At 41.7% G+C, this 461,373-nt stretch carries 395 protein-coding genes, 2 tRNA genes and 9 pseudogenes (1 of these 406 only partly in view); 216 read left to right on the forward strand and 190 right to left on the reverse strand.

Going from position 1 to position 461,373, the window contains the following annotated elements; all coding sequences use genetic code 11:
- Window positions 1–295: 295 nt before the first annotated feature.
- From AB0756_RS05655 to AB0756_RS05680, 6 genes are all read right to left on the reverse strand, one after another.
- Window positions 296–1,855 (reverse strand): rhomboid family intramembrane serine protease, encoded by a 1,560-nt coding sequence (locus AB0756_RS05655; RefSeq protein ID WP_038087339.1) that lies wholly within the window; start codon window positions 1,853–1,855, stop codon window positions 296–298.
- Window positions 1,856–2,101: 246 nt separating this feature from the next.
- A complete protein-coding gene (locus tag AB0756_RS05660; protein ID WP_038087336.1) occupies window positions 2,102–3,190 on the reverse strand; it encodes an AI-2E family transporter in 1,089 nt (362 codons plus the stop codon).
- Window positions 3,191–3,338: 148 nt separating this feature from the next.
- Window positions 3,339–4,775 carry a bifunctional orotidine-5'-phosphate decarboxylase/orotate phosphoribosyltransferase gene (locus AB0756_RS05665; protein ID WP_038087332.1) on the reverse strand — a complete coding sequence of 479 codons (1,437 nt, stop codon included), beginning with the start codon at window positions 4,773–4,775 and terminating at the stop codon, window positions 3,339–3,341.
- A 248-nt stretch (window positions 4,776–5,023) separates the two neighbouring features.
- Window positions 5,024–5,731, reverse strand: a complete 708-nt coding sequence (locus AB0756_RS05670) for a molybdopterin-dependent oxidoreductase (protein WP_038087328.1) — start codon at window positions 5,729–5,731, stop codon at window positions 5,024–5,026.
- A gap of 76 nt (window positions 5,732–5,807) precedes the next feature.
- Window positions 5,808–6,407, reverse strand: coding sequence for a cytochrome b/b6 domain-containing protein (locus tag AB0756_RS05675; protein ID WP_038087325.1), 600 nt, complete (start codon window positions 6,405–6,407; stop codon window positions 5,808–5,810).
- 276 nt (window positions 6,408–6,683) lie between these two features.
- Window positions 6,684–8,672 carry a PAS domain-containing protein gene (locus AB0756_RS05680; RefSeq protein ID WP_050046321.1) on the reverse strand — a complete coding sequence of 663 codons (1,989 nt, stop codon included), beginning with the start codon at window positions 8,670–8,672 and terminating at the stop codon, window positions 6,684–6,686.
- A 512-nt stretch (window positions 8,673–9,184) separates the two neighbouring features.
- Between AB0756_RS05680 and AB0756_RS05685 the strand changes: the two genes are divergently transcribed.
- The gene (locus tag AB0756_RS05685) at window positions 9,185–11,116 is read left to right on the forward strand and encodes an AAA-like domain-containing protein (protein WP_038087324.1); all 1,932 of its coding nucleotides are present in this window, start codon (window positions 9,185–9,187) and stop codon (window positions 11,114–11,116) included.
- A 210-nt stretch (window positions 11,117–11,326) separates the two neighbouring features.
- Here the strand turns inward: AB0756_RS05685 and AB0756_RS05690 are convergent, their stop codons facing one another.
- A complete protein-coding gene (locus AB0756_RS05690; protein WP_038087321.1) occupies window positions 11,327–13,438 on the reverse strand; it encodes an ABC1 kinase family protein in 2,112 nt (703 codons plus the stop codon).
- A 287-nt stretch (window positions 13,439–13,725) separates the two neighbouring features.
- Between AB0756_RS05690 and recN the strand changes: the two genes are divergently transcribed.
- Window positions 13,726–15,495, forward strand: coding sequence for a DNA repair protein RecN (recN, locus tag AB0756_RS05695; RefSeq protein ID WP_038087319.1), 1,770 nt, complete (start codon window positions 13,726–13,728; stop codon window positions 15,493–15,495).
- Window positions 15,496–15,498: 3 nt separating this feature from the next.
- Here the strand turns inward: recN and AB0756_RS05700 are convergent, their stop codons facing one another.
- Complete coding sequence (locus tag AB0756_RS05700) at window positions 15,499–16,431, reverse strand: ATP adenylyltransferase family protein (protein ID WP_038087317.1); 933 nt, start codon at window positions 16,429–16,431, stop codon at window positions 15,499–15,501.
- Window positions 16,432–16,537: 106 nt separating this feature from the next.
- Between AB0756_RS05700 and AB0756_RS05705 the strand changes: the two genes are divergently transcribed.
- From AB0756_RS05705 to AB0756_RS05715, 3 genes are all read left to right on the forward strand, one after another.
- On the forward strand, window positions 16,538–17,092 hold the full coding sequence (locus AB0756_RS05705; RefSeq protein WP_038087313.1) for a hypothetical protein: 555 nt from the start codon (window positions 16,538–16,540) through the stop codon (window positions 17,090–17,092).
- Between the two features lie 525 nt (window positions 17,093–17,617).
- Window positions 17,618–18,400, forward strand: coding sequence for an aquaporin Z (gene aqpZ, locus AB0756_RS05710; RefSeq protein WP_038087311.1), 783 nt, complete (start codon window positions 17,618–17,620; stop codon window positions 18,398–18,400).
- A gap of 374 nt (window positions 18,401–18,774) precedes the next feature.
- Window positions 18,775–19,785 carry a TAXI family TRAP transporter solute-binding subunit gene (locus AB0756_RS05715; RefSeq protein WP_038087308.1) on the forward strand — a complete coding sequence of 337 codons (1,011 nt, stop codon included), beginning with the start codon at window positions 18,775–18,777 and terminating at the stop codon, window positions 19,783–19,785.
- Between the two features lie 192 nt (window positions 19,786–19,977).
- On the opposite strand, the gene AB0756_RS05720 is transcribed toward AB0756_RS05715, so the two are convergent.
- Complete coding sequence (locus AB0756_RS05720; protein WP_038087305.1) at window positions 19,978–20,841, reverse strand: alpha/beta fold hydrolase; 864 nt, start codon at window positions 20,839–20,841, stop codon at window positions 19,978–19,980.
- Window positions 20,842–20,981: 140 nt separating this feature from the next.
- On the opposite strand from AB0756_RS05720, the gene AB0756_RS05725 reads away from it, so the two are divergent.
- The 7 genes from AB0756_RS05725 (at window position 20,982) to AB0756_RS05755 (ending at window position 25,861) form a co-directional block, all read left to right on the forward strand.
- Window positions 20,982–21,797, forward strand: coding sequence for a DUF1206 domain-containing protein (locus AB0756_RS05725; protein ID WP_038087483.1), 816 nt, complete (start codon window positions 20,982–20,984; stop codon window positions 21,795–21,797).
- Between the two features lie 95 nt (window positions 21,798–21,892).
- Window positions 21,893–23,053, forward strand: coding sequence for a glycoside hydrolase family 10 protein (locus tag AB0756_RS05730; protein WP_038087302.1), 1,161 nt, complete (start codon window positions 21,893–21,895; stop codon window positions 23,051–23,053).
- 18 nt (window positions 23,054–23,071) lie between these two features.
- Entirely contained in the window at window positions 23,072–23,500 is a 429-nt protein-coding gene (locus AB0756_RS05735; protein WP_050046322.1) for a DUF2358 domain-containing protein, read from the forward strand.
- Between the two features lies 1 nt (window position 23,501).
- Complete coding sequence (locus AB0756_RS05740; protein WP_038087299.1) at window positions 23,502–24,206, forward strand: diacylglycerol/polyprenol kinase family protein; 705 nt, start codon at window positions 23,502–23,504, stop codon at window positions 24,204–24,206.
- A 323-nt stretch (window positions 24,207–24,529) separates the two neighbouring features.
- Window positions 24,530–25,369 carry an RpnC/YadD family protein gene (locus AB0756_RS05745; RefSeq protein WP_336604302.1) on the forward strand — a complete coding sequence of 280 codons (840 nt, stop codon included), beginning with the start codon at window positions 24,530–24,532 and terminating at the stop codon, window positions 25,367–25,369.
- A gap of 38 nt (window positions 25,370–25,407) precedes the next feature.
- Window positions 25,408–25,536 carry a hypothetical protein gene (locus AB0756_RS05750; protein WP_272899723.1) on the forward strand — a complete coding sequence of 43 codons (129 nt, stop codon included), beginning with the start codon at window positions 25,408–25,410 and terminating at the stop codon, window positions 25,534–25,536.
- Between the two features lie 40 nt (window positions 25,537–25,576).
- Complete coding sequence (locus tag AB0756_RS05755; RefSeq protein WP_050046323.1) at window positions 25,577–25,861, forward strand: hypothetical protein; 285 nt, start codon at window positions 25,577–25,579, stop codon at window positions 25,859–25,861.
- Between the two features lie 75 nt (window positions 25,862–25,936).
- On the opposite strand, the gene AB0756_RS05760 is transcribed toward AB0756_RS05755, so the two are convergent.
- Both AB0756_RS05760 and AB0756_RS05765 read right to left on the reverse strand, forming a co-directional pair.
- Window positions 25,937–27,427 (reverse strand): carotenoid oxygenase family protein, encoded by a 1,491-nt coding sequence (locus AB0756_RS05760; protein WP_038087292.1) that lies wholly within the window; start codon window positions 27,425–27,427, stop codon window positions 25,937–25,939.
- 75 nt (window positions 27,428–27,502) lie between these two features.
- Complete coding sequence (locus AB0756_RS05765; RefSeq protein WP_038087289.1) at window positions 27,503–28,996, reverse strand: folate/biopterin family MFS transporter; 1,494 nt, start codon at window positions 28,994–28,996, stop codon at window positions 27,503–27,505.
- Between the two features lie 174 nt (window positions 28,997–29,170).
- Here AB0756_RS05765 and AB0756_RS05770 point away from each other — a divergent pair.
- Window positions 29,171–31,163 (forward strand): annotated as a pseudogene (locus AB0756_RS05770) (AMP-binding protein).
- Between the two features lie 7 nt (window positions 31,164–31,170).
- Here the strand turns inward: AB0756_RS05770 and AB0756_RS05775 are convergent.
- The 4 genes from AB0756_RS05775 to AB0756_RS05790 all read right to left on the reverse strand — a co-directional run bounded on the left by AB0756_RS05775 (window position 31,171) and on the right by AB0756_RS05790 (window position 35,413).
- Complete coding sequence (locus tag AB0756_RS05775) at window positions 31,171–32,373, reverse strand: beta-ketoacyl-ACP synthase (RefSeq protein ID WP_038087285.1); 1,203 nt, start codon at window positions 32,371–32,373, stop codon at window positions 31,171–31,173.
- A 196-nt stretch (window positions 32,374–32,569) separates the two neighbouring features.
- On the reverse strand, window positions 32,570–33,373 hold the full coding sequence (locus AB0756_RS05780) for a peptidylprolyl isomerase (RefSeq protein WP_038087282.1): 804 nt from the start codon (window positions 33,371–33,373) through the stop codon (window positions 32,570–32,572).
- A gap of 170 nt (window positions 33,374–33,543) precedes the next feature.
- The gene (locus AB0756_RS05785) at window positions 33,544–34,341 is read right to left on the reverse strand and encodes a peptidylprolyl isomerase (protein WP_038087279.1); all 798 of its coding nucleotides are present in this window, start codon (window positions 34,339–34,341) and stop codon (window positions 33,544–33,546) included.
- Window positions 34,342–34,816: 475 nt separating this feature from the next.
- Window positions 34,817–35,413: a photosystem I assembly protein Ycf4 gene (locus AB0756_RS05790; protein ID WP_038080110.1), complete on the reverse strand. Its 597-nt coding sequence runs from the start codon at window positions 35,411–35,413 to the stop codon at window positions 34,817–34,819.
- A gap of 492 nt (window positions 35,414–35,905) precedes the next feature.
- Between AB0756_RS05790 and psbD the strand changes: the two genes are divergently transcribed.
- The 3 genes from psbD (at window position 35,906) to AB0756_RS05805 (ending at window position 39,864) form a co-directional block, all read left to right on the forward strand.
- Window positions 35,906–36,964 (forward strand): photosystem II D2 protein (photosystem q(a) protein), encoded by a 1,059-nt coding sequence (gene psbD, locus AB0756_RS05795; RefSeq protein WP_038080114.1) that lies wholly within the window; start codon window positions 35,906–35,908, stop codon window positions 36,962–36,964.
- Window positions 36,948–38,336, forward strand: coding sequence for a photosystem II reaction center protein CP43 (gene psbC / locus AB0756_RS05800; protein WP_038080117.1), 1,389 nt, complete (start codon window positions 36,948–36,950; stop codon window positions 38,334–38,336). The genes psbD and psbC overlap by 17 nt, the downstream gene beginning before the upstream one ends.
- A gap of 763 nt (window positions 38,337–39,099) precedes the next feature.
- Window positions 39,100–39,864, forward strand: coding sequence for a sporulation protein (locus AB0756_RS05805; protein ID WP_038080121.1), 765 nt, complete (start codon window positions 39,100–39,102; stop codon window positions 39,862–39,864).
- A 142-nt stretch (window positions 39,865–40,006) separates the two neighbouring features.
- On the opposite strand, the gene AB0756_RS05810 is transcribed toward AB0756_RS05805, so the two are convergent.
- A complete protein-coding gene (locus AB0756_RS05810) occupies window positions 40,007–41,047 on the reverse strand; it encodes a sensor histidine kinase (protein ID WP_038080172.1) in 1,041 nt (346 codons plus the stop codon).
- A 606-nt stretch (window positions 41,048–41,653) separates the two neighbouring features.
- Between AB0756_RS05810 and AB0756_RS05815 the strand changes: the two genes are divergently transcribed.
- The 3 genes from AB0756_RS05815 to AB0756_RS05825 all read left to right on the forward strand — a co-directional run bounded on the left by AB0756_RS05815 (window position 41,654) and on the right by AB0756_RS05825 (window position 44,561).
- Window positions 41,654–42,673 carry a glycosyltransferase family 2 protein gene (locus AB0756_RS05815; RefSeq protein WP_038080123.1) on the forward strand — a complete coding sequence of 340 codons (1,020 nt, stop codon included), beginning with the start codon at window positions 41,654–41,656 and terminating at the stop codon, window positions 42,671–42,673.
- Window positions 42,674–42,710: 37 nt separating this feature from the next.
- A complete protein-coding gene (locus tag AB0756_RS05820) occupies window positions 42,711–43,553 on the forward strand; it encodes a phytanoyl-CoA dioxygenase family protein (protein ID WP_050046324.1) in 843 nt (280 codons plus the stop codon).
- Between the two features lie 105 nt (window positions 43,554–43,658).
- Window positions 43,659–44,561 carry an aspartoacylase gene (locus tag AB0756_RS05825; protein WP_038080126.1) on the forward strand — a complete coding sequence of 301 codons (903 nt, stop codon included), beginning with the start codon at window positions 43,659–43,661 and terminating at the stop codon, window positions 44,559–44,561.
- Window positions 44,562–44,577: 16 nt separating this feature from the next.
- On the opposite strand, the gene AB0756_RS05830 is transcribed toward AB0756_RS05825, so the two are convergent.
- The 5 genes from AB0756_RS05830 to AB0756_RS05850 all read right to left on the reverse strand — a co-directional run bounded on the left by AB0756_RS05830 (window position 44,578) and on the right by AB0756_RS05850 (window position 50,017).
- Window positions 44,578–45,546 carry a TIGR03885 family FMN-dependent LLM class oxidoreductase gene (locus AB0756_RS05830; RefSeq protein ID WP_038080129.1) on the reverse strand — a complete coding sequence of 323 codons (969 nt, stop codon included), beginning with the start codon at window positions 45,544–45,546 and terminating at the stop codon, window positions 44,578–44,580.
- 98 nt (window positions 45,547–45,644) lie between these two features.
- Entirely contained in the window at window positions 45,645–47,270 is a 1,626-nt protein-coding gene (locus AB0756_RS05835; protein ID WP_038080132.1) for an alpha-amylase family protein, read from the reverse strand.
- Window positions 47,271–47,357: 87 nt separating this feature from the next.
- Window positions 47,358–47,696: a hypothetical protein gene (locus AB0756_RS05840; RefSeq protein ID WP_050046325.1), complete on the reverse strand. Its 339-nt coding sequence runs from the start codon at window positions 47,694–47,696 to the stop codon at window positions 47,358–47,360.
- A 698-nt stretch (window positions 47,697–48,394) separates the two neighbouring features.
- Window positions 48,395–49,165 (reverse strand): hypothetical protein, encoded by a 771-nt coding sequence (locus AB0756_RS05845; RefSeq protein WP_050046326.1) that lies wholly within the window; start codon window positions 49,163–49,165, stop codon window positions 48,395–48,397.
- Window positions 49,166–49,813: 648 nt separating this feature from the next.
- Entirely contained in the window at window positions 49,814–50,017 is a 204-nt protein-coding gene (locus AB0756_RS05850; protein WP_038080138.1) for a hypothetical protein, read from the reverse strand.
- A gap of 55 nt (window positions 50,018–50,072) precedes the next feature.
- Between AB0756_RS05850 and AB0756_RS05855 the strand changes: the two genes are divergently transcribed.
- Both AB0756_RS05855 and mads3 read left to right on the forward strand, forming a co-directional pair.
- Complete coding sequence (locus tag AB0756_RS05855) at window positions 50,073–50,195, forward strand: hypothetical protein (protein WP_272899718.1); 123 nt, start codon at window positions 50,073–50,075, stop codon at window positions 50,193–50,195.
- Between the two features lie 57 nt (window positions 50,196–50,252).
- Window positions 50,253–51,521: a methylation-associated defense system AAA family ATPase MAD3 gene (mads3, locus tag AB0756_RS05860; protein WP_038080140.1), complete on the forward strand. Its 1,269-nt coding sequence runs from the start codon at window positions 50,253–50,255 to the stop codon at window positions 51,519–51,521.
- A 370-nt stretch (window positions 51,522–51,891) separates the two neighbouring features.
- Here the strand turns inward: mads3 and ruvC are convergent, their stop codons facing one another.
- Window positions 51,892–52,383, reverse strand: coding sequence for a crossover junction endodeoxyribonuclease RuvC (ruvC, locus tag AB0756_RS05865; protein ID WP_038080141.1), 492 nt, complete (start codon window positions 52,381–52,383; stop codon window positions 51,892–51,894).
- 177 nt (window positions 52,384–52,560) lie between these two features.
- Between ruvC and AB0756_RS05870 the strand changes: the two genes are divergently transcribed.
- Both AB0756_RS05870 and tsaE read left to right on the forward strand, forming a co-directional pair.
- Entirely contained in the window at window positions 52,561–53,922 is a 1,362-nt protein-coding gene (locus AB0756_RS05870) for a gluconeogenesis factor YvcK family protein (RefSeq protein WP_038080177.1), read from the forward strand.
- 150 nt (window positions 53,923–54,072) lie between these two features.
- On the forward strand, window positions 54,073–54,534 hold the full coding sequence (tsaE, locus tag AB0756_RS05875; RefSeq protein ID WP_038073026.1) for a tRNA (adenosine(37)-N6)-threonylcarbamoyltransferase complex ATPase subunit type 1 TsaE: 462 nt from the start codon (window positions 54,073–54,075) through the stop codon (window positions 54,532–54,534).
- Between the two features lie 78 nt (window positions 54,535–54,612).
- On the opposite strand, the gene AB0756_RS05880 is transcribed toward tsaE, so the two are convergent.
- On the reverse strand, window positions 54,613–54,777 hold the full coding sequence (locus AB0756_RS05880) for a hypothetical protein (RefSeq protein ID WP_153021521.1): 165 nt from the start codon (window positions 54,775–54,777) through the stop codon (window positions 54,613–54,615).
- Between the two features lie 434 nt (window positions 54,778–55,211).
- A complete protein-coding gene (locus AB0756_RS05885) occupies window positions 55,212–56,537 on the reverse strand; it encodes a dihydroorotase (RefSeq protein WP_038073021.1) in 1,326 nt (441 codons plus the stop codon).
- A 275-nt stretch (window positions 56,538–56,812) separates the two neighbouring features.
- Here AB0756_RS05885 and lepB point away from each other — a divergent pair, with 275 nt between their 5' ends.
- From lepB to AB0756_RS05920, 7 genes are all read left to right on the forward strand, one after another.
- Window positions 56,813–57,460, forward strand: coding sequence for a signal peptidase I (lepB, locus tag AB0756_RS05890; protein WP_038073019.1), 648 nt, complete (start codon window positions 56,813–56,815; stop codon window positions 57,458–57,460).
- Window positions 57,461–57,878: 418 nt separating this feature from the next.
- On the forward strand, window positions 57,879–59,726 hold the full coding sequence (locus AB0756_RS05895) for a two-component system response regulator (protein WP_038073017.1): 1,848 nt from the start codon (window positions 57,879–57,881) through the stop codon (window positions 59,724–59,726).
- 15 nt (window positions 59,727–59,741) lie between these two features.
- Window positions 59,742–60,875, forward strand: a complete 1,134-nt coding sequence (locus tag AB0756_RS05900; RefSeq protein ID WP_038073015.1) for a diguanylate cyclase domain-containing protein — start codon at window positions 59,742–59,744, stop codon at window positions 60,873–60,875.
- 206 nt (window positions 60,876–61,081) lie between these two features.
- Window positions 61,082–62,527, forward strand: a complete 1,446-nt coding sequence (locus AB0756_RS05905) for a hybrid sensor histidine kinase/response regulator (protein ID WP_038073012.1) — start codon at window positions 61,082–61,084, stop codon at window positions 62,525–62,527.
- A gap of 173 nt (window positions 62,528–62,700) precedes the next feature.
- Window positions 62,701–63,879 carry a circadian clock protein LdpA gene (ldpA, locus tag AB0756_RS05910; protein ID WP_038073010.1) on the forward strand — a complete coding sequence of 393 codons (1,179 nt, stop codon included), beginning with the start codon at window positions 62,701–62,703 and terminating at the stop codon, window positions 63,877–63,879.
- A 103-nt stretch (window positions 63,880–63,982) separates the two neighbouring features.
- Window positions 63,983–65,716 carry a R3H domain-containing nucleic acid-binding protein gene (locus AB0756_RS05915; protein WP_038073001.1) on the forward strand — a complete coding sequence of 578 codons (1,734 nt, stop codon included), beginning with the start codon at window positions 63,983–63,985 and terminating at the stop codon, window positions 65,714–65,716.
- A gap of 440 nt (window positions 65,717–66,156) precedes the next feature.
- Window positions 66,157–66,801 carry a type I restriction endonuclease subunit R gene (locus tag AB0756_RS05920; RefSeq protein WP_038073000.1) on the forward strand — a complete coding sequence of 215 codons (645 nt, stop codon included), beginning with the start codon at window positions 66,157–66,159 and terminating at the stop codon, window positions 66,799–66,801.
- Window positions 66,802–66,896: 95 nt separating this feature from the next.
- On the opposite strand, the gene AB0756_RS05925 is transcribed toward AB0756_RS05920, so the two are convergent.
- The gene (locus AB0756_RS05925) at window positions 66,897–67,577 is read right to left on the reverse strand and encodes a LuxR C-terminal-related transcriptional regulator (RefSeq protein WP_038072999.1); all 681 of its coding nucleotides are present in this window, start codon (window positions 67,575–67,577) and stop codon (window positions 66,897–66,899) included.
- 112 nt (window positions 67,578–67,689) lie between these two features.
- On the opposite strand from AB0756_RS05925, the gene AB0756_RS05930 reads away from it, so the two are divergent.
- Both AB0756_RS05930 and AB0756_RS05935 read left to right on the forward strand, forming a co-directional pair.
- Entirely contained in the window at window positions 67,690–68,346 is a 657-nt protein-coding gene (locus AB0756_RS05930; protein ID WP_038072998.1) for a DUF3386 domain-containing protein, read from the forward strand.
- Between the two features lie 544 nt (window positions 68,347–68,890).
- On the forward strand, window positions 68,891–69,040 hold the full coding sequence (locus AB0756_RS05935) for a hypothetical protein (RefSeq protein ID WP_153021522.1): 150 nt from the start codon (window positions 68,891–68,893) through the stop codon (window positions 69,038–69,040).
- Window positions 69,041–69,138: 98 nt separating this feature from the next.
- On the opposite strand, the gene AB0756_RS05940 is transcribed toward AB0756_RS05935, so the two are convergent.
- On the reverse strand, window positions 69,139–69,783 hold the full coding sequence (locus tag AB0756_RS05940) for a class I SAM-dependent methyltransferase (RefSeq protein WP_038072997.1): 645 nt from the start codon (window positions 69,781–69,783) through the stop codon (window positions 69,139–69,141).
- 397 nt (window positions 69,784–70,180) lie between these two features.
- Window positions 70,181–70,669 (reverse strand): translation initiation factor IF-3, encoded by a 489-nt coding sequence (gene infC / locus AB0756_RS05945; RefSeq protein ID WP_137986461.1) that lies wholly within the window; start codon window positions 70,667–70,669, stop codon window positions 70,181–70,183.
- A gap of 350 nt (window positions 70,670–71,019) precedes the next feature.
- On the opposite strand from infC, the gene AB0756_RS05950 reads away from it, so the two are divergent.
- Window positions 71,020–72,498, forward strand: a complete 1,479-nt coding sequence (locus tag AB0756_RS05950) for a CoA-acylating methylmalonate-semialdehyde dehydrogenase (RefSeq protein WP_038072995.1) — start codon at window positions 71,020–71,022, stop codon at window positions 72,496–72,498.
- Here the strand turns inward: AB0756_RS05950 and AB0756_RS05955 are convergent.
- From AB0756_RS05955 to AB0756_RS05980, 6 genes are all read right to left on the reverse strand, one after another.
- Window positions 72,489–72,770 (reverse strand): DUF2087 domain-containing protein, encoded by a 282-nt coding sequence (locus tag AB0756_RS05955; protein ID WP_038072994.1) that lies wholly within the window; start codon window positions 72,768–72,770, stop codon window positions 72,489–72,491. The genes AB0756_RS05950 and AB0756_RS05955 overlap by 10 nt on opposite strands.
- Window positions 72,771–72,807: 37 nt before the next feature.
- On the reverse strand, window positions 72,808–74,361 hold the full coding sequence (locus AB0756_RS05960; RefSeq protein WP_050046327.1) for an iron uptake porin: 1,554 nt from the start codon (window positions 74,359–74,361) through the stop codon (window positions 72,808–72,810).
- Window positions 74,362–74,782: 421 nt separating this feature from the next.
- Window positions 74,783–76,858, reverse strand: coding sequence for an urea transporter (locus AB0756_RS05965; protein ID WP_038072993.1), 2,076 nt, complete (start codon window positions 76,856–76,858; stop codon window positions 74,783–74,785).
- Window positions 76,855–78,228, reverse strand: a complete 1,374-nt coding sequence (locus AB0756_RS05970; protein WP_038072988.1) for an alanine racemase — start codon at window positions 78,226–78,228, stop codon at window positions 76,855–76,857. Before AB0756_RS05970 ends, AB0756_RS05965 begins: the two co-directional genes overlap by 4 nt.
- Window position 78,229: 1 nt before the next feature.
- Window positions 78,230–79,270 (reverse strand): ATP-grasp domain-containing protein, encoded by a 1,041-nt coding sequence (locus tag AB0756_RS05975; RefSeq protein ID WP_038072984.1) that lies wholly within the window; start codon window positions 79,268–79,270, stop codon window positions 78,230–78,232.
- Window positions 79,267–79,518, reverse strand: a complete 252-nt coding sequence (locus AB0756_RS05980; RefSeq protein WP_038072981.1) for a PqqD family protein — start codon at window positions 79,516–79,518, stop codon at window positions 79,267–79,269. The genes AB0756_RS05975 and AB0756_RS05980 overlap by 4 nt, the downstream gene beginning before the upstream one ends.
- A 752-nt stretch (window positions 79,519–80,270) precedes the next feature.
- On the opposite strand from AB0756_RS05980, the gene AB0756_RS05985 reads away from it, so the two are divergent.
- Complete coding sequence (locus tag AB0756_RS05985) at window positions 80,271–80,657, forward strand: hypothetical protein (protein ID WP_038072980.1); 387 nt, start codon at window positions 80,271–80,273, stop codon at window positions 80,655–80,657.
- Between the two features lie 46 nt (window positions 80,658–80,703).
- Here AB0756_RS05985 and ptsP read toward each other — a convergent pair whose 3' ends face one another.
- Together ptsP and AB0756_RS05995 are read right to left on the reverse strand one after the other, a co-directional pair.
- Complete coding sequence (gene ptsP, locus AB0756_RS05990; RefSeq protein ID WP_050046328.1) at window positions 80,704–83,238, reverse strand: phosphoenolpyruvate--protein phosphotransferase; 2,535 nt, start codon at window positions 83,236–83,238, stop codon at window positions 80,704–80,706.
- Between the two features lie 121 nt (window positions 83,239–83,359).
- A complete protein-coding gene (locus AB0756_RS05995) occupies window positions 83,360–85,855 on the reverse strand; it encodes an ATP-binding protein (RefSeq protein ID WP_162002267.1) in 2,496 nt (831 codons plus the stop codon).
- Window positions 85,856–86,495: 640 nt separating this feature from the next.
- Between AB0756_RS05995 and AB0756_RS06000 the strand changes: the two genes are divergently transcribed.
- The 3 genes from AB0756_RS06000 (at window position 86,496) to AB0756_RS06010 (ending at window position 88,752) form a co-directional block, all read left to right on the forward strand.
- Window positions 86,496–87,227, forward strand: a complete 732-nt coding sequence (locus AB0756_RS06000; protein ID WP_038090631.1) for a class I SAM-dependent methyltransferase — start codon at window positions 86,496–86,498, stop codon at window positions 87,225–87,227.
- A 72-nt stretch (window positions 87,228–87,299) separates the two neighbouring features.
- Window positions 87,300–87,995, forward strand: coding sequence for a haloacid dehalogenase type II (locus tag AB0756_RS06005; protein ID WP_038090630.1), 696 nt, complete (start codon window positions 87,300–87,302; stop codon window positions 87,993–87,995).
- 481 nt (window positions 87,996–88,476) lie between these two features.
- Entirely contained in the window at window positions 88,477–88,752 is a 276-nt protein-coding gene (locus AB0756_RS06010) for a hypothetical protein (RefSeq protein WP_137986462.1), read from the forward strand.
- A 7-nt stretch (window positions 88,753–88,759) separates the two neighbouring features.
- Here AB0756_RS06010 and AB0756_RS06015 read toward each other — a convergent pair whose 3' ends face one another.
- From AB0756_RS06015 to AB0756_RS06045, 7 genes are all read right to left on the reverse strand, one after another.
- Complete coding sequence (locus AB0756_RS06015; protein ID WP_050046331.1) at window positions 88,760–91,726, reverse strand: GAF domain-containing protein; 2,967 nt, start codon at window positions 91,724–91,726, stop codon at window positions 88,760–88,762.
- A gap of 223 nt (window positions 91,727–91,949) precedes the next feature.
- A complete protein-coding gene (locus AB0756_RS06020) occupies window positions 91,950–94,148 on the reverse strand; it encodes a PAS domain-containing sensor histidine kinase (protein ID WP_038090618.1) in 2,199 nt (732 codons plus the stop codon).
- Between the two features lie 109 nt (window positions 94,149–94,257).
- On the reverse strand, window positions 94,258–97,128 hold the full coding sequence (locus tag AB0756_RS06025; RefSeq protein ID WP_038090614.1) for a PAS domain S-box protein: 2,871 nt from the start codon (window positions 97,126–97,128) through the stop codon (window positions 94,258–94,260).
- 286 nt (window positions 97,129–97,414) lie between these two features.
- Window positions 97,415–97,639, reverse strand: coding sequence for a hypothetical protein (locus tag AB0756_RS06030; RefSeq protein ID WP_050046332.1), 225 nt, complete (start codon window positions 97,637–97,639; stop codon window positions 97,415–97,417).
- Between the two features lie 140 nt (window positions 97,640–97,779).
- Window positions 97,780–98,361, reverse strand: a complete 582-nt coding sequence (locus tag AB0756_RS06035; protein WP_038090611.1) for a TetR/AcrR family transcriptional regulator — start codon at window positions 98,359–98,361, stop codon at window positions 97,780–97,782.
- Window positions 98,361–99,125 carry an alpha/beta fold hydrolase gene (locus AB0756_RS06040; protein ID WP_038090603.1) on the reverse strand — a complete coding sequence of 255 codons (765 nt, stop codon included), beginning with the start codon at window positions 99,123–99,125 and terminating at the stop codon, window positions 98,361–98,363. Before AB0756_RS06040 ends, AB0756_RS06035 begins: the two co-directional genes overlap by 1 nt.
- A gap of 478 nt (window positions 99,126–99,603) precedes the next feature.
- Entirely contained in the window at window positions 99,604–101,424 is a 1,821-nt protein-coding gene (locus AB0756_RS06045) for an MASE1 domain-containing protein (RefSeq protein WP_038090600.1), read from the reverse strand.
- A 316-nt stretch (window positions 101,425–101,740) separates the two neighbouring features.
- Between AB0756_RS06045 and AB0756_RS06050 the strand changes: the two genes are divergently transcribed.
- Window positions 101,741–101,923, forward strand: a complete 183-nt coding sequence (locus AB0756_RS06050; RefSeq protein WP_038090597.1) for a hypothetical protein — start codon at window positions 101,741–101,743, stop codon at window positions 101,921–101,923.
- A gap of 282 nt (window positions 101,924–102,205) precedes the next feature.
- On the opposite strand, the gene AB0756_RS06055 is transcribed toward AB0756_RS06050, so the two are convergent.
- The 4 genes from AB0756_RS06055 to AB0756_RS06070 all read right to left on the reverse strand — a co-directional run bounded on the left by AB0756_RS06055 (window position 102,206) and on the right by AB0756_RS06070 (window position 106,218).
- Complete coding sequence (locus AB0756_RS06055) at window positions 102,206–102,451, reverse strand: DUF7219 family protein (protein ID WP_038090595.1); 246 nt, start codon at window positions 102,449–102,451, stop codon at window positions 102,206–102,208.
- 278 nt (window positions 102,452–102,729) lie between these two features.
- Window positions 102,730–103,416, reverse strand: coding sequence for an ABC transporter ATP-binding protein (locus AB0756_RS06060; RefSeq protein ID WP_272899717.1), 687 nt, complete (start codon window positions 103,414–103,416; stop codon window positions 102,730–102,732).
- 56 nt (window positions 103,417–103,472) lie between these two features.
- Entirely contained in the window at window positions 103,473–104,732 is a 1,260-nt protein-coding gene (locus tag AB0756_RS06065) for an ABC transporter permease (protein ID WP_038090592.1), read from the reverse strand.
- A 13-nt stretch (window positions 104,733–104,745) separates the two neighbouring features.
- Window positions 104,746–106,218 carry an efflux RND transporter periplasmic adaptor subunit gene (locus tag AB0756_RS06070; RefSeq protein ID WP_038090657.1) on the reverse strand — a complete coding sequence of 491 codons (1,473 nt, stop codon included), beginning with the start codon at window positions 106,216–106,218 and terminating at the stop codon, window positions 104,746–104,748.
- A gap of 427 nt (window positions 106,219–106,645) precedes the next feature.
- Between AB0756_RS06070 and AB0756_RS06075 the strand changes: the two genes are divergently transcribed.
- The 5 genes from AB0756_RS06075 (at window position 106,646) to AB0756_RS06095 (ending at window position 109,957) form a co-directional block, all read left to right on the forward strand.
- A complete protein-coding gene (locus AB0756_RS06075; protein ID WP_050046333.1) occupies window positions 106,646–107,893 on the forward strand; it encodes a sensor histidine kinase in 1,248 nt (415 codons plus the stop codon).
- A gap of 25 nt (window positions 107,894–107,918) precedes the next feature.
- Window positions 107,919–108,587, forward strand: coding sequence for a response regulator (locus tag AB0756_RS06080; RefSeq protein ID WP_038090651.1), 669 nt, complete (start codon window positions 107,919–107,921; stop codon window positions 108,585–108,587).
- Between the two features lie 92 nt (window positions 108,588–108,679).
- Complete coding sequence (locus tag AB0756_RS06085; RefSeq protein ID WP_038090584.1) at window positions 108,680–108,913, forward strand: hypothetical protein; 234 nt, start codon at window positions 108,680–108,682, stop codon at window positions 108,911–108,913.
- A 197-nt stretch (window positions 108,914–109,110) separates the two neighbouring features.
- Window positions 109,111–109,695, forward strand: coding sequence for a hypothetical protein (locus tag AB0756_RS06090; protein WP_050046334.1), 585 nt, complete (start codon window positions 109,111–109,113; stop codon window positions 109,693–109,695).
- On the forward strand, window positions 109,679–109,957 hold the full coding sequence (locus AB0756_RS06095) for a hypothetical protein (protein WP_038090580.1): 279 nt from the start codon (window positions 109,679–109,681) through the stop codon (window positions 109,955–109,957). The genes AB0756_RS06090 and AB0756_RS06095 overlap by 17 nt, the downstream gene beginning before the upstream one ends.
- 509 nt (window positions 109,958–110,466) lie before the next feature.
- Here AB0756_RS06095 and ilvC read toward each other — a convergent pair.
- The 3 genes from ilvC to AB0756_RS06110 form a co-directional block, all read right to left on the reverse strand.
- Window positions 110,467–111,462, reverse strand: a complete 996-nt coding sequence (ilvC, locus tag AB0756_RS06100; RefSeq protein ID WP_038090576.1) for a ketol-acid reductoisomerase — start codon at window positions 111,460–111,462, stop codon at window positions 110,467–110,469.
- 59 nt (window positions 111,463–111,521) lie between these two features.
- A complete protein-coding gene (locus AB0756_RS06105; protein ID WP_038090573.1) occupies window positions 111,522–112,394 on the reverse strand; it encodes an aldo/keto reductase in 873 nt (290 codons plus the stop codon).
- A gap of 115 nt (window positions 112,395–112,509) precedes the next feature.
- Window positions 112,510–113,391, reverse strand: a complete 882-nt coding sequence (locus AB0756_RS06110) for a sulfite exporter TauE/SafE family protein (protein WP_082051799.1) — start codon at window positions 113,389–113,391, stop codon at window positions 112,510–112,512.
- A 430-nt stretch (window positions 113,392–113,821) separates the two neighbouring features.
- Between AB0756_RS06110 and AB0756_RS06115 the strand changes: the two genes are divergently transcribed.
- The 3 genes from AB0756_RS06115 to AB0756_RS06125 all read left to right on the forward strand — a co-directional run bounded on the left by AB0756_RS06115 (window position 113,822) and on the right by AB0756_RS06125 (window position 117,433).
- The gene (locus AB0756_RS06115; RefSeq protein ID WP_050046335.1) at window positions 113,822–114,571 is read left to right on the forward strand and encodes a hypothetical protein; all 750 of its coding nucleotides are present in this window, start codon (window positions 113,822–113,824) and stop codon (window positions 114,569–114,571) included.
- Window positions 114,572–114,765: 194 nt separating this feature from the next.
- Window positions 114,766–115,677: a DUF4349 domain-containing protein gene (locus AB0756_RS06120; RefSeq protein WP_038090564.1), complete on the forward strand. Its 912-nt coding sequence runs from the start codon at window positions 114,766–114,768 to the stop codon at window positions 115,675–115,677.
- A 223-nt stretch (window positions 115,678–115,900) separates the two neighbouring features.
- Window positions 115,901–117,433, forward strand: a complete 1,533-nt coding sequence (locus AB0756_RS06125) for a SagB/ThcOx family dehydrogenase (protein WP_038090553.1) — start codon at window positions 115,901–115,903, stop codon at window positions 117,431–117,433.
- Between the two features lie 135 nt (window positions 117,434–117,568).
- Here the strand turns inward: AB0756_RS06125 and AB0756_RS06130 are convergent, their stop codons facing one another.
- Window positions 117,569–118,705, reverse strand: coding sequence for a serine/threonine-protein kinase (locus tag AB0756_RS06130; protein WP_038090551.1), 1,137 nt, complete (start codon window positions 118,703–118,705; stop codon window positions 117,569–117,571).
- A gap of 279 nt (window positions 118,706–118,984) precedes the next feature.
- Here AB0756_RS06130 and AB0756_RS06135 point away from each other — a divergent pair, with 279 nt between their 5' ends.
- Together AB0756_RS06135 and AB0756_RS06140 are read left to right on the forward strand one after the other, a co-directional pair.
- Window positions 118,985–119,110, forward strand: a complete 126-nt coding sequence (locus tag AB0756_RS06135) for a hypothetical protein (protein WP_272899716.1) — start codon at window positions 118,985–118,987, stop codon at window positions 119,108–119,110.
- Window positions 119,111–119,240: 130 nt separating this feature from the next.
- The gene (locus tag AB0756_RS06140; protein ID WP_038090546.1) at window positions 119,241–119,738 is read left to right on the forward strand and encodes a hypothetical protein; all 498 of its coding nucleotides are present in this window, start codon (window positions 119,241–119,243) and stop codon (window positions 119,736–119,738) included.
- A 19-nt stretch (window positions 119,739–119,757) separates the two neighbouring features.
- On the opposite strand, the gene AB0756_RS06145 is transcribed toward AB0756_RS06140, so the two are convergent.
- From AB0756_RS06145 to AB0756_RS06155, 3 genes are all read right to left on the reverse strand, one after another.
- Window positions 119,758–120,165 (reverse strand): surface-adhesin E family protein, encoded by a 408-nt coding sequence (locus AB0756_RS06145; protein WP_038090543.1) that lies wholly within the window; start codon window positions 120,163–120,165, stop codon window positions 119,758–119,760.
- A gap of 184 nt (window positions 120,166–120,349) precedes the next feature.
- A complete protein-coding gene (locus AB0756_RS06150; protein WP_038090539.1) occupies window positions 120,350–120,910 on the reverse strand; it encodes an SH3 domain-containing protein in 561 nt (186 codons plus the stop codon).
- Window positions 120,911–121,172: 262 nt separating this feature from the next.
- Entirely contained in the window at window positions 121,173–121,952 is a 780-nt protein-coding gene (locus AB0756_RS06155; RefSeq protein WP_202048595.1) for a class I SAM-dependent methyltransferase, read from the reverse strand.
- Between the two features lie 133 nt (window positions 121,953–122,085).
- On the opposite strand from AB0756_RS06155, the gene AB0756_RS06160 reads away from it, so the two are divergent.
- Window positions 122,086–122,985, forward strand: coding sequence for a LysR family transcriptional regulator (locus tag AB0756_RS06160; protein WP_038090534.1), 900 nt, complete (start codon window positions 122,086–122,088; stop codon window positions 122,983–122,985).
- On the opposite strand, the gene AB0756_RS06165 is transcribed toward AB0756_RS06160, so the two are convergent.
- Window positions 122,982–123,875 (reverse strand): ABC transporter ATP-binding protein, encoded by an 894-nt coding sequence (locus tag AB0756_RS06165; protein ID WP_038090530.1) that lies wholly within the window; start codon window positions 123,873–123,875, stop codon window positions 122,982–122,984. The genes AB0756_RS06160 and AB0756_RS06165 overlap by 4 nt on opposite strands.
- 63 nt (window positions 123,876–123,938) lie before the next feature.
- A complete protein-coding gene (locus AB0756_RS06170) occupies window positions 123,939–124,712 on the reverse strand; it encodes an ABC transporter permease (RefSeq protein ID WP_038090529.1) in 774 nt (257 codons plus the stop codon).
- 25 nt (window positions 124,713–124,737) lie between these two features.
- Between AB0756_RS06170 and AB0756_RS06175 the strand changes: the two genes are divergently transcribed.
- A complete protein-coding gene (locus tag AB0756_RS06175) occupies window positions 124,738–126,714 on the forward strand; it encodes an FAD-dependent oxidoreductase (protein ID WP_038090526.1) in 1,977 nt (658 codons plus the stop codon).
- 258 nt (window positions 126,715–126,972) lie between these two features.
- Here the strand turns inward: AB0756_RS06175 and AB0756_RS06180 are convergent, their stop codons facing one another.
- The 5 genes from AB0756_RS06180 to AB0756_RS06200 all read right to left on the reverse strand — a co-directional run bounded on the left by AB0756_RS06180 (window position 126,973) and on the right by AB0756_RS06200 (window position 133,475).
- Complete coding sequence (locus AB0756_RS06180) at window positions 126,973–127,866, reverse strand: helix-turn-helix domain-containing protein (RefSeq protein WP_038090522.1); 894 nt, start codon at window positions 127,864–127,866, stop codon at window positions 126,973–126,975.
- A 526-nt stretch (window positions 127,867–128,392) separates the two neighbouring features.
- The gene (locus AB0756_RS06185; protein WP_038090637.1) at window positions 128,393–129,088 is read right to left on the reverse strand and encodes a class I SAM-dependent methyltransferase; all 696 of its coding nucleotides are present in this window, start codon (window positions 129,086–129,088) and stop codon (window positions 128,393–128,395) included.
- Between the two features lie 325 nt (window positions 129,089–129,413).
- Entirely contained in the window at window positions 129,414–130,502 is a 1,089-nt protein-coding gene (locus AB0756_RS06190) for an iron-containing redox enzyme family protein (RefSeq protein WP_137986464.1), read from the reverse strand.
- A 310-nt stretch (window positions 130,503–130,812) separates the two neighbouring features.
- A complete protein-coding gene (locus AB0756_RS06195; protein ID WP_038088276.1) occupies window positions 130,813–132,741 on the reverse strand; it encodes a peptidoglycan D,D-transpeptidase FtsI family protein in 1,929 nt (642 codons plus the stop codon).
- Between the two features lie 29 nt (window positions 132,742–132,770).
- Window positions 132,771–133,475 carry a hypothetical protein gene (locus AB0756_RS06200; protein ID WP_038088278.1) on the reverse strand — a complete coding sequence of 235 codons (705 nt, stop codon included), beginning with the start codon at window positions 133,473–133,475 and terminating at the stop codon, window positions 132,771–132,773.
- A 467-nt stretch (window positions 133,476–133,942) separates the two neighbouring features.
- Here AB0756_RS06200 and AB0756_RS06205 point away from each other — a divergent pair, with 467 nt between their 5' ends.
- The 8 genes and pseudogenes from AB0756_RS06205 (at window position 133,943) to AB0756_RS06240 (ending at window position 140,395) form a co-directional block, all read left to right on the forward strand.
- Window positions 133,943–134,158, forward strand: coding sequence for a hypothetical protein (locus AB0756_RS06205; protein ID WP_038088488.1), 216 nt, complete (start codon window positions 133,943–133,945; stop codon window positions 134,156–134,158).
- Between the two features lie 389 nt (window positions 134,159–134,547).
- On the forward strand, window positions 134,548–134,817 hold the full coding sequence (locus AB0756_RS06210; RefSeq protein WP_050046336.1) for a hypothetical protein: 270 nt from the start codon (window positions 134,548–134,550) through the stop codon (window positions 134,815–134,817).
- A gap of 270 nt (window positions 134,818–135,087) precedes the next feature.
- The gene (glgB, locus tag AB0756_RS06215; RefSeq protein ID WP_202048594.1) at window positions 135,088–137,388 is read left to right on the forward strand and encodes a 1,4-alpha-glucan branching enzyme; all 2,301 of its coding nucleotides are present in this window, start codon (window positions 135,088–135,090) and stop codon (window positions 137,386–137,388) included.
- 618 nt (window positions 137,389–138,006) lie between these two features.
- Window positions 138,007–138,519, forward strand: coding sequence for a hypothetical protein (locus AB0756_RS06220; protein ID WP_050046337.1), 513 nt, complete (start codon window positions 138,007–138,009; stop codon window positions 138,517–138,519).
- A 306-nt stretch (window positions 138,520–138,825) separates the two neighbouring features.
- Window positions 138,826–139,131 (forward strand): annotated as a pseudogene (locus AB0756_RS06225) (inorganic diphosphatase); the annotation flags it as partial.
- Between the two features lie 35 nt (window positions 139,132–139,166).
- Window positions 139,167–139,384 (forward strand): annotated as a pseudogene (locus AB0756_RS06230) (transposase); the annotation flags it as partial.
- Between the two features lie 18 nt (window positions 139,385–139,402).
- Window positions 139,403–139,501 (forward strand): annotated as a pseudogene (locus AB0756_RS06235) (IS5/IS1182 family transposase); the annotation flags it as partial.
- A 369-nt stretch (window positions 139,502–139,870) separates the two neighbouring features.
- Window positions 139,871–140,395, forward strand: a complete 525-nt coding sequence (locus AB0756_RS06240; protein ID WP_038088287.1) for a glycosyltransferase family protein — start codon at window positions 139,871–139,873, stop codon at window positions 140,393–140,395.
- On the opposite strand, the gene AB0756_RS06245 is transcribed toward AB0756_RS06240, so the two are convergent.
- The 5 genes from AB0756_RS06245 to AB0756_RS06265 all read right to left on the reverse strand — a co-directional run bounded on the left by AB0756_RS06245 (window position 140,378) and on the right by AB0756_RS06265 (window position 145,131).
- Window positions 140,378–141,115, reverse strand: a complete 738-nt coding sequence (locus tag AB0756_RS06245; RefSeq protein WP_038088290.1) for an amino acid ABC transporter ATP-binding protein — start codon at window positions 141,113–141,115, stop codon at window positions 140,378–140,380. The genes AB0756_RS06240 and AB0756_RS06245 overlap by 18 nt on opposite strands.
- 66 nt (window positions 141,116–141,181) lie before the next feature.
- Window positions 141,182–142,198, reverse strand: coding sequence for an amino acid ABC transporter permease (locus AB0756_RS06250; RefSeq protein ID WP_038088293.1), 1,017 nt, complete (start codon window positions 142,196–142,198; stop codon window positions 141,182–141,184).
- A complete protein-coding gene (locus AB0756_RS06255; protein WP_038088296.1) occupies window positions 142,195–143,112 on the reverse strand; it encodes an amino acid ABC transporter permease in 918 nt (305 codons plus the stop codon). The genes AB0756_RS06250 and AB0756_RS06255 overlap by 4 nt, the downstream gene beginning before the upstream one ends.
- A 281-nt stretch (window positions 143,113–143,393) precedes the next feature.
- Window positions 143,394–144,431, reverse strand: coding sequence for an amino acid ABC transporter substrate-binding protein (locus AB0756_RS06260; RefSeq protein ID WP_408019780.1), 1,038 nt, complete (start codon window positions 144,429–144,431; stop codon window positions 143,394–143,396).
- Between the two features lie 58 nt (window positions 144,432–144,489).
- Window positions 144,490–145,131 (reverse strand): flavin reductase family protein, encoded by a 642-nt coding sequence (locus AB0756_RS06265; protein ID WP_038088302.1) that lies wholly within the window; start codon window positions 145,129–145,131, stop codon window positions 144,490–144,492.
- Window positions 145,132–146,150: 1,019 nt separating this feature from the next.
- Between AB0756_RS06265 and AB0756_RS06270 the strand changes: the two genes are divergently transcribed.
- The 4 genes from AB0756_RS06270 (at window position 146,151) to AB0756_RS06285 (ending at window position 149,846) form a co-directional block, all read left to right on the forward strand.
- Window positions 146,151–147,206: an LLM class flavin-dependent oxidoreductase gene (locus AB0756_RS06270; RefSeq protein WP_038088304.1), complete on the forward strand. Its 1,056-nt coding sequence runs from the start codon at window positions 146,151–146,153 to the stop codon at window positions 147,204–147,206.
- A 375-nt stretch (window positions 147,207–147,581) separates the two neighbouring features.
- Window positions 147,582–148,856, forward strand: a complete 1,275-nt coding sequence (locus tag AB0756_RS06275; protein WP_038088308.1) for an MFS transporter — start codon at window positions 147,582–147,584, stop codon at window positions 148,854–148,856.
- 59 nt (window positions 148,857–148,915) lie between these two features.
- Entirely contained in the window at window positions 148,916–149,224 is a 309-nt protein-coding gene (locus AB0756_RS06280; RefSeq protein WP_137986465.1) for a hypothetical protein, read from the forward strand.
- Between the two features lie 199 nt (window positions 149,225–149,423).
- Complete coding sequence (locus AB0756_RS06285; protein WP_038088313.1) at window positions 149,424–149,846, forward strand: GNAT family acetyltransferase; 423 nt, start codon at window positions 149,424–149,426, stop codon at window positions 149,844–149,846.
- 831 nt (window positions 149,847–150,677) lie between these two features.
- Here AB0756_RS06285 and AB0756_RS06290 read toward each other — a convergent pair.
- Window positions 150,678–151,115, reverse strand: a complete 438-nt coding sequence (locus tag AB0756_RS06290; protein WP_038088316.1) for an RrF2 family transcriptional regulator — start codon at window positions 151,113–151,115, stop codon at window positions 150,678–150,680.
- A 543-nt stretch (window positions 151,116–151,658) separates the two neighbouring features.
- Between AB0756_RS06290 and AB0756_RS06295 the strand changes: the two genes are divergently transcribed.
- The 6 genes from AB0756_RS06295 (at window position 151,659) to AB0756_RS06320 (ending at window position 157,350) form a co-directional block, all read left to right on the forward strand.
- A complete protein-coding gene (locus AB0756_RS06295) occupies window positions 151,659–151,820 on the forward strand; it encodes a hypothetical protein (protein WP_153021523.1) in 162 nt (53 codons plus the stop codon).
- Window positions 151,821–151,863: 43 nt separating this feature from the next.
- Window positions 151,864–152,919, forward strand: a complete 1,056-nt coding sequence (locus AB0756_RS06300; RefSeq protein ID WP_050046338.1) for an aliphatic sulfonate ABC transporter substrate-binding protein — start codon at window positions 151,864–151,866, stop codon at window positions 152,917–152,919.
- 94 nt (window positions 152,920–153,013) lie between these two features.
- Window positions 153,014–154,024, forward strand: coding sequence for an LLM class flavin-dependent oxidoreductase (locus AB0756_RS06305; protein WP_038088319.1), 1,011 nt, complete (start codon window positions 153,014–153,016; stop codon window positions 154,022–154,024).
- Window positions 154,025–154,180: 156 nt separating this feature from the next.
- Window positions 154,181–155,614, forward strand: coding sequence for a DHA2 family efflux MFS transporter permease subunit (locus AB0756_RS06310; protein WP_038088323.1), 1,434 nt, complete (start codon window positions 154,181–154,183; stop codon window positions 155,612–155,614).
- A 40-nt stretch (window positions 155,615–155,654) separates the two neighbouring features.
- On the forward strand, window positions 155,655–156,404 hold the full coding sequence (locus AB0756_RS06315; RefSeq protein WP_038088326.1) for an SDR family NAD(P)-dependent oxidoreductase: 750 nt from the start codon (window positions 155,655–155,657) through the stop codon (window positions 156,402–156,404).
- A 274-nt stretch (window positions 156,405–156,678) separates the two neighbouring features.
- Window positions 156,679–157,350 carry an HAD family hydrolase gene (locus tag AB0756_RS06320; protein WP_038088329.1) on the forward strand — a complete coding sequence of 224 codons (672 nt, stop codon included), beginning with the start codon at window positions 156,679–156,681 and terminating at the stop codon, window positions 157,348–157,350.
- A 214-nt stretch (window positions 157,351–157,564) separates the two neighbouring features.
- Here the strand turns inward: AB0756_RS06320 and AB0756_RS06325 are convergent, their stop codons facing one another.
- A complete protein-coding gene (locus AB0756_RS06325) occupies window positions 157,565–158,173 on the reverse strand; it encodes a TetR/AcrR family transcriptional regulator (RefSeq protein ID WP_038088332.1) in 609 nt (202 codons plus the stop codon).
- 76 nt (window positions 158,174–158,249) lie between these two features.
- Between AB0756_RS06325 and AB0756_RS06330 the strand changes: the two genes are divergently transcribed.
- Entirely contained in the window at window positions 158,250–158,702 is a 453-nt protein-coding gene (locus AB0756_RS06330; protein WP_038088336.1) for an acyl-CoA thioesterase, read from the forward strand.
- Window positions 158,703–158,745: 43 nt separating this feature from the next.
- On the opposite strand, the gene crcB (AB0756_RS06335) is transcribed toward AB0756_RS06330, so the two are convergent.
- Both crcB (AB0756_RS06335) and crcB (AB0756_RS06340) read right to left on the reverse strand, forming a co-directional pair.
- Window positions 158,746–159,165 carry a fluoride efflux transporter CrcB gene (gene crcB, locus AB0756_RS06335; RefSeq protein WP_038088339.1) on the reverse strand — a complete coding sequence of 140 codons (420 nt, stop codon included), beginning with the start codon at window positions 159,163–159,165 and terminating at the stop codon, window positions 158,746–158,748.
- Between the two features lie 66 nt (window positions 159,166–159,231).
- Window positions 159,232–159,633: a fluoride efflux transporter CrcB gene (crcB, locus tag AB0756_RS06340; protein ID WP_038088343.1), complete on the reverse strand. Its 402-nt coding sequence runs from the start codon at window positions 159,631–159,633 to the stop codon at window positions 159,232–159,234.
- Window positions 159,634–160,582: 949 nt separating this feature from the next.
- Here crcB (AB0756_RS06340) and AB0756_RS06345 point away from each other — a divergent pair.
- The 3 genes from AB0756_RS06345 (at window position 160,583) to AB0756_RS06355 (ending at window position 168,186) form a co-directional block, all read left to right on the forward strand.
- A complete protein-coding gene (locus AB0756_RS06345) occupies window positions 160,583–165,007 on the forward strand; it encodes a DUF4347 domain-containing protein (protein WP_050046340.1) in 4,425 nt (1,474 codons plus the stop codon).
- A 501-nt stretch (window positions 165,008–165,508) separates the two neighbouring features.
- A complete protein-coding gene (gene zwf / locus AB0756_RS06350) occupies window positions 165,509–167,050 on the forward strand; it encodes a glucose-6-phosphate dehydrogenase (protein WP_038088347.1) in 1,542 nt (513 codons plus the stop codon).
- A gap of 512 nt (window positions 167,051–167,562) precedes the next feature.
- Entirely contained in the window at window positions 167,563–168,186 is a 624-nt protein-coding gene (locus tag AB0756_RS06355; RefSeq protein WP_063779549.1) for a TetR/AcrR family transcriptional regulator, read from the forward strand.
- Window positions 168,187–168,386: 200 nt separating this feature from the next.
- Here the strand turns inward: AB0756_RS06355 and AB0756_RS06360 are convergent, their stop codons facing one another.
- Complete coding sequence (locus AB0756_RS06360; RefSeq protein WP_050046342.1) at window positions 168,387–168,752, reverse strand: hypothetical protein; 366 nt, start codon at window positions 168,750–168,752, stop codon at window positions 168,387–168,389.
- Between the two features lie 255 nt (window positions 168,753–169,007).
- On the opposite strand from AB0756_RS06360, the gene AB0756_RS06365 reads away from it, so the two are divergent.
- A complete protein-coding gene (locus tag AB0756_RS06365; protein ID WP_050046343.1) occupies window positions 169,008–169,385 on the forward strand; it encodes a TetR-like C-terminal domain-containing protein in 378 nt (125 codons plus the stop codon).
- Window positions 169,386–169,548: 163 nt separating this feature from the next.
- Here the strand turns inward: AB0756_RS06365 and AB0756_RS06370 are convergent, their stop codons facing one another.
- Both AB0756_RS06370 and AB0756_RS06375 read right to left on the reverse strand, forming a co-directional pair.
- Window positions 169,549–169,935 carry a hypothetical protein gene (locus tag AB0756_RS06370; protein WP_050046344.1) on the reverse strand — a complete coding sequence of 129 codons (387 nt, stop codon included), beginning with the start codon at window positions 169,933–169,935 and terminating at the stop codon, window positions 169,549–169,551.
- Window positions 169,936–170,379: 444 nt separating this feature from the next.
- Window positions 170,380–171,270: an alpha/beta hydrolase gene (locus AB0756_RS06375; protein WP_038088350.1), complete on the reverse strand. Its 891-nt coding sequence runs from the start codon at window positions 171,268–171,270 to the stop codon at window positions 170,380–170,382.
- Window positions 171,271–171,500: 230 nt separating this feature from the next.
- On the opposite strand from AB0756_RS06375, the gene AB0756_RS06380 reads away from it, so the two are divergent.
- The 5 genes from AB0756_RS06380 to aroQ all read left to right on the forward strand — a co-directional run bounded on the left by AB0756_RS06380 (window position 171,501) and on the right by aroQ (window position 177,484).
- Window positions 171,501–172,463, forward strand: coding sequence for a lysophospholipid acyltransferase family protein (locus AB0756_RS06380; RefSeq protein ID WP_167844632.1), 963 nt, complete (start codon window positions 171,501–171,503; stop codon window positions 172,461–172,463).
- Between the two features lie 954 nt (window positions 172,464–173,417).
- On the forward strand, window positions 173,418–173,966 hold the full coding sequence (pyrE, locus tag AB0756_RS06385; protein WP_050046345.1) for an orotate phosphoribosyltransferase: 549 nt from the start codon (window positions 173,418–173,420) through the stop codon (window positions 173,964–173,966).
- Between the two features lie 133 nt (window positions 173,967–174,099).
- Window positions 174,100–174,384 carry a DUF7219 family protein gene (locus tag AB0756_RS06390; protein WP_038088353.1) on the forward strand — a complete coding sequence of 95 codons (285 nt, stop codon included), beginning with the start codon at window positions 174,100–174,102 and terminating at the stop codon, window positions 174,382–174,384.
- A gap of 408 nt (window positions 174,385–174,792) precedes the next feature.
- Window positions 174,793–176,178 (forward strand): MFS transporter, encoded by a 1,386-nt coding sequence (locus AB0756_RS06395; RefSeq protein ID WP_237266062.1) that lies wholly within the window; start codon window positions 174,793–174,795, stop codon window positions 176,176–176,178.
- A gap of 643 nt (window positions 176,179–176,821) precedes the next feature.
- Window positions 176,822–177,484, forward strand: a complete 663-nt coding sequence (gene aroQ / locus AB0756_RS06400) for a gamma subclass chorismate mutase AroQ (RefSeq protein ID WP_050046347.1) — start codon at window positions 176,822–176,824, stop codon at window positions 177,482–177,484.
- On the opposite strand, the gene AB0756_RS06405 is transcribed toward aroQ, so the two are convergent.
- From AB0756_RS06405 to AB0756_RS06415, 3 genes are read right to left on the reverse strand one after another with little or no spacing between them, the layout of a single operon-like run.
- Complete coding sequence (locus tag AB0756_RS06405; protein ID WP_050046348.1) at window positions 177,450–178,712, reverse strand: MFS transporter; 1,263 nt, start codon at window positions 178,710–178,712, stop codon at window positions 177,450–177,452. The genes aroQ and AB0756_RS06405 overlap by 35 nt on opposite strands.
- A 23-nt stretch (window positions 178,713–178,735) precedes the next feature.
- The gene (locus tag AB0756_RS06410) at window positions 178,736–178,993 is read right to left on the reverse strand and encodes a GNAT family N-acetyltransferase (protein ID WP_237265846.1); all 258 of its coding nucleotides are present in this window, start codon (window positions 178,991–178,993) and stop codon (window positions 178,736–178,738) included.
- Window positions 178,994–178,997: 4 nt separating this feature from the next.
- The gene (locus AB0756_RS06415) at window positions 178,998–180,233 is read right to left on the reverse strand and encodes an RNA-guided endonuclease InsQ/TnpB family protein (RefSeq protein ID WP_038088356.1); all 1,236 of its coding nucleotides are present in this window, start codon (window positions 180,231–180,233) and stop codon (window positions 178,998–179,000) included.
- A 60-nt stretch (window positions 180,234–180,293) separates the two neighbouring features.
- Here AB0756_RS06415 and tnpA point away from each other — a divergent pair, with 60 nt between their 5' ends.
- Window positions 180,294–180,704: an IS200/IS605 family transposase gene (gene tnpA / locus AB0756_RS06420; protein ID WP_038088359.1), complete on the forward strand. Its 411-nt coding sequence runs from the start codon at window positions 180,294–180,296 to the stop codon at window positions 180,702–180,704.
- 56 nt (window positions 180,705–180,760) lie between these two features.
- On the opposite strand, the gene AB0756_RS06425 is transcribed toward tnpA, so the two are convergent.
- Entirely contained in the window at window positions 180,761–181,045 is a 285-nt protein-coding gene (locus tag AB0756_RS06425) for a hypothetical protein (RefSeq protein WP_202048593.1), read from the reverse strand.
- A 250-nt stretch (window positions 181,046–181,295) separates the two neighbouring features.
- On the opposite strand from AB0756_RS06425, the gene AB0756_RS06430 reads away from it, so the two are divergent.
- Together AB0756_RS06430 and AB0756_RS06435 are read left to right on the forward strand one after the other, a co-directional pair.
- Window positions 181,296–183,011 (forward strand): fumarate reductase/succinate dehydrogenase flavoprotein subunit, encoded by a 1,716-nt coding sequence (locus AB0756_RS06430; RefSeq protein WP_072040798.1) that lies wholly within the window; start codon window positions 181,296–181,298, stop codon window positions 183,009–183,011.
- Between the two features lie 123 nt (window positions 183,012–183,134).
- On the forward strand, window positions 183,135–184,430 hold the full coding sequence (locus AB0756_RS06435; protein WP_038088362.1) for an MFS transporter: 1,296 nt from the start codon (window positions 183,135–183,137) through the stop codon (window positions 184,428–184,430).
- Between the two features lie 64 nt (window positions 184,431–184,494).
- Here AB0756_RS06435 and AB0756_RS06440 read toward each other — a convergent pair whose 3' ends face one another.
- A complete protein-coding gene (locus AB0756_RS06440; RefSeq protein WP_050046349.1) occupies window positions 184,495–184,917 on the reverse strand; it encodes a VOC family protein in 423 nt (140 codons plus the stop codon).
- 200 nt (window positions 184,918–185,117) lie between these two features.
- On the opposite strand from AB0756_RS06440, the gene cutA reads away from it, so the two are divergent.
- Both cutA and AB0756_RS06450 read left to right on the forward strand, forming a co-directional pair.
- Window positions 185,118–185,450 carry a divalent-cation tolerance protein CutA gene (cutA, locus tag AB0756_RS06445; protein WP_038088366.1) on the forward strand — a complete coding sequence of 111 codons (333 nt, stop codon included), beginning with the start codon at window positions 185,118–185,120 and terminating at the stop codon, window positions 185,448–185,450.
- 12 nt (window positions 185,451–185,462) lie between these two features.
- Window positions 185,463–186,245, forward strand: a complete 783-nt coding sequence (locus AB0756_RS06450) for a class I SAM-dependent methyltransferase (protein WP_038088370.1) — start codon at window positions 185,463–185,465, stop codon at window positions 186,243–186,245.
- Between the two features lie 45 nt (window positions 186,246–186,290).
- Here the strand turns inward: AB0756_RS06450 and AB0756_RS06455 are convergent, their stop codons facing one another.
- Window positions 186,291–186,569 carry a cyclic-phosphate processing receiver domain-containing protein gene (locus tag AB0756_RS06455; RefSeq protein WP_050046350.1) on the reverse strand — a complete coding sequence of 93 codons (279 nt, stop codon included), beginning with the start codon at window positions 186,567–186,569 and terminating at the stop codon, window positions 186,291–186,293.
- Window positions 186,553–187,143 (reverse strand): hypothetical protein, encoded by a 591-nt coding sequence (locus AB0756_RS06460; protein ID WP_408019781.1) that lies wholly within the window; start codon window positions 187,141–187,143, stop codon window positions 186,553–186,555. Before AB0756_RS06460 ends, AB0756_RS06455 begins: the two co-directional genes overlap by 17 nt.
- A gap of 644 nt (window positions 187,144–187,787) precedes the next feature.
- Between AB0756_RS06460 and AB0756_RS06465 the strand changes: the two genes are divergently transcribed.
- From AB0756_RS06465 to AB0756_RS06540, 16 genes are all read left to right on the forward strand, one after another.
- Window positions 187,788–188,015, forward strand: a complete 228-nt coding sequence (locus AB0756_RS06465; RefSeq protein WP_050046351.1) for a 4Fe-4S dicluster domain-containing protein — start codon at window positions 187,788–187,790, stop codon at window positions 188,013–188,015.
- A 9-nt stretch (window positions 188,016–188,024) separates the two neighbouring features.
- Entirely contained in the window at window positions 188,025–188,990 is a 966-nt protein-coding gene (locus tag AB0756_RS06470; protein ID WP_038088381.1) for a HEAT repeat domain-containing protein, read from the forward strand.
- A gap of 187 nt (window positions 188,991–189,177) precedes the next feature.
- On the forward strand, window positions 189,178–190,800 hold the full coding sequence (locus AB0756_RS06475) for an FAD-dependent oxidoreductase (RefSeq protein ID WP_050046352.1): 1,623 nt from the start codon (window positions 189,178–189,180) through the stop codon (window positions 190,798–190,800).
- A gap of 156 nt (window positions 190,801–190,956) precedes the next feature.
- Window positions 190,957–191,286, forward strand: coding sequence for a 4Fe-4S dicluster domain-containing protein (locus AB0756_RS06480; protein ID WP_038088384.1), 330 nt, complete (start codon window positions 190,957–190,959; stop codon window positions 191,284–191,286).
- An 83-nt stretch (window positions 191,287–191,369) separates the two neighbouring features.
- Window positions 191,370–192,590, forward strand: a complete 1,221-nt coding sequence (locus AB0756_RS06485; protein WP_038088387.1) for a glutathione S-transferase family protein — start codon at window positions 191,370–191,372, stop codon at window positions 192,588–192,590.
- Between the two features lie 330 nt (window positions 192,591–192,920).
- Window positions 192,921–194,297 carry an LLM class flavin-dependent oxidoreductase gene (locus AB0756_RS06490; RefSeq protein WP_038088390.1) on the forward strand — a complete coding sequence of 459 codons (1,377 nt, stop codon included), beginning with the start codon at window positions 192,921–192,923 and terminating at the stop codon, window positions 194,295–194,297.
- A gap of 122 nt (window positions 194,298–194,419) precedes the next feature.
- Window positions 194,420–195,334, forward strand: coding sequence for a TauD/TfdA dioxygenase family protein (locus AB0756_RS06495; protein ID WP_038088543.1), 915 nt, complete (start codon window positions 194,420–194,422; stop codon window positions 195,332–195,334).
- Between the two features lie 307 nt (window positions 195,335–195,641).
- Window positions 195,642–195,908, forward strand: coding sequence for a type II toxin-antitoxin system ParD family antitoxin (locus tag AB0756_RS06500; RefSeq protein WP_038088393.1), 267 nt, complete (start codon window positions 195,642–195,644; stop codon window positions 195,906–195,908).
- A gap of 3 nt (window positions 195,909–195,911) precedes the next feature.
- Window positions 195,912–196,223, forward strand: coding sequence for a type II toxin-antitoxin system RelE/ParE family toxin (locus tag AB0756_RS06505; RefSeq protein ID WP_038088395.1), 312 nt, complete (start codon window positions 195,912–195,914; stop codon window positions 196,221–196,223).
- Window positions 196,224–196,505: 282 nt separating this feature from the next.
- Window positions 196,506–196,973 carry a GFA family protein gene (locus AB0756_RS06510; protein ID WP_153021524.1) on the forward strand — a complete coding sequence of 156 codons (468 nt, stop codon included), beginning with the start codon at window positions 196,506–196,508 and terminating at the stop codon, window positions 196,971–196,973.
- The gene (locus AB0756_RS06515; RefSeq protein ID WP_038088398.1) at window positions 196,970–197,482 is read left to right on the forward strand and encodes a GNAT family N-acetyltransferase; all 513 of its coding nucleotides are present in this window, start codon (window positions 196,970–196,972) and stop codon (window positions 197,480–197,482) included. Before AB0756_RS06510 ends, AB0756_RS06515 begins: the two co-directional genes overlap by 4 nt.
- Window positions 197,469–198,134, forward strand: coding sequence for an HAD family hydrolase (locus AB0756_RS06520; RefSeq protein ID WP_202048592.1), 666 nt, complete (start codon window positions 197,469–197,471; stop codon window positions 198,132–198,134). Before AB0756_RS06515 ends, AB0756_RS06520 begins: the two co-directional genes overlap by 14 nt.
- Before the next feature lie 4 nt (window positions 198,135–198,138).
- Window positions 198,139–198,810, forward strand: coding sequence for an HAD family hydrolase (locus AB0756_RS06525; protein WP_038088401.1), 672 nt, complete (start codon window positions 198,139–198,141; stop codon window positions 198,808–198,810).
- 20 nt (window positions 198,811–198,830) lie between these two features.
- Complete coding sequence (gene hisC, locus AB0756_RS06530) at window positions 198,831–199,883, forward strand: histidinol-phosphate transaminase (RefSeq protein ID WP_038088404.1); 1,053 nt, start codon at window positions 198,831–198,833, stop codon at window positions 199,881–199,883.
- 462 nt (window positions 199,884–200,345) lie between these two features.
- Window positions 200,346–201,143, forward strand: a complete 798-nt coding sequence (gene modA, locus AB0756_RS06535) for a molybdate ABC transporter substrate-binding protein (protein WP_038088407.1) — start codon at window positions 200,346–200,348, stop codon at window positions 201,141–201,143.
- Between the two features lie 102 nt (window positions 201,144–201,245).
- A complete protein-coding gene (locus AB0756_RS06540; protein WP_038088410.1) occupies window positions 201,246–201,935 on the forward strand; it encodes an SDR family NAD(P)-dependent oxidoreductase in 690 nt (229 codons plus the stop codon).
- A 112-nt stretch (window positions 201,936–202,047) separates the two neighbouring features.
- Here AB0756_RS06540 and AB0756_RS06545 read toward each other — a convergent pair whose 3' ends face one another.
- A complete protein-coding gene (locus tag AB0756_RS06545; protein WP_082051804.1) occupies window positions 202,048–204,924 on the reverse strand; it encodes a tetratricopeptide repeat protein in 2,877 nt (958 codons plus the stop codon).
- Between the two features lie 178 nt (window positions 204,925–205,102).
- On the opposite strand from AB0756_RS06545, the gene AB0756_RS06550 reads away from it, so the two are divergent.
- Window positions 205,103–205,240, forward strand: a complete 138-nt coding sequence (locus tag AB0756_RS06550; RefSeq protein WP_162002295.1) for a hypothetical protein — start codon at window positions 205,103–205,105, stop codon at window positions 205,238–205,240.
- Window positions 205,213–206,352 carry an RNA-guided endonuclease InsQ/TnpB family protein gene (locus tag AB0756_RS06555; protein ID WP_237265884.1) on the forward strand — a complete coding sequence of 380 codons (1,140 nt, stop codon included), beginning with the start codon at window positions 205,213–205,215 and terminating at the stop codon, window positions 206,350–206,352. The genes AB0756_RS06550 and AB0756_RS06555 overlap by 28 nt, the downstream gene beginning before the upstream one ends.
- 427 nt (window positions 206,353–206,779) lie before the next feature.
- On the opposite strand, the gene AB0756_RS06560 is transcribed toward AB0756_RS06555, so the two are convergent.
- Window positions 206,780–207,172 carry a GlcG/HbpS family heme-binding protein gene (locus AB0756_RS06560; RefSeq protein WP_038074516.1) on the reverse strand — a complete coding sequence of 131 codons (393 nt, stop codon included), beginning with the start codon at window positions 207,170–207,172 and terminating at the stop codon, window positions 206,780–206,782.
- 594 nt (window positions 207,173–207,766) lie between these two features.
- Here AB0756_RS06560 and AB0756_RS06565 point away from each other — a divergent pair.
- The 5 genes from AB0756_RS06565 (at window position 207,767) to AB0756_RS06585 (ending at window position 210,395) form a co-directional block, all read left to right on the forward strand.
- Complete coding sequence (locus AB0756_RS06565; protein WP_408019782.1) at window positions 207,767–208,360, forward strand: hypothetical protein; 594 nt, start codon at window positions 207,767–207,769, stop codon at window positions 208,358–208,360.
- A 91-nt stretch (window positions 208,361–208,451) separates the two neighbouring features.
- Window positions 208,452–208,772, forward strand: a complete 321-nt coding sequence (locus AB0756_RS06570) for a hypothetical protein (protein ID WP_038074829.1) — start codon at window positions 208,452–208,454, stop codon at window positions 208,770–208,772.
- A 55-nt stretch (window positions 208,773–208,827) separates the two neighbouring features.
- The gene (locus AB0756_RS06575; RefSeq protein ID WP_153021526.1) at window positions 208,828–208,998 is read left to right on the forward strand and encodes a hypothetical protein; all 171 of its coding nucleotides are present in this window, start codon (window positions 208,828–208,830) and stop codon (window positions 208,996–208,998) included.
- A 193-nt stretch (window positions 208,999–209,191) separates the two neighbouring features.
- Complete coding sequence (locus AB0756_RS06580) at window positions 209,192–209,608, forward strand: hypothetical protein (protein WP_202048591.1); 417 nt, start codon at window positions 209,192–209,194, stop codon at window positions 209,606–209,608.
- A gap of 331 nt (window positions 209,609–209,939) precedes the next feature.
- Window positions 209,940–210,395, forward strand: a complete 456-nt coding sequence (locus AB0756_RS06585) for a hypothetical protein (RefSeq protein ID WP_038074510.1) — start codon at window positions 209,940–209,942, stop codon at window positions 210,393–210,395.
- Window positions 210,396–210,688: 293 nt separating this feature from the next.
- Here the strand turns inward: AB0756_RS06585 and AB0756_RS06590 are convergent, their stop codons facing one another.
- Both AB0756_RS06590 and AB0756_RS06595 read right to left on the reverse strand, forming a co-directional pair.
- The gene (locus AB0756_RS06590; protein ID WP_038074507.1) at window positions 210,689–211,273 is read right to left on the reverse strand and encodes a hypothetical protein; all 585 of its coding nucleotides are present in this window, start codon (window positions 211,271–211,273) and stop codon (window positions 210,689–210,691) included.
- Window positions 211,270–211,560, reverse strand: a complete 291-nt coding sequence (locus AB0756_RS06595; protein ID WP_038074504.1) for a hypothetical protein — start codon at window positions 211,558–211,560, stop codon at window positions 211,270–211,272. Before AB0756_RS06595 ends, AB0756_RS06590 begins: the two co-directional genes overlap by 4 nt.
- Before the next feature lie 113 nt (window positions 211,561–211,673).
- Here AB0756_RS06595 and AB0756_RS06600 point away from each other — a divergent pair.
- Window positions 211,674–211,964 (forward strand): annotated as a pseudogene (locus tag AB0756_RS06600) (Uma2 family endonuclease); the annotation flags it as partial.
- Here the strand turns inward: AB0756_RS06600 and AB0756_RS06605 are convergent.
- Window positions 211,936–212,199, reverse strand: a complete 264-nt coding sequence (locus AB0756_RS06605; RefSeq protein WP_237265843.1) for a hypothetical protein — start codon at window positions 212,197–212,199, stop codon at window positions 211,936–211,938. The pseudogene AB0756_RS06600 and the gene AB0756_RS06605 sit on opposite strands and share 29 nt — an antisense overlap.
- 129 nt (window positions 212,200–212,328) lie before the next feature.
- Entirely contained in the window at window positions 212,329–213,345 is a 1,017-nt protein-coding gene (locus AB0756_RS06610; protein WP_038074821.1) for an isopenicillin N synthase family dioxygenase, read from the reverse strand.
- A gap of 262 nt (window positions 213,346–213,607) precedes the next feature.
- On the opposite strand from AB0756_RS06610, the gene AB0756_RS06615 reads away from it, so the two are divergent.
- Window positions 213,608–214,420, forward strand: coding sequence for a class I SAM-dependent methyltransferase (locus AB0756_RS06615; protein ID WP_038074501.1), 813 nt, complete (start codon window positions 213,608–213,610; stop codon window positions 214,418–214,420).
- Between the two features lie 159 nt (window positions 214,421–214,579).
- On the opposite strand, the gene katG is transcribed toward AB0756_RS06615, so the two are convergent.
- On the reverse strand, window positions 214,580–216,775 hold the full coding sequence (gene katG, locus AB0756_RS06620; RefSeq protein WP_038074498.1) for a catalase/peroxidase HPI: 2,196 nt from the start codon (window positions 216,773–216,775) through the stop codon (window positions 214,580–214,582).
- A gap of 676 nt (window positions 216,776–217,451) precedes the next feature.
- On the opposite strand from katG, the gene AB0756_RS06625 reads away from it, so the two are divergent.
- Window positions 217,452–218,387, forward strand: a complete 936-nt coding sequence (locus tag AB0756_RS06625; protein WP_050046356.1) for an SDR family NAD(P)-dependent oxidoreductase — start codon at window positions 217,452–217,454, stop codon at window positions 218,385–218,387.
- Between the two features lie 74 nt (window positions 218,388–218,461).
- Here the strand turns inward: AB0756_RS06625 and AB0756_RS06630 are convergent, their stop codons facing one another.
- Window positions 218,462–218,647, reverse strand: a complete 186-nt coding sequence (locus AB0756_RS06630; RefSeq protein WP_167844630.1) for a hypothetical protein — start codon at window positions 218,645–218,647, stop codon at window positions 218,462–218,464.
- Between the two features lie 728 nt (window positions 218,648–219,375).
- Between AB0756_RS06630 and AB0756_RS06635 the strand changes: the two genes are divergently transcribed.
- Window positions 219,376–220,278 (forward strand): pentapeptide repeat-containing protein, encoded by a 903-nt coding sequence (locus AB0756_RS06635; protein WP_050046357.1) that lies wholly within the window; start codon window positions 219,376–219,378, stop codon window positions 220,276–220,278.
- A gap of 161 nt (window positions 220,279–220,439) precedes the next feature.
- Here the strand turns inward: AB0756_RS06635 and AB0756_RS06640 are convergent, their stop codons facing one another.
- The 3 genes from AB0756_RS06640 to AB0756_RS06650 all read right to left on the reverse strand — a co-directional run bounded on the left by AB0756_RS06640 (window position 220,440) and on the right by AB0756_RS06650 (window position 222,312).
- Window positions 220,440–221,297, reverse strand: coding sequence for a nucleotidyltransferase domain-containing protein (locus tag AB0756_RS06640; RefSeq protein ID WP_050046358.1), 858 nt, complete (start codon window positions 221,295–221,297; stop codon window positions 220,440–220,442).
- A gap of 70 nt (window positions 221,298–221,367) precedes the next feature.
- Window positions 221,368–221,452: transfer RNA gene (locus AB0756_RS06645), tRNA-Tyr, on the reverse strand.
- 47 nt (window positions 221,453–221,499) lie between these two features.
- Window positions 221,500–222,312 (reverse strand): nucleotidyltransferase domain-containing protein, encoded by an 813-nt coding sequence (locus AB0756_RS06650; protein ID WP_050046359.1) that lies wholly within the window; start codon window positions 222,310–222,312, stop codon window positions 221,500–221,502.
- Window positions 222,313–222,872: 560 nt separating this feature from the next.
- Here AB0756_RS06650 and AB0756_RS06655 point away from each other — a divergent pair.
- Together AB0756_RS06655 and AB0756_RS06660 are read left to right on the forward strand one after the other, a co-directional pair.
- On the forward strand, window positions 222,873–224,081 hold the full coding sequence (locus AB0756_RS06655) for a hypothetical protein (RefSeq protein ID WP_050046360.1): 1,209 nt from the start codon (window positions 222,873–222,875) through the stop codon (window positions 224,079–224,081).
- 347 nt (window positions 224,082–224,428) lie between these two features.
- Window positions 224,429–224,902 carry a hypothetical protein gene (locus AB0756_RS06660; protein WP_050046361.1) on the forward strand — a complete coding sequence of 158 codons (474 nt, stop codon included), beginning with the start codon at window positions 224,429–224,431 and terminating at the stop codon, window positions 224,900–224,902.
- A 49-nt stretch (window positions 224,903–224,951) separates the two neighbouring features.
- Here AB0756_RS06660 and AB0756_RS06665 read toward each other — a convergent pair whose 3' ends face one another.
- From AB0756_RS06665 to AB0756_RS06680, 4 genes are all read right to left on the reverse strand, one after another.
- Window positions 224,952–225,572, reverse strand: coding sequence for a TolC family protein (locus AB0756_RS06665; RefSeq protein WP_082051805.1), 621 nt, complete (start codon window positions 225,570–225,572; stop codon window positions 224,952–224,954).
- 242 nt (window positions 225,573–225,814) lie between these two features.
- Window positions 225,815–226,261 (reverse strand): hypothetical protein, encoded by a 447-nt coding sequence (locus AB0756_RS06670; RefSeq protein WP_038084747.1) that lies wholly within the window; start codon window positions 226,259–226,261, stop codon window positions 225,815–225,817.
- A complete protein-coding gene (locus AB0756_RS06675; RefSeq protein WP_038084749.1) occupies window positions 226,224–226,592 on the reverse strand; it encodes a hypothetical protein in 369 nt (122 codons plus the stop codon). The genes AB0756_RS06670 and AB0756_RS06675 overlap by 38 nt, the downstream gene beginning before the upstream one ends.
- A gap of 386 nt (window positions 226,593–226,978) precedes the next feature.
- Complete coding sequence (locus AB0756_RS06680) at window positions 226,979–227,449, reverse strand: tetratricopeptide repeat protein (RefSeq protein ID WP_038084750.1); 471 nt, start codon at window positions 227,447–227,449, stop codon at window positions 226,979–226,981.
- 344 nt (window positions 227,450–227,793) lie between these two features.
- Between AB0756_RS06680 and AB0756_RS06685 the strand changes: the two genes are divergently transcribed.
- The 4 genes from AB0756_RS06685 to AB0756_RS06700 all read left to right on the forward strand — a co-directional run bounded on the left by AB0756_RS06685 (window position 227,794) and on the right by AB0756_RS06700 (window position 234,159).
- Window positions 227,794–229,053, forward strand: coding sequence for a GTP cyclohydrolase II (locus tag AB0756_RS06685; protein ID WP_038084751.1), 1,260 nt, complete (start codon window positions 227,794–227,796; stop codon window positions 229,051–229,053).
- Between the two features lie 88 nt (window positions 229,054–229,141).
- The gene (locus AB0756_RS06690; protein WP_038084754.1) at window positions 229,142–230,401 is read left to right on the forward strand and encodes a URC4/urg3 family protein; all 1,260 of its coding nucleotides are present in this window, start codon (window positions 229,142–229,144) and stop codon (window positions 230,399–230,401) included.
- A 99-nt stretch (window positions 230,402–230,500) separates the two neighbouring features.
- On the forward strand, window positions 230,501–231,136 hold the full coding sequence (gene upp, locus AB0756_RS06695) for a uracil phosphoribosyltransferase (protein ID WP_038084757.1): 636 nt from the start codon (window positions 230,501–230,503) through the stop codon (window positions 231,134–231,136).
- Window positions 231,137–231,327: 191 nt separating this feature from the next.
- Window positions 231,328–234,159 carry a zinc-dependent metalloprotease gene (locus AB0756_RS06700; RefSeq protein WP_038084759.1) on the forward strand — a complete coding sequence of 944 codons (2,832 nt, stop codon included), beginning with the start codon at window positions 231,328–231,330 and terminating at the stop codon, window positions 234,157–234,159.
- Between the two features lie 314 nt (window positions 234,160–234,473).
- Here AB0756_RS06700 and ssuD read toward each other — a convergent pair whose 3' ends face one another.
- Complete coding sequence (gene ssuD, locus AB0756_RS06705) at window positions 234,474–235,634, reverse strand: FMNH2-dependent alkanesulfonate monooxygenase (RefSeq protein WP_038084761.1); 1,161 nt, start codon at window positions 235,632–235,634, stop codon at window positions 234,474–234,476.
- A 376-nt stretch (window positions 235,635–236,010) separates the two neighbouring features.
- On the opposite strand from ssuD, the gene AB0756_RS06710 reads away from it, so the two are divergent.
- Entirely contained in the window at window positions 236,011–237,033 is a 1,023-nt protein-coding gene (locus AB0756_RS06710) for a hypothetical protein (RefSeq protein WP_038084763.1), read from the forward strand.
- 11 nt (window positions 237,034–237,044) lie between these two features.
- Window positions 237,045–238,769 (forward strand): hypothetical protein, encoded by a 1,725-nt coding sequence (locus AB0756_RS06715; protein ID WP_038084765.1) that lies wholly within the window; start codon window positions 237,045–237,047, stop codon window positions 238,767–238,769.
- A gap of 154 nt (window positions 238,770–238,923) precedes the next feature.
- On the opposite strand, the gene AB0756_RS06720 is transcribed toward AB0756_RS06715, so the two are convergent.
- The 3 genes from AB0756_RS06720 to AB0756_RS06730 form a co-directional block, all read right to left on the reverse strand.
- Window positions 238,924–239,625 (reverse strand): Uma2 family endonuclease, encoded by a 702-nt coding sequence (locus AB0756_RS06720; RefSeq protein ID WP_038084767.1) that lies wholly within the window; start codon window positions 239,623–239,625, stop codon window positions 238,924–238,926.
- A 448-nt stretch (window positions 239,626–240,073) separates the two neighbouring features.
- Entirely contained in the window at window positions 240,074–240,694 is a 621-nt protein-coding gene (locus tag AB0756_RS06725) for a hypothetical protein (RefSeq protein ID WP_050046363.1), read from the reverse strand.
- 128 nt (window positions 240,695–240,822) lie between these two features.
- Window positions 240,823–242,334: a UbiD family decarboxylase gene (locus AB0756_RS06730; RefSeq protein ID WP_038084769.1), complete on the reverse strand. Its 1,512-nt coding sequence runs from the start codon at window positions 242,332–242,334 to the stop codon at window positions 240,823–240,825.
- A gap of 210 nt (window positions 242,335–242,544) precedes the next feature.
- On the opposite strand from AB0756_RS06730, the gene AB0756_RS06735 reads away from it, so the two are divergent.
- The 7 genes from AB0756_RS06735 (at window position 242,545) to AB0756_RS06765 (ending at window position 248,974) form a co-directional block, all read left to right on the forward strand.
- Window positions 242,545–243,231 carry a MotA/TolQ/ExbB proton channel family protein gene (locus AB0756_RS06735; protein ID WP_050046364.1) on the forward strand — a complete coding sequence of 229 codons (687 nt, stop codon included), beginning with the start codon at window positions 242,545–242,547 and terminating at the stop codon, window positions 243,229–243,231.
- A gap of 158 nt (window positions 243,232–243,389) precedes the next feature.
- Window positions 243,390–244,433 (forward strand): phosphate ABC transporter substrate-binding protein PstS, encoded by a 1,044-nt coding sequence (gene pstS / locus AB0756_RS06740; RefSeq protein WP_038084772.1) that lies wholly within the window; start codon window positions 243,390–243,392, stop codon window positions 244,431–244,433.
- 321 nt (window positions 244,434–244,754) lie between these two features.
- Window positions 244,755–245,747 (forward strand): phosphate ABC transporter permease subunit PstC, encoded by a 993-nt coding sequence (gene pstC, locus AB0756_RS06745; RefSeq protein WP_038084773.1) that lies wholly within the window; start codon window positions 244,755–244,757, stop codon window positions 245,745–245,747.
- 223 nt (window positions 245,748–245,970) lie between these two features.
- Window positions 245,971–246,849: a phosphate ABC transporter permease PstA gene (gene pstA / locus AB0756_RS06750; protein ID WP_038084776.1), complete on the forward strand. Its 879-nt coding sequence runs from the start codon at window positions 245,971–245,973 to the stop codon at window positions 246,847–246,849.
- 46 nt (window positions 246,850–246,895) lie between these two features.
- The gene (gene pstB, locus AB0756_RS06755; RefSeq protein ID WP_050046365.1) at window positions 246,896–247,675 is read left to right on the forward strand and encodes a phosphate ABC transporter ATP-binding protein PstB; all 780 of its coding nucleotides are present in this window, start codon (window positions 246,896–246,898) and stop codon (window positions 247,673–247,675) included.
- 362 nt (window positions 247,676–248,037) lie between these two features.
- On the forward strand, window positions 248,038–248,625 hold the full coding sequence (locus AB0756_RS06760; RefSeq protein WP_038084778.1) for a Panacea domain-containing protein: 588 nt from the start codon (window positions 248,038–248,040) through the stop codon (window positions 248,623–248,625).
- Window positions 248,597–248,974 carry a hypothetical protein gene (locus tag AB0756_RS06765; protein WP_038084780.1) on the forward strand — a complete coding sequence of 126 codons (378 nt, stop codon included), beginning with the start codon at window positions 248,597–248,599 and terminating at the stop codon, window positions 248,972–248,974. The genes AB0756_RS06760 and AB0756_RS06765 overlap by 29 nt, the downstream gene beginning before the upstream one ends.
- 287 nt (window positions 248,975–249,261) lie before the next feature.
- On the opposite strand, the gene AB0756_RS06770 is transcribed toward AB0756_RS06765, so the two are convergent.
- Together AB0756_RS06770 and AB0756_RS06775 are read right to left on the reverse strand one after the other, a co-directional pair.
- Window positions 249,262–250,554 carry an FAD-dependent oxidoreductase gene (locus AB0756_RS06770; protein WP_038084782.1) on the reverse strand — a complete coding sequence of 431 codons (1,293 nt, stop codon included), beginning with the start codon at window positions 250,552–250,554 and terminating at the stop codon, window positions 249,262–249,264.
- Window positions 250,555–250,645: 91 nt separating this feature from the next.
- Window positions 250,646–251,794: a sensor histidine kinase gene (locus tag AB0756_RS06775; protein ID WP_038084784.1), complete on the reverse strand. Its 1,149-nt coding sequence runs from the start codon at window positions 251,792–251,794 to the stop codon at window positions 250,646–250,648.
- Window positions 251,795–252,605: 811 nt separating this feature from the next.
- Here AB0756_RS06775 and AB0756_RS06780 point away from each other — a divergent pair.
- The 3 genes and pseudogenes from AB0756_RS06780 to AB0756_RS06790 all read left to right on the forward strand — a co-directional run.
- Entirely contained in the window at window positions 252,606–256,040 is a 3,435-nt protein-coding gene (locus AB0756_RS06780; RefSeq protein WP_237266061.1) for a glycerophosphodiester phosphodiesterase family protein, read from the forward strand.
- 234 nt (window positions 256,041–256,274) lie between these two features.
- The gene (locus AB0756_RS06785; protein ID WP_038084788.1) at window positions 256,275–257,048 is read left to right on the forward strand and encodes a peptidylprolyl isomerase; all 774 of its coding nucleotides are present in this window, start codon (window positions 256,275–256,277) and stop codon (window positions 257,046–257,048) included.
- 260 nt (window positions 257,049–257,308) lie between these two features.
- A pseudogene (locus AB0756_RS06790) lies at window positions 257,309–257,666 on the forward strand (Uma2 family endonuclease); the annotation flags it as partial.
- A gap of 134 nt (window positions 257,667–257,800) precedes the next feature.
- On the opposite strand, the gene AB0756_RS06795 reads toward AB0756_RS06790, so the two are convergent.
- From AB0756_RS06795 to acnB, 3 genes are all read right to left on the reverse strand, one after another.
- On the reverse strand, window positions 257,801–258,013 hold the full coding sequence (locus AB0756_RS06795; protein ID WP_038084790.1) for a type II toxin-antitoxin system HicA family toxin: 213 nt from the start codon (window positions 258,011–258,013) through the stop codon (window positions 257,801–257,803).
- Window positions 258,003–258,224, reverse strand: coding sequence for a type II toxin-antitoxin system HicB family antitoxin (locus tag AB0756_RS06800; RefSeq protein WP_038084793.1), 222 nt, complete (start codon window positions 258,222–258,224; stop codon window positions 258,003–258,005). The genes AB0756_RS06795 and AB0756_RS06800 overlap by 11 nt, the downstream gene beginning before the upstream one ends.
- Before the next feature lie 910 nt (window positions 258,225–259,134).
- Window positions 259,135–261,798, reverse strand: a complete 2,664-nt coding sequence (gene acnB / locus AB0756_RS06805; protein WP_038084795.1) for a bifunctional aconitate hydratase 2/2-methylisocitrate dehydratase — start codon at window positions 261,796–261,798, stop codon at window positions 259,135–259,137.
- Window positions 261,799–262,192: 394 nt separating this feature from the next.
- Here acnB and AB0756_RS06810 point away from each other — a divergent pair, with 394 nt between their 5' ends.
- The 4 genes from AB0756_RS06810 to AB0756_RS06825 all read left to right on the forward strand — a co-directional run bounded on the left by AB0756_RS06810 (window position 262,193) and on the right by AB0756_RS06825 (window position 264,647).
- Entirely contained in the window at window positions 262,193–262,507 is a 315-nt protein-coding gene (locus AB0756_RS06810) for a 2Fe-2S iron-sulfur cluster-binding protein (RefSeq protein WP_038084797.1), read from the forward strand.
- 107 nt (window positions 262,508–262,614) lie between these two features.
- A complete protein-coding gene (locus AB0756_RS06815) occupies window positions 262,615–262,791 on the forward strand; it encodes a hypothetical protein (protein ID WP_167844629.1) in 177 nt (58 codons plus the stop codon).
- Between the two features lie 75 nt (window positions 262,792–262,866).
- Window positions 262,867–263,973, forward strand: coding sequence for a DUF3326 domain-containing protein (locus AB0756_RS06820; RefSeq protein ID WP_038084800.1), 1,107 nt, complete (start codon window positions 262,867–262,869; stop codon window positions 263,971–263,973).
- An 80-nt stretch (window positions 263,974–264,053) separates the two neighbouring features.
- Window positions 264,054–264,647, forward strand: a complete 594-nt coding sequence (locus tag AB0756_RS06825) for a CPBP family intramembrane glutamic endopeptidase (RefSeq protein WP_038084802.1) — start codon at window positions 264,054–264,056, stop codon at window positions 264,645–264,647.
- 69 nt (window positions 264,648–264,716) lie between these two features.
- Here AB0756_RS06825 and AB0756_RS06830 read toward each other — a convergent pair whose 3' ends face one another.
- A complete protein-coding gene (locus AB0756_RS06830) occupies window positions 264,717–266,216 on the reverse strand; it encodes an RNA-guided endonuclease InsQ/TnpB family protein (protein WP_038084803.1) in 1,500 nt (499 codons plus the stop codon).
- Between the two features lie 54 nt (window positions 266,217–266,270).
- Between AB0756_RS06830 and AB0756_RS06835 the strand changes: the two genes are divergently transcribed.
- Window positions 266,271–266,603 (forward strand): hypothetical protein, encoded by a 333-nt coding sequence (locus AB0756_RS06835; protein WP_038084806.1) that lies wholly within the window; start codon window positions 266,271–266,273, stop codon window positions 266,601–266,603.
- Window positions 266,604–266,631: 28 nt separating this feature from the next.
- Here the strand turns inward: AB0756_RS06835 and purN are convergent, their stop codons facing one another.
- Both purN and AB0756_RS06845 read right to left on the reverse strand, forming a co-directional pair.
- Window positions 266,632–267,309, reverse strand: a complete 678-nt coding sequence (purN, locus tag AB0756_RS06840) for a phosphoribosylglycinamide formyltransferase (protein WP_050046368.1) — start codon at window positions 267,307–267,309, stop codon at window positions 266,632–266,634.
- A 118-nt stretch (window positions 267,310–267,427) separates the two neighbouring features.
- Window positions 267,428–268,129, reverse strand: coding sequence for a bacteriorhodopsin (locus AB0756_RS06845; RefSeq protein WP_050046369.1), 702 nt, complete (start codon window positions 268,127–268,129; stop codon window positions 267,428–267,430).
- Between the two features lie 151 nt (window positions 268,130–268,280).
- Between AB0756_RS06845 and AB0756_RS06850 the strand changes: the two genes are divergently transcribed.
- Entirely contained in the window at window positions 268,281–268,859 is a 579-nt protein-coding gene (locus tag AB0756_RS06850) for a DUF981 family protein (RefSeq protein ID WP_072040799.1), read from the forward strand.
- 162 nt (window positions 268,860–269,021) lie between these two features.
- On the opposite strand, the gene AB0756_RS06855 is transcribed toward AB0756_RS06850, so the two are convergent.
- Complete coding sequence (locus AB0756_RS06855; protein ID WP_050046370.1) at window positions 269,022–270,761, reverse strand: CHASE3 domain-containing protein; 1,740 nt, start codon at window positions 270,759–270,761, stop codon at window positions 269,022–269,024.
- Between the two features lie 97 nt (window positions 270,762–270,858).
- Here AB0756_RS06855 and AB0756_RS06860 point away from each other — a divergent pair, with 97 nt between their 5' ends.
- Together AB0756_RS06860 and AB0756_RS06865 are read left to right on the forward strand one after the other, a co-directional pair.
- On the forward strand, window positions 270,859–271,536 hold the full coding sequence (locus AB0756_RS06860) for a response regulator transcription factor (RefSeq protein WP_038084809.1): 678 nt from the start codon (window positions 270,859–270,861) through the stop codon (window positions 271,534–271,536).
- A gap of 312 nt (window positions 271,537–271,848) precedes the next feature.
- The gene (locus tag AB0756_RS06865) at window positions 271,849–272,502 is read left to right on the forward strand and encodes a pentapeptide repeat-containing protein (protein ID WP_038084811.1); all 654 of its coding nucleotides are present in this window, start codon (window positions 271,849–271,851) and stop codon (window positions 272,500–272,502) included.
- 242 nt (window positions 272,503–272,744) lie between these two features.
- Here the strand turns inward: AB0756_RS06865 and AB0756_RS06870 are convergent, their stop codons facing one another.
- The 3 genes from AB0756_RS06870 to fraC form a co-directional block, all read right to left on the reverse strand.
- Window positions 272,745–273,524, reverse strand: a complete 780-nt coding sequence (locus tag AB0756_RS06870) for an ABC transporter permease (protein ID WP_038084813.1) — start codon at window positions 273,522–273,524, stop codon at window positions 272,745–272,747.
- A gap of 108 nt (window positions 273,525–273,632) precedes the next feature.
- The gene (fraD, locus tag AB0756_RS06875) at window positions 273,633–274,661 is read right to left on the reverse strand and encodes a septal junction protein FraD (protein ID WP_038084815.1); all 1,029 of its coding nucleotides are present in this window, start codon (window positions 274,659–274,661) and stop codon (window positions 273,633–273,635) included.
- Between the two features lie 80 nt (window positions 274,662–274,741).
- A complete protein-coding gene (fraC, locus tag AB0756_RS06880; RefSeq protein WP_038084816.1) occupies window positions 274,742–275,287 on the reverse strand; it encodes a filament integrity protein FraC in 546 nt (181 codons plus the stop codon).
- A 221-nt stretch (window positions 275,288–275,508) separates the two neighbouring features.
- Here fraC and AB0756_RS06885 point away from each other — a divergent pair, with 221 nt between their 5' ends.
- Window positions 275,509–276,645 carry a cob(I)yrinic acid a,c-diamide adenosyltransferase gene (locus tag AB0756_RS06885; RefSeq protein ID WP_038084956.1) on the forward strand — a complete coding sequence of 379 codons (1,137 nt, stop codon included), beginning with the start codon at window positions 275,509–275,511 and terminating at the stop codon, window positions 276,643–276,645.
- Window positions 276,646–276,971: 326 nt separating this feature from the next.
- Here AB0756_RS06885 and AB0756_RS06890 read toward each other — a convergent pair whose 3' ends face one another.
- The 3 genes from AB0756_RS06890 to AB0756_RS06900 all read right to left on the reverse strand — a co-directional run bounded on the left by AB0756_RS06890 (window position 276,972) and on the right by AB0756_RS06900 (window position 277,833).
- Entirely contained in the window at window positions 276,972–277,178 is a 207-nt protein-coding gene (locus AB0756_RS06890) for a hypothetical protein (RefSeq protein WP_038084818.1), read from the reverse strand.
- A gap of 86 nt (window positions 277,179–277,264) precedes the next feature.
- Window positions 277,265–277,582 carry a hypothetical protein gene (locus tag AB0756_RS06895; protein ID WP_038084820.1) on the reverse strand — a complete coding sequence of 106 codons (318 nt, stop codon included), beginning with the start codon at window positions 277,580–277,582 and terminating at the stop codon, window positions 277,265–277,267.
- Window positions 277,583–277,584: 2 nt separating this feature from the next.
- Window positions 277,585–277,833 carry a hypothetical protein gene (locus tag AB0756_RS06900; protein ID WP_038084821.1) on the reverse strand — a complete coding sequence of 83 codons (249 nt, stop codon included), beginning with the start codon at window positions 277,831–277,833 and terminating at the stop codon, window positions 277,585–277,587.
- 117 nt (window positions 277,834–277,950) lie between these two features.
- On the opposite strand from AB0756_RS06900, the gene AB0756_RS06905 reads away from it, so the two are divergent.
- Complete coding sequence (locus AB0756_RS06905; protein WP_038084822.1) at window positions 277,951–278,415, forward strand: ribbon-helix-helix protein, CopG family; 465 nt, start codon at window positions 277,951–277,953, stop codon at window positions 278,413–278,415.
- A gap of 38 nt (window positions 278,416–278,453) precedes the next feature.
- Here AB0756_RS06905 and msrA read toward each other — a convergent pair whose 3' ends face one another.
- Together msrA and AB0756_RS06915 are read right to left on the reverse strand one after the other, a co-directional pair.
- Window positions 278,454–279,107 carry a peptide-methionine (S)-S-oxide reductase MsrA gene (gene msrA / locus AB0756_RS06910; protein WP_038084958.1) on the reverse strand — a complete coding sequence of 218 codons (654 nt, stop codon included), beginning with the start codon at window positions 279,105–279,107 and terminating at the stop codon, window positions 278,454–278,456.
- 31 nt (window positions 279,108–279,138) lie between these two features.
- Window positions 279,139–281,445 (reverse strand): hypothetical protein, encoded by a 2,307-nt coding sequence (locus tag AB0756_RS06915; RefSeq protein ID WP_038084823.1) that lies wholly within the window; start codon window positions 281,443–281,445, stop codon window positions 279,139–279,141.
- Between the two features lie 176 nt (window positions 281,446–281,621).
- Here AB0756_RS06915 and AB0756_RS06920 point away from each other — a divergent pair, with 176 nt between their 5' ends.
- On the forward strand, window positions 281,622–282,944 hold the full coding sequence (locus tag AB0756_RS06920; protein ID WP_038084826.1) for a proton extrusion protein PcxA: 1,323 nt from the start codon (window positions 281,622–281,624) through the stop codon (window positions 282,942–282,944).
- A gap of 357 nt (window positions 282,945–283,301) precedes the next feature.
- A complete protein-coding gene (locus AB0756_RS06925) occupies window positions 283,302–285,329 on the forward strand; it encodes an AAA-like domain-containing protein (protein ID WP_038084827.1) in 2,028 nt (675 codons plus the stop codon).
- Window positions 285,330–285,463: 134 nt separating this feature from the next.
- Here the strand turns inward: AB0756_RS06925 and AB0756_RS06930 are convergent, their stop codons facing one another.
- From AB0756_RS06930 to AB0756_RS06940, 3 genes are all read right to left on the reverse strand, one after another.
- Window positions 285,464–286,138, reverse strand: a complete 675-nt coding sequence (locus AB0756_RS06930) for a response regulator transcription factor (RefSeq protein WP_038084829.1) — start codon at window positions 286,136–286,138, stop codon at window positions 285,464–285,466.
- Window positions 286,135–287,268: a sensor histidine kinase gene (locus tag AB0756_RS06935; RefSeq protein WP_038084830.1), complete on the reverse strand. Its 1,134-nt coding sequence runs from the start codon at window positions 287,266–287,268 to the stop codon at window positions 286,135–286,137. The genes AB0756_RS06930 and AB0756_RS06935 overlap by 4 nt, the downstream gene beginning before the upstream one ends.
- A gap of 554 nt (window positions 287,269–287,822) precedes the next feature.
- Window positions 287,823–288,881 carry a DMT family transporter gene (locus AB0756_RS06940; protein ID WP_038084831.1) on the reverse strand — a complete coding sequence of 353 codons (1,059 nt, stop codon included), beginning with the start codon at window positions 288,879–288,881 and terminating at the stop codon, window positions 287,823–287,825.
- A gap of 662 nt (window positions 288,882–289,543) precedes the next feature.
- Here AB0756_RS06940 and AB0756_RS06945 point away from each other — a divergent pair.
- The 5 genes from AB0756_RS06945 (at window position 289,544) to AB0756_RS06965 (ending at window position 294,670) form a co-directional block, all read left to right on the forward strand.
- Entirely contained in the window at window positions 289,544–289,903 is a 360-nt protein-coding gene (locus AB0756_RS06945; protein ID WP_038084833.1) for a hypothetical protein, read from the forward strand.
- Window positions 289,904–290,196: 293 nt separating this feature from the next.
- Window positions 290,197–291,630, forward strand: coding sequence for an NAD(P)/FAD-dependent oxidoreductase (locus tag AB0756_RS06950; RefSeq protein WP_038084836.1), 1,434 nt, complete (start codon window positions 290,197–290,199; stop codon window positions 291,628–291,630).
- Between the two features lie 128 nt (window positions 291,631–291,758).
- Window positions 291,759–292,274, forward strand: a complete 516-nt coding sequence (locus AB0756_RS06955; protein ID WP_038084838.1) for a DoxX family membrane protein — start codon at window positions 291,759–291,761, stop codon at window positions 292,272–292,274.
- Window positions 292,275–292,310: 36 nt separating this feature from the next.
- On the forward strand, window positions 292,311–293,867 hold the full coding sequence (locus AB0756_RS06960; protein WP_038084841.1) for a GMC oxidoreductase: 1,557 nt from the start codon (window positions 292,311–292,313) through the stop codon (window positions 293,865–293,867).
- Window positions 293,868–293,956: 89 nt separating this feature from the next.
- Window positions 293,957–294,670 carry an SGNH/GDSL hydrolase family protein gene (locus tag AB0756_RS06965; RefSeq protein ID WP_082051807.1) on the forward strand — a complete coding sequence of 238 codons (714 nt, stop codon included), beginning with the start codon at window positions 293,957–293,959 and terminating at the stop codon, window positions 294,668–294,670.
- Between the two features lie 104 nt (window positions 294,671–294,774).
- Here the strand turns inward: AB0756_RS06965 and AB0756_RS06970 are convergent, their stop codons facing one another.
- The 6 genes from AB0756_RS06970 to AB0756_RS06995 form a co-directional block, all read right to left on the reverse strand.
- Entirely contained in the window at window positions 294,775–296,193 is a 1,419-nt protein-coding gene (locus AB0756_RS06970) for a sensor histidine kinase (protein WP_038084843.1), read from the reverse strand.
- A gap of 472 nt (window positions 296,194–296,665) precedes the next feature.
- The gene (locus tag AB0756_RS06975) at window positions 296,666–299,365 is read right to left on the reverse strand and encodes an MGH1-like glycoside hydrolase domain-containing protein (protein ID WP_038084846.1); all 2,700 of its coding nucleotides are present in this window, start codon (window positions 299,363–299,365) and stop codon (window positions 296,666–296,668) included.
- A gap of 204 nt (window positions 299,366–299,569) precedes the next feature.
- Complete coding sequence (msrB, locus tag AB0756_RS06980; protein ID WP_038084850.1) at window positions 299,570–300,064, reverse strand: peptide-methionine (R)-S-oxide reductase MsrB; 495 nt, start codon at window positions 300,062–300,064, stop codon at window positions 299,570–299,572.
- Between the two features lie 189 nt (window positions 300,065–300,253).
- A complete protein-coding gene (locus AB0756_RS06985; RefSeq protein ID WP_038084854.1) occupies window positions 300,254–300,829 on the reverse strand; it encodes an NADPH-dependent FMN reductase in 576 nt (191 codons plus the stop codon).
- Window positions 300,830–300,882: 53 nt separating this feature from the next.
- Window positions 300,883–301,680, reverse strand: a complete 798-nt coding sequence (locus tag AB0756_RS06990) for an SDR family NAD(P)-dependent oxidoreductase (RefSeq protein ID WP_038084856.1) — start codon at window positions 301,678–301,680, stop codon at window positions 300,883–300,885.
- Window positions 301,681–301,822: 142 nt separating this feature from the next.
- Window positions 301,823–302,332 (reverse strand): DM13 domain-containing protein, encoded by a 510-nt coding sequence (locus AB0756_RS06995; protein ID WP_038084859.1) that lies wholly within the window; start codon window positions 302,330–302,332, stop codon window positions 301,823–301,825.
- A gap of 1,200 nt (window positions 302,333–303,532) precedes the next feature.
- Between AB0756_RS06995 and AB0756_RS07000 the strand changes: the two genes are divergently transcribed.
- Window positions 303,533–304,843: a GAF domain-containing sensor histidine kinase gene (locus AB0756_RS07000; protein ID WP_082051808.1), complete on the forward strand. Its 1,311-nt coding sequence runs from the start codon at window positions 303,533–303,535 to the stop codon at window positions 304,841–304,843.
- Window positions 304,844–305,002: 159 nt separating this feature from the next.
- Here the strand turns inward: AB0756_RS07000 and AB0756_RS07005 are convergent, their stop codons facing one another.
- From AB0756_RS07005 to AB0756_RS07020, 4 genes are all read right to left on the reverse strand, one after another.
- A complete protein-coding gene (locus AB0756_RS07005; RefSeq protein ID WP_038084861.1) occupies window positions 305,003–305,437 on the reverse strand; it encodes a KTSC domain-containing protein in 435 nt (144 codons plus the stop codon).
- A 196-nt stretch (window positions 305,438–305,633) separates the two neighbouring features.
- On the reverse strand, window positions 305,634–306,230 hold the full coding sequence (locus AB0756_RS07010; protein WP_408035637.1) for a DUF1349 domain-containing protein: 597 nt from the start codon (window positions 306,228–306,230) through the stop codon (window positions 305,634–305,636).
- Window positions 306,206–306,742: a nucleotidyltransferase family protein gene (locus tag AB0756_RS07015; RefSeq protein WP_038084864.1), complete on the reverse strand. Its 537-nt coding sequence runs from the start codon at window positions 306,740–306,742 to the stop codon at window positions 306,206–306,208. Before AB0756_RS07015 ends, AB0756_RS07010 begins: the two co-directional genes overlap by 25 nt.
- 360 nt (window positions 306,743–307,102) lie before the next feature.
- On the reverse strand, window positions 307,103–307,438 hold the full coding sequence (locus AB0756_RS07020; RefSeq protein ID WP_038084867.1) for a DUF4870 domain-containing protein: 336 nt from the start codon (window positions 307,436–307,438) through the stop codon (window positions 307,103–307,105).
- Window positions 307,439–307,744: 306 nt separating this feature from the next.
- Here AB0756_RS07020 and AB0756_RS07025 point away from each other — a divergent pair, with 306 nt between their 5' ends.
- On the forward strand, window positions 307,745–308,929 hold the full coding sequence (locus AB0756_RS07025; protein WP_038084966.1) for an MFS transporter: 1,185 nt from the start codon (window positions 307,745–307,747) through the stop codon (window positions 308,927–308,929).
- 177 nt (window positions 308,930–309,106) lie between these two features.
- Here AB0756_RS07025 and AB0756_RS07030 read toward each other — a convergent pair whose 3' ends face one another.
- Window positions 309,107–311,464, reverse strand: coding sequence for a PhoX family protein (locus AB0756_RS07030; protein ID WP_038084869.1), 2,358 nt, complete (start codon window positions 311,462–311,464; stop codon window positions 309,107–309,109).
- Between the two features lie 926 nt (window positions 311,465–312,390).
- Between AB0756_RS07030 and AB0756_RS07035 the strand changes: the two genes are divergently transcribed.
- The 12 genes from AB0756_RS07035 to AB0756_RS07090 all read left to right on the forward strand — a co-directional run bounded on the left by AB0756_RS07035 (window position 312,391) and on the right by AB0756_RS07090 (window position 327,625).
- Window positions 312,391–314,190, forward strand: a complete 1,800-nt coding sequence (locus tag AB0756_RS07035) for a vanadium-dependent haloperoxidase (RefSeq protein ID WP_038084872.1) — start codon at window positions 312,391–312,393, stop codon at window positions 314,188–314,190.
- A 433-nt stretch (window positions 314,191–314,623) separates the two neighbouring features.
- Window positions 314,624–315,142: an amino acid permease gene (locus AB0756_RS07040; protein WP_272900263.1), complete on the forward strand. Its 519-nt coding sequence runs from the start codon at window positions 314,624–314,626 to the stop codon at window positions 315,140–315,142.
- A gap of 188 nt (window positions 315,143–315,330) precedes the next feature.
- Window positions 315,331–316,809: an amidase gene (locus tag AB0756_RS07045; RefSeq protein WP_050046374.1), complete on the forward strand. Its 1,479-nt coding sequence runs from the start codon at window positions 315,331–315,333 to the stop codon at window positions 316,807–316,809.
- Window positions 316,810–317,365: 556 nt separating this feature from the next.
- The gene (locus AB0756_RS07050) at window positions 317,366–317,923 is read left to right on the forward strand and encodes a hypothetical protein (protein WP_038084875.1); all 558 of its coding nucleotides are present in this window, start codon (window positions 317,366–317,368) and stop codon (window positions 317,921–317,923) included.
- 15 nt (window positions 317,924–317,938) lie between these two features.
- Window positions 317,939–318,316: a hypothetical protein gene (locus AB0756_RS07055; RefSeq protein WP_050046375.1), complete on the forward strand. Its 378-nt coding sequence runs from the start codon at window positions 317,939–317,941 to the stop codon at window positions 318,314–318,316.
- Complete coding sequence (locus tag AB0756_RS07060; protein WP_038084878.1) at window positions 318,264–321,011, forward strand: hypothetical protein; 2,748 nt, start codon at window positions 318,264–318,266, stop codon at window positions 321,009–321,011. Before AB0756_RS07055 ends, AB0756_RS07060 begins: the two co-directional genes overlap by 53 nt.
- A 68-nt stretch (window positions 321,012–321,079) precedes the next feature.
- Window positions 321,080–321,967, forward strand: a complete 888-nt coding sequence (locus AB0756_RS07065) for a hypothetical protein (RefSeq protein ID WP_038084881.1) — start codon at window positions 321,080–321,082, stop codon at window positions 321,965–321,967.
- 207 nt (window positions 321,968–322,174) lie between these two features.
- Window positions 322,175–323,224: a hypothetical protein gene (locus AB0756_RS07070; RefSeq protein ID WP_038084884.1), complete on the forward strand. Its 1,050-nt coding sequence runs from the start codon at window positions 322,175–322,177 to the stop codon at window positions 323,222–323,224.
- A 231-nt stretch (window positions 323,225–323,455) separates the two neighbouring features.
- The gene (locus tag AB0756_RS07075) at window positions 323,456–324,289 is read left to right on the forward strand and encodes a hypothetical protein (RefSeq protein ID WP_038084887.1); all 834 of its coding nucleotides are present in this window, start codon (window positions 323,456–323,458) and stop codon (window positions 324,287–324,289) included.
- 49 nt (window positions 324,290–324,338) lie between these two features.
- Window positions 324,339–325,025, forward strand: coding sequence for a hypothetical protein (locus AB0756_RS07080; RefSeq protein WP_038084890.1), 687 nt, complete (start codon window positions 324,339–324,341; stop codon window positions 325,023–325,025).
- 28 nt (window positions 325,026–325,053) lie between these two features.
- Window positions 325,054–326,691, forward strand: coding sequence for a TrbI/VirB10 family protein (locus AB0756_RS07085; protein WP_038084892.1), 1,638 nt, complete (start codon window positions 325,054–325,056; stop codon window positions 326,689–326,691).
- A gap of 319 nt (window positions 326,692–327,010) precedes the next feature.
- Window positions 327,011–327,625 carry a hypothetical protein gene (locus AB0756_RS07090; protein ID WP_050046457.1) on the forward strand — a complete coding sequence of 205 codons (615 nt, stop codon included), beginning with the start codon at window positions 327,011–327,013 and terminating at the stop codon, window positions 327,623–327,625.
- Between the two features lie 31 nt (window positions 327,626–327,656).
- On the opposite strand, the gene AB0756_RS07095 is transcribed toward AB0756_RS07090, so the two are convergent.
- The 5 genes from AB0756_RS07095 to AB0756_RS07115 all read right to left on the reverse strand — a co-directional run bounded on the left by AB0756_RS07095 (window position 327,657) and on the right by AB0756_RS07115 (window position 334,592).
- Entirely contained in the window at window positions 327,657–328,079 is a 423-nt protein-coding gene (locus AB0756_RS07095) for an ester cyclase (protein ID WP_162002269.1), read from the reverse strand.
- A 272-nt stretch (window positions 328,080–328,351) separates the two neighbouring features.
- The gene (locus tag AB0756_RS07100; RefSeq protein ID WP_237265841.1) at window positions 328,352–328,708 is read right to left on the reverse strand and encodes an XRE family transcriptional regulator; all 357 of its coding nucleotides are present in this window, start codon (window positions 328,706–328,708) and stop codon (window positions 328,352–328,354) included.
- Between the two features lie 150 nt (window positions 328,709–328,858).
- Window positions 328,859–330,424, reverse strand: a complete 1,566-nt coding sequence (lnt, locus tag AB0756_RS07105; protein ID WP_050046458.1) for an apolipoprotein N-acyltransferase — start codon at window positions 330,422–330,424, stop codon at window positions 328,859–328,861.
- Between the two features lie 109 nt (window positions 330,425–330,533).
- On the reverse strand, window positions 330,534–333,131 hold the full coding sequence (gene gyrA / locus AB0756_RS07110) for a DNA gyrase subunit A (RefSeq protein WP_038084904.1): 2,598 nt from the start codon (window positions 333,129–333,131) through the stop codon (window positions 330,534–330,536).
- Window positions 333,132–333,284: 153 nt separating this feature from the next.
- Entirely contained in the window at window positions 333,285–334,592 is a 1,308-nt protein-coding gene (locus AB0756_RS07115) for a chloride channel protein (protein ID WP_038084906.1), read from the reverse strand.
- Window positions 334,593–334,760: 168 nt separating this feature from the next.
- Between AB0756_RS07115 and AB0756_RS07120 the strand changes: the two genes are divergently transcribed.
- From AB0756_RS07120 to AB0756_RS07130, 3 genes are read left to right on the forward strand one after another with little or no spacing between them, the layout of a single operon-like run.
- Window positions 334,761–334,982, forward strand: a complete 222-nt coding sequence (locus AB0756_RS07120) for a hypothetical protein (protein WP_038084909.1) — start codon at window positions 334,761–334,763, stop codon at window positions 334,980–334,982.
- The gene (locus tag AB0756_RS07125) at window positions 334,979–335,152 is read left to right on the forward strand and encodes a hypothetical protein (RefSeq protein ID WP_153021531.1); all 174 of its coding nucleotides are present in this window, start codon (window positions 334,979–334,981) and stop codon (window positions 335,150–335,152) included. Before AB0756_RS07120 ends, AB0756_RS07125 begins: the two co-directional genes overlap by 4 nt.
- Before the next feature lie 11 nt (window positions 335,153–335,163).
- On the forward strand, window positions 335,164–336,081 hold the full coding sequence (locus AB0756_RS07130) for a histone deacetylase family protein (RefSeq protein ID WP_038084912.1): 918 nt from the start codon (window positions 335,164–335,166) through the stop codon (window positions 336,079–336,081).
- 60 nt (window positions 336,082–336,141) lie between these two features.
- On the opposite strand, the gene AB0756_RS07135 is transcribed toward AB0756_RS07130, so the two are convergent.
- Window positions 336,142–336,768: a response regulator gene (locus tag AB0756_RS07135; RefSeq protein ID WP_038084971.1), complete on the reverse strand. Its 627-nt coding sequence runs from the start codon at window positions 336,766–336,768 to the stop codon at window positions 336,142–336,144.
- A gap of 140 nt (window positions 336,769–336,908) precedes the next feature.
- Window positions 336,909–339,494: a sensor histidine kinase gene (locus tag AB0756_RS07140; RefSeq protein WP_038084915.1), complete on the reverse strand. Its 2,586-nt coding sequence runs from the start codon at window positions 339,492–339,494 to the stop codon at window positions 336,909–336,911.
- 513 nt (window positions 339,495–340,007) lie between these two features.
- Between AB0756_RS07140 and AB0756_RS07145 the strand changes: the two genes are divergently transcribed.
- A complete protein-coding gene (locus AB0756_RS07145) occupies window positions 340,008–340,574 on the forward strand; it encodes a helix-turn-helix domain-containing protein (protein ID WP_050046377.1) in 567 nt (188 codons plus the stop codon).
- A gap of 379 nt (window positions 340,575–340,953) precedes the next feature.
- A complete protein-coding gene (locus tag AB0756_RS07150; RefSeq protein ID WP_237265840.1) occupies window positions 340,954–342,696 on the forward strand; it encodes an alpha/beta hydrolase in 1,743 nt (580 codons plus the stop codon).
- Between the two features lie 56 nt (window positions 342,697–342,752).
- Here the strand turns inward: AB0756_RS07150 and AB0756_RS07155 are convergent, their stop codons facing one another.
- Window positions 342,753–343,073 carry a slr1957 family protein gene (locus AB0756_RS07155; RefSeq protein WP_038084918.1) on the reverse strand — a complete coding sequence of 107 codons (321 nt, stop codon included), beginning with the start codon at window positions 343,071–343,073 and terminating at the stop codon, window positions 342,753–342,755.
- A 669-nt stretch (window positions 343,074–343,742) separates the two neighbouring features.
- On the opposite strand from AB0756_RS07155, the gene AB0756_RS07160 reads away from it, so the two are divergent.
- Window positions 343,743–344,192, forward strand: a complete 450-nt coding sequence (locus tag AB0756_RS07160) for a response regulator (protein ID WP_038084921.1) — start codon at window positions 343,743–343,745, stop codon at window positions 344,190–344,192.
- Here the strand turns inward: AB0756_RS07160 and AB0756_RS07165 are convergent.
- Window positions 344,189–346,504 carry an IMS domain-containing protein gene (locus AB0756_RS07165; protein WP_038084923.1) on the reverse strand — a complete coding sequence of 772 codons (2,316 nt, stop codon included), beginning with the start codon at window positions 346,502–346,504 and terminating at the stop codon, window positions 344,189–344,191. The two genes, AB0756_RS07160 and AB0756_RS07165, sit on opposite strands and share 4 nt — an antisense overlap.
- Before the next feature lie 699 nt (window positions 346,505–347,203).
- On the opposite strand from AB0756_RS07165, the gene pdhA reads away from it, so the two are divergent.
- From pdhA to fba, 4 genes are all read left to right on the forward strand, one after another.
- Complete coding sequence (pdhA, locus tag AB0756_RS07170) at window positions 347,204–348,238, forward strand: pyruvate dehydrogenase (acetyl-transferring) E1 component subunit alpha (protein WP_038084927.1); 1,035 nt, start codon at window positions 347,204–347,206, stop codon at window positions 348,236–348,238.
- Between the two features lie 96 nt (window positions 348,239–348,334).
- Window positions 348,335–349,171, forward strand: coding sequence for an aldose epimerase family protein (locus tag AB0756_RS07175; RefSeq protein ID WP_038084929.1), 837 nt, complete (start codon window positions 348,335–348,337; stop codon window positions 349,169–349,171).
- A 56-nt stretch (window positions 349,172–349,227) separates the two neighbouring features.
- A tRNA-Lys gene (locus AB0756_RS07180) sits at window positions 349,228–349,299 on the forward strand.
- 247 nt (window positions 349,300–349,546) lie between these two features.
- On the forward strand, window positions 349,547–350,626 hold the full coding sequence (gene fba / locus AB0756_RS07185) for a class II fructose-bisphosphate aldolase (RefSeq protein ID WP_038084930.1): 1,080 nt from the start codon (window positions 349,547–349,549) through the stop codon (window positions 350,624–350,626).
- A gap of 93 nt (window positions 350,627–350,719) precedes the next feature.
- Here fba and AB0756_RS07190 read toward each other — a convergent pair whose 3' ends face one another.
- Window positions 350,720–352,552, reverse strand: coding sequence for a polysaccharide deacetylase family protein (locus AB0756_RS07190; protein WP_038084932.1), 1,833 nt, complete (start codon window positions 352,550–352,552; stop codon window positions 350,720–350,722).
- 549 nt (window positions 352,553–353,101) lie between these two features.
- Here AB0756_RS07190 and AB0756_RS07195 point away from each other — a divergent pair.
- Both AB0756_RS07195 and AB0756_RS07200 read left to right on the forward strand, forming a co-directional pair.
- Window positions 353,102–353,413 (forward strand): Txe/YoeB family addiction module toxin, encoded by a 312-nt coding sequence (locus AB0756_RS07195; RefSeq protein ID WP_336604286.1) that lies wholly within the window; start codon window positions 353,102–353,104, stop codon window positions 353,411–353,413.
- Between the two features lie 45 nt (window positions 353,414–353,458).
- Window positions 353,459–353,773, forward strand: a complete 315-nt coding sequence (locus AB0756_RS07200) for a type II toxin-antitoxin system Phd/YefM family antitoxin (protein ID WP_038084937.1) — start codon at window positions 353,459–353,461, stop codon at window positions 353,771–353,773.
- Window positions 353,774–353,889: 116 nt separating this feature from the next.
- Here the strand turns inward: AB0756_RS07200 and AB0756_RS07205 are convergent, their stop codons facing one another.
- The 10 genes from AB0756_RS07205 to AB0756_RS07250 all read right to left on the reverse strand — a co-directional run bounded on the left by AB0756_RS07205 (window position 353,890) and on the right by AB0756_RS07250 (window position 363,884).
- Window positions 353,890–354,705, reverse strand: coding sequence for a carbon-nitrogen hydrolase family protein (locus AB0756_RS07205; RefSeq protein ID WP_038084938.1), 816 nt, complete (start codon window positions 354,703–354,705; stop codon window positions 353,890–353,892).
- Between the two features lie 593 nt (window positions 354,706–355,298).
- Window positions 355,299–356,042: a metallophosphoesterase gene (locus AB0756_RS07210; RefSeq protein WP_038084940.1), complete on the reverse strand. Its 744-nt coding sequence runs from the start codon at window positions 356,040–356,042 to the stop codon at window positions 355,299–355,301.
- Window positions 356,043–356,116: 74 nt separating this feature from the next.
- Entirely contained in the window at window positions 356,117–356,221 is a 105-nt protein-coding gene (locus tag AB0756_RS07215) for a DUF6888 family protein (RefSeq protein ID WP_408019783.1), read from the reverse strand.
- Window positions 356,222–356,223: 2 nt separating this feature from the next.
- Window positions 356,224–358,269 (reverse strand): ribonuclease catalytic domain-containing protein, encoded by a 2,046-nt coding sequence (locus AB0756_RS07220; RefSeq protein ID WP_050046378.1) that lies wholly within the window; start codon window positions 358,267–358,269, stop codon window positions 356,224–356,226.
- A gap of 274 nt (window positions 358,270–358,543) precedes the next feature.
- Window positions 358,544–358,759, reverse strand: coding sequence for a 30S ribosomal protein S18 (gene rpsR / locus AB0756_RS07225; protein WP_038088818.1), 216 nt, complete (start codon window positions 358,757–358,759; stop codon window positions 358,544–358,546).
- Between the two features lie 2 nt (window positions 358,760–358,761).
- Complete coding sequence (gene rpmG / locus AB0756_RS07230) at window positions 358,762–358,956, reverse strand: 50S ribosomal protein L33 (RefSeq protein WP_072040800.1); 195 nt, start codon at window positions 358,954–358,956, stop codon at window positions 358,762–358,764.
- 44 nt (window positions 358,957–359,000) lie between these two features.
- Complete coding sequence (locus AB0756_RS07235) at window positions 359,001–359,546, reverse strand: RDD family protein (RefSeq protein WP_038088820.1); 546 nt, start codon at window positions 359,544–359,546, stop codon at window positions 359,001–359,003.
- 18 nt (window positions 359,547–359,564) lie between these two features.
- A complete protein-coding gene (locus tag AB0756_RS07240) occupies window positions 359,565–361,148 on the reverse strand; it encodes a hybrid sensor histidine kinase/response regulator (protein WP_038088822.1) in 1,584 nt (527 codons plus the stop codon).
- A 10-nt stretch (window positions 361,149–361,158) separates the two neighbouring features.
- Window positions 361,159–361,605: a response regulator gene (locus tag AB0756_RS07245; protein WP_038088823.1), complete on the reverse strand. Its 447-nt coding sequence runs from the start codon at window positions 361,603–361,605 to the stop codon at window positions 361,159–361,161.
- A gap of 44 nt (window positions 361,606–361,649) precedes the next feature.
- Window positions 361,650–363,884, reverse strand: a complete 2,235-nt coding sequence (locus AB0756_RS07250; protein ID WP_050046379.1) for a PAS domain-containing sensor histidine kinase — start codon at window positions 363,882–363,884, stop codon at window positions 361,650–361,652.
- A 129-nt stretch (window positions 363,885–364,013) separates the two neighbouring features.
- Between AB0756_RS07250 and AB0756_RS07255 the strand changes: the two genes are divergently transcribed.
- A complete protein-coding gene (locus AB0756_RS07255) occupies window positions 364,014–365,258 on the forward strand; it encodes a molybdopterin molybdotransferase MoeA (RefSeq protein ID WP_038088826.1) in 1,245 nt (414 codons plus the stop codon).
- Window positions 365,259–365,514: 256 nt separating this feature from the next.
- On the opposite strand, the gene AB0756_RS07260 is transcribed toward AB0756_RS07255, so the two are convergent.
- Entirely contained in the window at window positions 365,515–366,327 is an 813-nt protein-coding gene (locus AB0756_RS07260) for an SDR family NAD(P)-dependent oxidoreductase (RefSeq protein ID WP_038088828.1), read from the reverse strand.
- A 693-nt stretch (window positions 366,328–367,020) separates the two neighbouring features.
- Between AB0756_RS07260 and dhaK the strand changes: the two genes are divergently transcribed.
- The 10 genes and pseudogenes from dhaK (at window position 367,021) to AB0756_RS07310 (ending at window position 380,353) form a co-directional block, all read left to right on the forward strand.
- Window positions 367,021–368,094 (forward strand): dihydroxyacetone kinase subunit DhaK, encoded by a 1,074-nt coding sequence (gene dhaK / locus AB0756_RS07265; protein WP_038088829.1) that lies wholly within the window; start codon window positions 367,021–367,023, stop codon window positions 368,092–368,094.
- Window positions 368,095–368,097: 3 nt separating this feature from the next.
- A complete protein-coding gene (gene dhaL, locus AB0756_RS07270) occupies window positions 368,098–368,736 on the forward strand; it encodes a dihydroxyacetone kinase subunit DhaL (RefSeq protein ID WP_038088830.1) in 639 nt (212 codons plus the stop codon).
- A 49-nt stretch (window positions 368,737–368,785) separates the two neighbouring features.
- Window positions 368,786–369,898, forward strand: coding sequence for a phosphotransferase enzyme family protein (locus AB0756_RS07275; protein ID WP_038088833.1), 1,113 nt, complete (start codon window positions 368,786–368,788; stop codon window positions 369,896–369,898).
- Window positions 369,899–370,039: 141 nt separating this feature from the next.
- Window positions 370,040–373,420 carry a PAS domain S-box protein gene (locus AB0756_RS07280; protein WP_162002270.1) on the forward strand — a complete coding sequence of 1,127 codons (3,381 nt, stop codon included), beginning with the start codon at window positions 370,040–370,042 and terminating at the stop codon, window positions 373,418–373,420.
- Between the two features lie 9 nt (window positions 373,421–373,429).
- The gene (locus AB0756_RS07285) at window positions 373,430–373,969 is read left to right on the forward strand and encodes a DOMON-like domain-containing protein (RefSeq protein ID WP_038088838.1); all 540 of its coding nucleotides are present in this window, start codon (window positions 373,430–373,432) and stop codon (window positions 373,967–373,969) included.
- 24 nt (window positions 373,970–373,993) lie between these two features.
- Window positions 373,994–374,596, forward strand: coding sequence for an alpha-ketoglutarate-dependent dioxygenase AlkB (locus AB0756_RS07290; protein WP_038088841.1), 603 nt, complete (start codon window positions 373,994–373,996; stop codon window positions 374,594–374,596).
- Between the two features lie 458 nt (window positions 374,597–375,054).
- A complete protein-coding gene (gene clpB, locus AB0756_RS07295) occupies window positions 375,055–377,673 on the forward strand; it encodes an ATP-dependent chaperone ClpB (RefSeq protein WP_038088844.1) in 2,619 nt (872 codons plus the stop codon).
- Window positions 377,674–377,827: 154 nt separating this feature from the next.
- Window positions 377,828–378,475, forward strand: a complete 648-nt coding sequence (locus AB0756_RS07300) for a Uma2 family endonuclease (RefSeq protein ID WP_038088847.1) — start codon at window positions 377,828–377,830, stop codon at window positions 378,473–378,475.
- A 299-nt stretch (window positions 378,476–378,774) separates the two neighbouring features.
- Window positions 378,775–378,921 (forward strand): annotated as a pseudogene (locus AB0756_RS07305) (AAA family ATPase); the annotation flags it as partial.
- A 643-nt stretch (window positions 378,922–379,564) separates the two neighbouring features.
- On the forward strand, window positions 379,565–380,353 hold the full coding sequence (locus AB0756_RS07310) for a glucose 1-dehydrogenase (RefSeq protein WP_038088849.1): 789 nt from the start codon (window positions 379,565–379,567) through the stop codon (window positions 380,351–380,353).
- A gap of 312 nt (window positions 380,354–380,665) precedes the next feature.
- Here the strand turns inward: AB0756_RS07310 and AB0756_RS07315 are convergent, their stop codons facing one another.
- The 3 genes from AB0756_RS07315 to AB0756_RS07325 form a co-directional block, all read right to left on the reverse strand.
- Window positions 380,666–381,790 carry a substrate-binding domain-containing protein gene (locus AB0756_RS07315; protein WP_038089050.1) on the reverse strand — a complete coding sequence of 375 codons (1,125 nt, stop codon included), beginning with the start codon at window positions 381,788–381,790 and terminating at the stop codon, window positions 380,666–380,668.
- Window positions 381,791–381,906: 116 nt separating this feature from the next.
- Window positions 381,907–382,638, reverse strand: a complete 732-nt coding sequence (locus AB0756_RS07320; protein WP_038088850.1) for a hypothetical protein — start codon at window positions 382,636–382,638, stop codon at window positions 381,907–381,909.
- Window positions 382,639–382,677: 39 nt separating this feature from the next.
- Window positions 382,678–384,372 (reverse strand): VWA domain-containing protein, encoded by a 1,695-nt coding sequence (locus AB0756_RS07325; RefSeq protein WP_038088853.1) that lies wholly within the window; start codon window positions 384,370–384,372, stop codon window positions 382,678–382,680.
- A gap of 839 nt (window positions 384,373–385,211) precedes the next feature.
- Between AB0756_RS07325 and modA (AB0756_RS07330) the strand changes: the two genes are divergently transcribed.
- Genes modA (AB0756_RS07330) through AB0756_RS07340 form a run of 3 tightly spaced genes read left to right on the forward strand, consistent with a single transcriptional unit; the run spans window position 385,212 to window position 388,627 of the window.
- On the forward strand, window positions 385,212–386,009 hold the full coding sequence (gene modA, locus AB0756_RS07330; RefSeq protein WP_038088859.1) for a molybdate ABC transporter substrate-binding protein: 798 nt from the start codon (window positions 385,212–385,214) through the stop codon (window positions 386,007–386,009).
- A gap of 54 nt (window positions 386,010–386,063) precedes the next feature.
- On the forward strand, window positions 386,064–386,849 hold the full coding sequence (modA, locus tag AB0756_RS07335) for a molybdate ABC transporter substrate-binding protein (RefSeq protein ID WP_038088861.1): 786 nt from the start codon (window positions 386,064–386,066) through the stop codon (window positions 386,847–386,849).
- A 35-nt stretch (window positions 386,850–386,884) separates the two neighbouring features.
- Window positions 386,885–388,627 carry a sensor histidine kinase gene (locus tag AB0756_RS07340; RefSeq protein ID WP_050046383.1) on the forward strand — a complete coding sequence of 581 codons (1,743 nt, stop codon included), beginning with the start codon at window positions 386,885–386,887 and terminating at the stop codon, window positions 388,625–388,627.
- Window positions 388,628–388,648: 21 nt separating this feature from the next.
- Here the strand turns inward: AB0756_RS07340 and xylB are convergent, their stop codons facing one another.
- From xylB to AB0756_RS07370, 6 genes are all read right to left on the reverse strand, one after another.
- Window positions 388,649–390,115 carry a xylulokinase gene (xylB, locus tag AB0756_RS07345; protein WP_038088867.1) on the reverse strand — a complete coding sequence of 489 codons (1,467 nt, stop codon included), beginning with the start codon at window positions 390,113–390,115 and terminating at the stop codon, window positions 388,649–388,651.
- A gap of 9 nt (window positions 390,116–390,124) precedes the next feature.
- Window positions 390,125–391,621, reverse strand: a complete 1,497-nt coding sequence (locus tag AB0756_RS07350) for a mannitol dehydrogenase family protein (RefSeq protein WP_038088868.1) — start codon at window positions 391,619–391,621, stop codon at window positions 390,125–390,127.
- Window positions 391,578–392,735: an ABC transporter ATP-binding protein gene (locus AB0756_RS07355; protein WP_038088873.1), complete on the reverse strand. Its 1,158-nt coding sequence runs from the start codon at window positions 392,733–392,735 to the stop codon at window positions 391,578–391,580. Before AB0756_RS07355 ends, AB0756_RS07350 begins: the two co-directional genes overlap by 44 nt.
- 79 nt (window positions 392,736–392,814) lie before the next feature.
- Window positions 392,815–393,636 (reverse strand): carbohydrate ABC transporter permease, encoded by an 822-nt coding sequence (locus AB0756_RS07360; protein ID WP_038088876.1) that lies wholly within the window; start codon window positions 393,634–393,636, stop codon window positions 392,815–392,817.
- A 2-nt stretch (window positions 393,637–393,638) separates the two neighbouring features.
- The gene (locus tag AB0756_RS07365; RefSeq protein WP_038088878.1) at window positions 393,639–394,562 is read right to left on the reverse strand and encodes a carbohydrate ABC transporter permease; all 924 of its coding nucleotides are present in this window, start codon (window positions 394,560–394,562) and stop codon (window positions 393,639–393,641) included.
- A gap of 7 nt (window positions 394,563–394,569) precedes the next feature.
- Window positions 394,570–395,919, reverse strand: coding sequence for an ABC transporter substrate-binding protein (locus tag AB0756_RS07370; RefSeq protein ID WP_038088882.1), 1,350 nt, complete (start codon window positions 395,917–395,919; stop codon window positions 394,570–394,572).
- Window positions 395,920–396,104: 185 nt separating this feature from the next.
- Here AB0756_RS07370 and AB0756_RS07375 point away from each other — a divergent pair, with 185 nt between their 5' ends.
- The 3 genes from AB0756_RS07375 (at window position 396,105) to AB0756_RS07385 (ending at window position 403,147) form a co-directional block, all read left to right on the forward strand.
- Window positions 396,105–396,908: an SDR family NAD(P)-dependent oxidoreductase gene (locus tag AB0756_RS07375; RefSeq protein ID WP_038088884.1), complete on the forward strand. Its 804-nt coding sequence runs from the start codon at window positions 396,105–396,107 to the stop codon at window positions 396,906–396,908.
- A gap of 98 nt (window positions 396,909–397,006) precedes the next feature.
- A complete protein-coding gene (locus tag AB0756_RS07380; RefSeq protein WP_050046384.1) occupies window positions 397,007–397,999 on the forward strand; it encodes a sugar-binding transcriptional regulator in 993 nt (330 codons plus the stop codon).
- A 219-nt stretch (window positions 398,000–398,218) separates the two neighbouring features.
- The gene (locus tag AB0756_RS07385; protein ID WP_038088886.1) at window positions 398,219–403,147 is read left to right on the forward strand and encodes a DUF4011 domain-containing protein; all 4,929 of its coding nucleotides are present in this window, start codon (window positions 398,219–398,221) and stop codon (window positions 403,145–403,147) included.
- Between the two features lie 65 nt (window positions 403,148–403,212).
- Here the strand turns inward: AB0756_RS07385 and AB0756_RS07390 are convergent, their stop codons facing one another.
- The 6 genes from AB0756_RS07390 to AB0756_RS07415 all read right to left on the reverse strand — a co-directional run bounded on the left by AB0756_RS07390 (window position 403,213) and on the right by AB0756_RS07415 (window position 408,311).
- Window positions 403,213–403,350, reverse strand: a complete 138-nt coding sequence (locus AB0756_RS07390; RefSeq protein WP_202048590.1) for a hypothetical protein — start codon at window positions 403,348–403,350, stop codon at window positions 403,213–403,215.
- A gap of 250 nt (window positions 403,351–403,600) precedes the next feature.
- Entirely contained in the window at window positions 403,601–403,984 is a 384-nt protein-coding gene (locus tag AB0756_RS07395; RefSeq protein WP_202048589.1) for a Uma2 family endonuclease, read from the reverse strand.
- 25 nt (window positions 403,985–404,009) lie between these two features.
- On the reverse strand, window positions 404,010–404,282 hold the full coding sequence (locus AB0756_RS07400; RefSeq protein WP_063779545.1) for a hypothetical protein: 273 nt from the start codon (window positions 404,280–404,282) through the stop codon (window positions 404,010–404,012).
- Window positions 404,283–404,374: 92 nt separating this feature from the next.
- Window positions 404,375–406,552 carry a substrate-binding domain-containing protein gene (locus tag AB0756_RS07405; RefSeq protein WP_038088889.1) on the reverse strand — a complete coding sequence of 726 codons (2,178 nt, stop codon included), beginning with the start codon at window positions 406,550–406,552 and terminating at the stop codon, window positions 404,375–404,377.
- Between the two features lie 23 nt (window positions 406,553–406,575).
- Entirely contained in the window at window positions 406,576–407,511 is a 936-nt protein-coding gene (locus tag AB0756_RS07410; protein ID WP_038088891.1) for a DUF1822 family protein, read from the reverse strand.
- Window positions 407,508–408,311, reverse strand: a complete 804-nt coding sequence (locus AB0756_RS07415; protein ID WP_237265838.1) for a hypothetical protein — start codon at window positions 408,309–408,311, stop codon at window positions 407,508–407,510. The genes AB0756_RS07410 and AB0756_RS07415 overlap by 4 nt, the downstream gene beginning before the upstream one ends.
- A 659-nt stretch (window positions 408,312–408,970) precedes the next feature.
- Between AB0756_RS07415 and AB0756_RS07420 the strand changes: the two genes are divergently transcribed.
- From AB0756_RS07420 to AB0756_RS07430, 3 genes are all read left to right on the forward strand, one after another.
- The gene (locus AB0756_RS07420) at window positions 408,971–409,186 is read left to right on the forward strand and encodes a type II toxin-antitoxin system HicB family antitoxin (RefSeq protein WP_017749609.1); all 216 of its coding nucleotides are present in this window, start codon (window positions 408,971–408,973) and stop codon (window positions 409,184–409,186) included.
- Window positions 409,187–409,224: 38 nt separating this feature from the next.
- Window positions 409,225–409,407 (forward strand): type II toxin-antitoxin system HicA family toxin, encoded by a 183-nt coding sequence (locus AB0756_RS07425; RefSeq protein ID WP_050046385.1) that lies wholly within the window; start codon window positions 409,225–409,227, stop codon window positions 409,405–409,407.
- Window positions 409,408–409,950: 543 nt separating this feature from the next.
- Window positions 409,951–410,670, forward strand: a complete 720-nt coding sequence (locus AB0756_RS07430) for a pentapeptide repeat-containing protein (RefSeq protein ID WP_050046387.1) — start codon at window positions 409,951–409,953, stop codon at window positions 410,668–410,670.
- 96 nt (window positions 410,671–410,766) lie between these two features.
- Here AB0756_RS07430 and AB0756_RS07435 read toward each other — a convergent pair whose 3' ends face one another.
- Window positions 410,767–411,033 carry a PKD domain-containing protein gene (locus AB0756_RS07435; RefSeq protein WP_137986471.1) on the reverse strand — a complete coding sequence of 89 codons (267 nt, stop codon included), beginning with the start codon at window positions 411,031–411,033 and terminating at the stop codon, window positions 410,767–410,769.
- 34 nt (window positions 411,034–411,067) lie between these two features.
- Between AB0756_RS07435 and AB0756_RS07440 the strand changes: the two genes are divergently transcribed.
- On the forward strand, window positions 411,068–411,964 hold the full coding sequence (locus tag AB0756_RS07440; protein ID WP_167844628.1) for a pentapeptide repeat-containing protein: 897 nt from the start codon (window positions 411,068–411,070) through the stop codon (window positions 411,962–411,964).
- A gap of 539 nt (window positions 411,965–412,503) precedes the next feature.
- Window positions 412,504–413,175, forward strand: coding sequence for a ribonuclease III (gene rnc, locus AB0756_RS07445; RefSeq protein ID WP_038088898.1), 672 nt, complete (start codon window positions 412,504–412,506; stop codon window positions 413,173–413,175).
- A gap of 45 nt (window positions 413,176–413,220) precedes the next feature.
- On the opposite strand, the gene AB0756_RS07450 is transcribed toward rnc, so the two are convergent.
- Window positions 413,221–414,795, reverse strand: coding sequence for a diguanylate cyclase (locus AB0756_RS07450; RefSeq protein ID WP_038088902.1), 1,575 nt, complete (start codon window positions 414,793–414,795; stop codon window positions 413,221–413,223).
- A gap of 96 nt (window positions 414,796–414,891) precedes the next feature.
- Entirely contained in the window at window positions 414,892–416,016 is a 1,125-nt protein-coding gene (locus tag AB0756_RS07455) for an HlyD family secretion protein (protein WP_038088905.1), read from the reverse strand.
- 376 nt (window positions 416,017–416,392) lie between these two features.
- Here AB0756_RS07455 and AB0756_RS07460 point away from each other — a divergent pair, with 376 nt between their 5' ends.
- Both AB0756_RS07460 and AB0756_RS07465 read left to right on the forward strand, forming a co-directional pair.
- A complete protein-coding gene (locus AB0756_RS07460; protein WP_038088908.1) occupies window positions 416,393–416,980 on the forward strand; it encodes a superoxide dismutase family protein in 588 nt (195 codons plus the stop codon).
- Window positions 416,981–417,563: 583 nt separating this feature from the next.
- On the forward strand, window positions 417,564–417,950 hold the full coding sequence (locus AB0756_RS07465; RefSeq protein ID WP_038089066.1) for a DUF2294 domain-containing protein: 387 nt from the start codon (window positions 417,564–417,566) through the stop codon (window positions 417,948–417,950).
- Here AB0756_RS07465 and AB0756_RS07470 read toward each other — a convergent pair.
- The 4 genes from AB0756_RS07470 to AB0756_RS07485 form a co-directional block, all read right to left on the reverse strand.
- Window positions 417,943–418,332, reverse strand: coding sequence for a response regulator (locus AB0756_RS07470; RefSeq protein ID WP_038088909.1), 390 nt, complete (start codon window positions 418,330–418,332; stop codon window positions 417,943–417,945). The two genes, AB0756_RS07465 and AB0756_RS07470, sit on opposite strands and share 8 nt — an antisense overlap.
- 304 nt (window positions 418,333–418,636) lie before the next feature.
- On the reverse strand, window positions 418,637–419,563 hold the full coding sequence (locus AB0756_RS07475; RefSeq protein WP_038088913.1) for an ABC transporter permease: 927 nt from the start codon (window positions 419,561–419,563) through the stop codon (window positions 418,637–418,639).
- Between the two features lie 293 nt (window positions 419,564–419,856).
- Complete coding sequence (locus tag AB0756_RS07480) at window positions 419,857–420,882, reverse strand: ABC transporter permease (protein ID WP_038088916.1); 1,026 nt, start codon at window positions 420,880–420,882, stop codon at window positions 419,857–419,859.
- A gap of 32 nt (window positions 420,883–420,914) precedes the next feature.
- Window positions 420,915–422,447, reverse strand: a complete 1,533-nt coding sequence (locus AB0756_RS07485; protein WP_050046389.1) for an ABC transporter ATP-binding protein — start codon at window positions 422,445–422,447, stop codon at window positions 420,915–420,917.
- Window positions 422,448–422,809: 362 nt separating this feature from the next.
- Between AB0756_RS07485 and AB0756_RS07490 the strand changes: the two genes are divergently transcribed.
- A complete protein-coding gene (locus AB0756_RS07490; RefSeq protein WP_038088917.1) occupies window positions 422,810–423,733 on the forward strand; it encodes a DMT family transporter in 924 nt (307 codons plus the stop codon).
- A gap of 563 nt (window positions 423,734–424,296) precedes the next feature.
- Here the strand turns inward: AB0756_RS07490 and AB0756_RS07495 are convergent.
- The 4 genes from AB0756_RS07495 to AB0756_RS07510 form a co-directional block, all read right to left on the reverse strand.
- Complete coding sequence (locus tag AB0756_RS07495) at window positions 424,297–424,701, reverse strand: fasciclin domain-containing protein (RefSeq protein WP_038089072.1); 405 nt, start codon at window positions 424,699–424,701, stop codon at window positions 424,297–424,299.
- A gap of 959 nt (window positions 424,702–425,660) precedes the next feature.
- A complete protein-coding gene (locus AB0756_RS07500) occupies window positions 425,661–426,032 on the reverse strand; it encodes a hypothetical protein (protein ID WP_050046390.1) in 372 nt (123 codons plus the stop codon).
- 678 nt (window positions 426,033–426,710) lie between these two features.
- A complete protein-coding gene (locus AB0756_RS07505) occupies window positions 426,711–426,884 on the reverse strand; it encodes a hypothetical protein (RefSeq protein WP_202048587.1) in 174 nt (57 codons plus the stop codon).
- Between the two features lie 41 nt (window positions 426,885–426,925).
- Window positions 426,926–427,306 carry an MFS transporter gene (locus AB0756_RS07510; protein ID WP_237265835.1) on the reverse strand — a complete coding sequence of 127 codons (381 nt, stop codon included), beginning with the start codon at window positions 427,304–427,306 and terminating at the stop codon, window positions 426,926–426,928.
- A 230-nt stretch (window positions 427,307–427,536) separates the two neighbouring features.
- On the opposite strand from AB0756_RS07510, the gene AB0756_RS07515 reads away from it, so the two are divergent.
- Both AB0756_RS07515 and AB0756_RS07520 read left to right on the forward strand, forming a co-directional pair.
- Window positions 427,537–429,897, forward strand: coding sequence for an arylsulfatase (locus tag AB0756_RS07515; RefSeq protein ID WP_038088920.1), 2,361 nt, complete (start codon window positions 427,537–427,539; stop codon window positions 429,895–429,897).
- A gap of 193 nt (window positions 429,898–430,090) precedes the next feature.
- A complete protein-coding gene (locus AB0756_RS07520; RefSeq protein ID WP_038088923.1) occupies window positions 430,091–430,966 on the forward strand; it encodes a bile acid:sodium symporter family protein in 876 nt (291 codons plus the stop codon).
- Window positions 430,967–431,264: 298 nt separating this feature from the next.
- Here AB0756_RS07520 and AB0756_RS07525 read toward each other — a convergent pair whose 3' ends face one another.
- Window positions 431,265–432,347 carry a spore photoproduct lyase family protein gene (locus AB0756_RS07525; RefSeq protein WP_050046392.1) on the reverse strand — a complete coding sequence of 361 codons (1,083 nt, stop codon included), beginning with the start codon at window positions 432,345–432,347 and terminating at the stop codon, window positions 431,265–431,267.
- Window positions 432,348–432,729: 382 nt separating this feature from the next.
- On the opposite strand from AB0756_RS07525, the gene AB0756_RS07530 reads away from it, so the two are divergent.
- Both AB0756_RS07530 and AB0756_RS07535 read left to right on the forward strand, forming a co-directional pair.
- Window positions 432,730–433,224, forward strand: coding sequence for a pentapeptide repeat-containing protein (locus AB0756_RS07530; RefSeq protein ID WP_050046393.1), 495 nt, complete (start codon window positions 432,730–432,732; stop codon window positions 433,222–433,224).
- 605 nt (window positions 433,225–433,829) lie between these two features.
- Window positions 433,830–434,687, forward strand: a complete 858-nt coding sequence (locus AB0756_RS07535) for a hypothetical protein (protein ID WP_038088928.1) — start codon at window positions 433,830–433,832, stop codon at window positions 434,685–434,687.
- A gap of 296 nt (window positions 434,688–434,983) precedes the next feature.
- Here AB0756_RS07535 and AB0756_RS07540 read toward each other — a convergent pair whose 3' ends face one another.
- Window positions 434,984–436,318 (reverse strand): LLM class flavin-dependent oxidoreductase, encoded by a 1,335-nt coding sequence (locus AB0756_RS07540; RefSeq protein WP_038088930.1) that lies wholly within the window; start codon window positions 436,316–436,318, stop codon window positions 434,984–434,986.
- A 32-nt stretch (window positions 436,319–436,350) separates the two neighbouring features.
- Complete coding sequence (locus AB0756_RS07545) at window positions 436,351–437,394, reverse strand: BMP family protein (protein ID WP_038088932.1); 1,044 nt, start codon at window positions 437,392–437,394, stop codon at window positions 436,351–436,353.
- A gap of 75 nt (window positions 437,395–437,469) precedes the next feature.
- Between AB0756_RS07545 and AB0756_RS07550 the strand changes: the two genes are divergently transcribed.
- A complete protein-coding gene (locus tag AB0756_RS07550) occupies window positions 437,470–437,964 on the forward strand; it encodes an ureidoglycolate lyase (RefSeq protein WP_038088935.1) in 495 nt (164 codons plus the stop codon).
- 191 nt (window positions 437,965–438,155) lie between these two features.
- On the opposite strand, the gene AB0756_RS07555 is transcribed toward AB0756_RS07550, so the two are convergent.
- Window positions 438,156–439,127 carry a CHAD domain-containing protein gene (locus AB0756_RS07555; protein ID WP_038088938.1) on the reverse strand — a complete coding sequence of 324 codons (972 nt, stop codon included), beginning with the start codon at window positions 439,125–439,127 and terminating at the stop codon, window positions 438,156–438,158.
- 517 nt (window positions 439,128–439,644) lie between these two features.
- Here AB0756_RS07555 and AB0756_RS07560 point away from each other — a divergent pair.
- Window positions 439,645–440,727, forward strand: coding sequence for a DUF3616 domain-containing protein (locus tag AB0756_RS07560; RefSeq protein WP_038088941.1), 1,083 nt, complete (start codon window positions 439,645–439,647; stop codon window positions 440,725–440,727).
- Here AB0756_RS07560 and AB0756_RS07565 read toward each other — a convergent pair.
- On the reverse strand, window positions 440,717–441,121 hold the full coding sequence (locus tag AB0756_RS07565; RefSeq protein WP_038089079.1) for an NIL domain-containing protein: 405 nt from the start codon (window positions 441,119–441,121) through the stop codon (window positions 440,717–440,719). The genes AB0756_RS07560 and AB0756_RS07565 overlap by 11 nt on opposite strands.
- 132 nt (window positions 441,122–441,253) lie before the next feature.
- Between AB0756_RS07565 and AB0756_RS07570 the strand changes: the two genes are divergently transcribed.
- Window positions 441,254–441,844, forward strand: a complete 591-nt coding sequence (locus AB0756_RS07570) for a thioredoxin family protein (RefSeq protein ID WP_038088944.1) — start codon at window positions 441,254–441,256, stop codon at window positions 441,842–441,844.
- Window positions 441,845–441,869: 25 nt separating this feature from the next.
- On the opposite strand, the gene AB0756_RS07575 is transcribed toward AB0756_RS07570, so the two are convergent.
- From AB0756_RS07575 to AB0756_RS07585, 3 genes are all read right to left on the reverse strand, one after another.
- Window positions 441,870–442,265, reverse strand: coding sequence for a type II toxin-antitoxin system VapC family toxin (locus AB0756_RS07575; protein ID WP_038088947.1), 396 nt, complete (start codon window positions 442,263–442,265; stop codon window positions 441,870–441,872).
- Window positions 442,266–442,275: 10 nt separating this feature from the next.
- Window positions 442,276–442,569, reverse strand: a complete 294-nt coding sequence (locus AB0756_RS07580) for a hypothetical protein (RefSeq protein WP_038088950.1) — start codon at window positions 442,567–442,569, stop codon at window positions 442,276–442,278.
- Between the two features lie 66 nt (window positions 442,570–442,635).
- Window positions 442,636–442,866, reverse strand: a complete 231-nt coding sequence (locus tag AB0756_RS07585) for a DUF6737 family protein (RefSeq protein ID WP_050046395.1) — start codon at window positions 442,864–442,866, stop codon at window positions 442,636–442,638.
- Between the two features lie 166 nt (window positions 442,867–443,032).
- On the opposite strand from AB0756_RS07585, the gene AB0756_RS07590 reads away from it, so the two are divergent.
- From AB0756_RS07590 to AB0756_RS07600, 3 genes and pseudogenes are all read left to right on the forward strand, one after another.
- Window positions 443,033–444,088, forward strand: coding sequence for a serine/threonine-protein kinase (locus tag AB0756_RS07590; protein ID WP_082051817.1), 1,056 nt, complete (start codon window positions 443,033–443,035; stop codon window positions 444,086–444,088).
- Between the two features lie 37 nt (window positions 444,089–444,125).
- Window positions 444,126–444,419 (forward strand): annotated as a pseudogene (locus AB0756_RS07595) (Ycf66 family protein); the annotation flags it as partial.
- Between the two features lie 62 nt (window positions 444,420–444,481).
- A pseudogene (locus tag AB0756_RS07600) lies at window positions 444,482–444,766 on the forward strand (Ycf66 family protein); the annotation flags it as partial.
- Between the two features lie 362 nt (window positions 444,767–445,128).
- Here the strand turns inward: AB0756_RS07600 and murG are convergent.
- Window positions 445,129–446,205 (reverse strand): undecaprenyldiphospho-muramoylpentapeptide beta-N-acetylglucosaminyltransferase, encoded by a 1,077-nt coding sequence (gene murG / locus AB0756_RS07605; RefSeq protein WP_038088957.1) that lies wholly within the window; start codon window positions 446,203–446,205, stop codon window positions 445,129–445,131.
- 90 nt (window positions 446,206–446,295) lie between these two features.
- Here murG and AB0756_RS07610 point away from each other — a divergent pair, with 90 nt between their 5' ends.
- The 3 genes from AB0756_RS07610 (at window position 446,296) to AB0756_RS07620 (ending at window position 448,868) form a co-directional block, all read left to right on the forward strand.
- Window positions 446,296–447,099, forward strand: coding sequence for a Cif family virulence factor (locus AB0756_RS07610; protein ID WP_038088960.1), 804 nt, complete (start codon window positions 446,296–446,298; stop codon window positions 447,097–447,099).
- A 77-nt stretch (window positions 447,100–447,176) separates the two neighbouring features.
- Window positions 447,177–447,950: an SDR family oxidoreductase gene (locus tag AB0756_RS07615; protein ID WP_038088963.1), complete on the forward strand. Its 774-nt coding sequence runs from the start codon at window positions 447,177–447,179 to the stop codon at window positions 447,948–447,950.
- Window positions 447,951–447,983: 33 nt separating this feature from the next.
- Window positions 447,984–448,868 carry an alpha/beta fold hydrolase gene (locus AB0756_RS07620; protein WP_038088965.1) on the forward strand — a complete coding sequence of 295 codons (885 nt, stop codon included), beginning with the start codon at window positions 447,984–447,986 and terminating at the stop codon, window positions 448,866–448,868.
- A 28-nt stretch (window positions 448,869–448,896) separates the two neighbouring features.
- On the opposite strand, the gene AB0756_RS07625 is transcribed toward AB0756_RS07620, so the two are convergent.
- Window positions 448,897–449,634: a hypothetical protein gene (locus AB0756_RS07625; RefSeq protein WP_137986473.1), complete on the reverse strand. Its 738-nt coding sequence runs from the start codon at window positions 449,632–449,634 to the stop codon at window positions 448,897–448,899.
- A 192-nt stretch (window positions 449,635–449,826) separates the two neighbouring features.
- Here AB0756_RS07625 and AB0756_RS07630 point away from each other — a divergent pair, with 192 nt between their 5' ends.
- Together AB0756_RS07630 and AB0756_RS07635 are read left to right on the forward strand one after the other, a co-directional pair.
- Window positions 449,827–451,197 carry a cytochrome P450 gene (locus tag AB0756_RS07630; RefSeq protein ID WP_038088968.1) on the forward strand — a complete coding sequence of 457 codons (1,371 nt, stop codon included), beginning with the start codon at window positions 449,827–449,829 and terminating at the stop codon, window positions 451,195–451,197.
- 13 nt (window positions 451,198–451,210) lie between these two features.
- Complete coding sequence (locus AB0756_RS07635) at window positions 451,211–452,587, forward strand: cytochrome P450 (RefSeq protein WP_038088971.1); 1,377 nt, start codon at window positions 451,211–451,213, stop codon at window positions 452,585–452,587.
- A gap of 27 nt (window positions 452,588–452,614) precedes the next feature.
- Here AB0756_RS07635 and AB0756_RS07640 read toward each other — a convergent pair whose 3' ends face one another.
- Window positions 452,615–453,259 carry a DNA-3-methyladenine glycosylase family protein gene (locus AB0756_RS07640; protein WP_038088974.1) on the reverse strand — a complete coding sequence of 215 codons (645 nt, stop codon included), beginning with the start codon at window positions 453,257–453,259 and terminating at the stop codon, window positions 452,615–452,617.
- 52 nt (window positions 453,260–453,311) lie between these two features.
- On the opposite strand from AB0756_RS07640, the gene AB0756_RS07645 reads away from it, so the two are divergent.
- Window positions 453,312–453,704, forward strand: a complete 393-nt coding sequence (locus AB0756_RS07645; RefSeq protein ID WP_038088976.1) for a carboxymuconolactone decarboxylase family protein — start codon at window positions 453,312–453,314, stop codon at window positions 453,702–453,704.
- 209 nt (window positions 453,705–453,913) lie between these two features.
- The gene (locus tag AB0756_RS07650; protein WP_038088980.1) at window positions 453,914–454,480 is read left to right on the forward strand and encodes an HdeD family acid-resistance protein; all 567 of its coding nucleotides are present in this window, start codon (window positions 453,914–453,916) and stop codon (window positions 454,478–454,480) included.
- 108 nt (window positions 454,481–454,588) lie between these two features.
- On the opposite strand, the gene AB0756_RS07655 is transcribed toward AB0756_RS07650, so the two are convergent.
- On the reverse strand, window positions 454,589–455,722 hold the full coding sequence (locus tag AB0756_RS07655) for a GGDEF domain-containing protein (protein WP_050046398.1): 1,134 nt from the start codon (window positions 455,720–455,722) through the stop codon (window positions 454,589–454,591).
- Window positions 455,723–456,474: 752 nt separating this feature from the next.
- A complete protein-coding gene (locus tag AB0756_RS07660) occupies window positions 456,475–457,809 on the reverse strand; it encodes a hypothetical protein (protein ID WP_038088983.1) in 1,335 nt (444 codons plus the stop codon).
- A gap of 199 nt (window positions 457,810–458,008) precedes the next feature.
- On the opposite strand from AB0756_RS07660, the gene AB0756_RS07665 reads away from it, so the two are divergent.
- On the forward strand, window positions 458,009–458,410 hold the full coding sequence (locus AB0756_RS07665; protein WP_038088986.1) for a hypothetical protein: 402 nt from the start codon (window positions 458,009–458,011) through the stop codon (window positions 458,408–458,410).
- A 191-nt stretch (window positions 458,411–458,601) separates the two neighbouring features.
- Window positions 458,602–459,486 (forward strand): lysophospholipid acyltransferase family protein, encoded by an 885-nt coding sequence (locus AB0756_RS07670; protein ID WP_082051819.1) that lies wholly within the window; start codon window positions 458,602–458,604, stop codon window positions 459,484–459,486.
- A gap of 13 nt (window positions 459,487–459,499) precedes the next feature.
- Here the strand turns inward: AB0756_RS07670 and AB0756_RS07675 are convergent, their stop codons facing one another.
- Entirely contained in the window at window positions 459,500–460,639 is a 1,140-nt protein-coding gene (locus tag AB0756_RS07675) for a retropepsin-like aspartic protease family protein (RefSeq protein ID WP_038088988.1), read from the reverse strand.
- A 286-nt stretch (window positions 460,640–460,925) separates the two neighbouring features.
- On the opposite strand from AB0756_RS07675, the gene carA reads away from it, so the two are divergent.
- Window positions 460,926–461,373 carry the 5' end (the start) of a glutamine-hydrolyzing carbamoyl-phosphate synthase small subunit gene (carA, locus tag AB0756_RS07680; protein ID WP_038088991.1) on the forward strand. Its footprint extends 695 nt past the window's final position, so 448 of the gene's 1,143 nt are visible here — the first part of the coding sequence; its start codon is at window positions 460,926–460,928; the stop codon falls past the right edge of the window.

Below are 461,373 nucleotides of genomic sequence, written 5' to 3' on the forward strand. Positions count from 1 at the left end.
ACTCTTGCCAAGCAAGGGAATTTTTAGAGGTCCATCAAGGTAAACATTTGGTGAAATGGTACAAAATCTTAACCCTGGTAGCAATACCAGGGAATTTTTTTCTTTTTAGCCTAGCGATGTTCGTAATCGCGGTTATACAAACCAAGTCCGCCTGCGCGGACTCAAGACTGCTTGGTTAAGGTTGTTTCAGATATGTAGAGACACTTCAAACAGCGCGTCTTTAGAAAGATTGTTGCCAAGCAAAATTAATACATCGACTTCATATAGTATACATAGCTCAAATATGTCTTCTCCCTTAGATTTTCTTCAAAAGCAGCCCTACGAAAAATCCAACAATTAAGCCAGAAGTATGACCAACAAAACTAATCTGTGGTGTTGTTAAATCGAAAATGACTTGCAAAACAATCAGTGTAATAATTCCTCGCAAACTTCTAGCAGCAATGCGCGTTTTTTTCCTTTGCCAGTCAAGTAACAAAATAGCAGCAAAAGCACCAACAAGCCCCATGACGCATCCAGAAGCACCAACTGCAAAATTTGTCTGAGAATAACCTTTAAGTGACATAAAGGTTACAGCTAGCATGGAGCCGATCGCACTGGTAAAATATAACAGAACAAATCGAGGAAGTCCGATCGCAAATTCTACCAAACGACCAAACAAATAAAGACCTAGCATATTAAGTGCAAGGTGCAAAAAACCATAGTGAAGAAAAGCAGCAGCGAATAAACGCCACCATTCTCCCGCAACGACTTCTTTAGGAACTAACGCACCTAAATTATATAAATTATCAAGGTTAGTACTTCCTCCGAGCTTCACCTCAAGACCAAAGACCAGTAAATTTAAACCGATAATAAGATAGGTGGCAAATGGTTGGCGTGGCTTAACACCAACTCTACCGTTATATCTAGCTTCAGATTCCATTTCAGTACTGATTCTAGATAAAATTTGTTTGCTTCTCTCAGTTAAAACCGTTTCAGCTTCAACAACAGGATTGGATAAACGTCTTGCGACTGCTTTTTGGATGCGAAGATCGCTGCCATCACTTATACTTAAAAATTGCTCGCGAGCAATTATGTCTTTTCCTGCTGCTTGGTCAGCCGTTGCTAGCCAAAATATTTTAATAGTATCAGAATAGTTAAATAGCGAACTGCTAAGTAATTTCATGACTTGTTGTGTTTCACCGCAAAAGGCAAAAACAAACAAACGTGCGAGGTTTCGCGTTCTTATATTAAGTATTTTCTCAAAAGTGCGTTCGTAGCGTTCCCAGGTTAAAAGCATACTATTTAAGTTGCCAGTTTCCCCAAGCGCTCTTAAGTAGCTGTTTAGTGTATCGAAGTCCTTACGTAACGTTTCAGCTGATAAATTATCCTGTACCCATAGCAACAAGTCTTCCCAACGACCTTCTATTTGATATAAAGTTGCGATCGCAGAGCGACCAGTCGGTGTTTGAGCGCTTTTGTGACGCTCTAGAATTGCACTCGCTTCAGCAAAATTCCCATTCTGCGCCAATTCTAGAGCACGTAACAATTCTGGTCGTTCTCGCCAGCCATCTGCAGGATGTAACAGGGAAATAAATTTAGCTAATTTACTGGCTTGACCAAAATTTTGTTGGGCGCTCAGTTGATCGACTTTTCTGTTACCAATGTTAGGTGCGACTATTAAAATCACCCACAGAAACCCACCAATCAAGCCAGCTGCGGCTGGTGTAGCGTAAGCACTGATTGCTGTAACACTTAAGACAACTACAGAGATTGCAATCCAACCACGATTGTTTTTAGCAGAAATAAGTGCTGCATTCACTATGGTTGAAACACACGACAGACACACTAACCAAATCAGTAGGTGATTGAGATCCATAGAATTTAGATAAATTGGGCAATCCTGGTGGGACAGCGACTTCTATGATAGATTGATTTACTGCTAATGGCTAACGGCTAATGGCTAATGGCTAATGGTAAGATCGGCGTGCTCCGGTGGGTTTCCCGCACCCTGGCGACTGGCGTATAGCCCTTAAGGTCATAGCTTCGCGATACGAAGCGTCTCCGTAAGGAGATACAAGGGAGGGCAATTAGCCATTAGCAATTAGCCATTAGCAATTAGCAATTAACTCTCCTTTATTTCTGCCAATTCTTTACCCTCGATCTCATTCTGAGAATAATCAGATACGGATGACCAACCGTTAACAGCGTCTTTAATTACGCCAGCTACAGGAACAGCAATTAATAATCCCAACACTCCACCAATATATGTTCCTACTAACAAGGAAATTAAAACCCATATCGGTCTCAATCCAGTAAAACTACCTAAAAGTCGAGGTGCGATCGCTTGATCGATCGCTTGGTCTACAACCACAGAAACACCCAAAACCCTAACTGCTAGCCAAAAGTTGTGCGACACTATTATTAAAGTCACTATGGCAAGACTTGCAACATCACCAAAAGGAATTAAACTTAAAATTCCCACTCCCAAACCAAAGAGTAAAGCAAACTGAACGTTGAGAAGCAGAAATACTACAGTCAGTGAAAATCCCATCAACAAAGCCAATGCTATTTGACCGATTAAGTAGTTTTGAAAATTTCGCTGAACTGAGTGTTTCAGTTGTTGGCCAAAAGTCAAAGGTAGCTTTTTAAATATTCCTTCCCAGATTTTTCCACCATCCAATAAAAGATAGAAAGTTAGTACTATAGTAATTAAAGCTTCCGAAATACTATCAATTGTTTCTATGACAAGACTAAAGAGTTTATCAACAAGATACTCTAATTCATCAGGTAAACGATTTGCTATTTGAGTAAATATTTGATTGAAATTCCAGTTGAACCCGTGGCTAACTGTCCAGTTATTAAAAATTTGAAATTTTTGTTCTCCAGAATTAATCCATTCTGGAAGCAGATTATCCATGTCATAGAATTGTTGTGAAATAATAGGGATCAATGTCAAACCCAAAGCCAATAAAATAATTAAAGTAATGATAAAAACTAATGTAACTGCATAATTACGCTTAATTCCCTGTTTTTCTAGAATGGAAACTGGGTAATTTAAAATAAAAGCTAGTAGAGTTGCTAAGACCAGAGTTGTGACAATAGGTTGAAAGTATTGAAAAAATCTAAATGCGAGCCATCCATTAAGAAAAAATAAAGGAAATATCAGTGTCAGAATTAACAATTGTAGTAATTTATTAAGTGAAATCGTCATGTTGTTTTTAGTAGAATCTATGGATTGGGAAATGCCCGGTAATATTATTAGGTATGTTAATATTACTAAAAAATCTACTACCTTTAGTTATAAAATCTGAGAATATAGAACTATTCGCTCAGAAATACTTGACAACATGACTGCAAAACTACTCTTCTGTCCTTAAAGCTAAAAATTGCTCTCGATCGATACGTCCGGCTTTGTAGAGCGTTTCTGTAATTTCTGATATTGTTAAAACTGCATACCCGCGATAACCGTTTTCTTGCAGCCTGTCCATAACTCCTTGTTCGTGGTTGATAAAGACCACAATATCCTTAATATTTAATCCTGCAGATTTTAATTTTTCTGCTCCTTCCATTGCGCTTTTGCCACTAATAAGAATATCATCAACTACCACAACTGTTTCTCCTGGATAAAACTCTCCCTCAATCACCCGTCGGGTACCGTGAGCTTTTACTTCTTTACGGGGGAAAATCATGGGACAATGGAGACGCAGGGCTAAACCGGTTGCTGTAGGTAAAGACCCATAGGGAATACCTGCGACTCTATCAAATGTTAGTGTTCTTAAAATATCCTCATATGCCTTAAGAACTTGATTAAAAAGTTGCGGATTGGAAATAATTTTGCGTAAATCTATGTAGTAAGGAAATACAGCACCTGAGGCTTGCACGTAGTTGCCAAACATGACACAGCCAATATCGTAAAGCTGCAAAATCAAATCTTGTAGGGGATGTTGATTGACCAAAGAAAGATCGGGTAACCAAACAGAACAACTCGAAGCATCAAGATTAATTTGGGTTTTTGCTCGCTCGATCTCTTCTTGTAAAGACTGGACTTGTTCGGATAAATCTTCCTGTGATAGCATATCTTGCGGTATGGGAATTAACAAACCATCACCATTTTTATTTAAACCAGCTGCTAAAATTTGATTAATATTGTTCCCTTCTGCCCAGATACTGCGAGTCATAATAATCCGTTCGGGAGCAGTTGCACGAATTCGTGCTATGACTTCAGGCTTTGTTGTTCCTACTTCCAAACCTAATTGTTCTGGAGTTCCCCAAGTTCTAGATTCTTTAACTATTTGTAAATAAAAAGGTGATTCATCTGTAGGATAGTGCTGTAACTTCATAGCCGCAGGATTGGAAGTACAGCATAAAATAAAAGCGGCTTTATCTGGATAAACTAAAAACGGTGCAATATGGTCTTGTCCTGCATAAGAACTCAAAGTTACAGCATCCACATTCCACTCTGTAAACACAGTACGAGCAAAGATAGTACTTGTGTTTAAGTCACTGTGTTTGGCATCTAAAATAATTGGAATATGGGAAGGAATAATTGCTAGGGTTTGATGCAGCAGTTCTAAGCCTGGAATACCCAAAGCTTCATAAAAACCTAGGGTGGGTTTATACGCACAAACTTTATCGGCTGTTTTGGAAATAATAAATTGCAACCAATCCCACAACCGAGGTATTATATTTTGGGATTCGTATCCAAGAGGCATCATTTCCGGGTTGGGGTCAAGTCCGACAAAAAGCAAACTTTGATTTTGTGCGATCGCTCCATTTAATTTGTCAAAAAAGTTCATATTTTTTTAAAAGGATAAACGGCAAAAGAGATTGAACTTATGCTCAATTTTACGGGCAATAGTATTGACAACTAAATGAGTGAGTTAAAGATTGAATTGATGTTAAGACTGGGAGCATCGCAATGAGACAAAACACCTGGCGATTGGAAATCGCGGCTATACAAGCTAAGTCCGCCTGCGCGGACTAATACAAAGTCCACCTACGTGGACGAGCGTTTGTATAGCCGAGGCAGCGCGTTGCATCAGAGCTACAATCCTGCAAACCATTCATAACCTTGGTCTTCCCAATACCCCTTAAAAAGCGATAATTGACTTACTAGCGTAATTTGAGTCACCCACTTACTTTGTTTGTATCCAAGTTTTACAGGAGAAGCCAAACGCAAAGGTGCGCCATTCTCTACTGGTAATGTTTCACCATTTTTTTGATAGGCTAACAAAGTTTGGGGATGTGAGGCTGAAGCAATATCCCAACTTGAGTAGTAGCCATCAGCGGATTTAAAGTAAACATATTTAACATTTGGCTGAGGTTGAGCAAGAGCAATAATTTCTTGCAAACGCACACCCGCCCATTGCACGATCGCAGCCCATCCTTCAACACAAACATGACGAATAATCATGGATGTTAAAGGCAAAGCTTGAATGTCTGTCATGCTAAGATTGAGAGGATGCTTCACTTCACCGTCAACAATTAAACGATATTTCGTCATGTCAATAATTGGATTATCTCTAAAGCTATTGACTAATAATGCTTCTGGTTCAATCTCGTTAGCAGAAAATTCAGGAACGGGCTTTTGTGGATTCAATAACAAGGCTTCCACTTTTTGATTTAGGGGTTCGGAGATTTTTCCTACAATATCCTCAAATAAAGGTGTACCGCATCCACTTAGCAAAAAACCAAGACTAGAAATCCCTGAAATATTGAGGAATTGACGGCGATTTACACGAATTATATTCATAAAATTGGTATTTTTTATTTCTTAGTTGTTAACGCTCGGCAATTAGTTATTAATAGCAACTAATCACTTAAATCTTTTACCAAAACATAGAGTCGGTTAACTCTGTACCCCCAGCTTTACGTCCCAAAAACCAGTGAATCACTGAAAACAAAACAACAATTGGCACAGAGGAAAAATGCACTATTCTTAGTGCTTGCCAACTCCCAAATATATCTACAATCCAGTAGAATTGCGCGGGCTTATACATTCCTATTCCTGTAAATAAAGCTAGAAGTAAGATAGGAATTATAGATGTATAAACAATACGATGAAAAGCATAGATTAAACGTTGAGAATTTTTACTTTTTTGTAGTGCTTTCAAGTCATTGGTTCCTACAAATCGATAACGCCAGCGTCGTGTAACTAAAATATAAATTCCATACCACAGCAAGTTCAACGAAAATAACCACATAGCAGCAAAATGCCAATGTCTACCGCCTGCTAGCCAACCTCCCATTGTAAATAAAGGCGGAATATGCCAACCACCCCGCCCGCCAAATACAGGATTGGCATTATAAATTTGCAAACCACTGGTAAGCATGATAAATAAGCTGATGATATTAACCCAATGAAAAATCTTTGCTCCTAGCGCTTGAGTTGGTAGCTTTCGAGGTTTAAAGGAAATGGTTGGAGTCATGTTGGGATTGGGGATTGGGTAATATAGGCTGCGATATCCCCGATGTCTTGGAGAAGTCGGGGCTCTAACCAATTTAAATATTTTACTAAAAAAAAGGAGCGAGATTAAACCCCACTCCCATTTGCTCTCTTGCTACCAAACTTGAATATTGTAACGACTCCTGTTCCGCTAAAAAATTCCCAATTTTCCTCTTTTCCTTTTTTGAGTTATTTCTGTCTTTGCAGTTTAGTTTAATGGGGAATTTCGGATTGGAAAGTAGAAACTTAATAACTTATACTAAAAACTCGCACCTTGTATAAGATCGGCATAAGTCATAGTTTTATAGCTTAGTTCAATTGCAAACTCCGTTCCTTGACCTAATTGAGAGTTAAACTTCAATTTCCCTTTATGTTTTTCCACGATAATTTGTTTGCTGATTGATAGTCCCATTCCTCCTACTTTGCCTTTTGATTTGGTGGTAAAAAAGGGTTCAAAAATGTGTTTCTTCAAGTGAGGAAGAATTCCTTTGCCATTATCCGAGATACGAATAACAATTTTACGTTGCTTTGATGGTTGACTGCTATAATTCCCAACTAATGAGAAAGGATTGTTGATAGCTTCTGTACGAATCCATATCTTTGGAATAAAGGAATTATCCTGCTGTATCCTTTCTTCTAATGCATCGATAGCATTATTTAATATATTCATAAATACTTGATTTAACTCGCTTGCATAACACTTAACGAGTGGTAACTCCCCAAATTCTTTAATAATTTGTATTCGAGGTCTACCAGGTTGTTCTTTTAAACGGTGTTGTAAAACTCTCAAAACGCAATCCAACCCTGTATGTATGTCAGCCTTCACCATTTTCTCGTCTTCTAACCTTGAAAAACTCCATAAGGCAGAGGCAATTTCTTTAATGCGTTCGGAACTCGATCGCATTGACCACAGCAATTTCAAAATATCGTGTTTCGCAAAATTTAAGTCCAATTTTTGAATTTCTGATGTAAATTCTGTTTTGGATTTAGGATAATTTTGCTGGCAAAATTCTAGCAATCGAATTAATTCTTCTGCATACTGACTAACAGGATCTAGGTAAGCAGTTATCAAATGAATGGGATGGTAAATATCACCCGCTACATCTACTACAAGTTTACCAAAATTAGCCATTTTACCATTTTGCAATAACTTCTCTCGGAAATTCTTTAAATCTTCCTGAGTGTCTTTGAGTTGCTGTGTAGTTTTTTGTTCTTGAGCTTCGACAATTGCTCTTGAGGCAATTTCTTGGTGAACTTGTTCAATTAACTGGCGTTGCTGAATTGCGATCGCAATTTCAAAACTGACTTGTCTTAAAGTTTCTATCTCCCATTCTTGCCAATGACGGTTACTGGAACTATCGTAAATTACCAACAAGCCCCATAAGTTGTTTTGACAACACCAGCGAAGAAGTTCGTTTTCCTGGTTGACAACTTGCAGGTGGGAATTTGGAATTGGAGATATTGTATTTTGATAGTCGTCTAATTTCAGAGAGATGGGAAAAACCAAACTGGTTTTAGTTTGACGTTTATCTAAGTAAATATATTGATTTTGCTCGTTGACCGACTCAACAGCCATCACTCGATTTTCATCCTTAGAAAAACGATAAATGACTGTGCGGTTTGTTTGTAAAAACTGTCGTACAACATTTGCTATTGTTTCAAGTATTGGCTGTAGCTGAGAACGAGAATAAATGAATTTGCGGATGGTATTTAGCAAACATTCCCGCTTTCTCATCTGGTGCAATGCTTGTTCTTGAAGTTTTTGTCCGGTGATGTCTTGGTGTGTTCCTACCATTTGCACTGGCTGACCGGACCGATCCCACTGAAACACTCTCCCTCGGTCAAAAATCCACTTCCACTCTCCGGATTTAGCTAACATTCTAAATTCGACTTCGTAGACTGGTATGCGACCTTCTAAATAATCCTCTAACACCTCCATCACTTTGGGAAAGTCCTCTGGGTGTACGAGTTTCTCAAAGGAGTTATGGTGATTCTCTATTTCTTCTACTTCATATCCCAAGATATGCTTCCACTGAGGGTCGTAGTAGGTTTTGTCAGTCACTAAATTCCAATCCCACAGACCCAAGCCAGTTGCTGCTAATGCTGTTTGCAAACTACTAGTGTGTGAGCGTTGGCAAAGTTCTGTGAAAGCTTGGTGTGTCTGCTGCTCTAGCTTTGCTAACGCTTTGGCGCTTCGTGATGAAAGTAGAGCTTCCCTATGATGAGTAGCCGATCCTTCTGTATACATAGCTGCTAGTCTGATAAGGAAAATAGCTTGTAGCTCAATAGCTGCTTTAGCACCCTAACGGTATATGCATAGAATGTGCTGGTATAGTCCTAGATGGTTACTTCCCCTGTAACTGACATGGGAGATACGTCAATCCCTATTAACAATTTCGATGGTAGTTGAAAAAAGGTAAACAGAATAATGTAACCTGTCCTTTGGTCACAAATACTGTTGTCCGGAAAAAATTAGCTACATTTTATCCTGCTACTCTTTCAGAATGACAGAATACTAAGTATATAAAGTTACAATTAAACAGATTAAGGATTGGTATAGAATTGCTTGAAAGAGCTGCAATCGGGTCTTGACAAAGAACTCAGAATTTTACAAAATTGTCAATATTTTTTTGTAGCTTTTTTATGATTGTCTAGCCCAATCTTACAAAACGGAGGCTACATTTGAATCAATACTTACCGATTAAACTTTTACAGGAAAAAATTTGGGGAAAGTTCACACAAGTCGGGTCTGATGACTAAATGACTATAGATGAAATCGTATTACTACTAAAGGCAAACACTCCGAACTCGTTAACTCCACTCCAAGAGATGGTTTTACGTTCTTCTTGGGAAGGAAAAACTTATACAAGTATAGCAGTTGAAGCACATTACGGAGAAGAGAGGGTTAGAAAAGTCGCTTCTCATTTATGGCAAGTTTTGAGTGACTTTTGGAAAGAGCCAATTGGTAAATCCAACTTCCGTCAGATTCTGGAACCCCGCCGTTTAAGCAGAACGCAACAACAATTGCTCCGAGAATTCAACCGTAAAGATGAAGTCACATCCCTAGAATTTCCTAGCGGTCCGGTATCACTTAATTCTAAATTTTACGTTCCTCGTTCACCCCTTGAAGAACTGGCTTACGCGGAAATAGCAGAACCAGGAAGTGTAACTTGCATCAAAGCTCCTAAAAAAATGGGGAAAAGTTCCCTAATTCTACGGATTATTGCTCATGCCACAAGCCTTGGTTACAGCACGGTTCATTTAGATTTTCAGCAAGCAGATAGGGCGGTGTTTGCCAATCTTGATAAATTCTTGCGCTGGTTCTGCGCCAATGTCAGCCGGGAGTTGGGTTTGGAACTGAAACTCAACGATTACTGGGATGAGGATCTCGGTAGTAAAGTCTGTTGCTCTCTCTATTTTCAATACTATTTACTTCCATCTCTCAACAACCCTCTGGTTTTGGTGTTTAACGAAGTTGATTGGATATTTGATTATCCAGAAATTGCTGAAGATTTTCTCCCGCTTCTACGTTCTTGGTACGAACAAGCCAAATTAGTTGAAGTTTGGCAAAAACTTCGTCTTGTTCTGGCTTACTCAATGGAATTTTTTTTGCCTTTCAACTTGACTCATTCTCCATTTAATATCGGTTTACCTATCAAGTTAACGGAATTTTCAAAAGAACAAGTGCAGGATTTGGCGCAACGCCACGGATTGGACTGGTTTCACGGTTCTGACGCTGACAAACTCATGGCAATAGTGGGAGGACACCCATATCTGGTGAGGTTGGCTTTGTATCACCTGGTTAGTAAGGGAGGGATGGAACGCCATTTAGGGCAAATATTGCAACAAGCACCTACCGAAGCAGGAATTTATAATGAGTATCTCAGGCAATGTTTGTTGGTTCTGCGGGAGAAACCAGAATTAGGAGACGCTTTCCGTGAAGTGGTTTCTGCTAAAAGTGCCTTACAAATGGAACTACCTGTGGCATATAAGTTGTATGCTATGGGGTTGGTCAGTATTGAAGGCGATCGCTGTACTCCGTCGTGTGAATTGTACCGCTTGTATTTTCAAGAGCAACTTAACACTTATAGCGATCGCGGTCCCCGTTTGCAAGAATTGGAAAAAGAAAACCAACAGTTACGCGTTCTTTCAGGTTTAGATGAACTGACTCAATTGGTGAGCCGTCGTTCTTTTAATACCTATCTTCAAATAGAGTGGCAAAAAGCTTTGAGCAAACACGTTCCTCTATCACTCATTTTGTGCGATATTGACTACTTTAAAATTTATAATAAGACCTACGGAATTACCGCAGGTGATGACTGTTTGCGTCAAATTTCTCGCGTTATTAATCAATGTGTAAAACAATCTTTTCAAAGTGAAGATTTCAATAGCGCTCGCAATTCAGTTTTTGTTGCGCGTTATGGAGGAGAGGAATTTGCGATTCTCATCCAAACAGATGCAGCTAATGCTTTACACGTTTCTGAAGATATTCGAGAGCAAGTGAAAGCTCTCGGAATTCCTTGCGATTATCCTAATATTGGCGGACTTCCCGCTGATGTTTTAACGGTCAGTGTTGGTGTTGCTAGTTTGATTCCTGAAGCTCAAACCGATCCTCATACTTTGTTGATAACAGCAGAAAGAGCACTCATCCAAGCAAAAAGAAGAGGGCGCGATCGGGTAGTTTTTAATTAAGAATTTGTTCGTAGTATTTCCTTTTACTGTTTGTAAGGTTCTATGAATGCGTTTTAGCTTGTTATGAGATGCGTTCGGCTAGTTTGCAAAAAACGATAACTGTTAGAGAAGCAATGAAGTTGAAGAAATGCAGAAAATTTTGGTGGCAAGTCTTAATAAACTTTTAAAACTTAAAACCATATTTTTCTACATCCTTCTGCCCTCAACTACTTACAAATTAGCAGGTGGTAAAGACAATCGATTTGGTTGACTGACAACACCATCTTCACGAGTCTCTTCTTCTGCTGGTACTTCCGATGCTAACAATTGGCGAATAAATCGTGAGATTGCTTTTTGTGCTATTTGGTTGGCTATTTGTTGACCCAAACGCTGCACTCCAGGATTAAATAACAACTGCGCCAGTTGGGGTGCAATTTGAGTAGCATCAAATCCGCGAGTTTCTTGAAGAATATTTAAGATACGTTTGATATGGTCTAAAGTTTGTTGTTGCTCGATAGTCGCACTAGGGGTTTCATTAATGGCTGCAATTCCAACTCTTTCTCGCAGCAAATATGTAAAGTTATGTACAATATTTGTAGTTGCTGCATTCACCCCTTTGAGGACTTCATCAATTAACTTGTCGCGAATGAAAGCTCCACGTTCTGAAGATAAGAAGTCGATTCCTTGATTGAGAACTAAGTTGAAATCATAATCTTCATTATTGCGAGCATTGCGTAATAAATTTTCTAAACGATTCCAACGAAATCTACCTTCTTTAAATAACAAATCTCTCAAAGATGCTCTTAATTCCGGCGCTGGATCGGTTAATAAACGTTTAGCAACATAAGGATATGCTTCACTCAGCACTTTGAAGTTAGGATCTATATAAATTGCAATTCCTTCCAAAGTTACCAAAGAACGAATGATTAAAGCGTAATATGGTGGTACGCGGAAGGGATATTCATACATCAAATTTGAAAGATCGTCAGTGATACTTTTAATGTTTAACTGAGCTACGCTAGCTCCTTGAGCTTCAGCGAAGACTTTAGCAAAAGCTGGAACAATGGGTGCTAAGTTTGTATCTGGTGACAAGAAATCCAACTTGACATAATCTTGTGCTAGCGCTTCAAAATCACGATTGACAACGTGAACGATCGCTTCGAGCAAACCATAGCGCTGTTTTGGCTGAATTTCACTCATCATCCCGAAATCTAGATAAGCGAGTTTGCCATCTAGAGTTGCTAATAAATTTCCAGGATGGGGGTCAGCATGGAAAAATCCATGTTCGAGTAACTGGCGCAAAGAACATTGTACGCCTACTTCTATTAAATAACGGGCGTTGATTCCTCGCGAGCGAATTTCTTCTGTTTGGGTTAATTTAATCCCATTAATCCACTCCATGGTTAAAACACGACGATTTGTGTACTCCCAATAGATTTTGGGTACATAAACGTCTTTCATATGACCGTAGAGTTGAAAAAATCTCTCTGCATTTTCTCCCTCATGAATATAGTCCATCTCCTCAAAAATGCGAGAGCCCAATTCATCAAGAATACCTGCAAGATCGCTGCGTACTCGTTTAACTTTTTTCTGCGCCCATACAGCAAGTTTGCGAAGAATATATAAGTCAATAGTTATGCTTTCTCGTAAGTCCGGACGTTGAACTTTAACAGCGACTTCTTCACCCGTATGGAGTCTACCTTTGTAAACTTGTCCCAAGGAAGCTGCTGCTATGGGATCGTTTGAGAGAACGGGATAAATTTCTTCTGGAGGTAAACCGAGTTCTTCTTCAATAAATTTATAAGCTATTTCATTGGGAAAAGGTGGTAGTTTATCCTGTAATTGAGCAAGTTCTTCTAAATATACGGGAGGAACTAAATCTGGTCTGGTAGATAAAGCTTGTCCGATTTTAATGTATGCTGGTCCAAGATCTGTCAGGAGTTTCCGCAGTTTAATTGCTTGTCGTCGGTCGTTTTTGACAACAACTCCTCGTTTGTTATCCCACCACAATCCAAAAATAAATGATAGGGTTGGGACTAGAACTGTAAATACACGACGCAAAACTTTTAAGGGTGTTTGCTGATAGTGTACGGCAATTTCCCTGGCATCGTAACGTATTTCTTCAGATTCACGTTTCCTACTCAAAAGCACGCGATCGCTCTTGTATGGTAAGCTTTCTCCCTGAGCTATCGCCGCATTTTTCAAACTCGATTGTGTAGCAGACAATTCATTTTGGCTCAATTTGCCTGCATGATTTTCGCTAACAGACACTTCTATAACTGAGATAGTCTTAGAAGGATCTTTGTTTGGTTGAGAACTGTAGGAAACTGTTTTGGCATTCATGGTTTTACCACTGAATCGGAATCTATTTGTTAAATATTGTAACAATTTGTTACGCGATCGGTTAGTTTTCATGACCGGTTACCAGTTACTGACCCTCGGTCATCGGTCACTGATAAAAAAAGTCTATCCTCACCACCAATCTTTGTGAAAGTCAAATTAAACTAAGTTAGGTACACTTAAGGGGTTTTTGTTTAATGGTATTGGTATAGTCGATCGCGTACAGGTTATTCTCAGTGTCTCTTGAATTGGAAATATCCGGCGTCTGTCCTCACGGAGAATTTAACTAGATGTTGCTCTCTCTGCGAATAGAAAATTTTGCTCTCATTGACCAACTAGAATTGGAATTTGGCGCTGGACTGAACGTGTTGACAGGTGAAACTGGCGCAGGCAAATCCATCATCTTAGATGCGCTTGATGCTGTCCTTGGTGGCAAAGTCTCCAGCCGTGTCATTCGTACTGGCGCAAATAAGTCAATGGTAGAAGCTACTTTTTCCTCTAACTCTACATTAGCCGCTTGGCTGAGCGAACAGGAAATAGATTCAATTGATGAAAACTCTATCATTCTGAGTCGAGAAATTACTGAAACCGCCACTAATATCCGCAGTCGTTCGCGGGTGAATGGAGTGTTGGTGAATCGCCAGGTTATGGGGGGGCTGCGCGATCGCCTTGTGGAAATCACGGCTCAAGGTCAAACTGTACAGGTGGGACAATCTGCCCAAGTTCGGGATTGGTTGGATGTTTATGGCGGTCACTCCTTAATACAGCAGCGCCAACTTGTGGCGACGGCTTTTGGAGCCTATCAACAAGCTCACCTAGTGCTGGAAAAACGCCGAACATCAGAACGAGAACGGCTACAACAGCTAGACTTGTTGACATATCAAGTACAGGAATTAAAAGCAGCAAACTTAAGCGATCCTGACGAATTCGATAAGCTTTTACAAGAGCGGGAACGCCTCAGCCATGTAGTTGAACTGCAGCAAATGAGTTACAAAGTTTATCAAGCTTTGTATCAAAATGATAATGAAGCCCCGGCAGCAGGAGACCTTTTGGGAGACAGTGAGGTGATATTAACCAGCATGGTTGAATATGATGCTCAACTGCAACCACTTTTAGACATGGTTCGAGATGCTCAAGCAACCCTAGCAGAAGTTGCACGGCAAGTAAATGCCTACGGGGAAGGATTAGAATCTGACCCGCAACGTTTGGAAGAAGTAGAAGAGCGAATTCGAGAGTTAAAGCAAGTTTGCCGCAAGTACGGACCCACTTTAGCAGAAGCTATTGCTTTTTACCAACGCATTCATGAAGAATTATCGCAGCTTAATAATACCGAGCAATCTATAGAAAGTTTGGAAAAGCAAGAAAGAGAATGCCTATCACAACTGACAGAAGCTTGTCATGAATTAACTCAATTGCGTCGGACTGCTGCGGCTGCGCTACAAGCAGAACTGATAAAGGAATTAAAGCCTTTGGCAATGGATAAGGTCAAGTTTCAAGTGGAAATTGCTCCAATTTGGCCGACAATAGCAGGAGCAGATAAAATTACATTTTTATTTAGCCCCAACCCAGGAGAGCCCCTACAACCTTTAACAGAAATTGCTTCTGGTGGTGAAATGAGTCGCTTTTTGTTAGCACTGAAAGCTTGTTTTTCCCAAGCTGATGCAGTAGCAACATTAGTGTTTGATGAAATTGATGTTGGGGTTTCCGGACGGGTCGCTCAAGCCATTGCTGAAAAGTTACACCAACTCGGTCAGTTCCATCAAGTGCTGTGTGTCACTCACCAGCCTCTTGTCGCAGCTATGGCAGATCGTCATTTTCGAGTCGCCAAACAAGTAATTAATACAGATAAAGGTCAAAAAGCAACCAACGGACACTCAGAACAGCGCACTGTTGTAAGAGTGACCGCTTTGGACAACTTGAGCAAGCGGCGAGAAGAACTCGCACAACTTGCGGGTGGGAAGTCCGCACAAGAAGCGATCGCTTTTGCAGACTCTTTATTAACTCAAGCCGCCAACCATCAAACAAAATCAAAAGTTAAACGGGGGAAGGTTAGTGGTTAGTTGTTAAATGGCAACTTTCTTCAGAAGAGTCATTGGTCCAATGTCTTTAAGAAGTTGCATCTGTTGCTCGTTTTTCACAAACAAAGAACCGGCAAATCCTAATGAGTTAACGGAAATCGAGCCAAAACTCTCTTGCGATCGCGGCACAATTAACATCCACTGTCGCGTCGCTAGCAGGTTGTAAGGAGCGGATTGCTTGTTTTCACTTCCCGGCGCGGTTTCTATGCCTAAATTTTGGAGAAGGGTACGGTAGCACTCAAAAGTAGCTTCAGCAGTGGCTAATGGTGACTCCATACCCTTGACATCCAATCTGGCATATGAGTTAACAAAAGGCAGTTGCGGTATAGTCGCTATGGAGCTTTGAAACCGAGCAGAGGCGAGTAGAGGTTCTATTGGTATCTGAGAACCACTTGGAATAAATGGAAGTGGAACCAATTGCAAGTGCTTGTGTCTCTGACTTGCACCAGCATCTTTACCACCGTTGTAAAATACCAAACCATCAATTTCCTCCAGACAAGCCCGCACCGCAGCGAAATCTTCCAAAGTCAGTAAACTTTCTTGTTCTTCAAAAGCACGAGTAATTATCAGTAAGTGATAATCAACTACGTTATATTTGTTCAAAATACATACATGAGTTTCTGAAATATCAGCTACAAACAAATCCCGTTCGTAAGGAAGAAAAGGATTGAATTCTTTCCCAGGACGGGTTAATTGTTTGAGTTGCTCTTTTTTAGCTGCATCCTTACGAACTAGATTCGATAAGACCCTAACTAGAAAGCGAACGCCATCTTGTTCAACAAATTCAAACTCTGTAGGAATTGACACCAAAGATTGCTTTGCAAGAGCATACTCAGTCTGTTCTTTGACACGTTTCCACAACATACCCGGTTGCAGCCGTGTTGTTCTCCCCTGTGACGCGGATTTTTCTCCTGACATAGTTAACTATTTGTATAAGAAAAATTCTAAAAAACATTACCTTTACTGTACCCAATATCTAGCACTCCCAGTTTTGAGGGAGAATAAAAATACGGAAAATCGGAGGGTGCGAAAACAAAATCTTTTGAGGTTGAGTGTGGTGATTGCAGCCCTGTTAGTAGCTACGTTGATAGAAGTTACAGTCCCATCATCAGTTTTATCAATCCACAAAAACGATTCAGATAAAACTAGAATTGCCACTCTAGCAAATGGCAAATACCAATTTTGCAGTCAACCCGATCCTAGAGATTGGCAAGATGGTGCAGGAGTGTGTTTTAACTTTAGTAAAGCAGGCGATCGCGTTAGTGGATATTATGGTTATCCCCACTCGGATCGTTTTATTTGCATTAGGGGTGAAGTTAATGACAGCTCGATTCAAGGCGAAGCGCTAGAAATCTTATGGGCTGTCAATCCCGAGCCCAACACATCAAAGTCCAATGTTGAGTGGGACTCCGAGGTTCGCTTAAAACTTGGCAAAGGAAACATTATTCGTACTGAAGAAGGTATTGATGGTACTATCCATTGGGTTTTGTTTCCCAAAGCGTCATTAAACGTCAGTGGGTTGTATCGCTACAGTACTCCTCGCATGACACCTCCATCACAATTATGTCTGTGGAACTAATACAAAAAGGCTGGAGCAAGCTGTAAGGCATTTCAGTTCTCATATTAGCTCAAAGGGAGAAGAGGGGAGGGTTTGACTTAGTTTTTCCAACTCAACTTCCACTGTTATATTGAGTCTATTTTTCAATAAATTTTATATTGAATGTTAAGGTTTTCACGTTTGCTCAAATCCCCGACTTTTTCAATAGCTCTGGGATCTTGCGTATGGTTCATCTTTCTGAAATAGCTGAACCTAAAAGAATTTTCTTAAATTATTAAAGTTTACAGGGTAAGCATATGGCTGGCATCTTTAACTTAATATTTTTTAATTACAAAAGAATCGGTGACAGCCATTAGACACAATACTGTACCACAGTGCTTCAAATTTTTCAGAAAGGATTAAGAATTGGTAGAGATCTTTTCACTTATTATGTGTTTAGTCTGCGTAAATGTACTTGAGTTCTAAGGGGTTATAAGTTGATTTTTAGAACCTTGCTTGGCAGACTGATTCATTCACTCGACCAACCTTTGCAAAGAGGACACAATTATGACAGTAACACCTCCACTAGTGAAGCGTTGCTTAGCTGAGTTTATAGGCACTTTTTGGTTAGTGTTAGGCGGCTGTGGTAGTGCAGTCTTAGCAGCAGCTTATACAGCAGATGCTGCAAGAATTGCTGAGAGTACAAAATTTCCTTTAGGGATTGGATTAGTTGGGGTTTCTTTAGCCTTCGGTTTAACAGTTCTGACTATGGCTTATGCGATCGGTCATATCTCAGGCTGTCACCTCAATCCCGCAGTTTCTTTTGGTCTTTGGGCTGCAAAGCGATTTCCCGGATCTGAGTTAGCTGTTTATATCGGTTCGCAAGTCTTTGGAGCCATACTGGGTGCGGGAGTTGTATACTTGATAGCATCCGGTCAATCAGGATTTACATTAACTGGTTCCAATCCATTAGCAACAAATGGTTTTGGAGCGGATCATTCTCCTGGTGGTTTTAATTTACTGGCTTGCTTCCTGGCTGAGCTAGTATTCACTTTCATGTTTTTAATGATTATCTTAGGTTCCACCGACCGCCGTGCGCCTCAAGGTTTTGCACCAATTGCGATTGGTTTAGCTTTAACTCTCATTCACCTGATTAGCATTCCTGTAACCAATACATCAGTGAATCCAGCTCGCAGCCTCGGTCCAGCAATTTTTGTTGGTGGTTGGGCGATTCAACAGTTGTGGCTTTTCTGGGTAGCTCCAATTTTAGGAGGTATCTTGGCAGGTTTCTGCTACTCTCAAGTTTTTGAGGCTCCTACAGTAGAAAGACAGTTGTCAGAAGTAAGTTAATTTAAGAAATACAAAGCTATTCAGAAAAAGCTGATAAAGTCTTCATTTCTTAACTTTGTTCTTCAATTTTCCTTCTCTATAAACAGCTTAAGATTCATCTGTAGAGACGCGCTATAGCGTGTCTCTACATAATATTATGTTTTTTTAGACTTTCTTAAATAAGTTGCTTCTCAATCAGAAATATACAACAATATTATTACTTTGTACTCTTGAAATTCCTAATTTGATTTCTGAAATTTGAGTGGAATGGAGACAAGTTACTAAGATCCTGCTAAAGTAACTATCCTCCATTCCATACCTTACAATTTTTCATTAAATAATTTAGGATTTTCATAGCGTCTTTCACCTGCTTTTACGCGTAAATGTTCGCAAGTATGTCTAACCTCAAAAAGGCTTTATTCCTTGGATTTCTTGCCTTATTAACAGCTTCTATAGTTGTGTTAGGAAATTTGGTAACGGGAAACCCTGTTGTTGCACAGCAAGGTTCGTTATCTTTTCTAACAACAAAGCAGCCAAGTCTTTATTACCAAGCTGCAACGGAGCTAAACGAAGTTTTGAAAAACTCTGGATTTAATTTAGCAATTAAAGAAGGGTCACCAGGTTCCTTTCAAAATTTGATTGAAATTGGTAATGGAAGATCTGATATGGCGTTTGCTCAACAAGACGCTTTCTATCTACTTCGCAATACTGGCGATAAAGATGTAGCCAAGCTAGCTGAGAATATCCAAATTTTTGCGCCTGTCAGCAGTGAAACCATTCATCTTATTGTTAATACTTCATCAGGAATCAAGAATTTCGCCGACCTTAAAGGTAAAAATGTGGCTGTAGGTTTAGAAAACTCTGGAACTTATGTTAGTGCTATTTTTCTCTATCAACTTCATAATTTAGATGTCACTCAGGAATCTCTTGTACCAATGGATATCAAAGAATCCATCGCAAAAGTGAGCAAGGGAGAACTAGACGCAGCGTTTTACACAGCTGGTCTGGGGACTCCTTTGCTAAAAAATATTTCTGCTAAGGATGGTTCCACGCTCAAATTGCTACCAATCAATCAGCAGGAATTTACAATTCCTCAGCAATCTTATGCAAAGGGTTCTGTTCTTTACACTCCTCAAATTATTCCTGCGAATATCTATCCTTGGCAAAAAACTCCGGTCAGCACTGTTGCTAGTAATTCCTTCATTTTTGTTAAGAGATCGCTCGATCCCAAACAAATTTACGATCTGGCAAAAGCATCATACTCTCGTGCTTCTCAACTTAGGAAAAAGGACGCCTTCTGGAAACTCTTTAGTATTACAGAAGCTAAAAGTCCTCGTTTTAATGGCATAGATTACCACCTGGGTGTCAAAAATTTTCTGAAAGAAATTAGCGATCGGCGCAGGTAATCTGCTCAGAAAGCGGACTTCTTAAAGAAAGCTGTTGGCGAACGATCGCTCAGACCCCTACCTCTCTATGTTCTAGTGGCTCAGCCACCGGAACATAGAGAAGAAAAATGAGTTGACTCATCAGAATTAATGCGATCGACCACTAACTGTATCTTTAAAGAAGTTGGGTTTCTTGCAGCCTCTTCCAAAAAATCAGCTTTTTAAAAACTCACGCATATACTGATTGACTACTTGAGGCTGCTCTTGCTGTACCCAATGGCTGCAGTTGGGAATGTATTTAATTTGCAAATCTCTTACATAAGCTTCCGTACCGTAGGTCAGTTCTTTACCAAGAGCAGTATCATTTTCTGCCCAAATCATTAATGTTGGCACTTCTAAAACACCCCAACTGGTATTGAGTATTTTTTGTTGGGAAATGTTGCGGTAGTAATTTAACATTGCTGTTAAAGCACCTCGTTTTGCTGCTGCATTTTTATAAGCTTCAATATCTTCTTTAGTAAAAGCATTTTTGTTAATTGCCAAACCTCTAAAGGCATTTTCTATGGCTTGATAATCTGAAGCTTGTATGAGAAATTCTGGTAAACTGGGAAGTTGAAAAAAGAAGGCATAAGAACTGCGTAACAACTGTTGTGGAGTCTGCAATCCTTCACGGAATTTTGCAGGATGGGGCAAATTGAGGATAATTAATCTTTCTATCATCTCAGGATAAGAATAAGCGAAATTCCACGCGATCGCACCTCCCCAATCATGTCCCACTAAAGTACACTTTTCATATCCTAAGCCTGTAACAACTCCCTCAATATCCCTAACAAATTCATCCATTACATAAGCCGATTGATTTTTTGGCTTATCACTGTCATTGTATCCCCGCAAGTCAAGAGCAACGACTTTAAAATCTTTGGCAAATTCTGGTATTTGATGACGCCAGGAATACCAAAATTCAGGAAATCCGTGCAACATCAACATTAAAGGACCCGTACCCTGAGTTACATAATGCAGTTTCACCCCGTTGGTAAGAATATATTCGTGCTTCCAAGTCTCTTGTGTAACAAACATTTTTAGAATCCTCTAAGTGTTTCTTTAATTTTATTAACTAACTTCTCAACTAACTTCTTACCTTGGCTTTTCCCTTAGATAGATGCATGACTTGAATGGAACTGATAAATATTTACCCAGAATTACACTATTTAAATAATATGGCACAACAGCTAATAGGTTACCGCTCAACATGGATTGAGAAACTGGCTCGATTTGGTTATATCTCTAAAGGAATAGTTTATAGCATTGTTGGACTGCTAGCAGCACAAGTGGCTTTTGGTAGTGGTGGAAAAACAACCGATACTCAAGGAGCGTTGCAAACAATTGTTAGTCAACCCTTTGGGAAGTTTTTGCTTGCTTTAGTCGCAATTGGGTTAATTGGATATGTCATTTTGCGTTTTGTACAAGCAATCAAAGATCCAGAAAATAAAGGTACTGATGCTAAAGGATTAGCACAGAGAATTGGTTATGCAATTAATGGTTTTATATATGCTGGTCTAGCTTTGAGTGCTGTACGTATTGTCTTGGGAAATAGCAACTCTGCGAGTACTAACTCTACACAAGATTGGACAGCAAGACTTCTTTCTCAGCCGTTCGGTCAATGGTTAGTTGGTACTATAGGAGCATTGACTATTGGCTTGGGTTTCTACGAATTTTATCAAGCCTTTAGTGCAAAATTTCGACGACACCTTAATCTAAGTGAATTAGATGATTCAGAACGAAAGTTGGTCATGGGTATTTCTAGATTTGGTTTACTAGCGAGGGGTATAGTTTTTTGTATTATTGGTTGGTTTTTAATTCAAGCTGCAACATTGTCAGATGCTAGTAAAGCAGGTGGGTTGGATTTGGCTTTGCAAACGCTAGCACAACAACCTTACGGTCCCTGGCTTTTAGGTATTGTTGCGCTGGGTTTGATTGCATATGGCATTTACATGGTTATTCAAGCGCGATACCGTCATGTCATGACGCGTTAAGGAGGTTAGTCGTTAGGTTAGTTGTTATTTGTTAGTGGTATGACAGCTAACCACTAACAACTCACAACTCACAACTCACAACTTACAACTCACAAATGACAAATCACAACCCAGAAATACGAGGCGTTTGGCTGACCGCTACTGATAGCAAAGTTCTCAATTCACGGCAAAACATTGCAGAAGCAATGCAATTCCTTGCTGAAACGGGTTTTAATGTTGTTTTTCCCGTAGTTTGGACTAGAGGAACAACAATATACCCGAGTCAAGTTATGCAACAAACCTTTGGTACAGACATTCAGCCGCTTTTTACTGGACGCGATCCTCTAGCAGAATTGATTGTTGAGGCGCAACGGGTAGGGCTAAAGGTGATTCCTTGGTTGGAATATGGATTTGCGAGTTCCTACAACTTGAATGGTGGATTACTCCTCGCAAGAAAACCAGAATGGGCGGCGATTGACAGTGAGGGTAATTTACTGAAAAAAAACGGTTTTGAGTGGTTAAACGCTCTTGACCCAGAAGTTCAAAATTTTATGTTAAGCTTAGTGCTGGAAATCGTTAAAAATTATGCAGTAGACGGTATTCAAGGTGACGATCGCTTTCCTGCTTTGCCAAGTGAAGGTGGTTGCGATCGCAAAACCGCAGACAAATATCGCCAGCAGTTTGGGGAAGAACCTCCGACAAATTCCCAAGACAAACAATGGCTGCGATGGCGTGCTGATATTCTGACTCAGTTTCTAGCCCTGTTGTATCAAGAAGTAAAAGCTGTCAATTCCAACCTAATAGTGTCTGTTGCTCCCAATATTTATGACTGGGCGTATAAAGAATACTTACAGGATTCTCCTACCTGGATAGAAAAGGGGTTAGTAGATATTATTCATCCGCAAATTTATCGACGAGACTTTGCTGCATATAAAGGAATTGTCGATCGACTCATCACGGAGCAGTTCACGGACGCTACACTGCCAAGATTAGCACCAGGGATTCTCATGAAAGTGGGTTCTTACCGCATCAGCTCGCAGTACCTATTACAAAGTATTCAGTACAATCGTACTCTTGGTATTTCAGGTGAAGTCTTTTTTTTCTATGAAGGTTTGCGAGAAAACAATAATGCTCTAGCGCAAGTGTTGCGACAAGGTCCCTACTCTCAATGTGTCGCATTTCCTTCCCTATTAGACTTAAATCGAGGTAAAGTAATCAATAAACCTTCATTTTCTGTTTTTCAAAAGCTACAAGATTTTCTGAAGAATCTTTTTTAGGATTTGGGGAGTGATGGTGTGGAACGGGACTTTCAAGTAGAAAGAATTATAGAGACTCTCAAACAAGATTTACCAACATTGTTTGAAAAAGATATATCTTACGACATTTACACGCAAGATATATCTTTTCAAGACCCCGTGAATAAGTTCAAGGGGAAATTAAGCTACCGCATCATTTTTTGGACTTTACGATTCCACGCACAACTTTTTTTTATTAAAATTTTCTTCGATTTACATGAAGTCTCTCAATCGGACAAGGATACCATCTTAGCAAAATGGACTGTTCGCGGTATTTTGCGTGTTCCTTGGAAAGCTAAACTCTATTTTAATGGTTACTCAACTTACAGACTCGACAAAAATGCTTTAATTTACGATCATACCGACACTTGGGATCGAAAACCGGGGGAAATTTTGCAACAATTTTTTCAGAAAGGAGGAGATCTTTAAAATGTTATCTCTAGCCTTAAACGTTAGCCCGTTACTAGGAAATTTGATAGCTACAGCACTAACATTTGTTTACGTATTTGGATTGCTAGCAATCTTGAATTTTGGTGTTTTGAAACTTAAATTACCACAAGATATTAGTCGAAAAATTGTTCATATTGGTGCAGGCTCTACTATTGGATTTTTAACTCTTTATAACGATCTCCACTGGTCTAAGTATATGAATGTAACAATTTTTGTAGTGTGGATTGTGCTTTTAGTTCAGAAAGGTCTGTTTGCCAACCCAGATGATGAAGCTGTGATAACTATGACGCGCACGGGAGATAGGCGTGAACTTCTGAAAGGACCGCTTTTTTTTGTTATTGTTGCCACTCTTTGCGGTACTTTCTTGTATAAAAATTTTGCGGGAATTGTGGCGATGGCGAGCCTGGGTTGGGGTGATGGTGTTGCACCAATAGTTGGGTATCGAATTGGCAAAATAAAATACACGATTTTAAGTTCCAAAACACTAGAAGGTAGCTTTTCAATGTTGATTTTTGCCTTCGTTGCTAGTGTCTTTTTTGTTTGGCTTGTAATACCGAATCAAGTTAATTTGACAAGGATTTTTTTCCTAGCAGTCATTGCTACTCTTATAGAAGCTTGTAGCCCAAAAGAAGTTGATAATATTTTGATACCAACAGGAGTTGCGATCGCAGCAAATTTCATCTGATACTCTCACCTCATACAAGGCAATTCCCCTGAAACTGCAAGCAAAAATAATTGCCGCCTTACTTTCAATATTACCATTACCGTGGCATCAAGAGTTGATGGTGCTACTGTCTGCCTAACTTTAGATTACTGTATGCGACGTGATTTTGCGGAGACATGATATTATATTATATACCATATATATAGTAGTGTATGTTTCATTAAACAGTAGACTTCAAGTAAGGCATTGTAAAGTAAAATGACAAGATTTCCTTACGATCAGTTTGCAAGGACTATCTTCAGGAATTATTATCACCATTAGGCTCAGTAGAAACAAGTAGAGATGTGGCAGGAGAAGTAAGAGAAATCGATGTTTACTTTGCACCATCATCCCAACCACAAATTGATAAACAAATACTGGGTTTATTAGGAAGATTTACTGATACGGCAGCACTAATCGAACCTTTCCGTAACGCGGTAACAAAGTCAGAAGTTCGCAGTTGTATGGGTAAGTTATTTGATACTTGTGCCCGCCTCGAACGCGAAGCAAAACGTAATGAAACAAGATTAGATGAAGATTCTTTACCAAGGTTATGGATTCTTTCCCCTACAGCCAGTGAAGATTTTTTAGAAGGATTTAACGCAAAACCTGATGTAGAGAACTGGTTGCCTGGGATATATTTTCTCGGAGATTCTTTAAGAACGGCAGTGGTAGTAATTCATCAATTACCAGTAATTCCAGAAACACTTTGGTTGAGATTATTGGGTAAAGGAAGAGTACAACAACGGGCAATTGAGGAAGTCAAGACACTGGATGTTAAAAATCCTTTACGTGGTAAAGCTATAGATTTATTGGCAAATTTGAAAACTACTTTAGAAGTAAGTCAGAATTTAGATGTAGAAGATAGGGATTTAGTTATGCAGTTATCACCAATTTATGAACAACGCTTGGCAGAAGCTACACAACTTGGTAGAGAGGAAGGTAGACTAGAAGGAATACAGCTTGGAGTTCAAAATGAACGTCGCACAACTATAGAAAACTTACTTAGAGTTCGGTTTAAGACTTTAGATAACGAGCTACAAACAATTATTGAACCTTTATTAGCATTACCACCTGAAGAATTTACTTCTTTATTGATACAATTATCTCGTGAGGATTTATTGAGGAGATTTAGTCAACAATAAAATAACATTTACCAGATAGTGCCATATTCATTCCAATCATGGCAATGTTTGATTGGAAATTGGTATATAGCAGTGCTGGTAAGTACAACGTTACTTTTACTGCTACTGATGATGGTAACGGTACTGATACAAACAAACCAACATCCATATTTATACACCGAAGATAGAGACTTAGTTATGCAGTTCCGATAGATTTATGAACAACGTTTGGCAGAAGTTATACAACTTGGTAGACAGGAAAGGATTGAGAGAGAACGTCGTATTATAGAAAACTTACTCCAAATGCGGTTTGGGACCTTAGATAACGAGCTACAAGCAATTATTGAACTATTGTTAGCATTATCACCAGAAGATTTCAGGACTTTAGTACTACAATTGTCAAATTTATCCCCTGAAAAATTATTAACTTTGTCTAGTCAACAGTGCATTATTAGGCACTTTACAACAGAAAGCGCACCCAAAAACCAATATGAGGGTTTGGTTCGCCATTAATACTCGCGAACCACTTTTCCTTTTCCACATCCGGTGAAAAGTCAGGCAAACTGACCACCAATTATTATGCAATTTTTAAAGAAAACATTCCGAGACAAAGTTACCGTGTAAACCATAAGGTACATGGTGCTTGAGATGCAATTTTGCGATCGCACCCCGCTCAAAGTCTTTGGCGTCTAAAATAACGACATCCGAACGATGGTGGGTAGAATCGTACACCAAACCCACTACCCAGCCGTCATCTTCTCTTTCAGAACCCCGACGCGGTACAAAAATAGGTTCGCTAGCAAAACCATGAGGTGCGGCACTCCAAAGTTGTCGCTTGCCAGATTCTAAATCAACTTTCAAAAATGCCTGCAATGGTGCGTTCCCACTCCTTGCGTGTGCTGCACCCATATATAAGTAACGGTACGGACGCCCAACTTTGTCGGCGTGCATGGTAGGAAACTCACAGCACTGGCTTTCCAGCAACTGTCTTTGCACGGTTTTCTGTTTGAGATTGAGATGGAAGCGCCACAATTGTCCCGGTTGAAGGGCATCAAAATCAACTTCCCGAAAATCGCTTTCCGGTTCCACTTCTGGAAGCGATTCGTAACAAATAGAGTCAACCACAACTTCATCCCCCACTTCAAAAGCGTTGGCATGGTGGAACACAAACCCAGATTGAGTTTCTATAATCTGAACTCCTTTCTGTTTCGGGTTGCGGGAAATAATGATGATGCGAGTCGGTTGGTGTGGCTGAAACTTAATACACTCTCCAGCACCACGCATTCCCAACACAAAAGGTAAGGGATTGAAGGTTACGGGATTCTGAAAGAAGATGCAGTAATTTGGAGTGATAGCAAAATCGTGGATAAAAGCAAAACCAGGTACGCTGTGAGGGTGTTTGCTAACGACTTCGCCTTTATCGTTTAGCTCAAAAATAGTAATTGTTGTGGAGAGTCCCGGCTTGATAGAAAAGTTAACCAGTCGTGGCATCCCATCATCACTAGAACTGGGGTCAAAACGGGGATGGGCGGAGAAAGCCTCACCTTCCGATAAAACACCATTAAAGTGTTCTTTTCCTAACGTCTCTAGTGTGTAAGGATCGAGGCGGTGGGGGTCAGCTGCTTCCCACAGAGCAAGCAATTTTCCACCCCAATAAATTACGTTGGTGTTGGCAATATTTTTAAGCCGGAAATCAAAGGCATTTGCCAGCACGCCACCGGGCTTTTGCGTACCAAAAACACCCCGGTAGAGAATCTTACCAGCTTTCTGTTCTTCTAAGTACGCAGCCGTGCGAACATGGCGGTTGCTGAAATGGGCGCGTCCATCAAAAAAGGTGACACGAGAAATCATGCCATCCCCATCAAAAGGGTGATGAATGCGTTGACCGTTAATGTCTAGCAATCCCGGACCATTTCTAAATAAGGTGCCGTGAAGTTCCGGGGGAATTTCCCCTTCTATATCATCAATCCAATAATCAAACTCTTGTTTGAGAGACTGATACCCTGCTTGCCAACTAGCGCGAGTGTATGATTTTTCTGGAACCGTAGAGGCTCTTTCGTAGAGTTGAAAAGACTGCATATTGTTGGTAGTTAATTGTTATTTGTTAGTGGTTAGTGGTTGGTGGCTTACTACTAACGACTAACCACGAACTCGTTATTCAACTGATTCTGGCTGTTGTACTCTTAACTCAGACAATAATTCAGGTATAAAAGGTTGTTCTCCTTCTATAGTGGGAACTGATGGTAGTATTTGTGCGGATGCAGATTGTAATTTTTGTGTTTCTGATGTCTCAGTTGGAGAGTCGGAGGAAGGTAACCATTTAATAAATGGCAATGGTAGCAACGTGCTGAAGTTTGTAATCAGAACTAACAACCATAAAGAATCAAAATTCGATTCGGTGATACCCATCAAGTGCATCAATCCCGCCCCCAATTCGTAGGAAACCAATCCTGCTAAGTTTGTGACGGACATTAGGAGGGCAAATAATGTTGCTTCCACACCTGCGGGACAAAGCCTTGCGGCTAGTACTAAAACGGGCATATAAGCAATTTGCCCCATAACAGTTAAAATGAGACTGTCACCCAAACTAAACCAGTGGTCATCTATACCTAAAGCGCGGTTGGTATGAGTAACTAGCAGCAGCATTGTCATTCCTAACACTGCTGAGAGGACTGTACTCCAACCAAAAATCACTCTGTAGGGAACAGTTTTGAGGAAACGCTGAAAAATCCAAATCCCAATCAAGGATGCAACACTTGTTACCAAACGCACCCGTCCTAAAAATTCGGGTTCAAAGTGCAGTTCGTTGGTAGTAAAGAAGAAGAAGGCTGAGTCTGCCGTTGGTGTGGCTTGCCATAGGAACAGAAATAATGTCGGTAGCCAAATTGCTTTCTGAGTAATGGCTTTACGCAGTTGTCCGACTTGATGCTTGATGTTAACAAAATGTGTACGTTCGCCCCTGGCGCAAGCCGTACCCGGCTTATCGCTGTTATTTACGTCTCTAACAATGGGTGATTCAGCAATCAACCAAGCCACAGCAGAGACAAGCAGCGGGAATGTTGCCGTGATCCAAAATACGGTGCGGGTAGTGAAGTGCTGTAGTAACAAACCACTAAAGTACGCTGTAATCAAACTTCCTAAAGCGGATGCACCCCAAGTCAAAGACTGTAGAGAACCTGCTTCTGCTTGGGATTCCGTTCTTGCTCTTTCGACCACTAATGAGTCAACAATGACATCACTGACAGCAACTGAAAGGGAACCCAGTGCGATCGCCAGCGTAGCAGCTATTGGTGTATGAACGACTGTGGCAAGACTAACCCAAGAAGTTGCTCCCAGTATTCCTGACAGCACTAAATAAGGTCGGCGTCGGTAGCCAAATATTGGCAACCCATCCGAAATAAAACCAAATAGCGGCTTGATAATCCAGGGAAGAGCAACTATACCTAACAGTGCCGAAACTTGAGCTGGGGTTAATCCCAATTCATCCTTAAGGAAGAAGCTAACGGCAAGACGTGCTAATCCTAAAATGCCTTGAACAAAGTAAACGGTAAGAATGGCGACTAACTCGGTAGTCGGTTCGTTACCGAAAAAAACTTTTTCCCTTACTGAGTCTTTGACCTTGGACAAGCCAGAGGAAGAAACCAGCATTGATAAATAATTTTTAAGATTTATCGACTTTTATATATCATATCTATTTTTTGTGAAGAACGTGTGGAGATGCAAAACCTTCTCAAGTACGGTTCAGCGTAATGGTCTATGGGTATCGAGCAATAAGTCACGGGGATGACTTCAGCCTCACAATCAAAATTTTTTTGTGCTTCTATGGTAAATTCTTCGTCTGTCTCTAACTACGCATTACACTTCACTCAGCAAGAGCAAATAGCTATAAAAGATTTGGCAGATTACTCTTCTATAGAGTTATTACCTGATATTTGGCAACTGGCACACGAGCAATTTGGTCAAAGTACTGCCCTTGTCGATCCCCATGCCAGTCCAGAAAGCGTTTTTACATACACTCAATTGTATCGGCAAATTCAATTGTTCGCGGCTGGCTTACAAGCATTGGGAGTGCGATAAGCCGGGTACGGCTTGCGCTTCGCGATCGCATTCTAGCCCTGGAGAGACAAATATACCTTACATCGCTCTGTTTTCAGACAACAGCCCCCGTTGGTTTATTGCAGATCAGGGCATTATGCTGGCTGGTGCAGTTAACGCGGTGCGGGGTTCTCAAGCAGATCGAGAGGAGCTACTGTTTATCTTGGCAGACAGTAGCAGCAACGCTTTAGTTGTAGAAAACTACGCAACATTAGAAAAATTGTGTCCACAGATATATTCTTTACCAATTCAGTTTGTCGTCCTGTTATCTGATGAAGAGCCGAATCATGATAATACTCTGAAAATACTTAACTATCAGATGCTGATAGCACTCGGCTCGACGTATTCCCTACAGAAAGTCGATCGAAACCGAGATTCCTTGGCTACCCTCATGTATACCTCTGGAACAGGTGGCAAACCTAAGGGAGTTATGCTAACTCATAGCAACTTTCTACACCAAATCGCAACTCTTGGTGTGGCACTTCAACCGCAAGTAGGAGATCGCGTACTTACGCTCTTACCAACATGGCATGTTTACGAGCGCTCCATAGAATACTTTTTTCTTTCTCAAGGTTGTCATCAAATTTACACTAACATCCGTTATTTCAAGCAAGACCTCAAAGACTTTAAACCCAGGTACATGGCTGGTGTACCGCGATTGTGGGAATCACTTTATGAAGGAGTACAAAAGCAGTTTCGAGAACAACCTCCAAATCAGCAACGGCTAGTTAACTTTCTCCTAACTATGAGCCAACGTTATATAGAGGTTCGCAGAATTGTGTCTGGATTGGATCTCAATCAGGGTAACTTGTTACCTTTCAAAAGCCTATTAGCCAAAATTCAAACATTTGTTTTTTTACCGTTTCACGCTTTGGCAGAACGGCTGTTGTATCAAAAAGTTATTGCTGCAACTGGTGGTCAAATTAAGCAAGTCATTAGCGGTGGTAGTTCCTTAGCAATGCATTTGGAAAACTTCTTTGAAATAATTGGTTTTCAAATTCTCGTCGGCTACGGCTTAACAGAAACTGCTCCTGTGGTTACTATCCGTCGTCCTTGGCAAAATTTACGTGGCTCATGTGGATTACCGCTTCCAGGTACAGAAATTAAAATTGTTGACCTTGAAACCCGTCAACCTCTCCCAACCGAAAAAATTGGTTTAGTTTTGGTAAGAGGACCGCAAATTATGAAGGGCTATCATAATAACCCCGAAGCAACAGCCAATGTTATTGACTCAGAGGGTTGGTTTAATACTGGCGATTTGGGTTGGTTAACAGCCGACAATGATTTGGTGCTGACAGGAAGAGCAAAGGATACGATTGTTTTAACGAATGGGGAAAATATAGAGCCTCAGCCAATTGAAGATGCTTGTCGGCGGAGCCCTTATATCGACCAGATTATGCTAGTGGGACAAGATCGCCGAGCTCTTGGAGCTGTAATTGTTCCTAATTTGGATGCTTTACAGCAGTGGGCTGCTGCTAACAACTTGAATTTTCAAGAAATTGACCTCAACAGTAAAACAGTTCAGAACTTATTCCGTCAAGAATTAATTCGTGAGGTGCAAAACAGACCGGGCTACTGTGCTAGTGACACCATTGGTTCATTCTACTTGATTCTTGAGCCATTTTCTATTGGTAATGGCATGATGACCCAAACAATGAAAATACGGCGTCCAATTGTTATGGAACGCTATCGCGATACCATTAACAAATTATTTGCTTAACAAAATATTAAGAGTAGTGGTTTTTTGCCAAAGCCACTACTGCATTTTGCCCGCCAAAGCCAAAATTCAAACAAAGCACGTTGTGAATTTTTCTCGGACGTGCTTCTTTTACCAAATCTAAATCGTATTCAGGATGGCTCAATCCAACACAAGGAGGTATAATTTGATGCTGTAATGCCATGAGAGAAAAGGCAACACCCAAGGCTCCCGATGCTCCTAAAGTATGACCTGTAGCTCCTTTAGTTGAACTCACTGCGACACCTTGCGGAAACAAATGTTGTATAACTTTGCTCTCCATGCGATCGTTCATTTGCGTTGCTGTACCGTGCGCGTGAATGTAATCAATATCATTGAAGGTTAAGCAAGCCCGATTTAAACATTGTGCGATCGCTAGTTTTGCACCCCTTCCTTCTGGTTCGGGAGCGTTAGCATGATATGCATCTGCTGTCAAAGCAAAACTGAGGATTTGACCGTAAATTTTAGCTTGACGCTGTTTTGCCAATTCCTCTGACTCTAAGACAAAGACAGCACCGCCTTCTGCTAACGCCAAACCTTCTCGGTTTAAATCAAAAGGATAAGCTCCTGTTTTTGCTAAAGCCCCCATTTGTTGAAACCCAGTCAGGGTGAGAGGTGTTACCGACGCTTCCACTGCACCTGCGATCGCTCGCTGACATTGTCCGGTTTGAATGAGATTGACTGCTTGTGCGAGCGCCCAAATTCCCGTAGAGCAAGCAGCCATAGGAACTAACACGGGTCCACAAGAACCAATGTGGCGTGCGACAGCGATCGCGTTCATGTGGGGCAAAGTTTCTAACCAATCTTCCAAGCAGACACTAGGAGAGTGAGAAGACAAGCAAGAATTGTCTACCTTGTCCCCCTTGTCTACCTTGTCCGTTTTTTCCCACATCTGTGCCATCTGCTCCCACAAACCTTGATTGCTGCGGCTCGAACCAATAACAACTCCACAATCAACTAAAGGTAGGAATAGCTTGGCATCTTGTAACGCCAGAGAAACAATTAACTGAGTCAGTGTTCTTAATCTCGCTGGTTCTTCCTCAATCATCCCCAGAGGATAGGGTTTTAATTCTGGAAACGGTTGAAACAGCTTAATTCCAGATTTACCCGCAATTAACTGTTGCCAGCTTTCCTCTAAACTTTTACCTAAAGCGGAAACAAGACCAATACCAGTAACAACAACTTTTTTGCTCATTGCTAATTGCTAATTGCTAATAGCTAATGGCTAATAGCTAATTGTGTGTCAGCTTAGTACTTCAGCTTGTTCCCAGGCTCCGCCTTCTAAGACGGATTCCTACGCAACGCATGGAAACAAGGACGAAACATCAACAACCTGAGAAGGAGAATAATGATTCAAATCACTATGAGCCATTAGCAATTAGCCATTAGCCCTACTTCAAATTTTCTGCACCTTGAGTGACTTTAGCAGAGTCAATACGATCCCCTTGCTGGATTTTATCAACTACGTCCATTCCTTCTCGAACATAGCCAAACACAGCATAACTACCATCTAGAGGCGGCAAATCGGACAAAGCAAAGTAAAACTGAGAGGATGCAGAGTCAGGCATTTGCGATCGCGCCATTGCTACCGCACCACGTTTATGTTTTAGTACGGGTTGTTGAGTAACTGCTGCATCTTTAAAAGTTTTACTATACAGTGGTTTTTCTGAACCGAGCGGTTTAATTTCTAAAGGTATGTAACGAATTTTATTTGTTTTTGGATCGATAAAACTACCCGTACCTAAATCGGTGACTGGTACTTTCGGGTCTTTACTTTGAGGATCTCCACCTTGCACCACAAAAGGACTTGGATCTCGCTCAACTCTGTGAAACATCAGCCCGTTGTAAACACCGCGCTGAACTAGATCTACAAAATTACCTGCAGTGATCGGAGCGTTAGTACCATCCACATCGATAGTGATGGGTGAACCTTTGACTATCATCACTACAGTTGCCTTACCTTCTAGCCGTGGTAATTCTTTAAATCCGGGAATACTCTCGCTACCATTTTCCGATACAGTTGTTGTTTCTGGACTCGCTGTCTCGCTACCTATCGCAGTTGATGACTCGGAACTTGTTTGAGTCGGAGTAGATGTTGGAGAAGAATTGGAAGCTACCTGCGATGTTGTACAGCTGGTGAACAGAAACGCACTGCAAATGAAAACGAATAAAAATTTAGAACAGTTTAACCGCATTGCTTAATACAAACACAATCAGTTTATACTAACCTCATTTGCTCGTGGCTAATGGCTAACGGTGAGACCAGCCCTGAAGGCGGGTTTCCCGCCGTAGGGGACTGGCGAACCCGAAGGGCGAACCCGAAGGGCTAATTGTCCAACAGCCATTAGCTATTAGCCCTTAGCTATTAGCCTTTAAAGTTTTCTGCACCTTGAGTGACTTTAGCCGAGTCAATGCGATCGCCCTGTTGAATTTTGTTGACAACGTCCATGCCATTGGTAACATAACCAAAAACAGCATAGCTGCCATCTAAGAAACTCAGGTTGTCTAGAGCAAAATAAAACTGGGATGATGCAGAGTCAGGCATTTGCGATCGCGCCATTGCCACTGCTCCTAGCTTGTGCTGAAGTACAGGTGGTTTATTAACGCGTGCCATTTCAAGAGTTTTGCTGTAAACTGGCTCCTCAGCTCCTTGGGGCTTAATTTCCAGAGGTATGCGACGTTCTTTACCAGTTTTTGGATCGACAAAACCGCCTGTTCCCAAACGGTTTGCTGGTACTTTTGGGTCTTTACTTTGAGGGTCACCCCCTTGAACCACAAACGGTTGGGGCTGGCGGACAACTCTGTGAAAAACCAAGCCATCGTACACGCCTTTCTGGACTAAATCTACAAAATTGCCTGCAGTGATAGGGGCATTTGTACCATCCAGTTCAATGGTAATAGGTGAGCCATTAACAGTCATCACTACAGTTGCCTTGCCTTCTAGCCGTGGTAATTCATTCATTCTGGGGGTACTCTTTTTTGTAAGTTGAGATACAAGGGTTGCTTGTTTGGTTAAATTCCCGAGATTTGACTGGGTAGTTGCTTGCGTCAGCATGAAAGTTGGTAGAGCGCTAGCTACAGATGGCTGAGTAAAACAACCGCCAAGCCAAAAAATTCCAACTGTCAATAAAGCAACTGCTAATTTGGAAATGTTAAACCGCATTATCAAGTACAGCAGCGACCAATGTATCTTACCAATTGCTAATGGCTAATGGCTAATAGCTAATGGCTAATGTGAGACCAGTGCTGTAGGCGGTGAGACCAGTGCTGTAGGCGGGTTTCCCGCGCCCTGGCAACTGGCGAACAAGGGAGGGGTTTCCCGCGCCCTGGCAACTGGCGAACAAGGGAGGGGTTTCCCGCGACCACCGGGACTGGCGAACCTGGAGGGGTTTCTCGCGTCTTGGCTACTAGCGTATAGCCCTTACGGGCATAGCTTCGCATCGCGAAGTGTGTCGCGTCGGCGACGAAAGCGTCTCGCGTCTCCGATAGGAGATACCCAGAGCGGTCTTCCACGCTAGGAGACTGGGGTATAGCCTGTAGCAACGAGTAGCGTCTCCCTAAGGAAATCGCCGAAGAGCTAAGGGCAATCTTGAATATCAGCCATCAGCCATTAGCCATTAGCTATTAGCCATTAGCTACTACAGTCCTTCCAAAGGTACTTCCAAAAAGCGTGCCAATTGAGCGCCTTGAGTTTCCAACTCTTGCAATGCGATGGGTTGACCGACTGGCGATAAAGGAATGTCTCGACGACCCTTAACGCGTAAGTAAAGTGCTCGACGGGGATTAAGGCCTTCTCTAATTTCTACTCGAACTGATTGTACGTCTTGCGTGCTGCAATCAATTTCTATACGACGGTTTTTGCCAGGAAAGCCCCAGCGAAAAATTTTTACTTTTCCTGTTTCTCGATTGAAATCGTTGTATCCGCCGCCTATGTCCCAAAGAACTGTTAACCACAGGTAAAGGGCTAATAGTATTCCGGCAGAACCGTACAACCCCATGACTAATCCTTGGGGATAGAATACCAGTTGCGTTGGGTCAGTTACTAGAAGTAAATTCACTTTTAGATAACTTGAAACTCCAGCTAGCAAAAAGCCTGTGGCTCCCATTGAGACTACAGTTGCCCACCAGTAGTTACTGAACCGACGGGAACCGAGAACCTTTTGATGAAGAACGTTTGAAGTAGAGTTCCCCTCTGACGGGAACTCGCCTTTGTTGATGGTTGTTGATGCCGTCATCGAACTGAACTACCTTCTAATTCAGGGGTCAGGAATTGGGGGTTAGGGGCTAGGGTGTAAACTTTCGCCTCTTGCAAACAGCTTTTCCCTAATTTGGGTGCTCCTTTTCTCCAGTCTGCCACTGGAGCACGTGTATTGCAAGTTTTGTGAGATTTCTGAGAAAAGTTGTGTCAGATTGTAAAAATTCTGATATTAATCATAAGTAGAGGATTTGTGCTTTATACCTAATTTTTAAGTGTTAATCGAGCACAAAGCCGAACTAATGTGATAAGTTAAGAATCATTAAGTTTCTGCAAGATGGATTACCAACTGGTAGAAACTGTTGTGACACTAGTGTAAGCAACCTCAATGAGGTTTTATGAGAGACTTAAACTACTTAAGGTAGTAGTTTCTCACAATAGTCAGTTGCTTTGAGGCATCTGTCAGTGTCATAAACAAAACCTTAATTCCTCAAAAAGTTGCAATTTTAGTAAAAAAGAGGATTTTAGTCCAATGACCATCGCAGTTGGACGCGCCCCCAGTACAAGAGGGTGGTTTGACGTTCTAGACGACTGGTTGAAGCGCGACCGTTTCGTATTCGTAGGTTGGTCGGGGATACTGTTGTTTCCCTGTGCATTCCTCGCCCTCGGCGGTTGGCTGACCGGTACAACATTCGTAACAAGCTGGTATACACACGGCTTGGCGTCCTCCTACTTGGAAGGATGTAACTTCCTGACAGTAGCAGTATCCACACCAGCAGACAGCATGGGACATTCGTTGTTACTGCTGTGGGGACCAGAAGCACAAGGAGATTTCACCCGTTGGTGTCAGCTTGGGGGGTTGTGGCCCTTCGTAGCGCTACACGGAGCCTTCGGTCTGATCGGGTTCATGCTCAGACAGTTTGAAATCGCCAGACTCGTAGGGATTCGTCCATACAATGCGATCGCGTTTTCCGCGCCGATAGCAGTGTTCGTGAGCGTATTCTTGATGTACCCCTTGGGACAATCATCCTGGTTCTTTGCACCAAGCTTTGGCGTCGCAGCGATCTTCCGCTTCTTGCTGTTCTTGCAAGGGTTCCACAACTGGACACTCAACCCATTCCACATGATGGGAGTGGCTGGTGTACTCGGTGGAGCGCTGCTGTGTGCGATCCACGGAGCAACAGTAGAAAATACTCTGTTTGAAGACGGCGAAGGCTCGAACACATTCCGCGCCTTCAACCCCACCCAAGCAGAAGAAACCTACTCCATGGTGACAGCAAACCGTTTCTGGTCACAGATTTTCGGGATTGCGTTCTCCAACAAGCGCTGGTTGCACTTCTTCATGTTGTTTGTACCAGTGACAGGTCTGTGGATGAGTGCTGTTGGGATTGTCGGTTTGGCACTCAACCTGCGAGCATATGACTTCGTGTCGCAAGAATTGCGTGCGGCAGAAGACCCAGAATTTGAAACATTCTATACCAAAAACATTTTGCTGAACGAGGGTATCCGCGCTTGGATGGCTCCTCAAGACCAGCCTCACGAAAAATTTGTATTCCCTGAAGAGGTACTGCCCCGTGGTAACGCTCTCTAATAGACCTGCAGTGATGGGCGCAGGACGCGACCAAGACTCCACCGGTTTTGCTTGGTGGGCTGGTAACGCCCGTCTCATTAACCTCTCCGGTAAACTTTTGGGTGCTCACGTTGCCCATTCTGGTTTGATTGTTTTCTGGGCTGGAGCAATGACCTTGTTTGAGGTTGCTCACTTCATTCCTGAAAAGCCCATGTACGAGCAGGGCTTAATCCTGCTACCTCACCTAGCAACCCTTGGTTGGGGTGTTGGTCCTGGTGGTGAAGTTATTGATACCTTCCCCTACTTTGTCGTTGGTGTATTGCACCTTATTTCTTCGGCAGTACTTGGTTTTGGCGGTATCTATCATGCCATCCGAGGTCCAGAAACCCTAGAAGAGTATTCTTCTTTCTTCGGTTACGACTGGAAAGACAAGAACAAGATGACCAACATTATCGGTTTCCATCTCATCATCTTGGGATGTGGCGCTCTGCTGTTGGTACTAAAAGCGATGTTCTTTGGCGGTTTGTATGACACTTGGGCACCTGGTGGTGGTGACGTTCGTGTTATTACTAACCCAACACTGAATCCTGCTGTGATCTTCGGTTATATACTGAAGTCACCCTTCGGTGGTGAAGGTTGGATTGTCAGCGTTGATAACCTAGAAGACGTTGTTGGCGGTCACATTTGGGTTGGTTTCATCTGCATCGCAGGTGGTATCTTCCACATTCTCACCAAACCTTTCGGCTGGTCTCGCCGCGCTTCAATTTGGTCTGGTGAAGCTTACCTCTCCTACAGCTTGGGCGCTTTGTCCTTAATGGGCTTTATCGCTTCCTGTATGGTTTGGTTCAACAACACTGTTTACCCAAGCGAATTCTACGGTCCTACTGGTGCTGAAGCGTCTCAAGCTCAAGCTTTGACCTTCCTCATCCGCGACCAACGTTTGGGTGCTAACGTTGGTTCCGCTCAAGGTCCAACGGGTCTTGGTAAATACCTGATGCGCTCTCCTACAGGTGAAATCATCTTTGGTGGTGAAACCATGCGCTTCTGGGATTTCAGAGGTCCTTGGCTGGAACCTCTAAGAGGACCTAACGGTCTTGACTTAGACAAAATCAAGAACGACATTCAACCATGGCAAGCTCGTCGTGCTGCTGAGTACATGACTCACGCTCCTTTGGGTTCTCTGAACTCCGTAGGTGGTGTAGCAACAGAGATCAACTCCTTCAACTACGTATCTCCTCGTGCTTGGTTGGCGACTTCTCACTTTGTACTGGCATTCTTCTTCTTAGTAGGTCACCTATGGCATGCTGGTCGCGCTCGTGCAGCTGCTGGCGGTTTCGAGAAGGGAATTGACCGTGAAACTGAGCCCGTATTGTTCATGGGAGATCTTGATTAATAAATTCTTTCATCACTGATAATCGGGTTAAAGCTTCTGCTTCAAAGCAGGAGCTTTTTTTTATGAATTATGAATTATAAATTATGAATTATGAAAAAAGAGTTTTCCCTAACCCTTACCTCTTCCCAGACAAGAGAGCATCCTTACACTCAACTCCATTGAGGTAGAAGGGCTGGGGTGATGGGTATGTTTATCTCATAATTGAAAATTTAACAATATCATTACAGACAAATTAGGAATTGGTCAGTTAAGCTAGGTTTAATATATGAAAGAATTATGAATTATGAATTATAAATTATGAATTATGAAAAAAGAGTTTTCCCTAACCCTTACCTCTTCCCAGACAAGAGAGCATCCTTACACTCAACTCCATTGAGGTAGAAGGGCTGGGGTGATGGGTATGTTTATCTCATAATTGAAAATTTAACAATATCATTACAGACAAATTAGGAATTGGTCAGTTAAGCTAGGTTTAATATATGAAAGAATTATGAATTATGAATTATAAATTATGAATTATGAAAAAAGAGTTTTCCCTAACCCTTACCTCTTCCCAGACAAGAGAGCATCCTTACACTCAACTCCATTGAGGTAGAAGGGCTGGGGTGATGGGTATGTTTATCTCATAATTGAAAATTTAACAATATCATTACAGACAAATTAGGGATTGGTCAGTTAAGCTAGGTTTAATATATGAAAGAAATTAGTTCCATACAGGCTAAACTTCATAATTCATAATTCATAATTCATAATCCTTCCTTCTATGTTTAAAAAGTTTTTAGCAAGTGTAGGTATTGGTGCTGCAAAAGTTGATACACGCTTGTTTAATGATTCCGTTGTGCCTGGTGATTTGCTAGAGGGTGAAGTTCATATTATTGGTGGAGATGTCGCGCAAAATATTGATGATATTTACTTGAAATTGGCGACTGAGTACAAGCGCGAAACAGAAGACTCTACTTATCATGAAGAATGCGTGATGGTTAACTATCGTTTATTGGAGCGATTGAGCATTCAACCAAAAGAGGAATTTGTTGTACCATTTTCACTCCAACTTCCCTATGAAATGCCACTTAGTTTGGGGGGTACTCCTGTTTATGTGAGAACGGGATTGGACATTAAAACTGCTATCAACCCTAAAGACAGGGATGCGTTGGAAGTTAGACCTCACCCTTTAGTACATAGAGTTCTCGAAGCAGTAGAGAAACTGGGTTTTCACCTCCATAAAGTAGAGTGCGAATACGCCGATCGTTTTGGTGGGGCTTATCCTTTTGTGCAAGAGTTTGAGTTTCGTCCTGTAGGAAACTACAGAACTCAATTAGATGAGTTAGAAATTATTTTTAACTTAAGCCCCCATGAACTAGAAGTTTTAATGGAGATTGACAAACGGGCCCGTGGCTTTAAGGGTTGGTTGGATGAAGCGTTTAATGTTGATGAGCGCTTTGTAAGGTTTTATTTGACAGAATCAGATCTCTATGACACGAATGTAGAAGCCATGATTGATGATATTATCCACAATCACATACATTGAACTACTATAGCAATCCTAAATCATTAGCTATTAAGTTAAATTTAGAGCGAAGGCAAAAGTAATAAATCTCTTCCGCCCTTTATCTCTGCCTTTTCTATTGAATCGTCCCCAAGCACTAACCTCTATCCCCTCATACCTGTTTTCAAACCAATGGCAACGAGAATTGGAATGTGCTTCCCTCATCTAGCTTGCTCTGTACCTGGATCTCGCCTCCTTGTAACTCAACAAGACGGTGCGAGATAGCTAAACCAATTCCAGTACCTCCAGGGCTGAGAACACGAGAACGATCCGATCGCCAAAAGCGGTCAAACACAAAGGGTAGATCCTCTGGACTAATGCCCTGCCCTGTATCAATAACTGCAATCCATAATTTAGGAGATTCGCTCCAAACTCTTATCATTATGGTACCTTTAGGAGTGTAACGGATTGCATTGCCAAGAAGGTTTACCAAAATTTGCTCAACTCTTTCGGGATCGGCAGAGACTAGGGGAAGATTGAGCGGACAATCCAAACGTAACACCGGACCTTCTTCTAAAAGTTGATCCGAGAAGCGCTGAATCAAAGACAGAAACAATGGATATAAATTAACAGGTTGTATATTGATAGGTAAATATCCTGCTTCTGCTTTAGAAAGTTCTTGTGTATCATCAACTAACCGATGCAATCGCGTTGTTTCCCTAGCCAATCTCTGAAAAACTTCTACCGAAGGCTCAATTGTACCATCTGCCAAACCCTCCAAGTATCCCTCTAAAATTGTCAGTGGGGTACGAAGTTCATGGGTTAAGTCTCCTATAAGTTCTCGACGGCGCTGTTCCACACCTTCAAGATTAGCTGCCATTCTATTGAAGCTGATGGCAAGACGGTTTAACTCTGGAATCTCATTTTCAGGTATTCGCGCTTTTAAATCTCCCTGTGCGAATTGCCGAGTAATTTTTTCCATTTGATTGAGAGGTTGTACAATTCGTCGGGCAACTAGATAACTTAAGCCACTTGCGACAGTTGCACCTATTAATATAGAGCACCAAGCTCCTCTGTTCCAGGCTGTTTCAAACTCCTCAACTAATTCATGCCGAATTTTACTTAAGTCAAATCCCCTACCCTCTAGAGACTTTAAATGCAATCCAAACAGTTGGGGCGAGAAGAACCTGCCTACCATAACTAGGGTGCTCAAGCCTACTAACATGACAAGAACGTGGGAAAAAAGTAATCGCGATCGCAGGCTAACCTTACTCACTTTTTGTCTAAGTATCGGGGTTTTTCCATTTATAACTTACTACAGCAAAGCTATTTCAGCAAAAATTAGATGAATTAAAGACTCAGTATTTTTACAGATTTTCTCTTTACTACTTTAAAAATATTACATTCTGGAAACTTCTTTACAGAAAATTTAACTCAGTATTTTTACAGATTTTCTTTTTACTACTTTAAAAATATTACATTCTAGAAACTTCTTTACAGAAAATTTAATAAAAATCGGGTTATTAACATCAGAAATTAATCTCAAAGATAGTATTATAAAGTTAATTTTTTTACTAAAAATATAAAAAAATATTTTTTGAAATCAACAACTTGTCACATTTTCGTCATAGAATTTACACAGATTTGTTAAGTGAGAATTGTAAGCTTTCATATAGCAATGGGGAAATTACGTATAACATAACTGAATAACTCTAAAAACTATCAGTTAATGATTTCCTATTTCAATTGCTTCTATTGTGAGATATAGCAAAAATCAGAGCTAGTCTCTAAACATGGGATTCAAGAGTACTTATCACCAACCGTGAAAACTGTGAATAAATTACTGACTATCGCTATACCCACTTACAATCGCGCAGAATTACTTGACCGCCAATTGGCATGGATTGCTCAAGCCATTCAAGGTTTTGAATCTGAGTGTGAAATTTACGTTTCGGATAATTGTTCCACTGACAATACTCAAGAAATTATTAAAAAGTGGCAGACAAAACTCAATCATATTACATTTAATGCCAATAAAAATCCTGAGAATTTAGGTGTAATGCCTAATATCATAAACTGTCTAAAATCTGCAAAAACAAAATATGTTTGGGCAATTGGAGATGACGATCCAATTGAAAATGAAGCAGTACCGTATATTTTTGAAAAAATTAAAAAATATGAGGACTTATCACTCTTATTTCTTAATTTTTCCGGTCGTAACAAAACAACTGGCGAACCAGTTCATCCACCTACAATAATTGGAAATCGTTGGTTTGATATTGATAGTGAAAATGGCGATCGCGACGGAAAAGCTGTCTTTGAACACTGTTTTACTAAGAGCGTGGGAGCAGTCATTTTTCTAACAGCTTCTATATACAGAACCGATTTGGTGCAAAGTGCTCTTCAAAAATGGGAAGACGCTGCACAAAACTGGATATCTTTAGCGTACATAGCAGGTTACTGTGCTGCTAACGGTAGAGTCATCGTAACTAAAAAGACTTACGTAGAATGTATTGTTGGGGTAAGCTATTGGCAGAAAGAACAAAAGTCAGCACTATTAATGCAATACAAACATATAACTGAAGTGTTGATGAAACTGGAACAAAACGGCTATTCCAAGCAATATTGCAGGCAAATGGTTTGGAGGAGCTTCCAAGAAGCTAACTGGAAAGTGCTCTTTGGTGCATTGAGAAGATGGCCCATGTTTACGATAAAGACTGTTGTTCCCTTCTTTACTCTAGTTGTTTTATCTGTTTTAGATATAATGGGTAATCGGGAGATGTCTGTAGGAGAATATGCTGAGTTATCCACTAAGAGTTTGTCTAAAAATGGGGTATCATCTATAAACTAAAAAACCAAAAATATGCACTTTAGCTAACACTTACGTCATGATTAACAACATTGCAAATCAAATTAAAAGAAAAGTCAATGACTTACAGTCTGAATTAATTTACAAGACAGAGCTTATTAAGTACGCAGGAAAAGTCCCTGTGTTAGAAGAGCGCGATCGCAAAATTGTAGATGCTCTCAAAACAGAGGGAGCTTATGTGACCTCTCTTGAAGAATTGGGTATAAGCACTACTTCCACACTTCTCAAAGCATCAGATGAGCATCTGTCTGGGATGTTATCGGTAAATCAAACAGGTAAAACGGAAAGATTACCGCAAATTTATACGATGACAGATTTTCCAGAGTTTTCTCAATGGGGAAAGGAAAAAAGACTACTCTCCATAATTGAAAACTATATTGGACTTCCAATTGCCTTTCACGGGGTCCATTTGCGTAAAGACTTTCCTAACGAGAACCAATTTGGAACTCTTCTTTGGCATAAAGATTCCGAAGACCGCCGTATTATCAAAATTATTATTTATTTAACTGATGTAGAAGAGCATCACGGACCTTTTGAGTATATCCCCTTATCTTTAACCTCAGCGCCTAGCTTGAATTATTACCGACTTTATTACAAACTGTGGAGGTCTAATTACGTAGGCATTAACGATGAACAGGTGCAAGAAATTATTCCTAAAAAGTACTGGAAATCGTGTCCCGGACCCGCAGGTACAGTTATTTTTGTAGATCCGCGACGTGCTTTACACCATGGAACTTTAAGAACACAAGATAGGTCAGCGCTGTTTTTTGTTTATACTGCTAATCCCCCGCAACGCCCGGAATTGTGTACTCAATATTGGGACGATACTTTCCCCAAACCACAAGTCTTGTGTAAAAATTAACATTTGCCAGATCTCCGACTTCTTGAAGAAGTCGGAGAGATCGGGTGCTGAACTTTCTTCGTATATGTTTATATACTTGAAGAAAAGTTCTGGATTGCATAACTTATGACTAAAATTAAACGGGTTGCAATAGTGGGCGGAACCCATGGAAATGAATTTACAGGAGTCTATTTAATCAAAAAATTTGAAAAAGATCCTGCTTTAATTCAACGCCCTAGTTTTCAAACATTAACATTATTGGGAAATCCCAGAGCTTTTGAAGAACGCAGGCGATATATTGAAAAAGACTTAAATCGTTGTTTTTTGAAGCAAGACTTACAGGATACAACTTTATCTAGTTACGAAGACACTCGCGCAAAAAACATACAACAACTTTTAGTCCCAAAAGGGAACTCCCAAGTAGATGTCATTATGGATTTACACTCGACAACTACAAACATGGGACTCAGCATTATTTTGCAAAACAAGCATCCTTTCTTACTTAACTTGGGAGCTTACTTAAGTTCGGTGAACCCATTGGTAAAAGTGTCCTGTCCTGCTTCCGATAAAGAAAGTAGTTTTCTCCGTTCTCTTTGTGAATTAGGCTTTGTTATTGAGGTAGGTCCGGTTGCACAAAGTGTTTTGAGTGCAGAATGGTTTCAAAAAACTGAAGAACTTGTATGTACTATCTTGAATTATTTAGAAGCTAGCAACCAAGGAACAGTACCACAATCTCCCAGTACAGTCACTGTTTATCTTATTACCAGTAATGTAGATTATCCGAGAAATGAGAGGGGAGAAATTCAAGCAATGATTCATCCTCGGCTTCAGTTTAGAGATTACCAACCACTTCATCCTGGCGATCCAATGTTTCTGACTTTTGATGGTCAAGACATTCCTTATACGGGAGAATCCACTGTTTATCCCATATTTATCAATGAAGCTGCATACTATGAAAAGGGAATTGCCATGAGTTTCACCGAAAGGCAAGAAATCTTACTTTCTAGCAACAACCTCATGGAGATGTAATCTTCACAATCAAAAATTAATTACGTGTTACTACTGGCAAGACTTTTTCACCAAAAACTTCAATAAACTGCTCCTGCTCCCGATTAACATTGTGCAAGATAAGTTCATCAAATCCGAGATCGACATACTCCTGAAGCCATTCAATATGCTGTTGTGGATCTGAAGAAATCCGGACGTGTGCATCTAACTCATGGGGTTGAACAAACGCTCCAGCAGCATCAAATTGCTGTGGAGTTCGTAACTCTGTCATCAAAATATTCTCAAAAATATTGTTGCGCCATTGCTGGTGTGCTTTTTGCCGTGCTGCGTCCTCATCGCGATCGTAAGAAAGCTGAACTTTCAAAATCATAGGTTTGCCTTCACCACCACCACGACGAAAAGCTTCAACAACTTCTTTGAGCTTGGAAATTGGGTGAGAAATAGTAATCAGTCCATCAGCCCAACTGCCAATCCATTCTGCGGTTTTAGAGGTAATAGCAGCTCCAATAACTGGGGGTGGTGTTTCAGGGCGGGTGTATAGTTTTGCCTCTTCGACACACACTAACCCATGATGAGTGACAGTTTCCCCTCTCCAAAGAGCACGCATTACATCGACACATTCTTTAAGACGAGCATTGCGTTGAGACTTGGTAGGCCAAACATTGCCAGTAATTTGTTCGTTGAGTGCTTGACCGCTACCAACCGTTAAGATGAAGCGATTGGGAAAGATTTCCAATAAAGTTGCTACAGCTTGAGCAACGATCGCTGGATGATACCTCTGACCTGGAGCACAAACCACTCGATAGGAAAGTGTGGGTGTAGCTTGCATTGCAGCACCCAGCCAAGACCAGGCAAAACCGCTTTGCCCTTGTTGTTCGCTCCAAGGATGGAAGTGGTCGGAGGATAGGACATGAGTAAATCCAGCTTGCTCTGCCAATTGGACGTACTTGAGCAATTCGCTGGGTTTAAATTGTTCGTGGGAAGCTTGACAGCCAATTTTTATCATATGTTTTGTTAATTGTTAATTGTTAATTGCTAATAGCTAATAGCTAATTGTTCTATTAGCCATTAGCCATTAGCTATTAGCCGTTAGCCATTAGCTATTTAACGCATCGTATTTGCTCGGAACCAACGATAACCGTATGCTGATAAAGCAATGGAAAGCACTTCACCTTGAATTGGTTCGTATTGCCGATCGCAAAACAACTCAATCAAGTGCTTGTACTTGTTTGTTTTAATAGTGGCAATACACTCTTTATCTGCAAGATTGTGAATTGCGATCGCCGCTCTACCTTGCCACTCACAGCAGTGAGCAAAGACACAAGGTTCATCGGTTTCTAGAATTTGCCACCCTCCCCGACCAAATTCCGGACATTGCTTGCGAATGCGGATCAGTCTTTCCATCCAATTCATTAAGGAAGCTGGGTCGCGCTGTTCGGTAGCAACGTTAACGTGTTTGTAACCGTAATTGCCTTTTGAAATGGTTGGTTTGGCAAGAGCTTTTTCGAGAGAAGTGGAAAAACCACCATTGGGTTCGTCCGACCACTGCATCACAGTACGAACGCTTTCGCGACCTTCTAAAGACAAATCATCACCCATACCGATTTCATCACCGTAACGCAGCATGGGAGTACCGGGTAAGCTGAACATCAAACTGTAAGTCAGTTCTATACGATGACAATTGCCTTCTAGCATGGGTGGTAGTCGGCGACGAATACCCCGTCCGAAACTCCGCATATTTTCTTCAGGGGCGAAAGCCGCAAAGACTTCTTCGAGTTCTTCTGAAGCCAGCCCAGAAAGATCGAGTTCATCGTGATTTCGGACAAAGTTAAGCAATTGTCCAATTTGAGGAATTTTTGGTATTGACTTTAATCCATCAATCAGAGGTGCTGCTTCCTGACGAGCAAGAGCAAGAAACATATGGCGATTCAACAAAAAGTTGAATAGCATGTGCATGCGATCGCCTTCTCCAAAGTACACGGAGAATTGGTCCGGTTTTACATTTGCTTCTGCAAGCAGTATTGCATCAGTACTGCGCGAAGAAAGAAATTCTCGCATTTGAGACAGAAAATTTTGCAGGCATTTTTCGTCTGCACCTTCAATCCCAAGTCCCGTTATCAAGAAAGGAGCCGCATCTATCCGAAAACCAGACACTCCCAATTCCAACCAGAAACCCATAATTTTATAAATTTCTGCTTGCACTGCGGGGTTAGCAATGTTCAAATCTGGTTGTTCTTTGTAGAAGTGGTGCAGGTAATAGGCTTGAGAAGTTTCGTCATACTCCCAAACACTGCTTTCAATATCAGGAAAAACAGGTTCTACTTGGTGTTCGGGAAGCTTATCTGTCCACACGTAGTAATCCCGGTACTTAGAGTTTTTATCAGATCTTGCTGCTTGGAACCAGGGATGTTGATTGGAGGTGTGATTCACTACCAAATCCACTAGAACCCGAATCCCTCTCTCGCGTGCTTGGTACATGAACTCCACAAAATCCCCGAGCGTTCCCAATCGAGGGTCTACATTGTAGTAGTCCATGACGTCGTAACCATTGTCTCGATTGGGGGAAGGATAAAAAGGTAAGAGCCACAAACAAGTAATTCCCAGTCCAGCAAGATGGTCCAAGCAGTGAGTTAGTCCTTGAAAATCACCCACACCATCGCCATCCGAGTCCATAAACGTTTCTACATCCAGAGAGTATGCGATCGCGTTTTTATACCACTGGTCTTGCATCAAACCTCCTCTTCTCAAAAATATTGATTGCAGCTTGCTTTCCAATATCCGTATGACTTTATCGCTCGATTATCTAAAAAGCATGACTTATTTTTTACCTTTTTGAGGCAAGTAATCGGGACATTCACTAGCCGATCGTGTCATCACTAAACTAGGCTGCACGGCACATTGCAAGTATTGATTTTGTTTAAAGAATTGGCATCTAAAACACGGAATTCGAGAATAAAGTTTTGAATTAACTATTCTTTGATATAAAGCTTGTGTGAAATTAGTTTGCTTTAAAAAAGCGATTGAAAAAACGAGTAAAAAGAAGAGAGGAATTAAAAAGACACTTTCACTGGGAATCACAATCTCTGTTTTTGACGCAGAGTCTTGAGGTGACTCGCTGGGAGTCTGCTCTACAATAATTGCTTTTTCCTGATTCATTGTTAGTCAAAAATATTACAACATTGTATACCCTACCTAGTATCTAGCTTTATCAATAGTATTTTTAAGGAGTTATATCAAGTTCGGCTAAACACTTATACTACGTCTGTAGTTGTAACTCGCATACATCACAACTACAAAGATATAGTCATTAGTCCCACATGAAACTATGCCCGTTACTATAAGAACGAACATATCTCCTTGGTCTTAGTCAAAAGGTAGGTTCAATTACAGTAGTATCTCTAAAGGCGATCTCGATACACCTATCTCAAGATATGTTCTCTACCCTAAATCATTTCTAAGAAACTTATGCTCGGGGCGAATAGAATTCGCGACTGTACAAACAAAGTCCACCTACGTGGACTTTATGAAAATAAGAAACTTATGCTCGGGGCGAATAGAATTCGCGACTGTACAAACAAAGTCCACCTACGTGGACTTTATGAAAATAAGAAACTTATGCTCGGGGCGAATAGAATTCGCGACTGTACAAACAAAGTCCACCTACGTGGACTTTATATAACCTGCTAACCACTAACATTGAATGGTGGGCTGTCTTCCCTACCTACGGGTCATCGGTCACTAGTACACGAAGGCAGAAGTTCGTAGGCAGAGGGCAGAAGGCGCAAAAGCTTTATGGTAAGCTTTTTATCTTTTACTAATGGTTGCCTTATTTACGCCGTGTAGTACTAGTCACTTTAAGGGTAGATAGCGCTAGCAATAAAGACGGGCTTATTTCTATAATCAGCCTCTAACTGGGCTTTCACTCTTTCATCCCATTTTACGTTATACGCTTGTTCAATCTCATTGACATTAAACGGACGCAGTTCCCCCACAAGCATCACGGTCTGGTCCTTCTGAATCTCCTGTTGTGGCGAAGGTTTGAGAAAAACCAGCAAATCCTGTGCGCCTACTATATAATTTTCATCTAGAGTAAATAAAACTGGGCTTTGAATGTTATCCACTTCCCCTCTCACTGCAAGAGTTTTACCATAGAATCTTTTGGGATTGCTCGTGATTTGACCGGGTGTTGGTGACTGTATTATATTTTGAGCAATAATGACAGGTTTGTTCAGATAATCTTTAAAGTATTCATCCTGCAAATCCAAATTGTAGTCACGCTCGATTCGTGGAATTTCTAAATTACGAACTTCACCCGTGACTTGAACTTTTACGTCTTTATTTTGAGGTAAATCAAATGGTACGCCTGTAGTGTTGACGACTACAAAGGGCTCGCCACTCATAAATCGGCTATCACTAACTGTAAAAGAGCTTGAACCAACTTTTTTAAAAGGCTTGCTGATAATCGTCACGGTTCTACCAATATAATCATCCGTGTTGCTGGTTATATCATAAGTACTTGTAAGCCCTGGAGGTGAAGCCGCATCAGTACCATATCCCATTCGGACAAACATTGCCAACACTGCTGTGGCTATGACTACCTTTGCATTCCAAACATGTTGAAACATCTCGTTTGTGCTAGAATTTAAGTGGTTTTTGTTACCTATATCCACGTTTATCGGGCTTTTGTTACCTAGATTCATGGTTCTATAAATATTTTTTCAAAAGGGATAAATTCGCCATTTGTTTGCAAGAACATCTAAAAAAATTAAAGAAAGGCTTTACTCACATCTTTAATAAATTAAAGATTGTTTGGCTGCAAGGCAATACATTAAGCGGATACGTACCGAGCTAGAAATTAATTCTATAGTTAGAATAAATATTTCTTGCCATCATTTCTTCTAGCCAAAGTCAGAAAAACAAGGTTATATCAACTTGTTTTACTGTCCTATAGATATATCCTATAGGTAGAGATTTGGTTGTTATGTCAATTTCTTAAACCTTAAAGACAAATGCGATCGCCCCTAGCCCCCCTTGTTAAGGCTACGGTGTACATAGATCTCTAGAAAAGACATGAAACATCCTAAAAAAGGAGGAATTAGAATCAACTTCCCCCCTTATTAAGGGGGGTTAGGGGGGATCGAAACCTCAAGAACGCACTTTAGAAGACTTGTGTACACCACCGTAGCTTGTTAAGCAGGGCTGTTTCATTGTGCGATCGCCAGGACATAAGTTTTCTTACCTTGCACGGACTGAAAAAAGCGCGGCGCGTATTTTTAAGCTATGGAATTAATGTAGTCTTCCCAACGAACATGAACGGCTCCCAATCTGGTATCATCTTCAACACCAAGGTAAAATTCCCTTACATCAGTATTAGCAAGACATACAACTATTTCAATGAGTTCTCGGTTAAAAAGGCGCAGGCGATCGCTTTTAAATTCTACGGTGAGAAATTTTTCTGTAGGAATAGTGCGTGTCATTTTGACATTTTATTAAATTGCTCGCAGTGTTTTTGCCACTGTTTGGGCAATAGCCATGTCAACCTTAGAGCAAAAGTTACTGACTATTGAAGTAGCAAGATTTCTTAAAGTAGAAGTCAAGTATTGCAATAAAGATGTTAGAGTTTATCAAATGTTAATGCATGGAAAGAAAATTTAGTTTCCGAGCGGAACATAATGAGTATAATTCAACGATAGCTCTAGTTGTACATAACACATGATTTCTCGAATAGAAGCATATAAATATCGTTGCTTTGACAAACTTGATATTCAAGTCGGTCAATATAATGTATTAATTGGTCTTAATGGCACAGGTAAAAGTACGCTGCTTGACATACCTCTATTACTTAGCGAAATTTTATCAAAGGGACTAGTACCTGCATTTTTGGAATATCCGTCTATTCCTGAAGGTCCCAGATTGAAAAAATTGCGGCATTTGCTTTACAAGCAACAAGGCGATAATTTTGGTTTTGCGATAGAAGCTCATTTACCACAAGATGTTATTAGTCAGTTACTGAAACCTGAAGCAAGTGGTGTCGTAGCAAGTAGGAATTTACGTCCTCAATCTGTGCGTTATGAGATTAACTTGAAAATAGTTAGCGATACAGAAATTTATGTCGAGCGTGAAGATTTATATATTATTAATTATGAGTATTTTGAAGCAGAAGCAGATGAAAAAGCAGGAATAAAAGAATCTTTTCATAAGCAAGCGATCGTTAAGCGAAACTTGGAAAATCAAGCAATTATCATGCCAGAAAATAACATTGGCGATCGCATGGAATTTGAACTAGAACCGCAAGAATTAATCTTAGCAAACTTCCCACAAGATTTTCCTAATTTTCCGGCTACACTTTGGTTGAAAAATTTTTTAGAAAACGAGATAATGTACTATAAACCCAGTTACTCAATGTTAGGGAAAGCTTTTCCAGCAAGTCAACGAAAAACTTTGCGTTTTGATGCTGCAAATTTACTTTGGTTAGTTCTAAATTTACAAATAGAGCAACCAGCTTTATTTGATTATTGGGTCGAACATATTAAAACAGCTTTTCCTAATTTGCAGACAATCCAAGCTGTGCAATCAGAAAAAAATAACCACACTTATCTGCAATTAAAATATTCTGGAGAACATATTGTTGCATCGTCTGAACTATCTTATGGAACGCTAAATATTTTGGCGTTGACAATTCTACCTTACTTACCTCAAAGACCAGGTGTAATTCTTTTAGAAGAGCCAGAGCACAGTGTCCATCCTAGATTAATAGACGTAGTCCTGCAATCTTTAAGTTCTTTGTATGATTCTCAAATTTTTATGTCTACTCATTCTCCGGTAGTTTTAGCACATACCGAGCTAAAATCAGTCATTGTAATGAAAGGAAGCCAGGAAAATGGTGCAAAAGCAATACCAGGGGATAAGCATCCACGTCTTCAAGACTGGCAGGGGAGCATTGACTTTGGTTCCCTGTTTGCTGCAGGGGTACTTGGATGAGAGATTGTATCTTCCTACTAGCTGACAAAAATATGGAGGCTACATTTCTAGGTTTTTTTAACGAGAGAAAAGTTTCATTTGAGTTTAGGGATTCGCCAATTTAAATTTGATCCCATCCCTTGATACTAGGCAGCACAATTTCCCTATGCAAGACAACTTGCGCCTAACCACAGTTGTCAAAAATTTTGAAAATATGCTACAGCGTTTCCCAGTCAACTGAGGTACACCCAAATCTTGTTAAACAAGGTTATTAGCTTTGAAAATGTACTTCACCAGATTGAGAAACGAGCATGAGGTTCGCAGCCCTCTTGATAATCTAGTCCGCGCAGGCGGACTTCGTTTGTATAGCCGTGATTTCCAATCACTCAACCTACATCTGAAACCATCCAGTCAATGCTACCGCTAATGCATCTGCAGCATCGTCCGGGCGGGGAACGTAATCTAAATTCAATTCATGCGCCACGGCTGCTTGAACCTCTTGTTTCTCTGCATTCCCATACCCCGTGAGCGCTTGTTTAATTTGAGCGGGTGTAAATTCCACAATCGGTAACTTATGCTGTGCGAGGACTAACAACACAACACCCCGTGCTTGTGCCACAAGGATCGTATTTGCCATACGATAGAAGAAGAACTTCTCAATAGCCACTAATTCTGGTTTATATTCCCCAATCAGGGTGTGCAGATCGTCGTATATAGTACATAGTCTTTGTCCTAACTCCATACTCGCTGGGGTACTAATTACACCAAAATCTAGTAAATTTACTGATTCTTGTTGTCCCTTAGTTTGACTTTTTTGGCATATAATCGCGCCAAATCCCAAACTTGCCAGTCCGGGATCTAGCCCTAAAATTCGCTGTTCCATTCACTTGTCGTTTCTCTACACCTTGAGGAAGAATAAGTCGGCACACTGGCAACTTTGACTACTCTGTTTTGGTCTAATGGGATGGCAAAATGTCATAATTCCACATTTGGGAAAAAACCACGTGGTGTACATTTTCTGTTATTCATTGTTGTTAGTAGCACTGCTCCTTTTTGTGGTATGTCAATTGGTTTTCTCAGACAAGCCCTCAACGCCCTGCAAAAGCAGTCGCGCCGTCGCCATCGGGTTAATCAGTGGTTCAAGTGGTTGTCCCCTGGATTATCGATCAAACGATGGTTGTTAATTAGCGTTGGGGGTGTACTGCTAGCAAGTCTGGGTCTTGCTATTTGGGTTAGACTAACGCCAATTTTTTGGGCAATCGAGCTGATTAGGGGCTTTCTGGGAGCAATCACCAACATTGTACCGTACTACATCAGCGGTCCTTTGGTTTTATTGTGGGGCTTGCTTTTGCTTTTATGGGGACAAACCCGGACAGTAAGTTCAATTACTGAAGTCCTCAGACCGGAAGGCGATGAAGAACTTATTGATGTCTTGCTGGCACATCGTCGATTGTATCGAGGCCCAAAAATTGTCACAATTGGTGGTGGGACTGGTCTTTCTACATTACTTCGAGGACTCAAGGTTTACAGCGCTAACATTACCGCTATTGTGACTGTCGCAGATGATGGGGGTTCTTCGGGGCGGTTGCGTCGAGAAATTGGTGTTCTACCACCAGGCGATATTCGCAACTGTTTGGCAGCACTAGCTGATGAAGAAAAGTTATTAACAGAACTCTTTCAATACCGTTTTAAAGCAGGGGATGGGCTGACAGGTCACAGTTTTGGGAATCTGTTTTTAACAGCACTCAGTGATATTACTGGCGATCTCGAACGTGCGATCGCTGCTAGTTCTAAAGTCTTAGCTATCCGAGGACAAGTTTTACCTGCAACTCTGAGTGATGTTCGTCTTTGGGCAGAATTGTCTGACGGTCGTCAGATTGAGGGTGAATCTAATATCACCGCCGCAGGAGGTCATATTGTTAAAATTGGCTGTACCCCCGCCAATCCCCCAGCTTTACCAGCAGCTATTAAGGCTATCAAAGAAGCTGACTATATTATTATGGGTCCCGGCAGTCTTTTCACTAGCGTAATTCCCAATTTGCTAGTTCCAGAAATTGCGGATGCGATCGCAGCATCTGAAGCACCCCGTATTTATGTTTGTAACATTATGACTCAGCCGGGGGAAACTCAAGATTACACTGTTGCAGATCACATTCGAGCAATTGACGCTGCATGTGGAAAACCGTTATTTAACGCCGTACTCGTACACAAAAAATCTCCCACTCCTCGCGCACTTGTCCGTTATGCCCAACAAAACTCTCATCCCGTCTTTCTTGACCGAGAAGAAGTCACAATGTTAGGGCGGCGAATTGTTCTGGCAAATGTCATGCATGAAGATGAAACAGGGTGCGTGCGCCACAACCCCCAACGGCTGGCAAAAGTGTTATGGCGTTGGTACAGTGGAGCACATCCAGGAAAATAGGTATTGGTTAGTGGTTAGCCATTAGCTATTAGCTATTAGCCATTAGCCATTAGCCCTTCGGGTTCGCCAGTTCCCTACGGCGGGAAACCCGCCTGCAGGACTGGACTCACCATTAGCCATTAGCTATTAGCCATTAGCCATTAACCATTTATGAATATCTCTTTACCAGATACTCAGGCAACACGCAAACTCGGTATTGCACTCGGTCAATGTTTAGACGCCCGGAGCGTTATTCTACTACAGGGCGATTTAGGTGCAGGCAAAACAACCCTAGTGCAAGGTCTAGGTGAAGGTTTGGGCATCCCCGTACCTATTGTTAGCCCCACTTTTACCCTGATTAATGAGTATGCGGAAGGACGCCTCCCTCTATATCACCTCGATCTATATCGCTTAGAACCAAAGGAAGTGATTGCTTTAAATTTGGAAACTTATTGGGAAGGTATTGAGGTCACGCCAGGAATTGTGGCAATTGAGTGGGCTGAACGATTGCCCTATAAGCCAGATCGCTATATAATAGTTCACCTGACCTATGGGAATGAGGACAGTCGTCAAGCCGCGATCGCAACACACAATTGTATGATTCCGCAAGAGCCGTTGGGAGCTAATTTGTAATTCGCGATGGAATCTAGTGAGTGTTTTTACTAAAAACCTCGAGTTACAAGTTAGCTATATTGTTGTACCTACTCTTACTTAATTGTCAGAAAAGGACTCAAACCAAGCAACGCCAGCCTTTTTTGCTGTGGGTATGAGAATCCAAGCAAGGGGCTGGTTTTCTGTCATACTATTGCCCGCACATATATGCTGGTCAATTCTGCCACTTCCACGTTCGTCAGTGTAATTAGCTAGCATTGTCATTTTTTTTACCAAGTATTGTTTACAAATATTCTCCGTAAGTAGAAATTTCACCAGTAGTGTTACTAACTGGTACCTTTGCTTATGTAAACAAATACTCAGTAGCTTTTTATCAAGATTTCATGAAATCTCTATAAATTACACTTACGTATCAGAAAATGTTAACTGCGAACAGTTTCTTAAAGGTTTTACTGATACGTGAGCGCCAAAAACGAGAGCATCCCAATTGTGTAAAAATACCAAGCGATGTTCGCAATCGCGGCTATACAAACTCTCTTCCCTCCCTTGTATCTCAGGAGCACAGACGCTATGTGCCTTGCACACGCTCCGCGATGCCTTTGGGCTATGCCCGTAAGGGGGGCTATACGCGAACAGCCTTCGGGTATCGCCTATGTCCTATGTCCCCCAATCACTAATTACGAACAACCGATTGCTAACTATTGATTAAAAGTTAAAGCTTGACCTCTTACCTCTGTGTGCAACTTGCCCTTCTCATAAACAATTTGACCGCCTACAATCGTCACAACGGGCCATCCTGTTAGGTTCCAACCTTCAAAAGGGCTCCAACCGCACTTAGTTAATAGTTCTTCAGGGCGTACCGGATGGTAAGTGTTCAAATCCACTAAGACTAAATCGGCATCGTAACCGGGTGCGATCGCTCCTTTATTGGGAATAGAATATGCTTTAGCTACAGCTTGAGACATCCAGTTTGCCACTTGAGCAACAGTACATTTCCCATCTGCTGCAGCCGTTAGCATTAAAGGCAGGGAAGTTTCTACTCCGGGCATTCCAGAGGGAGTTTTGGGGTATTCTTGTGCTTTTTCTTCTAAAGTGTGTGGGGCATGGTCTGTGGCAATGAAATCGATGGTACCATCCCGTAGGGCTTGCCAAAGAACTTCGTTATCGTGATGCGATCGCAAAGGCGGGTTCATTTGCGCTCTTGTTCCTATTTTGGCGTAAGCATCTGTATTTAATAACAAGTGCTGCGGCGTGACTTCTGCTGTCACCCAAGTTGGTTTGTCTTGAAGCAACAGCTCTGCTTCTTCTGCTGTTGACATATGCAGAATGTGCAAGCGACGTTGATATTTTTTAGAAAGTTTTAATGCCTGTTGAGTTGCGAGTAATGCTGCTTGGTTATCTTGAATTTGAGAATGAATTGCGGGGTCATGAATACCAGCAAATTCTTCTCTTCGCTGTTTTATTCTGGCTTGGTCTTCTGCGTGAACAGCAATTAACCGAGATCCTTTGGCAAAAATGGCTTCTAATGCAGCATCTTGGTCAACTAGTAATGAACCGTGCATCGACCCCATAAAAATTTTGATTCCTGGTGTCGGCTTTGCCAATAGTATATCTGGAAGGTTATCTGCTGTTGCGCCTATAAAAAAGCCATAATTCACCAAGCTCTTTTGAGATGCTCGCTGTAACTTGTCATCTAGAGCGTACTGGCTAATTGTTGGAGGGCGTGTATTTGGCATTTCTAAAAATGAAGTTACCCCCCCCCTAGCACAAGCACAACTCGCTGTAAATAAGTCTTCCTTATATTCGAGTCCCGGTTCCCGGAAATGTACTTGCGGATCGATGACTCCTGGCAACAAAGTTAACCCTTCTGCGTCAATTTCTGTGGTTGGGGTTGCCTTTGTAATTTCTGGAGCCACCTCAACGATTGTGCGATCGCTCGTCAACACATCACCAACTAGCAATTCACCAGTAGGTAAAACAATGCGAGCGCGACGAATGAGCAAACTGCTTGCGGTAATTGGCATGGGTTTGTAACTTTTTAGAAGCGGTCAACTGGGCTATAACAAGAGCTAAGCGTGACAGATTTCCATCCATATAGGTTAAACTTGGTTGAACTATGAGCGGGAGTATTGTTTTCTTCGTTACAAAAAAGTTAATATTTCTTAAACTATGCGTTACTATATGAATTTGTTTCTTTCTACCCTCTTTCTTTTTGTAAAGTTAAGATAAATCAATACAACATCATAGCTCGGATAAATCAGATCCCCTGCTTTTTATAAGCTATCACTCTAGTACTTTCATGCAAAATCAAGTGTCTGATAACAACTCTAGCCATCAACAGCCCAATAATTCGTGGATCGCAGAACTAGGTAGGACAATTGTCTTAAGTGTTGTTCTCGCCTTGGGAATTCGTACCTTTGTTGCTGAAGCACGTTGGATTCCCTCTGGCTCTATGGAACCAACTTTACACGGTTCCCCGAATCAGTGGGAAGCAGACAAAATTATCGTAGATAAATTAGGCTATAAATTTTCTGAGCCCAAACGAGGCGATATTGTAGTATTTTCTCCTACAAAAGAGTTACAAAAAGAACAATATCAAGATGCCTTTATCAAGCGAGTCATTGCCCTACCTGGGGAAAAGGTAGAACTTAAGAGCGGCAAAGTCTACATTAATGGTAACCCTTTACCAGAGCAACAGTACTTGACAGAGGGTCAGCGTACTGTTGTTGACGTTTGTACGTCCGGTCAGCAACCTCCTTTCCTATCTCAACCCGTTACGATACCAAATGATTCATACTTAGTATTGGGAGATAACCGTAACAGCAGTTACGATAGCCGTTGTTGGGGTGTTGTTCCTCGTGAAAATATTATTGGTCGTGCAGTACTTCGCTTTTGGCCTCTCAATCAAATTGGGGGAATCGATAAAAAACAGTTATATAAAAATTAGTGGTTAGTAGTAAAACACCTAATAGATGTCAAGATCCAGAACCACGCTATATTCTTGTGGTACTTGTATGACTGTAGGAAGGGCGATCTCGCTCCTACACTCCCCAAACTACATAATCTGACAATTGCTCCCTAACTAACAGTTCAGAATTTTACCCAAGTTTTAAAGGAAAAACTTGGGTTTTTTCATAATAAGCCGTTTATCTGTTGCGCTGATAAGAATACACTTTGATAACGGGTGAGGACGCTCGTTCTACAAGCGTGAGATTGACCGAGACTGTACAAGTTAAAGAATTCTTAGCTTATGGCTTCTTGCCTTTGCCTTTCTTCTTTTCTTCATAGAGACTTCCGGGTTTTCTGGGATTCGGTAAATTATGATGAGTTGAGACAATTAAGTAACAGCCTAGAGTGACACTCCTATGAGTTACGAAAAATTAGTTTTGAATAGAGATACGAATCAAAAAGATATCTTAATTATTGATGATACAGCGGATAATCTGCGTGTTTTGTCATCCATTCTTACGAAGCAAGGATATGGTGTTCGCAAAGCACTGAACTGGCAAATGGCTGTCATGGCTTGTACAACTGTGTTGCCCGATTTAATTTTACTGGACATTATGATGCCAGATGTGGACGGATATGAAGTTTGTCAGAGGTTGAAAACTTTAGATATCACAGCCGATATTCCAATCATTTTTATGAGTGCGTTGGGGGACGTGTTTGACAAAGTCAAAGCTTTTAGTGTGGGTGGTGTGGATTATATTACCAAACCCTTTGAAGTGGAAGAACTTATTGTACGCGTACAAAATCAACTGGCTTTGAGAACAGCGCAAAAACAAATTTTGAAACTCAATAGCGAGTTAGAAAATAAAGTTAAAGAGCGTACAAGCGAGCTAGAAACATCTGTCAAAAAGTTACAGCAGGAAATAAAGAGACGCAAACACCTGCAAAGCAAGCTCCTTGACATGGCATTGCATGATTCTCTAACTAAGCTACCCAATCGCACTCTGTTTATTAAAAAAATGCAGCAAGCACTTCAACGTGCAAAAATTGAGCCAGATTATGGATTTGCGGTACTTTTTTTAGATTGCGATCGCTTTAAAATTGTCAATGACTCTCTCGGTCATTTTGTTGGGGATGAATTGCTAATTGCCATCGCTCGTCGCTTACAAGCATCCCTTAATTCCAAACATACATTTGCACGATTTGGTGGTGATGAGTTTGCGATTCTTTTAGAAAACATTACAGATATAAGTATGGCTATTAGTGCTGCTGAGAGTGTTTTACAGCAATTATCAGTAGCTTTTCAATTATCCAGACATGAAGTCTTTATTAATGCCAGTATTGGTATTATCTGGGGCGACACCCGGTACGAACAGCCAGAATATCTATTAAGGGATGCAGATACGGCAATGTACCGTGCAAAGGCTTTGGGAAAAGCGAGATATCACGTCTTCGATCCCGTAATGCATCAGGAAGCCATGCAGCTTTTGCAACTCGAGCACGATTTGAGAGTAGCAGTAGAACGACAAGAGTTTTTTGTTCAATATCAACCAATCGTTTCCCTAAAAACAGGTAGAATATCTGGATTTGAAGCCCTTGTACGCTGGCTGCATCCCACTCACGGGATAATTCCCCCTACCGTGTTTGTACCCATAGCAGAAGAAACAGGTTTGATTGGTGCTATTGACACTTGGGTTTTACACTCAGCTTGCCATCAATTACACATTTGGCAAAATCATCCAAAAACAGAGACTTCTCTGACAATGAGCGTGAATTTGTCAGCAGGCTTGTTTTCCCATATTGATATTGTAGCAGTAGTTGACAAAATTTTGAATGAAACTCAAGTCAATCCTGCCTGTTTGCAGCTAGAAATTACAGAAAGTGTCATCATGGAAAATACTGAGACACTGAAAATAATTCTTCAGCAGTTACAAGACAGGAAAATTAGGTTAATTATGGATGATTTTGGGACTGGATACTCCTCATTGAGTTACTTACACAGCTTTCCTTTTCATACCCTTAAAATTGACAAATCCTTTGTCCAACGAATGCAGGAAAATCAAGAAAACATGGGACTTGTATCTGCTACGATTGGCATTGCCCATTCTATGGGAATGAATGCGATCGCAGAAGGTGTAGAAACTCCCGAACAATTAACTCATCTACAGAGCATGAACTGCGATCTTGCTCAAGGTTATCTATTTTCTAAAGCCATAGACCCAGAGTTAGCTCTAGAACTGATTGCCGCAGTACCTCAATGGTAAATCAAAGGACAACATATGAATCAAGATCCATCAACGTCTAATTATGGCAATATTCTTATAGTTGATGACCAGCTTGATAATTTGCGTGTATTATCAACTATTTTAGCTAAAGAGGGATATCAAGTTCGTAAAGCTCTTAACGGGCAAATGGCTTTAACTGCAGTCAAAACTTTGCCACCAGATCTTATTTTACTAGATATTAATATGCCTGAAATGGATGGCTATGAGGTGTGCAAAAGATTAAAAGCCGATCCATCAAACTGCAATATTCCTGTAATTTTCATCAGTATCTTAGATGATGTCTTGGACAAAGTCAAAGGAATTAAAGTTGGTGGTGCGGACTACATCACCAAACCATTTCAGTTTGAAGAGGTCATTGCACGGGTACAAAATCAACTGACTATTCAAAGATTGCAGAGGGAACTTCGAGAAACCAACCAAAAGCTTTCCGAGCAAAATGCTTTGCTATTATTAGAAATAGAAAAACGCCTTCAAGTTGAATCTGCCTTACAAGCAGCTAACGACAAACTGCGAGAGTTGATTTGGGTAGACAGCTTAACACAAGTTTCTAACCGCCGTTTTTTAGATGATTACTTGCAACGGGAATGGCAACGCTCAGCACGAGAACAGCTACCGCTTTCTTTTATTTTGTGCGATATAGACTGTTTTAAATCTTACAATGATACTTACGGTCACATAGCTGGTGATGATTGTTTGAGGAAGGTCGCTCGGGCTATTCGCTATGCCGTCAGACGTCCTGCTGATTTGGTCGCTCGTTATGGAGGAGAAGAGTTCGCAGTTGTTTTACCCAACACCAATTTTCATGGAGCAGTGCGAGTGGCTGAAAATGTTAGGTTACGGGTAAAAGAACTAAAAATTACCCATTCCTCATCTTTCGTGAAAAACTATATTACTCTAAGTATGGGTATAGCAACTAAAGTTCCCGTGAATCCATCTTTACCTGAAACCCTCATTGCGGCTAGTGACAAGGCTCTCTACCAAGCAAAACTACAGGGACGTAACGGATATTGTGCTTGCGTGCCTGTAGCTCGAAAAAATTGCTCTGGAAATCTTTCGATCGCGGGAGAAATCAAATGTTGGAATAAGCACTATATCTCAGAAGAGGAGGGTTCTTTGAATCAAGAGTAGCACAAAGGAGTGATTATAGGATAAAATTACGCGGTAAAGTGCTGTGTGATTTTACTATTAAATTGAGAAAGCCTTACCCAAACCAACTCCCACATAATTTCTTATCGCTTACCTTTTTTCAATCGATTGTTTTCTGACAATTTTATAAAAGTTGCTCGGAAAAAAGTGTTGGCTCGTCCAATCGTTAAAAGACTAATTTTTAAAAAATGCATTTAAATCAAGAATACAAAGGCAATATTTTAGTTGTTGATGATACACCAGATAACCTACGTCTGTTATCTGCAATGCTAACAGCACAAGGTTATGAAGTTCGTAAGGCTTTAAATGGTAAAATGGCATTAACTGCCTGTCAGATGGTTTTGCCTGATGTTATTCTGCTTGATATTAATATGCCTGGTATGGATGGGTATGAGGTGTGCAAGCAACTCAAAGTTGATGAAAAAACTTATGATATTCCCGTAATTTTTATTAGTGCTTTGGATGATGTATTAGATAAAGTAAAAGCTTTTGATGTTGGAGGTGTAGACTATATCACTAAACCTTTCCATGGAGCAGAAGTTTTATTGCGGATTGAAAATCAAATAAATTTACGTTTTCTACAACATAAACTAAAAGAACAGAATTTATTGCTACACAATACTCTTGACGAATTAAAAGTTGCCCAAGTCAAGCAGATTCAAAATGAGAAAATGGCAGCATTGGGACAGTTGGTTGCTGGAATTGCCCACGAAGTTAACAACCCCATCAGTTTAATTTACGGAAATATTGAATATGTTAGTCAGTACGTACAACAGTTAATTGACGTAGTGGAAGTTTATAACCAAGAGTATCCGAACCAAACACCAAAAATTCAGCGAACAGTTCAGGATATAGACTTAAATTTTTTGATGAATGATGTGAGAAAGTTAATGGGTGCCATGTACAGGGGTGCCGATCGCATCCGGCAAATAGTACTGGCACTACAAAACTTTTCAAGACTTGATGAAGCTGACATGAAGCCAGTCAATATCCATGAAGGTATCGATAGTACCCTTGTCATGTTACAGCATCGACTGAAAGAAACAGGGCACCGTCCCAGCATTAATGTTACAAAAGAATACAGTAGTTTGCCCTTGGTGAGCTGTTATCCTAGCGATCTCAATCAGGTGTTTATGCATATCATAAGTAATGCGATTGATGCTTTGGATCGGGGAAGTGGGGAATCAGGACTCGATACCGAGAATATGACTACCCCAGCTGTTAGTGACCCTTCGGGTATCTCTAAAGACGCTGAGTCCCAGGCGCGACACGCCGCTCGCAAAACGCACACGCAGCCTCCTGCTGGGGAAACCCCTGCTTTAGGGCTGTCTTACTCTCCCATCCCTACTATTCGCATTCACACTCAACTCACAAGCAACAAAACAGTTAAAATCAGCATTGCTGATAATGGACCTGGAATGGATGAATCAGTGAGATCCCGCTTATTCGATCCCTTTTTTACAACAAAACCTGTTGGAAAAGGGAGTGGGCTGGGATTATCAATTAGCCATCAAATTGTGGTAAACAAACACCAAGGATCGATCCAATGTTCCTCCTCCGTTGGAAAAGGAGCAGAGTTTATCATTGAAATACCAATTGAGCAACCAGAAACAATGTCGAACACGGAAACCTGAGAAACTTTAGCTGGCTTAAGTACTATTGCTAAGTATGAAGAGAAAGATAAGAATCTTTATCAAATAACTGAATTGCCCTCAATACTGTCTGAGCTTAGCAACTGATTCTCTAGCAAGTCATGACTTTTTGAATTAATGTTCTACATTTTTCTATTGCATAGCATAATAGAATTGTGACTCATTTGTTAGACCCTTTACGTTCGCTTGAGGAAGGTCACTGGTTCAAGCTCATATGCGGAGCCAGCTTCCAACATCTGCCTGCAGTCCGAAGCTTAACATTAGCCTACACTTTGGCGGGGGCTGACTGCATAGATGTTGCCGCCGATCCGTCTGTGATTGCTGCAGCTAAGGAGGGGCTGCAAATTGCATCGGAGTTGGGTAGGTCGGCCCAGCAACAAGGATTTGGCTGGTACGAAAAAAAACCGCTGTTGATGGTCAGCCTCAATGATGGCGAAGACCCGCATTTTCGGAAAGCCGAATTTCATGTTACGCAATGCCCCACAAACTGCGATCGCCCCTGTGAAAAAATTTGTCCGGCCCAAGCAATTGTTTTCGATGGCACAAACAGCAACTTTTCGGGAGTCTTATCTGAAAAGTGTTACGGCTGCGGTCGTTGCATTCCTATATGTCCATATGATATAATTTATACAAAATCATATGTATCAACACCGGGAGCGATCGCGCCATTGATCTTGTCAACTGGGGTGGATGCCTTAGAAATTCATACAAATGTTGGTCGTTTGGCAGAATTCAAAAGATTGTGGCAAGCCATTGCTCCTTGGGTTGAGCGGTTGAAGTTAGTAGCAATTAGCTGTCCGGATGGTGATGGTTTAATTAACTATCTTCACAATCTCTATGAAGTCATTAGCCCCCTACCTTGCGTCCTAGTGTGGCAAACAGATGGTCGTCCTATGAGTGGAGATATTGGCGATGGTACGACATTAGCAGCCGTCAAGTTAGGGCAAAAAGTTTTGGCAGCAAAATTACCGGGATATGTGCAATTGGCAGGAGGAACCAACAGCTATACTGTTGCTAAATTACGAACTATGGGCTTGTTGAGGGAAAGGGACAAGGAGGAGAAGGGGGACAAGGTAGAATTTTCTTCCCTGTCTTCCCCCTCCACCTTGTCTACCTTGTCTTCCCGCTCTACCTTGTCACCAAGCATAGCCGGAATCGCATACGGTAGCTACGCCCGAGTCTTGCTGTCACCAATTTTAGAAGAGTTAGAACAACGGGAGGTGAGCCAAGCCAGTGTCAAAGTAAGTATGCGCCTAGAAGAAGAACCATTCTTGCTCTGGCAAGCAGTTAAGCTTGCAGATTCCCTCGTTTCCCAGCTCAAGTCGCGGTCATAGGGGCTATTAGTCCCGAAATCCGCCTTTGTGACATTTTCCCAGATGGAAAACCCCACTTATGGAAATGTCCTCGCTATCTCTAAAAAACGTCACCATAGAAAGCATGACGATTACAGACGATCTCCAAAAATTATTAGATATATTGCCCCAAGACCTGCGGCAAACTCTAGAAAAGCATCCACAACGAGATAGCTTAGTTGAAGTAGTCTTGGATTTAGGTCGTCGCCCAGAAGCTCGGTTTCCCTCAGCAGCTGAGTATCTGAGTGAAGTACCCGTTACTCAAGAACAGATAGATGATTGCATTCAAAGAGTGGGAACTTTTGGTGGAGATAATCGGGCAGGAATTGAGCAAACCCTGCACCGGATCAGTGCCATCCGCAACCGCAATGGAAAGATTATAGGTCTAACCTGTCGCGTTGGTCGGGCAATCTTCGGAACAATTGGCACGATCCGCGATTTAGTAGAAACTGGAAAATCAATTCTCATGCTAGGACGTCCGGGTGTGGGCAAAACAACAGCCTTGCGGGAAATTGCCCGCGTTCTGGCTGATGAACTGCACAAAAGAGTGGTGATTATCGATACCTCTAACGAAATAGCAGGTGATGGTGACGTTGCTCACCCTGCCATTGGGCGATCTCGACGGATGCAAGTGGCTCATCCAGAACTACAACATCAAGTGATGATTGAAGCGGTGGAGAACCACATGCCAGAAGTTATCGTGATTGATGAAATTGGTACGGAACTCGAAGCCCTAGCCGCCCGTACCATAGCCGAACGAGGCGTTCAATTAGTGGGAACTGCTCATGGCAACCAGATTGAAAACTTGATAAAAAACCCGACGCTTTCCGATTTAGTGGGTGGTATCCAGGCTGTGACACTGGGAGACGATGAAGCCAGACGGCGGGGAACTCAAAAAACTGTTTTGGAACGAAAAGCCCCTCCGACTTTTGAAATTGCCGTAGAAATGTTGGAACGAGAGCGCTGGGTGGTACACGAAAGTGTATCGGAGACAGTAGATACTCTTCTTCGAGGGCGTCAACCCAACCCGCAGGTTAGAACTGTTGATGAGAAGGGGAAGGTGGTGATTTCCCGCCAAGTCATTCCCCTTTCAAGTCGCACGCACGCAACAGTCAGCGAAGAAAGTTTTGCTCCCTCAGCCAGAGTTTCCAACGGTTGGCGTACAACCGGTCAAATGCTACCCCTGCCTTCGCTGGGAAGTGAAACACAAAATGGTTTGGGGAAAAGCGAGTTTGAGCGCTTGTTGGATGAATCTTTGAATGAATTTGATGGCTTTGATACTGAAAATAGATATGCCGGACCTAATGGCGAAGATTTGCCACTGCACATATATCCTTATGGTGTCAGCCGCAGCCAATTAGATCAGGTCATTCAGGTTCTATCTTTGCCCATACGCTTGACAAAAGATCTCGATAGTGCTGATGCAATATTGGCGTTGCGATCGCACGTCAAAAACCATGCCAAATTGAGGCAATTGGCGAAAGCCCGTCAAGTCCCAATCCACATGATCAAAGCCAGCACCATGCCGCAGATTACGAGAGCTCTGCGACGCTTGCTAAATCTTGACGATCCCGAGATTGGCGACGAACGTGAAATGCAACTCTTTCTGCATAGCGCCAGCGATGATGAGATTGACGCCCTAGAAGAAGCAAGACTTGCTGTCGAGCAAATTGTGATCCCCAAAGGGCAACCAGTCGAATTATTACCCCGTTCTGCCTCAGTACGCAAAATGCAACACGAGTTGGTAGAGCACTATCGCCTCAAGTCCGATAGTTTTGGCGAAGAACCAAATCGGCGTCTGCGGATTTATCCCGCATAAATTCAGCTTTGATTCCTTTGCCATCAGGGTGCGTTAACTTTTGCTTAACGCACCATTTTGATGTTTGTTATTCCATCTGTCCTGATTGTAAATCTGATTCATATCAAATCCGGTAGCATCTGAATGATTAAAAAACCGCAGAGGACGCAGAGGACGCAGAGGGAGAGGACAGAGGAATAATTCTGATACCAACGGATTTGATATCAGTTCTTTTAGTCATTAGCCCTGATTGTGCTTCGTTTTTTGCTTATTTACAAATGTTGTTTCAAAAGTTTTGTGTGTTTTTGTGTGTTTTTATGCTAGCGTGAGTGATACATCGATAAAAGAAGCGTTTTGATGAGTATTGGGAGCAAACTGTAACTGCAGGAGCCGTGAGATTAATGTAGAATTACAATTTCTCTTTTTCTGGGAACTATACGTATATTTTCTGCCTTACACTTATGATTCAAACTGTTGGGATTACCAAAGCAATTACTAACCTGAACCAAGCGCACGCCAAGTTCAATTTAAGCCAGAATACTGATAGTGAATTCTTCACAGAATGGTACGAAGATTTACCAGAACTCACTGTTAGTGAAAAAACATTTTTGGATCGGCTGAAGAGACGTTACCTCTATTATGCTGCAGACGGTTCAATTACAGAAGGGACTGTCAATATTATTATGCTATCGCCGCTACTGGAATTCTTAAATTTGTGCGACCCACCTTTTAAAATTCAGAGTGAGGAATTGGTCAAAGTCGAAATTGAAAACGGAGGCGAAGAACCCTTATTAGAAGGATTCATTGACGCTTTAGTGCTACAAAATAGAATTTGGGTAGTGTTAATTGAATCAAAGAGATATGGTTTGAGCATTATGCAAGCTCTGGGGCAAACTTTAGCCTATATAATGGCAAACCCCAACTTAGAAATGCCAGTCTTTGGAATGATAATGACTGGTGAAGACTATATTTTTCTCAAGCTAAATCAGCAGGCTCATCAATATGCTTTATCAAACAAGTTTACGCTTTCCAACCCAAGAGAAAACGAATTGTATCAGGTTGTGCAAGTCATAAAGCGAATTGTTAGTTTGGTCGAACAGCCATGATTGGCAAGGAGAAAGCAGGGTACAGAACCGAGAGACACGGTGGGCATTGCCCACCTCTAATTACTTCTTATTAAATAAGCTAATGATTAACGGATTTAGCTTGATGCTAAAACATTTTGTAGCTTTGCCACCATCTCAGTTCGTGCTGAGACTCCTAACTTGCGAAACATTCTTTTTAAAGCTTGCTTAACTGAATTTTGTGTAATCCAAAGTTTTTCACCAATTTCTGCATTTGTTAACCCCTGTGCGACTAGTGTAGCAATCTCTAATTCTCGTGGTGTTAGGCGATTGGCTAGTGGTGAGTTGATGGCTTTTGGTTTCGCTTGCGCCTGTAAGGTAGCAATTTTTGCTGATAAGTGCAAGCACAATGCACTGAGATCTGCAAGATCGTTGGCATTAAAGGCTGGAGCACCGCTAGCACGTGTTAAATTCAGCGTTCCCACAAGACGACCGTCACAAACGATTGGTCCGCTCATAACGTGTTCGTGATCGTGACGGGAACAAAAATTTTTCCAGTCTCCCGAGGGTAACACCAATTCCTCGTGGGCTGGAGCGTGTCGCTCAACCACATATTGCCCGACTGGGTTGCTTTCCAAACAAACATCTGGGATAACCTTTATATCAGCCTCAGCCGTATTATGGTCATCTAACAGGTATATACCCCAGTGCTGCACACCAAAGTACTCGCCAACTGTGTCCATGACAGCTAGTCGTAGTTCTTGCTCGTTTTGAGCTTTAGCGATCGCCTGAAATAGGTCATGAAGAGAGTTAGCCATTGTAATATAAGTGTACCCACTTGAGGACTATGCATTCTTAATAATTATTTCTATGCTAGCTGATAGGAGCGAAGGTAAAAACTTACATAATTAGTAACTATAGGAGAATCCCGTGACCGCAACACAAGTCTCTGCCCAAGAACTTTTTCGGGCTGCTTACGAAAACCGCTACACCTGGGATAAAAATTTCCCTGGCTATACTGCAGATGTAACCTATAAGCATGGTGAGAAAGTGTTTGCAGGTAAAGTTCGTGTCAACGCTAATCTCAAAGCAGAAGTCTTTGAAGTAGAAGACGAACAAGCCACCCAAGCTCTGAACAATCAGTTGTGGGAAATCGCTATTCACCGCATTCGTCGTACTTTTGAAGAAACCCACGGCTCAAACACCTTTCGCTACGGTGCGACTGATGAAACTGGTGCTGTAGAGATTTTGATGGGCGGTAAGGCGGAAGGAGATAGATATAAAGTTCGCAATAATGAGGTGTCTCTTGTCCACCGACACATTCATGGTGTTGTTGTAACTATTAATACCTTTAGCAGTCACGATACAGGTGAAGGATACCTCTCCCACACATATGACTCTGTTTACCACGACCCAAAAACAGGGGAACAAAAGGGAGGAAGAAGTGAATTTGAGGATGAGTACGAGAAAGTTGGCGACTATGTTATCCTAAATCGCCGCTTGATTCGGACTGAAGCAGATAAGCAAGTCCATACCCAAGAATTTATTTTCTCGAATATCCAACTGTTAGAGCCGACTGCTGAGTAGTTATGCAATAACATCAGCATAGCTTTTTATCTGAATTTTTTTAACAATCCCGTTATGGTGCAAATTGCACGTAACGGGATGTTTTTATGCTATAGTGCCAAACTTCTATTTGTTTATAGTTGGGCTTTAGCCCTAAAGCTCAACTACACCTAGGAACGCTTATAAAAAAGTGCAAGTTGGAATACTAAAGCACGCTCGAACACTTAATTGACAAGTTATTTATTTGAGGCTTTTCTCAAAATGTAACGGGGATCTTGCAAGCTTTCCAAGCACAGAAATAATACGGATAAATAATCTTTTTAGATTTTCTCATTTTCTTTCTTTCCGGAGAAATACTTTTTCTGTGATAAGATAAAATTAAAGAAGGAAAACAACCTTCGGATAGATGCGGAGAATAAATACTCGTTTCAAGAAGATTTATTATGTATATCTTGAAAAGATTTTAGATACTGTTATTACGATTGCGGAATTTATATTTTGATATTCAACAGATTTCGTAAGTAAAAACACTCTCAACAACAGTCAAGTATTAGGGTCCACTACCATGAGCAGAAACCGTCCTACAACTCTCACTAACCGATTGAACGAAATTATCAATCAGTTAGAGCCATCAGCCAACCAAAACCATCTTAAGATTCTTGAGCCAAACTTTGAAGCGATCGCCTTCTCAAGACCGTTAAAAGTTAGTCAATAACATTTTGGGTTGGCAATACTCACCCGATGCTCAATCTTTCCAAAATTTCCAAAAAATAGTAAGCTTCGGCTGAAGTCTATCGCCCAACTATAAATTTCCTATTTAGTTGCTACTCCTGCAATATGAGGGCTAACTATAGGAACAGGAGCGCGAAAATGTTCGTAATTTACATTTGAAAATCCGGCATTGTCTAAAGCAATCCAAGTTTCTCTGTCTGGAGAACAACCATCTCCTATTAATTTCCATACAGGACGAATCGTACTTTGAATCTTTCTCAACATTGTTTCCTGGGGTGCAGCAACGTGTTCAATAAATAGAAAATGTCCGCCCGGTTTCAGCACTCGTAAAATTTCCTGTAACGTATTATATAAATTGGGAACGGAACATAGAACGAGGGTACTTACAACAGCATCCATACTATTGTCTTCTGCATCTATACGCTCAGAACTAGCAGTACGGATCTCAATATTGTTGAAATTGAGTTTTTGAGCTTCTATTTTGAGATAGGAATGCATAAATGGGTTCGGCTCAATTCCTATCCAATTGATGTTTTTGGGAAAGTAAGCTAGGTTAACGCCAGTTCCAGGACCGATTTCTAAAACATTACCATTGAGACTACCAAATAAGGATTGCTTGCGATCGCGTACAGCTTCATCATATGGACCCCCTCTATCTAAAGACATCATCCAAGCAAATACACGCTTACCACAGTTAGCACAATTACAAGGTTGGGTTTTTACCATTTTTACCTCCTGTTATTTTTCTTGCATTGGTTGCTAGCTTAAACTTGTTTTTGCCTTTGAGATTGATACACTAAGTATATGGAATTTATATTTTTTCAGCATCGCCTACTTGGTTCACCAAATAGGGTGATTTTTTATATTCACTACAGTACTTAAAATTCCTGATGAAGCTTGCATTTCAAGGCTTCACAAAGTCTCCATTTTTTTGCCCTATTTTTAAATACAAAGGATTCCCTTTTGGAAAAATTTTTTCTTTGGGAGGTGCGAGGTTACTAGATTTCGCACCTGTTTCTTTTTTATCCTCAAATTACAGATAAGCGATTTGAGCTCGTGACTCAAATCGCTCATTTAGCGCCCATTGATGAAGGGATCTTAAAGAAATCCCTAAAAAATTAAATTATGCGGGAATGACTTGAACAATCAGTGACCGTTTATCAAGTGACTGGACTTTACCCACTGAACTCAGATCCGCTACAATGCGGTCTAGCAATTCTCCGGCGTTACTGCGATATTGATTTTCTCGACCTCTTAAGCGAATCATAAATTTTACTGAATCGCCTTTACTCAACCACTGACTGGCTTGACTGATGCGTAAATTGTAATCAGCTAGACCTATGTTTGGACGAAGACGAACTTCCTTAACCGTGGGTCTGGCACTCTGTGTTTGACGTTTTTTCTTTTGATACTGAAGCTTGCCATAGTTCAGGATCTTCGCCACTGGAGCATCTTTGCTCTCGGAGACTACAACCAAGTCAAGATCTACGCTCTCAGCTAGTTGTAGAGCTTCACGGGTATCAGTCAAACCACGATTGTTATTCTCGTGGTCAATCAAGAAGACTTGAGGTGACTTGATTTGTGAGTTGATGAGTTGCTTTTGAATTACGATAACGTTTTCCTCTCAATTGTTGAACAATTTGCTTGACAAGTAATACCAAGGTAGCACAACACTCATTATGAACATCATTAGAAGGTTGTGGGGTGTAAAAAAATCACTACTCTACGGGGGTCTGACAAACTTACTATATATATTATATTCGAGATTTATTTAGCCAACATACCAGTAGAAAATCTATAATTAAAGTATTAATTTTAACATTTTTTAATGTAAACCCCAATTTTGCTCAATACCCATCCACCTAAAACAAAATACGGGTTTCAAAACTAGATTGTTGACTGTAATGCTTTGCCAGTAGGATATTCATAATCCTGCACTCATAGCAACATAATATTTAACTGATGGAAAAAGCGATCGCACTACCCAATTACATTAACAATCAGTGGTGTACTTCTAACGCTACAGAGTATTTGGACGTAATTAATCCAGCTACAGCAGAGGTATTGGCTCGAGTCCCACTCTCTCTAGCTTCTGAGGTAGAGCAAGCAGTCCAAGCAGCCTCAGAGGCTTTTGGAAATTGGCGGCGTACACCACCAACAGAACGAGTACAGTATCTCTTTAAACTCAAGAATTTACTAGAAGAACACTTTGAAGACTTGGCTCGTACCATTACCTTAGAGTGCGGTAAAACTTTGGCTGAGTCTAAAGGTGAAATGCGCCGCGCTATTGAAAATGTTGAAGTTGCTTGTGGAATCCCCATGATGATGCAAGGAACCAACTTGGAAGACATTGCTAGGGGTATTGATGAAATGATGATCCGACAACCTTTAGGCGTGTGCGCTGTCATTGCTCCGTTCAATTTTCCTGGAATGATCCCCTTTTGGTTCTTACCCTATGCCATTGCTTGTGGAAATACTTACATCGTTAAGCCATCAGAAAAAGTTCCTCTGACAATGCAAAAAGTTTTTCAATTATTGGAAAAAACAGGATTGCCTCAAGGTGTTGTTAACTTAGTCAATGGTGCCAAAGAAGTTGTGGACGCAATTTTAGATCATCCCAAGATTCGAGCGATTAGCTTTGTAGGTTCTACACCAGTTGCTAAGTATATATATAGTAGAGGAGCCACTAACGGCAAGCGAGTTCAATGCCAAGGTGGTGCTAAAAATCCACTGATTGTTTTGCCAGATGCAGATTTGGAGATGACAACACGCATTGCTGCTGATAGTGCCTTTGGTTGTGCAGGACAGCGCTGTCTTGCAGCTTCCATTGCTGTGACTGTTGGAGAAGCACGTCGGAGTTTCACCGAAGCGATCGCAGAAACTGCTCAAAAGCGTGCTGTTGGTTCTGGTTTAGACCCCGGTATAGAAATGGGACCCGTCATTACTGCTCAAAGCAAGGCAAGAATTGAGGGTTTAATTCAGCAGGGAGCAGATGAAGGAGCAACAGTACTGGTAGATGGACGGTCTCCCAATATACCAAGTTATGAAAGGGGTTACTTTGTACGTCCCACAATTCTACAAAATGTCGATCCATCTGGTGACATTGCCCGTACAGAAATATTTGGTCCCGTACTGAGCCTAATTCATGTAGAGACAATTGAGCAAGCGATCGCCCTAGTCAACGGCGGTCAATATGGGAACATGGCTTGTTTATTTACATCAAGCGGTGCTGCTGCACGTAAATTTCGTTATGAAGCCGAGGCTGGTAATATTGGCATCAATATAGGAGTTGCAGCACCAATGGCATTCTTCCCATTTAGCGGTTGGAAAGAAAGCTTTTTTGGTGACTTACACGGTCAAAGCAACCACGCTGTCGAATTTTTTACCCAAACAAAAGTTGTTGTAGAACGCTGGCCTAGCAACTGGTCCCGTCAATTCTGAATTTTACGCCAGTATGCCGAACCATCTCGCTTTCTATCGAGCAATCCTCGCTCAAATAACTCCCGCCTTAACAAAGCCGGATCGCCAAAGGTATGATGCTGGTTCAGCAATTGGTTAACTTGTTTTTCTGAATAAATGCTGTCAATCTCAAATTGATTTGCCAAATACTCTAAAACCAATTGCTGAAACCTACTTCTATTTCGCTTGGAAGGCCATTCTTTTACCCGTCCTTGTTCGTCCAAATACCTCTTCAGGTCCTCTGAGCCATTCATAGTTGTTGTAGAAATAGATAATTTTTATCCCATTTCATTAAAACGCAAAGGTTGTTCTAAGAGTACAGATAATTGAGTCACGATTTTCAGAGTTTTGTCCTGGTGAAAGAATCCAAATCAAACCGGGAGTCACAGAGATGTTACTATTTATCTGATGTTGGTAAAAGCCCTCAATATGAATTGGGACATCATTCTTAGCATTGACAGCAAACTGACTCGCATTCCCCAAATAAGGCTCTACACCCACAACAATCCCACCTAAGTTACTTTTTTTACCAAGATCGGGAAAGGCAAAGGTGAGTGCATAAGTCCAAATATCTCCAGTTCCAAGATTCATGAAATGAGCGTTTATATAGGAAAACCAGCCATTAATTGTAAATCGAGGGTTAAATCTGTACGTAAATTCTGCACCATAAGCATTGACTTTTGATGGAACTGTACCAACATCAAAACCTCCACCGTTTGCTAAGTTAGTACCAACTGAAGCAAGGTTACTCCCCGTATCAAAAATAGCAAATTGTCGATATGCATTAATATAAGTCAGACCAATTGAAAACTGGTTACTTGGCGAAAAAGTGAGTTGAGCCGAGGCTGCGTAATTGCCATCAAATAAATTATAACTATCTGCTAAATAACCTGTAGATAATAATAAATTTTGACTGAATGAGTAAGTGACTCCACCTCCAGAACCACCCCCAATTAAATAAATAGGATTGCGTTGACCAAAGACCGACAGAGAACCTTTACCACTACCGTATCCTTCTACGTAAGAACTGACTGTGGGAGCATAGTCATAATGAACACCTCCAACAGCAGCAACATAACCTTGAATGTTCTTACCAATTGGGAAAAAGTAGGATATCCAGTCAGCAGAGATTGTATTGTTAGTATTTCCGAAGTTAAAGGTCTGAATTGCTTCAACTCCATAACCTGTCAAATTAAAGATATTCGCGTTACCAGATGCAATTCTGATATGCAGTCTATCTTTTCCCGTGAAGCTGCTCTGAAAGTTTAAGCGGGCTCTTTCTTGAAAAACGGTATTATTGTTAGTCGGCTGATTGAATTCATCTGTAAGCGCAAAGATAACTTCGCCAACGAGTTTGGTTGTAGCAGAAAATTGTTGTTCCTGCAAAGTGGTGGTCTGCATCTCAAGCCGAGCGACTCGACTTTGTAAAGTAGCAAGTTCTGCTGCAAATATCTCTTGCAGTTTTTTCCATGTTTCTAAATCTTCTTCCTGGCTCAAATTAACAGTACTCTGAGTCAGCAATTTGTTAATTTGTTCTATACATACATTTAATTTAGAAGCAAATTCATAACGGGTTAGAGTCTGATTTCCTCTGTATGTTTTGTCAAAATAGCCTTCAGTGCAACCATAACGTTCAAATAAAGACTGTGCTGCTTGAAATTCCCAATCCTTTGCTCCTATATCAAGAAGTTGGGAAACTGAATTGACTCGAGCCATTGGTGCAATCTCTAACTGCTCGTTGAAAACTGCTTGTGTTTCTGTCACTAAAGTTGCATTTGTAAGTAATAATCCACTAACTAGACTTGTTAAATGCAAAATCAGATAATTCACAACTTTTTTAGGCATAATGTTTTTTCATCTAGGATTACAAAATGCACTAGTACATGAAGGTAGCCCCGAACGCTCGTCTGATGACAGAAGGCTTTTTGCCTGTTACTAAATAGTTGCTTTATTTTAGCCGTGCTGTACTAACAATTGACTCCATAAATTCTCATAGGTCAATACAGTTCAGATAAGACTCAATTCCCTCTTAGCCTCTAGAGCGATCGGGTTTTGGCTACGGTAGTGTACACAAGTCTTCTAAAGTGCGTTCTTGCGCTTTCGATCCCCCCTAACCCCCCTTTTTAAGGGGGGAAATTGGAATCAACTCCCTGTTAAGCTAAGACGTCTGAAATTTTAAAGCTAACAACCTCACAGCAATGTTTTCAAGCTTAAAAAAGTACAATTTAGATGCGCGACAGCTTATCTAATTGAACCACGCTATCTTTTATTGCTGACGTACAAGAGAGCGATCGCCCACAGTAACTTTGACTAACTGGTTGTCGCGATTGAAGATGGCAGAGGTTTGAATTTTGCGTGCGACTTTTGGTATTGAAATCGTGCCAATTAATATGCCATCAGATTGCCATTGCCCGATATAGTGTGCTGAAGCTAGCTTGGGATACAAAGAACTGCAAAACTGGTAAAGCATCAGACGCAGCCCTGTTACCACCATACTAATTGGTAAGTAGTCAAACCATTGCCGATCGATCTGACGTATTAAAGGCAGTCTGGGCATTGCAAGAAATAGCAACGCAAGTCTTGGATCTTTTCCGTCTAATCGATGGAACATCAACCTGTTCTCATCTCGGGTATAAAACAATTTGGCATTTCCAGAATCCAGGTAAAATGAACCATCAATTGCCATCCGGTTTGTTACCCTCAATTGACCGATCTCTCGTCCCTTTCGAGTGAGACTAAAGTGTAACTGGGAATCAAGGGCGAAGGTAAGTGCTTGTGTGAGAGAGCGATCCGGAGTCACAGGCTCTACCACAGCATCTTTTGCTGGTATACCCTCGGAACAAAATTCACCGTTCACCATGAAGTTGGCAAAATTGAACGGAACAGTCGCTGCTCCGATGACCGGAGTCAGTTGCACCTGAATGTGGATGTGGGGTTGAGGTGAGTACCCAGAATTACCGCAACGTCCGAGTAAGGCTCCTCGCTCAATGCGATCGCCCTGATTGACCGCAATACTGTTCTGGGCAAAATGGGATATTTCGACGTAAAAGCCCCGTTCATCGTACAGTAACACGTAGTTACCCCAGTTACGGTCTTGGTCTACATGACCGATCTCGCAGTCTGGTAGATCCCGCACAACCAAAACCACTGAACCACGAATAGGTGACAGCACGGGTTTTTGAAAAGCATAATAATCTGTTAATTTTAACCCGTCGTCGCTGTAAGTAAGACCTCCCTCGTCGCGGATGAGAAAGTCATAAGCGTAACGCCAAAGCCCCTGATGAGTCCATTGTCCGTCAAAGCTTTGCCAAACTACCCAATTTCCTGTAAAAGGTAAGGCCAGGAGGCGACCTGTACTCCCGTGATACCGCTGTCTTGCTGTCAATTCATAATCCAAGGTTTTTTCTGGTGAGGATTGAGGGTATCTTGCTAACAAATGATGCCCTACAAGACCCAGCAGATACAATAGCATCAAGGTGACTACATTATACGGCAATGCATGTACTGGTAACGCCACTGCTGCCCAGAAGACACTCACAGCTTGACCCAGCAAGGCTGCCAATGCAACGCCAAGCGCTGCTAGTATGTAGCTTTGAGGTGATGGCAGCAAGTAAAATCCGCCAAGCGCCAGTGCTACCAAGATGAAATTCAATGTTGCAGGGTCGTAGTAGACATAAGCGAACGTTCCTGTCAGGATACCTTGGATAAAAGTTCCAAAAGTATAACTGAATACAGCTAACAAAAACTGTATGCGTGAATTCCACAATAATAGGAGTGCAACTATCATGCCAACCCATACATTGGGCAAGAAGAAGATCAAGCCTAATGTACGCAAGAAACCTTCAAGCGGCACTGGTAAGCCAATGGAGTAAGCATGTGCAGGCACAATAGCGTGCTGCAAACCAGCAAAGCGGAATGCTGCTAAATGAATAGTCCAGCTTACGGTAACAAATGGCAAACTCAGTACTGGTAGCAAAAAAAATGTGTGAAGTACGTAGGACAAAGTCCAAGTTAAGGTAAATGCTAGTATACCGGCAGCAGCAGCCAGAAACAGTGATGCCGCACTTAGTTGAAATAAATAACCAACACCTAGCCCCGCTAGAAGCGGATTGAATAAAAAGGGTCCTTGCTTCCAATATGCTACATCCAGTTGCGCTACTTTAGCAAAGCCAACTGCTGCAAGCACCCCTGTTAGACCCATCACCAGTACCGAGGGTTGCAGCAACATGGCGGACAGCAGCAAGGCTCCAACACCGACTCCACGTAAAAACAGGATTTCAGCAGTAGCAGCGCATACGGCATATACCAGATGTCGGAGCGTCTGTAATGCCGAGATTTTCATAAGCTTGTGGGTGCAAATTTTCTCAGATCCAACCGGGATGGCAAATGTTCCCGTCGTTCTAGATCGCTGAGATCTTCTGCCTCACGAATTAATTCTACATCGCCCGTCTCTGTCACCAACACCACATTAGGGCGGTATTCAATGAATTGCATCCATTGTGTGTTGTTGTATGCACCTACAGTGGAAATAACAAATCGGGTACCGCGTGAGAGTGGAGGTAATGAAATTGTTTCATCAATAACATCAATATTCATACATAACGGACCATATATGACCGATGGCTCGTAAAGACCCGAAACCTGGCGATCGAGGGCAATATCAAAGCGATACCAAAAGCTTGTGAACAGGAGATTCACACCAGCATCTATCACATAGGCACGAGTACCATCAGGCAGTCTCTTAGTACCGCAAACACTTGCAATTAGCGTTCCCGCTTCATCAATCACCGCCCGACCAGATTCAACGATCAGTTTTGGCATATGCCCTGGTTTTAAAGCCGCCCATAGAGCATCACAAACAGCGTCTGCATATTCTTCAATAGACGGCAACATAACCTCTGCCGCATGATACGTACCTTTCAAACGGCTGCGAGACGGAAAGCCACCGCCAATGTCAATATATTCCATTTGCCAACCGAACTCTTGCTCCACCTCATAGCCAAACATCACCATTTTCTCAACCTGGCGAGCATAGGCTGCGGGTTCCATAATAAAAGTTCCAATATGGCTGTGTAAACCGTTCACTCGTAATTTGCCACCACTGGCCATACGCCGAACAGCTTCCATGGCTTGACCGGATTCTAGATTGAAGCCAAAGCGCGACCAGCAAGGATAAATTCCAGCATTCAAATTAAGTCGGATACCCACTGAAATAGTTCGATTGAGGCGGGTGGCGATCGCTTCTAAATCTTCAATTTCATCTAGGTGATCGATATTGATGGTAACTCCATCACGCACGGCTGCTTCTAGAGTGGCAAATGGTTTGTGCGGTCCATTGAGAATAATTTGGTTTCCTGGAATCGAGAGTGCTTTTGCTTTGTCGTATTCCATTTTGGATACCAATTCCGCCATCGCCCCTTCCTGATGTAAGATAGCGCAAATGGCTTTCAAATAATTGGTTTTGTAAGACCAGCCAAAGGTTACATTTGGATAACGAGTGGTAAATGTATTGCGGATAGTGCGGAACTTTCGACGCAGTGTCTGTTCGGAATAAACAAACAACGGAGAGCCAAACTGTTGGACTAGATCGTCGATCGCAACGCCTGCAATCTCTGTTTGAACTTTGCACTGCGATTGGTTGTTTCCTGAAAATTTGTTCGTGAATTTGCTATCGAGTTTTTGAATCACGGGTTTTTCGTACTGATTGACCATGTTATCGTTCTCCTAAAGTGACTAGAGTTTGTAGAGGGGTTGCGTCCGTTACAATTTCGTAGGTGTAGCGCATAAACAATTTACCCGCTTCATAAGAAACTGAGGGGGATAAGGGCAATCCGAGGGCTGCTCTTACCAGGCGTGCTGGAAGATTAATGCCCACCCCAGTTGCAAAGTAAGTCCATGCTGGAAAGCGTGGATTAATTTCGATGAGATAAATTGTGCCATCAAGATCGGCGATACATTCTAACTCGAAGGGACCTTTCCAACGGGTATGCTTTAGAAATGCTTCCGTTGCTTTTAGTAAACCAGGGTGATGGATAGTCACACCGCTCCAGATTTTGCCAAGTTCAGTTACAGCAATTTTCTTGGTTGCGACCAAACCAAAATGGCTCCCTTTACCATCTCCAATCCCCACTAGGTTCAACTCGGTACCGCTGACAATCTGCTGCACGATGATGGGATAGCCCCATTCCGCTGCTAGCTGGTAAAAGCGTTGTATGGCTTCCCCTTCGCTTGACACTCGGTAGGCTTTGTAATATGGGCCCTTAATCATCAATGGCAATCCTAATGTTGCGATCGCCTCATGAAGTTCTTGGCACGAAGTGAGTGTTAATGTTTGCGGTGTCCGAACACCAAATGCTGCTGCTACATCGCTCAGCTTTGCCTTGTTGCGTAAAGCGAATTGCTCTCGTGTAGGCAAATAAGTCCGAATACCTAACGACTCCAATTCTTTCGCACACCGAATATAAAGCGGCAATTCTACATCTAGGTTAGGAATCACGCAATCCAAACCAACTTGCTGTTTGATTTGCTGCAATCGCTCAATCAGAACTTCAGGCTCTGAGGAGGGATAAGGCATGAGATAATAGCGATCGAACAGCCAATCCATATATAGCCCCGGTTCCAGTACATCGTAGGCAAGCCCAATGATATGAGTGGGTAACTGGTGGTCTTCACGCAGGCTGCGAGCAATGCCTGTACCCGGTCCGGGATTATCAACTGCATTAATGCCTGTAATAGCGATTGTAAAAGGTTTCATTGATTTTCCTCTGTGAGTAGTCCCAGAGCATTCAGTTGCTGGTAGAAGTCTGTAATATCTCGCTGTGCTATGTTTTGAGAAATGCCAAACCGCCCGCAGAGAAATAGCATAATTTGTTCTTGGGTGTCACCGTGTCGCAAGCGCTGCAAAACCATTTGACCGCAGCGGTTTAATTGAAAGCTTTCACCTGTAAGTAAGTCAAAAGCAAAGCCGTCTTTATTAATTGTTAGTGATTGAAATGTTGACATTTGTTCCTTATTTAGGTTGCAAAAACTTATTGAGGACAAAAGATTTTTGTCGATCTTTCCTCAATCACGCATATTTGGCGATACACATTAATTTTGATGGGTTAAGTTGGTTTAGCTCCCCGACTTTTCAAAGAGTCTGGGATTTGACAACCTAGAGTCAATTGACACACCTATTCAACGATGATCCCCGCATTTCCAAACATTTCCTGCAAGTTGGCTATCTAACTTGTCAAGAATTTGTCAAGAAGTTGTAAAGTTTTTGTGTTCGACACCAAAATCATAAAAATTTATACTCTCAATCAACATGAGAAAAAAGTACCGAATCTAGTTTTCTAAAACTCGTTAAAAAGTACTACTTAGGTATAGTACTTTTTTCCTATTTGGGCTAAATTTTAAGTAATTTTACTCATGAAATATAAGAAAAATCTGCTCTTAACGACCTTAAACGTTAGCTTTTTCCGCATACACTTAAGATAAAGGATTTTTTTGGCTCAATATTTTCTCTAACTTGCTTGAATTACCTTAAAAGTATTCATAAATACCTTAATAAATACCTATACCAGTAAATACACTTCAGTAGTTGCTTTAAAGAACTATTTTTCACAAATCGGGCACACGCCCATACAGAATTCCGTCTTTTGTTAGTCATAATGGACACACCTTAGTTCGTGGCAGCGTGCAGACTAACTGCTGTCAGTACTGACTGAGAATTAGTGTTCAGAGCAAATTGGCAAAAAGTGAAGGAGTGAAATATGAAAGCAGTTATTGGAAAAGTATTGTTAGTATCAGCGAGTTTGTTAGCTTTATTAGCTCCACAAAGTGCTCGCGCTCAGATAGTACCACAGCCCTGGGTGTCAGTAGGTAGTAAAGAAGGTGATATTACTTATTCTGTTGGTGCAAGGGCTTTGGATTTAGGGGCTGAATTGGGAGTTGGTCCTGATGGTGCTGTTGGGGTAGATGTACTTAAGTTTATTTCTTTACCCGTAATTTCACCATATGTAGGATTGGGGTACTATTCGGAAGATAAGGGCGTTGCTTTTTCTGGTGGAGTTCAAACAAGGGCAACTGACAACGTTTTTGTCGGTGTTGGCTACAATTCCGTGCGAGGAATCAACGGACAATTGGGAATTAGATTTTAAAAAGAGGGCAGAGGGCAGAAGGCTTTGGAATAAAGAAGTTTTAAAGTTATACCGCTTGTGCGAGTAACGCTCTGACCTTTTGTGCGGAATCTTGTTGCAATGCAGAAGTTGCGATCGCTTCTGCTTGCGCCACAGTCAATTGAGCGATCGCTTGCTTAAATGCCGGAATAAACCGAGGATTCAGGCTGACCTCATTCAGCCCCAATCCTAGTAGGAGCGGTGTAGAGAGTGGATCTGATGCGAGTTCCCCACACAACCCTACCCAAATCCCGGCTGTACGTGCTGCTTGGACGGTTTGTTGAATCATTCGCAAGACTGCGGGGTGGAAGGCATCTACTAAGTTGGCTACGAGTGGATGCGTGCGATCGGCTGCCATAACATACTGGCTGAGGTCGTTGGTTCCAATACTAAAAAAGTCAACTTCAGTGGCTAGTTTATCCGCGATCGCAACAGCTGAAGGAACTTCTACCATAATGCCCACTTCCATTTCTTCATCAAAGGGAATGCCTTCTTGACGTAATTCACTCTGTACTTCTACCAGAATTGCCTTCGCTGCCCGTATTTCTTCCACAGTAGCAACCATCGGAAACATAATTTTCATTTGATGTTGGGGACTGGCTTTTAAAATCGCCCGTAACTGAGGTTTAAAAATCTCAGGATTATCGAGACAATAGCGAATTCCACGCCAACCTAAAAAGGAATTATTTTCAGATAGCAAATTTAAATAAGAAATTGGCTTATCTCCGCCTACATCTAAAGTCCGAATAATCAACGGACGCTTGCCGAGTTGCTGGGCTACACTCAAATAAATCAATTGCTGTTCTTCTTCAGAAGGAGGGGTAATTCGTTCCATATAAAGGAACTCGGTGCGAAACAACCCGACTCCTTCTGCCCCAAATCTTAATGCTTCTTCTATATCTGCTATGCCTGTTATATTAGCGAACACATCAATCCGTCTTCCATCCCGTGTCACTGCTCGATTGAATACTGTTGCTAGTGCTTCCTGGCGAACAGCTTGCTGTGTATCGCGTTTTGCGGATAGTGCATTCAAAACTTCCGATTCTGGATTCACCCACATCCTACCAGTATCGCCATCAACTGCTGCGATCGCACCGTTGCTTAAACGCATAACTTCTTCTGGTAAACCAACAATTGCCGGAATACCCAATCTTCGGGCTATGATAGCACTGTGAGAAATAGCACTGCCAGAAGTCGTGCAGATGCCAAGCACTTTTGCCCGGTCTAATCTAGCTGTCTCCGAAGGGCTTAGATCTGAAGCAATCAAAATAGCTGGTTCTGAAGGATTCAAATTATCTCGAGAGGAATCAGAATTTCTAATATGAGATTGAAATCCAATCAGCAAACGCAACACTCTTTGCTCTACGTCTACTATATCTGCAACTCGCTCTTGTAAGTAGGGGTCTTCAAAAGAACGGTAGTTATTTACGAGTTCTTCAACAACTTCTTGCCAAGCAACTTCTGCATTTTGGTGCTGTTGAAAGATGCGTTGGTGAACCGCCTCTAACAGTACGGGGTCTTCTAAAAACAGCAGATGGGCATCAAAGATTGCAGCTTCTGCATCACCAATTTGAGTACACGCTTGTGAAAGCAGCGATTGAATTTCTTCTTTTGAAACTTGAATTGCGACCCGCAAACGCTGCCATTCAGTTTCTACATCATCTACGTGGTATTTCTGAACGTGAATGGATACTGGAGTATAACTAAAAATTGGTGCAATAGCAATTCCACCAGAGGCTGGGATTCCTTGTAGGAAGTGATGGGGGGAGGGAGGGAGTGAGTGAGTGAGGGAGGGAGGGAGGGAGGGAGAGGGGATATCTTCTTGTTCGCCGAAATTACTGTCAACAAGTTCTTGTAATGCTTTGAGTGCTTCATCTGCATCAGCACCACTGGCTGCGATCGCTAATTTATGTCCCTGACGTGCAACCAATGTGGCAACTTGGTTGATACTGTCAGCGCGTACTGCTGCCGTTTTTCGAGTTAAATTGGATACAACAATCTGAGATTGAAAACGAGCTGCTGTTGAGACAAATTTAGCGGCTGGGCGGGCATGCAATCCCAATTTATTACGGATAGTTACGTGTATTTCTTTTGTGGTTTGTCCTTGATGTTTTGTAATTTGACCTTGGTTGCTGGCAAATGATGGACTAGTACTTATACCCAATTGAGTCACTTTTGACGTCAAAGCCCCCCTTGCCTCAGCCATCACTTGCTGTACACTGCTGCCTGATGCGGCTGCGACTGCGGCTGCGACTGCTCCTTCAACAAGTGGGGCTTCACACAAATGGACTTTTTGTTGCTGTTCGCTAGTGAGAAACTCGATCGCCATTTCTGCACTCATCAAAGCGCTTCCCAGATCCATTAAAATGACGACACCTTCATCACTGTAAACGGAGACGATCGCCTCATAAACCTGCATGGGGTCTGTACCTAGCGGATTCTCTGGATCGTCAATTCCTGCAGCCACAGATAGGGGGACTTTACCCTGAGCCATCTGTGCTGCTAGTTCGCAGACTCCTTCTGCGAGTTGTTTACTATGAGAGACAATGACAATTCCAACCACGGCAACTCCGTCAACTCTCCTAATAGCTTTAACCTAACCACCTACAGAGATTAAAGCAGAAAGAGTTATAAGACGCATTAAAAAACTGTAACATCACTTCCTGATGTAATATTCCTTATTATTAACCATTTTGTTGCACCGGAAGTTTAATCCAAAACTCTGTACCCTTTCCCTGTTCCGATAGACACTCAATAGTTCCGTGATGTTTTTCTGTAATAATCTGGTAACTGATAGATAAACCCAATCCAGTTCCTTTGCCTATGGGTTTAGTTGTAAAGAAAGGATCGAAAATTCTTTTTTTGACTTCCTCGTTCATACCAACTCCATTATCTTTGATTTTTACAGAAATATTTTTGGAGTCAGACATTTCAGTACAAATAACAATTTGTCCTTGCTTGTTCGTGGATAAAGGTAGCATTAACAATAATGCTTCTATAGCATCAATAGCATTATTGAGCAAATTCATAAAAACTTGATTGAGTTGTCCGGGATAGCATTCTACCTTGGGTAGATTACTATAATATTTAATAATTTCAATTTGAAGCTTGGGACTTTTTTCTTGAAGACGATGTTGCAATATCAACAGAGAACTATCTATTCCTTCATGAATATTGACAGACTTTATTTCTGCTTCTTCTAGTCGAGCAAAGTTACGCAAGGACATGACAATTTGACGAATGCGGTCCGAACCCATTTTCATGGAAGTTATCATTTTTGGTAAATCTTCTGCGATAAAATCTAGATCTATACTTTCAAGATAAGCTTGTATTTCAGGAGTGGGAATAATATAAGAGTTTTGATAAAGTTTTATGAGTTCTAGCAAATGTTGTATATCTTGTTTGATATGATTTAAGTTACCATAAATAAAGTTAACGGGGTTATTAATTTCATGCGCTATCCCAGCCACAACTTGACCCAAACTAGACATTTTTTCAGTCTGAATCAGTTGGGCTTGGGTTTGTTGTAGTTGAAGTAAAGCTTTTGTAAGTTTTTCAGCTTGGATAGTAGCAGCTTCTGTAGCAGCACGGCTTTGGTTATATAACTCCGCTTGGTCAATCGCGATCGCTAATTGATCTGCCACTCCCAAAATTAGTTCAACTTCATTGTTGCTCCATATACGGACATCTTTCGTTTGTTGGCAAACAAGCACTCCCAACCGATTGGAATGAGTGTAAATTGCCACTGCTACTAAAGAAGTCAAGCCCAAACTTTGTAAAAAGTCCTTGCTAGCGCTATCCAAACGTGCATCTGTCAAAACATTATCCAATTGCAGAAACTTTTCTTGAATAATTGCTTGGCTTAACATTTCAACTTTTTCAATAGGAGAAGACCCAAGGGGGGTTAACGAATCCCCACGACAAGCCTCATGACTCAGTTCAAATCGGCTAGATTTATCTTCTATATAACACCACAAAAATTGGCAACGCTCTATTTGGAGGAGCTTGTGAACTTCAGCAACTGCCGTGCTAAGAATTTTATCGAGTTCTAGAGAGTTACGAATTTGGCTTGACAGACATCTTTTTAACAAATTTTCTCGTTCGGCAAGTTCTAGCAAGCGAGCTTGAGATTTGGTTAATTCTATTTCAGTCATCTGACGGTGGACACTTGCTTTTGCTAATATCCAAGAACCAATTCCCGTTGCTCCTACCAATCCTATATAAAGATAGAGTAATTCAAGAAGTAATCCATTGGACCTAAGATCGAAAGCTTCTATCGGTACTTGCGAGACAATCTTCCAGTAGTAAGAACGAGGATTTATTTGACCCTTAGCGGATGTCAAAGCCTGTCTCGATCCCGTGTTTGGTATTTGCCCTTCTAATAATGGATAAACTGTTGTGTAAGTAAACAATCCTTCAGAAGTTTGTAATTGTCCGGATTCTCGTTGAGAAACTTGCTTCCATACTTCAGGAAACACTTTGCCAAAGGTGTGGTTTTGACGATCGAGAAACATAAATCCCCACTCATCAGACTTTGTTGCTCCCTTCAACCAGTATCCATCAGCATTCAGAAGCATTGACTGACCGGGTGTCCCATAGCTCACTTGTACAAACGAGTCAAGCAGCTTTTTACCAAAATAATTGAGGATAATAATACCCCGTTTTTTACCCCGCTCGTCAAAAACTGGAGTTCCAAAGCGAATTATCGGCTTGAGTGGTTGCTCAACTTTTTCTCCTTCAATATTTAAGTCCAAGGGAGAGACAAACACTTCTCCTTTGTTTAGACCTAAAGTCTCATAAAACCAGTAGCGCTTTAGTTGAAATTGTAATTGTTTTTGAGGAATTATATTTGGGCGATCGCTGTTAAAATCTACTCTAACAATTTCCTGACCTGTGGTATCCAAAAAACGAATTTTGTCGTAAATTTTTTTATGTTGTGAAAAAGAGAAAAATTCTTCAGCGAGTGTTGAGTTTTGTTCATTAGTTCCTTGCAAGATTTCCTGGAATTCTATTTGTTCTGACAGAACCATCAAATCCGAGAGCACCAAGTTAAAGTTTCCTACTATGACTCTAGCTTGCATTTTTATCTTGCGGATTTCACTAATTTTTATAGCAGTTCTCTCCGCCCGGATTTTTCCGTAATAGAGACCCCCCAGTACGGCACCAAGCAAAACGGACATTGGCAAAAAAACTATTAAAAATTTTTTGAATAAAACTTGTGCATGGTTTTGTAACGGCATTTTAATATATGACGATTCCTAGCAAGTGTCAGATATATGGTTCCCAGGAATTCAGGTAACTTAACAATTGTGTTGCTCGATCGCAACTTCCTCACTGCCATGCTGAATCCAAATAATCCGCAATAAATGCGTTGGTTGACATATAAAGATTTTTCTTATAGAAAGAAAATCATCAAATATAGGACTTATGCAAAGTCCCCTTTTTAAGGGGGGCTTAGGGGTTCCCTTTGGCAGAGGTCAGACGGAATAGAGGGGATTACTTGTTACCTTTAATACTTATTCCTCCCTTCTGCCCTCTGCCCTCTGCCCTCTGCCTTTCCCAGATAAATTAGGGGCTATCCTCACTGCACAGGCTATTTTGAAAAGGGACCGATGCCAGATCGTGCTTTAGCCTCCGAGTTGAAGATAACAGCGATAGGCGGTACGCCAGCACCCATACGCATTGTTTCTCACAACGAGCGATTGAGTGGGTGCTAGATCGCAAAATATTTGTTGCAAAAATTTACAGCTAGAACACGGAATTCTGAAAAACCCGAAACGCTAACTGCTAGCCTTATCTGTAGCAAATAGGGAAAAGATTATGAGTCTAGATAGCATACAGGATAACAAGGCGTTTAATGACTATGAAGCATTTGCAGAAGCATATGTCAGCCGTACTGAGTCCAATGCTTACAATGCTTATTATGAAAGACCTGCTATGTTCTCTTTGTTACCGGATGTCAGGTACAAGCGAGTCTTAGATGCTGGCTGTGCGGGAGGCGTGTATGCAGAATGGTTGGTAAATCATGGTGCTGATGTTGTTGCAATTGACATCAGTAACAAAATGATAGACTTAACAAGACAAAGACTTCAAAATCGCGCTCAAGTTTACCAAGCCGATTTAAACCAACCCCTCACTTTTTTGCGTAGCAATTCCTTTGATATTGTCCTGAGTTCCTTAACCCTTCACTACATTCAAGATTGGGAAAGCGTTTTTAGGGAGTTTCACCGCATTCTATCACCCAAAGGATTGCTACAGTTTTCCACACACCATCCGTTTATGGATTTTCTTCTTTTTGAAAAGGAAAACTACTTTGCCACGGAGTTACTAGAAGATTCATGGGAAGGGTACGGCGGTAAACCAGTGCGGGTGCGTTTTTACCGCCGCCCCCTCAGCGCAATGACTGCAGCACTCACCAAGACGGGATTTGCTATAGAACACATTATTGAGCCACATCCGACAGAGGAGTGCAAGCGGCTTTACCCCGAAGCTTATGAAAGGTTGACGACAAAACCTGGGTTTCTCATCTTTCGTGCTTGCAAGCAGGTTTAATACTACAGGAAAAAGCTTCGCTTAATTCCGAATCTAAAGTCCAAACTTCAAAATCTCAACTCCAAAATTCTCATGATGAACTTGAATCAGTACGAAGTCTTAACTTTTGATTGCTATGGAACTCTTATTGATTGGGAAACAGGGGTCATAAAAGCACTGCAACCTATTCTGGATGCCCATCAAATTCAACTGAATGAGGATGGAATTCTAGAATTATTTGCGCGTTTTGAATCTCAACTCGAAGGGGGAGAGTATCGCCAGTACAAAAATATTCTCCAGGGAGTTGTGCAGAAGTTTGGCGAACACTTTGACTTTACACCTTCTTCTGTTGAGTTAACCGCACTTGCTGACTCTGTCAAACACTGGCTACCTTTCCCAGATACTGTTGAAGCCCTCCACATTCTGAAAAAGCGATTGAAGTTGGCAATTATTTCTAATGTTGATGATGATTTGTTTGCCTTTACAGCAAAGCATTTACAGGTTGAGTTTGATTCAGTCATCACTGCCGAACAAGTGAAAAGTTACAAGCCTTCTTTGCAAAACTTTCAAGTTGCGATCGCCCGCCTTGGCATTCCTTCTGAAAAAATTCTACACGTTGCTGGTAGCATTTACCATGATATTGTTCCTGCCAAGGCTTTAGGGCTATCGACAGTGTGGGTGAATCGCAGGTTCGGTAAAGAAGGTTTGGGTGCGACTCTAGCTGCTGTAAGCAACCCAGATTTAGAAGTCCCCAATTTAAAAACTTTGGCTGAAATGATACAACTCTAACAACGTCAGAAATATTATTATTTTGTTAAAACGAGTCTGCAAGCCAAAAACAGCAAAAACACCGATTTCATTTTTTCGATTTTCAGAGTAAACTTAGATACACACATTAGCAAGGAGTGGTGTTGCTCTGGCAATTGCCAGAGCTTATTTTCTTGCGTAATAAATTGCTTCTCCACAAGTTCTTCACTTTTGCTCTCTAACTTAGAGAGCAATGTTCCGAGCACTCCTAGCGCCATGTGATGCGATCGATGGGTGCGGCTAACTGAATCGTACCATTTTCCGATTGTAACCGAACAGAGAGTAGTTACCGGCTATTGTTGGTAATTGACAGTTTTCCCGAAAAGTTAACTTCCAAAGTTATTTTTTGGAATACAACTTTGGTCAGCTTTCATCTATTTTGTTTTTAATACTATTAGTATTAAATTCGATTGAGTTTATTGAACATACTGAAATAATAGAAACGCTAACAGAGGGTACAGATATGAGTTACTACGAATTTGATAATCATTTTTGGTCTCCCCAGATAGTTTGTAGCTATCAATCGGAGCTACCAAAGCCAAGAAAAACTCACTCTAAAATACTTGTAGGGCTTTTGACATTACTTTGTCTTTCTATATGGACTCCTTTGGTATTTCAGATTCTCGTTGCTGTGACTAATACTCATGAAGAGGTAAGTATTAAAGATCTCACGCAATCTTGGGAGAAAATGTCAGAGCGAGAGATCTTTCTTTTCTATCGCTCTTCACAGCAACAATGACTGACACTTATGACTTTTGCTGCTGTTTCTGTTGGCGTGGAATCATAATTTCAAATCTTGTTCCCTGACCTGGAGTAGAGTAACATTTGAGAGTACCTTGATGTTTATCAACGACAATTTGGTAACTGATAGATAAGCCCAGACCCGTACCCTTACCGACAGGTTTAGTTGTAAAAAAGGGGTCAAATAAACGGCTTTTAACTGCCTCACTCATACCCAAGCCATTATCAATAATGTGGATAGAAATTGTATCGGGATTTGTTAAATGAGTACGAATAGTAATTGTCCCGACTTGATGTTTGAAGTTTGGACAACATTCATCTAGCGTATCAATAGCATTCACCAAAATGTTCATAAAGACTTGGTTGAGTTGTCCGGCATAACATTCAACCAGAGGTAATTTACCATATTCCTTAATAATTTGAATTTCTGGGCAATTTGGTTTGGCTTTCAGGCGGTTTTGTAAAATCATCAAGGTTGTATCAATACCCTCATGAATATCTACCTCTTTAACTTCGGCTTCATCCAAACGTGAGAATGTGCGGAGAGAGCGAACAATTTCTCGAATTCGGTTAGCGCCCATTTTCATAGAATGAAGGAGTTTAGGTAAGTCTTCTACCAAAAAATCGAATTCAATTGCTTCAATTTCTGTTGCTAAGTTGGGTGTCGGGTTGGGGTATTCTTGTTGGTAGCACTGCAATAAATGTAGTAAGTCTTGAGTATATTCAATAGCGTGAGTGATATTTCCGTAGATAAAACTGACGGGGTTGTTAATTTCATGAGCAACTCCAGCCACAAGTTGACCCAAACTGGACATTTTTTCGCTTTGCACCAGCTGGGCTTGCGTCTTTTGAAGTGAGTCGAGGGCTTTTTCAAGTTCCTTTGCTCTCGTTTGAGTTTGAGTGTAAAGCTCTGCCTGATTGAGGGCGATCGCTAACTGCTCCATCACTAAAACTAACAACTCCACTTCCTCATCTGTCCAAATTCGCACGCTTTGAGTGTGGCTGCAACAAATAGCACCAATACTTCCAACAGTGGAGGATTGCATGGGGATAATCAAAAGCGATTTGTAGCCCAGCGAGCGAGCCAACTCCTGCCATATCGGATCGGTAACCTTATCCATGTCATCCACCCGCAACATTTCCAACCGCACCAGTTTCTCTGGTATACAACCAACGACAGAAGACGGGTAACGCCCTCTATGGTCGGGTAAATCGGGATGACAGGACTCTTGTACCACATCCCAGTAAGGTTCTAAAGTGTCGTAGTGGTACCAAGCAAAGCTACAGCGATCGATCTGCAACAACTTACAAATTTCACGGACAGCTGTGGCTAAGGTAGTCTCAAAATCAAGGGAACTGCGAATTAAGTTAGTCAAGCGGTTGAGCAGTTGTTCCCGTTGCGCTTGCTGCTTGAGTTGCTCTGCTGATTGCCGCAAAATTTCCTTGCGCTCTTGTAACGCCGCTTCTGCTTGTTTGCGAGCAGTAATATCCAACAACACACCACAAAAGATAACCTCACCCTTCTCGTTAAAAGTCGGCATTGAGTCTCCCTGCCACCAACGTATTTCACCACTCGGTTTTACCAACCGCCCTTCATAGTGCCATGCTGTCAGGTTTTGCACGCAATCTATAATGCTCGCGAGGTAGCGCTCCATGTCTTCAGGATGTTGGCGGATAATAAAGTTATTGAAATCTTGCATAACCTCTGCAGCCGTCACACCGCTCACCTCTTGCAAACGCTCGCTCACGTAATCGATCTTCCAAACTCCATGAGTGGCAGAAAACTGGAAAATACTACCGGGCATAGTTGCGGCAATGGTTCTAAACCGTGTTTCGCTTTCGGCTAGAGCCATTTCTACCCGTTTGCGATCTTCAATTTCACGTTCTAGCTTCAATATCAATTGCTGTAGTTCGGTTGTACGTTCTGCAACTCTATTCTCTAATTGAGCTTTTGCCTGTTTTCGTTCTTCTTCTGCAACTTTACGAGCGGTTATATCTACTAGAGTACCGCAGAAAATAATTTCACCCTTTTCATTTTTAGTAGGTATCGAGTCACCTTGCCACCATTTAATCTCTTTATTAAATTTTATCAGCCGTCCTTCATAATGCCAGGGAGCTAGATTCGTTAAGGCTTCTGTCACCGAAGCAATGTAATCGTTCACATCATCTCGGTGCAGGCAAGAAATAAAGGTATTTATATTTTGCATCATTTCCTCTGCTGTGACACCACTAATGGAATAGATGCCTTCACTCATGTAGTCAATACTCCAAACACCATTGCGATTGCAGAATTGAAAAATACAACCAGGCATAGTCGCCGCAATAGTTCTAAAGCGTGCTTCGCTTGCTGCTAGTGAAGTTTCAGCCTGTTTGCGAATACCGATCTCTTTCTGTAATTCTGCTACAATTTGCTGTAAATCTGTGGTACGTGCGGACAGAGCGGCATAAAGTTGCGCGTTTTCTAACGATACAGCCACTTGAGCCGTCAAAAGCTTGAGGAATTCCAAGCGATCGCTCGTAAACGCGCCAACCGTTAAATTGTTTTCCAGATACAGAATGCCAGTTAATTTCCCTTGGTTGATGATAGGACTGCACAACAAACTTTTGGGCTTTTGCTGGAGAATATAGGGATCGGTAGCAAAATCTGACCCAGCAACGGCATTATCGATTGCCAGGGTTGTTAAGGTGCTTTTAACAGAGTTGATGAGGCTAATAGGAATCTCGTGACTGTGTTCAACAGGGATAGATTGCAAAACTGTTATCCTTTTGTCAGCGCCAGTAATGGCTTCAATGACCAAGCTGTTACCTTTAAGCAGAATTAAAGCAAATTTTTCTGCTCCTGTATTTTCAATGACAACTTGTACTAAATTGGCAAGCAACTTATCAAGCTGAATTTCGCTAAAAATCGTTTGCGAAGCTTTGATAATTGCTGCCAAGTCTAAAGCTTCTGGAACGCCTGTGGTACCGGACATAACAGTTTGGATAGTATTTTCGATGAAAGGGATACACTGTTGTTACTCAGACGCAAATAGAGTAGATGTGCTCTGTTATTTCAAAACCAGCCAGCATCATGATATCCGCCTCCGAGTAAAGAATTGTTTTCCCGCTTTTCTGAATTATTATTCCCAAATGTCTTGTGATTTTAACGAGGGAGCGTCTATCTCCATCCATCGCTCGAGGTTTCATCCTTTATTTTTAATTTTGGTCAACAAAAGGTAATGTAAACCAGAAGGTTGCTCCTGCGCCTTGAGTACTTTTCACACCAATGTCGCCACCATGTGCTTTAATAATTTGCCGACACATATACAAACCCAAACCCAAACCTAAAGAATTGCGAGCAGTTCCACCTCGAAAGTAAAGGTCAAATAATCTCTCGCACTGTTGCTTCGTCATTCCCACACCGTTATCAGAAACCGTGCAATAAATGCGATCGCCCTCAAATGTAGCGTTGAGGGTAATATCTAATCCAGGGGGATTGTGTTTAATAGCATTGATGAGCAAATTTGTATAAACCCGCCAGAGTTGTGTTGGATCGCCATTAATTGGTGGTAAATCTGCGTTGACCAAATTTCTGACAGTATCTTGGTTTTCTTGCAGTATCGCTTCTAAATCTGCAATAGCAGCTTCCACCACAGCAGAGAGTTGTATGAGTTGGCGTTGCAATAAAATACCTTGCACTTCGCTCGAATGCGCCTCCATCAAAGAGTTGATTAAACTCAATTGGCGATCGCTACTCTGTACCATTCGTTCTAAGATAGAACGCGGTACGGGGATGACGGATTGGCGATTGATGAATTGCGATTGAGAAGGTTCTTCCCCCCCCTTGTCTTTCGACTCCAATCCCCGCTCCAGCAAATTCCTTAACACCATCAAAGTGCCCAACACGGGATTGCGTAGATCGTGAGAAACTGCATGGAAAAAGACTCTAAGTGCTTCCTCGGTACGCTTGCGTTGGCTGATATCCAAAATAACTCCTACCAACCCACCAAGGGTTCCATCTGCTTTAGAAAATGTTGCTTTATAAAATATCACATCATGTTGGACGCCATCTTTGTAGATAAGATTGCTTTCATAGGTTTGAACTCCTTGTTGTTGAAACAATGCCAGATCTGCTTGATGGTTTTTATCTGCTATATCCTTTGATGTAAAATTATATACATCTTTGCCCAGAATTTGCTCTTTACTGAAACCTAAAGCTTCTTCAAAAGCCTTGTTACAGCCCATATATAAGCCTTGATGGTTCTTATAATAAACGGGTGTTGGTATTGTATTCATCAACACTTGCAAAAAATCAAGCTGCTCCTGTAGCGCTTCTTCAGCTTGTTTGCGCTTGGTTATGTCCTCAATTAAACCCTCATAATAAAGAATATTTCCATTTTCGTCTCGAACTGCGTATGCTTTCTCAGAAATCCAAACAATGCTCCCGTCTTTGCGATATATCTGGGATTCAAACTCAGAGATATTGCCCTTCTCCTCCACCTGACGCATAAACTCATCACGACGGTTTGGATTGACGTACAGTTGGTGTTCGATATCGGTAAAATTTTCTGTCACTTCTTCAGGTAACAAATATCCATAAATCTTAGCAAGGGCAGGATTGGCTGTAATATAACGTCCATCGGGTGTACTTTGAAAAATTCCTTCCACTGCGTTTTCAAAGATACTGCGATATTTAGCTTCTGTAGCTGTTAGTTTTTGATATGCTTCCTCCAGGGCTCGCTTTGCAGAAAACTCAGAACGCTGCAGGCGATCGTACAGGTAGACACCAAGGTCACAAATGAAACAACACCAAAATAAGGCTAAAATCATCATGACGCTGTAGATCGGCCGATTATTTTCTGGTGGCGGTAGCTTCAATCCCAGTGCTGTATTTATACCAAAAAAGTAAATGATGACAACCAGCTGAGCAACCAAGTGAAGAATCCATCGAACTGGTATGAATATGGCTAGGCTCAAAAACATCAAAAACCAAATAATAAGATCGGGTATGGCTAAACCGTTGAATGTTGCCCAAACCTGTTCTACCAGTGTGATTGACCAAGATAACCCCAAGAATATAATTTCCGGATAACGACGCCCAAACCGAGTTTTATGTAGGGTTAGGCAAGTCAACAAGCCGACTATCATGGCACCATACAGGGGAAAAATACGAGGTTTTAGTTCTTTGGGAAACTCAGTTAACTCCTTTAATGGAAAGAACATATCGGAAATGCTCAGGCAAACAAAGCTCAAGACTAGAATGATGGCAACCCACACCGCCAGACGCAATCTTTGCCACAAAAAATGATTGCGCCAAGCGTTATACTCATCAGTTATGGAGCTACCTGTTAGTACATCGGTAGCGAAAAAAACCTTTGTCAAACTCTTTTGTAATGTTTTTAATATGGTCGCCATTCGCTTTGACCAAATCTTTACTAAGGGGTTAGGGATTGAAGGCTAGGGTGGTTGAAAGCCTACCGATCGCGGGAGACTTTTTCCCCAATGCCTAATTTAAGCGCCCCTTTCATGAAGAAAGACTTGCCAGGGGCAATGTAAACCAGAAAGTTAAGCCTCGCTTGCGGTTACTACTAACACCAACTTCACCACCATGTGCTTTGATAATTTGCCGACACAGAAACATCTTCAAGCCAATACCTGTGGAGCATCGAGCTTGGGGATCGCGGACGTACAAATCGAACAGGCGATCGCATTCTATCTTACTCATGCTGATACCATCATCTTGAATCGTAAATCGAATGACACCATCCTGAACTACAGCTTTCAGAGTAAATTTTAGTCCTGGTGGATTGTACTGGCAACTATGTGTAATCCATTGGTTGACAACTTTCTGCAATTTAGCTCGATCGGCACTAACTAATGGTAAACCTTTTGGAACCAAATTTTTTACACTTGCTTGGTTTTGTAAGAGCATCGGTTCCAAATTTTTAGCGATCCCCTCAATCAACAGACTAAATGATACTTTTTCTTGATGGAGAGGAATTCCGCGTGCCGAGCTAGAATGCAATTCCAGTAAAGACTCTATCATCTGTAGTTGGCGATCGTTTCCTTGTAACATTCTCTCTAGGATGGAACGGGAGACGGGGATAGAGGAGAGTGGGAGATGGGGAGGTGGGGGGAATGAGATCCCCTGGTCTTCAGCCCCCAACAAATTATTCAGTACCATCAAGTTACCCATTACTGAGGTTTGCAGTTCGTGAGAAACTGTGTGTAAAACCACATCTTTCACCCGATTCAATTCTTGGAGTTCCAGCATCTTCTGCTGCAATTGTGCTGTTCGTTCTTCGACTTGACGTTCTAGGTTAGTATTGAGGAGCGCGAGTTGTTGATAGAGTTGCGCTTGCTGAATTGCGATCGCAACTTGCTCTGACATTTGTTGAAGCAAATCAATTTCCATTGCCTGCCAGGAGCGCGGTTTACTACACTGGTTTGCAATCAAAGCACCAAACATTTCCTCTCCCATCATAATGGGTACAGCCAAGGTTGCTCTGGTTTGAAATTGTTGATAGAGGTTTTTAACTTTTGCTGAGATTGTTGTTTGAGAAATATCTTCCACAACTCGCAACCGATTGCTCCCAATCAACCCTTTTAATTCTGCCAAAAGCGTTTCATCGTCACTCTTCCAACCTAAGATAGATGGATATTTGGGATCGACAGATTCAGCTAGAATATTAGACTTTGAAGAGGACTCATTCAATGCAATAAAAACTCTGTCTGTGTCTAAAAATTGCCTGACTTCATTGACAGTTGTTTGCAAGATTTGGTCGAGCTCGAGTGAGGTACGAATTCTTCCTAAGGTTTGTGCTAACAGGCGATCGCGTTTTGCTGACAGCCGTAATAAATCTTCCGCTTTTTTGCGTTCTGTGATATCGTTAGTAACACAAAGCATACAGGGTTCTCCACCAAGAGTAATAACTTCAGCTGAAAACAAAACGACCCTAGGTTCACCCGATTTGTTATAAAGCTCAATTTCTAAATTCCGAATAAATCCCTGTTGTTGTAAAATCTGATGTATTGTGACAGAATCTTGAGGGTTTACCCAAATATTTAACTCCCTACGAGTACGACCGATGACCTCTTCTCGACGGAAGCCCGTAATTTGGATAAAGGTATCGTTGACGTCAACATAGCGTCCATCTTTAAGTGAGAGGATGGTAATAGGGTTGGGACTGCAACGAAAGGCTTTAGAAAATTTTTTCTCTGATTCGTGCAGAGCAATTTCTGCTCTTTTGCGTTCTGTAATGTCATGATTGATAAATAGCAGGCATTGAACGCCATCCAAAGAAATAATTTCAGCAGAAAATAACCCCGTTCTCACCTCACCAGACTTGCAGCGAAATTCTGCTTCCATATTGCGAACAACACCGTTTTTCTGTAATTCTTGTAAGAGTGCAATGCGATCGCGATTCTTCACCCAGATTTTAAGTTCGGTAGCAGTACGACCAATCGCTTCTTCTCTCTGATAACCTGACTGTTCGACAAAACTATCATTAACTTCTATAAAACGACCTTCGCTGAGCGTGCTAATTGTAATTGGATTTGGACTGGCACGAAAAATTTTAGCAAATTTCTCAGCCAAACTTCTTAAATTCACTTCTGTTTGTTTGCGGTTGGTAATATCCCGAACAATTGCCAAAACTTCATCTTGTCCGCTCACAACTAACCGTGCTTCATAATCGCGCATTCCCTGTGGAAATGGCAGTTGATACTCACAAGTTTGTAAGCTTTGAGAATCCAAAGCGTTGGCGATCGCTTGTTGGCTGAGTGAGACAACATCAGCAGGTAAGAAATCTTGCAGGTGCTTCCCAATAATTTCATGTCTGGGAATGATGACATCTGTACCTTCACCTCTAAAGTCCAGATACTTACCATCGCGACTGAGACGGAACATTAAGTCGGGTATTGCGTCTAAAATTGCCTTATATCTTGCTTCACTTTCTCGCAATTTTTCTTCTGCGAGTTTCCGATCTGTAATGTCAATAACTAGCCCATCCCAGATGATATCTCCTGAGGGTAATTGTTCCGGGCGCGAAACTGCTTGAACCCATTTCAGTTTGCCACTAGGGGTGATGATTCGACCCTCCCAGCGCCAAGGTTCGCCTGTTGCACAAGATGTGGCAATGGATTGCTCAAAACTTTTGACATCCTGTGGATGAGCTAGGTTATACAATATCTGAAAATCTGCTTGCACCAATTCTGGTTCCAATTCAAAAAGTTCCTGACAGCCAGAACTGGCGTATATAACAGTTCGGGAACCATCTTGCCGTTTGAGGAATTGGAAAATCATTCCCGGTAAATTGGCAGCAATTCTTTCTAAGTGAGAGAATGCTTCTAATTGGGAAGTTGGTGTATGCAGGGCTTTCACGGGTTCATCCACTCTCTGACCTTATTCACAAGCGATTGTCTCGTATAAATGTAAGCGATGGGCATTTCAGCTTTCGGTTAAGATTTGAGTAGAAAACTCATCTTTTTTCGCTGAGAAGCGCTCGCGTGTTGTTAGTAGCTATATTTTCAGGGTACCGTTCAAAGCCGAATTTCGCATTCACCCAATCGGATGAACCACTTCCACAGAGAATGATTTAAAAAACAAAATGCCTCTAGCTTTCTTCAGTCAGATTGAGACCAAAAAACACCAAAGACCCATAAGACATTGTATTAGCAAGTTACAAATCTTCCTCATCTAACAAACTCATCAACGCTTGAAATTCAAGGTTGTATGAGTCTGGCAATTGTTTCTCTAACTCTGATAATTGCTTCTGTAATGTTTCAGCGACGTAGATCATATTAAATTCTCGGGCAATTTTCAACTGATGTTCTTTGATTCTGATTTGCCGAAGCAGGTTGTTTTCAAGGTGTGTTGAATCGCGATCTTGAGCAATCGTCATCATGGTTGCACCTCTTTAAAAGTTTTGTTAAAAATTCATTTTGGTAAATGAGTGAGCTTGTTTGCTATTATCTCGCAGTTAGAGCATTTTGAGTGGAATAGCTTTATTGACTGCGGAGCCAACCCAAATGACTTAGAGGTATCTCAACCATTGGCGCAAAACTCCGCGATCGCAATAGCCTTAACTTCTTCAAGGGGAAAGGTTTGCGGGTAGGTGGAATACATCAGCATAATCCCCTGAATTGTGGAGGAAAAATAAAGACTTCGCTCTCGCGGATTTGCCACCCCAAGGTTGATGAACATCTGAGTCTGCACCTCGAATTGGCGGATTTGCTCATCCATTAACTTTTGACCGTACTTAGCCACAATGGGATCGAGTCGGGGTTGAGTAAAGAGATTGAGGTAAAAACGAAAAATCTCTGGTTTATCCTCTAAAGCACCTTCGAGAATGTGTCGGATTTGCTCGACAGGAGTTTTTTTTGCCCTTGCTGCTTCCATCACAATTAATATGTCATTGATTCGCATATCAACGATTGCTGCAAGCAGTTCCTCTTTACCTTTGAAATAGTGATAGAGCAATCCTTTCGAGATTTGCGCTCGCTTTGCCACATCATCGATAGATGTGGAATGGTAGCCTTTAGAACAAAATAAATCCATCGTTGCTTTGAGGATTTGCTGCTTTGAAGCACGACGGATACTTTCATTTTCAGACGGGGTGCGGGGCATTATTTCGACTCACCAAGAAATTCTTTGATAATACTAGAAATTTCTAATGAATGAGTCAGCGTCGGCATATGGTCTGCACCTTCAATGCGGGCAAAGCGAATGTCAGGAACTTGTTTGAATAAGTCTGCAATGCGGAAACAATCCTCACTATCTTGAGTACCGATAATCAATAGAGTTTTTACTGCTAGCTCGTTCAATGGGGGAATAGCAGGTAATTCCCCCCAAACTTGCACGTTCTTCCACAGATGCTGCCATTCAAGCCCTCGGAGTATATTGTGCGTTGTCATCTCTACCATGCGATCGCGCTGCGGACTCGCCATCACCACTTGGTAAATAGGTAACTCCAAACTGAGTTGTGCCATTTTCTCAAAATTTGGAGCCACAGATTGAATCTGCTCAAACCTCTCAACCATGTTGGGTGAAAACTGGTATCCTGTCAGCCCAGGAGCAATCAGAACTAGTTTTGATACTCGTTGCGGATATGTAAGAGCGAAATTGGTAGCAATCTGTCCACCAATTGAATGCCCTACCAAAACTGTGTTATGGATGTCAAAAAAATCGAGAAGGTTTTTCAAATCCTCAACGTAGTTGGGAATTTCATTCGGTGATGGCGATTGTCCTGCACCCCGACCATCGTAGGCTATGCATTTGTAAAATTGAGCCAATTTTGGAGCAATGAAATCCCAATCGTGCAAATCAGCTCCACCACTGTGAAGGAAGACAATCGGCTCGCCATTGCCTTGAAGAACGTAATGTAAATCCATCTTCGTATCCTCTATCAGGTAACATCAGCGTATTTGATGAATAACAGGGTCAACTTTATGTGATGACAAGTCTGTTTTCGCTTTTACGTTATTTTTATTCTATTTATGACTGAACATTTAGTCAATAAAAAATTCAAAGAAGCTTTGAAGCCGCTCCACGTTCTGAATCGGTTGTGTTGAGTCCTCCATATGTAATGACGAAGGATGCGTGACGAATTTTATTGACACGGGCACATTTGTGGCCAAGACTTGAGTCTGTCCAATACAAACGCGATGCTGTAAAGTGAGATTGAATACAAAGCAGTCATTGCCGCAGCAGCCGTGCTAACTCCTTTCGCTTCGCTGTTAGGAAATTCGCATACCTCATCAACCTACAATCGCCTGTATAGATAATTTATTATGACTTTATCTCACCTATGACATATAAAATTTTTAAAGACTCTAGAATTTTTCTAAAAATTTGATACAATATTTCGGCTTATTTAGCACGAGCTTGTTGCTGAAAAGGGATCTGAATGATAAACTCAGTTCCTTCATTAGGAATTGAGCAGAAATCTAGTTTGCCTGCATGGTTTTCTGTAATAATTTGATAACAAATAGACAGCCCCATTCCAGTGCCTTTACCAATGGGTTTAGTGGTGAAGAAGGGATCGAATATTCGCTGTTGGATGTTGCTTGCAATACCAATTCCATTATCAGCGACAGTCACTTCTATCCAATTTGAATTAACAACGTCTGTACGAATTGTAATTCTATTAGACTCGTCTTTAATTTTCTTAGCATTGCCCTCTTCTAAGGCATCGATAGCATTGGCCAGAATATTCATAAACACCTGGTTAAGTTGTCCGGCATAACATTCAACTAAAGGTAGAATACCGTAATTTTTAATCACTTCTATTTCTGGTTTTTCTGATGTGGCTTTGAGGCGATGTTGCAAAATCATCAATGTACTGTCGATTCCTGCATGAATATCAACTTCTTTAAATTCAGCTTCGTCCATGCGTGAGAAGTTTCTCAACGACAAGACAATTTGACGAATGCGATCGGTACCTAATTTCATCGACGATAATATTTTTGGCAAGTCTTCTTGCAAAAACTCCAAATCTATATTCTCAGCAGCTGTGACAATTTCCGGGGCGGGGTCAGGATTATACTGCTGCTGTAACTCCACAAACCCTAATAAATTTTGCGTATATTCTTGCACGTGGGCTATATTGCCATGAATGAAGTTAACTGGATTATTAATTTCATGGGCTACACCAGCAACCAACTGTCCCAAACTGGACATTTTTTCTTTTTGAACAAGTTGCGCTTGCATATTTTGCAATTCTTTTAGAGTCTGCTTCAGTTCTGCAGTTCGCTGTTCAACACGATGTTCTAGCTCATTGTTAGCTTGTTCTAGTTGGCTAGCTGAGGTACGATTTTCTTGCATTGCTGCTGATAGAATTAATGTTGCAATAGTCAATGCACTTATAAAAGATTGCAACAGCAACAGAGAAGTACCAACTGACTCTTTAGTAAATGAGCCAAACCCTTTAGATGTGCCAACAATTGCAATGCTGGCCATTACAATAATTAAAAGTGTAGTTTGCCACTGTTGCAAGCGAAAAGCCGCCCACAGTAATGGCAGCACCATCAAATACTCTACCGGATTATTGCTCCAAAAAGCTGCAAAGCCAATGCCAACCAACAGGGCTGTGACTACAAGAAATTCGGCGATCGATTTTCGTTGGAATCGCTGATGGGTGAGGAAATTGTGGAAGGCTAATAAGACTGGAGTAATAATTAACATACTGACAACTGTATTGATATACCACCCCAGCCAAACTAGTCGAAAGTTGTTCCAGCTTGAAATACCGAAATAACACTGAGTTATTGCCCCTACTAAGGTAGTGAAAGGCGTAAAAGTGAAAAGTGATATAATAAATTTAATAGCATCTTTGGCGCGATGAAATGGGTAGCGTTTTGGAATAAAACGAATAACTAAGGTAGTAATAATTAGTGGATCGAGCGTATCCAGTGATGCAAATACAAAAGAAGCAAGTATATTGCCATAAATCGCTCGGACAATAATAAAATCACAAAGCAGCAAGATAATCCAAAACCGTCGCCCAAACAGCAGCATTGTTGCCAAAAAGACACCAGATGAAGGCCAAATGGCAGTTGCGCCATCTGGAAACGTAAATGCTGTTGCTAACTTGGCTAGGGCACAATGAACAGGTAGCAGGATTAAAAACCCAATTAACAGAGTGCGATCGCACCGAAAACTAAATTTTGGCAAAGCTGATTTTGGGAACATCTATAGCCTCAGAGCGAGCTTTGAATATTGCTCTTTTTAGAATTCCCAAACTGGATGATTTCTTAACCAGCAATAATTTTCTACCATTACAAGAAAGGTATTTCGTAGGACTTCAGGTAGGGGTAGATATTACATTATGCCTATATATACTTATCAAAGCTCCTTAAGAGGTAATAAAAGATACTAAAAATATTAAAGTTCAGTCAGCCGATTGATTTTGACGATCGATTGAGCGCTTAATAATCTCAAGTAAGTGTCAATAGTTCAAAAATACTATCAGATGTAAGTTACAATAGTTATTAAAATTGGGAAAAAAATGATTAAGCCTAAAAATGTAGTATATCGTGGACACCCAATAGAAAAAGTTGGACACGGTAAAAGAGCCGTCTTTAGGACAATTATTAATGAAAAAGAGTGGTCTGCCATAACTGAATCAGCAGTAAAAGCAGCCATCGATCTTTGGATTGATGAAGGAGTTGAGTCTCAACAGGATAAGTAAGACCATCAATGCAAACCAGAACTCTTGAAGCTCTGTTACTTGCGGAGGGGGATAAAGCCTCGTACCGCAATAGTCGAGGAGTGGTTAACTTGTGTTCGTCTGCGTGCTTCTGCAGTTTCTTATAGAAAAAGCCCCCTTGGATATCCAATCATCAAAGGGGGCTTGCAAAAATTTTCTTCTTGAATCTAAAGAGTGTGGACTTGGTTCTGCTTTCTTTCTGAGAAAAAGAACACTTTGAATTATTGTTTCCTTACACAGCATGCGATCGCTTCTCTAATTAGTTTACTTTTGGTCACCATTAGAACTGGATTTTCCAATTCCGAGTTCTTTTTTTAAGTTATCCAATTGTTCCCATAAAGACTGGATTTTTTCAAAAGCTTCAACGCTGGGAAGCTTGCCATTAGTTTCTAATCCTACAATATAGTCAACGCGTTGTGTAAAGTACTGCAACATTGCGTCAAACTTAAGATTTTCTGGAGTTGTAACACCATGGTAGGCTTTATGAGGGTAAAGAAAATCACTTTTCATATCAATTTATCTCCATGCAAAACAGGAAGAAGCACTAACATAGTTGTTGGCTCTTCTGGATACTATTAAGAATGCCCAAATTTAGAAGCTAAATAAACTTTTTTTGCCTATAAGGCAAAATAAAGTTTTGTAATATAACCTTTATCGTTTGTTATATAGTGGCATTTAGATTTTTACGGGCAGTCTGACCGCAGAACCCCTAACCTACCATACCTATTTGTCTTAGAGCATTCACCCACAGATAGATCCAAATGGAGGTAAAGAGTTTACGGATTTTTCTAAAGAGCGCTAACAGGAGAAACAATCAATCCATCCTTAACGTGAATAACCCTATTAGTTCTTGCAGCAACATCAGGTTCATGAGTCACAATGACAATTGTGATGCCTTGATGGTTTAATTCACTCAGTAAATCCATTACTTCTTGTGAAGTTTGACTATCCAATGCACCTGTTGGTTCATCTGCAAGCACCAAAGCAGGACGATTCACTAAAGCACGGGCGATCGCGACTCTTTGCTGTTGTCCGCCGGAAAGTTGGTTGGGGCGGTTGTTCAGCCTTTCTGCTAACCCAACTCTTGTTAAAGCTGCGATCGCTCTCTTCTGTCGTTGATGCTTGGGAACCCCTGCATAAACCATGGGTAGCATAACATTTTCCACAGCAGTCGCACGAGGCAAAAGGTTGAATTGCTGAAACACAAAACCAAGACGCTGGTTGCGGATAAAAGCTAACTCATCATCATTTAAAGTCGTCAAATTTTGACCCTCTAAAACATAGTATCCGCTTGTGGGGCGATCCAAACAACCTATGATATTCATCAAAGTAGACTTACCAGAACCGGACATTCCCATAATGGCAACATACTCACCTTCCTCTACTGTCAAATCAATCCCTTTCAGGATTGGTACTTCAGTCTCACCCAAACGGTAAGTTTTGGTAATGCTTTCCATCCAAATCATCGCTGCCATAATAATAATTTCCTACCCTCTACGAATTCATAATTCATAATTCATAATTCATAATTTTAATCGCTCCGTAAAGCATTAATGGGATCGAGTCGAGCAGCGTTACGGGCTGGGATAACTCCTGCTACCAATCCCGTGATGAACGAGACACCAAAACCAGCAACAATTGCCCAGAAGGACACAATAAATGGAAATTTAAACACATTAGCAGCTATAAAGGTCAAGCAAATGCCAAAACCAATACCAATTGCTCCACCGACAATGGCTACAGCCACCGCTTCAGTCAAGAACTGACTCAGAATGGCACTTTTGGTTGCTCCTACTGCCTTGCGGATACCAATTTCTCTGGTTCTTTCCACAACTGAAACTAACATGATATTAGCAATACCAATCCCCCCAACAATCAGGGAAATACCAGCGATAGCTCCTACCAAAACGGTAAACAGACTTACAACACTGGTAAAAGTGTTGATAATATCAACTTGATTGATGATGCGAAAGTCATCTGCTTGAGGCGGGTAAATGTTGTGCCGAATGCGGAGCAAGTTTGTCACCTGAAACTGAGCCGCATCCAACTGCGCCTCGTCTCGAGTTTTGATCCACACACCATTAATAGCCGTACCGTTGAGAGCATTGTTACCAACAATTCTGGCAGACATATTTGTCAGCGGGATATACATCTGGTCATCTTGGTTTTGAGTTCCCGATGCGCCTTTCTCCTCCATCACCCCAATAACTGTATATCGTCCATTTTGAATGCGAATATTAGCCCCGATCGCTGACCCCCCAACACCAAAAAGATCGTCCCGCACCTTACTCCCCAGAACAACCACTGGTTTGGCGCTATCCAAGTCTTCTTGAGTAAAGTACTGCCCTTCTTGAGGGTTAACATTTCTCACCTCTGGGTAATTGAGATCTGTACCCAGAACCGTGGTAGAAATATTTTGTCCCTCATAAACCACCTGAACTCCACGCTGTAGATAAGCCGTGACAGATTCCGCCGCCGTAACTTGCTCGGCTATTGCTCGTGCATCTTCCCAAGTGAGAGTTGATGAAGTCCCAACACCCTGACTGATCCCCCCAGTGCGAGCAAATCCCGCTAGCACCAGCATGACATTAGAACCAAGCGCTTGAATCTGTAGCTCGGTTGCTTTCTGTATACCCTGCCCCACAGAGGTCACGGCAATAACCGAAGTAATACCTATAATAACTCCCAGCATTGTTAATCCCGTGCGGAGACGATTGCTCCACAGGGCTTCCACTGCCATCGATAGAATTTCAAATAACGAAATTTTGGTTAATTTAATAGACTTTGCCATAAAAATACCCCTCCTAACGCACGCGCCTTGGCAGTCCGCCGCCACCGCCACCGCCACCGCCGCCAAAAGGCGACATTCTGGGACCCATTCCCTGCTGGGGACGTGACCCTGGTGGAAAACTCAACAAAATTTGTTCTCCCTCACTCAAACCAGAGCGAACTACGGTTTTATTGCGCACTGTGACGCCAGTTGAAATTGGTCGGAATCGCGGTCGTTTTCTGTTTCCTTCTTTAGAATCAGATAGCACCATAACTCCACTAGAATTGTCTTGCCTCACAATGGCAACTGTGGGAATGACTAAGGCGTTATCTAATTGCCCCACGTTAAAATCTACATTCACGTTCATCCCAGATCTCAGTATGTTTTGCGGATCGCTCAGGGAGGCTTTGACTTCAAAGTTTGTGACGTTTTGATCCACTGTGGACTGGGCTGCAACTTGAATTACCTTTCCTGTAAACGTTTTATCTGGATAAGCGTCTGCTCTAATTGTGACCGATTGTCCTAATTTGATTTGAGAAATATTAGTTTCAGCAACTTTTGCTGTTACCTGATTTTGCGATGCCAGTGCAAGAATAGAAGATGAAGTAGCAGAAGACACATCACTTCCTGCTGTGGTGGGAGCTACGAAGGCTCCGGGGTCAGCATATTTACGCGTGACGACTCCAGCGAAGGGAGCGCGAATAATTGTATCGTTGATTTGTTCTTGTGTTGTCTGCAAACGCCCTTGTGCAGATAAGACTTGAGCGCGTGCTTGGTCAATTTCCTCCGGACGAGAACCATTCTTTTGCTTGGCAAGTTCTTCTCTGGCTACAGCTAAGCTGGCTCTGACCTGTTCTATATTATCTTTGGCATTACGTTCTTCCGTTAAAGCTTCGTCTAACGAGTCACGAGCAACAGCTCCTTCTGACACCGGACCCTGCAACCGCTTCACCCGAGAGGTTGCCAAGTCCAGGCGAGATTTTGCTTGAAGAAGTTGGGCTTCGTTTTTCATTACATCAGATCTTGCTTTGGCAATATCTTCACTCCGGTTACCTGCTAGCACCAACCGCAAATTTGCTTGGGCATTTGCTAATTCTCCTTTGGCTTGGGTAAGTTGCCCTCGCAGGTTGGAGTCATCCATATATGCTAAAATTTGTCCTTGCCGGATGCGATCGCCTTCCTTGACAAGGAGTTGCTTGAGAACGCCTGAGTTTTTCGGGCTGACGTTAATCGAGCGCTCTGGCTTGACAGTGCCGTTGGCTGCGATCGTGACAGGAAGATTTGTTCGTTCAACAGATGCTGTTTGAATGCGACGGCGAAATTCCTGACGCTGTGTCATCATGAATTGCTGTACCCCGAAGTAGCCGCCTCCCCCAAGAAGCCCTAAAATCAGCAATGCCACTGCCCATTTTGGTATACTGATTTTCACACGCCTCTTGAGAGAGTCAGTTTCTTTCCAAGGTCGCGTACTGCTGTTTAATTCTGATGCTTCCTTCACTTCCGTCATCCCGTAACAATTATCCTGTAATTTAATAATAAATTTAAAAAACTCCCAAGCCCCCATTTATTTGGGACTGGGGAGATGGAGCATGAGACAATCTATCAGAGAACAGTAACCAGTGAACAGTGACCACTTAAACGCGATAACTGATAACTAACAACTGCTCACCGATCATCGTAGGCGCTCAACTATATAGATGGCATGAAGCAAAACTCCCAATTAATTTGGGAAAAAAGTAACTATAGCTTTGTGACTTTTGTCATGGTGTTGGCTCAGGATCTAGGGGAAAGGGGTCAAGGTTTGGGGATGAGAGCTTGGTTGAAAATAGTCCAATTCCTATTTTTTTTATTTTCGATTCTTATTTCCCAACCTCTTTTGTAAAAGTGAATTACTTTAGGAATGAGACGTTTTATTATTGGTATCGATAATCTCAATGTCACGTTCTCTGCCCCCTCTGCGCTTAATGTTATATCTGGAGTGGTTGCTTTTAGGCATGAGTACCTTAACTGCACTCCTGCTACCCCCGATTTACCCATTACAGACTTCCCCTTGGCTGACTGTTCTGATAATTGTGGTGTTTGGGGTTATGGGTTTGAGGTTACCAACTCACAAGTTCACTCACAAGGTGGTTTATACGGCTGTGGTATTGGGAATTGTTTTCCTCCCTGCTGTGGTGAGCAATTACATTCGCTTTATTCCCATGCTTGGGTTAATTGCAGTTATTCGCAGCTGCCAAATGTTTAAACTTTGGGGTCGATTGATTGTTGCTGGTTTAGTTTATGTTTCCTACCTTTATATTATTATCATCAGAAGTCAATCCATGATTTTTGTGAGAATTCCTATCGGACAACCAAAACCAATTGCAGAACAAATTGCCACAAATACGGCAAATTTGATCCTCAATAATGCGATTTCTTTTGCACTGACGCTAGCATTTGTAGTATTATTAGTTAATGCTGTTTTGTCAGAACGTAGAAGTCGCCAAGAACTCGCGATCGCTCACGAACAACTCCGTCAATACGCTTTGAGAATTGAAAACCAAGCGACTTTACAAGAGCGAAATCGCATTGCACGCGAGATTCATGACTCTTTAGGACATGCCTTAACTGCTCAAACAATTCAGTTAGAAAATGCTCTGTTGTTGTTACCGTCAAACACAGATAGAGCCGTAGAATTTTTAAGAGAAGCAAAACAACTAGCTTACCAAGCATTGCAAGAAGTTTCCCGTTCAGTAGCGACACTGAGAGCCGATCCTTTGCGTGGCAAATCGTTAGAAAGTGCAATTAGCAATCTTATTCAAGACTTTCGCAATAGAACTCACTTAACCCCAAACTGGAAAGTGAGTTTAACCTCTCCCTTAACATCTGAAGTCAGCATTACAATTTATCGCATTTTGCAGGAAGCACTGACCAACATATCAAAACACAGTGCTGCAACGCAGGTTACCATTCAATTACAATCTCAAGCCGGACAACTCAACTTGCTTGTAGAAGACAATGGTAAAGGTTTTAATCCAAAACAAAATACCACTGGTTTTGGGCTTCAGGGGATGCGAGAACGAGCTGCGGCTTTGGGCGGAACTTTCTATATTTTTAGTGAACCTGGGAAGGGATGCCGAATTCAAGTAGTTATTCCTGTAATAAATTCATCAGTGATGTATTCTGAATCCACAGCCATCTAAAATCCCATCCCCAATGCAAAATTCCATAATTCGCTTGTTACTGGTAGACGACCAAATGATTATTCGTCAGGGTCTGAAAAATTTGCTTGAATCAAAACCAGATTTGCGGGTGGTGGGAGATGCTGAAAACGGTCAGCGGGCGCTTGAAGTGATGGAAGATCTTGCCCGTACATCAATGCAACCAGATGTTGTGTTGATGGATGTTAGAATGCCTGTGATGGATGGTGTAGCTGCAACTCAAGTTTTTTCTCAGCGGTTTCCTGAAGTTCGGATTTTGGTGTTGACGACTTTTGACGATGATGAATATGTGACGCAAGCAATGCGTTATGGGGCGAGGGGTTATGTTTTGAAGCATACTCCCCTTGAGGAGCTAGCAATTGCCATTCATGCAGTTCATCAAGGTTATACTCACATGGGACCGGGTCTTTTTGAAAAAGCTTTTGCTTTTCCTCAGGAACCCCAACCCGTAGCATCTCCCGTACCATCAGAAATAGCAAAACTGTCTCCTAGAGAAAAAGAAGTGTTGCGCTTAATTGCAATGGGATATAGCAACCGTGAGATTGCTCACGAGCTTTACATATCGGAACGGACAGTGAGAAATCACGTGACAAGTATTTTGAGCCAACTTCACTTGCGCGATCGCACTCAAGCTGCTTTGTTTGCTAGTACGTTTTTACCATATTTGGGACTTTAACAAATAAAGAAGAGAAAACTTAGCAAAACGAGCAAACATTGGGAAGCCTAAATATAAGAGTTCTTATCGCTTGTGTAGATAAAACAACTTATATGGACAGAAAAACAGCCACCGGCTTTTTATTAATACTTTTTTTGATTTTTGTTGGTTTTGGCGACAGTTTTCTTCCCAAACCCTTGAGTTCTACCAGTCTCAACACTCGTACAACAATTAACAAATGGGTAATCGGGTTGTTTCCAAGCTGGCGACCAAAAACCAACCCCAATCAAAGAACGGAGAAAGCAATAGAAGAAACGGAAAAAGGTTTTAAAAATGGAGGTAAGTAAGAAATGTCACGTATAAAAAGTATAGGATTCCTATTTGATTTTTGAATAAGACTACGAGATAATACGGTCAAGCAATAAGTGTAAAAACAAACTATTAAAAATCAACGTCGCAAAGCATCACAGTCCTAGAGGTAGTATCATGGCAAGAGATGTCGGAGAAAGAAAGAACAATAATCACTCAGTATCTCAAAAAAATCATGAATACTTTTTCGTACATAATTGGAGCAACAGTTGAACTTCAACAAGGTTTAATTATGTGGATAAGAAAAATCGAAGAGTATCTGAACCTCTACTACCAAGGAGATAAGGAAAATGCTAAAAACACTACGTTTTTCCACTGTATGGCGAAGGTAGAAGTGCTAGATGAGCTTTTAATAAGCAGACGCGATGATTTTAGAGGCGTAAAAGATGCTCAAGGAATACTACAATCTGCGTGCATCATTGAAGTAGCACAAATCAATATCGATGACCAAATTTGTACAGGCTTGGCGATCGAAAGTCTTACCAATGCACCATGGAATATAATTACCCAACCACAACCAGAAACCTGTTCGGGAAGTGCTACCTCGCTAATTGAAGAATTAGTACGTGAGAGTCAACCTCTCGAATTCAATGGTATCGTTAAAGCAATAACCATACCCAGTGCTCGCCCATTCTATAAAAAAATTGGATTTATAGAAACGAATGGTTCGGGAGAAATGATACTGACTCCTGATGCAGCACAAGAATTTTTAACAAGACAACAGCGATTAAGGGAAGCCCACCATGACACAGGAACTTAAAAAACTAAAAACTACAGAAGAACTACTCCAATGGCAAGAGGAAATATATGAACTAGAAAAATACGCTTTCGCGGGTATCATGTCAGAGTCAGAACAAGAACAGCGAGTCAACAATCTTCTTGATAAAAACTATTACCACCATCATCTAGAAAAAGTACGCCAACGCACTCTAAAGCTATTAGAAGACCTTGCATACCTCGAACAGCGCGAACAGTTACTACTATGCCAAATTAATAAACAAGAGCACTCTTCACAAGAATAAAGACTTACTACGGTCATTTTAGAAAGAATCATACACTAACAACCCAGCGTCATCATCCTAGTACAGCATGGCGTAAATAACTAGACCATTAATAACAGATAAAAAGCTTACAATCAAAGCTTTTGCGCCTTCTGCCCTCTGCCATCGTACTTCTGCCTTCATGTACTAGATGAAATATCCAGATATTTGCGAGCCGCCAAAGCGACACTAATTAGTAACAGTAACTTAGCTCAACAAGTTGTGGCGTTTTTATTCTCTTTAATGGACTTAGCCGCAGCTTGTAACAACCTCGTCTTTGTCTACACCCTCGCTTCCTCCAGTGACAATTTCGGCTAAGAAATCACCGAAATTCGCGAAGCAATTTCCGCCACGACTTGTCAAGAACGAATTCGCAAACCCAGTACCGATATTGAAATCTATAAATATAGTTTAAGCTCAAAAGATAAGTATATTTTTGAATGAAAGATAAAGGCTAAAGAATTTATGCTTTATCTTTCATCCTTTATCCTTTAGCCGTTTTTCATCCAGCTAAACATGGCTCGTAAATCTTTGCCAACATCTTCAATGGGATGTTCGGCTTCTTGACGGCGCATGGAGGTAAAACCCGGTTTACCAGCTTGGTTTTCTAAAACGAATTCTCGTGCAAATTGACCGGATTGAATTTCTTTGAGAATGCGGCGCATTTCTGCTTTGGTTTGATCATTCACAATCCGAGGTCCGCGAGTGTAGTCTCCATATTCAGCAGTGTTAGAAATGCTGTCGCGCATTTTAGCTAAGCCACCTTCCACAATTAAGTCAACAATCAATTTAACTTCATGGAGACATTCAAAGTAAGCTAACTCTGGCTGATATCCTGCTTCCACTAAAGTTTCAAAACCAGCTTTGATAAGGGCGCTTAAACCACCGCACAAGACAGATTGTTCGCCAAACAAATCGGTTTCGGTTTCTTCGCGGAACGTTGTTTCCAGAATTCCCGCACGAGTACCGCCAATACCTTTGGCATATGCCATTGCGCGATCGCGTGCTTGACCGCTAGCATTTTGATATACGGCGAACAAAGCAGGTACCCCTTGTCCCTGTTCGTAGGTTCGACGTACCAAATGTCCGGGTCCTTTGGGTGCAACCATAACAACATCCACACTAGGAGGTGGTACGACTTGACCAAAGTGAATGTTGAAGCCGTGAGCAAACAATAAAACGTTTCCTTCTTCCAAATGAGGTTCGATCTCTTCTTTGTAAATAGTTTTCTGCACCTCATCTGGCAGTAAAATCATAATCAAGTCAGCAGCTTTAGCAGCGTCAGCAACATTCTTGACGGTCAATCCAGCAGCTTCAGCTTTTGCCACCGACTTACTACCCGGATATAGTCCAACAATTACATTCAGACCGCTATCTTTAAGGTTGAGGGCGTGGGCGTGACCTTGGGAACCATAGCCAATAATAGCGATAGTTTTTCCCGCCAAAAGGTCTAAATTTGCATCTTCGTCGTAGTACATCCGGGCCATAATTTAGCAACTCCTGTCAGCAAGCATCATCTTCATTGCAAACTTGTTATTGTACCGGATTATGATGCCGTTTCTCGATCGATTCTTTGAACTTCATCATTAGATAGTTTCACTTCCACAGCACGAACTGAATCTTCAATGCTGGAAACCTTACTAGCACCGGGAATTGGTAAAATACTGGGCGACTTGGAACGCAACCAAGCTAAAACAATACAGTAAACCGATACACCTTTTTCTTTTGCTATTTTGGCAATGGTGGGAAAATCAGCCAATCCCTGGTGTCGGCGGCTACCTCCAAAGGGACTCCAAGGTAAAAATGTCAAACTTTCTTGTTCGCAATACTCCAAAACTCCGTCAACTTCAGGTTGGCGATACCAAGGATTGTACTGGTTTTGCACGGAGACAACATCGACTATGTCCCGCGCTCGCTTGATTTGTTCAACGGAAAAGTTGGAAACTCCGACAAACCGAATCATACCCGCCTCCACTGCTTTTTTTGCTGGTGCAAGAGATTCCTCAATGGTGTAGTTTGTATCGGGAGCGTGATATTGCCAAACATCAATGGGTTTTTCTCCTCCCAACGCCTCAAAGCTAACACGGATGGTTTCCTCTAAGTGCTTGGGTTCCCCGTTGCGAGTCCAACTTCCATTAGGACGCATTAAACCGCCTTTGGTTGCAATGACAACGGAATTACCAGCTCCTTTATAAGTTTGCAATGCTTTATGAATCAATCGTTCGCTGTGGTGCTTGTCTGATTCGTCCTTACAGTAGGAGTCCGCCGTATCAATGAACGTAATACCCAAATCTAACGCATGATGGATAACTTCTATTGACTCTGACTCTGGAGGACGACTGCTGAGTGACATTGGCATAGCCCCCAAACCAATTGCACTAACAGATACACCTGTTTTTCCCAGCTGTTTTGTTTCCATGTTTCTCGCTCTAGATTTCAGTGTCCACTTGAGATGATAGCTAATATGAGCGAGTGTGAAGGTTAAATCTTGGCAACAGATGATACCTTCCTATTAATTTGTCAGTGGACTGTATTTATAGTATCTCCCTATTCCACATAGAACTAAATTGTTTGTATTTTGTCGAGGGGTACAAGAGCCAAAAAGCAGTACTTAAACCTGCAACTGAAGTCACAAAATTCCTGTTATCTGAGTGATGTTGTTGCTGAGATTTTCGCAATGTTACGATCGCCAAGATAGCAACTACTGTTAGATAAATTCGTTGCAACCAAACATTGCTTAATTTAAGAGTCATACGACCTCCGATCGCACCACCTATAAACATGACCCCACCAAGAATGACTCCAAGTTGGTAATCTATTAACCCTTGTTTCATGAAAATAAGGGTAGCTATAAGTGAGGAAAAAATATTAATCAATTTAGTCGTCGCTATTGCTTCAACAAAAGTCATGCGAAATAACATTACACAGACGGCTGTAAGTAGAGTTACGTAACCTCCACTAAAAAAGCCACCATAAATACCAAGTATAAAGGTAGCTATATAGCCTGTAATTTCTGCTATTGGTGAAGGTATTCCCTCTACTGGAACTAGTCCTGCATTGCGGTTGGTGACTGAAAATATAGCGACTGCGATCGTAGAGAGAGAAATAATAAGTGGCATTGATTTTGAGGGAACAATAATAACAAGTAAAGCTCCTAAAATCGAGCCAATGAGCGTCAAGAATATCAGCAATGGTAACCGTCCAGTCTTAATTATTCCCTTACCAAAAAAAGGTAGTGTTCCACCAACACTCATAAAGGTTAATGCCAGCATATTAGTAGCAATGGCAATACGCGGATCGACTCCAAACTCAAGCATGACTGGTACGGTAATGAGGGAAGTGCTACCCGCGATCGTGCTAATAATGCTAGCTATCAAAAAAATTACAGCAAGAATAAGTATTGAGCCAACACTCATAAAATAGTAGAGTTTTTTTAGGTATCAATAAATATTTTGAAATTATTTTTGCTGTTTATCAAGCTTTTTACAATCGCAACCAAATTTACCTACTTAATAAGTAATAAAAAGAATAATTGGTAACAACTAAGTTGGTAAAAAAGAGATAAATCCGTTCCCGTCATAAAATTAGCGATTTCCTTCTCTTCTTTCTTAGTGTACTTAGCATCTTTGCGGAGATCGGGTTGAACGATTAAAACATTACATAGAGAACCAGGCGCAACTATTACAATGATTCGCGCTTCGCAAAATTTTCTATTGGTCGCAATTCACCTCCGGTGATAGCCTCGCTGTAACGGGAGTTCGCTTGCTCTAGGAAAATGAAATTGCTTTACATCTCTTACCAGTATTATATTATTAATGGAGAATTGCTCTTCTAGGGGGATGTTAAATGACTCAAAATCGTAATAAAGATACAGGAAATAAACCTCCCAATAACAATTTTCAGAAAATATTGTTGATTTTGGGTTTTTTAGTTATTCTTGTAGTTTTTATAGGTGGTGCTTCAACCACTTTGGTCATTCTTAACTGGAAGAAACTTTTTGGTGATGTTTCACTTACGCCCAATATCAATCCATTACCCACAGCCAGTTTATCTCCAACGCTATCATCTACAGTCGTACCATCGCCCTCTCCCTCTTCCTCATTCACAGAAAGTTCATTACCTTCTCCATCACCTACAGAAAGTTCATTACCTTCTCCATCTTCAACACCTGAAGTCAATTCTCCAATAAGCGCAATCAAACAACAAGACATTTCCTTTGAACTTCTGGGATGTCAAAAATCAACTACAGATACAACAGTGCAGAGAGTACAGTGTTCTCTCAACATAATCAGTACGCGAGAGAACGCTAGAGTTTCTTTATATTCTAATTCTAATGAAATTAGGAGAAGTAGAATATTTGGTAATGGAACCGAAAATATTGCTACACAAGTTGAATTTGGTAGCAGTACGGAACCTTATAGTATAAGTAATAATTTAATTAAAGATGTTGTTTTAAAAGCAATTTTTTCATTTAATAAAGTTCCATTAGAAGTTAATAAAATAGAAGTGTTAGAAATTAGTTCTTACCTGGAAAGCTCTTACTATCAAGGCGATATTAAAATTGAGTTTCGTAATGTTCCTCTGTCTAATCCTTAAAAAAGGGGAAAATACTTTTAAATTCTTTAACAAGCACCTTAAGACTAAGCTTCTATGGATTAAACAAAAGGGTATTTGTCAGAAGATCGCATAAAACACACTTGCTGTTTCACAATCTGCAACAATAGCAGACACGAATTTTTGAGTCAGCCATACTGAGTGAATCCACACTATGGTTAGCTCGCAAACACAGTATGTATAAAAAATTACATAGTTTAATAGCGATTTTGAGTTTGCTAGCGGGAGGAATCATTTTTACTGGCTGTGCGGCTGCACCTGAAATGAGCGGAGGCGCACCACCAAGCAATGTTCCGCTTCAAGAGGAAGCCCCTGCTAATGACGTCAGTACTGATTCATCCGCTACAGCCCAAGCAGCGCAAGTCCGTTCTCGCCCGCAACTTATTAAAAAAGCATCAATGACAGTTGTGGTCGATTCTGTAGACAAAAGTTTAGAGATTGTCTCCCAACTTATTAACAAACAACAGGGAGATTTAATTGGATTGGAAGAACAACAGCCAAAAGTTGAATATACTCGCCATACCGCAACAATACAAATGCGAGTTCCTCAAAACTTGTTAGAACCTACCTTAGATGAGTTAGCTAAATTGGGCAATGTAGAAAATCGTACCATCACGGCTGAAGATGTGGGTAACCAAATTGTTGATATTCAAGCAAGGTTAAGTAATCTGCGGAAAACAGAAAGTAATTTGCAAAAAATTATGGATAAAGCTGGTTCTGTCAGAGATGTCTTAAGCGTGGCTAAAGAACTTAACAATGTCCGAGAATCTATAGAGCGAATTGATGCTCAGCTAAAAAACTTACAAAATCAAGTTGCTTACTCTACAATTACTTTAAATTTAGCAGCAGCAGTTTCTGCCAAGGCAACGCAACCCGCTTTTGGTTTGCAAGTACAAGAAGCTTGGAATAATTCTACTCACTCTTTGGGAGAATTTACTGTTGGTTTGCTGAAATTGGGTATCTGGTTGCTTGTCTACAGCCCCTATTTGTTGGTTCTGGTAGCGGCTGGCTATGGTTTGACTCGCTGGAGACGAAATTCTCAACGTTTGCTACGGACACCCGATAGTTCTCATCCGGATAGAAGATAATGAATACAGGAGAGACAAATAGTAAATTGAAAATTAAAAATTCAAATTTGCTATTGTGCAGCTCACATTTTTAATGAAAAATTAAAAAATCTCTCCTAATTGTTCTTTGAGTCAATTATTTTCTTGTTACCTTCCCTCTTCGCTCCTCATTTGTACTCATTAAGACTAAATGATGAGCCTCTAGAATGCCAAGATATGTAGCAGAAGCATATTTATACATCTTATGCCGGAATTACGCCAATCCATCGCTCAGCACTACCACGAACGTACTAAGTATGACCCTCAGACCATTGCCTCTAAAAATAAGGGGTTGGATTGGTCTCAGCAACCAGTCCCATTTAAAGAGTACAAAATTGGCTCTGTTTTTGACCTGAGACCGTACATTCAAGAAAAGCCAGAAGCATTTGCTGGTAACCCAGAAAGTCAGTGGTGGCAAAGGCTTGCACGGTTGCTATTTTGCAGTTATGGGTTAACAGCAAGAATGCCTTCTATGGGAAGTGCTGTGTATCTTCGTGCTGCACCTAGCGCGGGGGGCTTGTATCCTGCGGAGATGTACGTAGTGTCTCGCGGAACGCCGTTGTTACCTCCCGGTCTGTATAATTATCAGTGCCGAACTCATGCTTTAATGCATTATTGGGAAAGTGATGTGTGGCAGAAATTGCAGGAAGCTTGTTTTTGGCACCCCGCTTTGGAAGCAACTCAACTGGCAATTGTGCTCACTGCCATTTTCCATCGCTCGGCATGGCGTTATGAAGACAGGGCTTACCGACGAATTTTTTTGGATACAGGACATCTCTTGGGAAATATTGAGTTAGCCGGAGCTATTACTGACTATCACCCCCACCCCATCGGTGGTTTTATTGATGAACAAGTGAACGAACTGCTTTATATCGATACGTTACATGAAGGTGCGATCGCAGTTCTTCCCCTAGCAGATTTACTCGATATCAAGCAGAACTTACCTACAGGACGCACGACTTTACCTTCCGCCACAGAGACGAATTTTCCTCACATTCCTGATGGAGAATTGCTGAAATATTTTCATCGCGCCACAGAAATCAAACCAGGTACAACAGGTAAGCTCAATTTACCGACAGTCAAGCAAGAAAAGTCTTTAGAAGATAAATACAACTTTCCTTTCTGCGAAAAAATTTCTACTGTAAGCCACCCTATTAATTGGGGGGAAAAGCTAGAGGGGTTAGAAGTGACTATTTTGAAGAGACGATCTACCCGCGCCTACAGTGGTGAGGATTTAACTTTTGACGAACTGAAAGCTTTACTTGATTTTACTTATCAACATGAAAATTACATTTACCAAGGTTTTGATAATTCAGTCGATTACTTTGACCTAAATTTAATAGAAACATTTATTGCTGTATCTGGGGTCAAAGGGCTAGAAACAGGCTGTTACTATTACGCACCAAAAGCACAAGAATTACGACAAATTCGTTTTAAAAACTTTAGAAAAGAACTCCACTTTCTCTGCTTGGGACAGGAGTTAGGGCGAGATGCAGCAGCTGTTGTTTTTCATACAGCAGATTTAAAATCAGCAGTTGCTCAGTATGGCGATCGCGTTTACCGATATTTACATATGGATGCGGGTCATTTAGGACAAAGGTTAAATTTAGCAGCGATTCGCCTTGGTTTAGGAGTCAGTGGTATTGGTGGTTTTTTTGACGATCGAGTCAATGAAGTGTTAGGGATTCCTGGCGATGAAGCAGTTTTATACATGACAACCTTGGGAAGACCTAGATAATTTTCATGAGTTTTTTCTTGAAAATACGGATAATTCAGTTGGCATTTTCTATAAATTCGGTCATTCATTAGGGTAGGTATTGCCCAAAGTTCCATATTAGGGCAATACCTACCCTACTTTTAATGCTGTAAAAAATCATTCTAGTTTCATTCGCTTTCTAAATTCTTCCGCTCTTTGTGGGTGAGGAATTTCTGCCATCAAAGCTTCTACAAGTTGACTGCAGTTTATGTTAGGAAATCGGGTCAAAACCTCTTCAAGAAGAAGACTGGCAAATGGTCCTACAGAACGGGTCAGTTCTTGACGGCAAAGTTCTAAAAACTCTGGATTAATAGGAGTTTTTGTCGAAGTGTCTCTTTTCAAATTTAGCGGAGGAATTCCCAGAGTTCGGGTAGGTTCATTAGTCATGGTATATCCCAATACCATTGATTGGAGTGCAGACAATACTTCACGAGCTGACTGATATCGTTGTGCTGGTTGCTCTGCTAGCATTTTGTCCAGTATCTTACCTAATGGCTCGCTGATACTAATATGGGAACGCCATTGCCACTTCAAGGTGAGATAATCAATTAATAAATTGGGCATTTTTCCTGTCAGAAGAACAAGCGCACTTACTCCCAAGGCATAAATATCGCTACAGGGATAGCACTGTCCCATATAAATTTGTTCCGGTGGCGAATAACCCACTTTCCCCACTATGGAACCTCGAGCAAAGGGAGAAGCATTGTGCTCGGTTGTAGAGAAAATTTCAGTGACCTTCTCTTTAACGACTCCAAAATCAATCAGTACAGGTTTGGACTGTTTGTTCGAGAACATGACATTATCTAGTGAAATGTCTCTATGAATAATATTTTGCAGGTGAATGTATGTCAGTACTGGTAATAAATCTTGCAGCCACTGAATAACCTCAGCTTCAGAAAACGGTACTTTTTGCTGAGAAAGACGATCGTACAAGAGTTCGGAGTAGGTTTTACCTTGAATGTACTCCTGGACGATAAAGAGTCGATCTTCCTCAGTTAACCAAGCAAGAAACTTGGGAATTTGGGGATGGTTAATTTGGTACAAAATTTTAGCTTCCCGCTCAAATAATTCGCGGGATTTACGAACCAAATCTTCTTTTGTATTTTCCGGGACAAATTCTTTAAGAACACAAGCTTCATCAAACCGCTGGACATCGAATGCTAGGTAAGTTCTCCCAAAGCCCCCTTGTCCTAAAACTTTCTGGACTTGGTAGCGATTGTTAACTAAAGTTCCTGGGTTAATTTCTTGTAACATTACGGCATTGCGGTTGGTAAGTTGGTCTTGCTTTTAACAACCTTAAGGGCTACAGAGCGTTTTTGGGTACTCTTTATACAAAATCAATAGGAAAAATTTAGTAAATAATGGTATCATGCTTGATAAAAAATATTGAATTATTCAACAATTTTTATTATATACAGTTATACTAGATCAACTATTATGCCAATTGACTAGTTAACGTCTTACTCCAATTGCATAAGTTTCCTTGACAGGTACCTATATAACCTCAGAGGGTGCTGTCCGAGCAACAATTCTATGGAAGAGGTAAATATATGTAAAGTAGAACGCGTTGTTTTGATTTACTCAGTTGGCGATGCGATCGCTCTAACAACAGTAGAGAATACCAATCACTTGCTTCAAGACAAACTAAATTTTAATTGACCAATAAAAAATTGTGTGTGTGAAAATGAATACGGGTTCTTCTTCTTGACTTTATATCAATTCCTTCAAGAAAATCCACACCTTCAATAAGCTTTTTTGCTTTTACTAACTTCTAACCGTTATTACTCTCATGCTAACGCAATATCGCAAAACCGTTTGTCTATCGCTCATCTCTGTTGACTTGCCAATTTATTCTGTTGTAGAAACTGCTGCTACACTCTATCAAAAAGACCGCAATAGATTTCATTTACTCTTGAGTGAACCACCTGTCAATAATTTAGATTCAGAGAATATAAATTCTTTAACACAAGAAGACAGTGTTGAATCTTCCAACAACAACCAACAATGGTGGATGGAAATGGCTCCCGAACAAGCTATTATGACCATACAAGGTAATGGTCGCTTGAGTTACCGTCACTTTTGGCAACAGGAAGCCTATGGTAGAACCCGCTATTGGTTACCCAATGAATCAACCCAGAAAAACGAACCCATTCGCTTGCATAATTTTACCCGTCATTTGACACTACGTGGAGATCCTTTGCCCGAGCATTTGCGTATAGAGTATGAGTTATGGGCTGGAGAAGTTCAACTGGGGAGTTATATTCTCAATTTAGAAATTAGACATTAGCTATTAGCCATTAGCACTATCAGTTTAAACCACAAACAAAATCTGCAATATCCCTAGTTAAAGCACCTGGGGTCGCAATCAACTCCTTATTAAGCGCTTGAAGTGGAACTGATTTTAATAATTTATCTTGGCTGTCGTACACTTTTGCTTGTCTGTATGTAGTATATTTGGTACTGCAATTAGCAACTCCTTGGGCTAATATTTTAGACCATCCTTGAGGCGTTGGTTTATTGACGGTTGCGTAGAGCCAAAAGGTTTTTGTATTACCTTTAGGGGTAATACTGTTAACATCTAAATAAGTAGACCCATCTGTTCTATTGTTAACGGGTATCCAGAGTTTATCATCGTTCGCTTGGGCTGGAAAAGGGTTATTTAGGGTAATGGTAGCAGCGATCGCTAAAATACCTTTGTAAAAAAAGCGTTTCATATCTACGTATAAACATCTAAACTTAATTTAATTTATTTAGAGGAAAAGTTTTTAATAAAATCAAGAAATATATTTAAAGTTTCTATTAATACCAATTTGGCGAAAAAAGGTAGCACCAGAACACGACCTCTCCCTAGGAGTGTTTTCAAAAGTTTATGGGAATACTGTACTGAGGCTCTAGCAATTAGAAGCAACTCGGTTTCTTAAGTAACTTTGAGGAGACATATCCTACTTCCCCCGCAGCCAAACGCACCTTCGTCCAATCTCCTTTCGGCTCGATAAAAGCGATTTCAGTTTCGTTGGGTAGGGACTTTATGATTCTACCGTTGGGTTGTTGTCGAACATTTACCTTGCTGTCATTAGGATCGAACACCAAATAAATCGCTCTGTATAGAAATTTGGTAGATACGTAAAGAGTTTGTCCTTGAAAAGTGACGGGCGTCCACTTTCCTCCTGGTGGGATTGGTGGAGTGTCTGGAAAGGGATCGAAGACTTGCGTTCCGTTGCTCACCGTTTTGATGACAGGACCGTTTGCAGACTGGCGCAAATTGACTGTGCGATCGCTAAGATCGAACACGCGGTATCCAAAACAACGCTCTTGAGTCGAAAACCGAGTACTGACTTGTTGTGCTTGAGATCTCTCAGCACTTTGAGTCATTGGGAGTAACAGCGAACAAACCCCCAGCAACCCCAGAATTGATTGTCGCAAAGAGAGTTGAAAAGCTGCTTGAGGGCGGATCTGCATAAGGGATTTTTAACGTATGCTTTTTATGACAAATATTTCTACAGTAGGTGCAGCCATCATTACGAAAAGCTTTTTGCTGCTCCAGTTAAAATGATAACTATCATATTGCCTTTATACCTAAAATACCCCTTGGGAAAACCCAAGGGGAGGTTAACATAAGTGTTTAGACATAGAAAGTTAAGATATAAGGCTCAAAAACAAATCTTGTTTGGAACCTATTCTTTACTGTAAAGAGACAAAATGAAGAAGTTGTGAAGGTCTTTTAAGCAGACCGATCGTTTTTCACAGCAACCACACGGATTCTGCGATAATCAGCGCTCCATCTGCCATTTTGATAAAGCACTGGTTTCAGACGCTGTTCTATATTATGAATGACACGGGTGTGCTGCTCAACAGACAGCCCAGATAAAAAGCGATCGCCAAACATCCGAATCCAATTTGCCAAGCCTGCATCTCCATCTTCTAATATTGTGGGGCGATCGAACAAAACTGCATAGCGGACTTCAAACCCATGCTGTTCCAAACAAGTTGCATACTCACTAATACTGGGGAAGTACCAAGGGTTTAGCTGTTCGGGAGATTGCAAACCATTTTCTCTAAGCACATCATAAAGAGCTTCCGCGATCGCGTGAATATTGCCTTTCCCACCAAACTCTGCTACAAAACGACCCCCTGGTTTCAGGGCTCGATCAATACAGCGAATGACTGCATTTGCTTGTGGAATCCAGTGCAGCGCTGCATTAGAGAAAACAGCATCAAACGGTTCGTTGACTTGAAAGTCTCGCGCATCAGCGACTAAAAACTTCAAGTGAGGATAGTTTTGCCTTGCTTTTTCAACCATCATCACATCAGCATCAATCCCCATAACAACAGCCCCTGCATCTGCTATTTTTGCTGCTAACTGTCCCGTACCGCATCCTACATCCAAAATGGACTCTCCTGGTTGTGCAGATAATAATTGCAGCAAGTCTTCCCCGTATTTCCACACAAAAGCGTGTTTTCCCTCGTAGAGGGATGTATCCCATTGATTCTGAAGCACCATCGATTTCTCCTAATATTTACAGCAGCCCGAGCCTTCCGGTCAGCCATATCTCAAAAGTATAAAATTTATAAGTGATTGTCCAATATATTTTTCACGGTTGAGTAATATGTAAAAGATATTAATTAGCAAAAAAATGGAACTTCGACATCTGCGCTACTTTGTCATTCTTGCCGAAGAACTGCACTTTGGAAGGGCTGCAGAGCGATTGCATATTGCACAACCGCCTTTAAGCCAGCAAATTCGTCAACTGGAAACAGAGTTGGGCTTTGAGTTATTCCATCGCACGAAACGAAAGGTGCAGCTAACAGCAGCTGGGGAAGTTTTTTTTGCACAAGCGCAACAAATCCTCAACCAGTTAGAGCAAGCCATCCAAATGGGACGACAAACCAGCCGGGGTGAAATTGGGCAATTAGCAATTGGTTTTGTAAGTTCTGCTGCATTTAACGTTCTGCCAGAAATTTTACGTATGTTTCGTACAGCTGTACCAAAAGTGAGGCTAGAACTGCACGAACTCACATCTGACCAACAACTGCAATGGTTAGCAGAAGGAAGAATTGATGTTGGGTTTCTTCGCCCCCCAGTTGAAGAAGCTCTTTTCAAAACAGAAACGATTTTTCGAGAATCTTTAATAGTCGCGTTACCAGAAGGACATACTTTAGCAAATGAAACGAACGTGTCTGTGCGATCGCTCTTGAGCGAACAATTTATCTTATTTCCCCGAAAGCTGGCGTCAAAGCTCTACGATGCAATTATCAGTTTTTGCCAGCAAGCGGGTTTTAGCCCTCAAGTTGCACAGGAAGCATCTCAGATGCAAACAATTGTCAGTTTAGTTGCTGCTCAGATGGGAGTCGCAATCGTACCTGCGTCAATGAGGCATTTACAAAGAACTGGAGTTGTTTACAAAGCTTTACAAGAGCCAACTCCAGAGGTAGGAATTAACACGATCTGGCGACAGCAGGATCGCTCTCCAACCATACAGCGTTTTTTAGAAGTTGTGAGAAGTTTTTCAGCACTCAACTGTGAGACTTTCTAATAATCTCGTGTCAACTCCAAATAGATATGCTCCAACCCAACCTGCTTTCTAGTAATGGAATCGAGAGGAATACCCTCAAAGCAAGCAAGAATTTCCTTCAATTCTAAATGTTGCGGTAACCAAAAAGCTAAATCGTTACCGTAACGCCGGGGGGTAAAGCCCGAGTCAATAGCCCGTGCGATCGCCTGTTCTTCATCAGGTGTTTGAACAATGGCAATTTCTTTAGCTGAAATCCGCTTTCTCAGTTCTGCCAAACTACCTTCCGCTAAAATTTTCCCACTCTTCAAAATACCAATTCTTTGACAAAGACGCTCAGCTTCATCTAATAAATGAGTCGTTAATAGGATGGTAATTCCCCGCTCCTTCAGTTGTCGAATCAAGTCCCAGATTTCATATCGTGCTTCAATATCCAAACCTGTTGTGGGTTCATCTAGAATCAACAGTTTTGGTTCGTGAACTAATGCAACTGCAATATTTAAACGTCGCTGCATTCCCCCACTTAAAGTTTCCACAGGGCTTTTTGTCCGAGCTAACAAATTCACGGCTGCTAATGTTGCTTTAATTTGTTGCTGTCTTGTTCTACGCTCCAAACCGTAAATCTTAGCAAAAAAGTTAAGGTTCTCTTCGCAAGATAAAGTTTTGTAAAGTATATTTTCTTGAGGTGCAATACCAATGAGTGTTTTAGTTGCCTCTGAAACGGGTTGATTGTAAACTGTAATATAACCACTATCAGCTTCTAGCAGGTTACAAATAATATTAATGGTCGTAGTTTTTCCGGCTCCATTTGCGCCTAGTAACCCGTAGACTTCTCCTGCATTAATATGTAGAGTCAAATCTTGAAGGACTTTTCTCTTACCATAAGACTTATTCAAGTTTTTAATTCTTAGCATATTTTTATAATAAATGGTTAGTTGTTCGTGGAGAAACTACTAACAACTAACAACTATCTAAATTTACAATCTTTTTTCTACCATCAACATCCGTCGGTAAGACAACCATCCACCTACAACCATGGACAATGCAAATACTAATAAAAATTGAAAGTGAGAAGCTATATCCGTCAATCCACTCCCTTGTGCCGATACCCCTAATAAGGCTTCATTCATATGATATATCGGATTAAATGTTGCAATGTCAAGCAGTCGTTTGGGGAATAGAGAAGCGGGTAAAAACACTCCCCCCAAAATTAACAAAGGAACCCCAAAGGCTGCGACCAAAGCATTCACGTCTTCAGTGCGACGAGCTAATTGTGTACCCAAAATAAACCCCAAACCTACATAAGCAACTATACTCATCAATACGATCGTAAAGCCTAAGAAGAGAGAGCCTTTAAATTGAGCGCCCCAGAAAGCAGCAATCGTATAAACAAGAAACGTTTGTCCCAAACCAATACAGCTGTGAGCCAGAAAAATCCCTAAAAAATAGGATGTACCACTTAAGGGAGAAATGAAAAGGCGTTTGAGGGTTTGTTGTTCTCGTTCTGCAACAACAGTAGATACACTACCACCCAAACAACTAAAAAACAGTGCTGCGCCAACCAAGGTTGATGGAGCAGCATTTTCTAACGCAAGAGCTATTGACAATTTTGCCCGTTCTGCCAGAATATTTCCGTTGAGAATCAACACGGAAATAGGAAAAATACTCCAAAAAATTAGACTGCGCCGCCGTCGTAATAATTCGATCAAAATGCGCTGAGTCACAGCTATTGTTTCATACCAGTACTTCATGTGTGGGGAATCAATTCACTAACAAATGACTAAAGTATCTACTTCATCAGAACCATATACCCTTTCCCGTCGTGCGTTACTACAATTGTTTGGTGTAGGAGCGACTACAGGAATTTTGGGTTACTCTCGGTTTAGTAAACCAAAACCATCAGTTTTTTATCAAGATACCCTAAGTTTGCCGTCTGTGCTCAGCCAGCAAAAAAGTGTTGTAGTGGTTGGGGGTGGTTTAGCTGGTTTAGCTTGTGCTTATGAACTCTCTCAAAGAGGCTTCACGGTAACACTGTTAGAAAAATCCCCGCAATTAGGTGGCAAAATCGCGAGTTGGCAAATTGAAATTGCGGGTGAAACTTTTAACATGGAACATGGTTTTCATGGCTTTTTTCCCCAATACTACAATCTCAACAGTCTCGTGACCGAATTGGGTATTGAGGAGAATTTTCAGTCATTAAATTTTTACTCCGTCGTTTACCGCAGTCATAAATACAAACCAGAGGTGTTTCGCCCGAGTCACTCTGCTTTTCCCTGGAACATCGTGGATTTAGCGATCGCATCTCCCAATCGCTTTCAATGGGGGATCAATCTAGTCAAGTTAAAACATTTGGAAGTCTTTCAAGCAATTGGTGGTTTTGAGCGTGAAAAAAATTACCGACGTTTTGATAGTATCTCAGTAGCTGAGTGGGTAAAGGAAGAATTTCCACGAGGTTTATATGACTTGTATTTTTTGCCTTTTGCCAAGTCGAGTCTTAATGCACCAGATGCTATGAGTGTTGCAGAACTACTACAGTTCTTTCATTTTTATTTTTTTGGTAACCCAGAGGGGCTTGCTTTTAATGGTACTAAAGACGATATGGGAACAAGTTTGGTGCAACCTCTTGTCAAGGCAATTCAAAGTAAAGGTAACAAAATTATTACAGAAACAACCATTAGTGAAATTCGGGCTGCACAAGGTAAAATTTCTTCCCTAAGTTATATTGTTGGGAGCCACGCAAATAATGTTCCTTTCTGGGTGAAGCAAAATTGCGATGTAGAGACGCCCAGTTCAAATGGGGAAACAAGCCATGACTCGTCTATACAGTATTTTGGGGCTGCGGATGAAGTGTTTGCTCTCAAAAGTGGAACTGATGAAGCTGTTTCTCTCAAATGTACTCACCAAGGTTGTACTGTGAAAATCGCTGAAGATGGAAATTTCCACTGTCCCTGTCATGGAGCAGTTTTTGCCTCTGATGGTAAAGTGCTAAAAGGTCCGGCAAAACAGGCTTTATCGCGATATCAAGTTGTACGGCATCAAGATAATAATTTACAATTGGTTGCAGCAAGGAACAAGACTGTGTCACCAAAAACGATAGAAATCGCAGCAGATTATTATGTATTTGCTACGGATACACCGGGCGTACAGCAACTCTTCAAGCAAGTGAAAGGGGATGTTGATGGGGGAGTGCGATCGCAAATCGAAAATTTAAGTGTCGCCGATCCCTTTGCCGTTTGTCGTTTTTGGTTCGACCGGGACTTTGAGTGGGAACACAGCAATTTTACATCTTTATCTGGCTACCAACTTACGGATAGCATTACCTTGTATCACCGCATTCAAGAGCAATTTATTGAGTGGGCGAAACGGACTGGTGGTAGTGTAGTGGAGTTACACGCTTACTGCTACAAAGAAAAACAATTTCCTACCCAAGAAGCATTGTTAACGACTTTTGAGCGAGAACTCTATGCAATTGTGCCAGAGTTAAAGCAAGCAAAAATGCTGCACCGCGAATTAGTAAATCAAAAGAATTTTTCCGGGTATCCACCAAACAGCTATGCCAAACGTCCAGAAACAAGCACTTCTATTTCTAACTTGATATTTGCTGGAGATTGGGTAAAAATGCCTTTCCCTTGTGGGTTAATGGAAAGAGCAGTCAGTAGTGGCTTGCTAGCCGCTAATGAAATTTTATACCAAGAAGGCTTGCAAAGACGAATTCTTTTGACAGTTAATCCAGAGGGATTACTGCAGATTTAGCGATGGTATCAAGACAAAAAAACCCAGGCTCAACGCTTGGGTTTTGAAAAAAGCTATCTGGCATGAATCAGGGACAAAAAAACGTGTTACATACTTTGGCGCACTCCTATTTTGTATGTAGGGTATTTAAGCATCTGTAGAAACTTGCAATGTAGTATATATCAGCGCTTTGTTATTACATATAACTTTAGCAATACCAAAATATTGTACGGTATTCAATTCTTGCGGAAAATGTCACAAGCTTGCGAGAAGTTCAAGCTATAAGCGATCGCGATAAGCTTTTGGTGTCATCGCCATACGCTTGCGAAAGAGCGCAATGAAATGACTTGGGCTTTGAAAACCAATAGCATCACCAATTTCAGCAATAGACAATTGTTTCTCTGCTAGCAGTTTTTTGGCTCGCTCGATTCTGCAATTAATCACGTATTGATGTGGAGTAAAACCTGTAGATTGCTTAAACAAGCGAGCAAAATGATAGGAACTTATTTCCGCCACACTAGCAAGTTCTGCAAGTGTCAACTCGCGTTCAAGATTTTCGTTAATATACTCAAGTATTTTACAGAGCTTATACTTGGGTAAACCTCCGGTGTAAGATTCAATATTTTGCTTAAAGGTCGAGTGTTGCTGTAGGAGATGGCTTGCGAGTGCAGTAGCTAGAGATTCTCCGTAAAGACGCCCAGATAAACATCCAGACTCCAATTCTCCCTTAAGTGCCAACCCAATATTCTGAATTTGGGGACTTAAAACTCCCAAATTAGGTGCAATTTCAATTTGCTCTGTATAACCTAATTCCCCTGCTACTTGGGTAATAAGATTTGGTTGAAGGCGCAGTACCAAAAAATCACTATCCTCCAAACTAATACCTTTACACGACATACCCGGAGGAAGAATAGTGATTTCACCGCGTGTAAAGTTTTTGCTTAGAAGACGCCCGTCCCACATAATTTCCGCTTTTGTCATACCCTTAAAATGCAGGTTAATTATATAGTCAGATAATAATTGTGGAGGGAGCTCGTGAGCTGGCATTTGCCAGTATTCAACAAGAATATTGTTCCATCCTGCCTTCTCACTTGAAAGCATTGGTATTCCAAATTTATCCTTTGCCAGATGTGCATCTATATCCCGATCTGGTGGAACTTTACCTTCAGGCATTGTTATCGCTACTTAGTATAAACTTTTAGCCTAAAATTTGCACTTACAGACAACTTAGTGCAACACTATATGCATTTACCACCTAAATAATATCACTTATGTCAACAGTATGAGAAACAATTCTGTCTTTAAGTGATGACGTAATTTGTAGAGTCAAGAATAATAAAAAATAGAAATTAACTAACAGTTAGAGAATATGAATAGAATCTTGTTAACTTCTTTAGTATTTGTCTTTTTATTACTGTTGATTACTGCTCCCTTTGCTGCACTGGCTAGCTTAATGCTTTTTTTGCTAGCATCAGCTTTTTTAATGTTTATTTGGAATATCTTTTCAGCCATTATAGGTGACAGTTAATTGTAGATTAGGAATTGAACCTCTTACAACTTTTTAAAAAATTAAATGGCAGATCTATAGCAATCCTAAATAATTTGTAAAATCCTCTTTCTTCCTTTTGGGTTCACTACGCGTCTGCGTTTCATTTAAAAAAGTAAGTTTTACAATTCAAATAGGATTGCTACATAATATCTACAAACTCGTCATCAACTTCTCTAACTCCTGAGATAAATCAACTTTCGCCCGATCTAATTTTTCAAATAAAACCCCGGCAAGATAGTAATAATCCCCAGAATAAAAAGCCATTCCATGTTTGCGTAACTCTTCAATATGCTTCTTAACTTTTGGTTCAGAGCTATAGTAACCAAACTTTAAAGGCAAAACAAAAAATTTGCTAACAGAATAACCATTAGCTTTTGCATGATTAATTGTACTTTGTGGATTCGAGTAACTAGATACTAAAAGTAACACATTTTGGTAATCCAAAGATAAAAGATTATTTGTAACTGTTGCACCATCTATGCCACCAAATAACAAAGGCATATAAATATCTTGGTCTGGTGCAGGTAAATACGGAGGATTAGCTACTAAATATTCAGCTTCTGGTTGAGAAGACTCGAACAGACATGAGTTATGAATAATGTATTTCTGATTTAAATTATACTCATCTATGTATGAGTTAGCAGTTTTCCAAGCAGCAGAATTTAATTCAAATCCTTGTATTAAACCTTCAAATCTATTTCTTAAAAGAGAGTTAATAACAGGGCTACCATCCCCCGAACCAAATTCAACAATGCACTCTGATTCATTACAATTTCTCAGGACTAAGTTTTCCAAACAATTTGAATAGAAATTAGATTCCTCCGGGCAATAAAAGACTTCTTTCATTGGAGTTTCAACTTTCATAAATTTCTCGCATGAATTGAACGATTGTTTAGGAATGAGAACCTAGAGGATAGGCAATGCCCACCCCAATTAGGAAACGTACCAGCAACACTGGATTCACCATTAGTAATTAGCAATTAGCCCTTCAGGTATCTCAGGAGCGGAAACGCTGTGTGCAAGGCACATACTCCGTGTTGCCTTTCTCCTATGCCTGCAAGGGCTATACGCGATGCAAAGCTATACCCGCAGTGCTATACGCCAGTTGCCTACTACGGCGGGAAACCCGCCTACAGCACTGGACTCACCATTAGCCATCAGCAATTAGCCATCAGCCATTTTTCCGTATCGATCGCACAACAGCATTAGCAGCGCGATCGCCCATAAGCTTTTCTTGGTCGTAGCCAAGTACAAGTTGCCAAGCTTCATTGGGATACATTTCTGCTAGAGGCAAAGCGACATTATCCAACATCCAACGTCCGTGACGTTCGTCTTCCCGGATGTGCAATTCCCAATAGCCCATTGCTGCTTCCGAAAGCCCCAATCGTTGTGCTGCAGCAAGATAATTTTTGTAAGCCGCAGGTCCAGCTACCTCAAAATAGGTAAGACCACCGTTATATCGCAGGAAATAACGCTTGCATTCAGTCAGTAAGAAATTATTATTGTCGTTAGCAAGTACCTCCCAGGGAACCAAATCAAAATATCCTTCAGGTTCGGTATTCATCCCAAACTCATCTAACATTTGGGCAAAGAAAGTAGAGTGCTTGCGAGGAAAACGTCCATTTCCATATTCTTCTAGCAGCACCCTTATTAAAGTACATTGCACTTCATTAGCAGCACCGCCAAGAATTCGGGAAAGGCGACTACCTTCTACCAGACCGTCAAATGAACCAATAGCGAGTAAGTGACGGTAGCCCGCCTCGCTCATAGAATTGCGTATATAAAGGCTGTCTTCTGACAATTCGGGATCTAAGTCATAAGCAGAACGCTCAATGAGCGCTTGCTGAACACTTTTAACATCCAATTGTCTTAATGCTTTGACATCGATCTGTGATAGCTCCCACTCTTGCCAAGCTGATTCTATTTGGTCGCGTACCTTGTACAAATAAAAGGAGCGCTCATTTACGTAATGCCGCAAATCGTCATACCAAAACAAATTCAGACGATTAATACGGTAAAGGACTCGCTGAAGAAAGAGGTGAGCAGCATTATCACCTGCACCATTTTGGTAAGCAGCGCGAATTGCTACAGAGAGAGTACTTTCAAACTCACGCTTGAGTTCTGGCTTAGCCTCGAGTTTTCGATCCAAATCCTCTGTCGCAAGCAGCTCTACAAATTGCCGCTCCGCACGGTCATAATTTGTATTTATAATTTCCTCTATCTGCGTATTTTTTCTTTCAGCGTTTGCGATAGGGGACATAAGCAATTCAAAAGTAAAAAATCACAAGTAAAAATTGCCAACTCATATAGAACAAGTATTTTTTAATACTTGTCCCTAGTAGATTAAATGGGTAAAACTGATTTAATTTACTAGTCTGAGTTCGGCGCTAGATACTTATATAATTCCTATCAAGTAGCCTTAAATACATCTCCCCCAAGTGATAAAGAAAAGTTAAGCTTTCCACCCATGATTCATACTACAGACACATAGGGGAGTGGGGGATAAGGGAGACAAGGGAGAATTGAATAGTCCCCAATCGCCAATCCAAAATTTAAAATCCACGAGTCCCTTAAGGTGTGGTACTTGGAGTTGGAGTTGGATTCATAAGTTGACTTGGTACAAGCTTACTCGGTGGAAGTTGTTCTGTGGTAATCAGGGCTTCCATCACTGTCTTCACGATTGGTGCAGCAACAGTACTACCAAAGGCATGATTTCCTTTTGGCTCATCTACCAACGCCAACACTACATAACGCGGAGCTTCTACTGGCATGATACCTACAAAGCTAGTGATTTTAGCCCCGATGATGTATCCACCTGCAGCACTAGCTTTTTGTGCTGTACCTGTTTTACCAGCAATGCGGTATCCAGGAATTTGAGATGCTTTTCCTGTTCCATCATCAACTACAGTTTCCATCATTTCTACAACTTTGCGACTAGTCGCGTAGGAGAAAATTTGGCGGGGTGCTGGTCTTATGGGCGAATAGTGGACTTGTCCTTTACTATCGACAAGTGCTTTAACTACATGAGGCGCGACTAATTTACCGCCATTGGCTAAAGCACCATGCATTTGTACTAGCTGCAATGGTGTTAAAGAAAAGCCCTGACCGAAGGAAGTGGTTGCGGGTTCAACTGGCGTAGCCAGAAATTGTTCTTGACTTTTTAGCTGACTGTTGACTGCAAAAGGCAAATCTGTATCCACACTTTGCCCCAAGCCCAAACGTTCTAACCAACCGTAATAAACTGACGGTCGCAATCTTTGAATAATTTGCACCATTGCAATATTGCTAGAATTTTGCAAGACTTGAGCTATGTTCAGCCGCCCAAAACGTTTGTTTTCGGCATTTCTGATGACGCGATCGGCAACCTGAATGGACCCGTTATCGTTGAATGTGTCTTCAGGTTTAATTATTCCTTCTTCTAAGGCAATAGCTATATTTAAAGGTTTAAAGGTTGACCCTGGTTCGTACAGATCTGCTACCGTCCAGTTTTTAAACAGTGAAATATCTGCTTTGGAATATTCATTTGCATCATAACTGGGTTGGCTGACTAGGGCAAGTAGCGAACCATCCCAAGCATCCATAACAATAACCGCTCCCCGTTTTGCCTTATATTTTTTCATCTGCTCTTTTAGCGCAAAACGGGCTACTCTCTGCAAGCGGTTATCAAGAGTTAATTGCAATCGCAGGTCATCAAAATTGAGGAAACCCTCAGGAGCATAATCTGGCATGATTGCTCCGTTCCCTGCTCTACTCAAGCGCATGGTTTGAACGGAACGCTCTAGTAATTTTTCTTGACTGTATTCCACGCCTGCTTGACCCCGACGGTCAACGTTGACATATCCTACTACTTCTGAAACTAAATCTTGCTGTGGGTAGAATCGAGAATATTTTTGAATTAACTCAAGCCCGTTTAGATGAAGTGCAGTTAGGCGATCGGCAACTTCTTCTGGTAACGCAACGGCTAATGTAATGCCAGTTTTTTTGTTATCAAACTTGTTTTCTAACTCAGTTGCATCTTTATCTAATATGGAGGCAAGCTGTGCTGCCATTTCTTTGTTAGTTTTTGAAAACAGCTTGGGATGAGCATATAAAGTGTAGACAGGACGGTCAATTGCTAGTAAATCTCTGTTACGATCTACAACAGGACGACGAGGCATAAAAGGTCGTAAATTAACCATCTGTTGATTTCGGGCTTTTTCTGTTAGCTTTGGCCCCCGCACGATTTGTAATTGATACAAGTTAAAACCCATACCAATCCCAACACTAATAAGTAGACCCCACACAATCAACAATCGGTTTTTGGTATGAGTTGCTCCATCGATGGCGCGAGTTTCCACGCGTTCTGTTGGACGCACTAGCGGAACTTGCTCGTAGGTTTGTTCAATAAGTTTATTTTGTTTGTTTTGTGCAACTTGTTTTGAAACTCTTTGTCGTCGTTTGATAAACTCGGGTTTGGGAAAATTTCTAAATCTTGTTCTACTTGGTGGTGATTTTTGCATAAAAATTTGTATCGGTCACTAGTTACTGATTAATATCCTGTTGGATTTAAAGTTTCCTGTTGGATTTCAGAAATTGGTGTTTTGGAATCGGTGGATGGGGATGTTGAAGTCACAGGTGCAGGAGTTAAAAAAATCATGCGATCGGGAGTAGGTGATAGTAGTTTTTCTGGTTGTTTCTGTGCTTGTTTTGCCATGTTACTTTTTAGCACCCCGTTGGTTGTCATCAATTGTCGTTCTTGGCGTTGTAGGTTTTGTAGTTTGCGGTATGATTGGCTCCAAAGTTCCTGTGAGTAAACTGTTAATCCATAAACCGCAAGCATTACAATGACAAATAAAAATGCTGCTATAGATGAATAACGATGTACTGCGTACAGGCGTAACAACCAAAAAGGGACAGCCTGAGCGGATGGCATAACAGGAATATTTCTTACTTTTGGTTTATTTACCTCTGCCCTAGGAAAGGAAGTTTTTTGGGGACTGAAAGGGTTAATTGCTGTACGCTGCACTGGCGGCAAAGGATTTTGTGATGGGTGTCTTCTCTGTTTGGAAGACTCTGGTGGAGAAAAGGCAGACTCTGGAGTTGGGTTCGCTCTCAATTGCTTGGCGCGAAGGGCAACCTCTTGATGTGTGGAAAGTTTTCTTTGGTTTCTATTTGGGCGCTTTCTAGCACTTTTAACTGCAGATTGAGATAAGCTGCCCGTCGTAGAAACACCTAATTTTCGAGCGATAGACATAATTGGTTTGGATAAGAAATACTATAAGGCTATGCGATCGATTGCTGAGTGTTAAGTGTTAACAGTCAATGAATCAAGTAACACCCTACACTGAATCAACAGAATTCCGATAGGTAGCTGCACTAATCTTTGCATTCTCTCTAAAAACCGCTTCTGTGAAAGAAACGAGTTTTTTTGGCAATTTTTCGTAAAAATTTGATACCCTAATCATTGAGGCATCGCATTGCCTTAGTATGACAACCCCTGCCTCCACAGGCAAGAGTGTGCAAGAAATATATTTTTTGGTATCATGACTCGATTGGGAAGTTCATCTCCTATATTTTCTTGCCTTCTGCCTATCTCTATAGGAAGAATCGAACCCTTTTCTTTCAATGTGTATTCCAAAGTCACTTAAAAAAAATCAACAAATAGGGTATCGTATTCAACAGGCTAAATTCGTTCTTGCCGCAATTGGTGAAAGAGGAGTTATGAAAGTAAAAATCCTTAGTATTACCTTGATGTTAAGTCTCGCAGCAGTTCTCGGTGCGTGTGAAGGTGGTGGTAGCGGTGGTGGTGGTGGCACCGGTAGCGAAACATCTTCCCCTGCAGCTACTTCTACACCGGCTGCTGAACCTACCGATACTGGTGCAGCGACTCCTGCACCTACAGCTACGGGTAGCCCAACTGCTACTCCTAGCCCCTAAGTCGTTATCTCAAAACACCCAATTTATCAATTGAGATTGTTGCAGCGCTTCTCACGAAAATTAAGTAAGTCAACATTTTCAAATAACAACCAGGTGAATGGCTGTGTTTTGAGCAGGCATAAGACATTCGCTATCATTGTTGGCTAAATTTTCACGAGCCCGTGTGGTGCGTGCCATACCAGAGCGATCGATCTGGTACTACACTTTAACCTTACCAGGTTTATAAAGAAACCCGGCTTCACTTAGAAACCGGGTTTCTTAGTAGTTTCCGTGCTGTAAATCTTGGGTAAATATACACATTAAGATTGCCTGTAAGTTCATACTCTCTCAAATGGTTCTTGATTGTGAAGCGAATTACATTTATCGTTTTAAGCGTTAGCACTACCATTATGGTAGGGTTAATTAGCCATTGGGGGCAGTTGGTTATGGCATTACCACCCAAACAAGACGTACCGGAAGAAATTTTGCGGATGGAAATTATTACAGCTGCGCGATCGCCCCTCGATGGTAGTCTTGTCAGTGCTGCGGAGTATGCACAGTTACAGGAACGTCTTTCAGTAAGCCCCCCTCCAAAACTTGACCCCAAGATAAGAGAACAAGTTTTTTTATTACGGATACGTAAATTTTTACTTCAGATTTTCCCTTTTTTAGACATATAGTGAATCGGTGTTGGGCACAAAGTATACAGCATGGGTAATTGAGTCTTCCTTTCTCTGCCTTCCTTGTCCCTCGTGTCGCCCTTGTCTACCTTGTTCCCCTTACCACCATTGTCCCTAACTTCCAATCTGCGATCCCCAGCCCTCAATTCCCAGTTTCTTACTCAAGTACGATGATTACATCTACAAAATTTGCAAATAAATGTAAAGAATAGTAATAGAAGTTTTAAAAAGTCAGTTTACTTAGCCAATTTACTAAACGTAGGTAGCTCCATGTCTATAACCACAATAGCCCCGGAACAAGTTAACCGAATAGTTTGGAATCAGCATCACGACCCGTTTGAAGTACTAGGTGCTCATCTCATAGAAGAAAATGGCAAAAACAATCGTTGGGCTGTGCGAGCTTACCTACCCAATGCCAGTGCAGTGACCGTCATCCTTCCAGAAGAACGGAAGGAGTACCCAATGGAAACCGTTCACGATCCCCACTTCTTTGAATGCACCATAGAAACAAAAGAACTTGTTAACTACCAGTTTCGCGTTAAAGAAGGAGAACACGAGCGAGTCATCTACGATCCTTACGCTTTCCATTCTCCCAAGTTAACAGAGTTTGATTTGCACCTGTTTGGGGAAGGCAATCACCACCGAATTTACGAAAAACTGGGAGCACACCCAACTGAGGTCAATGGTGTCGCAGGTGTTTACTTTGCTGTTTGGGCTCCCAACGCTCGAAACGTATCAGTTATTGGAGATTTTAACAGTTGGGATGGTCGCAAACACCAAATGCGTAAAGGGCATACCGGTATTTGGGAACTATTTGTTCCTGGGTTAGGGGTAGGAGAACACTACAAATATGAAATTAAAAACATAGAAGGTCACATTTACGAAAAATCCGATCCCTACGGTTTTCAGCAAGAACCACGCCCCAAAACCGCATCCATTGTCTCAGATTTAGACGCTTACAGTTGGGGCGATGAAGACTGGCTGGAAAACCGCCGTCATAGCGATCCCCTAACTCAACCGATTTCTGTCTACGAAATGCATTTAGGGTCTTGGTTGCACGCCTCTAGTGGAGAACCCGCCAAACTCCCAAACGGGGAAACCGAGCCTGTCGTTACTGTATCAGAACTCAATCCCGGCGCACGCTTTTTAACATACCGAGAACTAGCAGAGCGGCTCATTCCCTACGTGAAAGAGTTGGGATACACCCACATTGAAATACTACCCGTTGCCGAACACCCATTTGATGGGTCTTGGGGCTATCAAGTAACCGGATATTACGCTCCCACCTCCCGTTATGGCAAACCAGAAGACTTTATGTATTTTGTTGACCAATGCCACAAAAACGGTATTGGCGTTATTGTCGATTGGGTTCCCGGTCATTTCCCCAAAGACGGTCATGGCTTGGCATTTTTTGATGGCACTCACCTTTACGAACACGCCGATCCTCGAAAAGGCGAACACAAAGAATGGGGAACATTGGTGTTCAACTACTCGCGCAACGAAGTCCGTAATTTCTTAGTTGCAAATGCCTTGTTCTGGTTTGATAAGTACCATATTGATGGCATTCGCGTTGATGCTGTTGCCTCTATGCTCTACCTCGATTACTGCCGTAAAGATGGAGAATGGGTTACCAACCAGTACGGTGGTAGAGAAAACCTAGAAGCAGCTGAGTTCTTGCGTCAAGTCAATCACATCATCTTTAGCTATTTCCCAGGAATTGTCTCAATTGCTGAAGAATCTACTGCATGGCCTATGGTATCTTGGCCAACATACACTGGAGGATTGGGCTTTAACTTAAAATGGAATATGGGTTGGATGCACGATATGCTGGACTACTTCAGCATGGACCCTTGGTTCCGCCAGTTCCATCAAAACAACATCACCTTCAGTATGTGGTATCACCACAGTGAAAACTATATGTTGGCGCTGTCTCACGATGAGGTGGTACACGGTAAGAGCAATATCATTGGTAAAATGCCTGGGGATAGATGGCAAAAATTTGCCAACGTAAGGTGTTTGTTCGCCTATATGTTTACTCACCCCGGTAAGAAAACCATGTTTATGAGCATGGAGTTTGGACAGTGGAGTGAGTGGAATGTCTGGAGTGACTTAGAATGGCGCTTATTCCAGCATGAACCGCACCAACAACTCAAAGAGTTTTTTAAAGACCTCAACCATCTCTATCGTTCTGAACCAGCTTTATACACTCAAGATTTTGCAAAAGAAGGGTTTGAATGGATTGACTGTAGCGACAACCGTCACAGTGTAGTTTCCTTTATCCGTAGAGATAAAGACTCCGATAATTTTGTTGTTACGGTTTGTAACTTTACACCTCAACCTCACTCTCATTACCGTATTGGTGTTCCAGAAATAGGTTTCTACACTGAGTTATTCAACAGCGATGCTCGTCAATACGGTGGTAGCAATATGGGTAATTTAGGTGGTAAGTGGACGGATAATTGGTCATTCCACAACCGCCCGTATTCCTTGGATTTGTGTTTGCCACCTTTGGGAGTCTTGGTTCTTAAGTTAGATAAAGAGAAGACAGCAGAAGCGTTGGCTAATTCGTAGAATTCTTGTAGTGCGGGCAGAAAAGCCCGCCATTGCTGTTCTCTTCTCCATTCCACAAGATAAATAGTTAATTAATTATCTTGGAAACTGATAACAAAAATGCTGGGCGCAAAAAAACTTGTTTTTTGCGTCCAGCATTTCTCTGTTAGAAAAGCTGGTTTCTCTCAGGTCTATAGCTATAGATAAAGATAAGTTCAGTTGCTATTGAAAGAGCAGATAACAAATCTTTTTGTTGTTATGTACTCTTTAAATAGGAGCAGATAAATGTCAGATAAGAGAGTCACAAGTAAAATCTCCTAACAGCCGTGAAAATGTTTAACTTTTCATTACTGAGTTTTACAGACTGCATGACTTTTTCACTTCTTTCTTTAGATAGATAAGCAAATATACTTAATATTCTCTTTACATTTTCTCCTTTAGCTGAACCCATGATAAGCCTCTTGTTACAAGCGGAAGTCTGTGGAATAATTACGAGCGCGATCGTTCCGATTGATGCATAGTAATCTTTATCGTGCTTACGTTTGGAGTCAAAAACGGTACAATAGTACTGAAAAAAATGAATTGACTTAAAAAAATTGTTTTTTTTACAAAATTTAATTTACTTAGGAGATCGAAACAGTGAGTAATTTGAAATCATATTATGATTCTAAAGGCATTATAACCCCTACCGATCTACAGCCAAGAGAAATTGAGTTATATGAAAGTCTTTCGGAAGAGAATTCAATCTTATCTAAAGCCAATGAAGCATTAAATCAACAATTTGAATCGACGAAACAAGAGCTAGTTGAAAAAGAGAAGAAGCTAAAGTCACGCACAATAAAAGATTACGGCATTGTCATAGCGTCAGGCATGCTAGGCTTAGGTGTTTTATTTGGAACAATGTTCGTACAAGAAAGTCAAAGAAATCAAGAATTGCTTCGACAAATAGATACTTTAAAAGCAAGTGAAGTTATTCAAGAAAATAACCAATTAAAAAATAAAATAGAAACACTAGAAAATCAAGTAGAAGCCTTAAATCAACAAAAAAGAGATGAAGATTTAAAATTTTACTTAATAGTTTTAGGCAGTGGTTGTATAGGAATATTAATGGGGATTTCTGGTACGTTTTTATTGATATATTTGAAAAAATAATTCAAAATTAATTTTAAGCGGCTGTAGAGACTTTTTATCATCTCGTTCCCAAGCTCTGCTTCATCGTGACTGGAAATATAATCTGGGACCATTCAAATTTGACCGTGTACAATATATGTCTCAATTGTGCAATCAGAGCTAATAAAGTGATGAAGCGAATAGTTATAGCAACGCTTTTCAGCCATGACCGGGGAACTTCTTTGGGTTTTAGTCCATGTAAGTGGGCAACATTTATGTAGCTACAGACTCCCAGTCTGTAGGGCTTTTGATAAATTGGTAAAGGTATTGCCCTACAGACAAAATTTCATGCAGACTGAAATAAAAGAATTTCTAGGTGTAACCCTAAGTGTCATTATTGACCGTCCACTTGGTACCAGACATCCTCAATATCAGTATATTTACCCCATCAACTATGGCTACATTCCCGGTACACGTTCCCCAGATGGTCAAGAAATCGATGCCTACATTTTGGGAGTATTCGAGCCTTTAAGCCAGTTTGAAGGTGAATGTATTGCCATTATTCATCGCATCAATGATGAGGATGATAAGCTGATTGTTGTACCCCAAGGGAAAAACTATAGTAACGAGCAAATTCTAGCTTTGACAGAGTTTCAAGAGCGTTTTTTTGTATCGATTATTATACGAATGTACAAGCTCACGTTGAAGTCATACGGCGTACCGAACAAAAATTTCAAGTGCTTCCCAAACGCCCTTGTAGTGGAAAGAACATTTGGGTGGTTTAATCAGTACCATCGTCGAGCGCAAAGATTATGAGCGTCTTCCCGAAATGAGCGAAGCAGCCATATATGCTGTTATGACTAGAATTACGCTACGTCGTCTTGTCTCCTTTAGATTTACTTTATAAATAGTCTCTTATTGATGGGTGGGGGAATCTAAATATGAAATCCTGTCTCCCTTGATTCCACCAGCTAAAGAGGGAGGGTATCCACGCACAACAGATATGCGTGAAATATGCAATGCTACAGGCAAAACCTTTTGTTTTTCGTGCAGAGGCTAGAAGCATTCGCGCCTTTCATCGAATGAGTGTCTGCAATCTTCATTGCTGCATCAAAGTCTCGTAGTAGTACAGTTGCTTGGGGAGGTGGGCTTTAGCCCTACCTACAGTATCTAATTTTTAACTCTTAAAATTTTTTCCAAAAAAATATCAGTTGATCGATAAAAATACTGTAGTATTTAGAAAAATGAACTAACAACGCTGTTCAAACAAGATTGTTGACACAATAATTCCTGAATGAGCAGCTTGATAAAGTTCAGATTTAAGGTGATACGATTCGTTTCGTTCTTCTCGAAAGCTATCTAAACACTCCCATATTTAAAATGAGGATGACACATGCTTAAGGTAATCGCGTGTGCCGGGATACTCCTTGTGATTGGAGATTTCCTTTCAACTTTCTGCTATCACATACCGGAACATATTTTTGGTTGGCTTCATTTGCAAACTCACCACTCCTACAAAAAGCACTTTCGTCATTACGCGATTCTGACGCTCAATCCCCTAGTTCTGTTGGATGGTATATTGGGCGCATTGCCGTATTTCCTAATAGCAGTTGTTTTGTGGTACTTTTCCCCGATTGGTGTTGTATGCGGATTGCTAGTTGGTCAATTTCATGTATGGTGGAGGCATACAAGTATCTTGAATTGGCAAACGCCAAAATCATTGGAGCTTGTTTGTCAAATTCTTTTCATTACAACTCCAGAAAGACATTGGCAACACCATCATAAAACTCACGAAGCTTACGGTGATATCTTTACATTCTTTGAACAACCAGCTAAGAGTTGGTTACGCTTGTTACGCTTGTTAAGAATTCGCTTTCCCCAATTACGATCGCAAAACCTGTTAAAGAATTTGGGATAGAAACTTGCGAGTGCGATCGTGCTGGGGGTTTTGAAAAAATGCATCTGGAGTTGCTTCCTCAACAACTAAACCACCATCCATTAAAACCACTCGGTCAGCAACTTCACGTGCAAAACCCACTTCATGGGTAACAACAACCATAGTCATACCATCAGCAGCAAGAGTTTTGATAACGTCCAAAACTTCTCGCACCATCTCTGGATCTAATGCTGAAGTAGGCTCATCAAAAAGCATAATCTTGGGTTGCATGGCTAGAGATCTAGCAATCGCAACCCTTTGTTGCTGTCCTCCAGATAATTGCCCTGGATACTTTTGTGCTTGTTCCAAAATCCCCACTCGTTCTAATAACTGCATAGCGACTTCTTCAGCTTTAACCTTTGACCATTTCCGTACCCATATTGGTGCCAAAGTAATATTTTGCAAGACTGTTAGGTGAGGAAACAAATTGAATTGTTGAAACACCATGCCTACTTCTTGACGAATTGCTTCAATATTTCGCAAATCATTTGTGAGAGCAATACCATCAATTTCAATTCGTCCCTGCTGGTATTCTTCTAAAGCATTAAAGGTACGAATAAAAGTTGACTTACCTGAACCCGAAGGTCCCATCAGTACAACAACCTCTCCCCGATTTACTGTTAGGCTGACGCCTCGTAAAACGTGGAACTTTCCATACCACTTTTGAACATCTTCGGCAATAATAATTTCTTGGTTTGTCATTTGTTATTGTTCCTTATCTCCCTTGTCTCCCTTATCCCCCTTGTCTCCCTTATCCCCCTTGTCCCCTTACCGATGTTCCAAGCGCCGGGAAGCTAAGGACATGGAATAACAAAAAATCCAGTAGATAACTCCAATAAACAAATAAACTTCTGCATAGCGATCGAGGAACTGGGGTTGAGCGAGAATAGAACGAGCAATCCCTGTTAATTCTAATAATCCAACAATTGCTAACAGGGAAGTATCTTTAAATAAACCAATGAATTGTCCAACAAGGGCTGGAATAACAGCACGCAGTGCTTGAGGGAGAACTATCAGTAACATAGTTAATGGAGTATTTAACCCTAACGATCTCGCTGCTTCAAATTGTCCGCGTGGAATTGATTGAAGCCCACCCCGTACATTTTCTGCTAGATAAGCAGCACTAAACAAGGTTAAGCCAGCCATTCCGCGCAGCACTCTATCTAAACGAATTTCTGGAGGTAGAAATAAGGGTATCATCACTTGAGCTAGGAACAAAATTCCAATCAGTGGTAATCCTCGAATAAGTTCAATATATAGAATGCTAAACCAACGCACGAAAAATAGCTGACTTTGACGCCCTAACGCTAATAATATCCCTAAGGGAAAAGATATAACTATGCTGACAGCTGCCGTAAGTAAAGTCAGCAGCAAACCATTCCACAAACCGCTTTCTACAGGCTGCAGTCCCAAACCGCCCCCAATTAAGCACAGAATTATTGGGAAAGACACAGCCCACCCAAGAGGTAACCACGTATTAAACCTGCTAGGAAACCGTTTTGCGATCGCTCCCCAAGATACACCAGCCAGACCGAGAATAATCACCAACGCCAGCCAAAGTCGCCAATAGAGTTCTTGAGGAAAACGACCAACAAAAAATAGAGAGAAATTAGCTTGTATAACCGCCCATTTTGCTTGAGTGAATACCCACCTCAAGATACTTTTGATTATCCATACAAGAAACCACAGGCAAACAACAGTTAGAATACTGTTGTACCAGTTGTTGAACAAATTCTTTCGCAGCCATTGCCAGATTGTTGGATTTTGGTTTTTTAAAAGGCTCATCGCTCCTTCAATTGCACCTTACGGTTAAAGAAATTCATTATCAGGGAAATAATGAGGCTCATTGTGAGATAAGTTACCATGATTAAAAGCATAACTTCCACTGCTCTACCTGTTTGGTTAAAAGTTGTAGAAGCAACAAAGTAAATATCCGCGTAGCCAATTGCGATCGCCAAACTAGAGTTTTTGGCTATATTTAAGTACTGACTTGTCAGTGGTGGTATAATCAGCCGCAAAGCTTGAGGAAAAATTACCAACCGCATAACCAAGCTCGGTTTTAAACCCAACGATCTTGCTGCTTCCCATTGTCCTTTTGGTACCGAGAGAATTCCGGCTCTGACAATTTCTGCTATAAACGCAGCAGAATAAAGTGTTAATCCCAAAATCAAAGCGGATAATTCTGGAGAAAAATGTATTCCAAAAGGTAGTGCGATCCCTTGGTTGCTGATGTTTAGCAAACCAAACAAAGAAATTTGAGTTTCAGTTTTTGGCAAGCTGAGAAAAACAGCAAAATACCAGAAGAACAATTGTAAAAGTAGGGGAGTGTTGCGTAAAATTTCTACATAGACAAGAGCTAGCTTTCGTACCAACCAATTATCTGATAGCCTTCCTACCCCTACGGTTATACCTACAATTGTTGCTGCAATAATACCAATAATGACAACTCGTAAAGAATTTAGCAATCCAACCAGTAGAGCACGACTGTAGGAGTCAGAAGGCTGGTAAGAAATTGGAGTTTCACCAATATCAAAAGAAGCTTGTGACTGTAAGAAATCAAACCCTAATTGAATGCCCAACCTTTGTAAGTTGTAAGTCAAATTGTGCCAAAGTATTGCAACTACAATGGCAATTGTGAATACGGCTACTAACTGACCGGCAATGGGCCAAAATCGTTTATCGCGCCAAAATGGAGTCATGGTGATTGCTAATAGCTAATGGCTAATGGCTAATGGCTAATGGTTAATGGCTAATGGCTGATTGCTAATTGCTAATTGTTTATTCTTGTTGTACTAATAGCTATTCACTATTTAGCTACTGGCCCTCCCTTGTATCTTAGGAGCGTCTCCGCTCCGCGATGCCAAGCTATGCCGCACGGCTATACACTAGTCTCCGGGGCGCAGGAAACCCGCTTACTGTCTCTGAATTCACAATTAGCCATTAGCCATTAGCTATTAGCCATTAGCTATTAGCTAAATAATTAACGAAATGGAGGTGCATAGAGAATACCGCCTTGGTTCCAAAGTTTGTTTGGACCTCTATCTAATTTTAATTCAGAATTCTTGCCTAAATTACGCTCGTAAACTTCTCCATAGTTACCTACATGCTTAACAATACGTGTCACAAAATCATTTGTTAAACCAGCCCCTTTACCAAGATCGCCTTCTGTACCTAGCAAACGCTTTACTTCTGGGTTGGTGCTAGTCGCTAGTTGGCTAACATTTTGAGAATTAACTCCTAACTCCTCCGCATTAATTAAAGCAAATACAGTCCATTTCACAACATCAGACCACTTGGAATCCCCATTCACAACAGCCGGTGCTAAGGGTTCTTTAGACATAACGATATCTAAAACAACGTGGTCGTTTGGGTTTTTCATAATAGCGCGGCGAGAAACCAACCCAGAACGATCCGCAGTCACAGCTTCGCAACGACCTTGCTCATAAGCAGCAAAGGCTGTGTTAACGTCTTCAAAGACAAGAGGCTTATAGTTAACGCCTCTCTGACGCATTTGATCGGATAGGTTCTGTTCGTTGGTCGTTCCTGTTTGAGTGCAGATAGATTTTCCTTTGAGTTCTTCTAGTTTTTTAACGTTACTACTTTTTTTCACCATGATTCCTTGACCGTCGTAAAAAACAACGGGTGCGAATTCCAACCCAACAGAGGTATCTCGGCTAATTGTCCATGTTGTGTTGCGGCTGAGGATATCTACTTCACCAGTTTGTAAAGCGGTAAAGCGTTCTTTGGTGTTTAAGTTGCGGAACTCTACTTTTTTTGGATCGTCAAAAAGTGCGGCGGCGATCGCACGACATACATCTACATCTATTCCAGCATATTCGCCATTAGGTTTGACATAACTAAAACCCGGTAATCCTCCACTAACACCACATATCAACTTTCCACGATTTTTAATTGTCTCTAATCGGCTTGCACTATTTCCTCCTGATGCTCCAGCACAGGCATTAAGTGATAGAACTAGGGGTAAGGTAGCTAATAGTAATAACCGCCAATTACGCATTCTCATTTTCCTTATCTATACAAATGCAGAACTTAAAATCTATGGTTTTTGTAATCCTTCAACTGCTACCCGATTGAATATTAGAAGACCGATCGGTTGGACGAGCAATTTCATACAAATCTCGAGTATGACTGTACCAGTTTCCCGACAAACGTCCAATTGCGTGTAGTTTAGACACATCTATTGTGTTTTGCGGAGTTAGTAGATCGTCACGAATGTGCCACAGGAGTGCTTCAGCAATAATTAAACCAGACTGACTGCCTTCGTTTCCAACGTATACCACTTGCTTGAGCTGACACTCTATATTAATGGGTGACTCAGCGACTCGGGGCGGACGCACCTTTACTGAGGGAATTGGTGTGAGCCCCGCCTCTTTGAACTCATCTACCTCTGGTGGAAATTCCGCACTGGAAATGTTCATTTGTTGCTCTACTTCTTCAACAACGACATTAATCACCAATTCCCCAGACGACTCTGCATTGACCAATGTGTCCTTTTTTCCCACACCACGTCGGTGACCGCAAGAAATAGCCAAAGTTGGTGGATTGGCTGTTACGCCCATGAAGAAACTGAAAGGCGCAAGGTTGTATGTACCATCTCTAGCAACAGTAGAAACCCACGCGATCGGTCGGGGAACAACTGAGCCAATAAGTAATTGATAACCTGTTCTTGGATCGATTTGAGATGGGTCTATAATCATTGACGTTTTCCTTTAAGCAGTTATAAATTCACGAGAAATAGAGCATTTCTACAGAAAATTATCGGTTTTGATGACCAAAAGAAGAAGCAAGAATAACTTATAATCTTACGTTAATATATAGCGTGCTAAATTCTTGACTTCTTAAAGAACTTAGGAATTCGAGCAAGTATAGCAATCCTATTTGAGATCCGAACAAGGGGGACAAGGGAGACAAGGGAGAGGTGATTGTAACTCCTACACGGACTGCTATATATTGGCATACAAGATAGTAATCCCATAAGTTTAGAGTCTTTTAAGAACAAGAAATCGCTATGCTCAGTTTTGCCAATTCTTCTTAAGCAGCAACAGCCAATTCCAGAAGCGATCGCTTGGATTACCGATTGCAAAGTTAGGTAGGCTGAGCTACAAACACCGCGCAAGTCAAGCAAAAATCTCGCGCTCGGTTAATGGAAGAGAAGTTTTAAAGAAGCTATCAGTGTGGACATTAGGGGTAATTAGCCTTTGCCTGAGATTGACAGAAGTTTTCAAAATCCAGAGCCCACTGTTCTCTTGTGGTATGAGAGTTCCCACCAATAGTGATGAGAGGGTGAGCGAGAACATCACCTACCAGATATAGTTTATCGATCTGAAATTGCTGTAATGTCAATTAATTATTTAATCAAACATGATATCAAGCATCTCTTGATTTTTCTAGTAATATGTGCGATATCTTAACAAATTTATAATACGATAATTTTATCGATTTATCGTACAATTACTAAAAACGATAAAACTTTGTTTTTTCCTGATTGCTAATAGTCACATTAGCCCTCCCTTGTATCACAGTAGCGGAGACGCTACGCAATGCGAAGCTATGCCCGCAAGGGCTATACGCCAGTCCCTAGGGCGCGGGAAACTCGCCTGCAGCGCTAGACTCACCAGTCCCCTGGGCGCGAGAAACCCTTTTCCAGCACTAGACTCACCAGTCTTCCATTAGCTATTAGCTATTAGCAATTAGCCATTAGCATTCCATAAATCTTATGTCAGAACCTCGCTATGGTATTTGGGCACCTGTGGGTGGTAATTTTGGACCACTTAATAGCCCTGATGAACCAATCAACGCCAGTTACGATCGCACTCGTTCCCTTGTCCTTGAAGCGGAACGCCTCGGATTTGCCACAACCTTAGTAGCTCAGCATATTGCCAATCCTCGAAGCTTGGATTTAGATCAGCTTGAAACTTGGACAGCCGCCGCAGCTTTAGCTGACGCGACTGACAAAATAGAAATTATTGCTGCAATCAAGCCTTTGCTTTTCCATCCCGCCGTTTTAGCAAAGATGGCATTAGGTATAGATGCTATCAGTCACGGACGTTTTGCCATAAATTTGGTCAGTGCTTGGTATCGTCCGGAAATGGAACGTACAAACATTCCTTTTCCACCCCATGATGAACGCTATCGTTATTCAACCGAGTGGCTGCGAGTTGTTAAGTTGTTGTGGAGTGGAGAAAGAGTTAACTTTCAGGGCGAGTACTTTAAAATTCAAGATTTGAGCCTCCGACCTGCTCCGATTGCCAAACCTCATCCCCGTGTTTATCTTGGAGGAGCATCGGATGCAGCACAGATATTAGCTGCTCAAGAAGCAGACACGTATTTTATCAACGGTCAACCCATTGAAGATGTTCGCAAGTTCATTAAAGGAGTTCTAAGGCGATCGCGAAACTTACCAAAGCCATTACGTTTTGGTTTATCAGGGTTTGTGATTGCTCGACCAACTGAGGAAGAAGCAAAAGCTGAGTTTGACAGATTAATGGCGCTTCAAAAGCAGGAAGAACATTACCGACTGAACCTAACCAAAGGAATTGACCCCGAAGCAGTTATGTTCCAAATTTTTGCGAAAAATCCTGCTGTTGGGGGTAATGGTGGAACCGCTGCAGGGCTTGTTGGCAGTTATGACACAGTTGCAGAGAGAATTTCAGCTTTTGTTGAGATAGGTATCGAGACTTTCATGCTGCAATTCCACCCTTTTTCAAGGGAGATGAACCGATTTGCGGAGGAAATTATGCCGCGAGTCAAACATTTGCAGCTTGTAGCGTGAAAAAAGTGTGTGGTTATAAGCATAAAGATGTATCTAACTTTGGTGGCTGCTGCGGTGTACGTACAAGTCTTCTAAAGTGCATTAAAAGCGGTTTCGATCCCCCCTAACCCCCCTTAAAAAAGGGAGGAACTTAATTCCAATTCTCCCTTTTCACGATGTTTCATCTCTTTTCTAGAGATCTGTACATTACCGTAGCCGATGAATTGGGGGGAATAAAATCTTAAAGTCCCCCTTTTTAAGGGGGATTTAGGGGGATCTGTGAAACTTTGAGCCATCACCAAAAACTGTTCGGGTATCTTCTAATCAGCAAGTCACCGAAAATTAGCGGAACCATATGCCAATACCACTAAAACCTTTACCAATGCCAAGTGATAAATGACAGTTTTTAGTACTCTCAACTCACAGCAACGTCAAAACCTTTTATTACTCTTTATAGTAGGTATCTTATTTTGGGCTAGTCACAGTTCTTTAATAGCTACTTTGCCTCTTTACATTAGGGATATAGGAGGTACACCACAACAAGTCGGTTTTGTAATGGGAACGTTTGCTCTCGGGCTAATTTTGAGCCGTCCGTGGTTGGGAAATTTAGCAGACCGACGCAGTCGCAAGATAGTTGTGCTGATGGGTTTAGCGATCGCAGCCCTATCACCTCTAGGCTATTTTATTAACTCAATTCTGCTATTGCTCCCAATCAGAGCATTCCATGGAATTAGTCTTGCTTGTTATGCTCCTGGGAATAATACTCTCATTGTGGATTGGTCACCCGTGCATCAACGAGGTCAGGTCATTGGTTATATGAGTTTGAGCAATCCAATTGGTATGAGTATTGGACCTGTTATTGGTAGTTTTCTTCAAGAACAAGTAGGTTATACTCCCTTATTTCTCTTTTCCGTTGGACTGGGGTTACTGGGTTTTCTATTTGCTAGCCGAATCAAAGAACCTTCAATTCTTTATCAAAAAGAGAAACAAAATACAGATTTTACATCTCCTCATATTTCAATTGATAACCCAAAAAATCAGTTTTGGAAATTACTAGATAGTCCTCGTATCCGAATTCCCACTTTTGTATTGCTACTAATAGGTTTAATTCATGGAGCAGTCACAACATTTATCCCTTTATACCTTAAAGAAACTGAATTCAACTTAAGTGTTGGATGGTTTTATGCAGCCACAGCTGTATCCAGTTTCGGACTGCGCTGGTTCACAGGCTATGGTTCCGATCGCTACGGTCGGGGATTATTTATTACAGTCAGTTTAGTTTGTTACATTTTAGGAACAGTGTTACTTTCTCAAGCACAAAATACTCTCACCTTTTTACTAGCAGGTTTTTTTGAAGGTGCTGGTGGTGGAACATTAATTCCCTTGATGCTAGCTCTCATTTCTGACCGTTCGCATCCTCAAGAAAGAGGACGGGTGTTTTCTCTATGTGTAGGTGGTTTTGATGTAGGGCTTGCCATTGCTGGACCTGTCTTTGGTGCGTTTGCCCGACACTTAGGGTATCAAGGTATTTTTTTACTGACCCTTGGTTTTTCTTTGCTCGCTCTCACAATCTTCACAACCCTCAATGGAGAGTCTTTACACCATTCTCTGCGATTTGCTGCGGGTTTGGCACCAGATAGCTATGCTCTTGACAAAAAGTATATCAACTAACGTCTTGCAGCAAAAAAAGTTGACTTGATAAAATCCCTCACAGACAAGGTATCACACGCATGAAAACTATCTTTGCAAGGACAATCTCGATCGCAACGACAACGGCTTTTGTTTCAATAGCTTCCTGGGTAGCAACAATACCTGTTATGGCAGCATCATTCATTCCGTTTTCGTTTAAAACTAATGTCACCGCTAGTCCAATTAATGACCCTACAAGTAATTTGTTAAACGACCCTACACGAGATATCCGGTTGGACTCGGTGGTATTTAATGGAAATACGATTAGCAATTTTGAACTTGTTAACCAAGCTAAGATTCTGCAAAACGATACCTATAACCATATCAATAATGTTAATTCCCATCTATAGCAATCTTATTTGAGTCCGAATAAGGGAGACAAGGAAGAAGTGTTTGTAACTCCTACACGAACTGCTATAATGTAATGCTGCTCTTGTATAAGACTCCGACTGATACAGAAATTCTGCGATCGCTTGCTTAGTTTAGAAGAATGAGTGTAAAAATAGACACTAAAGCTTTTCTGAATACACTTGCTGCTCAAGGATAAAAATGAAAAACAGCGAATTCATTGTCAGACCATATCAGGAGCAGGATGAGGAACAAGTTATCGAGTTGTGGCATGAGTGTTGTTTAGTAGTTCCCTGGAATGACCCGAAACGGGACATTTGGCTCAAGTTACAAGTACAGCCAGAGTTGTTCCTTGTTGGTTTGATTGGTTCTCAAATTGTTGCTACCGTTATGGCGGGATATGAGGGTCATCGTGGTTGGCTCAACTACTTAGCTGTAGCACCAAAGTATCAACGACAAGGTATTGGTCGGTATATGGTAGAACAAGCAACTTCAAAACTTTTAGAGTTAAATTGTCCTAAAATCAACTTATCAATACGTACTTCTAATACAGGCGTTATTGAGTTTTATAAGCGGCTTGGTTTCAAAATAGATGATGTGGTGAGTATGGGCAAGCGACTCTAAATTTTTTATGAATATTTGATTGAGAGAGAAGATGAAGTTATCAGTGCAGTTGCAGCTCATCTGCCAGAATTTTATCCATTTTTGATATGGAGTTATCCAGTTCTCCAACTAGTCTAAACTCCAGCTATTGCTAGATTACTATTAATTTGCAGAATTAGTTGCACCTTTGAAATACACTTTCGTGGTGTCGGGGGGGCAATCTATTATGCCATTTATATAATCAGGTCGATAATTTAGAGGTGCATATCCTGGAGCGGGACCTTTACAGATAATACTCAGCATTTTCATTTGTTTATTCATAGCCGTAGGAACAACAAAGACAGCGCCAACATAGGAGCTAAGTGTTATACCCCAATTACCACCACATGCTTCCTGCCTTGCGTAGCTGTAAATACCATAAGTAGATATTTTCAAAGGAATTTCAGTAGTACTCTTCGTATAATACCCATAACATTTTTCAGTTCTAGAAAATAAAAAATTGGATTGAGATTTTGCAGATTTATCAGTAATTTTTTAAAAAAAATTGTGTTTTAAGAAGTAGGCTTCTTGAGTTTTAATCATAAATAGAATAGACTTTTCTGCTACTTTTTCATGCTGTAATTCCTCACCGGGAGAATATAAATCAACACATCTAATAAAAAGAAAGGCTAGTGGTATAATCAATAATAATTTCAGAGAATTTTTCAAAAAAATCTTGCTACAATAACGATTTATTTTGAATTTTTTCGAGCGTTGGAGGCGAGTAAATTCTTCTAAAATTATACGATGTTTGTATAAATACCTTTAGAAATTTATAGTGTTTTTCGAGCAGCTCGCGATATAAATCTATTTTTAGATGTAGTACATATTTTCCATTTGCTGTCTGGTGGCGTGCCGATCGCAAAGTTCTTGTAGGGTGTACTTTTGCAAGACTTCGTGCGCTGCTTGATTCGCTTCGAGCCAAACTTCTTGAATGGCTTCTGCTTCTGCTGTCTCGCAGGTAGAATCCACAGTAGGCAAAGCCGCGTCTACTCCTTCAATGCACTTCAAAATATCTAAAACTGTAATCTTGTTTGGATCTCGTGCCAAAACATAACCTCCCTTGGCTCCCCGCGTGCTTTTAATCAAACCTCCAGATCTTAAGGTTGCTAGCAGTTGCTCTAGATAACGATTTGGTATCTTTTGTAACGCTGCTATTTCTCGAATATGCAAAGATTCATTATTATGGTATTTCTTAGCTAATGCGACCATAGCTAAGATTGCGTATTCAGATTTGTTAGAGAGTTTCATCGTACATAGCCTGAGAATGGCTGGTCAATTTTACTTTAATCAACTCTACTGATAAGAGCAAATATTTATTTCTATTATTTCGACAAATAAAATTTATTAGTTCTTTAGCCGGAGGCGGGTACAAATTGCCTGTAACTGTATCGGTTGCCTTAAGCTTAAGCCATGTAGAGATTTTAGCCACCTGTTAATTAAAGAAATACCTTCTGTAGTAACGCTACGTTTTCCTCCATAGCTTTTACCTAAAGAACTACCTGCTTGCTTTTCAACTTTGATTGTGATAAATTCCTACCTATCCATTAAAGTACAATATATCTACAGATTTACCGTACTTAGTAAGGTGTCAGTTTAGCGACAGCAGGGCAATTCTTAACTAAATAGTCTAAGACTATTTAGTTAAGAATTGTTCATCTTTCTCTATCCCGCTTTTAGAAGACAAGTTAAAAGCGGATTTAGTATTTGTTGGTATGGGTTTGTACGAGATCTTCAAGCATTTTATCCTTCAGACTTTATCCCTCATACTTTTTTTGGCAAACAGGGGTCATTATGGCGCACTTAATTACTAGCGATCGAGAAGCAATTGAAATTGCAAAGCAAATGGTATGGGAATTAGTCCGAGGTTCTGTAGACCGAGATCGCAAGCTACCTTGTACAGAACTAGAAAGCTTTTGGAAAGCGGGCTTTTTAAACTGGAAAAACCTAATTTAGTCCAAAAATCAGTATCACCTGTTGAATATGTGTCAATTGGACCATGAAGAAAAGATATAACAGCTTTAATTCATTAGGATTTAACCGTCGCTTTTTTCTCATTACATCTGGATCGTTTGCTTTTTCCACACTATTTTCCAGCTGTCAAACACAAAATCAACCTCAAAAAATTCAGTTAAAAGCCGAAAGCAAAAATTTACAAAAAATACGAATCGGTTGGTTGAAAGGTTCTCCTTTACACATTCTAAAGTCCCAAAAGAAATTGGAAAAGCGTTTTGAGTCTGTGGGAACTTCTATTAGTTGGATTGAATTTCCAACCATACCAGTTCTCCTAGAAGCAATGAACGCTAAAACTCTCGATTACGCTCAAGGAGTGGATGCTTCATTGGTCTTTGGTCAATCTTCCAACGTACCATTTGTCTATATTTCAGCAACTCCAGCACGACCTAAAAGCTTAGCATATGTTGTCCGTGAAGATTCTTCAATTAAAAGTTTAGCAGACCTCAAAGGCAAAAAAGTTGGTTATGGTCGGGGTTGGAATCTTCATTATTTACTAGTAAAAGCCTTACAATCTAAGGGGTTGAGTATTCAGGATATTAATTCTGTTTCTATTACAACAGCAGCAGAAGGACTCGCGGCGTTTGAGTCGAGAAGTGTTGATGCACTTGCCATTTGGGACCCCTTTTATGCTAGATTGCAACGCTCATCAAAAATACGTGTTTTAACAGATGGTGAAGGACTGACATCTAATAGGGGTTTTACGATCGCTTCACCAGAATTTGCTCGAGAACGTCCCGATTTAATTAAGGCGATTCTGGAGGAATTGCAAGTAATAAGCGATTGGGCAAATAAAAACCCCAGTCAAGTGGCACAATTCTTGTCTTCGCAACTAGGAATTGAAGTTGAGTCTCTAGAAGTGATGTTGCGACGGCAAACTTTTGGTGTTTTACCTGTTGATGAAAAAATTATTGCCGAACAACAAGGAGTTGCGGATACATTTTTCAGTTTGGGTCTTATTTCAAAGCAGATTCAGGTAAAAAATGTAGTTGCAAGAAATCCTCAATGGTTACCTAAAGAATTCGCAAATCGTAATTCGTAGGTAAGACTAAAGCTCCAACATCCATAATGTTAGCGAGCCTAGCCTACCATACAATCCATCGCAAAAAGCTGAAAGATTAACAGAGAATTATTTTATGGAAATTGGTCTATTTCACCAAATGTGGGCATCTCCTGAAATTGACGACAAAGAATTTTTTGCCCAAACGGTTGAAGATGTACAACTAGCTGATACTCTCGGTTTTGAATCCTGTTCTTTTGGAGAACACCATTTTGTAAGGGCTAAAGCTTTTTACGGTCGGCTACCGGTTCCAGAGGTGTTAATTGCAAAATTAGCTGCGGAAACAACACGAATTAAACTGGGAACTGCTATCAAAATTCTCACTTTAGATAATCCTCTGCGTTTTGCAGAAGCTGTTTCTTTATTGGATTTGTTAACAGAGGGAAGAGTGATGTTTGGGCTGGGACACGGTAGCCCCGCCGATATGGAACATATGGGATTAACTCAGGCTGAAAAGCATCAACAATTCCGCAATATACTTCTTGAATTACTTGATTATCTTTCTTTGAACCGTCAAGGTCCCCAGATTACGCCTCAACCCCGTCAAGGAATGCATCAATTATTTTGGTTGGGAGTTCGCGATCGCAACACAATTGTTCTCGGTGCTCAACTCGGTCTCAATCTGCTGATTGGACAGGGAGAAGATGCAACGGCTCAAAATACTTACACCGATCTTTATCGAGAAGCGGGTGGTAAAGGATTTGTGCGCGGATTTCGACTGGTGTATGTTGGCGAAACGGACGCTGAAGCACGGAAAACCGTTGATGAAGCAGCTCGAATGTTTTTCAGTGTCAGGGAAAAACTCCCTCAATATCTTAATGCACAACGTCAGGGACGCATTCCTTATGAACCTCCCAAAGATTTACCGGATTTGCTGGGGCGAATCGAATACATTGTTGGTTCTCCCACAACGGTTGCAGAACAGCTCGAACGTTACATTTCACAAACCAAGATTGACTACTTGGGGGTTAAAATGCATGTACCGGGATTACTTAACGAAGATGTCCGAAGGTCAATGAGGCTATTTGCTCAAGAAGTTGCTCCCAAAGTGCAGCTGGCAAAGAAACTAGAGGTTATTTCGGTATGAGAACACGAGGATTGGGGGAAAAATAATTAATGATTTATCTTCCCGATCCTTCTCGTTACCCTTTCCTCTTTTGCATGTGAGAGCAATATAGTTTGCATAATATTACGTATATAAACTATTCACAAGCGTAAATTTAGGTATTGTGGGGGCTGAAAATTGGCAGAGTCACAATTGAAATCTCAACCTACAGCAGCCTCTCAGAAATGGTGGGTAATGCTTGGTGTCAGTATCGGGGTGTTAATGTCTACTCTGGATGTAGGTATTATTAACGTGGCTTTGCCGACCTTGGTTCAATTCTTTGACACAACTTTTCCCAAAGCTCAATGGGCTGTATTGAGTTACCAGTTAATCAGCTCTAGTTTGGTTTTGGGTGCAACTCGTTTGGGTGATATATGGGGTAAGAAGTATCTCTACTTGGGAGGGCTAATCCTCTTTACCCTGAGTTCGCTGTTATGTGGGATGGCTCCGGGAATTGAATGGCTCATTGGGTTTCGAGCACTTCAAGGGCTGGGTTCGTTGTTTATTTCCGGGCTTGGTCTGGCGATCGTAACAGAAGTTTTCCCTTCATCAGAACGGGGACGTGCTGTTGGTATTATCGGTAGTGTTGTATCGCTGGGCGTCGCTCTCGGTCCTTCTGTAGGAGGGCTGCTCTTGGGTCTGGCTGAATGGCACATCCTCTTCTTGATCAATGTACCTTTGGGGTTAATAGCTTGTGTCCTCGTCGCTTTCGTTGTACCGCCGTCTGAACTGTCCGAGAAAAAACAACGTTTCGATCCGTTTGGTGCTTTGTTAGCTTTGGTAACCTTAACTAATTTTGCCCTAGGTATGACCCTGGGACAAAGCCAGGGGTTTACGGCAGGTGGTACACTGTGGTTGTTGTTCCTCGCGGGAGTCGGTTTCATCAGTTTTTTGGTTGTTGAAACACTTCTCGATGAACCTCTGCTCGAACTCCACTTGTTTCGCAATACTCGCTTAAGTGTCAATTTGCTAAATAATTGGTTGGTATTTATTGTTATTACTGGTGGTTTGCTCATCACCCCCTTCTTTCTGCAACAAGTAAAGCAGTATCCCACTTTTAAAGTAGGGCTGTTGATGGCAGTATCACCTATCGTGAGTGGCTTAATTGCACCCCTAGCGGGGATGCTATCAGATCGCTTTGGTTCTCGGTTGATGTGCTTAGTTGGTCTGAGCATCATGATTGGTGCAACTCTTGCAATTAGCACCTTAAATACTGACATGACCGAAAGAGATTATATAATGCGTTATTTTCTCTATGGAACGGGGCTGGGTTTATTTCGATCGCCTAATGACAGCACCGTTATGGGTTCAGTTCCACGTGAAAGATTGGGGATTGCCTCTGGTTTGTTGTCTTTGTCACGTACCTTAGGAGTCAATGTAGGTATTTCTATTGTGGGAGCGGTGTTTGCAACCTTAACTGCAAATTCTGCTCCCGGTATTGACGTATCTGTTGCTCCACCTGAGGCTGTCGTTGCGGGATTTCAAGGAAGTTATCGCTTAGCTGCATTCCTACTGTGTGGCGCAGCAGTCATGACAGCCGTAGAGACACGCTATGGAAAGTCTTTACGTTAGCTAGTAGCGCATTTTTACTTCACCTAAAAGGAGTTGAATTATGACTGGTAAATTAGCAGGAAAAGTAGCAATTGTCACTGGAGCCTCAGCAGGAATTGGTGAAGCCACTGCTATTGCTTTAGCAAATGAAGGCGCACAAGTTGCGATCGCAGCAAGGCGTAGCGAACGGTTAAAAGCGGTAGCAGAACGGATTGAAAGTAATGGCGGTCAAGCTTTATCGATCGTTGCTGATGTGGCGGATGAAACACAGGCAAAAGATATAGTAGATAAAACAAATGCAGAACTTGGTCGAATAGATATTTTAGTCAACAATGCAGGTATTGCACTGGTAGGGGAGATTAATGGCGCAAATACCGCAGACTGGCGGCGGATGTTTGATATTAATGTCTTAGGATTAATGTACGTGACTCATGCTGCTCTACCCATATTTAAAGCACAAGGTACGGGTCACATTGTCAATATCTCCTCCGTGGCTGGTCGGACGGTACGAGCAGGAGTTGGGGCATATAATGTGAGTAAATGGGGTGTAAATGCCTTTTCAGAAGCTTTGCGCCAAGAAGTTCACAAAGACAATATCCGCGTAACCATTGTTGAACCCGGTATGGTAAACACGGAAATTAACGATTTGATTACCGATCCCATTGCCAAACAGCGCAGCGAAGAACGACGGAGATCGATTACTCCTTTAGAAAGTGAAGATATTGCTGCAGCGATCGTGTATGCTGTGACTCAACCGCAACGAGTTAGCGTTAACGAAATTCTCATTCGACCCACCGATCAAGGATGGTAAAGCGAACTAGCCGTCACGAGTGAACTTCTTGCACAAGTTTTTAATTCCATCCCGAAACCGCACTTTTGAGCATTAGATAATTTTTGGCTTATGCAAGAAGTCAAATATAGCAGTTCTAAATGAAATATAAGAATAAGACTGCTAATGGCTAATGGCTAATAGCTAATGGTCAAAAAGCTATTAGCCATTAGCTATTAGCTATTAGCAATCCAAATTTTTTACAAATGATTTAGGATTGCTATATATAACTGGAAAAAAATAGAATTTTAGAAGCATGGATGCTGTGATTTTTGATATGGATGGTACCTTGTTGGATACCGAGCCACTGATGGATGTTTTTTTGATAAAGTCTTGTCGTTCTCTTGGTTTTGATTTAACACAAAGTATCTTAGAACAGTTTAGAGGTTGTACTAGTCAGGCATTCTGGGCTTATCTTGTCCGGGAATTTAACTTAACTCAGCCAGTAGAGGAGTATGTCTTCCAAGAAAAGTACGCTTTTTCAGAAGAACTGAAAAATAATCCAACTCTTGCTCTTATTGAAGGAGTTGAAGCTTTGATTGAGGAACTTTTAAAATTTGAAGTTCCGTTAGCGATCGCATCTTCAGCTTCTAGATTACGTATTGATACAATTGTAGAACGATTCAGAATGGAAACCAAATTTCGTGTAAAAATTTCTGGTGAAGATGTTGAGCGAGGCAAACCGGAACCCGATATTTTTTTATTAACAGCTGAAAAACTCAACGTCGATCCAAGTCGTTGTATTGTTATTGAAGATTCTGAAAATGGTGTAAAAGCTGCTAAAAAAGCTGGGATGAAATGTGTGGCATTTTCAGGTTTAGAGCATAACAAGCAAAATTTATCAAGCGCTGATTTAATTGTGACGGCTTATTCAAATTTAAACTTTCAAGTATTACAAAGCTTGTTTGAAATGGAAGAAAAATACTAAATTTTAATGTTCATACATAGGGTCATCTTTAGGGAGCATCCCAATTTGGAAAAAATACGCTTTGCGGTTGAAATCACGCCTACACAAACGAAGTCCGCAAGGCAAGGACTCATTTAAAGCCTGCGCAGGCAGGCTTCGTTTGTATAGCTCCAGAATTCTATTCTGAGGGCAATTGGTAAATTTAGGATGCTCCCAATTTTAATGGGACAGACCGCTAATCACTGTCAACAGTTTGCCGAACTAAAGACGCGATCGCATTCTCGATCCGTTCCCATCCCGTTGGGGAACTAAAGTCAATTCCCAAGAATGTGTTGCTGACTTTGGTTCGCAAAACAAGATAAACGATTCCAGCAATCAATACTGCAGCAATCGCAGGAATATCTTTATCTGGGGGGAAAGAACATTTTTGTTTGAGAAATTCCAAACTCTCAGTGGCTACCCGATCTCGTACTGTTGCTAACTCGTGGGTTAACTCATTACCTTCGAGTAACTCCCAGCGCATAATTTCTTGCGTAATGGGTCGTGTTTGCAAGTCATCTAAAAAATGGGTTAAAAATAAAACCATCCAATCCGCTAGGAACTCAGTATCGATATCCGTTTCATTCCCAACTAATTCTTCAACTGTAATCCAGTAGTTACCCTCCCTACCAAAAGTTTGCAACAGGGAAGGGAGGTTCTCAAAATATCGATAAATCAAGACTTTATCAACCCCTGCTTCACGGGCGATCGCATTCACCCCCAATTGCTTAAAGCCTGATTCTGCCAGGAGTTTACCAACTGCTGCTAAAATTCTTGCCTTTGTTTCTTCTTTATCGCGAGCCATGAATCGTTCTCATCTACTTGTCACCAGATGGTGACTATGTTACCTTGTCACTAAGCAGTGACTTAAAAGATTCAAGATGAAAAAGATTTTGTTTGAGTTAGAAGTGTATCCCTTCCACATTGATTTCATAGGACACGTAAACAACAACATCTATATTCAGTGGATGGAAATTGGGAGGATAAAACTGCTTGAAGCCGTGGGAATGCCACTACAAGCAATCTCCCAGCAAGGGTTTGTTCCGGTGCTAGTTCAAACTAACATCACCTATAAATCCCCGTTTTATTTGGGCGATCGCGTGCGGGTGGAGATGTGGATTTCTGAATTAAAAAATGCATCTGCTATTATGCAATTCCGCTTTTATAAAGAACAGGAAACGCTAGCTGCAGAGGGTTGGCAAAAAGGATTATTTGTAGACAGAGACACAATGCGTCCAAGACGCTTGTCTCCAGAGGAGCGCTCTTTGTTCATACCTTATACGCATTCAACAATAGAGACTGAATCCAGCCATTCGTTAATTAGTGTGTCTTGACAGTGGCGATCGTTTGGCTCTTGTTTGATTTAGGCGGGGGTACCTATCGATCGGTAACGTTGGATTTAGAGTTAACCCTACCTAAAGTTACACCTAATTGTATGCCAAGCATACCAACTATCATACTAGCTAACAAATAGAGTACAGCTACTGTTGTATTGCCTTTATCTATTTCAGTAAACGTCTCTAGCCCGTAAGTCGAAAAAGTGGTATAGGCACCACAAAATCCAGTTGCGAACATTAACCGAATTTCAGGTGAAAGGTTTTTTAACTTTTCTTCGTTTAAAGTGTAAAACAAAGCAATCAGAAAACAGCCCGTTACATTAATAAAAAACGTGCCATAGTAGGAAAAATCTTTCCCAATCAATGCTTTGGTATATTCAGTTATAAAGTATCGTCCTAACGCACCAGGAATAGCACCTAAAGCGATCGCTATTACAGTACGGATAAAAGTATTTTGCATTATCAACAATTTCCTTGGCAAGTTAATTGATTGGAAAGCGACTGGTGTTTTGGTTTGAGTGAATAGCTATTGTCCCAAAATTACATTTGCGAAATAACGCCCCAATACAATAGCAATTACTGCTAAAATTGCACTGCCTGCCCAGTAAAGAATGGTGGCTCCCTGCTTGCCATTGCGCCATAATGTCAATGTATCGTATCCGTAAGTAGAGAAGGTTGTATAGGCACCACAAAAACCAGTTCTTACCAGCAAATCTATCTCAGATGGAAATCCTTTAATTCCCTGAAATAAAGTGAAGAAAAAGCCCATAAGCAAACAACCTGTGAAGTTGATGATAAAAGTACCGTAAGGAAAGTTAGTACCTATGGTTCTTTTACAAAATTCAGTGAGATAATAGCGGCTCAAAGCACCAGGAATGGCACCGATAGCGATCGCAAGCATACCGAATACAGTAACATTTTGCAGCAATTCACATACTCCTTAGCTAATTACATTCAGCAAGAGAAAATTTAATTTTTCAGAGTAAAAACTTATATAAATTTAGTGTAATAGGAGACTTCTGCAAAGTCTAATGCTTTCCTGGCGTCATTTTTATAACTTTTAAGTATATCGGGTGAGAACTTTCAGTATTACTCCCTTCTAACCATAAAACTTACTTAATGACTTATACAGGTTAATGTTGTGTATTCTTTATTATAAGGCATCATTCCATTTCTAAAAATGAAGACTTTAGAGCACAAAGTAAGTGGATTTACGTAAAGAAATACGAAGACAGAAGGCACTTATGTTCGTTTAGAAGTGAATTGGTAACCCCTCCTAAACGGTAGCCACTGAACTGAGTTCAGTCGGGGTCTTAAACTGAAGTGCCGTATCTCAAGAGCCAAGACGCCAAGCGCAAAGCGCACGCTCCGCATTGCCGCAGGCTATGCCTGTAAGGGCTGTACGGTCACGGGGAAGGGTAGGAATCAGAATTCTCGTGTCATAGCCAGCTGCCTCCTGCCCTCTGCCTTTCCCGATAAAAAAGACATTGGGGATTGATTTCTCTATCCTCAGTTCCTGCGGTCCCCAGTCTTTATTTTGACCGATATCAAAGTTGTAATATGTTTTTTCTATAAAGATCGGTATTTACATCCTGGTTATACCAATTTTTCATGTTTCTCTAACTAGAAGTACTGAATTGCTGGAAACAACAGATGATTACACTGACACCATATTCATAACTTCAAGTTCAGTTCCAAGTTGATGTTAAATAACCTTAATTAGGGCAGATATATCCTTGTACTTATGTTATTGAGGTGTACAAATTTTTACGTTAAGTCTGTTGTGACGGCAAAGGCGAGTTCTGTTGTAGTGTTACCCGTATTTCTAACAACTTTTGGATGTAAACGTAATACGTTTGTATAAAGCAGAGATGAAGATGACTAGCATTCTTTTTGTCGATCCATCTGTAAATCACTACGAAGTTTTACTGAGAAGTGTTCTAGCAGGAATCAAAGCCATTGTTCTTGACCCGGCTCAAGATGGAGTAGCACAAATTACCCACGTACTTTCTCAACATAGAGAGGTAGAAAATGTTCATATTGTTTCTCATGGCTCTTCAGGAACACTCTATCTGGGTAACAGCGAACTTAGTCTCAGTACTCTGAAACTTTACACCAATAAACTCAAGAATTGGTTTTTTTCAGATTCTTATCTCTGTTGTTCTCAATCTCCCACCCTTTATCTTTATGGCTGTCATGTAGCAGCTGGGGATGCTGGAGCAGAATTCATCACTAAGCTACATCACCTAACTGGAGCAAATGTAGCAGCCTCCGCTAATCTAACTGGTAACGCGGTTTTGGGAGGTGATTGGAACTTAGAAGTCAGTATAGGTAGTATTTCCAATCAATTACTGGCATTCCCTAGCGAGGTAATGACAGCTTATCCATCTGTACTCGTTGCTCCTACCCTCAATGATACTGATATCACTCTGGCTTCAATCAATAACAATGCAGGGCAGCCAGTCGGTTCAGTTGGTACGCCAATCTTTTCTATAGTTAGTCTTGGTGGTAATGTCACTGACCCAGATAGCGGTACTACAGGGATTGCCATTACGAATGCTAATACGACTAACGGCAATTTGTTTTACACCATTAATAATGGCGTTACTTGGACACCCTTGGGACTGGTGTCTGACGACAATGCCCGTTTATTAGCGTCAGATGCCCTCACTCGCATTTACTACCAGCCTAATGCCAACTCTAGTGGCACCGTCAATGATTTATTTACCTTTCGTGCTTGGGATCAAACTGCTGGTAGTGGGACTAACGGCAATATAGCTAATACCACTGTTAACGGTGGTGCGACTGCTTTTAGTAGTGAGACTGATGTTGCTGCTATTACTGTTAATGCTGTTAACAATGCGCCTACTCTCACTAACACAAACGTCACTCTACTTGCTGTTAACGAAGATCCAGGTGAACCGACAGGGCAAGTTGGTACACTCGTTTCTAACCTAGTTAGCCTTGGTACCAATGTCACCGATCCAGACCTTAATGCAGTGACAGGTATTGCTGTTACAGGTACCAATACAACCAACGGCACTTGGTTTTATAGCATTGATGATGGCAATAGCTGGGCAAATTTAGGGGCTGTATCTAACACCGAAGCTCGCTTATTAGCTGCCGATAGCGGTACGCGTATTTACTTCCAACCCAGTCTTAATTTTAACGGTTCTGTTAGCCCTGCTTTGACCTTCCGTGCATGGGATCAAACAGGTACTCTGAATAATGAAAGCATTAATGGTACTGTTGGAAACACGACTATTAGTGGTGGTGCAACTTCCTTTAGCAGTACGTCTGCTAATGCTGTCATTACCGTTAATCCTGTTAATGATGCTCCTACCCTCAGTGAAGCCCAAGTTACTTTTCTTGCCATTAACAATAATATAGGTGTACCTGTAGGAGCAGTTGGGACTCTTGTTTCCTCCTTAGCCCGCCTTGGTGATAACGTTATCGATCCTGACGTTAATGCATTTACAGGGATTGCCGTTACGAATGCTGATAATACCAACGGCATTTGGTTCTACACTTCTGATAACGGTAGTAACTGGATACCTTTGGGATTGGTATCCGAAACTAACGCTCGTTTATTGGCTGCTAATGCTAGTACCCGCCTCTACTTTCTGCCAAATGCAGGCTTTAACGGCACTATTGATAATGTCTTAACCTTCCGTGCTTGGGACCAGACCGTTGGTACTAATGGTGGTAGTGCAGATACAACAGCCCCTCTCGTGGATATCACGACTAGTGCCTTCAGTAGTACTACTAACTCTGCCACAATTACCGTGAATGCTGGTAATAATGCTCCTATTCTGAGCGATACCAATATTTCCTTAAGTATTAATGAAAATCTAGGTTCACCTACAGGGGCTGTTGGCACTCTTGTTTCTTCTTTAGTTGTTATCGGTACTAATGTTACCGATCCAGATCTCAATGCTATAACGGGTGTTGCCATCACAGGTGCTAACACAACTAATGGAAATTGGTTCTACAGCACGAATAATGGTGATAGCTGGCTCCCTTTAGGAGCTGTCTCCAACACTGATGCTCGCTTGCTCGCTGCTGATGGAAGTACACGCCTTTACTTCCAGCCTAACGCTAACTTTAACGGTACCATCAACGATGCACTCACTATCCGTGCTTGGGATCAAACGAGTGGAACTAACGGCAACACTGCGATCGCTAGTGTTACTGGTGGTGCAACTGCATTCAGCAGTACAACTGATACTGTCTCAATCACTGTTAATGGTGTTAATGATGCTCCTGTCCTGTTAGACACAAACGTTACTCTCACTACCGTTAGTCAAAATGCAGGTACACCTGTAGGGGCTGTTGGAACTCTTGTTTCCTCGTTAGTTAGGCTTGGTATTAATGGTAATGTCACTGATTCAGACAGCAGCGTAACAGGTATTGCGATCGTGGGTGCTAATTCTACTAACGGTAACTTTTTTTATACCATTGATAATGGTAGTAATTGGATACCTTTAGGTGTCGTTTCTGACACAAATGCTCGGTTGATAGCAGCCGATCCTAACACGCGCATTTACTTCCAGCCCAATGCCAATTTCACTGGTACCATTGACAGTGTTTTAACCTTCCGTGCTTGGGATCAAAGCACTGGCATCAACGGCGGTACTGCAAACACCACTGTCAACGGCAGTAATACAGCTTTTAGTACTGCGACTGATACTGCAACAATTACCGTTAATACTATCAACAATGCTCCTATCCTGAGTGACATTAATATTACGCTCAGCTCAGTTAATCAAAATGCAGGCGCACCTACAGGGGCAATTGGTACTCTCGTTTCCTCGTTAGTTAGTCTTGGTAATAATGTTACCGATTCCGATCAAAATGCACTCACAGGTATTGCCATTACAGATGCAAATACTGCTGATGGCAGCGTCTTTTACAGTATTGATAATGGTAGTAACTGGGTACCTTTGGGGTCTGTATCTAACACTAACGCTCGTCTATTAGCAGCTAATCCCAACACCCGCATTTACTTCCAGCCCAAAGCCAATGTCACTGGCAGCATTAATAATGTTTTAACCTTCCGTGCTTGGGATCAAACAAGCGGTGCAAATGGTAACGTTGCAGATACAACTGCCAACGGAGGTATTACAAGCTTTAGCAGTGCAACTGACACAGCGGCTATTACCATTAATAATAGCAATAACACTAACAACAACACTGGCAACAACACTGGCAACAACACTGGCAACAACACTGGCAACAACACTGGCAACAACACTAGCAACAATGCTTTTGCCCTGAGACTATTATCTAACAATATTTTCCAGCTAGAAGGCCCTTCTAATGGCGATCGACCAAAACTGGAAGTTGCTCTCGCCGGACGCAATTCTCAGACGGTCAATGAAATAGGTGTTTTTCTTGTTGATGATGACCAAGGAAGAATTAATGGCATTGCTCCTGGCGGAGATAATTATGCCCAAGCTGCGCTTTCAAGAGCTAGCACTGTTTTCTCTACGATCGCTAAAGTTCCTAATGGATTTAGCACTGATTTGAGAAGATTACTAGAATTCAATTCAGGGTCGCGCTTGCAATTCTTCTTTGTTAAGAATAGTAGTGTTGATGCCGTGCAAGCTGGTTTAACCCCTCTCAGTGAGGTACTTTTTGCTAATTCTTCAAACCAAAAAGTTGTGGATTCTGGCAATGGCGAGTTTAGACTGTCTTGGAACAGTGGCTCGAATAGCGGAGCATCTAACTTTCAAGATCTGGAAGTAAAAATCAAGGCAACAAATCAGGCGTTACCTTTAGGTACTGGGATTCAAGGAAATTCTTTTGGAGAAATCATTGATTTGCGTAATGTATCTACTCAGGTTAAGGCAGACTTTGTTGTCAACAGAGAAGCACGTTTTGACAACGTGATTGGATTTTACCGAATAGCTGATGTGAATGGTGGTATTGATACAGATGGCAATGGGACTATAGATTTCCGTCCTGGCGATGTCGGTTATACTCAAGCTGCAGTGAGAGGACGTGTTGCAGGAATTGACCTAACAACAAGCAATCAACAGACTGCTACATTCACAGGCAATCTTAGCCCTGGTTCTCTCTTTGCACCGTTCATGATTGTGAATGGTAACCTGGAGGCAGTTTTAGATGCTAACTCAAGCAATGACCCTGCCGTATATTTCCCCTTCTTAGGAGCTAACACTGATAAAGTCGATCATATTCGCTTGTTAGGCGATAACACCTTTGGCTTTGAGGATTTAGCTAATAACGGCGATCGCGATTACAATGACCTGATTGTCAGAGTTAATTTGAGTATTGCTTGATGTTTGAAATTGCCAACTAGTGGTTTGTCACATACAGCAGTTGTTGCCTAAATGAATCATACCGTTTGTAAGGAAGGCGTCGCGCTCTTACAAACGGTATGGTTTATTGAAAGACAATTTGGAGCAAATGAAAAGCTACAGATTTTTTAATAAAATCGCCAAAGTTTTCGCTTGCCACTTATCTTGTAATAGAATACACAATGAAAATTAAGTACTCTAAGAATTAGATCTTTATACTATTGATAGAAAATATATTTGTGAGTTTGATGATAAATTTACGATTTAATGTGCAACAAAAAGATATATAACGAATAACTTTTAAAAGATTTTTTTGGAAAGATAACAACAATAACCTGCTAGAATTAGCAAGAATTGAGTATCTTTCCAAAGATCGATTCTTTACAATTGCAAATAGAAGCAAGAATGAGTTGATATTAAGAGTAACGAATAGACTGGCAGGGCACTGATAGATGAAAAGAATTCCTAATTCAGGCGATCGATATGACTCTTACTGAAAAACCTCAACCTGCGGGTTCCTGTGCGATTGTAATTTTTGGTGCTGCTGGAGATTTAACCAAACGCCTGTTAATGCCAGCCCTTTATAATTTGGCTCAAACCAAGTTACTACCTAAAAATTTTGCGATCGTTGGTGTTGCTCGTGCGTCCATGAGTAGCGAAGATTTCCGTTCCAAAATGAGCCGAGACATTTATGAATTTGCGACAGTCCCGGTAGACGCACAGCTTTGGGAGCAGTTTGAGCAACGATTGTACTATTTGAGCGGTGATTTTCAAGATACCAACACTTATATTCAGTTACAAAGCTTACTTGCTCAGGTAGACATTGAATGTGGGACTCAAAGCAATTACCTCTACTACCTAGCAACAGCACCGAACTTTTTCTTAGATATCATCAAGCAACTCGGTACTGTAGGGCTGACTCTCGAGGAGGAAGGGCATTGGCGGCGTATCATAATAGAAAAGCCTTTCGGACACGATCTGGAATCTGCCCGTACCCTAAACAAAAATGTCAGTGATGTGTTGAGGGAAAGTCAAATTTACCGCATTGACCACTACCTGGGAAAAGAAACGGTACAGAATATATTGGTTTTCCGGTTTGGTAACGGATTGTTTGAACCGATATGGAATCACCGTTACATTGACCACGTGCAGATTACAGTAGCTGAAACAGTTGGTGTTGAAAGCCGAGGTGGTTTCTATGAAGGAACGGGTGCGGTTCGAGATATGGTGCAAAACCATATGTTTCAATTGCTGGCGATGATAGCCATGGAACCACCCGTTTCATTTGAAGCAGATGCTGTGCGAGATGAAAAATCTAAGCTTCTCAAAGCAATTCAACCTTTGACGCCCGAACAGGTGTTAACTCAAACTGTGCGGGGACAATATGGCGCGGGAACGGTAAAAGGACAGCAAGTTCCTGCTTATCGTTCTGAACCAAGAGTCGATCCCAATTCAGCAACTGAAACTTATGCCTCCCTTAAGTTGAGCATCGATAACTGGCGCTGGGCAGACGTTCCATTCTATCTAAGAACAGGCAAACGGTTGCCAAAACGGGTAACGGAAATTGCTATCCAGTTTAAACGAGTTCCTTCACTACTGTTTCGTCAAACATCTATAGATAGCTTAACCCCCAACTTTTTGACCATCCGTATCCAACCTGATGAAGGAATACACCTCCAATTTGGAGCAAAGATTCCCGGTCCTACAGTACAAATGGGAACTGTTGGAATGGACTTTTGCTACGCCAACTACTTTAATAAAACACCTAGCACTGGTTATGAAACTTTACTCTATGACTGCATGATTGGTGATGCTACGCTGTTCCAACGAGCAGACAATGTAGAACTAGGTTGGAGCGCAGTAACCCCTATCCTGGATGTATGGAATGCTTTACCTCCCCGGAACTTTCCTAATTATGCCGCAGGTACTTGGGGTCCAAAAGAGGCAAATGAGTTGCTATCGCGAGATGGACGACAGTGGCGCAACTATCCCTCATCTGATGCGGTTAATAGTTCTATCGATTAATAAAGTTGGTAGTTCCTAATCTCTCTAACAGCGGATCTGTGTACTGTAGAGTATGAAGATCCGCTTTTTGCATTCGGAATATCTTGAATTTTTTACAGTATTTTTGTACTGTTAAAGGCTACCGCACTATAACGTCTGGTTATTTTGTTAAGAATTATATTGGACAAGAATTTCACTAAATCCAGTTTAGAATTAGGTTCACTACCTTAAGTTAACCAATAGCTGTCTTGCTTTTTGTAACCTATTGTGAGAGTATTAATTTTAAATTACGGTAAATTGATAGAATAACCGTATATAGCATAAAGAGTTTAAAATTACCGCACTGCGGTAAGGTCAGTACTCCCCAGGATCGAAAGCAATGAGATATAAGAGATTTAGTAAGGGAATATCCTGTTGTCATCACTTAATTATGAGTACCGTAACCAACTTGTCAATCACCCGTACCGATTGGACAACTTTTTACCAGACAAGTCGTATTTAGATAACAAACATCAGGAATGGAATTTATGCCCATGTCGCAACTACTTGTGAACACTGTCCCTCAAACATCGTCTCCATGCAAAGCGTCTATACCCCGCAGGCGGAACGAACGTTCTCATAAAGCAATACTCCAAGCAGCTGCTGAGTTATTAGAAGAAAAAGGCTATGGGGAAATTTGTATTGAGGCGATCGCAGCCCGTGCGGGAGTTGGGAAGCAAACAATCTACCGTTGGTGGTCTTGCAAAGCAGCTGTGATTATGGAGGCATATGCAGCAAAAGCAACACAAGACATTCCGACACCCGATACAGGGTCAGTAAAAGAAGATTTGTATCAAATTTTGCGACAACTATTTACCGTACTAACAACAACCACTGCAGGAAGTGCTGTTACGGGATTGATCGCTGAAGCACAAATAGATCCCAACTTAGCTGAGGCATTTCGCGAGCAGTTTATTCGATGCCGTCGAGCCGCAACTCACGTTATCTTAGAACGAGGGATTGTTAGAGGTGAGTTACGCCCGGATTTGAATTTAGAATTGGTAATTGATGCAATATATGGCCCTGTTTGGTATCGTTTGCTGTTAAAGCATGCACCTTTAGATGATACGTTTGCTAGAGAATTAGTGAATTTTTTGATATGTGGTACATTGGCTTAGACACTGTCAGCATACAAGCATAAAATAATCAGATTTCTTAACTCAGTATCGCGATCGCAATGGAGATTTGCAGCAGAACCCCATCAAAAGTTGTAGGCGACTTTAACAGAAAGGTTAAAATCGCCCTACATAAACTATCGTACAGACATTGCATTTCAAGGCAAAATCGTTTCTTGTTTTGAGTTGTTAAGCAAAAACGTTTATTCAGCAACGTCGTTGAATCTAAAAGCATCTAGTTGAGTCCGAACAGCGTTGATATATCCTCGATCGGACAAAACTTGTGATGGTAGCCTTTTTGCTTTAACTGCACCTTTGATAATGTCTTCTGCACTCACTTGCTTTGAACGGTAACCAACTATGAGATCGTTATAGCTGGGAATGCCTTCTTTTTCAAAATAGCCTTGGTATGCCAAGTTAACAAGATCGAAAGGTGTTGTTGCTGCATTCAGGTAAGAAGGAGCTTTTCCAGAAGTCGCAGGATTGTACGCTGTGTCATCAGCCCGAGTCGCAGGTGCTGCTGCTGCTAACAGCAGGAGGGACAAACTACTAACTATTAAACCTTTCATATTTTCTATTCTCCATTTCAAGACAGTTGAATCTTGTATAAACTTCTTATCTTTAATTTAAACGAACCGTATCGTCTTGTCAATACCTAACGAGACAAATCGTGTTGTCTTGAGTAACAACCGAGTCATCAAGCAGGTTTCCTTATTTCCATTGACCCTTAATCCCCAGAGCGGTCATTGAGTTCCCCAATTCCCTATCTTTGGTCGTTCGCTCTAGTGCAATAAAATACATAAAAATTTTTAATATATTTAAACGTGGCACAGAATATTCCGCTACCTGATACAGGTTCAGTAAGAGAGGACTTATACCAGATTTTGCAACAATTATTTATAATCTTGACCGCAATGACTACAGGAACTGCTGTTACGGAATTGATTGGTGAAGCGCAAATACATTCCAATTTTGCTGAAGCGTCTCGCGAGCAGATTCTTCAATGCTATCGGGTACCAATCGGTACTATTTTAGAACGGGGTATTGTTAGAGGTGAGTTGCGTCCAAATTTGAATTTAGAATTGGTAATTGATACGATTGCTGGTTATATTTGGTATCAATTGCTGCTCAAGCAGTCATCTTTAGACAATATCTTTGCTGAAGAATTAGTCAATTTTTTGATAGCTGGGATATCCGCCTAATGGTTCATTGCATTAATTTATGGTACGAGCAGGGAAGCCCGTACCATAAGAGTAGAGTTCGACGTTGGGGTATGCCTACCCTACAATTTTCAGTCATCTTCTGACAGCGAGGGAATCAAGTACCGCTGTTTTAGATACCGATCGCAATCCCAAATAGAACTTTTTATCTCCAAGGATAGTAACGGTAATAGTCTCGATCTCGATAGCGCCGATCGTAATTTCTACCACCGCGATAGCGATCGTAATCACTTACACGGCGGTAGCGATCGCGATCTGAGTACCTGCGGTCGAGCCGTCTTTCCTCTCTCCTTAAGCGACGCATTTCTCGGCGAATTTCTCGGCGGCGATCGCGAAGGTCTCGGCGACGGTCTCGGTAATCATCCCTATCTGCTACAAGTATTGAGTTACCTATATTACCAACAATTTCCTGTTCCAATCCAGGTGTTTGTTGGTTAGATAGCGATGCCATAGCGGTAAGAGGCGTAAAAATAGAAAGCAAAGGAGCAGCTATTAATGGTATGCTAAGTTTGAATAGAAGTGTTCGGTTCATACTCATTACCTCTGGTTTGTGCCCTAATAAATTGTCTCGTGCAACACTGCTTTGTGAAGTTATTTAAATAGCTCAGCCAGAAAAAATTAACTATCGAATTATTTGCCCCATATAGCTATTGTAGCGACTTTCTAACATATCAACGTAAGTTAAATGTTAAAGAGAAGTAAGTCAGTGTAAATAAATACTAGTATCTGTTATGGCTGTTATTGGTTAGTAGTTAGCAGTTATCGGGGTTTAAGGCTACGGTGTAAACAGATTTCTAGAAAAGGTATGAAACATCGTGAAAAGAGGGGGGAATTAGAATTAACTTCCCCCCAATTTATTGAGGGTTAAAGGAGAGCATCCCAATTTGGAAAAAACTTGCCCACCCTGTATGTATTTCATAAATCAAATAGGATGGCTATACTTTTGCTTGCCAATAGAGCAAGATCCGTATTCTAGCTAGCCCAACATATACTCATTTGTCAGGGAACGCCTTCTAAATGGAACCAAAGTGCCTCCTTTTACGTGCCTTTCCAGCCAATTTTCTAAGTCTGTCAATATCTCTTGATAATCAACATCTCTATGAAGAGCGTGGCGGCTTTCTGGATATTCATAAAGCTCTTTATCTGGAAAGCTAATTTTTTGATAGAAAATACGGCTCCCTTCAGGAAGTGCGATCCGATCGGCTCCACCATGAAGAATCAATAGAGGTAGTTGTAATTCATCAGCATGAGTTTGAATCCAAGTAGCTGTGGAAAAAAGCTCTGTTGCAAGACGCGCACTGACCATAGAGTGCATAAATCTATCTTGAGTAAAGGTTGCTAGTACATTCGCATCTCTGGAAGTTGCAGCACCAGCAAAACCCGTATTGAGAGTGAAGCGTGGCATAACTTGTGAGAGTGTACGCCCTAAAGTTAATTTAACGGGTGAAACACCAACCCGACCTAATGGTGGAGCCATCGCAATGACACCTTGGATTGCAGTTGGAAAGCGCAAAACGTAGTCTAAAACTATGACTCCGCCAAGACTGTGACCTAAAAGAAAGCGAGGACATCCCGGCTCTTGTGTCTCAATCAATTTGAGAAAAGTTTTGAGATCTTCTCGAAACTCAAACCAAGTATTGATATGTCCCCGCTGACCTTGCGATCGCCCATGTCCGCGTAAATCCAATCCATAAACTGCATATCCAGCAGGAATGAGGTGCTGAACTACATTACCAAACAAACCACTGTGGCTTCCCAATCCGTGTACAATCGCCACGCTCGCACGTGGATGAGTACCTGGATGCCAACTTTGATAATAGAGATTCAGCCCTCTCACTCCTTTGAGGGTTCCTTCGCGATGTTCCATTGTTCAAATCTCTGATAAACGCTTATCACTCTTTGGCACTATTGAATCATAGGTATTTCAGCAATGCCGGTAAAGTTGAACACTACTTTCTTAAGAGTTTTTTAACTTAAACTTTAATAATGTAGTGATACTTCAGATAGGGTTTGGTTTTGTTAAAGCTTGTTAAACTTTAAGCATTACAGGCAAGATAGTTTTTTCTGTGATACGTTGTGAGTATTTAGTTTCTACATATGAGCGAACGTCCTATTCTGGCTTCATTCGGAGATCGGGAAAATAACGTAGAAATAGATGACTTGCCATCCCTGACGTTTGAAACAATCCAAAGAGCCAGAGAAGGACTTGCAATGTCTCGCGATCCGTCAGTTCGTAACGCCATTCAAGAAGCGCTGAAGCAAATGACAGTTTTGAGTGACGGAGGTTTTGAATCGAGAGCAAGTGGCGCTACTCGTCGCGTTCTCCTGCGGGCGTTCATTCAAACACTTTTTAAAGTTAGGGTGGAAAATTTGGAACGCCTTCCCCATGGTGCTGCAGTGATTGCGGCCAATCACCTCAATCATATCGACCCTTTTCTATTGCTGTCTCAAATTCCTCCTTCACCCTACTATTACATCTTTGGTGACGCACGTACACTCTACAACAAATGGTGGAAGCGCCAAATTTTGAATTTTGCGGGTGGTGTTGTTCCTTTAGAACGTCGGTGGAAAGAAGAGATGGCAGTGATAGAAAGCGCTAAAGCAGGAAGGGCAGATATGCGCGACCTAGCTCAAGCGATCGAACAAGATGTTCCAACAGGAAATTCAATTCAAGTACTGCGACAAATTAACAGTACCATTCAGACAATTTTTGCTCGCAACAATGGTATCCTCTTGTTTGCAGAAGGACGATTGGGAACAAACGAGGGAAAATTGCACTTACCGCTAAGACAGGGGGCTGTCATTTACGCGTTGAAAGCGGGAGTACCAGTAGCGCCAGTTGGGCTGATTGGAACAAAAAACCTTTATCTGGGAAAAGAGTTAACCATACGATTCGGCGAACCTTTGTGCTTTCCTCAATCCAACCGACCAACACGACAGGAAGTGAGCACGGCTTTAGAAGCATTGCAGTATGCATTAATTGACCTTTTGCCACAAAACTATCAGGAGCCAGAAGGGTTAAAGTTATTCCATCATTTTCTCAACCGAATGTTGCAATAGGAAAAGGTTTTATTCAACAATCTCACTTTGAAGTTCTCACAGTTGCTCTGCGCGGCCGATCGCAGTTAGACAAACGATTCGAGTGCGGAAAGAATACGTCAGCGCAAAAGCTAATAAACTAGTACATGAACGCAGAAGTCCGCTCGTCAGATGGCAGAAGGCGCAAAAGTTTTGAATGTAAGCTTTTCGCTTGTTATTACTGACATAAAGCAAAATCGTGCTTATCCTCTAGAAACTTTGGTAGAACCAGAATACATTTAAGTGTACTTTTTGTACAAGAATAAATGTGACAAAGCACAGTAAAATACCCCTTGTTAAAGGGGTATAAAAAAAATGGCTTTTATGCTTGACAAACGAAAGACTTTTACCAATGCGAGAAATAACAAACAATAGCTTATCTTTTTTTATATTAAATGGTTAAGTAACTAAAAAACACCCCCAACGATAGGCGTATTTGTCTTTGGGGGGATAGTAGAGCCAATTTAGTCGGCTAATAGAATGCCATTGCGCTTTCGGTTGAGAGAAACTAAGTAATACAGCGCAAATTACACGCTATGCGATGCCAAGCTACGCCCGTAAGGACTGGCTATACGCAGGCTTTGTTTGTATAAGCCTACCCTTCTAGGATGGCGCAATAACGTGCGATTTCTATACAATTGATAGCTGCAATGTCGGTAATCGATTGTATTGAATAGAGACAACTTGTTTCAGAGATGTCTCGCGATCGAGAAGAGTTCCGTCTAAATCAAAAAGGATAGCTTTAATCATTTGTTTTCAACCTACTCTTCTATCTCTTAACTTTTTCTCCATCAATACCCATAAAAATATGGGCTTTCAGAGTGCCTTAACCCCACTTTTTAAGGAGAGTTGAGGAAATCTAAGACCCTTTAAAAGACATCATAGTAGTATGGCACAATATTAACGATTGGCAAAACTCTAAGACAAGAGCAACAGATGAAAGCTTTCCATAAAGAGAATGAAATCATAACAAATAAACACGAATTGGCAAAGAAAATTTACGAAGTTTCTTATCTTGCTGGGTCTTTCACTCTACGATCTGGGAAGATAGCAAATGAGTACTTTGATAAGTATCAATTTTGTTGCGATCCTATCTTGCTTGATTCTATTGTTAGGCAAATGGTCGAGCTCATTCCAAACGGTACTCAAGTACTTGCAGGTCTGGAACTTGGCGGTATTCCCATTGCGGTGCTTCTATCACATTACTCTGGGATACCTGCTGCTTTTGTCCGGAAAGAGACAAAGAAATATGGAACTGCTCGTTTAAGCGAAGGAACGCAACTCAGCGATCGCAAAGTTTTGATTGTAGAAGACGTAGTTACCTCTGGAGGTCAGATTGTCATCTCAGCCCGTCAACTCCGGGAACTTGGTGCTCAAATTGATTCGGCACTTTGCGTTATTGACAGGCAAGAAGGTGCTGTTGACGCACTGGGATCTGTTGGTATCAAGCTGCTTCCTTTACTCAAGCGAGATGACTTTTCTTAAATCGGTCTATCTAAAAGTCTGTCATTTGGGGGATGCTATACACTCACTCATCCACTAGTTTGTTAGAAAAGTTTCTTTAGTTAAGAACAGGTTAAAAACTATTAAAAACACTTATAAAAAAGGTGGGAAATTTATGGAAAAATCCAATAAGCAGAGGGATCTGGAAGGATTTCTTTGCCCTCGCGCTAGCTATCGCGGTAAAGTTAGACCAGAGCATCTGGTGTTTAACGCCAATCTCCAAGAATTTTCTCATAAAGTCGGTTACATCGCTAGTCTGCAGACTGGTGGAAAACTCGAACCAAACGAAGCTTACGAACAAATTAGAGCTCTTTGGAAACAGTTAAAACGCAGTAAAAAAGAACTCGGTATTGGAAACGAATTCTTACATATTCAGCCGGACTTGCCAGATGACGCTTGATTGTCTGATTGTGCTGAACGGTTTGATTGGTGTATGAACTATACCGTTTTTGGAGAACGAAGCGGTATTTTTTTATGCTTGACTTTACAATAAAATATGAGAAACTAATAATTAGCGTAACTAAATATTTAGAACAGGCTCTATGGCTTATAGTCTTGTCTGGCTTTGCAGAGGCAACTTTTAGCCGAGTACGGGATGGCAAATAAACAAACCATTTTTGCCCGTGTTCTCTTACTTCTGACCAATGGTACTGGTTCAATCTAGGTCGTAAACTTGTAGTGAAAGAGCAGTTCCAATTCGCAAATAAATATGCGACTGTATTTGTTTCACAAAATAGTAAGAATCCTAAATATTTGTCTGACTAAATTTAAGTTTGCCTAACACAACTTCAAAACGAGTGGACTTGTGATGTCCAAGTACGATCGAGCTTTTTACCGCCTTGAAAAGGTTGTAGACGTTTACAAAAGGAAGACACTGATGGGACAAAGTCATAGAGAACATTTTGAGGAAGGCAAACACAAATTGAGTTCTTTTCAAATTCCACCTGCTCTAAAATCTCTAAATGTTTGTTGTTTCGTCATTGGAGAAAGTGTATCTTTTTTTGGCTCATGGATGACCCAAATAGCCTTGGTATGGATGGTTTATCAATTAACCAATTCAGCCGTGCTAGTTGGTGTTGCTGGATTTACCAATCAAGCTATGGGTTTAGTTATTACACCTTTAGTAGGAGTCTTGTTGGATCGCTGGAATGTGCGCTATGTATTACTAACAACTCAGCTACTGTCGATTCTTTTATCTTTTACTCTCACTATTTTGACTCTTAACGGTCATCTTAACGTTATATGGATTATTGCCATTGGTACACTTCAGGGAACAATAAAAGCTTTCGATCTGCCAGCACGGTTGGTAACTATTCCCAGACTAGTGGAGAATAAAGCAGAGACTTACAGCGCGGTTTCAATCCATTCTTTCTCAATTAATACAGCTAAGTTTGCCAGTCCCATGATTGCGGGTTTACTGCTAGCTAGATCGGGAGCAGCAGCTTGTTTTTTAATAGATGCTGTTACCTATATACCCTTTATATCTGCAATTTTAACGGCTCAAATTAGAGCACTTCCTAATAATTCCTCATCTCAAAAAACTCCTTTTTTGAAGAATTTAAAGGAAGGATTCATTTTTGCTTATGAATTTTTACCTATAAGATATACTTTTGTGTTACAAATCGTTATTTGTTTTATGGCAATGACCCATGTTAACCTAATGCCTATTTTTACTCAAACAATATTGTCTGGTAACGCTGAAACTATGGGATTTTTGATGACAGCTTCAGCCCTTGGTTCGATAATTGCAGGTTTTTATCTTATTCTTCGCAAGCAAGTCATAGGGTTAGAGAAAGTGATTACGCGTTCTACAATAATTTTAGGCTTGGGTTTGATGCTTTTTTCTCGCTATAGCAATCTAGAGATTTGTCTGGTTTTAATTTTTTTAGTAGGTATGAGTAATACTTTAACTCTGGCTGCAATTGGTAACTTTGTTCAATCAATTTTGCCTGACGAGAATAAACGAGGTAGAGTGACAAGTATCTTTACAACAGGTTTTTTGGGAATACTGCCTTTTGGTAATTTGTTTTTTGGTGGATTGACAAATCAAATTGGAGTTGCTAACGCTCTATTTTTTGGCGGTATGTGTTGTCTTTTGGGTGCTTTTTATTTTTTCAGGCAAGAGTCTAAAATAAGAAGTATATTACAGTCGGTATATATAAAAATGGGTTTAACAGCAACCAGTAACCAGTAGGATAGTGACTGGTACACGAATGCGGTGGTGAAGCAACGCGATCTTGGGGGTTTCCCTCATGAGTGATTGCCCTGCATGGTTCTACAAGCTACAGCAAGTGGTGAGTCCACCCTTGTAGGAGGGCTCCCACGTCCTGGGAACTGGTGTTTCTAAACCCTTTTAGCCCAACATACCGTTTCTATGTCAAGTTTTAAGAAAATTTCAGGTAGGTAGTACCTACCTGAAACGCATTTAGCCCTTGTATCCAATGAGGATTGAGGAACGCTGCTTTACAACAAGCACAATCGACTTGGAATACCTGTGCTTGAGCTTCAAAATTTTGGATAGTTTGTCTATGTGATGTCTGTAATTAAGTACAGCTAATCGACTGATTTACCGATGTTTTGTTATAGTATAATCACATAACACTCAGTGAAATACAAGCCCCAAGTAAAAATATGTAATCTATAGCAATCCTATTTGAGAGTCGAACAAGGGGGACAAGGGGGACAAGGAAGAGGTGTTTGTAACTATTTTAGGGCCGTTATACGAGCGTTAAAATTGATTAAATAGTTTACGAGACAATACTTGTCGTTGAAAACAAGTGGTGAGACATTCACAATTAAGAAAGCGAATAGAATTCACACTGTAGTTATCAATAAATATGAGAGCAAATCACACACAAAAGACTATCTTATTGCAAACTATTAGGATTTTTCTAGTGCTATTGGTTATGAGTGCGCTAGTTACGGCAACTTTAAAGTATTATTTTGTCTCGCGTCATCAACAGTTCCATTTTACAAATACATTCGCACATCAACAAAAACAAGTCAACAATTTATTACAGCTTATGCAACAGCGATTGATAATCGCTCATGATGTAGCCAGATGGAAATGGAATAAAAAACTCCCTATAGAAGACCGCCAGCGCGAACAGGAATTAATCGCCAAAGTGCGACAGCAAGCAATAGTTTACAACATTCACCCCGATACAGTGACAGCGTTTTTTCAAGGACAGATAGAAGCTGGAAAACAAATACAGAAAGCTGATTTTCAAGCTTGGCAAAGGCAAGGAATAAAATTTTTTACGAATACCCCAGACTTGAAGAAAAACATAAGACCGTCACTCGATAAATTAAATGAGGAATTTTTTCCTGTACTAGCAGAAGTTATTCCATCCCTTGGTTGTTCTTCAGTACGCGAATCTATTCAATCGCGTGCTCCAATTGTCCTTAAAGGAAATGGTATCGAGCAAAACGTCCAACGTACTGCTCTTGCACCTTTGCTAGAAATTAAAGGAGCTTCTTGCCCGGAGGCTTCTCCTTAATGTAAGATTCATTAGCACTGAGATTCTGATGAACAAGATCTCGAAAGACAGAAAGCTGCTGCATAAAGAGGAGTGAACCTACAATACAGGCACTAGCACCAAAGATCACAGTATTAGCAGCACCAATGTAGCTTGCCAAAAAACCAGCTACTAAGTTGCCTATAGGAACTGCTCCAGTAGACGCCATAACGTAAAGACCCGTGATTTGACCGCGCATCTCATCTGTAACCAGTAACTGGAGTACCGTGCGACCCGAAATGATTTGCAGAATAAATCCGACACCAGCTCCCAAGAGCGCAATCAGTGAAAGCCATAATACGTGAGATAAGGCGAAAACTATTAAGCTTACCCCCATGAGAACTGGTCCAAATACCAACACTTTCTCAAACCCAAACATATGCGGGCGTCTGCTCAAGTAAACTCCACCAATTAGCGTTCCAACACTTGAAGCTGTCATGAGAAAGCCAAATGTATTCGGTCCTCCTTGCAGAACTTCAGCAGCAAAAATGGGTCCTAGGGCGAGAAAAAAACCCCAGACAAAGCAAACTAAAGCCGCTCCGATCGCAATCCACCGAATAGGCAGAAAGCGGAAGGCGTAGATAAAGCTTGTTCTAAATTCTTCTAGAGGTTTGCGTACAGACACAACGGCTTTTCTGGGAGCAAGGCGCATTGCGAGGAGGGCGACAACGACGGCAATATAACTGATACTGTCAATCGCAAAACAAATGCCAGATCCAAATGCTGCATTTAACAACCCTGCAACTCCTGGTCCAACCATAGTCGCAATGCTAACCAAGGATGAGTATAAGGCGATCGCATTGCCAAGATTTTCCCTCCCAACTGTTTCTGGTAAAAATGCTTGTCGGGTCGGAATCTCAACAGCATTGACGATCCCTTGCGCCAAAGAGAGAAGTATGATGTGCCAGATGTGGATTGTACCAGTGACAGCCAGCCAGGTTAGGCTTAAAGACTTAAACATTCCCAGAATCTGGGCGACTGTGAGAATGCGGTGACGATTCCAGCGATCGGCTACAATTCCACCCAAAGGAATCAAAACAAAAGTAGGAATTTGGGTAGCAAAACCCACCAGACCCAGCAACCAAGCAGAATTGGTGAGGTGATAGACAAGCCAAGCAGTTGCTACCTGAGTCATGGATGTTCCAATAAGAGAAATTGCCTGACCTACGTAGTACAGCGAAAAATTCCTGAAACGGAAAGTATTAAGCATGACTTGTCCTTTTTTGTATCTGTTTAGTGATTCGGACCGATCTCAACTTCACTAAATTTGAATTCTTCTGGAGGGAAAGCAATAAATCCAGTTTTCACTCCTCGCTGGAATCCTGCTTGCTCGTAAAAGCGTAATGTCTCTTCACGTTTTGAGCCACTCAGAAGCATGACTTTATAACAATCTTGTTTCCATGCAAGATTTAAAGCATAACGCAGCACTTGCGTACTAATTCCCTGCTGTCGGTAATTGGAATGAGTGACAACATTATGAACTACGTGCATCCGGCTACGCCTGAGATGCACGTTTCTGACGCTTCGCTTGAGTAACTTGCTTGAAGCTTCCGCACCAAGTAGAGGTTGACTCATCTGCGCCTGTAGAGGCACGTTCCATACCCCTTGCAACCTGGAGCATAACTATCGCTGCGGCGACATCCCTATCACATTGGTAATCGCATTTTTCGCAATGGTGAACTCTATCAGCTAATGTTTTCTTCTTTTGATGACCACAATTAGGACAAGTCTGAGACGGCTTAACTTTGGTAGTTGGAATCTCAATGTAAAAACCACCTGCCTCTGTGACTTTGTACTTAATTAAGTCCTTGAGATTGCCAATACCAACGTCAAGCAAAGACCGATTCAGTCCTGACTTTTGACGTTTTCTTTTGCCTTTAGATTTGCGGGTCATCCCTTTAAGGTTTAATTTCTCGGTGGCTACCAGGCTATTACAGCTAACTATCTGTGTAGACACTTTATGTTGCCAGTCTTGTCTTTGACGAGCAACGATGAATTGTATTTTAGCTACTGCTTTATTCGCTTTCCTCCAGCATCGTGAAGCTTTAACCCCTTTAGTTGGTGGTCTTTTTCTACGACTGGTTTTAGCTATTTTGTTAATTTTGATTTGTGCGGTTTTAATAAATCTGGGATTCTCGACTACATTGCCATTAGAATCAGCAATTGCATGGTATGTACCAAAATCTAAACCAATAGCACTTGTATCAGTTTGTGGTCGAGTTGGGATGCAATCAACGGTAATTGATGCGTACCATTTACCCTGCTTAAAGATGATTGTACAGGTCTTAGTTTTACCCCAATCCCTAGCTTGACCACGCATAGGGATGTTACCTAAATTAGATATTTTTAGATAACCGTTTTTGCCATTGGTGCAAGCTTTCCATCCCGAATTACAAGGATAAGTCCATCCTTTATAGTAGCGACTGGACTTATATTTTGGATATCCAGATTTGAGTTTAAAAAACCGCTTGAAAGCAAAATCAACACGCTTAACAGTGTCTTGTAACGCATGACTACCAAGTTCTTGGTACTCTTCCCATTCTTCTTTGAAATCAGGCAAACAATTTTGTTGAGCGAAGTAATCTATTGATTTACCAAATTTCTTATAAGAAGTTCTACGATGCTCAACACAAGCGTTATACAAATCCTTGTGAAGTCGTCGCCAATAGTGCATTTTATTAGCTTGCACCTTGGAGGGGTAGAGCCTAAAAGTGATTCGCTTAGTAGCCATAACATATCGACTTTCTGTTATATTTAAGCATAATATTATTTTTGGGTATACCCTGTTAATATGCAGGTAAGAAAAGGTTCTCACAGTGTTTTTAGCGTGAGGTTGCACTTTGTTTTTGTGACTCACTATCGACGTAAAGCTTTAAACGCAGAAATGCTCGACAGACTAAAACAGATGATTGAACAGGTATCGAATAAGATGGACTGCCAATTAATTGAGTTTAACGGTGAGTCAGACCACATACATATATTGCTGGACTTCCACCCAAAAAACTCTATTGCTGCTGTTGTTGGTAGCCTGAAAAGTGCAACAGCAAGAATGCTAAAAAAAGAATTTCCCCAAGAAGTAAAAAAGCATTACTGGGGAAAAGTTTCTTTCTGGTCTAATTCCTACTACGTGTCTTCTTGTGGTGGCGCACCAATAGAAGTGCTTAAAAAATACATCCAAAATCAAGAAGCGCCAAAGACTTAACTGGTGATTATCGAGGCATCGAGCCTCTCGCTTCCCCACGCTATCCTTCCCCAATCTCAGCGAAGCGGATTGGGGAAGGATAGCGTAAGATGTTCAATAAGACCGTATGGACGTGCGCCACGTGTCAAGTTGGGAACAATCGTTAAGTTACTAGTTGCTACTAACTGGTTGGAAACCTCGGCAACTATATAATAAAGACGCGGATCGGACAGAATGCTATCCCACAGGGACTGCAACACTTCGTCGGATGGCAAAGGAGCATCGACAGCGTTCAAGTGGCTGTATAAGAAGAGAAGTTGTGGAAGTTCCTCACGTGCAATCAAGCGAACGGTAATTGCCATATTTGACAAATAAGCAAGGAGTGTTCACTTAAATTATCATGACCAAATGCAAATAAAACGCGTTATCTTGATAAAGATGTCGTATTTTCAAGATTAATATTTCCCGATAATAAACTACGGTAGTTTTTCAGGAATGCTATAGCGTTAAATTTACTTATTAAAAAAGTAGACTTTTTGTTGGCTATGCTTTCGTCATTTCGAGTTTCAGAGATTTTGAGTGGCTTCTTACAGATTTGTTAAGGGTATAGATATGAACGTCAACACGCAGTGGATAAAAACAGATGTGCTGGTCATTGGAGGCGGTACAGCAGGGACAATGGCTGCTATTAAAGCAAAACAAGCTTCTTCAAATGCAGATGTTTTGATTCTGGAAAAGGCGAATATTCGTCGCAGTGGAGCGATCGCAATGGGAATGGATGGTGTGAATACCGCAGTTATCCCCGGACACTCCACCCCAGAACAATATGTTCGTGAAATCACTATTGCCAACGATGGTATTCTCCATCAAAAAGCCGTTTACCAAACAGCAAAACTGGGTTACGAAACAATTCAAGAACTGGAAAGTTGGGGCGTGAAGTTCCAAAAAGATCCTCAAGGGAATTATGATGTCAAGCAAGTTCATCGGGTAGGTAAATACGTACTACCCATGCCAGAAGGCAAAGACCTCAAAACCATTCTTACCCGACAAGTCAAACGCCATAAGGTAAAGGTCACGAACCGCGTCATGGCAACTCGGGTGTTAGTGAAAGAAGGAAAGGCAATTGGTGCTGTCGGGTTTGATGTGCGTGGTGGAGATTTTGTCATTATTCAGGCAAAAGCCGTAATTCTCTGCACTGGTGCTTGCGGGCGGTTGGGGCTTCCTGCATCTGGTTATCTCTACGGGACTTATGAAAACCCCACCAATGCAGGCGATGGTTATTCAATGGCTTATCATGCAGGAGCAGAACTCAGCAATATTGAATGCTTTCAAATCAACCCCCTGATTAAGGACTATAACGGTCCCGCTTGTGCTTACGTTGCAGGTCCGTTTGGTGCGTATACGACTAACGCTGAAGGATACCGCTTCATTAACTGCGATTACTGGAGCGGACAAATGATGTTGGAAATTTGGAAAGAATTAAATTCAGGTAAAGGTCCAATCCAACTACAGATGAGCCATCTAGATGAAGATACAATTTCTGAAATCGAGTCAATTTTGTGGTCAAACGAACGACCCAGCCGCGAACGCTTTCATCAAGGTAGAGGCGAAGACTACCGTACCCACGGTGTGGAGATGAATATCTCAGAAATTGGTCTGTGTAGCGGACATAGCGCTTCTGGCGTTTGGGTTAATGAGAAGGCAGAAACAACAGTCGCAGGGCTGTACGCAGCTGGAGATATGGCAAGCGTTCCCCATAACTATATGATAGGGGCATTTGTTTACGGTCGATTAGCTGGTACTCATGCGATCGAGTACATTCAAAACTTGAACCATCAAGAACCCGATTCCGATTTTTTAGAAGCAGAAAAGGCTCGTATTTATACACCCTTGAACCAACCTAATGGAATCCCCCATACCCAAGTAGAATATAAGCTGCGGCGATTGGTCAATGATTACTTGCAACCACCAAAGTCCGGTCACAAAATGGAAATTGGGTTAAAGCATTTTATTCGCTATCACGAGACGCTAGCGCAGATGGGGGCGCGTGACCCTCATGAATTGATGCGTTGTATGGAAGTGCATTTCATTCGCGATTGTGCAGAAATGGCTGCACGAGCATCGTTATATCGTCGGGAAAGTCGTTGGGGTCTATATCACTATCGTTTGGACTTTCCAGACAAGAATAACGAAGAGTGGTTTTGCCATGTCAATTTAAAGAAAGATGAAGCGGGGGAAATGATGCTGTTTAAGCGTTCTGTTGAACCGTATGTTGTGAAGGTTGATATTGTACAAGAAGTGTATGACGTGACAGTTCACAGTCATTAGAAGCTTGTAGCCTGTTTTATGATATACTTTTAAGACTGTGCTGATGGCCTTCAACAATACAAACTCATCTAATATGGTAGAGCTACGCGAAGCTAACTATTTCTTACCTCCCATTTGACACTCATGCCTTTACCCTCCTATTTTGTTCGTCGATCGCTCCACTATGGTTGGATCGTTGCAGGATTGACTTTTCTTTCTCTGCTAATCGCTGCTGGAATTCGGGCAACTCCTAGCGTTTTCATGGTTCCTTTAGAGCAGGAATTTGGTTGGTCAAGAGCAACAATTTCGTTTGCAATTTCGATGAACTTAATCCTTTATGGATTAATCGGACCATTTGCGGCGACGGTGTACGGGCAATTGGGGATTCGGCGCACGATGGTATTTGCTTTGGCATTTTTAGGAGTTGGTGTTAGCTTAACTACGTTAATGTCACAACCATGGCAATTGGTCTTGCTGTGGGGCGTTATTGTGGGTTGCGGGACAGGGGTAATTGCTTTGGTTTTGGGCGCGATCGTAGCGAATCGATGGTTTGTGGAGCGACGAGGCTTGGTCGTTGGTATTCTCACTGCAAGTACAGCTACCGGACAATTGGTTTTCTTACCATTACTCGCTTCCATTGTAGAGCGCTTTGGTTGGCGCAATGCAGCGTTGACGATCGCCGGCGTAACATTTCTGATTATTCCTTCGATTGCTTTGTTCATGCGAGATCGACCATCTCAAATTGGATTGCAACCTTTTGGTGACACCAACGAAACGCCCCTTGAAGTGCAAGAGTCGCAACAGTCTCAGGGTAATCCTATTACCACGACATTAAATGCCCTAACAATGGGAATGAGAGAGCGTGACTTTTGGTTGTTAGCAGGCAGTTTTTTCGTCTGTGGCGCTAGCACCAACGGGTTAATCGGCACACATCTGATTCCAGCCTGCATCGATTACGGCATTCCTGAAGTCAAAGCAGCTGGATTGCTTGCTGTCATGGGGATGTTTGATTTTGTAGGGACAACAGCATCCGGTTGGCTGAGCGATCGCTGGAACAATCGCTACTTACTGTGCTGGTACTACGGGCTGCGGGGATTGTCTTTGATTTTCTTACCCTTTAGTTTTGCTTCGTTTCACGGGCTCTCGATTTTTGCAATTTTCTATGGTTTAGATTGGATTGCCACAGTCCCGCCAACGATACGGTTAACAACCCAGGTGTTTGGCAAAGAAAAAGCGGGGGTAATGTTTGGTTGGATTGTAGCAGCACATCAAATTGGAGCAGCAACAGCAACTCTGACAGCAGGGACAATGCGGACTGTCTTGGGAACCTACATGCAAGCATTTATCTTGTCGGGTCTGCTGTGCATTTTGGCAGCATTGTTTGTACTGCGTATTGGTCAAAATCCCATTACAGGAAAGCGACAAACAGCTTCAACTTAAATAAGTCTTCAAAATTGTAGAGCAGAAGTCAAGCAAAAGTACTCAGTCATACTTGCAATAGCTTTTAAGTGGAACACTCTTGGAAGTCTTCCATTGATAAAGCAACTGCTAAATTTTTGTATGCCTTGACTTCGATCGCATTTCCGCTCGGATCGCTCAATACCATCTTTGCTTGCTCTGCGTCAGTACCTACAAAGGAAACATTTGGCTTTACCTTAAACTGAATCCTCATTTGATTCAGGTGATGTGCAAGAGCCTCCCAATCATCCCAAGCTAAAATCGCCCCCCAGTGACGCACACCCTGTTCTCCCATCGGTAACACCTCTGAAGGTCGTTCGTGCAAAGTCACTTGCCCTTCAAAGAGAAAGATGTCGCTCCAGTTGTCCCGGACACGACCAACCTTAGCACCGAAGGCGCTCACATAAAATTCCTTGGACTCTGCTAGGTTTCTGACAGGTAAAGCAAGATGAAAAATGGGGCGAAACATAGTGTTTTTAAACCTCTATAACATTATGTACTCAATCAAAAATACATATCTGGAAATGGAGCGTAGGAGTTTTGTTCTCTACAGAATGGTTGCTTCGATCTTGTAAATTATGCAATACTTATGAAGTATAATACTGTAATTCTATCAAGTAACACAATTTTTTAAAAAGTTCAACAATAGCTTAAAATTTTTACTGACATATGAAACTCTACTACGTCACCTTAAATAATTTAGATGAAGCGCGTCAAATCGGGCGTGCTTTGTTAGAACAAAAACTAGCTGTTTGTGTCAACTGGTTTCCCATAACCTGCGCTTACATATGGAAAGGAGAAATCACAGAAGAGCCAGAAGTGGTGTTGATTGTGAAAACGCAATCGGGATACCGTGGTGAAATTGAAAGAGTTATTCACCAATACATTAATTACACTAACTTTATTGCAGAAATCTCACCTACAGAAACTAACCAAAAGTTCTTGGAATGGTTAAATGCTGAAGTTCCCTTACGCCCTTTACAAAGAACATTTGTAGAATAAGAGTTATATGCAATGCCTATTTACGATTCAATCGGTCAACAATATTCTACAACCCGCATACCCGATTCTCGGATTGTCAATACTTTAGTTAACTTACTGAATTTACCAAAAGGGAACACTATTGCCGATCTGGGTGCTGGGACTGGTAGTTACAGTCTAGCACTTGCCGCTCGTGGATTTTCTGTCTGTGCCATAGAACCTTCTTTAGTGATGCAAACCCAAGCACTCGAACATCCAGACATCAAATGGATAACTGGCTGTGCAGAAGCTATTCCTCTACCGGATCGCTCTGTTGATGGATTGATAAGTGTTCTGGCAATCCACCACTTTTCTGACTTAGAAAAAGCGATTTGCGAAATGCATCGGGTTGTCAAATCTGGGGCAATAGTTTTGCTAACCTTTGATATCAGACTGGCTGAAAAGATATGGTTGTATGATTACTTTCCTTGGCTTTGGGAAGATGCGCTACGATTTCTACCACTCCAAGAACTTACCAACTTAATTCAGGCAAGTACCAACAGAAACGTTGAAACCATACCTTTTTTGTTACCTCACGATTTGTCTGATTTATTTGCAGCAGCAGCTTGGAGACGTCCGGAATTGTATTTACAGCCTGAAGTCCGTGCGGGAATCTCTTCTTTTGCTTTAGCCAATTCTCACTTAATCGCTCCCGCAGTTCAGTCTCTTGCAGCAGATTTAAGCAACGGTCAGTGGGATGCAAAGTATGGAAAAATTCGACAGGTGGCAGAAATTGATGTTGGTTATCGTTTTTTACGAGCAACAATAGAAGAGTAAGTAGGTGGGCGGGAAAAAACCTAACTATGTTAAGATAAGTAAATACTAAAAATGAATGATAATGCGAGCATTTTGGTTACGAGAAGATTTAATAAATTGTGCAACATCTGCACCATTTAGTTCTCCGCGAAGATTGTAATCTATAAATATAATGTCAAAATCATAAGCTTTCAGAAGGGTAATGGCACGTTTTCCAGTGTTAACTAACACCCATGCCTGTGAGCGATAGAGTGCAGTCAATATTCGTTGGCGCTCCTCTGTGTCTTCAATCGGCAAAACTTTGAGGGGTACTTTTGATTGAAGTAAGTTATCGTTTAAAGCCAATATAATCTCCAAGTGCCAAAGAAAAACAGCTAGCTACTTTTTGTTTATCGATATCTTTTTCTAGCAATAGATAGTCACTACTCAAATCATCATGTAAGTAAATACAATAAAATAGTTCACAGTCATTAGACAACAGGTATGAAACAGCAACTTCTTTAGCTTCTTCAGACTCAAACTCTTCCCAAAGAGTCCAAATCCGAACATCCTTACAGACTTTTCCAAGACAGTTTGCGAGTTCTTTTGAGACTAATTTGTTTATCTGTGAAAGTCGATAGCCCTTATCAAATTCATTTTCATATAGAACTTCAGGCAATACAACTATAGAAAGTTGTTCTCCATATACGGCTAAGGCATGATTTAGGTTGTCTTGAAAGTAGAGTTGGACTGCACCTGAATTATAAGAAAAAAACTCTTCTTCAGTAAATCGGCTATATTTTAAAAATGATGAGATATCAGTTACAAAGAAACGTTCAACTTCAATTAGACAACGACCAATTGCTTTCTCAAGAATATTCTTTTTCTTAGATAAGATTAAATTTAGTAGCTGCAATTCACTATACATTTTATATTTCACTGTCTGCTTTTATTTTTGAGAGTTTTTTTAAAGCGTTCTCTGATATTTAATATATCACCACTTGGGCCTTTGCCTCGCGTAAAACTAACTGGATCATTGACAAAAACAGCACCATCTGTGCTTCTGACAATAAATTGAAAATCCCCTTTATTTGCATTATTTTGTTGTAATTTGGTATAAATTTCTTCTAAATCATCTATTGTTTTTTGTGTGACAACTTCCGTGTTTACTGGAGGGTTAAGAGGTTGGCTAATCTTTCCAATGATATCTTTACTAAGTAGGTGGGCGTGAATAAACAGAAGTATGTAACAATGTGTAAAGGAGAGAGTGAAATATAGGCGCTCGCAGTTATGGATGGAATTCTAGACCGAGCTAAGGAATGTGGATATTCGGTTGAGCGTTTTCGGTTTCATTCTGCCTAACTTCTCATTTCTCCTTTACATTCATTTACATACCTTTGTTTATTCACACCCACCTACTTAATAAGTATTAAATATTTACTACGGTATATTGACCGAATAATGGTAATATAATGAATGTTCTGATGTAAATACCTGCTGGTTATTGGAACTGTTACGGATTTGAATGTTCGTAGCACCTGTAAAAAATAATACAAATTAGTAACTAATGAATGGAGTCAGACTATGGCTTTAACCAATCAAAGAGTCGATGTTCCAGTGATTGTTGATGAGTCCAAATGTTTGGAGAAATGTACGGCTTGTATTGAGGTTTGTCCTCTAGATGTTTTGGTAAAAAACCCAGAAACAGGCAAAGCGTATATGAAATATGATGAGTGTTGGTTCTGTTTACCTTGCCAGAAGGAATGTCCTACAAACGCAATTACAGTTCAAATTCCTTTTTTATTGCGGTGAGATTGAAAAATGACGGTGGATTCAGAATCTGAATTAAATCAATGGTTGGAATTGCTGCGATCGCCCGACGAAAGCGATCGCTTAGTTGCAGTGAAAAGCCTGCAACATTTGGGGGACGAAGCCGCAACTGATGCTCTTATTGCCGCATTAAAAGATAAAAGCGTCACCGTACAAAAAATTGCCGTGACAGCTTTATGGGAGCTAGGCGATCCCATCGCCGTCCCCGCTTTACTGGAATGTCTGAATTCACCGGAAGAAGACATTCGTAGCGAAGCCCTCTCAGCATTGGGTGAGCTAATATCTGGCGAACATTTGCAATTGTTGCTCAATGCTTTGCAGCAACAGGATATTAACTTACAACAGAACGTGCTGATTCTCTTACGCAAGATTCATGATGCTCGCTCATTTCCTGCGGTGCTGAGTTTCTTTGAATCAGAGCATCCCCAACTGAGAGAAACCGCTGTCACAACTCTCCGCTATCTCAATCAAGTCAAGCAATGTCCGCAAGCTTTACTTCTGTTAAATGACTCAAACGATAATGTACGCCGTGAAGCGGCTCTAACTTTAGGGCATTTAGCGGATGATGGTGTTGTGGACTTACTCAGTCAAACGCTCATTTGCGATCGAGATTGGCAAGTGCGTCGCAATGCTGCTAAGTCTCTTGCAATTCACGCCCATCCTCAAGCAACTCCATCTGTGGAAAAAGCTTTGAAGGATGAACACTGGCAAGTACGGAAATTTGCCATACAAGTGTTGCATGCAATACCAGACACCAAATTATTACCTGCTCTGATTGCTGCATTGAGCGATCGCTACTCAGATGTCAGAAAAGAAGCAGCGATCGCCCTCGGTCATCTAGGTGATTCTAAAGCCCTCTACGCCCTCAAGCAAGCGCTTGATGACCCCGATCGTGAAGTGAGTATACAAGCTGAACGAGCCATTCAAAAGATTAATTCACAGTTAGTGGAACAGTAAATCACAGCCAACTTGCTGGAATCAAAACAGACCTCAGCCTAAACCCCTATTGCATACTATAGGATCTTGCTTTTTTCTTCTAGCTGTGACATATCTTAAAATACGGTCAGTCAGTCAGTTTATAGTATTATAGTATAGACGTTGTTAATTCCTAGCAATCATTTATAAATTAGGAGAATCAGCAACCGTGAGTGCTCGTGATTCAGAGCTAGCATCTACCCTTGGTTTGCACCTAGATTTGGAGGCAGATGTCCTCGTCATTGGAGGTGGACCGGCAGGCACTTGGGCAGCATGGAGTGCTGCCACTCAAGGAGCGAAAGTTATTCTTGCAGATAAAGGCTACTGCGGTACTAGTGGAGCCACAGCAGCGGCTGGCACAACGGTTTGGTATGTTTCCAATCCTGCAAACCGCGAGGCAGAGTTGTCTAAACGAGAAACTCTAGGCGGTTTTCTGAGCGATCGCGACTGGATGAACAGAGTTTTAGATCGGGCTAGGATAAACCTAAATCGGCTGGTAGAGTGGGGCTATCCCTTTTCTCGAGATGATAGCGGACATCCTTATCTTCCTTCACTGCATCAAGGTGTAGAGTATATGCGGTTGATGCGAAAACAAGTGAAAAAGGCAGGTGTAAAAATCCTCGACCACAGCCCCGCACTGGAACTATTGGTAGATGCAGACGGTGCTGTAGCAGGGGCAAAAGGGATGAATCGGCAGACAGGGGAGCATTGGACAATCCGAGCCGCAGCTGTCATTCTTGCGACTGGGGGATGCGCCTTCCTCAGCAAAACCCTAGGATGCAATGTCCTCACGGGGGATGGATATCTTATGGCAGCTGAAGTTGGTGCTCAATTATCAGGTATGGAGTTTTCCAACGCTTATGCTTTAACTCCCGCCTTTGCTTCCGTGACTAAAGGTGCATATTATCGCTATGCTACTTTTACCTATGAAGATGGAACTGCGATCGAGGGCAAAGATCGCCGAGATATTGCCCGTATATTGCTAACTCAACCCGTTTATGCTTGTATCGATAAAGCTTCTGAAGAAGAAAAAAGTTGGATGCGAACAATTCAACATAATTTCTTCTTACCCTTTGAGCGAGTTGGGATCGATCCCTTTACGCAACGATTTCCTGTTACGTTACGTTTAGAGGGAACTGTTCGGGGTACGGGTGGATTGCGAATTGTTGATGAAACGTGTGCCACATCTGTTCCCGGTCTTTATGCTGTTGGAGATGCAGCAACACGAGAACTCATTTGCGGTGGTGCATCAGGAGGTGGTAGTCCCAATGCAGCGTGGGCAACTGCGTCTGGTGATTGGGCGGGTGAAGCAGCTGCTCTTTATGCGCGTCAATTAGGGAGTCAAGTTAACAGGCGATCGCTACATAGAATTGATGGAGCAACACTCCGTCCTAGCAGCCGTACTTTTGAGCCCACAGATATAATTCGTGCAGTACAAGCGGAGGTGATGCCATACGATCGCAACTTATTCCGTACAGAACACGGGTTATCAGAGTCACTTCAGCGATTGGACGAGTTGTGGAGTGAAATTCGCAATGCATCCGTTCAGTCAGAACAGCAAACAATTCAAGCGAGAGAAGCGGCTGCAATGGTTGCAACGGCGAGGTGGATGTATGCCACTGCTTTAGAACGAAGAGAATCTCGCGGTATGCACAAACATGAAGATTATTTCCACACTGATGCAAAACAACAACACCGTTTGTTGAGTGGTGGACTCGATCGCGTTTGGGTCAAACCAGAACAAGATATTGCATATCAAATGTGGCAAGAAAGTATTGTTTGTCAGAGTTGAAATAGTCTTATTTCTATTTTGTCCAAAGATTTTGATTTAATTGAACCGCAAAGACGCGAAGGACGCGAAGAAATAGGAGAAGATAATCGGTGACCTTATAAGACAGAAAGACGGAATTGAAAATTCAATTAATCAAAAATATAAAATATAAAATTCATGATTGAATTAGTCAGTGAATCTCGTTGTATACATTGCAATATTTGTGTGACTGTTTGCCCAACTAATGTCTTTGACAAAGTTTCTAATGCTCCTCCTACAATTGCCCGTCAGAGTGATTGTCAGACTTGTTACATTTGTGAATTGTATTGCCCGGTTGATGCTTTGTTTGTTGCTCCTCAAGCAGATGAATCTGTTGCAGTTGATGAGGAGTTTTTAATGGAGTCGGGATTGCTGGGAACATACCGCAAAAAGTTGGGTTGGGGACGAGGACGCACTCCATCCGCGCAACTAGAACAATCTGCTAAATTCTTCAAATACTCTCCCTAAGAATTGAGGGTTAGGGAAAAGTGATTTTCATGTTTTTTGCTGTACTTAGTTTATCATCACTATTTATTTAGAGGAAGATAAAAATGCCACTTCAAGAATCAATATCTACTTGGGATCAATTGTTAGAAGTTGCCCGAAAAAATACCCCGGCTCGGCGGATACGCAGACCCGGACAATCACCTTCTACGGCTCCTATTCCCAGTGGTCTTCATAAACTAAGCTCCGATACACCACCTGTACTGCTCTACCGCGATACCAATTCTTGGTGTCCTTTTTGCGAACGAGTTTGGTTTGCCTTAGAAGAAAAAGAAATTCCCTTTGAAACAGAATTTATAGATTTAAGTAACAAGCCTAAGTGGTATACCGATCTCGTTCCCACAACACTTGTTCCAGCTGCAAAAATTGAAGGCGAATTAGTCTACGAATCTAAAGATATTCTCTTGGCTTTGGAGGAGCGGTTTAGCAGTCCGCCTCTGCTTCCTGAAGATCCTGAAGAAAACGCAGTGGCCAGACAGTGGGTTGAGAATGCTGAAACCAGTGGTTTTTTAGGTGCTGCTTATAAATTTTTAAGACAACCAACTTCAGATCCTAACGAGCTAGCTAACTTTCAAGCAGAGTTGGAAGCTAAATTAGACGCACTTGAAGAAACCTTAGGGAAATACCCAGGTCCTTACTTTGTGTCAACGTTTAGTTTGGTAGATATTATGTATAGCCCTCATTTGGATCGATTGGCTGCCAATCTACCAGTATACCGAGGGTATCATATCAAGGGAAATGAACGCTTCCCTCGACTTAACGCTTGGTTTGAGGCAATCAAACAACGTCCTGCCTATCACCGAGTCAGATCGGACAGTACAACTAACAATTTACTTTTGCGTCGCAGATTCGGTTTACAACCAATCGGGAATCCATTACCTCTAGATGCAACAGACACTGAGGCACTTCAGTACCGCGCAGAAGCTGCTGAAAGATTGAGTGATAACCGAGAAGTTGCGATCGCAGATATCGTGAAAAACTCTGGAGTGCAAGCACTAGCAGCAGATGGGGACATTTCAGCAGTGAAAGAAGCTGTTGAGTGGCATCTTAAACTGCTAGCAGAGTATCTCCTTCATGGGAATGGTTCACCCTTACTAGGTGGACGCACGGGAGGTAAAGAAAATACCACCGATCCGACTGTAGCAGCTGTTGGAGCCATTACACTTGCCTATGTGAGAAATCGCATCTGTGCTCCTCGTGATATGAGTGCGGGTGCTGCTACAGCATTCCGAGCTGCAGCCGATAAAGTCTTAGCATCACTCTATTAAGTATGAAGGATAAAATACCTTCATCCACTCTCGTTCCCAAACCCTCATTTCCAGACTCTCGTTCCTAGTGGTCCACCACATAAGTTTTAATGGGTAAAACGATGTTCAAGCTCATCCTCTTTTTCTCTTCCTCTGCGCCCTCTGCGCCTCTGCGGTTTTTCAATCAACCCTCAAATTCAATGTGGTGAACCACTAGGCTCTGCTTGGGAATGACTGCTCGAAGGCTCTGCCTCCTGTCCTTAGTAAACTTGACTAAGTCGGTAAATTTATCCGAGAATAACAAAATCTTAAATAGTTAGATGTCCTAACAGTTTGGCTAACATCCAAAAAATGAGTACAAAAAAACAACTGAAATTAGGGGCATTCTTGCCCGGTTCCGGACATCACTTAGCAGCGTGGCGACACCCCAACGCACAAGCTGATGGAGGGCTGAACTTCCAGCACTATAAACGACTCGCGCAGACAGCTGAACGAGGCAAATTCGATATGGTTTTCCTTGCTGACGGTGTAGCTGTGCGGGAACGAGGACCAGGAAAGGAAGCGCTAAGCCGAACCACAGTTGTTCACTTTGAACCTCTGACCTTACTATCAGCTTTGTCAGTCGTAACAGAACATATCGGGTTAACAGCAACGGTATCAACCACTTACAACGAACCTTATCACCTTGCTCGTAAATTTGCATCATTAGACCATTTAAGTGGGGGTCGTGCTGGATGGAATCTTGTGACTTCTGCAACAGAAGTTGAAGCAAAGAACTTCAACCGCGATCGGCACATGGAGCATACATTACGGTATGAGCGTGCGAAAGAGTTTGTCGATGTGGTGACTAAACTTTGGGATAGTTGGGAAGACGATGCTTTCTTACGCGATAAAGAATCAGGCATTTACTTCGATCGAGACAAATTACACATTCCCGATCATAAAGGCGAGCATTTTTCAGTCAAAGGACCTCTCAATGTGGCTCGTCCAGTACAAGGATATCCAGTTATCATTCAAGCTGGGTCTTCTGAGGACGGTAAGAATCTAGCAGCACAAACAGCAGAAGTGATTTTTACTGCACAACAAACATTGGAAGAGGCTCAGGCATTTTACACGGATGTCAAGAGTCGATTAACACAGTACGGGCGTTCTCCCGACAGCCTCAAGATTATGCCCGGAATTTTTCCGGTAATTGGCAAAACCGAGCAAGAAGCCAAGGACAAATTCGAGCAACTTCAAGAATTAATCGATCCACACGTTGGATTGGGTTTGCTTGGAGGGATGATAGGTGGATTTGATTTGTCCAACTACCCAATAGATGGTCCGCTTCCAGAATTACCAGAGACCAACGGTGGTAAAAGCCGTCAAAAACTACTGACCGATCTTGCCCGTAGAGAAAATTTAACCATCCGGCAATTGTATTTGTCGATTGCTGGCGCACGCGGACACCGACAAACTGTAGGAACACCAGAACAAATCGCAGATCTATTGGAAGATTGGTTTGTGAATGGTGGGGCTGATGGATTCAATATCATGCCACCTTACTTACCTGGTGGTTTAGATGATTTTGTGAATTTAGTGATTCCTGAATTGCAACGTCGAGGATTATTTCGGACTGAGTATGAAGGTCAAACTCTCCGCGAGAATCTCGGTTTACCCCGTCCGGTAAACCAATTTAGTTCTCGTGCAGGATCGCCAGAACTGGTAACAGTAGGAGCCTCTACTTAAGCACAAATTTTCTCTATGTGGATTCACACTGAAAACACACTTTGGTCGGGGTAAGAAAATCGTTCTTCTAGATGAAATTCTATCCTCCCCAACCCCTAACCCCTAAACCTCTAATTAAACATATGAGTTTCCAAAACTTTGACATTAAACCAGTCGCAGGACGTATCGGTGCTGAAATTATAGGTGTTGACTTGAGTGCCGATCTCAGTAAGGATATTATCAGCGAGATCCGTCAGGCACTCGTTCAATATAAAGTGATTTTCTTCCGTCACCAACAGCTAGATGCCAATGGGCAAGTTACTTTTGCTCGCAGATTTGGTGAAGTCACAACAGCACACCCTACCGTACCATCATTTCCAGGACACCCAGAAGTTTTAGACCTAAATTACGGGCGGACTGTTACCCGTGCCAATAACTGGCACACTGATGTCACCTTCGTAGATCGTCCTCCGCTTGGTTCTATTTTACGCGCGATTGTTATACCACCATCTGGAGGCGATACAATTTGGGCAAACTCCGTAACTGCATATCAAGACTTACCAGCGCATCTACGTAATCTTGCAGACCAACTCTGGGCTATACATAGCAACGCATATGACTATGCCGTTACGCCAATTGACATTTCTGAAGAGGTTAAGGCGTACCGAGATGTCTTCACATCTACTGTCTACGAAACGCTTCATCCAGTTGTACGCGTTCATCCTGAGTCGGGCGAGCGCGGTCTCTTCATTGGTGGTTTTGTTCGTCAAATCCGTGGCTTATCGCCAGCTGAATCGGCAGATATTCTCCGACTTTTACAGGCGTATGTGACTCGTCCGGAAAATACTGTTCGCTGGCGCTGGCAAGAGGGTGATGTCGCATTCTGGGACAATCGAGCGACTCAACATTACGCGATCGCTGATTATGGTGACCAACCCCGCCACGTTCAGCGAGTGACACTCGTTGGAGATATCCCCGTTGGTATCGATGGTAAACAAAGTGAGGCCATCAAGGGAGACTCTTCTACTTACAACCAACGTATACCGGTTGCTGCCTGAGATTGAGAAGGATAAACTCTGCGCTAGAACTTTGGTCTGTTCGATCGGGCAAACCAGTTTAGCGCATTTATCACCTCTTCTGAACAAGCGGCTCTCAGTTGTTCAATCTAATAAAGAACGTAGAATGATGAAGAACCAAGAACCGAGTATCTTGGTGGGGAGTGGGGTTCGCAAGAACCCTCTTTTGGCGTGTTTTAAGTATTATTAATTTACTTAACGCACAGATTTTAATAAAAAAATACTCAAATAAAATAGTGCTGCACTTTTACAATGAAAACACAATGCACACAACACACGGTAAGTCACGATGAATCTGTCACTCACTCCAGAACTTGAACAGTTTGTCCAAAACCAGGTAGAAAGTGGTAAATACGCTTCACAAGAAGAAGTTGTCCTGGCTGCACTACACATATTGGCAGACCGGGAACGCATCTACAAGGGGCGATTTGAAGAATTGCAGCAGGAAATCACCATTGGTGTAGAAGCATCATTACGCGGGGAAGTTGTTGATAGCGAAACCGTGTTCAGCCAATTACAGCAGAAGTTACAACAGCGTCGGGAGCCGACAGGCTAGTCAATGAGCAATATTTGCCGATTTACCGTTCCTGCCAGCCGGGACATTGAGAATATTATTGACTACATTGCTGATAGCAGCAGTTTAGATGCGGCAGATCGCTTTCTCATCAAAATCAATCAAAAGTGTAAGACTTTAGCTAATTTTCCCAACATGGGACGCAGGCGCGATGAACTTTTACCATCGTTACGAAGTTTCCCTGTCGATGATTATATAATATTTTATCGCCCAATTGAAGGGGGAATCGAAATACTACGGGTAGTGAGTGGTTATCGGGATTTGAACGCTTTGTTTGAAGGACTGGATGATGAGTGATGAACGATAAAGTGAGGATGAGGGAGGAAAGGACATAAGTTTCAAAGTCCTTATTCTGTTGTGTCAGAATCGGATCTCCCAATTTCCCCCATCGTTTTCAAGCTGTCTCTTGCAGCAGCACGAACAATTCTATTTGAGTCTTGTCTAAGTCGTTGGCGAATTTCTTCGTCAGTATTGGGATTTTGAGCGATCGCGTCTTCCGCCCAAAAAAGGATTATGCAAGAAGTTTAGATTGTGACCAATTCCCTTTGGGAAAAAGCTTTTAGCTCGGAGAAAAAACCTATGAATGATTTTGTGACTGGTGGATGCCTGTGTGGATTCGTTAGATACGAGTACAGAGGTGAACTGGGATTAGCAAACTACTGTCATTGTAACGATTGCAGGAAAACCACAGGTAGCGCTTTTAATATTGGAGTTAAAGTTCATGCACCGAATCTCCGTGTTATCTCAGGTTATGTCAGGAGCTACACAAAAACAACGGGTAGTGGCGACACGATCGCTCGTGAATTTTGCCCGGAGTGCGGTTCGCCCTTATTTACGAGAGCTTTTGCTAAGCCAGAGTTTGTTTGGATCAAAGCTGGAAGCCTAGACGATCCAACACTAGTTAAACCAACATATCAAATTTGGCGCGATCGCGCAGTGCTGTGGGCTTATATTGATGCCGAACTGCCAAGCTTTCCTGGTAACCGTACTGTCGTAGAAACGAAAGACACCCAACCGACAGTTTTAGGAGACAAACAACAACAATGAAAGTAGAGACACAACGCCTCATTCTTAGAGAATTTCAACTAGAAGACTTTCAGCAGCTCGCACCGATACTTGCCAACCCACAAGTCATGAAATTTTCTCTAGCAGGTACTCTTTCACCCTTGCAAACACAGGAAAAAATAGCAAGTTTCATTACTTCCTATACAAAATATGGTTTTGGTAAATGGGCTGTTATTTTCAAAGAAAGCAATGAGTTGATTGGCTATTGTGGGATAGCAGTTGAAGAAATTGATAATCAAGCAGAAAAAGAAATTGGCTATCGGCTCGATCCCAGGTTTTGGGGTAGAGGTTTGGCAACGGAAGCGGCGACAGCAGCTTTGCGATATGGATTCACTCGACTCAAACTCCCATATATTCTTGGTATTGTTCAACGTGAGAATATGAGATCGGTAGAAGTTCTCAAGAAATTAGGAATGCGATATGAGAGGGACACTATATATCGTGGAATCGAAATGAATGTGTATCGAGTCACTCAAAATGTCTATTTATAAAAAAGGAATGCAAACAGAACTGGTTATTTTTGACTGTGATGGAGTGTTGGTAGATAGTGAGGCATTAGGTAATCGCGTTCTTGTCGAATTTGTGACAGAGTTGGGACTGGCACTAGAACTTGAAGAAGCCATTTTGTTGTTTAAGGGTTGCAAAATGGCTGATTGTGTTGCTGTCATTGAAGACAAGCTTGGGAGAAAAATGCCACCAGATTTTGTGACTCAACTTCGCGCTCGGACTGCTGAGGTATTCGAGCGTGAACTGCGTCCTGTGGAAGGCATAGAGGCGGCTCTAGACAAAATAGATTTACCTATTTGCGTTGCATCAAGTGGTCCGGTGGAAAAAATTAAGTTAGCTCTGCGTGTCACTAACTTATTGCCTCGATTTGAAGGGCGTATCTTTAGCTCGTATGAAATTGGAAGTTGGAAGCCAGCACCCGACTTATTCTTATATGCAGCCAAACATATGGGATTTCAAGCTACATCTTGCACTGTTGTAGAAGATAGCATTTTAGGTGTGCGTGCAGGTGTTGCTGCAGGTATGAGAGTTTTAGGTTACATTGCTCCAAGTGAGAGGGCTCTATTTGAGTCATTTGAAGTGAGAGTTTTCCACTCTATGTACCAACTGCCTTCTTTGGTGTTACAACAAATATAGATTTATGCTTTCCTACGCTGTTCTTTTTGATTTAGACGGGACATTAACCGATCCCAAAGTTGGTATAACTCGCTGCATTCAGTATGCTTTATCTGAAATGGGCTATAAACCACCTGATGGCGATCGCTTGCATTGGTGTATTGGTCCTCCACTGAAACAGAGTTTTTCACAGTTACTGAACACCTCGGAAGACAAGCGACTTGAGCGGGCAATTTCACTTTATCGCAGTCGCTTTTCCACAGTTGGGTTGTTTGAAAATTCGCTTTATCCTCAAATTCCAGAAACCTTACAAACGATTCGCTCTGGTGGCTGTAAAACTTTTGTTGCGACTTCAAAACCCTATATCTATGCTACGCGCATTATCGAGCATTTTTCCTTGTCGTCTTTGTTCGATGGCGTTTATGGTAGCGAACTGGATGGAACTCGAAGTGTCAAAGGTGATTTGATTCACTACATTTTACAGAAAGAGAACCTTTCACCCTCTGCTACGGTTATGGTAGGCGATCGCTTTCACGATATCATTGGTGCAAAGCAACAGAATGTTGCTTCGATTGGCGTGACTTATGGTTATGGAACCGAACAGGAGTTAACGGTTAACGGTGCTGACGCGATCGCTTGTCTTCCAGATGATATCCCAATGTTGCTTGAGGATTTAAGATTAAAAGTAATCTCCTAACAACTACTACAAGCTGGGAAATGACGAACTATTTCCGCTCTAATATCGACTTCTTACCTCCTTATACCCCCAGCGAGCAGATCGAACCCAATACCAAAATTATCAAACTCAACAGCAATGAGAATCCGTATCCTCCCTCTCCTCAAGTTACGGAAGCCCTGCGAAATTTTGATGTGGAGCTATTGCGCCGATACCCAAATGCGTTTGCACGGGAGTTTCGCCAAGCAGCAAGTCAAGCTTTAGGAGTTCCGGTTGATTGGATTATTGCTGGAAATGGAAGTGATGAACTGTTAAGCGTTGTGATGCGAGCTTGTGCAGAACCAGGGCGGAAGGTAGCCTATCCAGTGCCAACATATCTGTTATACCGTACATTGACCCAAATGCAAGCTGCAGAAAGTGTTGAAATTCCTTACAGTGAGGACTACCGTTTGCCAGTGGAGGAACTGATTGCCGCAAATGGCTCTGTAACATTTATTGCATCTCCTAATAGCCCTTCAGGGCATGTGGTTCCTATAGAGGATCTCCGAAAACTTGCAACTCATTTATCGGGAATTTTAGCGATTGATGAAGCTTATGTAGATTTTGCTGAAGAAAATGCATTAGATTTAACTCAAGAATTTGACAATGTTATCTCACTCCGAACCCTTTCCAAGGGATACTCGTTAGCAGGTTTGCGGTTGGGATTTGCGATCGCAAATCCTAAGTTGCTCAGCACGTTATACAAGGTGAAGGATAGCTATAACGTTGATGCGATCGCCTGTGCGCTTGGAGCAGCAGCAATGAATGACCAAGCTTATAAAAATGCTTGTATAGCAAAGATTAAAGCATCGCGAAAAAAGCTGGCAATTGAGTTGAAAGAATTGGGCTTTCGTGTTTGGGATTCTCAAACCAACTTCTTACTAGTACAACCAAGAAAAGGAAATGCAGAGGAACTTTCTCAAAGGTTAAAAGAACACAAGATTTTGGTGCGTTATTTTAAACAACCAAGATTGGATGATAAATTACGTATCACTGTTGGTAATGACGAGCAAAATCGCATTCTCGTAGAAACGCTGTTTTCCCTGGTCAAATAAAGCATCAGTAGAAAAGGTATCGATCCAAGCTAAAAAGCAACCCATTTTTTGAACTGCCCGTATTATGTATTTCAGTTACAAAAGGCTTGTTTTTTGAATAAGATTATGAGACTATGTATTAAAAATACGGTAATTCAATCGAATATTAGTATTTTAAAATTGCCATAGTGTAGAAATCATTCATGGATTTGTGACAAATTTTAGCTACTGTGAGTGTGTATTGCCCAAAGAAAACCTAATTAGTGGGTAATGACGCCATTCCTCTCAACGTGTTTGGGGACTTCTAAATTAAAAAGTAGCCAACTTTCTCTTGTGGTAAGGGCTTGTAGCCCATCTCAATACAGGATGGGTCAGAATCCCTTTCTGTAAACTCATTTTGTCCTCTGCTTTCTTCAACTGACCCAGAAAATTTCTGCAAAGGTTGTAAACAAGTCGTTTCTGCAAGCCATGTCTTTAAGAAAAATGAAAAGAAAACAAATTTTTAACCTTCTCTCTACAGCTACTGTTAGCTTGCTTTTAGCGGTTAGCGTTCGATTGACAGGTCCCTCTGCCGTTGTGGCACAATCAAGCAACAACTTAACTATTTCTGCTGCGGGTAGTTTAAAAGATGCGTTGGAAGAAATAAAAACTCTCTATCAACAAACTCAACCCAATATCAATATTACTTATAACTTTGGTGCTTCAGGCGCATTAACCAAAGAAATTGAAAAGGGTAAACAATCTGACATTTTTATTTCTACTAGTAAAAAGCAAGTCGATGGTTTGGAAGAAAAAGGGCTAATAGTTCCAAAAACGCGGAGCATCTTGGCAAACAATCGGCTAGTTTTAATAGTACCTAAAGATAATTCTGTTGGCATTAGGAGCTTCTATACCTTGGCAAACTCTAAGGTTAAGAAAATTGCAATTGGAGATCCTAAAAGTGTTCCAGCAGGTCAATACGCACAGGATGTGTTTAAAAAATTAGGCATTCTCGATAAAGTCAAGCCTAAATTCGTTTATGAAAAAAATGCCAAACAAGTCTTAGCATCAGTAGAAAATGGTAATGCTGATGCAGGGCTCGGTTATTCCACTGATGCAAAAAGTTCTGACAAAGTAAAAGTTGCTGTTGCTACAGAGGGAAAATATTATTCTCCCATTATTTATCCTCTGGCAATACTCAAAACCAGCCAAAATGTTGAAGCTGCCAAAGGATTTGTCAAGTTTTTATCTAGCGACCCAGCTAAGAGCGTACTCAAAAAATATGGATTTATTGTGAAATAATTCTAGGCTTTAGGTAAGAAGTCCCGTACAATGGCTATTAGAAAAAAGTTAAAAATCTAGTAACCAACTGTATTAATTCTGAAATCGAGGAACGATCGGCAAATGACAACTACCGCATTGATCGTTGGCGCTGGTAGTGGACTCAGTGCGTCCTTAGCCCGCCTGTTTGCAGCCGAAGGGATAAAAGTTGCTTTGGCCGCACGGCGAATTGATAAGCTCACTGCATTATCCCAGGACATAGGAGCTATTAGTTTTGCCTGTGATGCTTCAAAACCGGATGAAGTCAATCAACTCTTTCATGATGTCGAACAAAAGTTGGGAGCACCAACGGTAGTTGTTTACAATCCTAGCTTGCGAATTGCGGCTTCGCTCATTGAACTCGATCCAATTGAAGTAGCCAAATCCTTAGAGATTACAGCATATGGGGGTTTTTTAGTAGCTCAGGCGGCGGCGAAACGTATGTTGGCTTTGGGTGGAGGAGCTATTTTCTTGACGGGTGCTTCCGCTAGCGTCAAAGGTTATCCTAGATCTGCACCTTTTGCCATGGGTAAATTTGCTTTGCGAGGTTTAGCTCAAAGCATTGCTCGTGAATTAGCTCCTCACAACATCCATGTAGCGCATTTCATCATTGATGGTGCAATTCGTTCTGCTACACGTCAGGAACCAGATGACAAGCCTGATAGCTTGCTCGATCCCGATGCAATTGCTCAAACTTATCTCAACATTCTGCGTCAACCTCGCAATGCTTGGACATGGGAAGTCGAATTGCGCCCTTGGGTTGAGCGATTTTAACCTTTCCCGTTTTGGCACTTTCCCACCAAGACTGATGGTTATTTGATTGAGATTCAACGGTTTGAAAATATTTGAAATCAAGCTTTGTATATGGTTTGAGTCTCATCCATTTTTACTGTTTAAACCAAGCGAATATATATTGCCATAGTTGTTCTTTTGAATACCTCAAGTGACTTAGCCATCTTTGTAAATTTGGGGCAATATTCGGTGCTGCTTCTGCCCTTGTTAGTTGTTCAATACGCCGATCGCACTCTTGCATATAAGTATAAATCCCTAGAAGATGATAAAGTTTATAGGCATGATGATAAGCATCAATCGCTTCTGATTCTCGATTGAGATTTTCTAATGCAAGACCAATATTAAACCAAGCTTTAGCGGATTGTTGGTGGTCACCGATCTTCGTTGCTATTTCTAATTGCTGCTGATAGAATTCTGTAGATTGTTCGTACTGCTTAAGACAGTAGTAAACGACGCCTAAATTACCTAAAGAAATGCCTTCTCCTCGGCGATCTCCAATCTTCTTAGCTATTTCTAGATGCTGTTGGTGGTATTTTATTGCCTGCTGATACTCTTTAAGTCCGCAGTAAGCAGTACCCAGCCCACCCAAAGCAATGGCTTCTCCTTGGCGATCGCCAAGCTCCCTAACTATTTCCAGTTGCTTGGAGTGAAATTCTATTGCTTGTTGAAACTGCTCGAGCAAGCTATAAGCAGCACCCAGACCGCTTAAGGCAATGGCAACTCCCTGGCGATCGCCGATTGAGATTGCTATCTCCAAAGATTGCTGGCGGAATTCTACTGCCTGTTGATACTGCCCCATCCAATAGTAAGCAGTACCTAAACCATTTAAAGATTTAGCCTCGTGCTGGCGATCGCGGAGATCTCTTGCTATCTCCAAAGACTCTTGGTAGAGTTCCATAGCTCTTTGATACTGCCCAAGTAAATTGTAAACAGTGCCTAAATTGTGTAAAGATTGAGCTTCAAGCTGGCGATCGCCAATTTTCCTAGCTACCTCCAAAGATTGTTGGCGGATTGAGATTGCCTGTTGGTATTGTCCGAGCCAGTAGTAAGCGGTTCCTAAAGTGGTGAGGAGAGATTGATATTTCTGATTTTCGTATCTGCTCGTTTTTTCCCAAACTCCTATCATCTGCTCGCAGAGTTCAACCTGAACAGTGTAATAGCCTTGCAATTTTAAGAAATTATTACAAATCCAAATGCTATCAAAAGCTTTGTCGTAATCTCTCAGTTGATAATAATGATAAAAAATTTCCAGGTGTGCTTTGACATCATCAATTGCTTGCCAAGGTGGTTGTTTAGCAACTTCTTTGTAGTAAGAGATTGCTTGCTGATGTGCTAAAGTTTGATCGCCTGCTTTGTACCGCAAATATTCAACCACCACAGGTTGAAATTCAAACTGACGCTGCTCGTTGAGTTTTTCTAATAAAAAGGAACGCTTAACCAAGTTTTTTAATTCTTTCTCAATGGCTGTTGCTTCTTGCTGGGGTACGAGAGCACTTGCCGCTCGAGTATCAAAAGAACCACGATAAACACTAACATTCAGTAACAGATCTTTTTGAAAATCATTCAATCTCTTGAAGCTAGCATCTAAGACCAACGCCATTCCTACTGTTTCCCGTCGGTGCTGACCAACAACTTGCCCATCGGTTAGCAATTGCTGCAAATTTCCTAACCCTAAATCTACCAAATACTCTAAATTAGGGTCATGAGGATATTCTTCTTTTAGTAAACAAGCTACTAATTTCAACAGCAGGGGATGTCCATCCACTAACTTGGTAAATGCCTCTAAATCTCCTTTAATACCTAATTGAGCTAGTAATGCCGTTCCTTCTTCGATGTTTAGACCTCTAAGCGATAACCACTCAACGCCGCGTAATTGAGGTCGTTCCCTAGTCGTGACTATGACTGTACTCCTGCTGCCACATTCTACCCAAGCTTTGAAAAAATCTTCATAGAACTGGCTGTGCCACTGTCCATCCGATCGTAATAAACTTTCTAGATTGTCAACTATAAATAAATAATCTCCTGATTGCAAACACTTAATGAGAGCTTCTATGAGTTGTGATTCTCGTTCTGGGATAGGATAGCCAAAGTAGTTTAAAACTTGATAAGCTAGGTCACTAAAAACGTCTCCAGAACCCACATCAGCCCAAAATCGCTTGGGAAAACCTTTGGTTTCTTCATAAATTTTGCTAGCCAGTGTTGATTTTCCCGTACCCCCAATACCTTCTATACCAATTAAAGTGATATTTTTATCGTGTAGCCACTGTTCGAGTTGCTGTAACTCTGTTGTGCGTCCCTGCCAATAAGCTAAAGTTTTATGAGGGTTACCTGCTTTGAGCACTTCAGTTGATGTTGCAGAGCTATTGCTTGAGTGTGCTTTTACTAGCTCTCGTTGTTTTTTTTGAAGAACTGGAGTTTGTTCTTCACAAAGGTGTTCTAATTGAATTGCAACCTTACCTTCCTCAAAAGCCCTTTGATACACATCAATATTATCTGAAGTTGCATAGCCCAACCCATCGTAAAACCCAGTTGCAAATACGAGTGCTGCCTTATCCCCAATGGGCTGATTCATCCCAATCGCGTAATTGATATGTTTGCTAATTGCACTAGCTGGTTTAGCAGAATGACAGGCGTTAAGCAGTACGCATTCTACATAATCTGTATGCAACTGAAACAGTGATGCAAGCCCTTCTGCTAAGACAGACTTGTTTTCTCCTGAATCGTCTTCTAAGAGCAAGCTGCCATCTTCTAGCCCGTGTCCGCAAAAATGGACAATTTGGGGTTTTTCTTCTGCAAGAGCGCGGCGAATATCTTGAGGACGGACAGCAGTCCTAATCTTAATCTCGAAGACATCCCGCTTTGCAGCACGGCGGATAGCTTCTTCAATTGAACGAATTTCCTTATCCAAGCGTAGTCCATGGGGAATGGCAGCCAGAATCAGAATTGTTTTGATACGCGGGCTATGACTCATAAACGCTTGGAGAAAGGGCTAGGGCTAGTAACTGTAACTTAATCTCTATGCAAAGCTATGCAGGGCTCGGCACAATTGCAGAGCTTTTTGATTTTATATTCGGGACAGATACGGTGTTCTCGACTGGTGAGATAGTCATAATATAGACATGATATGACTACATAGGAAAAGGGGCAATATGGTACACCGAGATAAATGGGTGAAAGTTTTACTCACCGAACTAGAGCTAACTAAGCTGGAAAAGTATGCCGAAGCGCAAGGATCGAACAAGTCACAAGCAATTCGAGAATGGATGAAAGCGTTGCCATGTTATTAGGATTTAAAACCGAACTAAAGCTAAATAATCGGCAACGAACAATGATGTTAAAACATTGTGGGGTTGCACGTCATGCCTGGAACTGGGGATTAGGATTAACCAAGCAGCTCCTAGAGCACAATAAAGTTAACCCAGACGATAAAATTCCATTCCCAAGCGCAATTGAATTGCATAAATGGCTAGTTGCACTAGTTAAACCTGAGAATAAGTGGTATTACGAATGCAGTAAATCCACACCGCAAATGGCGTTAAGAGCGTTGCGAGTAGCATGGAAAGATGGCTTGGAAAAACGAAAGGGAGTACCCAAGTTTAAGAAGAAAGGGAAACAGGATTCTTTTACCTTGGAAGGGACAATCAAAGTAAAAGGAGTGAAAAGAATTCAAGTTCCGGTAATAGGAATTCTGAAAACTTACGAGAAAGTACCTTCCGTTCCTATCAAGACTTGTACGATTTCCCGTGAAGCTGACAGATGGTTTATCAGCTACAAAGTAGAGGTCAAGGATTTAGAGCCAGGATGCTCCCTAACGTGGATGCATCCCGATGTAGGGGTAGATTTAGGTGTTAAAGCATTAGCCACTCTCAGCACTGGAAAAGTGTTTGAAGGAGTAAAAGCTGACAAACAGCATCAAGCTAAATTAAGCCGAATGCAGTGGTTACACCGGAATAAAGTTAAAGGCTCTGCTAATTGGAAAAAAGCACAAATGCAGATTGCACGGCTACATAGAAGAGTTGCCAATCTCCGAAAAGATTACTTGCATAAGTTAACTACTTACATAGCCAAAAACCACAGCTTTGTAACGATAGAAGACTTAAATGTAAGAGGGATGATGGCAAATCATAAGCTAGCCGCCGCCGTGCAGGATATGAGTTTTTATGAGTTGAGACGCCAGTTAGAGTACAAGTGTAAACTGGTTGGAACAAAGTTGATTGTGGCGGATAGATTTTATCCAAGTTCAAAGTCCTGTTCCAAATGTGGTCATCTTAAAAAATCCCTCACATTAGATGAACGAATCTACCATTGTGAGGTTTGTAATTTTAAGTGTGACAGGGACTTAAACGCTGCAATTAACTTATGGAAATATGCGTTTACCACCGAAAGCTCTTCGGGATGAGCCTGTGGACTGGAGGATGCCGACATCCCCAGGACGAAGCAGGAAGAAATCAGCAAGGCTGTTATTAGGTAAATAACGCTACCACCTAGTACTGAATAGCTTTGCATAGGTATTTCGGAGCGGTTAGTACTGACGAGTTGACATAGCAGTGAGAATATGAAGTTCCCAGAAAGTTAGCAATATAACTCCTATATTATTCGTAATCTTGGTAATGTTTATAACTTGCAGGTGCCTGTTACCCGATCGCGTTCCTGCCAATCAGTCAGAGATAAACAGCTGGCTTTAGCCGCAGCTTACCTGAGAGCAACCGACATTGAAAAGGTGTGGATTGATAGATAGAAACGTGCCCGAAAAACTTAGGAAAGCTATTGATGATGGGGTTGCAAACCACTAGGATGTGATTTCCGCGTAATTATCCTTAATTCAATCAAATAGCAATTCCTGCTATTGCAATAGCTTTATCAGTTTCTAAATCTCCTCCTGAAATTCCAATAGCCCCAATACAAATATTATCTTGCATAATTGGAAAGCCTCCAGGTAGCAAAATGGCTTTACCTGGAATTATGTTAATAGATTCTTTAATGTCAGGCACTTTTTTGACAATCTCGCCCATAATATGAGTTGGAGTTTTAAAAATAACCGAAATTGTGGCTTTATTTTGGGCAACTTCTAAAGTCAGGTAAGAAGCATTGTCCATTCTTTTACTTAAGACTACATGACCGCCAAAGTCTAAAATTACAATTGAGACTGGAGTTTTTAATTCCTCGGCTTTTGCTAGTGCTTTATTACAGATATTTTCTGCTTGAAGTAGAGTTAACATCAATTTTTTGCAGTTATATAGTAAATAATCATATATAATTTTATAGGTGCCGTACCTCTCCAATCGCGCTAAAAACTGATTTTTAGTTTATTTTTACTATTGTATTTGGCACCTGCTACTTTTACTAGCGTCTTTGTAAAAAGTTTTTCCACAATTTATAGATTGATGCCGAGGTACAACTTCTCCAGTACTTTTATTTTTCCTTGAGCCATAAAGCTTGTGAACTGCCACAATTCCACAATGCTTACAAATTAAGGGTTTTTTGCTTTGATTCATCTCTGAAACAGCGGCTAAAGCACCTTTTTCTTTTTGGGTAGTCTTATCAGTATTTGTACGAGTACTGTTACTATTTGATGTCTTAGCATTAGATTTATTTGATACTTTTCTAGCTTAAGTAGCTATTGGAGTATCTACTTGAGTATTTCTTTGGGTAACTGGTTGAGTATTTGCTTGAGTATCTTTAACCTCATCTATACTGGTTGTAAGAGTAGAAGCTAAAACTGCATGTCCCTCTTGCAGATTGCTAATTTTAGATTGGATTACAGAAAGCGGCGAACCCTCAGTCTAAAAAATCAACCAATTGTAATTATAAATATGGCTTACTACAGGTTGTATCTTCGCTCTCATACTGAATTGGAAACACGTTTAGCAGTTTATCGAGTTACTCTCGTTTGGGCGGCTTCTAGAAGTGATAGCTTCGTTATGAAGTTGATACCGGATATTTACGACATTCCGGAAGATGAGGCACAACTTCGTTCACTGGGAAAGGTAACGATAATTTCGCAATCGTCTTCTGACTCCACGGATATCAATAGCAATGCGATTGCGACTACTCTCCAAAATAGTGTGAAACAATTTGCCACCCTAGCAGAGAACATTACATTAAATGTAGGTGAAATACCAAAACAAATAATTGAGGTAAAAGGAGAACCCCGTGACGAATTTGTGCAGAAACTTACAAAAACTCTACCATCGCAAAAGGCAGTTACTGGTGAGTTATGTCCGGTTGAAGATTTGGATTTATACGCAGGCACTCGTCCCATCTTACGGTTGCGTGATTACGGCAGTATCCATTCTATCGATCTAATCGAGGCAGAAGCAGAGTGTTTACGTCAAGCACTACTTCATGCTCATCTCGATCCAAGTTATCTGATAGAATCACCACAATTCCCTGCTAATTATCTTTGATGATTGGGTTGGATGGGATATGCGAGACGAATTTGGCAATGAAATACCCAGAAAGCTTCATAATGGAGAAAAGATGAGTAATTAAATAAATATGCCAGATGATTATTATTTATTTAAACTGGGTGGACAAACATCGCTAATTACAAGTGTGATGGTATCTCTATGGGGAAATAAAGTGTTGATTGAGTGTGTCTACAATCCTACTGAGCGCTTGCCGTATGTGCTAGTTTTTCAGGATTGTCGCGACATAATGTGGACTGTGCATGACTCAGAGAAATTACATGAAATGGAAGCTGACTTAATCGGCTTTTCTCTGGGTGTAGAATCTCATCAGAAAGCAGCTGTAATTACAACAGACATCTTTGAGCTATCGATAATTTATGGCAGTTTTTTTCTCCAAAAAGATTGGTAAATAAAAATGTTAATAAGCTATATTAGTTTCTCAAAAAAGAGGTCTTCTTTAGAGGATGTCTGAGATAGGCACTCGTCCCATCTTGCGGTTGCGCGATCGCGGCAGTATCCATTCTATCGATCTAATCGAGGCAGAAGCAGAGTGTTTACGTCAAGCACTACTTCATGCTCATCTCGATCCAAGTTATCTGATAGAATCACCACAATTCCCTGCTAATTATCTTTGATGACTAGGTTGGATGAGACAGAACGCTTCTAGTAGTCAGCTAATAAAATTATGACAGATTAAATTCGGAATATAATCCAAAGTACATTATTGGGTTTGAGTAAACTATTTGTTTACTTATTGGGAATATAGGAATAGCAAGTTGCCAATTTCACCAAATTCTTACTTTAAATTTGACAAACCGCGAGAAGATTATGACCCAACTGCCGACTATCAGGATAAAAGATGATATAGATGAACACTATGATGCTCGGTTTGATGTCAGTGGTGATGATAACATAATGAAACAAAGCATAGATGCAGGAACAGTAGGCATACCAGTACGTGTGATTGGGAAATACAGGCAAGTAGATGTAAGATATAGGCAAACTCCACCACCTCAATATAAAGGTCATGTTTTAATAGTTTTGGATGATGGTGGTAAAATATTTTTTTATCCACCGTGGCATTCAAAAGCTATTAGATCGTCTAACGAAATTGCCCAATTTGAAAATAAACGAGTTGTGGTAGTAGGCAAAATTTTGCCGATAATGCCTCCATATCCACGTGACGCAGCCAGTATAGTTGCGCCTTGTGTAGTGGCAATTGAATCAATTGAACTAGCACCCTAAATTAAGATTTTGAGTTTTTAGGTGTAAGAAGCATTCGAGTAGCATTCATGTAGAAAGTCACGTTAAGCAATTTGTTGAGCATTAACCACTTTGTTACAAAAAAACTTATTAGATTCTCTTGAACCTGGCTCTTTTATTCTCTTTCATCGTTAGTGTTTGGAATATATAGCAGTCCTAAATGAAATATAAGAATAAGAGTCAAGACTGCTAATGGTGAGACCAGCCCTGGGGACTGGCGAACCCAAAGGGCTAATAGCTAATGGTCAAAAAGCAATTAGCTATTAGCCATTAGCAATCCAATTTTTTTACAAATGATTTAGGATTACTATATATGTCTCAAAATGATGATAAAATTTTACAAAATTTTACAGAAATTTCTCTCGATATTAGTCATATAGAAACCAAATACTATATATGTAAATTACCAAAAACTCAAATATTAGTAGGTTTAATAGTTTTTATTGGCACTTATTTAGCTGGCTCTAGTGGAAGTGACGACGCACTTTTTATTAAGTGGCGCATTAATGAATTTTGTGATATTGAGTTACCTGAAAAAATTAGTGGCTTAGTTGTTGATTTTAGAAATTTAGATTATCAATGGGGAGACGATCTTGATGTTCAGCCACAAAGGCTCAGAAGACTTGGTAAACCTGTTAGAGTAGTAGTTACAGCAGAAAGATATGAAGTATTTAAGGGCGTATTAGATGAGCAAGAATTACGCACAAACATAGAAACAGCTTTTGCTGAAGTAAAAGAAGCGCTAATATCTCCTCAATCTCAAAAATAAGAAATATTTGGTGTTCTCCATCCCCCGACTCAGAAAATTCGTCTGCTAAAAGAAATCAAATAGGACTCCTATAGAAGAGCAAGAATTATTTGACTCGTTTAATTTTACAGGTACAAGATATAAGCCTCTGACTAGCCGCGAAAATCACCGCTAGTAATATATGAAAAACGTACATTTTTTTCATTTTCTAAAAGCCTTGCTGTATCAAGGTTATAAAATGTGCATCTTAGGAGTTGAAAGATATGCAAGTCCGTTCTACAGGATATATCGGGCATTGACTACTTACAATAATCTTACGGTAATATATCTCGTATATAAATCCAAGCTTTAAGTTCTTCATTTGGAAGAATTTTTCCACTATCAACTAACACTAATAAGACATTCAATCGATTTTTAATTCGCCTTAATTCTCGCATATCTTTTATAGAACCTTTTATATCTTCCCAACAAGACAATGTTTTAGTTTGAGCTTCTTGGGGCGACATAGTCAAGTTGTCGAAGAACCAGTGACTAATCCGGTCTAAATCAAGAACAGGATGACCGGGAATAGCATCGAATCTTTCTATCATAGCGGCTCGTAGAAGCATTGAGCTAAGCATATATGGCTCTTGTTTGTCAGACTCTACCTTACTTACCAGTAGGTCATAAGTTAACGTTGCTACCTCCGCCCAAGGCAAGGCACATGCAGTGTCACTATCGTCAAAATTATGAATATTATAACTAGCCGTAGTTCCTGCTGCTTGAGCTAAGCCCAACCAATTAAAGTCTTTAGGAGCTTTTAATTGCCCTGACCAAATATCTTTCAGCCAAGCAAGTACATCAGAAGCATCTTTTTGCAGCAGTTGGTTTAATAAATCTAAGGGATTTGATTCATTCATAAAGAGCGATCTTCGTAGTCTGTGTTAGTTGTAGTTGTATCAACACTCAGCCTTTTAAAATTGAACGCTTTACCGAGGAGAACCTGGCTCGTCGTTGGCTGTGGATTTTGCTTCGCTCCACCCAACCTACGACGAATTGCAATTTCAATAAAACTATAGTAATTATTTACACTTACATTTAAGGAAAATATACTGAATTTATCTGGTCGAGAAACTATTTTAGCAAGCAGGAAGTAATCAAGAGTATGGTTGACGAGTGAGTGCAAAAAATCGCAGCGAAGATACATACAATTAGCCTGCGTTCGCGTAGCGTGCGCTTTGCGCTTAGGCAGGCTTTGTTTGTATAGCCCCACATTTCTAATGTGAGGGCAATAATGTGCAACTTCACATAGAATTGGTATTAGAAAGGTGGGAATCTTTGAGTTCTGAGCAACGACAAAAATTTCCACCGATTGCTCCAGATTTTGTTATTGAGTTGCGTTCTAAAACTGATGATTTGAAGACCTTGCAGGCTAAGATGCAGGAGTACATGGACAACGGAGTTCGTTTGGGTTGGCTCATCGATCCACAGAACCAGCAAGTAGAAATTTATCGCCAAGGACGAGAGGTGGAAGCGATCAAGTCCCCTACGACTTTATCTGGTGAAGATGTGTTGCCGGGTTTTATTTTAGATTTGCGTGGTATTCTGTAAAAAAGTCAAACCCAGCCACAAGCAAATACAATTCTACCAATGCAGCAATTCTCTTCTTAACTGTTTCGTGGGGTTCTCCTGGCATTCTTCGTATCTCTAAAACACCATCCAAGAAAGAGAGTCGGTATCCTTGGCGATCTAACAATTGTTCAACTGCTTTGAACTCTCTCCACGTCAGTTCCTCAAACAAAAGGGGTGTTTCTCTTCTGGATGTTGCAATCGTTACTTGCGTCATTTGAGTTTGCAGCTTGTTTCTAGATTAGAAGTCATCAGGTTTGGAGGACAATGCTTTCATCTTAACTTCTTTTGAGTGAACGACTCAGGTTGCTTCACAACTGCCTCAAACTACTTGCTGTAATTGATTTTACAGCACTGTTTGGCGTAACTCCGGAAACACTTTAGACACCTTACTTAACAAATAATCGCCATAAGTTCCACGAAAGGCATGAACGCTAGCCCTATCCCAACGTTCGTTTTGATCGTCGCTCGCCATCACTCCTTTGAGTTCAATTGGCTGGACTTCTACATTAAAATTAGGGTCAAAGAAGAATGGGAACGACAGACGATCGCGTCCCGACAAATTCAAGACGCGATGGGGTGTCGAACGATACAGCCCTCGCGTCATGCGATCGAGCATATCTCCAATGTTGCATACAAATGAGTTAGGGATAGGCGGCGCATCTACCCAGCCAGACTTCGACTTAACTTGCAATCCACCTGCATTATCCTGCTTGAGTATAGTTAAAACACCATAATCAGTGTGTTCCCCCACACCCCACTGACGTTTCTTCTCAGAGAGTGACGAATTGGGAGGATAGTTAAAAATACGAAATAATATCAGTGGGTCTTTTGTATAGCGATCGCTAAAGTAGGATTCTTCTAATTCAAGGCTAAGAGCAATACCAGCCATCAACTTATGCCCTAGTTTGGTCATTGCTTCCATATACTCAAGCACCGTCTCCCGCAATTGCGGAACACTTGATGGAAAAAGGTTGCGACCGTGCATTGGGGTACTAGCTTTGACAAGTGGATGGTTATCCTCAAGTTCTGCACCAAAATATATACCTTCCTTCAAGTCTGGCTTACCTGATGTCAATTCGCCTCCTACAGGGAAATATCCCCGCCATGCTCTACCACCAACATTCATGCCAATCTCTAGTTTAGTTTCCAGATCCCGTTCAAAGAACTGTCTGCTTAAGTCTTCCAGACGTTGCTGTAGTCCTTCATCCACTCCGTGCCCGATGATGTAGAAGAAACCACACTCACGGCATGCTTGTCCGATCCGATCGACTACCGTGTATTTGTCACCAGATCCAGAAACTAGCGCACTGATATCAACGATCGAAACTTGGGAAAATTCTTGGTCTACTGATTGCTGCATTGCGATAGAAAAGTACCAGAGCAAAAATTACCACTTCAATTGTATTCCTTAAGTTTGTAGAAAAATACTTGCTCTCAAAGGGCAAGTGTGGCAAACTGACCTTAAAGTACGATATTTCGATTGAAAAACCGTACTTTAATTGCGGCTGAACGGGTAATTTTGGATTGGTGGGAAGGATAGACAGTAAAGGTTATCCCCCTACCTTTCCTCCTTATACTTTGCTCAAAACACCTATAACTATTAACAGTCGGAGTTTTTCCAAATGGTTGCAAACAGACCTACCTACGACCCAACTTTGTTTCAAGGTGCTGCTTGGTATTATGCTCGCTATCGCTCAAAGTACCCGCAAGATTTATTTGATTTGCTTGCACAGCGCTTTCAATTAAATGGTAGCGGACGACTTCTCGATCTTGGTTGTGGAGCAGGATTGATTGCTATTCCCTTTGCCTCGCGCTTTGAAGAAGTGGTAGCAGTCGATCCTGATGCCGATATGCTAGCAGAAGCACGAGTAGAAGCAGAAGCAGCAAAAGTTAATCATATTCGTTGGATTCACGCACGTGCTGAATCAATTACTGCAGATTGGGGAAATTTTCGCTTGGTAACGATGGGGCGCTCTTTTCATTGGATGCAACGAGAACTGGTTCTTGAAAAGCTTCATCCGCTCCTTGAAGAGGGTGGGGGTATTGTTATCGTAAAAACAAATGAAGACCCTTGGAACAGTTCTTATCCATGGAAGCAAGCAGCGATCGCATCAGTCAAACGCTGGCTTGGAGAAGAACGGCGTACAGGTCAGGGAGGACAAGGTTTGTGGAAACCTTTAGCAGTTACTCATGAAGAAGTTTTGGCAAAATCGGGATTTTCAAAGCAAGAAAACCTAACAGTTACTTTTGAAAGAACTTGGACAATTGATTCATACTTGGGTTATCTTTACTCAACCGCCTTTGCCTTACCCTCCTTTTTTGGCGAAAATCGCGCTCCCTTTGAAGCAGACTTGAGAAATTCATTACTGAGTGTGGAACCTTCTGGAACTTTTAGCGAACAACTTTCCGCCACTGCTTTAATAGCTTGGAAGTAAAGTGAAAGAATGTTGGTTAGTTCCACCTTTAATACATCGCGTTTTAACTAATAAGTTGGCTGGATGAAAGAAGAATCCCACCCTTGAAAATCTCACAAGAGATAATTCCAGGGGTGGGAGTGTCAAGCGTAAAAACCCTCGAAGACCTTTTCGCTGAAACTATCTGAGGTCAAAGCGATCGAGGTTCATCACCTTATCCCAAGCCGCCACAAAGTCATGCACAAATTTTTGCTGCGAATCTCTACATCCGTAAACTTCCGCAAGGGCGCGTAGCTGAGAGTTCGAGCCGAAGATGAGGTCAACACGGGTACCGCTCCACTTGAGTTTGCCAGTTTTGCGATCGCGCCCCTCGAACACATCTTCCGCCTCCGAGAGCGCCTTCCACGCCGTGTTCAGGTCGAGCAGGTTCACGAAGAAGTCGTTGGTTAACGTCTCCGGTCGATCGGTGAAAACGCCATGTTTGGACGCTTCAAAGTTCGCACCTAGGACGCGCAAGCCGCCCACGAGAACCGTCAGTTCGGGGGCTGACAGGGTTAGCAATTGTGCCCGATCGATCAGCAACTCCTCAGGCGATTCGCTGTGTTTGCCGCTGAAGTAATTGCGGAACCCGTCCGCCTTTGGCTCAAGTGGAGCAAAGGATTCCACATCAGTTTTCTCCTGTGACGCATCTGTACGTCCGGGCTTGAAAGGAACCTTAACATCATGTCCGGCGTTCTTCGCCGCTTGCTCAACGCCAGCACATCCGCCCAAAACGATCGAGTCAGCGAGCGAAACCCGCTTCCCTCCGGACTGCGAGCTGTTGAACTCCTCTTGGATCGCCTCCAGGGTTTGCAGCACCTTTGCCAATTGGGTTGGCTGATTGACTTCCCAATCCTTCTGAGGCGCAAGACGAATTCGTGCTCCGTTCGCTCCACCGCGCATATCGGACCCACGGAACGTTGACGCCGATGCCCAGGCGGTCGAAACGAGTTGGGAGACAGACAGTCCCGAGGCAAGAATCTTGCTTTTGAGAGCAGCAATGTCTTGCTCGTCAATCAATTCATGCGTGACTGGAGGGATGGGATCTTGCCACAAGAACTCTTCTGTTGGAACCTCCGAACCAAGATAGCGCGATCGCGGACCCATGTCGCGATGCGTCAGCTTGAACCAGGCGCGGGCGAAGGCGTTGGCGAATTCATCCGGGTTCTCATAGTAACGCCGCGAAATCGGCTCGTAGATGGGGTCCATCCTCATAGCCATGTCCGCCGTGGTCATCATAGGTGCGTGTCGCTTCGACGGATCGTGCGCGTCAGGCACCGTATCTGTGCCAGCGCCGTCTTTGGGCTTCCATTGCCACGCGCCTGCGGGGCTCTTTGTCAGATCCCAATCATATTTGAACAGAGTGTCGAAATAGCTGTTGTCCCACTGTGTCGGAGTGGGAGTCCATGCACCTTCGATACCACTGGTGATTGCATCGACGCCGACACCCGTGTTAAATTTGCTCTTCCAGCCGAGGCCCTGCTCCACGATAGTGGCACCCGCAGGCTCAGAACCTACGTGCGACGCTTCGCCCGCACCATGACATTTGCCAAAGGTATGTCCGCCAGCAACGAGCGCAACTGTTTCTTCATCGTTCATCGCCATCCGACCAAAGGTCTCGCGGATGTCGCGCCCCGAGCCAACCGGATCGGGCTCGCCGTTTGGCCCTTCTGGGTTCACGTAGATCAAGCCCATCTGAACGGCGGCGAGGGGATTCATAAGCACCCGGTCGTCGCTGTAACGCTCGTCGCCGAGCCAGACTTTCTCAGAGCCCCAGTAGATGTCTTCCTCTGGCTCCCAGACATCCTCTCGCCCCCCGGCAAAGCCGATCGTCTTGAAGCCCATTGACTCAAGCGAGCAGTTACCAGCAAAGATCATGAGGTCGGCCCACGAGAGTTTCTTGCCATATTTCTGCTTGATTGGCCAAAGTAACATGCGTGCTTTATCAAGGTTGGCATTGTCAGGCCAACTGTTGAGGGGCTCAAACCGCTGGCTACCCGAGCCAGCACCGCCGCGACCGTCGCCAATACGGTATGTGCCTGCACTGTGCCAAGCCATCCGGATGAACAGCGGTCCATAATGACCGTAGTCAGCTGGCCACCAGTCCTGAGAGGTGGTCATTAGGTCGAAGATATCTTTCCTCACGGCATCTAAGTCGAGACTCTTGAACTCCTCAGCGTAGTTGAACGCTTCACCCATGGGATTGGCTTGTGGTGAGTGCTGGTGGAGGATGCTCAGATTCAAAGAATTCGGCCACCAATCTCGGTTCGACGTCACATGACGGGCTGTAAGTTTCTGACTTCCGCCCGTAAACGGGCATCCGCTTTCGCTGCTCATAGTATCTCCAGGGAAATGTTGGGGTGTGGATTTTTTGGATATATTGCAGGTATTGCAAACAAATAGCACACGGGCAATTATTGGGACAGTGGATGAGAAATATAATTGAAGAGAAATATAAACAACGTTATGATTTGAAACAATAGGTAATACCAATAGCCCTGCTTGGGCTATTGGTTATGTACTATTAGTTATGATTTATACATTTGCTCGGCGATCGCTTTATCGCACCCTGAAATGCTAAATTCACCAACATCCGCATTTCTGCCTACAATGTCTAATTATTTATCAAGTAATCCATAAATGTTAATTGTTTGGTCTGTATTATAACTTACGACGCACTCTCGATGGAACTGAGACAAATCGCTCAATAAATGAGATGTCATTGCTTGTGGCTCACTTAGGGTGGCATTCCTTAAGGACAGAGCAATTAAATCGCGTTTTAATTCAAAGAACTTGAGTGGTCTAAATTGAGCGATTGCAGAAGAATGAAGTTAACTGAGGTGGGCAGCAAGCTTACCAATCTAAAGGAGATTGTTATGAAACAATCCTGCCATTCGTCCAGCAAGCACCTGCCGCGCCGGACAGGAGAGTCAAGACATTGTTCTTGTCGCCGACGCCCTCAAAACTCCGAACGCCTCCCAATCTAGCTGAATACAATTGAAAGGTAAATGATATGACGATGAAATCCACAGATGGCAGCCCGATCCTCGTAACTGGAGCAGCCGGCGATATCGGTGCTATCGGCCGCCACCTCACTGCAATGTTGCTTGCCAAGGGACATAAAGTGCGTGCTTTGGTCCGGCGGGAGGATGAACGCGCTGACGCCCTGCGCCAGCTCGGTGCCGAGGTCGTACAGGGCGACCTGACGGATCTCGCCTCAATGCACCGAGCGATCGAAGGTTGTACGCGCATTTATTTCGGAATGTCAATCTCGGCGGCTTATCTCGAAGCCACGGTTAACGTCGCTGCGGTGGCACGCCACCATGGTGTCCAGGCTTTCGTGAACATGTCGCAGATGACAGTAACGCAGATGAGCATCACCGAGACTACCCCGAGCCCGCAGCACAAGCTGCACTGGCTTGCAGAACAAGTATTGGCGTGGTCCGGACTGCCGATCGTCACGGTGCGACCGACGGTCTTCCTCGAGGGCTTCTTCCTGCGTCTCGCCGCTGCTGGCGTCCGTGACAGCGACGAACTGGCGCTGCCGCTGGGTAACAGTAAGACCTCGCCTATCTCGGCTGTTGATGTGGCGCGTGCCGTTGCCGCAATCCTCGACGACCCTGTAGAGCACATTGGTCATGTTTACAATCTGACCGGATTTGAGTCGGTCGATCTGGACCACTACGCACGCGCCTTTTCCGAAGCACTCGGCCGAACTATCCGCTATCGTAACGTGCCACTCTCCGCGTGGACCGATAGACTTCTTGAATTTGGGGTGCCAACTCACCTTGTCAACCACCTCGTGGTGATGGCCTCTCTTCACGCACAGGGGCGGTATGACCGCATGACGGATGACCTGTTCAAGCTCACCGACACTCCTCCGACAAGTATGTACGACTTCGTGAAATTGCACGCCGCTGACTTCACGCGCAATGAAGCTACGGCTTGAGGGCAGACCGCTCGTAGTGCCTCGATCTCGACTGGACTACCCTAGACCAGGCAAACGAGCGATCTGGACCTGTCTCAACCTACTTGGATTAGATGAAATTCATCGATTAGTGTTGGTTGGTTGCTCCTTACTGGGAACATTGCGATCGCATTCATAGAAACTTGGTATAAGTAACTTGGCATACTAAAAACTTTAGCTATATGAGAACCGCGTATAGAAAACTCAGGTGAAGTTAATAGAGTTGCGATCGCAAAAAACATAATCTTCAGTATTTTCAAGGTAAAGAAACATAGTACATTCAAGGAGTGCGATATGACTGTTGCTGTAATCGCTCGCTTATCGCATTCTTCATGCAGTATTGATTAATTCTCTTTTATCACTTTCAGCAAAGAAAATTTGAAACCTTGTTTTTAAGTTAGTCCGCGTAGGCGGACTTTGTTTGTATAGCAGTGAATTCTATTCGCATCAGTCTTTACAGGTGGCTGTTTGTCAAGACTGCAAACAGCTAAGTTACAACAATCACGTCGGCCAAAGCTATAGCTTTTTACTCTCTTGTTGTGCTGATTGAGATAAATTCTCGTTTTTTTGTTGCCTCGCTAATGTTTCAGTATGTTAGCGATGCCTGGAGAAAGTGTGACTTTCTTTTTAGAAGGAAAGTTTGAGGAACGTAAAAAAATTCAAGGGAATAAACCTTCAGGGGAAGTCTGGTGTCTTTAGAATCTCAAACCTGGTAAGTATAGAGTTCGTTTTACATATCGAAACAACACAATACCAATAATTGATGAAAGAAGTAATAAAGATGTGAAATTAATAGAGGGGATTTGGAAAGGTATCGTATCAACTCCTTTTGTTGATTTTTGTATAACGCGATAAGTTAATAGGTAGGAAGAATAAAGTCGATGTCAAATCGGTTAGTGGAGTCGAACAGAGTGTTATAGAGATTTTGTGAGTTATCTTTATGTGTGTTAGTTGATGCAGTAGGTAAATTATGGATTTTAAAGAGTTGTTGCAGCGTTATGCTGCTCTTAAGAGAAATTTTACTAGGGTTGATTTGCATGAGAGAAATTTTAGTGGGGTTGATTTGCAAGGAATCCAAGTGGGGGAGACTGACTTGAGCGGGATTAATCTGAGTCATGCCAACCTCGCTCAAAGTACTTGGTGGGAAATAATTCTTGCTGATGCTAACTTGGCAAGAGCCGATTTGAGCGGAGCTAGTTTTCAATGGTCTAACTTGAGCGGAGCCAACCTCGCCCAAGCCAATCTCACTGGAGCCAGTTTCGTTGGAACTGACCTGACGGATGCAAATTTCATTGGTGCTAACTTGAGTCAAGTCGAATGGGAAGATGTGCTGTTGTGTAACACGACTATGCCAGATGGGAGAATTGAAAATGACCCAATTCGGGTAATTGCTCTTGATGAATTTCTTAGCCGTCGGGAGCGAGGGGAGCAAAGATTTGTTGGCATTGTTTTGCGTGGTGTTGATTTGAGTGGTGTTGATTTGAGGGGCGTTGACCTCCACTACGCCAAACTGACTAATATCAATTTGAGTCGAGCCAATCTCAATAGCGCCGATTTGGACGGTGCTTCTTTGAGCGGAGCAAACTTGAGGGAAGCTGATTTGACTAACGCTTCTTTGAGGGGTGTTGATTTGAGGGGTGCTGATTTGAGGGGTACCAACCTTTTGACTGCTGATTTGGAAAAAGCCATTTTGATTGGCGTTAATTTGACTGGAGCTAATCTCTCGTACACCAATTTGGACGGGCTTGACTTGACTGGAGCTAACTTGACTAATTGCGTGGGAATTACGTCTATACCACCCGATGTGGTTACTCTTTGCAATACTATCATGCCTGATGGAAGTATTAGAGATGAAGAGGGCTGGGGATACTGATAAAGGTGTAGTGTTTATTTCCCAGAGAGTGGGGTCGATGAACCAGCCTGCGCCGTTGGCATCATAGTTATGGATGCTGAAGAGTTGTACGGGCGTTATGTCGTTGGAGAAAGAAATTTCTCTGGTGTTGACTTGAGCAATGTCAACCTTAATATTATGGTCTAAATGACTAACCGACGATCGCCATACCATTGACTTAAATCTCGCTCAATTCTTTCAAGAATGGAGATCGCATCTCCGAGCGATTTTGCATCACTTGCTAATTTAGCAAATACTGACTCAATGCGTGGTTGATAGTTCTGCGGGCATAGTGCGAAGTTGTTAGCAATTGCCACCGCGCCTTTCTCATTCAGTAAGTACTCTCCATTAAGTGCAAATAATACCTGATTCATGCAAGCGACACTGCGGAAACAACAACCTGCTGCATAGGCAACATCACCTCTGGCAACTGCTTTTTGAGCAACGAACAAAGAAAAGCTTATTTCCCAGGCAAACATATTAACAATTGCTTGTTGAAGCTGAGTTGGATAGGGAGTTGTCTTAGCCTTTAAAGCGGCTAAAACACCATTCGGGTCGTAAAGTGGCAGACAATGAGCAACTTCACCCATATAAATAGAGGATACAAAGCCATGAGGATGCCCTGGTTGGTAATCAATCGCGATCTGTCCGGCGTGGCAATCATCAATGACACGATTAACCTGAATTACATCACGATAGAGAAAATCTACAGGGACACCTTCTATCCGCAGCCAACCGCCACCATTAATCCATTTCCCCCACCCACCAATTGGAGTGATGAGATTGGCGCGGCGATCGTCATCAATTTTAGAGGCCAAGTGATTTAGAGCAGCCACATCAAGGGGATTGTCTGGCAGGTAATAAATTCCCAAATCCACATCTGACTTCTGTGTGTGGTTGCCTCGTGCTCTCGAACCACCTAGAGCGATCGCTGCAATTCCATGAATTGACTGCAAACGCTCGACAATGGGGTGGATAAACTGAGGCAATTGCCGATTCATATTGGCTCTATCACCAGTTATTTAAAACGATGCTACATTAAATGCTAACAATTTGAAGAGATCTTCACAATGGGTCGGGTAAGATGTGAACCTACGGGGCACAAGGGCATCCGTTTTACAGACGGCTTCCTTCAACCGGACTTGGATACCGACCCATAAAGAAGTACCGACGGGGAATTCAAGGTAAAATTATGAAACGTTATCAAAAATTCTCAATAACTTTTTGTAGATATTCGGTGGAGGCAACTTCCGCTTGCGATCGCACTACCAAAGTCGGGGACTTTAACGCATCTCGCAATCGGCGATAAAAGTGAATACTGTTTTGTAGTGCTTGGGCAATTTCATGCTGATTGTGTTGAGCAGCAATAGTCTGGTAAAAATCTCCAAGCCTTTGGGGAATTTCTTTCTCTAGATTTCTAACTCCACGCGGTAGTCGCCCTGCTTCAACTTTAGCCAATGGAGCTAAAACCTGTGCCCGGAGAAACGCTAAAAAATCAAGGGCTTCAAAGAGCTCACCTCTACCTAATCTAGCAGCGCAGTAGTGTACCCATACCCAAAAGCGGTCTTCAATCCATTGCAAATCAATCGGTGGATAGTGACATGGGTTGTTGGCAATAGCTGTTGTCAGTAAATTTTCTTGCTCCCACAAAACCACCGGATCTTCTATTAGGTCTGTTGTAAAAGCTTGTAGAAGTAAAAACTTTAAATCAACGTGTACTAAAGGATTGTCGTAAAGACAAATTAACACTCTCGGTTCACCGACGTGTTCGCCAGTAAAAGCTGCTAACAATGAACCAAGTTGACTGGCAAAAATTTGGCGCTGTTGGAAAAGATTTTGGTAATGACCATCATTGACAACAAGAATTAAATCTAAGTCAGAGTACTCATCCATTTCTCCTCTTAAATAAGAACCAGCAATTGCCACACCTAACAAGCGTTCATCAGTCTGCAACTTCACAAGCATCTTTTCTAAAAAAGAACGCTGTGGTTCAGGAATTGGCATACGATCTTTCATCTGTTGGCTCTGTCAATTGACTAACTTCTACAATAGCTTGCGTTGATGTCGGTTTCGTATGACTTTTAAAGAAATTTGACTTGTTTGTTCCAATACCGTTCCTACCTGTTTAGTGAGATCGCAGCATCTTTTATACCAATTTAATATGAAGCTGCATACAATTAGCCTGCGTATAGCCCTTACGGGCATAGCCTGCGGCATCGCGTAGCGTGCGCTTTGCGCTTAGGCAGGCTTTGTTTGTATAGCCCCACTCTTCTAGAGTGAGGGCAATAATGTGCAACTTCACATAGAATTGGTATTAGAGATTTTTGGGCAATATAATTTTCCCCAGCACCCATAAGGAGAATTTAATTACCCATTTCGGTCAACAAATTACGTAAATTAGTCCAAAGATTATTTATGGATTGGTGACGAGCTGCTTGAAGAGAGCAATATGCATCTAATGCCCAATCTTTTTCAGCACCCCTCTTAGCTTTATTCTTTTTCGGAACAATAATATTAAGTCGTATGCCATCATGTTGTATGACCCTTAATAACTGGAGATAGAGAGGGTAACTAACATGATATCAAATGAATCGAATAGTAACGACAATTTTCATGTAGATGGTATACAACTGAGAATTCGAGAAACCAATCTTATAGTGTTAGCCATTCCAGAAAAACGCTACAATTCTAACTCTTTTATAGACATTTCTGTTGACCTTATCAACAACACATCAAACCCTTTTCATCTCAATCCAAAGGAAACTTTAATAACAGAGGTTTTGACATTAGATGGTCAAGCAATGCAAGGAGAAATGGCTCCAGATGAACTTGTTTACAGAGGAAAAGAAGATGTACATTCTCAGTCAAGTTTTGGATTTAGATTGTCTCAATTTATATCAAACTTAATACATTGGTTCTGGAAAATTCCAAAAAGAACATTTGAGCCTCAGTTAGTTAATTCAAGGCAAGGTAGAACCGTTACTTTGACTCTAAAGCTCTTCTGGAAAAGTAACTTACTGCAACTTCAAGTTACTAACAGCCCTAGCTATTCACCAATCATTTTTAGCCTTCTTGACAAATCTTGGTCTTTTAAAGCTCTCCAACCTAATACGTATCAACTTCGGTTCCTATGGGGTATTCCTCCAAGTGATGGTGAATTTAGCTCAGATTCAGAAACAACCCAAGGAATTAGTGCAGGACAGTTGGCAACTCAATTCGTGAATTTTGCTCTTATTAAACCCACTGGAGCCGATCGCAGTGCAGTGGAAGTGGATGGTATCCGCTTTGAAACCCTCATGCCAGAACGAGTATTGACCCTCCCAGAAAAAAAGCGTGGCATTCAAACTCTTTTGCAGATAGGGATTCGCATTACAAACAACACGCCAATCCCAGTCCGTTTCGACTTGTTTCATACTTTAATACCTCAACTTATGGGAGCAGATAATCAAGTATACCTCCGGCGATATTTCCGGCGTGGCACTAAAGAACCATTAGAATCTGATTTTATATCAGTTATGCCTCAAGAGAGTACGACCTTATTTTCACACGCTAGCTTTTCTTGGAGAAAGCATGACCAGTTCACTCTAACCATTGTTGCTAAAGATGGCGGTTGTTGGAATTTTAATGCTCTAAGTGTAGGTATCTATCAAATTCAGATGGTTTATAACGACAAATATGCAACGCAAGAAATATATGACCAAGAAGGTTTAAATACAAACTTAATAGAAAACCTTTGGACGGGGATAGTATGCACTCCTCAAGTAGAGTTTTGCCTAGTCCGGTAAACTGCTATAATATTTTTCCGTTGAGGTAATATAATGAAATATTTCACATTTTTATGATTGCTATATTCCATCTGATTTCGCTTGCGCTGACACAACCTAAATTATTTGTATCGTTCACTTAAATCCACCATATGCAATTTTTAATACGCTCATTTAATCTCTACGTTAATAGTTGGTGGATTCCTATTGCAGGAACATACTGTATACTTACGGTAATTGGCTTATGTGTCTTCTGGCAAACAGGGTGCGTTCCTTTACCTTGGATTGCACCTGTAAGATGGTTTAACTCATCGATCGATCTTCTCTTTCTACCACTACTTGCACTATTCGCAGTTTCAACATTTGGCATGATAATTGCGGCATCAAATCAATTACAGAAACGCGAGAGAAAGAAAGGTATTGCGATTTTCTTTATATTTCTTATTTCTTTATTATTATCAATTTTGGGTTTATTAAATCTTTTCATCATTTTGATGGGTCCTATTTGGTGCAGTCAGACCCCAAGGAGTAAAGCTTATGCTGTTGAAGTGACTCAAGACTTAGCGGAACTTGCTCCATTACCAAAATCTGCAACCCATATCAAAACTGAAATGAAAGGTGGTGCTTTTGACCGAACAGTAGTGGTAACTTTTGAAGCCCTCAAAAGTGACATAGAGGAATGGTTAATGGCATCTCAAGGGACTAGTGAGCTTGTTCCAGAAAAGCTTCCAGATAAGAGTTTAAAGTACTCTATCTCTTCGGGTAATGGAGGACAGGTTGCACTATTAGTTTTATCAGCAGATAAGCGAAAGGTTAAAATACAAGTTGCATACTGGCTCTAAAGAAGGACGCACTCATTTTTGACGACTCTCTGGGTTATTTGAGAAATTACTATTTTTGATAGCCTGCTCCTCTAGAGGTAACAGCACGTCGTAACTGAGCTAAAGCACGATTGTAACTCAAGACAGCTTGCGCTAAATTAGCTTGTGCTCGGGTCAAATCATTTTCTGCTTCAATCACTTCAGTTTGAGTGCCAACACCTGTTTGGAAACGCAAACGTGCAACACGTAAGCTTTCCTTTGCTTGGTTAACGGCAGCATGAGTAGTTTGAACGTTGTTCAAATTAGATTGCAATTGCGAATATGCTGGGTTTACGGGTTGCTCTATGGAAAGCTGGCTCATCACAGACTCAGACAGACTCAAGGCAGTACTTAGATTAACAGTTGGAGACTCAAGAGCTTGCAGTTCCTGTAAGGCAGCTTGACTGCGTTCTACTTGAATTGACACCTCCTGTAATTGAAGATTGTTACGTCGTGCCAGTTCTAAAGCTTGCTGCAGAGTTATTGGCTGAGTGTGTTGAATCTTGACTTCTTGCGGTAGAGTAGGAAATTGCAGGGGATTGGGACTGGGATTGAGGTGTTGTGGTACCTGCGCTGCACCAAGCCCAACATGGCTCAATGCGATCGCACAATTCACACCTACAGCTACTATATAGCGACAAACTGACATCATATTTTTATCTGAATTTCAATAAAATTTCAGCAGTAGGGAGAAACGTTCCTACCCAATTGTAGCGAACGGGTAATTGAAAACTGCTTTCGACCATACCACCAAAGTAAATATTAATTCAACTAGCAAATCATCCATTTCTTCAGGATTATTATAGAGTATAATCTCTGCACCTGAGAAAGTATGTACAAAATAGTTAGTGTTTGTAAACCGTTTTATCATTGAAACTAATTATCAAACCGACTTCACTTAGTAACTGAGAAGAAGTTGGCTAAGTCTGGATATATCTCTAACACTCCACTCATTTGCTCGGCTAATTTAGAAAGATAACTCATAAGTCGCTCAAAAGTGAGAACGGCATGTAAATTGTTTGGTGTCGCACCGAAACGAAGCGGTCTGAAGATGTCGTATTCAGACTTCAACCAAAGAGAGATGTATTGTGAATTTTCACTTAGCTCAAAGTAAAACTCCATATACATAACAGATTTCTCTTCAGGTTCATTATTAACCAGAGTCCACCATGTTCTCATGCCATCAGGAACATCAATTTCACTACCTGCTTGTATTTTTAATGTTCCCCATTCTAAATCTCCTAAGTCGATAGCAATTTGTCTATTTGAAAGTGCTTCCATCAGTAACTCAACAGTAGGCCTTCTACACTGACTGACTATCTCTGTAAATTTTGCATTCATAGCCCGTTGGGTTGCCACCGAATTTTAAAGCAGTTATCCCTACAATTTTACCTGTATCTACTACTCTGATGATTTCTGTGCCTGCAACGAAACAGTTACTCGTATTGGTCACCGTTTTTCCAGTGCTTTTCAGGACATTATCTGTACCTTCAGCACTAGCATTGATGGCTTTATTGGCAGCGAAGAACTTCTTGATACCAAATAATGCTCCAGCAAATGGTACGTCAGCTAGAAGGTTCCAAGCATTCTGACGTTCAAACTTATACCATTTCTGTATAAAGATGCATCTATTTAGCCCACGTAGGTGGGCTTTGTTTGTATAGCCCCACATTTCTAATGTGAGGGAATTTTAAGCGCAACCTCATCTAGAATCGGTATTACCGTTATCTTGGTAGCTTTGGTAAAGGTTATAAGTCACTAGTCTTACATCTTGCAGCAAAGTATTAATACTGAATATTTATGTCATTAATAATCATATATTTTTATCAATAACATGAAAAAATGGGATTTTCTAGCCTCCGTAGGCAGGCTTTGCTTGTATAGCTTCACCCTTATAGGGTGTAGGTGCAAGATATCAGTAGTATTACATGGGAAGAGCCAAAAACCCATTCATGTAATACTTGGGAGGAAAGCTCCTTTTTTGTCCAAAGTCCAATAGTTGAGCGTAGGGCATAAATTCTATGCCCTATGCCCTATACTGTCCTATACCCTAACTCACTAGCTCAATCGAAGCGTACATTCTAAAATCAATTTTTGATTAACTTGGGAATAGGGCTGGATTTCCAAAGCAAGACGAAATGCTCTAATCGCTTCAGAATACTGTCCGAGTGCCGCGTAACACAAGCCCATACCATGAAGTGCGCCAAAATGCACGGGGTTAAGTTGAACAACCATCTGACAGTCTGCTAAAGACTTTTGATACTGAGCGTTGATGTAGTAAAGAAAACCACGGCGATTCCACGCTTCTGCAAAATCTGGTTGGTCGTTAATAAGTTCTGTGAGAATGGCTTCGGCTTGATTCATTTCTCCCGCATCCACTAACTGCTGGCTGCGTTCGATAATTTCTAGCCCGTGAATTCCTTTTTGCTGAAACCAAATCCGCCAGAGTCTTTTGGTCGCCTCATCGCGGACTGTTTCATCGGAATTTTTCAAGTCTTCAAGTAAGTAATTGATAAATAAAGAATCCATGAATTCGCGGTCAGTGATAGTAGCTTTGGATCAAATTTCGCACATTATTATCCAATTAGTCACCCTTGAAGTCACCAGAAGGATTAAGTGTAAAATAATATTTTGCTGAAGAAACTCGTAGAATTCTACGAATTTCTACAGAGAATAGCAGTTTTTCCCCCTTTGTCCTTTATCCTTCATACTCTTCTGTAGTCTCTAATACGATATAATGGCGGACTCAATCTTTAGATTTATTAGCGATTGGTCAATAGTATCTCACATTTTCCCAAATAGAAATGTGTTAGTAGTTATTGATAAATCGTTAATACTAAAAATCGATCGCAAAAACACGAAAACTAAAGACTATGCCAAAGCAAAAGAGCATCTACAGGCATATTGTTCTCACTTCGCATCCCAGTCGCTTTGGTCCCAAACCAATTCCTATCAAGTGGGGAGAAGTCGATCCCATGCAACGGGGTCCGGTGGTAGCTACCTTAACTCAGCAAGCACACCGTAACGTCATTGGTACCCATTCTGGTAGTTATGCGGTGTATAGAGCATTGGCGGTAGCAAGCGGAGCACTTCAATCAGATCACAGGGCCGATCTCACTAACACGTCTCCAGTGGAGGGCATTGGACCGCATCCAAGCTGGTTCGATCCAGATAAAATTGTATCTCTTGACCCATTTGGGGCAAATGTTGGTGATGTCTTTAGATCGTATTACGAACAGGGATATGATATACGCCCGACAATTGCTATCACTAAAGCTCATATCAACATACCCGAACTGCAAGAAGCAGTAGCGAATGGACGCTTGCAAGTTGATGGCAAAATTATGAAATCCAATGGCGATTTAGTTGTCACTAAAGCAGCAATTGAGCCAGTTTGGTATTTACCGGGAATGGCCAAGCGCTTCCAAATTTCAGAGGGAGAATTGCGCCGCGCCTTATTTGAACAAACGGGGGGTATGTTTCCAGAATTGGTGACGCGTTCCGATCTTGAGGTCTTTTTACCACCCATTGGAGGTGTTACTGTATACATTGTAGGGGATGTAGCAGCGATCGACGACCCCAATAAACCCCTAGCAGTTAGAGTACATGACGAATGCAATGGTTCTGACGTCTTTGGGTCAGATATCTGTACCTGCCGTCCTTATTTAGTCCACGGAATAGAAGTCTGCATCCAAACAGCACAAGAAGGGGGTGCTGGTATCATTGTTTACTGCCGCAAGGAAGGACGGGCTTTGGGAGAAGTGACGAAATTTTTAGTATACAATGCTCGCAAGCGTCAAGAAGGGGGCGATCGCGCTGATGCTTACTTCAGTCGGACTGAATGCGTGGCGGGTGTTCAAGATATGCGGTTTCAAGAACTGATGCCGGATGTGTTGCACTGGTTGGGCGTGGCTCGTATTGACCGCTTGGTTTCAATGAGTAATATGAAATACAACGCTATCACTCAAGCAGGCATAGAGGTGGTGGAACGAGTTCCCATTCCAGAAGAATTGATTCCTCAAGATGCGCGAGTAGAAATAGAAGCGAAAAAAGCAGCAGGTTATTATACCACATCTGAGGTATTAGATGCGGATGCGCTGGCATCTGTTCAAGGACGTTCTTTGGAAGGCTAAAGTATGAAGAAGGATGAAGGATAAGGCAGAAAAAGCTTTATACTTTATCCTTCATACTTTTTGAGGGTGTATCGCTAGGAAGGGAAAAATGGAGAGAAAAACCGCAGAGGCGCTGAGGTCACAGAGGAAAGACGAGAGAGAGTTGGTTGCTTATTTGCGATCGCCTACTGCTATTCGAGAACGTTGCGGACAGTTATACAAACTGGCGGTTGAAGGTCATTCGCGTTATTTCAATTGCGATTTGTCTCAATTGGAACGGGTAGCTGATTATACGATTGGGGTGATGCGAGAGGAATATCCGGATTTTAAAATTCCTTTTCACAGCCGTTGGCGACATTTTGAAGCTGGTGGCGTACCTCGTTTGTCAATTTTGGATGAGAGATTGACAAATCTGACGCCTTTAGAAAAGGCGATTGCCAAATTTGATTTGGCGATCGTCAGTGTTTTACTGGATGCAGGAGCCGGAGAAAGTTGGTATTATGACGAACCGGAAACTCAACTGCGTTTTAAGCGTTCTGAAGGGTTAGCAGTTGCTAGTTTTCAAATGTTTTGTGCGGGAACTTTTGCAAGCGAACGTCACACAGCACCTTTGCAAGTGAATGCCGAACGCTTGCAGGCGTTAACTGAAGGGGAATTAGCACAAGGGTTTGCTGTGAGTGCAGAAAATCCCCTTGTGGGAATGACTGGACGTTTGAAGTTATTGCAAAAATTAGGTCGTTCCCTAGTCTCTTCACCTGACCTCTTTGGAGAACAAGATCCTCGTCCGGGTAATCTGGTACGATATTTAATGACAAAAACTTTTAACAATCATTTAGATGCGGCAACAGTATTGGGTGCAGTTCTGGAAGGATTGAGTGATATCTGGTCTGGACGAGTAGAAGTTGCTGGTATTAATTTGGGGGATGTCTGGTTTCACCCGGACGTCACTGATGATGGTTTAGTGCCATTTCACAAACTGTCCCAATGGTTAACCTATTCCTTGTTAGAACCTTTAGAGGAACTCGGTTTAAAAATAACTGGTTTGGATGCTCTCACGGGATTGGCAGAATACCGCAATGGAGGTTTATGCCTTGACTTGGGGCTGATAAACATTAAAAACCAAGATATTTTGCTAAAAGCCAACCCGGTTTCTTCAGAAGCGATTGTAGAATGGCGTGCGCTGACTGTGATACTTTTAGATTCCATTGCTGCCACAATTCGCCAAAAGTTGAACGTGAATGCTGAAGAATTGCCACTGGTGAAAGTTTTGCAAGGTGGAACTTGGACAGCAGGACGAAGAATTGCTGCCGAACTCCGCAATGGCGCGACTCCTCCCATCCAAATAGAAAGCGATGGCACGGTATTTTAACATCGATCGCCTGACCGGGTCATTATTTTAGAACTCAAGCACTGCAAGCTCCCCGACTTCTATAAGAAGTCGGGGAAACCAACTTACTCAGTCCCCAATATGCACGAGCAAATCACAATCATCAATCATCCATTAATTCAACACAAACTAACGTTAATGCGTAAAGCTGAAACGAGTACGGCAAAATTTCGCTCCCTTCTTAAAGAAATTAGCTTATTGTTAGCTTATGAAGTCACTCGCGATTTGCCTTTAAAGGACGAATTCATCAAAACACCTCTAGGACCAATGAATGCACCAGTCCTTGCGCCAGAGAAAAAACTGGTGATTGTTTCTATCCAACGGGCGGGTCAGGGAATTTTAGATGGGATGTTAGAACTGATGCCTACCGCAAGAGTTGGGCATATCGGGTTGTATCGCGACCCCAAAACCTTAGTTCCCATTGAGTATTATTTCAAGGTTCCTCAAGATGTGGACAAACGAGATGTGTTGGTCGTCGATCCAATGCTGGCTACAGGCAATACAGCAGTAGCAGCTGTTGAACGACTAAAATCAACCAATCCATTATCTATTAAATTTGTCTGCATACTTGCTGCACCAGAAGGTCTGAAACATTTTACTGAGTTTCATCCAGATGTACCCATTTATACTGTAGCTGTAGATGAGTATCTCGACGAGAACGGGTACATCATACCGGGCTTGGGAGATGCGGGAGATAGGTTATTTGGTACGAAGTAGCTTTCTTTAATTGCTAATGGCTAATGGCTAATGGCTAATTGTTTAAACACCATTAGCTCTCAGCCATTAGCCATTAGCTCTTAATAATTCTAGTAAAATTACGACTACCTTAAATAAATAAAAACAGCTACTCTATTAATATTTAAGCAGCTGCAAAACACGAAGGCTGCTGTGTTACGGGAAGCGAAAGGATGAGAGACTGGATTAAAAGAACGGTAATCTGTATCTTGTTATTATGCAGCCTATTGTTAGGGGAGAACTATGCAGGCGCTAATCAACTTTCTGGTGTTTACGTGCAGCCATTGAATACAATCCCAGGTGTTGAGAATTTAGCCAGTGCTGATAATCTGCTAAAAGAGGGCAACAGGGAAGATTTTAGGCGATATCTCGAGATCGTTAAAAATGCGGAAAAGATAGAGGGTCTCTTTACGCTGTATCGCCATCAAGACTCTGATAAAACATACTTGGAAATTAAAGCGGAACAGCTAGATAAAAACTTCTTGGGTATAGTTACGTTAGAATCAGGTATTGGAGAAAGCGGTATTTACAGTGGATTGCCTTTACAGGATTTTCTCTTTTACTTCCGTCACATAAACAACAGTTTACATTTTATTATTCGTAACGTTAAATTTCGTACAGAATCAAATGAACCAGAATTGCGATCGCTTGCTCGTTCTTTCAGCGATTCAGTTCTTTATGCACTTCAAATAGTTTGTATCGACCCATACAGTAAAAATATTCTTGTTAGTTTAAATGACCTCCTCATGCAGGATTTTCCTGGCTTAACTTCTCTACTAAAATATTCTTTGCAAGCAGATTATCATTTGGAAGAAAATAGGTCTTATTTTGACAAGATTAATGGCTTTCCTGAGAACGTAGAGATTGATTCCGTTTATGGGTTTTCATCGCCCGAAGGTGCATATTTAGTTACCGTACCCGATAGTAGAGCACTGACGTTGAAAGTGCATTATAGTTTTTCCCAATTACCTGAAAACAATGGCTATGTTCCCAGACTGGCTGATGATAGAGTAGGGTATTTCATCACTGCTTTCCAAGACTTCTCTAAAAAGCAAGGGAAAGAGCCGTTTGTACGTTATATCAATCGCTGGCATCTTGAGCCATCGGATAGTAGCGCTCAAATCTCGCCACCAAAGAAGCCGATTGTGTTTTGGATTGAAAATGCAGTGCCTTTGGAGTATCGCGACGCTATAGCGGAAGGGATTTTTATGTGGAACAAGGCTTTTGAAAAAGCTGGATTCCAAAATGCTCTTGAAGTACGGCAAATGCCGGATGATGCTGAATGGCATCCAGCTGATGTACGCTACAACACCATTCGCTGGTTTAATTCGCTAGACGCAGGTTTTGCTAGAGGACCAGTGCGAGTGAATCCATTTACTGGCGAAATCTTGGACGCAGATATCATTGTCGATGCAAGTATGGTGCGTTCGATTCAGCAAGAATATCGTGCCTTGATGGAAGCAAATTCATCCCTTACCGATGGTTATGTTGCTCAGTCTGAAGATGTTGCTTGTCACAAACCACCTGCACCACCCTTGGAGAGTAGGGCTGGTTACAAACCTCCGCAACCTCTGTTAGAAAAAGTCTCTGCGTCGGAATATCTAGTTGTTAACTCTAACAATCAGTCTTCTCAACGTAATATTACCAAAGGTTTGGATGACTTCTGCTATGGAATGGAGTCTTCTTTTCAAGCATCTATGGGGGCGCTAGCACTGTCACTGGTACAAAATACAGTTCCGAGCAGCGACCAAATGCAAAACTACGTACATCAATATGTACGTTCGCTCATTGCTCACGAGGTTGGTCACACTCTTGGTTTGCGCCACAACTTTCACGGCAGCACAATGTTATCTCCTGAAGAATTAAATAACACTGAAGTGACTCATACGAAAGGTTTGGTTGGTTCGGTGATGGATTACCTGCCCGTAAACATAGCACCTCAAGGAACGGAACAAGGCGATTATTTTCCAGCAGTCGTTGGTCCTTACGATGAATGGGCAATTGAGTACGGTTATAAAAGATATCCAGATTTAAGTTCTGAAGCAGTCACTCCTTTTGCTGAAAAAGCTTTTTTGGAGCAAATTGCTGTGGCTTCGCCTCAACCAGAATTATCTTATGCAACTGATGAAGATATCTGGGATATCAATCCTCTGGCAAATGTCTGGGACATGAGTAGTGATGTGCTGCTTTATGCTCAATGGCAAATGGATAATGCTCGCGTCATGTTACAACGTCTGGATCGGCGTTACCCATTGCAAGGAGAGAGCTACAGTGACTTGCGCGTATTGTTTAATAAGGTTCTCAAGTACTATTTTCGGAATGCTACTTTACTAACTCAGTATATTGGCGGACAGTCTTTTGGGCGTCATCATGCTAGTGATAATAATATTCAATGGACATTTCTACCGGTTTCTTTGGAAAAACAGCGCCAAGCATTGACAGAATTGCAAGAATATGTTTTTTCAGGAGACGCTTTCAACTTCTCACCGCAACTCCTCAATCAACTTGCACCATCACGCTGGCAACACTGGGGACATCCCATCCCTGTCTCGCGCCTTGATTATCCAATTCACGAACGGATTTTGCATTTTCAAAGTGGAGTCTTGCGATCGCTCTTAGATGGCGAACGTCTCAATCGATTGCGGGACATAGAATTGAAAACTCCTTCCGGGCAAGTGTTGACAATCCCGGAACTGTTCGATACTCTTCAAAACGGTATTTGGACAGAAGTCTTAAATGAAAGGGAAGTCAAACCAATTTCTAGCATTCGCCGTTCGTTACAGCGAGAACATCTCAATGTCTTGCTGGCAATGGTACTGCGAAATGTAAATGTCCCTGAAGATGGTCGTACAATCGCTTGGTATAAATTGCGCCAATTGCAAAAAGCTGTAGAATCTAGCTTGCAACAACAAGGTGAAAAGCTTGATATTTACACGCTGGCTCATTTAGAAGAAACTTGCGATCGCATTTATAAAGCGCTCAATGCAAGGTTGCTGTCTTACTAACAATTGTGCCCTCATCCCCAACTCTTCTCCCTCAAGGAAGTTGGGTGTTATCCCTTGTGTAACAGTCTACGGTTGCAGTTGTTTTATCCTCGTTCACACGCCAAGGCTTTGCCTCGCACCTCCTCTTCTGGCTGAGTGCAGGAGGCGGAGCCTCCCAAGTCAGGCATTCCCAGGCTGAGCCTGGGAACGAGAGATAATACTAAATCCGCGTCTTATACCACCTTTATAATTTAGTCCGCGCAGGCGGACTTTGTTTGTATAGCCGTGATTTCTAATCACTAGGGCTTATTGGGGTTATAAAAACGGATTTGGTATTAATCTACAGTTGCAGCTGTTTTTTGTGGTTGCTGCTTTGGAAAGTCCTGATTGGCAACGATTTCCCCAAAAGGACTAATAACTTGTTGCTGTTCAACAACTGGTAAATTCTCTAAAGGTAAGCGGGGGAATAACAGTTCTGCGACTCGGTAAGCTTCTTCTAAGTGGGGATATCCAGAGAGGATAAAAGTATCAATCCCTAATTCTTGATACTCCAACATTCTGGCTGCAACTGTATCCGGATCGCCAACAAGAGCAGTTCCCGCACCACCTCGCACCAATCCAATACCTGCCCACAAGTTTGGACTAATTTCTAAGGCTTCTCGGTTACCTTTATGCAATTGGCTCATGCGGCGCTGTCCTTCAGAATCCATACGAGCGTAAACTTGTTGGCTGCGTGCGATCGCTTCATCATCCACATATCGAATCACATCGCTAGCAGCATCCCAAGCTTCACTCTCGGTTTCTCTTACGATGACGTGCAACCGAATACCAAACTTTAATTTCCTGCCTTCTTTTTCTGCAAGCTCGCGAACAGAGGCAATCTTTTGAGCCACTTGAGCGGGTGGTTCGCCCCAAGTCAAGTACACGTCAACGTGCTTGGCAGCAATTTGCTGGGCAATGGGAGAAGAACCACCAAACCATAAAGGTGGATAAGGCTTCTGAACGGGAGGAAAGAGCAATTTTCCTTCCTGGATGTTGAGATAATCACCCTGAAAGTTAGCGACTTCACCGGCTGCTATCTGTCTCCATACAGTTAAAAACTCATCTGTTAATTTATAGCGATCGTCATGGCTTAGATGCACGCCATCTCCCGCCAATTCTACGGGATCGCCACCCGTGACAATATTAATCAATAATCGACCACCCGAGAGACGGTCAAAACTAGCTGCCATTCTTGCTGCAACTCCAGGTGACATCAGCCCCGGACGTATTGCCACCAGAAAACGCATTTGACGCGTGTGAGACATTAAAGTGGATGCTAAAACCCAAGCATCTTCACAAGAGCGACCTGTAGGCAACAATGCTCCAGTAAAGCCTAAGTGATCGACAGCTTGAGCAATCTGACGCAGGTAAGAAAAACTTACCGATCGCCCGCCAATCGTAGTTCCAAGATAACGTCCGTCGCCGTGAGTTGGGATAAACCAAAGAAGATGCATGATACTTATTTATATTCAGTCAATACTTTATACTAATCTACGGCAAGTCAAGCATATTACCGTAGAAAATTTATATTTTAAGATTTATAACACTTGTTTTAAGTTTTTGCAGTTTGAGCGGAATGCGAATTGCTAAATCTGTAGATAATCCATAACAAACTTGGGAAAACACTTATACAAAAAGTAACAAGAAACACAAATAAATTGAGTTAAGCTTGTACAAGGGTTTACATAGCATCTGCGTATTTTAACAGAAATAGATTCTTCAAGCGAACCATCGCTAAGTAGCTTTTCTATTTAGCTCCATGCTGGCATTCTCATACATTTTCATATTGAAAATGTAAAAAAAGCATATCAACTATTACATAGAAATTCGATGTTTGCATATACAGATCCCACAGGTTCAGATTTTCTTAAACGTCAAAATGCCCTAGAAATATATAGGACTGAAATCGATCGGCTCTACAAGCGCTCTGCTTTCAGACTGAATTCTGCTTTTACATTGCTAGAAGCTTTTGAAGGACTTACTAACGAAACAGGGCTTCAAGTTGAAACAATTAATTGGATTGCATTTCCCAAACTTGCAAATAGACCATTTGAGATTATTGATAGCGATCGCTTTAATCTGCAAGATGAGTATGTTGAATGGCATACCGAGATTCAAGATGGAAAAGTCACGCAAGTTACCTTTACGACTGAGTTTCCAGAGTATTACGAAGCCTTAGCTCAAGTTAGTGTTGATGCTTTGATTGCAGGAATTCAAGATACGATTCCAGAAGCAAATCCCACGCTTGAGGAATTATTTGGTCTGGGATTCGATCCTATATCTGCTTCACCGCAAAAGCGTGCAGAGCAATTTCGCAGACACTTGAGACAAAATCCTTGGAACAACGGACAAAAAGGAATCCTTTGTCTCACTCAAACGAATAACACGGTAGAAGCATTGTTCGGCTTAGTAGAGCCTTGTGCCATCTCTAGATTGGATATTCCCGCATCAGCAATCTGCGGGCAAACAGCTTGCGTCCCCGGACGCAACTCAGATCCAGCTATTTGCCAAGCTTCTCAAAATTTAGCCCGTAGCGATCGCGGTTTAAGCTTGCAAGATCCAGTAGGTATCAAAATGTCCGGGCTTGAAGGGATTTGGAAAATTAACGGTCAAGAAATCGATATCAATAATCCAAATGAAAATCAAGGTGCTTGGGTTATCAGCCGTAACGGTCGCCGTGCTGTCCTTGATGTCACAAAAGGGGTGACCATTGAAAATACAACCATCACAACTGGAGCACAAGTAGCAGCACAGTTAACAGTTGGAGCATCTGTCATTGCAGCTCCAGAGTCAGCACTTCCCGATTGGGCAGCAACTGGAGAAGAATCCTCACGGTTAATCGGTCAAGTTTAGGAGCACGTAAAATGCATAAATTTATCAAAACAGCGATCGCATTCGTATTTTGTTTTTTCGTCTTTACAAAGCTTGCGTTTGCTCAAGCTGCACCAGTTCCTCTGGGTCTAGAACAAAGACAAGAGGGAGCAAATGTTCAGCCAGTAGCTTCAAGTACCTTAAGTTCTTTAGGCGATCCACTTTTTAATCTCGTTCTAAAAGAGCACGCAGATGTTACAAATCTAGCTGAAATAGAAAATTTGATTAAAGGACAACAAGGGCAAGAGCGAACTTTCGTTGTCGATGAAACTATTGTCGATTCTAAACCAACCGTGAGCGGTCAACCAGCAAGTAGAAGAGCCGTACTGACTTTCACGGGTAACAATCAAGGGCAAAGGCTAGATCGAAACGTTATGCTCTCCGTGTTCTTTAACTCCGAGACCTTTCCCGACGTACAATCCATTGAAGCTTTAGGTTGGGATGGTCAGCGAGGTCGCTACAACTACTACAAGCTCGACCAACAAGGAACGCCAGGAAGATTGTCTTGGAAATTTCGCAACTCCAGTGTTCAAGCCGATTTACTGCAACCCGCTCAACGAAGCGGAACCTGCTTGCAATGTCACATTAATGGTGCGCCAGTGATGAAAGAACTGGCTTTCCCTTGGAATAACTGGCACTCCTTTGCATTTAACGCCAATTACTTAAAGTTAGATTGGAAGGCTGGCAATAATTCTAGAATTGCCCAAAGTTTAAGCGGTGCTGAAACACTGGAAACTAACTTCATTCTTCCTGCAATCAATCAGTTTAATGAAAAAAGAATTGAGGAAAGTATTGCTCGCAATAATGATGGTAGCCCAATTACAAATTCTGGTGGAAGTCAACAAGTTATTCAAGGAAAACGCCTTCTACGCCCTCTGTTTGACACTACTGAATTTAACTTAATCAGCAGCAATCAACAAGTTGGAAACTTACATCCTTTTGCCAGTACTCCTACACCCGGACCTTTTGCCGATGTTCAAATTCCCAATACTTTCTTTCTTAACGCCAATTTAATCGGTGGTAATTCACCTTCGATTTCACAAGGTTTAGGGATATCAGAAAGTTTGAACTTTAGTAATTTAGCTAAGGTCAAACCAGAAGAATACAGACAGTTATTAGCTCAGTCTGGAGTCAGGTTGGATGGAAAGCCAGGAGATGCGAATTTTGCTTGGTTTGTACCAGAAGCCAGTCATGTTGATAACAGTGCGATCGCACAACTGATGAACAAAGGAGTTATGACTCCTGAGTTTGTGGCTGCTGTGATGGCTGTTGATTTAGAAACACCAGTCTTTTCAGAAAAAAGACAAGAATTGTTGCAATTTATTCCCGAACAATTTAGTTTTCAACCACTACAAACAGGTACAAATCCTCTGAGTGTCAAACGGTTTCCAGATGATTTAACTCGAAAAGTCATTGCTGCTATAGAACAAGCTAACCCATCAAGCGATTCAACAGCAGGTGAATTCTTAGCGTTGTTGAAAAATGACAATCCTTTACAAGTTCTTAAGGAACGTGTTCAAGCCTATAGTAACAGTATTGACCAAAAGTTAAACAAGAACGACCGAGCAACTCGCCAAGCCGAACTCAAAAGACTTTACGATTTAGTCATTGCTAGAAGAAGATCGGTGATTAGCGATCCTGTTTTGGCAGCGATTAATGAAACAGGTGATGCTCTTCTCCCAGTTCCCGACATTGGAATAGCATCTGCATCTAACTAGTAACAAATAATCGCCGATTGTAATTAGGGTTTTTCAAGAAATAAATTATCCATCTTGTGTTACGGGCGTCCTCGCCCGTACTGTATTTAGTAGCAGACTAGAAGCCCATATAATAGTAAATCGTTACAAGCTGCAATAATCGCTGAAGATGAGGCTAAATTGTATCTGGATCGATATTTAACTCCCGTAATTTTGCTGCCAAACGCTCTGCTTTTGCAGCTTCCTGTTCTAGTTTTTTTTCTGTCTGTTGCGCTGTTTCTTCTGGTGTTGGTACTAGTTGTTCATCTGGTGTAAAAAACCGCAATAAACCCTGATGAATTCCCAAATATAATCCTAATTGTTGGCTCCACAAATGTCCTTGTTCGTTTGGTTGCAGAGGTTGGTATTCTCCATCAACTAAATGAAATCCCGCAAATTCTAATGTGTATGGGTCGAACCAGAAATAATCTGGTGTGCGGAAAGTATCTTGATAAATTTCTTTTTTTAAACCTTTGTCTGTCTTAGCTGTTGAGTCCGACAAAATTTCTAGAATGACATTCGGATATTTGCCATCTTCTTCCCAGACTACCCAACTTTTGCGGGTTTTGCGTTGGGTTCCTAACACGACAAAAAAGTCCGGACCTCGAAAATCTTCTGATTTGAGTTGCCGTGGGCTATAGTAGATAGTCAAGTTTCCTGCCGCATAAAAATCATTTCTATCTCGCCACAGCCATTCCAGACATATCAAAAGTAAAATTATTTGTCGTAGGTGGAGTTCTGTTTCCAAGGGAGGTTCGTCACTGTATAGATCGCCAGGAGGAAATACAACATCTGGAGAGATGCCATCAAGAGCATCTAATTCTTGAGCTATAGTCATAGAACGGATACGGCATCAATGATTTATGGATTTATTTTAGCAGTTGTATTACTTAAGCTCTTACCAATTATAGCAATTCCCACTTACGTGGGGTACAGAAAGAAATTATGCAACAAAACCGATCGCCAGATGTTTATATAAAAACCTATAGATTTGCAGCACTTGCACACTTAGGTTAAAAAGTACTGGGTACGAAAATCTCTTATATTCAACACTTAAGTTTTGTCAGTAGGGAAATTATTGCTGCTCTGAATGTAGAAACAGAACGTGATGGGAACTTAGCAGTTGGGTTTTGTTTCTCAAACGCCACATCGCTCAACGGGGGGAACCCTCCGAAGTTTGCTATTGGGGGAAACCCCCAAGCCGCAACTTCTCTCCGCACGCGAGTGGCTCCCCAACCTACCTGCGTATTTTCGTATTTTTAAGCTTAACCGACAAGCTTTTGAATTTAATTATTGAGTTTATCGATCTGTTGCTGTAGCTTTTGTACAAAGTCAGATGATGAGTTTGGCAGTAATTGTACAATATTTTGACGAAGGAATTCCACTGAATCTCTCTCAACTAAACAGAGTAAGTCTCGTTGTTGCCAATATCCAATTTCATCATAAACATTTTCTAAAATTCCTAGACTTTGAACTCGATCTAACATTTCAACAACTAAAGTATGAGCAAAAACAAAATTAGCGTCTCCTCCATATTCTGGTAGAGATGCAAATTGTGTTTTGCAATGTCCTGTTGCCATCCAGTTTTTATACTGAGAATAGTATCCTAGAAAAATAGCCAAACTTTCACATCCTGGTCTTGGAAGTGTCTCAAATCCAATTATATGAGTAGGGGATATAGATTCACCTGTAGCAAAATTATGGTTAATGGCTTGAAGAGTCAGGAGTGAAGATTTTTTATTTTCAGAACTGAAAACACAGTCTTTTCCTTCTAGCTCAATGACATTATCATCTACCCGTGTAAAGGGAAGCAGTTGTGCGTGGTGATGTAATGAATGTAAGATAGTGCGGATTTCATTAATAGGTCGATCGCCAGCATTAAATTGGTAATGGATACTATATCCCATAACTTTAATCCCACCACGATACAGCGAATTGCGCCTAGTAACTACTTGTTACGCGAGGCTGAGCCTCGGAGATTGTATTCCCAGGCTCCGCCTGGGAACGAGAGAAGCAAATAGTATTGCACGACTGCTTACTGTTTAAAATCGTAACCAAATAAATTTGGATCGACTTCGCCTAGCTGTAGATCTGCCAAACCGTACTCAGCCCATCGTCTATCAACCATTGCTGCGGTTTCTGGATCGGATTCTAAGGAATCACCCCATTCATGTTCTGTTTCTGGAGGAATTTTTGTTGTTGCATCAATTCCCATCCTTCCACCCAAACCAATTTTCTCACTAGCAAAATCCAAAGTATCAAAGGGTGTGTTGGGTAAAATAAAGACATCTCGTGAGGGATCGACTTTAGAACTTATTGCCCATACCACTTGACGCGGATCTCTAATATTGATTGTCTTATCTACTACAATCACAAACTTAGTATACGTAAATTGTGGTAAAGCACTCCAAAATGCCAAAGCTGCACGTCTTGCTTGTCCCGGATATGCTTTATCTATGGATATGATGGCTGCTTTGTAACTCAAAGCTTCCATAGGTAAGAAGAAGTCCACAATCTCTGAGACTTGCTGCCGCAAAATAGGTGTATAAATGCGATTGAGCGCGATCGCCATCATCGCTTCTTCTTTTGGCGGACGCCCGCTAAATGTGGTTAAGTAAACTGGGTCTTTGCGGTGAGTCATGCAATGGAAGCGAATCAGAGGCGAATCTTCTACACCGCCGTAATAACCCATGTGATCCCCAAAGGGACCATCTGGCAAAACTTCTCCTGGGGTAATTGTCCCTTCCAAAACAAATTCCGAATCGGCGGGGACTTCCAAATCCACTGTCTTACACTTTGCCAACTGCACGCCGGAACCACCATAAAGCCCTGCAAACAACCATTCTGATAAATCCACGGGTATTGGTGTTGCGGCTGCCATAATAATTAGGGGATCTACACCCAGTGCGATCGCAATTTCTAATTTTTTCCCACGTTCTGCTGCCTTGCGTAAATGTCTTGCACCACCTCGCACTGACAACCAGTGAACGGTCATGGTATTTTTGGATTGTAGCTGCAAGCGATATACACCTACATTCGGCGTTCCCGTTTCACAGTCTCTTGTGATCACAAGCCCCAGAGTAATAATTTTGCCCGCATCTCCGGGGTAAGGACGTATCAAAGGTAATTTATTTAAATCTAACTCGTCCCCTTGAATCACTACTTGCTGACAGGCGGGGAAAAAGTCGCGTCCTGGTTTTGCTTTCAACACATCAAACAGAACTTTCCCAAACTCCACTGCTTGAGCAATCTTTTTCGGTGGTTTTGGCTGTTGCAGCATTGCCAATTTCTTCCCCAATTCCTCCAACTCCAGAGGATGCTGCATATTCATTGCCCAGCATATCCGTTCTACTGTTCCCAGTAAGTTGACTGCTACAGGGAACGATGCTCCTTTAACATTTTCAAATAGAAGCCCCGGTCCCCCTTTTTGAAGCATTCGGTTGGCAATTTCGGCAACTTCCAAGTCTGGATCGACTGGGGCTGAAATTCGCTTTAATTGCCCTTTTTCTTCCAACAGTTTGATGAATCCCCGTAAGTCTCGTGCCATTGTTTAAGAAGTATGAAGCGTTTCTTATATTATCAGTCCTCTCTCCCTTGTTCTACTCGTGGTGACTCACGGCGAACAAGAGCTTTCCGTATTTTAACTAAACATTAATCTTAATTTTAATATTTCTTAACTATCAAAATAAAGAATTTCATGTATCTTTAGTAAGAATATGCATTATTTTTTACCAGCAAACGCTTCCAAAAATCCAGTATGACCGTAATATACGATACATTTCTGGCAGGCGGTCTCGTGATGTGGCCTCTGTTGTTTTTATCTATCGTGACTTTAGCTTGTGCGCTGGAAAGGACGTGGTTCTGGTGTAATCTCACGATTCGAGAGCGTCGTTTAGTGCGGAAAGTGCTGGCAGCAGCCGAGATAGGTCTGGAGGAAGCAGAAGCGATCGCTCTATGTGCAAAAGATTTATCGATTGGTCGCTTCTTGGTTGAGCCATTGAAACTTAGGAATCCGACCCCCGAAACTTTTCATTTAGCTGTAAAAGCGGCTTGCGATAAAGAATGTTTGGAAATGCGGCGGGGTAATCGGCTGCTAGAAAGTGCTATTGCGATCGCGCCTTTGTTAGGTATTTTAGGTACAGCAAGTGGTTTGATTGCTGCTTTTAAGCATATTAAGACAGGAAGCAACACAACTGATTTCTCTGCTGTCACTACTGGTCTGGCAGAGGCACTTATAACCTCTACAACCGGAATTGCCCTGGCGATTATTGCTTTTGTAATTTTCAGAATTTTTGTAATTTTGCAATTCCGGCAAATAGACTTTTTTTCTAAAGTGGGTTATGAATTAGAACTTATTTACTTGCAACGTTGGAATAACGTCCAGTTAACAATTCACAGCGAACAATTAACAGTCAATAGCAATCAATCGATAGATGAAAATTAAAGTAATTATCGAGCAGTCAATGCTTGCTGATTTGTAGATAGAAATTTAAAAAATATTTAACCTCTGTTTAAACTTATCTTAGCTTTTTCTTAACCAATATTATTGTAGCTTATTTGCTGTGTTGTCCAAAAACAAATAATCATTAATAACCTAGCAATATGAAATTATCGGCTACCGTTTTGAATCGTGTAGTTGCTGCTTCAGCTGTCACGGCTGTTATTGCTGTCGGATCTTCTTTTACAGCTACTACTGCCCAAGCACAAACTATTAATGGTGCAGGAGCAACTTTTCCTGCTCCTTTGTACGAACGTTATGCGCGTGAAATCAAGAAAAAGTATCCAAAGCTGGGTGTTAACTATCAAGGTGTTGGTAGTGGTGCGGGTATTCGCCAGTTCATTGCTGGAACTGTAGACTTTGGTGCTAGTGATGCTGCAATGACTGATGCAGAGATAGGTAAAGTCAGCAGAGGAGCTATCCTAGTACCTACTGCGGGTGGTGCTGTTGCTGTTGTTTACAATCTTCCTGGTGTCAACAATCTAAAATTGTCCCGCAAGACTTTACCAGGTATTTTCTCAGGTCAAATCACTAACTGGAATGACCCTCAAATCAAAGCAGATAATCCTGGTGTCAATCTACCAAATCAGCCCATCAAACCCGTTGTTCGCGCTGATAGTAGCGGTACTACCTTTATTTTTACTACTCATTTAAGTACAATCAGTCCTTACTTTAAGGGCAGAGTGAGTGCTGGAACTGCTCCAAAGTGGACAATCGCCAATGTTCTTAAAGGGAAAGGAAACCCAGGTGTTGCTAATCTCGTTTCTCGTACCGCAGGATCTATTGGTTACGTTGAGTACGCGTATGCTACAGCAAACAAACTGAACGCAGCACAAGTACAGAATAAAACAGGACAATATGTAGCTCCTTCTTTAGAGTCAGCCAACCAAGCTTTGTCAACTGTCACTTTCCCTGACAACTACCGAGTTTTTGTTGGAGATCCCTCACAAGGTTATCCCATTGTCGGTCTAACCTGGCTGTTGGTTTATAAAAATTATCCCGACGCTGCTAAAGGATCTGCTGTGAAAAACTTTGTTAACTGGGCATTAACTGACGGTCAACAAATTAATGATGACCTGAACTATACTAGGATTCCAGCATCTACGGCACAAAAGGTAATACAAACAGTAAATAGTGCTATTAAGTAGTGTTAATGGCTAATTGCTAATGGCTAATTGCTAATGGCTAATTGCTAATTGTTGTATTAGCCGTTAGCCCTATCTCAGGAGCGGAGACGCTAAGCGCTTAGCGCACACTCCGCGATGCCGCAAGCAGGCTATGCCCGCAGGGCTATACGCCAGTCGCTAGGGCGCGGGAAACCCGCCTGCAGCACTGAACTCACCGCCTGCTTTCTCTGGTCTCACCATTAGCAATTAGCAATTAGCAATTAGCAAATAACAATTTCCTAACTTTGGTGGGCTGTTTGCTCACCTATGTGTCATGACGAGAATTTAATCTTCTAATGAGTAATGGCTAATTCCTCAGAACCAGCTAATAACAATCAACGAAACTTAATCGATGACAGTACAGATATTACAGCGACTAGCGGTCAAAGTTTCTTAATTGATAAGGGATTTACTTGGCTAGTTTATGTATTTGCTGCTCTGACAGTTGCTGTATTGTTTTGGATGAGTTGGATCGTTTTTCAACAAGCTTTACCAGCTATTCAAAAGTTTGGCTTGGGGTTCTTGTGGAGTCAGGAATGGGATGCAGGTAATTTGCTTTTTGGTGCATTGCCTTATATCTACGGAACTATCGTCACCAGTGCGATCGCTATGTTATTAGCTGTACCTGTAGGATTGGCAGTAGCTTTAGTCACGAGTGAAAATTTTATCCCGCCTTCTGCAAGAACAACCCTAGCGTTTATCGTAGAGATCATCGCTGCTATTCCCAGTGTCATCATTGGTTTGTGGAGCGTGTATGTATTTATTCCGGTACTGACACCTCTAGAAACTTGGTTGTCCGCAACTTTTGCATGGTTACCTTTGTTTAACACGCCAAGTCCAGCAGGTTTCAACTTACTCACTGCAGGGATCGTTCTGGCAATTATGATCTTACCTACAATGGCTGCTATTAGTCGTGATGTCTTGCTTGTGGTTCCAAAAGAATTACGCAGTGGATCGATGGCTTTGGGTTCTACTCGTTGGGAAACCATTTTTCGAGTCATACTACCGACTGGATTTTCTGGAATTGTAGGTGCAGCAATGCTCGCTTTAGGGAGAGCATTGGGGGAAACAATGGCTGTGACTATGGTGATTGGGAACTCGGCTCAAATCAGTGCATCACTACTCGATCCGAGCTACACGATCCCTTCTGTCTTAGCTAACGAGTTTGCTGAAGCGCAAGATCCATTACATATTGGAGCGCTAACATATTTAGGCTTGATTTTGTTTGCCGTAACCTTAGCTGTCAATATTTGTGCTTTAGCAGTTGTACAGTTTGTTGGTGGCAAAAATAAGTAATACCATTTTGGATGAGTGGATTTTAGATTTTGGATTGAGAATGCCCTCATCTCACCCTATTATCTGTCACATTCTCTTTTCAAATTGGTCGAAGAGATTTACGACAAATGTTACATAAACTACTTGTTACTAAACGATTGGCAGTACTTTCTTCAGGTTATTATGTCTAAAGAAAGACACGAAAGTTGCCAAGGAGTTTGAAGAGAAAAAGGCGTAATGAGATATGACCGGTCATCAAGAGTCTGAAAGAAATAAATCCGTGGCAGCAGAAATATATAGTCCTCTACCACCAATCAGGCTAGTATTTAACTATGGAATGACTGTAATAGCATTCTTGCTTTCAGCTTTAGCTTTGATTCCTTTGGTATCACTTTTATGGGAAATCATCGGGCGGGGGTTGAAGAGTCTCAAACCATCCATGTTTGTGACACCTGTCATTTACGATGGTTTTGGAAATGCAATTGTCGGGACTCTAATTATGGTGTCAATAGCTGCACTATTTAGTGTTCCTACAGGAATTATGACGGGTATATATCTCTCAGAAATAGGCAAAGGTACCCAAATAGGACGCCTTGTTCGTTTCGTGGCTTCTGTTCTTACAGGAGTTCCTTCTATTGTGGTAGGGATTTTTGCCTTTGGTGTCATTGTATTAACAACGAAGCAATTTAGCGCGATCGCAGGCGGTTTTGCATTGGCAGTACTGATGCTTCCAGTTGTTGTTCTTACTACAGAAGAGGCTTTAAAACTTGTTCCCGTCACCATGCGTCTGGGATCGGCTGCTTTAGGAGGAACTCGCTTCCAAACTATATTTCGTGTCGTTATAACGGCTGCACTACCTGCTATCACTACAGGGGTTTTACTAGCTGTTGCTCGTGCTGCGGGTGAAACAGCTCCTTTAATTTTTACTTCCTTGTTTAGTTTAGATTGGTCAACCGAGCTAAATAGTCCAACAGCCTCACTATCAGTGTTAATTTTTAATCTGTACAACGACCCCACACCAGAAAAAACAGCCATAGTGTGGACGACTTCTCTGGTTTTAGTTGGAATGATTCTAATAATTAGTGTTCTTTCTCGTATCTTTACAAGAAAGAGAAACGCTTAAGTGACCTTTAAAAGTGGTGTGATTTTTTGTGTCGTATCTAAATCCTATGAGTAAATTAACCCCAGCCATCAAAGTCAGGAATCTCAGCTTCTACTACGGCACATCCAAAGCATTGGAAGGTGTCTCAATGGATATCTATGAAAACCACGTCACAGCCATCATTGGTCCAAGTGGTTGTGGTAAATCAACGTTTATTAAATGTCTCAACCGCATTAGCGAGTTAGAAGGTCCTGTAAAGGTGGATGGTTCTGTAGAGTTTTACGGTCAAAACATCTATGCTTCCCGCGTAAACTTAAACCGTCTGCGCCGCCAAATAGGTATGGTGTTTCAAAAACCAAACCTTTTCCCCATGAGTATTTACGATAACGTGGTCTACGGTATTAGAATTGCAGGTTGGCGTCCAAGAGCAGAATTAGATGAAATTGTGGAATCAGCCCTCAGAGGTGCAGCTATTTGGGAAGAAGTAAAAGATAAACTGCACAAATCAGCGTTGGGGCTCTCAGGCGGTCAGCAACAGCGATTGTGTATTGCTCGTGCTTTAGCTGTAAAACCAAAAATCTTGTTGATGGACGAGCCTTGTTCGGCGCTCGATCCCATTGCCACAATGAAAATTGAGGAACTCATTCACAGTTTGCGTGACGAACTCACAATTGCGATCGTAACCCACAATATGCAACAAGCAGCGCGGGTTTCAGATTACACTGCTTTCTTCAGTACTGATGAAAGTCGCATCGGTCAAATGGTGGAATTTGGAGAAACCACTCAAATATTTAGTAATGCCCTTGATACTCGTACCCGTGACTATACCTCCGGGCGTTTTGGTTAAGGTGTTTCCTTTTATATAAATAACGGTACAAGTACTATATATGTAACAGGTCACTTTACATTTTGGCAAAGTGGCGTGTTAACTGTGCTTTAAAGTTTTTAGTCACAAACCTTTGCCGCAGTACGGATAAATTTTTATTAAATTAGTACTTTTGTATTATTAAGTTTGTTTTAGACTATAATAGTTGTGTAAGCTATACCAATTTTCTATAAAGACGCATCTTATTAGTCTGCAAAGGCAGGCTTTGTTTGTGTAGCCCCACCCTTATAGTGAGGTCAAGAATGTGCAACTTCACATAAAATTGGTATTAGACTTAAATATAGCTGAAAAAAAAGCCTTTGTTTTGAGTAGCAGGTTTGGGTATGATAAATTGTCTCATCATAGCTCGCTACTTTATAGTTAGAGCTTATGAAGAAGGTATAGAAGCTGAAATGACTAACATGAAAGTTCAAAAGCTTTTATATTATGCCCAGAGTATACATTTGGCACTTTACGATGAGCCATTGTTTGATGAGGTTATCCAAGCATGGCGATACGGTCCCGTCTGTCCTCCGGCTTATAAATTCTATAGTGAATTTGAAGCTAATCAATTACCCATTCCTGGCAAAGACGTTTTATTACAGATTCCAGATAAAAAGAAAAAACTTTTGGAAGAAGTTTGGGAATATTTTGGAGGCTACCATGCTTATCGCTTAAGTGGTATGACACATTTAGAGTTTCCTTGGAAAAAAGCTCGTAGGGGATTACCTTCCGAAGCCAGTTCTACTGAACCTATTCTTTTAGAAGACATGAAAGCATTGGGTCATCAGAAATTGGATGTCATAGAACGAGAGAATCCTGCGTATGAACAAGTCATATCTAAAGTGTTGGAAGATGCTTGTACGTTGGAAGCTTCGCGTCGTATAAGCAAAGGAGAAGTGCGTGACTGGCTCAACTCACTTCTTGATTGAAGAATCTGAAAACTTCAAACGCTCGTTCAAAAAACTTGCTAAAGTTCTTGGAACTAATTTTATTGAGAGGATCGGAGATGTTTTAGAAGGTTTGATTGAAGACCAATATCCTATCAATTCTCGTCAAGAACCTTTACCTAGTAAGATTCAATTACCCGAAGGATGGACTTTTCATAAGCTAGAGTTAAAGGTTTCTAAAGGTGCTTCTGGTCAAATTAGATTAATGTATTTAATCAATGCTAATAACTGCGTAATTAAACTTGTATGGATTTACAGTCACGAGCAATTTTCCAAACGCCCCGGAGATAAAGATATAAAAAGTGTTATCAGGGAAATTTTAGACTGTTAGCATAGCCAAGGCAAAACTACTATATCGGTACTAACGAAGGTGGTTATGATGAGCGAGCGTCACAATATTAAATTGGATCGGCAGTGAGTGACGGTGCTAATTTTTAGAATTGGCATCATCATTATCTAAGCTATCGCGCATCTAAATTGTACTTTTTTAAGCTTGAAAACCTTGCTATGAGGTTGTTGGCTTTAAAATTTAAGTGCGTCTTAGCTTATCAATCCATCAATGAAAAGGTAAACAACGAACTACTAGGTAACCATAATTCTTGTCTACATTGTAAAACCTTACTGAAGAGAAGCATTTGATTTTTTGACTTTGGAAATCCAACCTTTGTATAAATTCAAGATTTCTGAGTAAGGAGTTGTCGTTTCAAATATCAACTCTGAAATAGGAGGTGTAAAGTATTTCGGGAATATTTTGTGCAAAAATCTAGCAACGCTTTCCCGTAAAGCAAACTCAATAAACAATCCTGTAGTTGAGGGAAAAGCGTTATCACCAAGCTCTACTAAAGCATGGGCGTCTTGTTTTCGACGAACAGTAAATTGTTCGATTGCTAAGGCAAAATTGTCGGAATATTCATTCAAAAGTCCGTCTAACAAAACCACATCTTCTAAAGCAGCATTGCAACCCTGACCGATAGAAGAAGATACAGCATGGGCAGCATCTCCAATTAACAAAGCACTATCCCCTTCGTGATAGCGGTTACAACGGACTGTTAAAATTCTTGATGTTGGTCTAGCAAGAAAAGCTTCAGCCTCCTCTTGTGGCATCAGTTGAGCAACTTCTGGAAAATTATTTTGAAAAAATGCAATCACTTCTTCTGTGCTAGAGAGAGAATCTATCTGATTTTTACTATGAACAAATAAAATGACGCCACTCATCGTTCCGTTTCGTTGATGTAGTAAAACTACGTATGTACCATCTTTTTGTATCCACGAGTGAATTTTGCCTTGTTCTAAGTTAATTTTTGCATTTTTAAGAGGAGGAAGAAAAATAGATTTATAGTTATTGGGAACGTACTTTTGTTCGCAATGAAAATCTTTAGTATGCAGAAAATATTCTCTGACTGCAGAACGGGAGCCATCTGCACCAATTAAAATATCGCAATCAACATCAAAATCTGTTTCTGACTCCAAGTTTTGAAACTTTAGCTTCTTCTCGCTAAAATCCACAAATGTGCATTGGCAATTGAAGTGAGTGTTAAGCTGGCTGTTATCATATTTTTCAGTCAACTTTTCTAACAAAGCGATCGCTAAACTAGTCCGATCTAGAGTCGTGAGAGGTTTTTTTCTAGGTGTTAACCGTTGCGTACCGTTCTTTTGGTGAAAAATCGTTCCAGTCATTTTCACACTAATAGCTTCAATCGCCTCCTCCAAACCCTCAATATTTCTCAAGGCGCTCATTCCTCTTTCGTTGAGGGAAATGGGAAAGGTTCTTGAGGTTGAGAATGGGACTCTTCTAGGATCGCTGCGGCGGTCATAAATATCAATTTTATATCGATCGCCACGGCGTAACAAGTAGTGAGCAAGCAAGAGCCCGCTAGGTCCTGCACCGACAATCGCAACTTTTTTAACCATAATTATTATCAATAGCGACTTTAAACGAGGAGCGCTTTTTCTGGGATGATAACAGTTTTATAGGGGGTAAGGATTAGAGATCGGTAAAAATCTAACTGATGGTAGAATCAGGAAAAGTAAAGTAAAACGTTGTACCCACCCCTAACTCAGATTCAGCCCAAATGCGCCCGTGATGGAAATTGACAATCTTTTTGCAAATAGCTAGACCGATACCTGTACCGGGAAACTCCTGACGAGAATGAAGACGTTTGAAAATTTCAAAAATGCGATCGAGATAAGTTTGTTTAATGCCAATTCCATTGTCTTTTACAGAAAATAGCCATTCCCGATCTTTTAAATGAGCAGAAATATGAACTTGAGGAAACTCTTCCCGATGAAACTTAATAGCGTTACTAATTAAGTTTTGAAAAAGTTGTATCAATTGAATTTTGTCGCCTAGAATTATTGGTAAATGGTCATAGGTAATAATGGCATGCTTCTCAGCAATTGCGACTTGCAAATTCTTCAAAGCCTGGTTTAACACAACGTTGCTATCAGTCAGTACAAATGCTTTACCACGAGTCCCTACACGGGAATAGGCGAGCAAGTCTTGAATTAACTGCTGCATTCGTATTGTTCCATCTACGATGAAATTCACGTACTCAATTGCTGTTTCATCTAGCTGATCTTGATATTCCAAAGCTAGGATCTGAGTGTAACTTGTTATTGCTCGTAATGGTTCTTGTAAATCGTGAGCTGCTACGTAAGCAAATTGCTCGAGTTCTTGATTTGAACGTTTTAACTCAGCGGTTATTTGTTCGAGCTTCCGTTGTGCTTCTTGTCGTTCGTAGTTCTCTGTTTGCAGCAAAGCATTTTTTTCTATAAGTTTCTTTTGCAACAACCGGATCTCCAGTTGATTTTTCACGCGAACTAAAACTTCTTCTACATGAAAAGGTTTTGTAATGTAATCTGCACCCCCAACATCAAACGCTTTTATTTTATTCAAAGTTTCATTAAAAGCACTTAAAAAGATAACTGGGATATCGCGAGTCGCTGCATCAGCTTTGAGATGTTGACAAACTTTGTACCCGTCCATATCTGGCATTATGATATCTAGCAGAATTAAATCCGGTAAGGTTTCTCGTGCTGTTAGTAAAGCCAATTCCCCGTTCTTGGCACACTGGACTTCATACCCCTGCTGAGTTAAGGTGCTAGATAGAATACGTAGGTTGTGCTGTTCGTCATCTACGATTAATATCATAATGATTACTTTTTAACGGTTGTTTTGTTTATGTCATGCTGTATAAGTGCCCTACAAAGAGTACTTAACCTAGGGTTTTACCTGCGCCAGCACAATTTATAATCATTTTTTCTACAGTAACCTCTTCTTTGAGGGATGACATAGGTAATTTCAACAGACTGTAGGTACGAGAATTTGGTTTAAGCGTTAACATAGCAATCTGCAATCCCGAAATCATTTGGAAAAGGCTAATAGCTAATGGTCAAAAAGCAATTAGCTATTAGCAATTAGCCATTAGCAGTCTTCACTCTTATTTGTATATTTCATTTAAGACTGCTATAGCTCGATATTGAGAGATAAAACGCTTGTGATTTTGATGGGTTGGTTAAACTTTAATAAATTTTTACGTATTTTGACGGAGAAAATGCTTCTCCTCCGTGCATACTTATTTAGAAAAAATACTGAATCTTAATCAAAAGATTTATTGTTCTTAACCTAGAGGCGGTTGGATGGAATTGTATAGAAAGCTTAACTCAAACTTCCGTGCAATTTATCAGATTAAATGCACGAAATGTATTCTTTGAGACTTTCTATAGAAAGCACTGGCTCGATCTTCACGATCCAATTTTAATTTTGATAAAGAAATTACAGGGTGCAAAAAAGCCTCAATAGGAATAAAAGATGAAACAGGATGCAGTATCAAGTCTAAAAAATGAAATACTCTATCCTTCAAACTTCATCCTTTATCCTTTAAAAAAGCCATTGTTCTTTGCTATGGATAAGCAGAATATCCAAAGCTCAGGACATTGTGTGTCTCACAAAATAGGAAAAAATTATGGCAGACGTAACACTCAAGGGATTTGCAGTTCTACCAGCAGATACATTTGCCGAAGGTCCTCAATCTGGCACATTTCTTACAAGTACCAATGGACGAACCACTCCATTTCCTGGTCAACCCGTTCAGGGCTTTAGTGGTGTACAGTTTGCCGACCAAAATACTTTCTGGTTTTTAACAGATAATGGTTTTGGTGCAAAAAATAATAGCGCGGATTACCTGTTACGAATTTATCGCCTTGACCCCAGTTTCCAAGGTATAGAAGGGGGCGACGGGAGTGTTAAGGTGTTAAATTATATACAACTATCTGACCCAGATAACCGAGTCCCCTTTAAGATTGTTAATGAAAGCACGAGCGATCGCTTGTTAACAGGTGCAGATTTTGATGTAGAGTCATTTGTCCTAGCAAAAGATGGTACGCTGTGGGTCGGTGATGAGTTTGGACCTTACTTGCTGCATTTTGACAGCACGGGTAAGCTCCTTGAGGCTCCTATTTCCGTCCCTAACCGCAGTGTTGTTCAACTCAATACCCTTAACGGTCAAGCCCCTCTAGTTATCGGACACCGAGGTGCAAGCGGTGAATTGCCAGAACACACTCTCGAAGCTTACAAGCTAGCAATAGAAAGAGGTGCAGACTTCATTGAACCAGATTTGGTTTCTACCAAAGATGGAGTTCTGATTGCTCGTCACGAACCCAATTTGATAGCTACAACCGATGTCTCAACTCGTGCTGAGTTTGCTGAGCGTAAAAAAACTAAAGTCATTGATGGAGTAACTGAAGAAGGTTTCTGGGCTGAAGATTTTACCCTAGCAGAAATCAAAACTTTACGGGCAATTATGCCTCAAAGCTTCCGCCCTCAAGTCTTCAATGGAGTGTTTGAAATTCCTACCTTAGAAGAAGTCATCAATTTGGTTAAAGAGGTAGGAGCACAAACAGGGAAGAAAATTGGTATCTATCCCGAAACCAAACACCCCACTTACCATGACTCCATTGGTTTATCTTTAGAAGAACCCCTGTTAGCCACCCTGGAAAAAACAGGGTTTACCGACCCCAGCCGAATTTTTATCCAATCTTTTGAAACCAGCAACCTCAAAGAACTCAATCAGAAAACAGATATTCCCTTGGTTCAGTTGTTAGATGCTGTTGATGTCAGAGATGATGGTTCGTTGATTGAAACCAAACCTTATGATTTTGTTGTCAGTGGAGATTCCCGGACTTATGCGGATCTGCGGACTCCAGAAGGCTTGAAAGAAATAGCGACTTATGCTGATGGTATTGGTCCGTGGAAGCGGATGATTGTCTCAGTGAAGACAGTCGATCGCGATGGAGATGGCAATCCAGACGATCTCAACAATGATGGTGTCATCAATGATGCTGACAAAGTGACCACTCCACCAACAACACTCGTACAAGATGCCCATGCAGCAGGGTTACAGGTACATCCTTATACCTTCCGTAATGAAGGACGTTATCTAGCATCAGATTACAACGGCAATCCACAACTAGAGTACAGACAGTTTTACCAACTTGGAGTTGATGCTCTCTTCAGTGATTTTCCCGGTACTGCTGACTTAGTTCGCGACCAGATCGTCGGAACTTTTGTACGCTCCCCTGACAACCCTGATGTCTTGAAAAGGGCTGAATTTGATACCTTAACTGGTAGCGCTCCTATTGTTATCGGTCATAGAGGAGCTAGCGGATCTCGCCCGGAGCATACTTTGGAATCGTATAAATTAGCGATCGCATTAGGTGCTGATTTTATCGAACCCGACCTAGTTGCTACCAAAGATGGTGTCCTAATTGCCCGTCACGAAAACGCTCTTGCCATTCTTAACGCAGATGGTACGCTCAACACTTCGGACACCAGCACGGACGTTTACCAACGTCCTGAGTTCGCCGACCGTCTGACCACTAAAGTCATTGACGGTCGTACTATCCGGGGCTGGTTCTCGGAAGACTTTACCCTCGCAGAAATTAAAACTCTCAATGCTATCGAACGCTTACCCGATTTGCGAGGAACTGAATACAACAATGATGGTTTAAAGATTCCTACCCTAGCAGAAGTCATTGACTTAGTGCAGCAGGTGGAAAAAGAAACCGGGCGCAAGATAGGCATTTATCCTGAAACTAAGCACCCCACCTATTTTGCCACGGAAGGCAAACGTATCGATGGAACCCCTATCAATACCAACTTGGGTAAAGAGTTAGTTGATACTTTAGTTGCTAAGAGCTTTACCGATCCAACGCGGATCTTTATCCAATCCTTTGAAGTGGGAAATTTACAAGAACTGAATGATGTACTGTTGCCCAAAGCAGGGATTGACGTGCCACTGGTTCAGTTATATGGTAATGCAACAGAAAAGCCTTATGACTTTACAGTCAGTGGCGACTCTCGTACCTATGGCGACTTAGCAACCCCAACAGGATTAGATTTTGTCAATGACTACGCATCTGGTATCGGTCCCAACAAACGTTTAATTGTCCCAGCGCAAACAGTCGATCGCAACGGTGACGGTCAGCCAGATGACCTTAATGGTGATGGGACTATTAACGATGCGGATAGAGTTTTGGGTAATCCCACAACTTTAGTTCAAGATGCCCATACTGCCGGTTTGTTGGTCCATCCTTACACCTTCCGCAATGAAAGTGTCTTCTTAGCATCAGATTACAACGGCGATCCCGTACAGGAGTACAAGCAGTTCATCGAGTTGGGTGTTGATGGTTTCTTCACAGACTTCCCCGGAACAGGCGATACGGTACGCGACTTGTATGTAGGAGAACCCGTAGTTTCTAATCTTGGTGGTTCTAGAGGATTTGAGGGCTTAGCAATTAACCCCAGTAAAACGACTCTGTACCCATTACTTGAAGGAACTGTGGTGGGCGATCCGGTAGGTTCGTTGAGAATCTACCAATACGATCTGGTATCGAATAAGTTTGATGGTATTGCTGGTTACTATCAACTGGAAAACCCAAGCAACGCCATTGGTGATTTTACCGTTATTAACGATAGTGAGTATCTTGTCATTGAGCGTGATAACGGTCAAGGTGCTACCGCACAATTTAAAAAGATTTTCAAAGTTGACCTTTCTCAGAAAGATGCCAATGGCTTTGTTGCTAAAGAGGAAGTTGCCAACCTGCTGAACGTTCAAGATCCAAAGGACTTGAATGGCGATGGCAGTCAATTGTTTACCTTCCCCTTTGTGACTATCGAGGATGTGTTGGTGCTCGATCGCAACACGATCTTAGTTGCCAATGATAACAACTACCCCGGTGGTGGTGGGCGATCGTCTGCTCCGGACAACAATGAAATTCTCGTGCTTGAGTTAGGAACAACACTCAATCTCGACCCACGCGTGGGACTTGCTGGGTTGCAGTATGGTTTAGCTAACGATAACATAGCGATCGGCAATACTGATGGCTTGAGCGCTTAACGAAACCCGAAATTTCTACTCAGCCATAAGATTCCCGATTTCTTGGAGAAGTCGGGAATCTCACCTGTTTGGTATGCCAACTACGAGAAATACAATTAAAATACTTTAGAAGAGCTAAGTTTCTTGTTAAACCATTATTAAGTATTTATTTATACTTTTAATTTACGTAAAATTAATAAACAAGGTGCTTGCCGATCTACAGAGTGTTTGATATCTTTTAACTTTAACTATTTTATGACTCCCATTTTACAAATAGGTTCGCAAACAATTACAAAAACTAACATTGTTCCTCTACTAAAGCAGTACGGAATACTACCGCAGTTGGTACAAGAAATGGTTGTAGAATCGGCAATTTCTAATATTACCCTATCACCAGAAGAAACAGCTCAGATTTACAAGCAGTTTTATCAACAGCAACAGTTGAATTCCGATACAGAGCTTGAAGCTTGGTTGCAAGCCCGTGGAATAGACCGCAAACAACTCGATTATCAAGTGACCCGTAACGTCAAACTTGAAACCTTCAAAAAAACGACTTGGGGAGATAAATTGCAATCTTACTTTGTCCAACGCAAAGCAAAGTTAGATAGAGTTGTGTATTCGCTGATACGGGTAAAAGACATTTGTATTGCCCAAGAATTGTACTTCCGAATTCAAGAAGGAGAACAATCGTTTAGCGAACTCGCTCGCGAATATTCAGATGGTCCGGAAGCACAAACAGGCGGTATACTCGGTCCTGTAGAGTTAGGAGTTCCCCATCCAGCCTTAGCAAAAATGCTGTCATCCGTTCAGCCCGGTCAACTTTTACCACCCACGCCTTTAGGTGATTGGATCGTCATACTGCGGCTTGAAAAGTTTTTACCAGCACAATTAGATGAAGCAACAAAGCAACGTCTGCTGAACGAATTATATGAGAATTGGCTGCAAACTCAGTTAAAAGAGTGCATGCAAAATCTTAAAGAGGATTTTCCAGAAATTCAAGACGAACACAAGGAAGTTAAGAGTGCTTGATAGTGCTTCCCGTGTGGTTAATGCAGATGCAAATAATTGAAGCTAGGGCAAAGGTATTATGCTTGTGAAATTAGTCCTTGCTCTCCTAAAGATTATTTAAATGAACCGCAAAGACGCAAAGGACACGAAGAAAGAGGAGAACAAGAGCGATAATTTGAGAGCACCGAAGGGAATAAAACATGAGATTACAATAGAATTATAATTTCAGCAATGTTAATGCTCCCTGAATAGAAGGCAAATATATTGGGAGGTGCTAACTTATGACCCACGCCCTACCTAAATTAATAACCTACGAAGAATTTATTGGCTGGTACCCAAACGATGGAAAGCGCTACGAGTTACGCCATGGAGTCATTATAGAGATACCACCTCCAACTGGAGACCATGAAAAAGTTGTTGGATTTTTAGCCGAGAAAATCACTATAGAGTATGTCAGATTAGGGTTACCGTATCGTATTCCTAAAACAGCTTTTGTTAAAACACCTTCTGCCAAATCTACTTATTTACCAGCTTTAGCTAAATCTTGAGAATCTCAGCAATGAGGTTCTTTTTCAAAAACAGTCAACAGTCACTCAATCGGCATCTGTCCCCTTAGTAGTCGAAGTCGTTAGTACTAATTAGCGGGATGATTATTACCTTAAGTTTGCCGAGCGCTTTGCAATCCTTCCCAACAGAGCACAAACCACAGCTAATGTCGCAATTACAGTTAAATACAAGAATTGGTTCTGAGAGTGAATTGGAGATCTCCCCACCTAGCGTAACTGGTTAAATTCTTCCTCTGTAATACCCAATTGCTTAAGAATCTGATGAAACAACCAACTACCAATTTCAGCGTTAGCATGAACGGGAATAGTGGTTGCTCGTCCATCTGAATGTTGCCAACGACTGTGACTCCCTTTTTGTCTCACCTTTTCAAACCCTAGTTTCCGAGCAACTCGTTGTAATTCGCTGGCTTTAGCTGGCATTGGCAATTACTAGATCGACATCATTAGGGAGAGAACGTCCTTGTTCTTCGTATTCTTGCTTAATCATTTCAAAAACACAAACCAGTTCAGTACGAGCTTCATCTGGGGTTTGTCCCCATGCATGACAGCCAGGAATTGCTGGAAGATAAGCGACAAAAGTACCATTATCATCAGGACGTATAACAATAGTATAGTTCAGTAAAAAATTCATAAAGATAACTCGAACTCTGAGCAATATTTTGAGTTAAGAAGCTAAATTTAAGTTGCATCAAAAATGCAGGTAATCTTTAGCTAAGAATAGCATATTTTTATATAAGTTAGACTGAAAAAAATCCTTTGATCCTTAAGTTTTCTTTCTCCATGTGCTCCTGCTTTACCTAGCTTTCGTCTAAAATAAGCAGCAAATCGACGCCCAAGATTTTGTTGACTTGCTTGAGCGCAATATAGCCTTTCCCAAGCACATGAGGTACACCTAGATTTTTTGAACCCTTATCAATAATACAAGCAAATTTCAAATCGTACCTCAGCAGAGTGGGAAGCGCTATATACTATTGCCTGTATTAAGGCATCAATTTTCAAGTAACTCATTATTTCTTGTCCTGTTTTATTTATTTTGTTCCTTCGGATAGTGGACTTATACCACTACAACACTGTAGATTCTAGTTCAAGAGAAAGGCGAATGCCTCCAACACCCCAAGCAAACGCGAAAATCTGATAGAACAGAGATCGCTCGAACCAAATTGAATCTCTTGTTGTATCACTTGGAGTTAGGTCTAATACCTGAGGGGTGACAAAGGAGCTTGAAAGGCTGATAAGATAAAGCGTGTAGCAATTTGTGGTAAAAAAAGACACTTCCCTTCTTACTATAAATGATTAAACTTTTTTTGTGTCTTTATAGTGGGCATTGCCCACCTAGCCCTGCTGAGGTGAATAAAAACTTCAACAAATCAATCGCTTTCTCACCTCTTACCTCTGCGTCCTCTGGGTCTCGGCGGTTAGATAAATTACTTTTAAACCGCACCAGGCGCAGAGAGCACAGAGAGAGAAGATGAGGAATTGCCGCTTGGATCGCAATTTTTTAAGTCACCTTGATAGGGTTAGTATTGCCCACTATAGATAAACTACTTTTTAGACGCTGCAGGCATACCCAAAATGTCTTCTATTTTGGGCATTTGTTCTAACGGAATGACCCGCCCTTCATCCTCAAAACCAGCAATTTGATCGAAATTCAAATACCGATACAAATTATCAGCAAAAGGATGAATCTTGTTTGCCACAATATCTAAATATTCCTGCACGGTTGGAATCCTTCCCAACAGCGCACAAACTGCAGCTAATTCCGCTGAACCGAGATAAACTCGTGCATCTTTACCCATGCGGTTATTGAAGTTGCGGGTAGAAGTAGAAAACACCGTTACGCCATCAGCAACTCGCGCCTGGTTACCCATACACAAACTGCAACCTGGCATTTCTGTCCGCGCACCCGCAGCACCAAAAATACCATAAACACCTTCTTCTTTTAGTTGCTGTTCGTCCATGCGAGTTGGTGGAGAAACCCACAAGCGCGTTTTCACTGCACCCGCACCATCCAACACCTTTGCCATGGCACGATAATGACCGATATTTGTCATACAAGAACCAAGGAATACTTCTTGTACTGGGTCATTAGCAACTTCCGATAATAATTTCACGTTATCGGGGTCGTTAGGCGCAGCTACAATGGGTTCTTTGATTTCGTTCAAATCAATTTCGATAATTTCTGCATATTCTGCATCCGCATCTGCTTCTAAGAGTACCGGGTTTGCCAACCACTCTTCCATCTTGGCAACGCGCCGCATGAGAGTACGGGCATCTTGATAACCCCGTGCTACCATGTTCTTCAACAGAGCTATGTTGGAACGCAGATATTCTGAAATTGTCTCAACGCTCAATTTGATTGTACAACCAGCACAAGAACGTTCGGCAGTTGCATCAGTCAGTTCAAACGCTTGCTCAACTTTCAAATCTGGCAAGCCTTCCATTTCCAGAATTCGCCCAGCAAAGACATTTTTCTTGTTCTGCTTCTCTACTGTAAGCAAACCTTTCTGAATTGCTACATAGGGAATGGCATTCACTATATCCCTGAGAGTAATACCGGGTTGCAACTCTCCTTTAAACCTTACCAACACGGATTCTGGCATATCTAATGGCATCACACCCAATGCTGCAGCAAACGCCACCAGTCCAGAACCACCGGGGAAGGAAATACCTAGAGGGAAACGAGTGTGGGAGTCTCCACCTGTTCCTACGGTATCTGGTAACAACATCCGGTTTAACCAAGAGTGAATGATACCATCGCCGGGACGTAAAGCAACACCCCCACGAGAGGCGAAGAAGTCGGGTAGTTCCTTTTGAGTTTTGATATCAACTGGTTTGGGATAAGCTGCTGTATGACAGAAAGTCTGAAGCGTCAAGTCAGCAGAGAAACCGAGACAAGCAAGTTCTTTTAATTCATCGCGGGTCATCGGTCCTGTTGTATCCTGAGAACCAACGGTTGTCACAAGCGGTTCGCAGGATGTACCGGGACGAACTCCTGGTAAACCGCAAGCTTTACCTACCATTTTTTGTGCCAAGGTATAACCTTTGCCCGTGTCGGCGGGTTGCTTGGGACGGATAAAGATGGTGCTGGGTTCTAAACCAAGCGCAAGTCTGGTTTTATCCGTGAGGGTACGTCCGATCAGTAAGGGTATGCGTCCGCCAGCACGGACTTCATCAAGTATTGTGTCGGGTTTGAGGGTGAAGGTGGAAATTACTTCGCCATCTGCGTTGGTAATTTCTCCTCTATGCGGGTAGATAGTAATGACCATCCCGGTTTCCATCTTTGTGACATCGCACTGGATGGGTAAAGCACCAGCATCTTCTGCAGTATTAAAGAATATGGGCGCGATGGTACCGCCTAAAATATACCCTCCCGATCGCTTGTTGGGTACATAAGGAATATCATGCCCGATGTGCCACAGTACGGAGTTAATTGCCGACTTGCGGGAGGAACCAGTCCCTACCACATCCCCAACGTAAGCTATGGGAAAACCTTTTTTCTTTAACTCAGCGATAGTTTGCAGCGAACCTGGCAATCTACTTTCCAACATTGCCAAGGCGTGTAGGGGAATATCGGGACGTGTGGTAGCCTGAGTTGCGGGGGATAAGTCATCGGTATTTGTCTCGCCCGGTACTTTGAAGACAGTGACATTGATGAATTCTGGTAATGTTGGACGAGATGTAAACCATTCAGCTTCTGCCCAAGAATCAATGACCTGTTTGGCGAAAGGATTAGTTTTAGATAATTCTAGAATATCGTGGAAGGAATCATACACCAAAAGGGTTTTGCTTAATGCCTCTGCTGCATAGGCGGCTATCGGTTCCTTTCCTTGCCCTTTCATCACTAGGGGTGTTTCCGAAGAATCCGATAGGGATGTGGTGGGAGTTTGCAAAAGTTCAATTAACGATTGGACGTTGTAACCACCTACCATCGTACCCAACCATTGCACTGCAGCAATAGGTGAAATCAAGGGGCTAGTTACTTCCTTTTTTGCGATGGCAGTGAGAAATCCTGCTTTGACATACGCTGCAGGATCGACCCCAGGAGAAACGCGATCGCGCAACAAATGCAGTAATGTCTCTTCTTCACCCGCAGGAGGATTTTTCAGTAATTCACATAATTCTGATGTTTGTTTTGCATCTAACGGTAAGGGGGGGATTCCAAGGGCGGCTCTTTCTGTAACGTGTCTGCGGTATGATTCTAACATTCTGCTCTCCAGATATTCAACTACACGGGTTAGGGGTTAGGAGTCTGGGGTCAGGTGGAATTCTCTAGTCCCTAACCCCATTACCCTAACCCCTCTTAAAAGGACTTATAATTATCACGCTCCGATGTGCGTTTCTTAGTCAAGCTCTTTTAAGATAACTCTTTTGTTTGCTTTTCTTAATTGGGTTTCTGCCTATTCATAGGATAAAATATTTGACTGAAGAAGTATGAAGTATAAAGCATGAATGTTCGCAGAAAAACTTATTGTGATATGCCAAGCTACGGTTAGCAGAAAAATCAAGTTTTTTCAAGATTCATGTTTCCTACTTTTATCAATGTCATAGAGGTGATAAGTTTATACTTCATACTTCATACTTCATACTGACTCATTATCTATGCCCACAACACACACAGTTGAAATTATCCACCAAGGCAAAACTCATACTTTGCAAGTTGCCGAAAATGAAACCATCCTATCAGTCGCTGATGCTGCTAGTTTAGAGTTGCCGAGTTCCTGTCATGCAGGAGTTTGCACGACTTGTGCAGCTCAAATTATTTCCGGAACTGTGGATCAAACTGATGGCATGGGCGTTAGTCCAGACCTTCAAAAGCAGGGCTACGTATTGCTTTGTGTCGCCTATCCTCGCTCTGATTTGAAAATTGAAACTGAGAAAGAAGAAATAGTTTATCAGTTGCAATTTGGTAAATAGGAAGCAACCTCATCTAAAATGCGAGGTCTTCAGCAAATGTTGGAGCCCTCTCTGCGGGATTAAACAGACGTATATATCTCCTCCGTACACAAGTTAGGAATAACACGATGACAACTCATTTTATTACTGCAGAAATTGACTTACAAGAAACTCCCACCGAACTGCAAAAAGCAATTGAAGCAGAACTAAAAAAACAGGGAGAACCTCTCCGTTGGGCTATCACCTCGGTAGATGTTAAAAAGCAAACTTGCTCTGTTGAAGCTGTTGTAACTAACGAAAGCTAGTTCCTTATAGCTGATGGCTAATTATTGTTAGCCATCAGCCATTAGCTATTAGCCATTAGCCATTAATTAACCATTGTGAATTTATATACATCAATTTTAATTGTACCAACTGGTGTGGGAGCATCCATTGGCGGCTATGCAGGAGATGCATTGCCAGTGGCAAAAGCTGTGGCTGGGGTTTGCGATCGCTTGATTACTCACCCAAATGTTCTCAATGGAGCAAATCTCTACTGGAATTTACCCAATGCTCTTTACGTAGAAGGTTACGGGCTTGACAAATTTGCCGCCGGTGAGTGGGGACTTCGCCCTGTCTATCGGAATCGAATAGGTTTGATTTTAGACCAAGGAATTGAACCGGAGTTACAATTGCGGCACCTGCAAGCAGCAGATGCAGCTAGAGCTACACTGGGTTTATCTTTAACAGATTATGTCATAACTGATGCTCCACTAAAAGTACAATTACAGACATCGGCTTCGGGAGCAAGTTGGGGAACAATCGGTAACCCAGATAGCCTGTTGAGAGCAGCATCCGTCTTAATTGAAAAAGCAGGGGCAGAAGCGATCGCCGTTGTTGCGCGTTTTCCCGATAACATAGATGAGGAAATAGAGCAAAAGTACCGTCAAGGGCAAGGAGTCGATCCCATAGCAGGTGCAGAAGCAGTCATCAGTCACTTAATTGTTAGAACTTTTCAGATCCCTTGCGCCCATTCCCCCGCTTTTTTACCTCCTCCCCTCGATGCCAATTTATCTCCCCGCTCTGCTGCTGAAGAATTGGGTTATACTTTTTTAACAAGCGTGCTTGTTGGTTTGAGTCGCGCACCCCAATTTTTAGTAGCGGAAAGTCATCAATTGTCCGAGTCTGAAACCAAAATAAGCCCCAAAATTGGAGCCAAAACAGGAGACATTTGGGTTAATCAAGTTGATGCGGCAATTGTACCTGCAACTGCTTGTGGTAGTAGCGCTTTACTAAGCTTAAGCCGCACTCAGCGATGCCAAATCGTGACAGTGGCAGAAAATCACACTCAACTACAAGTATCACCCCAACCATTGGGGCTCAAATCAATACAAGTCAATTCATATCTAGAAGCCATAGGTGTATTGGTCGCCCACCAAGCGGGGATCGACCCATCCACCCTCAGTTCTAAAATATCCCGATTGCGATTATTACAATATGAAAGATAAATGATGAATTGTTAAGCGTTCAAGACTAACATAAATAAGCACTCATTATTTTTTTCATTTTCCTCCTTAAGGAGACTCCCGTGGCACAACAGCACAAGCACGAGCCAGAAGTTCCATACCTGACACGCACCCAAGTGTTGGTGGCGATGGGAGTAACTGCAGTTATTTTGTGGATAGTCGCTAAACTGTGGTTGCGCTTTGGCAATATTACTTTAATGTCCTGGCGTTGGCAACAAACTGAGTTAATGCTAGGAGCCTTTTTGGGTCTATCTATCACCACTTTAAGTGGCATAGTCTATCGCCTTTGGACTCCTTACCGTAGAAGTGCAAACTATTACTTAGAAATGGTATTGAAGCCCCTTGCTTTACCAGACATCGTTTGGTTGGGGCTACTACCTGGTTTGAGTGAAGAATTGTTATTTCGCGGTGTTATGGTACCAGCCTTAGGCTTCAATCATTTAGCTGTCATCATATCTAGCGTTTGCTTTGGTATCTTACACCTAAGCGGTCCTCAACAATGGCCTTATGTAGTTTGGGCGACTGTTGTTGGATTGTTACTAGGATACAGCGCTCTTTTGAGCGGTAATTTACTGGTGCCAATTGTTGCTCATGTGATTGCCAATGTGATTTCTAGCTTTCTATGGAAGGTTGGACAGTCGTCACTCAAGATATAGCAAAACTCACATCTGTACCTAACAAGCATCCTTCTAGGATAGCAACGTAGATTTTTGACGCACCCACCCCTAGAAGGGGTGGGATTCACGCGAATATGCCATTTCCGCGTTATCCCACAGACTCAGTAGTACTGAGGTTGGCGGGTTCCCAGGCACACCGCGCTTGCCATTGCTGGCACGGTGTCTCCTTTTAATCGCTGTTAATTCAGGGTTGGGCGTTTCAAACAATATTAATTGTTTGGGTTCCGCAGAGTCCCTGCGTACCTTTTTAAGTTTCTTGATTGTTAACCCGTTTTGTTGTACAGCACGGGTTTTAATGTTAACTGCCGCTTGTTTGTCTGCGTGCGCTTCATGTCCGCACGATGTGCAAACAAACTTTTCTCCAAAGCGAGACAAGGCATCAACGACACCACACTTGGAACAAGTACGGCTCGTGTTTTTTGGGTCAACCTTGAAAAAACTTTTTCCCGACTTCGCAGCCGCGTACTGAATTTTTTCTATCAAAGTTCCCCATGAAGCATCTGAAATAGAACGATTCAAACCGCGTTTAGCGGATTGACCATTCTTGAGAAATCGACCTTGTTTAACATCATCAGGCTTAGGCTTACACCTTGCTTTCATCCCTTTGATGTTGAGATCTTCCACGCTAATAGCGTCAGCTTTTCTAACTATCTTGCTGGCAACTAGCCATTGGTAGGCACTACGTTTATCAGCGCGTTTTTTGTGGAGTCGAGCCAGTTTTTGCGCCTCTTTCTTGCGGTTTGCGCTACCTTTCTTTTTCCTAGATAAACGTCGCTGCCTGATTTTTAGAGTGCGTTTACCTTTCTTGGACGTACTAGGACGAGGATTGTCAAACTCAGAACCATCTGAGCAATGAACAAGCTTAGTCAATCCCATATCCACTCCCACAATAGTATTAACTTCTTTTGGGGTTGGATAATCAGGAACTGAATCATCTCTAATTAATATACTCGTGTACCAACCATCTGCTTTTTTACGCAGTGTTACGGTACGGATCTGGAATCCTTGTGGGATAGGACGAGAATTATAAAAACGCATCCACCCTATTAATGGCAGATATATTTTATTCCCGTCGAGCTTAACGTCACCTGGCTTGTACTGGAAAGAGCGAAAGTTAGACCTGTTCTTAAATGAAGGAAACCCACGACCATGTTTAAAGAAGCCTTCCATAGAACACTCAAGACGCTTTACCAGCATTTGCAACACGTTTGAGTGGATTGTCTTATACCAAGGTCTAGCTTGCTTCATTTCTGCCAAATAAGCATCTTGCATTAAACTTGCAGAACGCTTTTTGACTACTCCGTTTTTGTCTGGGTTTTTCCAAGGATTGTGCAAATTTGAGTTCTTGCTCAACGAACAAGTTAATGGGCATTGCTCAGTTCTTGTTCTAATATCGCAATACTCACCCATAACAAAGGTTTGATAATAGCCGTCAATACGGTCAGCCAGAAACCAGTTAAACAAACTACGCTGCATATCCAACCACGAATCCATAACTTTTGATTGATTTTCCCTAGGGCGCAATTTGTACTGGTAACTAACTTGCATCTTGACTCATCCTCTTTATCGACCTACGATTAGCTTAATGCATGGAGCTAGTCTATGTCAAATTCTAGACCAAAGAGAAAAGCTAAGAGAAATGAGCCGCTATTGTACGAAGAAACCAAAATACAAAAAGGAATATGGATCACCCCTAGTACCTGGGACAAAATGAAACAAGTGGCTGAGTCTGAAGGTGTCAGTATTAGCGAATTAGTTGAAAGGTGGGGACGGCAGCTAAAGGAGCCAGCCGCGTGCAAAGAGAAGTTGCGGCTTGGGGGAAACCCCCAAGCCGCAAACTATGTCCTAACGGACACGCTACGCGAACGGAGGGTTCCCCCCGTTGAGCGGACTGGCGTCTGCCTACGGCTTCCTCCCACCCCTGAAGGACGTTAAAGGGAGAAAACTTTTCGGTTTTCTCCCTTTAACTGGTGGGCTTCCGCCTTAAATTACTGTGAGATAGTGCGGCAAGAGCGATCGCATCTGGTAAGATGCGATGCTCTTGCACTTGAATCCTAGCGTGAAGTGTTTCTGGTGTATCGTCGGGTAACACGGGTACAGCAGCTTGCATCACAATGGGACCGCTATCCATTTCCAAACAAATAAGATGCACCGTACAGCCAGCAATCTTTACTCCCGCAGCAAGTGCTGCTTCTATAGCATACGCTCCCTTAAAACTAGGCAACAAGCTTGGATGAATATTAAGAATTCTGTTAGGGAAAGCGTCTATTAAAATAGAAGTTGCCAGTCGCATCCAACCTGCCATAACGATCCATTCCACACCGTATTGCTGAAAAGTCTGCACGATTTGCCTGTCCAAATCTTGACGGCGTTTGTAGTCGCGGTGATTGAGAAGTACTACAGGTACGCCCCTCTTTTCTGCTCGTACTGCAGCATAAGCATCGGGGTTGTTGTAAATTAAAACTTGAATTTTAGCAGATAAGCGTCCATCGTCAATTGCTTGAGCAATAGCTTCAAAATTACTACCATTTCCCGAAGCCATAATTCCCAGTTTTAAAGTACCATCTATCGATTTGTAACTGGTAATGCTTGGAGAAATCAAGCTAACATCTAGCGTGTCAGTTATGGAATTTTGACTCATAAATCTGTAGAGCGGGTAATTTGCGCTACATTATCTTACCTGAGTTTGGCAATTGCTCTAAACTTGCTAATAGCTAATAGCTAACAGCTAATTGTAATTTACCATTAGCCATTAGCCATTAGCCATTAGCCATTAGAGTTTCTCTTACTGATTCTCTTGTCTGTTCTAAAGTGTGTAAAGTGTTCAAAGAGAGAAAACCAAAACCAACTTTAGAAGCAATGTCTAGCAGCGTATAAAACATTGTCTCAGAACCTTGACCAAAGGCTCTAAACCCTTCTGGGCTGAGAATCCATACAATTGGATAAAGTGTCCATAATACCAAATGTACCGTTACTAGCTTGCGGAAAGCTTGCTTCGCTCTCGGATGTTGGCGTTCAGCCTCAACTCGATATGGTTTTACAAGTAGATAAACAATTGCTAGATATGCAGCACAACTCGTTACATACCAAATGTAACTCATGGGCTTGGGTGTTACTGTAGCAACAAAGCCAGTCGCTAGCATATAGGCATTGGCTCCCAGCAAGCTACCTGTAATGGGTAAACTCGTTCTTCCTAGAAAAGTTAAATCCAGTAGCAAAAGGGGCGTTGAAAAAAACCAAGTTAGGAATCGCACCCAGTAGGTAGGGCGATCGTTAATAATATTAACTCCCAAACCCAATGCCATTGCTAAGTAAAGCCCAGCCGCAATTAAGCAAATAAAAAAATTGAGCGTGTGCAAAATTTTCCAGCGTTCGCTTTTGGCATTATGTGCGCCAAATCCAAAAAAAACACTTCCCAGTGCCATGCTAATGACACCAATCCAAAGCCAAGCTTGAGTCATGCAAAGTCTATAGCCTAATAAATATGTATTTTTGTGTTGATATCTGAAATTTTGTCAGATTTTTGATTGCGAAAAATATCTCTAGGTGCAGATTTCATTAAAGCCAACCTATATATTTAAATACAGGTCAAACAGTGCCGAAAGATAGATTGTGTTTATTAATTACATCTCTTTAATGTTAATAAATCTCGTAGCAGGGCTGTTTCTTCTTGCTAGTTACGTTTACTATGGTTTGGACCAAGCCAATCAAAAACGTTGGATTCCCGGTTTTGGTATAACAGGAGCGATCGCACTCTTGACTGGCTTACACATGACTTTTACTTGGCCAGTTCGAGGAAGTTTCAATATTGCCTATGGTGAAACAACTATTTTATTTGGAATTTTGTTTATTGCTACTTCCATAGCTCTAGCCCAAGGGTGGGATTTAATTACGATTGCTATTTACGGATTTTTTGCAGGGCTTGCTGCTCTTTTAATTGGTATACGTATTATTAATCTAGATTTAACAAAACGTCCCTTGCTTACAGGAATTGGATTTATCCTAACAGGATTGGCTGGAATTTTTGCAGCACCAACACTCTATTTACGTACCAATCGTACTCTAAGGTTAGTTGGCACAATTATTCTGATAGCAGCAGCTTTCATTTTTGCTTTAACTGGGTATTTAACCTATTGGGGTCATATGGCTGACTACTCAAACTGGCAACCATTACCTATGAGAACCCCTTAGTATTCAAAGCCCAATTTCAATGAAGGAATGCTAGACTTCTCTTATGCAACATTTACAGCAATTAACTGTGCCATCTCCCTTTCCTGGAATGAATCCTTATGGTCGGGTGTTCATCATCTGCCATCTATCTTGTCATGACGACAATTTTTAACACCGACCTACTTACATCCAAGGAAGTAAAACTGTAAAAGTAGTTCCAACCTCTAGCTGACTTTCAACATTGATACTACCACCATGTAACTCCACACATTTTTTCACAACCGCTAGTCCCAATCCCGTTCCCGGTACATCACCCACATTTTGACCTCTTTGGAAAGCTTGGTATAGTTGTTCTTGCTCTTCTTGACTAATTCCAATTCCTCGGTCTTGAATTTGAAAAATAGCTTGTTCGCTATTCTTTGTGAGAGTAAAGTATATCTTACTATTTTGAGGCGAGTATTTAATAGCATTATCAAGTAGATTGGTAAGAATTGAACGCAGAATTTTTTCATCCATACAAGCTATTTTTTCTAAACATTGATGAATAAAAATAATATCTTGTTGAGTGCCCGTACTAAATTGAATTTCCTCCACTATGGAGTGACAAAAATCTTCTAAATTTAGAGGATGAGGTTTAAACTCTAATTTTCCTGATTCGGCTCTTGTCAGAGTGAGAATATCCGTCAATAGTTGTGTCATTGTTTTTGCTGAAGATTGAATGCGTTGCAAATTTTTCCGTTTTTTCTCTTCCGACCATTCTTTGGAGTTTTCTAAAACTTGAGTTGAAATCAAAATAGTGCTTAGGGGAGTACGAAATTCATGGGATACCATTGAAAAAAAGCGAGTTTTCAATTCCTGCAATTCTAGTTCTTTTTCTAAATTACGCCGTATTTCTTCTGCTTCTCTTGCTTGTTTTTCTATAGTAATATCCCGAGCCAGTACTAACCTCGCACATCTTCCTCGAAAAATCAGTTCGTGGGAAATGACTTCAACATCGATTATTGTACCATCTTGCTTCTTATGCCTCTCGATCGCTGTTTGCTTGATTGTCGGAGAGAGTTGATAAATTCTCTTCATAACACTTTCTATGTCTTCGGATGGCAAAATATTCTTAACAGTCATGGATAAGAAATCTGCTTGAGAATAACCATAGTGCTTAACAGCAACTTCATTGACCACTAAAAACTTTAAAGTTGCTAGATCGTAAACCCATAAAGGGTGTGGATTAACTGCAAATAATTTTCGGTATCGTTTTTTGCTTTCTCTTAAAACACTTTCTAACTGCTGTCGTTTTTTAATTTGTGCCTGAAGGAGTGAATAGACAGAAAACAATAGACTAAAGCTAAAGCAGGAACCTGCGATCGTTATTAAAGTTGTGAAGTGAAAACTTTTTTCTGACTCTGCCCTACGATGCTGTAATAGTAGCTGCTCTTCGTTTTCTATTTGAGTAATAATCCGCCAAATTTCATCATGAAGCAGCAGACCTTTATCGGTCAAAGCTATTTGAGTTTCTGTATCTGATTGATTTTGTTTGTATAATTTAATTGAAGTTTTAATTAAATTGACTCTTTTCGTTATCAGGGGTTCAATAAGATTAAGTCTGTGACGTTGGTTTTGATTATTAAAAGTTGCATTTTTTGCTTCACTGAGTTCAGTATTAATACTTTTAAGAGCAGTATCGTAAGTTTCTAGATAAGATTCTTTTCCTGTAATAATATAACCACGTCTTGCTCTTTCCGCATCTCGCAGTGTAGTTAATATATCTCTAACTTTTTGCAACACCTCATAGGAAGCCTCTACTTGTTTTTGTGTGGTAAAAACTTTTGCAGTGTTTTGATACGAAATAGTATTTACAATAGTGAGAATAAGTACTGCGAGGGCAAATCCACCAATAAGAATTTTTCTTTCTAACAACCGCTTCATGTACAACACTGCAAGATCTCTCTAAAATTTCTATGATGATTGATAGCACTTTCTAATTTTTGAATTAGGATTCTTTCAGAATTTCTTTGTAGTTGATATGCGAATTTTGCTTGTAGAAGATAATGGGCGTTTAGCGGAAGCTTTATGTGAAGCGTTAACGGATCAGCTTTATGTTGTGGATTTAGTGAAAGATGGGGAGTCTGCTTGGAAACAGATAAAGATTATAGCTTACGACCTGATTTTGCTAGATATTATGCTTCCCCTACTAGACGGTATCAGTCTCTGCCAGCGCTTGCGGCATCATGGCTATACTTTGCCAATACTCATGCTAACAGCTTGTGATACAAGAACCGATAAAATTAACGGTTTAGATGCTGGTGCGGATGATTACGTTGTCAAACCTTTCGATTTGCAAGAATTATTAGCCCGCATTCGTGCTTTATTACGACGTGGGAGTTTTGCCCCTACACCTACTTTGACCTGGGGTAGTTTGCACCTAAATCCCAGTACCTACGAAGTAACATATCTCAATGCCCCTTTACAGTTAACACCCAAAGAATTTAGTCTTTTAGAACTTTTACTTCGGAATGGACGTAGAGTTCTCAGCCGTGCGGTCATTTTGGAAAACCTATGGAACAGCGAAAACCCTCCAGAGGAAGATACAGTCAAAGCTCATATCAAAGCTTTGCGTCAGAAACTCAGATCTGTTGCAGCTCCAGACGATTTGATTGAGACAATTCACGGATTGGGATATCGGATGAAGCAGGTTTCTTAAGAAAATCAGGCGGCTACACTAAGGGCATAAGGCGTTGAAATAAGCGTATTTGGGTGGGCATTGCCAACCAAAAGCCTTATTCCCGTTCCGCAAAGAAGAAGCTTATCAAGTTTTTGTGACCTTTATCAGGATATTTTGACATCAAAAAGACATAGACTGCCTATTTTACGGTCTTCCCGAATTTTTCCCGAAATTTTCTCCAATTTTTTTAGATTCTTTACCCAGCTTGTCTCCGTTTGCGGTGTAATCTCAGAGATGCAGTAATTGTTAAGTATCTCCCGTGGAGGTATTTACACACCCAGAGGTCATACCATGAGAAACTTTGCTGAAAAACAGGAATTTATTCTCAACCAAATTACAGATACGTGTTTTCATCGAAGGGATTTGAGTGGATGCAACTTAAGTGGAATTGACTTAAGAGCAGTGGATTTAAGTGGAATTCACTTGATAGGAACTGATTTACGTGGTGCAAACCTCAGTGGGGCAATCCTCACTGGTGCCAATTTAAGTGGTGCAAATTTGCAAGAAGCGAACTTGCAAGATGCTTATTTATACGAAGCTTCTCTATGCGAAGCAAATTTAAGCGGCGCAAATTTGCAGCAAGCAAATTTGTGTGGGGCCTTCTTATGGAGAGTAAAATTATGTCGTAGTAATCTATGGTCAACATCTTTATGTGATGCAGATTTAAGTGAAGCCGATCTTAGTGAAGCTAGCTTAATTGAAGCATCACTGATTGAATCCAATTTGGTTAGGGCAAATCTTTCAGGGGCAAAGCTTTGCGGGGCAATTTTGCTGGAAGCAAATTTAAATCAAGCCAATTTAACGGGCGCAGATCTTACGTGGGCAAATTTAATAGAGGCAAACTTAAGTGAGGCCAATCTCTGGGAGACAAATCTTACAAGTGCAAAGCTACACGGTACGATTATGCCAGATGGTACAATTCATTACCCACAATTATTCTTTTAGTTTATTTAAATCTCAGGGTGCAAAGTTTCAGGGGCAAGAGACAAGGTAGACAGGGGGAACAGGGTAGAATTCGTTCCCCCACCTTCTCTCTTTATTGGTTAGTAAAGTTTCAGGGGCAAGAGACAAGGTAGACAGGGGGAACAGGGTAGAATTCGTTTCCCCACCTTCTCTCTTTATCGATCGCTAATTTCCGCTTTTTATCTGTTACTCATGGTTGCCTTATTTACGCCGTACTGTACTAGTCAAAATTCCCTTTGTGAAAAGCTAAAAATAGCTATGAACAACAGCATCATAGTGTATAGCAAGCCGTATCCAGCATTTAGTAATAGCGTTATTGGGTCGGGTAGCGCCCCAAATCCATAAACAGCGTCATTTTTCAAATCTAATCGAGATAAATCTGGTAACACTAAGTATAAAGCTTGAGTTATACGTTCTATACTAGGGTTCTGACTGAGACGACCCAGTTGAAGTAAATCTTGAGTGATATTACCTGCTAGGTAAATTGCAAATGTTAATGCTGTAGCCAGAATGGAACTGGTAAACACACCTAGGGTAACTGCGATCGCTGCCATTAACGATAGCTGAAAAAATAGAAAAATAGTACTTACAAGAATGCTGACTATTGGATAGGAAATATGGCCCATGTGCAAAAATATCAAGTAAATTACTGTCATGGCAGCCATCAATACGGCTAACACCATAAGCAAGCCTAAGTATTTTCCCGTAATAAATTCACTTCGGCTAACAGGCTTGGCAATAAGTACTAAAATAGTGCGTTTTTCAATTTCTTTGTTAACCAGTCCCGTGCCAACAAATATGGCAACAATCAACCCAAGGATGCTCATCGCCGCCAAGCCAAAGTCCAAAAACATTTTGTCCTCTGTTGCTGCGGCAAAATCAGGAAGTAAACGGATGGCAATCCCCAATACTATAGTATAAAAGCATACAATATAAAGAATGCGATCGCGCACCACTTCTCGAAACACGTTATTTGCTAGTACAAAAACCCTATTGAAATTCATAAAAATTTATTTAGTCATCAGTAATTAGTGGTTAGTGGTTAGCTGTTGGTGGTTAATGGTAATGAGTTAGTTGCTACTAACGACTAACAACTAACCCCTAAATCTTCGTCATTGTTGAGGTGGAGGTGAACCTGCGAAGAATGATGTTTTCCCTTCACAATTCACTTCTGCCAATGTATTTTTTTCATCAGGTTTATCAGCAACTCTGCTTCTAGTATTCCCAATTTTTGCAACAGGGTCTATTTGGCAGGTCTTTCTTAGATAATACCCACGAGGGGTGGAACTAGGTCCCATCCAAATACTAAGTAAGTCGAGTTTGTAACCTGACTTGAGATTCGTTACACGCGGTTCCACAACCCATAAAGCTTTCTCTTCATATTTTGCCAAATTGGTTTCAATGACTTGTCTGCCAAGTCTACCCACGTTTTGTCTAGAATTAAGAAGCCATTGTTCTACTTGAGACCAAGGTTGTTCATTTAATTGCTGTTCTATTTGAGGTGCAAGCTTATCTAAAATAACAACGCCATTTCTCGGGATTCTCTCTGGTGGTTCTATTCTACTGACAAAAGCACTGCCTTGGTAATTATCTACCTCTAAACTGGGGTACTCATTCAACCAGTTTTCCGTTACAAAGTAAAATTGCAACCAGCAACTGATGACGGCACAGCTACCAATTAAAATGATAATCTTTTGACGGTCTTCTATTTTGGGAATCAGTGTTTTGGCTTCTGTACCAGTTCCTTCAAAAAATTCTGGTATTGCAGTAATAATTGCTGAAATTGTTGGCCAAAGAACTATTGTTCTGGTTGTCAATATAGTTTCGTCATGACCGAAAGCAAAAACGCTGACTAAAAATCCGGTGATCACAGCCCCTACAGGCATATTAGTGCTGGGAATGAGTATTGGACTATCCGTTGTATACCAAGCAGTTCCCAAAATTAAGAAGATCCAACCGCAAAAGGCAATCGTATCTTTTATAAAGCCTGTAGACATGGATGACATGAACCAAGAAAAAATACTCAAATAAATTAATGTCTGCCAGGAATATGCTTTTGGCGGAATGACTATTTTCTTTATTCGTTCATAAATATCTCCAACAACATTGAATACACCAAATAAATCTCTAACTATCTGCATATTTTTTCCCTCTCAGTCATTAGCGACCGATAAATTAGTTTTTCCTTTTGCCTGCGTATACTAGTTCCCAGTCCTAGCTCTTAGAGATCGAGCGAACGAATAAATAAAACAGCAACTATAAAACTGTAGCTGAGTGCATTGGCTATTAGGATGCTGGTGACTACATTTGAATTCTGCAATTTGCTTTTTTGGGCACGACTTGAGTTTCGCTCTACTACGGGTTCTTTTGGTGGTGCTTTTCCAAATTCTGCTAGTGACAAAAGCAAGATTCTTAACAAGATATATTTGACTATGAAAGTCCCAAAGAAAATAATAAACGCTGTTAAGATAATTAAAGATTGAATATTAGCTGACTGCAAGCGATCGAAGAAAATATAGTTAATGAGTTCCGATTTTATCCGTATCGGTAGTACTGGCTCTGAAAAGAAAAATACGACCCAACCAATGACATTAGAAAAAAGATTGATGGCGATAGCATAGAAAACACTCGTTTTTCTATCAAATCTTAATCTGGAATTTAAAATGAAGGATTCTAGAGGAATAGCTACCAGTAAAAATAAGAAATTGAACAGAATTGCGCCAAAAGGGAAAATCCTGGGAAGTGGGAATTCGGGAAGTTCAAACATATAAGAGTGATAGGTAAGGTGTAACCTCAGAAAGTATACCGTCTATACTGAATTCTGATAGAGGTAATTATTTTATTCTTCTTTTACCATCTTTTTGTCCCAATCTGTCTTTGTTGCTTTTCTTTATATATCTCGATATTCTGCAACACTCAAGCTTCCACATACAATTAGACAAAACCTTGTGTAATATAGAAGACTGCGACGTTACAGCTTTTTACGAGATGACAAGAAACGGCATCGGTATCCGGACAGCACAATTGCGTTCCTCACGACTAACAGGTCAGATTCATGTTTATGACGGCGCGGGAAAGGGCAAGTCACAAGCTGCACTGGGAGTCGTTTTACGCTCTATTGGCTTGGGAATTAATGCACGAAACAATTCTAACCGTGTTTTATTACTACAGTTTCTTAAAGGTCCAGAACGAGATTATGATGAAGATGGGGCTATTGCCGCATTACAAAGTGGATTTCCCCACCTCATCGATCAAGTGCGTACCGGCAGAGCAGAATTTTTTGGTCCCGATGAAATTACAGCTTACGATCGCGCTGAAGCAGCACGGGGTTGGGATGTTGCTAAGGGTGCTATTGCTTCTGGTTTGTATTCAGTTGTTGTTCTAGACGAAATTAACCCGGTCCTGGATTTAGGTTTGCTTCCTGTTGATGAAGTTGTTCAGACGTTAAAATCCAAGCCACAAGAATTAGAAATTATTGCCACTGGACGTGCTGCACCACAACAGTTACTCGATATTGCGGATTTGCACTCAGAGATGAAACCTCAAGTTCATCCAACAGCAAAATTACAAGGAATAAAAGGTATTGAAATTTACACTGGAGCGGGTAAAGGCAAGTCTACGAGTGCCTTGGGAAAAGCTTTAAAAGCAATTGGTAGGGGCATCAACCATCCAGGCTCTACTCGTGTATTAATTATGCAGTGGCTCAAAGGGGGTACTGGATACACAGAAGATGCTGCCATAGCTGCTTTACAAAAGTCATATCCAGAAGTTGTAGACCATCAACGCTGTGGTCGAGATGCCATTGTTTGGCGTAACTCCCGCCAACAATTAGATTACGTAGAAGCCGAACGTGGTTGGGAAATTGCCAAGACGGCGATCGCATCGGGTTTGTACAAAACCATTATTCTTGACGAGCTCAATCCAACTGTAGATTTAGAACTGTTACCGATTGAACCTATTGTTCAAGCTCTACTCCGAAAACCACGCGATACCGAAGTCATTATCACCGGTCGATGTCAACATCAGCCCGCGTACTTTGACTTGGCTAGTACACACTCTGAGGTTTATTGCCACAAACATTATGCCAATCAAGGTGTAGAACTCAAGCGTGGGGTAGATTTTTAATGAATGGCTAATAGCTAATGGCTAATGGCTAATAGCTAATGGCTAATGGCTAATGGTTAATAGTTCTGCTTCAATTAGCTATTAGCTATTAACTAATGGTTCTGCTTCAATTAGCTATTAGCTATTAGCTATTAGCAATGTATAACTAACATTTTCTAGTGATATGGACAACAACACACTTGATTGGATAACAGGAGGAATTGCGATCGCAATTCTCTTAGGTGGTTTTCTCATGATGTTTACCACTATTTTCACTACAAAAAAAAGGAAAGATAACTGAAGGATAAAGGATGAAGGGTTAACTTTCATCCTTTATCCTTTATTCTTTATCCTTTACGAGCAGGGATTTGTTCTTGCAATTCTAAGACTGGGTTGAACATGATGGTAAAATTTCCGCCTCCAGTTAGCCTTTTCACGATCTGCAAGTGTGCTTCTGCATCGTTGCGGCGACGAAACCGAGCAACGACTTCATTCTGCATATTGGCTTGAAGCCGAACCAGACACCAGGGGCTTAATTTGTCTGCGTATGTCATAAAATTGTCTTGACAATATTTTTGAACTGAAGCAAGCTTACGTGAGGATGTCTGAAAAAGACATTTCAAAATGGACTTGCTTTTTTTTACTCTTTGCTCTTGTCCGTGCTGATATTGGGAAAACAAAGTTCGATTAGGAGTTCGGGAGGAAGCTCGTCAAAGTGTTCCAACAGGAAATCCATTAAAGCAAGATGGCGTAAATCTGAAGGCTTGGGACTGCGGTAGTTGGAACCATGAGAAAACCAGCCTTTCACAGTCGAAGGCGATCGCGAGCAAATTTGAGCTATCATTTCATAGCTCACTTGCCATTTGGCGTAAAATTGAGTAGGCGTCATTCCTAGTTGACAACAACTATAGAATCGGATTAAATCTAGCTCTTGCTGAGTCAGAGGGCGAGGATTCATAATTAGATTTTCTTAGCAATTAAATGACTGTTGATACGGTTCAAGTTCGTCCAAATTCCTGACTTCTTAAAAAAGTTGGGAAGCTTGTCGCTCCTCATCTTAGGAGCAGTCACTCGTTTGATATCAAAGTCACTTAAAGCTTGGAGATAGCCCCTGTACCCATCAGTTTGGCAACCAACAGGTTTTATCATTAAAAATTCTCCTGGAATAGGGAGGTCAAAAGTCAGTGCGAGCTGTAGAAAGCCGAGCATTGGCTTTTGACTTTTAATGAAGGATTGATAGAAATTAGAATAACACAACTTTTGTGTGCTTTTATGTTTTGTTGTGTGTTTACCCTCAAAACACGCAACAGAGCCTATGATGGGAAAATGGCTAAAGTAACTGTGACTCTCTATATAGAAGAAGATGACAAGGAAGCTCTGCAAAAATTAGCAGACGCAGAAGAGCGTTCTTTGTCTCAAATGGCGGTGTTAATTCTCAAACAAAGGCTTAAACCATCTCAAGCTGAAGGAAAAAGTCGTCAACTGAAAGTCCAGGTAAGGAATGATGCGACAGTGAAACAGCCTGGAGTTTCAGATTCATCTGCTCAATACCGAACCAATGGAGGGGAAGTTAAACCGAAGGGAAATGTGCGCTTAACAGCAGCTTACTTGCAACCCCAAGAACTTCAAGAGTTGGCTCAAAGAGTTGTAGAATTGGAAAATGCAGCAGATGGTAGCGAGCTAAAATTCAAAGTGCAAATTGAACTGGATGGGGGATCGCAGCTATCAGATGACGCGATGGCTCAACTTAAAGAAATACTTCAAGAGATTAGCGAAGATTTTCAGATCTGATGGTTAGTGGTTAGTGGTTAACCACTAACCACTAACCACTAACCACTAACTCCTACAGGACAAGCAACGTTCGTTCCTCCCAATCCACAATATCCATTGGGGTTTTTAGCAAGATATTGCTGATGGTAAGCTTCCGCGTAGTAAAACTTGGGAGCTTCAAGGATTTCCGTCGTAATTTTGCCATAACCGGACTTGTTCAGGGCTTCTTGGTAAGCATTAAGAGATGCTTCTGCTAGTTTTTTGTCGTCTTCAGAATAGACATAAATTCCCGAACGATATTGAGTCCCAACATCGTTACCCTGACGCATTCCTTGAGTGGGATTGTGATTTTCCCAAAAAACTTTTAGCAACTGAGAGTAGTTGATAACCTTTGGATCGTAAACTACTAACACAACTTCATTGTGACCGGTCATTCCACTACAAACTTCTTTATAAGTGGGATTGGGAGTAATTCCCGCAGCATAACCAACTGCAGTGGTATAAACTCCTTCTAGTTGCCAAAATTTCCGTTCTGCTCCCCAAAAGCAACCCATACCGAAAATTACCATCTCCATACTTTCTGGAAAGGGTGGTTTGAGTGGGTTACCTAACACATAGTGCTGACTGGGTACTGGCATTTCTTCTGCCCGTCCGGGTAATGCTTGGTCGGGAGTGGGAAGGCTTGATTTTTTACCAAATCCAAATAAAACCATTGCTCTTGATTCTAATTTCTCATAAATTCCTTTACTTAAGTTCATATTGTAAACTATCCCACTCTACAGGGTAGGTGTGGGTTTCCTGCATTGCTACACTACTGACAAGAGGAACACAAGCATTAACTAGGGACAGTAAGGGACCTAATTGCTCTTGTCCGTTCACAGCAAGATCGCTATGGCATAGATAAATTTTTTCAGAAACTCGGGCAAGTAAATCTGCCAAGATTCTTTGCAATCGTTGTTCATCTGCTAATTTTTCATCTTCTGCCGTCCAAGGCTGTCCCATTCTATCTCTCAGGAAGAATGGCGCACCAAATAAAGTGGCTGCACCGCCTTTCTCCCATAAGGGAGAACCTGCGTCTAACCAAAAATGCCAGCGATGCGATCGCCTAGAAGAACGATATTGGAAGATTGTTGCTAAGGTGACAGCGTTGGATTGGAGTCCCACAGGACGCATGGGGTAGGGGTTGGCAGTAATTGTACCGCGTCGTAGTAGTTGTATGAATTCAGCGATTGGGGAAAGTGAGGTCCCCTCTGGGGATAAGGGGTGATAGGGAGTGGAGAGTAGGGGGAGTGGGGACTCGGAACTTTCTTGGGGAATAGAGAGGGAAGTGGGGGAAAACTGTCGCAGTCGCGTATCGATTTCCCAATAGTGTTGGGCTGTTTCTAACAGTTCGCGCAACGCTGCTAGCTGGTCGTAGGGAAGATTGCTGCCATTCCATAAAAAACGCTGAATAGCTCTATCTAAAAGGGAAATCGGGCTGGGAATCAAACGCAATTCCTGTTGCTTTCGCTGTTCTTCCAACCACTGCAATATCTGACTGTAAGCTGTCGTTGCTGAATATCCCAATCTATCCCAGCGATCGAATGCTGTTACGGGAAGTAAGTTGGGATGCTCGGGATGGGGTACAAAACAGTGATCTGCTATTAATCCCGCTCGTACTGGGTCAATGCGAGAGGAGGAGGCGACGGGGGACTCCGCGTTTGCTCTCTCCTCCTCTCCTCCCTTGCTTAACACAACTAACATTTCTGCTACTGCATCCCTATCTACCAAGCGTCCCAAACCAGGGTAGACAAAGGCTAAAACTGTCAGTAAACCCCGAATATTGGGAGAACTCATTAGAGGACGTTGATCGTTGAGGAATTCGACGGGAATATTTTGCTTGGTGAGAATTTCTACAAGGGTGTAACGGGCGATCGCATCCAAACCTGGTGCAACAATCGCCACGTCTTTGGGCTGTACTTGTTCTTCTTTAATAGCACGGACAATCTCTTCTGCTGTTTGCCGCAATAATTGAGAGCGAGAAGTTGTTTGAATTGACTGCACTGCTTCTGGTAAGCTTAGCAATCCTGCCGACTCGATAGCTATTTCTTGGATTTGTGTCCCCAAACTATATGCAAGAGATTGAAGGGGAAACTGAGTCAAAATTTCTTGCTGACAACGGGCTGATAACTGTTGCAAATAACTGGGATCTGCTCCCAATCCCAAACGTACCACACTTTCGGGATTGAAACTAAAAGCTCCTACTGCACCTCCTTCCAACAATACCTCAAACAGTTGACGTGCCACAGCTGGGTAATCTTGCACGTCATCCGCTAAAACAGCTTGGTAACGTCTGAAGAGCGCTTCCTGGTAACGAGTCTGTGGTAGCAAGTGCTGGCTGTACAGTTCTGTCATAATTCCATAGGTCAAAAAGCCCCTTTCCAAACACCAGTTGCGCCAGTTCAGTAATAAGGAGGCTACTAATTCCGGGTTTAAATTTATACTTTCTTGATTGGCAAGCGAGCGGGATAATATATTCTCAATTTCTGCAAAATTTGTCCCGCTATATGCTGCTAATTGCAGTGTATCCAGAATGCGGCGTACCAATCGGTACTCATTAATACCTACCTGACGCAGTATCTCCTCATTGAATTGCGATCGCCAAAGTTTTGTTGCTAATTCCTGCTCTGTTTCTGGACGCAGTCGCACTGGGAATTGAGCTTTCAATTGTAACGACTCGATCAGCAATGGCCAAAATAAAATGACTTCATCTTGAATAAAGCCAAGAGGAGTCTTACCGCGTACTGGGTATTTCCCCTCAGTTACGCTCACAAGTTTATCGGTAAAATCCCGTCGATTCTCATTATTGGCTGCTAGGACTAACACGCCTAGTTCTGATTGTTGGGGATAAAGGCGTTTTGGCGAGTTGTTGCTATTTTTTCGTTCTTGAGTTTTCGTATAATGTCTCTTGCTGCTATTTGTACTAAAGACCCAATGGCAAAACTGCTCTACCAAGCGACTTGTTTTACCACTTCGACTGGGACCCGTTATCCATAGAGAATTTGAAATCACAAACCACCTTCTTTAGAGAAAGATACAATGACAACCGTGAACTGCGTGTACCAGAAGGAATGAAAATAAGCATTAGGGATTTCCTGAGTCCCTAACCCCAACTCCTAATTTATGGGGACTATACGTTAACGTAAGTTTAAGAGATATAAAACAATGTTAGATAACTGCTGGCAAAAATGATTAACTCTGTTTATCGCCAAAAGATCTACCCTTTTCTACTGAGGGCTTACTACCGTTACTTACAAACCTCAGAGCGTTCTCTAGATAAGGCATATAAAGCTGCTTTGCAAATCAAGGCAATAGAAGACGAGCATTTTAATGGTAATAAAATTAACTTCGACTCTACTAGGCATAGCGGTAGTGTTATGGACTATTTTGAGTCAGAATTGAAAAGACAATTAAAAATCATTCGGATGCGGTTAACAGAATTTAAGTTTAGCCGTTTTTTCCTGGATGAATCCAATCAAAAAACTGCAAAGCAAGTAGGTATTGAATACTCATCTCCTTCACTTATTTTAGAAAAACTTAACTTTATTGATGAAGTCACAACAAAATACAATTCTTTTAAGCCTGATGAAGTAATACCCAACACTCTATCACCTCAGAGTACAATTGTACCAGTAGAACCTTCTTTAAATCAAACCAAACTGCAAAATACACCAAAAAATAAATTAGATAACAGTGCTCGGAGTAAGACCAATACCACTGGAGTGCTACCTCGGTCGATTTTTAACACGATCACTCGTTTGCAAATTGAGTTAGATCCAAATGCAGAACAAGATGTTGTTAAAAATTTCCGTAACACTCAAAAAAGAACCATAATCTCCGTTAGGTTTCTTTTACTTCTCATCATAGTTCCTATTTTAACCCATCAAATATCAAAAGCTTTGTTTGTGGGACCTGTTGTTGAATCTTACTTTAGCAAACATTCCGAACAAGCAAAAATATTTCTCAACTATGAAATGGAAGAGGAGGCACTGACAGAACTTGAAAGGTTTGAAGAACGTATAAAATTTAATAGTTTGCTTGGTAAGCATGAACCCTTGTCTCAAGAGCAAATGGAACTAGAGGTGAAAGATAAGGCTCGTGAAATTGCTGAAGAATATCAGCATGAAAGTGGAAATGCTATCAAAAATGTTTTTGCAGATATATTCTCGATCGTTGCCTTCACTTGGCTATTGCTGACAAGCAAGCGAGAAATTGCAGTGCTGAAAGATTTCTTTGACCATGTTGTCTACGGTCTAAGTGATAGTGCTAAAGCTTTTATCATCATCCTATTTACTGATATCTTTGTAGGATTCCACTCTCCTCACGGTTGGGAAGTCATTCTAGAAGGTATATCGCGGCACTGGGGATTGCCAGCCAATCATGATTTCATCTTTCTCTTTATTGCTACATTTCCAGTCATCTTAGATACTATATTTAAATACTGGATATTCCGCTACTTAAATCGCATCTCTCCTTCTGCTGTAGCTACTTATCACAATATGAATGAATAGAATTGATTGGGGGTTAGTGGTTCGTAGGGGAACTGCTAACCATTTATAGTATTGATAGCTACAATTCTTGAGCGGTTAATATTAAAGTTAAAAAATTCTAAGTTTAAATATAGAAATCTACCTAGAGACAGAAGTATCAATTGTCGTTCAAGAAAAACATGAGATAACTTTATATGAATAAGCAGAAACGCTAAAATAACATAAAAAAGCCTAATAACTTAATGGGTTCGATAAGCGAAGCATAATGACTTAAGTCGTGTAATATCTCAGTAGATATTCCACAGCTTGCGTTAAAGTACGCAGCTGTCATAGGATTGTAATATAAAAATCTCAGTAAAAATACACCAATCATAATAAATGAATGACGATATAGTTCTAGATATTGTCGAGCAAGTATTACTATCTAGACAGCTTAGCCCCATTGAACAAGTTATTTTGCGCCAATCATGGCAGGGAAAAGGTTATGGTGAAATGGCGCAAGACTCTGGCTACGGTAGCAATTACTTCAAAGAGGTTGGCTCTCAATTGTGGCATGACCTGTCAGAAGCGATAGGTCAAAGGGTAACCAAGAAAAATTTACATCTTGTTTTAGCACGGTATCAGCAAAACCAAGGAGAGCCCAAGGAGAGCACGCAGCAAAGCTTTAAACAAACAGCACCCGAGAATAAAGCTGCAAATTCTGTGGGAAATAATGCTTTTTATAAAGAAAAAAAATATACAAATACAAAGGCAGAAGAGATAGAGTACCCTGGTGGACCTGTCCCCCTAAACTCTTCGCTCTACGTTAATCGCCTGCGGATAGAAGAACTGGCATACAAGGAGATTAGCAAACCGGGATGTCTTATCCGTATTAAAGCCCCTAGAAAGATGGGCAAGAGTTCGCTCCTCAACCGCATGATAGCTTGTGCCCAAAATGATAGATATAAAATTGCTTATATAGACTTTCAGGAGACAGACGAAACTCTATTTACATCCCTCGATAAATTTTTGCGCTGGTTTTGCGCCAATGTTAGCAGACAGTTAAACCTAAACAACAAGCTTGATGATTACTGGGATGAAGACATGGGGAGCAAGGTTAGCTGTAAAATTTATTTTGAGGAATATGTGCTCGAACAAATCAATGCTCCCATTGTTTTAGCATTAAATGAAGTTAACAGACTTTTTGAGCATCTCCAAATTGCCAATGATTTTTTGTCCATGCTGCGATTTTGGCATGAAGTGGGACGGACGGTAGAAATTTGGCAAAACCTACGGTTGGTGATAGTTCATTCTACCGAAATACACATTCCTCTCAAAATTAATCAATCTCCTTTTAATGTTGGGCTGTCAATTAAGCTGCCTCAGTTTACATTAGAGGAAGTGCAAGATTTAGCATCACGTTATGGATTGAATTGGATTGATAGCAAAGCCTGCCAACAATTGATGGTTATGGTAGGGGGACATCCCTATTTAATTAACTTGGCATTTTATCATTTGTATCGTAAAGAAATGACATTAAATCGGTTGTTGGAAACATCTCCAACAGCAGCTGGTATTTACAGCAACCATTTGAGAAATCATTTGGCGCTGGTGCAAGAACAACCGGAACTAGCCTCAGCACTTTTAAAAGTTGTGAGTACTGAAGAAAGCGTGCGTTTAGATGCCCTGACTGCCTTCAAATTAGAAAGCATGGGTTTAATTCAACTAGATGGCAATCAAGCAAAACCAAGTTGTCAGCTATATCGCCTTTATTTTAACCAACAACTGACAGAAAAACATACAGATGCTCCACAGCAACTATTAACTCTGGAAAAACAACCAGTCAAACTTTCAAACAAAGTTGAGCCACAACTTCAAAGTGTCAGTCGTACCTATATCAAGCAATCTCTTGAAGCGTCTTGGCAGCAATGGAGAAAAGAGTTTTTACTCCTGTCACTGATTGTATGTGAAGTCGATTATTTTAAGTGGTACAACGATACACACGGTTATGTGTCTGGAGATGCTGCTTTGCAACAGATTGCCAGTGCCATAAGTCAGTGCATTCAGCAAAAGCAATCCAGCCTGCTGCGTTATGGGGGTACAAAATTTGCAGCTATATTGCCCTACGTGAATTCCATGGAAGTGCTGCAACTTGGGGAAAGTATGCGAGATAGCGTGAAAGCATTGGGAATTCCATACAACTTACCGGGTATCGACGGATTGCCATCTGAAGTATTAAGCATCAGCGTTGGAGTTGCATCTATCATGCCAGGTTCTGACAATTCACCAGATTTACTGATAAATTCTGCTGAAGAAGCACTGTTTCAAGCAAAAAGGCAAGGACGCGATCGCGTTCATCTCAATTCTCCTTTAAACGCAGGAGTTCCAGCGACTCCGCACGTACTGCATTTTCCAAGACCGAGCTAAGGATAATTGAGAAAAATCTCAGTTCTTGTGGTACGGGTGTCCCAATACCAATGCATGAGGACACCCGTACCACAAGAAAATAATGCTGTAGTTTCTTTATGTGATCATTGATAACTGCTGTTAAATTTGTCCTACTACTCTCGTAAGGCATATCCCACCCCACGCACGGTATGAATCAAACGCTTTTCATTATTTTCTTCAAGCTTAAGACGCAGGTAGCGGACATAAACTTCAATAATATTGGAATCTCCCATGAAATCATAGCCCCAAACTTTCTCTAGAATGAGGTCTCTGGTAAATACTTGACGGGGATGGCTGAGGAGATACTCCAATAAATCAAACTCTTTTGCTGTTAGCTCAATGGCTCGATTGCCTCGAAAAACTTCACGTGTGGTGCGATTGAGCTTTAAGTCTTCAAACTGCAACCACTCTTCTTCTGTTTCTTGAGTGCGACGCAAATGGGCGCGAATTCTGGCTAACAATTCCTCAATACTGAAAGGTTTGACTACATAATCATCAGCACCCGCATCTAAACCGGCGACGCGATCGCTGACTTCATCTTTTGCTGTCAGCAAAATCACTGGTACTTTGTTTCCAGTCGCACGCAAACGCCGACAAAGTTCCAAGCCCGATAACCCAGGTAACATCCAATCTAAAATTGCTAAATCTGGTGAAGATTCCCGCGCTAAGGTCAAACCAGTAATACCATCATGGGCGACACTGACTTTGTATCCTTCGCTGTTAAGTTCCAATTCGACAAATCGTGCCAGTTTAACTTCATCTTCTACCAGGAGGATATGTGCTGTCATATTTTTTCTCCCAATGCAGGTAATTTTAAAATAAAGGTGCTACCATGACCGGGTTCCGAGCAAATACCAACATTACCCCCCATACTCTCCACAAGGCGTTTTACTATCGGTAGACCCAAGCCCGTTCCTCCAGTCGAACGGGTACGGGATGGATCGACTCGGTAAAAGGGTTCAAAAATACGGGCTTGTTCGGACAAGGGAATACCACAGCCCTTGTCGCTCACTTGAATCACTGCCCAACCATTTACCCAACCCAGTTGCACTGTCACTGTCTCTCCCACATCCGAATATTGAAACGCATTATCAATCAAATGGTATAACACCTGCATGAGCCGATCCCGTTCTGCTTTTACTTTAATCGGAAACGAGGCAAGTTTTAGCTGGATTGCCCGATGGTCAAACTTTTCTGCCATTTGCACTATATCTGCGATCGCATCATTTAAGATCAGTGGTTTCGCTTGCAAGGGCATTGCATTGCTACCTGCTCGTGCTAATTCAAGTAAATCTTGTAAGATATAAGTCATTCGTTCTGCATCCGAAACAGCCATCGCCAAAGATTCTTTCTGCGATTCTGTCAGATTTTGACTGCGTTGCAAAGTTCTTTGTAAATATGCATAAACCATGCTTAGAGGAGTCCGTAACTCGTGCGCTAAGTCGTTGGTAAATTGTTGCTGTTGTTCTTTCACTTCTGAAAGTCTTGCTAACAATTCATTCCAAGTTTGAGCGAGTGCTTTCACTTCGCTAGGTGTCCTACGTAACTGAGATGGATATTGTTTCAGTTCTGCACCGTAAGTTATTACCCACTGATTCATTTGTCGTAACGGGAAGAGCGATCGCCTGATGAATATAAACGTGAGAATTGCGGTCGTAATAAATATCAGAACGCTTACAGTTCCCACATTTTGAATCGCAATCAACAGCCTCTGATTATCATAACAAACACTATATTGTCGATCGTTCATTATGAGAAACTGTTTGATTTCCCAACCCATCCACATTGTAAAACTGCTAAATCCCACTGTAAAGATAACAATGATTTCAACAGTTAGGCGAAATTGTAGCGATGAAGGATCGATCCTCTCACCAATAACTCTGGGTAATTTTCGCTTTAATTTGTCTAAAAAAATCATGGGAGTAACTTATCTCTCTATATTTTAATCTGAATTTCATAAGTCAAGCTAATATCAATTTTAAAAAAGAATACGCTCTATGAATAAGACCTCTCCCCAAGCCTCACCTCAGTAAGCTATCTATTACCCAAATCTTTCTTAACATTTACGAGAGTAATTACTCACATTTTTTCTAACCCTTATTCGTTCGTTATTCATTTTCAATGAAAATGAGATTTTTGCGAGACGAATAAGTGCCATTTTGTCAAGCTTACTGAAAATTTCAGTGTCCAGAATGGATTTTATCCAAGGGTTTCAAGATTGTAAAGAAAGATTTGACTAATGCATAGCCTTAGTAAGGGGGAGAGCAGGCAGAGAGAGCAGGTGAGGTATATGTCGCGAGCTTTTTTTGAATCTGTATGAGATAAATTTGTTTTTTGCCTATAATTACAATCTAATATCTCTCTTAAAAAAAACGATGAGTTTTTCCTGAAAGAAATTTAAACTTTGCCTGAGAATCTGAGGCAAATTTCTGAGAATTGTCATTATAATTTTAGAATTACAATAAATTTTTGTCAAATTCCCTTAAATCCCATACCAGATTCTACTTTTTGTTCTGCTTGAGTAGAAATTACCTTGGAAAACATACTTCTGCGAGACGCTTGATAACGGATACCAAGATGACTTAAAAAAATGCCAATTAAAATAACGCTACCGCCGATATATTGAGCTAGAGTAGGAGCTTCATCTAAGATGAAATAAGCTGCTACAATTCCTGCAATAGGGGTAAAGGAACTGATTAAAGAAGCCATAGACACTGTTGAACTCCTCAGCCCTTTAATCCAAAATGATTGGCCAACCACAACAATTAACGCACCATAAAGGAACATCCACTTCCACAGGAAAGGTGAGAGTACATCAGCAAAATGATTGTGACCGTAAAGCCCCAAAGCAAGAAAGAAAAATATTACAGTTCCTAAAGCAGTACGAAAGATACTGTAGATTCCTAAAGGAATTCGATCGAGGTATTTTTTACCGATAATTGTGGAAACGCTTACAGCTGCAGAACCAAAGGCTACCAGAAGTTCGCCTACACCCACTTGCAAACCTCCCATATTCATCATTGATTCCCCAGGAGACTGAAGGACAATCGTGAGCGCAACACCAACAAACCCTGCGATCGCCCCTGCAATCTCCCAAAAGTTTACCCGTTCTTTAAGCAACCAAATTGATAAAGCTAGAGTTAAAGGTGGTTCCACTCGTCCAACCAAGATGACATTATTAACCCCTGTCAGTGCCAGTGCTTGGAAAATTAACCCAGGGGCAAGCGCTCCTGATAAAATAGCGACAGCTGTTAAACCGATCCAATCCTTCCGTGATAATTGTTTCAAAGTAGCTTTGTTCCACTGTCTCCCATAGATGAGAATCAGCACTATTAAGGCACAAAGGTTGCCCACGAATAAAACATTACACAAGGAAATTGGATTGCGACCATCTATAATATGTTTTGCTCCAATTTCTGTGAGTTTGCGAGTGACTGCACTAGACGCTCCAAAAATTAGGATTGCCAGCCAGAGATATATTTGTCCTGAAATTCTGGGAATTAAGCGATGCGGTCTTTTTAGTTTAGTCATGATAACATCACCGCAATAAAAATATAGATCCTTATATAGGACTTTTGTTTGGTGCTTCGGGTAAGTTCGATGAAGTCAAAACAGACCTCACCCAAAACCTCTCTCCTACAAGGTGAGAGGCTTCAAAAGATCTGCCTTCTGCCTTCTGCCTCTTGCCCTCTGCCTTTCTTTGTCAATTTAATCCTTGCTTTAGAATTCTTATATTAGCTCTTCATCATTCTGTTTGGAATAAGTTTTTGCTGAGAGAACACTAAATGCAAGTTTGACACACGCACCTCTAGAAGAGGCGGTATTCTTCAAGAATAAGCCAAGTTATGACTCTACTCACAGCTTTTACCAAGAAAATTTGATGTAAATTTATTACACAGTACTGAATGAAAACCCTTGATTTATTGATAGAAGCCAGCAAAAATTAGGTATCCTTATCGCGGATATTTTTATATGAGCTGGGTTTGTACTCAGAGGTGCAAGCTCTGAGTTTACTTATGTCAGCACCCCGTACTAAAGTAACGGGGCTTCATGCCTCAGTATTTTAATGAGAAAACGCTGAGAATATCCTAAATAAGCTTAAAGAAGAAATTCATGAAAATCATGGCTTAGGTTCAGATGAACTTCAGTAGCTACTGAGAAGCTTTAGATGTCCGGGATAACAGGAGACAGAAATGAAATTTGCCCCTTTAGTAGCTACAGTTGCCTTAACTGGTTTTTTTACAGTATGGGAAGCACCATTAAAAGCGATAAATCCTTTATTAGTTCAAGCATCAGCCCAAGAATTATCCGTACAGCAGAAAGTAGCGTTACTAACTAAAAATAAGGGTCAGATTGGGAGTGGCGATCAACTGCGTCGTTTCTTTTTTGGAGATTTGGAGCCAATCGGTATTCAGCCTGGTGGAGCAGGTCACGTTGTTAACCTTTATAACAAAGCTAACGATACCACTTTTTCTTACTGTTCAACCTATGACGTTATCGTCGCTGTTAAAAAAGGTAAAGTCGCTAAGTTTGAACCTAACGAAGTGAAATAACTCAAGGCAACTAAATAACATAAGTTACGCAATTGGGAAGAATCATTCACGATTTGCTAATAGCTAATGGCTAATGGCTAATGGCTAATAGCTAATAGACATATCAGAAAAAGACGCTGAACGCTTTCTTTCCTTGTCTGGGTGAAAATCTAATTTCTGGAGAAGTCTAATGGGAAATTAGCGATTGGTCATCAGCCATCAGCCATCAGCTATCAGCCATCAGCTATCAGCCATTAGCTATCAGCCATCAGCCATCAGCCATCAGCCATCAGCCATTAGCTTATATAAGTCTTATGCAGCAAGCATCTCATCCCACAGTCATCTTAGGTGGTGGCTTTGCTGGACTGTTCACAGCTCTACACTTAAGCCATCAAAATTATTCGCATCCTATTATTCTTATTGAACAACGCGATCGCTTCAGTTTTAAACCGTTGTTGTATGAACTTCTGAGCGGAGAACTCCATAGCGAACAGGTTTATCCACGTTATAAAGAGCTTCTAGCAGGAAGCCGTGTCACCTTTATGCAAGACACGGTGAAATCGGTTCATCTGCACGAACGCAAAGTGAGTGTAGCTTCTGGAAAAGTGTTTGACTACAGTAACTTAGTTCTAGCACTGGGTGGCAAAACCACTTATTTTAATACTCCTGGTGCAGCAGAGTATGCAATGCCATTTACAAATGGTGCAGAAGCGATCGCTTTGCGAAAACACTTACGACACTGCTTGCATTTGGCAGTTCAAACTCAAGACCCAGAACGTCGGCGTTTACTGCTGACTGTTGCCATTATTGGAGCAGGACCTGCAGGTATAGAACTGGCATGCACATTAGCAGATTTGTTGCCTATTTGGTACGACGAGCTCGGCGGTGATGCTAGTGAAATTCGGGTTGTCTTAGTTAACCGCAGTCGTGAAATCCTTAAAGGAGACGTCAACAGCGATTTGCGTTGTATAGCACAAAGGGCGCTCAAACGTCGGGTAATTCCTGTAGATTTTGTGTTTGATGCGGCTGTCACGAAAATTCAAGCCGATGGTGTAGAGTACAGCCAACAAGATCGAACACGGGTTTTACAAGCTGGAACAATCGCTTGGACTGCGGGTACGGCTCCGAGCCCTCTGTTGAAGGAACTCCCAATTTCAGAAGAAAGGCGAGACAAACGAGGGCGTCTTGTGGTGACGCCGACATTGCAACTCCCTGATTTTCCAGAAGTTTTTGTGGCGGGAGACTGTGCAACAGATAGCGACAATCCCCAACCACCAACAGCACAAGTGGCTTATCAGCAAGGAATTGCGATCGCTCGCAATCTTCAGTATTTTTGGCAAAACAAACCCACCATTCCCGTACAAATCCAAATGCGCGGTACGTTGATGAAACTGGGGCTCAACGAAGGTGTTGCTAACTTATTTAATAAAGTCCAAATCAAAGGTCAGCCCGGTCATCTGCTTCGAGAAGCAACATACTTAGAACTGCTACCAACCCCTGCTCGTAACTTTAAAGTCACAACAGAATGGCTGACCGATAAATTATTCCACCGCCATCGCCCTTTTTCCCATATGCAGTTAGGACAAACACCTTGGCTGTTTGGGGTTGCAACTGTAGCAGCAGGAATGATTTTGGCAACTCCTCTAGTTTGGCGAGCTGCTCAACCGCTTCAATTTCAGCAAACTCTAAGTTGGACGGGCGTCCCGACGTTACTTAATAGACTTGCACCCCCTCCCCCGTCTCGTTAAAGTTTTTCCCCATATTTATCGTGGGTGGATTTGAGATTTTGAATTGCAAAAGCCTTGCAGGATTTCATTTCACCTAACTATCTGTCACATTCTTTTTTCAAATTGGTTTTATCTTTAGGAGCGTACTTATGAAATACTTACTCAACCTCCGAACTGCTGTGACTGTTAATCGCGTCACAATGGGCGTTTTCTTTTTTCTCTCTGGTATTGCTAACTATCTCAACTTCAGTATTCCTAACGGGTTCTACCAAACCGTCCTAACTCAAAAACTTCAAATGATTGGTCCTGGAATTCCACCAGGTTGGGAAGGTATAGGACCGCTACCTGGACTAATTGCTATTCCCTACGCCTGGTTACTACCTCTAGCAGAAATTGTACTGGGTGCATTGTTTGCTCTCAACTACTGGGTACGGTGGACGGGGTTACTACTGATTCTGATGACATTTAGCATCATTCTGGCATTTGGTATTATACCTGCTGGCAGTTTGTTTCCCAACGCAGCAGAAAGCTTTAACAAAAACATCCTATTTATGACTTTAATTTGGATGTGCATTGCTTACGAAGCTTACGAACAGAAAATGAGCCGCCGTCGCACCCAAGCAGCATCCGATTATACTCTTACCGCTTCTAATAATGATATGTAGAGCCTGTACCTCTCACTTTACACTTGGAGAAAACAAATGACTTCTTCACATTATGATTTGATTATCATTGGTACTGGTGCAGGTGGTGGTACACTGGCTTATCGTCTTGCTCCTACAGGCAAAAAAATTCTGATTTTGGAACGGGGTTCTTTTCTTCCTCGTGAGAAAGCAAACTGGGATACGGTTGAGGTGTTTCAGAAAGACCGCTATCATACCAACGAAGCTTGGTACGACCAGAAAGGACGCGAGATCCACCCCGGTACTGCATATTTTGTGGGTGGTAACACCAAACTGTATGGTGGTGCTCTCTTCCGTTGGCGCGAACAAGATTTTGAACAGGTGATTCATAAAGGCGGTATTTCTCCAGAATGGCCTTTAAAGTACCGTGATTTAGAACCTTATTACACTGAGGCAGAAAAACTTTACGAAGTTCACGGTAAGCGTGGTTTAGACCCGACCGAACCATCTGCTAGTGAGGATTATCCCTATCCGGCTATTCGTCACGAACCGCGTATTCAAGAAATTCACGATTCTTTGCAAGGAGAAGGTTACCATCCATTTTATTTGCCATTAGCGATTAAGTTCAATGAAGTTAACCGTCGTTTGAGTGCTTGCATTCGTTGCAATACCTGTGATGGGTTTCCTTGTTTAGTCGATGCTAAAGCAGATTCAGATATAACCTGCATACGCCCCGTAGAGAAGTACGATAACGTCACGCTGATAACGGAAGCCAAGGTAAAAAGACTACACACAAGTCCATCCGGACGAGAGGTGACTTCTGTGGAAGTCGAAATCAATGGAGAAGTTTGTTTCTTTTTTAGCAATATCGTTGTGGTTTCTTGTGGAGCGATTAATTCAGCAGCTTTGTTATTGCGTTCTGCTAGCGATCGCCATCCCAATGGATTGGCAAACAGTTCCGATCTCGTAGGACGTAATTTAATGAAGCATCAAAACGGAGCTATGATTGGAGTCAGTTCGAAATCCAATCCCACAGTATTTCAAAAAACTTTAGCAATTAATGATTTTTACTGGGGTGATGAGGATTTCGATTACCCTATGGGACACGTACAGTTACTGGGGAAAGTCAATGCAGATACGATCGCCCAAGAGTCTCCATCAGTATTGGGAGCCTCTTTTCAGGAAAAACATACTTTTGAGGCGATCGCAAATCACTCTGTAGACTGGTGGCTCACATCAGAAGATTTGCCCGATCTCAACAACCGCGTCACGCTTCGAGGTGATTCTATCCAATTGAATTACACCGAGAATAACACTGAAGCTTACAACCGTCTCGTCCATCGCTGGACGAAAGTCCTAAAAATGATTGGTTGTGGCGAACGGATTATTCCCTGTTCCTTCTATTTCCGGAAAAAACTGCCGTTGCAAGGTGTCGCCCATCAGTGCGGTACTTGTCGCTTTGGAGAAGACCCCAGAACTTCAGTTCTTGATGTGAATTGTCGCACTCATGATGTTGATAATTTATTCGTGGTGGATGGAAGTTTCTTTCGTTCTAGTGCGGCTGTTAATCCTACGCTGACGATTATTGCCAATGCTTTGCGTGTTGGCGATCGCATCATTGAAAGTTTGGTTTAAAACTTAATAAGAGAGCCTTAGCTAAATCTACCTTTTGTTCGGTATCTTTACTGCTCCTCATGTTAGCATCGAACAAAGAGGAGAGTGTAATGGCTTTTCGACCTACCCGACGACAAATTATTCAAGGGATTGGAGGGGGAGGTGTCCTGACGCTCTTAGGCTGCAATCGGCAGGAGCAAGCAATGGTAACTTTATATACCTTTGGTGATTCAATTTTAGACTGCGGACGATACAACGAGTTCGGCATTCATCCAGGACAACTCCTTGTCAAAAATAACGATCGGCTGTTTCCCGAATTTCAAGGCAAAGACCTCACATCACGCGGACTGGCTCACCTCGAACATCGCGCCCGAGATGGTGCAACGGTTGATGGACTGCCATATCAAGCGCAGGGATTGCAGGTTGATGGAAAGGCGATCGCATTACTTACCATCGGTGGTAATGATTTACTGGGTGGATTAATTCAGGACACAGGTGCTGAAATTGAAGTCTTTGCTAATGCTCTCGACACTTTCGTCAAGCAGTTACCCATCCGTCCCGTTCTACTAGGGAGTGTATACGATCCTACGTTGGGAGATGACCGACGCAACTTTTTAGGGATTGATGCAGCCATCGCCCGCAAGAACCTCCAGCGCATGAATGCTGTCATTCAAGAAATTGCCAACCGCTACGGACAATTCGTCGATCTCCACGCTCACTTCCTTAAGGGAGATCCATCATGGTTTACAGCAACGATCGAGCCAAGCCTGCGAGGTGCTTCGGAAGTTCGCCGTGCTTTTCTCCCCTATGTCGTGCATAAATAAAAATACTTTTTCTTGTGTCACTCTTCACAATGGAGTGTTACCAATCCAACCTTTAGATATAGACAGAAGCCAATCCTAATGGCTGATTATTTTAGGTTCAGTATTTATAAAGGTAAACAGATCGTAAAAGTGCTTCCTTCTCCTAACTTTGATTGCACGCTGACACTACCCCCCATTCCCTCTACAAGTGTCTTGACAATTGATAAACCCAAACCACTACCCCCAGTTGTATGACTGCGAGATTCATCTACACGGTAAAATCTCTCGAAAATACGTGCTTGGTGTTGCAGGGGAATACCATAACCCTCGTCGCAAACTTGAATAATTGCTTTATCTTGAAATTGATATAATTTAAAAGTGATAGGTGTACCGGACTCAGAATACTTAATAGCATTGTCAATCAAATTTAGTAATACTTGTTTAAGCCGACTGTAATCTATTTTGACTTCAATTGTGTGAGGCGCTGCTTCGATAGTAATGATGCGATCGCTATACTTTTTTGCCATTATCACAATTTCTTCGATTAAGTCATTTAATACGTAAGACTTCATTTGAAAGTGTAAATAACCACTGTCTGCACGTGCTAAATCTAGTAAATCTTGTAGCAAGCGGATGGTACGTTCAGCTTCTGATGCAGCAGTTTCTAAAGCTTCTTGTTGGATTTGAGTTAAGTTGTTTTGCCGTCGCAAGACGCTTTGCAAATAACCATGTACAATGGTTAAAGGTGTCCGCAACTCGTGAGAAACATTACTCACAAATTCTCGCTCTTGTTTCCATGATTGGGACAGACGCGATAACAACATTGTTAAGGTTTGGGCTAATTCTTTGACTTCACTGGGTGCATTATTAAGGTATAGCTGTGCTTGTCCTAACTCCTCTAGGGAAATCACAGCAGTCATTTGATTAAGCTGGCGTAGAGGTTGCAGAGAATGCTTGATATAAAATGCGATCGCAGTTGTGAGGATAATAATTGCTAAAACACTAATAATGCCTAAGCTTCGTACCATGACTACAAATGTTGATTGTTCGCGAGTAATATTCTTAACTACAAATAAATTACCAAGGACTTTACCTTCGACTTGGATAGAATTTTCAGATAAAATAAAGTAGCTTTTGTCAATTTTGTAAATTTGTGCTTTAAGAGGCATCTGAGTTAAAGATATTAACTGAGCTACCGTAGACTGAGGTAACAAATTTAAATTAGTCGATTGTGCCAATATTCTCCGACTGGGGCTTTTTATCCATAATAATGTATTGGTGTTTTCTAGGTTTTTAATAGCTTTTTGCAAACCACTTTCTGGTTGCATCATTTCACTATAAAGTTGCACATCCCGTGGTACACTATGGGCTATTTGTTCTATGTTTTGTTTGTGACTGTTAATTAATATTTGCTGCATTTTCCAACTCGTCCATATAGAGACACTACCCAGGACTAAAGTAGAAAATGCAGCCATGCCAATTGTCAGGCGTAACTGTAAGGAGAAAGGGTCTATATTGCTCCAAATTGTTCTGATATGTTTCACTGTTTTAGTTGGACTTTATGTTTTAATTTTACTGTTTTTTTAAGTCTCTAAATCTATTTTAAAAAAAGTGCCGAGAAATTTTGTGTGAATAGAATTCTCTAGGTGAGGCAGAAATGAACAATTTTTCCATTTAAAAATATATATAAATTTATAAGACATTAAATGAATTTCTAATAAGAATAGCTTGAAAATTTCTAAGAGGGCGTGTGAAAAGTTTTTAGTGATGTATCAACGTTTTGCAAGGGGCTCTGGAAAATTAGGAACCTAAACGAGTCGTTTGAAAACACGCTACAGGGAAATCTAAACAGCAAACATCTACTTTAAGATGAAACAGGTTGAGGGTTGGGGGGGAGCATCCCTAAGAGTGCAAATTGCCCTCAGAATAGAATTCTGGGGCTACACAAATAACAAATAAAGGAGTCGCTCAGCAGGCTATGATTGGAACCTAAATTTCAAAACTCAAAGATGATTTTTATACGGCGATCGCCTGTTTCTCTTGCTCAATTTCTTGTTTATGATGCTGTGCTTCATACTCACCAAATTGCTGAATCAGTTTAGCAACTAAACCCGTCCATCCGGTTTGATGGCTTGCACCAATTCCCGCTCCATTATCACCGTGGAAGTATTCGTAGAACAAAATTAAATCTCGCCAATAAGGATCGGTTTGAAACTTTTCGGTTCCACCATAAACAGGGCGTCGCTCGGAAGCATTTCTTAAGAAAATTTGCATGAGCCGTTGTGATAATTCAGAAGCCACTTCCCAAAGATTCATCAGTTGTCCGGAACCCGTTGGACATTCTACTTTGAAATCGTCTCCTAAGTAGTAATGAAACTTTTGTAGAGATTCAACAAGGAGAAAATTCACAGGAAACCAAATGGGACCGCGCCAGTTAGAGTTCCCACCAAACAAACCAGTACTGGATTCAGCCGGTTCGTAATCGACTCGAAATTGAGAGCCGTTCACATCAAAAATATAAGGATGTTCTGCATGAAATTTAGAAACTGCTCGGATACCATATGGGCTAAAAAATTCGCTTTCATTCAACATTGTCTGTAGAATTTTTTGCAGCTTATCTTTGGAAACAATCGCCAATAATCTCCTAGCACCTATTCCTTGTGTTTCCATACAAGCTACATTGCTTCGTAAATCGGGACGATTTTCTATAAACCATTCCAATCTCTGTTTAAAAGCAGGAAGTGCTCTTAATGTTTCTGGCTCAATGGTTTCAATAACAAATAAAGGAATGAGTCCTACCATAGACCGGACTTTTAGCGTAATTTCTCGTTCTGGCAAATGCAATACATCATAGAAAAAGGCATCTTCTTCATTCCACAAACTGGTTTTGTCTTCGCCAATATGAGTCATAGCATCGGCAATGTAAAGAAAATGCTCAAAGAATTTAGTGGCAATGTCTTCATAAACAGGGTTCGCTTTTGCTAGTTCTAGGGCTATTGCTAGCATATTCAAGCAATACATTCCCATCCAACTTGTGCCATCTGATTGATTGATATGACCGCCTGTTGGTAAAGTCGCACTGCGGTCAAAGACGCCAATATTATCCAATCCTAGAAATCCGCCTTGAAAAACGTTGTTACCTTCAGCATCTTTACGATTCACCCACCAGGTGAAATTGAGCAACAACTTCTGAAATACCCGTTCTAGAAACTGTCGGTCGCTGCGTCCATATATCTTTTGTTCAATTTTGTAGACGCGCCAAGTTGCCCATGCATGAACGGGAGGATTCACATCGCTGAATTGCCATTCATAAGCGGGAATTTGTCCGTTAGGATGCATATACCATTCCCGCGTTAAAATATCTAATTGATTCTTAGCAAAATCAGGGTCAATTGTTGCCAAAGGAATACAGTGGAATGCCAAATCCCAAGCAGCAAACCAAGGATATTCCCACTTATCAGGCATAGAAAGAATGTCTTGATTGTTGAGGTGAAACCATTCACGATTTCTACCATATTTACGTTCTTTTGGTGGAGTAGCTAAATCACCTTTTAACCATTTTTCTACATCATAGTAATAAAATTGTTTAGTCCACAACATTCCGGCAAAAGCTTGTCGCTGAACATTTCGCATATCTTCGCTCAGCGAGAAAGGAGTTAGCTTTTGATAAAATTCATCTGCTTCTTGTTTGCGAATAGCAAAGATTGTCTGGAACTCTTCGCTAAAAGCTTCAGCTAAATCGGGTAGATCGCTCAATCGCAATTTTATAGTTTTTGTTTCACCGGGATTAATACTAACTGTATAGTGAATTGCAGCTTTTGTTCCTCTTTGTTTTGGATTGATGGCTTCTTGTTTACCATGGATTATGTATTCATTAATACCATCTTTAACACAAGGAGAAGCATTGGGAAAACCAAACAGCTTTTCAGTATTTGTTTCGTTTTCGGTAAATAACAGTTCAGTTTCACCTTCAAAATACATCCATTTTTTTCCTAAAGATGGATGAAAAGCTTCTATAGTATTTTGGGCATGACCAACTTGATTTTTTTGGAGTATCGGTTTAGTAGCGTCTCCATCCCAAGACCAAGTATTTCTAAACCAAAGAGTAGGTAATAAATGCAGTGTCTTTGCTTCTGGTCCCCGATTTACAACTTGAATTTGAATCAGAATATCTTCAGCAGAATTTTTGGCATATTCAACGAATACATCAAAGTAGCGGTTTTCATTGAATAGCCCTGTATCTAGAAGTTCAAATTCCGGTTCTTGGCGGCTGCGGCGTTGGTTTTCTGCAACGAGTTGAGAGTAAGGAAATGCTTTTTGTGGATATTTATAAAGCATTTTCATGTAAGAATGGGTGGGAGTATTGTCAAGATAAAAGTAATATTCCTTAACATCTTCCCCATGATTTCCTTCACTTCCAGTCAGACCAAAGAATCTTTCTTTAAGAATTTGGTCTTCACCATTCCAAAGAGCGATCGCAAAACAAAGCTGTTGTTGTTCGTCAGAAATTCCCGCTATGCCATCTTCACCCCAGCGATAAGCACGAGAACGGGCTTGGTCGTGAGTAAAGTAATCCCAAGCAGTACCGTTGGGGCTGTAGTCTTCTCGCACCGTTCCCCATTGGCGATCGCTTAAATAAGGTCCCCACTTACGCCATTTTACTTGATTATTCCGAGCTGCTTCCAATCTGAGTTCTTCTTGGGTTGGAGTTGCCATAATCAGTCCTCTCCTAAAATAAACACGCTCTGATTGAGTGAAATTATTTGCTATCTGTACTCTCTCATCTACACCTTAAGTAGAACTAAGGCTTTGATGAAAAATTGATAGTGAAAGTGTTCGAGCAAAATACAGCATAGACTCAGGAAAAATTTATCTAATTGCGATCGCACTCATCCAGTCATTAACTAACGAGCGATAACTTCAAACTCTAACAAACTTGAGTGCAACCCCATTCATACAGTAACGTTTCCCAGTAGGTGCAGGACCATCATCAAACACATGACCTAGATGTCCGCCACAACGACGACAATGCACTTCAACTCTGGTTATCAAAAGAGATTTGTCTGTGGATGTACCAATTGCATTCTCAATAGGTGCGTAAAAACTAGGCCAACCCGTACCACTGTCATATTTGGTTTCAGACGTAAATAAGGCTAGGTTGCAAGCAGCACATACATAAGTCCCTTTAGCATATTGCTTATTTAGTGAGCTAGTACCGGGGAATTCTGTTCCATGCTGTCGCAGTATGCGAAATTGTTCTGAAGTTAAAATCTTGCGCCATTCCTGGTCGGTTTTGGTGATTTCAAACTGATTCTTTTCAATTGCCATAGTTTTGGGTTTTTCTGATAAATAGTGAGATAACCATACAGTGCCAACTACCGCTGCACTACCTTGTAAAAAATACCGTTTCTTCATAATTTAGCTGTCACTCACTGTTAGTTGAATCGCTAGTAAGTAGATGGGTGTGAAAAAACCTAACTTTGTCAAGAAGTTGTTAGTTGTTTGAACAACTTTCACCTGGTTGTAGATGTATGGCGACTGTCATAGTAAGTTTGTGAGAAATGGTGTAAACAATCGCCGAATTTGTGTGTTTTATTTTATAACCTACGGGGAAGTAAGATTGATTTCTTGTCGCCCATACCTGAATACCGTTGACATCCAAACCAACTCATTCATAAAGCTTTCCAAACGGCGAGTATAAGTTTTTTTGTCAATTAAATGACCGGATTCATCAAACAAATTGTGGACGTTGCTAAAGTTAAGATCGTAGAAAATCGTCATCAGACCCAACTCACGCATCACAGGTAAAAGGTTTTGGATGACTCGCGTACCGCCAAAAGGTCCGGCTGAAACGCCGCACAAGCCAACGGCTTTATGGATGTATTCCTTAAGGCAAGTATCTAGTACGTGCTTGAGCAAACCCGGATAACCGTGGTTATATTCTGGCACAACGATAATTAATCCATCCGCCCGATCAACAGTACTGGAAAACTGAGGGTCCTTAACAGACTCACCTGCGTCATTGGTAGTAATTGGAATGTTACGAATATCAATCAGCTGCGTCTTTATATCATTTCGTACCGCAATCTGCTCGACAATAAATTTGGCTACATATTCGCTTTGGCGACCTTGACGGGAAGTACCTAAAATGACGGGAATAAATAGAGGGGTGTTTGTCATAATTCCTCTTCTGTGATTGATGCAATTTTGAACTTCTTGAGATAGTAAGGTATTTATTGCTCCTGATAGTTCCAAAGCAGTCCACCATCTACAAAAAAGGTACTACCTGTAATGTAGTCAGCATCAGAGGAAGCTAAGAACGCCACTAGGGAAGCGACATCTTGCGGTTTTCCGAGACGACCCAGAGGAATGTTCTGCAACAAAGCACTCAATTTTTTTGGGTCGTTCAATAGTTTGGTGTTAATGGGAGTTTCTATCGCCCCTGGTGCGACGTTGTTAATTGTAATCCCCAAAGAACCTAATTCAACTGCTAAGTTACGAGTCAACATCTTCACCCCTCCTTTGCTGGCGCAGTAAGCAGTGAAATTGGGAAATGGCAATTCCTCATGCACGGAACTGATATTGATGATTTTTCCAGTTCGTTTTGTTTCAATCAAATGTTGAACAAAGGCTTGAGTGGCAAAGAACACGCCCTTTAAATTGACATTCATAACAGCGTCATAGTCTGCTTCTGTCACGTTCCAAAATGGTGCGTGTTTTTCAATCCCAGCATTGTTAACCAGAACATCTAGTTTGCCAAAATGTTGAATACTTTCCGCTATAAGTTGGCGGACTTCCGATACACTTCCCAAATCTGCTTGCAGCGTGTAACCATGAGATTTAGGACACTGAGCCATATGACACCTACCGCCAATAGCCTCTACCTTGGCTAAGGTTTCTTCTGCTCCTTCTGGGTGAGAGCGGTAATTGATGACAACATCAGCTCCTTCTTGAGCAAGACGCAGAACAACTCCCTGTCCGATACCTTGACTGCTACCAGTGACTAAAGCAACTTTACCTTGTAGCTTCATAAATTTTTTCCTTGCGATCGTTGAGTTTTTGGTTATAACACTTTGCATTTTGAATTAACAAATTTTGGAGCAAAGAAGTTTTACCTAGACTGTATTTCATCCAAGTATCTGTTGACTTTTTTGTTTAAAATAGGGTGAATATTTAACTTTTTAAAGTAGCAGCACCAAAAGTAGCATTGAATTTGCGACACCAAATAACAACAGATTTGTAGTTAGCTAACTTAATGTTATTAGGAATCGTATAAGTTTGAGCACCGCTAAATTTTTTGAGAGGAGCAAGAACAATGTAATCTCCCTTTTTTAGGGGATAGGATGGCGGCTTAGTTGAACCTATTACATTTTCTGAACGATGTAAAATGACTACTAAATCAGGACCCATTTCTGAAGTTTTAAATGACTGCTCGAGATTCAGTACTGACTTACCGTTTTTATTGGTAATACGAGCTGTGCCTTGTGTTGTATGTTCTCCGGAAACAAATGTACCGGAAATTATGTTGGTTGTATTTGTAGACTTTGTCTGAGTTGATGCTACCGGGACTGCTTCATTTGCTGGAGCAGAACTTTGGGTTACATCATTCTTGGAAATTTCTGTTGTACAGCTAACCGTAACTGTGGTAAGTAGAATTAGTGTGAATACATATCCTAATTTCATAATTAAAATACCTCAAGATATTGATTATAGCAGTCCTAAATAAAATATAAGAATAAGAGTAAAGAGCGCTAATGGCTAATGGCTAATAGCTATTAGCCATTAGCCATTAGCTATTAGCTATTCAAATTTTTACAAATGATTTAGGATTGCTATAGTATTGGACTGTTGCCTTAAACTTTAAACTAATTATTGCTTGAAGAATTGGGTGAAAAATTATGATTGAGTAAGGATTGAGACTTAGAAAGCTGAAAGTTTGTCTAGAAGCTTCTCATAAATTTCTCAGCAAAATCTAAACTTTCGATATTGGAGCGATCGCCTGTTTTTTACGATTAAGATACTAATTCTCACAAAATCTTAAATTACCAAACACAGTCATTGCAAAGCTTAGATAGAGGACAGCAACCAACAAAAGTCTTAGTGGCAGTGCGGTCTTGGGCAAAGCCCAAGAGGAGCAATTGCTGAGGGTTTCCCCCCAACCTCACTTCGTGGGGACCCCTAAGCCCCCCGTTGAGCGATGTGGCGTTTGAGGAACGAAACCCAACATTTACAGGTATTTGTTGGGTTTGTTCAACGTACAAAAATTCTCAGCCCTTGCAGTATTGCTAATTGTCCATATTCTCTCAAATGTCGGACAGTCTCTTAAGAGAAATTGACTCAAGAGCTATCAGAAATCTTTCAAGAAATAACAGAGTGGTAGAGGCATAAATAATTTAATGCAATGCGTGACCGTATGCGACTGCAAGAGCCATCAAAGAACACTTTTTAAGTGAAAATCAATTTCTTTAAAGATGTTCGATCGCGGTTTTTCTTATTTATCATATTGCTTCTCAAAAAAGGCAAGTAACAAACTCAGTTACGTATTTCGCATCTCGATGAAAATCAATATGCAAGGTATTGTTAAACGATAACGAAAATCAAGCCTTCAGTTAATTGTCACACCATTTCCGGAAAAACAGCGAGGCTCCAAGGAGTTTTTCTTTCATACTTTTTCTACAAATTCCCTTGATGACTGTCTTACAGCCTTAACTTGTCATCAATGATTTACTATTTAATCAATTTACATTTCTTTATATAAAAGATCGTATTGATATTGCAAGATCTTAGAATTGATATAGTAGAATATCATTCAATTTATAGAAATATCCAGAGTTAATACCTGGAAAATTCACAATTTTTTATTTAACACAAATTTACTAAACCATGCAACAAGCATCCACGAGTAAAGCTGATGATGAAGATATGTTGTTGCAACAACCTTGGCAGCGCGAGCGGCAAATCATAGCAAGGCTGTCCTCATTGAACTACCGCACTGGTGAACTAGGCAGCTATTTGCATAATATTGCCTGCGGAGTTAGCGAACTCATTGGAGTAGATTGGACGGTTGTTACTTTTTGCAAAGAGGGATTTGAAACCATCCTAGCTAGTAGCCTGGAAATGGCTGAAGATGCACCTCGTATCTATACATTACACGGTCGATTGATTGCCACTGTTATTCAAAATGGTCGCTCGTTAGCTGTTAAGGATGCAGTGGCAAATCCAGAGTACGGCAGACCTGCATCAGGTTACAGAGCTTACTTGGGAATACCATTACAAACGACTGAAGGTCAAGTATTCGGTACGGTTTGCTCTTTTCACCAACAACCACGGGAATTCACACAAGAAGAAATCCAAGTTGTGGAACTGTTTGCAGAACGTGCAGCAACTGCGATCGACCACTATCATCTTTACCAAAAACAGTGTCAATTTAATCAACTGTTGGAAGTTGAAGTAGAAAAACGCACTGCTCAACTACAAGCAGCACAAGCCAAGCTTGTAGAACAGGAACGCTTGGTGGCAATTGGTGAATTTGCGGCGACAATCGTGCATGAAATTCGCAATCCCCTAACAACAATGATTATGGGATTGAAGTATTTTAAGAAAACTATTTTGGCTGAACCAGATCGAGAGCGATTATCGCTAGCGCTTGGCGAAGCGAGTCGTCTGGAAAATCTGCTCAGTGAAATTTTGCTCTATGCCAAGCCTCAAGTGCTTCAACTTCAAGAATTAGATGTGAATGAATTCGTTCGCGAGTTGCTTGTGTCAATTCGTGAAATGCCAGAAGCTCTATCACGGCAAATAGAATTTATTCCGGCGTTAGCTACAATCAAAATTTTGGGGGACAGAGATAAGCTAAAACAAGTGTTTATTAATATTGTTCGCAATGCCTGTGAAGCAGTCTCAGCAGGAGATGTGATTAAATGGCAAGTAGACAGTTCGGATCGAGGTAACCTCTGCATTAATGTATGCAATAATGGTGAACCTATTCCGCCAGATGTGCTCTCAAAACTAACACAGCCGTTTTTTTCTACGAAACCTAGCGGTACTGGGTTGGGACTTGCTATTACTAAACGTATCGTCAATGCTCATGGTGGAGAATTATCCATTCAATCTGACGCATTAATAGGAACTACAGTATGCGTTCAATTACCCATGGTTATTACTGGAGGTTGTGGAACCTCAGGCAAAGGGTAGCAATTGATAATTGCCATCAAGTGGGTGTTGCACTCGGACTGGTGGAGTTATCGAATGCTAAGAAAATCGCTAATTGCTAATAGCGTTGCCTGAAGAGCAATTAGCAGTTAGCGACTCAAGGAGCGCCGAAAATCCGAAAATTTTGTATTTTGTTTATACTTAACAACAATCATCCGTGTAATATATATCATCTATACGCTCGGATGAATATCTACCCCGGATGTTTTCGTTGAAAAATCTGCCAATGGAATCAGCCTCGTGTAAATCTTCCCAAGTCTCAGGCTCTACTCCAGAATATTGATAGACTGCTCCATTATAAAATTCGACCTGCAAAACCTGTTCGTGTGGGTCGTATCCTACGGCGCTAGCCATTGATGAACTTACAGTTAACATCTCTATTGATTCCGGTGATGGAGGAAGTGCAGGAGAGTCAGCAACGATCGCATTCAGTTGCTGCAGTCCTTCATAAGCTTGTATCGGTGCAGGAATGGCTACGCATTCAAACTCGTCGCCTCGATCGATCAACAATTGCAAGTACTCATCTGAGTGAGCGATCGCCACCAGGTTGCTCAAATCTATCTTAGACAGTTTCATTCCTAGTTTCTCTCCTGCTGATATAAGAAGGATGCTATTTTTTTAGTTAAAAGCGCAGTAATTTTTCGCTTTGTCAAACAATTTTTATAGTACAAGAGTACCACAAAAAGAGTCAGAGGTCAAGCTTTATCTGGAGAAATTATTGACGATACGAGTAACTTCTAACACTAGTGAAGATTTCAAAATAGCACAAGTGTCATAGAGTTTCTATCGTAAAATCCTCAAATGTGACTTGAAATCCCTCCCTTTCCGGTGAAGCGCACATCAGACCGACTTGCAGTGTTTCTACCTCAGTCAAATACGCCAACCGGAGCATAGTGTAATTTTGACCGTCAAATGAGTATTGCACCTCAACTGTGCCCCTTCTTCTGTACAAACGCAACCATAAAGAAGGAGGATTTTGCAATAATGGTACAACGGACCAGTCAGAATAATCTCTCGTGACAACTGCACTGACTTGCTGGACGCCATTTACAAATTCAATACCAGTCTTAATCCAAGTTTTTTCGTTTAACCTGACCATAATTCCTGCTTGGTCATACAAAACTTGGTAAAGTCCTGTGATTTTTACACTAATACAAAAATCTCCCGTAACCTCTTGATAATAAAAATTTCCGCTATCACGAATAAAACCATAATGGGTTACCCGCCAAAAATCTGTTTTGGCTCCAGAGGTAACACTAACAGTACCATTTTCATCTTTCCAAGAGAGCGGTTCGTTGTACCATTCCATAGAATCTATTTGGTAAATGTGAAATTCGTGGATTTTTATGCCTTTTGCAAGCAAGGACATTTTTGCAAAAACTCAGATGCTTTACGTTCTGCATCTGGATTGTCAATGTGTGCTGTTGTTGGTTGGATAGTACCATTAAACAAGTCATCCAAACCATAAGGTGTGAAAAATTGCCACTCCCCATCTGTATTGACGCGAACTCCTACTGCAGTAGCAGTGTGCAACCAATTTTTAATCCCATCTTCTGTACTGTCATATGTTTTGTCACCGGGACGCCAGCGAGCAAAACTAGCTTGGTTTTTAATATCAAATAGGTAATTGGGAAATTGTTCCGTCAGGATTGCTTTAGCAGCTAGTTCTTGAGAGCGATCGCCCTTCGCATCAAAAAAGGCAACATCAAAATCTTTAATAACCAACCGACAGTCTTCACCAAAAAGCTGTCTCCAAACAGTATTCCGCACAGCACCACCAGCCAGCCACCAGTTAGGAAGGTTAATTTGCGCGATCGCAGGTAATACGGTCCCAACAGGTGAATTCGCTAAGAGTGCTTGAAGGCGATCGGTACTCTTCATAAATTCGCAATCATCAAATTTTATATAAATATTAATTTATCCCTGTATCTAGTAAGCCTTCAGCGTTCAAGCATTGACCACTCAGGCTGAGTGTTAATGGCAAATACGGCGTTTGATCGACCATGCCAAGAAGGTTCGGTGTTGCGCTATGACAAAGTAGCCATGTTCCTCCCTCGACGCTTGGGACTGGCAAATCCCATTAAGTCATTTGTTGTTTTGCAGAATTCAACCTATCACTCGGACATTAATTCCCCACAAACGGAAAGTTAATATTATTTTAATTTGATATTTCTCTTCTAAAAATTTAGAGCGAACGCTTTATGAGAGTTTGTACAAGAATTTGAAAACGATAATATTTTATTAAAACAAGCGAAAAATGAATGGGTAACGATAGGGTAAATCCGGATTATCAAGGACTCTAACGATCGCAATCACTGGCATGATAATGCTAACGATCCCTAATATCACCAGTAATGGAATCCCAATTATAAAAATAGTTAATAGTAAAAAGATAAATGCATAAATGTAGAGATTTATGTGAAAATTAAGCGATTCTTTAGCATTGTCTTTCACAACTGTATCGTCAGTCGTTAACAAAATTCCTATAGGAATACCTACAGAGACAATGGTTGAGCTAAAAAATATTGCTCCGTGACAAAGGGCTGAAAAAAGTTTGCGCTGAGTCAGTCGATCCATATATTTGGAGAGCCAGGATTAAAGATGGCTGATTGCAAGGATTCTTCAATCTTAGCGCTTACTTGAGTAAACGGGATTACCTATTGCTACCACTTCTTATATATACTACAATATGCTACAGAAACTTGGAAGCCCTTTTTTGACCTTAGATTTTATGATTTTTCCTCCTTGGTAAGAAAAAAAATTTAACAAGCTTGTAGCTTTACACGCAAGGCAAAAGTTTTGTTCGTGGGTTCCCCCTCCAACAGCCAACCTGTTCGTAATTTTGCGTTGGTTGTCAAATTGAGAGGATGGGAGAATCACTTGATGTCGTTCAAAGATGGAAACAAAACTACCAGAACTGTAATTTTATTAACCGTTATCTTCCTGGCGATCGAATTCTTAGACGAGCTTGTAGATGGAGTCAGGGGTGCGGCTTGGCCCTCGATTCGCAATGACCTGCATCTTTCCTACGTGCAGGTTGGTATGCTGCTAACTATACCCAATACTATCAGTAGTCTGATAGAGCCGATTCTGGGAATATTGGGGGATATCGGTCAGCGACGACCGTTGATTTTAGGCGGAGGTATTGCTTTTGCGATCGCGTTGCTGCTCATTTCCTTTAGCCATAACTTTCCGTTATTATTAGTCGCGTTTGTCCTGTTTTATCCAGCATCTGGTTCCTTTGTCAGTCTTTCTGAAGCGACTTTGATGGATATTGAACCAAAACGCCACGAGCAAAATATGGCACGTTGGACCTTGGCTGGGTCCGTGGGAAATGTCATCGGACCATTAGCTTTAAGCGGTGCTATTGCATTACATCAAAGTTGGCGAAGTGTGTTTCTAGCATTGAGCGTGCTGACTGTCCTGACATTAGGAATGTTGTGGAAATTTCCGATTGCAACTCAAGCAACACTTTCGCCAATTAGCGAACCAAGGTACAGTTTCACTGATGGAATACACAATGCGATCGAGACGTTAAAACGACCACAAGTGCTGCGTTGGTTAACATTGCTAGAATTTTCAGATTTAATGCTGGATGTTTTGGGTAGCTTTTTGGCACTGTACTTTGTGGATATAGTCGGTTCTTCCAATACAAGGGCAACTTTTGCTGTATCAGTGTGGTTGGGAGTTGGCTTGCTTGGTGATTTTTTGCTGATTCCTTTACTAGAAAGAGTACGGGGATTAGATTATTTAAAGTTCAGTGCCGTCATTGTTTTGTGTCTTTACCCTATTTTTTTAGTTGTACCTAATATCAATGTCAAATTAATCATTCTTGGCGTTCTCGGTTTTTTCAATTCCGGTTGGTACTCAATTCTTCAAGGGCAGTTATATACAGCAATGCCCGGACAGAGTGGTACAGTCATGACGCTGCATAATTTGTTTGGTTTAGTAGGTGGTTTAATACCACTTGTACTTGGCTTAATTGCCCAAGAGTATGGTTTGTTATGGACTATGTGGCTATTGCTGGCAGCACCTGTAGCTTTGTTTATTGGGCTTTTGGCTCTTTAATCAATATCAAAATGCTAGTTTAACGTGAGTTCGACAGACCTCACATACTCCCGCTGCTGTAGAAAAAACAACGTTACAAGCGTGCTTTTGAAACCCCTCTCCTTGTTCGAGAGGGGTAAGGTTTTGTTTGACTTTATTAAACTCACCTCAAATTAAGGATTTTCAAATGAAAATCCTTTAGAAAAATCTGCCTTTAGAATCCTTACGGTGAATACCAATGACAGATGGGCGGGGTACGCCTGTTGCATTACCTTCACCACCATATTCGGTAGGAATATTGCTTGGCCAACTACTACCACGAGGGAGTGTACGTGTTTGGTTAAATAGCTTACCATCTAAATCCAGTAATTCGATAGTACGGCTAAGTTGAGTCCCATCGTTAATCGGCACGTTTTCACCGGGATGCTGTACGGAAATCACCAATGTATCGCCTACGAGAGTTGGTCCTGTCATCTCGCAACGGACTGGACCGTAAGCAAAGGGGATAACTTTTCCCGCATCAGGACCTTTGGTGGGAATGACAAACAACCAGTTGTTACCAAATACACCAGTAAAGGTAGAAACGTTACCAGTTGCTGTGTGGTTAATTGTGTTTGGAGTTGGATTAGCACCAAGACTAAAACCGTTGTGGGTGTCAGTAGACATATCTGTTACACCCCAAACGTTTCCTTTAGGATCGATGAGCAAGTTGTCTACGTTGGCAAAACCAGCGCCCAACTCAGAACCATCTTCCCCACCTTGTTTAAATCTCTCCCAACGGAAACTGGTACCTGTACCGTCTTCACTGTCTTCGATAATTTTGTAAAGCCCGCCAGATTGCTGGGTGGCATTGACAGCTGGGCTTAACTTAGCAACTTGAAAAATTCTCGAATCTGGATAACCGTCGCTTCCTGGCGCACCATCTGTGTAAGCAATAAATACTTCTTTGGTGTAAGGATGCACTTCTAAATCTTCAGGACGGGCTGTGGGGGTTCCTCCAGCTAAGTTAGCAGCTAAGAAAGCATCGCTAAGAATTGCACCTTGGCTGGTGTAGAAGTCAGAAAGCTTTTTATTTTGGTAGTCGGGTAAAGCAGTTGCTTCGTTTTTGCGATCGCAGTTAAAAGCACCACCATCTTCTGTTTGTTCAGCAATGCCTTTGCGTCTGGGTAATTTTAACAGACCGTCTCTTTGAGCGGCTCCTAAAGCGTCAAATTCTACAGAAGAAATAACTGATGGTCTAATAGGATTCGTTGGCGTGTCTGAGTTTATAGCAATCCATTGACCGGTACCATCTGGGTTAAAACGGGCAACATAGAGTGTTCCTGCTTCCCACAATTGGCTATTGCTCTTATCAGTCACTGAATCAATAGTCCCTTCACTGACAAACTTCCAAGTGTGTCCGCCACGTCTGTCATCGCCTAAATATGCAATTAACTTGTTGCCAGCTTCAGCACGATAACCAACATTTTCGTGGCGGAAACGACCCAACCAAGTATGTTTGCGCGGACGGAAGTGGGGATCTGCGGGATCGACCTCTACAATCCAACCGTATTTTTCTCCAACTAGACCAAAAGTTTCACCAACAGTTCCTTTAGTATAGCCTGTTTGTGTGCCATCAGGTTTGACTGATTCTGTTACACCGACAAAAAAATCTGTACCTCCTTGAAAGTTTTCTTCACCAGAGAGGATTGTACCCCAAGGAGTTGTTCCGCCAGAACAGTTATATGCCGTACCAATAATTCTATTACCCAATCCATCCGAACTGAGAGAAAAGACTTCACGTGCTGCAGGTCCAGTACCGAGCAAGTAATTCTCATCACCTTGTTGATAGCTCAAGCTACCCCAAGAAGTTATTTTTTCATATCCATCGCGACGTTCGCTGTTAATTCCCAACCCAGACAAACCGTGAAGGCGTCGGTTTTTGGCGTCTCCTTTAACAACTACAAAACGACCCTTGGAGTTTTCTCGGCGAATACGAACGATAGAACCACCGAGGTTGTATAAAAATTCTCCGTCTAAGGCAATGCCTCTTTCCGAAGGTAGCGAAAATCCGATGACATTTTCAAAGACTGTTGGGTATCCTGTTAAATTTGTAGGTGTCTCTGGTGCTAAGAAGGAAATGGGATAGCTTACGTACTCGTGATTCACCCATAAATAGCCTTCATCATTACTGCCATCAATAGGAATAAAACCAGTGTAGTCGCAGTTATAGCCGAAATATTCTTCTTTGTTAGGGAAAACGCGATCGCCCCAACTGACAATCACATAACGCTCGTACTCTGGAGGTACAACGACATCATCAATAACTTTGTAACTGGCTAGATTGAGATTGGAGCTATCCAGAACTTTTCCTTGACCGATAGACTCTGGCAAGAAACTGTTTTTGTCTTGATAAATTTCGAGAGGATGCGGCAAGCGTACAGGGGTAAAACTCAGAGAGCGCGGACCCCTGGCTTGTCCAACATGAGCAGCACCACCTAAAATTTGATCGATGGCTACAGCACCCGCAGTACCTGCAAAGAACAGCAGTATTTGTCTCCGACCCAACTTGGACATGATAGAAGTTTCCTCTTGAATTAAGTTTTCACCCTTATAAAATTTGTCTTATAAGGCAAGCAGCCAAAAACGATCCGAAATTTTCCAAAGCAAAACTTCCGGAAACTCTGGTTGTTTCCCAGCAAATTAAAAGCTAATTGCTGTTATACAAAATTCAGCTTTCACGAGACTGTAAAACTGAACCTGTGTACTATATACCCAAAAATGAATGTATGCTTTTTAGGTTAAGAAGAGATGATCTTATAATTAATAACTGATTTTTTTAGGGTTTTTTCTTGACAAAAAATAATTTATGGTGATGTGGTGGATCTATCTCTATAACTTTGTGACTGGATTTGAGAACCAAAAGTTTTATTTTTGATTCTTGTTCTTGCTTAATAGTTGATACCTCTCAAATCTCAAGAATTTATTTGTTAACGAGTACACCGGGGCGTAAATAAGCCAACTACTAGTAACAAACAAAAAGCTTACATTAAAAGCTTTTGCGCCTTCTCCCTTCATGTACCAGTTACAAGTTGGTGTCAAAACCCTGGAAAACAGAAAGTAACTTGACATTATACTGCTTAGATGGTATGGCAGTTTTGGAAAATAAGGAACAGGATTCTCAACAGTTAATGCTTAACAAGCATTTATAAAATAGATTGCTTTTCACGTTTGTTTGTGCAAAATTATAATAACTGTAAAATACGGTAAATCGACCGATTTTTTGTTAAACGCGCGATTCCCTCCCTGCTAGAAGATTATTATTAAGCGTAGGGTGGGCTAAAGCCCTACTGGCAAAAATCTACAAGCATTGGCACTGTTACACGGTAGTTGAGAGCAGACTGTAGTTTCGTTTAATTCAGCTTTGACGGAGACTGTAATGATGTGTATACACAGTCTTCAACAAAGTATAGTTTACTTCTTAAGGTGTGGAGACAATCGAGATGGCATCCGAACACAATTTTGAACGAGTTTCTTCCGACAAAATACAAAAACAAGGTGTAACGACTGAAAATCGCAAACCCTCATCCATGGGTCGTTTGAATAGACGTTCATTTCTTGGTCGTGCTGGTTTGTTAACAGCTACAGCAACTGGGATTGCGACAGGAATTATAACTTCACCTATTTCCTTTAAGAAAAGAGGAAATATCGTTTTGGCACAAACTACACTGGGACAGTATAGCTTTGACTATGAAGGTTTTAGTCAAAAAGCCTATCAAGTTCGTCTGCAAGCAGCAAAACTTGAACTTGATTTTGGCACTCCGCCGCATCCCACTAATGGAGATGAAGAACGTTATCCTAACAAAATTGCCACAGACACTAGAGGCTTACCACATGATGAGCGTGGAGAAGTTAAACTAGATGCTTATAATTCTTTAATTAAAGCACTCACAACCAAGAATCCTGACGATTTTGAAAACATCATCTTGGGTGGGGCTCGAAAATTAGTTAACCCTCAAGGACCGCTTGCACTGAGTTTGGAAGGTCTTAATGCTGCTCAAATAGCAATTCCAGTACCACCGACTGTAGATAGTGCAGAACAAGCTGCTGAGGCAGTTGAAATTTATTGGAAAGCTTTACTGCGTGAAGTTCCTCTGAATAAGCTTCAGGATAACACTGACGATGCTAAAGTTTTAGCTGCAGTTGAAGATTTGAACAAACTTTCAGAATTTAGAGGACCAAAACAGAATGGTTCTGTCACTCCTCAAACGTTGTTTCGGAGTAGTGTCATTTACGTCGATCCAAACGATCCTTCCGGTAAAACAACAAAACACGTTGTTCCACCTGGCGTTTCAGAAGGTCCTTATATCTCACAGTTTCTTTTGCGGCAAATTCCTTACAACACGCAATTTATCTCGCCTCTAATTCGGACTGCTCTTCCTGGCGATTTCCTTACTGATTATAACGAATGGTTGACTGTTCAGAATGGAGGGAGTTCTGGTAAATCCATTCAGTACGACCCAGTACGCCGTTACATCTTTACTGTCCGAGATTTAGCTGAGTACGCACACATTGGTGGAGCTTTATTCTTTGGAGCTTTCTTAATTCTCAGTGGTATTGGAGCACCATTAAACCCAGGCAATCCCTACCTTAATTCAAAAACCCAACAGGGTTCTGCTGCTACTCATGCAACAGCTCATTATCAAGCCTTACTTAACCTAGCTCCTTCACGAGCAATCAGAGCTAACTACTGGCAAAAGTTCTACGTACACCGTCGTTTAAGACCAGAAGCATACGGTGGATTGATTTATCATAAGCTAATTAACAAAGTTGACTATCCAATTCATTCGGAGATTTTAAATTCCAAAGCGTTAGCTCAGACCTTTAGCACCTTTGGTACCTATTTATTGCCTCAAGCTTATCCAGAAGGAGCACCATTCCATTCTTCCTACCCTGCTGGTTCAGCTTCTATAGCTGGTGTCCAAGTGACACTATTAAAAGCTTTCTTTGACGAAAACTTTGTCCTTCCCGATCCTGTCGTTCCCGATCCTAACGATCCTACAAAAGTAATTCCTTACAATGGACCAGCACTGACAGTCGGTGGCGAATTAAACAAGTTTGCATCTAACTACGTCATTGGTCGCAATCTGGGTGGTATCCATTGGCGATCGGATGGTGCCGCTGGCTTGGCTGTAGGAGAAGAAATTGCCATTAGTATTCTTCGAGATGAAAGACTGGGATACAACGAAAAATTTGATGGCTTCACCTTTACCAAGTTTGATGGTACAAAAGTGACAGTCTAATCTCGTATTTACAAAGTAATTTGCATACACCAAAAATACGATGAATTAGATAATTTATCGTATTTTTGCTTTTAGAACTAGTTAGCGACACGGTGATACTAAGGTGTATGGTTGAGGAATTAAAAAATTATATTGAGAACCAAGACCAACCAAAACAGGGCAGCAAACTTTTGTTAATATCTCCTTTATAGGGATAGTAATAATGAATATCAGTTCATTTTTCCTCAAAAATAGATGTCTCTCACCTGAATATGGTCAAAATTTCTTGCAATCAAGCTATCTCTAATTTTTACTGCTTATTACAAATCTCCGGACAATCAAAGCAACTAGGGAATACGTAGGTTATACGATAAGCAAGAAAGTATACCTATGCAAAAGAAAGGTATTGTTTCATACGTAAATGTTTCCAAAAGTTATTTAAAGCTCATTAGCTATTGGCTTAGGAGCTAGCTTTCACACTGTAATGTATGGTTACGGGCGGATAATTTTTTCTCTGTCCCGCGCAGGATATATACCGCGATGGATTTCCGTCACTAGTGAAAACCATACTCCTTACCGGGCATTAATTTTAGGTACAGTCGTCGGATTGTTATGTGTCATGGTCGTTGATGTAGCTAGTGATGCAGTGGACGCGGTGATTTTAAATATGGCTGTATTTGGTGCGCTCATTTCCTATATTCTTGCCATGCTCAGCTACATCAAGCTCAAGTTGAGTTATCTTAATTTATCAAAGCTTTATCAAAGCCCATTAGGGATTTATGGCGCAATTGTTGGGTCTATCCTGGCAATTTTTGCCTTGATTGCTTGTTACTTTGTACCTGCTTATCGAGCAGGTATTTGGGGAATTGTGATTGTTATGTTAATAGCAACTGTTTACTTTTTTTTATACAGCAGAAATCGATTAGTTGCTCAAGCACCTGAAGAAGTAGCAGCACTAAACAAGAAAATTTAACCAAGATTAATGAAAACTGCTTTTCAATCCTAACGTAGCTGGCTTTGGAGGAAGTTGAAATTTCTCTTCCTATTCAGAGGCGTCGGAAATTGCAAAATGAACGTGAAAAGTTTTTGAGATTTAATCAATTCACTCAGTATTGATACAATCAGTTTTACACGGCTCTGCGTCTTAGGACACGTCCAATCATGAGCGAACTGGTCTTTACTCCCGCTTATCAGCTTGCGCGGATGATTCGCGATCGCACTGTTTCTGCTGTCGAGGTTCTTGATGCGTACCTAACTCAGATTGCCAAACACAACTCGAAGTTGAATGCCATTTGCACGCTGGATGAAGACAATGCCCGTGCTAGAGCCAAGCTTGCTGATGAAGCTCTCGCTAGAGGTGAAAACTGGGGTGCTTTGCACGGTGTCTCCGTCACGATTAAAGATATTTTTGAAACAGCAGGGCTGCTCACTACAGCAGGTTACATTCCCCTGAAAGATTATATACCTCAACAAGATGCAACCGTCGTTGCGAGACTCAAAGCAGCAGGAGCAGTCATCCTTGGAAAAACAAACATGGCGGAACTGGCTGGCGATTACCAGAGCACAAATTCCCTGTTCCCACGGGTGAATAATCCTTGGAATTTGGACTACACTGCAGGCGGTAGTTCTGGGGGTAGTGCGGCAGCTGTCGCCGCAGGGCTGTCGCCGTTAGATTTAGGCAACGATATTGCAGGTTCAGTGCGTCAGCCCGCTCACTTCTGTGGCGTATATGGTTTAAAGCCTACCGATCGCCGCATTTCTACAGCAGGGCAGATTCCTGAAGTTCCTGGAATGCCGTTGTGTATTCGACAAATGATGACAGTAGGTTGTTTTGCACGAGCGCTTGAAGATATTCGGCTCTGCTTTTCGTTAATTGCAGGTGCAGATCCCCGACGCCCTGATGTTCCCCCAATTGGACTTGATACTCCCTCTGGTAAGTCTTTGCAGAATCTCAAAATTGCTTGGATAGATGAATGGGCGGAAGTTCCTGTTGCTTCTGAAATTCGAGCCGCAATGGCTGCGCTCTCACAAACTCTTTCTCAAGCTGGTGCCCAAATCGAACGTTGGCTTCCCAAAAACTTTGACATATCAGAAATACTGAACCTTTATGGGCGGATGGCAGCATATATCACTCTATACTCCCAACCAATCGATCGCCATAATATGCGGCGCAGTTTGGAGCTAATTTTCCGCACTGCTACCCAAGGCGACAAATCACTCCGGAAATTAGGGAATTTCAGCCGCTTACTTCCAGAATTGTTTAATCCCAGCCTAAAAGGATATTTTGAGGCCCTCACCGAGCGCGATCGCTTTACTACCCAGATGGATGAGGCATTGGAACCATGGGATGTCTGGCTTTGCCCAGTAGCAGCAACTCCTACCTTTACCCATCGTCCGTCTTGGAGTGCTGTTGACATCGATGGCAAACTCTATCCCTATGGTGTCGCTAACGGGGCTTACACCATGCCATTTAATCTTAGCGGACATCCTGCTGTGGTCATCCCCATCGGCCAAACTCAGAATGATTTGCCGATTGGAATCCAAATTGTTGGGAAGCGGTGGCGTGAGATGGAATTGTTAGCGATAGCGGCTGAGTTAGATCGAGTCATTGGTGCTTTCTCTTACCCATCTGGTTACTAATGCCAATTCTATATGAGGAAGCATAGAATTCAACTTGATTGCTGTGTCGTATTGCTATTTGAACTGCATAATAATTGCCAAAACCGATTTCATAATTATTTTGTCTGTAACTCTTAGATACTACTAGTTGCAAAAGTAAGTATGAATTGAGACTTAACAAATATCCTCTTAGGTTAAGAGAAGGTAATATAGTTATTAATAACTGCGTCTTTCTCTTTTCAAGTAACTAAAGAATAATATTTTATAGAATCTGAGACTAGTCTATGACGTTTTTTTTGATTCTATATCCAATGCTTCTGTCTTCCATCTTAAATTATTGGATAGTTGCTTTAGAATAGACAAGGCGATCCATTCTGAAAAAATTCTTCAGATAGTATGTTATATTGTTTACCAGTTTTCTTATTTTATCTTTAATAATGTATAATAACATACAAGCAAAAAAAATGCCATGCTACTTGGCAGGATGAGAGATCTGCCTTGACTTGAAGGGTAGACTAACAAAAAGGCGCAGCAGCGTACAAGTTGTTACTAATAAAAAGGTTGGGAAAGTTAGTCCATGTCTGTAAAAAATTTTGAAAAAGAATCATTTTATCGAGTGAAACGTTGGTGCGCTCACTTCTTAGCATCTGTGCCATTTTTGCTTACCTGTGCTGTTTTCTTGACTGTTATTTGTTGGAAAAGCCCGGTTTTACTGTTTTGCTTGCTTTTCATTGGTTTAGCAACAACAGTTATTCAGCAAATAGGGCAGCAGACACGTATATCCAGACATTGGCTAATTTTTTTACAAACTCTGGCGATCGCTGCAATTCTTAGCTTCTTTTGGATAGACTACTTCAGCGTTCCCGCCGCCGCCCAATTTTTTGGTAAAGCAGAAAATTTTTTCAAAAACAATTTAACTCAGGGGTCTCCACAAGGAAGTGGAACCGCCGCAGCAGTGAGCTTGGTGTTTAATGTTATACGAGCGCTTTACTTACTTTACATTGCTGTTGCTCTTATTGGCGTTGTGAATGCCGTTCGTAAAGATGAAGATTGGCAAGTCGTAGCCAGAACACCCCTATTGGTAGTTATTGCTGTTACCATTGCTGATGTGTTGACATCTTTTATCATTGGCTAAGTTTGAGAATGCGTTATGGCTGATGACCGAGACAAAGAATTTCGACCTGTCAACCAAATTCTGGGAAGCCAACCTTCCTTAGGACCAATTCCTGCCGATCAAATCTTTCCCTGGACGATAATTGCCCTTCTCTCCTACATGATTGTTAACGGTTTTTTTGGAGGTGCATTCCGAGATGAATGGCAAAAATGGTTGTGGACCATCTTAATTGCTGGATGGGGTATGGGAACTTGGTGGATATTAACGGGGGGCAGAAGTTGGCGGTTTTTGAGTAAGTTTATAGGTGTTCCGACCTGGACAAGAGGCACCGCTCGTTATAAAAGTTTTCTAGAGTCTCATTATGAAAGAAAAAATAGGAAAACAAAGCGTAGGCATCGCGGGTCGAGAAAGTAGACTCACACCTTTTGAAGATGCCTTACATTTAGCTACAATGCTACGTGTTGCGCTTGATGGTAGAGATATTGGTGCTTATATTTTGACAAAGGGCACTCAAAAAGATCGATTCTGCTTTGTTTTTGGCTTTGAATGCCAAGGTATTCATACTACATTAACCACAGATCAAATCGAGACAATTTGCCATAATATTGAGGTTGGTTTAAAAGATATCCCTGGGGAAGAAAGAATTACCTTTCACATGGGGTCTTTTAGTTCCGATAAACAGCGACAACAAGAACTGGCTTCTCTGATAAAACGCGCTCCAACACCTGATATAAAATATTTGCTCATGGCGGAACGGGCTCGTATTAAAGAACTGACTCGTGCTGGAATCCGCAAACCAAAATTTCTCCGGGTTTATGTAACGTACACTGTTGAACCAAGTGCGACAGCAACGAATGATTGGATAGAAAAACTGTTAGCGAGAGGCGAACAGTGGTGGTTAAAATTCAAAGGTGATTTTGTAGATGTCAGAAACGAGCAAACTGAAGCTACGATCGCGACTGCTTATAAAGAAGGGTTTCGGCGCTGGGAGCAACTTCTCTCCAATCAAATGGGATTGAATATTAAGCCTTTGAATGCTGTCGAGCTTTGGCAGGAAATTTGGAGGCGATTTAATGACACCCAGCCCATAAATATTCCTCAGTTGCTAATCTTAGATGAAAATGGACTGCACGAACAAGTTTATTCGGACTTAGCAAGTACTAAATTACTGATAGATAATCTCCACAGTACAACACTGCTGATGGAGTCTAGCATACCATGCGCCGATCGCCGTTGGGTTCATGTTAACAATAACTACGTTGGCGTGATGACATTTTTGGAAAAACCCGGCGGGTGGCAGAATAAATCTGCTCAATTGCGCTATTTATGGGAACTACTTGCAAGAGAAACAGTTGTTGATACAGAAATTTTTTGTCAGTTGAGTGCTGCTAACCCCGCTTTAGTAAAAACAACTTTGCAAAGGGTTTTGAAGCAGTCGAATATAACAGCACTGACGGCGCAAGAAAAAAGCAAAACAATTGATGTCAACGCTCAATTAAAGCTGAGGAAATCGGTAGCGGCGCAAGAGCAATTGTATGAAGGAGCCGTACCGATTTATACATCTGTAGCTATTCTAGTCCATCGGCCAAATCTGGAAAAATTAGACGAGGCGACAAAGTATATAGAAAGTTGTTTTCAACGTCCGGCGCAAGTCGTGAGAGAAACAGAATATGCTTGGAAAATTTGGCTGCAAACACTACCTATAGTGTGGGAAGGGTTGCTAGCAAAACCTTTCAACCGACGCCAGCTTTATTTAACTAGCGAAGTGCAAGGATTAATGCCTTTAACTCTAACGAAAGCAGGCGATAAACGAGGCTTTGAATTGATAGCAGAAGAAGGGGGAACACCCGTTCATTTAGATTTGTTTAACCAGCATAAAAATTTGGCGCTGTTTGCGACAACTCGCGCTGGTAAATCGGTATTGGTATCCGGTATTTTAACTCAAGCTTTAGCGCACAATATTCCTGTAGTAGCCTTGGATTATCCCAAACCCGATGGGACTTCTACCTTTACCGACTATACAGAATTCATGGGAAGGAAGGGGGCGTATTTTGATATTTCCAAACAATCGAATAATTTGTTTGAACAGCCAGATTTGCGATCGCTTTCTCGAGACGAACAGCGCGATCGCATGCTTGATTATGTAGGATTCCTAGAATCAGCTCTCATGACCATGATTTTAGGCTCATCATCTGAAAATCAACTTTTAACACAAACAGTGCGCTCCATTCTCAATTTAGCTTTAGGAGCTTTCTTTACTGATGAAGGTATCAAACAGCGCTATCGAGAAGCTATAGAAGAGGGCTTTGGCTCCCAAGCATGGCAAAAAACCCCTACCTTACAAGATTTTCTCGTATTTTGCTCTCCGGAACACCTACAGCTAGATTCTATAGGAGGTAGAGTTGAGGATGCACTCAATCAAATTCATCTGCGCTTGCGGTTTTGGCTTTCAAGCCGAGTAGGACAAGCAATTTCCGCGCCCTCTAGCTTCCCCACCGATGCACCCCTTTTGGTTTTTGCTCTGAGAAACCTCTCCGATAATGAAGATGCTGCAATACTCTCCTTAAGTGCATATTCAGCAGCATTGCGACGCGCCTTAAGCAGTCCATCTTCAATATTCTTTATTGATGAAGCTCCAATTCTCTTTGAATTCGAGCAAATTGCCAGCTTGGTAGGAAGAATCTGTGCCAACGGAGCCAAAGCGGGTATTAGGGTTATTTTATCAGCACAAGACCCAGATACCATTGCCAAATCCAAAGCATCTTCTAAAATTTTGCAAAACCTATCAACGCGATTAATTGGTCGCATCCAACCAGTAGCTGTTGATAGTTTCACGAGTATTTTAAAATATCCTCGAGAAATTATTGTTCGCAATGCCTCAGAAAGTTTTTTCCCTCGCAAAGAGGGCGTTTACAGCCAATGGTTGTTAGATGACAATGGAATTTATACTTTCTGTCGTTATTATCCCGGATTTGAACAATTGGCAGTTGTGGCTAATAACCCTCACGAACAATCGGCACGTACAGAAACTATGCAGCGCTACAGTGATAAGTATGAAGCAATTTCTGTGTTTGCACGCCAGTTAGTCGCTTCACTAAGGGGATCTTAAGAATGCGGGCAAAATACAGATCGGTCACGATAAGATCTCTCTTCCTTAACCTCTATTTCTACAAATTTATGAAAAAAACTATCCTTTTTGCTTCTTGCTTGGCATTAATAGGAATATTACCAGCTATGGCACAATTCTCCCAACCATCTTTGGGGAAAGTTTGGCTGGATTTTCAAGAGTATGCTAAAGATTTACAGTCTTACTTGGGAAATGAAACATATCCCGGCAATAATTATGATAATATTCCCAACCCCTCAAGAGTTGTAGAATCAGAGATTAAAGCAGCGATCGATTATTCGGCATCCAATTATATTCAAGAAGGTAGAATACCGAACCCAATTGCCGCAGGAAACCGCTTTCGAGAACAAATATTTGACAATACTTCAGGCACTTTTGAGAATAATCCAGGGGTACAAGCAACAATAGCTGCTAATGAAATTACCCGCCAATTGACTCTCGGCGTTGTGGACAGCATTTTGGGTGAACGCGGACAAGAACGGTCAAAAGCAAAGTTAGAAAGTACAGAAAATTCCGTTGAAACTATTGAGAAAGCTGTCGAAAATGCTGAAGAAAGTAAAAGCATCCTAGATCAAATTGTCACCTCTGCTTGTCAAGCTGTAAGCACTGCTACTAATGGTGCTACTGGTGGTGCTGCTAGTAATGCTACCAATTGTGCAAATGTAACTCAAGCAAACATACAGTTACAAAACCTCATCATTCAGCGCGAGCAATCCAAAATACTTGGGGAAACTTTGGGGCTAACAATACAAGGAAATCAGTTTCAGCAATATTCAAATTTGAATCTGGCAAATATTTCCCAGCAGATGGAAGAAGCAAATCGTGCTAGAAGAGTTGATGCATCTGCAGAGGCGGCGCAACTTTTGAGAGCAACTTCTCAAGCTGATTTGCTAGGAGTTAGAAGTCAGGTTTCATCAACAGTCACTGATGACCAATGATCCATGAATCTCCATACTCTCCTGTCAGCTTGAGCCTGGGTAGAGGGAACGAGAGGAAAACTACGATCCATGTGAGACAGAACCTTGCTTGAGACATTATTCTTAGGTTCTAGCTGGGAAAGAGAGGACAAGAGGAATCAGAGGAGTTGTTTACGATAGGCGTCTCGCCTGTTATCAAAAGTAAGGAGTGAGATATGGAGAGTAGAAATGTGGCTGGATAGTTTAAACTTTTTCGCACAAATTGTTGTGAATGATATTCTTAACGGGGGGACAACAACTACACAAAGTCTTGCTGATAGCTGGAACAGTCAATGGGTGGATTTATTACAAAATAATACGAATAATAATTTGTATGGTTCGCTAACAAATTTAGGTATCTTCTTTGCAGTCGGAACTTTGCTCTTATTCATGATGCAATGGCTGAGAGATGTCTTAGATAACGAATATTCTCGACCGATATCAGCTTTGATTTGGCCATTTATTGTAGTTATACTGTTAGCTAATCCTGGAAATGGAACCATACTATCCAATCTGACATTAGGGTTGCGGAATTTTATCAATAATGTGAATCAGCAAGTCGTGCAAGCAGGCGACAGCAATCAAACTTACCAGCAAGCACTCAATTTGAGCATTGCTGAAGAAATTGTTGGCTCTTACTTGCGTCCCTGTCAGACACTGACTGGCGTACAGCAAACTCAATGTTTCACAGAAGCTCGGAGAAAAATTGATTATCTCTGGGGGGAATATAGAAGTTTATATGGTGATAAAAATTGGATAAATAGACTTGAAACTAAAGTGAATTTAGTTATAGATAATCCTGGAAATGAATCGGAACTGGCATTAAACTCTTTCGTAGGTGCGACAGTACAAACAAGTATCAAAAGTTTTTTAATTTCCTTACAATTTGCTTTCCAAAATCTGATAGAATCAACAATGCTTCTGCTGGCAGTCTTGGGACCGCTAGCGGTGGGTGGTTCATTGCTTCCTGTATCTGGAAAACCAATTTTTGCTTGGCTGACAGGGTTTTTATCCGCCGGAATTGCTAAAATTTCATTCAGTATTATTGCTGTGTTAACGGCAGCGGTAATTATTAACGGACCTGCAGAAGATGTCAGTGCAGATCCAGATTTAATGTGGTTTATCATTTTTTTGGGAATATTAGCACCAATTTTATCTTTGGTTTTGGCTGGTGTTGGCGGACTAGCAGTCTTCAACACTATCAGCAGTACGACTTTGTTAGTGAGGGACAGGGTTTAGGGTGTGAGTATACTAGAGAGCGATCTGGGTACGGCTTGCGCCGAAGCGCGAAGCGATCGCCCAGACAGCAATTCCCAAAATCTCCCATCAAATCGGTATGGCGATATGTTGGATTGTATACCTATAATAAAGACTAACTCCAAGTAGTATTGATAGCAGGCGATCGGGCAAAGTTAACAACAGAGGCTACCAAAACAAAGGCTGGAGAAGATTGGGAAAGGGGATGAATCGATGGTAAGTTTACTAGAAAAAAAACAAAAACGAACTGGGAGCGTTTTGGGAGCCTTTGCCTTCCTCACCTTCGGTTTGCATCTATTCGTGATATTTCTACTGATCGTTCAAGGATTGACTATTCGCAAACTCAGTTTGGAAAAATCTCCTACCTTTGTACAACTCATTGATGGTAAAGCGATCGCTATTACTGAAGCTGAAGATTTAGAGCGAGAACCACAAGCCATTCGCCAATTCGTGACCAACACAATGGCATCCTTGTTTAACTGGTCGGGAACGCTACCAGTACAAACCGTAGAACAAGCGACAAAACCCCTACCAGATGAAGGAATCTCTATTAAAACGCCACAAGGCTTCAACAAGAAAGTTGCAACAAGCAGTTGGATTGCCAGTTTTGCCTTATCAGAAGATTTACGCCAAGATTTTTTAAGACAAATTGCAGACCTAACCCCACTTGAAGTCTTCTCTAACAACCCCAGCCAAGCCATGTCAGGGCAGTTAGTTATCAAACAAGTTTCTCGTCCTGAAAAAATAGAGCCTGGGTTGTGGCGAGTTGGTATAGTTGCAGATCTCGTGCAAAAGAAGCGCTTTCAAGAAGATAAAAAAGTAATAGTTCCTTTTAATAAAGATGTGATTGTGAAAGCAGTTAATACATTTGGATATCCACAAGCCGACTTGATGACAAACTTGCAAAAAGCAGTTTACGCAATCCGTGCTGAAAAGATGGAAATATCTGAAATACGTAATTTGTGTTTGCTAGATGGATATGGAGGTTCAACAGGAAATAATTCTTGCCAAGAAAATATAGAAAATTCTGAAAGCTTTATTAGATAAATGACATTTATTAGTCTGAGAAAACATCGAATTAAATAATGAATACTAAATGCAGTTACTTAAACAGGAAAACAAAAAAACAAACATATTACCACTGTTAGCAGTAGCAACGTTCGGTCTAAATCTGTTAGCTTTGCTAGTACTTATGTATCATGGTTCGATGTTGCAGCAGTTGAATCGTAGAAATACAACTCAAAGTTTGGTGCAACTTGCTGATGGTAGTGCCATAACAGCAGACCCCAAACAGAATTTAGAGCGAAACCCAGCGACGATTCGACGCTTTGTGGGCGAAACCATGACCTTAATGCTGACCTGGTCGCAAAAACAGCCGCCCAGAACAGTCTGGCAATTGAGTTCTCAATTGCTAACAGGTCAGGCGAGGCAAAGATTCGAGCTAGAAGTTAATAAATTAATTCCAGAAAATCAAGCAGGAAATATTAATAAAGGAACTGAATCTGTGTTGGTGGTACAAAGAATCTCTGAACCAACAAAGGTTGAGGGTGAGGATGGTAAGTGGAAGGTAGAGATAATTGGCAATCACATAGTTTTTACAAGTGCTGACCCTTTAGGAGATACCTCTCCTTTTCGGAAACAAATTTTAGTTCAAGCAGTAGACGAACAGATAACATCGCTACCCAAAGTCCCACTTCCTCTGGATTTAGCAGTACATCGCCTCGGTGAAGCAAAACTGGAAATATACAATATATGTGAGATAACAGATCGAAAGTGCTCTTAAAGTAAAGCTTATCTACATACATAATACAATGACTACATACCAAACTCCCTCTCACTCTTTTAGTGATTCAGAAGATACCCCTTATAATTCGGGTGATTTTCAACCTGAAGACTCTTCCGATCTAGAAGCACGGATGGCAAGATTAGTTGGTTTGGAAGAAGAATCTCCATCTTCTTCTGACGGGGGTGAAGTTCCTGTAAGACAGCCATCCCTTTCTGAACCACAAGAACCACAAGAACTTCAAACAACTCAACCCCTATCGTCCAATCCCTTTGCCAAGTTGGGGTTGGTGGGGGCTGCTACTTTGACTGTAGTTATCGTCGCTGGTACGTTTTTGACACAGTTAATGAGCGGTACCAACAATAAGCCTAGCAGTCAAAATCGCAGTTCAATAACTGAAGCACCACCGCAACCCAAACCAGAATCACGCCTAGAGCAGCTTGAAAGAGAAAATGAAGCACTGAAATCAAAACTTGCTCTCACCGAACAAGCAGCAGCCGTCAAAGCAGCACAACAACAACTCAGAACCTTAAAACCAGACACCTCTCGAATTGCGGCGAGATCGAATCCAGAGTTGGCATCGCGAGATTCTTCCCGAGAAAAACCAAGGGTGATAGTACAAAGGATACCAGCCTCACCCGTAGTGAGAACTGTTTATCGAGATAGAATTGTAACAGTCGATCGCCCCGTTAGAGCGCCTCAAGTTGCAGCCAGAACACCGACTCTACCAGCCGAACTCCCACCAGTTCCGCCGCCACTTGGGTCATCTGTAGAATTTACTTCACCACCAACATCAGATCCCCTTCAGGAATGGTCAAGATTGGCGAAATTGGGTAGCTACGGTCAAGTATCTACTCCCGATAATCAAAATACCAGCAATGCAACAATCGCTAGCAGACCTAATGATATACCAGCACCACAACCTCTAGTCACTCCCAGACCTCCTGTTAGAATAGCGCCTTCAGAGACAGATAGCCTGGTAGCACAGAGGAGAACCAAAGCATCTAAATCGACAGTGGTAGGAAGTAGTGCCAAGGCTACTTTAGTCAAAGGTCTATATGGATCGGTCAATAGAGGTCGTGAGAACAATAGTAACAATCAAGTATTTGTGGTGCAACTTAGGGAACCATTAAAAGCTGAAGACGGTTCTGTCGTTATACCAGCAAAGGCAGAACTACACACTAAAGTGAGTTCTATTTCTGAAGGTGGGTTGGTAGATCTTGATGTAGATAAAGTGATCTGGCAAGAAAATGGCGAGCGTGTAGAAAAGAGTGTACCGCAAGATGCATTGACAGTTAGTGGGGCGGGTGGTAGACCTCCAGTGGCAACGCAGTATTCCGGTAAAGGAGGATCGTCTATCGGGCGTGATGTGATGCTATTTGCCTTTGGAGGTGCTCAAAAGGCGGGAGAAATTATTAACCGTCAAAGGAGAACGTGCCGTTATGAATACATAAATAGTAACAACGATCGCGATTATATTTGTGAGGATGAGAACCAAGACAATATTGCAGCTGCGGTTGCTGATGGTGGTATGAGATCTATCGTTCCGGAATTAACCCGACGCATTCAACAGACACAGTCTCAAAGAGCACAGAGAACTAATATTTGGTATCTACCAGCAGGCACAAAAATGGAAGTTAGAGTCGATCGAGCTACGCAATTTTAACGGCTACCAAGTTCATACGCAAACTTTATGAGTATAATTTTCAAGTGAATAAATCACATAATTTTTTGTGGAATGGGCATCTCTGCCCTTTCCAGAGCAAAGGGCGGGCGAGGATACTCCACAGTTGCTTCAACGGGGGTAACTCCAGGACAAGGCACTACTCTGGGTAACGCGCTGCTTTACACCCTATAAGATTGGTTTTATTAAACTCAAAAATTGCTGTAAGGTCGAAAAATTTCAGCGACTGATACACCTAACGTAAAAACAAAATATCCACGTCCATCTGCTACAGGGTGTGCTTGAAAATCAAAAAGCTACTATGAACGACAAGACCAACATTCCAGAAAACACCCCAAACAATCCTTATTTCCTCCCTCTAGCTTCCTTCTTTTTCTCAGTGGCAATGTTATTGCTAGCAAGTAGTGCCTTAGCAAATAACGCTGTCTTGCGTTCCATATTTTCCTGCCAAGCTCAGGGTTTAGGAGGCGCAATACCCGATATTACAGTTTGGTTTCAACAAGGGACGAACTTAAGCTTTATTCAAGCTGGCGAGACAATTAAAAAAGTTTGGTTAGATGACCCGTCCAAAGTTACATTAGATTTTGATGGTCCTATGTGCTTGCAGTTTGGTCAACAAGGGTCAGAAACAGGAGATTGTGAAAGCTCAGCAGCAAGTGTCATTCACCTCAGACGAATTCAAAAACTTAACATTCCGGGGCTTCCCAACACGAACTCCACACTGCTGACCGTGGTGACTGAAAAGCAAGGACAAAGAAAGTTGTACACCTTCCGAGTCAACTACGGAGAAGGTGCGCCCGAATATAATACCTTAGCTGTTTTCGCCGATCCCTCCTATGCTGGCGCAGGATCTTGCATAAGAGGAAACAACAGACAAAATTATGGAAATACGGGAGTCGAAAGGCGAAACGACTAACGTTTGTAAAGCAAAGACAAAACCGCAGTTATCAGGTAGGAATTAAACCAAGTTGTTGAAAAACTCCCAATGCATCTTCTTGTCCTTGCTCTTCAACAACCTTACCTTCAACAATGCGATAAATACTTATCCCGCCCCATGATGCAGATTTGAATGTTGGAGGAAGATTGAGAAATTTTATCTCGCCTTTATGAGTGCCTCGAGCAGTCCAGATAATAGCTACCTTTTCTCCTTCAGCGATCGCATCCGTAATTGTAAACTGTAGATCTGGCAATCCCGTGTGAGTATCAGCAACCCACACTTTAAACCCCTCACGGTCTAATACTTCAGGCAGTATGGGATAAGAAACTTTAAAGTCACGACTGGCAAGTTCGTCTACTATTGCCAAATTTCCCTTTCCCCAAGTCTGGTCGCAGAATTTTCGAGCAATCTCTTTATTTTGTTGTGTTGACATCGGATTAGTTCCTATAATTTCATTTACAAAATTTACAATTGTTGGTACTAGCCATACCATAAGTCAAAAATAAGTTGTTCTTGACAAAACAACAGTATGAAAAAGTCAGGAATGTTTACTTTTAAAAAAACTATTTTCTTAAATTGTCTGATTTAGTCAGAAATCTAATTGCCCGTATCACGAACCTTTATCTCAAAAATATCCTCCAGACAATAAAGTAAGACTAACTCGCAGTTAATAGACTACCCTTCTTTTTCTCAGCATATTTTTTCTTAACATATTTTACTGTCTACGTCCTGGCTTACAAGGTCACTTAATGTATTTAGACGAACAGGTGGCTTATTCGGAAGCTCAACTACAATAGTTAGATTGCCTCCCATAGCATCAATGTAGTTCCTCAAAGTAGACAGCAACATATCAGACTCTCTTTCCAGACGTGACACGTTAGATTGCGGCATTCGCAAGCTTCGTGCAATTTCCGCCTGCGTTAGTCCTGCGGCTTTTCGCAGTTCCTGCAAACAGAGATATTCAGCTTCTAATTCTTCAGCCCGATCCTGTATTCGTTGCTTACGATCTTCTGGCAAATTATCCCATATATCTTGCAAGATTTTCCCTTTAGTCATTGTCATTCGTTCTCCTCCTTTAACTGGAGCAAATGATTGTCGAAGCGTTCATCAGCCTTTTTAATAAGCTGCTTGTAAAACCGTTTCTTACTCATCCCAGATTTATGGCAGTGGTGTTGTAAACGACATAACTTTAGGCAGGAGAGTGTCAAAAAATTACGAAAACCGATTTCCCACAAACCATCCCAAACCGCCCAATCCTAACAATAAGGGCGTCAACCAATCACCCCAAAGCACGTATAAAGTCTTACTTTGAAGACGATACACTGTTTCTGCATGAACTTCGTAAGTATTGTGTCCCGATATCCACAATGTCCTACCGTGAGGATCGACAAAAGCTGAATATCCCGTATTTGTTGCCCTCACCGCCCATCTATCAGTTTCAATAGCCCGCATAATATCCTGTGCGTGATGCTGCGTCGGCATAGCAGCACTGTAGTGAGCATCATTAGAAGGTCCGAGTATAAATTCTCCCCCTACCGCAGCTTGACGGCGGAAATGTTCGGAAAAAGCCGATTCATAGCAAATTCCGACAATAGCACGACCAAAAGGGGTGTCAAATACTTGATTTTGCTTCCCTGCAACCTGGTGTTCCTTCAAAGGTGACAAACGGTCAATCAGACCACCCAAAATTTCCTCGAAAGGAACATACTCCCCAATCGGTACCATCTTAACTTTGCCGTAGCGGCTAAAAATCACACCACTGCCCGTAACTGTAAACAAGCTGTTTGTATAACTGCGCCCATCTCTATAAAAACCTCCAATCCAAGCAACTTTCTTTTTTTCCCGCACCGCGTCTACTAAAGAGCTTGTCACGATCTCGTTTTGGAAAAAAGGCAAAGCACCCTCTGGAGTTAGCACGGCATCAACACCTCGATCTGTTAGGGTGACATAACCTGTGGTGTAACCTTCAATAGCACGACGAAAACCTTCTCGAAAAAGCTTGATTTCATTAGGAACATTCCCCTGAACAATCCCCACTTTCAACGCTGCTTCTGGTTGCTGAACTAAAGGACGGCTGTATAAACTCAAACCAATGAGATGGAGCAAAATGAATAATGCAACCGCAGAAACTAAATAACTGAGGCGCAGAGGCGCAGAGGTCAGAAATTGCGTTCTTTTCTCTGTGTTCTCTGCGCCTCTACGGTTTATCCATGCTTCCGCAAGCAAACCATTCACTGCCACAATAGCCGCAGTCACCGCACTCGGTCCAGACAGTTGACCTAAATGTAAAATGACAAGATTCTGCGGGCTTTGCGTGTAAGAAAGAGAAGTCCACCACAACGGTCCCGCACTCCAAAGTGCTTCTAATCCGCACCAGATACCCGTACCAATCAAAACGCGAACGAGAGGGGGAGGAGCGGAGGGGGAAAAGGATTTGAATTTACGGTGCGTCCAAACTTGAAAATTTAAAACCAAGGAGAAACAAGTTGCCCAAGTAGCAACTAATGCTGCTCCCCACAAGGTAATGAACGTCCAGCAAAATAAAGCGATCGCCAAACTTGCCAACCAAGGAACTCCCATCCAAGTCATGGGGTGAATTCCGGTAATCCAAGATAAGGCAATTCCGTGATAACCAATACCCCAGGCTAGGGAGGGGGAGATGAGGTGAAGGGGAGATGAGTTATTTCGTTGTGCAGAATTAACAACGATTGCCCATAGGGGAGCAAGGGCAATCCATGTGAAGAACCATGCACCAAAAGGTGCAACCGTCAACCCCATCAAAATTCCGCTGGCAAAGGAAATGAAGACACGGTTTTTTAGAACGTGGAGAGTTGCTTTCAAAAATTCCCTGCGTCCCCGTGTCTCCATATCTCCTTGTCTGGTCTGCTTACTCTGCTTCGGTTGCATCAACAGTATCGGGGGGAACTATTGCCACTCCCGTGATAACGTCATCTTCGTCAAGGCGCTGCACTCGTACCCCAGTTGCCGATCGCGATTGAATTGAAATCGCATTCACCGCCTGACGAATGATGATACCGCGACTGGTGACCATCATAATCTCCGCATCATCATTGTTTACGATATGTAAGGTTGCCAATTGGTCTTTGATTTTGCGGTTTTTGAATTTAGTCGCCATGATACCCTGACCGGCACGTTTTTGCAGGCGGAACTGGGAAACCGGTACGCGCTTGCCATACCCTCCCATTGTAATCACCAACACCCACGGACCAGTACTGCCGTTACCTGCAACTTCTACAGATTCTTCATTTGCATCAACCTCAAGGAGTTCTTCCGTTTCGACTTCCTCGATTTCAGTTTCTATGTCTGTATTTAAAGTAGCAAGAATCGCTGCTGGAAGAATATCCATTCCCACCAGTTCATCTTTATCGCGCAGTTTCATAGCTTTTACCCCACGAGTCGCCCGTCCCAAAGGACGCAGTTGTTCGTGATTGCATCTAAAGTGAATTGCCATCCCCCGGCGCGAGCCAATGATAACGCTATCTTCCACTCTTGCTCTTCTCACCCAACGGAGTTGATCCCCTTCTTCTAGAGAAATAGCAATCAAGCCATTGGCACGAATATTACTAAACGCTGCCAATTCAGTTTTCTTGATGTAGCCACCGTTAGTCAGCATGACCAAATATTCATCGCTGCTAAACTCCGTTACGGGAACTATTGAGGTAATTTTTTCCTCTTTAGGAACGGGTAGCAATTGGACAATTGGTGTTCCCCTGCTGGTACGAGAACTTACGGGTATTTGATAGGTTTTCAGGCAGTAAACAACACCTCGCTCGCTAAAGAACAAAACACTATCGTGGTCGCAGCAAGTCAGGAAATGCTCAACCCCATCATCTTCTTTCATCTTTGCTGCGGCTTTGCCTCTAGTTGCGCGGCTTTGCGCCTCAAAGGTGTTGACCGGCATCCGTTTGATATAGCCTTGTTCTGTCACTAAAATGACAACCTTTTCATTGGCAATCAAGTCCCGATCATCTATTTCCCCTTCTAAAGGCGAAATGACTGTACGGCGAGGCGTTGCGTATTTCTCTTTGAGATGCTTCACCTCATTCTCAATGATTTCCAAAATTCGCTCTCGACGTGCGAGAATATCGCGCAGATCGGTAATGAGGGCTTGTAATTCTTCGTGTTCCAAGCGAATTTTATCTGCTTCCAAAGCTGTCAAACGCCGCAGTTGCATCTGCAAAATTGCATCGGCTTGCACTTCAGAGAGTCCGTAGGTTGAGACTAACTCTCCTTTTGCTGTAGGCGCGTCAGGAGCATGGCGAATTAAGTTAATAATTTCATCTAAGTGCGAGAGAGCAATCAATAACCCTTGCAAAATATGGTCGCGTTCTTCAGCTTTCCGCAGTTCATACTGCGTGCGTTTGGTGATGGCTTCTATACGGAAATCTAGAAAGACTTGCAAGAATTGCTTGAGGGTGAGAACCTGCGGCTCGCCATTGACAAGCGCCAGCATATTCGCCCCAAAGTTGGCTTGTATTGGCGTTTGTTTGTAGAGATTGTTGAGGACAACCCTGGGATAAGCGTCCCGTTTGAGTTCAATCACGATTCGCATACCATCGCGATCGCTCTCATCTCGAATATCTGCAATTCCCTCTATTTTCTTGTCATTTACCAACTCAGCGATTTTTTCAATCAGTGCTGCTTTGTTAGTTTGGTAAGGCAATTCAGTAACAATTATTGCTTCTCTATCCGGTCTTCCCCTTTGTTCTATAGTTTCAATTTGTGCCACACCGCGCATGGTTATTGAACCGCGCCCTATAGTATAGGCTTCTTTAATTGGTCCGGTACCCAAAATCTGACCACCTGTTGGAAAATCAGGACCGGGAATATACTGCATTAATTGAGTATCGTTAATATCTGGATTGTGAATCAGTGCTACCAATCCATCAATCAACTCACCCAAATTATGAGGGGGAATATTGGTTGCCATACCCACGGCAATCCCGGAAGAACCATTAAGTAGCAGCTGTGGAACCCGTGCGGGCAAAACAGTTGGTTCTTGCTGGGAACCGTCGAAGTTATTTACAAAATCGACAGTTTCTGACTCAATATCTTGTAGTAGAGCGTCACTCGTTAAAGCTTGCAAGCGGCATTCGGTGTATCGCATTGCCGCAGGTGGATCGTTGTCTATAGAACCGAAGTTTCCATGCCCTGCAATTAAGGGCGATCTCATGGAAAAATCTTGCGCCATTCGCACTAGAGCGTCATAGACCGCTGTGTCACCGTGAGGGTGATATTTACCCAATACTTCCCCTACTACACGAGCGCATTTACGAAAAGGGCGATCTGCGGTCAATCCCAATTCATGCATAGCATAGAGGATACGACGATGCACAGGTTTCAGACCATCCCTGGCATCTGGCAGCGCCCGACCTACAATCACGCTCATGGCGTACTCTAAATAAGACCGGGACATTTCGTTCCCCAGATCGGTCGGGATAATCCTCTCCTGAGAGGTTGTCATAACCTAAAAAACTCCAAAAATCGCAGATTTTAGCCTTTATACTGAAAAAAAAGCAAAATTATTCCGAATTAACGCTGAATAACTGCCATAATTTGATACAATTCTAGCATATTTTACTGTTTGCTGGGGGAAGCAGTGAGCAGTAACTAATGGCTAATTCACGGGTACCTGAACTTCTGAAGATTGATTTTTGAGTTGAGATTCGATCAAGGGTACTTTAGGAGCGAGAAAAAATCCAATCAAACTGGCAAACAAGATTGGAGTGAAGGGACTAAAATTTGTTAATTTTGACAGCAATAAGGTTGTACTGATAGGTGTTCGCGTTACTGCGGCATTGATAGCCGCCATTGTACAAATCATGGCGAGTGTGGAATTCAATCCCGGAATTAAGCCAGCTACAGCTTTACCCAAACAAGCGCCCGTAAAAAATAGGGGAATGATAAATCCTCCACGCCATCCTCCCGTGACAGTTACGCTAATAGATGTCATTTTTGCCAAAACCAGTACAAACAAGAAAACAGCCGGAAAGCTTTGATTGAGGACAACTTCTAATTCATGATGTCCAAAATAACGTGTCAGCGGTAAGACAGCCGCTAAACAACCAAGCCCCAAACCAGCTAGTGTTGTGCGAAAATAAACAGGTCCTGGGATTTGGGCAAAAATGCGATCGCAAGCTCGAAAAATACCCATGAACATCCACCCAGCAATAACCCCCACAATTCCAAAGACAATAGCTAGCGCAAAATCGTCAATACTGTCTATGTGATATTGCGGAAAATGCCAGGTTGGAGCAATCCCCAAACGTGTAATTGCAGCGAAAACCAGATAACTCGCACAACTAGAAACAATAGCAGGCATTAAAGCTTCATAGTACTCAACGATATGTTGGTGGTGCAAAATTTCCAAAGCAAACATAGCACCACCAAGAGGTGCGCCAAACAAAGCAGTAAAGCCTGCAGCCATGGCAGCTAAACTCATAGACCTCACATCTTCACCTTCTAGTCGCAAACGCTCAGCAACCCAAGTCCCAAAAGAACCTGTTACCTGTACGAGTGGCGCTTCCGGTCCAGCACTACCACCTGCTGAGATGCTGAGCAAAGAAGCCAAAATCATAGAAGGATTTTTGCGAGCATCCAACCGCCCATTCCGAAGATGGATGTTATCAACAATCGCAGCAATTTCACCAGGATTGCCAAGAAAATGAATGACTAAACCAATCGCCAAACCAGCGAGTGGCATAACGAGCAACAGACTCCAACCTTGAAATTTTTCAAGTTCATGGAACATCAGTTCCAGCACACTCCAGTACAACCCCGCAAATAAACCGCAAACAGTCCCTACCACAGCCCAGCATAAAACCCAACGAGAAATTGTGAAGGGATTGCGTTTTACCAGTCCAAAAAGTTGACGAAGAGTCCGGCGTTGATTTTGTCCGTAAGGAGGGCGATTCTTTGGTAGCACAAGTGATATTCCTTTCTCAACGAAACAAATGTTATGAAATCTTTATATTTCCATGCTAATGCGTGTGGGAGATAAAAACGCATTTGAATTTAAGCCCCAAGGTAGTGTGTAGCATCTATGGCAAAGGTTTAGGCTCAGGGTATGTCAAGGTTGGAGAAGTAAGTATACATGTACAGCGACGAAACAACTCCCAATCAAGCTGAGAAAACAAATCCACAGACTGATGAGTCACAATTAAGCCCCGAAATGCGGGATCGTATCAAGCATCCTCCAAAAATGGATGACGTGTTGCTTTCGCTATCACCCGATGAACTCAGAAATAACCAAGCCGTCGTACCGGAAATGCTTGACGAACCAACCGACGAAATGATTGGTTTTACTAAAGAATGATCGCTAAACTATTTGCTAATAGCCCTTCGGGCTATACGGGTTCGCCCTCCCTTGTTCGCCAGTCCCCCTACGGCGCGGGAAACCCGCCTACTTTCTCTGGACTCACCAGTCGTCAGGGCGCGGGAAACACGCCTGCAGCACTGGTCTCACCATTAGCCATTAGCAATTAGCCATTAGCTCTATGTTGCCAGTCATCTATTCCGACGAGTTTTTAGATCACAAAACGGGGTCTTTCCATCCAGAAAATCCAGAACGTTTAATGGCAATTACAACTGCCCTCAAACAAGCTACTTTTGCAGAACAAATTGAATGGCGATCGCCATCTCCACCAGAAACCCGAACCCTAATGTCTTTTTTGCAACAAGCGCATACTGAACGCCATATCAACAAAATTCGAGAAATTGCTCTCGCGGGTGGCGGTTATTTAGATGGAGATACCCCTGTTTCCCCCCGGAGTTATGATGTTGCTTTACTAGCGGTTAGTGCCTGGTTGGATGGAGTAGATATTGTGCTAGAAACTGGCAAACCGGCTTTTGTCCTGGCTCGTCCGCCAGGGCATCATGCTGTTAGTGATGAGGGGATGGGATTCTGCTTGTTTTCCAACGCTGCTGTTGCGGCATTCTACGCGTTGCAAAAACCAGGGATCGATCGTGTAGCCATTCTGGACTGGGATGTCCATCATGGCAATGGAACGCAAGCAATCGTAGAAGAACACCCACAAGTTGCTTATTGTTCTTTGCATCAGTACCCCTGCTACCCAGGGACTGGACGAGCAACAGAAAAAGGATTTCACCACAATGTGCTGAATTTACCCATACCTCCTGGTAGTAATATGGAGGTATACCAGCCCGTATTTGAAAAAAAGGTCATACCTTTCTTATCAAACTTTCAACCGGATTTATTAATAGTTAGTGCTGGTTACGATGCCAATGCTGACGATCCATTAGCAAGTATAAATTTACAACCGCAAGATTATGGTGTATTCACCGATTATTGCTTGGAAATAACTCGTAAGATTGTGTTCGGATTGGAAGGTGGTTACGATTTTGAATCCCTTTCTAAATCAGTCTTGGAAACAATTAAACATTGTTTGGTCTAAATTCTCTAGGCTGATTTTTTTAATAATTTGAAAGACGTTAATCATAATTTTTAATATTTCTTAGAGATTGGCAATCCCTCGTTTGAGCGCGACTAAAACTGCTTGCGTGCGATCGCTCACACCCAGTTTTCTGAGAATACCATTGACATGGAACTTAATCGTACCTTCGCTAATGTTGAGATATGTAGCAATTTCTTGATTGTTCTTACCATCAGTCATGAGCAGAAGAACTTGCCGTTCGCGTTCGGTTAATTGGGGACTGCTCATGCGTTCAGATAGCCTCGCGCCGACCTCAGCAGGAATACATTTCTGTCCGGCATGGACTCGCTGGATTGCTTCAATTAACTCTTGGCGAGTGACATTTTTGAGCAGGTAGCCTCTCGCTCCGGCTTGTAGCCCGCGATAAATGTCTTCATCGCCATCATAGGTAGTCAGTACAATGAGCCGGGCATCGGGATCTTCCTGACGAATCGCAGCGATCGCATCGACACCGCACATCTCCGGCATCTTCAAATCCATCAGAACGACATCAGGTCGATGTTGGCGGAAGAGTTGCACGGCTTCGGTGCCCGTACTGGCTTCAGCCACCGTTTCAATCCCGGTAGCGTATTGAATAATCATCGCCAGACCAAAGCGAACAACCGGGTGGTCGTCGGCAATTAAGACGCGAATGTTGGTGTCGCTCATGGTCAGTGGCGGAGAGACGGAAGGGTAGCGAGCAGATAGGGAAAACGGAATTCGATTTCTCCGGCGTTTATTTGGCGGTTGAGCATTGTTGTCCCTCGGTTGAGTCGTCATAAAATTCCTTCTTCCGTAATGCTTTGCTTCTAATTCAAGGGTGCTTCCACAAGAATTTGGGTGCCTTGCCCCAATTGGCTTATTAAGCTCACTTGGGCACCGATGCGATCGCCGCGTTCGTACATACTTACCAGTCCAAAACCGTCGTTCAAGCTATCGATATAGGTGAAAGGAGTAAAGCCACGTCCATCATCGGAAATGGTGAGCCAAATGCGGTCGGGTTCGTAACCGAGATCGATTGAAATTTTCTGTGCTTGAGCGTGTTTAAGGGCATTAGTGAGGGCTTCCTGCCCAATCCTTAGCAGGTTCATGCCCATAAAAGGCGGTAAGGGACAGGAGTTGCCCCGAACATTCACCTCAACGGCAATAGAAGTATTGCGGGTCATGTGTTCTACACTCTCATAGAGCATTTGTGCCAGATCGGCATACTCAGCAGCGGGAGGGTAGAGCGCCCAGACCGAGCGACGGGCTTCTGTCAGCCCGGTTTCTGCCAGTTGGCTGGTGTACTCTAAAATCCGTTCTACGGTTTGCGGTTCCTGGTGAATCAAGGGTTTCGCTACCTCTAGTTGCAGGGAAATGCCGGTGAAGACCTGAGCCAGGGTATCGTGAATTTCACTTGCCATGCGGTTGCGTTCTTCAAAAATTGCAACTTGTTTGGCTTCTTCTGCAAGATTGGTAAGTTGAATGGCCAGCGTTACCTGTTGTGCCAGGGTATAAGTCAATTCAATTTGTTGCTTGGTAAAATGACGATGGCTGGGAAGAAATACAATCAGTGCTCCAATCATTTTCTCACCCAAAATCAACGGAACATTAAGTAAACGGCTTACTCCACGAGATCTATACCAGGCTCCAGCATCTAATCCAAACTCATTGGCAATTTGGATATGAATAGCACTCGTTGCCACATCTTCAGTAATGAAGTGGCTGCAGCGATGATGCAAGCTTTCCTCTGGCATCATCTCTGGTGGAACCGGATAGCCATACAAACCAATGTGCCCTGGCTGTTCCTCCGGTTTGAGAATCTGTCCCCGCCAGTAAGTTAATCCAACGCGGGCGGTGTCATCAGTTTTGGAACAGTACCAATATTCAGTTAACGGTGCTTCAAGTTGCTCGGCAATGACTTGAAGCACGTGTCCTAAAAAAAGATCGAAGTCTGTTTCCGTTGCCAGCACATCAACCGTTTGCTTAAGCGCATCATTGGCTTTTGCCAGTTCTGCCACCTGTTCTTGTTCGCCGTGAATTCGTTCTTCAACCAGGCGATCGACCAGTTGTTTCCGATGTAGGGCTGCTCCAATTGCTCCAGCACCAAAGGTCAAAACGTTAATTTCGTGAGTTGACCATTGGCGATAATCAACGCAGTTATCAAAGAAGACGCAACCAAAGTATTCTCCTTCAATGAAAATCGGCACTGCACCTGTAGACTTAACAGAGATGTTTAACTGATGAGTCCGAGCAGGTTCGGGAAATTCTGTCACTAAATGCCAGATGGAGCGACCGTTGTGGAGTTCATCTGCTAGGATGGCGTATTCGTCAGTATAAACAATTTTCGTTCGCGGGTCCTCACTCTGGCGAGGAATTCCTGGTGCTGTCCATTCTGCCAGAACGCGATGCTGCATCCGTCCGTTCTCCTCGCTTGGCTTTTCCTGCATTAGCCCAACTCGACTAATCCCTGCTGTCTCGCCAATTTTCTTCAGTGCGTTGTCAATGGCGTTATCAATGTGAGGGTTTTCGAGAAGATCTTTAGCAACTTCTGCTACTGCAGAAAGCAGGCGATAACTGTGCTGCAATTCGTGTTCGCGCTGCAGTAATTCTTCATTTGCCTTAGCTAGCTCTGCTACCCGATCTTGCTCAACTCGCAGGAGGACTTGTTGTGTTTCTCGCAGTTCGGTAATGTTAAGTTGTGTTCCCCACCCACCCGTCAACTGACCATTTTCAACGATGCCAATGATGTTATTGAGGAAATAACATTTCTTTCCTTCGTTATCCACTTCCTCAGATTCAGCCGCTCGAATTCGATACCCGTTCTCAACATAGTGACACATCAGTTCTAGATTCTTGTCGGAAGTTGAGATGTGAACATCGCTAAGGCGCAAACCTAGAGCCGCTTCAGTCGAGGGCAATCTATACATACCTGCAAAGACGGCATTTGCTTCGGCAACATACATATAACGGTACAATCGATCGACTTGCTCGCTCACAGGCAACGCTAAGGGGATAGGTTGGTCTAGTTCCCAACGATAGATCCCTTCACTGCTGAGTTCAAATAAAGCACGATACCGGGCTTCCGATTCGCTGAGGCGATCGAGCGTTTGTTGCAATTCCGCGTTGATGCGTTCGAGTTCTTGCGATCGCACCTGTTCGGCTTGAAGTAGAGCTTGTTGAGTTGGTTCGTAACTTGTCAGATCTGCAACTTGCCCTTGTTCGCGAACAGTTGCTGTGTGCTTGTACCGTTCTTGTTCCCTTCGTTTGTATTCTGCAACCTCTGCTTGTAGCACCGCATAAGATTGCTCGCACTGTTGCAGCTGCGAGCAGCCTTGCTGTCCCAACAGGCGTCGCAGCATAGCATTTTCTTGCTCTAGGGCAGAGAGGCGATCCGGGAACTCAGTAGCAGCCATGTCCATAGCAAGGTTTGGGAATCAGAGATTTTCCCTAGCATAAGGCAATTATCATTACACGGAAAGATAATTAACGAGTTTTTTAGATTCAAGAAAGCACTTACTTCTTGTTTTCTGTAACACCCAAAAAACTTGCAAAACACCGGAAGCGTCAATATAACTGAGAAAGACTCAACTGTAAGGAACATCATAAAGTCTTCCTCACACCCCCTAGAATTTACAAAACCCAACGAAAGTTAGGGATTATATCTCAACAAAAGTTGAGCTAAAAAAATAACTTTACTCTACGAATATTTTCTTCTCATGACTAGGGACAGAAACAAAGCAGCCCTGTAAGCTGTTATTGCGATCGAAATCACTTAGATCCACCTCTAGAGCGCAGCTTACCCCAAAGTTGTTTCGACAAGCGATCGTCTACTGAGTCGTCAAAATTAAGATTTAACCAGCTATTCCTCACGCAATGAAAGCTCAGCTAGTCTAACTTTCAACGTTATGAACTTACGGAATGGAAGTATGAAAACAATCTCTCAAGAGCAATTATTAAAAGTCAGTTTCACAGAGGAAGATCCCATAGCCGACCTTTTACCCCGTTCGCTCTTGCTCTCTGACCATAGCTTGGGATGGGATGGTAGTTGTGTTAAACACTGCTATGAGCCAGTTTGGGAAATGCCTGAGATTAATTCACTCACTGTTGCGCTCGCAGTATACTTAATCAGACGTTCTTCTAAGACTCCGCCAAAAATTCCAACCGTTGGTGACGGTTTATCTAGAAATGCCTTAGAGAAAGCTCTCAACTATATTAATACCCATCTAGATGGAGAGGTGACGCTTTCAAAACTTGCTGAAGTCGTTGGCATGAGCCAGTATTACTTTTGTCGTTTGTTTAAGCAATCAATGGGTATTTCACCATACCAGTATTTACTTCAGCAACGAGTCGAGCGAGCCAAGCAGTTATTGGAGCAGCGCAAGTTTTCCATTGCCGATATTGCTCTTCAATGTGGCTTTTCTAACCAAAGCCATCTCAATCGCCACTTCAAACGCATTGTCGGTATGACACCTTTTATGTTTCTCAAACAGTAGCAGATAAAATTATCAGAACGTGCTAGAAATAGCAAAAACATAGTATCGGGGAAGCAAGGAATGAGCGAGACTTGGTGTACTAGTTTTCCCCGAGCGTAGAGGCAACTCGAATGCTACCTCCATCAATCGATTCAAAACATATAGCGAGTCTATTTTGTAGAGCGTGGCTTGTCTATATGCAAGCAACGGTTAAATGCCTTTGATACCAAAGTCCCCCTGATTTTTGCAGGGATGGTTTTTCACACCCAATCGGGAACGCGTACCGATGCCCAATTGCTTTTCGACTTCTACATGACCTAGAGGATTGTATTGAGGTTTTAAATGAACTTCGTAAAGGCTGCGTCGCGAGCGAGAAAAATTATTATTTTGACAGCGAATTATGAAGACGAAAAAAATGAAGAATTGCTCTTTGGGTCAATTCTTTGGGGAGTCTTGCCTTCAAAAGGCTGTGGCTTTTCATTACCACAAAAAACAGCAAATCTCTTTGCCATCAGTACTAAGTACTTTTACACTCGGTATTTTATCGACTTTCATAAGTGTAATGCCAGGACTCGGAGCCGAGAAAATAGAATTTACATACCCTCCCTTTGGGGAATTTTCGATCTCGACAACTTCTTTGGAAGCCTTTGCTAAAGAAGGCAAAATAACTGACGAGTTTGCTTTTTATACTAAACGTATAAAATCAAATCAGTTAAATCAATTACGAGATTTACTCCAGACAAAATTTGAGGTCACACCTACCCTAGTGTCTCAATTTACCTATTCTGCAATTGGTGAAACCTTACTGAAAAGGTTGGGAGAATTTTTACTGACAGACAAGAGACAAAATGGTTTTTATGCGCTTCGCTCTGCACTAATATTATCAGCTGCGGATCGCGATGGCTTAACCTTTGTCAATCTGATTCGCCGTTACCCAAGTCCAGCACTCAGGCTGAATTTAACGGAAACCCAAAGTACTATCGAAAACTTATCGGAACTCTTGAAGAAAAGAGATGTACTTGTTATCGCACTTAAAGAGATTGCACAAACAGAAGCAGCCACTCAATTAAATACTGATTTCTCAAAACTCCCGGATTTACGCCTTCCAGGTTCTTTTAACTGGGTAAAAAAAACTATCAGTTTGGATGATAAGAGTCGCGATCGCCAGTTTGAGGCTGATTTATATCTTCCTCAAACACCAACAAAAACTCAAAACGCCTCAGCGTTTCCTGTTATTGTCATTTCTCACGGTGTCGCAGAAGATAAAGAAACCTTTGCTTATGTCGCCCAACATCTAGCTTCCTATGGTTTTGCAGTTGCGGTTATCGAACATCCTGGAAGTGATGCTAAGAAATTTCAGCAATATTTTGCAGGGTTAGCAGGTCCACCACAACCACAAGAATTGATTAATCGCCCGTTAGATGTGAAGTTTTTGCTTGACGAGCTCGAGCGTCTATCTACATCCGATCCGATTCTCAAAGGGCAACTTAATTTACAACAAGTAGGAGCCATCGGTCATTCTTTGGGAGGTTATACCAGTCTGGCTCTATCAGGAGCAACAATTGATTTTGAGCAGGTTCGCAAGGATTGCAATCCAAATCGTTCCCTGAATCTATCAGTTTTCTTACAATGTCGGGCCTATCAACTACCAGCTGCTAACTATCCCATACAAGACCAACGGATTAAAGCCGTGATGGCACTCAATCCTCTCTGTAGCACTATTTTAGGGCAAAGAGGATTGAGTCAAATTAAAGTTCCTGTCATGCTGGTTGGAGGAAGCCAAGACATTTTTACTCCAGCAGTTCCAGAACAAATTCGCCCGTTTACTTGGCTGCAAACTCAAAATAAGTATCTAGTGCTGATGGAGAATGCTACACATTTCTCCACTTCACAAAAATTAAATTCTTCTCAAGGAGTTTTACCCGTACCACCAAGTTTAATCGGTCCCGATCCAGCGATCGCTCAAGTTTATGTCAAAGCTTTAAGTTTAGCTTTCTTCCAAACCCATCTGTTACAGCAGCAAGAGCAACGTTCCTACCTGAGTGCAGCTTATGCAAAGTTTATCAGTCAGCCACTTATAAACTTAAACTTAATTCAATCTTTCACTGCCGAACAGTTTGCTCAAATGTTCAAAAAAAGATGAATTGGTTTGTGGTTAGTGGTACAAGAACCTACCAATGGCAACTAACCACTATCTCTTTACGCTTCCTCTATCTCCAGTCGAGCTGCTGTGACTGCATCAAAAGCAAATGCCAAAACAAGAGGCATTGGACATTTCAACAAATAGGTAGAAATAACTGCAGCGAACGTACCTACGACTGCTGATATAGACCAAAACTTCTCATCTACAGTCATTCCCTTTTGACTTTTAATCAATCTTAATACTTGATTGGGAATCGGTTCGGGCATGACAGCTCCGGGTGGAAAAGCCCAGTAGTTATTACGGCGTTCCTCAAATAAATCTGTCCAGCCGTTGTCTTGGCACCATTCTGCGATCCATTCTAGATGATAATGTTTCATACTCGGTCTGGGGAATTGAATTAGCATAATTAATGAATCGTTAGCCTTGAGATAGTCCTAACAAATAACCTGTTTGGTCTATAACAATCAGGATTATTTGGTTGTCGCGAAGCTTGGTTAAGAAATTAAAACACTTGTTGGAGCTTTTCTATAAATTCACATATTTTCAGACTAACAGCCGCTTGCTGATTCTCACACGAAAAGAAAATAAACTTTACTTGGGACTTAATAGCTCAATAATTCTCAATATTTGAGCGAGCAGTTCATTTAAGATATCTAAAAAAAAATACGTACCTAAACTACCAGAAGGTAGAAGATGATAAAAAACTTAAAATATATTCTTGTCACTCTTGAATTATGCAAAAAGTTTTAAAAACTCCAGGTTTCAAAATTTGGGGTATTAGCCTTGCTGCGATCGTACAAACATTAATAAGTACTATTACTTATTCCATTAGAGGTTCCTTCCTTAAGTAAAGTGAAACAATTCTATGACCGGAATTGCAACAGCCATCTAAAAGTGTTTTGCGAGAGATGAGGGTGGGTAACCACGCATGCAGTTAATGTTTAAAGATCGCTAACGCCGTAATTTTACGCTGGTCACGGAATAAAAAAAAGAGTATCAACGGGTAGAACTTCTTTGCTATAAGTGAGAGCATCCAAGGAGTCAGGATGATAAATTCCGTCTTTGACAGCAATCCACCTGTGATTCTTGTTGTAGATGATGAAAAGCTCATGCGGTTTGTACTGCGTCAGGCTATTGAAAAAGAAGGATATTCCGTTGCTGAAGCTAGCAACGGACAACAATGTTTGGATATCTGTCAGGCACAACCGCCAGATATGGTGTTATTAGATGCTATGATGCCAGAAATGGATGGGTTTACTTGTTGCTCTCAACTACAAACCCTGTTAGGCGATCGCTGTCCCCCAATTTTAATGATTACTGCTCTTGAAGACAAAAAGTTTCGCGAGCAAGCGATGGAAGTTGGAGTCACCGGCTATCTCACAAAACCATTTGATTGGGACGTGCTGCGTCAGCGAGTCCATCGCTTGCTAGCCCATAAATGGATGGAAATGGAGCTGCAAATCCGATCGCTAACAGCGATCGCTGACCAATGCTAAATTGAGCCAATTTTGTTGAGGACTGACATATCGCGGATACGCCACCCATCATCCATCCGAATGAGATCGTACCTAACTCGTAATTTTTCTTTATCTGACTTTTTCTTTTGACCGTTTTCATAAAATTCAGTGGATTCAGTGACAGCTGCTTCCACTGCAGCTTGGTTTTGGGAAGTTCGATTGGTTTCCAAGGATTCGACTTTAACGCTATGTTCGTATTTTCGATAACGATTCTTATCTTTTTCGCGTTGACCCCACAGCCGCCATTTTGTCAGGGTTGGACTGACTAAAATATGCTCTAAACTAGACAGTTCGTGTTCCGAGCCAAATGCTGCGGCTTTGATATCGAGCCAAGTCCGAACAATTTCTGCAGCTTTTTCTTCTGTCAAAGACCCTGTGGGTAGTTTTGGTTTGCTGGTAGAGTCCGGAATGGGTATTGGCGGCTGGTTGAGTTCTACTGAGACTTGCTCGCCTTTTAACGATGGTGCGGGGGACAACAGATTTTTAAAAAATCCAATCGTTGTCGAAATGACAAACCACAGCACAACGATACTGGCGGTTGAGGCTAATATCATCCACAATAAGCGCAATTGCGATTGCCGATTGCGCGTTCTACGGCGGCGATTTGGAACAGGAGTGTTTTCTGAGACATACCCTAAATGCGTGGGCTGTCGTATTGGTCTTCTTGATGGGGGAGGATCTGTTTTGGCTGTACCGTTTACATGTTGGTGCGTCCCTCTAACAGAGTATTGGGTATTGGGCAGTGAGTTGATAGAGGTTTGTGTCTGTCTGCTGACATTGCCATAAGACATGGGGGAGGCATAATTGGGTTGCGACCAGCGTAAATTGTCTTCCCTTTGCTGTGGTCTTGTTTCTGGTTGTTCTACATAGGGTGTTCTGGTTGTTGGGAATTGCCTGGAGTTTTGTGTAGAACCCTTGTGGCGATCGTTCCGATCGCGATGATTTGTTTGTGCTTGAGTAGATGGGTGTGGGTACGTCGTCCCTGCTGATTCGTAAGTTGTTTCTTCTTCTGTTGGTAGGTTTTCTAAATAAGCTTGTACACCCGGATCGGAAAAATAATCTTTCAAGGAAGCGGGTTGGTCTACCAAATCTCGAAAGTGAGGAAAGACGTCGTTTTGCAACCAGCGTTCTCCATACAAACACAATCCCGGTAACAAGTCTGGAGAATCATGAGAGTGTTCTCGAATAAAAGCTAGAGCTTCATACTCTTGCGAGAGTTCTAAGACACGCGTGGCTTCCTCTGTTTGCCCTAAAAGCATGGCACAGAGGGACTGTTCTAAATGAACGTCTTGACGTCGGCTCAAGCGTATCAGTAAATGCTTTGCTTGACGAATTAATGCGGGTTGACGTTGGGCAAATCCTTTGGCTAGGGAGGCGTAAACTGCTAGATAAGTTGCAACTGCGGAGGGACGCTTGCTTTCCGCTTCAAACAATTGGTGTTGTTCGGCAACTGTCAGGTAATTACGCAGTTGCTGAATAAATCTGAGAAAGTCATCAATGTTTAGTCCTGATTGGTCATCTCCCGCGCCATCAATGCCACCTCGCTCGTCAAGAACGTTCTGTAATAATTGCAATCCTTGGAATCTTTCGGTTGTATTTTCTTCAGGCAGTGCTAGCAGTTCTAAAATGCGATAAGGTCGCAATCTGTTGAGGTCAGACTGAATTTCAGCCCTACCACTGGGAAACAACCCTTTGCGTGCTAATAGTTCCTCTCCTGTTTCTAAGGAGATTGCCGCATTTTCATAGTGCCCTTGCTGCCATTGCTCGCGACCTAGTTCCAAACAAGCAAGAGCAACAGTAAGAACTACATCTGGTAGTTCAACCGTGTAGTTTTCTTCGCTGTCTTCTCTATTAACGTGTCGTTTGCCCGTACCGTTTCTGTCAATTAGGTAGGGACGACCAAGTTTTAGGACGAGTTCGTACTCTCCCAATTCTTGCAAAATTAGAAGCGCCCCTACGAACTCGTCTTGTGTAATTTCAATGCTGAAATTGAGCGACTCAACATCTCCACTACCTTGATGGGCAGTTTCAACAGCCACAGCCTTATCTTGATGGTTTTCAGAACCATAAGCGTGAGCTAGGTAAAGTTTATCGTATGTTTTACGTTCTCTGGGATCTGATAGGACAACATAAGCTTTCTCAATGAGTTTTTTTCTCGATGTAATTGCTGCATGGGAATACTCTCGTCGCGGCAGCTGCATAATGCGATCGCCGTATGCTTGCCGCAACTGTTCCTCACTTGCCGCCATCGGTATGCCTAAAATTCGGTAGTAATCTAGCGGAATTCGCACAGCCTACTTCCCCTGCAGCGCGATAAACATAATTTTCCTACAGCATGAGTGAATTGTAAAAACTTATCATTCTGCCGTTCAAGTAACATAGAACTATAAATGTGCTCTATAGCACTTTTGCCCACGCCTTCAATGATAATGTTTTGCTTTTTTTGAGACAGAATTTCTCTTTTTAAGATTATTTTTACGTTTTTTTTGTAAATGTACTGCAACCTGGTAACAGCTAACAGAGAATGAGTCTCACCTTGTTTGACAGCGCTAATATTGAGTGCTGTTGTGGTAGGAATGTATAGAAGCCTATATCTATTCTCTTTTCAGAGTTTATAACTAAATCATTCCTTCAGGCGATCTAGAGAAATTTTCTCCGACTATATGGTGAAAGAACCCCCTTTTTTATACTTTCTCCAATAGAGAGAACCGAAGTATACCACAGGTATTCATTCATAGCAACAATCTCACGAAGAATAACAATGTATGATATGGCTTTGTGAAATTGTTAGTAAATAGGCAGAAAACTGACTATCGCGACAGCTAATTTATAGCCAAAAGCTATAACAGCAGTTACCAGTTACCAGTCATCAAATTATGGTCTTTGGCTAGCTCCTGGTGAAATGCTATCTTTTTAAAAGCTTACGCTGCATTTTGGCAAATTTGCTCACACAGTAACTTTAAGATTTACGACAGGAATACCAAGAAATAATGAGCCAAGAACGCACATTACCTAAATTTGATACAGCAACGGTACAAATAACCAGAGACGAAGGGTTAGTGTTGTACGAGGACATGGTGCTGGGACGCTTGTTTGAGGACAAGTGTGCCGAAATGTACTACAGGGGCAAAATGTTTGGTTTTGTACACCTATACAACGGTCAAGAAGCAGTTTCTACTGGCGTGATCAAATCGATGCGACCGGGAGAAGATTTTGTTTGCAGTACTTACCGAGACCACGTTCATGCATTGAGTGCGGGAGTACCCGCAAAAGAGGTATTGGCGGAGTTATTTGGCAAAGCTACAGGATGCAGTAAGGGACGTGGTGGTTCCATGCATATGTTTTCTGCCGAACACCGTCTTTTGGGTGGATACGCTTTTGTAGCAGAAGGTATTCCCGTAGCAGCAGGAGCAGCTTTTCAAAGCAAATACCGTCGCGAGATCTTGGGCGATAAAAACGCCGACCAAGTAACTGCTTGCTTTTTCGGCGATGGAGCTGCCAATAACGGTCAGTTTTTTGAGACTCTCAACATGGCGGCTCTGTGGAATCTACCAATTCTTTTTGTAGTGGAAAATAATAAGTGGGCGATCGGTATGGCTCACGAACGGGCGACTTCCCAACCAGAAATTTATAAGAAAGCCAGCGTATTTAATATGGTTGGCGTGGAAGTAGACGGAATGGATGTTTTAGCCGTGCGAGCAGTAGCCCAGGAAGCTGTAGCTCGTGCGCGTGCGGGGGAAGGTCCTACCCTCATTGAAGCACTGACCTACCGTTTCCGAGGTCATTCCCTAGCCGACCCAGATGAAATGCGAACCAAACAAGAAAAGGAATATTGGTTCTCCCGCGACCCTATCAAGAAGTTTGCTTCTTATCTTGTTGAGCAAAACTTAGCTTCTAGCGAAGAACTAAAAGACATTGACCAAAAGGTACAGCAAGTTATAGACGAAGCCGTAAAATTTGCCGAAAGCAGCCCAGAACCGAGTCCAAGCGAGTTACACCGCTTTGTATTTGCTGAGGACGAGTAGTAAAAATTATGAATTATGAATTATGAATTATGAATCTCAATTAATTTCATAACTCATAACTCATAACTCATAACTGATAATTCAGAACTCATAACTATGAATAAACGATACATACAAACAAATCAATCTCGCTTGGAGGTTGTCCCCGAACGTGGCGGTATTATTATCGGGTGGCGAGTAGAAGGTCAAGACATTTTATACTTGGATGAGGAACGCTTTGCTAACCCTGAATTAAGTGTTAGAGGTGGAGTTCCAATTTTATTCCCCATTTGCGGAAACTTACCAGATAATTTATATACTTATAACGGGCAGGAGTATACTTTAAAACAACACGGCTTTGCTCGGGACTTACCTTGGTCGGTTGTAGGGGAAGAGGTTTCTCAGGACAAAGCAACTCTTGCGATCGCTCTGAGTAGTAACGAGCAAACACGCGCTCATTATCCTTTTGAATTTCAGATCGTATTTACATACAAGATCGAAGGTCATACTTTAGAGATAAGACAGGAGTACAAAAATCTGTCTTCCGAAGCGATGCCTTTTTCTATTGGGTTCCATCCGTACTTTGTAACATCTGACAAAACTCAATTAGAGTTTGAAATCCCCTCAAACCAATACCAAGACCAAATTACAAAGGAAGTTCATTCCTTTAACGGGACTTTTGACTATAACGCCGATGTTATCGATGTTGCCTTCAAGCACCTAAATGGCAAATTGGCAACAGTTAGCGATCGCAGTCGTAAGTTAAAATTGGAGATGGAATATGATGAAATATATTCCACTTTAGTTTTCTGGACGGTAAAAGGTAAGGATTTCTACTGTCTGGAACCTTGGAGCGCTCCTCGCAACGCTCTAAACACGGGTGAGAGCCTGACTGTGCTGGAACCAAACACCAGCTACAGCGCTAACGTGCGTCTCAAAATAAATTTTCTCTAGACTCTTTACAAAACTCCACTCGACTATGCTATGATGACATAGTCGATAAAAAGAAAGGGTCGCTAACTCAACGGTAGAGTACTCGGCTTTTAACCGATTAGTTCCGGGTTCGAATCCCGGGCGACCCATAAAATAAAGAATGTAGAAACGCGCTAGGGCGCGTTTTCGTGTAAATATCTAGCACTCGTTACCTTAAAGATTCTTCACAAAAAGAACCTGAAATGTTTACGATTAACGAAAAGTCTTAAAGTTTTTCAACATAAAGATACAACAGTAGTTATAATTTCCTATAAGCTTAAAATACTATTAAAAATAGCGTAATAATTTACGCTTGTCTGACCCACTAGCTGACAATCACATTTAGGAGGACTATCTATGGCGCTCGTACCCCTGCGACTGCTCTTAGACCATGCAGCAGAAAACGGTTACGGCATACCTGCTTTCAACGTGAACAACTTGGAGCAAATACAAGCGATTGTACAGGCTGCCCAAGAGACAGATAGCCCTGTTATTTTGCAAGCCTCCCGAGGCGCTCGTAAATATGCTGGGGAGAACTTCCTGCGTCACCTCATTTTGGCAGCAGTGGAAACTTATCCCAACATCCCCATTGCCATGCACCAAGACCACGGCAATGAACCGGCTACCTGCTACTCAGCAATCAAGAATGGCTTCACCAGCGTGATGATGGATGGCTCGCTGGAAGCTGATGCTAAGACCCCTGCTAGCTACGAGTACAACGTTAGTGTAACCCGTGAAGTAGTTAAAGTCGCTCACTCATTGGGTGTTAGTGTTGAAGGTGAACTTGGTTGTTTGGGTTCATTGGAAACCGGTCAAGGAGATAAAGAAGATGGTCACGGGTTTGAAGGAACTCTTTCCCACGACCAGCTGTTAACCGACCCCGACCAAGCAGTTGACTTTGTAGAACAAACCCAAGTAGACGCTTTGGCAGTCGCTATTGGTACCAGCCACGGCGCTTACAAATTCAGCCGCAAACCAACTGGGGAAATTTTGGCAATCAGCCGTATCGAAGAAATTCACCGCCGCTTGCCCAACACCCACTTAGTTATGCACGGTTCTTCCTCCGTACCAGAAGATTTGATTGCACTGATTAACGAGTACGGCGGTAAAATTCCTGAAACCTATGGTGTACCAGTAGAAGAAATCCAAAAAGGTATCAAGAGCGGTGTACGTAAGGTAAATATTGACACTGACAACCGTTTGGCTATCACTGCCGCTGTACGTGAAGCTTTAGCAAAAGAGCCTAAGGAATTTGACCCCCGTCACTTCCTCAAGCCTTCCATTAAGTACATGCAGAAGGTTTGTATCGAACGCTATCAGCAATTTGGTACTGCTGGTAACGCTAGCAAGATCAAGCAAATCTCCCTTGACGAATTTGCTGCTAAATATGCTAAGGGTGAACTCAGCGCCATTACAAAGAAAGCTGCTGTTGTCTAATTAAAGACATATAGGGAAATAGGGACACGAGTAAAGTACGTGTCCCTACGTCACTGAGGATTCTAGTATTAATGAGACTCAACCGGGTAGCGCTTAAGTTCCCCGGTTTTTTGTTTTATTTTGTACGAGCACACAAGGATTTTGAGTGGTCGATGCAGATGATGGTAAGAGTGCAACTGCATGAGGTACGGGACGCGGTTCGTAACGTACTAGAGATTCCCCTTGGTAAACCAAAGCAGCGCTTTGACCGGAATCAACCATGACAACATCTCGCAACCCTGCTTTCACAAGTGCAACTCCTAAAGAAACAGAGTCCACAGACTCTAGAGAAACGCCGATTGTGGGTTGTTTGTTTTGGTTAATGCCCCAAAAAGCTCTATGGCGGGGTATATCAAAACCATACAGACCATTAAAGGTACTTGCTTCTTGAGGCTGACCATCTTTGACCAACCACGCCGCTGCTACAAACGCATCAGTTACATCCGGCATTTCAGCCTTTATCCCCTCTAAAGTATTGTGCTTTGTTGAATCAAAGGGAATAAAACGCACTGAGTGCGGACTAATTAGGACTAAAGGTCGTCCGCCGATTTTTTGAATATCCCAAGCACTGCCAGGAACGAATTGTCTTGTACTCTGGCTGTAGACGGGTCCAATCATAACATTGGAGTTTAGGAATTTTAAAGAAAAGAAACCGCCATCTATAGCAGCAACAGCATTAGTACCACTCTTATTTAAAATTTCTGCAACTTGATAGCGGCTGTCCGCGTGAATGGTGATTGGTTTACCACCAGAAACCAAGACTAGGGGAATTTTGTCGATATTGACGTCATTTTTTTGTATGGGGCTGCTAAAGTCAAAGCCGATTTTCCAGCTTGGTAATTTGGGACCACCCCAAGCTTCAGTTATCACTTCTTTGATTCTAGATTGACCAAAGCGGGAAACTGCCAACAAACTCTCTGATGCACCAGCATATTTTTCGTCTGTATTACTCATTGTCAGTGCCAGCTGATATCCTGCTTCATGCACCGCATTTGCAACTTGGGCATCATATTTTCCTTCAGGATAAGTAAAGTAACGAATGGGGATACCCAAATTAGATTCAAGAATAGCTTTGGATTCTACGACTTCTTTTTTAATTTCTTCTGAAGGTAGAGCTGTTAAATCGCGTGGATGGCTGACGCTATGGGAGGCAATCGTTACCAAAGGATCGGCTGCCATTTCCTTAAGCTGTTCCCAGCTGACATGAGTTCGACCGACGTTATTGCCGACTCCCTTAGTGTAAATTGAAAAGACAGCAGGATAGCCATACTTTTTGAGTAAAGGATACACGTATTCGTAATGTCCCCCGTAACCATCATCAAAGGTTAAGAGAACGGGTTTTTCCGGGAGAGGAACTCCTGTTTGGAGGTGAGTTGTTAACTGGTCTAGAGTAATGGGGGTCATACCATTCTCTTTTAATAGCTCAAAATGCGCTTCTAATTCTTCTGGAGTGACATCAAAAAAGACTTCTTTTTTAGGGAGTATATCGTGATACATTAAGATGGGGACTTTAGCTAGTTTTGCCCGCTCGTTGATGGTAATACCATCACTGCGATTGAGGAAGGCAAAGACATAGGGACCTAAAGACTCAATGAGAGATGTCAGCCCTATTTTAGGTTGGCTGACTACAGTAGACATAAGCGCAAAATTGCTAGCAGCAAGGGAAAATTGATTGTTAATTCTTATATCGGGCTGACTGCAACTTTCACCGATCTCAGTCGTATTTTGAGGTTCAATGACTTTTTTAACACGGCGGCGGGCGACTGCTGGTTCCGGAAAGAAGGTGGAAACAGCAAACAGTCCACAAATAAGGGTATAAAATAAACTCTGCGGCCTAAGATTAAGAAATAAGTGCTTCAAGATATAAGTATTTGTCTTTAGCTTCATAAGTTTAAGGAAAACAATTTTGCTTGCCGATCGGAGTTTGACTGCGATAACCCTTATATTACCGATGTGTTTCTTGAAGAAACACCTCCCCTACTCTAAAAGCGCATGATAACCGCACAAAGTACGGTTAGGTAGTAGGGTACGCTTTGCGATCGCAGCAACGCCTACACATTATGGCTTTTTTTTCTCAAAATACAACGTCAAATCTTTAAAAAAGATTAAGTATAAAATAAGCCTTGCTTAAGTGTTACAAAAAAGGATGAAGTATAGGGATTTTTTTATGCAGACGCACGTGGATAACCGCGTACCTTCATAAGGATGAGAACGGCTATATTAAATTGACTGGATGTCTCAGGCAATATGTTCCTTCGGTTTCCGTTAAGTTGGTTAAGCTGCTACAGATAACGCTATGTTCCCAAGGTCGCCTTACCTTGCCTCCCTGGCGTTAATTTTTAAATGCGATCGCCCCCTTAGCGTTGTTAGCAGTTGCTTGCACAACCAAAGGCGTTCTATAAGATAGGATTGTAGGATAATTCAGATACTCTTACTGTGTACTTAATCTATGAACACCGCATGAATGCTGACGATGAGATTAAACGCGATCGCATAGCTGTGTTTCAGCCAGAATTTTTAGAAGACTTAGAGTATTGGGTTGATAAAGACCGAAAAATGGCGCTTCGTATACCCAAAATAGTCAAGGAAGTTTTACGACAACCATTTGAAGGTATCGGTAAGCCCGAGCCGCTAAAATATGAGTATATGGGGTGTTGGTCGCGTCGTATCAATCAAGAACATCGACTTGTGTACTTAGTGAGTGAAGATCGAATTAATTTTCTCAAAGCTCGGTATCACTACGAATAAAAATACTTAAAAAGATAAGATCAAGAGCTTTGGAGTTAAATATTTATGTTAGCTAAAGTTTCATGGCAAGAATTTAATGGAAACATAGAAAATCTTTTCAGTCAAATTTTAGAAACAGGTGAAGCCGTAGTTATTAGCCAACCTGAGGGTAAAAATGTTGTCTTAATTTCTGAAGCAGAATTTAACAGTTTATTAGAAACTTTGTACTTACTTCGTTCACCTGCTAATTCTAGTCGTTTGCTGACTGCTCTAAAACGTGCAAAAGCGGGAACAATTGAGCCTCAAAATGTTAACGAACTATATAAGAAGTTAGGATTAAACGAAAATGATATAGGTAGTGATGTTGCTGCAGCTAGTTAGTTTTGTATTTACAGAGTAAAGACACGCCTGGGAATGGGGTGAAGTTGGTTTAGATCTCCGACTTCTTAAAGAAGCGGAGATCTAGCAGGGATTTAGCAAACCTAAAAATTAATAGATTAAACAAAAATGCGGTGCTGCAGGCTGGGCATTTGACGGCGCACTTGTTCAATTCGCGAAGGATTAATTTCGGCGATCGCCACTCCTGGTTTTTCCCCAGCATCCGCTAAAATAACTCCCCAAGGATCGATAATCATAGCGTGTCCGTGGGTTTGACGGCGAGCATAGTTAAGCCCTGTTTGTGCTGGAGCGATAACATAGCAGGTGTTTTCAATAGCACGGGCTTGTAAAAGAACTTGCCAATGATCTTTGCCTGTAAAGGCTGTAAAAGCAGCAGGTACAAACAAAACATCCCCATTTTTATAAGCTATGTGTCGGTAAAGTTCGGGAAAGCGGACATCATAGCAAACAGAAAGCCCAATGTTACCCAGTTCCTGTGAATAGTAAACTGGAGGAAGTTGCTCACCTGCCATGACTGTACTGGATTCTCGATAAGTATTGCCATCAGGAACGTTAACATCAAATAAATGGACTTTGTGGTAGCGAGCAAGTTCTTGACCGTTGGGAGCGATGAGTAGGGCAGTGTTGTAAACTTTTTTACCATCATCTACTGGAACTGGAAAGCCGCCACCTAATAGAGTCACTTGATAGCGTTGCGCCATCGTTTTGAGAAATGTTTCCGAGCCACGAGCGATCGCCGAGGCTTGAGCCATTTTTTCACTTTCCTCTCCCATAAAAGGAAAATTTTCTGGCAATCCAATTAATTCAGCACCTTGGCGCACGGCTAAATCGATTAATTCTTCAGCTTGTGCCAAGTTTTTTTCTAAGTTAGGCACGCTGGTCATTTGAATAGCGGCGGCTAAATAAGACTTCATAGATTTAGAACGAAATAGTAGATGTGTGTGAGAAAGGGTGAGGGGTTAGGAGTTAGAGACGACCACAACGGAGACAAGGGAGAAGAACTCACAGTTGATGCCCAATTATCCATTTGCAATGACCGCTTTTATGCATTCTTGATGCAGGATAGTACATGATAGCTGCTAGTTGAAGTTTTGTTTGACTTGAACAGTAGAATATCAAAATCTATCCTTATAGAGAAGTGCTTAGTCTAATTTAAGAGGAACTTACCAAATTTGCAGAAATTTTATTATTTACATATCTTAATATTCTTTGCATATAAGGAGTAATAATTACAATATTTTTACCGAACTTAACAAATAAAAGAGTAAAGGAATCCTATTGGATTCGTGATAGATACGTAGGTGAGCTTTAGCCCGCCACAATCAAGCTTTGGTGTGGTAGAGCAACTACCTACACTACTTAAAACTTTTCATCGGAGTCAATGTCAATAATTCCACATATAAAAAGCTGAATAATGATGACAAATTTATTGCGAATACTAGGGTAACCCGTGCCTTGTGACTGAGAACTTGTCCCTCCGGAGAGCAAATTTTTATTGTGTTATGTCTTAAATTTCTATCAACAATTGTGGATTAAAAAAAATATTTGGTTCATCTGGATAACCACGTGGATTACAAATAACGCGAGTTGAACCGATTGTGTAATGTAATTGGTTGTGAATATGACCGTGAATCCATAACACAGCATTAGATTCAGAGGCTAAATTATCAAGATTTGAAGCATATGCAGCGCTTAAAATATCCTCTCTGTCTTTTGAAGGAACAGATTGTTTGCTGGGAGCATGATGTGTAACAATGACAATTTTTCCAGATAAATTACACAAACTACTTTTTAACCAATTAACAGAATTTTTACAAATCCTTGCTGTATCTATAGACTTGAGTTTTGAATATTGAGGGCTTAATCTGATTTTTTGATAATCTGTCATCTTTTGAGTTGCTTCATAACCAGCTACACGTGGATCGCCGAATAACTCAAAATTAGTCCACAAAGTACAACCTAAGAATGTAACATCTCCAAAAGTAAAAATATCATTTTCTAAAATATGAACGTTTGTTTGTGATGCAAAATCTTTTAGTTTATCAATCAATTTTGGATACGCTGAACCATAATATTCATGATTACCTAATACATATATAACTGGTTTATTGGGAATGCTCTCTATTGCCCAACTCACTCCTTTTTCTCTTAAATGAATATCTCCTGCAAGGACAACCACATCAGCATCTACATCGGGAATATAAAAAGGTTGAAATTCGATATGTAAATCGCTAAGTATTTGAATTTTCATTAACAGTAGTAAAGAGTAGTTTTCCTTTGTTTCTGCTCAGATCTAGTTCTTTACCTGCCAGTATATAAACTTCTTCAGAACGCCTGTCTATCCTTACTAACTGAAGCGTGTAAATACATATTAGTTAGAGCGCTACATATTCTATAACATTCTTGTAACTGCTCTAACGTTGGTTGCATTACTACGCTTCCTGATAAATAATTTCTTGGAACTGAATCACATCTTTATGGGGATCGGAATGAGCGGCTTTGACTAAGATTTGTTCGCCTAATTTCACAGAACGTTTGAAAATCATTGGTAACTGCAAGCCCAATTCTTCTAACAGAATGAGTGCCAAACCACTGTCTTCCCTCAGCCACATTAAAACGACTGTTTCCCAAACTTTATCTGTATTGCGGCGCAGATATTCTAAAGCCCAGTATCTGTTTGTTTGCCGCTCGACCATTGTCACTTCTTGGGTGATGGTAGATACGGACAGCATAACTTCTTTAAGTTGTTCTGCTGAGAACGGGAGCACATCACCTCGCAGATGTGCTTTCAGTTGGAAGTGGGTGAGCAAGTCACTGTAACGGCGAATGGGAGAAGTCGCCTGAGTGTATGTATCTAAACCCAAACCCGCATGGCGTACAGGGGTAATGCTCATTTCACTCTTGGGCATACAGCGACGCATGGCACAAGCACGCACAAACCCGGCGGGAAGTTGTACGAGTTCTTGCTCTGGTGGTAACTCTGGCTGCGGTTGACCGCGAAAGGGTAAAGGTATGTTATGTTTTTGACCGTACTTAGCAGCAACTTCGCCGGCAAGAATCATCATTTCAGCAACTAATTGCCGGGATTGGGAATCTTCTAAGATATCTATGCTGATATCTTCTCCCTTAACTTTAATCATTGCCTCTGGCATATTAATGCTGATAGCTCCTTGGGCATACCGCCAAGCTTTACGCCGACTTGCCCATTGAGCGATCGCAGCGATTTCTGGTTCTGCCTCTACACCCAAATGTAGCATTTCATCTACGTCTTCATAGGTGAGGCGATAAGTTGGTTTAATCAGACTTGGATGAATGCTGTATTCTTCTACAGCTCCTGCTTCATTTAAAACAATTCCAAAGCTTAGGGCGCAACAAATTTTCCCTTGCACCAAACTCATAGGTCCTGTTGCCAAGACTTCTGGGAACATGGGTATCATGCCTGTGGGTAAATATACGGTGCTACCTCGCTTTCTAGCTTCTAAATCCAAATCATCTTCTGGTAACAGCCAGCGTGTTGGGTCGGCAATGTGTACCCACAGTCTTTCCCTGCCATCATGAAGTGATTCCCAACTCACACCATCATCTATCTCAGTGGTACTTTCGTCATCAATCGTATATACCTTCAAGTGCGTGAGATCCAGACGATTAATATCTCGATCTGGTAGATGTGAGTCTAATCGCTGTTGCGCCACTTCTATTACCTTGCTAGGGAATTGTATGGGTATCGACGAACGCCGTAGAAATAAGTTCTCGTGCTCACTCCACCAACCCAAGTCGATCAGGAGCTGAAAAGCTCCTTGGGGGGTTGCGGGGCGTCCCAGTAAGTTCATTGTTTCTTGGACTGGTTGGGGTGGTGGATAAGCGCGAGCAAGACTGTCATAACTTAAACCCACACGAACAATATCTGCGAGGAGCGAGGCATACTTTTCTAGGGCTTCTAACCTGTGGCGGTCGTGGCGCTGCCACTCCACTGCTTCTCCTTTGAGTGCCTCTTCTACTCGCGTCAAAAACTCTTGCTGTCCCTTAGCTTTGAGCGCTTCTACTTCAAGTTGGTGTTTGCGGTCTGCCACAGCCGAAGATGTTCGCGGCTCGTAAGCATCCCCTTTTTGCTTGAAGTAGATCTTGTCATCTGATAACAGGTAGTAAGCAGCGTAACGATGATGCGCTTCTGATTCTGAGAATAATAAATTCGCCATTTCTGCTGGAGTGGCTGTTTCCCCTGTTTCTGCGAGGAGTTCCCATGCGACTTCCAGGCTTGATGGATCTAAATAAGGCTTAATTTCTGCCAAAAATTCAGGAATTTGCGAAGGCTTGTAGGTTTGTCCGCTTACTGTATAGGTAATTTGCCGAGGTGCGAGACTGTGGGATTGACCACGTTCATCCACTACAAACCAACGAGCTTTCCCGTCTGGACGGTCTACTACACCCAAACGACGATCGCTACCTACTCTAAATTCAACCAGCGTCCCCTTCTCCACAAGCCTCGCAATATTTTAGATTTTAGATTTTGGAGCCACTGCGTTACGGAGATTCCCCCGAGTTCCGCAAGTGACGTGATTTCTGGATTGGATACCTACTGGTATCAAATCCTATTCTAAGTTTTAGATTTTGGATTGAATACCTATAATATCAAATTCCACTTTAGATTTTGGATTGAATACTTATGGTATCAAATTCCAACACAACATTAGTATTTTTGGCGTTTTGGGATAATCCACTCATCCACGCATCCAAAATTCACGCCTTTCCAATTTAGCCTTCAGCGTTAATAAACGGTAACAGAGCCAAAATCCGGGAGCGTTTGATCGCTAGTGTTAACTCTCGCTGTTGCTGTGCTGTAAGCCCTGTAATCCGACGGGGGAGTATCTTGCCTCGTTCGGTGATAAACTTACGCAACAAATCTACATCTTTGTAATCAATGGGTTCTCCTGGCTTGATTGGAGATAAACGACGACGGTAATAGCTCATCTCTACTTAATTTCCTTATGAACAGTGTGTTTGTTACAGTGAGTGCAGAACTTTTTCAGTTCTAGCCTGTTAGTTGTATTGCGACGGTTCTTGGTACTTGTATAACGCGATACCCCAGAAGTGCGCTTTTCTGGATTTGTACGACACTCAGTACATTCTAGTGTCACTACTATACGGGCACCTTTACTCTTAGCCATAAGCCTATCAAAAAATACAGCTTGTTGAGAATTAACACAAATATCTATTGTCTCATATTACGTCGCACTTTATCAACTATTTGCTTAACTTTTATATCAAGCGAATAGCCGCGACGCGAGGAAATCACCATAGTCTTGGCAAAACGGTCATGCAAAGTTTGGCGAAACTGCGTGTCGGAGAAAGCCGCACCGCAATCAATAGCTAAGGGAATCAATAGAAGTATAGCAGTGGGATTGCGTATGATGTTACTGAGAGTAATAGAAACCAACAGCGCACTCAAACAGACGATTCCTTCTCGCCGCAAAAATGTTTGTAAATCGGGAACGCGAGTGCTTTCCACTTCTAGCACCTTAATGTCAAAAGCATAGCGCCCCAAACTTTGTCCTTGATTGTTGTAAGGTACGACAACGCGTACAATTGCCCAACCTACAATAAAGACAAATATTTGAACAATGTGAACGCCGAGTTGAGAACCACCCAACAAAGAGCTGACTACCCAGACAATGAGAAAATCAACGCCCAACGCCATACCTCGCCGTCCAAACTCAACTTTGGGAAAGTGCTTGGGGGGAACTCGCTCGATAGACATACATTTAGGTGTGTGGGTTTAGCTTTCATCTCTATAGTAATCGGGATTTAAAGCTGATTTTTGAGAGTCCCAGGGCTCGTCAGTCAATTCCCCAGACTTAGGGTTGTTAGGTTTTAACGGTAACGTGACTGTAAACGTTGTTCCAACTCCTACGTCGCTTTCTAGCTGAATCAAACCTTGATGTAACTCCACACATTTTTTCACAATTGAAAGTCCCAATCCCGTCCCTTGAATTCGACCAACATTACTAGCTCGATGGAAAGTTTCAAACAATCGTTGTTGGTCTTTTAATGGAATCCCAATTCCTGAATCTTGGATTCGGAAATTAACCCGATCGTCTTGATAAGCCAAGTCAAATTGAATAGCTCCTCCTTTAGGAGAATATTTAATAGCGTTGGACAGTAAATTCGTTAGAATATGACGCAGTAAATTTTCGTCCATTTCTACTGAAGTCTGTTCTCCTTGTATGCTAAAATTAATCTGGTAATTTTCTCCCGCACTCTGTTGTAAAGTTTGCACAAGTTCGTTACAGAAACTATCTAAATCTAGTGCGCTAGGTTGATACTCTAATTTTCCGGCATCACTTCTGCCAAGTAACAAAACTTCGTCTAAGAGTTGCAACATTTGGCGAAGAGCACTTTGAATTTGCCCAAAGTATTTCCCTTTTTGCTGCTCGCTCAATTCCTTGTTATAGGTTTCTAAAATTTCGACTGCAGTCCGAATCACAGTCATGGGATTGCGAAATTCATGAGAAACCATTGACACAAATTTAGATTTTAGATCGTTAAGATCCCGTTCTACTTCCCAAGCGTTCCTAATTTCTGCTTCAGCACGTTTGCGATCGCTAATATCGCGACCTTCAACAATCAACAAGACAACTTTTCCCGTGTTGTCTTTCAACGGTTTGAGGGAGAAGTCTATCCATATTTCCGTATCGTCTTGTCCGCAAACTTGCTGTTCTTCACGAACAAACTCTCCACTGGCTGCTTTAGCAACTGCAGTTTTTAACCACTCGCTTGTTTCACAGTAATTCCACCGAGGAAGTTCCCAAAAAGGCTTCCCCACACAAGCGTCCGTCTCAACACCACAGATGTCAAGAGTTGTTTTGTTAATTTCCAAGACAATACCTTCAGGAGAAAGCAATCCCATGAGCTGGAATGTTTGTTCAAAAATCCCTCGAAAGCGACGCTCGCTTTCCTCCATTTTTTTGAGAACTTGTCCCCGCTCAATAGCATAACGGATAGCACGCCCTAAAAGTTGGGGAGTAATTTGTCCCTTAACGAGGTAATCCTGCGCTCTTTTTGCCACAGCTTGTAAGGCAATTTCTTCATCATCAAAACCAGTCAGCACCACAATCGGAATATTTGGCTCCGCTGCATGAAATTCGGCAACAGTATTCAAACCCTCAGAATCAGGGAGCGAGAGGTCTAACAAAGCTATATCAAAGCCATTGTCACTACAAGCATCAATGGCATCAACCAATCGTTCAAAGTGGCTTACCTGCCATTTTTCACCGCCCAAACGTGATAGGGTTTGCTGCAAAAGTTTGGCATCGCTGGGGCTATCTTCTACTAGGAGAATGCTAATTGAAGTGTTGTTCATAAGAATAAGCTTATTTAGGTGGTAACTTAACTGCTGCTAGCCAAAAATCATTGATCAAATGCACGATTTGTAGGAACTGGTGAATGTCAACAGGTTTAGTAATATAGCAGTTGGCGTTTAAGTCATAAGATTTAAGTACATCTTGTTCATCTGCACTCGTTGTCAAAACCACAACAGGGATACGTTTGAGATCGGGATCGGCTTTGATTTCTGCGAGGACTTCCCGCCCATCCAATCCCGGAAGATTAAGGTCGAGTAAAATCAGATCTGGACGTGTAGCTGTGATATACTCACCTTGATGTCGCAAGAACTCAATTGCTGCTTCACCATCTTCTACCCAATGTAAGTTATTGGCGATACTAGCTTTACCCAAGCTTTTGATAGTGAGATTGGCATCACTATATGAGTCCTCTACGAGCAAAATCTCAACGGGTCGCAAGTTTTGGTTGTCACTCATAAGTACTTAATTATTTATAAATATTAACGATTCATATTTTCAAATTACTGTGGGTCTGATAGAGGAATCGTAAAGTAAAACTTTGTTCCCACTCCCATCTCAGATTCTACCCAAATGTTTCCTCCATGATGTTCTATTATTTTTTTACAAATAGCTAAACCAATACCGGTACCGGGAAACTTTTTTTGAGTATGGAGTCGTTTGAAAATTTCAAAAATTCGCTCTAAATACCTTTGTTTTATCCCAATTCCATTATCACTTACACAAAATAACCATTCGTTATTTTTTGTGAATTCTGCTGTTACGCGAACTTGTGGTGTTTCCGTGCCCCGAAATTTAATAGCATTGTCAATTAGATTTTGAAATAATTGAATGAGTAAAGTTGGTTCGGCAGTCACAGTTGGTAAATTTTCATAAATGACGATCGCTTGACTTTCAGTAATAGAAGGTTGTATGTGTCTGACCACTTGCCGCAGTATAGCATTGCAGTCACTAGGGGCGAAGGATCTAGTAACCGATCCAACGCGGTAGTAAACCAGCAAATCGCGAACCAAATGCTGCATTCTTGTCGATCCTTCCACAATATAACCCATATATTCTTGAATAGACGAGTTGAGATAGTCTTGGTATTCTTGTGCTAAAAGTTGGGTATAACCAGTAATTGCACGTAATGGTTCTTGGAGATCGTGTGCAGCAACAAAGGCAAATCTCTCTAGTTCCTGATTGGAACGTTTTAAATGTTCCATGGTTTGTTCTAATTTGTTTTCGGCTTCTTTGCGTTCGGCTATTTCCGCAGTCAGTTCTTTTGTCCGTTCTTGAACCCGAATTTCTAACTCTTCTTTAGCGTTTTTCAGGTCTTGCTCTACCTGCTTTTGCTGTGTAATGTTTTGTGTCATCGCCATTCCAGCCACGACTTCCCCCATGTCGTTTTTGACGGGAAGGGTGTATAACTTATAAACGCGATCGCGATAATCAACTTCTGAAACATTTGTCTCGCCCGCTAGAGCTGCTTGGTAAAATGGTGCGAGCCCAGCAGAAGTTTCTGGTGGAAAGACTTCCCAAAGAGTCTGACCTTCTAATAGCTCTTTACTCAAACCAATTTCCAGTAAATCAGCACCTTCAACTAAGGTAAAGCGTAAATCTCGGTCAAACAACAAAACCGCACCATTGGGAAAATTGCTCGCCAGAGTGCGGTAAAGTTCCTCGCTACCTCGGAGTGTTTTTTCTGCCTTTTTGCGTTCGGTAATATCCGTACAAGCACCTATCCACTCTCGAACGCTGCCATCGGAGTTCAAAACAGGAATTCCCCGTGTTATATAATCTCGATAATTGCCATTTTTTGTTCGCAATCGAAATTCAGCAACATACAAACTTTTACTTGCTACAGCATTCATCCAAATTTGTTGCAATTGTGCTTTGTCATCACTATGAATGGCGTTCAACCATCCTTGTCCCTTTACCTCTTCTGGAGTTTGCCCTGTAACTTGCTGCCAACCTGAATTTGTGGTAATGGCATCACCTTCAGAATTAGCAATCCAAGTCATTTGAGCAGTGGCGGTGACGAGGGAACGGTAGCGCTGTTCGCTTTGATGAAGTGTTTCTAACCCGCGTTGGCGATCTAAAATTTCTCGTTGCAGTTGCTCTAGAGTCTGCGTTAACTCTTTTGTACGTTCTTCCACTTGTCCTTCTAATTCAAGCATAGCCTTTTGTAGCGCTTCTTCAGCTAGCTTGCGATCGCTAATATTGTTATTAATTTCAAGAATAGCTACGGGTTGATAGTTTTCATTTCTTTGTAATGTCCAGCGACTGGCTACTGTTATTTGCTTGCCATCTCGTTGTGTGTGTGTTACATTACCTTCCCAATACCCTTTTTGCCAAAACTCCTTTCTAATTTCCTCAAGTGGATTGGGGAAAACGGTCTTTAAAAGTATATGAACGTACTTTCCCAAAACTTCTTGTTTTTTCCACCCATACAGTCGTTCCGCTCCTTGGTTCCAATAAGTGATTCGTTCGTCCAAGCTGCGAACCATAATTGTATCATTGGCACAATCCAACATTTGGGCGAGTTTTCGGCTCTCTAACTCTACTAGTTTCCGTTCCTCTAACACGGCTTGCCAGGTGCGAATTTGCCCCCTCAGTAGAAAAAATAATCCAAACAGAAGACCCAAAACCAGCAAGTCTTCAATAATCGCAACATTAGAGGAGTAACTGACTCCGCTCAAGAGTTGCAATACCAAGGTGAACCCACCTGTAAAAATTCTTTCAGACACTCCTTCCATCTTGAATTACCACATATAAGCTAAAACTTTATAACCTGCGAATCGGTTACCAGTTTATCTTGACAACCTCTCAATGAATCCTGTTGCCTTCTCAATTAAAATCGAAGTTACAGAATCAGAGGCGATCCCATGCTTTCAGTAAGTGATGCAGAAGCTACTATTCTACAGTTGGTACAACCTTTAGATAGCCGAAGACATACAGAAGTTACAGATTTATTAGCGGCAAATGGTCGCATTCTGGCATCTCCAGTCACGAGTCACCTAGATTTCCCTCATTGGGATAACTCAGCCATGGATGGCTATGCAGTCAGATACGAAGATGTGCGGGATTGTAGCGAGGAAAAACCAGTTGTTTTAGAGATTATTGAAGAAATTCCTGCCGGGGTTCAGCCCAAGTCTATCATTCAATCGGGGAAAGCCGCACGAATTTTGACTGGTGCTGTTATGCCTGATGGGGCGGATACAGTTGTGATGCAGGAACGAACTCGCCGCGAAGAAAACCAAGTTTTTATTCTAACAACCCCAAAACCGAAAGAATTTGTTAGGCAGCAAGCATCCTATTATAAAGCTGGATCGCAATTACTACCTGTAGGGATTGTGTTAAATGCTCAAGAACTAGCTGTATTGGCTGCTGTTCAATGTACGAAACTAAATGTTTTCCGACGTATTCGTGTAGCAATTCTGTCTACGGGAGATGAACTTGTAACACCCGAAACACCATTGCAAGCGGGTCAGATTGTAGATTCAAATCAATACACTATAGCAGCCTTAGTTCAACAGACGGGCGCTCAACCAATTATGTTAGGCATTGTCAGAGACGATCCAGCAGCCCTTGAGGAAGCGATCGCCCGCGCTCTGACTCAAGCCGATATCATTATCTCTTCTGGAGGTGTCTCAGTAGGAGACCACGACTATGTGGAACAAATACTAGAGTCTTTAGGGGGAAAAATACACGTTCGTTCTGTTGCCATGAAACCCGGTAAACCCCTGACTGTCGCCACTTTCCCGCCCTCTTCCCCCCTCTCCTCATCTCCCCTATACTTTGGGTTACCGGGGAATCCAGCCGCCGTCTTAGTGACGTTTTGGCGATTTGTGCAACCCGCTATCAAAAAGCTTTCCGGGTTAGCTGAAGGTTGGGAACCAAAGTTTATTAAAGCGCGTGCATCTCAAGAATTACGTTCCGATGGCAAACGTGAAACTTACGTTTGGGGTCAAATGCGTTTGAGGGATGGAATTTACTCCTTTTATCCAGCAAGCGGCGTCCAAAATTCTGGGAATCTGATTAATTTAGCTCAGACAAATAGTCTAGCTGTTTTGCTAGTGGGACAAACACTTGTTGCTGCTGGTGAAGAGATTCAAGTTTTGATTCAGTAAACTACCCATACTGAACCATTTGGGTAGGTGTGAGCCTCCTTGCACAATAGTGAAATTCTCACCAAAGTAAAGTGTTACATGGCTTCCCTTACCACGTTTTTTCTCAACGTATGCTTTGATACCACGCTCTCTAGCTAACTTTTTCACCTTTTTGATGAACTCACTCCCTTTCATAATGACAGTATCGGACAAAATTGTCCGATATTCAACTTGAACGATAAAGTGCCGGGAGCCCTTAGGTAAGAAGATAGCAGGCTTACCTAGCGTTCCTCCATGTTTGATGGCGCACTTGTTTTGCTTGCGACAGGGGAGATGCCATTTGTAAAACCTTTTCTAACAACCAAGGGGCGAGACGATCGCACAATACAGCAATATGACTTTGCCAGCCTACCAAGATTTCAGGTGAATCTCTTTGCAGACCTCTAACAAGTGCTTGAGCCACCTGTTGGGGAGTCATAGGTATCACCCAGCGAAACCACTCTAAATCCCTCACCATATCAGTGTCGGTTAAAGACGGCAATAAAGCAGCAACCCGAATATTGTATGGTGCTAGCTCACCTCGCAAAGCCTGCGTGAAGCCTAGAATCGCAAATTTTGTAGCAGAATAGGTTGCCATTGTTGGTGCAGCAACTTTACCCATCAAACTAGAAACATTAACAATAGTTCCCGAACGCTGTACTGCCATGCGTCGCGCTACCAGACGAGTCATAGTATACATCCCAATAAGATTCACAGATATTTCTGCTTGCACTTTAGACAATTGAGAGTTGAGGAAAGGGGTTTGATGAGCGACTCCAGCACAATTGACAAGTACGTCAATAGGACCGTAATTCCGCCAAGCTTGAGCGATCGCAATATTCACTTCCACAACTTGAGATAAATCTAAAGCCATGGTGTGTGCTTTTACACCAAGCATTTCTATTTCAGAAGCCACTTCAGCCAATCGAGTCGCATCTCTAGCAACCACAAGCAGGCATTTGACTCCTTGCTTTGCAAATTCAATAGCGATCGCTCGCCCAATACCTCGTGAGGCTCCAGTAATCAGAACTGTTTTCCCTTGAATATTCATAGTTAAAACCTACAAAGTTAAAATCTCACTCTCGTTAGTGCTTGCTTTGCAAATTAAAAATTTCTCAAACAATGCACTTGTTGTAGAGAGAGATAGACAATACTTGCAATCTGGATATACAGCAAATTTCCATTTGATGAAGTACGGAAAGACCCCACTCGCCCGCATTAAGTGCCCTCCCCTTGCTAAGGTTCGGGTTGGTCTGGGTGTACTCCATTGAGGTGCGAAGCGCTGTAAGTTGTTGTACAAAACCGCTAACAGCAAGACACTTAGGAGAAATCTTGCGAGTCTTAACGCATTCTTAAGACTTTAGATACTTATCCAGTTAGACAGTATCGAAATTTGAGTTGGAGAGGCAATATGTCAGGATTGAGCTAGGAATTTTTAACTTGCACAATCTCACTCACCCTAACTATCCGTAAAGTGGGTGTCCTCGCCCGCTCTCTCGGGAATGAACGAGCGACTCCGCCCGTTCCATAAGACAATGACCATGAATAACACCTCTGCTAAATACGAGTATTTATCAGACCCAACTACATAGGGATAAGGTAACAAAGGGATTAATTATCAGCAACATTTCTTAATGAAAATCCCTGACTGTTACAGAATTTCATAAAGTTCTCACAATTAACCAAAGAGCAAGAACGATCTATTCTGGGTTGTAGCAACCTCTAAATAAAGAATAGCTAAACCGTGAAAAAACTTATTAATAAACCTGAAGATTTTGTCCGTGAAAGTTTAGAAGGAATGGCGATCGCCTATCCCGATCTCATCAAAGTTGAGTGTGACCCTACTTTTGTCTACAGAGTAGATGCACCCATACCGGGGAAAGTCGCCATTATTTCTGGTGGAGGTAGCGGTCACGAACCGATGCACGCAGGGTTTGTAGGTATGGGAATGTTAGATGCTGCTTGTCCTGGAGAGGTTTTTACTTCTCCTACCCCCGACCAAATGCTAGCAGCAGCTAAGAAAGTCGATGGAGGAGCGGGTATCCTTTACATCGTGAAGAACTACAGTGGAGATGTCATGAACTTTGAAATGGCAACGGAGTTAGCCCGGAGTGAGGGTATCCGAGTGCTAAATATTCTTATAGATGATGATGTAGCAGTTAAAGATAGCTTATACACACAGGGACGCCGAGGTGTAGGGACAACTGTATTGGCAGAAAAAATTGGTGGTGCAGCGGCACAACAAGGATACGATTTGCAACAAGTTGTCGATTTGTGTCGCCAAGTCAATTTAAATGGTCGTAGTATGGGGATCGCACTCAGTTCTTGCACCGTTCCTGCTAAAGGGACACCCACTTTTGAACTGGGCGATCGCGAAATAGAAATGGGTATTGGTATCCACGGCGAACCGGGAAGAGAGCGCAGAGCTTTTGCATCCGTAGATGAGATAACAGAAATGCTCGCTATCTCTATTATTGAGGATACGCCTTACAGCCGTACAGTGCGGGAATGGGATGAAGAGAAAGGTGAATGGGCAGATGTAGAACTCATCGACCCCGTTTTTCAGCATGGGGATCGCGTTCTAGCTTTTGTCAATGGTATGGGTGGGACTCCCCTCAGCGAACTGTATCTTGTTTATCGCAAACTTGCGGAAATCTGCAAAAAGAAGGGATTGCATATTGTACGCAACCTGATTGGATCTTATATAACTTCTTTAGAGATGCAAGGTTGCTCTATAAGTTTATTAAAAGTCAATGATGAAATGATTCGCTTGTGGGATGCACCTGTAAAAACACCAAGTTTGCAGTGGGGAGTTTGAGCTATGGTTACAAAACAGCAAATTTTAGAATGGTTGCAGCGCTTTACTGAGGAACTGGAGAAGAATAAGGATTATTTGACAGAATTAGATGCAGCAATTGGTGATGCGGACCACGGTATTAATATGGATCGCGGATTTAAATCCGCGATCGCTCAGTTACCAACTGTAGCAGATAAGGATATTGGCAGTCTTTTGAAAACCGTTAGCATGACCCTCATTTCGTCGGTTGGTGGTGCAAGCGGACCTCTATATGGCACTCTCTTTTTAAGAGCAAGTACAGCTGTTGCTGGCAAAGAGGAACTTAGCGATAGGGATCTGCTGGCAATTTTACAAGCGGGTTTAGATGGTGTTGTTCAAAGAGGTAAGGCGCAACTCGGAGACAAAACGATGGTGGATGTACTCTCTCCATCTGTCGCAGCTTTTCAACAAGCTATAGGTGAGGGTAAGAATTCTATCCAAGCAATGGAGGAAGCTGTCGCTGCAGGTAAACGGGGAATGCAGGACACAACTCCCATGCAGGCTAAAAAGGGACGGGCGAGTTATTTAGGAGAGCGGAGTATCGGACATCAAGATCCAGGAGCGACTTCATCTTACTTAATGTTAAAGAGTTTGTTAGAAGTACTGCAAAGTTCCGGTACATGAAGTAGATGCTAACAGCTATAACAGTGCAGAGCAGAAATTCCACCCCACTATGATAGAAAAACGAGACACAGATAATAATTTAACTGCCATTGCTGACCAATTCGCCTTGAAAGGTAAGGTGATGGGTATTCAAGTGCTTGGCAGTGGCAATATTAATGATACGTTTCTAGTAACTCTTGATTCTCCAGAGGAAAAGCACTTTGTCTTGCAAAGGATCAACACGCAGGTGTTCCGTCAACCAGAACTGATCGTGCAGAATATGCGTACTTTTACAGAGCACGTTCGCGATCGCTTGCAACGCAACCCCCTCAATCGTCGTTGGGAAGTGCCTCGATTACTGGTAACAAAAGATGCACGGGATTACTGGAGGGAAGCCAACGGGTCATTCTGGCGGGCTATTACCTTTATTGAAGGTACGCAGTCTTTTGATACCATGCAAAATTTGGAACAAGCCAAAGAAATCGGCTATGCCTTGGGTATGTTTCACAACCTCATCAGCGACTTACCCCCTGAAAAACTAGCTGATACCCTAGAAGGGTTTCACATTACCCCCCTTTATCTGCAACATTACCATCGAGTTTTGGCAACAACTCATACCCAGAAATCACCTGAAGTTCAATATTGCTTGCAGTTCGTTAGCGATCGCCAGCTTTGGGCAGAAGTCTTAGAAAAGGCTAAAGCAACGGGTGAGTTACCAATGCGTCTCATGCATGGCGATCCCAAAATCAATAACGTGTTATTTGATACAAAAACACAGCTAGCTGCCAGCACGATCGACTTGGATACCGTTAAACCCGGTCTCGTACATTATGACATTGGGGACTGTTTGCGCTCTGGGTGCAATCCATCTGGAGAAGAAACCGAGGAATGGGAAAGGGTTTATTTTGATACAGATTTATGTCAGGGAATTCTCCAGGGATATCTCTCTGTAGCTAAAGCGTTTCTCCTTGAGAAGGATTACGTCTATATGTACGACGCAATTCGTCTCATTTCCTTTGAATTAGGGTTAAGGTTTTTTGCTGACTATTTAGCAGGAAATATCTACTTTAAAGTCAAGCATCCAGAACACAACTTAACAAGAGCACTTGTCCAATTCAAACTGACTGAGAGTATTGAAGCTCAAGAAACAACTATTCGCAACATTATTAAGGATGTGAAATAAGCTGAAAAAACAGAGCTAGGATCGAGGTAAATAACTAAATTTTTACCTGCTTATGGGAAAGTCACTAGATTAATGATAGGTAGTAGGCTGAAACTATTGATTTTGCGTTACTATTTTCCCTTCTCTAAGAAGGGAGCTAAAATGACAGCAGCGTTTGTTGCCAGTGTTGGTTGCCTTGTCCTAATTGGCTGGACTTTGGACATCAGCATTCTGAAGAGTTTGCTGATGCTGACAGCGTTTTGTTTTGCTTTTGTTGGTAACGCTTTATGGCTAAGCGGACTCAACAGAGAACACCCAGCAATCAATGAATATTTAAGCATTGCCATTGAAGGAGCAGGGATGGCTGCTTGGAATATGGATTTGTCAACGGGAAAAGGGGTGTGGTCAGCGCAACATTTTAAATTACTCGGGTATGAGTTTGTTGCTGGTGGAGAAGCAACCATTGAGATGTGGCGCAGCCGAATTTATCTAGAAGATGTAGAGCGAGTCAAGCAAATTGAGGAACACGCCAGACGGGAGCATGAACTTTTCAATCTTGAGTATCGCATTATTCGTGCAGATAATGGGCAATTGAGATGGCTTAAGACCTATGGACGTTTTTTTTACAACAAAGGCGGACAAGCGGTATGTTGTAGCGGCATCGTTTTTGACATTACAGAAAGCAAACGATCAGAAGAAGAACGCAATTGCTTCTTTACGGTGTCCAACGACATGATTGCCCTCACCAACCTAGATGGTTACTTCAGGCAACTTAACCCTGCATGGGAGAGAGTGCTGGGCTATACCCAAACAGAACTGATGGCGCAACCTTTTCTCAGCTTTGTTCATCCTGAGGATGTTGAGGCAACTCGCATAGCATCTGAACGATTTGAGGCGGGAAATCCTGTAGCTATCTTTGAAAACCGTTATTGCTGTAAGGATGGATCGTACAAGTGGCTATCCTGGACAGCAGTTATATCCCCCGAGCATAACATACGTTATGCTACCGCACGAGATGTAACTGAGCGCAAATTAGCCGAACTTAACGAGCAATTCCTGAACGAACTTGATTTGCGGTTGCGGCAACTTTCTGATGCAGATGCGATGGTGTGGGAAGCGGTAAGCAGTTTGGGCAAGTATCTCAACGTCGATCGCTGCGTGTGGCACGAAGTGAATTTGCAAGAGGATGTATCGCTCGTCAAGCAAGACTGGCGGCGACAAGAGGACATTCCAAGCGTTGTTGGAGCTTATCGCTTGTCAGAATTCCTGCTACCAGATCTGGTAGACCGCTACCATGCCGGTCAACCCGCTGTTGTTTCAGATGTAGCCACCCATCCCTACACCGCCCCTTTCTCGCATAATTATGCCCAGCGAGACATTCGTGCCTTTGTCGGCGTTCCCTGCATCGATCGAGGGCGTTGGGTGTCAGTTCTTGCCATTAATACCAGGACAGTTCGAGAGTGGTATCCCCATGAAGTGGCACTGCTCCAACATACGGTTTCTCGTCTCTGGCCGATTGTTGAGCAAACACTAGCCACACAAGCCTTACGCCAGAGCGAGGAACGATTCCAGTCTGCTTTGCTGAATGCTCCCTTACCAATTATGCTCCATGCCGAAGATGGAGAGGTATTGCAGATCAATCATGTCTGGACGGAAATTACAGGCTATCATCTTGAAGACATTCCCACGCTGGAAGCTTGGGTAAAAAGAGCTTACGGCGATCGCCAAGACGAAGCGAGATCTGCTATTGTGAACCAGTATCCCCTCACCCAACGGACAGCGATGGGAGAATATGCCGTTATCACCCGGACGGGGGCGACTCGCATTTGGGATTTCTATACGGCTCCGCTTCACATATTGCCTGATGGCAGAAAGTTGGCGATCGTTACGGCGATCGATGTCACGGAACGGAAGCAAGCGGAGCAAAAAATTCTGAATTTGAATCAAGAACTCCAGCGACAGCTAGCAGAGTCTCAAACGCTATTAGAAGTCATTCCCATCGGTGTTGGCATTGCTGAAGACCCCCAATGTCAAACAATTCGGATCAATTCAGCATTTGCTCGAATGTTATCCATGGCTTCAACTGCAAATGCTTCTTTAAGTGCGCCAGAAGACGAGCGACCAAAAACCTTTAAGGTCTATTATAATAACCGGGAAATTCCGCCAGAGGAACTGCCCTTACAACGTGCAGCCACTGATGGAGTTGAAGTTCGAGATTTAGAAGTTGATGTGGTTTGGAATGATGGCACAACCGTAACACTGTTAGAATACGCTGCTCCACTTTTTGATGAAAGCGGACAAGTGAGAGGAAGTATCGGCGCGTTTTGGAATATTACCGAGCGCAAGCAGGCTGAGGTGGCATTACAGCAAACGCTCAAAGATTTGGCAGACTTTAAGTTTGCTCTCGATCGCTCCTCAATCGTGGCTATCACTGATACTCAAGGTACCATTACCTATGTCAACGACAAATTCTGCGAGCTTTCAAAGTACTCCAGAGAAGAATTGATCGGACAAAATCATCGGATTGTTAACTCCGGCTATCACCCTAAAGAATTCTTTCAGCATTTGTGGGCAACCATTTCTCGCGGACAGGTATGGCAGGGAGAAATTAAAAATCGTGCCAAGGATGGTACTTTCTACTGGGTTGCTACCACAATCGTGCCGTTTCTCGATGTCTCTGGTAAACCGTATCAATACATTGCTGTTCGTTCCGACATCACAAACCGTAAAGTGGCAGAAGTTGAGCTTCAACAACTTAATATCACTTTAGAACAACGGGTTGAAGAACGCACAGCTCAACTTCAGGAAGCCAATAAGGACTTGGAAGCCTTTTCTTACACGGTGGCGCATGACCTGCGAGCACCGTTACGAGGAATTCAAGGGTTTGCCCAAGCTCTATCTGAAGATTATGGCGATCGCTTAGATGAAACGGCTCAAGAATATATTCAACGCATTTTTAATGGCACTTATATCATGAACGAGTTAGTTTGCGATCTGCTAGCATACAGCCGCCTCAGTCGCGAGCAGATTAAGCTGGCTCCTGTTCTATTGACTCAAGTTATAGCAGATGCTCGAGCACAATTAGCAACAGATTTAAGCGAGCGTCAGGCTCAAATAACCATCGCTGAAAACCTACCCAGTGTTATCGGGCATTATCCAATTTTGGTACAAATTATTGTCAATCTCTTGTCTAATGCAATTAAATTTGTTGCTCCTGGTGTTCAACCGCACATTCGAGTTTGGACAGAAACAATAGAGCTGAAAGAAACGAGAAAAACAGGTACGGTTCTCCCTCCATCCCCGCAACAGATCCGTCTTTGGATTGAAGACAACGGAATTGGTATTGAGCCAAATTATCAAGAGCAAATTTTTGGTGTTTTTGAGCGGCTGCACAACACTGAAACTTACCCAGGAACTGGAATTGGATTAGCCATTGTGCGAAAAGGAGCAGAACGTCTTGGAGGTCAGGTCGGTGTAGAGTCCGCTGTTGGTCAAGGAAGTCGATTTTGGATTGAGTTCCAAGGGGCTTCTAGTGTCTTTTGAGGTTTTTAGATGCAAGAGCAAACATTTTTCCTACAACCTTTCTCTTACAGTGAATCGCTAAGCGAACTGAAAATCAAAGGCAATGTTGCCCGCTATGAGAATGAGTTTACTATTCAATATGCACTTCTTGGTGATTTAACAGCAATCGAGATAGCAGACCCATCAGACGAACCAAAACGCAAGCACGAACTCTGGCAAAACACCTGTTTTGAGTTCTTCCTTGGAATTGAGAATAGCGATCGCTATTGGGAATTTAATATCTCTCCTTCTGGGGATTGGAATGTGTATCGCTTTGATGCTTACCGTCACGGAATGCAGGAGGAAAATGCCTTTACAGCATTACCATTTAGCGTTCAGTATCTATCAGATGGTTTGGCGCTTGTCCTAAATGTAGATTTAGATTGTATTATCTCAACAGATTTAGCTCTGAAAGTTGGTATTTCTACTGTTATGAAACATAAAGATGGTTCTGTTACATATTGGGCGTTGAAGCATACAGGCGATGAACCGGACTTTCACCGTCGGGATAGTTTCACAATTGAATTTTAGCTTTAAGAATGGATAAGGACGTGAATGAATACGTTAAACAAAAATATTTTCACGTGTCATGACTTAGATGAAAGCCATAAATTTTATACGGCTCGTTTACCAGATGATGTTGATTTAAATCGCTGGCAATTTGATAGTTTGTGGGATATACATCCCCAGGATTTCAAGGATATAAAAATACACGGACGTTTGGTAAAAATGCCGCGCTGGCAACAGGTTTACGGAGCCGATTATCATTATACAGGAGTCACTCATCAAGCATTACCAATTCCATCACTCATCGACTCAATTTTTGAATGGAGCAAAAATAACATTGATAATCGCCTCAATGGTATAGTCATAAATTGGTACGATGGCAAACTTTATCATTACATAGGAAAGCATCGGGATAGCACTCTCAACATGATTGAGAGCGTACCTATTGTTACTATTTCATTTGGAGAAGAACGTATATTTCGATTGCGTCCGTGGAAAGGAAATGGTTATAGAGACTTTATGACAACACATGGTACCGTGTTTGTCATACCTTATGAAACAAACAAAACTTGGACGCATGAAGTAACTTTGTCCAAAAAGTATCAAGGTAGAAGAATATCTGTCACTCTCCGGGGTTTTCATGTGGATTAAGCAATTCACAATCGACCGAATTTGTCAATCTCTTCTCTAGGATTGACCCTCCACATCTTGAAAAATTGAGTGAATTCCTAGTGGCCTGTCGCAAAAGCTTTGACAGGCTGTCAAAACTTCGCACACCTCGATCCGGTGGCTCAGCCAGGGAATGCCTTACAGGAGGTTCCGCCTCCAGTTGAGCGCGAGGCTGAGCCTCGCCGACTGCGTTCCTAGGTAGAACCTAGGAACGAGAGTGGGTAGTGTGTTCACTTACCCAGCAGGCGTTGGTGTGGTGGACTACTAGTTCGCTAATTTATGGGGGGTAATACGACTAAAGGAGGACGTGAAGTCCGACCTAGCAATTAACCCGCCTCTTTCTACAATGATTGCATAAGAACAAACTATATTTTTGTTCTATCTGCGCTCTTAGCAAATTTAAATCCAAGCCTAGAGTAGTTCTTTCCTGGAAAAAGCCTATGCAACCAACTAATCCAAACCAATTTACAGAAAAAGCTTGGGAAGCAATCGCGCATACTCCAGATATTGCCAAACAGTATCAACAACAGCAGATAGAAAGCGAGCACCTGATGAAAGCACTGTTAGACCAGGAAGGGCTCGCCAACGGTGTTTTCACAAAAGCTGGTGTTAATTCGCAAAAATTGCGCGATCGCACCGAACAATTCATTCAACGCCAACCGAGAGTCTCTGGTAGCAGCAGTTCTGTTTACTTGGGACGCAGCTTGGATACGCTTCTTGACCGAGCAGACGGGTATCGGAAAGAGTTTCAAGACGACTTTATCTCAATCGAGCACCTGTTGCTGGCTTATGCTAAAGATGACCGCTTTGGTAAAGGGTTATTCCAAGAATTTGGACTGGATGAAGGAAAAGTTAAAAATATTGTTAAACAAATTCGTGGGAATCAGAAAGTGACCGACCAAAATCCAGAAGGGAAATATCAATCCCTGGAAAAATACGGGCGCGATCTTACAGAAGCAGCCCGTCAAGGCAAACTTGACCCTGTGATCGGACGGGATGATGAAATTCGCCGTACCATCCAAATCTTATCACGTCGTACCAAAAATAATCCTGTTTTGATTGGGGAACCAGGTGTTGGTAAAACAGCGATCGCTGAAGGATTGGCACAGCGTATCATAGCGGGTGATGTTCCCCAATCCTTAAAAGACCGCAAACTCATTGCTCTAGACATGGGTGCTTTGATTGCGGGAGCAAAATTCCGAGGTGAATTTGAAGAACGTTTAAAAGCAGTCTTAAAAGAAGTTACCGAATCGAACGGCAATATAGTTCTATTTATTGATGAAATTCACACGGTTGTCGGCGCTGGTGCAACCCAAGGCGCAATGGATGCTGGGAACTTATTAAAGCCAATGTTGGCGCGGGGTGAACTGCGCTGTATTGGCGCAACAACTTTGGACGAATACCGTAAATATATAGAAAAAGACGCTGCTTTGGAAAGACGCTTCCAACAGGTGTATGTAGATCAGCCCAGCGTGGAAGATACAATTTCTATTTTGCGCGGTTTGAAAGAACGGTATGAAGTTCACCACGGGGTGAAAATTTCCGATAGTTCTTTAGTCGCAGCAGCAACTTTGTCCAGTCGTTATATTAGCGATCGCTTCTTACCAGACAAAGCTATTGACTTGGTAGACGAAGCAGCCGCCAGACTGAAGATGGAGATTACCTCCAAACCTGAAGAACTTGACGAAATCGACCGCAAAATTCTGCAATTAGAAATGGAAAAGCTATCACTGCAAAAAGAAAGTGATGCAGCTTCCAGAGAACGTTTGGATAGATTGGAAAAAGAACTTGCGGACTTCAAAGAAGAACAAAGAGAGTTGAAGACGCAATGGCAATCTGAGAAAGATGTCATTGCAAAAATTCAGTCTGTTAAAGAAGAGATTGACCGCGTTAACTTAGAGATTCAACAAGCAGAACGCAATTACGATCTCAACCGCGCTGCTGAGTTAAAGTATGGCAAACTTACCAGTTTGCATCGCGATTTGGAAGCAGCAGAAACCGAACTGGCTCACGCACAACGCAGTGGAAAATCTCTGTTGCGAGAAGAAGTCACCGAAGCTGACATTGCAGAAGTGATTTCTAAATGGACGGGAATTCCGATCAGTAAGTTGGTGGAATCTGAAAAAGAAAAGCTTTTGCACTTAGAAGATGAACTGCACAATCGAGTTGTCGGACAAGAAGAAGCAGTGACAGCAGTTGCAGACGCGATTCAGCGTTCTCGTGCTGGGCTTGCAGATCCCAATCGTCCCATTGCTAGCTTTATTTTCCTCGGTCCTACAGGTGTTGGTAAAACCGAACTCGCAAAAGCACTTGCGGCTTACTTGTTTGATACTGAAGAAGCGCTAGTCAGGATTGATATGTCCGAGTACATGGAGAAACACGCTGTTTCTCGCCTGATCGGTGCGCCTCCAGGATACGTGGGTTATGAAGAAGGAGGACAACTCACCGAAGCCATTCGCCGTCGTCCTTATGCAGTGATTTTGTTTGACGAAATCGAAAAAGCTCATCCTGATGTTTTTAACATCTTCCTGCAAATTCTTGATGACGGTCGCGTGACTGATGCTCAAGGTCATACGGTAGACTTTAAAAACTCTATCATTATCATGACGAGTAATATCGGTTCGCAGTACATCTTGGATGTCGCTGGTGATGATTCGCGCTATGATGAAATGCGCCATCGAGTTATGGAAGCAATGCGAAATAGCTTCCGTCCTGAGTTCCTCAACCGCCTTGATGAAATTATCTTCTTCCATGGATTGCGTAAGGAAGAACTGCGTCGCATCGTGCAGTTGCAAGTAGAGAGATTGCGTCATCGATTGAGCGATCGCAAGATGTCTCTCAGGCTGTCGGAAGCGGCTCTTGACTTTTTAGCTGATGTAGGGTATGACCCAGTGTTTGGAGCAAGACCCCTGAAGCGAGCCATTCAACGGGAGTTAGAAACTCAAATTGCCAAAGCTATCTTGCGTGGCGAGTTTAATGATGGCGATACCATCTTTGTAGACATTGAGAATGAGCGTCTTGCCTTCAAACGCTTACCCACAGAGGTGTTTACAGCTTAATCCAACTCCAGTTCAACTTCTCATCTCGTTCCCAGGCTCCGCCTGGGAATGCTTTTTTAGAGGCTCCGCCTCCTGATTGGAGTTTCGTAATCGTCATGATGAAGCATTGTTAAACTAAGTTTAATAGCAAACACACTATGTAAGTTCCCCAATTATGCTTAATCAAGCACCAGTAATAGATACTGTTCCTACAGATACCTGGGTAGAGGCAGCCTGGGAAGATTTTCTGACCTTTGCAGATGACCCAACCTTAGCACGTGCTAGATTTTACTATGATGACGGTTACATGAGGATTGAGATGTCACCATTAGGTCCTGCATATGGTCGAGATAACACTATTGTTTCAACAGTTATCATTTTATATGCAACGATCAAGAATATTCCCGTTGTAGGACTAACGAATACTAGCTTTAGAAAAGCTAGAGTTCGTGAATCTCAGCCTGATATTGCTTTTTATATTGGCACAAATTTGCAACTTCCTCCCCGAAATAATGCTCCAGTAAATCTCAATGAGTTAACTCCACCCACGCTAGTTGTAGAAATTGCCGCTTCGTCTCTAGAAGACGATACTGAGCGTAAACAAAAACTTTACCAACGCCTGGGAGTTCAAGAGTATTGGGTAGTTGATGTCAGTGCAGGCAAGGTAATTGCAAATTCATTGTCAGCAACACAAACTACCCCCATTCGTGAATCTCAAGTACTGCCAGGATTGGAAATTGCCTTGGTTGAAGAAGCTCTTGTGCGTTCTCTAACTGAAGATGATGGAGCTATTACTCGTTGGTTACTAGCAAAGTTTAATTAATGTGTAGAGACACGAAATTTCGCTAATCGCGATAATCAACCTCCCCTTCGTTATTAATTACTGCTTGAGTTTCTTCGCCAGCGATAATTATTATACCAAAAACGGTTTAGAATCTAACTTTCCAAAAGTTGTCAAAAACTCGTAGGGGCGCATGGCATTGCGCCCCTACAAATGCATCAAACCATTCCGAGAAAGAACAGTTGTTAGCCGTTTATAGTATAAATCGCAGTGCGATTATCAATACAAACCAGATGAACTGACACAAATATATTGGTTAGCGAAGCACATATTCTAAACTTAACATCTTCCTGCAAATTCTTGATGATGGTCGCGTGACGGATGCTCAAGGTCATACGGTGGACTTTAAGAACTCTATCATTATCATGACGAGTAACATCGGTTCGCATTACATCTTGGATGTCGCTGGTGATGATTCGCGCTATAACGTGTTAATAATTAACCCAGGCAATCATTATTAACCTAGTGGTTCACCACATTGAATTTGAGGGTTGATTGAAAAACCGCAGAGGCGCAGAGGGCGCAGAGGAAGAGAAAAAGAGGATGAGCTTGAACATCGTTTTACCCATTAAAACTTATGTGGTGAACCACTAGTAGTCTGTCAACTTAAAATTGACGAGTGAAAAAAAACACGATAGCGAAGCGTGCGTGCCAGCGCATAGACGCGAGGAGCACGAAGTCAGAGAAAAAGAAGAAGAATTTAAAAATTTCTCTACCTGGGAAAGTTGATGTGACAGACTACTAGTACAGTGCGGCGGAAATAAATAGACCATATTGTGAGAAAATTAGGAGCAAGGTAAAAAGCAGTTTGAGTGTGGTGATTGAGGAATTAGGCTGTGGCAAGATTAACTTCAAAAATATTAAACTTAAGCGATAGCGAGCGGGAGCAACTGCAACAGTTAAACCGACATAACACGTCACAATAAATAGTGTTGCGAGCAAAATCATTCTTATGACATCTAATGGTCTGCTTATTTATGCCGACCTGTACTAGTACAAAAGTTTCTTTAACACGGAAGTCAAAGGTTCTGACTTTAACTAAATTCTAAATAAGGGTAAAACTATTTAATTATGAAGCAATTTACTGACAAAGTTGTTCTAATTACAGGAGGTAATTCTGGTATTGGCAAAGCTACAGCATTAGCTTTTGCCTCGTGTGGGGCAAAAGTAGCGATCGCTGGTAGGAGAATTACTGAAGGTGAAGAGACTGTTAGTTTAATTGAAAAAGCAGGTAGTTCAAGTATTTTTATCCCTACAGATATTACTCAAGAAACAGAAGTTGAAAATTTAATAAGCCAAACAGTTAAAACTTTTGGTCGTTTAGATTATGCATTTAATAATGCTGGAACTCCTGGAATTTTAAAAGTCAATATAGATGATTCAGAAGAAAATTGGAATCAAATTATTAATACTAATTTGAAAGGAGTTTGGTTATGTATGAAATATCAAATTCCGGCAATGCTGCAAAATGGAGGTGGTGCCATTGTGAATAATGCTTCTATTAGAGGCTTAATTGCTGCTAATTTAACTAATGGAGCGGAAAATAAACCACAACACAATCATCATTTTTATTGTACTAGCAAACACGCTGTTTTAGGGCTGACTAAATCTTTAGCTGTACAATATGCTAAGGATGGTATTAGAATTAATGCTGTTTGCCCGGGAACTATCGTAACTCCCATGGTAAGGTCAGCTTTAAGTGAGGAAACCATCACGAATTATGGCAATCAATATCCTATAAAACGATTGGGTACACCGGAAGAAATTGCTCAAGCAGTATTATGGTTATGTTCAGATTCAGCTAATTTTGTTATTGGACATTCATTAGTTTTAGATGGTGGTTTAACTATTCAACATTAGTTTTTAGATGGTGATTGCTAACTGCAACAATTTCCAATTAACTCACAGCAAAATCTGTAGGTAACCCGACTACAGGACTGGACTCACCGCCTACGCGAGTTAATTAGATACATCTTTATATAGAAATGGTATAAGCAATGGATAAATAATTTGCCCATAGTTTTGCCAACACCATTTTATAAATATCAAGGTCATCGTCTTGTACGCGAGCTTAGAAAAGTGCAGGTTGTGGCAAGTACAATTTTCTATGGGCAATTCTATTAATTCGTTGCTTCCGGTTGTTGAGGTTGCTTAATCCTTGACAAAATTCCATTAATTCGATCTTTGCCAAATGCGCTGGATTTCGGCTTGAACCTGTGCTTTAGGAACTGGTACTGTTTTCACAGATGGATTCAGTTCCACGCCAGGAATATTTTGATTCCAAGGGCTGTTAGCAACTCCTTGCAAATTAACACCATTAATTGCTGGACGGAAACCGTGCTGTACAAAGACTTTTTGTTGTTCGGGTTCTCTAAGATAAGAGATAAAACTTTTTGCAGCACTGGCTGTTGCTGCATCTACATTTTGGCGAAGAACTGCTGCAGTTGCTACCGTTTCAATGGTGGGATCGAGATAGTAAATTTGATAGGGTTTTGCCTGATTCTGACTGGATTGCTGCCATCGAGATAAAGCTATACTTTCGTAAACAGTTGCTACATCCGCATCATTGGGAGCGCGAGCAATAAACTCTTGTAAAAGAATATCTGTAGAACGAGGTGGTTGGTAAACCGAACGCTTTATTGTTCCAAATAGGGAACTGACTGTAGGATTGCTAAAGTTTACATTATTAAGATTATTGCCACCAAATTTTGATAGCGACCACAAACTGAGGGTAACTTGACCGCTGTTAGAACGGCTGGGATCGGTCATCATAAAATCAAAGCTTCCCCAATCTTTTTGACCGCCGATCGCTTGCCAATTAGAAGCTTGCATGGCTTGTTCTACCCGTTGCCAAGAAAAGCGACCGTTGGGAAAAAGAACTTTACCTCGTTCCGACCAAGCAACACCAACTAGCAATGTTTTAGCAATTGGTTGTGGTGATTCTATAAATGGATCGCTGTTATTTTGTGTTGTATAACGCTGGCGCAATTCATCCAAAAATTCAGAGGAAGCAGGAATCAATATCGTCGGTTTTTGTTCATTTTTTTGGTCTATATAGTTATTAACAATATCTTGAGAACCTTGAAATTTTAATTCTATTTTAATGTTGGGATTGTTTTCTTGAAACTTAGTTGCTATTTCTTGCAATGGAGCTTGTAATTCTGTACCGCTAACAATTGCAACTGTCTGTTGCATTCCCGGTAGCGCAGCATAGGCTAAAGCAAGTGCTACAGAAGCAATCGTAATTGAAGTGACTGGTCGGTTGCGACGAATAAATTGAGAGTTTTTGATAGCCATAAATATCTTTTCAATGAGAGGCATAGAGGACTTATTAACTTTTTATTATCTGTTAAGGAATTGTAGGAGTGGTGCTTTTATTAGTAAATGAATTGAAACATAGGGCGCAAATAGAATCACCTTTGACTCACTAAAATTTCCATATTTTCCTGATAACTATTAAGTTCAGCACTTAAAGAACGCAACTCATTCATTTCCTCAAATTTACTTAAATCAGAAGTCCGCAGCTTATTTTGTAACCTCTGCAATATACCTCCAGTGTCTTGAATTAACATATAAAGATTCACAATTTGTGCTTGTCGAGTATCTTCACCTGCTTTTGCCAATTCAATATTGCGTTGTAAGCTGTTTGCTAATTGCTCCAAATGTTGGCGTGCAACCCCAGAACTTGCACCTAATTTCTTTTGCACTTCTAGCAATTGTTGCTGTAATTCTGTAGCAGATAGCAAGGAATTATGACCTGGTACGCGTCGAGATAGTTCGTCGATTTTTGTAGGTAGTTCCGTAGCACGCTCGCAAGCTTCTTCGACGATCGCCAAGAGTTCGATTTTAAAACTATCATCAGTTAACAAATGCTTTGCTTCCTGTCGCAAGCTTCCCGATTTATCAGCCAAAATTTTAGCAGCGTTCTGTAGCATATGTAATTCCTTTTGCAACTTTTGTTGTGCCAGTTTTTCCTCACTGGGTTCCCTAGATTTCAAAAAAGTTGCCCCTACTGTTGCTACTAAAGCAGCAGTAGGTAATATAACAACATTAGGAACTCTAACAAAACGAACGCCAACAACAAGAACAACACCGCCAAGCAATACACTTAATGGGTAAAAAAGAGGATTTGCTAATTTAATCATTTCCAGAATCCAAAATCTAAAATATACAATCTCAAATTGCTAAAACTCAACCTGTAACTCAGACATCAAAGTAGAAATTGTAGACGGATCGCCCTTCCGATAATAACCACCGTTCACTTGAGAAATTTTCTTCAAAGCTTCTGGATTAAATTCTCCTTCCTTGCCATACCCAACAGTAAAAAAGGCAATTCTTTTGTCACTATTAAAGTTACTTTTGCCAAGTTCTTGCTGTAATTTCTCTAAATTAATTGAAGACTCAGAATCTTCACCATCCGTCAAGATAACAACAGCATTAATAGCATCTTTTCGGAGGTTATATGCCAACCAATTACGTGCATAAAGGGCAGAATCATATAATTTTGTTCCACCACCAACTTGCAAACTGGCAATAAACTGCATTCCCCGTTCTTTACCTTCAGGAGTTCCGTCCACAACGATGGGAGAACGAATTGCAGAATCAAAATCAATGAGAGCAATCTTTTCTTTTGGTCCGAGACTTTCAATATATTGACGCAAGGTACTTTGTACAGCAGGTAATTTATTTCCTTGCATGGAACCAGAAGAATCTACCACCACAATCACCTGTGAAGGTTTTTTAGCAAACTCTTGCCAAGATTTCAGCATAGCAGCCACCACTTCTGGTTGTGGGGGACGCAAAGAATCATATTTAGCATTGGGATCGACACCATACTCGGGAGTAAATTTTGCTCCCAACGCCACCCCAGGAACACCCGGTCTCAAACCAAGTTCTGTTGCCATTTTCTGTGCGGGAGGGGATTGCAAATAAGCAATGACTTTTTCCGCCGCAGCTTTTTCATTTGCACTTACCCAAGGTGTATTGGGTACGATCGCCCGCATATTAGAGGTAAAGGTTGCTTTTGGATAAATTGCTTTGTAGCGAGTTTGACCGGGTTGTAAATTGGAATTTGCTTTGATTACGGACGATTCGTAAACCGAAGCGATGGATGCCCAAAATGACCCATTTTTGACCATGTCGGTTGCTAAAGCATCTGTAGAAACACCATAGCGAGTGATTTTGCTTTGGATATTTTGAATTTGGGTTTGGAATTTCTGGACATCCCCTGCTGTCATTTGTTCGGGACGCTTCCCAGAGACAGATACAAATTGTGCAACAAGTGTTTGCAAGCCCGAATTTGAGCGAGTTGGTGCAGATTGAACGAAGTAAATTGGTAGTGTGGGGCTACTAGCATCAAGTTCTTTGTGAGTTTTTGCCTTGACTAATGCTTTGTAGACATCTTCTTGCTTTTGCAATCCAGTTGCGACATCCGCAGGAACCATAAACACCATTGGGCTATTTGCCAGTAAAGGTGCATCGGTAATTTGAGGAATGTAGTTTTGTCCGGGGAAAATTTGATTGAATTGGGAGATTAATTGAGAGTGGTAAATTTCTCCATCTAAAGAAACTAAAGTAGGAAACTCTGGTGAGTCCGCTTGCAAGCTTCCAGATTGAAGTCGCTTGGCTTGACTCACTAGGGTTGTGACTACATCACCGCTTCCCATCGCCTGACAACTTAAGTAGAAAGCTTTACCATCACTCAGTTTGGGTTTTGTTTGATTGAACTGTTCTGCTGCTTGATTGCAAAATTGTTGTAAAGCACTACCGACTAAAAACTTGACTTCAAAACCATCTCTAGGCGGAGAACTCACTTCAGAAACGCAGCCAGTCAGTAAGAAAGTACCTAACATGGCACTCATATAAAATTTTCTTTTCATAGCCTAAGTTCATAAAGAGTGAATAGCAACATTGCAAAGGCACATTCGTATAGTTCCCTGAGCTTTACTTCAGGTAACAATTTTTAGTTAAGAATGCTTTATGTATTGGAAACCCTTTCTAGATAAAATTTTTGGGTGATTCTTTTACCTCCGTTATTGAGCTATTACTCAATCAGGCTTGTTGTCAGAATTTATGAAAAACGAGTTAGGGCTAAAGCTCACTTCATCTGATTGGGGCGATCGCTGAAAAATAAGTATTTTCCTCGTTGACTTTGTGTCTTGGCAGTTCAAGAACACTTTTTAACCGCGTTCTTACAGCGTATCCGCAGGACATAGACCAATACATAGACCAATACTGTCGGTTTTTCGCCACAACTTTAGAAGCAATGCGAAATCAACTCATCAGTCAAATGGGTACATCTACCGAATATATACCTACTTAGATAATTCATTATCGACAGAGCTAAATTACAGGTCAACCAGTCCGTTTTGAGTATCAGTACAACTAAGATGGAATGATGAGAAAGCCTGCTTTTACAGTTGGGGAAGATTCAGAGTCAAACAAATGATAATGATTAAGCTCTTGTTCTGCAAGTGTAAACAAATGACGGCGGTTAAAAACTTTAGTTAATGGTTCGGTGATAGCTATTGATGCGTGGGTAAAACTCCTCCATTTGATCTGGGTAAAATTCCCCAATATCAGTAATCTTCCTATTGTTGTTATCGAGAAAAAGTTATTACTATGATGTACACATGAAATTCTGTATCATGTCAAGCATAAAAATAAGGCAATTCTTAATGATTTTGTTATTTTTTAGAACTAACCTGAAATTATTATAATGAAAAAAAAAGATGTTTTTTGTACCTTAATTTACTCGGTTGTTGTGTCTGTATTTTTTGTTAGCTGTACTAACGTTAACAAAGAATCAAAGTTTACAACTTTAACAGTCTATGCCAGTACTAGCTTAAAAAGTGCGCTCTTAGATATTAAAAAAATTTACAACCAAGAACATCCAAATATTATTATTAAATATAAACTTGCAAATTCTGGGACTTTAGAAAAGTTAATTGAAGAGGGTTATAAAGGTGATATTATCATTACGAGTAAAGCTAAAGTTTTAGATAACTTACAAGCTAAAAATTTTCTTCTTGCAAGTACCCGTCAGAATTTATTAGGAAATCAAATAGTCTTGATTGTCCCAAAGGATAGTAAAAGTATTTCTGATTTCAAAGACTTGACTCACAGGCAAATTCAGAAAATTGCTGTAGGTGATACGACACAAGAAGCATCAGGTAAATATGCTGTGGAAATTTTCTTAAAGCTTGGAATTTTAGACCAAGTCAAACAAAAATTTGTGTTTCTGTCTAAAAATAGTGAAATATTGAGTTTTATAGAAAGTGGTAAAGCAAATGCAGGTTTAGTCTATGCAACAGATGCTATTTTATCAGAAGGAGTAAAAATTGTAACGCTTGCACCACAAGGGCTTCATTCTCCAATTATTTATCCCATAGCTATACTTAAAACTAGCCCACATCCCTCTGAAGCTAGGAGCTTTATCCAGTTTCTTCAAACCAAACGTGCTGAAGCTGTGTTTCTTAAGTATCGATTTATAGTTAATTCTAATATCTCAAATTAACAATAATTTCAAATCATACAAATAACTTTTCTACATATAACTTACTGGCTCGCTATGAAATGCAGTTTTTATCTTTCCTTAGGAATCTTATCTCTAGTTTTAGTCAGTTGTGGAAAACAGGAGACAAAAACAATTAGTTTAAACGTCTCAGCAGGTCAAAGTTTAAAACCTGCTATGACTGAAATCAAAAAAATTTATACTCAGCAGCAACCAAATGTATCCATTGCTTATCAGTTTAGTAGTGGTGGTTTCTTGAAAGACTCAATTCAGAAGGGAGAACCTATAGATATTTTCTTTACAGGAGGCTCTGAATTTTTAGATGATTTGCAGTCCAAAGGGTTTCTGCTTGAAAAAACTCGCAAACAGTTACTTAGTAACAGATTAGTTTTGATTGTACCTAAGAATTCTACTGGTATATCTTCATTCAAAGATTTGTCTGGTAAACAAGTTAAGACGGTTGCTGTGGGTAACTTTAAGACTACAAGTCCTGGTCAACACGCAGAACAAATCCTAAAATCTTTAAAGATTTTAGACCTGGTAAAACCAAAATTAGTTTTTACTGAATTTAGTTTTGGTGTAGCTCGTTTGATAGAGATGAGACAAGCCGATGCAGGTATTATTTATGCTACGGACGCCATAAACGCAAATCAAATTAAGATTGTTGCGATCGCACCTAAAGACTCTCATTTGCCCAGTATCTACAGTGTAGCAGTCCTTAAGGCTAGCAAGCATATTCCTGAAGCTAAAGAGTTTATCCAATTTTTAGGAAGTACTCAAGCGAGTGCTGTGTTTGTGAAATATGGATTTGCGATGGCAAAGGACGAGCAAGCTAGAAAATAGCTTATCTTTTATTCAAGTTGTTTTACTTATTTTTTATGTCTGTTAAGCAAACATTTATCTCGCTACTCACCTTTAAGTATAAATTCAACTTAAAATATTTGTTTAATCGACTGGGTATTCGACAAAAAATTACCTATGGATATGCTCTTGCTATTGGAATTGCAATGCTAGGCGCGACTGCTGGAAAACTTATAGAAAATTATTATCAGGAGCAAGCAAAAAAACAACTCGTTGAGTCTCAAGAAATTATCTTACTTCTAAATAATTTACAAGCATCTACATTACGAGCCCATACTCAAACACCAAAACTCATTTATTTCTTAGCTGAGCCAGTTAGGTTAGAGTTAGAATACTCTCGTTTTTTAGAATATATTAATGCTGTCAATGAACTGCTTTATCAAACTAAAACTTCTTTAAATTCTTTAGAATTAAATCCAAAGGACAATCGCAAAGAAGTGAAAATAAAAATAATTAAAGATTCAATCAAAATTTATATTGATTCCATTCAAGATTATGCTAAAAGATTAGAATTTTTAGAAAAAAAATCTCCATCTGATTTAAACACAAATACAGTTGATTCAGTATCTTTAAATAGCGCAACTAAGAAAAGCAAAAAACTTGACTTAGCAGTTAATAAAGTTTCACAAGAAATGTCATTGCTCATTGCCGAAATTCAAGGCAAAGAAGCTCAAAAAACTCTGAAAGCCTTAGATCGAGCTAAAGCAATAGGAACAATGATTCTAGCGATCGCTTTAATATTAGCAGCAGGGCTTGCTACTCTATTAGCTATGTACACTAGCTGGATGATTGCGTCTCCTATCGAAGCAACTACCAAAATTGCCCAACAAGTCACAAGAGAATCGAATTTTACCATCTTTGCGCCCGTGACAACAGAAGATGAAGTTGGTCAATTAACGACATCACTCAATCAGCTGATCCAAAGAGTTTCAGACTATACTGAAGAATTGAGTCTTGCTCAAAGCCAGTTGATCCAAACTGAAAAAATGTCCAGTCTCGGACAGATGGTTGCTGGTATTGCCCATGAAATCAATAACCCAATTAACTTTATCTATGGCAATATCGAACATACTAAAAACTACGTTCAAGATTTGTTAGACATCATAAATATTTACCAGGAGAAATATCCTCAAGTCGAGACTGAAATTGAGGAAAAAATTGAGGATATTGAGCTAGAATTTATCATTTCTGATTTGCCCAAAATTTTAGGATCTATGAAAATGGGTGTGGAACGCATTCGCCAACTTGTGTTATCTTTAAGAAACTTTTCCCGCCTTGATGAAGCAGAAGTAAAGTCTGTTGACTTGCATGAAGGAATTGATAATACACTCTTAATTCTCAGCAATCGTATTAAAGATAATATTGTAGTTGTTAAAAAATATGGAGATTTACCATTAGTAGAGTGCTATCCAGCCCAGATTAACCAAGTGTTTATGAACCTCCTTAGTAATGCAATTGATGCTTTAAGCAACGCTTCTCAACAATTAGAAAAACAAATTGTGATTCAAACAAAACTGATTAACTCAAACTCCATTCAAGTAGACATTCAAGATAACGGAGTTGGTATTCCTTTGGAAATTCAAAACAAAATTTTCGATCCTTTTTTTACTACAAAACCAGTTGGTTCTGGGACTGGCTTGGGGTTATCTATTTGCTATCAAATTATAGAAAAGCATCAAGGCAAAATTTCAGTCAAATCGCAACAAAACCAAGGAACAGAATTAACCGTCCTTCTTCCAATTCAACAGATACATTCTTAATCGGAATTCGATCGCACTGGATTAACGAACAGCTTTCAACGCATCGTAGAGTAACTTGTACCGCTTAAACTCTGTTTCATACAAAAGATTTGCTTGCGGCTGTACCACATGACTATCTTGGGGTAGTATCTTGAAAGCAACTTCTAAGTTGGGGTAAACACCTACGCCCACCATTGCCAAAATAGCTGCTCCGTAAGCAGCACCTTCTTCGGCTTTGGGAGCAATAAGTTCTGTTTGCAACACATTAGATAAAATTTGCAACCAAATGTGAGAGCGTGCTCCTCCACCTGTCGCCAAGAGTTGATGAACGGGTGCGATCGCACCAATGACTTCCAGTACTTCCCGCAGGCTGAAGGAAACTCCCTCTAAAACAGCACGAGTGATATCTGCTTGCGTGTGAGCCAATGACAGATTCACGAAAGCACCCCGAGTATTTGGATCGAGGTGGGGACTGCGTTCACCTGATAGGTGCGGCAAAAATAGAACACCACGCGCACCGGGCTCCGATCGCTCTGCTATTTCCATCAGCTCGGTATAGGAGAGATGTGGTGCAAAGGTATCTCGGTACCAACGCAGAGAACCACCAGCCGCCAGTGTCACTCCCAGCTGATGATAGCCCCCATCCACATGACAGAACAAATGCACCCGTCCTTCTGGATCGGGTACTGGGCGATCGCACGGTGCAAAAATAACTCCCGATGTGCCAATACTCAAACTCCCTCGGTTCAGGTTGCTTGAAGAAATACCCAAACCGATGGCGGCGGCTGCATTGTCACCTCCGCCTGCAACCACAGGTAATCCTGCAGGTAATCCCACCCGTGCAGCTATTTCCGATCTCAGCTGTCCGGCGATCGCAGTAGATTCAATCACCGGGGGGAACAAGGCTGGATCTATGTTGAGAGCATCAAGAATATCTGTATCCCATTGTCGATTTGCCAGTTTCAGACACCCAACACCAGATGCATCCGATGGTTCCGTCACAGGCTCGCCAGTGAGCACATATCCCAAATAATCTTTTGGCAAAAGAATCTGCCACAGTTGAGCATAGGCTTGTGGTTCTTCACTCCTCAACCATAAGAGCTTTGGCAGTTGGAACCCCGTAATTGCAGGATTTCCAGTCCGCTGGATTAACTCCTGACGGGGAATAGTGGCTTCAATCTCAGCCACAGCTTCACCCGTGCGCTGGTCATTCCATAAAATTGCCGCTCTAATTGCTTTGCCATCCCCATTTAGAGGAACCATACCGTGCATTTGTCCGGACAAACCCAGGGCAATTGCTCGGTGTCCCTCCAGCTGTTGAGTGACATCGAACAGAGCATCCAAACTTGCTTCGACCCAATCGGATGGATTCTGTTCTGTCCAACCGGGTTGTGGAGTACACAGGGGATAGCTTCTTGTCGTTTGAGTGATAATTTTCCCTTGTAGGTCAACTGCGATCGCCCGCACTCCTCCCGTACCCAAGTCTATGCCAACTACGATATCGGTCAATTCCCCCTCCTAAATTTTCAGAATTTGGGCTAATGTTTCGCGAGCGCTCAGCTCGTACAAACTGTGTAAATGGTTTGTCACTGAATCGACAAAACGCGACGACTGTGATAAGTCGCCAAAAATTTCAGTTAAGCCGAGCAATGGCTTGGGATCGGAGCCGCCGGAAAGAGCGAGTTCAGTCAAGATACCGGACATTGGGTCATCAATGGGAATGGAGTTACCTCGGTCATCCCGTCCGTTGAGGTAACGGAACCATGCAGCAACTGTAAAGCTCATGTAGTCGAGCGCTCCTCCCTGCTGTAACGCATCGCGGAGCGAACCGAGAACAAATTTTGGCATTTTGGCGGCACTATTGAGGCAAAGACGCGGCAGTTGATCCCGAATTTTGGGATTGGCAAAGCGTTCGATTAAGGTCTTTTTGTAATCGTCTAAATCAATTCCTGGCACGGGTTGGAGTGTGGGAGTCACTTCTTCCATCAAGTTATCAACTGCTTGGCGGATGTATTTATCAGCCATAACCTCATGAACGTAAGTGTACCCCGCTAAAGTGCCGAGATAGCCAATTAACAAATGACTGGCGTTGAGCAACCTGATTTTCATCATTTCGTAGGGATGAACATCATCTGTCATCTGAACGCCAACAGCTTCCCAATCGGGTCTCCCCGCACAGAACTTGTCTTCCACAACCCACTGGAGAAACGGTTCGGCAACAACTGGGAAGGCATCATCAATGTTAAACTGTTCCGCCACCATTTTGATATCTGCTGGGGTTGTGGCGGGAGTAATGCGATCGACCATGCAGTTGGGGAAGGCTACTTGTTCGGTAATCCAGTTTCCCAACTCAGGATCGCGCATTTGGGCAAATGCCGTTAACATTTTGCGGGCAATGTTGCCGTTACCTTGTAGATTGTCGCAGGATAAGACGGTAAACGGTGCTAGCCCCTGTTGGCGGCGACGAGCCAGTGCTGCTGTCAAAAAGCCATAGACTCCGATTGGCTCATGAGGATGCTGTAAATCGTACTGGATCGTCGGGTGATTGGCATCGAATTCACCGCTTCCTTCAATGTAGTAGTAACCCCCTTCCGTAATTGTCAGCGTGACAATGCGGCATTTCGGATCTGCTAACGCCTCGATCGCTGCTTGACGGTTATCGGGCGCAAATAAATATTGCGTAATTGCACCGATAACACGAGCGCGATCGCCTTCTGGTGACCGTTCTACTAATGTATACAAACAATCTTGAGCCTTCAGTGCATCCCGCATCCGCTTGTCAAAATCCAGCAGTCCCATCCCGCAAATTCCCCAATCAGTGCCGGGATGCTGGTGGAAGTAATTATCAAGGTATAATGCTTGATGTGCTCGATGAAACCCACCCACACCGATATGAACGATGCCATTGGTAATTTGGTGGCGATCGTAATTGGGTACGCGAACGTTATTTGCTAAACGAGACAGAGATGCTTCATTCAGCTTGATTGCTGAGCCCGTGCTGGTATTGCTGTTCATAAGATTTATCAAGGGTTAGGTGGTGACGATTGGCTTTGGGAAGGGCTTCACCGTTTTGAGCGAACAAATGGCAAAGTTCACCGTTAATGTCAATAGAAACGAAATCGTGTATTTTGGCAGGATTATCTCCATCTGTTTGCACGACTAAGGTGTCACCACCCGCAATCTTGACATAAAGATAGGTTTCTCCGCCCAATCGTTCTACAACTAACACCTCGCCATTCACGCTTGAGTTCGTGCGATCGAGGCGCAGATGTTCGGGACGAATTCCCAATGTTGCTCTATCTCCAACTGACAGGGTTTTAGGTTGCACCGGAATCATTACAGTTGCGTCCCCAGGAAGTCTAACCGTTGTACCGGAGTCATTGACGGCTGCTACCGTCACCGAGATAAAGTTCATTTTGGGCGAACCAATAAATCCCGCGACAAATAGATTGCGGGGATGGTGGTACAGTTCGAGTGGCGAACCCACTTGTTCTATAATTCCGCCTTGCAACACCACAATTTTGTCAGCAAGGGTCATAGCCTCAACTTGGTCGTGGGTTACATAAATCATCGTAGCTTGCAGGCTGTCATGCAAGCTAGCAAGCTCAATCCGCATCTGCACCCGCAAAGCAGCATCAAGGTTAGATAGGGGCTCGTCAAACAAGAAGACTTTGGGATTCCGCACCAAAGCACGACCGATCGCCACCCGTTGACGTTGTCCTCCCGATAGTTCTTTGGGCTTTCGATTCAAAAGCGGCTCCAGTTGGAGGATGCGAGCCACTTCACGTGCTCTTTCATACCTCTGGGCTTTCGGCATACCCGCAAGGCGGAGGCTAAACGCCATATTCTCTGCCACGGTCATGTGAGGATATAAAGCATAGGTTTGAAACACCATTGCTAAACCGCGTTTATCCGGAGGTACGTCATTGACTTTTTGCCCGTCGATTAGCAAATCTCCAGAGGAGATTTCCTCAAGCCCAGCAATCATGCGGAGCAAAGTCGATTTCCCACAACCAGAGGGACCAACAAAGACAACAAATTCGCGATCTTTGATGTCAAGATCGATGCCTTTGATGATCTCAGTCTCGGCATAGGTTTTATGAATATCTCTTAAAGCAACTGTTGACATAAGGAGTGAGGGAGTGAGGGAGTGAGGGAATGAAGATTCTCATGTTTGGCGGTGAAACTTGTTTCATTGGGACTGTCTTTTACTTCACCGCCCCAAAGGTAAGACCTCGAACTAATTGCCGTTGACTCAACCAACCAAAGATCAGGATAGGCGCGATCGCCAGTGTTGATGCTGCCGAAAGTTTTGCCCAAAACAATCCTTGAGGACTTGAAAATGAAGCAATAAATGCTGTCAGTGGTGCAGCGTCTGCTGTTGTTAAGTTCAGGCTCCAAAATGCTTCGTTCCAAGACAAAATGATCGAAAGCAATGCGGTGGATGCAATTCCCGGTAATGCTAAAGGTAACAACACGTGAACGAGTTCTTGTTGGGTGCTTGCTCCATCCATGCGATCGGCTTCAAGAATATCTTTAGGAACCTCTTTAAAGAAGCTGTAGATCATCCAGATAACAATCGGCAAATTAATCAGGGTATAAATGATAATTAATCCTATGCGGGTATCCAGTAACCGCAAGTTGCGACACAAAATGTAAATGGGCACCAGCACCCCAACGGGTGGTAGCATTTTAGTAGACAGCATCCAGAGTAAAGTACCCTTGGTACGCTTCGTGGGGAAGAATGCCATTGCATAAGCAGCAGGTACAGCAAGCAACAGCGCAAGTATGGTTGCTCCTAGGGAAATTGCTACGCTGTTAAAGGCATAATTGAAATAATTTGCCCGATCTTGGATGGCAACATAGTTTTCCAATGTCGGTTGAAAAAACAGCTGAGGGGGAGTAGAAACTGCTGCTACTTCCGTTTTAAAACTGGTAAGAAACATCCAGAAAATTGGGAAAAACAAAATGCAAGCGGTAAGCCAGCCAAGTAATGTCCACAGCCAGCGCTTTGAGGTTTTACGTGCCATTTTTAGGTATCCAAATTACGAGCAACACTACGCATGAGAAAGATAACTACGATGTTGGCAAGAATCACAGCAATTAATCCACCCGCTGAAGCACCACCTACATCAAATTCCAACAGAGCTTTTAAGAAGATGTAATAAGCAAGGTTGGTGGTTGCTAGCCCCGGACCGCCACCTGTGGTCACAAAGATTTCGGCAAAAATGGTCAGGAAGAAAATTGTCTCGATGGTAGCAACCACCGAAATGGCGCGGCTAAGATGGGGCAACATGACGAAACGAAAGATCGCGATCGCATTTGCTCCATCCATCCGGGCTGCTTCTAACTGGTCGCGATCGAGGGATTGAATAGCGGTCAACAAAATCAGTAAGGCAAAGGGCAACCATTCCCAGGAAACAATAATGATGATGGCAAGCAGGGGAACGCTTGTAAACCAATCAATAGCCCCCAAACCCAAAGCCCTGGTGATTTGAGCAAACAACCCGTTCACTGGATGCATCAGCATATTTTTCCAAATCAGGGCACTGACTGTAGGCATCACGAAAAAGGGAGAGATTGCCAACACTCGTGCAATTCCACGACCGTAGAAGTCTTGGTCAAATAGCACTGCGAGTAATGTGCCGAGACCGATTGTGATTGCCAGGACAGAAACAACCAAAACTATTGTGATGGCGATGGATGTCCACAGAGCTGAGTCACTGAGGATGAAGGTAAAATTTTCAATCCCAATGAATTTTCGTGCATCTGGATTCAGCAAGTTATATCGCTGAAAGGAAAACCATATCGTCATCACCAAAGGCACAACCATCCACAGCAGCAGGACAACAACTGAAGGAGCAACCAAAGGTAAGGTTGACACTTGTCGCCTGGTACGCTGCTCGGTAGGTGGTGGCGTTTCGCGTTGAGGTTTTACCGCTAATGAAGAAGACATAGAAAACTCACTCGATATAACCCGTGTGTTTCATAAAGCGTTCAGTCGATCTTTGCGATTGCTGCAACGCTTGGTCTATGGAAGTCCGATTGGTTAGTGCTGCTGCAAGGGTTTGCCCGACTGAAGAACCGATCGCCTGAAATTCTGGAATATCAACGTATTGAACTCCCTTATAGGGAGTAGGTTCTGCGGATGGACGGGTGACATCAGCTGATTGAATCGCTTTCAGCACAATTTCTGCAAAGGGTGCAGCTTTTCGATAATTGGGATTTTCATAGGTGGAAGTCCGAGTACCCGGCGGTACAGCAACCCAGCCATTTTCTCGCGCAACCAGTTGGATGTATTCTTTGGAGGTTGCCCAGGCAACAAATTTTTGAGCGGCTGCGGGTGATTTTGAGGTTTTGGGAACCGCTAGCGCCCATGCCCAAAGCCAGTTTGAGCCATTTGGATATTTTTCAATGGGCGCACGGGCAAAGCCCAGTTTGTTATAAACTTGAGATTCTTTTGGATTGGATAACAACCCTGCAGCAACGGTTGCATCCACCCACATACCGCATTTGCCTGTTGAGAATAAAGCAAGATTCTCGTTAAATCCATTAGAACTGGCTCCGGGGGGTCCATATTTGTGGAGCAGATCGACATAGAAGCCAGTTGCCTCTTTCCAAGCGGGGGTATCGATGGTCGGTTGCCACTTCATATCAAACCAACGTCCGCCATAGGTGTTGACCAACGTGGAAACAAATGCCATGTTTTCACCCCAACCAGGTTTCCCGCGCAGGCAAACCCCGTAAACACCACGCGCTGGATCGTGGATTTTGCTTGCCCATTCTCTTATTTGGGGATAAGTTGGTTGTTCGGGAACTGTTATCCCGGCTTTCTCAAACAAATCTTTCCTGTAGTAGAGCATGGAACTTTCTCCATAGAATGGCACGGCATAGAGTTTGCCGTTATGAGAAAGCCCTTCTCGTATGGGTTTGAGCAAGTCATTGACGTCGTAGTTTGCTCCCAATCCATCTAAGGGTGTCAGCCAATTCCGCCTAGCCCAGATTGGTGTTTCATAAGAACCGATGGTCAGGACATCAAACTGCCCGCCTTGGCTGGCAATATCTGTGGTTGTACGCTGGCGCAACACGTTTTCTTCCAGTACAACCCACCTGAGTTGAATACTGGGATTGACTTTCTCAAATGTGCGAGAAAGATCTTGCATTACCACCATATCGCCATTATTAACAGTGGCGATCGTTAATGTCGTTTTCTCTGCTGCTTGGGATTGCGGTGAACAAGCATGCAGCAGCGGTACCAGCATCACTCCAGCAAGGAATGCAGCCAGCACTCTAGCGAAGCGGGGAATACGCATCGCATAACTCCTTATCTAAAGTAAAAAATCAAACAAATTAAATTTTTAATTTTATGCTCTACTATTGGGCAAAAGCTCAATAATAGAATCATACCAATCTCACCTTGAGGAGAGGTATTTGCAACAATTCTTCAATTACTCCCAATTTTTAATCCAAAACTAAAGTTGTAGAAGAGGTTGAAACTATGACAGCGAAAGCAACTTACCAGTTTGCAGGCAAGACTATCCTCATTACGGGTGGTGCGGGAGATATTGGTAAAGCTACTGCATGCCGTTTTGCCGCTAATGGCGCGGGTGTAGCCTTGCTGGATTTGAATGAACCGAAGATGGCAAGTGTGGCTGAGGAACTCAAAGAATATAACGTTCCAATTGGCACTTTTCGTTGCGATGTTACGTCTGCTGATGATGTTGCCAAAGCCTTTACTGGTTCTGTAGAGCAGATCGGTCATATAGACTATGTCTTTAACAATGCGGGCTATCAAGGAGTGTTTGCTCAGACTGACGAATATCCCGAAGATGACTTTCAAAAGGTCATCGACATTAACGTTGTTGGCGTTTTTCAAGTTCTGAAGGCTGCTGCACGATATTTGCGGGATGCAGGAGGAGGAGTCATCGTCAATATGGCAAGTTATGCAGGGGTTGTTGGTCCGCCAAATATGCTTGCCTATGCCGCTTCAAAGTTTGCTGTCATTGGAATGACTCAAACGGCTGCGAAAGACTTGGCTCCTCACGGAGTTCGGGTGAATGCCCTCTCCCCTGCCCTCATCGGTCCCGGTTTTATGTGGACGCGACAAACAGAATTGCAAGCAGCCGTCGGTTCCCAGTACTTTGATACCGATCCCAAGGTTGTTGAGCAACAGATGATTCATTCAGTACCGATGCGCCGTTTGGGTAGCCTAGATGAGGTTGCCAATGGGGTGGCATTTCTGATGAGTGACGAGGCAAGCTACATCACTGGATTCAATTTGGAGATTACAGGAGGGCAGTAGAAATTGAACAACTTTTGAGCAAAAAATATGTCTTTGGGCATATACTCAAATTAATCCGCTCTTTCTTTTGGTAGCTACACAGTCTTTAAAGGTGGGATATGGGAGAACCTTTCTTAGAGGGGCACGATGCTAGCAAAACTAGCTTGCCTCCTAGGTCTCGCAAATTAGATCTAGCCGCTCATGCTGCTTGGCTTTATTACATTGCTGGAAATACACAGGAGGAGATTGCAGCAAAGCTCAATGTTTCCCGACAGGCTGCACAACGTCTGGTTGCACTGGCAGTCACTAAAAAATTAATCAAATTTCGGCTCGATCATCCCTTAAGTGAGTGTATTGCTCTCGCTGAGTCGTTACGCGATAAGTTTGGTCTGTCGCTTTGTGAAGTGGTACCAACTGATGCAGGCAAAAGCGATATATTACAAGGACTTGGGGTATGTGCTGCTACCCACTTAGAGGCTTACCTGATTGCAAAAACTCCAACTATAATGGCGTTTTCTTCAGGTCGGACATTGCGAGCAATGGTGGAGCAAATTCCCTCAATGAACCAACCCCAGCATAAGATTGTTTCAATTATTGGGAATATGTCTCACTGCGGGCGTGCAGGTCGCCACGAAGTGGTCATACATTTGTCGGATCGCGTCGGTTCCCAAGCTTACCCAGTACCGACCCCGGTTGTGGCGACTAGCATTGAAGAACGAGAACTCTTGCAGACTCAGCGATCGTTTATCACCGTCAAAGCTCTTGCAGAGCAAGCTAAAGTAACATTTGTCGGAATTAGTCATATTGCTTGGAATGCTCCATTACATCAAGATGGCTTCATTAATGACGAAGAAGTGGCTGAATTGATTGAACTCGGAGCCGTAGGGGAAATTGCGGGTTGGGCTTGCGATCGCTACGGGGTGTTGCTGCAAACAGGAACCAACAGCCGGGTTGCCAGTGTACCGCTCGAACAACCCGCACGCCGACTCATTATCGGTGTAGCTGGTGGCGTGAAAAAAGCAGAAGCAATTCTGGCTGCTCTGCGTGGCAAATTAATTACGGGGCTGATTACTGATGAAGTTGCGGCTCAAGCAATTCTTACTAAAATTTAGTACCAATTTGCCTTTAAAGTGGATAAAACTTTTAATGCATCTGAGTATTAACTGGTAGTTAGTGGCTCCTCTGCCTGATAAGTAAAGTAATATGGTTTTTTGCTTATTGAAATCAACTTTATTCATTTTCCCTAGGAGAGCAGTTGGCTGACAAATACTCACCTAAGAAATCGCTAGTATACTATATGATAACATCTCTAATTTACCAAAAAACCTAAAATGCCACAGTCCACTCCCGGCTCTCAATCAAACCTTATTCAAAAAATTGCCAAGTGGAAAGCTGGACTGGCTGACTTGGGACGGCGAAACCCTCTGATTAAATTTCGGCAAGATAGCCCTCGAATTTTAGAAATTCTGACACAGGAACCAGACCTTCTCTTCAAACACCTTATAGAAGGGAAGAAATTGCTTCATTTTCAGCTCGTTGATAGCGAGTATCAAGATATTTCCCAGTCAGGAAAACCCAAAGCATTACCAACAGAAAAAAATCCTCTTGAATTAAGAACTCGTCAAACAGGTAACGAGCAACTGAAACGGCTCAAAAAATTACGTGCTGAGGCGCGAAAATCATTTGAGGAACGAGGAGTAAACAGCTTGTTTCTTGCATTTGGAACTTTGACCTGGTACGACAAGGATAAACCAGACGATGTTTTGCTCTCCCCACTGATTTTGGTTCCCGTAGAATTAATGAAGGAACCTAAACGAGATATCTATAAACTATCTATTTTAGAGGAAGATATTGCACTCAATCCTACATTAGGACAAAAGTTAAAGCAAACTTTTGGAATTGAGTTTCCAGAGGGAGAATCTGTACAAGGAATAAGCTACGGTGAACTGTTTGCTCAGATCCGCAACCTGCTAGCAGAGCAAAATAAATGGCAGATTAAAGAAAACGTGTTTCTCTCATTGTTTTCCTATGCCAAAGCTGCAATGGTTCGGGACTTGATCGAAAATGAAGCTCGAATTTTTTCCCATCCCATATTGCAGGCGATGGGTGGTGATTTGAGCATATATCAGTCTAACTATAAAGAACCATTGCCTGCATCTGCTCTTGATTCACACATTAAACCCGAACAAACATTTCAAATTCTTGATGCTGATTCGAGCCAGCAAGTCGTTATTGAAGCAGCTAAGGCAGGTTCTAGCTTTGTTGTTCAAGGTCCACCAGGAACGGGCAAAAGTCAAACTATTGTGAATATGATTGCTGAACTGGTTAGTGATGGTAAATCAGTTTTATTAGTTGCAGAAAAAGAAACAGCACTAAATGTAGTCCAAAAGCGTATTGCTGAATGTGGGCTAGATCATTTGTGCCTCAATCTCCATCATAGCAGCACAACAGATAAACGGGAATTGGTTAATAATTTATCGCAAACTATTGCCTATCTTACAGAAATTAACGAGCTAAGCGATCGCTCTTTTTTCTTTGAACAACTCGTTTCTAATCGTCAATCCATAAATTCATATCTTACGAGGTTACATACCAAAGAGCAGCCTCTAGATAAATCACCATTCGAGATATTTGGGGAACTTTTGAGAAAACAACGTGAAGCAATACCAAGCTTAAATGTTGTATTTTCCAAATACTATGAGTGGAATCAAAATAGATTCCAAAAAGCCAAAAGTCTCTTAAATGAATTAGCGAAGTTTTTACCTTTCTTTAAAGGAGAAAAAACAACCGTTTGGGCAAAAAGTTCTCTCGATACTTATTCATATGAACTTGAATTGGAAATCAAGGATAAAATAGAGGAATTTCAAGAAGCGTTATTTTCTGTCCAAAAACTTAATCCACAATTACAAGAGACTTTACAAGTTCACTCTTTACAAAATTTAGAATCTCTGGAAAGCTTCTATCCAGCCTTAATCTATATACTAAAAGCTCCATCTAATCTGCCTGAAAATTGGGTTAAAGTAGATATTGCTATTGCTCGGGATGCTTTGACGCTTCTGCAAGAAGACGTAAAAGAAATTGAAAAAAATAAGCTTTCGCAAGAAGCACAAAATTTATTGAGTCGGCTTTCTTCATTTTTACCCTTTTTAAGAGGAGAAAAAACAACTGTTTGGGCACAAAGCACCTTAACATCTTTTTCTGAACAATTGGAATTAGAAATTACTCAAAAAATTAATAAACTCCAACAAGCAATTTCTTTGATTCAGATAAGTAGTCATCAACTTCAAATAATTCTAGGAATTGAGCCTTTATTAAATTTGGAAGATGCAGAAGCTCGCTTAACTCCTCTCAAACATATATTGAAAGCTCCATCGATTTTCCCTGCAAATTGGATTAGAACAGATATTTTATCTGCTCAAAATGCCTTTAATAAACTGAAAGAAGATGTTAATTTCCTACAAGAAAATGAGTTAATTTTAAAACAAAAATATAATGCAGAATTATTCTCTTCAGAATTGCCTGCTTTAGCCAACAGATACCAGAAATATAGTCGCTTTTGGCTTATTAGAGTTTTTAATCCCAGCTACAGGCGTGATGTCAGGCTTTTGAAAAAGCTAAGTACTAAAAAGGGGCAAATTTCTCACAACGAATTAAAACGGGATTTAGCACAAGCAGTTCAAATACAAGCCGCACGAAACGAACTATATCAAAGCAATTACCCAGCCAGTCAACTTTTTGGCTCTTTATTTAACCCAGAAATTTCTAGTGAAGCAGAATTGAAACCGATTGAACAGGCTTTAAGTTGGTTAATTGCCTTACAAAATTATTCATTTCCTGCTGACTGCGTTCAGCGCGTTATCAATTCTCCCTCTGCATTTAGCGAACTATCTGAATTAGTTAAGAAAATTGAATCCATTCCTGAAAATATTAGACAGGGTATTCATTTTCTATTGTTATACTTTAATGAAACTGATATTATTGGTCAATATCTGCCTCAAAATCAAATTTTATTTACGGAACTAGCAAGTTTTTTAAGTTTAGCTCTATCTGACTTAGCCTACTTCCAAGAATGGTTGATATACAAAGAAACTTATGGAAAACTTGAAAAGCTTGGAGCTAAAAGGTTCTTAGAAGCTTTGCGAGACAATAAACCTAATCCTATTGAGGATGTGCAAAATAGGCTACGTCTAGTTGATTACCTACCCCGTCAGGTTTTTGGCTCTTTGTTTAATCCAGAAGTTTCTAGCGAAGCGGAATTGAAACCCATTGAACAAGCTTTAAATTGGTTGACTGGCTTACAAAAGTATTCGCTTTCGGCTGATTCCGTTCAACGTGTTATAAATTCTCCCTCTAGACAACGCGATCTGGCTGAGTTAGTTAAGAAACTTGAATCAAGTCATAATAGTATTAGGAAAGGACTAGCGTTTTTATTGTCATATTTTGATGAAACTGACATTACAAGTTCTTACTTACTGCGTCATCAAATTCCCTTTGCCGAACTAGAAGCTTTCTTGAACTTGGTTCATTCTGAACTACCTTATTTTCAAGAATGGTTAATCTATAAAAAAACCTATCAGCAACTTGAAGAGATGGGAACTGATAAGTTTTTAAATGCTGTACGCGATCGAAAAATAGATTCTAAACTTTGGTTTCCAATTCTAGAGAAGCTGATTTACCAAACCTGTCTTGATGCAATTCTTGCTAGAAATCCTGAATTGAAAAATTTTAATGTTGAAGTACACGAACGGCTAATTAAGGAATTTGCCAAACTCGACTATAACCAATTAAATGTTGCTAGAGAACGTCTAAAAAAACTTCACGTGCAACGTTGGAAAAATTGGGAAAAAACTTCATTGGCTCAAGCTGAGTTGCCAAAGCTGAAAAAAGAAGCGACTAAGAAAAGACAACATTTGCCTATCCGTAAACTCCTCAACGACACACAAAAGGGGATACCAAATCTAGTCAAAGTGTTGAAGCCTTGCTGGATGATGAGTCCGCTTTCAGTTAGCCAATACATCAATGCAGATGTAGTTCATTTTGATGTTCTCATTTTTGATGAAGCATCTCAACTGCGTACAGAGGATGTAGTTCCTGCGATTATCCGTTCCAATCAAGTGATTGTCATTGGCGATAATAAACAACTTCCTCCCACATCATTCTTCTCAAGCGGAGACAGCGAAGAAGATATTAATGATGAGGATGATGCAAGCTATGAAAGTGTTTTGGATGAATGTTCAAGTTTTATGTTTAGGCGAACGCTGAAATGGCATTATCGCAGTCAAGATGAACGGTTGATAGCTTTTTCTAATAAACATTTTTATGACTCTCAATTAGTTACATTTCCCAACCCAGTACAGAGTTCCGATTTGGGCGTTTGGTTTAAGTATGTTCCTAATGGAGTCTACGATCGCGGTGGACGCAGAGATAATCGACGTGAGGCTGAAGTAGTTGCTCAGTTGGCATTAGAGCATTTTCAACAGTTTCCCGAGCAATCTCTTGGTATTATTGCGTTTAGCGAAGCCCAATCTGATGCAATTCAGGAGCAAATTGAGATTTTAGGAAAAAACAATCCCGATTTTGAGACTTTTTGCAGCGATAATTCACCTCAGTTTTTTCTGAAAGCACTGGAAAACGTTCAAGGTGATGAGCGAGATGTCATTATACTTAGCGTAGGCTATGCTCGTGACGAGCAAGGTAAGCTTTCTCTTAACTTTGGTCCCCTGAATCGCCAAGGAGGAGAACGACGCCTAAATGTAGCTGTCACACGGGCAAAAAGCAAAATTACACTGGTGTCTTCCATACAAGCTGGTGACATTGATTTAACACGCACTCAAAGCAAAGGCATAAAATTACTACGTGATTACTTGGAATACGTAGCAAGTGGGGGAGAAAGACTGCAAGGTAACTCCTACACAGATACGCTTTGTTTTGACTCCCCATTTGAAGAAGATGTCTATCATACCTTAGTCCACCAGGGATACACTATACGCACCCAAGTTGGATGCTCGGACTATCGGATTGACTTGGCCGTAGTCAACAATAACCGCCCAGGTGAGTTTTTATTGGGGATTGAATGCGATGGCGCATCTTACCATAGTTCACCCACTGCAAGAGATCGCGATCGGCTAAGACAACAGGTGCTTGAAAGGTTAGGTTGGAAAATTCACCGGATTTGGTCAACAGATTGGTTTCGTAACAAACCTGTTCAAGTTCGTCTTTTGATAGAAAGGATCGAACAACTACAACAAATGAATAGCTAATTTTACATCTCCAGTATTACTGGGAGAAGATACTAAACCAAGTACTCCTGTGGCTAAGAAAACAATCATTCTTTTGAGTAAAGTTTATAACCAGATGGTCGTTCATTATCTATGATTTCTTTAAAAGTTTCAAAAAATCTTTCCCTTTCTTTGACTTTTTCTTCTGATACTTCTTCTTCAATCCAGCTTTTCAATAAGTTCATGGCATCTTGATTTTTTAAGAGTTATTCTTCTGGAGTTTCACCCTTATGTTTTAAAAAGGGTTTGAAAGAATTTTGTAGAGTTTGAAATTCTTCTATTTTATAAGTTTCTGCTAGTCTATTTAACATCCAAAGTATAGAAGTTACAGAACGACATAAGTTTTTAGCGCTGTTGTTTCTTTAAAGACGGTTTATAAATATATTTTGCCATAAATATAAATTAACTGACATTATCAAAACTTAACTCTTCTCATCAAGCTCTTTCTTCCCGGCAAAACTGCCTGACAGCCCTTACAACAGATAAATCCGTCCCAGTTCTTCTTAACTGCAGCCACTGATTCAACTGTTCTGCACTAATTAAAGGAAATGCCCGACTAGTAGGTGAATCAATGTACTTCCCTTCTCGCAGTTGTTTGATTTTGATGGTTTCTTGTTGATAAAGCCACACTTCAGGAACTAACATTGCTTGATAAATGCTTAGCTTACTATCTGACTTGTTGGCAATATCAACCTCTAAAGCAAGATCTGGTGGGAAGTCGTCAGGAATAGCTTCATTAAGCCCTTGTCCTGCTCGAGCATTTTGAATGTAAAAACAACTATCGGGTTCAATACCCCTTGCTAAGTTTTGTCGATTCATGGTCATAGATCCCAGATCGTTAAAATCAAAACCGAATTCTTCTGCTAATGTAAGAGCGATAAGCCGGGTACGGCTTGCGCTTCGCGAACGCAGCAAGAACTCGGTTAGCTGCTTCATGCAATTGACCGGGCATTCTAATTTCTAATACTCCATTATCATAAGCAATACGTGTCGGGCGATTATCTCCAAGTTCCTTTAAGAGTGTGATGTAATTTTCCCAAGTCACTCTATCAATCTTGATAGCGCTACCAGGTGCTAACTCTATCTGGCTGATGGGTATAGCAATTGTTGCTGTCATTTTACACAAATTTAAACCTCTATAGCAATTTTATTCGATCTTTGAACTATATGTATGGTGGAAAATTCTATCACCGTAAAGACTTGTACAGATTATCTCATGGGAATAAACTCAGCTTTCTCGGTTAAGTTTTGCCCTTCTCTTGTTAACAATAAACTCGCGTAAGCTTCTCCGGCTTGTTCATCGACTTGACCGTTTTGTTTAATAATGACAAAAAGGCGTCGCGTCAATGGATATTCCCCATTTTGCAAAACCTCAAGGTTGAGCTTATTGTGTTGTCTCTGACACTTCTCTCCTGGTTGAGAACTTATTATTTCCGGAGAAATTAAAGCACTTCCTCTATGACGGCTGACGGGTAAAGTTTTCACAGTACACTGCTTGATAATTTCAGAAGCTGAAGCATAATAAATAGCTCCTTCTTCTGGAAAATTACCCACTTTGTTCAGTGCTTGAGTGGTTGTGGGAATAAAGACAATATTTGAACCAAACACTTGGTTTTCTAAAATATTTTCTTTAAAAAATTCACTTGTTCCGCTGTTTAATGGGCGAGATAATGGTGTTATTTTTAAATCGGGACCACCTATCTGACTCCAGTTAGTTATCTTACCCGTATAAATTCCTTTGAGTTGTTCTACAGTTAAACCTTCAATCTTTAAACTGGGGTGAACTGCGATCGCGATCGCATCAATTGCCACAGGAACTTGTTTGAGTTTCACACCCCTCGCAGCCGCCAGTTCATATTCTTTATCTAGAATCGGTCTGGAAGACTGAGCAAAAGAAATTTGACCATCTAATAACATCTTGATACCAGTTCCCGAACCGGGTGGTAAAGTAGGATGTTGAGTGTAAGTCAAGTTAAATTCGGGTAATTCCTGTTTAATTTTCTTATCTACCAAACCACGAATGGGTGCCCAAGTTGTACTTCCACCATACAGCCAAGTTCCAACTGGAACCGAGAGCGATTTGATGGTGGTTTGTTCGAGCTGTTGTGCTGATTCGGATCGCTGGTTGAGAACAATAGTCGCGGGAATTGCGACGAGCGCACAACCAAGACACAATCCCATCACCCCAGCCCATAAAGCGGCTTTTTGACTTTTAAAAATTGGGACATATGGGCGCTCGAATTTAGCAGTGGTTAGCTTTGAAGTTGGGGGTTTAGGAGAATTTCCGCTCAACCCGACCCAAGTCAAAGGTTCGACATTAGACGCAATGCAAATTGTGGGTAACCAAATAGCACCGGGATAACGGGACTTAAAATGTTCCAAACGTTTGCGGGCTTTCAAGACCGAAGCAAATAAAGATTTATTGCGAGTAAACTCGTAGAAAAAGTGTTTCAAAAATTCCACAGCCACGGGATCGGGGACGGGTTCCCGCATCACAACGCTTTGTGGCAAATGTAACTCAGCAAGTTGGTTGGCTAAGCCCAAACCATCGCAGGAGTTGAAAATTGCTAATTGCAATCCTTTGGCGATCGCTTCTTTTAATGCTTCCTTAAATTCCTCAATACTTAAACTTTCTCGGTCATTAACTTCTATCCAACCAATTTGCCCATCCTTTCGACTCCCACTGTGTCCGGTGAAAATGAAGATGTGATAGCCCTGTTCGTCCCAAAGGGCTTCACACAAATTTTTGAGATTCGGTTGCATCAAACAGACAACTTCAGCTCCAAGTTCCTCCAATCGGCGAACAACTTCTATGTCGTCCTTAGTATTAATCCCGTCACTTCTCCCCACAGCCACTAAAATTCTAACTTTTGAACTGTTGGGACATGCAACGCTCTTGTGGTCTGTTGTTTTAGGCGCACTTAAGGCAATTTCCGCTTGAGGATAGTGTTGCTCAAATAAACTCCACTCTTGCCAAGGGAGACGCCGCAAGTTAATATCTTTTGCATCCAAAATGACACGAATTTCTTCACCTGAGGAATGCAATTGTTGGGCGATCGCAATCAAGCCATCCCGAATCGGCTGCCATTTACTATCTCCCGAGTTCAACCACTCATTCAGGTTAGTCTTCAGCGCTTGGGTGTGTTCCAAGTTGGAATGAACTATCACGCTCTTTGGTGTTAAACGCAAACCCGGTGCGGGAGCAATGCAAGACCTTACATCTTCAATTTGACGATAAGCAGATTGCCATTGAGTAAAAGAAGTTTCTAATTCTGGTGGAAGTGGTAAAAGAAAGCCCTCCGTTTCATATTCACGATTTGTTGCTGTCAGAATAACTAGAAATCCCTCTTCTGATGTTCGCCTGATTTTAATCTTGACAATGCCCATACAGGTAACCTGTTATTTGATGCTCAGACAATAAACTTTTCAGTCAAACTTGTCCCTTCTAACACCACTTTGACACTAAACATTTCGTTTTGTTGGCAACTAAACTCCAATTCCATCCAACTGTCAGTTTTTTTAGATTGTGCTTCCATACAAGCACTTCCTACTTCATCAAACAAAACAAGCTGTAAATTTTCCGGCAAATAATTTCCATTCTTCCCTGGGTAAAGACGCAAGCGAATATCAACTGAGTCAGTCTCTTGAGGTGTCACTTGTACGACAAGGCGTAATGGGCGATCGACCAAATAAATTTCTTTTACCCGACTTACAAAATTGGTTGCAGGAGTCATGTGCCTAAAATTACCCGCAAGCGCCAATTCAGCAGGCTGCCAGTCTTGGTTAAAAATTCCCTCAAACCACTGACGCAAGTTAACGAAAAACTGTTCTGATTTCATTCTAGAACTGACAACTTCGTTGCTATGAACGGGGAAAATAGTCTCGATGAGAGCCTCTAAAGGCTGTAGCTGAGACAGTTGTACAGTTTCAAGAGATTCATCAGCAGTTGTGGCACGAGCAAATCCCAGTAATTGTACGGAATCCAGGCGATCGCTAAATTGAACTGCCACATAACCAATTCTATTTTCAGTGACCTCCATTGGTAACTCAAAAGCAATCTCACCAGGTAGCACCGGACGACATTCCAATGTTCCTACATTGGGGACAACTAAATCCGCAACATTAAAAATTGCCCGCAAACCCGGTTCCCAACTGTCACCACTGGTAAGGTCGGTTTCCACCATCAACCATTTTAAATAACTGTGAACGGCACACACAGCTAAAGTATTGAGATAGACTTGTTTGCCTTTTTGGGGTGTCGCTTGTTCTGAGGCAAACATCTCAGCCCAACGATGAGCATCTTTACCCAGAGGAACACCAATCGGTTCTAATTCTACGCTAGTCATGGTTTATACCCGCAATTTCGTCCAAGCTCTGCTAATAAAGGAAGGCATTTTTGCTTCCAGTGTGAATAAAGGGTTTGGTTGTTTATATCAAACTCTCTGGCAATGTCAGAAATTTTTTCAGGAGGTTCCTGCAATAGCAAACGCTTTGCCAATAACTGACAGTGACATTCTGGGTGCTTTCGCGGATGACTTGCACAGAGCGTCCCTTGGGTATCTTGTATAATTTGTGCCTTTATTTTTTGACCGAGATCCTGGCGTTCCCCTTCTTGCAGTTGAAGAATTTTAATATCTAATAAGTCTAAAGAAAGGCTTGTAAATTGTGGATCGGGCAAGAAATCGAGCAGAGCTATTTGGTCTCCATCATCATTCCGTATTGGTTTATCTAAACTGGTAACATATTGATTGTCCTTAGCGTACAAATCTACAATTCTCCACTTCAGGTAGCCATTAATCCAACTGACCAAGCTTTGTTGTACGGAACTCCGGCGTGGTTGAAAATCACAGATGCTGCGACCAACCCATTGCCAAGTATCATTTAAAGCCTGAGGATAATCTTGGTGAACAGACTTATAGATACCGGGTAGTTGCTGTAGTTGTACGAGCAGCCGATTGAGAGCTTTTTGCCGTTCCGCACTTAAATCTGCATGACGGCAAACCTCATGAATTAGATTTTGCAGTTGTTCATCCACAGCAATTTTTCCCCGCAACTGCCGTGCTTGTTCTGCGTATAATAACTCCCAGATACAAGCACTCGAACAGCTTGAGTTTAACTGATTTTCAGAAGATATAGTGGTCATCATCTCCATCAAACATATTAAATCAAATTTTGTAAAATGTTTAACTAAGTAATCATTTCTCTCCTCCACCAACTCGTTCCCAGGCTCCGCCTGGGAATGCAGCTCTAGAGGCTCCGCCTCGGATTAAAAAAGTATCTTTGTACTACAGGTGGCTTTGACAAGAATAACGCTCCTTTGTAAGGGTTCTATAGTTCTATCTACCCTCACCAGACTTTTTATGAAATGATGGCTAATGACCTTTGGCTTGCTGCAACTGCAATCTACTACAATCTAACCGTGGTTCAACCGAGGATGATTTTCAACGTATCCAACAAGTAAAACCGCTTACTCTAGAATCTTGGATTTCATTGGATAATCTAATTACTCCATCACTCTAAGACCAACTCTATGTGAAGTTGCACATTATTGCCCTCACCCTAGAAGGGTGGAGCTATACAAATAAAGAGGGCGCTTCGCAGGCTAATTGTATGCATCTTTATCGAAAATTGGTATAATTTCTTTCGCAAGTTGTTGCTAGCTCTTGCTACGGTATATTTAATGGCAATTCCGAATTGAACGATTAGTCGAAAAAGCGATCGCTCAAATGATGAAAATACTGGTGCTTCCCGAAATCATGTAAACGCTATGCTCTGAATAAGTGAAACAATTGCGATGTTAATATCATGAAAACCTTCACTGCTATCGTCGAGAAAGATTCTGATACCAAACTTTATGTGGGCTATGTTCCTGGATTTCCAGGCGCTCATTCCCAAGGAGAAACCTTAGACGAGTTACTTGAAAATTTGCGTGAAGTGATTGAGATGCTTCTGGAGGACGAAGAGGTCATATTCGAGACAGAGTTTGTTGGTACGCAACAGATTGTCATCTATTCAGCATAAGCAACATAGCCGTTCTGAAACCATAGGAAGTCGTTAAGATATTGGAAAGCCTTGGCTTTGTGGAGGTGCGTCAGAAAGGCTCATATAAGCAGTTTCGTTATGAAGACGGTAGAGGAACAACTGTTCCGTTTCACAAAGGGCGTGATATTTCTCCTAGGTTGCTACGCCAAATTGCAAGTGATATTAATTTGACAATAGAAGAAATGTTAGAGTTGCGGTAATTTAGTGCTCGCAGTTCGTCTACAAATGTTACAATACTTTTCATATTTTTGTTTCTTGTTTTTGGGAATATTATTACTTCTTATTTTTTATATAGCTTACTTGTATTTAAAAACTGTAAGTAAGTTAAATAAAGCTTTGCATGAATCTCAATTGCCAGAAGAATTAGTAAATTTTCCGATTTATATATCTACGATTGAAGAATATTTATTTGTTAAAAGTCTTGTTGATGCGGGAGTATCCCAAATTTACCAATTGCCCTCAGAATGGAATTCTGGACGGCAGGCGCTTCAACGGGGGGAACCCCCGCAACGCGCTGCCTCGGCTATACAAACAAAGTCCACCTACGTGGACTTTGTACACAGTCCGCGCAGGCGGTGAGTCTAGTCCTGCAGGCGGGTTTCCCGCCGTAGGGAACTGGCGAACCCGGAGGGACTTCGTTTGTGTAGACGTGATTTCAATCGCAAGCGTGTTTTTTCCAAATAGGGATGCTCCCTATTTGTTTCAGTGGGCGCATATGTGTTGATTAACCGGGAGGTATATAGATGAGGATAACTGTTGAGCAGTTGTTGCAGCAATATGCTATCGGGGAGAGAGATTTTAGTGGGGTTGATTTGAGTGAGGCTGATTTGAGTGGGGCTGTCTGGGATAAGTACGAAAACCCGATGGGTGCCACCGATTTGAATGGAATTAATCTCAGTCAAAGTAAACTGCGCCGAAGCCGTTTGGTTGGCATCAATTTTAGTGGTGCTAACTTGAGCGGTGCCGATCTGATTGATGCCAAACTGAGTTGTGCCGACTTGAGCGGTGCTGACTTGAGTCGTGCAAACCTGATTAATACTGACTTGATTCGTGCCAAGCTTATTCGCACCAATTTGAGGGGTTCCGATTTGGGGGGTGCCGATCTGACTGAAGCTAGCTTCTGTGATGCTATCCTGGAAGATGCCAATTTGAGGTATTGCAAGATGAGAGATGCCAAATTCAGTAGGGCCAACTTGAGAAATTCTGGTTTGGATTCTGCTCTATTGTTGCGTACTGATTTCGGTGATGCCAACCTCAGCGGTGCTGACCTGTATTCTACCTACGTGAAAGACGCTAATTGGAGAGGTGTTAACTTGAGCAATGCTATGTTGGACTGCGCTGTCTTTGAACAAGTTGATTTGACTAATGCGGATTTGACTGGTGCTTGGGATGCTGATGTTGATAGTTGCATTCTTTTCAATACCATTATGCCAGACGGGGGAATGGTTAGCAATAACCTCTAGGTTTAATGAGGAAGAAAAGCTGCTAGGATTAAACACCTCAAAACTTTCTAAATCTAAGATTTGTCAAAAGAGATGTCCTTGAGGTTATTTCAGGACTCAGTGTCCGTTCAATAGCATCTTGGATATCCTTAGAAATATTTGTGAAGAAATCCGATCGGTGAAGCTACCGTTCAGGGAGATTGCAGTTCCTTTGTTGACTGCAAAATCGTCAAGTGCGATCGCTCGGGGTGCGACATTGTTGACACTCAGTGAAAGCGTTTGAACGACAGATGTGCCCATTGAATCAGTCACTGTGAGCGTTGCGGTGTAAGTGCCATTGTCAACGAAGGTATGGCTAACAGTTTGTCCTGTAACAGTGGTTATCTTTGTATGTGTCGATTAATGCGGAGGTGTATAGATGACTATAACTGCTGAGGAGTTGTTGCAACGATATGCTGCAGGGGAAAGAGATTTTAGGAGAATTAATTTGGGAGCTTTCTTTGTCAGACCACCTTGGTTGATTGGTGTCAACCTGAGCAACGTCGATTTGGGCGGAGTTTACATCGAGAGCGGTGGTTTGATGAATACTAACTTGAGGAGTGCTAATTTGGAAAGATCTCACTTTACCAATACTCTTTTTATTAACACCAACTTGAGCAATACCAATCTCCGAAGTGCTAATTTGGATCGTGCTAATTTGACTGGTGCCAACTTGAGCGATGCCAACTTGAGCGGTGCTAACTTGAGCGGTGCAAACTTGACTGATGCCAACTTGGCTAATATTCAAGTCAACGAAAGGACTATTTTTTGTAATACCATTATGCCTGATGGCAGTATTGAAAATAGTGACACCAGAATTATTACCACAAGAGAATTGCTCAGGCGTTATGCAGATGGGGAGCGAAACTTTAGAAGTATCGTTTTGCATCGTGGTGACTTGAGCGGCGTTGACCTCCAGTCCATTGACTTGAGCGGCGCGAGCTTGAGCTACGTCAACTTTAGCAATGTCAAATTCCGTGCTTCTAATTTTTTGATGACCAAATTCATCTATTGTGATTTTCGGGATGCCAACATGGATATTTGCAACTTTGAAAGCATTATGCTGATTTATTGCGACTTCCGTGGAATGAATGGGGTTGGGATCGATTCTACCTGTGCTAATTATGTTTGTTCCAATTTCCAAGGCGCTAATTTTGGCGCTTCTGGTGAAGAACCTAGTTTCAAGTGCCATGTTACCTGGTGTGATGGCGTCTTCATTGACGAACCCACTGGGAAACTGCACCCCAGCAGCGAAAACATTTTCTTTGAAGAATAAATTCTCATTTTCTGTCTGAGCAATGAGAGGGCTTGAAAGCGAAGGATAAGGATTTTTGCCCTTAAGAATACTCCGAATCTCTTCAGGTATATTAGACAGAAAGTTAAATTGTTTGCTCTCGGATAAATTAATATTTCTAGAAAAACAGTATTTGTTACCAGTAAATTGTACGGAGACTAAGATAAGCGATCGCATCATGACTGGCAAAGGTAGACTGTGTGTCGGGAAAATTTGCGATTGACTTTAAGTAATTTGAAGTGCCCTAAATCTAAAAATTCTATAAATTTTAAAAACAAAGTGACTTTAAGAAACTGGGTTTTGCCTTTGATAGAGTCACCTAGAATTTCTCATGTAGATAGCTAGCGAATTACTAAACTTCTCAGACAAATACCTGTACTGTAATAGGAACCCAGTTTAATTTTTGAAATCCCCTCTTTCCTCCCTCAGCGCCCTCAACGCCTCTGCGGTTCGTTAAAATTTCCATAATTCAAATAAGATTGCCATAACACGCACATCACACCTAACAATCAAACAGACCAATGCACAAACTGTTGACATTCCGAAATGAAAAACTTTTGCGCCATGCTCTCACTCACCGTTCTTATGTCCATGAAAACCCAGATGCAGGAGAACACAACGAACGTCTGGAATTTCTAGGAGATGCTTTGCTAACTTTTTTAAGTGCTGAATATCTCCATCGCCGCCATCCAGATAAGGAAGAAGACGAACTCACTCGGCGACGTTCCGCACTTGTTGATGAAAAGCAACTGGCAAAGTTTGCTATGGAAGTTGGCTTAGACTTAAGGATGCGGTTGGGCAAAGGAGCGATTCGAGAAGGTGGGTACCACAATCCCAATTTGCTTAGCAGCACCTTTGAAGCAGTCATAGCCGCCTACTACTTAGACAACGATTCAGATACAGAAGCGGTTCGTCAAATTATAGAACCACTTTTTGATTCCGTACCACAAAAAGTTGTTGAATCTCGCTCTAGCATAGATTCAAAGAATAAGTTTCAAGAATGGGTACAGCGTAATGTGACTCAAACACCTCCCAAATATGTTACAGTCCAAGCTGGTGGTTCTTCCCACGCTCCTGAATTCACAGCCAAAGTACTTGTAAATAATCGCGTATACGGCGAAGGTAAGGGACGCAGCAAAAAAGATGCTGAAAAGGCGGCGGCTGAGGATGCACTGGCTCGTGTCAAAAAATGAATTGTGCTACTCTCACAAAAACTTTCCGAGCGATAAACTCAAAGATCATATGTGATAGGTGTCGCGTCCTTGTGCTTTGGCTTTATAGAGTGCTCGATCGGCAGTAACGATCAGCTTTTCCTGCAAAGACTCTGGTGTAGGAATCAAGCTAGCAATTCCCATACTAAGTGTTACGTGAGTACTTGCTCTAGAGCCTGCGTGAGGAATGGCTAACTTGGCAACTTGCTGTCGGATCTGTTGTGCTATGCAAATAGCGCCCTCTATATCAGTTTCGGGAAGCAGTACAGCAAATTCTTCTCCACCATAGCGAGCAACTAAATCTGCGGGACGTTTGCACGCACGCACGATCGCATGAGCGACTTCTTTAAGACAATTATCCCCTGCTACATGACCGTAGCAATCGTTATAGAATTTGAAATAATCGATATCGCACATAATTAATGCCAAAAAAGCCTGTCTGCGTTGAAGCCTTTGCCATTCCCGTTCCAGTACTTCATCAAAACAGCGCCGATTGTTGACTTGTGTTAACCCATCCAGAGTCGCCAAGCGCTGTAGTTCGTGGTTGGTGCGTATCAATGCTTCCTCTGTTTGCTTTCGCTGTATAAATTCAGCTAGCTCAATCGCAACAGCATTAACTAATTGTACTAACTTTGGATCGTAAGGCAATGGCGATCGCTTGAAAAAAACCAAAACAGCAAGCACTTGCTCCTGCAACACAATTGGCACACCAAAAGCCGCTTTCAATCCAGCACGATTAGCTGCTTCCGTCCTCAAAAAAACAGGCGCTTGCTTTTGTGAAACATCTTCAATCCACTCCGATTGCTGAGTGACCCAAACCCGACCCAGCAATCCAACACCATCAGTAAAGGTTATGCCCAATCGCGCCTGATGAAATTGCATAAGTGATAAATCGTGCATTGGATCGTGACAAGTTTGACTCAGTTGTAAAGTAATCGTACCGTCATCTAAAATCCAACCTTCGCCGTAATCCCAATCGATGGCTTGACGTACCATACATAAAAGGATTTTTAAAGCATCCTTAAAATCAGATGCTTGATGAACAGCATGAATTGTGGTTAACAACAGCTGAGTTGCTGCTTCAGCTTGCTTTCGCTCTTGAATCTCCTTTTGCAGCAGCCGATTGTGTTCCTTAAGTTGTTGGCGTTGCTTTTGAATATTAAGTTGATAGCGAATTCGGATCAAAACTTCTTCCGCTAGGAACGGTTTGGTGATGTAGTCTTCACCTCCAACCTCAAAAGCTCTAATTTTATCGACTGCTTCATCTAAAGCACTCAGGAAGATAATGGGAATTTCACGAGTTTGAGGAGATGCTTTTAATTGGGTACAAACAGCATACCCATCTATCCCTGGCATTTTAATATCCAACAAAATGAGATCGGGTGGCTCTAAGAAAATTGTTTTTAACGCGGCTTCACCACCGAGCGCTTTCCGAACTTTGTATCCTTGTTGACTGAGAATAGTAAAAAGTAGAGTAAGGTTAGCGATATTATCATCAACAATCAATAAATCAGCATGATTTTTGAGGGTTTGTGTATCCTCCAGAACTGCCAGGGTTACATCTTGATACTTATTCTCAGACTCCTGGTTTTGAATCAACATTGCAGTCAGAGCAAAGGTGTTAATCTAAAGAAATAGTTAAGGTAACCATCTTAACACCATTCTTACAAAACACCTTGGTATTTATGGCAAAAAAACTTACTTAATTGTAACCGTGACAGTTGCTGACATTCCGGGAGTTAAGCGCGATTCAAAACCGCGAATGCTCTGCGGCTCAAACACTATCTTGACAGGTATTCTTTGCTCGTCCAAATTTTTTGTAGATGATGATACCTGACTCTCTTGTGGCAAAGGAGTAAATTTACCAAAAGATGTAGGAGACATACTCTCCACCGTACCACGAAATTTGTGGCTGGGGAAAGCTGTCATCTTGATATCTACTTTTTGACCGGGCTGTATTTTTTCTAACTGTGTTTCTTTAAAGTTAGCCACAATCCAAGGATTTGGTTCTACAACTGTAATCAGGGTTTGTCCTGGTTGCACCTGCTGTCCTATTTGAACGTTTTTATTACCTACTTTTCCGGGTAGCAGCGCAGCAATCTTAGTGTAGGATAACTGGAGTTGTGCTTTTTTTAACTCAGTTTCTTTCTGCGCGATCGCAGCGAGAGCGGTTTTGTACTTTTGCTCGTCAATTTCTTTTTGCTGGTTAGCGGGTGTCAACTGCGAGACTTTCTGTATGCGCTCGGGTTGTTGGACTTGTTTGTTCTTGCTGGTTGATTTAGCACCCTGTGTTCCTGTCTTTGCAGATTTTGTGGCAATTGGTTCTGGAATATTAATTGTGTTAATAACCGCAGCTTTCATACTCTCTCGTACCTGTGCTGCTTGTTGTTTGGCTAACTCTAGAGACGCTTTTGCTTGGGACACAGAGACTTCATAATCGCGGGAATCGAGTTTCACCAACACCGCTCCAGGAGATACCATTTGGTTATCATTTATAGCAATTTCTGTGACTATTCCCGATACACGTGATGTAACGGGTTGAATATTTGCAGTGATAAAAGCATTGTCAGTGACTTGATATTTTTGAGCAAATTCCCAAGAACGATAACCGTACACCCCAGAAGCGATCGCTCCCGTACCTAACAACACGCCAATTGTCACTTTAGGGACTATATGGCTTGCAGAGGGCGAGACAGATTTTTTGTGATGAGTTGTTGTCTGAGTGGAATGAGTAGCGATCGCCTCTTGCTGCGACACTAAAGTTGTTTGTTCGTTTAGTCCTGTGACTTGCTGGGTTTGTTGTGAAGAATTTAGGCTTTCCATTAGCAACCTTCGTCTGGGCAACGATAACAGTTTTTTTAACCAGATTTATAAGTCGTAACAATTGTCAGCATCTCAGTAGCCTGATTTTGAGCAATTGTTGTCCGCTTTCAGGACGCGCTCAGTACTTCACTTGTTCCAAAAATATCCCATTCTCTTTTGTTCTGAGTTTTCAGTTAGCAATTCACAGACAACACGCAATATTATTTTTCTCCAAGATGTTTTCCTAAATTTATGTCAAATGGAAATATACCCACGCGAGGTACTATCTAAATGAATAGGGTTAATGGTAACGTCCAAACAGACCTTAGTGTAGGTTGAGTTTCGAGCTTTGCTCAACCCAACCTACACAGACAATTTATCAGTACCACAACAAGTCATGAAGATTAAATTACCAATAAAGCATATATTTGTCCTCGGGCTTACTCTTGGCTTGATAATAGTTACCAAACTTGCAGTCATACAACCGAGCATGGCACAGGGTCTATCAGTAGCACAAACTTACATTGAAGGTAAAAACATCACTGGTACTTTATTTTTCATAGAGCGAAAAGATGGATCTGTACAAATTAAAGGTGAGATCCAAGGAGATCTGACACCCGGTTTGCACGGGCTTCACATTCATTCCGCAGGCGTCTGCGATCCCGATGTCCAACCTGCTTTCACCACCAGTGGCGGACACTTTGACCCCGGTCCTTTTGGTTCGGAAGTTCCTGTCGAAGCCAACCATCCCTTCCATTCAGGTGATTTACCAAACTTATATGTCGATGAAAACGGTTACGCAAAGTACAATGTAGTAACCAGCCGCGTCACTCTACGTGAAAGCCCTGTCACTGTATTTGACGACAATGGCAGCGCAATTATCATTCACCAATTGCAGGATTTACAACAAGCAGAAGGGCTAGCAGCACAAGCAGGTGGAGGACGGATAGCCTGTGGAGTTATAACGCATTCCTATTCCTCTTAAGAATTGGGCAATTCTCTATAAAAGTTTAGTGGTGAATGGTTAGAAGTTAGTAGCTACTAATAACCACTCACCATATTTTGAACTACTTTTGTATCAATTTTTTACATCAACCCGTTTAAGTCCGGTTAATTAAAAGATGGCAATTAATCATGGATTCTGAGGCATTCGTACCAAAGTAAAATACCTTTATTTCTATATTTAAAGTTACTACATATACCTCTTCTAGTTATTGCCACACTAGCTTTTTCGCCATACCTGCAAAATGCCAGAAATTTAGGTTTGATAAAGTTCTTAGAGGTTGTTTGAAAAGTGGTTAGCTGTGATTTTAGGAACTTAGCGATCCCTATCTCCCCTTAATAAAGAGGGATAAATACTCTTAAAGTCCCCCAATTTCTCATGACATTTAGGGGGCTCTTAAATGTTTTGCTATTGATGAAAAGACTTTTCAAACATTCTCTTATATAACTCGTAGAATTTTATACTTTACAACTCTAAAATATATAATAAATTACAATAGTTATAGCATTCTAACACGAGCGCTTTATATTTTACTCAGGTAACTATTTTGATGTTAGTAGAAGAAATGTCTAAACCTACCATTGGAGAACTAGAAAGAGAAATTACAAATCGACTCCGTTCCTTTTATAATAAGGAATTGGGACATCGTCCAGGTAAAATTATCTGTCAATTTTTTGATACAGAACTAGTAATTTCTATAGAAAACTCTGTAACCCGCTCGGAACAAGTTTTAAAGACAGCAGGCTGCGATTCTTTAGCCGAACAAGTGCGAATAAATTTAAACAAAATTATCAGTCCTCAGATCAAAAAAATAATTGAAGAAGTTGTTCAAAAATCTGTTCTAGATTTAATAAGTAATACAAGTTTGGCGACGGAACGTACTGGAATTTTAGTTGTTTTAGAGGACTTACCAGAAGTACGGAATCGAGAGAGCATTCCTAAAGCTAATTAGAGGATTTCAGGTTACTAAAATAGCAATTTATAGCTATTTGTAACTCGTGAAGATAGAAAGGTTTACGAATATAGCGATCGGCACCAGCAAGAAGCAGATTATTTCCATCTTGTTCTTTTATTGAAGCTGTCATCCCAATGATAGGAATTGCCATTGTCTTTTGAGTATGCTTCAAGTAATGAATCACTTGTAGTCCACTTAAATCAGGGAGCGCAGGATCTAGTAAAATTAAGTCCGGTTGATGTGTTTGTGCCAAAATTAAAGCCTTGACTCCTTGTTTTGCACAAATACATGGCAACTTAAGTATCTTAAAATAAGAGTTGACTAATTCTAAATAGTGTAGATTTTGCTCTACAACCAAAACTAATGGCTGTCTATCCATAAATAATAGTTGCCTTTGAAAAGATTACATATCAAGACTTTATTCACTAAAACATCTTTTAGAGAATCTGTTTTTTGAAAGATGTACGAGGCTCCTTTCAAGCGGCTGTGCGCGGCTCAACATAGATAGAACTCGCCTTTAATTCACTAGGTACTGTATCTGCGCTAATTTTCAGGGAAGAATACAGCAGGCTAGCGGCAGCATCAAGCAAATATGATTATCTTAAACAGACAATTAGTCAAGAGGTATTGAAAAATTTAAGTGAACTTGAGAGTCAGGAGTGTTAATATTTATGGTTATCAGCTTATCTATTCTTTTCTCTCCAATAAGGTACGCCCAATGCAGCAGGAGGAGTAGACTTGTTCTTTTTTCCCATTAGGGCAAAGAGTGCGATCGCATAAGGTAGCATAATTAAAAACTGATAGGGGAGCTTTCCACCCAATGCTTGAATTCGCAATTGTAAAGCTTCAGTTGCGCCAAATAACAAACAAGCTAAAGCCGTTCCTATAGGATTCCACCGACCAAAGATAAGTGCTGCAATGGCAATAAAACCTTTGCCTGCACTCATTCCTTCAGCAAAGTATTTGACTTGCACTAAACTTAAGTAAGCACCACCCAACCCAGTCAGACAACCACTCGTTATGACAGCCAAGTAACGTACCCGTTCTACTGAAACGCCAGATGTATCAGCCGCACTGGGATATTCGCCAACAGCTCGTAAAGTTAGACCGTAGCTAGTGTGAAACAATACATATGTACTGAGAAAAACTAAGAGAAATAGTAAGTAGACGAGAACATCTTGTCGGAAAAGTAAAGCTCCTATAACTGGAATATCTGCAAGAAGAGGAACCCTAATTGGGTTAATTCCTGGGATACCTTGAGCATTCCCACCACCAAATACCAACCGAGACAGAAATGATGTTAAACCAGAAGCAACAAGATTGATTGCTAGTCCAGAAACTAACTGATTCACACGTAAAGACACAGATAAAAAAGCATGAAGTAATCCCGTCAATCCTCCAACACAGATGGAAGCAAGGACACCAAGCCAGACATTACCAGTGTAAAAAGTTGCAGCAGCACTTGTAAAAGCACCAATTAATAACATTCCTTCCAAAGCAATATTCAATACCCCCGACCTTTCTGAGAACAGACCCCCCAGTGCTGCAAATGCGAGAGGTACTGAAAGGCGCAGACTAGACACTAAATAATCGGAAAAGAAGTTAATCATTTTGTTAATGGCTAATGGCTAATGGCTAATAGCTAATAGCTAATTGCACCATTAGTAAAGCATGGCGGAAATAGCTATACCATTAGGATTGAGAGAAAAGATTCAGTAATAAGCGTTTGCGCCTTCTGCCCGCTCTACATACTTCTGCCTTCACGTACTAGCCATCAGCCATTAGCCCTTCGGGTATCTCCTTACGGAGACGCTTCGCGTTGCGAAGCTATGCCCGCAGGGCTATACGCCAGTTCCCAGGGCGCGGGAAACCCGCCTGCTTTCCCTGGACTCACCATTAGCCATTAGCTATTAGCCCTAATTTTTCCTTCTATTGCCAGACTAACAGCAATAAACAGCACCGTCAAACCTTGAATGACATAAACTACTGTTACCGGAACCCCAGCGCTGCGTTGCATGACGTTTGCACCACTCCTTAAAGCACCAAAAAACAGAGAAGCGAATACAACACCTGTTACACTACCGCGACTGAGGAATGCTATGGCGATCGCATCAAATCCATAACCGGGAGAAACAACTTCATATAGGCGATATTTTGCTCCCATCACCTCAATAGCCCCAGCTAATCCTGCTAAACCACCTGCTAGCGCCATAACAAGCACGATGGTGCGTTTTACAGAAATACCACCGTAACGCGAAGCTACAGGATTAAATCCCACGGCAGCAATTTGATAACCTAGAGGTGACAGCACCAACAATACCCAGACAATCCCTGCAACCAGTAACGCCAGTAAAATTCCTGCATGAGCAAGACTGTCTGGTAAAATTATGGGTAAATAAGCAGACTGAGCAATTTCTGAGGAATAAGGGCTGGGTGCATCAGGTGCTTTTAGAGGATTTTGTACGAGATAGCTAATAAAGTTAAAAGCAATGTAGTTTAACAGCAGAGTTGAGATTACCTCATTAACTCCTTGCATGGCTTTCAGGTAACCCGGTATGAAACCCCAAATTGCTGCAAACAAGAACCCAGAAGTCAATGCTAAAGGAATATGAATCCATGAAGGCAATCCGGTAACGTACAACCCTACCAAAGCACTTCCTAAAGCACCGAGATAAATTTGCCCTTCTCCACCAATGTTAAACTGGCCAGCACGTAGAGCGACTAAAACCCCCAAACTTGTTAACAATAATGGTGCCATTTTGGTTAGCGTATTGCCAAAACCAAAGTATGTTGTCAAAGACTCCTGAAACAAAGCCGTGTAAGCAGCAATAGGATTTGCTCCAGCAATTAAAATAAGAATTGCACCAACGAGCAGTGCTGCTGCGATCGCTAAGATAGGGGATAAGATAAGTCGTTTGTCATTGGTCATATTTCCTTAATTCTCTTTTGAATTTATCCAAGTTAAGTATCATACCTGTGATTCTCTCCTTGTCCCCCTTGTCTCCCTTGTCCTCCTTGTTCCCTCGTCCCCCCTCCCATTAAAAACCCAATTTCTCCTACAGTAGTGGTTCTTGCATCCAAAATAGCAACAAACTCACCCCCATACATCACCGCAATACGATCGCCGATCGCCATAACTTCCTCTAACTCTGTGGAGACGTACAAAATAGCAGCACCGCGATCGCGTTGGGCTAATAATCGTTGCTGTACTGCTTCAGTTGCACCTACATCGAGTCCCCGTGTTGGTTGCATAGCCACAATGAACATTGGTTCCCCTGCAAGTTCCCTTGCTAGCACCACTTTTTGTTGATTTCCCCCTGAAAGCTGACTGACTTTGACGGCTTCGCTACTCGCCCGGATATCAAACTCTTGCATAGCAGACTTGGCATGATTCTTTATCGCTTTACCCTGTAACAAAAAGCGACGACAGAAGGGCAATTTCCTAAAAGCTTTCAAAATCAGATTTTCAGCAATATTAAACTGCAATACTAAACCCATTTTTTGCCTATCTTCTGGAATATATCCTAAAATTCTTTGTGACAAAGAATCGGAACTCAACGCAATTTTTCCGTGCTTCACAGTTCGCAAGCCAGTTAATGCATCAGCCAATTCTCGCTGTCCGTTACCATCTACCCCCGCAATTCCCAAAACTTCCCCCGATCGCAGTTCAAATGAGACATTACGAACTGCGAGCGCACCTCGGTCATCTACGACGTATAATTCCCGTGCTGACAATACAACTTTCCCTGGTGTTGCAGCCAATTTATCTAACTTCAGAGCCACCTCACGCCCAACCATCAATTCAGCTAATTTTTGAGCAGTTATCTCTTGAGTCGTCGTATTTGCAACTACTTTTCCCCGACGCAAAACCGTGATTGTATCGCACAAGCTTATCACCTCATCCAACTTGTGACTGATAAAAATAATGATATGTCCGCTAGCTGCTAGTTGTCGCAAAGTCGCCACTAAGGATGCGACTTCCGACGGTGTCAAGACTGCTGTGGGTTCATCAAGAATCAATAATTTTGCTTTACGATAAAGAACTTTGAGAATTTCAACTCGCTGCTGCACTCCCACTGGTAAATTGCCTACTTTAGCCGTTGGGTCAACATCTAAGCCGTAAGTTTGGCATAAAGCTGCTATTTCTTGTTTTTTTTGACGGAAATTGAGACGCCAGCTATTTGATGTCCCCAAAATAATATTTTCTGTAACAGTTAACTGCGGAACTAGCATGAAGTGTTGGTGAATCATGCCAATACCCAATGTAATAGCTGCACTTGGAGAAGTTATTTTGACAGCTTTTTCCTCCAAATATATCTGACCGCCATCAGGTTGATACAGACCACTGAGAATATTCATTAACGTAGTCTTACCTGCACCATTTTCACCCAATATGGCATGAATGGTTCCATATTCAACACTAAAGCTAACGTTGTCATTAGCTACGAATGAGCCAAAGCTTTTGGTAATTTTTTCCAAGCACAAGTACGGCATTTTTACAGTTTATCAGTACAAGTCATCTCGATCTAAGATTGCATAAGTTTGTTACAAAGTAGAACAATAACGGGTCACTTCCAACAAAAATACAGGTATTTTCTGCTTTTATAGGAAATTTTACCCTTGCAGGCAAATACCCACAAGTTTCAGTCATAACTAGTATCTTTTATCTCTAAGAACATCAGTGTTAATCCTCAGCCTAGTGTCAGAATCTTGAACCATAATTCTAAATGCTGATTTCAATAATATGACTTCTTGAAATTACCAGAGAAATTAGCAAAATATATGATTTATCCTTTGGGGAAAATTTCACCAGAAATAGACATATATTTCAAACTGACAATTATATTTAGTTTTTTATGTTTGTCAATTTATTAATAAATTCTTTAGGGGAAATTGCAGCACTAAGTGCTGCTTCAATTTGGGCATTTACTGCGATCGTGGATAACGGCTTAGGTCAAAAAATTTCTCCTTGGAAAATGACCTTATTGAAAGCGTCAATTGGAATTGTTGCTATTGTTTTAACTATACTTTGGCAAGGAATTGGGTTCCCAATTTTAAATCCTGTAAGTATTGGATTTTTGTTGTTAAGCGGTGTAATAGGAATTTGTTTTAGCGATACTTGTTATTTTCAAGCACTTTACTGTCTTGGACCCAGGCGGGCTTTGCTCTTGCAAACATTAACTTCTCCTTTCTCTGCTTTACTAGCTTATGCTTACTTGCATGAGAGCCTCAGCCTCATTAACTGGTTGGGTATGGGAGTTACTCTTGTTGGGGTTGCTTGGGTCATAGGCGAAGAGAATTCTGAAAAGAGCCATAGCAATCGATCTCCCAAATTGCAAACAGGAATTATATTCGGTGTTTTAGCATCTATGGGACAGGCTATTGGAGCCGTCTTGTCTAGAGCTGCTTTAACTCAAACGAGTATCAATCCTTTATGGAGTACGCTACTGCGTCTAAGTGCAGGCGTTGCAGTATTGTTACTGTGGTATTTTCTTCAAAAAAGAAAGCATTTCCCGCACAGAAAACAACAGAAGATATTTGGTGGATTACCCATGGGTACAGTTACTATAAGTGCTTTTTTTGGAACCTTTGTGGGTGGGTGCTTGCAACAAACCGCTTTCAAGTACACGGCGACAGGAGTGGCGCAAGCACTTTGTGCTACCAGCCCCGCGTTTATTTTACCAATTGCTATGTGGATGGGTGAGAAAGTCAGTTCCCGTGCTATTCAAGGTGTGCTCATTGCCTTTGCGGGAATTGGTTTATTATTGGGACACGTATAATGAAGAAAAAATAAAGAATACAGGGTGAAAGATGAACTTTTTCATCCTTTCAAGCTGGTGAAATCCCTGGTTTTTGGGCATTGTTTCATTTTTCGAGCTTTATACTTTATTTTTCACGAAAAAAAAGCTCGGTCTTTTTCCGGAATGGTTGTGGCTTGAGTAGTAGACACTATTAGATAAGCAACTTATACCGAAACCTTACATCACTTATATAACGAACAGAAGGGGACTTACCCCAATCAAAAGCCCGGTCGATGACGATCGGGCTTTTGGCATAATATCAAGTGCAGGTGATTACTCATAATAAAATTCATTAACGTAGGTTGGGCTGACCGTGGAGAAACCCAACACAAGGGAGAATTCATGTTGGGTTTCGTTCCGAATGGCATGCTTGTTAAGGGAGAATCCCAATTTGGAACAAACATTGAGCGATTGAAATCGTGGTTATACAAGCGATCGTCCGCAAGACAAGGACTTCATATTAAGTCCACCTCCGTGGACGAGCGTTTGTGTAGCTCCAGAATTCTATTCTGAAGCTATATTTGCCAATATGGGATGATCGCTTATGCAGGAAGCAACACTTTGTCAATGACATGGATAACACCGTTATCAGCAGTAACATCAGGTGTTGTAACTATTGCATCATTCACCTTGACGCCACCATTAGAAGCATCAATTTTCACGGACGATCCTTCAACAGTAGTCGCTGAAGTTAAGTTAACTACTTCAGATGAAGTCACTTTGCCAGGAACAACGTGATAGGTCAAGATTTGTGTGAGCTTTGGAATGTCTTGAAGTAATCCGTCTACCGTACCTTCTGGAAGCTTAGCAAAAGCTTCATCTGTAGGCGCAAAAACAGTGAATGGACCAGCGCCTTTTAGTGTATCTACTAAATTGGCAGCTTTAACTGCAGCAACTAGAGTGTTAAAGGAACCGGCATTAACAGCAGTATCAACAATGTCAGCCATGTGTTTCACCTGTTTTCTTGAATCTGTTAAATACTGTAACATTATGAAAGTTAAAAATCTACAGTAAATCGATAGGATTTATGTAATATATTTTTATGCACCTACAAGTAATTTAAATTTACAAATTTAGGCTCTAAGGAATTGTTGACGGGTAATACTAAATCCGCCTCTTGTACCCCCTTTATGATTAAGTCCGTGTAGGCGGTGAGTCCAGCCCTGTAGACAAGTTTCCTGCGCCCTGGGGACTGGCATATAGCCCTTCGGGCATGGCATAAAGGCATCACGAAGCGTGTGCCTTGCACATAGCGTCTGTGCTCCTGAGATACCCGTATAGCCCTGCGGGCATAGCTTTGCAACGCGTTCGTCGCGGAGCGTGCGCTTTGCGCTTAGCGTCTCCGTAAGGAGAAGGGCGAACCCGGAGGGTTTTCTCACGTCCTGGCGACTGGTGAGTCCAGTCCTGATAGCGAAGCGTGGCACGAAGGTTCTCACGCTCCGCGTGGGAACGCCATAAGGAAGGCTCCACCTCGCTTGGCAGATGCCTGTAGGTTATAGCCTTGTAATCGCTACTTTTTTATTTAGTAGCAAGCAATCGGTAAAGAGTACTCAAAAGCAAGAAAAAGCATCTACACTTAATACAGGTAGTACAAAACTTGCTGCTAGAGATATAAAAGTCGTAAGAGTAGTACGCGCTAAATAACTGACTTCACTCGCAATCTTAGAAAAACAAGGCACTCTTTAAAAAAGATTAGAATATCTTAGATATAAGCTAGAATGCCCTGAATTTGCAGCAGATCCTCAACAATTAGAAGCTTTGAATGCAGGTGGACTTGATATTGCATCTACAGACGAATCGCCGCTAGTTTTTGCACAAGCGGCTGGAACACAGTTAGTTTATCTAGCTACAGCTTCGGCTAATGCTAAATCTATTTCTCATTTGGTTCCTGTTAATTCTTTTATGACTAATTAAAACTTCCATCTGCGGTGTTAGCTAATGCATCTACTTTGACTTTAACTGCATTTAAATATTCTTCATCACTCAAAGCTTGTGATGGTACTTTTCTGGTATTAACAGCGACTTGAACAATATCTTCAGCACTAATTTCTTTTTGTCGAATAGCCAGAAGAAAATCACTATAGCCAGGAATTCCTTGTTGACTAAAGTAACCTTGATAAGCTAAATTAACAAGCTCTAAAGGTTCTAGTTGAGTAATACTTGATTGAGTATTGCTCGATTCCACACGATTGACCGATGTCTTTTCAGTGGCAAAAACAGGCAGAGTAGAAGTAGAGAGCAACAACGCAGATAAGCTACCAAAAATTAAACGTTTCATGTTCTTATTGGAGTAAAGAATTGAGTTAAAAGCCGTATTTAATACCTTGTAGGCAGTGGCTTAAAATTAGCAATATGAGTTTAGCTTCTTGACTCTGACTTAAACTATCTTTTTGGAATTAGATCGGAATCTATTAGCTTGAATCTTTTTCCAACCAAAGTAGATTGAGTCAAAGTTAAGCTTTACTTAATTTCATAATGCCATTCTGCCTGCAAGGACTCTTCTTTCTCCAGTTAGAGATTGCAACTACCCCCAAATACTATCTTCTCCATTTATATTAAAAAATTGAGTTTTTAAATTTAGAAATATAGTTTAGTACTATTTCGATTAGCTCAGTTTATAAAAAATTGACTAATTTCTCCAAAACACTACATTTGATTTTATATCTCTTCAAAAGTAGGTCGGTTTTTCAGAAATAAAATACCAATCCTATATCTTATTAAAGATATAGGATTGTAGCAAATTACAATCAAATGAGTGTATTATGATTGATTCATTTATTAATTGCTTTTTAAAATAAGTAATTCTAATGCTTTGAAAGCAGTTTCTATGGCTTTTTGCTCTGTACTCTAGCAATCATAATTGAATTTTGAGTAAAATTTAATTCAGCCCAAGCGATTAGAAATCGCGGCTATATAAACGAAACCTCCGAAGGCAGGTTTTTTTAATATCTGTAGCTTACGAAAGTACTGGTTCTGCTTCTACCTTCTCTGCTTTCTTCTGTACGATGTTTGGGGCTTCGACACCGAACGGCTCACCTTCAACCGCTTGCGATCGCAAACGATTGACACTACTAATTTCAGCACCAATGAAACCAGTTACCTGTTTTACTTTTATGTGCTCGTTGCTCATAAGAATTTTTCAGAGTTTATTTCTATTTTACTATTATTCTATCAGTTTACCGTACTTTTTAAATTGTGGCTAGTTCGATTAACAATCCAACTTGTGAGAAGGGGTAAGTGTCGCGCAAACCAAACCGATTCTAAAAGGCAAACAATACCACTTCTGATTGTTGTATTAGGAGCGCCAATGTAGTGTGCTAGACTACCAGCTATTAAGTTACCTAAAAGTAACGTGCCAATCATAGCAAGAGAATAAAGACTCATCACCTTGCCACGCTTATCGTCTTCTACTAGGGTTTGGACAATCGTGTTACTGCAAGAAACCTGAAGTATTCCACCGCCGCCAACCACCACTAGCATCAACAACGAAAGCAAGACCTCTGTCGATAGTGCAAAGGCAATGAGTCCAATCCCGATCGCAATAGGACACAAGCTTCTAGCCCGTTACTAATAAAGAACGGGCGAGGACGCCCGTCCCACAAGATGAATAATTTATTTCTTGGATATCCCTAAAAAGCTGATTTATTTGTGATTGTTAGCTGTAACCGATATGATACTCTAATTATTAGCCTTTCAAACAATTAAAGCTTTGTTTCCCTGTTCCCGTTCCCTTGTAGAACAGCACCAAGCGCAAAACTTGAAGTAATTAGGTTATTGAATGCATGCTACGTTTAATTCTACGGGCGTTCGCTTTGCTCGCAACAAGTATCGCCGTATCTGTTGTCATCAGCTTAGCCACCCTTATTAGCCCTGCTCTAGCAGATACAGCCAAGGTACTGCCTGTTCCCCAACCGTTCTTTCAGGGTAAAATCGGCACCACTTATCCCGAGTCAACACCAGACTTTCCCGCCCCAATCGCTGCACCAGAAAAAGCCCCGAATGTGCTGTTAGTACTGCTTGATGATGTGGGCTTTGGGCAAGCAAGTACCTTTGGTGGACTTGTAGAAACACCAAATCTGACTCGCTTAGCAGAAAGAGGATTGCGTTACAACCAATTCCATACCACAGCCCTTTGTTCCCCTACACGAGCAGCTTTGTTGACTGGACGCAATCATCACTCAGTGAGTACGGGAGTTGTTGAGGAATTAGCAACAGGCTTTCCCGGGTACACAACTATCTTACCTAAGAGTGCTGCTACAGTAGCAGAAATATTGCGGCAAAATGGTTATAATACTGCTGCTTTCGGTAAATGGCACAACACGCCAGATTATGAAACTAGCGCAGCTGGTCCTTTCGATCGCTGGCCAGCAGGGTTGGGATTCGAGTATTTTTACGGTTTTTTAGGTGGTGATACCAATCAATGGAGTCCGGCTTTAGTAGAGAATACTAAACGGGTTGCACCACCAATGAATAACCCCGATTACCATTTGACTTCAGATCTAGTAGATCGTGCGATCGCCTGGATTCGCTCTCAACAATCCATAGCCCCTGATAAACCAACATTCACCTATTTAGCGACTGGTGCTACCCATGCGCCCCACCATGCCCCCAAAGCCTGGATAGACAAATATAAAGGGAAATTTGATGAAGGCTGGGATCGTTTGCGAGAAGAAACCTTTGCCCGTCAAAAACAACTAGGCGTAATTCCGGCTAATGCACAGCTTACACCCCGTCCTAAAGAACTTCCTGCTTGGGATTCCTTATCTAAAGATGAACAAAGAATTTATGCCCATGAAATGGAAGTGTTTGCAGGCTTTTTAGCACAGACTGACTTTGAAGTTGGCAGATTAATTAATGCGATCGACCAAATTGGTGAATTGGATAATACGATTATTTTCTATATTGTTGGAGATAATGGTGCTAGTGCAGAGGGCGGTTTAGCAGGTAGTATCAATGAATTAAGAGTTTTCAATAAAGTACCTGAAAGTCGAGAGCAACTGCTGGCTTCATTGAATGATTTAGGTAGTGCCAAAACCTTTAATCACTATCATGCAGCCTGGGCATGGGCAGGCGCTACCCCTTTTCAATGGACAAAACAAATCGCCTCTCACTTCGGCGGTACTCGTAATCCCTTGATTGTCGCTTGGGGCGAGCGCATTAAAGATCGTGGTGGAATCCGAAGTCAATTCCATCATGTAATCGATATTACTCCCACGATATTAGAGGTTGCAGGAATTACTGTACCGACTGAAGTTAACGGAGTAAAGCAACAGAAACTAGAAGGAACTAGCTTAGCCTACACCTTCGATAATCCTGATGCACCTTCCCATCGTAAAACCCAGTATTTCGAGATGTTTGGCAACCGCGCTATTTACGATCGAGGATGGATAGCCGCCGCTCGTCATCCTCGATTACCTTGGCAAGGTACAATTAATGCTGATTTCCAACAAGACCCTTGGGAACTGTACAACATTGAAGAAGATTTTAGTGAAGCCAATAACCTAGCGGCTGAAAATCCTCAGAAACTGGCAAAACTGCAAGAATTGTTTTTATCACAAGCCCGTCAATATAAAGTTTTGCCATTAGACGATCGCATTTCTGAACGGTTTGATGTCACCAGCCGTCCCTCTCCAGCCTCCGGACAGAAAACTTTTACTTACTATTCTGGTGTAGCACCCATTCCAGAAGGGAGCGCACCAAGTTTGAAAAATAGATCCTTCACCATCACTGCTGATGTGGAGATTCCAGAACGTGGTGCAGAAGGTGTGCTATTAACCCAAGGGGGACGTTTTGCTGGTTGGAGCTTTTTTTTAGAAAAGAGTAAACCGACATATCTCTACAACTTCGTCAATGCAGAACGTTATGTAATTCAATCTTCTGAAAAACTACTTCCAGGGAAATCAACAATCAGATTTGATTTTGATTGCGATGGCGGTGAGGTTGGTGCAGGAGGAACTGGGAAGTTATTTATCAACGATCGACAGGTAGCTGAAGGTCGAATTCAAAAAACTGTACCCTATCGATTGGCATTAGATGAAACCTTTGATGTTGGTCGAGATACAGGTACTCCTGCAAGTGAAACTTATCAAGTTCCATTTGCATTCACAGGTAATTTACAGAAAGTTACCTTGAATTTGAATTAAATCATAAAGAGGTAATACCAATTCTCTAAATTAAAGCGACACATTAACTTTCAGAAATTCCCCTTTTAAGAGTGGCTAGGGGGATCGTCTACTGCCAACATTTGGAGAAACGGTAGAATTCATCAATTACCTCTTTCTTGTGTCATTATCGGAATAAAAAAATATTTTATAACCAGTAAAAAATTAAAAATTTATGCATGAAATTATCCCAGTGCTTGACAAAATAGCCTTTCTAGCATTTGTTGTTGCTACAATGTTTGGAACAGGGTTAAAGTTAACTGTACAACAAATTTGGCAACCTCTTTGTAATGTTCGTTTGGTAACTTTCTCGTTGCTGACCAACTTTGTCTTAGTGCCACTTTTTGTGTATTTACTGCTGCAAGTCATACCTCTTACAGAACCCGTAAAAGATGGTTTAATTGTCATGGCATTAGCATCTGGTCCTCCAGCATTACCCAAACTTGCCCAAATAGTCAAGGGAAATTTAGCTTTTTCTACAGGACTGATGATGTTGTTAATGTTCGGTACAGTCTTTTATATGCCGCTCGTACTACCATTAGTTTTACAAGGCGTACAAGTTAACTCTTGGGATATTGCCAAACCCTTAATATTTCTGATGTTAATCCCCTTGGGAATTGGGTTATTAATTAAGGCAAAATATGAAGCGAACGCTTTTAATATTCAAACAATAGCCTTGAAAATATCTAATTTTGGCTTAATTCTAGGTTTAGTCGTGAGGCTGATAGTACACTTTAACGAGATTATTTTTTTATTAAAAACTGGTGTCATCTTTGTTTGTGCCATTTTTATTGTCTTCTCCTTTACTGTGGGTTATCTTCTAGGCGGTCCTAGTATTGATACCCAGAGAGTACTAGGAGTAGGAACCGCTCAACGCAATTTCGCCGCCGCATTGTTAATAGGTACGAGTAATTTTGAAGATCCAAATGTGGTGAGCGTCATTATGGTAACGAGTTTATTAATGATGGTAATAGTGATGATTTTGGGGCAAAAGTTACCAGCACTTGACCAAGTACAGACTCAAGAGGTCAAACAGGTAGAAGTCTCTTAAAGAAAATCAAAAAAGCATTCTCCGGGTATCAAAGTGATGAGAAAGTTTGTTGTAAAAGTTATGGAACTACAGATGAATGCGGACAACTACTTCAAAGATTTGTCTAGATATGCATAGTTTTCATCTGCCAAAATGCCCTCACTCTCAAAGAATGGGGCTATACAAAATTAGCCCGCAAGGCAAGGGCTAATGGTTTTAGCTCACGCGAGTGGGCTTCTTTTATATAGCTACAGACTTGGAGTCTGTAGGGTTTTTGAGAAATTGGCAAAGGTCTTGTCCCTAGTACTCCCTTTCCACTCTACGTCCAATATAGAATTTTGGCTTTTGGAAAACGTCTTTGAATCTCACTCTCAAAATAGCGGCGTAATGTCTTCATCGCGTCAGCTTCATAAACATACTTGGTTCCACCAAACTTATTGCGTTTAACACTGCGCTTATCTTCATCCATATCTAGCTTTGATTGGGGATACCAAGTTTGCAAAACTTCTTTCGATCCTGGTGTAAAGCGGTGCGAGATCAGTTCAAAAGTGAGGTCGCAATCAAAATCTAACGCTTCACTTATCTGGTCAAACAAGCGCTCGTAAGAAGATTGCCAATCATCTACAAGCATAATTGGTGCAATAACCAAACCAACGGGATAACCGCCACCACCACTCTCTTGTGGTAGGGCTAGCTTTCGCAATGCCATAAGTCGTGACGGTACTGATGCAGTCCCACCCTCAAATCGACCGGAAACAGGAGCAGCATTCACACTCATGCGAAAGCGGGTATGACCGTTATGCGGTATCTCAAGAAGTTTATCCACTGCATCAAACTTGGATACGCAACGTAAATAGGCGCGATCGCGAGTCCCAAAATAACGAATGCATTCAGCAAGGCTACCCGTAAGGTGTTCAATACCCAAGGGATCGGTATAACAGCTTGCTTCATAAGATGTTGCCTTATCCGGTTGCTCGTATCCTGCTAAATTCTCCAATATTTGAGGTAAGTTAGCAAATACGCGAATGACTGGTGGACCTTGCAAACTTCCTGCAAGATAACAGTATTGACAGTGCGCCGGACAACCTTCTGCAATGTGAAATTGCCAATCAGCAGATGGTGGGATGGGGCTAAGCTTGAAGGAACTAGGCGGAGCCGTCACAACTGCAAGAGTACGCTTGGCGATATCATAAGTTTCACGTTCGGATTCACCGCGCAAACCTGTAAGGCGATTTCGCGGTAACTCCTCTATCGGTAAATTATAAGACTGCAGTCGTTGAAGAATTTGCTGTCCCCAAGGTTCATCCAGAGCAGCTGGTGTAAACAAAACTCGTTCTGGCATCCATAATTTCGGTTCTCGCACGGAAGGTGCTTTTGGTGTTGAGACAGTACTTGCAATCATTTCAATGAGGGAGTAGAGAAGACGGGAAAGAAATGAAATATTATTGCGAGGGAATTAATGAAGAGTATTGAATAATAGTTTTCTTTCTGACATATCTCTATTGTAAAGGAGGAAAAATTCATCTTATTTCTACCCTTGGTACGGGTTACCCCAATTAAAAGTAGTAGTTTTGTGTTTTGACTGGTCACGAAATACTGTTAAGTATCTGCCACGTATCTACTGCTGCACTATTCCATCAATAATAAAGCTCGATGCCAACAAGCTGGCTACCAAAACCTTACCTTTGATAAGCAGGTAAAATAGCCAGATATCCCTCTAAGGTGGGATCGAAGAGGTTTAGTAGATTATCTTTATAGGTGTTAGTTAATGCAGGAATTGAGTTATGGATGGAGAAGAATTGTACAGGCGCTATGCTGCTCTTGAGCGAGATTTCTCTGGAGTTGACTTGAGTGGGGCTGTTCTTAGCATTGCTGATATCTGTGACTACGATCCCACTCAGAACGTTCTGAGCGATATTGACCTCAGTGGGGCTAATTTGTCCAGAGCTTGCTTGGCTTATGTTAATTTGACTGGAGCAAATCTGAGCGGTGCTGATTTGACTAAGGCTGAACTGGGTTGTGCCGATTTGTCTAACGCCAACTTGAGAGGTGCTAACCTGGAAATGACTGACTTTACTGCTGTCAACCTCACGAACGCTGATTTGAGGGAAACTCAAATGTCCCTGACCATATTTGACCGTGCTGACTTGACGGGAGCTAATCTCAGTGATGCTTTCTTCCAAGGAGTTAGCGGTGACGACGGAACTCTTTTTCGTAATACCATTATGCCTGATGGCGCTATCATCAACGATGTTTCCAACTGGGTAGACAGCCGTTAGCTCTGGATCTGCTAAGAGAGAAGCAAGAGAAATAACAGGTCCCATGTCGGACTCGATTATCTCCTCAACGTCGTCAGGAATATTTGAAAAGAAGTCGAGTGCTACTAAATCTTCAATTTCACTAACAGTTAACCGCCATGTTTGCCAATTTCTCCATTCGGCTTTGTTTTGTTGTTAATAACAGGGCGATATAGTCCTAATTGATTGAATGGGTGGGGAACTAAAGATTTGCTTAAAAATTGTTTCTAAGTCATATGGTGACTGCAACAGAGCTATTTTTATCAAAAATAGTTATGCTGCTGTTGGGGAATTTTCACCAAAAATTATAATACTGATATATTGCAAACGTACTTCAAAAAAAGCGTTGAAAAATTTTTCTAGTCTGTTTGTTTTTACTAATTTCCAGACAAAAATTTAAAAACTCGTTGCGAAGAAGGCTGCCCCCGTTGCTTTTGCCCCAGTATCTCTTGCTACCACAGCCCTGAAATTAGAGATCGCTACATTGCACTGTTTGCTATATCTGCCCCTTTCTATTTGCGTTTAAGTACGGATCTCGATTTAACCTCTTTTAGGTTAACAAGTAAGCAGCGATCAAAATTTAACAAATGAGCAACAATCAAAAATTTAAATATTTATCTCTTGCGTATTGTGCCTATCTTGCACTGACAATATATTGGCACTTTCACTATATTGGGCCAGTGCAATTTTTGGGAGAAATGCAAATAAGTCTATTTGGTAAGCAGTGGTCATCTGTAAGTTTAATAATCCTTCATATTCCAGTTATATCGTTCATAACTTATTTACGTAATCGAGTTCAAAGCCAAAATCCAGATAAAAACTTTTCTGCTGAGTGGAATGTAATTGATGATTTGACAAAAAACCGACTTCTACAAAATGCGCTTGTGCCGATAATTATTTTAATTATCGGGTTTGTTGTACTGAATATTACATTAGCGCAATCATTCGGCAAAGATATCGGTACGATTAACATCGCTCAACTAACTGACGGAAAAATTGCCGAACACAGTTTTTACGCCAATATTTCAGGCTATCCAGACCCCAATGTGTTAGTAACACAAAAGGGAACTAGTATGCCTAGAGTCTATATTCCATTGAGAGAAAATTCTCAGTCGAACGCCCCGGTTCATCTGATTATTTCATTAGACAAGGGTGATATTGAAGAGTATGTTCACCAAGATCCAAAAAGTGAAACAGTAACGGTGAGTGGATTTGTGACTGAGGGTGGAGAAGGAGTAGTGAAAACCTGGTTAGAAAAGCAAGGAACTGTCATTAGCGACAGTTATTGGACTATCACCCCTAAAGTTAATTTGAGTAGTCGCAGTCGTGCGAAGTATTTTTCGGGATTCATAGCTGTTGCCTTTAGCAGTTATGCTGCTTTTATCTTTTATAGAAATTGCCAAAAACAAACAGCATCACCACATTCAACGCACAGAGGAATATAACAACTGCGTAGCCGTAATAATTGATAATGAAGCACTAGATAAATTCTAGATTTGAGTCAAGGCTGCTAATTCATCTACAGTTTGACTTTGTGTACTTTTGAGTCAATATAACACTTGTAATCTTTCTTTGCTCTGTCCTGTTTTTTTTGAGGATATTAATTCTTTGAGTTCTTCTAAAGATGCTTTAATCTCTATCTTTAACACTCCTGACATCCCTAACTATCCTCTAAAATCATCTATTTGTAGCATGATTCTTTCTATTCCGTATAATAAACAATTCGTTTTCTCCAATCAATTTAATGAGCGGTCTCGAAGAAGCGGTTGGCAGGGCGGGCAAGTCCCAGATTTTCGCGCAGCGTTTTGCCCTCATAATCCTGACGGAAGATCCCACGTCGTTGGAGTTCTGGCACAACCCTGTCAACGAAATCATTCAGTCCTTCAGGAACAAAAGGAAACATGACGTTGAAGCCGTCAGATCCTTCCTCAATGAGCCATTGCTCCATTTCATCGGCGATAGTTTGGGGGGTACCAACAAACGCCAGCCCGCCGTAACCACTGATGCGTTGAGCTAGCTGTCGAATGGTCAGGTTCTCGCGTTGCGCCAGTGCGATCGCTCGTTCTCGCCCGCTCTGGCTGCCGTTGGTGTGCGGGATTTCAGGCAAGGGACCGTCCGGGTCGAAGCCCGAAACGTCGTAGCCAAGTGCGATATTCAGGCTGGCTATTCTACTGTCATAGTGTACTAAGCTATCCAAATGTGTACGCTTGGCATGCGCCTCTGCAACGGTTTCACCTACGATAACCAAAGCACCTGGAAGAATTTTAATGCTTTCTGGATCGCGTCCGATCGCCCGCCCTCGCCCCTTAATATCTGCAAATAACGCCTTGCCTGCCTCCAGATTCCCAGCTGGTGCAAACACAACCTCAGCAGTTTCGGCAGCTAACTGCCGTCCTGCTTCAGAGGCTCCCGCCTGAACTATGACTGGCCACCCCTGAACAGGTCTAGCAATATTCAATGGTCCCCGCACCGAAAAATATTTTCCCTTATGACCCAGAATGTGAAGTTTTGCGGGATCGAAATAAATCCCCGATCCCACGTCCTGGATGAACGCATCGTCAGCGAAGGAATCCCAAAGACCTGTTACGACATCATAAAATTCCCTAGCTCTGACGTAGCGTTCGTCATGCTCTAACTCTTCTTCCAAGCCGAAGTTGAGGGCTGCATCTGGATTGTATGTGGTAACGATGTTCCATCCGGCGCGACCGCCACTAATATGGTCAACAGACGCGAAGCGGCGAGCAACGTGGAAAGGCTGGTCATAGGTTGTGGAAGCGCTGGCTATCAACCCGATATGTTCGGTGACGCTTGCGAGAGCAGAAAGCAGGGTAAAAGGCTCGAACGAAGTGACGGTGTGGCTGCGCTTGAGCGCGTCGATCGGCATATTGAGAACCGCCAAGTGATCGGCCATGAAGAATGCATCAAATTTGCCCTGCTCTAGTTTCTGGATAAAACGTTTCAGCGCTGGGAAGTTGAAATTGGCATCAGGCAAAGCTCCAGGATAGCGCCAAGCGCCTGTATGTATGCTAACGGGACGCATGAAAGCGCCCAGTTTCAACTGCTTCTTACTGCTCATTAGCCCTCCTCAGGCATGGTCTAGCCTGCGTGTTATACTCCTACTTTTTTCACACAACGGGTATTTTTGCCACCTTCTTGACATTTTTCAAAAGTAATTTTCTTATTAACAATTTCTTGAATTGTGGTTAACGCCTTCTCTTGAACTGGTTTTGGAACCATCGTGCCAAAATTCCCTAACTTTAGTATATCTGATTTTTCTAAACCTATCGTGTAAATTTGACCTTTAAGTTGATTTTGTTTTGCTAGTTCTGCTAAAAAAGCTATTGCTAAATCCAACCGTTTAACAGCACTTGTCAAAACAGCTTTTGGTGCAACTTCTAACTGATCTAGAGTGTTACCAAAAGCATAAACTCCTTTTTCACTAGCTGTTTGCAGGACAGCAGGTGAGGCATTGTCCAACCACTGATAGATAACATCAGCACCGGAAGAAATAATTGCAACAGTTGCTTCTTTTGCTTTAGCAACATCATTCCAATCGCCTGTAAATGTAGAGCTAATTTTAATATTGGGTTTGACGGATTTTGCCCCCAATTCAAAACCACGAAATTCTTGTTGAGTTGCTTCAAATTCTTGTCCTGCAATATATGCTAACTTATTAGATTTCGTCATTAATGCACCGATAATTCCACAGACGTAGCTTGCTTGGAGGTGATCTATTCTCAAAGAAGCTATGTTGGTACCGCTAACAGCTCCATTGACACCAAGAAAAAAGGTTTTGGGAAACTTGGGTGCAACCTGTTTAATTGCCGCATCAAATTGACCTCCATGAGCAACAATCAGGTTATACCCCCGACGTGCAAAATCTGAAAGTGCTTCTGTTTGGTCTGCTTGTGGAACTTGTTCAACATAAGCCGTTTCCGCACCCAGTTTTTGTTTGGCTAGCTGTAAGCCCTCATAACCAGATTGGTTCCAGGCTTTATCTGCGATCGCTCCAGGAAGTGCGATCGCCATCTTAAATCCTCCACTATCTCCTGTGTTTGCTGTATTATTACTGCAAGCTTTCAATAATAAACTAGTGCTTAAGGTAGCTGAACTGTATAAAAAAAACTGACGCCTGCTAAAGTTTGCCGTCATAGATATACTCTCACGAGGTATAAAGTATAAAGAATAAAGGAGAAAGCCACAATTTTCCATCTAACGTAACGATCCATGACAACATCAAAGACAGTTCAGCAGTTACAGGCTCAATGGATAACCCCTGAGAACTTTCGCCGCTACGGACAAGTGATTTTTCCCAGCCAAGACGGGAAACACTTTGATGGAGAAGATGCTCAATTGCTATTAGATAAAGGCATCCCACGCTTTTATATCATGCAATTGCAAAGTAGAGGGCGGAAATTTCATAAAATCACCCGCCACGTTCAATGCACTCAATGCTTGGGTTCATTGGAAGGAAAAGATTGGTTGATGGGAGTTTGTCCTCCTAAGAATAGTGCGAACGAACCAGTCTTAGAGGATATTGCAGCTTTTCGTATCCCAGGAAATTGCTTTATAAAGTTAGAAGTAGGAACTTGGCATGCCGGACCTTACTTTGAACATGAAGTTGTAAATTTTTATAATTTAGAATTGAGCGATACCAATGTTGTAGACCATTTCACTCACGATTTTCTCAAGAGTCATAATGTGGAATTCGAGATGGTGTAATTTTGAATGCACCGTAAAAGATTGCTTAAATTCTGTTTTGAGAAGCACTTTCCTCAAGAACTGAATAAAAGCAGCATAGAAATATATAAAAAAATACACGCGTGCTAAGCTCCTCGCCATATATAAAGTGAGCCCTTAACTCCGTTGAGGGAGTTGGGCTGAAGGTGAGGGGGAGCGTTCCCGCCACTGCATCAAACGACTTGTAAAATCATGGAATGAAATCTTTGCCTTGTCTCAGCTTTTAGATATCGCTCTTGTAAAGGTTGCCATTGCTGCCATAACTGATAGCGATTCTCTGCTAGCAAACCTGCAAGTGCGGGTAACTGAGTTTGAACATCAGATTTCAAAGCATGACCGAGCCATCCTGCCAAAACAACGCTATCTTGCATTCCCCCCAAAATTTCTTGAATGCTTTTGATGTCTTGCATATACGCCGTGTAAGGCTCATCATATATGTCAGTAAATAGTTCCATCTGGTAGCGCAGGCGTTTGGCTTGTTTCCGCAAACTGTGAAGAGTTTCCCCATTGTCTGCCAATTGTTGCTCTACTTTTGCTGCTTTCAAATTTTTGGAAATAACAATTTCTGTTTCCTCTAACTGTGTTCCAATCAGCCATCCCGGATGCAACAAAAATTCACTAATTTCGGGCAAAAGTAAATCTGGTAACACTTGCTCAATTGCCATACATCCAAGTGGTTGATATATTGGTTCTTCTAACCACTCTTGCAATTTCTCTTTGAGAGACTTGTAACGTTCATCTTTTAAAGTTGCTTTTACGTCAGAGACAGCATTCTCACGTTGTTTGCCCAACACATCCAAAGCAGTTTGCAATTGTTCCTGTTCTTTCCGAGGTAAACGCGGTTGATACAGATTTTCCAAAGTTTCTTTAAGCACATCCAAATCTCTAAGATTGCCCAAGCAACGTGCTATTTTCCCAATATTTTTATTGCTAGCTGCTTTTGGCAAATCTAAAGCCGGAGCAAAGCTAGTTACACTAGTACGCAAGCGCCGCATTCCTACTCTCATTTGATGCAATGCTTCGGGATCTTTATCTTTTTTAACTGCTGATTCCCACTTTACGGTTTTCTTCAAATGTTTTTGAAGGGCTGAATGAGCACAATTTCCTAGAGTTTTTTTTAGTTTCGGTTTTGAAGCTAATGTCATAGTAGTTGATACACCTACAATACCAATATTTGATTGCACGAAATTATTGAATAGTATCATTTAGTTAAAAATGTACATAGTGCTTTGATAGCCGAGCCTATTATTTCTTTAGATTTTTTTAACGTATATTTTAGCTTTTTCTATTACTTTAGTGTCTTTTTCTATCAGTTGTACTCATCCATATGAAAGATTCTTAAGTTTATTCAACTACTTTATTGATTTGTGGCTTAATTAGGACTTCTACCAATTCCCGCGTATCTTTGAGACAAATGCGATTCTCCCAACCTCCTTTTATTTATAGGTACTAGGGGGCTCGTTGTGTAGCGATCGTTTGGTGAAATGGTATTACATATAGCTCACCTTTTTAAGGTGGTTTGGGAATCTACAACGCGTAGAAGCTCCACAATACCGTTGATATTGGGTAAGACCCATTCTTATAAAAAGCTTACGGTAAATACTGATGCTATAGTTGTACAGGCAACAACAAAACCTTTGAAGACCGCTCGATTCATGTAAAATGCAAAATACACCTTCTTTGATACATCAGGTCCTGCTCGCATTCAGTAACAATAACTTTACAAAACATAGAGACGATCTTTCTGCGGTTCTATTTACGAAAGAAAAATATCTATGGCTGGGTTCAGATGAAACCTCAACTCTTGAGCGTCTCTCTTTAAAAGAAAATAATCAATTTGGAGAACACAAACAATTTCGGGTGGCAAATTTTATAAATTTACCAGCGCCAGAAGAAGAAGAGATCGATATAGAAGGGCTTGCTCTTAACGAACATTATTTATGGCTTGTTGGTTCTCATAGCTATAAACGCAAAAAACCCAAGCTTGATAAATCAGAGGAAAAAAATATTAAAAGACTGGCCAAAGTTGAATCAGAACCTAATAGATATTTCATAGGACGTATTCCCTATATAGATGGAGAATTATTTACATCCCATCCTCACCCTACAGAACCCCAGAAAATATTGTCTGCAGCCAAATTGGAAGTCACTAAAAACGGTAACTTGCTAATGGAAGCACTAGTCAACGATTCCCATTTAGGCTTTTTTGTGCAAGCAGCAATTCCTGGAAAAGACAATGGTTTTGATGTTGAGGGAATCACTGTTTATCAAAATAAAATTTTTTTGGGTTTGCGCGGTCCCGTATTGCGGGGCTGGGCGATCGTTCTAGAAATAGAATTAGAAGACTCTAGCCCCGGACTGATGAAATTAAAAAAAATCGGAGAAGAAGGACAGAGGTATAAAAAGTACTTCCTTTCTTTAAATGGTTTGGGAATAAGAGATATCTTTTTTAACGGTCAAGAGTTTATTATCTTAGCAGGACCTACTATGGATTTAGATGGTCCCGTACAAGTGTATAGTTGGAAAAATGATGGAAATTTGCAAGACAATATCTTGCATTATCCAAAACTTGTACTTGATATTCCATATGGCAATAGAGACGACCACGCAGAAGGAATAACTCCATATCAAGATATCACTGGGGTTCCTTCATTACTGGTAGTTTATGACTCTCCCAGTAAAAAGCGGCTGGTGGGCGAGACAGGCGTGATGGCAGATGTATTTAAGTTAGAGGCTACAAGTTAGTTGATATTGCTTGTACCGGACAAGTGGGAATACACTGTTCGCAAACAATACAGCGCGATCGCGTAAATGTCAGCTTGTAACTATGTGTGTCTAGGTTCAGGGCTTCTGTGGGACAGACGCCCGTACACAAACCGCAATGAACGCACAAGTCTTCATCAATTATGATTTCTCCTAATGCCTGAGAAACATTGATATTTTGCGATCGCATCCACTCTATTGCTGCATCCAATTCATCAATATCGCCAGACAGTTCCACTACCAATTTACCAATTTGGTTGGGAGCGACTTGAGCGCGGATGATATTTGCTGCGACATTAAAGTCTCGCGCCAATCGGTAAGTAACTGGCATTTGAACGACACGTCTGGGAAAAGACAGGGTAACTCGTTTTTTCACGTTTTTTTCTAGTAATTTTTGCAAATAAATAGCACTGACTCTATTCTAGAAGTACCGTTTTGCTAACTAAACGCCCCAAACAACAAGTTAAACTGAAGATACTGGCACTTAATAAGTTTTAATAATTTTATTATGAGTACGGAATCACCTGTTAACTCAAAAGAAAAATCTGAATTCCCTCTCGGACAGCGCTTGCGTAACTTCTTAGTTGCAATAGTCGCGATCGCTCTTAGCGTTGCTCTGGTGTTGGGACTGAAGACAGAGACAACCTCCGCTTCTTTAACTCAGTTAGACGAACAGTCCACACCTTTGGAAGTCGCGTTAACCAACAACAAACCCTCATTTGTAGAATTTTACGCGAACTGGTGTACTGTCTGTCAAAAAATGGCACCAGATATTGCACAGCTAGAACAAGAGTATGCTGGCAAAGTTAATTTTGTCATGCTGAACGTAGATAATACCAAGTGGTTGCCAGAAATGTTGAAGTACCGGGTGGATGGTATCCCTCACTTCGTCTACCTGAGTAAAAATGGCGAACCTCTTACACAGGCGATTGGCGATCAACCTCGTACAATATTATCAAGCAATTTAGAAGCTTTAGTTGCCGATTCTCCTCTGCCATATGCTCAAGCAAGTGGCAAAATTTCCCAGTTTTCCGCACCAGTCGCACCAACAAACACTCAAGACGATCCCCGCAGTCACGGAAGTCAAGTTGTTAAATAAACTACTGTTCGAGGAAAAAACTAAATTAAGGTGCAATCATTTGTAAATTGGGAATTTCTAGGAAGTCTTTGATGTTGTGAGTGACTAGCGGTAAGTCGTAACGTAGAGCCGTTGCAGCAATCCAGGCGTCTTGGGGTGAAATCGGTCTTCCCGCGTTTTGTCGATAGGCACAAACCTGTGCCCATTCTCGACAAAGCGGTCGATCCACTGGAATAATAAGGTAATTCGATAGGTATTGTTCTAACTGGGTGAGACGACGCTCTCCCCACTGACGCAAGATTGCCCACTGAAACAGTTCAGCGACGCTCATGAATGACAATGCCAATTCCTGACCACTCAAAAGTGGTAGGTAAGGGTCGGCATAATTACTACCTTTAAGGATGAAGGAAGCAATGTCAGTATCAATCAGAAAAAGACTCATGGTAGTTTAGTTAGATTGCTTCTTGGCGCTGTTGTCGCAGGAAAGCGAGAAAATCTTCAATAGAGTCTTCTTCAGGCCAAAAATCGGCAGCAAGGTTTTTGAGGTTATCAACAGTTGTGGGAGGATGCTTGGCAAGTAGTTGCTTCAGTGTTGTACCTTGGAAAAACTGGGTACTAAGGGTTTTAAGATCGGGTTGAGAATTTGAGGATGAATTGCTTTGGGTAAGGATTTGCAGCAGTTGTTGGCGTTCTGTAGATGAGAGTAGTTGGATGGCAGCAATTACGGCTTCAAATTGTGGAGTCATAGTGTAGTTTTGTGGTTGTCTGCTTCTATGTTATTTGAACTCAATCAATTCACAAGCCTTATCTCTTTATTCCTGCTGTGACTCCAAAATCCCGCTACGAATTATTAATTGAGGCCAAATCAGTAAGAAAAATCCCATCCATACTAAGATGGGTATACTGACGAAAATAGTAAACCAAATAGTTTTAAATAATACCCAACTGCCACCAATCAAAGTCACACCTGTTAGAAGAATGGACCATGGTTGACACCACCAAGGTTTGTATTTCCAAGGATTGATAGAGTTTTGCTCAGACATTGTAAAAAATTAATTAAGACCACGAATTTTAATTTTACAATACTACTCCCTTGTCAGCCTTAGATAGCAAACTGTACTGCATTTAGAAGAACGATCGCATTCTTCAATCTATCCAAAAGCGATCGTGTGCCAAAATTATGAAGTGTCAATAGAGACCAATCATACCATGTTAGGAAAGTTACTAGATGGGCGTTATAGAATTGTCCGCGTTCTTAGCGCTGGGGGATTTGGTGAAACCTATATTGCTGAAGATACAAGAAGAGTGGGCAACCCTATGTGTGTTGTCAAACGCCTGAAACCCGCTAGTAACGATTCCAACTACTTGGAAACTGCCAGACGGTTATTCTACAGTGAAGCGGAAACCCTGGAAAAGCTAGGTGACCATAACCAAATTCCCAGATCGTTGGCTTACTTTGAAGAAGACGAAGAATTCTACTTGGTACAAGATTTTATTGACGGGCTACCACTGAGCGCCGAATTGCAAACCAATCAACGTTGGACCGAATCTCAAGTTATCGAATTCTTAAAAGATGTTTTGAGTATCTTAGAATTCGTTCACAGCTATGGAGTTATCCACCGCGATATTAAACCTGATAACTTAATCAGACGGCATAGAGATGGCAAATTAGTATTAATTGACTTTGGTGCTGTTAAGCAAGTGCAAACGCAACTAGCAACAAGTCAAACTCAAATGCCTCCCACCGTTGCTATTGGTACTCCCGGCTATATGCCAGCTGAGCAAGCACAAGGTAGACCACGCCCAAATAGTGACATATATGCTTTAGGTATTATTGGCATTCAAGCCCTAACAGGGTTGTATCCAACTCAACTACAGGTAGATCCCAACACAGAAGAAATTGTTTGGAAACACCAAGCTCAGGTTAGCGAAAGATTGACAGAAGTTCTCAGTAGAATGGTATGCTACGACTGTAGAAAAGACCGCTACCAATCAGCGACGGAAGTTCTACAAGTCCTGCAATATCTAGCAAATCCTTTCCCACCAACACAACCTGTAGTTAGCTACGAATATCAGTCAAAGAGGGAGACAAACCGTCCCAACTATACCCCAGCGCCACCAAGAAATCTTTCTCAGAGAAGACTTACTTCCACGCCACAGATTCAAGTTTCATCTGAGAGACTGCAACAGGTGGCAAAAATTGGACTTATTCCTTTCATTGTGCTGCCAATTGTATTTCTTTTGTGGGGTCTGTTTGTAAGATAGTGATACCAGATATATGGAAGTTAATTAATACGGTCATATGGTTAACTTAGTATTAAATTTAACAGATGTGCTAGCACAGGTGAACTTTGGGGCAAATTCGGCAAGTGTGTTAGGTATTGTTGTTTATTTTGCAGGTACAGCTTTATGTTCCCTTCCCTTATGGCGTCCACACCTTGCCCGATATTATGACATCCTCTTTGCTCAATTAGCTTTAATCTGTAGTTTGATTCTTGTGTTTCAAGGATGGCGGCTCGATCCGATTCTACAGTTTGGTCAACTTTTGCTAGTAGCATCAGCTATTTTCTCTACGATTGAATGTATTCGCCTGCGTTGAGCGGATAAATCAGTAAAAAGATATATTAAGCATTGCCAAAATGTAACTAGGAGGGTGAAATGGTAAACTTGGAATTGAGTTTGGGCGGTGTATTAGCACAGGTCAACTTCGGATCGAATTCAGCATCTTTGTTAGGTATTTTTCTTATGATTTTGGCATTAGTTATGCCCTTGGTTCGCGGAATACCAGCAAGAAGTCATGACACTTTTTTTTCTGTAGCTGCTGTAATTTCTGGTTTTATACTCATATTTCAAGGGTGGCGACTCGATCCAATTCTACAGTTTGGTCAACTTCTGTTAGTAGGAATTACCATTTTCTATACAGTTGAAAGTATCCAGATTCGCCGAAGTAATAGACCTTAAAGTATGTTCATTATTTTATTGTAATAAGTAGTACAAAATTGAAGATATACAGCAGATTTCAACTTGGTGAGGTACAAAAATTACCCCCCTCTGTCCCCCCTTACTAAGGGTGGATGAAAGGGGGGTGTACCTCATTCAGATGCAAAGCGCTGTAGGATTTTTATTTTATTGATGAACTATATGTAGGTAGAGCTAAAGCTCACCACTAAGGCTTTTGTGTGGGAATGCCCACCCTACAGTACTTAAAATTTTTCACATATTATTTATGATTCCTATAGCAGCTATTTTGCTCATTATGGGAACGCTAATTAGGTGGGATTTAAACCCCACCCAGTTGCTTGTTTTCACTTCTTTTCCACAAGATCGCGAACCAATTGAGCCAACCTGTCCGCACTGTCGGGAACAGCGATCGCTTTTGCGGCTCTCCTCATCTTTTGCAACTCTTCTGGATTTTGCAACAACTCCAACACTTTGGAACGCAAACGCTCATCGGTTAAATCCGATTGTTGAAACATAATTGCTGCACCAACCGAGGTAAAAACCTTTGCATTGTAAGTTTGATGGTCTTCTGCTGCAAAAGGAAAAGGAATCAAAATCGCAGGTGTACCGCAAACTGCCATTTCTGTTAAACTTCCAGCACCAGAGCGAGTGATTGCCAAGCTTGCCCTTTGCAACAGTGCTGCCATATTATTATAAAATGGTAAACAAATATACTGTGGATGCTTCAGGCTTTCTGCATCTGGGTCTTTATCACCGACTAAGTGAACAACCCAAGCACCAGCATCAAACCAAGCACTAGCAGACTGGCGTACTAGTTTGTTGATAGCAACAGCACCCTGACTTCCACCAAAAACAACGATCAAAGGAGCTCCTTCTGGAATAGATAAATCCAGCGATGCTGCAGTGGCTTCGTCTAAAAATTGCGATCGCACGGGAGTCCCGGTGCAAACAGTTTTGGCGCGAGACAAGTACTGACTCGCCACTTCAAATCCAACTGCTACCGCATTACACCAAGGTCCAAAAAAACGCGTCACCTTACCAGGTAAGGCGTTGGATTCGTGAAGAATGACAGGCAAACCTAAAGAACGTGCAGCAATGACAGCAGGTCCAGCAATGTAACCGCCCGTCGTAAAAACTCCCTGAAAGTTTCCCTGTTGTAAGATTTTCCTAACTTGCAAAACCGAACCGATAAGTCTTCCCAATACTTTAATGGATGCCAGCCCAAAGCCTTGCTGAAATCCTTCTACTGAAATAGTATTCAAGGGATACTGTTTGGGAACTAGCTGTGTTTCTAACCGATTTGGAACACCCAGCCATTCTATTTGATAATCGCTCAAGTGTTCGGCAAGGGCAATTGCGGGAAACAAGTGTCCGCCAGTGCCACTAGCAGCTATTAATAAACGTATAGGAGTATGTGCCATCTCACCATTTTCACCCCAAAAGCACCTAGATTAACTTAAGATTAAACAATTTCCTTGCCTACTGTAGATAAATTGTCGAACCTATCACCAATGCGTAATAACCTAATTCCCTTTCTGCACCAACGCAAACCGAGCCGCTTGCTAGCCATTTCCCTACTGGCATTTGGTTTGCTAACAAGTTTGAAATGCGCTCAAGCCAGTACGGTTCCAAATGCACCAGCCGAAGTCCAAAACTTACTGACACAAGTTGATACTGCAGCTAGCCGGGGCGATCTCAAAGGAGTTATTCAGTTCTACAGCCCTAATTTCACTCACAGTGATGGCTTAACCCGTCCAAGCATGGAAAAAGCTCTCACGAGCCTTTGGCATCGGTACTCAAAATTGAAATATACCACTCAGTTGCAATCGTGGAAAGCAGAGGGTAATGCGATTGTCGCTGAAACAGTCACCAATATTACTGGAATGCCGTCTGCTACCAGTAACAACATGGCTCTCAACGCCACCATTAGATCGCGCCAGCGCATTGCAGGTGGAAAAATTGTGCGTCAGGACATCTTATCCGAGCGCACTTTGCTAACCTCAGGTGCCAAACCACCTCAAATTGAGTTGAAACTCCCCCAACAAGTCAAAGTTGGTCAGCAGTATAACCTAGATGCCATTGTTCAAGAACCCCTTGGTGATGACTATCTTTTAGGCGCAGCACTAGAAGAACCAATTAAGCCAGAAAAGTACCTAACTCCCACACAAGTGGATTTAGAATTACTGTCCTCTGGGGGAATTTTTAAAATTGGACGCGCACCAATGGTTCCCGGTAGCCAATGGATTTCTGCTGTTGTTATGCGGGGAGGTGGAACGACAATGATCACTCAACGGCTTCAAGTTGTAAATAGATAATCATAAATTATGAATTATGAATTATAAATTATGAAATAATTAATTCATAATTCATAATTCATAATTCATAATTCATTATGTTTTCTCTGGAAAATCAGATCGTTTTAATTACTGGTGCAAGCAGTGGTATAGGCGCGGCTTGCGCCAAATTATTTGCAGCCGCAGGCGCAAAACTAATTTTAGCGGCAAGAAGGTTCGATCGCTTGCAGCAGTTAGTAGAAGAACTCAACAAAAACTTTTCTACTGAAATCTATTCATTACAATTAGATGTACGAGAGATAGCCGCAGTAGAGTCTGCTATTTCTCAATTACCTCCCCCTTGGTCTGATATCGATATATTAATAAATAATGCAGGTCTGAGTCGTGGGTTGGATAAATTCCATGAAGCCAGTATTCAGGATTGGGAGGAAATGATTGATACTAATATTAAAGGTTTGCTCTATTTAACTCGTTTTGTTGTTCCCGGAATGGTAAGTCGCGATCGCGGTCACGTGGTGAACATTGGTTCGATCGCCGGACATCAAACCTATCCCAATGGAAATGTCTACTGTGGGACTAAAGCTGCTGTCAAAGCAATTACTGAAGGTTTAAAACAAGATCTCTTGGGGACATCGATCCGCGTCACCTCCGTCGATCCGGGGATGGTAGAAACAGAATTCAGCGAAGTCAGATTTCACGGCGACGCCGAACGCGCCAAAAAAGTTTACCAAGGAGTGACTCCCCTGACTCCGGATGATGTCGCAGATGTCATACTTTTCTGCGTGACCCGACCAGCCCATGTCAATATTAATGAAGTGATCTTGATGCCAGTTGACCAAGCTAGCGTAACATTGGTCAACAGGAAACAGTGATATTTGGGGATTGGGCATAGTAAAATAAAGTTTATGTTTCCAAATTTTCTACCTACAACCGTTACCCAACTGACAGAACCCGCGTCAATTGCTCTCGCTCAAAGCATCCAGCAAACTGCGATCGCAACTCCTTTGACCACACAACCAATAACCACTACCTACGTACAGCAAGGGAGTGGGGGTGTACCTTTGCTATTGATTCACGGTTTCGATGGTTCCGTGTTTGAATTTCGCCGTCTCATACCTCCACTTGCAGGGCAAAATGAGACATGGGCGGTGGACTTGTTAGGATTTGGGTTTACGGACAGACCTGCAGGAATAAAGTTTAGTCCCAGTGCCATTAAAACCCATCTCTATTATTTCTGGAAAACCCTAATTAACAAACCTGTCATTTTAGTAGGTGCTTCCATGGGAGGCGCAGCTGCTATTGATTTTACCCTCAGCTACCCAGAAGTCGTTCACAAGCTCGTGCTAATTGACAGTACGGGTTTGGTAGGTGGTCCGCCGATAAGCAAATTCATGTTTCCACCATTAGATTATTTAGCAACAGAGTTTTTACGAAATCCAAAAGTCAGACAAAGTATAACGCGCACTGCTTATAAAAACAAACAGTTAGCAACACTAGATTCCCAACTCTGTGCATCACTTCACCTTGAATGCTCTGATTGGAACAAAGCTTTGATTGCTTTTACTAAAAGTGGTGGATATAGTGCATTTAGATTTACAACTCTATCACAAATCGTTCAACCAACGCTCATCTTGTGGGGAGATTCCGACAAAATTGTAGGTACTAGAGATGCAAAAAGATTTAAGCTAGCAATTCCCAATAGCAAACTGATCTGGATTAAAGATTGCGGTCATGTTCCTCATGTAGAACAACCGCACATGACCGCTCAAAATATTTTAGAATTTCGCTAGCTCTTTCAGATGGGGCTACTTTCTTGTACTAATCCAGCAACCACATTTGAGAATTAGTATTTTCAACAGACTCATCTTTTGGCTTGTCTGGCAGTTTTGGTATTGTATATGATTTTTTATATTTAGATGGTTGAATAATTCCTTTATCCGCTTGTGGTGATGGTTGAACGGGTCGTCGGTCTGGTGTTACCGATGGTTGAATGGGTCGTCGGTCTGGTGTTACCGATGGTTGGATAGATCCTCTGGCTGCAGGTGTTACTGATGGTTGAACGGGTCGTCGGTCTGGTGTTATCGATGGTTGAATAGATCCTCTGGCTGCAGGTGTTACCGATGATTGGATAGATCCTCTAGCTGCAGGTTTTGCTGATGCTTGAACAGTTTCTTTTTCTTGCTTTAAAACACTTATTTCTTCAGTTAACTTAGAATTGGCTTGCGCTAGATGAATAGCTGCATTTTTAGCTTCTTCTACTTCCGATTTCAACCGTTCCGATAATTCTTTCTGCTTTAATAAAGCAGATTGTAATTCAATAATTTTTTCTTGAAAACTGACTTCATTTTGTCTGGCTTTATCCAAAGAGTCTCTTAACTCTTTGACTGTCGCTTCTAACTGCAAATATTTTTTATCTACAGGAGATTCTAAAGGAACTAGGGGTTGCTCGGAGTTGTCATTTACTGTAGTTGCAGTAATTTCAATAGTAGGTGTAGCCCCTAGAGGTGAAAATTTTTGCGCTTCTTGTTGCAAATCAGAAATGCTTTCCTGCATCATTATTTCCCCTATAACCCTTTAAATTCTGAGCGACATGGCAGAATCTTAACCCCAAGGGAAACCGATCCACCATTCCTAAATCCTAACCTGTTATTGTTGGAGTGGCGATTATTTTTACTTAGCACAGCGGCTCATAACCCTTTTTTCATACAAAAGGTAGAATTGAGAAGCGCTTGATTCCATAATCTACTTATGCAAGGAATATACAATTTGCCAGATGGACCGAAAACGCCTCTGTTTGTGAGGTTAATGCAATTTATCTTTCAGCCACTGGAATATGTAGAAGGACTAACCAAAAACTATGGTGATAGCATCACAGTTTTTGGGGAAAAAGGAACTCCTATCGTATATTTCACTCAGCCTCAAGCGCTGCAGCAGATTTTTACAGCAGATGCTAGCTGTTTGGATGCGGGTAGAACAAACAGCAGTTTAACTTTTTTGTTTGGAACCAACTCCTTGCTCTTACTTGATGGAGAACGACATCAGCGCCAACGCCAACTTTTAACTCCTCCCCTGCATGGCGATCGCATGCGAGCATACGGAGAGACTATCCGCACAATTACTTACCAAGTCATGGAATCTTGGAAGATTGGCAAGCCTTTGGTTATTCGGGAGTCGATGCAAGAAATCTCCCTACGCGTCATTTTACGAGTTGTGTTTGGTTTGGATGAAGGACAGCGTTTGGAAGAACTCAGGCAAAGGCTCACGTCTCTGCTAGACTTTATCAATTCTCCCTTGATGTCTGGTGCTACCTTTTTTGACTTCTTTATGAAGGACTTAGGAGCTTGGAGTCCCTGGGGTCGGGTTTTGCGCCAAATACAAAAAATTGACACACTCATTTATGCTCTCATTCAAGAACGAAGAACGGAATCAAACCAAACTCGCCAAGATGTCCTCAGTTTAATGATGTCTGCTCGTGATGAAAATGGTGAAGCCATGTCTGATGTTGAGTTGCGCGATGAGTTAATGACACTGCTCGTCGCCGGACATGAAACCACCGCTTCGGCTTTAACATGGGCATTTTATTGGGTCGATCGCTTACCAGAAGTCCGTAACAATTTACTGGCAGAACTCGAAACTCTGGGTGAAAATCCAGATCCAACGACTGTTACTAAATTGCCCTACTTAACAGCAGTTTGCCAAGAAACTCTCCGCATTCATCCTATTGTGATGAGTGCTACTCCTCGTATTGTGCGCTCCCCAATAAAAATTATGGGTTATGACTTGCCAGAGGGAGCAGTCATTGTTCCTAGTGTGTACTTAGCGCACCATCGGGAAGAAGTTTACCCGCAACCAAAGCAATTTAGACCGGAACGCTTTTTAGAGAAGCAATTTTCTCCATACGAGTATTTGCCTTTTGGGGGTGGCAATCGTCGCTGTATTGGTCTGGCATTTGCTTTGTATGAAATGAAACTTGTATTGGCAACAATACTTTCACAATTTCAAGTTTCTCGAATTAACAAGCGTTCCTTGCGTCCTGTACGTCGTGGTCTGACTATGGCAGCACCAGCAGGAATGCGAATGGTGGTAACACCTAGCTCTATAAGACAACTAACAGCTTGAAAAGTTAACTTTTATGAGTACAATTAATCTACCTAACGGTCCGAAAAAGCGTCTTCCACTGCAATTGATGAAGCTGATTTTTCAACCAATAAAATATGTAGAAGATTTTTCTAAAAATTACGGCGACAACTTTACTCTATGGGGTGGTAAAACTTCCCGCATTGTCTACTTTAGCCATCCCCAAGCCGTACAACAGATTTTTAATGCGGATTCTAGTTACTTGGATGGTGGTAGGGGCAATGGAATACTTAAGTTTTTGTTAGGAGAAAATTCAATTGTTCTTCTAGGTGGCGATTCACACAAACGTCAGCGTCAACTTCTCGCTCCTCCCTTTCATGGCGATCGCATGAAAACCTACGCAGTAGCTATCCGTGAAATTGCTCGCCAAGTGAGTCACTCGTGGAAGATAGGTCAGCCATTTAACATCCGTGCTTCCATGCAAGAAATTACTTTAAGCGCTATCTTGCGAGTGGTATTTGGTTTGGATGAAGAACCCCGTCTGGATAAATTACGCTACCTATTGAGTTCATTACTGGAATCTATTAGTTCTCCTTTTGTATCGGCAATTTTATTTTTTCCATCCCTACAAAAAGATTTAGGTTCTTGGAGTCCCTGGGGTCGATTTTTGCGCCTGCAGCAGCAAATTGATGAGATGATTTATGCTTTGATTCAAGAAAGAAGAGCAGAGTGTAACCAAAATCGGCAAGATATTCTCAGTTTGATGATGTCTGCACGTGATGAAAACGGTGAGGCGATGACAGATGAAGAGTTACACGATGAATTAATGACTCTACTTGTAGCAGGACATGAAACCACTGCTACGGCATTAACGTGGGCGTTTTATTGGATTGACTTTGTTCCTGAGGTTCGTGAGAATTTACTAGCAGAACTCAATCTCCTCGGCGATGACCCAGATCCAAGTACCATTGTAAAATTACCCTATTTAACAGCAGTCTGCCAGGAAACCTTGCGGATTTATCCTCCAGCAATGGTTGCTTTTCCACGTGTGGTGCGATCGCCAATGGAAGTTATGGGCTATAACCTCCCAAAAGGAACAAGCGTTATTGTCAGTGTATACTTAGCGCACCATAGAGAAGAAGTTTACCCACAACCAAAGCTGTTCAAACCAGAACGCTTTTTGGAAAGACAATTTTCTCCATACGAATATTTACCCTTTGGTGGTGGAAATCGCCGTTGTATTGGCATGGCATTTGCTCAGTATGAAATGAAAATTGTATTGGCAACAATTCTTTCACAATTTCAAGTTTCCCGAGTCAACAAGCGTCCCGTGCGTCCCGTGCGCCGTGGATTGACTATAGCAGCACCCGCAGGAATTCAAACGATCGCAACTCCTACGCTCAAGCCTGCAAAGAGTCCGTTGCTCGTGTAATAAGTCCCCCAATACACACAGTACAAACTAAGTAGCAGCTTTTTTGGGACTTTCTAAATAGTAGTGCCATAGAATCCTTGCGGCGACAGCACGCCACGGTCGCCAAGTTTCTGCGATCGCTTCGAGTTCCTCTGGAGTTGGACGGTACGTCCAACCTTTGATTTTTTGTAAGGCTATGGCGAGTGCTAAATCTCCTTTGGGAAAGACATCAGGACGTTGTAACGCCATCAGTAAGTAAATATCAACAGTCCAGTCTCCAATCCCTTTAATGCGCTTGAGTTCGGTTCTGATAGTAGTTTCGTCTAACGTTTCTAGCCTATCTAAATCAAGCTGACCGCAGGTAATTGCGTTTGCTAACGCACGACCGTAAACTATTTTTTGCCGACTAAAGCCGATTTCTTTCAATTGCACATCGTTAAATGTCAGAAAATTGTCGGGTGTCAGGGGCACAATTATCCCACACAAACGGTTGAACACAGCCCTTGCAGCCGCTAGGGATACTTGCTGCTCTAAAATAATACGGAGCAGTGTTGGAAAACCTGCTTCTCTACTCCAAAGCGGTGGATGTCCAAAAATGTCTAGAATCCTAGCAAAATCGCGATCGCGACTGGCGAGTTCCATCAAACCCAGTCTCAGGTTTTCTTCTGTTAAAGATTCTAAGTGAGTCACCATAAAAGATACTTAAAGAATGATAGTACCTGAAGCTAAGCAGTAGATAGAACACATGACTAAACTTATTGAATACGAACAAGCGAGTGATGAAGTTCGCTCAGTGTACGATGACATTCGTGCTACCCGCAAGACCGATTACATCAACAACTTTTGGAAAGCTATAGCCAACCATCCCCCTACTTTACACCGGACTTGGCAAGCCGTGAAAGAAGTGATGACGGCTCCTGGTGAACTCGATCCACTAACGCGTGAGTTAATTTATATAGCGGTGAGTGTTACAACTGGTTGTGAATACTGCATTGCCTCACATACAGCCGCAGGACGTGCAAAGGGTATGAGTGATGAGATGTTTGGCGAACTTATGGCGATCGTCGCTACAGCCAATATGACAAATCGCCTTGCTAATGGTTACAGAATTCCAGTTGATGACCAGTTTCAGACTTAAGAATTAACTTTGGGGAAGAAGAAACATCAAAAAGTAGGAAAAACAGCAGCCAGTTGCTTCTAGTAGTTAGTCTTTTGCTGTTTAACAATGCCAAGTCATAATCTATAAATAGGCTGTAACAAGGTTCTACCCTAAGGGTATATCGCTACTCCCCAAATATTCCCTAGCCTAAAGGTAAGCTTTTTATTTAAGGATAGGGAAAAAAGAATATGACAACTAACGTTTCTCCTGAGATTAACAAAAACCCCAATAGCTCTTTGTGGATTGGTATTCTGTTAATTGTTTTGGGCATTAGCGCGATCGCAATGCCAGCTGTTTCGACAATTTTTGCAGAGACGTGGGTAGCTTTGATACTCATCTCTTCAGGAGCAGCAAAACTTTCCTACGCAATACAAACCCGCGAGCAAGGAGGCTTCCTTTGGAAGCTCCTATTAGGCGGTCTTTACATAGCAACGGGTATTATGCTGTTCATTTACCCCTTCACGGGAATCCTGACACTGACCTTGTTGCTTGGTAGCTTTTTACTAACAGAAGGTGTATTTGAGTTACTTTTGGCATTCCGCCTGCGTCCCCAAGAAAGTTGGACTTGGGCATTGGGTAACGCTATTGTTACCTTAGTACTTGGTGCTATGATTTGGTTTCAATGGCCTGTTGATGCGCCCTGGGTTTTGGGAACACTCGTTGGAGCTAGCGTTCTATCCACAGGTGTTTCACGTGTCATGATGTCACTGAATGCACGCAGTACAGTTAACTCCGACCAAGCTGCAGGTGCTTAAACTGTAAATGCTCTGAGGGATTTCCAAGAAATAAATTTTCCATCTTGTGGAACGGGCTTTAAAAATCTGCATCACCAGAAGTTTTGGGAGAAGTTTATTTGGAAGTCCCTATGTTTTGGATGCTGATTGGTTTGCTTTCTTTAAACGTTTTTGTTGGTACATTTGCCGATCCGCCTGCGTAATTAACTCACCCAGAGAGAGCGACTGAGTGCGATCGTAATACTGAATTCCAATACTCATAGAAATTTGAAATGATTGGTGTTGATGCTGATTAAAGTCATCGATTTGAGCTTGCAGCCGTTGTACTAATGTCTCCGGAGTCGGGTTAATTCCTTGCATCAGCACGACAAATTCATCACCTCCAATTCTCCCTAAAGTATCAGAGTTGCGAAAAGTTTGTTTAATTAAGTTCGCAGATGTAACTAGAGCAGCGTCTCCTAACTCATGTCCCAAGTTGTCATTGATGTGTTTGAGTCCATCTAAGTCGATGAACAACAGCCCTACAGGAATTTGTGTCAGTTGGGCTAACTGTAATTGTTGTTCGGCTACCACAAAAAAGCCACGTCGATTGTACAATCCAGTTAATTCATCAGTTAGAGAGAGGCGACGAACTTCAGCTTCCGCAGCTTCGCGTTCTTTGATTTCTCGTTGTAAGGCAATAGTACGGTCTTGTACGCGTTGTTCTACTTCTGAATAAATCCGTACATTCTCCATTGCTACGGATGTCGTGTCTGCTAGTGCTTGTAATACCTTTACCTCTTCTAAAGTCGGTTGATGATACATCGCCCAGTAAATTCCGATAGCACCAATCGGATCTTGAGTCCGGATTGGTACCATGACCATACTTTTAACAAAGGTAGGTTTGTAGACAGCATAAGGCACTCTCTCGTCAATTGCCACATTGGGAATAATTGCAGGTTGACGGTTTAACATAGTCCAGCCACTAATGCAAATACTCATAGGAAATTTTTGACCTTTCCATAGAGGGGCAATAGCATCCTCATCAGCGTAGTAACAGCAATCGTTTTCCCGAAGTACAAAACTAGCTCCATCTGATGCTGTTAGTTCTCGTGCAGCTACCCGCACAATTTCCATAATTTTGTCTAAATTAGGGGCTAGTGAAAGTTCTTGAACTACCTCTAACAGATGTTCCATTGCCTGTACGTATTGACTGGCAGGATTGTTGTTTTCAAATTTTAGCAGCGCTTGATAATACAATAGCAAGGAAAAATTTTTGGTCATATATCCCCTGGATTTCAAAAAAATCAGTCGAGGGGTGATATAGTAGCTAACTTGCGTTAAAGAAAAAAGTTTCTTCTATCAAAATAGTGGAAAATACAGACTACTGAATGATGGGATAATGACTGCGTTCATAGAACAACGGTCAAATCTTTTCAGTAGAGGGATAAGGGTAACAGATCGGCTATTTAATGGTTTGCGTATTTCTACCAACCCAATATTAGTCAATTAAAATTTTGAGCTTTAACAGACAAGTTATTGAATTGCTACTTGCACACCTTAATTAGAGTCATTCCTAACAAGTGAACAGTGCCCGCACTTTATCAGGGTGTCTTTTGGGAAGAAGCAAATATCAAGTCGTTTCTTGTAAATTCGTGATTGTTTTCCAGGCTTTTCTTGCCATCATTGTACTTTTCACTAGCTGGTGAACATAAAATACCTCTTAGGAAGCAGTTATAATTCATAAATACCTAACTTAAGGTAGAAGATCTTTAAATTAATTATTATACTCTTTGGACAAGGATTGCCAGCCTATCTCACTCACGTATCGCTAAGTGGTAATAATAAAAACCTAAAACTCATAAGTACACGCACGAAAAAGTACGTTTTTATACAAAAATTTTGTAAAAATTCGCAGACTTGAGAAATAAGCTTCTCGCTCAAACTCCATTGTTATTGATAATAAGCAACGGAGTCATGGGGATTGGAGTACTCGCGAGCCAGCCCTAATTAGACTTAAAATAAGATCGACTTCATTACAAGCGTTGAAAACCTTTAGCTGATTGCTTTTGACCCTTTCCTTTAGGCTTAGATTTACTAACTTCCACCACAGCTTCTTGAAATAGGTTGTGTAGGTGTATTGGTACGCTAGCAATATCTGGTAACTCTGGTTCTATGGGCTTGTTGAATTCTTGCAATAGTGTGTTTAAGTTTTCTTGCAGCTGAAACTCCGGACGTTGTAACACTGTTTGCACAACTTTTTCTAACTGTATGGGATACCGTTCGGCTAAGCGATGCCAAATAAAAGTGTTAATACTTTTATCTTCAAGATAAAAACGGATAAGTTTTTCAGCACCTTCTACACTTTGCCAATCTTCTGTTTCTAGAATTTGTTGGACTTTGGCATAAGTTGGGAGAAACATTTGTCCCCATCGGGGATGAGAAAGAGCAGTGACTTGCTCTGCTTTCTTGAGTTCAGCTGGTAAGTCAACTTTTGGCATTACCATTTTGCTAGAGTTATTTTGACTCCCAAACATTTGAGAGACTGTTTTGGAATCAGCGCCTAATTCCTCAGCAACTGCTTGAATTTCTTCTTGTTCAATACCGGATTCTTGTACGATTTCTTCCAGAGATTTTGAAGGGTCAATCCCTGCTGCTTCCAAGCGCTTTTGTGTCATGACTTCTTGAAATTCAGCAATCTTCTTGTTGAGTTGATACCCCGGTAAGGTGACTTCATCTCTTTCAAAAAAGTCTACAAATTGTTGGTGATATTGTTCTACTGATAACCAAGCTTCTTCTAGTAACTCGGGTGCATCTCCGTAGAGTTGGTTGCGATAATTGTCTTTAAAATTACCTATCGCAACTGCCAGTTTCGGTTTACCCAATTTACCCATAAGTGTCTGTGGTCCGGAAAACGTCCAGTAAGTGTCTGTCACGGGAGAAATGCGGGTAAGTATAATTTCTCCGTCTTTGACACGAGACAGTTCTTTTTGGATTTGGGTATTGTTTGGCTTGACTGTGTAATGCTTTGCAGTCAACCAATTCATAAGTTCAAAACCATCAGGTAGAATCTTGGTGACGGCAAATAAGCCAATAAATGTATGATGCCAACTTTTAATGAGTTTGCGATCGCTTTCTGAGAGATCGGCTTGGCTTTCTACGTACAGATCTAGTGGTGAGGAGTCTCCCACTCTTCCTTCTGTAATAAATGAGTCAATTACAAAATCCTTTTGGAAACTGTCACCGCTACCGCGACGCGATTTCTCAGCAGCATAGGTCTCCAAGGCTTGTGCTAGTTCATCCTCAGCATCAAACACAAAATCAGTTATATCTTGTTGTAGTTGGTGCGATCGCTCTAATATGGCATCCACAAGTTTATGTCACAGAAACCTACAATTGCACAATAGAGGTTTTGAAAGAATTTGAGTATCTGCGCTTGGGAGGAATTTTTAGAGCTTGCGCTTTTTGACACCTAAACCATCAAAACCCTTCGCCTTTTTCTGCTCATTTGCTACATCTGCTATACTGAGAACTGCAAACACTCGTCCTGATTCTTAGGAACAAATCTAGATGAATCGCTACAAAAGTTTGAAGCTAGGACTAAAACTGGGATTGGAGTTTTGGCTACCCTTAGTGCTGTTAGGATTTGTTTTGTGGGTAGGAGGAGGGTGTGTGATGGATGGAATCTTGAGTCAGCCAGACCACGGAGAAAGTCATTTAAAGGTGGAAATGCAGCCGATCAAGCCACGTCAAACGTTAAGACTTTTTATTAAGGCAGAAATAGACAAACAGAGAGGTATTTCTAGGGTTGAAGTCAAGACAGCTTACAAAGCCGTGAAAGGTTTGACGTTTGTGTTTCCAGTTACAGAAGCAAGCCAAGTGGAAGCAGCGATCGCGAAAGAGTTAGGATTGCTTCCAGAGGATATTAGGAGCGTGATGTACTATCAAAAAAAACTTAAGGATAGATATTAAAAGTACTACTAGTTTCGCGTGCATTTCCCTCAATAAAATTGGCTTGGGAACTTTCAAAATAAAAAATCTTTAGCTTTTTCTTGTATGGTTGGGAGCCAGGATGTCTGGTTTATTTTAAACTTTGTCTATGGTCTGAAATGAGAAAAAGTGCAATATTTAGAAGGAATATTATAGTGGTATAGTCCGTTTCCATGCTTGAAGAAGTTCGCCGCGCTAGCAAAGATATATTTGATGTACTGAAGGAAAACAAATCAACAACAAAGCTTGGATGGTCTTTGGATCGACGAGATCCAAAATTTATTCAACTTTTTATGCCTATATGGAAATGGCTGTATGAGTATTATTTTCGAGTAGAAACGAGTGGTTGGCACCACATACCCACTCAAGAAAAGGTCTTATTTGTGGGTTCTCATAGTGGGGGATTTGCAGCACCTGATATGTTTATGGTGATGTATGACTGGTTCCAAAGGTTTGGTGTGGAAAAACCCGTGTACGGTTTATTACATCCTAAGGTATGGCTGGCGTCTCCCCTACTGTCAGTGATGGCTGCAAAAGTTGGTGCTGTAGTGGCTCATCCAAAAATGGCAGTTGCGGCTTTGGATTCGGGAGCCAGTGTACTGGTGTATCCGGGTGGAGTTCAAGATGTTTTCCGACCCTTTTATTTGCGTAACAAAATTAACTTGGCTGGACGCAAGGGGTTTATTAAATTAGCATTACAGAAAAATGTCCCCATAGTACCTGTCATTTCTACTGGGTCTCACGACACGTTTCTGGTGCTGGCTAATTGCTATGATATTGCACAGCAACTCCACAAATGGGGAATGCCTTGGATTTTAGGGATCGATCCTGAAATTTTTCCTATTTATTTGGGCTTACCTTGGGGTGTTGCTTTTGGTCCTTTACCTCATATCCCAATCCCTGTAACTATTCGCACTCGCGTTTGTCCCCCGATTGTTTTTGAGCGTTATGGAAAACAATCGGCTCGCGACAGCGAGTATGTTAATACGTGTTACGAGATGGTTCGGAGTCAAATGCAGCAAGAGTTGGACTCGTTAATTCAATTTTCTTCTTTGTGAAAAACTCAAAATCTCAATTTGGTGCAGGAACTTCTATAGGTTGGGGTTCTCTGACTTGAGGTTCTTGAGACAAAGACGGAACTCTTACCTCAGGTTCTTCCTGAGAGTTGGCGTGGGGGTGAAATTGCGGACGAAATTCTACGGTGTTGCGTTTGATGGTAATATCGTAATTGCCAAAAAAGTCGTGTCCTAGGAGCCCAGTCTCCAATTCTGCACCTGCGATCGCGACTGGAAGTTGGCGTGTTTTTACCCCACCAACTTCCATTGAATCCACATAACCGACGGGAAATTCAACTGCTTTAGAACTAGCAGTGTTTGCTTTGGCTTTTGTCACTGGAACGACGCCCAAAGCAAGTGCCATTTTCTGAGTAATGACTGTCCCGCTTGCTCCGGTATCAAGAATCATCTCAAAACTCTGAAGCCCGTTGAAAGTCACTTCAATAATTGGCGTACCGCCCAATCTTCTCTTGATGGGAGCGCTATATACTGGGGGTTCGTTGGGTTTTGGAACTGCAATCGGAATTGCATACGCTTGTTTTTGTTTGACCGACACTACATTTCGCCTTGATAGGGGTAGAGACGGTTTTTTTGGTATCAAAACAGCAGTTTTTTGATTGAGATTTTGTTGTTGTGCAGCAGGGATAGTTGGAGCCAGACCGACCACTGTATCTGGTGGTGTGGGTATTAGAACTGGTGGAGTCACAGGACGTGTTGCTCGCTGTACGGCATATTTTAGCTGGCGTTGGTAATCCAGTACTCTTGCTTGGGCGCTATTGAAATAAGGGCTATCAACTGGCACTTTTTTCATCAGCGCGATCGCCTCTCGCAGCTCCGTTGCTACTAGCTTCCAATCTTCTGAGGATTGAGCAGACTGGCTGATGCTTAGAGCACCAACTGCTTTGTCCAATCCTTGCTCAAAATAACTCAATTCAATTTCAGACGGTTGTTGCCTGACTGGGTTTAGTTGCGGGATATTTGGCTTTTCTACCGTTGTGGCAGTTGGCGGGGCAACCTTTTTTTCAGTAGGCAGTTGGTGCTCATCTTTACTTATCTTGGTAGCAGCCTGTTGCCCTTGTTGACAACTAACTGCTACAACCGCCAGTGTTGATGAGACAACAATTAACGCTGCACGGGATAAAATGGGCTGAAGCATAATTAATAAAATTTTACCCGTCTGGTCTCCTATAAATCTACTATCACTCCTAATTTGTGTTTAAAGATTTTGTGTTTTAATTTCTTAAGTTTTTATTAACATAACTCTTTCGTGACGAAATCAATAATTTATGGCATAATAGTCCATCGCAGTCTTGAGAGGCAGGGGACTGGGGATTGGGGACTGGAGATTTAGAAAAGTTTCACATACCCAATCTCCAATCCCCATTGCCCCTTATCCCCAGAGGGGACCCCAAGTTCCCCAATCCCCTTTACTTTAATCGGCTATGCCCCTATCTGACGCAATACCCGCTATTCTTGTTTTGGCAGATGGAACAACCTATCGTGGTTGGTCATTTGGTGCTACCCAAACCACAATTGGCGAAGTGGTGTTTAACACTGGCATGACAGGATATCAAGAAGTGCTGACCGATCCCAGTTACTGCGGTCAGATAGTCGTGTTTACTTACCCGGAATTGGGAAACACTGGCGTTAATCCAGAGGATGAGGAATCAGATAGACCCCAGGTGCGGGGTGCGATCGCACGCAATATTTGTAACCGTCCAAGTAACTGGCGCTCAACACAATCTTTACCCGATTACCTCAAACAGCATGAAATCCCCGGTATTTATGGAATTGATACGCGGGCGTTGACTCGCAAAATCCGCATGGTTGGAGCCATGAACGGTGGGATTTCGACTGAAATTCTTGATGAGGCAGAACTGCTAGAACAGG

The organism is Tolypothrix campylonemoides VB511288_2, assembly GCF_045999855.1.
Lineage (GTDB): Bacteria > Cyanobacteriota > Cyanobacteriia > Cyanobacteriales > Nostocaceae > Scytonema > Scytonema bouteillei_A.

What these genes read in the sequence shown, in the direction of transcription:
- AB0756_RS05655 (WP_038087339.1), bottom strand. Translation starts at nt 1,855, where the DNA reads ATGGATCTCAATCACCTACTGATTTGGTTAGTGTGTCTGTCGTGTGTT.
- AB0756_RS05660 (WP_038087336.1), bottom strand. Translation starts at nt 3,190, where the DNA reads ATGACGATTTCACTTAATAAATTACTACAATTGTTAATTCTGACACTG.
- AB0756_RS05665 (WP_038087332.1), bottom strand. Translation starts at nt 4,775, where the DNA reads ATGAACTTTTTTGACAAATTAAATGGAGCGATCGCACAAAATCAAAGT.
- AB0756_RS05670 (WP_038087328.1), bottom strand. Translation starts at nt 5,731, where the DNA reads ATGAATATAATTCGTGTAAATCGCCGTCAATTCCTCAATATTTCAGGG.
- AB0756_RS05675 (WP_038087325.1), bottom strand. Translation starts at nt 6,407, where the DNA reads ATGACTCCAACCATTTCCTTTAAACCTCGAAAGCTACCAACTCAAGCG.
- AB0756_RS05680 (WP_050046321.1), bottom strand. Translation starts at nt 8,672, where the DNA reads ATGTATACAGAAGGATCGGCTACTCATCATAGGGAAGCTCTACTTTCA.
- AB0756_RS05685 (WP_038087324.1), top strand. Translation starts at nt 9,185, where the DNA reads ATGACTATAGATGAAATCGTATTACTACTAAAGGCAAACACTCCGAAC.
- AB0756_RS05690 (WP_038087321.1), bottom strand. Translation starts at nt 13,438, where the DNA reads ATGAATGCCAAAACAGTTTCCTACAGTTCTCAACCAAACAAAGATCCT.
- recN (WP_038087319.1), top strand. Translation starts at nt 13,726, where the DNA reads ATGTTGCTCTCTCTGCGAATAGAAAATTTTGCTCTCATTGACCAACTA.
- AB0756_RS05700 (WP_038087317.1), bottom strand. Translation starts at nt 16,431, where the DNA reads ATGTCAGGAGAAAAATCCGCGTCACAGGGGAGAACAACACGGCTGCAA.
- aqpZ (WP_038087311.1), top strand. Translation starts at nt 17,618, where the DNA reads ATGACAGTAACACCTCCACTAGTGAAGCGTTGCTTAGCTGAGTTTATA.
- AB0756_RS05715 (WP_038087308.1), top strand. Translation starts at nt 18,775, where the DNA reads ATGTCTAACCTCAAAAAGGCTTTATTCCTTGGATTTCTTGCCTTATTA.
- AB0756_RS05720 (WP_038087305.1), bottom strand. Translation starts at nt 20,841, where the DNA reads ATGTTTGTTACACAAGAGACTTGGAAGCACGAATATATTCTTACCAAC.
- AB0756_RS05725 (WP_038087483.1), top strand. Translation starts at nt 20,982, where the DNA reads ATGGCACAACAGCTAATAGGTTACCGCTCAACATGGATTGAGAAACTG.
- AB0756_RS05730 (WP_038087302.1), top strand. Translation starts at nt 21,893, where the DNA reads ATGACAAATCACAACCCAGAAATACGAGGCGTTTGGCTGACCGCTACT.
- AB0756_RS05740 (WP_038087299.1), top strand. Translation starts at nt 23,502, where the DNA reads ATGTTATCTCTAGCCTTAAACGTTAGCCCGTTACTAGGAAATTTGATA.
- AB0756_RS05750 (WP_272899723.1), top strand. Translation starts at nt 25,408, where the DNA reads ATGGCAATGTTTGATTGGAAATTGGTATATAGCAGTGCTGGTAAGTAC.
- AB0756_RS05760 (WP_038087292.1), bottom strand. Translation starts at nt 27,427, where the DNA reads ATGCAGTCTTTTCAACTCTACGAAAGAGCCTCTACGGTTCCAGAAAAA.
- AB0756_RS05765 (WP_038087289.1), bottom strand. Translation starts at nt 28,996, where the DNA reads ATGCTGGTTTCTTCCTCTGGCTTGTCCAAGGTCAAAGACTCAGTAAGG.
- AB0756_RS05775 (WP_038087285.1), bottom strand. Translation starts at nt 32,373, where the DNA reads ATGAGCAAAAAAGTTGTTGTTACTGGTATTGGTCTTGTTTCCGCTTTA.
- AB0756_RS05780 (WP_038087282.1), bottom strand. Translation starts at nt 33,373, where the DNA reads ATGCGGTTAAACTGTTCTAAATTTTTATTCGTTTTCATTTGCAGTGCG.
- AB0756_RS05785 (WP_038087279.1), bottom strand. Translation starts at nt 34,341, where the DNA reads ATGCGGTTTAACATTTCCAAATTAGCAGTTGCTTTATTGACAGTTGGA.
- AB0756_RS05790 (WP_038080110.1), bottom strand. Translation starts at nt 35,413, where the DNA reads ATGACGGCATCAACAACCATCAACAAAGGCGAGTTCCCGTCAGAGGGG.
- psbD (WP_038080114.1), top strand. Translation starts at nt 35,906, where the DNA reads ATGACCATCGCAGTTGGACGCGCCCCCAGTACAAGAGGGTGGTTTGAC.
- AB0756_RS05805 (WP_038080121.1), top strand. Translation starts at nt 39,100, where the DNA reads ATGTTTAAAAAGTTTTTAGCAAGTGTAGGTATTGGTGCTGCAAAAGTT.
- AB0756_RS05810 (WP_038080172.1), bottom strand. Translation starts at nt 41,047, where the DNA reads ATGTTAGTAGGCTTGAGCACCCTAGTTATGGTAGGCAGGTTCTTCTCG.
- AB0756_RS05820 (WP_050046324.1), top strand. Translation starts at nt 42,711, where the DNA reads ATGATTAACAACATTGCAAATCAAATTAAAAGAAAAGTCAATGACTTA.
- AB0756_RS05825 (WP_038080126.1), top strand. Translation starts at nt 43,659, where the DNA reads ATGACTAAAATTAAACGGGTTGCAATAGTGGGCGGAACCCATGGAAAT.
- AB0756_RS05830 (WP_038080129.1), bottom strand. Translation starts at nt 45,546, where the DNA reads ATGATAAAAATTGGCTGTCAAGCTTCCCACGAACAATTTAAACCCAGC.
- AB0756_RS05835 (WP_038080132.1), bottom strand. Translation starts at nt 47,270, where the DNA reads ATGCAAGACCAGTGGTATAAAAACGCGATCGCATACTCTCTGGATGTA.
- AB0756_RS05840 (WP_050046325.1), bottom strand. Translation starts at nt 47,696, where the DNA reads ATGAATCAGGAAAAAGCAATTATTGTAGAGCAGACTCCCAGCGAGTCA.
- AB0756_RS05845 (WP_050046326.1), bottom strand. Translation starts at nt 49,165, where the DNA reads ATGTTTCAACATGTTTGGAATGCAAAGGTAGTCATAGCCACAGCAGTG.
- AB0756_RS05850 (WP_038080138.1), bottom strand. Translation starts at nt 50,017, where the DNA reads ATGACACGCACTATTCCTACAGAAAAATTTCTCACCGTAGAATTTAAA.
- AB0756_RS05855 (WP_272899718.1), top strand. Translation starts at nt 50,073, where the DNA reads ATGTCAACCTTAGAGCAAAAGTTACTGACTATTGAAGTAGCAAGATTT.
- mads3 (WP_038080140.1), top strand. Translation starts at nt 50,253, where the DNA reads ATGATTTCTCGAATAGAAGCATATAAATATCGTTGCTTTGACAAACTT.
- ruvC (WP_038080141.1), bottom strand. Translation starts at nt 52,383, where the DNA reads ATGGAACAGCGAATTTTAGGGCTAGATCCCGGACTGGCAAGTTTGGGA.
- AB0756_RS05870 (WP_038080177.1), top strand. Translation starts at nt 52,561, where the DNA reads ATGTCAATTGGTTTTCTCAGACAAGCCCTCAACGCCCTGCAAAAGCAG.
- tsaE (WP_038073026.1), top strand. Translation starts at nt 54,073, where the DNA reads ATGAATATCTCTTTACCAGATACTCAGGCAACACGCAAACTCGGTATT.
- AB0756_RS05880 (WP_153021521.1), bottom strand. Translation starts at nt 54,777, where the DNA reads ATGACAATGCTAGCTAATTACACTGACGAACGTGGAAGTGGCAGAATT.
- AB0756_RS05885 (WP_038073021.1), bottom strand. Translation starts at nt 56,537, where the DNA reads ATGCCAATTACCGCAAGCAGTTTGCTCATTCGTCGCGCTCGCATTGTT.
- lepB (WP_038073019.1), top strand. Translation starts at nt 56,813, where the DNA reads ATGCAAAATCAAGTGTCTGATAACAACTCTAGCCATCAACAGCCCAAT.
- AB0756_RS05895 (WP_038073017.1), top strand. Translation starts at nt 57,879, where the DNA reads ATGAGTTACGAAAAATTAGTTTTGAATAGAGATACGAATCAAAAAGAT.
- AB0756_RS05900 (WP_038073015.1), top strand. Translation starts at nt 59,742, where the DNA reads ATGAATCAAGATCCATCAACGTCTAATTATGGCAATATTCTTATAGTT.
- AB0756_RS05905 (WP_038073012.1), top strand. Translation starts at nt 61,082, where the DNA reads ATGCATTTAAATCAAGAATACAAAGGCAATATTTTAGTTGTTGATGAT.
- AB0756_RS05915 (WP_038073001.1), top strand. Translation starts at nt 63,983, where the DNA reads ATGACGATTACAGACGATCTCCAAAAATTATTAGATATATTGCCCCAA.
- AB0756_RS05920 (WP_038073000.1), top strand. Translation starts at nt 66,157, where the DNA reads ATGATTCAAACTGTTGGGATTACCAAAGCAATTACTAACCTGAACCAA.
- AB0756_RS05925 (WP_038072999.1), bottom strand. Translation starts at nt 67,577, where the DNA reads ATGGCTAACTCTCTTCATGACCTATTTCAGGCGATCGCTAAAGCTCAA.
- AB0756_RS05935 (WP_153021522.1), top strand. Translation starts at nt 68,891, where the DNA reads ATGAGCAGAAACCGTCCTACAACTCTCACTAACCGATTGAACGAAATT.
- AB0756_RS05940 (WP_038072997.1), bottom strand. Translation starts at nt 69,783, where the DNA reads ATGGTAAAAACCCAACCTTGTAATTGTGCTAACTGTGGTAAGCGTGTA.
- AB0756_RS05950 (WP_038072995.1), top strand. Translation starts at nt 71,020, where the DNA reads ATGGAAAAAGCGATCGCACTACCCAATTACATTAACAATCAGTGGTGT.
- AB0756_RS05955 (WP_038072994.1), bottom strand. Translation starts at nt 72,770, where the DNA reads ATGAATGGCTCAGAGGACCTGAAGAGGTATTTGGACGAACAAGGACGG.
- AB0756_RS05960 (WP_050046327.1), bottom strand. Translation starts at nt 74,361, where the DNA reads ATGCCTAAAAAAGTTGTGAATTATCTGATTTTGCATTTAACAAGTCTA.
- AB0756_RS05965 (WP_038072993.1), bottom strand. Translation starts at nt 76,858, where the DNA reads ATGAAAATCTCGGCATTACAGACGCTCCGACATCTGGTATATGCCGTA.
- AB0756_RS05970 (WP_038072988.1), bottom strand. Translation starts at nt 78,228, where the DNA reads ATGGTCAATCAGTACGAAAAACCCGTGATTCAAAAACTCGATAGCAAA.
- AB0756_RS05975 (WP_038072984.1), bottom strand. Translation starts at nt 79,270, where the DNA reads ATGAAACCTTTTACAATCGCTATTACAGGCATTAATGCAGTTGATAAT.
- AB0756_RS05980 (WP_038072981.1), bottom strand. Translation starts at nt 79,518, where the DNA reads ATGTCAACATTTCAATCACTAACAATTAATAAAGACGGCTTTGCTTTT.
- AB0756_RS05985 (WP_038072980.1), top strand. Translation starts at nt 80,271, where the DNA reads ATGAAAGCAGTTATTGGAAAAGTATTGTTAGTATCAGCGAGTTTGTTA.
- AB0756_RS05995 (WP_162002267.1), bottom strand. Translation starts at nt 85,855, where the DNA reads ATGTCCGTTTTGCTTGGTGCCGTACTGGGGGGTCTCTATTACGGAAAA.
- AB0756_RS06000 (WP_038090631.1), top strand. Translation starts at nt 86,496, where the DNA reads ATGAGTCTAGATAGCATACAGGATAACAAGGCGTTTAATGACTATGAA.
- AB0756_RS06005 (WP_038090630.1), top strand. Translation starts at nt 87,300, where the DNA reads ATGATGAACTTGAATCAGTACGAAGTCTTAACTTTTGATTGCTATGGA.
- AB0756_RS06010 (WP_137986462.1), top strand. Translation starts at nt 88,477, where the DNA reads ATGAGTTACTACGAATTTGATAATCATTTTTGGTCTCCCCAGATAGTT.
- AB0756_RS06015 (WP_050046331.1), bottom strand. Translation starts at nt 91,726, where the DNA reads ATGTCCGGTACCACAGGCGTTCCAGAAGCTTTAGACTTGGCAGCAATT.
- AB0756_RS06020 (WP_038090618.1), bottom strand. Translation starts at nt 94,148, where the DNA reads ATGGCGACCATATTAAAAACATTACAAAAGAGTTTGACAAAGGTTTTT.
- AB0756_RS06030 (WP_050046332.1), bottom strand. Translation starts at nt 97,639, where the DNA reads ATGATGACGATTGCTCAAGATCGCGATTCAACACACCTTGAAAACAAC.
- AB0756_RS06035 (WP_038090611.1), bottom strand. Translation starts at nt 98,361, where the DNA reads ATGCCCCGCACCCCGTCTGAAAATGAAAGTATCCGTCGTGCTTCAAAG.
- AB0756_RS06040 (WP_038090603.1), bottom strand. Translation starts at nt 99,125, where the DNA reads ATGGATTTACATTACGTTCTTCAAGGCAATGGCGAGCCGATTGTCTTC.
- AB0756_RS06045 (WP_038090600.1), bottom strand. Translation starts at nt 101,424, where the DNA reads ATGTTCCCAAAATCAGCTTTGCCAAAATTTAGTTTTCGGTGCGATCGC.
- AB0756_RS06050 (WP_038090597.1), top strand. Translation starts at nt 101,741, where the DNA reads ATGATTAAGCCTAAAAATGTAGTATATCGTGGACACCCAATAGAAAAA.
- AB0756_RS06055 (WP_038090595.1), bottom strand. Translation starts at nt 102,451, where the DNA reads ATGAAAAGTGATTTTCTTTACCCTCATAAAGCCTACCATGGTGTTACA.
- AB0756_RS06060 (WP_272899717.1), bottom strand. Translation starts at nt 103,416, where the DNA reads ATGGCAGCGATGATTTGGATGGAAAGCATTACCAAAACTTACCGTTTG.
- AB0756_RS06065 (WP_038090592.1), bottom strand. Translation starts at nt 104,732, where the DNA reads ATGGCAAAGTCTATTAAATTAACCAAAATTTCGTTATTTGAAATTCTA.
- AB0756_RS06070 (WP_038090657.1), bottom strand. Translation starts at nt 106,218, where the DNA reads ATGACGGAAGTGAAGGAAGCATCAGAATTAAACAGCAGTACGCGACCT.
- AB0756_RS06075 (WP_050046333.1), top strand. Translation starts at nt 106,646, where the DNA reads ATGTCACGTTCTCTGCCCCCTCTGCGCTTAATGTTATATCTGGAGTGG.
- AB0756_RS06085 (WP_038090584.1), top strand. Translation starts at nt 108,680, where the DNA reads ATGGACAGAAAAACAGCCACCGGCTTTTTATTAATACTTTTTTTGATT.
- AB0756_RS06090 (WP_050046334.1), top strand. Translation starts at nt 109,111, where the DNA reads ATGAATACTTTTTCGTACATAATTGGAGCAACAGTTGAACTTCAACAA.
- AB0756_RS06095 (WP_038090580.1), top strand. Translation starts at nt 109,679, where the DNA reads ATGACACAGGAACTTAAAAAACTAAAAACTACAGAAGAACTACTCCAA.
- ilvC (WP_038090576.1), bottom strand. Translation starts at nt 111,462, where the DNA reads ATGGCCCGGATGTACTACGACGAAGATGCAAATTTAGACCTTTTGGCG.
- AB0756_RS06105 (WP_038090573.1), bottom strand. Translation starts at nt 112,394, where the DNA reads ATGGAAACAAAACAGCTGGGAAAAACAGGTGTATCTGTTAGTGCAATT.
- AB0756_RS06110 (WP_082051799.1), bottom strand. Translation starts at nt 113,391, where the DNA reads ATGAGTGTTGGCTCAATACTTATTCTTGCTGTAATTTTTTTGATAGCT.
- AB0756_RS06115 (WP_050046335.1), top strand. Translation starts at nt 113,822, where the DNA reads ATGACTCAAAATCGTAATAAAGATACAGGAAATAAACCTCCCAATAAC.
- AB0756_RS06120 (WP_038090564.1), top strand. Translation starts at nt 114,766, where the DNA reads ATGTATAAAAAATTACATAGTTTAATAGCGATTTTGAGTTTGCTAGCG.
- AB0756_RS06125 (WP_038090553.1), top strand. Translation starts at nt 115,901, where the DNA reads ATGCCGGAATTACGCCAATCCATCGCTCAGCACTACCACGAACGTACT.
- AB0756_RS06130 (WP_038090551.1), bottom strand. Translation starts at nt 118,705, where the DNA reads ATGTTACAAGAAATTAACCCAGGAACTTTAGTTAACAATCGCTACCAA.
- AB0756_RS06135 (WP_272899716.1), top strand. Translation starts at nt 118,985, where the DNA reads ATGGAAGAGGTAAATATATGTAAAGTAGAACGCGTTGTTTTGATTTAC.
- AB0756_RS06140 (WP_038090546.1), top strand. Translation starts at nt 119,241, where the DNA reads ATGCTAACGCAATATCGCAAAACCGTTTGTCTATCGCTCATCTCTGTT.
- AB0756_RS06145 (WP_038090543.1), bottom strand. Translation starts at nt 120,165, where the DNA reads ATGAAACGCTTTTTTTACAAAGGTATTTTAGCGATCGCTGCTACCATT.
- AB0756_RS06150 (WP_038090539.1), bottom strand. Translation starts at nt 120,910, where the DNA reads ATGCAGATCCGCCCTCAAGCAGCTTTTCAACTCTCTTTGCGACAATCA.
- AB0756_RS06155 (WP_202048595.1), bottom strand. Translation starts at nt 121,952, where the DNA reads ATGGTGCTTCAGAATCAATGGGATACATCCCTCTACGAGGGAAAACAC.
- AB0756_RS06160 (WP_038090534.1), top strand. Translation starts at nt 122,086, where the DNA reads ATGGAACTTCGACATCTGCGCTACTTTGTCATTCTTGCCGAAGAACTG.
- AB0756_RS06165 (WP_038090530.1), bottom strand. Translation starts at nt 123,875, where the DNA reads ATGCTAAGAATTAAAAACTTGAATAAGTCTTATGGTAAGAGAAAAGTC.
- AB0756_RS06170 (WP_038090529.1), bottom strand. Translation starts at nt 124,712, where the DNA reads ATGAAGTACTGGTATGAAACAATAGCTGTGACTCAGCGCATTTTGATC.
- AB0756_RS06175 (WP_038090526.1), top strand. Translation starts at nt 124,738, where the DNA reads ATGACTAAAGTATCTACTTCATCAGAACCATATACCCTTTCCCGTCGT.
- AB0756_RS06180 (WP_038090522.1), bottom strand. Translation starts at nt 127,866, where the DNA reads ATGCCTGAAGGTAAAGTTCCACCAGATCGGGATATAGATGCACATCTG.
- AB0756_RS06185 (WP_038090637.1), bottom strand. Translation starts at nt 129,088, where the DNA reads ATGAAAGAAGTCTTTTATTGCCCGGAGGAATCTAATTTCTATTCAAAT.
- AB0756_RS06190 (WP_137986464.1), bottom strand. Translation starts at nt 130,502, where the DNA reads ATGTCCCCTATCGCAAACGCTGAAAGAAAAAATACGCAGATAGAGGAA.
- AB0756_RS06195 (WP_038088276.1), bottom strand. Translation starts at nt 132,741, where the DNA reads ATGCAAAAATCACCACCAAGTAGAACAAGATTTAGAAATTTTCCCAAA.
- AB0756_RS06200 (WP_038088278.1), bottom strand. Translation starts at nt 133,475, where the DNA reads ATGTCTATCGCTCGAAAATTAGGTGTTTCTACGACGGGCAGCTTATCT.
- AB0756_RS06205 (WP_038088488.1), top strand. Translation starts at nt 133,943, where the DNA reads ATGAAAGTAAAAATCCTTAGTATTACCTTGATGTTAAGTCTCGCAGCA.
- AB0756_RS06210 (WP_050046336.1), top strand. Translation starts at nt 134,548, where the DNA reads ATGGTAGGGTTAATTAGCCATTGGGGGCAGTTGGTTATGGCATTACCA.
- glgB (WP_202048594.1), top strand. Translation starts at nt 135,088, where the DNA reads ATGTCTATAACCACAATAGCCCCGGAACAAGTTAACCGAATAGTTTGG.
- AB0756_RS06240 (WP_038088287.1), top strand. Translation starts at nt 139,871, where the DNA reads ATGCTTAAGGTAATCGCGTGTGCCGGGATACTCCTTGTGATTGGAGAT.
- AB0756_RS06245 (WP_038088290.1), bottom strand. Translation starts at nt 141,115, where the DNA reads ATGACAAACCAAGAAATTATTATTGCCGAAGATGTTCAAAAGTGGTAT.
- AB0756_RS06250 (WP_038088293.1), bottom strand. Translation starts at nt 142,198, where the DNA reads ATGAGCCTTTTAAAAAACCAAAATCCAACAATCTGGCAATGGCTGCGA.
- AB0756_RS06255 (WP_038088296.1), bottom strand. Translation starts at nt 143,112, where the DNA reads ATGACTCCATTTTGGCGCGATAAACGATTTTGGCCCATTGCCGGTCAG.
- AB0756_RS06260 (WP_408019780.1), bottom strand. Translation starts at nt 144,431, where the DNA reads ATGCGTAATTGGCGGTTATTACTATTAGCTACCTTACCCCTAGTTCTA.
- AB0756_RS06265 (WP_038088302.1), bottom strand. Translation starts at nt 145,131, where the DNA reads ATGATTATAGACCCATCTCAAATCGATCCAAGAACAGGTTATCAATTA.
- AB0756_RS06270 (WP_038088304.1), top strand. Translation starts at nt 146,151, where the DNA reads ATGTCAGAACCTCGCTATGGTATTTGGGCACCTGTGGGTGGTAATTTT.
- AB0756_RS06275 (WP_038088308.1), top strand. Translation starts at nt 147,582, where the DNA reads ATGACAGTTTTTAGTACTCTCAACTCACAGCAACGTCAAAACCTTTTA.
- AB0756_RS06280 (WP_137986465.1), top strand. Translation starts at nt 148,916, where the DNA reads ATGAAAACTATCTTTGCAAGGACAATCTCGATCGCAACGACAACGGCT.
- AB0756_RS06285 (WP_038088313.1), top strand. Translation starts at nt 149,424, where the DNA reads ATGAAAAACAGCGAATTCATTGTCAGACCATATCAGGAGCAGGATGAG.
- AB0756_RS06290 (WP_038088316.1), bottom strand. Translation starts at nt 151,115, where the DNA reads ATGAAACTCTCTAACAAATCTGAATACGCAATCTTAGCTATGGTCGCA.
- AB0756_RS06295 (WP_153021523.1), top strand. Translation starts at nt 151,659, where the DNA reads ATGGCGCACTTAATTACTAGCGATCGAGAAGCAATTGAAATTGCAAAG.
- AB0756_RS06300 (WP_050046338.1), top strand. Translation starts at nt 151,864, where the DNA reads ATGAAGAAAAGATATAACAGCTTTAATTCATTAGGATTTAACCGTCGC.
- AB0756_RS06305 (WP_038088319.1), top strand. Translation starts at nt 153,014, where the DNA reads ATGGAAATTGGTCTATTTCACCAAATGTGGGCATCTCCTGAAATTGAC.
- AB0756_RS06315 (WP_038088326.1), top strand. Translation starts at nt 155,655, where the DNA reads ATGACTGGTAAATTAGCAGGAAAAGTAGCAATTGTCACTGGAGCCTCA.
- AB0756_RS06320 (WP_038088329.1), top strand. Translation starts at nt 156,679, where the DNA reads ATGGATGCTGTGATTTTTGATATGGATGGTACCTTGTTGGATACCGAG.
- AB0756_RS06325 (WP_038088332.1), bottom strand. Translation starts at nt 158,173, where the DNA reads ATGGCTCGCGATAAAGAAGAAACAAAGGCAAGAATTTTAGCAGCAGTT.
- AB0756_RS06330 (WP_038088336.1), top strand. Translation starts at nt 158,250, where the DNA reads ATGAAAAAGATTTTGTTTGAGTTAGAAGTGTATCCCTTCCACATTGAT.
- crcB (WP_038088339.1), bottom strand. Translation starts at nt 159,165, where the DNA reads ATGCAAAATACTTTTATCCGTACTGTAATAGCGATCGCTTTAGGTGCT.
- AB0756_RS06345 (WP_050046340.1), top strand. Translation starts at nt 160,583, where the DNA reads ATGACTAGCATTCTTTTTGTCGATCCATCTGTAAATCACTACGAAGTT.
- zwf (WP_038088347.1), top strand. Translation starts at nt 165,509, where the DNA reads ATGACTCTTACTGAAAAACCTCAACCTGCGGGTTCCTGTGCGATTGTA.
- AB0756_RS06355 (WP_063779549.1), top strand. Translation starts at nt 167,563, where the DNA reads ATGTCGCAACTACTTGTGAACACTGTCCCTCAAACATCGTCTCCATGC.
- AB0756_RS06360 (WP_050046342.1), bottom strand. Translation starts at nt 168,752, where the DNA reads ATGAAAGGTTTAATAGTTAGTAGTTTGTCCCTCCTGCTGTTAGCAGCA.
- AB0756_RS06370 (WP_050046344.1), bottom strand. Translation starts at nt 169,935, where the DNA reads ATGAACCGAACACTTCTATTCAAACTTAGCATACCATTAATAGCTGCT.
- AB0756_RS06375 (WP_038088350.1), bottom strand. Translation starts at nt 171,270, where the DNA reads ATGGAACATCGCGAAGGAACCCTCAAAGGAGTGAGAGGGCTGAATCTC.
- AB0756_RS06380 (WP_167844632.1), top strand. Translation starts at nt 171,501, where the DNA reads ATGAGCGAACGTCCTATTCTGGCTTCATTCGGAGATCGGGAAAATAAC.
- pyrE (WP_050046345.1), top strand. Translation starts at nt 173,418, where the DNA reads ATGAAAGCTTTCCATAAAGAGAATGAAATCATAACAAATAAACACGAA.
- AB0756_RS06390 (WP_038088353.1), top strand. Translation starts at nt 174,100, where the DNA reads ATGGAAAAATCCAATAAGCAGAGGGATCTGGAAGGATTTCTTTGCCCT.
- AB0756_RS06395 (WP_237266062.1), top strand. Translation starts at nt 174,793, where the DNA reads ATGTCCAAGTACGATCGAGCTTTTTACCGCCTTGAAAAGGTTGTAGAC.
- aroQ (WP_050046347.1), top strand. Translation starts at nt 176,822, where the DNA reads ATGAGAGCAAATCACACACAAAAGACTATCTTATTGCAAACTATTAGG.
- AB0756_RS06405 (WP_050046348.1), bottom strand. Translation starts at nt 178,712, where the DNA reads ATGCTTAATACTTTCCGTTTCAGGAATTTTTCGCTGTACTACGTAGGT.
- AB0756_RS06410 (WP_237265846.1), bottom strand. Translation starts at nt 178,993, where the DNA reads ATGCACGTAGTTCATAATGTTGTCACTCATTCCAATTACCGACAGCAG.
- AB0756_RS06415 (WP_038088356.1), bottom strand. Translation starts at nt 180,233, where the DNA reads ATGGCTACTAAGCGAATCACTTTTAGGCTCTACCCCTCCAAGGTGCAA.
- tnpA (WP_038088359.1), top strand. Translation starts at nt 180,294, where the DNA reads ATGCAGGTAAGAAAAGGTTCTCACAGTGTTTTTAGCGTGAGGTTGCAC.
- AB0756_RS06425 (WP_202048593.1), bottom strand. Translation starts at nt 181,045, where the DNA reads ATGGCAATTACCGTTCGCTTGATTGCACGTGAGGAACTTCCACAACTT.
- AB0756_RS06430 (WP_072040798.1), top strand. Translation starts at nt 181,296, where the DNA reads ATGAACGTCAACACGCAGTGGATAAAAACAGATGTGCTGGTCATTGGA.
- AB0756_RS06435 (WP_038088362.1), top strand. Translation starts at nt 183,135, where the DNA reads ATGCCTTTACCCTCCTATTTTGTTCGTCGATCGCTCCACTATGGTTGG.
- AB0756_RS06440 (WP_050046349.1), bottom strand. Translation starts at nt 184,917, where the DNA reads ATGTTTCGCCCCATTTTTCATCTTGCTTTACCTGTCAGAAACCTAGCA.
- cutA (WP_038088366.1), top strand. Translation starts at nt 185,118, where the DNA reads ATGAAACTCTACTACGTCACCTTAAATAATTTAGATGAAGCGCGTCAA.
- AB0756_RS06450 (WP_038088370.1), top strand. Translation starts at nt 185,463, where the DNA reads ATGCCTATTTACGATTCAATCGGTCAACAATATTCTACAACCCGCATA.
- AB0756_RS06465 (WP_050046351.1), top strand. Translation starts at nt 187,788, where the DNA reads ATGGCTTTAACCAATCAAAGAGTCGATGTTCCAGTGATTGTTGATGAG.
- AB0756_RS06470 (WP_038088381.1), top strand. Translation starts at nt 188,025, where the DNA reads ATGACGGTGGATTCAGAATCTGAATTAAATCAATGGTTGGAATTGCTG.
- AB0756_RS06480 (WP_038088384.1), top strand. Translation starts at nt 190,957, where the DNA reads ATGATTGAATTAGTCAGTGAATCTCGTTGTATACATTGCAATATTTGT.
- AB0756_RS06485 (WP_038088387.1), top strand. Translation starts at nt 191,370, where the DNA reads ATGCCACTTCAAGAATCAATATCTACTTGGGATCAATTGTTAGAAGTT.
- AB0756_RS06490 (WP_038088390.1), top strand. Translation starts at nt 192,921, where the DNA reads ATGAGTACAAAAAAACAACTGAAATTAGGGGCATTCTTGCCCGGTTCC.
- AB0756_RS06495 (WP_038088543.1), top strand. Translation starts at nt 194,420, where the DNA reads ATGAGTTTCCAAAACTTTGACATTAAACCAGTCGCAGGACGTATCGGT.
- AB0756_RS06500 (WP_038088393.1), top strand. Translation starts at nt 195,642, where the DNA reads ATGAATCTGTCACTCACTCCAGAACTTGAACAGTTTGTCCAAAACCAG.
- AB0756_RS06505 (WP_038088395.1), top strand. Translation starts at nt 195,912, where the DNA reads ATGAGCAATATTTGCCGATTTACCGTTCCTGCCAGCCGGGACATTGAG.
- AB0756_RS06510 (WP_153021524.1), top strand. Translation starts at nt 196,506, where the DNA reads ATGAATGATTTTGTGACTGGTGGATGCCTGTGTGGATTCGTTAGATAC.
- AB0756_RS06515 (WP_038088398.1), top strand. Translation starts at nt 196,970, where the DNA reads ATGAAAGTAGAGACACAACGCCTCATTCTTAGAGAATTTCAACTAGAA.
- AB0756_RS06520 (WP_202048592.1), top strand. Translation starts at nt 197,469, where the DNA reads ATGTCTATTTATAAAAAAGGAATGCAAACAGAACTGGTTATTTTTGAC.
- AB0756_RS06525 (WP_038088401.1), top strand. Translation starts at nt 198,139, where the DNA reads ATGCTTTCCTACGCTGTTCTTTTTGATTTAGACGGGACATTAACCGAT.
- hisC (WP_038088404.1), top strand. Translation starts at nt 198,831, where the DNA reads ATGACGAACTATTTCCGCTCTAATATCGACTTCTTACCTCCTTATACC.
- modA (WP_038088407.1), top strand. Translation starts at nt 200,346, where the DNA reads ATGAAAAGAAAACAAATTTTTAACCTTCTCTCTACAGCTACTGTTAGC.
- AB0756_RS06540 (WP_038088410.1), top strand. Translation starts at nt 201,246, where the DNA reads ATGACAACTACCGCATTGATCGTTGGCGCTGGTAGTGGACTCAGTGCG.
- AB0756_RS06545 (WP_082051804.1), bottom strand. Translation starts at nt 204,924, where the DNA reads ATGAGTCATAGCCCGCGTATCAAAACAATTCTGATTCTGGCTGCCATT.
- AB0756_RS06550 (WP_162002295.1), top strand. Translation starts at nt 205,103, where the DNA reads ATGGTACACCGAGATAAATGGGTGAAAGTTTTACTCACCGAACTAGAG.
- AB0756_RS06555 (WP_237265884.1), top strand. Translation starts at nt 205,213, where the DNA reads ATGGATGAAAGCGTTGCCATGTTATTAGGATTTAAAACCGAACTAAAG.
- AB0756_RS06560 (WP_038074516.1), bottom strand. Translation starts at nt 207,172, where the DNA reads ATGTTAACTCTACTTCAAGCAGAAAATATCTGTAATAAAGCACTAGCA.
- AB0756_RS06565 (WP_408019782.1), top strand. Translation starts at nt 207,767, where the DNA reads ATGGCTTACTACAGGTTGTATCTTCGCTCTCATACTGAATTGGAAACA.
- AB0756_RS06570 (WP_038074829.1), top strand. Translation starts at nt 208,452, where the DNA reads ATGCCAGATGATTATTATTTATTTAAACTGGGTGGACAAACATCGCTA.
- AB0756_RS06575 (WP_153021526.1), top strand. Translation starts at nt 208,828, where the DNA reads ATGTCTGAGATAGGCACTCGTCCCATCTTGCGGTTGCGCGATCGCGGC.
- AB0756_RS06580 (WP_202048591.1), top strand. Translation starts at nt 209,192, where the DNA reads ATGACCCAACTGCCGACTATCAGGATAAAAGATGATATAGATGAACAC.
- AB0756_RS06585 (WP_038074510.1), top strand. Translation starts at nt 209,940, where the DNA reads ATGTCTCAAAATGATGATAAAATTTTACAAAATTTTACAGAAATTTCT.
- AB0756_RS06590 (WP_038074507.1), bottom strand. Translation starts at nt 211,273, where the DNA reads ATGAATGAATCAAATCCCTTAGATTTATTAAACCAACTGCTGCAAAAA.
- AB0756_RS06595 (WP_038074504.1), bottom strand. Translation starts at nt 211,560, where the DNA reads ATGTATCTTCGCTGCGATTTTTTGCACTCACTCGTCAACCATACTCTT.
- AB0756_RS06605 (WP_237265843.1), bottom strand. Translation starts at nt 212,199, where the DNA reads ATGACGCAAGTAACGATTGCAACATCCAGAAGAGAAACACCCCTTTTG.
- AB0756_RS06610 (WP_038074821.1), bottom strand. Translation starts at nt 213,345, where the DNA reads ATGCAGCAATCAGTAGACCAAGAATTTTCCCAAGTTTCGATCGTTGAT.
- AB0756_RS06615 (WP_038074501.1), top strand. Translation starts at nt 213,608, where the DNA reads ATGGTTGCAAACAGACCTACCTACGACCCAACTTTGTTTCAAGGTGCT.
- katG (WP_038074498.1), bottom strand. Translation starts at nt 216,775, where the DNA reads ATGAGCAGCGAAAGCGGATGCCCGTTTACGGGCGGAAGTCAGAAACTT.
- AB0756_RS06625 (WP_050046356.1), top strand. Translation starts at nt 217,452, where the DNA reads ATGACGATGAAATCCACAGATGGCAGCCCGATCCTCGTAACTGGAGCA.
- AB0756_RS06630 (WP_167844630.1), bottom strand. Translation starts at nt 218,647, where the DNA reads ATGTTTTTTGCGATCGCAACTCTATTAACTTCACCTGAGTTTTCTATA.
- AB0756_RS06635 (WP_050046357.1), top strand. Translation starts at nt 219,376, where the DNA reads ATGGATTTTAAAGAGTTGTTGCAGCGTTATGCTGCTCTTAAGAGAAAT.
- AB0756_RS06640 (WP_050046358.1), bottom strand. Translation starts at nt 221,297, where the DNA reads ATGAATCGGCAATTGCCTCAGTTTATCCACCCCATTGTCGAGCGTTTG.
- AB0756_RS06650 (WP_050046359.1), bottom strand. Translation starts at nt 222,312, where the DNA reads ATGAAAGATCGTATGCCAATTCCTGAACCACAGCGTTCTTTTTTAGAA.
- AB0756_RS06655 (WP_050046360.1), top strand. Translation starts at nt 222,873, where the DNA reads ATGATATCAAATGAATCGAATAGTAACGACAATTTTCATGTAGATGGT.
- AB0756_RS06660 (WP_050046361.1), top strand. Translation starts at nt 224,429, where the DNA reads ATGATAATTGCGGCATCAAATCAATTACAGAAACGCGAGAGAAAGAAA.
- AB0756_RS06665 (WP_082051805.1), bottom strand. Translation starts at nt 225,572, where the DNA reads ATGATGTCAGTTTGTCGCTATATAGTAGCTGTAGGTGTGAATTGTGCG.
- AB0756_RS06670 (WP_038084747.1), bottom strand. Translation starts at nt 226,261, where the DNA reads ATGAATGCAAAATTTACAGAGATAGTCAGTCAGTGTAGAAGGCCTACT.
- AB0756_RS06675 (WP_038084749.1), bottom strand. Translation starts at nt 226,592, where the DNA reads ATGTGGGGCTATACAAACAAAGCCCACCTACGTGGGCTAAATAGATGC.
- AB0756_RS06680 (WP_038084750.1), bottom strand. Translation starts at nt 227,449, where the DNA reads ATGGATTCTTTATTTATCAATTACTTACTTGAAGACTTGAAAAATTCC.
- AB0756_RS06685 (WP_038084751.1), top strand. Translation starts at nt 227,794, where the DNA reads ATGCCAAAGCAAAAGAGCATCTACAGGCATATTGTTCTCACTTCGCAT.
- AB0756_RS06690 (WP_038084754.1), top strand. Translation starts at nt 229,142, where the DNA reads ATGGAGAGAAAAACCGCAGAGGCGCTGAGGTCACAGAGGAAAGACGAG.
- upp (WP_038084757.1), top strand. Translation starts at nt 230,501, where the DNA reads ATGCACGAGCAAATCACAATCATCAATCATCCATTAATTCAACACAAA.
- AB0756_RS06700 (WP_038084759.1), top strand. Translation starts at nt 231,328, where the DNA reads ATGAGAGACTGGATTAAAAGAACGGTAATCTGTATCTTGTTATTATGC.
- ssuD (WP_038084761.1), bottom strand. Translation starts at nt 235,634, where the DNA reads ATGCATCTTCTTTGGTTTATCCCAACTCACGGCGACGGACGTTATCTT.
- AB0756_RS06710 (WP_038084763.1), top strand. Translation starts at nt 236,011, where the DNA reads ATGTTTGCATATACAGATCCCACAGGTTCAGATTTTCTTAAACGTCAA.
- AB0756_RS06715 (WP_038084765.1), top strand. Translation starts at nt 237,045, where the DNA reads ATGCATAAATTTATCAAAACAGCGATCGCATTCGTATTTTGTTTTTTC.
- AB0756_RS06720 (WP_038084767.1), bottom strand. Translation starts at nt 239,625, where the DNA reads ATGACTATAGCTCAAGAATTAGATGCTCTTGATGGCATCTCTCCAGAT.
- AB0756_RS06725 (WP_050046363.1), bottom strand. Translation starts at nt 240,694, where the DNA reads ATGGGATATAGTATCCATTACCAATTTAATGCTGGCGATCGACCTATT.
- AB0756_RS06730 (WP_038084769.1), bottom strand. Translation starts at nt 242,334, where the DNA reads ATGGCACGAGACTTACGGGGATTCATCAAACTGTTGGAAGAAAAAGGG.
- AB0756_RS06735 (WP_050046364.1), top strand. Translation starts at nt 242,545, where the DNA reads ATGACCGTAATATACGATACATTTCTGGCAGGCGGTCTCGTGATGTGG.
- pstS (WP_038084772.1), top strand. Translation starts at nt 243,390, where the DNA reads ATGAAATTATCGGCTACCGTTTTGAATCGTGTAGTTGCTGCTTCAGCT.
- pstC (WP_038084773.1), top strand. Translation starts at nt 244,755, where the DNA reads ATGGCTAATTCCTCAGAACCAGCTAATAACAATCAACGAAACTTAATC.
- pstA (WP_038084776.1), top strand. Translation starts at nt 245,971, where the DNA reads ATGACCGGTCATCAAGAGTCTGAAAGAAATAAATCCGTGGCAGCAGAA.
- pstB (WP_050046365.1), top strand. Translation starts at nt 246,896, where the DNA reads ATGAGTAAATTAACCCCAGCCATCAAAGTCAGGAATCTCAGCTTCTAC.
- AB0756_RS06760 (WP_038084778.1), top strand. Translation starts at nt 248,038, where the DNA reads ATGATAAATTGTCTCATCATAGCTCGCTACTTTATAGTTAGAGCTTAT.
- AB0756_RS06770 (WP_038084782.1), bottom strand. Translation starts at nt 250,554, where the DNA reads ATGGTTAAAAAAGTTGCGATTGTCGGTGCAGGACCTAGCGGGCTCTTG.
- AB0756_RS06775 (WP_038084784.1), bottom strand. Translation starts at nt 251,794, where the DNA reads ATGATATTAATCGTAGATGACGAACAGCACAACCTACGTATTCTATCT.
- AB0756_RS06785 (WP_038084788.1), top strand. Translation starts at nt 256,275, where the DNA reads ATGACTCCCATTTTACAAATAGGTTCGCAAACAATTACAAAAACTAAC.
- AB0756_RS06795 (WP_038084790.1), bottom strand. Translation starts at nt 258,013, where the DNA reads ATGCCAGCTAAAGCCAGCGAATTACAACGAGTTGCTCGGAAACTAGGG.
- AB0756_RS06800 (WP_038084793.1), bottom strand. Translation starts at nt 258,224, where the DNA reads ATGAATTTTTTACTGAACTATACTATTGTTATACGTCCTGATGATAAT.
- acnB (WP_038084795.1), bottom strand. Translation starts at nt 261,798, where the DNA reads ATGTTAGAATCATACCGCAGACACGTTACAGAAAGAGCCGCCCTTGGA.
- AB0756_RS06810 (WP_038084797.1), top strand. Translation starts at nt 262,193, where the DNA reads ATGCCCACAACACACACAGTTGAAATTATCCACCAAGGCAAAACTCAT.
- AB0756_RS06815 (WP_167844629.1), top strand. Translation starts at nt 262,615, where the DNA reads ATGACAACTCATTTTATTACTGCAGAAATTGACTTACAAGAAACTCCC.
- AB0756_RS06830 (WP_038084803.1), bottom strand. Translation starts at nt 266,216, where the DNA reads ATGCAAGTTAGTTACCAGTACAAATTGCGCCCTAGGGAAAATCAATCA.
- AB0756_RS06835 (WP_038084806.1), top strand. Translation starts at nt 266,271, where the DNA reads ATGTCAAATTCTAGACCAAAGAGAAAAGCTAAGAGAAATGAGCCGCTA.
- purN (WP_050046368.1), bottom strand. Translation starts at nt 267,309, where the DNA reads ATGAGTCAAAATTCCATAACTGACACGCTAGATGTTAGCTTGATTTCT.
- AB0756_RS06845 (WP_050046369.1), bottom strand. Translation starts at nt 268,129, where the DNA reads ATGACTCAAGCTTGGCTTTGGATTGGTGTCATTAGCATGGCACTGGGA.
- AB0756_RS06855 (WP_050046370.1), bottom strand. Translation starts at nt 270,761, where the DNA reads ATGAAGCGGTTGTTAGAAAGAAAAATTCTTATTGGTGGATTTGCCCTC.
- AB0756_RS06860 (WP_038084809.1), top strand. Translation starts at nt 270,859, where the DNA reads ATGCGAATTTTGCTTGTAGAAGATAATGGGCGTTTAGCGGAAGCTTTA.
- AB0756_RS06865 (WP_038084811.1), top strand. Translation starts at nt 271,849, where the DNA reads ATGAGAAACTTTGCTGAAAAACAGGAATTTATTCTCAACCAAATTACA.
- AB0756_RS06870 (WP_038084813.1), bottom strand. Translation starts at nt 273,524, where the DNA reads ATGAATTTCAATAGGGTTTTTGTACTAGCAAATAACGTGTTTCGAGAA.
- fraD (WP_038084815.1), bottom strand. Translation starts at nt 274,661, where the DNA reads ATGCAGATAGTTAGAGATTTATTTGGTGTATTCAATGTTGTTGGAGAT.
- fraC (WP_038084816.1), bottom strand. Translation starts at nt 275,287, where the DNA reads ATGTTTGAACTTCCCGAATTCCCACTTCCCAGGATTTTCCCTTTTGGC.
- AB0756_RS06885 (WP_038084956.1), top strand. Translation starts at nt 275,509, where the DNA reads ATGACAAGAAACGGCATCGGTATCCGGACAGCACAATTGCGTTCCTCA.
- AB0756_RS06890 (WP_038084818.1), bottom strand. Translation starts at nt 277,178, where the DNA reads ATGACATACGCAGACAAATTAAGCCCCTGGTGTCTGGTTCGGCTTCAA.
- AB0756_RS06895 (WP_038084820.1), bottom strand. Translation starts at nt 277,582, where the DNA reads ATGAATCCTCGCCCTCTGACTCAGCAAGAGCTAGATTTAATCCGATTC.
- AB0756_RS06900 (WP_038084821.1), bottom strand. Translation starts at nt 277,833, where the DNA reads ATGCTCGGCTTTCTACAGCTCGCACTGACTTTTGACCTCCCTATTCCA.
- AB0756_RS06905 (WP_038084822.1), top strand. Translation starts at nt 277,951, where the DNA reads ATGGCTAAAGTAACTGTGACTCTCTATATAGAAGAAGATGACAAGGAA.
- msrA (WP_038084958.1), bottom strand. Translation starts at nt 279,107, where the DNA reads ATGGTTTTATTTGGATTTGGTAAAAAATCAAGCCTTCCCACTCCCGAC.
- AB0756_RS06920 (WP_038084826.1), top strand. Translation starts at nt 281,622, where the DNA reads ATGATTAACTCTGTTTATCGCCAAAAGATCTACCCTTTTCTACTGAGG.
- AB0756_RS06925 (WP_038084827.1), top strand. Translation starts at nt 283,302, where the DNA reads ATGAATGACGATATAGTTCTAGATATTGTCGAGCAAGTATTACTATCT.
- AB0756_RS06930 (WP_038084829.1), bottom strand. Translation starts at nt 286,138, where the DNA reads ATGACAGCACATATCCTCCTGGTAGAAGATGAAGTTAAACTGGCACGA.
- AB0756_RS06935 (WP_038084830.1), bottom strand. Translation starts at nt 287,268, where the DNA reads ATGATTTTTTTAGACAAATTAAAGCGAAAATTACCCAGAGTTATTGGT.
- AB0756_RS06940 (WP_038084831.1), bottom strand. Translation starts at nt 288,881, where the DNA reads ATGACTAAACTAAAAAGACCGCATCGCTTAATTCCCAGAATTTCAGGA.
- AB0756_RS06945 (WP_038084833.1), top strand. Translation starts at nt 289,544, where the DNA reads ATGAAATTTGCCCCTTTAGTAGCTACAGTTGCCTTAACTGGTTTTTTT.
- AB0756_RS06950 (WP_038084836.1), top strand. Translation starts at nt 290,197, where the DNA reads ATGCAGCAAGCATCTCATCCCACAGTCATCTTAGGTGGTGGCTTTGCT.
- AB0756_RS06955 (WP_038084838.1), top strand. Translation starts at nt 291,759, where the DNA reads ATGAAATACTTACTCAACCTCCGAACTGCTGTGACTGTTAATCGCGTC.
- AB0756_RS06960 (WP_038084841.1), top strand. Translation starts at nt 292,311, where the DNA reads ATGACTTCTTCACATTATGATTTGATTATCATTGGTACTGGTGCAGGT.
- AB0756_RS06965 (WP_082051807.1), top strand. Translation starts at nt 293,957, where the DNA reads ATGGCTTTTCGACCTACCCGACGACAAATTATTCAAGGGATTGGAGGG.
- AB0756_RS06975 (WP_038084846.1), bottom strand. Translation starts at nt 299,365, where the DNA reads ATGGCAACTCCAACCCAAGAAGAACTCAGATTGGAAGCAGCTCGGAAT.
- msrB (WP_038084850.1), bottom strand. Translation starts at nt 300,064, where the DNA reads ATGAAGAAACGGTATTTTTTACAAGGTAGTGCAGCGGTAGTTGGCACT.
- AB0756_RS06985 (WP_038084854.1), bottom strand. Translation starts at nt 300,829, where the DNA reads ATGACAAACACCCCTCTATTTATTCCCGTCATTTTAGGTACTTCCCGT.
- AB0756_RS06990 (WP_038084856.1), bottom strand. Translation starts at nt 301,680, where the DNA reads ATGAAGCTACAAGGTAAAGTTGCTTTAGTCACTGGTAGCAGTCAAGGT.
- AB0756_RS06995 (WP_038084859.1), bottom strand. Translation starts at nt 302,332, where the DNA reads ATGAAATTAGGATATGTATTCACACTAATTCTACTTACCACAGTTACG.
- AB0756_RS07000 (WP_082051808.1), top strand. Translation starts at nt 303,533, where the DNA reads ATGCAACAAGCATCCACGAGTAAAGCTGATGATGAAGATATGTTGTTG.
- AB0756_RS07005 (WP_038084861.1), bottom strand. Translation starts at nt 305,437, where the DNA reads ATGAAACTGTCTAAGATAGATTTGAGCAACCTGGTGGCGATCGCTCAC.
- AB0756_RS07010 (WP_408035637.1), bottom strand. Translation starts at nt 306,230, where the DNA reads ATGTCCTTGCTTGCAAAAGGCATAAAAATCCACGAATTTCACATTTAC.
- AB0756_RS07015 (WP_038084864.1), bottom strand. Translation starts at nt 306,742, where the DNA reads ATGAAGAGTACCGATCGCCTTCAAGCACTCTTAGCGAATTCACCTGTT.
- AB0756_RS07020 (WP_038084867.1), bottom strand. Translation starts at nt 307,438, where the DNA reads ATGGATCGACTGACTCAGCGCAAACTTTTTTCAGCCCTTTGTCACGGA.
- AB0756_RS07025 (WP_038084966.1), top strand. Translation starts at nt 307,745, where the DNA reads ATGTCGTTCAAAGATGGAAACAAAACTACCAGAACTGTAATTTTATTA.
- AB0756_RS07030 (WP_038084869.1), bottom strand. Translation starts at nt 311,464, where the DNA reads ATGTCCAAGTTGGGTCGGAGACAAATACTGCTGTTCTTTGCAGGTACT.
- AB0756_RS07035 (WP_038084872.1), top strand. Translation starts at nt 312,391, where the DNA reads ATGGCATCCGAACACAATTTTGAACGAGTTTCTTCCGACAAAATACAA.
- AB0756_RS07045 (WP_050046374.1), top strand. Translation starts at nt 315,331, where the DNA reads ATGAGCGAACTGGTCTTTACTCCCGCTTATCAGCTTGCGCGGATGATT.
- AB0756_RS07050 (WP_038084875.1), top strand. Translation starts at nt 317,366, where the DNA reads ATGTCTGTAAAAAATTTTGAAAAAGAATCATTTTATCGAGTGAAACGT.
- AB0756_RS07055 (WP_050046375.1), top strand. Translation starts at nt 317,939, where the DNA reads ATGGCTGATGACCGAGACAAAGAATTTCGACCTGTCAACCAAATTCTG.
- AB0756_RS07060 (WP_038084878.1), top strand. Translation starts at nt 318,264, where the DNA reads ATGAAAGAAAAAATAGGAAAACAAAGCGTAGGCATCGCGGGTCGAGAA.
- AB0756_RS07065 (WP_038084881.1), top strand. Translation starts at nt 321,080, where the DNA reads ATGAAAAAAACTATCCTTTTTGCTTCTTGCTTGGCATTAATAGGAATA.
- AB0756_RS07070 (WP_038084884.1), top strand. Translation starts at nt 322,175, where the DNA reads ATGTGGCTGGATAGTTTAAACTTTTTCGCACAAATTGTTGTGAATGAT.
- AB0756_RS07075 (WP_038084887.1), top strand. Translation starts at nt 323,456, where the DNA reads ATGGTAAGTTTACTAGAAAAAAAACAAAAACGAACTGGGAGCGTTTTG.
- AB0756_RS07080 (WP_038084890.1), top strand. Translation starts at nt 324,339, where the DNA reads ATGCAGTTACTTAAACAGGAAAACAAAAAAACAAACATATTACCACTG.
- AB0756_RS07085 (WP_038084892.1), top strand. Translation starts at nt 325,054, where the DNA reads ATGACTACATACCAAACTCCCTCTCACTCTTTTAGTGATTCAGAAGAT.
- AB0756_RS07090 (WP_050046457.1), top strand. Translation starts at nt 327,011, where the DNA reads ATGAACGACAAGACCAACATTCCAGAAAACACCCCAAACAATCCTTAT.
- AB0756_RS07095 (WP_162002269.1), bottom strand. Translation starts at nt 328,079, where the DNA reads ATGTCAACACAACAAAATAAAGAGATTGCTCGAAAATTCTGCGACCAG.
- AB0756_RS07100 (WP_237265841.1), bottom strand. Translation starts at nt 328,708, where the DNA reads ATGACAATGACTAAAGGGAAAATCTTGCAAGATATATGGGATAATTTG.
- lnt (WP_050046458.1), bottom strand. Translation starts at nt 330,424, where the DNA reads ATGGGGTTGACGGTTGCACCTTTTGGTGCATGGTTCTTCACATGGATT.
- gyrA (WP_038084904.1), bottom strand. Translation starts at nt 333,131, where the DNA reads ATGACAACCTCTCAGGAGAGGATTATCCCGACCGATCTGGGGAACGAA.
- AB0756_RS07120 (WP_038084909.1), top strand. Translation starts at nt 334,761, where the DNA reads ATGTACAGCGACGAAACAACTCCCAATCAAGCTGAGAAAACAAATCCA.
- AB0756_RS07125 (WP_153021531.1), top strand. Translation starts at nt 334,979, where the DNA reads ATGATCGCTAAACTATTTGCTAATAGCCCTTCGGGCTATACGGGTTCG.
- AB0756_RS07130 (WP_038084912.1), top strand. Translation starts at nt 335,164, where the DNA reads ATGTTGCCAGTCATCTATTCCGACGAGTTTTTAGATCACAAAACGGGG.
- AB0756_RS07135 (WP_038084971.1), bottom strand. Translation starts at nt 336,768, where the DNA reads ATGAGCGACACCAACATTCGCGTCTTAATTGCCGACGACCACCCGGTT.
- AB0756_RS07140 (WP_038084915.1), bottom strand. Translation starts at nt 339,494, where the DNA reads ATGGCTGCTACTGAGTTCCCGGATCGCCTCTCTGCCCTAGAGCAAGAA.
- AB0756_RS07145 (WP_050046377.1), top strand. Translation starts at nt 340,008, where the DNA reads ATGAAAACAATCTCTCAAGAGCAATTATTAAAAGTCAGTTTCACAGAG.
- AB0756_RS07150 (WP_237265840.1), top strand. Translation starts at nt 340,954, where the DNA reads ATGAAGACGAAAAAAATGAAGAATTGCTCTTTGGGTCAATTCTTTGGG.
- AB0756_RS07155 (WP_038084918.1), bottom strand. Translation starts at nt 343,073, where the DNA reads ATGAAACATTATCATCTAGAATGGATCGCAGAATGGTGCCAAGACAAC.
- AB0756_RS07160 (WP_038084921.1), top strand. Translation starts at nt 343,743, where the DNA reads ATGATAAATTCCGTCTTTGACAGCAATCCACCTGTGATTCTTGTTGTA.
- pdhA (WP_038084927.1), top strand. Translation starts at nt 347,204, where the DNA reads ATGAGCCAAGAACGCACATTACCTAAATTTGATACAGCAACGGTACAA.
- AB0756_RS07175 (WP_038084929.1), top strand. Translation starts at nt 348,335, where the DNA reads ATGAATAAACGATACATACAAACAAATCAATCTCGCTTGGAGGTTGTC.
- fba (WP_038084930.1), top strand. Translation starts at nt 349,547, where the DNA reads ATGGCGCTCGTACCCCTGCGACTGCTCTTAGACCATGCAGCAGAAAAC.
- AB0756_RS07190 (WP_038084932.1), bottom strand. Translation starts at nt 352,552, where the DNA reads ATGAAGCTAAAGACAAATACTTATATCTTGAAGCACTTATTTCTTAAT.
- AB0756_RS07200 (WP_038084937.1), top strand. Translation starts at nt 353,459, where the DNA reads ATGTTAGCTAAAGTTTCATGGCAAGAATTTAATGGAAACATAGAAAAT.
- AB0756_RS07205 (WP_038084938.1), bottom strand. Translation starts at nt 354,705, where the DNA reads ATGAAGTCTTATTTAGCCGCCGCTATTCAAATGACCAGCGTGCCTAAC.
- AB0756_RS07210 (WP_038084940.1), bottom strand. Translation starts at nt 356,042, where the DNA reads ATGAAAATTCAAATACTTAGCGATTTACATATCGAATTTCAACCTTTT.
- AB0756_RS07215 (WP_408019783.1), bottom strand. Translation starts at nt 356,221, where the DNA reads ATGCAACCAACGTTAGAGCAGTTACAAGAATGTTATAGAATATGTAGC.
- rpsR (WP_038088818.1), bottom strand. Translation starts at nt 358,759, where the DNA reads ATGAGCTATTACCGTCGTCGTTTATCTCCAATCAAGCCAGGAGAACCC.
- rpmG (WP_072040800.1), bottom strand. Translation starts at nt 358,956, where the DNA reads ATGGCTAAGAGTAAAGGTGCCCGTATAGTAGTGACACTAGAATGTACT.
- AB0756_RS07235 (WP_038088820.1), bottom strand. Translation starts at nt 359,546, where the DNA reads ATGTCTATCGAGCGAGTTCCCCCCAAGCACTTTCCCAAAGTTGAGTTT.
- AB0756_RS07240 (WP_038088822.1), bottom strand. Translation starts at nt 361,148, where the DNA reads ATGAACAACACTTCAATTAGCATTCTCCTAGTAGAAGATAGCCCCAGC.
- AB0756_RS07245 (WP_038088823.1), bottom strand. Translation starts at nt 361,605, where the DNA reads ATGAGTGACAACCAAAACTTGCGACCCGTTGAGATTTTGCTCGTAGAG.
- AB0756_RS07250 (WP_050046379.1), bottom strand. Translation starts at nt 363,884, where the DNA reads ATGGAAGGAGTGTCTGAAAGAATTTTTACAGGTGGGTTCACCTTGGTA.
- AB0756_RS07255 (WP_038088826.1), top strand. Translation starts at nt 364,014, where the DNA reads ATGCTTTCAGTAAGTGATGCAGAAGCTACTATTCTACAGTTGGTACAA.
- AB0756_RS07260 (WP_038088828.1), bottom strand. Translation starts at nt 366,327, where the DNA reads ATGAATATTCAAGGGAAAACAGTTCTGATTACTGGAGCCTCACGAGGT.
- dhaL (WP_038088830.1), top strand. Translation starts at nt 368,098, where the DNA reads ATGGTTACAAAACAGCAAATTTTAGAATGGTTGCAGCGCTTTACTGAG.
- AB0756_RS07275 (WP_038088833.1), top strand. Translation starts at nt 368,786, where the DNA reads ATGATAGAAAAACGAGACACAGATAATAATTTAACTGCCATTGCTGAC.
- AB0756_RS07280 (WP_162002270.1), top strand. Translation starts at nt 370,040, where the DNA reads ATGACAGCAGCGTTTGTTGCCAGTGTTGGTTGCCTTGTCCTAATTGGC.
- AB0756_RS07285 (WP_038088838.1), top strand. Translation starts at nt 373,430, where the DNA reads ATGCAAGAGCAAACATTTTTCCTACAACCTTTCTCTTACAGTGAATCG.
- AB0756_RS07290 (WP_038088841.1), top strand. Translation starts at nt 373,994, where the DNA reads ATGAATACGTTAAACAAAAATATTTTCACGTGTCATGACTTAGATGAA.
- clpB (WP_038088844.1), top strand. Translation starts at nt 375,055, where the DNA reads ATGCAACCAACTAATCCAAACCAATTTACAGAAAAAGCTTGGGAAGCA.
- AB0756_RS07300 (WP_038088847.1), top strand. Translation starts at nt 377,828, where the DNA reads ATGCTTAATCAAGCACCAGTAATAGATACTGTTCCTACAGATACCTGG.
- AB0756_RS07310 (WP_038088849.1), top strand. Translation starts at nt 379,565, where the DNA reads ATGAAGCAATTTACTGACAAAGTTGTTCTAATTACAGGAGGTAATTCT.
- AB0756_RS07315 (WP_038089050.1), bottom strand. Translation starts at nt 381,790, where the DNA reads ATGGCTATCAAAAACTCTCAATTTATTCGTCGCAACCGACCAGTCACT.
- AB0756_RS07320 (WP_038088850.1), bottom strand. Translation starts at nt 382,638, where the DNA reads ATGATTAAATTAGCAAATCCTCTTTTTTACCCATTAAGTGTATTGCTT.
- AB0756_RS07325 (WP_038088853.1), bottom strand. Translation starts at nt 384,372, where the DNA reads ATGAAAAGAAAATTTTATATGAGTGCCATGTTAGGTACTTTCTTACTG.
- modA (WP_038088859.1), top strand. Translation starts at nt 385,212, where the DNA reads ATGAAAAAAAAAGATGTTTTTTGTACCTTAATTTACTCGGTTGTTGTG.
- modA (WP_038088861.1), top strand. Translation starts at nt 386,064, where the DNA reads ATGAAATGCAGTTTTTATCTTTCCTTAGGAATCTTATCTCTAGTTTTA.
- AB0756_RS07340 (WP_050046383.1), top strand. Translation starts at nt 386,885, where the DNA reads ATGTCTGTTAAGCAAACATTTATCTCGCTACTCACCTTTAAGTATAAA.
- AB0756_RS07350 (WP_038088868.1), bottom strand. Translation starts at nt 391,621, where the DNA reads ATGAACAGCAATACCAGCACGGGCTCAGCAATCAAGCTGAATGAAGCA.
- AB0756_RS07355 (WP_038088873.1), bottom strand. Translation starts at nt 392,735, where the DNA reads ATGTCAACAGTTGCTTTAAGAGATATTCATAAAACCTATGCCGAGACT.
- AB0756_RS07360 (WP_038088876.1), bottom strand. Translation starts at nt 393,636, where the DNA reads ATGGCACGTAAAACCTCAAAGCGCTGGCTGTGGACATTACTTGGCTGG.
- AB0756_RS07365 (WP_038088878.1), bottom strand. Translation starts at nt 394,562, where the DNA reads ATGTCTTCTTCATTAGCGGTAAAACCTCAACGCGAAACGCCACCACCT.
- AB0756_RS07370 (WP_038088882.1), bottom strand. Translation starts at nt 395,919, where the DNA reads ATGCGTATTCCCCGCTTCGCTAGAGTGCTGGCTGCATTCCTTGCTGGA.
- AB0756_RS07375 (WP_038088884.1), top strand. Translation starts at nt 396,105, where the DNA reads ATGACAGCGAAAGCAACTTACCAGTTTGCAGGCAAGACTATCCTCATT.
- AB0756_RS07380 (WP_050046384.1), top strand. Translation starts at nt 397,007, where the DNA reads ATGGGAGAACCTTTCTTAGAGGGGCACGATGCTAGCAAAACTAGCTTG.
- AB0756_RS07385 (WP_038088886.1), top strand. Translation starts at nt 398,219, where the DNA reads ATGCCACAGTCCACTCCCGGCTCTCAATCAAACCTTATTCAAAAAATT.
- AB0756_RS07390 (WP_202048590.1), bottom strand. Translation starts at nt 403,350, where the DNA reads ATGAACTTATTGAAAAGCTGGATTGAAGAAGAAGTATCAGAAGAAAAA.
- AB0756_RS07395 (WP_202048589.1), bottom strand. Translation starts at nt 403,984, where the DNA reads ATGAATCGACAAAACTTAGCAAGGGGTATTGAACCCGATAGTTGTTTT.
- AB0756_RS07400 (WP_063779545.1), bottom strand. Translation starts at nt 404,282, where the DNA reads ATGACAGCAACAATTGCTATACCCATCAGCCAGATAGAGTTAGCACCT.
- AB0756_RS07405 (WP_038088889.1), bottom strand. Translation starts at nt 406,552, where the DNA reads ATGGGCATTGTCAAGATTAAAATCAGGCGAACATCAGAAGAGGGATTT.
- AB0756_RS07410 (WP_038088891.1), bottom strand. Translation starts at nt 407,511, where the DNA reads ATGACTAGCGTAGAATTAGAACCGATTGGTGTTCCTCTGGGTAAAGAT.
- AB0756_RS07415 (WP_237265838.1), bottom strand. Translation starts at nt 408,311, where the DNA reads ATGATGACCACTATATCTTCTGAAAATCAGTTAAACTCAAGCTGTTCG.
- AB0756_RS07420 (WP_017749609.1), top strand. Translation starts at nt 408,971, where the DNA reads ATGAAAACCTTCACTGCTATCGTCGAGAAAGATTCTGATACCAAACTT.
- AB0756_RS07430 (WP_050046387.1), top strand. Translation starts at nt 409,951, where the DNA reads ATGAGGATAACTGTTGAGCAGTTGTTGCAGCAATATGCTATCGGGGAG.
- AB0756_RS07440 (WP_167844628.1), top strand. Translation starts at nt 411,068, where the DNA reads ATGACTATAACTGCTGAGGAGTTGTTGCAACGATATGCTGCAGGGGAA.
- rnc (WP_038088898.1), top strand. Translation starts at nt 412,504, where the DNA reads ATGCACAAACTGTTGACATTCCGAAATGAAAAACTTTTGCGCCATGCT.
- AB0756_RS07450 (WP_038088902.1), bottom strand. Translation starts at nt 414,795, where the DNA reads ATGTTGATTCAAAACCAGGAGTCTGAGAATAAGTATCAAGATGTAACC.
- AB0756_RS07455 (WP_038088905.1), bottom strand. Translation starts at nt 416,016, where the DNA reads ATGGAAAGCCTAAATTCTTCACAACAAACCCAGCAAGTCACAGGACTA.
- AB0756_RS07460 (WP_038088908.1), top strand. Translation starts at nt 416,393, where the DNA reads ATGAAGATTAAATTACCAATAAAGCATATATTTGTCCTCGGGCTTACT.
- AB0756_RS07465 (WP_038089066.1), top strand. Translation starts at nt 417,564, where the DNA reads ATGTCTAAACCTACCATTGGAGAACTAGAAAGAGAAATTACAAATCGA.
- AB0756_RS07470 (WP_038088909.1), bottom strand. Translation starts at nt 418,332, where the DNA reads ATGGATAGACAGCCATTAGTTTTGGTTGTAGAGCAAAATCTACACTAT.
- AB0756_RS07475 (WP_038088913.1), bottom strand. Translation starts at nt 419,563, where the DNA reads ATGATTAACTTCTTTTCCGATTATTTAGTGTCTAGTCTGCGCCTTTCA.
- AB0756_RS07480 (WP_038088916.1), bottom strand. Translation starts at nt 420,882, where the DNA reads ATGACCAATGACAAACGACTTATCTTATCCCCTATCTTAGCGATCGCA.
- AB0756_RS07485 (WP_050046389.1), bottom strand. Translation starts at nt 422,447, where the DNA reads ATGCCGTACTTGTGCTTGGAAAAAATTACCAAAAGCTTTGGCTCATTC.
- AB0756_RS07490 (WP_038088917.1), top strand. Translation starts at nt 422,810, where the DNA reads ATGTTTGTCAATTTATTAATAAATTCTTTAGGGGAAATTGCAGCACTA.
- AB0756_RS07495 (WP_038089072.1), bottom strand. Translation starts at nt 424,701, where the DNA reads ATGGCTGACATTGTTGATACTGCTGTTAATGCCGGTTCCTTTAACACT.
- AB0756_RS07500 (WP_050046390.1), bottom strand. Translation starts at nt 426,032, where the DNA reads ATGAAACGTTTAATTTTTGGTAGCTTATCTGCGTTGTTGCTCTCTACT.
- AB0756_RS07505 (WP_202048587.1), bottom strand. Translation starts at nt 426,884, where the DNA reads ATGAGCAACGAGCACATAAAAGTAAAACAGGTAACTGGTTTCATTGGT.
- AB0756_RS07515 (WP_038088920.1), top strand. Translation starts at nt 427,537, where the DNA reads ATGCTACGTTTAATTCTACGGGCGTTCGCTTTGCTCGCAACAAGTATC.
- AB0756_RS07520 (WP_038088923.1), top strand. Translation starts at nt 430,091, where the DNA reads ATGCATGAAATTATCCCAGTGCTTGACAAAATAGCCTTTCTAGCATTT.
- AB0756_RS07525 (WP_050046392.1), bottom strand. Translation starts at nt 432,347, where the DNA reads ATGATTGCAAGTACTGTCTCAACACCAAAAGCACCTTCCGTGCGAGAA.
- AB0756_RS07530 (WP_050046393.1), top strand. Translation starts at nt 432,730, where the DNA reads ATGGATGGAGAAGAATTGTACAGGCGCTATGCTGCTCTTGAGCGAGAT.
- AB0756_RS07535 (WP_038088928.1), top strand. Translation starts at nt 433,830, where the DNA reads ATGAGCAACAATCAAAAATTTAAATATTTATCTCTTGCGTATTGTGCC.
- AB0756_RS07540 (WP_038088930.1), bottom strand. Translation starts at nt 436,318, where the DNA reads ATGAGCAGTAAGAAGCAGTTGAAACTGGGCGCTTTCATGCGTCCCGTT.
- AB0756_RS07545 (WP_038088932.1), bottom strand. Translation starts at nt 437,394, where the DNA reads ATGACGGCAAACTTTAGCAGGCGTCAGTTTTTTTTATACAGTTCAGCT.
- AB0756_RS07550 (WP_038088935.1), top strand. Translation starts at nt 437,470, where the DNA reads ATGACAACATCAAAGACAGTTCAGCAGTTACAGGCTCAATGGATAACC.
- AB0756_RS07555 (WP_038088938.1), bottom strand. Translation starts at nt 439,127, where the DNA reads ATGACATTAGCTTCAAAACCGAAACTAAAAAAAACTCTAGGAAATTGT.
- AB0756_RS07560 (WP_038088941.1), top strand. Translation starts at nt 439,645, where the DNA reads ATGCAAAATACACCTTCTTTGATACATCAGGTCCTGCTCGCATTCAGT.
- AB0756_RS07570 (WP_038088944.1), top strand. Translation starts at nt 441,254, where the DNA reads ATGAGTACGGAATCACCTGTTAACTCAAAAGAAAAATCTGAATTCCCT.
- AB0756_RS07575 (WP_038088947.1), bottom strand. Translation starts at nt 442,265, where the DNA reads ATGAGTCTTTTTCTGATTGATACTGACATTGCTTCCTTCATCCTTAAA.
- AB0756_RS07580 (WP_038088950.1), bottom strand. Translation starts at nt 442,569, where the DNA reads ATGACTCCACAATTTGAAGCCGTAATTGCTGCCATCCAACTACTCTCA.
- AB0756_RS07585 (WP_050046395.1), bottom strand. Translation starts at nt 442,866, where the DNA reads ATGTCTGAGCAAAACTCTATCAATCCTTGGAAATACAAACCTTGGTGG.
- AB0756_RS07590 (WP_082051817.1), top strand. Translation starts at nt 443,033, where the DNA reads ATGTTAGGAAAGTTACTAGATGGGCGTTATAGAATTGTCCGCGTTCTT.
- murG (WP_038088957.1), bottom strand. Translation starts at nt 446,205, where the DNA reads ATGGCACATACTCCTATACGTTTATTAATAGCTGCTAGTGGCACTGGC.
- AB0756_RS07610 (WP_038088960.1), top strand. Translation starts at nt 446,296, where the DNA reads ATGCGTAATAACCTAATTCCCTTTCTGCACCAACGCAAACCGAGCCGC.
- AB0756_RS07615 (WP_038088963.1), top strand. Translation starts at nt 447,177, where the DNA reads ATGTTTTCTCTGGAAAATCAGATCGTTTTAATTACTGGTGCAAGCAGT.
- AB0756_RS07620 (WP_038088965.1), top strand. Translation starts at nt 447,984, where the DNA reads ATGTTTCCAAATTTTCTACCTACAACCGTTACCCAACTGACAGAACCC.
- AB0756_RS07625 (WP_137986473.1), bottom strand. Translation starts at nt 449,634, where the DNA reads ATGATGCAGGAAAGCATTTCTGATTTGCAACAAGAAGCGCAAAAATTT.
- AB0756_RS07630 (WP_038088968.1), top strand. Translation starts at nt 449,827, where the DNA reads ATGCAAGGAATATACAATTTGCCAGATGGACCGAAAACGCCTCTGTTT.
- AB0756_RS07635 (WP_038088971.1), top strand. Translation starts at nt 451,211, where the DNA reads ATGAGTACAATTAATCTACCTAACGGTCCGAAAAAGCGTCTTCCACTG.
- AB0756_RS07640 (WP_038088974.1), bottom strand. Translation starts at nt 453,259, where the DNA reads ATGGTGACTCACTTAGAATCTTTAACAGAAGAAAACCTGAGACTGGGT.
- AB0756_RS07645 (WP_038088976.1), top strand. Translation starts at nt 453,312, where the DNA reads ATGACTAAACTTATTGAATACGAACAAGCGAGTGATGAAGTTCGCTCA.
- AB0756_RS07650 (WP_038088980.1), top strand. Translation starts at nt 453,914, where the DNA reads ATGACAACTAACGTTTCTCCTGAGATTAACAAAAACCCCAATAGCTCT.
- AB0756_RS07655 (WP_050046398.1), bottom strand. Translation starts at nt 455,722, where the DNA reads ATGACCAAAAATTTTTCCTTGCTATTGTATTATCAAGCGCTGCTAAAA.
- AB0756_RS07665 (WP_038088986.1), top strand. Translation starts at nt 458,009, where the DNA reads ATGAATCGCTACAAAAGTTTGAAGCTAGGACTAAAACTGGGATTGGAG.
- AB0756_RS07670 (WP_082051819.1), top strand. Translation starts at nt 458,602, where the DNA reads ATGCTTGAAGAAGTTCGCCGCGCTAGCAAAGATATATTTGATGTACTG.
- AB0756_RS07675 (WP_038088988.1), bottom strand. Translation starts at nt 460,639, where the DNA reads ATGCTTCAGCCCATTTTATCCCGTGCAGCGTTAATTGTTGTCTCATCA.